General features: G+C 60.7%; 455 protein-coding genes, 4 tRNA genes, 2 other RNA genes, 12 pseudogenes and 1 riboswitch (2 of these 474 running past the window's edge). Of the genes and pseudogenes, 262 read left to right on the forward strand and 211 right to left on the reverse strand.

Features of this window, described 5'->3' with window-relative positions; translation table 11 throughout:
• Nucleotides 1-521 carry the 3' end of an adenylosuccinate synthase gene (locus HXX25_RS00555; RefSeq protein ID WP_187166503.1) on the forward strand. 769 nt of this gene lie to the left of the window's left edge, so 521 of the gene's 1290 nt are visible here — the last part of the coding sequence; the start codon falls outside the window, past its left edge; it ends in the stop codon at nucleotides 519-521.
• A gap of 1 nt (nucleotide 522) precedes the next feature.
• Here HXX25_RS00555 and HXX25_RS00560 read toward each other — a convergent pair whose 3' ends face one another.
• Entirely contained in the window at nucleotides 523-1644 is a 1122-nt protein-coding gene (locus HXX25_RS00560) for an acyltransferase (protein WP_187166505.1), read from the reverse strand.
• Nucleotides 1645-1725: 81 nt separating this feature from the next.
• Nucleotides 1726-1829: riboswitch (TPP riboswitch) on the forward strand.
• Here HXX25_RS00560 and HXX25_RS00565 point away from each other — a divergent pair.
• The 7 genes and pseudogenes from HXX25_RS00565 (at nucleotide 1828) to HXX25_RS00580 (ending at nucleotide 5462) form a co-directional block, all read left to right on the forward strand.
• Nucleotides 1828-2208: an MmcQ/YjbR family DNA-binding protein gene (locus HXX25_RS00565; RefSeq protein ID WP_187166506.1), complete on the forward strand. Its 381-nt coding sequence runs from the start codon at nucleotides 1828-1830 to the stop codon at nucleotides 2206-2208. It overlaps the preceding riboswitch by 2 nt.
• A complete protein-coding gene (locus tag HXX25_RS00570; protein ID WP_187166508.1) occupies nucleotides 2205-2654 on the forward strand; it encodes a hypothetical protein in 450 nt (149 codons plus the stop codon). The genes HXX25_RS00565 and HXX25_RS00570 overlap by 4 nt, the downstream gene beginning before the upstream one ends.
• Before the next feature lie 26 nt (nucleotides 2655-2680).
• On the forward strand, nucleotides 2681-3307 hold the full coding sequence (locus tag HXX25_RS14115) for a phosphomethylpyrimidine synthase ThiC (RefSeq protein ID WP_304607831.1): 627 nt from the start codon (nucleotides 2681-2683) through the stop codon (nucleotides 3305-3307).
• Nucleotides 3304-4037 (forward strand): annotated as a pseudogene (locus tag HXX25_RS14210) (phosphomethylpyrimidine synthase ThiC). The gene HXX25_RS14115 and the pseudogene HXX25_RS14210 overlap by 4 nt, the downstream one beginning before the upstream one ends.
• A gap of 125 nt (nucleotides 4038-4162) precedes the next feature.
• Complete coding sequence (locus HXX25_RS14125; protein WP_370543742.1) at nucleotides 4163-4438, forward strand: phosphomethylpyrimidine synthase ThiC; 276 nt, start codon at nucleotides 4163-4165, stop codon at nucleotides 4436-4438.
• The gene (locus tag HXX25_RS14130; RefSeq protein ID WP_233346747.1) at nucleotides 4410-4646 is read left to right on the forward strand and encodes a hypothetical protein; all 237 of its coding nucleotides are present in this window, start codon (nucleotides 4410-4412) and stop codon (nucleotides 4644-4646) included. The genes HXX25_RS14125 and HXX25_RS14130 overlap by 29 nt, the downstream gene beginning before the upstream one ends.
• Nucleotides 4647-4982: 336 nt before the next feature.
• Nucleotides 4983-5462: a GFA family protein gene (locus HXX25_RS00580; protein WP_187166510.1), complete on the forward strand. Its 480-nt coding sequence runs from the start codon at nucleotides 4983-4985 to the stop codon at nucleotides 5460-5462.
• Nucleotides 5463-5578: 116 nt separating this feature from the next.
• Here the strand turns inward: HXX25_RS00580 and HXX25_RS00585 are convergent, their stop codons facing one another.
• Both HXX25_RS00585 and HXX25_RS00590 read right to left on the reverse strand, forming a co-directional pair.
• Entirely contained in the window at nucleotides 5579-5902 is a 324-nt protein-coding gene (locus HXX25_RS00585; RefSeq protein WP_187166511.1) for a YkgJ family cysteine cluster protein, read from the reverse strand.
• A gap of 127 nt (nucleotides 5903-6029) precedes the next feature.
• Nucleotides 6030-6173, reverse strand: coding sequence for a hypothetical protein (locus HXX25_RS00590; RefSeq protein WP_170108313.1), 144 nt, complete (start codon nucleotides 6171-6173; stop codon nucleotides 6030-6032).
• A 307-nt stretch (nucleotides 6174-6480) separates the two neighbouring features.
• On the opposite strand from HXX25_RS00590, the gene HXX25_RS00595 reads away from it, so the two are divergent.
• Nucleotides 6481-7143, forward strand: coding sequence for a glutathione S-transferase family protein (locus HXX25_RS00595; RefSeq protein ID WP_187166513.1), 663 nt, complete (start codon nucleotides 6481-6483; stop codon nucleotides 7141-7143).
• Here the strand turns inward: HXX25_RS00595 and HXX25_RS00600 are convergent.
• Nucleotides 7134-7955, reverse strand: a complete 822-nt coding sequence (locus tag HXX25_RS00600) for a class I SAM-dependent methyltransferase (RefSeq protein WP_187166515.1) — start codon at nucleotides 7953-7955, stop codon at nucleotides 7134-7136. The two genes, HXX25_RS00595 and HXX25_RS00600, sit on opposite strands and share 10 nt — an antisense overlap.
• 151 nt (nucleotides 7956-8106) lie before the next feature.
• Here HXX25_RS00600 and HXX25_RS00605 point away from each other — a divergent pair, with 151 nt between their 5' ends.
• The 4 genes from HXX25_RS00605 to HXX25_RS00620 are packed head-to-tail and all read left to right on the forward strand — an operon-like array spanning nucleotide 8107 to nucleotide 10902.
• On the forward strand, nucleotides 8107-8994 hold the full coding sequence (locus HXX25_RS00605) for a thioredoxin family protein (RefSeq protein ID WP_187166516.1): 888 nt from the start codon (nucleotides 8107-8109) through the stop codon (nucleotides 8992-8994).
• Nucleotides 8982-9596: a DUF1214 domain-containing protein gene (locus HXX25_RS00610; RefSeq protein ID WP_187166518.1), complete on the forward strand. Its 615-nt coding sequence runs from the start codon at nucleotides 8982-8984 to the stop codon at nucleotides 9594-9596. Before HXX25_RS00605 ends, HXX25_RS00610 begins: the two co-directional genes overlap by 13 nt.
• Nucleotides 9593-10093 (forward strand): DUF1254 domain-containing protein, encoded by a 501-nt coding sequence (locus HXX25_RS00615; protein ID WP_187166520.1) that lies wholly within the window; start codon nucleotides 9593-9595, stop codon nucleotides 10091-10093. The genes HXX25_RS00610 and HXX25_RS00615 overlap by 4 nt, the downstream gene beginning before the upstream one ends.
• Nucleotides 10090-10902: a PhzF family phenazine biosynthesis protein gene (locus HXX25_RS00620; protein WP_187166522.1), complete on the forward strand. Its 813-nt coding sequence runs from the start codon at nucleotides 10090-10092 to the stop codon at nucleotides 10900-10902. The genes HXX25_RS00615 and HXX25_RS00620 overlap by 4 nt, the downstream gene beginning before the upstream one ends.
• Here HXX25_RS00620 and HXX25_RS00625 read toward each other — a convergent pair.
• On the reverse strand, nucleotides 10899-11345 hold the full coding sequence (locus tag HXX25_RS00625; protein WP_187166524.1) for a hypothetical protein: 447 nt from the start codon (nucleotides 11343-11345) through the stop codon (nucleotides 10899-10901). The genes HXX25_RS00620 and HXX25_RS00625 overlap by 4 nt on opposite strands.
• A gap of 204 nt (nucleotides 11346-11549) precedes the next feature.
• Between HXX25_RS00625 and HXX25_RS00630 the strand changes: the two genes are divergently transcribed.
• Nucleotides 11550-13247: a serine protease gene (locus HXX25_RS00630; protein ID WP_187166525.1), complete on the forward strand. Its 1698-nt coding sequence runs from the start codon at nucleotides 11550-11552 to the stop codon at nucleotides 13245-13247.
• Nucleotides 13248-13249: 2 nt separating this feature from the next.
• Complete coding sequence (locus HXX25_RS00635; RefSeq protein ID WP_187166527.1) at nucleotides 13250-13894, forward strand: lysoplasmalogenase; 645 nt, start codon at nucleotides 13250-13252, stop codon at nucleotides 13892-13894.
• Here HXX25_RS00635 and HXX25_RS00640 read toward each other — a convergent pair.
• Together HXX25_RS00640 and rpoH are read right to left on the reverse strand one after the other, a co-directional pair.
• Nucleotides 13891-14892 (reverse strand): YdiY family protein, encoded by a 1002-nt coding sequence (locus tag HXX25_RS00640; protein WP_187166529.1) that lies wholly within the window; start codon nucleotides 14890-14892, stop codon nucleotides 13891-13893. The genes HXX25_RS00635 and HXX25_RS00640 overlap by 4 nt on opposite strands.
• Before the next feature lie 65 nt (nucleotides 14893-14957).
• Nucleotides 14958-15854: an RNA polymerase sigma factor RpoH gene (rpoH, locus tag HXX25_RS00645; RefSeq protein ID WP_187166531.1), complete on the reverse strand. Its 897-nt coding sequence runs from the start codon at nucleotides 15852-15854 to the stop codon at nucleotides 14958-14960.
• Nucleotides 15855-16023: 169 nt separating this feature from the next.
• On the opposite strand from rpoH, the gene HXX25_RS00650 reads away from it, so the two are divergent.
• Nucleotides 16024-16674 (forward strand): TetR/AcrR family transcriptional regulator, encoded by a 651-nt coding sequence (locus HXX25_RS00650; RefSeq protein ID WP_187166532.1) that lies wholly within the window; start codon nucleotides 16024-16026, stop codon nucleotides 16672-16674.
• 138 nt (nucleotides 16675-16812) lie between these two features.
• Nucleotides 16813-17574 carry a cupin domain-containing protein gene (locus tag HXX25_RS00655; protein ID WP_187166534.1) on the forward strand — a complete coding sequence of 254 codons (762 nt, stop codon included), beginning with the start codon at nucleotides 16813-16815 and terminating at the stop codon, nucleotides 17572-17574.
• Here the strand turns inward: HXX25_RS00655 and HXX25_RS00660 are convergent.
• On the reverse strand, nucleotides 17571-18563 hold the full coding sequence (locus HXX25_RS00660; protein WP_187166536.1) for an RluA family pseudouridine synthase: 993 nt from the start codon (nucleotides 18561-18563) through the stop codon (nucleotides 17571-17573). The two genes, HXX25_RS00655 and HXX25_RS00660, sit on opposite strands and share 4 nt — an antisense overlap.
• 159 nt (nucleotides 18564-18722) lie before the next feature.
• On the opposite strand from HXX25_RS00660, the gene HXX25_RS00665 reads away from it, so the two are divergent.
• Nucleotides 18723-19853 carry a redoxin domain-containing protein gene (locus HXX25_RS00665; protein ID WP_187166538.1) on the forward strand — a complete coding sequence of 377 codons (1131 nt, stop codon included), beginning with the start codon at nucleotides 18723-18725 and terminating at the stop codon, nucleotides 19851-19853.
• A gap of 38 nt (nucleotides 19854-19891) precedes the next feature.
• On the opposite strand, the gene folE is transcribed toward HXX25_RS00665, so the two are convergent.
• Nucleotides 19892-20509 (reverse strand): GTP cyclohydrolase I FolE, encoded by a 618-nt coding sequence (gene folE, locus HXX25_RS00670; RefSeq protein WP_233346749.1) that lies wholly within the window; start codon nucleotides 20507-20509, stop codon nucleotides 19892-19894.
• 219 nt (nucleotides 20510-20728) lie between these two features.
• Between folE and cysS the strand changes: the two genes are divergently transcribed.
• From cysS to HXX25_RS00700, 6 genes are all read left to right on the forward strand, one after another.
• Nucleotides 20729-22105 carry a cysteine--tRNA ligase gene (gene cysS / locus HXX25_RS00675; RefSeq protein WP_187166542.1) on the forward strand — a complete coding sequence of 459 codons (1377 nt, stop codon included), beginning with the start codon at nucleotides 20729-20731 and terminating at the stop codon, nucleotides 22103-22105.
• Between the two features lie 168 nt (nucleotides 22106-22273).
• Entirely contained in the window at nucleotides 22274-22723 is a 450-nt protein-coding gene (locus tag HXX25_RS00680) for an iron-sulfur cluster assembly scaffold protein (RefSeq protein ID WP_187166544.1), read from the forward strand.
• Nucleotides 22724-22846: 123 nt separating this feature from the next.
• On the forward strand, nucleotides 22847-23197 hold the full coding sequence (yidD, locus tag HXX25_RS00685; protein WP_187166546.1) for a membrane protein insertion efficiency factor YidD: 351 nt from the start codon (nucleotides 22847-22849) through the stop codon (nucleotides 23195-23197).
• A complete protein-coding gene (gene thrS / locus HXX25_RS00690) occupies nucleotides 23194-25125 on the forward strand; it encodes a threonine--tRNA ligase (RefSeq protein WP_187166548.1) in 1932 nt (643 codons plus the stop codon). Before yidD ends, thrS begins: the two co-directional genes overlap by 4 nt.
• A 12-nt stretch (nucleotides 25126-25137) precedes the next feature.
• A complete protein-coding gene (locus HXX25_RS00695; RefSeq protein WP_187166549.1) occupies nucleotides 25138-26358 on the forward strand; it encodes an O-antigen ligase in 1221 nt (406 codons plus the stop codon).
• A complete protein-coding gene (locus HXX25_RS00700) occupies nucleotides 26355-27215 on the forward strand; it encodes a glycosyltransferase family 2 protein (RefSeq protein WP_187166551.1) in 861 nt (286 codons plus the stop codon). The genes HXX25_RS00695 and HXX25_RS00700 overlap by 4 nt, the downstream gene beginning before the upstream one ends.
• Here the strand turns inward: HXX25_RS00700 and HXX25_RS00705 are convergent.
• Together HXX25_RS00705 and HXX25_RS00710 are read right to left on the reverse strand one after the other, a co-directional pair.
• Complete coding sequence (locus tag HXX25_RS00705) at nucleotides 27202-28110, reverse strand: hydroxymethylglutaryl-CoA lyase (protein WP_187166553.1); 909 nt, start codon at nucleotides 28108-28110, stop codon at nucleotides 27202-27204. The genes HXX25_RS00700 and HXX25_RS00705 overlap by 14 nt on opposite strands.
• A 3-nt stretch (nucleotides 28111-28113) precedes the next feature.
• Complete coding sequence (locus HXX25_RS00710) at nucleotides 28114-29763, reverse strand: glycosyltransferase family 39 protein (RefSeq protein ID WP_187166555.1); 1650 nt, start codon at nucleotides 29761-29763, stop codon at nucleotides 28114-28116.
• Between the two features lie 107 nt (nucleotides 29764-29870).
• Here HXX25_RS00710 and HXX25_RS00715 point away from each other — a divergent pair, with 107 nt between their 5' ends.
• The gene (locus HXX25_RS00715; RefSeq protein WP_187166557.1) at nucleotides 29871-30602 is read left to right on the forward strand and encodes a glycosyltransferase family 2 protein; all 732 of its coding nucleotides are present in this window, start codon (nucleotides 29871-29873) and stop codon (nucleotides 30600-30602) included.
• Nucleotides 30603-30613: 11 nt separating this feature from the next.
• Nucleotides 30614-31117: a hypothetical protein gene (locus tag HXX25_RS00720; RefSeq protein ID WP_187166559.1), complete on the forward strand. Its 504-nt coding sequence runs from the start codon at nucleotides 30614-30616 to the stop codon at nucleotides 31115-31117.
• 79 nt (nucleotides 31118-31196) lie between these two features.
• Here the strand turns inward: HXX25_RS00720 and HXX25_RS00725 are convergent, their stop codons facing one another.
• Nucleotides 31197-31508 (reverse strand): hypothetical protein, encoded by a 312-nt coding sequence (locus HXX25_RS00725; RefSeq protein WP_187166560.1) that lies wholly within the window; start codon nucleotides 31506-31508, stop codon nucleotides 31197-31199.
• Between the two features lie 149 nt (nucleotides 31509-31657).
• On the reverse strand, nucleotides 31658-32248 hold the full coding sequence (gene phaR, locus HXX25_RS00730) for a polyhydroxyalkanoate synthesis repressor PhaR (protein ID WP_187166562.1): 591 nt from the start codon (nucleotides 32246-32248) through the stop codon (nucleotides 31658-31660).
• Between the two features lie 164 nt (nucleotides 32249-32412).
• Here phaR and phbB point away from each other — a divergent pair, with 164 nt between their 5' ends.
• Together phbB and HXX25_RS00740 are read left to right on the forward strand one after the other, a co-directional pair.
• Nucleotides 32413-33141, forward strand: a complete 729-nt coding sequence (gene phbB, locus HXX25_RS00735; RefSeq protein ID WP_187166564.1) for an acetoacetyl-CoA reductase — start codon at nucleotides 32413-32415, stop codon at nucleotides 33139-33141.
• 46 nt (nucleotides 33142-33187) lie between these two features.
• Nucleotides 33188-33928: a DUF4908 domain-containing protein gene (locus HXX25_RS00740; RefSeq protein ID WP_187166566.1), complete on the forward strand. Its 741-nt coding sequence runs from the start codon at nucleotides 33188-33190 to the stop codon at nucleotides 33926-33928.
• Here HXX25_RS00740 and HXX25_RS00745 read toward each other — a convergent pair.
• Complete coding sequence (locus tag HXX25_RS00745) at nucleotides 33914-34342, reverse strand: cupin domain-containing protein (RefSeq protein ID WP_187166567.1); 429 nt, start codon at nucleotides 34340-34342, stop codon at nucleotides 33914-33916. The two genes, HXX25_RS00740 and HXX25_RS00745, sit on opposite strands and share 15 nt — an antisense overlap.
• Entirely contained in the window at nucleotides 34339-35109 is a 771-nt protein-coding gene (gloB, locus tag HXX25_RS00750; protein WP_187166569.1) for a hydroxyacylglutathione hydrolase, read from the reverse strand. The genes HXX25_RS00745 and gloB overlap by 4 nt, the downstream gene beginning before the upstream one ends.
• An 82-nt stretch (nucleotides 35110-35191) precedes the next feature.
• Between gloB and HXX25_RS00755 the strand changes: the two genes are divergently transcribed.
• Both HXX25_RS00755 and hisC read left to right on the forward strand, forming a co-directional pair.
• Nucleotides 35192-35950, forward strand: a complete 759-nt coding sequence (locus HXX25_RS00755) for a class I SAM-dependent methyltransferase (protein ID WP_187166571.1) — start codon at nucleotides 35192-35194, stop codon at nucleotides 35948-35950.
• Nucleotide 35951: 1 nt separating this feature from the next.
• Nucleotides 35952-37040 carry a histidinol-phosphate transaminase gene (gene hisC, locus HXX25_RS00760; protein ID WP_187166572.1) on the forward strand — a complete coding sequence of 363 codons (1089 nt, stop codon included), beginning with the start codon at nucleotides 35952-35954 and terminating at the stop codon, nucleotides 37038-37040.
• Here the strand turns inward: hisC and HXX25_RS00765 are convergent.
• The 5 genes from HXX25_RS00765 to ftsE are packed head-to-tail and all read right to left on the reverse strand — an operon-like array spanning nucleotide 37037 to nucleotide 41007.
• A complete protein-coding gene (locus tag HXX25_RS00765; RefSeq protein WP_187166574.1) occupies nucleotides 37037-38038 on the reverse strand; it encodes a DUF2125 domain-containing protein in 1002 nt (333 codons plus the stop codon). The genes hisC and HXX25_RS00765 overlap by 4 nt on opposite strands.
• A 27-nt stretch (nucleotides 38039-38065) precedes the next feature.
• Complete coding sequence (locus tag HXX25_RS00770) at nucleotides 38066-38797, reverse strand: 1-acyl-sn-glycerol-3-phosphate acyltransferase (protein WP_233346752.1); 732 nt, start codon at nucleotides 38795-38797, stop codon at nucleotides 38066-38068.
• On the reverse strand, nucleotides 38794-39405 hold the full coding sequence (locus tag HXX25_RS00775) for a YdcF family protein (RefSeq protein WP_187166576.1): 612 nt from the start codon (nucleotides 39403-39405) through the stop codon (nucleotides 38794-38796). The genes HXX25_RS00770 and HXX25_RS00775 overlap by 4 nt, the downstream gene beginning before the upstream one ends.
• 22 nt (nucleotides 39406-39427) lie before the next feature.
• Entirely contained in the window at nucleotides 39428-40342 is a 915-nt protein-coding gene (locus HXX25_RS00780; protein ID WP_187166578.1) for an ABC transporter permease, read from the reverse strand.
• Nucleotides 40339-41007, reverse strand: coding sequence for a cell division ATP-binding protein FtsE (gene ftsE, locus HXX25_RS00785; protein WP_187167704.1), 669 nt, complete (start codon nucleotides 41005-41007; stop codon nucleotides 40339-40341). The genes HXX25_RS00780 and ftsE overlap by 4 nt, the downstream gene beginning before the upstream one ends.
• 94 nt (nucleotides 41008-41101) lie before the next feature.
• Between ftsE and HXX25_RS00790 the strand changes: the two genes are divergently transcribed.
• The gene (locus HXX25_RS00790; RefSeq protein ID WP_187166579.1) at nucleotides 41102-41872 is read left to right on the forward strand and encodes a DUF3426 domain-containing protein; all 771 of its coding nucleotides are present in this window, start codon (nucleotides 41102-41104) and stop codon (nucleotides 41870-41872) included.
• Between the two features lie 2 nt (nucleotides 41873-41874).
• On the opposite strand, the gene HXX25_RS00795 is transcribed toward HXX25_RS00790, so the two are convergent.
• The 3 genes from HXX25_RS00795 to argH form a co-directional block, all read right to left on the reverse strand.
• Nucleotides 41875-44415 (reverse strand): DUF4175 domain-containing protein, encoded by a 2541-nt coding sequence (locus HXX25_RS00795; protein ID WP_187166581.1) that lies wholly within the window; start codon nucleotides 44413-44415, stop codon nucleotides 41875-41877.
• Between the two features lie 62 nt (nucleotides 44416-44477).
• Complete coding sequence (locus HXX25_RS00800; protein ID WP_187166582.1) at nucleotides 44478-44606, reverse strand: lipoprotein; 129 nt, start codon at nucleotides 44604-44606, stop codon at nucleotides 44478-44480.
• On the reverse strand, nucleotides 44603-46018 hold the full coding sequence (gene argH, locus HXX25_RS00805) for an argininosuccinate lyase (RefSeq protein WP_187166584.1): 1416 nt from the start codon (nucleotides 46016-46018) through the stop codon (nucleotides 44603-44605). Before argH ends, HXX25_RS00800 begins: the two co-directional genes overlap by 4 nt.
• Nucleotides 46019-46046: 28 nt before the next feature.
• Here argH and HXX25_RS00810 point away from each other — a divergent pair, with 28 nt between their 5' ends.
• Nucleotides 46047-46631 (forward strand): TlpA disulfide reductase family protein, encoded by a 585-nt coding sequence (locus HXX25_RS00810; protein ID WP_187166586.1) that lies wholly within the window; start codon nucleotides 46047-46049, stop codon nucleotides 46629-46631.
• A gap of 56 nt (nucleotides 46632-46687) precedes the next feature.
• Here the strand turns inward: HXX25_RS00810 and HXX25_RS00815 are convergent, their stop codons facing one another.
• From HXX25_RS00815 to HXX25_RS00830, 4 genes are all read right to left on the reverse strand, one after another.
• Nucleotides 46688-47629, reverse strand: a complete 942-nt coding sequence (locus tag HXX25_RS00815; protein WP_187166587.1) for an electron transfer flavoprotein subunit alpha/FixB family protein — start codon at nucleotides 47627-47629, stop codon at nucleotides 46688-46690.
• Complete coding sequence (locus tag HXX25_RS00820) at nucleotides 47630-48379, reverse strand: electron transfer flavoprotein subunit beta/FixA family protein (RefSeq protein ID WP_187166589.1); 750 nt, start codon at nucleotides 48377-48379, stop codon at nucleotides 47630-47632.
• Nucleotides 48380-48560: 181 nt separating this feature from the next.
• The gene (locus HXX25_RS00825) at nucleotides 48561-49157 is read right to left on the reverse strand and encodes a YceI family protein (RefSeq protein WP_187166591.1); all 597 of its coding nucleotides are present in this window, start codon (nucleotides 49155-49157) and stop codon (nucleotides 48561-48563) included.
• 120 nt (nucleotides 49158-49277) lie between these two features.
• A complete protein-coding gene (locus HXX25_RS00830) occupies nucleotides 49278-49853 on the reverse strand; it encodes a cob(I)yrinic acid a,c-diamide adenosyltransferase (protein ID WP_187166593.1) in 576 nt (191 codons plus the stop codon).
• Between the two features lie 90 nt (nucleotides 49854-49943).
• Between HXX25_RS00830 and HXX25_RS00835 the strand changes: the two genes are divergently transcribed.
• Nucleotides 49944-51011 (forward strand): serine hydrolase, encoded by a 1068-nt coding sequence (locus HXX25_RS00835; protein ID WP_187166595.1) that lies wholly within the window; start codon nucleotides 49944-49946, stop codon nucleotides 51009-51011.
• Nucleotides 51012-51014: 3 nt separating this feature from the next.
• Here HXX25_RS00835 and HXX25_RS00840 read toward each other — a convergent pair whose 3' ends face one another.
• The 4 genes from HXX25_RS00840 to gluQRS form a co-directional block, all read right to left on the reverse strand.
• On the reverse strand, nucleotides 51015-51221 hold the full coding sequence (locus HXX25_RS00840; RefSeq protein ID WP_187166597.1) for a twin transmembrane helix small protein: 207 nt from the start codon (nucleotides 51219-51221) through the stop codon (nucleotides 51015-51017).
• Between the two features lie 62 nt (nucleotides 51222-51283).
• Complete coding sequence (locus HXX25_RS00845) at nucleotides 51284-52360, reverse strand: Rieske 2Fe-2S domain-containing protein (protein WP_187166598.1); 1077 nt, start codon at nucleotides 52358-52360, stop codon at nucleotides 51284-51286.
• Between the two features lie 10 nt (nucleotides 52361-52370).
• A complete protein-coding gene (locus tag HXX25_RS00850) occupies nucleotides 52371-53303 on the reverse strand; it encodes a DMT family transporter (RefSeq protein ID WP_187166600.1) in 933 nt (310 codons plus the stop codon).
• Nucleotides 53304-53351: 48 nt separating this feature from the next.
• Nucleotides 53352-54227, reverse strand: a complete 876-nt coding sequence (gene gluQRS, locus HXX25_RS00855; RefSeq protein ID WP_187166601.1) for a tRNA glutamyl-Q(34) synthetase GluQRS — start codon at nucleotides 54225-54227, stop codon at nucleotides 53352-53354.
• A 65-nt stretch (nucleotides 54228-54292) separates the two neighbouring features.
• Here gluQRS and HXX25_RS00860 point away from each other — a divergent pair, with 65 nt between their 5' ends.
• Complete coding sequence (locus HXX25_RS00860) at nucleotides 54293-54952, forward strand: alpha/beta hydrolase (RefSeq protein ID WP_187166603.1); 660 nt, start codon at nucleotides 54293-54295, stop codon at nucleotides 54950-54952.
• Between the two features lie 187 nt (nucleotides 54953-55139).
• Nucleotides 55140-55703, forward strand: a complete 564-nt coding sequence (locus HXX25_RS00865) for an HNH endonuclease (protein WP_187166605.1) — start codon at nucleotides 55140-55142, stop codon at nucleotides 55701-55703.
• A 54-nt stretch (nucleotides 55704-55757) separates the two neighbouring features.
• Here HXX25_RS00865 and HXX25_RS00870 read toward each other — a convergent pair whose 3' ends face one another.
• Nucleotides 55758-56324, reverse strand: coding sequence for a demethoxyubiquinone hydroxylase family protein (locus HXX25_RS00870; RefSeq protein ID WP_187166607.1), 567 nt, complete (start codon nucleotides 56322-56324; stop codon nucleotides 55758-55760).
• A complete protein-coding gene (locus HXX25_RS00875) occupies nucleotides 56321-56923 on the reverse strand; it encodes a disulfide bond formation protein B (RefSeq protein WP_187166609.1) in 603 nt (200 codons plus the stop codon). Before HXX25_RS00875 ends, HXX25_RS00870 begins: the two co-directional genes overlap by 4 nt.
• Between HXX25_RS00875 and HXX25_RS00880 the strand changes: the two genes are divergently transcribed.
• Entirely contained in the window at nucleotides 56922-57281 is a 360-nt protein-coding gene (locus HXX25_RS00880; protein ID WP_187166611.1) for a hypothetical protein, read from the forward strand. The two genes, HXX25_RS00875 and HXX25_RS00880, sit on opposite strands and share 2 nt — an antisense overlap.
• Here HXX25_RS00880 and HXX25_RS00885 read toward each other — a convergent pair.
• Nucleotides 57271-57909 (reverse strand): exopolysaccharide biosynthesis protein, encoded by a 639-nt coding sequence (locus HXX25_RS00885; protein WP_187166613.1) that lies wholly within the window; start codon nucleotides 57907-57909, stop codon nucleotides 57271-57273. The genes HXX25_RS00880 and HXX25_RS00885 overlap by 11 nt on opposite strands.
• Nucleotides 57910-58011: 102 nt before the next feature.
• Between HXX25_RS00885 and HXX25_RS00890 the strand changes: the two genes are divergently transcribed.
• The 6 genes from HXX25_RS00890 to pgeF all read left to right on the forward strand — a co-directional run bounded on the left by HXX25_RS00890 (nucleotide 58012) and on the right by pgeF (nucleotide 62702).
• Nucleotides 58012-58096 (forward strand) — tRNA-Leu (locus HXX25_RS00890).
• 471 nt (nucleotides 58097-58567) lie between these two features.
• Complete coding sequence (locus HXX25_RS00895; protein ID WP_187166614.1) at nucleotides 58568-59152, forward strand: DUF924 family protein; 585 nt, start codon at nucleotides 58568-58570, stop codon at nucleotides 59150-59152.
• Nucleotides 59153-59286: 134 nt separating this feature from the next.
• Complete coding sequence (locus HXX25_RS00900; protein WP_187166616.1) at nucleotides 59287-59511, forward strand: hypothetical protein; 225 nt, start codon at nucleotides 59287-59289, stop codon at nucleotides 59509-59511.
• An 85-nt stretch (nucleotides 59512-59596) separates the two neighbouring features.
• Nucleotides 59597-60520, forward strand: coding sequence for an alpha/beta hydrolase (locus tag HXX25_RS00905; protein ID WP_187166618.1), 924 nt, complete (start codon nucleotides 59597-59599; stop codon nucleotides 60518-60520).
• The gene (locus HXX25_RS00910) at nucleotides 60517-61947 is read left to right on the forward strand and encodes a protein adenylyltransferase SelO family protein (RefSeq protein WP_187166620.1); all 1431 of its coding nucleotides are present in this window, start codon (nucleotides 60517-60519) and stop codon (nucleotides 61945-61947) included. The genes HXX25_RS00905 and HXX25_RS00910 overlap by 4 nt, the downstream gene beginning before the upstream one ends.
• Complete coding sequence (gene pgeF / locus HXX25_RS00915) at nucleotides 61941-62702, forward strand: peptidoglycan editing factor PgeF (protein WP_187166622.1); 762 nt, start codon at nucleotides 61941-61943, stop codon at nucleotides 62700-62702. The genes HXX25_RS00910 and pgeF overlap by 7 nt, the downstream gene beginning before the upstream one ends.
• Here pgeF and HXX25_RS00920 read toward each other — a convergent pair.
• Nucleotides 62699-63496 carry an SDR family oxidoreductase gene (locus HXX25_RS00920; protein WP_187166623.1) on the reverse strand — a complete coding sequence of 266 codons (798 nt, stop codon included), beginning with the start codon at nucleotides 63494-63496 and terminating at the stop codon, nucleotides 62699-62701. The two genes, pgeF and HXX25_RS00920, sit on opposite strands and share 4 nt — an antisense overlap.
• 30 nt (nucleotides 63497-63526) lie before the next feature.
• On the opposite strand from HXX25_RS00920, the gene HXX25_RS13375 reads away from it, so the two are divergent.
• Nucleotides 63527-63688, forward strand: a complete 162-nt coding sequence (locus tag HXX25_RS13375; RefSeq protein ID WP_233346755.1) for a hypothetical protein — start codon at nucleotides 63527-63529, stop codon at nucleotides 63686-63688.
• Nucleotides 63689-63691: 3 nt separating this feature from the next.
• Here HXX25_RS13375 and HXX25_RS00925 read toward each other — a convergent pair whose 3' ends face one another.
• Both HXX25_RS00925 and HXX25_RS00930 read right to left on the reverse strand, forming a co-directional pair.
• Nucleotides 63692-64468, reverse strand: coding sequence for a S1/P1 nuclease (locus HXX25_RS00925; protein WP_187166624.1), 777 nt, complete (start codon nucleotides 64466-64468; stop codon nucleotides 63692-63694).
• Between the two features lie 40 nt (nucleotides 64469-64508).
• Nucleotides 64509-65165, reverse strand: a complete 657-nt coding sequence (locus tag HXX25_RS00930) for a Fe2+-dependent dioxygenase (RefSeq protein WP_187166626.1) — start codon at nucleotides 65163-65165, stop codon at nucleotides 64509-64511.
• 77 nt (nucleotides 65166-65242) lie between these two features.
• Between HXX25_RS00930 and HXX25_RS00935 the strand changes: the two genes are divergently transcribed.
• The 4 genes from HXX25_RS00935 to HXX25_RS00950 all read left to right on the forward strand — a co-directional run bounded on the left by HXX25_RS00935 (nucleotide 65243) and on the right by HXX25_RS00950 (nucleotide 68912).
• Nucleotides 65243-66109 (forward strand): hypothetical protein, encoded by an 867-nt coding sequence (locus HXX25_RS00935; protein ID WP_187166628.1) that lies wholly within the window; start codon nucleotides 65243-65245, stop codon nucleotides 66107-66109.
• Between the two features lie 78 nt (nucleotides 66110-66187).
• Complete coding sequence (locus HXX25_RS00940) at nucleotides 66188-67126, forward strand: nucleoside hydrolase (protein ID WP_187166630.1); 939 nt, start codon at nucleotides 66188-66190, stop codon at nucleotides 67124-67126.
• Nucleotides 67123-67992, forward strand: coding sequence for a ribokinase (locus HXX25_RS00945; protein WP_187166632.1), 870 nt, complete (start codon nucleotides 67123-67125; stop codon nucleotides 67990-67992). Before HXX25_RS00940 ends, HXX25_RS00945 begins: the two co-directional genes overlap by 4 nt.
• Nucleotides 67989-68912, forward strand: coding sequence for an isopenicillin N synthase family oxygenase (locus tag HXX25_RS00950; protein ID WP_187166633.1), 924 nt, complete (start codon nucleotides 67989-67991; stop codon nucleotides 68910-68912). Before HXX25_RS00945 ends, HXX25_RS00950 begins: the two co-directional genes overlap by 4 nt.
• Before the next feature lie 554 nt (nucleotides 68913-69466).
• On the opposite strand, the pseudogene HXX25_RS14215 reads toward HXX25_RS00950, so the two are convergent.
• From HXX25_RS14215 to HXX25_RS00980, 7 genes and pseudogenes are all read right to left on the reverse strand, one after another.
• Nucleotides 69467-69664: pseudogene (locus HXX25_RS14215) on the reverse strand (IS6 family transposase); the annotation flags it as partial.
• 52 nt (nucleotides 69665-69716) lie between these two features.
• Nucleotides 69717-70160: a hypothetical protein gene (locus tag HXX25_RS00955; protein ID WP_187166635.1), complete on the reverse strand. Its 444-nt coding sequence runs from the start codon at nucleotides 70158-70160 to the stop codon at nucleotides 69717-69719.
• Between the two features lie 1865 nt (nucleotides 70161-72025).
• Nucleotides 72026-72949 (reverse strand): endonuclease/exonuclease/phosphatase family protein, encoded by a 924-nt coding sequence (locus tag HXX25_RS00960; RefSeq protein ID WP_187166637.1) that lies wholly within the window; start codon nucleotides 72947-72949, stop codon nucleotides 72026-72028.
• A gap of 196 nt (nucleotides 72950-73145) precedes the next feature.
• A complete protein-coding gene (locus tag HXX25_RS00965) occupies nucleotides 73146-73670 on the reverse strand; it encodes a hypothetical protein (protein ID WP_187166639.1) in 525 nt (174 codons plus the stop codon).
• Between the two features lie 719 nt (nucleotides 73671-74389).
• Nucleotides 74390-75741, reverse strand: a protein-coding gene (locus HXX25_RS00970; protein ID WP_187166640.1) for an IS3 family transposase whose coding sequence is annotated in 2 segments (ribosomal slippage) — nucleotides 74390-75405 and nucleotides 75405-75741 — 1353 coding nt in all. Because the reading frame shifts where the segments join, the coding sequence is not laid out codon by codon here.
• 190 nt (nucleotides 75742-75931) lie between these two features.
• On the reverse strand, nucleotides 75932-76825 hold the full coding sequence (locus HXX25_RS00975; RefSeq protein ID WP_187166642.1) for an RNA polymerase factor sigma-32: 894 nt from the start codon (nucleotides 76823-76825) through the stop codon (nucleotides 75932-75934).
• Nucleotides 76826-76937: 112 nt separating this feature from the next.
• On the reverse strand, nucleotides 76938-77456 hold the full coding sequence (locus HXX25_RS00980; RefSeq protein ID WP_187166644.1) for a CarD family transcriptional regulator: 519 nt from the start codon (nucleotides 77454-77456) through the stop codon (nucleotides 76938-76940).
• Nucleotides 77457-77801: 345 nt separating this feature from the next.
• Here HXX25_RS00980 and HXX25_RS00985 point away from each other — a divergent pair, with 345 nt between their 5' ends.
• The 4 genes from HXX25_RS00985 (at nucleotide 77802) to HXX25_RS01000 (ending at nucleotide 81914) form a co-directional block, all read left to right on the forward strand.
• A complete protein-coding gene (locus HXX25_RS00985; protein ID WP_187166645.1) occupies nucleotides 77802-78821 on the forward strand; it encodes an efflux RND transporter periplasmic adaptor subunit in 1020 nt (339 codons plus the stop codon).
• Between the two features lie 45 nt (nucleotides 78822-78866).
• Nucleotides 78867-79568, forward strand: coding sequence for an ABC transporter ATP-binding protein (locus HXX25_RS00990; RefSeq protein WP_187166647.1), 702 nt, complete (start codon nucleotides 78867-78869; stop codon nucleotides 79566-79568).
• Complete coding sequence (locus tag HXX25_RS00995; RefSeq protein WP_187166649.1) at nucleotides 79561-80718, forward strand: ABC transporter permease; 1158 nt, start codon at nucleotides 79561-79563, stop codon at nucleotides 80716-80718. The genes HXX25_RS00990 and HXX25_RS00995 overlap by 8 nt, the downstream gene beginning before the upstream one ends.
• Before the next feature lie 86 nt (nucleotides 80719-80804).
• Nucleotides 80805-81914, forward strand: a complete 1110-nt coding sequence (locus HXX25_RS01000; protein ID WP_233346759.1) for an ABC transporter permease — start codon at nucleotides 80805-80807, stop codon at nucleotides 81912-81914.
• Nucleotides 81915-81921: 7 nt separating this feature from the next.
• Here HXX25_RS01000 and fdxA read toward each other — a convergent pair whose 3' ends face one another.
• From fdxA to HXX25_RS01025, 5 genes are all read right to left on the reverse strand, one after another.
• Nucleotides 81922-82263, reverse strand: a complete 342-nt coding sequence (gene fdxA, locus HXX25_RS01005) for a ferredoxin FdxA (protein WP_187166653.1) — start codon at nucleotides 82261-82263, stop codon at nucleotides 81922-81924.
• 64 nt (nucleotides 82264-82327) lie between these two features.
• Nucleotides 82328-82780: a TerB family tellurite resistance protein gene (locus tag HXX25_RS01010; protein WP_187166654.1), complete on the reverse strand. Its 453-nt coding sequence runs from the start codon at nucleotides 82778-82780 to the stop codon at nucleotides 82328-82330.
• A complete protein-coding gene (locus tag HXX25_RS01015) occupies nucleotides 82773-83072 on the reverse strand; it encodes an RNA-binding S4 domain-containing protein (RefSeq protein ID WP_187166656.1) in 300 nt (99 codons plus the stop codon). Before HXX25_RS01015 ends, HXX25_RS01010 begins: the two co-directional genes overlap by 8 nt.
• Nucleotides 83069-85639, reverse strand: coding sequence for a helicase-related protein (locus HXX25_RS01020; protein WP_187166658.1), 2571 nt, complete (start codon nucleotides 85637-85639; stop codon nucleotides 83069-83071). The genes HXX25_RS01015 and HXX25_RS01020 overlap by 4 nt, the downstream gene beginning before the upstream one ends.
• Nucleotides 85640-85654: 15 nt before the next feature.
• Entirely contained in the window at nucleotides 85655-86473 is an 819-nt protein-coding gene (locus HXX25_RS01025; RefSeq protein ID WP_233346761.1) for a DUF3108 domain-containing protein, read from the reverse strand.
• A gap of 192 nt (nucleotides 86474-86665) precedes the next feature.
• On the opposite strand from HXX25_RS01025, the gene rpmB reads away from it, so the two are divergent.
• The 3 genes from rpmB (at nucleotide 86666) to HXX25_RS01040 (ending at nucleotide 89302) form a co-directional block, all read left to right on the forward strand.
• Complete coding sequence (gene rpmB / locus HXX25_RS01030) at nucleotides 86666-86953, forward strand: 50S ribosomal protein L28 (RefSeq protein ID WP_187166659.1); 288 nt, start codon at nucleotides 86666-86668, stop codon at nucleotides 86951-86953.
• Nucleotides 86954-87024: 71 nt separating this feature from the next.
• Nucleotides 87025-87585, forward strand: a complete 561-nt coding sequence (locus HXX25_RS01035) for a cysteine hydrolase family protein (RefSeq protein ID WP_187166661.1) — start codon at nucleotides 87025-87027, stop codon at nucleotides 87583-87585.
• Nucleotides 87586-87613: 28 nt separating this feature from the next.
• Nucleotides 87614-89302, forward strand: coding sequence for an amidohydrolase (locus HXX25_RS01040; RefSeq protein WP_187166663.1), 1689 nt, complete (start codon nucleotides 87614-87616; stop codon nucleotides 89300-89302).
• Between the two features lie 137 nt (nucleotides 89303-89439).
• Here the strand turns inward: HXX25_RS01040 and HXX25_RS01045 are convergent, their stop codons facing one another.
• The 4 genes and pseudogenes from HXX25_RS01045 to HXX25_RS01060 all read right to left on the reverse strand — a co-directional run bounded on the left by HXX25_RS01045 (nucleotide 89440) and on the right by HXX25_RS01060 (nucleotide 94076).
• Nucleotides 89440-90426: an esterase-like activity of phytase family protein gene (locus tag HXX25_RS01045; RefSeq protein WP_187166665.1), complete on the reverse strand. Its 987-nt coding sequence runs from the start codon at nucleotides 90424-90426 to the stop codon at nucleotides 89440-89442.
• A pseudogene (cobT, locus tag HXX25_RS01050) lies at nucleotides 90423-92335 on the reverse strand (cobaltochelatase subunit CobT). Before cobT ends, HXX25_RS01045 begins: the two are co-directional and overlap by 4 nt.
• Nucleotides 92336-92343: 8 nt before the next feature.
• Nucleotides 92344-93347, reverse strand: a pseudogene (gene cobS / locus HXX25_RS01055) (cobaltochelatase subunit CobS).
• Between the two features lie 111 nt (nucleotides 93348-93458).
• A complete protein-coding gene (locus HXX25_RS01060; protein WP_187166666.1) occupies nucleotides 93459-94076 on the reverse strand; it encodes a J domain-containing protein in 618 nt (205 codons plus the stop codon).
• Between the two features lie 55 nt (nucleotides 94077-94131).
• Here HXX25_RS01060 and HXX25_RS01065 point away from each other — a divergent pair, with 55 nt between their 5' ends.
• Nucleotides 94132-94389, forward strand: a complete 258-nt coding sequence (locus HXX25_RS01065; protein ID WP_187166668.1) for a BolA family transcriptional regulator — start codon at nucleotides 94132-94134, stop codon at nucleotides 94387-94389.
• Between the two features lie 214 nt (nucleotides 94390-94603).
• A complete protein-coding gene (locus HXX25_RS01070) occupies nucleotides 94604-95050 on the forward strand; it encodes a YaiI/YqxD family protein (protein ID WP_187166670.1) in 447 nt (148 codons plus the stop codon).
• Here HXX25_RS01070 and HXX25_RS01075 read toward each other — a convergent pair.
• The 3 genes from HXX25_RS01075 to HXX25_RS01085 are packed head-to-tail and all read right to left on the reverse strand — an operon-like array spanning nucleotide 95047 to nucleotide 97953.
• Complete coding sequence (locus HXX25_RS01075; protein ID WP_187166671.1) at nucleotides 95047-96318, reverse strand: HlyC/CorC family transporter; 1272 nt, start codon at nucleotides 96316-96318, stop codon at nucleotides 95047-95049. The genes HXX25_RS01070 and HXX25_RS01075 overlap by 4 nt on opposite strands.
• Nucleotides 96315-97394, reverse strand: a complete 1080-nt coding sequence (gene aroB / locus HXX25_RS01080; RefSeq protein ID WP_187166673.1) for a 3-dehydroquinate synthase — start codon at nucleotides 97392-97394, stop codon at nucleotides 96315-96317. Before aroB ends, HXX25_RS01075 begins: the two co-directional genes overlap by 4 nt.
• The gene (locus tag HXX25_RS01085) at nucleotides 97387-97953 is read right to left on the reverse strand and encodes a shikimate kinase (protein ID WP_187166675.1); all 567 of its coding nucleotides are present in this window, start codon (nucleotides 97951-97953) and stop codon (nucleotides 97387-97389) included. Before HXX25_RS01085 ends, aroB begins: the two co-directional genes overlap by 8 nt.
• Nucleotides 97954-98034: 81 nt before the next feature.
• Between HXX25_RS01085 and HXX25_RS01090 the strand changes: the two genes are divergently transcribed.
• The 5 genes from HXX25_RS01090 to HXX25_RS01110 all read left to right on the forward strand — a co-directional run bounded on the left by HXX25_RS01090 (nucleotide 98035) and on the right by HXX25_RS01110 (nucleotide 102782).
• Nucleotides 98035-98175: a hypothetical protein gene (locus HXX25_RS01090; RefSeq protein ID WP_187166677.1), complete on the forward strand. Its 141-nt coding sequence runs from the start codon at nucleotides 98035-98037 to the stop codon at nucleotides 98173-98175.
• Nucleotides 98150-99757, forward strand: a complete 1608-nt coding sequence (locus HXX25_RS01095) for a hypothetical protein (protein WP_187166679.1) — start codon at nucleotides 98150-98152, stop codon at nucleotides 99755-99757. The genes HXX25_RS01090 and HXX25_RS01095 overlap by 26 nt, the downstream gene beginning before the upstream one ends.
• On the forward strand, nucleotides 99754-100680 hold the full coding sequence (gene xerD, locus HXX25_RS01100) for a site-specific tyrosine recombinase XerD (RefSeq protein ID WP_233346767.1): 927 nt from the start codon (nucleotides 99754-99756) through the stop codon (nucleotides 100678-100680). Before HXX25_RS01095 ends, xerD begins: the two co-directional genes overlap by 4 nt.
• A gap of 90 nt (nucleotides 100681-100770) precedes the next feature.
• A complete protein-coding gene (locus tag HXX25_RS01105) occupies nucleotides 100771-101754 on the forward strand; it encodes an acetyl-CoA carboxylase carboxyltransferase subunit alpha (RefSeq protein WP_187167707.1) in 984 nt (327 codons plus the stop codon).
• Between the two features lie 85 nt (nucleotides 101755-101839).
• Nucleotides 101840-102782 (forward strand): IS630 family transposase gene (locus HXX25_RS01110; protein WP_187166681.1). Its coding sequence is split into 2 segments (ribosomal slippage): nucleotides 101840-102175 and nucleotides 102177-102782, totalling 942 coding nucleotides; the frame shifts between segments, so codons are not numbered across the junction.
• A 950-nt stretch (nucleotides 102783-103732) separates the two neighbouring features.
• On the opposite strand, the gene HXX25_RS01115 is transcribed toward HXX25_RS01110, so the two are convergent.
• Nucleotides 103733-104755, reverse strand: a complete 1023-nt coding sequence (locus HXX25_RS01115) for an IS110 family transposase (protein WP_187166318.1) — start codon at nucleotides 104753-104755, stop codon at nucleotides 103733-103735.
• A 127-nt stretch (nucleotides 104756-104882) separates the two neighbouring features.
• On the opposite strand from HXX25_RS01115, the pseudogene HXX25_RS01120 reads away from it, so the two are divergent.
• Together HXX25_RS01120 and HXX25_RS01125 are read left to right on the forward strand one after the other, a co-directional pair.
• A pseudogene (locus HXX25_RS01120) lies at nucleotides 104883-105014 on the forward strand (IS6 family transposase); the annotation flags it as partial.
• Nucleotides 105015-105111: 97 nt separating this feature from the next.
• Nucleotides 105112-105387: pseudogene (locus HXX25_RS01125) on the forward strand (transposase); the annotation flags it as partial.
• A gap of 12 nt (nucleotides 105388-105399) precedes the next feature.
• On the opposite strand, the gene HXX25_RS01130 reads toward HXX25_RS01125, so the two are convergent.
• Nucleotides 105400-105831, reverse strand: a complete 432-nt coding sequence (locus HXX25_RS01130; protein ID WP_187166683.1) for a GNAT family N-acetyltransferase — start codon at nucleotides 105829-105831, stop codon at nucleotides 105400-105402.
• Nucleotides 105832-105856: 25 nt separating this feature from the next.
• A complete protein-coding gene (gene secA, locus HXX25_RS01135) occupies nucleotides 105857-108610 on the reverse strand; it encodes a preprotein translocase subunit SecA (protein WP_187166685.1) in 2754 nt (917 codons plus the stop codon).
• Between the two features lie 160 nt (nucleotides 108611-108770).
• Here secA and HXX25_RS01140 point away from each other — a divergent pair, with 160 nt between their 5' ends.
• Genes HXX25_RS01140 through HXX25_RS01150 form a run of 3 tightly spaced genes read left to right on the forward strand, consistent with a single transcriptional unit; the run spans nucleotide 108771 to nucleotide 110287 of the window.
• Nucleotides 108771-109691, forward strand: coding sequence for a peptidylprolyl isomerase (locus HXX25_RS01140; RefSeq protein ID WP_187166687.1), 921 nt, complete (start codon nucleotides 108771-108773; stop codon nucleotides 109689-109691).
• A gap of 39 nt (nucleotides 109692-109730) precedes the next feature.
• Complete coding sequence (locus HXX25_RS01145) at nucleotides 109731-110141, forward strand: (deoxy)nucleoside triphosphate pyrophosphohydrolase (protein WP_187166688.1); 411 nt, start codon at nucleotides 109731-109733, stop codon at nucleotides 110139-110141.
• Between the two features lie 11 nt (nucleotides 110142-110152).
• Nucleotides 110153-110287, forward strand: coding sequence for a Flp family type IVb pilin (locus HXX25_RS01150; RefSeq protein ID WP_187166690.1), 135 nt, complete (start codon nucleotides 110153-110155; stop codon nucleotides 110285-110287).
• Here HXX25_RS01150 and HXX25_RS01155 read toward each other — a convergent pair.
• Nucleotides 110284-111186: a methyltransferase domain-containing protein gene (locus tag HXX25_RS01155; protein ID WP_187166692.1), complete on the reverse strand. Its 903-nt coding sequence runs from the start codon at nucleotides 111184-111186 to the stop codon at nucleotides 110284-110286. The genes HXX25_RS01150 and HXX25_RS01155 overlap by 4 nt on opposite strands.
• On the opposite strand from HXX25_RS01155, the gene HXX25_RS01160 reads away from it, so the two are divergent.
• From HXX25_RS01160 to HXX25_RS01175, 4 genes are read left to right on the forward strand one after another with little or no spacing between them, the layout of a single operon-like run.
• Nucleotides 111177-111950 (forward strand): ComF family protein, encoded by a 774-nt coding sequence (locus HXX25_RS01160; protein ID WP_187166694.1) that lies wholly within the window; start codon nucleotides 111177-111179, stop codon nucleotides 111948-111950. The genes HXX25_RS01155 and HXX25_RS01160 overlap by 10 nt on opposite strands.
• Nucleotides 111951-111981: 31 nt before the next feature.
• Nucleotides 111982-112239: a glutaredoxin 3 gene (gene grxC, locus HXX25_RS01165; RefSeq protein WP_187166695.1), complete on the forward strand. Its 258-nt coding sequence runs from the start codon at nucleotides 111982-111984 to the stop codon at nucleotides 112237-112239.
• Between the two features lie 4 nt (nucleotides 112240-112243).
• The gene (locus HXX25_RS01170; protein WP_187166697.1) at nucleotides 112244-113059 is read left to right on the forward strand and encodes a carbon-nitrogen hydrolase family protein; all 816 of its coding nucleotides are present in this window, start codon (nucleotides 112244-112246) and stop codon (nucleotides 113057-113059) included.
• A 47-nt stretch (nucleotides 113060-113106) separates the two neighbouring features.
• Nucleotides 113107-113532, forward strand: a complete 426-nt coding sequence (locus HXX25_RS01175; protein WP_187166699.1) for a DUF1178 family protein — start codon at nucleotides 113107-113109, stop codon at nucleotides 113530-113532.
• Here the strand turns inward: HXX25_RS01175 and ubiG are convergent.
• Nucleotides 113529-114290, reverse strand: coding sequence for a bifunctional 2-polyprenyl-6-hydroxyphenol methylase/3-demethylubiquinol 3-O-methyltransferase UbiG (ubiG, locus tag HXX25_RS01180; protein WP_187166701.1), 762 nt, complete (start codon nucleotides 114288-114290; stop codon nucleotides 113529-113531). The two genes, HXX25_RS01175 and ubiG, sit on opposite strands and share 4 nt — an antisense overlap.
• A gap of 120 nt (nucleotides 114291-114410) precedes the next feature.
• On the opposite strand from ubiG, the gene HXX25_RS01185 reads away from it, so the two are divergent.
• From HXX25_RS01185 to HXX25_RS01210, 6 genes are all read left to right on the forward strand, one after another.
• A complete protein-coding gene (locus HXX25_RS01185) occupies nucleotides 114411-115631 on the forward strand; it encodes an aspartate kinase (protein ID WP_187166703.1) in 1221 nt (406 codons plus the stop codon).
• A complete protein-coding gene (gene ptsP / locus HXX25_RS01190; RefSeq protein WP_233346768.1) occupies nucleotides 115628-117946 on the forward strand; it encodes a phosphoenolpyruvate--protein phosphotransferase in 2319 nt (772 codons plus the stop codon). The genes HXX25_RS01185 and ptsP overlap by 4 nt, the downstream gene beginning before the upstream one ends.
• 84 nt (nucleotides 117947-118030) lie before the next feature.
• A complete protein-coding gene (locus tag HXX25_RS01195; protein WP_187166705.1) occupies nucleotides 118031-118885 on the forward strand; it encodes a helix-turn-helix domain-containing protein in 855 nt (284 codons plus the stop codon).
• Nucleotides 118886-118955: 70 nt separating this feature from the next.
• Complete coding sequence (gene ispG, locus HXX25_RS01200; protein WP_187166707.1) at nucleotides 118956-120083, forward strand: flavodoxin-dependent (E)-4-hydroxy-3-methylbut-2-enyl-diphosphate synthase; 1128 nt, start codon at nucleotides 118956-118958, stop codon at nucleotides 120081-120083.
• A 4-nt stretch (nucleotides 120084-120087) separates the two neighbouring features.
• A complete protein-coding gene (locus HXX25_RS01205) occupies nucleotides 120088-120426 on the forward strand; it encodes an ArsC/Spx/MgsR family protein (protein ID WP_187166708.1) in 339 nt (112 codons plus the stop codon).
• A 2-nt stretch (nucleotides 120427-120428) separates the two neighbouring features.
• Complete coding sequence (locus tag HXX25_RS01210) at nucleotides 120429-121514, forward strand: low specificity L-threonine aldolase (RefSeq protein WP_187166710.1); 1086 nt, start codon at nucleotides 120429-120431, stop codon at nucleotides 121512-121514.
• On the opposite strand, the gene HXX25_RS01215 is transcribed toward HXX25_RS01210, so the two are convergent.
• Nucleotides 121511-122620, reverse strand: coding sequence for a PDZ domain-containing protein (locus HXX25_RS01215; protein ID WP_187166712.1), 1110 nt, complete (start codon nucleotides 122618-122620; stop codon nucleotides 121511-121513). The genes HXX25_RS01210 and HXX25_RS01215 overlap by 4 nt on opposite strands.
• A gap of 210 nt (nucleotides 122621-122830) precedes the next feature.
• Between HXX25_RS01215 and HXX25_RS01220 the strand changes: the two genes are divergently transcribed.
• The 3 genes from HXX25_RS01220 to HXX25_RS01230 are packed head-to-tail and all read left to right on the forward strand — an operon-like array spanning nucleotide 122831 to nucleotide 124255.
• Nucleotides 122831-123421 carry a TIGR00730 family Rossman fold protein gene (locus HXX25_RS01220; protein ID WP_187166714.1) on the forward strand — a complete coding sequence of 197 codons (591 nt, stop codon included), beginning with the start codon at nucleotides 122831-122833 and terminating at the stop codon, nucleotides 123419-123421.
• On the forward strand, nucleotides 123421-123810 hold the full coding sequence (locus HXX25_RS01225) for a hypothetical protein (protein ID WP_187166715.1): 390 nt from the start codon (nucleotides 123421-123423) through the stop codon (nucleotides 123808-123810). Before HXX25_RS01220 ends, HXX25_RS01225 begins: the two co-directional genes overlap by 1 nt.
• Nucleotides 123811-123835: 25 nt before the next feature.
• Nucleotides 123836-124255 (forward strand): MAPEG family protein, encoded by a 420-nt coding sequence (locus HXX25_RS01230; protein ID WP_187166717.1) that lies wholly within the window; start codon nucleotides 123836-123838, stop codon nucleotides 124253-124255.
• Here HXX25_RS01230 and HXX25_RS01235 read toward each other — a convergent pair.
• A complete protein-coding gene (locus HXX25_RS01235) occupies nucleotides 124199-125101 on the reverse strand; it encodes a tetratricopeptide repeat protein (RefSeq protein WP_187166719.1) in 903 nt (300 codons plus the stop codon). The genes HXX25_RS01230 and HXX25_RS01235 overlap by 57 nt on opposite strands.
• Before the next feature lie 38 nt (nucleotides 125102-125139).
• Between HXX25_RS01235 and prfA the strand changes: the two genes are divergently transcribed.
• From prfA to clpB, 5 genes and pseudogenes are all read left to right on the forward strand, one after another.
• Nucleotides 125140-126210 (forward strand): peptide chain release factor 1, encoded by a 1071-nt coding sequence (gene prfA, locus HXX25_RS01240; RefSeq protein WP_187166721.1) that lies wholly within the window; start codon nucleotides 125140-125142, stop codon nucleotides 126208-126210.
• Complete coding sequence (locus HXX25_RS01245; RefSeq protein WP_187166723.1) at nucleotides 126207-126971, forward strand: MOSC domain-containing protein; 765 nt, start codon at nucleotides 126207-126209, stop codon at nucleotides 126969-126971. The genes prfA and HXX25_RS01245 overlap by 4 nt, the downstream gene beginning before the upstream one ends.
• On the forward strand, nucleotides 126968-127762 hold the full coding sequence (gene prmC, locus HXX25_RS01250) for a peptide chain release factor N(5)-glutamine methyltransferase (protein ID WP_187166725.1): 795 nt from the start codon (nucleotides 126968-126970) through the stop codon (nucleotides 127760-127762). Before HXX25_RS01245 ends, prmC begins: the two co-directional genes overlap by 4 nt.
• 191 nt (nucleotides 127763-127953) lie before the next feature.
• Complete coding sequence (locus HXX25_RS01255) at nucleotides 127954-128649, forward strand: DUF4167 domain-containing protein (RefSeq protein ID WP_233346773.1); 696 nt, start codon at nucleotides 127954-127956, stop codon at nucleotides 128647-128649.
• A 175-nt stretch (nucleotides 128650-128824) separates the two neighbouring features.
• Nucleotides 128825-131456: pseudogene (gene clpB / locus HXX25_RS14220) on the forward strand (ATP-dependent chaperone ClpB).
• A gap of 44 nt (nucleotides 131457-131500) precedes the next feature.
• On the opposite strand, the gene HXX25_RS01265 reads toward clpB, so the two are convergent.
• Nucleotides 131501-131950 (reverse strand): glyoxalase superfamily protein, encoded by a 450-nt coding sequence (locus tag HXX25_RS01265; RefSeq protein WP_187167710.1) that lies wholly within the window; start codon nucleotides 131948-131950, stop codon nucleotides 131501-131503.
• A 195-nt stretch (nucleotides 131951-132145) separates the two neighbouring features.
• A complete protein-coding gene (locus HXX25_RS01270; RefSeq protein WP_187166726.1) occupies nucleotides 132146-133618 on the reverse strand; it encodes a M23 family metallopeptidase in 1473 nt (490 codons plus the stop codon).
• A gap of 192 nt (nucleotides 133619-133810) precedes the next feature.
• Between HXX25_RS01270 and chpT the strand changes: the two genes are divergently transcribed.
• The 3 genes from chpT (at nucleotide 133811) to HXX25_RS01285 (ending at nucleotide 135778) form a co-directional block, all read left to right on the forward strand.
• The gene (gene chpT / locus HXX25_RS01275) at nucleotides 133811-134485 is read left to right on the forward strand and encodes a histidine phosphotransferase ChpT (protein ID WP_187166728.1); all 675 of its coding nucleotides are present in this window, start codon (nucleotides 133811-133813) and stop codon (nucleotides 134483-134485) included.
• Between the two features lie 80 nt (nucleotides 134486-134565).
• A complete protein-coding gene (locus HXX25_RS01280) occupies nucleotides 134566-134937 on the forward strand; it encodes a PleD family two-component system response regulator (protein ID WP_187166730.1) in 372 nt (123 codons plus the stop codon).
• Between the two features lie 4 nt (nucleotides 134938-134941).
• Nucleotides 134942-135778: a protein-glutamate O-methyltransferase CheR gene (locus HXX25_RS01285; RefSeq protein WP_187166732.1), complete on the forward strand. Its 837-nt coding sequence runs from the start codon at nucleotides 134942-134944 to the stop codon at nucleotides 135776-135778.
• A gap of 30 nt (nucleotides 135779-135808) precedes the next feature.
• On the opposite strand, the gene HXX25_RS01290 is transcribed toward HXX25_RS01285, so the two are convergent.
• Both HXX25_RS01290 and ctrA read right to left on the reverse strand, forming a co-directional pair.
• Nucleotides 135809-136534, reverse strand: a complete 726-nt coding sequence (locus HXX25_RS01290) for a hypothetical protein (protein WP_187166734.1) — start codon at nucleotides 136532-136534, stop codon at nucleotides 135809-135811.
• Nucleotides 136535-136648: 114 nt separating this feature from the next.
• Nucleotides 136649-137344, reverse strand: coding sequence for a response regulator transcription factor CtrA (gene ctrA / locus HXX25_RS01295; RefSeq protein ID WP_187166736.1), 696 nt, complete (start codon nucleotides 137342-137344; stop codon nucleotides 136649-136651).
• A 219-nt stretch (nucleotides 137345-137563) separates the two neighbouring features.
• Between ctrA and HXX25_RS01300 the strand changes: the two genes are divergently transcribed.
• From HXX25_RS01300 to HXX25_RS01315, 4 genes are all read left to right on the forward strand, one after another.
• Entirely contained in the window at nucleotides 137564-139378 is a 1815-nt protein-coding gene (locus HXX25_RS01300) for a hypothetical protein (RefSeq protein WP_187166738.1), read from the forward strand.
• Between the two features lie 88 nt (nucleotides 139379-139466).
• The gene (locus tag HXX25_RS01305; RefSeq protein ID WP_187166740.1) at nucleotides 139467-139730 is read left to right on the forward strand and encodes a zf-TFIIB domain-containing protein; all 264 of its coding nucleotides are present in this window, start codon (nucleotides 139467-139469) and stop codon (nucleotides 139728-139730) included.
• Nucleotides 139731-139812: 82 nt separating this feature from the next.
• Complete coding sequence (gene fliI / locus HXX25_RS01310) at nucleotides 139813-141138, forward strand: flagellar protein export ATPase FliI (protein ID WP_187166741.1); 1326 nt, start codon at nucleotides 139813-139815, stop codon at nucleotides 141136-141138.
• Nucleotides 141135-141551, forward strand: coding sequence for a flagellar FliJ family protein (locus HXX25_RS01315; protein ID WP_187166742.1), 417 nt, complete (start codon nucleotides 141135-141137; stop codon nucleotides 141549-141551). The genes fliI and HXX25_RS01315 overlap by 4 nt, the downstream gene beginning before the upstream one ends.
• Before the next feature lie 168 nt (nucleotides 141552-141719).
• Here the strand turns inward: HXX25_RS01315 and HXX25_RS01320 are convergent, their stop codons facing one another.
• Nucleotides 141720-143825, reverse strand: coding sequence for a TonB-dependent receptor domain-containing protein (locus HXX25_RS01320; protein WP_187166743.1), 2106 nt, complete (start codon nucleotides 143823-143825; stop codon nucleotides 141720-141722).
• A 132-nt stretch (nucleotides 143826-143957) separates the two neighbouring features.
• Between HXX25_RS01320 and HXX25_RS01325 the strand changes: the two genes are divergently transcribed.
• Nucleotides 143958-144977 (forward strand): DUF6607 family protein, encoded by a 1020-nt coding sequence (locus tag HXX25_RS01325; protein ID WP_187166744.1) that lies wholly within the window; start codon nucleotides 143958-143960, stop codon nucleotides 144975-144977.
• A 54-nt stretch (nucleotides 144978-145031) separates the two neighbouring features.
• Here the strand turns inward: HXX25_RS01325 and HXX25_RS01330 are convergent, their stop codons facing one another.
• From HXX25_RS01330 to HXX25_RS01400, 15 genes are all read right to left on the reverse strand, one after another.
• Nucleotides 145032-145487, reverse strand: coding sequence for a hypothetical protein (locus HXX25_RS01330; protein WP_187166745.1), 456 nt, complete (start codon nucleotides 145485-145487; stop codon nucleotides 145032-145034).
• Between the two features lie 60 nt (nucleotides 145488-145547).
• On the reverse strand, nucleotides 145548-146486 hold the full coding sequence (locus HXX25_RS01335; protein ID WP_187166746.1) for a hypothetical protein: 939 nt from the start codon (nucleotides 146484-146486) through the stop codon (nucleotides 145548-145550).
• The gene (locus tag HXX25_RS01340) at nucleotides 146486-146806 is read right to left on the reverse strand and encodes a hypothetical protein (protein WP_187166747.1); all 321 of its coding nucleotides are present in this window, start codon (nucleotides 146804-146806) and stop codon (nucleotides 146486-146488) included. Before HXX25_RS01340 ends, HXX25_RS01335 begins: the two co-directional genes overlap by 1 nt.
• A gap of 9 nt (nucleotides 146807-146815) precedes the next feature.
• Complete coding sequence (locus tag HXX25_RS01345; protein WP_187166748.1) at nucleotides 146816-147613, reverse strand: AAA family ATPase; 798 nt, start codon at nucleotides 147611-147613, stop codon at nucleotides 146816-146818.
• A complete protein-coding gene (locus HXX25_RS01350; protein ID WP_187166749.1) occupies nucleotides 147610-148617 on the reverse strand; it encodes a flagellar biosynthesis-like protein (FlhF) in 1008 nt (335 codons plus the stop codon). The genes HXX25_RS01345 and HXX25_RS01350 overlap by 4 nt, the downstream gene beginning before the upstream one ends.
• Nucleotides 148618-148620: 3 nt before the next feature.
• Nucleotides 148621-150627, reverse strand: coding sequence for a flagellar biosynthesis protein FlhA (flhA, locus tag HXX25_RS01355; RefSeq protein ID WP_370543749.1), 2007 nt, complete (start codon nucleotides 150625-150627; stop codon nucleotides 148621-148623).
• A 110-nt stretch (nucleotides 150628-150737) separates the two neighbouring features.
• Entirely contained in the window at nucleotides 150738-152102 is a 1365-nt protein-coding gene (locus HXX25_RS01360; RefSeq protein WP_187166751.1) for a sigma-54-dependent Fis family transcriptional regulator, read from the reverse strand.
• A gap of 38 nt (nucleotides 152103-152140) precedes the next feature.
• Nucleotides 152141-152524 carry a flagellar motor switch protein FliN gene (gene fliN, locus HXX25_RS01365; RefSeq protein ID WP_187166752.1) on the reverse strand — a complete coding sequence of 128 codons (384 nt, stop codon included), beginning with the start codon at nucleotides 152522-152524 and terminating at the stop codon, nucleotides 152141-152143.
• An 11-nt stretch (nucleotides 152525-152535) separates the two neighbouring features.
• Entirely contained in the window at nucleotides 152536-153204 is a 669-nt protein-coding gene (locus HXX25_RS01370) for a FliH/SctL family protein (protein WP_187166753.1), read from the reverse strand.
• Between the two features lie 12 nt (nucleotides 153205-153216).
• Nucleotides 153217-154254 (reverse strand): flagellar motor switch protein FliG, encoded by a 1038-nt coding sequence (gene fliG, locus HXX25_RS01375; RefSeq protein WP_187166754.1) that lies wholly within the window; start codon nucleotides 154252-154254, stop codon nucleotides 153217-153219.
• The gene (gene fliF, locus HXX25_RS01380) at nucleotides 154254-155921 is read right to left on the reverse strand and encodes a flagellar basal-body MS-ring/collar protein FliF (protein WP_187166755.1); all 1668 of its coding nucleotides are present in this window, start codon (nucleotides 155919-155921) and stop codon (nucleotides 154254-154256) included. The genes fliG and fliF overlap by 1 nt, the downstream gene beginning before the upstream one ends.
• Nucleotides 155922-156067: 146 nt before the next feature.
• On the reverse strand, nucleotides 156068-156358 hold the full coding sequence (locus HXX25_RS01385) for a DUF1153 domain-containing protein (protein ID WP_187166756.1): 291 nt from the start codon (nucleotides 156356-156358) through the stop codon (nucleotides 156068-156070).
• 189 nt (nucleotides 156359-156547) lie between these two features.
• Nucleotides 156548-157936 (reverse strand): flagellar hook protein FlgE, encoded by a 1389-nt coding sequence (locus HXX25_RS01390; protein WP_187166757.1) that lies wholly within the window; start codon nucleotides 157934-157936, stop codon nucleotides 156548-156550.
• A gap of 96 nt (nucleotides 157937-158032) precedes the next feature.
• Complete coding sequence (locus HXX25_RS01395; RefSeq protein WP_187166758.1) at nucleotides 158033-158698, reverse strand: flagellar hook assembly protein FlgD; 666 nt, start codon at nucleotides 158696-158698, stop codon at nucleotides 158033-158035.
• 9 nt (nucleotides 158699-158707) lie between these two features.
• Complete coding sequence (locus HXX25_RS01400) at nucleotides 158708-160294, reverse strand: flagellar hook-length control protein FliK (protein WP_187166759.1); 1587 nt, start codon at nucleotides 160292-160294, stop codon at nucleotides 158708-158710.
• A 430-nt stretch (nucleotides 160295-160724) separates the two neighbouring features.
• Here HXX25_RS01400 and flgK point away from each other — a divergent pair, with 430 nt between their 5' ends.
• The 4 genes and pseudogenes from flgK (at nucleotide 160725) to mnmA (ending at nucleotide 165389) form a co-directional block, all read left to right on the forward strand.
• Complete coding sequence (gene flgK / locus HXX25_RS01405; protein ID WP_187166760.1) at nucleotides 160725-162863, forward strand: flagellar hook-associated protein FlgK; 2139 nt, start codon at nucleotides 160725-160727, stop codon at nucleotides 162861-162863.
• 10 nt (nucleotides 162864-162873) lie between these two features.
• Nucleotides 162874-163788, forward strand: a complete 915-nt coding sequence (locus tag HXX25_RS01410) for a flagellin (protein WP_187166761.1) — start codon at nucleotides 162874-162876, stop codon at nucleotides 163786-163788.
• 9 nt (nucleotides 163789-163797) lie between these two features.
• Nucleotides 163798-164115: a hypothetical protein gene (locus tag HXX25_RS01415; RefSeq protein ID WP_187166762.1), complete on the forward strand. Its 318-nt coding sequence runs from the start codon at nucleotides 163798-163800 to the stop codon at nucleotides 164113-164115.
• Between the two features lie 205 nt (nucleotides 164116-164320).
• Nucleotides 164321-165389: pseudogene (gene mnmA / locus HXX25_RS01420) on the forward strand (tRNA 2-thiouridine(34) synthase MnmA).
• Between the two features lie 167 nt (nucleotides 165390-165556).
• Here mnmA and HXX25_RS01425 read toward each other — a convergent pair.
• Together HXX25_RS01425 and HXX25_RS01430 are read right to left on the reverse strand one after the other, a co-directional pair.
• A complete protein-coding gene (locus tag HXX25_RS01425) occupies nucleotides 165557-166699 on the reverse strand; it encodes a DUF418 domain-containing protein (protein ID WP_187166763.1) in 1143 nt (380 codons plus the stop codon).
• A complete protein-coding gene (locus HXX25_RS01430; RefSeq protein ID WP_187166764.1) occupies nucleotides 166699-167220 on the reverse strand; it encodes a hypothetical protein in 522 nt (173 codons plus the stop codon). The genes HXX25_RS01425 and HXX25_RS01430 overlap by 1 nt, the downstream gene beginning before the upstream one ends.
• 207 nt (nucleotides 167221-167427) lie before the next feature.
• Between HXX25_RS01430 and HXX25_RS01435 the strand changes: the two genes are divergently transcribed.
• Nucleotides 167428-168618: a thiolase family protein gene (locus tag HXX25_RS01435; RefSeq protein ID WP_187166765.1), complete on the forward strand. Its 1191-nt coding sequence runs from the start codon at nucleotides 167428-167430 to the stop codon at nucleotides 168616-168618.
• 54 nt (nucleotides 168619-168672) lie between these two features.
• Here the strand turns inward: HXX25_RS01435 and HXX25_RS01440 are convergent, their stop codons facing one another.
• Nucleotides 168673-169368 carry a hypothetical protein gene (locus HXX25_RS01440; RefSeq protein WP_187166766.1) on the reverse strand — a complete coding sequence of 232 codons (696 nt, stop codon included), beginning with the start codon at nucleotides 169366-169368 and terminating at the stop codon, nucleotides 168673-168675.
• A gap of 225 nt (nucleotides 169369-169593) precedes the next feature.
• Here HXX25_RS01440 and HXX25_RS01445 point away from each other — a divergent pair, with 225 nt between their 5' ends.
• The 6 genes from HXX25_RS01445 (at nucleotide 169594) to HXX25_RS01470 (ending at nucleotide 174789) form a co-directional block, all read left to right on the forward strand.
• A complete protein-coding gene (locus HXX25_RS01445; protein ID WP_187166767.1) occupies nucleotides 169594-170823 on the forward strand; it encodes a thiamine pyrophosphate-dependent enzyme in 1230 nt (409 codons plus the stop codon).
• A gap of 3 nt (nucleotides 170824-170826) precedes the next feature.
• Nucleotides 170827-171843, forward strand: coding sequence for an alpha-ketoacid dehydrogenase subunit beta (locus tag HXX25_RS01450; protein ID WP_187166768.1), 1017 nt, complete (start codon nucleotides 170827-170829; stop codon nucleotides 171841-171843).
• Nucleotides 171843-173150, forward strand: a complete 1308-nt coding sequence (locus HXX25_RS01455; protein WP_187166769.1) for a dihydrolipoamide acetyltransferase family protein — start codon at nucleotides 171843-171845, stop codon at nucleotides 173148-173150. The genes HXX25_RS01450 and HXX25_RS01455 overlap by 1 nt, the downstream gene beginning before the upstream one ends.
• A 70-nt stretch (nucleotides 173151-173220) precedes the next feature.
• Complete coding sequence (locus HXX25_RS01460; RefSeq protein ID WP_187166770.1) at nucleotides 173221-173601, forward strand: endonuclease domain-containing protein; 381 nt, start codon at nucleotides 173221-173223, stop codon at nucleotides 173599-173601.
• Nucleotides 173602-173724: 123 nt separating this feature from the next.
• The gene (locus HXX25_RS01465; protein ID WP_187166771.1) at nucleotides 173725-174105 is read left to right on the forward strand and encodes a hypothetical protein; all 381 of its coding nucleotides are present in this window, start codon (nucleotides 173725-173727) and stop codon (nucleotides 174103-174105) included.
• A gap of 81 nt (nucleotides 174106-174186) precedes the next feature.
• Nucleotides 174187-174789, forward strand: a complete 603-nt coding sequence (locus HXX25_RS01470) for a hypothetical protein (RefSeq protein ID WP_187166772.1) — start codon at nucleotides 174187-174189, stop codon at nucleotides 174787-174789.
• Nucleotide 174790: 1 nt separating this feature from the next.
• Here HXX25_RS01470 and HXX25_RS01475 read toward each other — a convergent pair whose 3' ends face one another.
• A complete protein-coding gene (locus tag HXX25_RS01475; RefSeq protein WP_187166773.1) occupies nucleotides 174791-175213 on the reverse strand; it encodes a hypothetical protein in 423 nt (140 codons plus the stop codon).
• A 294-nt stretch (nucleotides 175214-175507) separates the two neighbouring features.
• Here HXX25_RS01475 and lpdA point away from each other — a divergent pair, with 294 nt between their 5' ends.
• Together lpdA and HXX25_RS01485 are read left to right on the forward strand one after the other, a co-directional pair.
• A complete protein-coding gene (lpdA, locus tag HXX25_RS01480; RefSeq protein WP_187166774.1) occupies nucleotides 175508-176935 on the forward strand; it encodes a dihydrolipoyl dehydrogenase in 1428 nt (475 codons plus the stop codon).
• Nucleotides 176935-177351 carry a thioesterase family protein gene (locus HXX25_RS01485; RefSeq protein WP_187166775.1) on the forward strand — a complete coding sequence of 139 codons (417 nt, stop codon included), beginning with the start codon at nucleotides 176935-176937 and terminating at the stop codon, nucleotides 177349-177351. The genes lpdA and HXX25_RS01485 overlap by 1 nt, the downstream gene beginning before the upstream one ends.
• Before the next feature lie 180 nt (nucleotides 177352-177531).
• Here the strand turns inward: HXX25_RS01485 and HXX25_RS01490 are convergent, their stop codons facing one another.
• The 4 genes from HXX25_RS01490 to HXX25_RS01505 form a co-directional block, all read right to left on the reverse strand.
• Nucleotides 177532-178428 carry an alpha/beta hydrolase gene (locus HXX25_RS01490; protein ID WP_187166776.1) on the reverse strand — a complete coding sequence of 299 codons (897 nt, stop codon included), beginning with the start codon at nucleotides 178426-178428 and terminating at the stop codon, nucleotides 177532-177534.
• A 406-nt stretch (nucleotides 178429-178834) separates the two neighbouring features.
• On the reverse strand, nucleotides 178835-179908 hold the full coding sequence (locus tag HXX25_RS01495; RefSeq protein WP_187166777.1) for a malate/lactate/ureidoglycolate dehydrogenase: 1074 nt from the start codon (nucleotides 179906-179908) through the stop codon (nucleotides 178835-178837).
• Nucleotides 179908-181875, reverse strand: coding sequence for a cation:proton antiporter (locus tag HXX25_RS01500; protein WP_187166778.1), 1968 nt, complete (start codon nucleotides 181873-181875; stop codon nucleotides 179908-179910). The genes HXX25_RS01495 and HXX25_RS01500 overlap by 1 nt, the downstream gene beginning before the upstream one ends.
• 2 nt (nucleotides 181876-181877) lie before the next feature.
• Nucleotides 181878-182573: an NAD(P)H-dependent oxidoreductase gene (locus tag HXX25_RS01505; RefSeq protein WP_233346779.1), complete on the reverse strand. Its 696-nt coding sequence runs from the start codon at nucleotides 182571-182573 to the stop codon at nucleotides 181878-181880.
• Between the two features lie 105 nt (nucleotides 182574-182678).
• On the opposite strand from HXX25_RS01505, the gene HXX25_RS01510 reads away from it, so the two are divergent.
• The 3 genes from HXX25_RS01510 (at nucleotide 182679) to HXX25_RS01520 (ending at nucleotide 185338) form a co-directional block, all read left to right on the forward strand.
• A tRNA-Met gene (locus HXX25_RS01510) sits at nucleotides 182679-182755 on the forward strand.
• A gap of 78 nt (nucleotides 182756-182833) precedes the next feature.
• Nucleotides 182834-183253, forward strand: coding sequence for a large conductance mechanosensitive channel protein MscL (gene mscL, locus HXX25_RS01515; RefSeq protein ID WP_187166779.1), 420 nt, complete (start codon nucleotides 182834-182836; stop codon nucleotides 183251-183253).
• 132 nt (nucleotides 183254-183385) lie between these two features.
• Entirely contained in the window at nucleotides 183386-185338 is a 1953-nt protein-coding gene (locus tag HXX25_RS01520) for a response regulator (RefSeq protein ID WP_187166780.1), read from the forward strand.
• A 92-nt stretch (nucleotides 185339-185430) separates the two neighbouring features.
• Here the strand turns inward: HXX25_RS01520 and HXX25_RS01525 are convergent, their stop codons facing one another.
• On the reverse strand, nucleotides 185431-187059 hold the full coding sequence (locus tag HXX25_RS01525) for an ATP-binding protein (RefSeq protein ID WP_187166781.1): 1629 nt from the start codon (nucleotides 187057-187059) through the stop codon (nucleotides 185431-185433).
• 105 nt (nucleotides 187060-187164) lie between these two features.
• Complete coding sequence (gene cutA / locus HXX25_RS01530) at nucleotides 187165-187485, reverse strand: divalent-cation tolerance protein CutA (RefSeq protein WP_187166782.1); 321 nt, start codon at nucleotides 187483-187485, stop codon at nucleotides 187165-187167.
• Between the two features lie 31 nt (nucleotides 187486-187516).
• On the opposite strand from cutA, the gene queC reads away from it, so the two are divergent.
• Both queC and queE read left to right on the forward strand, forming a co-directional pair.
• Nucleotides 187517-188227, forward strand: coding sequence for a 7-cyano-7-deazaguanine synthase QueC (gene queC, locus HXX25_RS01535; RefSeq protein WP_187166783.1), 711 nt, complete (start codon nucleotides 187517-187519; stop codon nucleotides 188225-188227).
• Nucleotides 188224-188853, forward strand: a complete 630-nt coding sequence (queE, locus tag HXX25_RS01540) for a 7-carboxy-7-deazaguanine synthase (protein WP_187166784.1) — start codon at nucleotides 188224-188226, stop codon at nucleotides 188851-188853. The genes queC and queE overlap by 4 nt, the downstream gene beginning before the upstream one ends.
• A 7-nt stretch (nucleotides 188854-188860) precedes the next feature.
• On the opposite strand, the gene HXX25_RS01545 is transcribed toward queE, so the two are convergent.
• From HXX25_RS01545 to HXX25_RS01580, 8 genes are all read right to left on the reverse strand, one after another.
• Complete coding sequence (locus HXX25_RS01545; RefSeq protein WP_187166785.1) at nucleotides 188861-189406, reverse strand: hypothetical protein; 546 nt, start codon at nucleotides 189404-189406, stop codon at nucleotides 188861-188863.
• A gap of 71 nt (nucleotides 189407-189477) precedes the next feature.
• A complete protein-coding gene (locus HXX25_RS01550; protein ID WP_187166786.1) occupies nucleotides 189478-189708 on the reverse strand; it encodes a hypothetical protein in 231 nt (76 codons plus the stop codon).
• 65 nt (nucleotides 189709-189773) lie between these two features.
• Nucleotides 189774-190472, reverse strand: coding sequence for a pirin family protein (locus tag HXX25_RS01555; RefSeq protein WP_187166787.1), 699 nt, complete (start codon nucleotides 190470-190472; stop codon nucleotides 189774-189776).
• A gap of 108 nt (nucleotides 190473-190580) precedes the next feature.
• On the reverse strand, nucleotides 190581-191933 hold the full coding sequence (locus HXX25_RS01560; protein WP_187166788.1) for a mechanosensitive ion channel family protein: 1353 nt from the start codon (nucleotides 191931-191933) through the stop codon (nucleotides 190581-190583).
• Nucleotides 191934-191975: 42 nt separating this feature from the next.
• Nucleotides 191976-194042 (reverse strand): hypothetical protein, encoded by a 2067-nt coding sequence (locus HXX25_RS01565; RefSeq protein WP_187166789.1) that lies wholly within the window; start codon nucleotides 194040-194042, stop codon nucleotides 191976-191978.
• Nucleotides 194039-196771 carry a DUF4159 domain-containing protein gene (locus HXX25_RS01570; RefSeq protein ID WP_187166790.1) on the reverse strand — a complete coding sequence of 911 codons (2733 nt, stop codon included), beginning with the start codon at nucleotides 196769-196771 and terminating at the stop codon, nucleotides 194039-194041. Before HXX25_RS01570 ends, HXX25_RS01565 begins: the two co-directional genes overlap by 4 nt.
• Entirely contained in the window at nucleotides 196772-197668 is an 897-nt protein-coding gene (locus HXX25_RS01575; RefSeq protein WP_187166791.1) for a DUF58 domain-containing protein, read from the reverse strand.
• Between the two features lie 15 nt (nucleotides 197669-197683).
• Entirely contained in the window at nucleotides 197684-198658 is a 975-nt protein-coding gene (locus tag HXX25_RS01580; RefSeq protein ID WP_187167712.1) for a MoxR family ATPase, read from the reverse strand.
• A 185-nt stretch (nucleotides 198659-198843) separates the two neighbouring features.
• Between HXX25_RS01580 and HXX25_RS01585 the strand changes: the two genes are divergently transcribed.
• Genes HXX25_RS01585 through HXX25_RS01600 form a run of 4 tightly spaced genes read left to right on the forward strand, consistent with a single transcriptional unit; the run spans nucleotide 198844 to nucleotide 201611 of the window.
• Complete coding sequence (locus HXX25_RS01585) at nucleotides 198844-199422, forward strand: DUF1285 domain-containing protein (RefSeq protein ID WP_233346783.1); 579 nt, start codon at nucleotides 198844-198846, stop codon at nucleotides 199420-199422.
• Nucleotides 199419-200039, forward strand: coding sequence for a CoA pyrophosphatase (locus tag HXX25_RS01590; RefSeq protein ID WP_187166792.1), 621 nt, complete (start codon nucleotides 199419-199421; stop codon nucleotides 200037-200039). The genes HXX25_RS01585 and HXX25_RS01590 overlap by 4 nt, the downstream gene beginning before the upstream one ends.
• On the forward strand, nucleotides 200036-200434 hold the full coding sequence (locus tag HXX25_RS01595; RefSeq protein ID WP_187166793.1) for a DUF6111 family protein: 399 nt from the start codon (nucleotides 200036-200038) through the stop codon (nucleotides 200432-200434). The genes HXX25_RS01590 and HXX25_RS01595 overlap by 4 nt, the downstream gene beginning before the upstream one ends.
• On the forward strand, nucleotides 200406-201611 hold the full coding sequence (locus HXX25_RS01600; RefSeq protein ID WP_233346785.1) for a CCA tRNA nucleotidyltransferase: 1206 nt from the start codon (nucleotides 200406-200408) through the stop codon (nucleotides 201609-201611). The genes HXX25_RS01595 and HXX25_RS01600 overlap by 29 nt, the downstream gene beginning before the upstream one ends.
• On the opposite strand, the gene HXX25_RS01605 is transcribed toward HXX25_RS01600, so the two are convergent.
• The 5 genes from HXX25_RS01605 to HXX25_RS01625 all read right to left on the reverse strand — a co-directional run bounded on the left by HXX25_RS01605 (nucleotide 201608) and on the right by HXX25_RS01625 (nucleotide 205148).
• Nucleotides 201608-202318, reverse strand: coding sequence for a CPBP family intramembrane glutamic endopeptidase (locus HXX25_RS01605; RefSeq protein ID WP_187166794.1), 711 nt, complete (start codon nucleotides 202316-202318; stop codon nucleotides 201608-201610). The two genes, HXX25_RS01600 and HXX25_RS01605, sit on opposite strands and share 4 nt — an antisense overlap.
• A gap of 85 nt (nucleotides 202319-202403) precedes the next feature.
• Nucleotides 202404-203213 carry an AraC family transcriptional regulator gene (locus HXX25_RS01610; RefSeq protein WP_187166795.1) on the reverse strand — a complete coding sequence of 270 codons (810 nt, stop codon included), beginning with the start codon at nucleotides 203211-203213 and terminating at the stop codon, nucleotides 202404-202406.
• A gap of 54 nt (nucleotides 203214-203267) precedes the next feature.
• Nucleotides 203268-203723, reverse strand: a complete 456-nt coding sequence (locus HXX25_RS01615) for a hypothetical protein (protein WP_187166796.1) — start codon at nucleotides 203721-203723, stop codon at nucleotides 203268-203270.
• Nucleotides 203714-204613, reverse strand: a complete 900-nt coding sequence (gene hemF / locus HXX25_RS01620) for an oxygen-dependent coproporphyrinogen oxidase (RefSeq protein ID WP_233346788.1) — start codon at nucleotides 204611-204613, stop codon at nucleotides 203714-203716. Before hemF ends, HXX25_RS01615 begins: the two co-directional genes overlap by 10 nt.
• An 82-nt stretch (nucleotides 204614-204695) precedes the next feature.
• Nucleotides 204696-205148 (reverse strand): tRNA (cytidine(34)-2'-O)-methyltransferase, encoded by a 453-nt coding sequence (locus tag HXX25_RS01625; protein ID WP_187166797.1) that lies wholly within the window; start codon nucleotides 205146-205148, stop codon nucleotides 204696-204698.
• Between the two features lie 174 nt (nucleotides 205149-205322).
• On the opposite strand from HXX25_RS01625, the gene petA reads away from it, so the two are divergent.
• The 9 genes from petA to HXX25_RS01670 all read left to right on the forward strand — a co-directional run bounded on the left by petA (nucleotide 205323) and on the right by HXX25_RS01670 (nucleotide 212207).
• Complete coding sequence (gene petA, locus HXX25_RS01630; protein WP_233346789.1) at nucleotides 205323-205925, forward strand: ubiquinol-cytochrome c reductase iron-sulfur subunit; 603 nt, start codon at nucleotides 205323-205325, stop codon at nucleotides 205923-205925.
• Nucleotides 205922-207217 (forward strand): cytochrome b/b6, encoded by a 1296-nt coding sequence (locus tag HXX25_RS01635; protein WP_187166798.1) that lies wholly within the window; start codon nucleotides 205922-205924, stop codon nucleotides 207215-207217. Before petA ends, HXX25_RS01635 begins: the two co-directional genes overlap by 4 nt.
• 15 nt (nucleotides 207218-207232) lie before the next feature.
• Nucleotides 207233-208060, forward strand: coding sequence for a cytochrome c1 (locus tag HXX25_RS01640; protein WP_187166799.1), 828 nt, complete (start codon nucleotides 207233-207235; stop codon nucleotides 208058-208060).
• 81 nt (nucleotides 208061-208141) lie between these two features.
• Nucleotides 208142-209014 carry an S-methyl-5'-thioadenosine phosphorylase gene (locus HXX25_RS01645; RefSeq protein WP_187166800.1) on the forward strand — a complete coding sequence of 291 codons (873 nt, stop codon included), beginning with the start codon at nucleotides 208142-208144 and terminating at the stop codon, nucleotides 209012-209014.
• An 11-nt stretch (nucleotides 209015-209025) separates the two neighbouring features.
• On the forward strand, nucleotides 209026-209748 hold the full coding sequence (locus HXX25_RS01650) for a hypothetical protein (RefSeq protein ID WP_187166801.1): 723 nt from the start codon (nucleotides 209026-209028) through the stop codon (nucleotides 209746-209748).
• 52 nt (nucleotides 209749-209800) lie between these two features.
• Nucleotides 209801-210202 (forward strand): lysozyme inhibitor LprI family protein, encoded by a 402-nt coding sequence (locus tag HXX25_RS01655; protein WP_187166802.1) that lies wholly within the window; start codon nucleotides 209801-209803, stop codon nucleotides 210200-210202.
• On the forward strand, nucleotides 210199-210831 hold the full coding sequence (locus HXX25_RS01660; RefSeq protein ID WP_187166803.1) for a glutathione S-transferase family protein: 633 nt from the start codon (nucleotides 210199-210201) through the stop codon (nucleotides 210829-210831). The genes HXX25_RS01655 and HXX25_RS01660 overlap by 4 nt, the downstream gene beginning before the upstream one ends.
• Nucleotides 210832-210840: 9 nt before the next feature.
• Complete coding sequence (locus HXX25_RS01665; protein ID WP_187166804.1) at nucleotides 210841-211371, forward strand: adenine phosphoribosyltransferase; 531 nt, start codon at nucleotides 210841-210843, stop codon at nucleotides 211369-211371.
• A 176-nt stretch (nucleotides 211372-211547) separates the two neighbouring features.
• Nucleotides 211548-212207, forward strand: a complete 660-nt coding sequence (locus HXX25_RS01670) for a hypothetical protein (RefSeq protein WP_187166805.1) — start codon at nucleotides 211548-211550, stop codon at nucleotides 212205-212207.
• Nucleotides 212208-212547: 340 nt separating this feature from the next.
• Here HXX25_RS01670 and HXX25_RS01675 read toward each other — a convergent pair whose 3' ends face one another.
• Nucleotides 212548-214038: a S10 family peptidase gene (locus HXX25_RS01675; RefSeq protein WP_187166806.1), complete on the reverse strand. Its 1491-nt coding sequence runs from the start codon at nucleotides 214036-214038 to the stop codon at nucleotides 212548-212550.
• Nucleotides 214039-214118: 80 nt separating this feature from the next.
• Nucleotides 214119-214775 (reverse strand): hypothetical protein, encoded by a 657-nt coding sequence (locus HXX25_RS01680; protein WP_187166807.1) that lies wholly within the window; start codon nucleotides 214773-214775, stop codon nucleotides 214119-214121.
• A 100-nt stretch (nucleotides 214776-214875) separates the two neighbouring features.
• Between HXX25_RS01680 and HXX25_RS01685 the strand changes: the two genes are divergently transcribed.
• Nucleotides 214876-215769: a 23S rRNA (adenine(2030)-N(6))-methyltransferase RlmJ gene (locus tag HXX25_RS01685; protein ID WP_187166808.1), complete on the forward strand. Its 894-nt coding sequence runs from the start codon at nucleotides 214876-214878 to the stop codon at nucleotides 215767-215769.
• A gap of 128 nt (nucleotides 215770-215897) precedes the next feature.
• Here the strand turns inward: HXX25_RS01685 and HXX25_RS01690 are convergent, their stop codons facing one another.
• The 8 genes from HXX25_RS01690 to lgt all read right to left on the reverse strand — a co-directional run bounded on the left by HXX25_RS01690 (nucleotide 215898) and on the right by lgt (nucleotide 223699).
• Nucleotides 215898-216770 carry an enoyl-CoA hydratase-related protein gene (locus HXX25_RS01690; protein WP_187166809.1) on the reverse strand — a complete coding sequence of 291 codons (873 nt, stop codon included), beginning with the start codon at nucleotides 216768-216770 and terminating at the stop codon, nucleotides 215898-215900.
• A gap of 11 nt (nucleotides 216771-216781) precedes the next feature.
• On the reverse strand, nucleotides 216782-218014 hold the full coding sequence (locus HXX25_RS01695; RefSeq protein ID WP_187166810.1) for a multidrug effflux MFS transporter: 1233 nt from the start codon (nucleotides 218012-218014) through the stop codon (nucleotides 216782-216784).
• 120 nt (nucleotides 218015-218134) lie between these two features.
• A complete protein-coding gene (ychF, locus tag HXX25_RS01700; protein ID WP_187166811.1) occupies nucleotides 218135-219232 on the reverse strand; it encodes a redox-regulated ATPase YchF in 1098 nt (365 codons plus the stop codon).
• Nucleotides 219232-219840 carry an aminoacyl-tRNA hydrolase gene (pth, locus tag HXX25_RS01705; RefSeq protein ID WP_187166812.1) on the reverse strand — a complete coding sequence of 203 codons (609 nt, stop codon included), beginning with the start codon at nucleotides 219838-219840 and terminating at the stop codon, nucleotides 219232-219234. Before pth ends, ychF begins: the two co-directional genes overlap by 1 nt.
• A 33-nt stretch (nucleotides 219841-219873) precedes the next feature.
• A complete protein-coding gene (locus HXX25_RS01710; protein WP_187166813.1) occupies nucleotides 219874-220539 on the reverse strand; it encodes a 50S ribosomal protein L25/general stress protein Ctc in 666 nt (221 codons plus the stop codon).
• A 148-nt stretch (nucleotides 220540-220687) separates the two neighbouring features.
• Nucleotides 220688-221620, reverse strand: coding sequence for a ribose-phosphate pyrophosphokinase (locus HXX25_RS01715; protein WP_370543750.1), 933 nt, complete (start codon nucleotides 221618-221620; stop codon nucleotides 220688-220690).
• An 85-nt stretch (nucleotides 221621-221705) separates the two neighbouring features.
• Nucleotides 221706-222803, reverse strand: coding sequence for a class I SAM-dependent methyltransferase (locus tag HXX25_RS01720; protein ID WP_187166815.1), 1098 nt, complete (start codon nucleotides 222801-222803; stop codon nucleotides 221706-221708).
• Nucleotides 222800-223699 carry a prolipoprotein diacylglyceryl transferase gene (lgt, locus tag HXX25_RS01725; RefSeq protein WP_187166816.1) on the reverse strand — a complete coding sequence of 300 codons (900 nt, stop codon included), beginning with the start codon at nucleotides 223697-223699 and terminating at the stop codon, nucleotides 222800-222802. The genes HXX25_RS01720 and lgt overlap by 4 nt, the downstream gene beginning before the upstream one ends.
• 82 nt (nucleotides 223700-223781) lie before the next feature.
• On the opposite strand from lgt, the gene HXX25_RS01730 reads away from it, so the two are divergent.
• The 3 genes from HXX25_RS01730 to proC all read left to right on the forward strand — a co-directional run bounded on the left by HXX25_RS01730 (nucleotide 223782) and on the right by proC (nucleotide 225585).
• Nucleotides 223782-224108: an accessory factor UbiK family protein gene (locus HXX25_RS01730; protein WP_187166817.1), complete on the forward strand. Its 327-nt coding sequence runs from the start codon at nucleotides 223782-223784 to the stop codon at nucleotides 224106-224108.
• A gap of 143 nt (nucleotides 224109-224251) precedes the next feature.
• Nucleotides 224252-224752: a YbjN domain-containing protein gene (locus HXX25_RS01735; protein ID WP_187166818.1), complete on the forward strand. Its 501-nt coding sequence runs from the start codon at nucleotides 224252-224254 to the stop codon at nucleotides 224750-224752.
• A 2-nt stretch (nucleotides 224753-224754) separates the two neighbouring features.
• The gene (proC, locus tag HXX25_RS01740; protein WP_187166819.1) at nucleotides 224755-225585 is read left to right on the forward strand and encodes a pyrroline-5-carboxylate reductase; all 831 of its coding nucleotides are present in this window, start codon (nucleotides 224755-224757) and stop codon (nucleotides 225583-225585) included.
• Here the strand turns inward: proC and HXX25_RS01745 are convergent, their stop codons facing one another.
• On the reverse strand, nucleotides 225586-226329 hold the full coding sequence (locus HXX25_RS01745) for an SDR family NAD(P)-dependent oxidoreductase (protein WP_187166820.1): 744 nt from the start codon (nucleotides 226327-226329) through the stop codon (nucleotides 225586-225588).
• Here HXX25_RS01745 and uvrC point away from each other — a divergent pair.
• From uvrC to HXX25_RS01780, 7 genes are all read left to right on the forward strand, one after another.
• Complete coding sequence (uvrC, locus tag HXX25_RS01750) at nucleotides 226328-228235, forward strand: excinuclease ABC subunit UvrC (protein ID WP_187166821.1); 1908 nt, start codon at nucleotides 226328-226330, stop codon at nucleotides 228233-228235. The genes HXX25_RS01745 and uvrC overlap by 2 nt on opposite strands.
• The gene (gene pgsA / locus HXX25_RS01755; protein ID WP_187166822.1) at nucleotides 228232-228816 is read left to right on the forward strand and encodes a CDP-diacylglycerol--glycerol-3-phosphate 3-phosphatidyltransferase; all 585 of its coding nucleotides are present in this window, start codon (nucleotides 228232-228234) and stop codon (nucleotides 228814-228816) included. Before uvrC ends, pgsA begins: the two co-directional genes overlap by 4 nt.
• A 62-nt stretch (nucleotides 228817-228878) precedes the next feature.
• Entirely contained in the window at nucleotides 228879-229574 is a 696-nt protein-coding gene (locus HXX25_RS01760; RefSeq protein ID WP_187166823.1) for a response regulator, read from the forward strand.
• 12 nt (nucleotides 229575-229586) lie between these two features.
• Nucleotides 229587-230906, forward strand: a complete 1320-nt coding sequence (locus tag HXX25_RS01765) for an ATP-binding protein (protein ID WP_370543743.1) — start codon at nucleotides 229587-229589, stop codon at nucleotides 230904-230906.
• Between the two features lie 727 nt (nucleotides 230907-231633).
• Entirely contained in the window at nucleotides 231634-232026 is a 393-nt protein-coding gene (locus HXX25_RS01770) for a hypothetical protein (RefSeq protein ID WP_187166824.1), read from the forward strand.
• Nucleotides 232027-232105: 79 nt separating this feature from the next.
• Nucleotides 232106-232711, forward strand: a complete 606-nt coding sequence (locus tag HXX25_RS01775) for a hypothetical protein (RefSeq protein WP_187166825.1) — start codon at nucleotides 232106-232108, stop codon at nucleotides 232709-232711.
• 63 nt (nucleotides 232712-232774) lie between these two features.
• A complete protein-coding gene (locus HXX25_RS01780) occupies nucleotides 232775-233098 on the forward strand; it encodes a hypothetical protein (protein WP_187166826.1) in 324 nt (107 codons plus the stop codon).
• A gap of 59 nt (nucleotides 233099-233157) precedes the next feature.
• Here HXX25_RS01780 and HXX25_RS14225 read toward each other — a convergent pair whose 3' ends face one another.
• Together HXX25_RS14225 and HXX25_RS01790 are read right to left on the reverse strand one after the other, a co-directional pair.
• Nucleotides 233158-233394, reverse strand: a complete 237-nt coding sequence (locus HXX25_RS14225; protein ID WP_370543751.1) for a DUF2282 domain-containing protein — start codon at nucleotides 233392-233394, stop codon at nucleotides 233158-233160.
• Nucleotides 233395-233738: 344 nt separating this feature from the next.
• A complete protein-coding gene (locus HXX25_RS01790; protein WP_187166827.1) occupies nucleotides 233739-234083 on the reverse strand; it encodes a dihydroneopterin aldolase in 345 nt (114 codons plus the stop codon).
• Between the two features lie 134 nt (nucleotides 234084-234217).
• Between HXX25_RS01790 and phhA the strand changes: the two genes are divergently transcribed.
• The 6 genes from phhA (at nucleotide 234218) to HXX25_RS01820 (ending at nucleotide 237679) form a co-directional block, all read left to right on the forward strand.
• Nucleotides 234218-235129 carry a phenylalanine 4-monooxygenase gene (phhA, locus tag HXX25_RS01795; RefSeq protein WP_187166828.1) on the forward strand — a complete coding sequence of 304 codons (912 nt, stop codon included), beginning with the start codon at nucleotides 234218-234220 and terminating at the stop codon, nucleotides 235127-235129.
• A 365-nt stretch (nucleotides 235130-235494) separates the two neighbouring features.
• Nucleotides 235495-235704 (forward strand): cold-shock protein, encoded by a 210-nt coding sequence (locus HXX25_RS01800; RefSeq protein WP_187166829.1) that lies wholly within the window; start codon nucleotides 235495-235497, stop codon nucleotides 235702-235704.
• A 111-nt stretch (nucleotides 235705-235815) separates the two neighbouring features.
• A complete protein-coding gene (locus HXX25_RS01805) occupies nucleotides 235816-236037 on the forward strand; it encodes a hypothetical protein (RefSeq protein ID WP_187166830.1) in 222 nt (73 codons plus the stop codon).
• Between the two features lie 113 nt (nucleotides 236038-236150).
• Nucleotides 236151-236576: a hypothetical protein gene (locus HXX25_RS01810; protein WP_187166831.1), complete on the forward strand. Its 426-nt coding sequence runs from the start codon at nucleotides 236151-236153 to the stop codon at nucleotides 236574-236576.
• A 519-nt stretch (nucleotides 236577-237095) separates the two neighbouring features.
• Nucleotides 237096-237377, forward strand: a complete 282-nt coding sequence (locus tag HXX25_RS13925) for a type II toxin-antitoxin system RelE/ParE family toxin (protein WP_187166832.1) — start codon at nucleotides 237096-237098, stop codon at nucleotides 237375-237377.
• An 11-nt stretch (nucleotides 237378-237388) separates the two neighbouring features.
• Nucleotides 237389-237679, forward strand: coding sequence for a HigA family addiction module antitoxin (locus HXX25_RS01820; RefSeq protein WP_187167719.1), 291 nt, complete (start codon nucleotides 237389-237391; stop codon nucleotides 237677-237679).
• On the opposite strand, the gene HXX25_RS01825 is transcribed toward HXX25_RS01820, so the two are convergent.
• Both HXX25_RS01825 and HXX25_RS01830 read right to left on the reverse strand, forming a co-directional pair.
• Nucleotides 237676-238047, reverse strand: coding sequence for a 6-carboxytetrahydropterin synthase (locus HXX25_RS01825; protein WP_187166833.1), 372 nt, complete (start codon nucleotides 238045-238047; stop codon nucleotides 237676-237678). The two genes, HXX25_RS01820 and HXX25_RS01825, sit on opposite strands and share 4 nt — an antisense overlap.
• Nucleotides 238048-238060: 13 nt before the next feature.
• Nucleotides 238061-239068, reverse strand: a complete 1008-nt coding sequence (locus HXX25_RS01830) for a calcium/sodium antiporter (protein WP_233346806.1) — start codon at nucleotides 239066-239068, stop codon at nucleotides 238061-238063.
• 204 nt (nucleotides 239069-239272) lie between these two features.
• On the opposite strand from HXX25_RS01830, the gene HXX25_RS01835 reads away from it, so the two are divergent.
• The gene (locus HXX25_RS01835; protein ID WP_187166834.1) at nucleotides 239273-239743 is read left to right on the forward strand and encodes an NUDIX domain-containing protein; all 471 of its coding nucleotides are present in this window, start codon (nucleotides 239273-239275) and stop codon (nucleotides 239741-239743) included.
• Between the two features lie 67 nt (nucleotides 239744-239810).
• On the opposite strand, the gene HXX25_RS01840 is transcribed toward HXX25_RS01835, so the two are convergent.
• The 5 genes from HXX25_RS01840 to HXX25_RS01860 all read right to left on the reverse strand — a co-directional run bounded on the left by HXX25_RS01840 (nucleotide 239811) and on the right by HXX25_RS01860 (nucleotide 244528).
• Entirely contained in the window at nucleotides 239811-241205 is a 1395-nt protein-coding gene (locus HXX25_RS01840; protein ID WP_187166835.1) for a YfcC family protein, read from the reverse strand.
• Nucleotides 241202-242071: an N-formylglutamate amidohydrolase gene (locus HXX25_RS01845; protein ID WP_187166836.1), complete on the reverse strand. Its 870-nt coding sequence runs from the start codon at nucleotides 242069-242071 to the stop codon at nucleotides 241202-241204. The genes HXX25_RS01840 and HXX25_RS01845 overlap by 4 nt, the downstream gene beginning before the upstream one ends.
• Nucleotides 242072-242407: 336 nt before the next feature.
• On the reverse strand, nucleotides 242408-243061 hold the full coding sequence (locus HXX25_RS01850) for a helix-turn-helix domain-containing protein (RefSeq protein WP_187166837.1): 654 nt from the start codon (nucleotides 243059-243061) through the stop codon (nucleotides 242408-242410).
• Between the two features lie 96 nt (nucleotides 243062-243157).
• Nucleotides 243158-243622 carry a hypothetical protein gene (locus HXX25_RS01855; protein ID WP_187166838.1) on the reverse strand — a complete coding sequence of 155 codons (465 nt, stop codon included), beginning with the start codon at nucleotides 243620-243622 and terminating at the stop codon, nucleotides 243158-243160.
• 477 nt (nucleotides 243623-244099) lie between these two features.
• A complete protein-coding gene (locus HXX25_RS01860; protein ID WP_187166839.1) occupies nucleotides 244100-244528 on the reverse strand; it encodes a hypothetical protein in 429 nt (142 codons plus the stop codon).
• Between the two features lie 601 nt (nucleotides 244529-245129).
• On the opposite strand from HXX25_RS01860, the gene HXX25_RS01865 reads away from it, so the two are divergent.
• Nucleotides 245130-247754: an N-6 DNA methylase gene (locus HXX25_RS01865; RefSeq protein WP_187166840.1), complete on the forward strand. Its 2625-nt coding sequence runs from the start codon at nucleotides 245130-245132 to the stop codon at nucleotides 247752-247754.
• Nucleotides 247741-248271, forward strand: a complete 531-nt coding sequence (locus HXX25_RS01870; protein ID WP_187166841.1) for a hypothetical protein — start codon at nucleotides 247741-247743, stop codon at nucleotides 248269-248271. The genes HXX25_RS01865 and HXX25_RS01870 overlap by 14 nt, the downstream gene beginning before the upstream one ends.
• An 88-nt stretch (nucleotides 248272-248359) precedes the next feature.
• Here HXX25_RS01870 and uvrB read toward each other — a convergent pair whose 3' ends face one another.
• Both uvrB and HXX25_RS01880 read right to left on the reverse strand, forming a co-directional pair.
• Nucleotides 248360-250516 (reverse strand): excinuclease ABC subunit UvrB, encoded by a 2157-nt coding sequence (gene uvrB, locus HXX25_RS01875; RefSeq protein WP_187166842.1) that lies wholly within the window; start codon nucleotides 250514-250516, stop codon nucleotides 248360-248362.
• 46 nt (nucleotides 250517-250562) lie between these two features.
• A complete protein-coding gene (locus HXX25_RS01880; RefSeq protein WP_187166843.1) occupies nucleotides 250563-251144 on the reverse strand; it encodes a lipocalin family protein in 582 nt (193 codons plus the stop codon).
• Nucleotides 251145-251269: 125 nt separating this feature from the next.
• Between HXX25_RS01880 and HXX25_RS01885 the strand changes: the two genes are divergently transcribed.
• Nucleotides 251270-251803 (forward strand): response regulator, encoded by a 534-nt coding sequence (locus tag HXX25_RS01885; protein ID WP_187166844.1) that lies wholly within the window; start codon nucleotides 251270-251272, stop codon nucleotides 251801-251803.
• On the opposite strand, the gene HXX25_RS01890 is transcribed toward HXX25_RS01885, so the two are convergent.
• From HXX25_RS01890 to HXX25_RS01900, 3 genes are all read right to left on the reverse strand, one after another.
• A complete protein-coding gene (locus tag HXX25_RS01890; protein ID WP_187166845.1) occupies nucleotides 251800-252819 on the reverse strand; it encodes a low specificity L-threonine aldolase in 1020 nt (339 codons plus the stop codon). The genes HXX25_RS01885 and HXX25_RS01890 overlap by 4 nt on opposite strands.
• Nucleotides 252820-252851: 32 nt before the next feature.
• The gene (locus HXX25_RS01895) at nucleotides 252852-253505 is read right to left on the reverse strand and encodes a hypothetical protein (RefSeq protein WP_233346808.1); all 654 of its coding nucleotides are present in this window, start codon (nucleotides 253503-253505) and stop codon (nucleotides 252852-252854) included.
• Nucleotides 253506-253796: 291 nt separating this feature from the next.
• Entirely contained in the window at nucleotides 253797-253979 is a 183-nt protein-coding gene (locus HXX25_RS01900) for a hypothetical protein (RefSeq protein WP_187166847.1), read from the reverse strand.
• A 194-nt stretch (nucleotides 253980-254173) separates the two neighbouring features.
• Here HXX25_RS01900 and HXX25_RS01905 point away from each other — a divergent pair, with 194 nt between their 5' ends.
• Together HXX25_RS01905 and HXX25_RS01910 are read left to right on the forward strand one after the other, a co-directional pair.
• Nucleotides 254174-255379 (forward strand): pyridoxal phosphate-dependent aminotransferase, encoded by a 1206-nt coding sequence (locus HXX25_RS01905; protein WP_187166848.1) that lies wholly within the window; start codon nucleotides 254174-254176, stop codon nucleotides 255377-255379.
• A 113-nt stretch (nucleotides 255380-255492) separates the two neighbouring features.
• On the forward strand, nucleotides 255493-255960 hold the full coding sequence (locus tag HXX25_RS01910; RefSeq protein WP_187166849.1) for a Dps family protein: 468 nt from the start codon (nucleotides 255493-255495) through the stop codon (nucleotides 255958-255960).
• A 287-nt stretch (nucleotides 255961-256247) separates the two neighbouring features.
• Here the strand turns inward: HXX25_RS01910 and HXX25_RS01915 are convergent, their stop codons facing one another.
• From HXX25_RS01915 to HXX25_RS01940, 6 genes are all read right to left on the reverse strand, one after another.
• The gene (locus HXX25_RS01915) at nucleotides 256248-257141 is read right to left on the reverse strand and encodes a LysR family transcriptional regulator (protein ID WP_187166850.1); all 894 of its coding nucleotides are present in this window, start codon (nucleotides 257139-257141) and stop codon (nucleotides 256248-256250) included.
• 11 nt (nucleotides 257142-257152) lie between these two features.
• Nucleotides 257153-258151 (reverse strand): aldo/keto reductase, encoded by a 999-nt coding sequence (locus HXX25_RS01920; protein ID WP_187166851.1) that lies wholly within the window; start codon nucleotides 258149-258151, stop codon nucleotides 257153-257155.
• Between the two features lie 109 nt (nucleotides 258152-258260).
• The gene (locus tag HXX25_RS01925; RefSeq protein ID WP_187166852.1) at nucleotides 258261-259457 is read right to left on the reverse strand and encodes a DUF547 domain-containing protein; all 1197 of its coding nucleotides are present in this window, start codon (nucleotides 259455-259457) and stop codon (nucleotides 258261-258263) included.
• Between the two features lie 97 nt (nucleotides 259458-259554).
• Nucleotides 259555-260499, reverse strand: a complete 945-nt coding sequence (gene trxB, locus HXX25_RS01930) for a thioredoxin-disulfide reductase (protein ID WP_187166853.1) — start codon at nucleotides 260497-260499, stop codon at nucleotides 259555-259557.
• Nucleotides 260500-260564: 65 nt separating this feature from the next.
• On the reverse strand, nucleotides 260565-261218 hold the full coding sequence (locus tag HXX25_RS01935; RefSeq protein ID WP_370543744.1) for a beta-lactamase hydrolase domain-containing protein: 654 nt from the start codon (nucleotides 261216-261218) through the stop codon (nucleotides 260565-260567).
• Nucleotides 261118-262020 carry a mitochondrial fission ELM1 family protein gene (locus tag HXX25_RS01940; RefSeq protein WP_187166855.1) on the reverse strand — a complete coding sequence of 301 codons (903 nt, stop codon included), beginning with the start codon at nucleotides 262018-262020 and terminating at the stop codon, nucleotides 261118-261120. The genes HXX25_RS01935 and HXX25_RS01940 overlap by 101 nt, the downstream gene beginning before the upstream one ends.
• 157 nt (nucleotides 262021-262177) lie before the next feature.
• On the opposite strand from HXX25_RS01940, the gene HXX25_RS01945 reads away from it, so the two are divergent.
• Entirely contained in the window at nucleotides 262178-262558 is a 381-nt protein-coding gene (locus tag HXX25_RS01945; protein WP_187166856.1) for a BlaI/MecI/CopY family transcriptional regulator, read from the forward strand.
• Complete coding sequence (locus HXX25_RS01950) at nucleotides 262558-264054, forward strand: M23/M56 family metallopeptidase (RefSeq protein ID WP_187166857.1); 1497 nt, start codon at nucleotides 262558-262560, stop codon at nucleotides 264052-264054. Before HXX25_RS01945 ends, HXX25_RS01950 begins: the two co-directional genes overlap by 1 nt.
• A 114-nt stretch (nucleotides 264055-264168) precedes the next feature.
• Here HXX25_RS01950 and greA read toward each other — a convergent pair whose 3' ends face one another.
• The 5 genes and pseudogenes from greA to carA all read right to left on the reverse strand — a co-directional run bounded on the left by greA (nucleotide 264169) and on the right by carA (nucleotide 272484).
• On the reverse strand, nucleotides 264169-264642 hold the full coding sequence (gene greA, locus HXX25_RS01955) for a transcription elongation factor GreA (RefSeq protein WP_187166858.1): 474 nt from the start codon (nucleotides 264640-264642) through the stop codon (nucleotides 264169-264171).
• 39 nt (nucleotides 264643-264681) lie between these two features.
• A pseudogene (gene carB, locus HXX25_RS14230) lies at nucleotides 264682-267979 on the reverse strand (carbamoyl-phosphate synthase large subunit).
• 132 nt (nucleotides 267980-268111) lie between these two features.
• Entirely contained in the window at nucleotides 268112-269659 is a 1548-nt protein-coding gene (locus HXX25_RS01965; protein WP_187166859.1) for a peptide ABC transporter substrate-binding protein, read from the reverse strand.
• A 15-nt stretch (nucleotides 269660-269674) separates the two neighbouring features.
• A complete protein-coding gene (locus HXX25_RS01970; protein ID WP_187166860.1) occupies nucleotides 269675-271300 on the reverse strand; it encodes a phytanoyl-CoA dioxygenase family protein in 1626 nt (541 codons plus the stop codon).
• Entirely contained in the window at nucleotides 271300-272484 is a 1185-nt protein-coding gene (carA, locus tag HXX25_RS01975; RefSeq protein ID WP_187166861.1) for a glutamine-hydrolyzing carbamoyl-phosphate synthase small subunit, read from the reverse strand. The genes HXX25_RS01970 and carA overlap by 1 nt, the downstream gene beginning before the upstream one ends.
• 170 nt (nucleotides 272485-272654) lie before the next feature.
• On the opposite strand from carA, the gene HXX25_RS01980 reads away from it, so the two are divergent.
• The 7 genes from HXX25_RS01980 to HXX25_RS02010 all read left to right on the forward strand — a co-directional run bounded on the left by HXX25_RS01980 (nucleotide 272655) and on the right by HXX25_RS02010 (nucleotide 279447).
• Nucleotides 272655-273122 (forward strand): GatB/YqeY domain-containing protein, encoded by a 468-nt coding sequence (locus tag HXX25_RS01980; RefSeq protein ID WP_187166862.1) that lies wholly within the window; start codon nucleotides 272655-272657, stop codon nucleotides 273120-273122.
• A 61-nt stretch (nucleotides 273123-273183) separates the two neighbouring features.
• Nucleotides 273184-275007 carry a DNA primase gene (gene dnaG, locus HXX25_RS01985; RefSeq protein WP_187166863.1) on the forward strand — a complete coding sequence of 608 codons (1824 nt, stop codon included), beginning with the start codon at nucleotides 273184-273186 and terminating at the stop codon, nucleotides 275005-275007.
• 58 nt (nucleotides 275008-275065) lie between these two features.
• Complete coding sequence (gene rpoD, locus HXX25_RS01990) at nucleotides 275066-277132, forward strand: RNA polymerase sigma factor RpoD (RefSeq protein ID WP_187166864.1); 2067 nt, start codon at nucleotides 275066-275068, stop codon at nucleotides 277130-277132.
• Nucleotides 277133-277180: 48 nt separating this feature from the next.
• Complete coding sequence (locus HXX25_RS01995) at nucleotides 277181-278008, forward strand: TylF/MycF/NovP-related O-methyltransferase (RefSeq protein WP_187166865.1); 828 nt, start codon at nucleotides 277181-277183, stop codon at nucleotides 278006-278008.
• A gap of 67 nt (nucleotides 278009-278075) precedes the next feature.
• Nucleotides 278076-278525 (forward strand): GNAT family N-acetyltransferase, encoded by a 450-nt coding sequence (locus tag HXX25_RS02000; protein WP_187166866.1) that lies wholly within the window; start codon nucleotides 278076-278078, stop codon nucleotides 278523-278525.
• Between the two features lie 3 nt (nucleotides 278526-278528).
• A complete protein-coding gene (locus HXX25_RS02005; protein ID WP_187166867.1) occupies nucleotides 278529-278951 on the forward strand; it encodes a secondary thiamine-phosphate synthase enzyme YjbQ in 423 nt (140 codons plus the stop codon).
• A 205-nt stretch (nucleotides 278952-279156) separates the two neighbouring features.
• Complete coding sequence (locus HXX25_RS02010) at nucleotides 279157-279447, forward strand: aspartate decarboxylase (protein ID WP_187166868.1); 291 nt, start codon at nucleotides 279157-279159, stop codon at nucleotides 279445-279447.
• Between the two features lies 1 nt (nucleotide 279448).
• Here HXX25_RS02010 and HXX25_RS02015 read toward each other — a convergent pair whose 3' ends face one another.
• Nucleotides 279449-280261: a carbon-nitrogen hydrolase family protein gene (locus tag HXX25_RS02015; protein ID WP_187166869.1), complete on the reverse strand. Its 813-nt coding sequence runs from the start codon at nucleotides 280259-280261 to the stop codon at nucleotides 279449-279451.
• 95 nt (nucleotides 280262-280356) lie between these two features.
• Between HXX25_RS02015 and panD the strand changes: the two genes are divergently transcribed.
• Entirely contained in the window at nucleotides 280357-280722 is a 366-nt protein-coding gene (gene panD / locus HXX25_RS02020; protein ID WP_187166870.1) for an aspartate 1-decarboxylase, read from the forward strand.
• 42 nt (nucleotides 280723-280764) lie between these two features.
• The gene (locus HXX25_RS02025) at nucleotides 280765-281190 is read left to right on the forward strand and encodes a hypothetical protein (RefSeq protein ID WP_187166871.1); all 426 of its coding nucleotides are present in this window, start codon (nucleotides 280765-280767) and stop codon (nucleotides 281188-281190) included.
• Here the strand turns inward: HXX25_RS02025 and HXX25_RS02030 are convergent.
• A complete protein-coding gene (locus tag HXX25_RS02030; protein ID WP_187166872.1) occupies nucleotides 281187-281882 on the reverse strand; it encodes an SIMPL domain-containing protein in 696 nt (231 codons plus the stop codon). The genes HXX25_RS02025 and HXX25_RS02030 overlap by 4 nt on opposite strands.
• Nucleotides 281883-282029: 147 nt before the next feature.
• On the opposite strand from HXX25_RS02030, the gene HXX25_RS02035 reads away from it, so the two are divergent.
• A tRNA-Ile gene (locus tag HXX25_RS02035) sits at nucleotides 282030-282106 on the forward strand.
• Nucleotides 282107-282228: 122 nt separating this feature from the next.
• Entirely contained in the window at nucleotides 282229-283545 is a 1317-nt protein-coding gene (locus HXX25_RS02040) for a M28 family metallopeptidase (protein ID WP_370543752.1), read from the forward strand.
• Here HXX25_RS02040 and HXX25_RS02045 read toward each other — a convergent pair whose 3' ends face one another.
• The 9 genes from HXX25_RS02045 to HXX25_RS02085 all read right to left on the reverse strand — a co-directional run bounded on the left by HXX25_RS02045 (nucleotide 283546) and on the right by HXX25_RS02085 (nucleotide 294816).
• Nucleotides 283546-285705, reverse strand: coding sequence for an acylase (locus HXX25_RS02045; RefSeq protein WP_187166874.1), 2160 nt, complete (start codon nucleotides 285703-285705; stop codon nucleotides 283546-283548).
• Between the two features lie 20 nt (nucleotides 285706-285725).
• A complete protein-coding gene (locus HXX25_RS02050; protein WP_233346823.1) occupies nucleotides 285726-286679 on the reverse strand; it encodes a calcium/sodium antiporter in 954 nt (317 codons plus the stop codon).
• Nucleotides 286676-287737, reverse strand: coding sequence for an AI-2E family transporter (locus tag HXX25_RS02055; RefSeq protein ID WP_187166875.1), 1062 nt, complete (start codon nucleotides 287735-287737; stop codon nucleotides 286676-286678). Before HXX25_RS02055 ends, HXX25_RS02050 begins: the two co-directional genes overlap by 4 nt.
• A gap of 3 nt (nucleotides 287738-287740) precedes the next feature.
• On the reverse strand, nucleotides 287741-289450 hold the full coding sequence (locus tag HXX25_RS02060; protein WP_187166876.1) for a class I adenylate-forming enzyme family protein: 1710 nt from the start codon (nucleotides 289448-289450) through the stop codon (nucleotides 287741-287743).
• A 13-nt stretch (nucleotides 289451-289463) separates the two neighbouring features.
• Nucleotides 289464-290666, reverse strand: a complete 1203-nt coding sequence (locus HXX25_RS02065) for an acetyl-CoA C-acyltransferase (RefSeq protein ID WP_187166877.1) — start codon at nucleotides 290664-290666, stop codon at nucleotides 289464-289466.
• 143 nt (nucleotides 290667-290809) lie between these two features.
• The gene (rsgA, locus tag HXX25_RS02070; RefSeq protein WP_187166878.1) at nucleotides 290810-291862 is read right to left on the reverse strand and encodes a ribosome small subunit-dependent GTPase A; all 1053 of its coding nucleotides are present in this window, start codon (nucleotides 291860-291862) and stop codon (nucleotides 290810-290812) included.
• Between the two features lie 244 nt (nucleotides 291863-292106).
• Nucleotides 292107-292919, reverse strand: a complete 813-nt coding sequence (locus HXX25_RS02075; RefSeq protein ID WP_187166879.1) for an acyl-CoA thioesterase II — start codon at nucleotides 292917-292919, stop codon at nucleotides 292107-292109.
• Nucleotides 292916-293839 (reverse strand): SDR family NAD(P)-dependent oxidoreductase, encoded by a 924-nt coding sequence (locus HXX25_RS02080; protein ID WP_187166880.1) that lies wholly within the window; start codon nucleotides 293837-293839, stop codon nucleotides 292916-292918. Before HXX25_RS02080 ends, HXX25_RS02075 begins: the two co-directional genes overlap by 4 nt.
• 95 nt (nucleotides 293840-293934) lie before the next feature.
• On the reverse strand, nucleotides 293935-294816 hold the full coding sequence (locus HXX25_RS02085) for an SIMPL domain-containing protein (protein ID WP_187166881.1): 882 nt from the start codon (nucleotides 294814-294816) through the stop codon (nucleotides 293935-293937).
• A gap of 71 nt (nucleotides 294817-294887) precedes the next feature.
• Between HXX25_RS02085 and HXX25_RS02090 the strand changes: the two genes are divergently transcribed.
• Nucleotides 294888-295364 carry a GAF domain-containing protein gene (locus HXX25_RS02090; protein WP_187166882.1) on the forward strand — a complete coding sequence of 159 codons (477 nt, stop codon included), beginning with the start codon at nucleotides 294888-294890 and terminating at the stop codon, nucleotides 295362-295364.
• Nucleotides 295340-296083, forward strand: a complete 744-nt coding sequence (locus tag HXX25_RS02095) for a M48 family metallopeptidase (RefSeq protein ID WP_187166883.1) — start codon at nucleotides 295340-295342, stop codon at nucleotides 296081-296083. Before HXX25_RS02090 ends, HXX25_RS02095 begins: the two co-directional genes overlap by 25 nt.
• Here the strand turns inward: HXX25_RS02095 and HXX25_RS02100 are convergent, their stop codons facing one another.
• Both HXX25_RS02100 and HXX25_RS13930 read right to left on the reverse strand, forming a co-directional pair.
• On the reverse strand, nucleotides 296084-298300 hold the full coding sequence (locus HXX25_RS02100; RefSeq protein WP_187166884.1) for a S9 family peptidase: 2217 nt from the start codon (nucleotides 298298-298300) through the stop codon (nucleotides 296084-296086).
• 99 nt (nucleotides 298301-298399) lie between these two features.
• Nucleotides 298400-298534, reverse strand: coding sequence for a hypothetical protein (locus tag HXX25_RS13930; RefSeq protein WP_255466952.1), 135 nt, complete (start codon nucleotides 298532-298534; stop codon nucleotides 298400-298402).
• A 187-nt stretch (nucleotides 298535-298721) separates the two neighbouring features.
• On the opposite strand from HXX25_RS13930, the gene ettA reads away from it, so the two are divergent.
• The 4 genes and pseudogenes from ettA to metH all read left to right on the forward strand — a co-directional run bounded on the left by ettA (nucleotide 298722) and on the right by metH (nucleotide 306239).
• The gene (ettA, locus tag HXX25_RS02105; protein ID WP_187166885.1) at nucleotides 298722-300389 is read left to right on the forward strand and encodes an energy-dependent translational throttle protein EttA; all 1668 of its coding nucleotides are present in this window, start codon (nucleotides 298722-298724) and stop codon (nucleotides 300387-300389) included.
• Between the two features lie 254 nt (nucleotides 300390-300643).
• A complete protein-coding gene (locus HXX25_RS02110; RefSeq protein WP_187166886.1) occupies nucleotides 300644-301630 on the forward strand; it encodes a metalloregulator ArsR/SmtB family transcription factor in 987 nt (328 codons plus the stop codon).
• Nucleotides 301627-302526 carry a methylenetetrahydrofolate reductase [NAD(P)H] gene (gene metF, locus HXX25_RS02115; RefSeq protein WP_187166887.1) on the forward strand — a complete coding sequence of 300 codons (900 nt, stop codon included), beginning with the start codon at nucleotides 301627-301629 and terminating at the stop codon, nucleotides 302524-302526. The genes HXX25_RS02110 and metF overlap by 4 nt, the downstream gene beginning before the upstream one ends.
• 3 nt (nucleotides 302527-302529) lie before the next feature.
• Nucleotides 302530-306239: pseudogene (gene metH / locus HXX25_RS02125) on the forward strand (methionine synthase).
• Here metH and HXX25_RS02130 read toward each other — a convergent pair.
• A complete protein-coding gene (locus HXX25_RS02130; RefSeq protein ID WP_187166890.1) occupies nucleotides 306236-307087 on the reverse strand; it encodes a pirin family protein in 852 nt (283 codons plus the stop codon). The pseudogene metH and the gene HXX25_RS02130 sit on opposite strands and share 4 nt — an antisense overlap.
• A gap of 144 nt (nucleotides 307088-307231) precedes the next feature.
• On the opposite strand from HXX25_RS02130, the gene HXX25_RS02135 reads away from it, so the two are divergent.
• The 4 genes from HXX25_RS02135 to HXX25_RS02150 are packed head-to-tail and all read left to right on the forward strand — an operon-like array spanning nucleotide 307232 to nucleotide 310256.
• Nucleotides 307232-307825 carry a hypothetical protein gene (locus HXX25_RS02135; protein WP_187166891.1) on the forward strand — a complete coding sequence of 198 codons (594 nt, stop codon included), beginning with the start codon at nucleotides 307232-307234 and terminating at the stop codon, nucleotides 307823-307825.
• 3 nt (nucleotides 307826-307828) lie between these two features.
• The gene (locus HXX25_RS02140) at nucleotides 307829-308269 is read left to right on the forward strand and encodes an ATP-dependent zinc protease (protein ID WP_370543753.1); all 441 of its coding nucleotides are present in this window, start codon (nucleotides 307829-307831) and stop codon (nucleotides 308267-308269) included.
• Between the two features lie 47 nt (nucleotides 308270-308316).
• Entirely contained in the window at nucleotides 308317-309222 is a 906-nt protein-coding gene (gene rimK / locus HXX25_RS02145) for a 30S ribosomal protein S6--L-glutamate ligase (RefSeq protein ID WP_187166892.1), read from the forward strand.
• Nucleotides 309219-310256, forward strand: a complete 1038-nt coding sequence (locus HXX25_RS02150) for a succinylglutamate desuccinylase/aspartoacylase family protein (protein ID WP_233346825.1) — start codon at nucleotides 309219-309221, stop codon at nucleotides 310254-310256. Before rimK ends, HXX25_RS02150 begins: the two co-directional genes overlap by 4 nt.
• Nucleotides 310257-310372: 116 nt before the next feature.
• On the opposite strand, the gene HXX25_RS02155 is transcribed toward HXX25_RS02150, so the two are convergent.
• Together HXX25_RS02155 and HXX25_RS02160 are read right to left on the reverse strand one after the other, a co-directional pair.
• Nucleotides 310373-310891: a fasciclin domain-containing protein gene (locus tag HXX25_RS02155; RefSeq protein WP_370543754.1), complete on the reverse strand. Its 519-nt coding sequence runs from the start codon at nucleotides 310889-310891 to the stop codon at nucleotides 310373-310375.
• Between the two features lie 161 nt (nucleotides 310892-311052).
• Nucleotides 311053-314643, reverse strand: coding sequence for a hydantoinase B/oxoprolinase family protein (locus HXX25_RS02160; RefSeq protein WP_233346826.1), 3591 nt, complete (start codon nucleotides 314641-314643; stop codon nucleotides 311053-311055).
• 52 nt (nucleotides 314644-314695) lie between these two features.
• On the opposite strand from HXX25_RS02160, the gene HXX25_RS02165 reads away from it, so the two are divergent.
• The 25 genes and pseudogenes from HXX25_RS02165 (at nucleotide 314696) to ligA (ending at nucleotide 342129) form a co-directional block, all read left to right on the forward strand.
• Nucleotides 314696-315385, forward strand: coding sequence for a molecular chaperone DjiA (locus tag HXX25_RS02165; RefSeq protein WP_187166895.1), 690 nt, complete (start codon nucleotides 314696-314698; stop codon nucleotides 315383-315385).
• A gap of 103 nt (nucleotides 315386-315488) precedes the next feature.
• Nucleotides 315489-315785, forward strand: coding sequence for a hypothetical protein (locus HXX25_RS02170; RefSeq protein WP_187166896.1), 297 nt, complete (start codon nucleotides 315489-315491; stop codon nucleotides 315783-315785).
• Nucleotides 315786-315819: 34 nt separating this feature from the next.
• On the forward strand, nucleotides 315820-316755 hold the full coding sequence (locus HXX25_RS02175; protein ID WP_233346827.1) for a DMT family transporter: 936 nt from the start codon (nucleotides 315820-315822) through the stop codon (nucleotides 316753-316755).
• On the forward strand, nucleotides 316752-317420 hold the full coding sequence (locus tag HXX25_RS02180; protein WP_187166897.1) for an N-acetylmuramoyl-L-alanine amidase: 669 nt from the start codon (nucleotides 316752-316754) through the stop codon (nucleotides 317418-317420). The genes HXX25_RS02175 and HXX25_RS02180 overlap by 4 nt, the downstream gene beginning before the upstream one ends.
• Before the next feature lie 33 nt (nucleotides 317421-317453).
• Nucleotides 317454-317856, forward strand: an RNA gene (gene rnpB / locus HXX25_RS02185) — RNase P RNA component class A.
• Nucleotides 317857-318053: 197 nt separating this feature from the next.
• Entirely contained in the window at nucleotides 318054-318518 is a 465-nt protein-coding gene (locus HXX25_RS02190; RefSeq protein WP_187166898.1) for a division/cell wall cluster transcriptional repressor MraZ, read from the forward strand.
• A complete protein-coding gene (rsmH, locus tag HXX25_RS02195) occupies nucleotides 318515-319507 on the forward strand; it encodes a 16S rRNA (cytosine(1402)-N(4))-methyltransferase RsmH (protein ID WP_187166899.1) in 993 nt (330 codons plus the stop codon). Before HXX25_RS02190 ends, rsmH begins: the two co-directional genes overlap by 4 nt.
• Complete coding sequence (locus HXX25_RS02200) at nucleotides 319504-319860, forward strand: hypothetical protein (RefSeq protein ID WP_187166900.1); 357 nt, start codon at nucleotides 319504-319506, stop codon at nucleotides 319858-319860. The genes rsmH and HXX25_RS02200 overlap by 4 nt, the downstream gene beginning before the upstream one ends.
• The gene (locus tag HXX25_RS02205) at nucleotides 319857-321629 is read left to right on the forward strand and encodes a penicillin-binding protein 2 (RefSeq protein WP_187166901.1); all 1773 of its coding nucleotides are present in this window, start codon (nucleotides 319857-319859) and stop codon (nucleotides 321627-321629) included. The genes HXX25_RS02200 and HXX25_RS02205 overlap by 4 nt, the downstream gene beginning before the upstream one ends.
• The gene (locus HXX25_RS02210; protein WP_187166902.1) at nucleotides 321626-323074 is read left to right on the forward strand and encodes a UDP-N-acetylmuramoyl-L-alanyl-D-glutamate--2,6-diaminopimelate ligase; all 1449 of its coding nucleotides are present in this window, start codon (nucleotides 321626-321628) and stop codon (nucleotides 323072-323074) included. The genes HXX25_RS02205 and HXX25_RS02210 overlap by 4 nt, the downstream gene beginning before the upstream one ends.
• Nucleotides 323067-324473 carry a UDP-N-acetylmuramoyl-tripeptide--D-alanyl-D-alanine ligase gene (gene murF / locus HXX25_RS02215; protein ID WP_187166903.1) on the forward strand — a complete coding sequence of 469 codons (1407 nt, stop codon included), beginning with the start codon at nucleotides 323067-323069 and terminating at the stop codon, nucleotides 324471-324473. The genes HXX25_RS02210 and murF overlap by 8 nt, the downstream gene beginning before the upstream one ends.
• A gap of 9 nt (nucleotides 324474-324482) precedes the next feature.
• On the forward strand, nucleotides 324483-325589 hold the full coding sequence (gene mraY / locus HXX25_RS02220; protein WP_187166904.1) for a phospho-N-acetylmuramoyl-pentapeptide-transferase: 1107 nt from the start codon (nucleotides 324483-324485) through the stop codon (nucleotides 325587-325589).
• Between the two features lie 6 nt (nucleotides 325590-325595).
• Nucleotides 325596-326996, forward strand: coding sequence for a UDP-N-acetylmuramoyl-L-alanine--D-glutamate ligase (murD, locus tag HXX25_RS02225; protein WP_187166905.1), 1401 nt, complete (start codon nucleotides 325596-325598; stop codon nucleotides 326994-326996).
• Between the two features lie 9 nt (nucleotides 326997-327005).
• The gene (gene ftsW, locus HXX25_RS02230; protein ID WP_187166906.1) at nucleotides 327006-328124 is read left to right on the forward strand and encodes a putative lipid II flippase FtsW; all 1119 of its coding nucleotides are present in this window, start codon (nucleotides 327006-327008) and stop codon (nucleotides 328122-328124) included.
• Nucleotides 328121-329212, forward strand: a complete 1092-nt coding sequence (murG, locus tag HXX25_RS02235) for an undecaprenyldiphospho-muramoylpentapeptide beta-N-acetylglucosaminyltransferase (RefSeq protein WP_187166907.1) — start codon at nucleotides 328121-328123, stop codon at nucleotides 329210-329212. Before ftsW ends, murG begins: the two co-directional genes overlap by 4 nt.
• Nucleotides 329213-329216: 4 nt before the next feature.
• Complete coding sequence (murC, locus tag HXX25_RS02240) at nucleotides 329217-330620, forward strand: UDP-N-acetylmuramate--L-alanine ligase (protein WP_187166908.1); 1404 nt, start codon at nucleotides 329217-329219, stop codon at nucleotides 330618-330620.
• A complete protein-coding gene (murB, locus tag HXX25_RS02245; RefSeq protein ID WP_187166909.1) occupies nucleotides 330617-331543 on the forward strand; it encodes a UDP-N-acetylmuramate dehydrogenase in 927 nt (308 codons plus the stop codon). Before murC ends, murB begins: the two co-directional genes overlap by 4 nt.
• Nucleotides 331540-332454, forward strand: coding sequence for a D-alanine--D-alanine ligase (locus tag HXX25_RS02250; protein ID WP_187166910.1), 915 nt, complete (start codon nucleotides 331540-331542; stop codon nucleotides 332452-332454). The genes murB and HXX25_RS02250 overlap by 4 nt, the downstream gene beginning before the upstream one ends.
• Nucleotides 332442-333356, forward strand: a complete 915-nt coding sequence (locus tag HXX25_RS02255) for a cell division protein FtsQ/DivIB (protein ID WP_187166911.1) — start codon at nucleotides 332442-332444, stop codon at nucleotides 333354-333356. The genes HXX25_RS02250 and HXX25_RS02255 overlap by 13 nt, the downstream gene beginning before the upstream one ends.
• Nucleotides 333353-334666 (forward strand): cell division protein FtsA, encoded by a 1314-nt coding sequence (ftsA, locus tag HXX25_RS02260; protein WP_233346829.1) that lies wholly within the window; start codon nucleotides 333353-333355, stop codon nucleotides 334664-334666. The genes HXX25_RS02255 and ftsA overlap by 4 nt, the downstream gene beginning before the upstream one ends.
• Before the next feature lie 107 nt (nucleotides 334667-334773).
• A pseudogene (gene ftsZ, locus HXX25_RS14235) lies at nucleotides 334774-336349 on the forward strand (cell division protein FtsZ).
• 143 nt (nucleotides 336350-336492) lie between these two features.
• Nucleotides 336493-337392 carry a UDP-3-O-acyl-N-acetylglucosamine deacetylase gene (gene lpxC / locus HXX25_RS02270; protein ID WP_187166912.1) on the forward strand — a complete coding sequence of 300 codons (900 nt, stop codon included), beginning with the start codon at nucleotides 336493-336495 and terminating at the stop codon, nucleotides 337390-337392.
• A 90-nt stretch (nucleotides 337393-337482) separates the two neighbouring features.
• Nucleotides 337483-338319, forward strand: a complete 837-nt coding sequence (locus tag HXX25_RS02275; RefSeq protein WP_187166913.1) for an outer membrane protein assembly factor BamD — start codon at nucleotides 337483-337485, stop codon at nucleotides 338317-338319.
• A 12-nt stretch (nucleotides 338320-338331) separates the two neighbouring features.
• Nucleotides 338332-340035 (forward strand): DNA repair protein RecN, encoded by a 1704-nt coding sequence (recN, locus tag HXX25_RS02280; RefSeq protein ID WP_187166914.1) that lies wholly within the window; start codon nucleotides 338332-338334, stop codon nucleotides 340033-340035.
• A pseudogene (gene ligA / locus HXX25_RS14240) lies at nucleotides 340032-342129 on the forward strand (NAD-dependent DNA ligase LigA). Before recN ends, ligA begins: the two are co-directional and overlap by 4 nt.
• Here the strand turns inward: ligA and HXX25_RS02290 are convergent.
• Both HXX25_RS02290 and HXX25_RS02295 read right to left on the reverse strand, forming a co-directional pair.
• Nucleotides 342126-342695, reverse strand: coding sequence for a hypothetical protein (locus tag HXX25_RS02290; RefSeq protein WP_187166915.1), 570 nt, complete (start codon nucleotides 342693-342695; stop codon nucleotides 342126-342128). The pseudogene ligA and the gene HXX25_RS02290 overlap by 4 nt on opposite strands.
• A complete protein-coding gene (locus tag HXX25_RS02295; protein ID WP_187166916.1) occupies nucleotides 342665-344503 on the reverse strand; it encodes an aminopeptidase P family protein in 1839 nt (612 codons plus the stop codon). Before HXX25_RS02295 ends, HXX25_RS02290 begins: the two co-directional genes overlap by 31 nt.
• 139 nt (nucleotides 344504-344642) lie before the next feature.
• Here HXX25_RS02295 and HXX25_RS02300 point away from each other — a divergent pair, with 139 nt between their 5' ends.
• Nucleotides 344643-344801 carry a hypothetical protein gene (locus tag HXX25_RS02300; protein WP_187166917.1) on the forward strand — a complete coding sequence of 53 codons (159 nt, stop codon included), beginning with the start codon at nucleotides 344643-344645 and terminating at the stop codon, nucleotides 344799-344801.
• Here the strand turns inward: HXX25_RS02300 and HXX25_RS02305 are convergent.
• From HXX25_RS02305 to HXX25_RS02320, 4 genes are all read right to left on the reverse strand, one after another.
• Entirely contained in the window at nucleotides 344798-345238 is a 441-nt protein-coding gene (locus tag HXX25_RS02305; protein ID WP_187166918.1) for an ArsI/CadI family heavy metal resistance metalloenzyme, read from the reverse strand. The genes HXX25_RS02300 and HXX25_RS02305 overlap by 4 nt on opposite strands.
• 11 nt (nucleotides 345239-345249) lie before the next feature.
• Nucleotides 345250-345573 carry a helix-turn-helix transcriptional regulator gene (locus HXX25_RS02310; protein WP_187166919.1) on the reverse strand — a complete coding sequence of 108 codons (324 nt, stop codon included), beginning with the start codon at nucleotides 345571-345573 and terminating at the stop codon, nucleotides 345250-345252.
• 292 nt (nucleotides 345574-345865) lie between these two features.
• Nucleotides 345866-346723: a 50S ribosomal protein L11 methyltransferase gene (locus HXX25_RS02315; protein ID WP_233346835.1), complete on the reverse strand. Its 858-nt coding sequence runs from the start codon at nucleotides 346721-346723 to the stop codon at nucleotides 345866-345868.
• Nucleotides 346720-349017 carry an ATP-dependent helicase gene (locus HXX25_RS02320; RefSeq protein WP_187166920.1) on the reverse strand — a complete coding sequence of 766 codons (2298 nt, stop codon included), beginning with the start codon at nucleotides 349015-349017 and terminating at the stop codon, nucleotides 346720-346722. Before HXX25_RS02320 ends, HXX25_RS02315 begins: the two co-directional genes overlap by 4 nt.
• Nucleotides 349018-349122: 105 nt before the next feature.
• On the opposite strand from HXX25_RS02320, the gene HXX25_RS02325 reads away from it, so the two are divergent.
• Nucleotides 349123-349506 (forward strand): hypothetical protein, encoded by a 384-nt coding sequence (locus HXX25_RS02325; protein ID WP_187166921.1) that lies wholly within the window; start codon nucleotides 349123-349125, stop codon nucleotides 349504-349506.
• On the opposite strand, the gene HXX25_RS02330 is transcribed toward HXX25_RS02325, so the two are convergent.
• Both HXX25_RS02330 and HXX25_RS02335 read right to left on the reverse strand, forming a co-directional pair.
• Nucleotides 349503-351161 (reverse strand): chloride channel protein, encoded by a 1659-nt coding sequence (locus tag HXX25_RS02330; protein WP_187166922.1) that lies wholly within the window; start codon nucleotides 351159-351161, stop codon nucleotides 349503-349505. The genes HXX25_RS02325 and HXX25_RS02330 overlap by 4 nt on opposite strands.
• A 10-nt stretch (nucleotides 351162-351171) precedes the next feature.
• Nucleotides 351172-352407 (reverse strand): MFS transporter, encoded by a 1236-nt coding sequence (locus HXX25_RS02335; protein WP_187166923.1) that lies wholly within the window; start codon nucleotides 352405-352407, stop codon nucleotides 351172-351174.
• Between the two features lie 106 nt (nucleotides 352408-352513).
• On the opposite strand from HXX25_RS02335, the gene HXX25_RS02340 reads away from it, so the two are divergent.
• Nucleotides 352514-353110 (forward strand): hypothetical protein, encoded by a 597-nt coding sequence (locus tag HXX25_RS02340; protein WP_187166924.1) that lies wholly within the window; start codon nucleotides 352514-352516, stop codon nucleotides 353108-353110.
• On the opposite strand, the gene HXX25_RS02345 is transcribed toward HXX25_RS02340, so the two are convergent.
• Nucleotides 353092-353316: a ribbon-helix-helix domain-containing protein gene (locus tag HXX25_RS02345; protein ID WP_187166925.1), complete on the reverse strand. Its 225-nt coding sequence runs from the start codon at nucleotides 353314-353316 to the stop codon at nucleotides 353092-353094. The two genes, HXX25_RS02340 and HXX25_RS02345, sit on opposite strands and share 19 nt — an antisense overlap.
• A gap of 59 nt (nucleotides 353317-353375) precedes the next feature.
• On the opposite strand from HXX25_RS02345, the gene HXX25_RS02350 reads away from it, so the two are divergent.
• The gene (locus HXX25_RS02350) at nucleotides 353376-353780 is read left to right on the forward strand and encodes a hypothetical protein (RefSeq protein WP_187166926.1); all 405 of its coding nucleotides are present in this window, start codon (nucleotides 353376-353378) and stop codon (nucleotides 353778-353780) included.
• 55 nt (nucleotides 353781-353835) lie between these two features.
• On the opposite strand, the gene fumC is transcribed toward HXX25_RS02350, so the two are convergent.
• A complete protein-coding gene (gene fumC, locus HXX25_RS02355) occupies nucleotides 353836-355227 on the reverse strand; it encodes a class II fumarate hydratase (protein ID WP_187166927.1) in 1392 nt (463 codons plus the stop codon).
• A 134-nt stretch (nucleotides 355228-355361) separates the two neighbouring features.
• Between fumC and HXX25_RS02360 the strand changes: the two genes are divergently transcribed.
• Entirely contained in the window at nucleotides 355362-355688 is a 327-nt protein-coding gene (locus HXX25_RS02360) for a RusA family crossover junction endodeoxyribonuclease (RefSeq protein ID WP_187166928.1), read from the forward strand.
• On the opposite strand, the gene HXX25_RS02365 is transcribed toward HXX25_RS02360, so the two are convergent.
• The 3 genes from HXX25_RS02365 to HXX25_RS02375 are packed head-to-tail and all read right to left on the reverse strand — an operon-like array spanning nucleotide 355685 to nucleotide 357862.
• A complete protein-coding gene (locus tag HXX25_RS02365; protein ID WP_187166929.1) occupies nucleotides 355685-356875 on the reverse strand; it encodes a nitrate/nitrite transporter in 1191 nt (396 codons plus the stop codon). The genes HXX25_RS02360 and HXX25_RS02365 overlap by 4 nt on opposite strands.
• On the reverse strand, nucleotides 356865-357341 hold the full coding sequence (locus tag HXX25_RS02370; protein ID WP_187166930.1) for a PaaI family thioesterase: 477 nt from the start codon (nucleotides 357339-357341) through the stop codon (nucleotides 356865-356867). The genes HXX25_RS02365 and HXX25_RS02370 overlap by 11 nt, the downstream gene beginning before the upstream one ends.
• A complete protein-coding gene (locus HXX25_RS02375) occupies nucleotides 357341-357862 on the reverse strand; it encodes an SspB family protein (RefSeq protein WP_187167727.1) in 522 nt (173 codons plus the stop codon). Before HXX25_RS02375 ends, HXX25_RS02370 begins: the two co-directional genes overlap by 1 nt.
• Before the next feature lie 150 nt (nucleotides 357863-358012).
• Here HXX25_RS02375 and HXX25_RS02380 point away from each other — a divergent pair, with 150 nt between their 5' ends.
• Nucleotides 358013-359368 carry a cytochrome P450 gene (locus HXX25_RS02380; RefSeq protein WP_233346838.1) on the forward strand — a complete coding sequence of 452 codons (1356 nt, stop codon included), beginning with the start codon at nucleotides 358013-358015 and terminating at the stop codon, nucleotides 359366-359368.
• Between the two features lie 65 nt (nucleotides 359369-359433).
• Here the strand turns inward: HXX25_RS02380 and HXX25_RS02385 are convergent, their stop codons facing one another.
• The 5 genes from HXX25_RS02385 to HXX25_RS02405 form a co-directional block, all read right to left on the reverse strand.
• Nucleotides 359434-360501 carry a hemolysin family protein gene (locus HXX25_RS02385; RefSeq protein ID WP_187166932.1) on the reverse strand — a complete coding sequence of 356 codons (1068 nt, stop codon included), beginning with the start codon at nucleotides 360499-360501 and terminating at the stop codon, nucleotides 359434-359436.
• A 125-nt stretch (nucleotides 360502-360626) separates the two neighbouring features.
• Nucleotides 360627-360990, reverse strand: a transfer-messenger RNA (tmRNA) gene (gene ssrA, locus HXX25_RS02390).
• Between the two features lie 16 nt (nucleotides 360991-361006).
• Nucleotides 361007-361894 carry a DUF3667 domain-containing protein gene (locus tag HXX25_RS02395; protein ID WP_187166933.1) on the reverse strand — a complete coding sequence of 296 codons (888 nt, stop codon included), beginning with the start codon at nucleotides 361892-361894 and terminating at the stop codon, nucleotides 361007-361009.
• A 78-nt stretch (nucleotides 361895-361972) separates the two neighbouring features.
• Nucleotides 361973-362353, reverse strand: coding sequence for a VOC family protein (locus HXX25_RS02400; RefSeq protein ID WP_187166934.1), 381 nt, complete (start codon nucleotides 362351-362353; stop codon nucleotides 361973-361975).
• Nucleotides 362354-362436: 83 nt separating this feature from the next.
• A complete protein-coding gene (locus HXX25_RS02405; RefSeq protein WP_187166935.1) occupies nucleotides 362437-362889 on the reverse strand; it encodes a helix-turn-helix domain-containing protein in 453 nt (150 codons plus the stop codon).
• 234 nt (nucleotides 362890-363123) lie between these two features.
• Between HXX25_RS02405 and HXX25_RS02410 the strand changes: the two genes are divergently transcribed.
• The 17 genes from HXX25_RS02410 (at nucleotide 363124) to HXX25_RS02490 (ending at nucleotide 378624) form a co-directional block, all read left to right on the forward strand.
• Nucleotides 363124-363978: a thymidylate synthase gene (locus tag HXX25_RS02410; protein WP_187166936.1), complete on the forward strand. Its 855-nt coding sequence runs from the start codon at nucleotides 363124-363126 to the stop codon at nucleotides 363976-363978.
• Nucleotides 363975-364424, forward strand: a complete 450-nt coding sequence (locus HXX25_RS02415) for a hypothetical protein (protein WP_187166937.1) — start codon at nucleotides 363975-363977, stop codon at nucleotides 364422-364424. Before HXX25_RS02410 ends, HXX25_RS02415 begins: the two co-directional genes overlap by 4 nt.
• The gene (locus tag HXX25_RS02420; RefSeq protein WP_233346839.1) at nucleotides 364412-364921 is read left to right on the forward strand and encodes a dihydrofolate reductase; all 510 of its coding nucleotides are present in this window, start codon (nucleotides 364412-364414) and stop codon (nucleotides 364919-364921) included. The genes HXX25_RS02415 and HXX25_RS02420 overlap by 13 nt, the downstream gene beginning before the upstream one ends.
• Nucleotides 364922-365015: 94 nt before the next feature.
• On the forward strand, nucleotides 365016-366164 hold the full coding sequence (hflK, locus tag HXX25_RS02425; RefSeq protein WP_187166939.1) for an FtsH protease activity modulator HflK: 1149 nt from the start codon (nucleotides 365016-365018) through the stop codon (nucleotides 366162-366164).
• 1 nt (nucleotide 366165) lies between these two features.
• Nucleotides 366166-367056, forward strand: coding sequence for a protease modulator HflC (gene hflC, locus HXX25_RS02430; protein WP_187166940.1), 891 nt, complete (start codon nucleotides 366166-366168; stop codon nucleotides 367054-367056).
• A gap of 9 nt (nucleotides 367057-367065) precedes the next feature.
• Nucleotides 367066-367266 (forward strand): DUF2065 domain-containing protein, encoded by a 201-nt coding sequence (locus HXX25_RS02435; RefSeq protein WP_187166941.1) that lies wholly within the window; start codon nucleotides 367066-367068, stop codon nucleotides 367264-367266.
• A 97-nt stretch (nucleotides 367267-367363) separates the two neighbouring features.
• Nucleotides 367364-368749 (forward strand): Do family serine endopeptidase, encoded by a 1386-nt coding sequence (locus tag HXX25_RS02440; RefSeq protein WP_187166942.1) that lies wholly within the window; start codon nucleotides 367364-367366, stop codon nucleotides 368747-368749.
• Nucleotides 368746-369681, forward strand: coding sequence for a tRNA (adenosine(37)-N6)-dimethylallyltransferase MiaA (gene miaA, locus HXX25_RS02445; RefSeq protein ID WP_187166943.1), 936 nt, complete (start codon nucleotides 368746-368748; stop codon nucleotides 369679-369681). Before HXX25_RS02440 ends, miaA begins: the two co-directional genes overlap by 4 nt.
• A gap of 26 nt (nucleotides 369682-369707) precedes the next feature.
• Nucleotides 369708-370163 carry a DUF4440 domain-containing protein gene (locus HXX25_RS02450; protein WP_187166944.1) on the forward strand — a complete coding sequence of 152 codons (456 nt, stop codon included), beginning with the start codon at nucleotides 369708-369710 and terminating at the stop codon, nucleotides 370161-370163.
• A gap of 71 nt (nucleotides 370164-370234) precedes the next feature.
• Nucleotides 370235-370750, forward strand: coding sequence for a hypothetical protein (locus HXX25_RS02455; protein WP_187166945.1), 516 nt, complete (start codon nucleotides 370235-370237; stop codon nucleotides 370748-370750).
• A 54-nt stretch (nucleotides 370751-370804) separates the two neighbouring features.
• Nucleotides 370805-371521, forward strand: coding sequence for a TVP38/TMEM64 family protein (locus HXX25_RS02460; protein ID WP_187166946.1), 717 nt, complete (start codon nucleotides 370805-370807; stop codon nucleotides 371519-371521).
• 106 nt (nucleotides 371522-371627) lie between these two features.
• Nucleotides 371628-372668 carry a rod shape-determining protein gene (locus HXX25_RS02465; RefSeq protein ID WP_187166947.1) on the forward strand — a complete coding sequence of 347 codons (1041 nt, stop codon included), beginning with the start codon at nucleotides 371628-371630 and terminating at the stop codon, nucleotides 372666-372668.
• Nucleotides 372669-372698: 30 nt separating this feature from the next.
• Nucleotides 372699-373655, forward strand: a complete 957-nt coding sequence (gene mreC / locus HXX25_RS02470) for a rod shape-determining protein MreC (RefSeq protein ID WP_187166948.1) — start codon at nucleotides 372699-372701, stop codon at nucleotides 373653-373655.
• Nucleotides 373652-374167 carry a rod shape-determining protein MreD gene (gene mreD / locus HXX25_RS02475; protein WP_187166949.1) on the forward strand — a complete coding sequence of 172 codons (516 nt, stop codon included), beginning with the start codon at nucleotides 373652-373654 and terminating at the stop codon, nucleotides 374165-374167. Before mreC ends, mreD begins: the two co-directional genes overlap by 4 nt.
• A 4-nt stretch (nucleotides 374168-374171) precedes the next feature.
• The gene (gene mrdA / locus HXX25_RS02480) at nucleotides 374172-376031 is read left to right on the forward strand and encodes a penicillin-binding protein 2 (RefSeq protein WP_187166950.1); all 1860 of its coding nucleotides are present in this window, start codon (nucleotides 374172-374174) and stop codon (nucleotides 376029-376031) included.
• A complete protein-coding gene (gene rodA / locus HXX25_RS02485) occupies nucleotides 376031-377176 on the forward strand; it encodes a rod shape-determining protein RodA (protein WP_187166951.1) in 1146 nt (381 codons plus the stop codon). The genes mrdA and rodA overlap by 1 nt, the downstream gene beginning before the upstream one ends.
• Nucleotides 377177-377268: 92 nt before the next feature.
• Nucleotides 377269-378624, forward strand: a complete 1356-nt coding sequence (locus HXX25_RS02490; RefSeq protein ID WP_233346840.1) for a sodium-dependent transporter — start codon at nucleotides 377269-377271, stop codon at nucleotides 378622-378624.
• Here HXX25_RS02490 and pip read toward each other — a convergent pair.
• On the reverse strand, nucleotides 378621-379589 hold the full coding sequence (gene pip / locus HXX25_RS02495; RefSeq protein ID WP_187166952.1) for a prolyl aminopeptidase: 969 nt from the start codon (nucleotides 379587-379589) through the stop codon (nucleotides 378621-378623). The two genes, HXX25_RS02490 and pip, sit on opposite strands and share 4 nt — an antisense overlap.
• A gap of 218 nt (nucleotides 379590-379807) precedes the next feature.
• On the opposite strand from pip, the gene HXX25_RS02500 reads away from it, so the two are divergent.
• Both HXX25_RS02500 and HXX25_RS02505 read left to right on the forward strand, forming a co-directional pair.
• Nucleotides 379808-380353, forward strand: a complete 546-nt coding sequence (locus HXX25_RS02500; RefSeq protein WP_187166953.1) for a hypothetical protein — start codon at nucleotides 379808-379810, stop codon at nucleotides 380351-380353.
• Between the two features lie 7 nt (nucleotides 380354-380360).
• Nucleotides 380361-380969, forward strand: a complete 609-nt coding sequence (locus tag HXX25_RS02505) for a class I SAM-dependent methyltransferase (protein ID WP_187166954.1) — start codon at nucleotides 380361-380363, stop codon at nucleotides 380967-380969.
• On the opposite strand, the gene HXX25_RS02510 is transcribed toward HXX25_RS02505, so the two are convergent.
• The 3 genes from HXX25_RS02510 to HXX25_RS02520 are packed head-to-tail and all read right to left on the reverse strand — an operon-like array spanning nucleotide 380929 to nucleotide 384022.
• Nucleotides 380929-382014: a hypothetical protein gene (locus HXX25_RS02510; RefSeq protein WP_187166955.1), complete on the reverse strand. Its 1086-nt coding sequence runs from the start codon at nucleotides 382012-382014 to the stop codon at nucleotides 380929-380931. The genes HXX25_RS02505 and HXX25_RS02510 overlap by 41 nt on opposite strands.
• Nucleotides 382011-382727 (reverse strand): class I SAM-dependent methyltransferase, encoded by a 717-nt coding sequence (locus HXX25_RS02515; protein ID WP_187166956.1) that lies wholly within the window; start codon nucleotides 382725-382727, stop codon nucleotides 382011-382013. Before HXX25_RS02515 ends, HXX25_RS02510 begins: the two co-directional genes overlap by 4 nt.
• The gene (locus tag HXX25_RS02520) at nucleotides 382721-384022 is read right to left on the reverse strand and encodes a glycosyltransferase family 4 protein (RefSeq protein WP_187166957.1); all 1302 of its coding nucleotides are present in this window, start codon (nucleotides 384020-384022) and stop codon (nucleotides 382721-382723) included. The genes HXX25_RS02515 and HXX25_RS02520 overlap by 7 nt, the downstream gene beginning before the upstream one ends.
• A 111-nt stretch (nucleotides 384023-384133) precedes the next feature.
• On the opposite strand from HXX25_RS02520, the gene HXX25_RS02525 reads away from it, so the two are divergent.
• From HXX25_RS02525 to HXX25_RS02545, 5 genes are read left to right on the forward strand one after another with little or no spacing between them, the layout of a single operon-like run.
• Nucleotides 384134-385288, forward strand: coding sequence for an MFS transporter (locus HXX25_RS02525; protein ID WP_187166958.1), 1155 nt, complete (start codon nucleotides 384134-384136; stop codon nucleotides 385286-385288).
• Between the two features lie 45 nt (nucleotides 385289-385333).
• Nucleotides 385334-386476 carry an ABC transporter permease gene (locus tag HXX25_RS02530; RefSeq protein WP_187166959.1) on the forward strand — a complete coding sequence of 381 codons (1143 nt, stop codon included), beginning with the start codon at nucleotides 385334-385336 and terminating at the stop codon, nucleotides 386474-386476.
• The gene (locus HXX25_RS02535; RefSeq protein ID WP_187166960.1) at nucleotides 386473-387246 is read left to right on the forward strand and encodes an ABC transporter ATP-binding protein; all 774 of its coding nucleotides are present in this window, start codon (nucleotides 386473-386475) and stop codon (nucleotides 387244-387246) included. The genes HXX25_RS02530 and HXX25_RS02535 overlap by 4 nt, the downstream gene beginning before the upstream one ends.
• A gap of 3 nt (nucleotides 387247-387249) precedes the next feature.
• Nucleotides 387250-388206: an MlaD family protein gene (locus HXX25_RS02540; protein ID WP_187166961.1), complete on the forward strand. Its 957-nt coding sequence runs from the start codon at nucleotides 387250-387252 to the stop codon at nucleotides 388204-388206.
• Nucleotides 388203-388841, forward strand: coding sequence for an ABC-type transport auxiliary lipoprotein family protein (locus tag HXX25_RS02545; protein ID WP_187166962.1), 639 nt, complete (start codon nucleotides 388203-388205; stop codon nucleotides 388839-388841). The genes HXX25_RS02540 and HXX25_RS02545 overlap by 4 nt, the downstream gene beginning before the upstream one ends.
• A gap of 9 nt (nucleotides 388842-388850) precedes the next feature.
• Here the strand turns inward: HXX25_RS02545 and HXX25_RS02550 are convergent, their stop codons facing one another.
• Both HXX25_RS02550 and HXX25_RS02555 read right to left on the reverse strand, forming a co-directional pair.
• On the reverse strand, nucleotides 388851-390770 hold the full coding sequence (locus HXX25_RS02550; protein WP_187166963.1) for a hypothetical protein: 1920 nt from the start codon (nucleotides 390768-390770) through the stop codon (nucleotides 388851-388853).
• Between the two features lie 111 nt (nucleotides 390771-390881).
• Nucleotides 390882-391097, reverse strand: coding sequence for a hypothetical protein (locus HXX25_RS02555; protein ID WP_187166964.1), 216 nt, complete (start codon nucleotides 391095-391097; stop codon nucleotides 390882-390884).
• Between the two features lie 140 nt (nucleotides 391098-391237).
• Here HXX25_RS02555 and HXX25_RS02560 point away from each other — a divergent pair, with 140 nt between their 5' ends.
• Entirely contained in the window at nucleotides 391238-392497 is a 1260-nt protein-coding gene (locus HXX25_RS02560; RefSeq protein WP_187166965.1) for a DUF418 domain-containing protein, read from the forward strand.
• A gap of 6 nt (nucleotides 392498-392503) precedes the next feature.
• Here HXX25_RS02560 and maiA read toward each other — a convergent pair whose 3' ends face one another.
• Together maiA and HXX25_RS02570 are read right to left on the reverse strand one after the other, a co-directional pair.
• Entirely contained in the window at nucleotides 392504-393157 is a 654-nt protein-coding gene (gene maiA / locus HXX25_RS02565) for a maleylacetoacetate isomerase (RefSeq protein ID WP_187166966.1), read from the reverse strand.
• Between the two features lie 5 nt (nucleotides 393158-393162).
• Entirely contained in the window at nucleotides 393163-393813 is a 651-nt protein-coding gene (locus tag HXX25_RS02570; RefSeq protein ID WP_187166967.1) for a fumarylacetoacetate hydrolase family protein, read from the reverse strand.
• Between the two features lie 146 nt (nucleotides 393814-393959).
• Between HXX25_RS02570 and hppD the strand changes: the two genes are divergently transcribed.
• Complete coding sequence (hppD, locus tag HXX25_RS02575; protein ID WP_187166968.1) at nucleotides 393960-395012, forward strand: 4-hydroxyphenylpyruvate dioxygenase; 1053 nt, start codon at nucleotides 393960-393962, stop codon at nucleotides 395010-395012.
• A 7-nt stretch (nucleotides 395013-395019) separates the two neighbouring features.
• Nucleotides 395020-395475, forward strand: a complete 456-nt coding sequence (locus tag HXX25_RS02580; protein WP_187166969.1) for a MarR family winged helix-turn-helix transcriptional regulator — start codon at nucleotides 395020-395022, stop codon at nucleotides 395473-395475.
• 304 nt (nucleotides 395476-395779) lie between these two features.
• Here HXX25_RS02580 and HXX25_RS02585 read toward each other — a convergent pair whose 3' ends face one another.
• From HXX25_RS02585 to HXX25_RS02610, 6 genes are all read right to left on the reverse strand, one after another.
• Entirely contained in the window at nucleotides 395780-396232 is a 453-nt protein-coding gene (locus HXX25_RS02585) for a MaoC family dehydratase (RefSeq protein ID WP_187166970.1), read from the reverse strand.
• A 9-nt stretch (nucleotides 396233-396241) separates the two neighbouring features.
• Entirely contained in the window at nucleotides 396242-397153 is a 912-nt protein-coding gene (locus HXX25_RS02590) for a branched-chain amino acid transaminase (RefSeq protein ID WP_233346841.1), read from the reverse strand.
• An 84-nt stretch (nucleotides 397154-397237) separates the two neighbouring features.
• Entirely contained in the window at nucleotides 397238-397765 is a 528-nt protein-coding gene (gene ppa, locus HXX25_RS02595; protein ID WP_187166971.1) for an inorganic diphosphatase, read from the reverse strand.
• A 50-nt stretch (nucleotides 397766-397815) separates the two neighbouring features.
• Nucleotides 397816-398268: a choice-of-anchor V domain-containing protein gene (locus tag HXX25_RS02600; RefSeq protein WP_187166972.1), complete on the reverse strand. Its 453-nt coding sequence runs from the start codon at nucleotides 398266-398268 to the stop codon at nucleotides 397816-397818.
• On the reverse strand, nucleotides 398265-399302 hold the full coding sequence (locus HXX25_RS02605; protein WP_187166973.1) for a lyase: 1038 nt from the start codon (nucleotides 399300-399302) through the stop codon (nucleotides 398265-398267). Before HXX25_RS02605 ends, HXX25_RS02600 begins: the two co-directional genes overlap by 4 nt.
• Nucleotides 399303-399755: 453 nt before the next feature.
• Nucleotides 399756-399831: transfer RNA gene (locus tag HXX25_RS02610), tRNA-Lys, on the reverse strand.
• Nucleotides 399832-399987: 156 nt separating this feature from the next.
• On the opposite strand from HXX25_RS02610, the gene HXX25_RS02615 reads away from it, so the two are divergent.
• A complete protein-coding gene (locus HXX25_RS02615; RefSeq protein WP_187166974.1) occupies nucleotides 399988-400302 on the forward strand; it encodes an Hpt domain-containing protein in 315 nt (104 codons plus the stop codon).
• Here HXX25_RS02615 and HXX25_RS02620 read toward each other — a convergent pair.
• Entirely contained in the window at nucleotides 400299-400571 is a 273-nt protein-coding gene (locus HXX25_RS02620) for a chorismate mutase (RefSeq protein ID WP_187167730.1), read from the reverse strand. The two genes, HXX25_RS02615 and HXX25_RS02620, sit on opposite strands and share 4 nt — an antisense overlap.
• A gap of 162 nt (nucleotides 400572-400733) precedes the next feature.
• Here HXX25_RS02620 and HXX25_RS02625 point away from each other — a divergent pair, with 162 nt between their 5' ends.
• The 3 genes from HXX25_RS02625 to HXX25_RS02635 all read left to right on the forward strand — a co-directional run bounded on the left by HXX25_RS02625 (nucleotide 400734) and on the right by HXX25_RS02635 (nucleotide 404090).
• Nucleotides 400734-401354: a glutathione S-transferase family protein gene (locus HXX25_RS02625; RefSeq protein WP_187166975.1), complete on the forward strand. Its 621-nt coding sequence runs from the start codon at nucleotides 400734-400736 to the stop codon at nucleotides 401352-401354.
• Between the two features lie 88 nt (nucleotides 401355-401442).
• Complete coding sequence (locus tag HXX25_RS02630; RefSeq protein ID WP_187166976.1) at nucleotides 401443-402102, forward strand: hypothetical protein; 660 nt, start codon at nucleotides 401443-401445, stop codon at nucleotides 402100-402102.
• Nucleotides 402099-404090: a M64 family metallopeptidase gene (locus HXX25_RS02635; RefSeq protein ID WP_187166977.1), complete on the forward strand. Its 1992-nt coding sequence runs from the start codon at nucleotides 402099-402101 to the stop codon at nucleotides 404088-404090. Before HXX25_RS02630 ends, HXX25_RS02635 begins: the two co-directional genes overlap by 4 nt.
• 36 nt (nucleotides 404091-404126) lie before the next feature.
• Here HXX25_RS02635 and HXX25_RS02640 read toward each other — a convergent pair whose 3' ends face one another.
• The 4 genes from HXX25_RS02640 to HXX25_RS02655 all read right to left on the reverse strand — a co-directional run bounded on the left by HXX25_RS02640 (nucleotide 404127) and on the right by HXX25_RS02655 (nucleotide 407952).
• Nucleotides 404127-405302 (reverse strand): VWA domain-containing protein, encoded by a 1176-nt coding sequence (locus HXX25_RS02640; RefSeq protein WP_187166978.1) that lies wholly within the window; start codon nucleotides 405300-405302, stop codon nucleotides 404127-404129.
• A gap of 39 nt (nucleotides 405303-405341) precedes the next feature.
• The gene (locus tag HXX25_RS02645) at nucleotides 405342-406736 is read right to left on the reverse strand and encodes a hypothetical protein (protein WP_187166979.1); all 1395 of its coding nucleotides are present in this window, start codon (nucleotides 406734-406736) and stop codon (nucleotides 405342-405344) included.
• Between the two features lie 111 nt (nucleotides 406737-406847).
• The gene (locus tag HXX25_RS02650; protein WP_187166980.1) at nucleotides 406848-407477 is read right to left on the reverse strand and encodes a CatB-related O-acetyltransferase; all 630 of its coding nucleotides are present in this window, start codon (nucleotides 407475-407477) and stop codon (nucleotides 406848-406850) included.
• 244 nt (nucleotides 407478-407721) lie between these two features.
• The gene (locus tag HXX25_RS02655; RefSeq protein ID WP_187166981.1) at nucleotides 407722-407952 is read right to left on the reverse strand and encodes a YdcH family protein; all 231 of its coding nucleotides are present in this window, start codon (nucleotides 407950-407952) and stop codon (nucleotides 407722-407724) included.
• Between the two features lie 123 nt (nucleotides 407953-408075).
• Here HXX25_RS02655 and HXX25_RS02660 point away from each other — a divergent pair, with 123 nt between their 5' ends.
• From HXX25_RS02660 to HXX25_RS02670, 3 genes are all read left to right on the forward strand, one after another.
• On the forward strand, nucleotides 408076-408990 hold the full coding sequence (locus HXX25_RS02660) for a hydrogen peroxide-inducible genes activator (protein ID WP_187166982.1): 915 nt from the start codon (nucleotides 408076-408078) through the stop codon (nucleotides 408988-408990).
• A gap of 93 nt (nucleotides 408991-409083) precedes the next feature.
• Nucleotides 409084-409335, forward strand: a complete 252-nt coding sequence (locus tag HXX25_RS02665; RefSeq protein ID WP_187167731.1) for a type II toxin-antitoxin system RelE/ParE family toxin — start codon at nucleotides 409084-409086, stop codon at nucleotides 409333-409335.
• 9 nt (nucleotides 409336-409344) lie between these two features.
• Nucleotides 409345-409701 carry a helix-turn-helix domain-containing protein gene (locus HXX25_RS02670; RefSeq protein ID WP_187166983.1) on the forward strand — a complete coding sequence of 119 codons (357 nt, stop codon included), beginning with the start codon at nucleotides 409345-409347 and terminating at the stop codon, nucleotides 409699-409701.
• On the opposite strand, the gene HXX25_RS02675 is transcribed toward HXX25_RS02670, so the two are convergent.
• Nucleotides 409698-410591 (reverse strand): MoxR family ATPase, encoded by an 894-nt coding sequence (locus tag HXX25_RS02675; RefSeq protein WP_187166984.1) that lies wholly within the window; start codon nucleotides 410589-410591, stop codon nucleotides 409698-409700. The two genes, HXX25_RS02670 and HXX25_RS02675, sit on opposite strands and share 4 nt — an antisense overlap.
• Before the next feature lie 200 nt (nucleotides 410592-410791).
• On the opposite strand from HXX25_RS02675, the gene HXX25_RS02680 reads away from it, so the two are divergent.
• Nucleotides 410792-411052 carry a type II toxin-antitoxin system prevent-host-death family antitoxin gene (locus HXX25_RS02680; protein WP_187166985.1) on the forward strand — a complete coding sequence of 87 codons (261 nt, stop codon included), beginning with the start codon at nucleotides 410792-410794 and terminating at the stop codon, nucleotides 411050-411052.
• 139 nt (nucleotides 411053-411191) lie between these two features.
• Here HXX25_RS02680 and HXX25_RS02685 read toward each other — a convergent pair whose 3' ends face one another.
• Nucleotides 411192-411548, reverse strand: coding sequence for a hypothetical protein (locus tag HXX25_RS02685; RefSeq protein ID WP_187166986.1), 357 nt, complete (start codon nucleotides 411546-411548; stop codon nucleotides 411192-411194).
• Nucleotides 411549-411699: 151 nt separating this feature from the next.
• Complete coding sequence (locus tag HXX25_RS02690) at nucleotides 411700-413499, reverse strand: tetratricopeptide repeat protein (protein WP_187166987.1); 1800 nt, start codon at nucleotides 413497-413499, stop codon at nucleotides 411700-411702.
• Between the two features lie 105 nt (nucleotides 413500-413604).
• Between HXX25_RS02690 and HXX25_RS02695 the strand changes: the two genes are divergently transcribed.
• Nucleotides 413605-414339, forward strand: a complete 735-nt coding sequence (locus HXX25_RS02695) for an SDR family NAD(P)-dependent oxidoreductase (RefSeq protein ID WP_187166988.1) — start codon at nucleotides 413605-413607, stop codon at nucleotides 414337-414339.
• A 7-nt stretch (nucleotides 414340-414346) separates the two neighbouring features.
• Here the strand turns inward: HXX25_RS02695 and HXX25_RS02700 are convergent, their stop codons facing one another.
• The gene (locus HXX25_RS02700) at nucleotides 414347-415276 is read right to left on the reverse strand and encodes a LysR family transcriptional regulator (RefSeq protein WP_187166989.1); all 930 of its coding nucleotides are present in this window, start codon (nucleotides 415274-415276) and stop codon (nucleotides 414347-414349) included.
• Nucleotides 415277-415404: 128 nt separating this feature from the next.
• Between HXX25_RS02700 and HXX25_RS02705 the strand changes: the two genes are divergently transcribed.
• The 9 genes from HXX25_RS02705 (at nucleotide 415405) to HXX25_RS02745 (ending at nucleotide 422431) form a co-directional block, all read left to right on the forward strand.
• On the forward strand, nucleotides 415405-415932 hold the full coding sequence (locus HXX25_RS02705; RefSeq protein WP_187166990.1) for a phosphoribosyl-AMP cyclohydrolase: 528 nt from the start codon (nucleotides 415405-415407) through the stop codon (nucleotides 415930-415932).
• A gap of 160 nt (nucleotides 415933-416092) precedes the next feature.
• Nucleotides 416093-416479: a flagellar biosynthesis repressor FlbT gene (gene flbT / locus HXX25_RS02710; protein WP_187166991.1), complete on the forward strand. Its 387-nt coding sequence runs from the start codon at nucleotides 416093-416095 to the stop codon at nucleotides 416477-416479.
• A complete protein-coding gene (gene flaF / locus HXX25_RS02715; RefSeq protein WP_187166992.1) occupies nucleotides 416479-416859 on the forward strand; it encodes a flagellar biosynthesis regulator FlaF in 381 nt (126 codons plus the stop codon). Before flbT ends, flaF begins: the two co-directional genes overlap by 1 nt.
• Nucleotides 416860-417080: 221 nt before the next feature.
• Nucleotides 417081-417914: a flagellin gene (locus HXX25_RS02720; RefSeq protein ID WP_187166993.1), complete on the forward strand. Its 834-nt coding sequence runs from the start codon at nucleotides 417081-417083 to the stop codon at nucleotides 417912-417914.
• Nucleotides 417915-418226: 312 nt separating this feature from the next.
• Nucleotides 418227-419051, forward strand: coding sequence for a flagellin (locus HXX25_RS02725; RefSeq protein WP_187166994.1), 825 nt, complete (start codon nucleotides 418227-418229; stop codon nucleotides 419049-419051).
• 101 nt (nucleotides 419052-419152) lie between these two features.
• Nucleotides 419153-419977, forward strand: coding sequence for a flagellin (locus tag HXX25_RS02730; RefSeq protein ID WP_187166995.1), 825 nt, complete (start codon nucleotides 419153-419155; stop codon nucleotides 419975-419977).
• A 101-nt stretch (nucleotides 419978-420078) separates the two neighbouring features.
• Complete coding sequence (locus HXX25_RS02735; protein ID WP_187166996.1) at nucleotides 420079-420903, forward strand: flagellin; 825 nt, start codon at nucleotides 420079-420081, stop codon at nucleotides 420901-420903.
• Nucleotides 420904-421021: 118 nt separating this feature from the next.
• Entirely contained in the window at nucleotides 421022-421384 is a 363-nt protein-coding gene (locus HXX25_RS02740) for a flagellar protein FlaG (RefSeq protein ID WP_187166997.1), read from the forward strand.
• Between the two features lie 213 nt (nucleotides 421385-421597).
• Nucleotides 421598-422431, forward strand: coding sequence for a flagellin (locus HXX25_RS02745; RefSeq protein WP_187166998.1), 834 nt, complete (start codon nucleotides 421598-421600; stop codon nucleotides 422429-422431).
• Nucleotides 422432-422485: 54 nt separating this feature from the next.
• On the opposite strand, the gene HXX25_RS02750 is transcribed toward HXX25_RS02745, so the two are convergent.
• A complete protein-coding gene (locus HXX25_RS02750) occupies nucleotides 422486-422701 on the reverse strand; it encodes a hypothetical protein (RefSeq protein ID WP_187166999.1) in 216 nt (71 codons plus the stop codon).
• Nucleotides 422702-422861: 160 nt separating this feature from the next.
• Here HXX25_RS02750 and pseC point away from each other — a divergent pair, with 160 nt between their 5' ends.
• The 8 genes from pseC to HXX25_RS02790 are packed head-to-tail and all read left to right on the forward strand — an operon-like array spanning nucleotide 422862 to nucleotide 429744.
• The gene (pseC, locus tag HXX25_RS02755) at nucleotides 422862-424028 is read left to right on the forward strand and encodes a UDP-4-amino-4,6-dideoxy-N-acetyl-beta-L-altrosamine transaminase (RefSeq protein ID WP_187167000.1); all 1167 of its coding nucleotides are present in this window, start codon (nucleotides 422862-422864) and stop codon (nucleotides 424026-424028) included.
• A complete protein-coding gene (locus tag HXX25_RS02760; protein WP_187167001.1) occupies nucleotides 424025-425014 on the forward strand; it encodes a hypothetical protein in 990 nt (329 codons plus the stop codon). Before pseC ends, HXX25_RS02760 begins: the two co-directional genes overlap by 4 nt.
• Nucleotides 425015-425065: 51 nt before the next feature.
• A complete protein-coding gene (gene pseI / locus HXX25_RS02765) occupies nucleotides 425066-426142 on the forward strand; it encodes a pseudaminic acid synthase (protein WP_187167002.1) in 1077 nt (358 codons plus the stop codon).
• Entirely contained in the window at nucleotides 426132-426827 is a 696-nt protein-coding gene (locus tag HXX25_RS02770) for an acetyltransferase (protein ID WP_187167003.1), read from the forward strand. Before pseI ends, HXX25_RS02770 begins: the two co-directional genes overlap by 11 nt.
• Nucleotides 426820-427710 (forward strand): hypothetical protein, encoded by an 891-nt coding sequence (locus tag HXX25_RS02775; RefSeq protein ID WP_187167004.1) that lies wholly within the window; start codon nucleotides 426820-426822, stop codon nucleotides 427708-427710. Before HXX25_RS02770 ends, HXX25_RS02775 begins: the two co-directional genes overlap by 8 nt.
• Nucleotides 427707-428432 carry a WbqC family protein gene (locus HXX25_RS02780; RefSeq protein WP_187167005.1) on the forward strand — a complete coding sequence of 242 codons (726 nt, stop codon included), beginning with the start codon at nucleotides 427707-427709 and terminating at the stop codon, nucleotides 428430-428432. The genes HXX25_RS02775 and HXX25_RS02780 overlap by 4 nt, the downstream gene beginning before the upstream one ends.
• Nucleotides 428432-429124: a cytidylyltransferase domain-containing protein gene (locus HXX25_RS02785; protein ID WP_233346977.1), complete on the forward strand. Its 693-nt coding sequence runs from the start codon at nucleotides 428432-428434 to the stop codon at nucleotides 429122-429124. Before HXX25_RS02780 ends, HXX25_RS02785 begins: the two co-directional genes overlap by 1 nt.
• Nucleotides 429121-429744, forward strand: a complete 624-nt coding sequence (locus HXX25_RS02790; RefSeq protein ID WP_187167007.1) for a pseudaminic acid biosynthesis-associated methylase — start codon at nucleotides 429121-429123, stop codon at nucleotides 429742-429744. Before HXX25_RS02785 ends, HXX25_RS02790 begins: the two co-directional genes overlap by 4 nt.
• Nucleotides 429745-429859: 115 nt before the next feature.
• On the opposite strand, the gene HXX25_RS02795 is transcribed toward HXX25_RS02790, so the two are convergent.
• From HXX25_RS02795 to pseB, 3 genes are read right to left on the reverse strand one after another with little or no spacing between them, the layout of a single operon-like run.
• Nucleotides 429860-431071, reverse strand: a complete 1212-nt coding sequence (locus tag HXX25_RS02795) for a class I SAM-dependent methyltransferase (RefSeq protein ID WP_187167008.1) — start codon at nucleotides 431069-431071, stop codon at nucleotides 429860-429862.
• Nucleotides 431058-431864 (reverse strand): phytanoyl-CoA dioxygenase family protein, encoded by an 807-nt coding sequence (locus tag HXX25_RS02800; protein ID WP_187167009.1) that lies wholly within the window; start codon nucleotides 431862-431864, stop codon nucleotides 431058-431060. The genes HXX25_RS02795 and HXX25_RS02800 overlap by 14 nt, the downstream gene beginning before the upstream one ends.
• Nucleotides 431865-431866: 2 nt before the next feature.
• On the reverse strand, nucleotides 431867-432952 hold the full coding sequence (gene pseB / locus HXX25_RS02805) for a UDP-N-acetylglucosamine 4,6-dehydratase (inverting) (protein ID WP_187167010.1): 1086 nt from the start codon (nucleotides 432950-432952) through the stop codon (nucleotides 431867-431869).
• A gap of 104 nt (nucleotides 432953-433056) precedes the next feature.
• On the opposite strand from pseB, the gene HXX25_RS02810 reads away from it, so the two are divergent.
• The 3 genes from HXX25_RS02810 (at nucleotide 433057) to HXX25_RS02820 (ending at nucleotide 437706) form a co-directional block, all read left to right on the forward strand.
• Nucleotides 433057-433836 carry a cytidylyltransferase domain-containing protein gene (locus tag HXX25_RS02810; RefSeq protein ID WP_187167011.1) on the forward strand — a complete coding sequence of 260 codons (780 nt, stop codon included), beginning with the start codon at nucleotides 433057-433059 and terminating at the stop codon, nucleotides 433834-433836.
• A gap of 122 nt (nucleotides 433837-433958) precedes the next feature.
• Nucleotides 433959-434795: a hypothetical protein gene (locus tag HXX25_RS02815; protein ID WP_187167012.1), complete on the forward strand. Its 837-nt coding sequence runs from the start codon at nucleotides 433959-433961 to the stop codon at nucleotides 434793-434795.
• 160 nt (nucleotides 434796-434955) lie between these two features.
• The gene (locus tag HXX25_RS02820) at nucleotides 434956-437706 is read left to right on the forward strand and encodes a hypothetical protein (RefSeq protein ID WP_187167013.1); all 2751 of its coding nucleotides are present in this window, start codon (nucleotides 434956-434958) and stop codon (nucleotides 437704-437706) included.
• A gap of 119 nt (nucleotides 437707-437825) precedes the next feature.
• On the opposite strand, the gene HXX25_RS02825 is transcribed toward HXX25_RS02820, so the two are convergent.
• Genes HXX25_RS02825 through HXX25_RS02835 form a run of 3 tightly spaced genes read right to left on the reverse strand, consistent with a single transcriptional unit; the run spans nucleotide 437826 to nucleotide 439707 of the window.
• On the reverse strand, nucleotides 437826-438263 hold the full coding sequence (locus HXX25_RS02825) for a flagellar basal-body protein FlbY (RefSeq protein ID WP_187167014.1): 438 nt from the start codon (nucleotides 438261-438263) through the stop codon (nucleotides 437826-437828).
• Nucleotides 438260-438589 carry a rod-binding protein gene (locus tag HXX25_RS02830; protein ID WP_187167015.1) on the reverse strand — a complete coding sequence of 110 codons (330 nt, stop codon included), beginning with the start codon at nucleotides 438587-438589 and terminating at the stop codon, nucleotides 438260-438262. Before HXX25_RS02830 ends, HXX25_RS02825 begins: the two co-directional genes overlap by 4 nt.
• Before the next feature lie 2 nt (nucleotides 438590-438591).
• Nucleotides 438592-439707, reverse strand: a complete 1116-nt coding sequence (locus tag HXX25_RS02835) for a flagellar basal body P-ring protein FlgI (RefSeq protein ID WP_187167016.1) — start codon at nucleotides 439705-439707, stop codon at nucleotides 438592-438594.
• A 238-nt stretch (nucleotides 439708-439945) separates the two neighbouring features.
• Here HXX25_RS02835 and HXX25_RS02840 point away from each other — a divergent pair, with 238 nt between their 5' ends.
• The 3 genes from HXX25_RS02840 to HXX25_RS02850 all read left to right on the forward strand — a co-directional run bounded on the left by HXX25_RS02840 (nucleotide 439946) and on the right by HXX25_RS02850 (nucleotide 441440).
• On the forward strand, nucleotides 439946-440356 hold the full coding sequence (locus HXX25_RS02840; protein ID WP_187167017.1) for a flagellar assembly protein FliX: 411 nt from the start codon (nucleotides 439946-439948) through the stop codon (nucleotides 440354-440356).
• A 146-nt stretch (nucleotides 440357-440502) separates the two neighbouring features.
• Entirely contained in the window at nucleotides 440503-440946 is a 444-nt protein-coding gene (gene dksA, locus HXX25_RS02845; RefSeq protein WP_187167018.1) for an RNA polymerase-binding protein DksA, read from the forward strand.
• The gene (locus HXX25_RS02850; protein WP_187167019.1) at nucleotides 440943-441440 is read left to right on the forward strand and encodes a hypothetical protein; all 498 of its coding nucleotides are present in this window, start codon (nucleotides 440943-440945) and stop codon (nucleotides 441438-441440) included. The genes dksA and HXX25_RS02850 overlap by 4 nt, the downstream gene beginning before the upstream one ends.
• Before the next feature lie 511 nt (nucleotides 441441-441951).
• Here HXX25_RS02850 and HXX25_RS02855 read toward each other — a convergent pair.
• The 5 genes from HXX25_RS02855 to flgF all read right to left on the reverse strand — a co-directional run bounded on the left by HXX25_RS02855 (nucleotide 441952) and on the right by flgF (nucleotide 445988).
• Nucleotides 441952-442272, reverse strand: coding sequence for a GIY-YIG nuclease family protein (locus HXX25_RS02855; RefSeq protein WP_233346846.1), 321 nt, complete (start codon nucleotides 442270-442272; stop codon nucleotides 441952-441954).
• 239 nt (nucleotides 442273-442511) lie between these two features.
• Nucleotides 442512-443381 carry a flagellar basal body L-ring protein FlgH gene (gene flgH, locus HXX25_RS02860; RefSeq protein WP_187167020.1) on the reverse strand — a complete coding sequence of 290 codons (870 nt, stop codon included), beginning with the start codon at nucleotides 443379-443381 and terminating at the stop codon, nucleotides 442512-442514.
• Between the two features lie 124 nt (nucleotides 443382-443505).
• Nucleotides 443506-444441: a flagellar basal body P-ring formation chaperone FlgA gene (gene flgA / locus HXX25_RS02865; protein WP_187167021.1), complete on the reverse strand. Its 936-nt coding sequence runs from the start codon at nucleotides 444439-444441 to the stop codon at nucleotides 443506-443508.
• 10 nt (nucleotides 444442-444451) lie between these two features.
• Nucleotides 444452-445237 (reverse strand): flagellar basal-body rod protein FlgG, encoded by a 786-nt coding sequence (gene flgG, locus HXX25_RS02870; protein ID WP_187167022.1) that lies wholly within the window; start codon nucleotides 445235-445237, stop codon nucleotides 444452-444454.
• Between the two features lie 13 nt (nucleotides 445238-445250).
• Nucleotides 445251-445988, reverse strand: coding sequence for a flagellar basal-body rod protein FlgF (gene flgF, locus HXX25_RS02875; RefSeq protein WP_187167023.1), 738 nt, complete (start codon nucleotides 445986-445988; stop codon nucleotides 445251-445253).
• A gap of 262 nt (nucleotides 445989-446250) precedes the next feature.
• Between flgF and HXX25_RS02880 the strand changes: the two genes are divergently transcribed.
• The 3 genes in view from HXX25_RS02880 to HXX25_RS02890 are tightly spaced (at most 8 nt apart) and all read left to right on the forward strand, a layout consistent with a single transcriptional unit that may run on beyond the window.
• Nucleotides 446251-446838 (forward strand): flagellar basal body-associated FliL family protein, encoded by a 588-nt coding sequence (locus tag HXX25_RS02880; RefSeq protein WP_187167024.1) that lies wholly within the window; start codon nucleotides 446251-446253, stop codon nucleotides 446836-446838.
• Between the two features lie 8 nt (nucleotides 446839-446846).
• Nucleotides 446847-447959: a flagellar motor switch protein FliM gene (gene fliM / locus HXX25_RS02885; RefSeq protein WP_187167025.1), complete on the forward strand. Its 1113-nt coding sequence runs from the start codon at nucleotides 446847-446849 to the stop codon at nucleotides 447957-447959.
• Nucleotides 447956-448208: the 5' portion of a DUF6468 domain-containing protein gene (locus HXX25_RS02890; RefSeq protein WP_187167026.1), read on the forward strand. The gene runs 137 nt beyond the window's last position; only the first 253 of its 390 coding nucleotides appear in the window; the start codon lies at nucleotides 447956-447958; the stop codon falls past the right edge of the window. The genes fliM and HXX25_RS02890 overlap by 4 nt, the downstream gene beginning before the upstream one ends.

Genomic DNA, 448208 nt, shown 5'->3' on the forward strand with positions numbered 1-448208 from the left:
CAGCCGGCTATGGCCTCGGCATTGTGAAGGCCTACACGACCCGCGTGGGCGAGGGGCCTTTCCCGACCGAACTGAAAGACGAAATCGGCCAGAAGCTGGGTGAAAAGGGCCGTGAATTCGGCGTCGTGACCGGACGCCAGCGCCGCTGCGGCTGGTTTGATGCCGTGCTGGTCCGTCAGGCCGTTACCGTGGGCGGGCTGGATGGCGTCGTGCTCACCAAGCTGGATGTGCTAGATGGCTTTGATGAATTGAAAATCTGCATCGCCTACGAGATTGATGGCGAGCGCTATGATCGCCTGCCGCCGGAACGAGGCCTGCAGGCGCGCGCCAGGCCGGTGTACGAGACCATTGAAGGCTGGTCGGACTCCACATTCGGCGCCCGCGAATGGGGCCAGCTTCCGGCCGCTGCGGTCAAGTATGTGCGCCGGGTGGAGGAGCTGATCGGCGTGCCGGTGGCCATGCTGTCCACCAGCCCCGAGCGCGAGGATGTCATCCTCGTCACCGACCCCTTCCGGGGTTAGGTCAGCCTGTCGCGGCGGACGTCAGCAGCGTCCGCCGGGCCTGGGCCTTGCGCTGCATCCGCGACTTCCACGCCAGCGCCGGTTTTTCGACCGCCACCCGCATCAGCCAGCCACTGATCGTTGCACCGGGCACCATGACGGCAAACAGGAAAGCGGCACCCGCGCCCGGAAACAGCGCCAGCGTCATCTGGCCGATGGGCCAGTGCAGGATATAGACGCCGTAGGAAATGTCCTCGACGTCGCGGATGGCTTTGCCGGTCTTGCCTGGGATCATCAGATAGCCGGCCCAGAGCGTGACATAGGCCATGGCGATCTGGCCGGAGATCATCGCGGCCGGTGTGTCGCGCAGAATGAAGGCGAAACCGATCAGCATCACCGCCCAGCCCGGTGCCAGCGGAATGCGGTCGCGCCAGGCATACATCACCGCCCCGGTCATGAAGGCCCCGCCAAAGCGCGCCGCGGCAAACAGCGTGCCTTCGCCCATGCCTTCATAGGGCATCAGCAATTCAAAATCCGACAGCATCGCCGCTGCGGCGAAGATCGCCAGAATGCCCCACTTGTTCCGGAACAGGCCGATGGCAGCCAGTATTCCGGCGGCCAGATAGGCCAGCAATTCATAGCGGATCGTCCACAGCGGGCCATTCATGTCGGTCAGCGGATGGGTGGCAAACACACCCGGCAGGCTGGCTTGCGGATCGGCCTGGCCGACGATCAGGAAGGGAAAGAGCAGGGTGTCCGGCCGGCTCCAGTATTCGGCCAGCGGCAGGGTGGAAAAGAGCGGCCCGACGGCCAGCCAGAGGATCAGCATCGCCGCGATTAGGCCCGGGAAAATCCGGAATATCCGCGCCAGCGCAAATCGGGTCATATCGCGCGAACGCATCAGGCTGGCGGCGATCATGTAGCCGGAGAGGATGAAGAAGCCGTCGAGCGCAAACTGCACCGCGCCGTCGACGAATTCCGGGAAGGCGCCTGTGATCGGCAGGCCGATGGGCAACATGATGGCATGGCCCGCCAGCACCAGAAAGGCAAAGGCAGTGCGAAGGGCGGTGAAGTTATTGGCACGGTCTTCCAGCCGCCCGTGCGTGCCGGCAAACAACATTCCGGTCCAGTTTGATACGCGCATCTCGCGCCTCCGATCCAACCGGATTTCCACCGCAAGAAACGGACCGCGCCCTTGCTCCCGTCGAACGTCTCTGCGAGGGTGACGGCGTCCAGGGGGTGCCCCATGCGATTCTGCGCGGGCTGAGACTTTACCCTTAACAACCGGATCCGGGTCATGCCGGCGGCGGGATGGAGTAGAGACGCGATGACGCGCGAGGAATTCGATGAGTATTGCCGCGGCCTGCCGCACACCACCCATGTGGTGCAATGGGGCAATGCCTCGGTCTGGAAGATCGGCGGCAAGGTCTTCACCGTCGGCGGCTGGAATGAGGATGAGGCCGCGTTCTGCGTCTCCTTCAAGACCTCTGACACCTCCTTTGAAATCCTCAGCGAACAGCCCGGCTGCCGCCCCGCGCCCTATCTCGCCTCGCGCGGCATGAAATGGATCCAGCGCACCGGCAAGAAGACCCTCTCGGATGCGGATCTGAAAGATTATCTCGCCGAGAGCTATCGCATCGTTGGCACGGGGCTGACGAAGAAGCTGCAAGGCGAACTGGGATTCCTCGATCAGGAGATGAAGGCATGAAACACGTTCCCACAATAATGCTGACCGCACTGCTCCTCGCCGCGTGCAGCCCCAGTGAAGTGGATGCACCGGACGGCGCGTCCGTCCCCGGCGTTACGGCGGAACAGATGGCGCTTGATCCCGAATCGCTCAACGCCCTGCTGCTGGCGGAAGCCGACAACCTCGTCCCGTCCGACTGGTCGACGGGAGAGCCGGCGCCGGACACCGCGCTGGTCTACTGGTATGTGCCCGAATTGCGCGAGGGCATCACCGCCGATTCCGACTGCACGCCGCAGGACGAGCCCGCCAGCTATGACTGCACGCTCACCCTGACCGCGCCGAATCCCGAAGCCGACGAGGAAGAGCGCCGCGATGTCACAGCCATGTACCGGCTCCAGGTGCGCGTGAATGACGATAACAGCCTCACCCTGCTCAGCCCCAATGTTCGCTGGGCCGTGCAGGGCTGACGCTAATCCCGAAAAGAAAGACACCCATGAACAAGCCCACAAACCAGAACGCCTTCGAGACGCCGAAAGTCACCACCGGGCCGCTGCCGGGTTCATCGCGGGTCTATTCACACCCGAAAGCCGCGCCGCACCTGTCCGTGCCGCACCGCGAGATCGAGCTGCACCCGACGGCAATGGAGCCACCGGTCCGCGTCTATGACACGTCCGGCCCCTATGCCGATCCGGATGCGGCCATCGACGTCGAGGCGGGCCTGCCGCGCTGGCGCACCGAGCGCATCTTGGCGCGCGGCGGGGTTGAGGCGCATGAGGGCCGCGAGCCCACCCCGCTGGATAATGGCGGGGCCACCGGCAAATATCTCGCCCGGGCGTTTCCGGTTCGGCACAAGCCGCTCAAGGCCACGGGCTCGGCCCCCGTCACTCAGTTCGAATTCGCCCGCGCCGGCATCATCACCGACGAAATGATCTACGCCGCCGAGCGCGAAAATCTCGGCCGCACACACGCTCTGCCCGATGCCGCGAAAAACCTCGCCGATGGTGAAAGCTTCGGCGCGTCCGTGCCGGAATTCGTCACCCCGGAATTTGTCCGCGACGAGATCGCCCGCGGCCGCGCCATCATCCCGGCCAATATCAACCACCCGAGGTCGAGCCGATGATCATCGGCCGCAACTTCCTGGTGAAGATCAACGCCAACATCGGCAACTCGGCCGTTCTCAGCTCGGTCGATGACGAGGTCGACAAGCTGGTCTGGGCCACCCGCTGGGGCGCCGACAACGTCATGGACCTGTCGACCGGCCGGAACATCCACAACATCCGCGACTGGATCATCCGCAACTCATCCGTGCCCATCGGCACCGTGCCCATCTATCAGGCGCTGGAAAGGTCGAATGGCATGGCCGAGGACCTGACGTGGGAGGTGTTCCGCGACACGCTGATCGAACAGGCCGAACAGGGCGTGGACTATTTCACCATCCACGCCGGCGTGCGCCTGCCCTTCGTGCCGATGACGGCCAAACGCGTGACCGGCATCGTCTCCCGGGCGGCTCGATCATGGCCAAGTGGTGCCTGGCTCACCACAAGGAAAGCTTCCTGTACGAGCACTTCGCCGAGATCTGCGAAATTATGAAGGCCTATGATGTCAGCTTCAGCCTTGGCGACGGCCTGCGGCCCGGCTCGATTGCCGACGCTAACGACGCGGCTCAGTTCGGCGAGCTGCGAAACCCTGGGTGAACTGACCAAAATCGCCTGGAAACACGACGGCTGTCGGGTGCATGATTGAGGGCCCGGCCATGTGCCCGATGCATCAAGGTCAAGGCCAATATGGACAAGCAGCTCGAATGCTGCCACGAAGCGCCTTTCTACACCCTGGGGCCTCTGATCACCTGACATCGCCCCGGCTATGACCACATCACCTCCGGCCATCGGGGCCGCCATGATCGGTTGGTACGGCTGTGCCATGCTCTGCTACGTCACGCCCAAGGAGCACCTGGGCCTGCCCGAACCGTCAGGACGTGAAGGACGGCATCATTACCTACAAGATCGCCGCCCACGCAGCCGACCTGGCCAAAGGGCATCCGCCGGCGCCCAGATTCGCGACAACGCCCTGTCACAAGGCCCGGTTCGAGTTCCGCTGGGAAGACCAGTTCAACCTCGGGCTGGACCCCGACACCGCCCGCAAATACCACGACGAGACCTTGCCGAAAGGAATCCGCCAAGACCGCCCACTTTTGCTCCATGTGCGGACCCAAATTCTGCTCTATGAAGATCACGCAGGAAATCAGGGATGAGTTCGGGAGTGCGCGGGCGCCGAACTCGGTCGATGAAGCCGAGACCCACCCACCTCATCCTGAGGTGCGAGCGAATGCGAGCCTCGAAGGATCGGACATCACGCCAACCGACATCGAACAGCGCATGGCGGAAAAGGCCCGCGAATTCAACGAAAAGGGCGGCGAGATTTATCTGGCTGAGGAGCGGCCGGCGAAGTCGGCGGATTGATCCGGGGGATCAATCCGAGATTCGAAGGCCCCGGCAGGGGCGGGCAACGAACCCAAACACGTCATCCCTGCGAAAGCAGGGACCCAGTTGCGCCTTCTCAACTGGCACGCCCTGCGCCAACCAGCCGTCAGCTTCGCCGCCGTGCAGAACACCCCCTCACCCTCGGACACTCATCGCTGCACGATTTCGCATCCTTTCCCTCTCCCTTGAGGGAGAGGGAAGAGCGTCCGGCTTCCGCGAGGAAGGCGGATGTGAAGGGTGAGGGGACACCGTAAGACTGCTTGCCCCACCCTCGCGCACCCGTCAGTCTGGGCCTCCAACCCGGAGGCCAACACCATGACCCATAAAGGTGCCTGCCATTGCGGCAGTATCAAATACGAACTCACCAGTGATCCGCTCTTCGTGCATGGCTGTCATTGCCGGGATTGCCAGAAGCAGACCGGCGGGCCGTTTGCCGTCAATGCCCTGATCGAGCGGGACCGGATCAGGCTGGTCTCCGGCGAGCCGGTGCGCACGCAGCAGAAAACCGATAGCGGCCGCCCGCATGATGTCTGGCGGTGTTCAGACTGCCTGACCGCGCTGTGGAGCGATTATGGCCGCCGCGAGGTGTTGGTCTTTGTCCGCGCCATGACACTGGACGATCCGGCGGCCTGTCCGCCCGACGTGCACATTTTCACACGCTCGAAAGCGCCCTTCATCGACCTGCCGGAAGATGTTCGCGCATTTGACGTATTCTACAGCATGAAGGCGGAATGGCCGGCGGACTCTCTTGGCCGGTTTGACGCGCTGGACACGCGCCGCCTCGGCAAGGGCTGAGAGGCATGATCCGGCGGATCGCCAGCTGGATCTGTTTTGCCACTGGCCGGGGCCTCGCCGCGCTCGGGCGATGACTCGGCCGCAAAATTCAGACATCGGGAGCGTAGGCGCGGCCGCTATGCAGCGACCGTCTCCCGCACCTTCTCCCCCATCACGCCATTCGCCCGGATCGCGCGCTGGCATTCGAAACTGCCGGCGCGGAAGGCGCGGCAGGCTTCGGGGCGGTGCTCATAGACGCCGCACAGTGCCTGTCCGGCCGCCAGCTTCAGATGCGCGCAATGCCCGCAGGAAAAATCCATGAAGGTGCGTCCGCCCTCTTCAAACAGCTGGTCCGGCGGCAGGGGCCGGCTGGCATCTTCCGGCAATAGAACGAGATAGCGCGGATTGCGGCTGAAACAGCACGCCCCGCAAGTGACGCAATCATACGCCGCACTGGACATGGGAATAGACATCCACCGCGCGGATGCGGCCGCCCGCATCGGCCCGCGGCAACGGGCAGATAGGGCGTCTTCAGGTGTCCGGCAAGAGGGATTTCCGGGCCGATGAACAGCCCGGAAGGGCGCACGTCTATTTGCGGTTCTTCATATGCTCCAGCCCGCCGACCTGACCCGTCTTCTGGGAGGGTTCGGAGGCATTGTGCTTCTTCTTGATATTCTTTTCCGCTTTTGGCTTTTTCGCCTCGCGGCCCTGTTTCTGCTGGCCCTTGGCCATGGGAATAACCCTTCAGGAAGGCCGAGCGCCTTCCGCTTTGCGCCGGCCCGATGCCGGCACGAGGATCAGTCTATCACGTGTCGATTGCGCCGTATCCGGAATTTATCCGCAAGGCGGGGCCGGGCGTTAGACTGCGCGCCCGGCGCGGTGTCGTGCTGCCGCCGGAATCGGCGTCGCCGTCATTTTAGTAGTCGTCGTAGTAGGAGACGGAATTGCAAAAACTGGAGTCCGGAAAATTTTCCGCCGCTCGATTTTTTCTCCCGCCCCTCTAGTTTCCACATCCCAACCCGCACCCGGAGCCAGCGCCATGATCATCGTCCACCATCTTGAAAATTCGCGTTCCCAGCGTGTCCTCTGGCTGCTCGAGGAGTTGGGCCTGCCCTATGAGGTCAAACGCTATGAGCGCGATCCGAAGACCATGGCCGGATCGCCGGACCTCTACAAAATCCATCCTCTGGGAAAATCCCCGGTCATCGAGGAGGACGGCATTATCGTCGCCGAAACCGGCGCTATCCTGGAATATATCCGCGAGGCCCACGGGCTCGGCGACATGGCGGTCGAGCCCGGCAGTGCGCAGGCGCGGGCGGTAACCTACTGGCTGCATTATGCCGAAGGCTCGGCGATGAATCCGCTGCTCCTGAAACTGATCTTCACCCGGCTGCCGCTCGGCGCGAGCGCGCTCCTCCGGCCTCTGGTCAAGGGCGTCGCCGACAAGGCGCTGAAAACCTTCGTCGATCCGCGCGTTGCCCAGCACGTCGCCTATTGGGAGGGTGAATTGTCAAGGACCGGCTGGTTTGCCGGAGATAAAATGACGCTCGCCGACATCATGATGAGCTTTCCGCTGGAAGGCGTGGCCGCACGCGCCGGCGTCGAAAACACACCGGCCATCGGCGATTTCCTGAAACGTATTCACGCCCGCCCGGCCTATCAGGCGGCCCTGGAAAAAGGCGGGCCCTATGATTACGCCTGAGCCGGTGCCGGACGCAGGAAGGCCCAGAAATTGTCATTGGTCGGCAGATTGGTCAGCTTCGGAAACGCGACCGTAAAACCCGCCGCTTCCGCCATCTCCTGCAGCGAATCCGGGGTGAAGTAATTGACGTGATCCGGCAGGCGGATACCGCACCAGTTCTGCTTCATCACCGCCGCATTCCAGGAGGCGAAATTCGGCACTTTCACCACCGCCACACCGGTCGGATTCAACACGCGGTGCAGGGCTTTCAGCACGGGCAGGGGCTCGGCCTCATGCTCCAGGTAGGAATTCAGCATCGCCCCGTCGAACATGTCGGCGTCAAACCTGCCGAGCCCTTCTGAAGACGGTGCATGCTGGCAGGCTCCGCCGCGCGCTGCGAAAGCGGCATCTGCCTCCTCCGCCAGTGTGCGGGAAATTTCTACGCCAAACGGCGTGTATTGGTCCGGCAGAGCCAGCCCCTGCTTGCCACTGCCACAGCCAATGTCGACGACATGGCCGCCCGGCACGAGATCCTGAAGGAAGGTGCGGGTCTCCGGCCGGGGAAAAAGATGCAGCCGCCAGCGCGTTTTCTGGTCCAGCCATTGCACCACGGGCTGCGCCTTCTTGCGCCGCCCGGCCTCGATGATGATGGCCTTGTCCCAGGAATAATAATCCGACAAATCGGCATACGACGCCGCCGCGGTCAGATAGGCAAACCCGCAAGCGCCACATTCGCCAATGGTCCACGGGCTTCGGCCCAGTCCCAGATCACGTGGCTCATCGGTGCCGCAACTCGGACAAGCGCGCAGGATTGGCCTCAACTCGACTGTCATGAAATCCCGCTTCCCATTGCCAAAATATCCATTTTTCCCAAGCCGGAACCTAGCGCGGGCGCAGGCTTGTGACCAGCGTGCAGACCCACGCTCGACATCGCGGTCCGCAAATCGTTCTATGCGGTCAGATACCAGATCATCAGGAGTCACCATGTTACGTTTTTGGGTTGCTGCGCTTTGCCTGTTCGTTTTGACGGCCCCCGTTCGCGCTATTGACGGCGATGCAAATCCCTTTATCGAAACGGCCGATGCTCGGGCGAATGTCGATGCCGCCATGGCGCAGGCCGTTGCCAATTCGACCCGCGTGATTCTGGTGTTCGGCGCAGACTGGTGTCATGACAGCCATGGCCTGGTCGATCATTTTTCCCAAGCGGACATGCAGCAGATCCTCTCCGAGAATTACGAGGTCGTTCACATCGACGTCGGTTGGCGCCATCGCAATCTCGATATTGCGCGGGAATACGGTGTGCCAACGATTTACGGCACCCCGACCGTTCTGATCATTGATCCCGATCTTGGGCTCGTGAACCGGGGCACAATGCATAGCTGGCATACTGCATTTTCGCGCGATCATCAGGACGTCGTGAATTATTTCCGCCGCTTTGCCTTCTCGGTTCCGGGCGGCGGCGTTGTTGAGAATTCGCAAACCTATGCCGCACTGATCGCGCAAATCGAGGAATGGGAAAACCGAGAGGGCGCCCGCCTGTCGAATGCCTACGTCATGCTTCAGGAGTGGCGCGCGACGCTTGATGAGGAGTTCGCAGCCGCTGGAAATGACGAGGACGCCACCCGCATAGTCGAGCTCTTTCATTCGGTAGAATACGATATTGACCGCCATCGCGGCCGCATGCGCGAAGATCTCAACGCTCTCTATTCCGAAGCCCGCGAGGCCGTACGGGATGCGCTTTTCGAGTTGGGCTCCATTCTGACGCCGGAGCTCGCTGAAGTACTGGACGCAAACCGGCCCCAAATCCGGCTCGCATTCCCCGACTACGGCGAGGTCCTTTTTCCATGGGAGGAAGACGGATGGGAATTGTGATCCGCTGGCTGCTCACCGTGAGTCTTGCAATAGCAACAGGCGTGGGCTCGGCGCTCTATTTGGCGGGCTGGCTGCCGTTGAACCCGCCCGGCCTGTTTCGCGCCATCGAGCTGAACCACTGGACCAGCGACCCGGCTATCGGCTCAACAACCGCAGACCCCTACACGCGGGCCTTCGTGGCCCGCCGTGGTCTGTTGGGCCTGCGCCGCGAGGAAGCGACCTATTATCTGCGCGCCGTTGACGATGAGGGGCAAACGCTACGGGATCACTGTGCCTATGTCATCGAGGGCGAGGTTCCGGATGCGCGCTGGTGGTCGGTCACCTTGTATGCCGACGACTACTATCTTGCCCGGAACGAAGACGGGGCTCATTCGATCGATATGACACGAGCTGTGATCGACGCGGATGGCATCTGGCGCGCCACAATCCAGGCCACCGATCCGGACGACGGCTCTTTCTGGATTTCCAGCCGGAATGCCGGCCGCTTTGACCTGATTTATCGCCTTTATAATGCCAGCGAGGCCATACTCGATTCGCCCGAAAGTGCGCTCGTCACGCCCCGCATCGTCCGGCTGGGTTGCGAGGGGGAAAGGGCATCGTGATCCGTTACCTTATTGTCTTTATCGCGCTGGTCGCCGGTGCGCATGCCGCAACGCTCTGGTATTTGCCCCGCCTCGCCATGAACACCGCCATGTCGCGGCTGGCGTCCGTCGGAGCAACGCCAAACACGATAGCGCATGTACCGCCAACTGATGAAACAAGCCGCCGCGTCGTCCGGCCGTCGCCGGATTTGCTCTATTCGGTCTGCCTGTTGAATCTGGCCGATGGGCCCGTGCAGATCCGGGCGGCGGATTGGGGCGGTTACATGTCGCTCTCGGTTTTCGCGGGCAATACCGACAATGTGGCAGCCGTCAACGAGATGCAGGCGTCCGGTGATATCATCCTTTCCGTTGCTGATGGCGGCGGTGCTGATGTTGACCTTGGAGGCCCGCGCGGTATCGCCATTATTCGCCGCTTGGTCACAAATACCGACGCCCTGACGCACGCCGATGCCGTCCGGCGTCAGGATGATAGCTGCGAAGCTTTGGAGCCCTCATGACACAAATTCCCTACGCAGAAATTCACGCATTTCCCGACGGCACCGCGCCGTTCACCGGCAATCCGGCGGGCGTCTGCTTGCTCGATGAATTCCCGGGAGATGATGTGCTGCTTGGCATCGCCGCGTCCAATAATCTGTCCGAAACCGCTTTTCTGGTCGATCAGGGCGGCGATAACTGGCAACTGCGCTGGTTCACGCCAACGGTTGAGGTGGCGCTATGTGGCCATGCGACTTTTGCATCGGGCGCGTATCTTTTTGAAAAATCCATGGTGCTTGGAGATACGGCAGTTTTCGCAACCCGGTCGGGCGATCTGACGGTTTCGAGAACATCGGCAGACCGCTTTGCGATGGATCTGCCGATCGTTCCGTATTCGCCGGCTATACCGGACGCGGTTGTCATCGAGGCATTGGGAGCCGGTGAGCCGGTCGAGACGGTCAACGTCAATCGGGTACATGGCGCAAACTATCAGATGATGATGTTCGCCGACGAATCGACCATCGCCAATATGAGACCGGATCAGGGCCTTCTCAAAAGCGCCTTCACCAACGTCATTGTGACGGCACCCGGGCAGAATGTGGATTTTGTGTCCCGCTTTTTTGCACCCGCATCGGGTGTCGATGAAGACCCGGTCACAGGATCCGCGCATTGTACATTGGCACCCTACTGGAGCGAAAAACTGGGCCGCCCCCGGCTGTCAGCCCGTCAAATCGGGCCGCGGCCAGGGGCGTTGGAAGTGGAACCGGTGGGCGGCCGGGTGATTCTGACGGGGCGGGCCACCTGTTATCTCGAGGGTGAGATACGGCTCTAGTAATTGTAACGGCGCGGACGCGGGCCATGGCCATGACCCCGGCCCGGATGCGGCCGGCTATAGCGACCACGGCGCCGATCGTTCACCACGACCTGGATTGGAACATATTGGCCATTGCGGGCAATCCGGTAAAACTGGTTATTCCCGTTGATGTAGACAATACCTGGCGTGCCGCGGCGCCCGCCCGATCCGCGCTGGATACCATAGCGGCGTTCATACCGGTCAGCGACATAGGTCCAGGACCGTGGGGGACATTCGATCACACGCATGTCGCGTCGATCTTCGCGTCGATCAAACCGGCCTTCATTGTAGCGGGCATCACGCCGGTCTTCGCGCAGATCCGGGCACGAAGCCGCATCGAGATGCCAGACGCCGGCATTGGCGACCGGCGCAGCGAGCGCTGCCAATGAGAGAAATCCCGCAGCGGATAGAATTTTTGCCAAGCCTTTCATCATCAAGCCTCCGATTGCGACGTCCCTGATGCCGGAAAAGGGCTAGCAAAACGAATCTGTATGGAATTTGAACGACAGGTTCAGGAAAGATACGGGACGAAGCGCTCCATCGTTTTGGCGGCACGTCGTCATGGACCGGTCCTCATTCTGCAGCTAGTTTGTCGGCCACAGGGGCTGGGTTTTTCGGGGCAAAAGATGCGGGTTCTTTCTATTGCAATTCTGGCATTATCGATTCTGACGTCGGGCGCGCTGGCCGCCGACGAGGCCGGTCAGATGTCTGCCAGCGATATTGGTCAGTGGTTGCGCATCGTGCAGGACAAGCCGGGCATGACACCGGCGACCGATATTCCCGCCGATTTCCAGGGCGATGATAGTTGCCGTTGGGCCAACGACAATGAATGCGATGACCCGCGGTATGGCACCGGAGCCTGTGAAATAAACACTGACCATTCTGATTGTTGGCGCATTCTCACCGATGCCGAAGACGATAGCTGCCAGTGGGCCAATGACGGCGAGTGTGATGAGCCAAGCCTCGGAACCGGCGCATGCGTCCAGGGAACCGACCGGACCGACTGCGCCGACGTGGCCTTCCTTCGGTTCCAGACAGACAGTTGTGCAACGGCTTTTGACGATATTTGCCAGGAGGAAGCGCTAGGCGGCGATGGCAGCTGTGCGCCGCGAACCGACCGCGCGGACTGCCTCGGACGCGAACGCCCGATGACCCTGCAAGGCCATCATTTCGGCAATGACGACCGGGTCTCCCTGAATACCTCGATTTTCCCTTGGGCCGTTGTCGGCCAGATCACAATGGATCAGGGTGGTGCCTGTACGGCGACGCTCATCGGCCCTGATATTCTGGTCACCGCCGCACATTGCATTCTCCATGAGGGCCGTATTGATGCCCGCGGCGAGTTCGAAACGGGGACCATGCTCGACGGTGATACGCCCACAAGCCAGATCATCGATTATTACTTGCCGCCCGAGCAAACGCGGAGTGGAACGTCGACCGCGGGCGATAGCGGCCCGCATGACTGGGCGCTCTTGCGGATCAATGATCGCCTCGGCGATCAGCTCGGCTGGGTGGGGATTGCCTCCTATGAGGCTGATATCTGGCGCGACGGGCAAGCCCCGTCGCTGGAGACTGTCGGCCTGTTCCAGCTGGCCGCACAGGCCGTCGCCATAGATGACGCCGCGCCGGAACAGGATGCTGATGAAGCCCCGGCATTTGCGGCAACGGGATGGGTGCAGGCGAATTTGCCGCTCGTCCTGATGGGGGCGGGCCTTTTGATTTTTGTGATTGGCATTGCCGTCGGCAACAAGGCGGTGCGGATCATCCTCGGCCTGTCGGGATTGGCCATGCTGATCAGCGGCGGATATCTTTTCCTGATGCGGCCGGCTGCAGCCAGTTCAACCGATATCGGCACCTTGCACGAGGCGACCGGCAATGGCGGCAAAACGCCGCCCGCCGCAGCAATACCGGCGGTATTACCTGCCCCATTGCAGGCCTATGGCGAGGCCATCCTCTACCAGGCCGGTTATAGCTATGACACGGGCGACAATCTGTCCGGCAATATCGGCTGCGTGGTGGAGACGGTTTATGAAAACAACACGATGGCCCACCAGTGTGACACCGTTCAGGGAGATTCCGGCTCCCCCCTGTTTGTGGAACGGGACAGGCAATTCTATGTCATTGCCACGGACTCGCGTTATGGAGAAAGCGAAGCAGGGCCGACCCGAAACATCGCGACCCGCTCGGACGCCTGGGTTCCGTTCTATGAGGCTTTCGCCGCGGGCGAGATCGGTGAAGGCAGCCCCCGTCCACGTGGCCCCGGAAAGCCGGGCGAAGGGCAAGACCCGGATGCGCCGGTGATAGGCAAGGCAGAGGACCAGTAATCATGTCAGAGAACCGCTCCGGATTTATTCTGCTCGGGTTGTCGGCCCTTCTGGCCTTCTTCTATCTGATGACCGGCTATGGCCTGCCGGTCGAGTATCCGGGCACGGTGGCGCTGAAAGCCTCCGGCATTCTCCTGCTCTCAGTCTATGCGGCGCGCAGGAGTGCCTATCTGCTCGCCATGGCGTTGGCGCTGTCCGCAATCGGCGATGCCATGCTGGCACTGGAACCGGAGAGAATGACGCTCGGGATCGCGGCCTTCGGCCTGGCACATCTCCTCTATGGCTGGATTTTCCTGCGCATATTGCGGAGCACCGGCGTGCGGTCGCCCTGGGGAGTACCACTCGCCTTAGTCATTCTTGTTTATGGAGTCTTGGTTCTTTACTGGTTCCAGCCCGGCATGGGCGATTTGCGGGTACCCGCAACCATTTACAACGGCATCATTCTGGTCATGGCGGCGCTGGCCGTACTGTCACGGGCCCGCTGGCTGGCCGTGATCGGGGCCGTGCTGTTTGTCGCATCCGACAGCCTGATCGCGCTGGACCTGTTCAAGGACTACGACCCGGCCTGGCGCGGACCCGCAGTCTGGATCAGCTATGTCGCGGCGCAATTCTGCCTGACGCTGGGGCTTGTTAGGGCGCGGCCCTAAAACTCTCGCACGACCGAAATATCGAAGCGGGAATCGCCCTCCTCGAATCCGGGCAGCGGCTCGAATTCGTGCCGGTACCGCCACGACGCTTCGATGGCCCAAGCCTCGCTGAGCGCTGTGATGAAGGCAAATGTCTGTTCGGCGCGGGAGGATTCCGCAACCAACACGGTGGTTTCGGAGGTGAAGCGGCTCGTTTCGGTGATCTGCCATTCATAGTCCGAGCCCAGATCCAGCGCGAACTGGCTTTCTTCGGGACCGGCAATTGGTGAGACATAGCGGATACCGGGACCGGCGCGCAGCACCCAGTTCATAGTCTCCGGCATGGCCGGGCGATAGGCGATACCGGCGCTGATAAAGGCCGTATAATCGAAGCTGGACAGCTGATCCTGATCATATTCGCCACCGAGAAAAACCGAGAACCGGTTGCCGATATCGCGTTCGCCACGAGCGTCGACAGAAAGCTGATCGCGCGAGGCGGTACCGCCGGATTCCGAATAGGCATAATCGATACCGGCCTCGAAGCCCCATTCAGCGAGATCGCGCGCAATGCCAAGGCCGAGTGAATAATCCTGCTGATCGGAATTTCCGCTATCCACACGCAAGCCTGCGGACAGGCGTCCGGACCAACCCGATATCGGCTGGAGAAAAAGGAACCCGTCAGCCGCTGGCTCGGCGACATCGAGCGGTTCGGTTGCCGGCGGTTCTGCGGTTTCCGGCAGATCAACGAGCTGATTTGTGACGCCGACATCTGCCGCGAGGAAGCGATTCTCGGCGAGGCTCAGCCGGTTCGGTGCAATCCCGGCGAGCGCATTCAGCACCGCCGGTGCCCCGCCCGGCGTGACGCGCGCGATCAGGTCGACCGTTTCCGCAAATCCTGCGTCATCCTGAGTCCGGGCCGCTTCGGCGAGCAGCCGCCGGTAATCCTCTGACAGCGCCTGACCAAAGGCCGGTGCCGTCACAGCAAGAGACAGAATGACGAGAAAGATACGCAAATACATAGGTCCTGCTCCATGAATTATGGAACAGGACCTAGTCCGCCCGGGGGGAGATGTCGAGCGAAGGCTCAGGCGTCTTCAGACACCAGACCTTTTTCGGCCGCGGCGCGTTTCATCGCCTGCTGGAGCTTTTCAAAGGCGCGGACCTCGATCTGCCGGATGCGCTCGCGCGAGACCTTGTAGACCTCGGCGAGCTCTTCCAGCGTTTTGGGCTCATCGGTCAGCTTGCGTTGCTGGATGATGTCGCGTTCGCGCTCATTCAGGTCTGCCATCGCGTCCTGCAAAAGCAGCATGCGTTGATCAAACTCGTCATGTTCGACCAGTTCGGCTTCCTGATTGACGCCCTTGTCGTCTTCCAGCCAGTCTTGCCATTCGCTATCGCCCTCAGAGCCCTTGAGGGGGGCATTCAGGGACGCGTCCGGTCCGGACAGGCGGCGATTCATGCTGATGACGTCGTCATCGGTTACGCCCAGCTTGGTGGCGATGGCCTCGACTTGTTCAGGCTTCAGATCACCATCCTCCAGGGCCGCCATTTTCGACTTCATGCGGCGAAGATTGAAGAACAGTTTTTTCTGGGCGGCCGTGGTGCCCATTTTCACCAGTGACCAGGAGCGCAGGACATATTCTTGGATCGAGGCGCGGATCCACCACATGGCATAGGTCGCCAGACGGAAGCCCTTGTCCGGGTCGAATTTCTTGACCGCTTGCATCAGGCCGACATTGCCTTCGGAAATCACTTCGGCAATCGGCAGGCCATAGCCGCGATAGCCCATGGCAATCTTGGCCACGAGGCGCAGGTGCGAGGTGACCAGCTTCTCGGCTGCGCCCGTGTCTTCGTGTTCCCGCCAGCGCTTGGCCAGCATGAATTCCTCGTCTTTTTCCAGCATCGGAAATTTCCGGATATTGGAAAGATAGCGGTTGAGGCCTTCTTCGGGAGAAAGCGACAGGGAGATTGTATTAGCCATTCTATTGTCCCCTTACACTCCGTGTTCCAGACCTAGTTAGGAAGCATCCCTGAGCATTGCTAGGGTATCACGGCGAAGTTATGACATGTGAGCGAAACGCATCGCCCGCAGCTTTGTTTCAACGTAATTGGCGCTTCCGGCAAGACCGGTTCTCCGGCAGATTGGTCCCATGGCACGTACAAACAGGAAATCGAGGGATGCGGCAGCGTCGAGGGCCGCGCTTGTGGACGCCGCCGGCCGGCTCTTTGCCAGATGCGGGTTTTCGGCCACATCTCTGGATATGATCGCCTCCGAGACCGGGCTCAACAAGGCCATGGTCGCCTATTATTTCGGTTCGAAGACCGGTCTGTACCAGTCTGTTCTTGACGCCGGTGTGTCAAAGGTGTTGGCCCGCGTCGACCTTGATGCGCTTGAGGCCAGCCCGCCGGCCCGCCGGCTCCCGGCCTTCGCCAGAGCCCTGGCGCGGAGCTTTGAAGCTGCGCCTTATTTGCCGGGCATGCTGGTGCAGGATTATCTGTCCGGCACTCAGCAGATGCGCCCGGAAGCCGCTGCCAGCCTTGCCCGCAATTTCGAGGTCACGCGGGCGATTGTCGAGCGCGGGCAATTGGCGGGTGTATTTCGCGAGGCCGATCCGCATCAGGTTCACCTGACACTTGTGGGGGCATTGGTATTTTTCAGCATCACCCGGCCTTTCCGCAATAAAATGCAGTCGGAAGGGCGGCTGCCATTCACCAATCCGGATCCGGAGGAATTCGCTGAATTCGTTGGTGAAATGCTCGCCCGCGGGCTTGTGGCGGAAAACCCGTCCGAACCCGGTTAGATGCATCATAGCCCGCCTTTGGATGCAGACTGAAAATTTATTTTTCTTTTTAAATATAAGCACTTGCCAACGACCTGAGAGTTTAACTAAACAATTGGTGAGTTAGCGCTTGGGGGCGCGATAAACCTAGAGGTCAATATGTCTGTCTTCAAAACTCTGATCCCGGCAACTGCCGCGATTCTACTTTCCGCCGGATGGGCGAATGCACAATCCACCGGCACCGCATCCATTCTCGAGCGCTATGCCGCTGACTATGTCGCGAACGACGTCACGTTTGATGCCGATGAGGAATTCGGTGTCGAGGTCAATGGCGAAATGTGGACGGTTTCGCTGAACCACGAAGCCCGCAGCTATGAGGTCCGCCCGGGCGATCCGTCGGCACCGACATTCTATTATACGGCGACCGGCGACATTCTCGAACGCATCGACCGCGGCGAGATCAGTGCCTATACGGCCATGGCGAAGGCTTTCTCAACGGACGTCACGCCAATGGATATCGGCCTCATGGACGGGGCGGAATTCAATCCGGCCATCCTCACCCATGTATTCCATTTCTGGACACGGGGCTTCCCGGAAGTCGTCAATTACGCCGAACAGGAAACGCGCGAAGTCCATGGCGGTAATGCGGGCATTATCTATTATCAACCCGGTTTCCGCTCGGGCTTTGGCTCGGTTTCACCGGGACAGCATGTCAATGAAGATCCGCTCAGCCGCACCAATCCCTTTCCCACGCTTCTGATCGTCACGGAAGGCCGGATGACGGCGCGGATCAATGGCGTGGATTCCGAGTTCTCAGAAGGCCATTTCATGATCATCCCGGCCGAAGTCAGTCATGAATTCCTGAACCCGTATGACGAGGACGCGCACTTCTTCCTCTTCATGTTCGGCGAAGGCGCCTAGAACGACTCGAGAAAGTATTCGAGCCGTAACATGTCTTTCGGGGGAGGCGCTTCAAATTCAAGCGCCTCTTTCGTGATCGGGTGGATGAAGCCGAGCAGGCGGGCATGCAGGGCCTGACGGCGGAAATCCTTGAAGGCACGGCCGTCATCCAGCTCTTTCAGCTTGTGTGAGCGCCCGCGTCCATAGACGGGATCGCCCAGCAGCGGACAGCCGATATGCGCCATGTGCACGCGGATCTGGTGCGTGCGCCCGGTTTCGAGGCGGCATTCCACCTTGGCGGCCAGTCCGCGGCCCAGCATGGCGCCGCCTTCACGGCCATAGGATTTCAGCGTTTCGTAATTGGTAATCGCCTGCTTGCCGGCAATGCTGTTGCTCTTGTTCACCACCGCCATCTTCTTGCGGTCCGTGTCCGAGCGCGCAATCCGGGTTACAATGCGTCCGGCTCGCGGCTCCGGCGAGGAGCGCGTAAAGGCTACATAGGCGCGCGTGACGGTGTGTTCGGCGAACTGATCCGCGAGACCGTGGTGGGCAGCATCGGATTTCGCCGCCACCAGAAGGCCCGATGTATCCTTGTCCAGACGGTGCACAATGCCCGGACGTTCCACCCCGCCAATGCCGGACAGACTGCCCGCGCAATGGTGCAGCAGGGCATGGACCAGCGTACCGGTCGAATGGCCGGCCGCCGGATGCACGGCCATGCCCGCCGGCTTGTTGACGACGATCAGATGATCGTCCTCATAGGCGACATCCAGCGGAATGGCCTCGGGCCTGGGTTCAGCCGCAATCAGCGCCGGTATGGTCACGACATAGACGGCCCGCGCGATCGTCTTGGTGGCCGGGTTCAGGACCGGCTCGCCGTTACAGGTGACACGCCCGTCCTCGATCAGGCTTTTCAGCCGCGAGCGGGAATAGTCTTCGATCTCGTCCGCCAGCCAGCGGTCGAGCCGCAGGCCTTTGGTGGTCGCTGTGAGGGTGATGGGGGCGGTCATGTGCGCGCATTAGCGCAACTTTCCCGCCCCGTCACGTTTGATTGACTTTCCCGGGTCCCGCCGGGTGCCCGGGCGCGGCCGGCCAATCTGTGAAACGGCCGGAGAAAGGCTGGTCTTCGGGACTGTTCCTGGCTGGCGGAGCGTTCTAGGGTGGACACCATGATGCCTGATCTCCGTCCCGCCCATGAGCGAGCCGCACCGCTGCTGAAAGCCTATGTTCAGGCCATCACACCGGGCGATACGGCAGCCGATGCCAGTCTGATGGATCAGGACGGGCGGGCCTTGCGCCTGTTCGAGGACGCCTTTGCCGGCCGGCCGCTCGTGCTCGTCTTCTGTGGTTCACTCGCAGACCCCGCGGTTCAGACGCTTCTGGGCCGTTTCGCCGCACAGCAGGCCGACCTTGCCAGGGCGAATGCCAGCCTGATCGTCATTACCGCGGATACCGATGCCGGCCGGGCACACCGGCTGCGCGCTGAAACCGGCCTCACCGCCCCGGTCTGCGGCGATGCCAACGGGGCCGCTTTCGCGCAATACGGCCTGGCCAAAGGCACCGATATTCCCGGACGGCTGGTGGCGCGCACCGTCCTTGTAACGCCCAACCGTCAAGTGAGGTCTATCATGGATGATACCGGATCGGCCGAGGCCGCCGCAGCGCAGGTCAAGGCGCTCGCGGAAGAGGCCGCCACGGCGCGCCACTGGATACCGGGCCATGCGCCGGTATTGATCATACCCAACGCGCTTGATCTGGACGATTGCCGTGTGCTGATAGAGCATTGCGATACGGGCGGCGATTTCGCGATTGCAAAGACCGCCGCGCCTGGCCCTCAGGGCCTGAAACTGCCGGTCAGCGACTACAATCGGCAAGACCGCATCGACCATGTCATCCACAATCAGGCGATTTTGCAGCGCATCGACCAGCGCCTGCATCAGCGTGTTGTTCCGATGATCCGCAAGGCCTTCGCTTTCGAGGTGACCCAGCGCGAATCCCTTCACATTGCCCGCTATGCCGGCCCGCGCGATGGAATTGAAATCGGCCACCGCGACAATATCGCCGCCTCCAGCGCCTACCGGCGCTTTGCCCTCTCGATCAGCCTGAACGATGATTATGATGGCGGCGCGCTGGTCTTCCGCGAATATGCCGAGCAGGGCTATCGCGGCGCGCCCGGCACGGCCCTGGTCTTTTCGTCCTCGCTTTTGCACGAGATCGAGGAGACGACGCGTGGCGTGCGCTACAATCTCATCAGCCACTTCTACAATGAGCAATCCGTGCAGGAGGCCCGCGGCGGATAGACGGCCGCCGCGTCACATTCACCTGCAAGCGACAGGCCCTAGGCCCGCTCCACCAGACGCATGAAACGTCCGCGCAGCTCGTCATCGGACTTGAACTCACCGGCGAAAGTCGTGGTGATGGTCGAGACATTGGGGTGATGCACACCGCGCGTCGTCATGCACTGATGCTTGGCGTCGATCAGAACCGCCACGCCGCGCGCATCCATCGCTTCCATGATGGAATCCGCGATCTGCGCGGTCATGGTTTCCTGCGTTTGCAGGCGCTTGGAGAAAATCTCCACAACGCGGGCAATCTTGGAAATGCCGACCACATTCTTGCGTGGCAGATAGGCGACATGCGCCACGCCGAGGATGGGGGCGAGGTGGTGTTCGCAATGGCTCTCGACGTCGATATTGGTGAGCATCACCATATCGTCATAGCCCTGCACGTCTTCAAACACACGCGAGAGCTCTTTCGCCGGATCGGCATCATAGCCGGAGAACCATTCTTCAAACGCCTTGGTCACGCGCTTGGGCGTATCCAGCAGGCCTTCACGATTGGGATTGTCGCCGGTCCAGGCGATCAGCGTGCGCACAGCGGCCTCGGCTTCTTCGCGGCTCGGGCGAGCCGGGGTTGCCGCTTCGGGGCGCAGGCTTTCGGGTATTTTGGCGTCCATGGAGTCCATGATCCTTCCGTTTTCGGGTTGGGAATACATACGTATTCCGTGTAGTTCCGGTTTCCGGACCGAAGTACAGGACGTCAAAACTCAGCCGTCCGAAGTTCTTCCGGTTTCGCTTACCGTGCGAGACCGCTATGTAGGGCGTGAATTCGCGCCGTCCATAGGGGAAGGCTGGAGTTTATACGTTTAATCCGGAAAACGATAGGACTGGCTCACATGCCGACGCTTCAACTGCACGACACGCTGACGGGAAACAAGCGGGCCTTTGTGCCCGGCGATCCGAAACGGGTGACGATGTATGTCTGTGGCCCGACCGTCTGGTCCTATGCGCATATCGGCAATGCCCGTCCGCCGGTGGTGTTCGACGTGTTGTTCCGTCTCTTGCGCCGCACCTATGGCGAAGAGCAGGTCATCTATGCGCGCAACATCACCGATGTGGACGACAAGATCATCGAGGCCGCGCGCGAGCTGGGTGAACCGATTGACGTCATCACCGACAAGTTTGCTGCAATCTACCGGCAGGATACCGGCGCGCTGGGCGTCCTGCCGCCGACGCTGGAGCCGCATGCGACGCAGCATATCGGCGAGATGATCGACATGATCGCCCGTCTGATCGGGAGCGGCCACGCCTATGAAGCCGAAGGCCATGTGCTGTTTTCCGTGCAGAGTTATGACCGCTATGGCGCGCTGTCGCGCCGCGACCGCGACGACATGATTGCTGGTGCACGCGTGGAAGTCGCGCCCTACAAGAAGGATCCCGCCGATTTCGTCATGTGGAAGCCGGCGAAAAAGGGCGAGCCGGGCTGGGACAGCCCGTGGGGCCGCGGCCGTCCAGGCTGGCATATCGAGTGCTCGGCCATGGCGGAAACGCATCTCGGCGAGATTTTCGACATTCATGGCGGCGGCACGGATCTGAAATTCCCGCACCATGAAAACGAGATTGCGCAATCTGTTTGCGCCCATGGCGGCAAGGCGATGGCGCGCTTCTGGCTCCATAATGGCTTTCTGTCGATGGAATCGACAAAGATGTCCAAATCACTCGGCAATGTGAAACTGGTCCATGACCTGATCAAGGACTGGCCCGGAGAGGTGCTGCGCTATGCCTTGCTGACGGCGCACTATCGCGCCCCGCTCGACTGGACGCAGAAGCTCCTGCACACCTCGCAGAAATCTCTGGACCGTCTCTATGGTGTCTTGCGCCGGATCGAGGCGGAGCCGGCTTCAGACGTGCCGGAAACGGTGGAAGCGGCTCTGGCCGACGATCTCAACACGCCCAAGGCGCTGGCGGCGCTGTTTGCGCTGGCGGGCGCGGCCAACCGGGCGGAAACCGACGCGGACCGTCAGGCGGCCGCCGCTGACCTGCTGGCGGGCGGTCATGCGCTCGGCCTGCTGGAAGGTTCGCCCGATGCATGGTTCGGCATTGATGCCCTGTCTGAGGCCGAACGCGCGGAGATCGATCAGCTCATTCTCGATCGCACGGCGGCACGTCAGGCCAAGGACTTTGCCCGTGCCGATGCCCTTCGCAACGAACTCGACAAACGCAAGGTCCTCGTCGATGACGGCCCGGAAGGTTCGACCTGGCGGATGGGGTGATTGCGTGCTTCAAGGCTTTTCTAGCGAAAAGCACCTCAGCATGAGGTGGGTGGGCGCGCACGATTACTCTACCTCATCCTGAGGTGCGAGCGACAGCGAGCCTCGAAGGAGGCCTCAAAAACACGCCGGCTGGCGTTTCGCGGAGAAACACCATATATCCCCGACGCAATGAATGACGCACTCTATTCCAGCGGGATTTTACGTCTCGCCGCGGAGATTCCGCACATCGGACGGCTGGCCCGCGCCGATGGCTCGGCGCGCCGTGTCTCGCGCCTGTGCGGATCATCCATCGAGGTCGATGTGTGTCTGGATCGCGGCCTCATTTCCGATATCGGTCTGGAAGTGCAGGCTTGCGCGCTCGGCCAGGCCTCGGCGTCGGTGCTGGGTGCCAATGCCATCGGCGCCTCGATCGGGGAAATCCGCGAGGCCCGCGATGCGCTTTCCTCTATGCTGAAGGGCGCACCTGCGCCCCAAGGCCGCTTTGCCGCGCTCGCCGAGCTGGAAAATGCCCGCGATTATCCTCAGCGCCATGCCTCCATCCGGCTGGCCTTCGAGGCCGCAGCCGAAGCCTGTGATGCGGCGCTGACAGCCACCACCACCGCAACCGCAACCGGCTAGGGCCGGTGGTGTCTGCCCTGCCAGCAGACATTCCCCGCCGGTCCGGAATTCCCAAAGCAAGCCAATTCAAATACATAACTGGCTAACGGGTGTGTCCCGTTGGTGTTCAGGATCAACAAGCCTATGAGCGAAACCTCGTTCAAACCCTTCAGCGCGATACTGATCGCGGCCGTGCGCGTCTATCAATGGACGCTCTCGCCCGTTTTCTATGCGCTGGGCGTGCGCTGCCGTCATGAGCCGACCTGCTCGGCCTATGGCGTCGATTGCGTGCGCCATCAGGGGGCGTGGCGGGCCATCTGGCTGACGCTGGGGCGCATCGCCAGATGCCGCCCCGGAGGCAGTCACGGCTATGATCCGGCACCGGAAAAGCAGACGAATGTGCCCTGGTGGGCGCTTCACCGCTTTCGCCTGCCGCGCGAAGCGGCTAGGAACACGCCAAACGGCCAGTCCGGACAACAGGACAAAGAGACATGATAAACGTAACACTGCCTGATGGGGCTGTACGGGAGCTTCCCGACGGCGCCAGCCCGATGGACCTCGCGGAGGGCATATCGAAGTCACTGGCCAAGAAGGCCATCATCGCCAAAGTCGACGGTGAGGAGTGGGATCTGACACGCCCGCTCGACGGGGATTCCCGTGTCGAACTGATCACGCGCGACATGCCCGAGGCGCTGGAAGTGATCCGTCACGATTCCGCGCATATTCTGGCACAGGCCGTTCAGGAGCTGTTCCCGGGCACGCAGGTCACGATCGGACCGTCCATCGAGGACGGTTTCTATTACGATTTTGCCCGCGACGAGCCCTTCTCGACGGAGGATTTCGAGGCGATCGAAAAGCGCATGGCCGAGATCGTCGATCGCGACTTGCCTTTCGTGCGCGAAGTCTGGGATCGCAATGAGGCCATCGCGCATTTCCAGAATATGGGCGAAAAATACAAGGCCGAGCTGATCAGCGATCTGCCCGAGGATGAGGTCATCACGATCTATCGTCAGGGCGACTGGATTGATCTTTGCCGCGGGCCGCACCTGCCATCGACGGGCAAGATCGGCAAGGCCTTCAAGCTGATGAAGGTCGCCGGTGCCTATTGGCGCGGCGATCACCGCAACGCCATGCTGCAACGGATCTATGGCACGGCATGGGCGGATGACAAGCAACTCAACGCCCATCTGATGCGTCTGGAGGAAGCGGAAAAACGCGACCACCGCCGCGTCGGCAAGGCGATGGACCTCTTCCACATGCAGGAAGAAGCGCGCGGTCAGGTCTTCTGGCATGACAAGGGCTGGACGCTCTATCGCACGCTGGAAAACTATATGCGCCGCCGGCTGGAAGATGCGAATTACGAGGAGGTCAAGACGCCCTCTCTCATTGATCGCTCGCTCTGGGAGAAATCCGGTCACTGGGAAAAATTCCGGGAAAACATGTTCACAGCCCAGACCGAAGACGGCGAAGTCCTCGCGCTGAAGCCGATGAACTGCCCGGCCCACGTCCAGATATTCCGCTCGGGTCAGAAATCCTATCGCGATCTGCCGCTGCGCATGGCCGAATTCGGCTCTTGCTCGCGTTATGAGCCATCCGGTGCTTTGCATGGCCTCATGCGGGTGCGCGGCTTTGTGCAGGATGATGCGCATATCTTCTGTCTGGAAAACCAGATCGAGAGCGAAACGGCGGAATTCATCGCGCTTCTGAATTCTGTCTACAAGGATCTCGGCTTCGAAGATTTTGTCGTGAAGTTTTCCGACCGTCCGGAAACGCGCGCCGGATCGGACGAGACGTGGGACAAGGCGGAAAAAGCGTTGAAAGACGCCACGGAAGCGGCCGGTGTCGAGATGATCCTCAATCCGGGTGAGGGGGCTTTCTATGGTCCCAAGCTGGAATTCGTGTTGCGCGATGCTATTGGACGTGACTGGCAGTGCGGCACGCTGCAGGTCGATTTCGTCCTGCCGGAACGCCTTGATGCTGAATTTGTCGGCGAGGACAATGACAAGCATCGCCCGGTCATGTTGCACCGCGCCATCCTGGGGTCATTCGAACGCTTTATCGGCATCCTGATCGAGAACTATTCGGGCAAATTCCCGCTCTGGCTGGCCCCGCTCCAAGTCGTGGTCGCGACGATCACGTCGGAAGCGGACAGCTATGGCGAGGAGGTCGCAGCCACGCTTCGCAAGGCCGGGCTGCGGGTTAAAACCGACTTCCGTAACGAGAAGATCAATTACAAGGTCCGCGAACATTCTGTCGGCAAGGTGCCGGTGATTGCCGTCGTCGGCATGAAAGAAGCCGAAAACCGTCAGGTGGCGCTCCGCTTCCTCGGTGAAGGCAACAAGCAGCAGGAAATCCTGGGGCTTGATGAGGCCACGCAGCGGCTGGCCGAAAGCGCGACGCCCCCGGACCTGAAGCGGGTCTAGGATATCATCACGATGACCGCCCTTCCGGATAAAGGCCATACAAGGCCCGGAATAACGGCGGTCGTCGTGATGTTTTTCGCCGGGGTGGCGGCCATTGCCGGCGGCCTTCCCCTTCCGCCCTTCATCGCGCTGGGCGGTCTCATTGCTTTGCCGTGGAAGCAGATTCTGCGCCTCAGAAAGGACCCGCCCTGGGAGGCCCTGCTCGCCGCGCTTTTCGTGGGCTGGGCAGCGCTCAGCTGGACATGGTCGCCCTATGACCGGCCGGATCAGGCCCTCAAGCTGATCGCCGGTATCCCGCTTTATGCGGCGCTGGCCTTCGCCATCGCCCATCTGGAAGGCAGGTGGCGGGCACGCGCCGAAGCCATGTTCCTCTTCATGGCCTTCATGGCATCCATCTATCTCTTTGCCGAATTCGTGAATGAGGGTGAAGCGACGCTCGCCTACAAAATCCTGATCGAAGGCGCTCCGGCGGGTGACTTGCACACCACCAATGAAGTCAACCGCAGCCTCGGTCACGGCGCTTTGCTGGCGATCCTGTTTGCCGGGCCGGCTGCGGCTCTGGCCTGGCGGGAAGGCGGGCCGCTGATTGGCCTGCTTCTGCTCGCCATTACCGGGATGATGTCGCTGGGCTTCGGGCTGGAGGTCAATACCGTCGCCTTCATCGCGGCGGTGGCCGCAGCGGCATTGGCCTATGCCTGGCCACGCGGTGCCTTGTCCGCGATTTTCGGGGGAATGGCGGGTGCGTTCATCGTTGTGCCCCTGACCCTCCCGTCAGTTGCCGGGGCCTTGCCGGAAAGCATCCGGTCGCGATTGCCGGAATCCTGGGAAATCCGGCTGGAAATCTGGCGGTTTACCGGCACCCTCCTGTCCGAAAGGCCATGGACAGGATGGGGGCTGGATGCCGGCCGCGTCATCGAAGGCGAGGCGGAAATCCGCGGGACTGTGCAGCAGCTTCTCCCGCTTCATCCTCACAATGCGCCGCTACAGGTCTGGATGGAGACCGGGGCGTTCGGGGCCATTCTGATCGCTTTTGCCCTGGTCATGATGGGCGGGCGCATCGCTGGCGCGCCCCTGCTGTCGCGACTACAAGCTGCCTCGATTGCCTGGGTGGCCGTGGCCTATTTTTGCTTCATCTTCTTCAGCTATGGCATCTGGCAGGAATGGCATGCTGCGGCGCTCGCTCTGGCCATTGCCGGAACGACGTTTCTGTCGGCGCGCCCCAAAGCGGCATGACGGCCCCGGTGATCAGCGCCGTCATGGTCAGCTGGCAAACAGGCCCCGCTCTGTTTGATTCCATTCATGCCGTGCGGGCAGATCCGGATATCTCCGAACTGATCCTCGTGGACCACCAAAACCCGGACGATGTGCGCCAGAGGCTGGACGCCCTGACGGCAGACCATGCTCGCCTGCGTGTGATCCGGACCGACCAAAATCTCGGCTTCGGCAAGGGCTGCAATATCGGCGCGAAGGAAGCGTCCGGCGATTATCTCTTTTTCATCAATCCGGATGCCAGGCCCGAGGCCGGCGCGGCGCGGCAATTGATTGAGGCCCTGCCGGAGGGCGAAACGACGGCCCTGGCCGGTGCCCGCATTCTTGGCCTCGATGGCAAGGAGCAAAGCGGTTCACGCCGACGCGGGCTCACGCTCGGGCGGGCACTGGCGACGTTCAGCGGAATCTCGAAAACGGGATGGGTCAGGCCTTTCGGCATGGAAGGCGAGCCTCTGCCAGAGGCTCCGGTCAATGTCGGAGCCATTTCGGGCGCGGCCTTCCTGATGTCAAAATCCGGATTTGACGCACTCGGCGGTTTCGATGAAGGCTATTTCCTCCACGTGGAAGACGTCGATTTGTGCCGGCGCGCTTCCAGCGTCTGGTTCGTCCCGGATGCCATAGTCCATCATGTTGGCGGCTCCAGCCGCACCAGCCGGTTTGCCGTTGAACTCGAGAAGGCCAAAAGCTTCCTGCGCTATTTCTGGAAGTTCAATACCGGCACGGCAGGGCGTCTGGCGACGCTGATCGCCGCCCCGTTTATCTTCACTGCGATCATGTTGCGGGCGCTGATAATGGAAGTGATCGGGCTTATCCGGCGCTAGGCGGGAACCCGCCCGCCTTTGCCAGAGCAGAATCGACCGGGTGTTTCAGACCTTCGGCCTCCAGCCATTTGGCGGTTTCGATCAGTCTGGAGAGATCGAGACCGGTGTCATATCCGCCCCGCTCCAGCATGTAGACGACATCTTCTGTCGCCACATTGCCCGTTGCTTTCGGCGCAAAGGGACAACCGCCAATGCCGCCGACGGAGGCGTCGATCACATCCACTCCGGCTTCGACAGCGGCATAGATATTGGCCATCGCAGTGTTGCGCGTATTGTGAAAGTGCAATCGCAGCCGGGCATCGGGCGCCGCGTTCCGGACGGCATCAATCCGTTCCCGGACATCCCACGGATTGGCCACGCCGATCGTGTCTCCCAGGGCAATCTCGATGGCACCTGCGGCGGCTGCTCGCCCCGCTAGCATGGCTACACGATCAACGGGCACCTCGCCGTCAAAGGGATCGCCAAAAGCCACCGAGATTGTGACCGAGACAGGCACGTCATCGTCATGGGCAAGGACCGCGATCTTGTCGAACAGGTCGGCGGTCTCTTCCGGAGTAGCATTCTGATTGCGCTTTCCAAAGCCCTCGGACGCCACCATCACGAAATTCACCTCGTCGCATTTCGCATCCAGTGCCCGGCGCATACCGCGTTCATTCAATGCCAAGCCGATATATCTGACGCCTTTATCGCGCGGGACTTTCGTCATGATGGTGTCGGAATCCGCCATCGCCGGGACCAGTTTCGGGTGCACAAAGCTGGCAGCTTCCATGCGTTTCACGCCCGCCGCAATCAGGCGATCAATAAACTCCAGTTTGACCTCCGTCGGCATGAGGACGGGGTCATTCTGCAGCCCGTCGCGCGGACCGACTTCGACGATTTCAATGGGACGGGGCATGTTTCAGCCTCCCTCTTCACAATTGTGCAGCCGGACGATCAGAACCGTCTCGCGGCCGCGTGAATAATTATAGCCCGCCACTTCCTGAACTGCGCAGACATTGGTCTCCAGCTGGCTCAGCGCGGCGATGTCGGCGTCGGACCGTGACGAGTCCTCTATCGATATCACGGGACCCTCGGACGCCGAAACCGCATCGGCCAGCTCGGAAAACTCCAGCAGGCGCGTCTCGGTTCCCAGCGCAAAGACCAGGCTGGGCTCGGTATAGCTCGACAGATACGCCACCGGCGTTTCTCCCGCTGCCGAGACCATCTGGCGTGTGGCGGCCGCCGCCCGTTCGGACAGGTTGAGATCGGTTGCGCCGGGAATGACAACACCCCTTAAAAGAAAGTGTCCGCCAAGGTTGGCGCAGATCGCCAGGGCAAGGGCGGTCATGGCCCGTTTCCGGTAGACCTCGATGGTCTGCCCCAGCACCAGCAGGCCAAATATGGCCGCCGCGACATAGCCGGTCATGGCAGAACCACCATAATTGAGGCTGCCGACGATCATCAGCGCGGCAAACAGAAGGCCACCGGTCAGTCCGACAGCGATCGAGCCATAACGGCTCCAGACCGGGGCTTCACGCAGCGCTTGCCAGCCGAGCCCCGCGATCAGCGCGAGGGCCGGATAGAGCGGGAGTACATAATGCGGCAGCTTGGTCGGCATCAGCTCGAACACGATCCATGACGGAATGACCCAGGCCAGAAGGAATCGTGCCGCAGAAGCTGTTTCGGGTGTCTTGAGATTGGTCCAGACGCGGTGAAGGCCCGGCAAAAGATAGAACCCGAACGGGATGGTCAGCAGCGGTACAAGCAGCAGGTGATAGCCCGGCCAGGCGCCGTGGCTTTCATCACCGGAAGTGAGCTTGGGGGCCAGATCGTCCAGAAAGGCAGTCTGGATAAAGCCGGCCTCACTGCTGAGCTCGATGGCAATGAACCAGGGCAGGACGATGGCCGCAGCCAGAAGCGGGCCGGGCCAGAAAAGCAGCGGCTTGAGCCAGTCGACACGTCGTTCCCACAAGACCAGAGCGCCGACCGTCAATCCTGCCACCATTGGCGTTATGGGCCCCTTGACCAGCACGCCGAGCCCGAGCATCGCCCAGAAGATCAGCGCCGCCGATCTGCCGCCGCCATATCGCAGCTGCACCAGTGCGGCCATGGCCATCGTGGTGAGACCGGCGAGTATGGCATCGGTTTTCGCAATGCCGCCTTCGGCGGCCAGCAGCGCTGAAACGGCCAGCAAGGCGGCCGCCACAAACGCCGCTTCGCGGCTCATCAGGCGGGTGCCCACCCAGAAGCACCCGAGAGCGGCCAGCATGGCCCCGAATACCGAGGGCAGGCGATAGGCCCAGATCTGTCGCGCATCTGCATCAGACAGCAGGCCCACCGTAAGGGCCTGCATCCAGTATATACCGACCGGTTTTTTATGCCGCGGCGCGTCCTGAAAATTGATTTCGACGAAATCGCCGGTTTCCAGCATCTGCACTGTGGCTTGCGCATAACGTGATTCATCGCGGTCTAGGGGCTGGACCGTGAACACACCGGCAAGGGCCGCAATCGCAGCCAGCGCTGCGATAATCCACCACGCCCTTTGTCCGGCAATCAGCTGATCCATCATTGTCTTCCGGCTATCGGGTGGAGAAACGCCTCGCACCGTCGATGTTTTCAGGTATGTAACGGGTCAGGGCTTTACCGCAAGGCACTCATCGGCAAGCAGGACCGGAAATGAACGCTACACCTGACATCTCCGTCGTCATTCCCGCGCACAACGAGGCGGGCAATGTGACGACGTTGGCAAGGGAAATTGCTGAGGCGCTGGATGGCCGCAGCTATGAAATGATTTTTGTGGATGACAAATCCACGGACGGAACGCTTGCGGAGTTGGTGGCGGCGAAGGCAGAATTCCCAGCCTTGCGCGTGCTCTCGCACCGGATCAATGCCGGTCAATCACGGTCCTTGCGCACCGGAATTCAGGCTGCAAGAGGCAAGATAATCGGCATTATGGACGGTGATGGCCAGAATCCGCCGGCCGATCTGCCGGCCTTGATAGATGCATTGATCCGCCCGGATGCACCGGAAAGCCTGAAAGTGGTCGGCGGCCGCAGGGCGAAGCGGCAGGATTCGGCCTGGAAAAAACTGGCGTCAAGGCTTGGAAACGGCGTCCGCAAGGCGCTTCTGAAGGATGATGCCGACGATACCGGATGTGGCCTCAAGGCCTTGTATCGCGACGCTTATTTGCAGCTTCCCTATTTCGATCACCAGCACCGCTTCATGTATGCCCTGATGAAGCGGGAAGGCTATACCGCCGAGTTCCGGGATGTGGGACATCGGCCACGGGGCGCAGGAAAATCGAAATATACGAACTTCGGTCGGCTTTTCGCCTCATTGTCTGACATGCTAGGGATAATGTGGCTGAATTCGCGGGCACGAAATTCCGGCGGTTCGGACGAACATTAAAGGAGTGTCTTATGGCCAATGGTGGCGATCAGGGGTTTTTCCTCGGCATGATGGCCAGCCGTCGGGCGCAGGAGCGCCGGGCGGCCGGTGGCAACGGACAACAAAAAGGGGGTGGAGCCTTGTTTAATATTTTCCCGAAAATGATCATTCCGGTGATCATCTACAGCATCGTCGCCTTCATCTGGGGCGGCGAAGTCATGAATTCAGTGGTCTTCAGCCCGACCATGGTATCCGGCGCTGTCTGGACACTGACCGTCGGTGACCTTCTGATCATTCTGGGCCTGATTTTCCTGTTTATCGAAACCGTGAAGGCAGCGGGATCCGGTACGGCAACCATCATGAATCATGGCCTGTCCATGATCGTCTTCGTGATTTCGATGGCGCTATTCCTACTGGTTGGCAAATTCGCAACATCGACCTTCTTCATCCTGATGACGATGACGTTGATCGATACCTTGGCAGGATTTGTCGTCACCATCGTCGCGGCACGCCGCGACCTTGCCGTGGCCGACTAGGCCAGCAGCAACAGCAGACCGCCGGCAATGATCGCATCCAGCGTGAAGGCCAGGCGGCGTTGAAGGATTTCGATCCGGATCATGCGCGCCGCTCCCAGACCGGGGGCGGCGTTTGCATGTGCGCCGGGCGCGCATAGGCCTGATTGAAGCGCGCCCGCTCATTCATATCGGCCCGCAGTCCGCGCCGGCGGGGCTGGCAGGCCAGTTCGACAACGACCGCCGCGGAAACCAGCGTCTCATCTGTGTGGCTGTTCTCCGTCGGGACGACAGAGAGAGACGGGAGGTCGCGCCGCGGCGGCCGGTCGTTGGAATCCGTCGCCTGACTGACAGGCGCAACGCGGTTGGCGTTGCGGGTCGGGACATAAGTCAGAAGGCCACGGATCGTTGTCATGACCAGAGCATCGCAAGCGCGATGCCAGAGATTAAGACGGAATTAACCCTGATTCAGGCGCAAAACAGGCCATTCCGGGCCGCATCGGGCCGCGGCGTTAAGATTTGCGTAACGGTTTGGGACAGCCAGGCCCTTTATGAGTACAGGCCCTAGTTGCCGGACAATTTGTCGATCTTGGCCCGCATGGCATCCAGCTCAGCGCGCATGGCTTCAAGGTCTTTGCTTTCGTCCGCTTTGGTTTCCGGTGCAGCCGGTCTTTCCGCTGCGCCGGTGCCGGGCACGAAAGGCGCAAACATCTGCATGGCCTGGCCGAACATCTCCATATTGCGGCGGCTCTGGGCCTGGAAGGCCTCCATGATCGCCTGCGGCGATTGCAGTGTGCCGGTGAAGCGCTCCCGCATCTCTTCCTGCTGACTGGAGAAGGCGTCCATCGTCGCTTCCAGATAGCTCGGCACGACGGACTGCAGGCTGTCGCCGTAATACTGGATCAACTGGCGCAGGAAGGGCAGGGGCAGAAGGTTCTCGCCGCGCGCCTCTTCCTCGAAGATGATCTGGCTCAGCACACCATGCGTCAGGTCCTCGCCCGACTTGGCATCAACCACCGTGAAGTCGCGTCCGCTTTTCACCAGTTCGCGGACATAATCCAGCGTCACATACTGGCTGGAGGAGGTGTCATAGAGACGCCGGTTCGCATATTTCTTGATGACGACGGGGTCCGCAGCATTTTTATTCGCGCTCATTTCTGGCGAACTCCTTTTCGACGGGCTGCCACGCTGCTATACGCCAGAGAGGCGAATGGAGCGCGGGGCTGGTTCGCGGCGATAATTACTTTCCTTGACGATTGCTGCAAGTGCGAAACGCAAGTGCAGGAAATACAAGGCTAAAGGCGAAGAAAAGGTGGAATATGGGACGCAGGGCATTGGTGACAGGCGGTACACGGGGCATTGGCGCAGCAATCGCGATCAAGCTCAGGGATGCGGGCTACAACGTTGCAGCAAATTATGCCGGCAATGACGATGCCGCGAAGGCGTTCTCCAATGAAACCGGCATACCTGCCTACAAGTGGGATGTCGGCGATTTTGATGCCTGTGCTGCGGGTCTTGCTGCAGTGGCTGATGCGCAAGGCGGGGCGCTGGAAGTCCTCGTCAACAATGCCGGCATCACGCGCGACGGCATGTTCCACAAGATGACGCCGGAACAGTGGAATGACGTCATCCGGGTTGATCTCACTTCATTGTTCAACATGACGCGTCCGGTGATCGATGGCATGCGCGAGAATGGCTGGGGCCGGATCGTCAATATCTCCTCGATAAATGGCCAGAAAGGCCAGATGGGACAGGTCAATTATTCCGCCGCAAAGGCTGGCGTGATCGGTTTCACCAAGGCTCTGGCACAGGAAAACGCGCGCAAGGGAATCACCGTCAATTGTGTGGCACCTGGCTATATCGACACCGATATGGTCGCGGCGGTTCCGGAAAACGTCCTGCAGGGCATTATTGCCGGTATTCCCGTAAACCGTCTGGGCAAGGCCGGAGAGATTGGCGCGGCGGTCACCTATCTTTGCAGCGATGATGCAGGATTTGTAACGGGGGCCACCCTTTCTGCAAATGGCGGTCAATACGTCTGCGGTTAACATTCGCGCCCTATTTTCGCCCATCTGACGAGGCAGAAACAGGCTGATGATATCGCGTAGACTTATCCTGCTGGGCATGCTTTCGGGTTTGGCCATACGACCTTCTGCCGCCTTGGCAGGGGCGGACAATCCGTTGCGGAATCGCCGCGAACGGCGTGTGGAAGTTCCGGATGTCGCCGAGTTTCATCGTCAGGACGGCCAGCGCGGCTTCATTCTGGATCGCACCGGCGAGGTCTGGCTGCTGAAACCTCTCGATGACAGTGAAGTGCTGGCGCTGGCCTCGCAGCGTGCGCCCGGTGGCGGCACAAGCTTTGTTTCCGATTGGGGCGATGAGGTAATTCGCGTCTCGTCGATCGGAGCGGTCACCTACTATCCCGAAGATCAACCCAATGGCGTCATCGCCGAAGCCTGGGAACCGGCCCGCGAGCTGAGCGTTGCCAATGCTAGCGTGGATGAACTGCGTGAGCGTTCGAGGCGAGCCGCAATCGAGCTGGCCGAGGCTTTCGGACGTCCGGTTCAGGTCGAATATGGTGCGGCCCCGCGCGAAGGTCTGGGCGTGATGGTCGAAGCGATGGATCTGACGGTCTCCGGCATGCGCCGGGCGTTGGCCGAAGGTGCCGTGTTGAACGGGCTGCAACGGACGAAAATCCTGCCGTCCGACGGGCCGGATATCGAGATCGAGGGGGATCTTTTCATGGTCAAGGTCGATCCGCTGGCCGGTCATGCGGGGCGACCCTCGTCAACGCGGATTGCCCGCGCCCTGATGGCGGCATCATTCCCCGCCTGACGGTGTCCAGCCTTCGGGTGCCAGTTCAAATCCTGAAAATTCAAAGCCAGGGGCGACCGTGCATCCGGCCAGCGTCCAGTCGCCAAGGCTCTGCGCACTCTGCCAGGCGTGCCGGGGCACCACAACCACCGGCCGATCGCCCGCGGCCAGCCTTTCCGAGAGCGTGTGAGAGCGGACCGATTGCCCGTCTTCGGAAATATCGAGGCGCAGCGGCGCGCCCGCATACCAGTGCCAGACTTCCACCGCATCAACACGATGCCAGTGTGACACCTGGCCGGCCTCCAGCAGATAATAGATGGCGGTCGAGTGAGCGCGTCCACCCTTGCCCGCGTCATCCCGGAAGATTTCCCGGAACCAGCCTCCTTCGGGGTGAGGGGACAGCTTCAATTCGCGGATGATGTCGGCGGCTGTCAAAAGGCATCCTTTCGCGCCCGCACTTCGGCAAACACGGCAACCGCATCCTGACCGGCCATACCGATCGCGGCGGCCAGCGCCGGATCATCGGCACGCAGGAACGGATTGGCGGCCTTTTCCCTTGAAAGACGGGTCGGCACGGTCGGCAGCCCCCTGGCGCGGAGCGCCGCAACTTCGTCGGCATAGGCTTTCAGCGCACCATTGGCCGGGTCGACGCTCAGCGCAAAGGCCGCATTGGACTGGGTGTATTCATGGGCACAATAGATGACCGTGTCGTCCGGCCACTGCCGCAGGCGGGAGAGGCTCGCCCACATGTCTGAAGGACTGCCTTCAAACAGACGCCCGCAGCCCAGCGCAAACAGCGTATCGCCGACAAACGCCACGTGCCCGGAGGCAAAATGGTAGACAATATGGCCAGTCGTATGGCCGGGCGTGAACACGACATCCGCTGACATATCGCCGAGTTGCACAGTGTCGCCATCTTCAACAAAGACATCCGCCGGGCTGATCCGGTGCTTGTCATAGGCGGGCGCGGTGATCCGGGCACCTGTCGCCGCTTTCAGCGCAGCATTGCCGCCGGCATGATCGAAATGGTGATGCGTGTTCCAGATCTGCGTGATCGTCCAGCCCGCCTCGGCCGCCGCGGCGAGATAGGCGTCCGCATCGGGCGTATCGATGGCCACAGTCTCCCCACTTGCGGGATCATGAACCAGATACCCATAATTATCCGAGAGGCAGGGAAACTGGCGGATTTCAAGTTTCGACATCGAATGCGTCCTTTTATCCCAAAGACCTGTTAGCGTATGACCACCAGACTGGCATGCCCGACCCGTGAATGGAAACCGCTCAATGCGAACAGATGCTTTGCAAATCGACCGATTTTACCAGACCGATCAGGGCATGGCCGCCCGTGCCATGATTGTCCGGCGGCTGGTGGCGCTCTGGCCGGGTCTGAAAACGCTGGATGTGCTCGCCATGGGCTATGGCCCGCCCTTGCTGGAATCACTGGAGCCGGAAACCCGCCGCGCACTCGCTTTCATGCCGGCAGAGCAGGGCGCAATTCGCTGGCCCGGCGCAGTCGCCTCGCGGACCGTGCTCGGAGAGGAAGCGCATTTGCCGTTCCCGGATGCGATGTTCGACCGGATTGTTCTCATCCATGCGCTGGAAGAATCGCAGTCCCCGCCGCACATGTTGCGGGAAATCTGGCGCATCCTGGCACCACAAGGCCGCCTGGCGCTGATCGTTCCGAACCGGGCGGGATTGTGGGCCCGAATGGAATCAACGCCCTTTGGTCATGGTCGGCCGTTTTCAAAAGGTCAGCTCTCGCGCCTCCTGACCGATGCAGCCCTCACGCCAACCGCGTGGGCACGCGCGCTCTATGCCCCGCCATGGAGATGGTCCTGCAAGGATGGCCGGGCACTCGGCTGGGAACAGGCAGGTGAAAAAATAGCGCCGCATCTTGGCGGTCTGATATTGGCCGAAGCGGTTAAAAACACGGGCGCATTGACGCCGCGTCCGGCCCGGCCTGTACGCGTGCGGCTACCCGGCCTTGAAGGCAGGCCCGCCACCGCGCTATCTCCCCGCAGACATCACGCCAAGGAAAACTGATATGAGCCTGGAACCGCGCCCCGGAATTCTCGACATCAAACCCTACAAGCCCGGCGCCGCCGATGCGCCCGGCATTTCGAATCCGGTGAAATTGTCGTCGAACGAGAATCCGATGGGATGTTCGCCGCTGGCCCGGTCCGCCTTTGAATCATCATCCAGAAACCTGAACCTTTATCCGGATGGCGGCGCTGTGCGTTTGCGCGCCGCGATTGGCGAGGCCAATGGTCTCGACCCGGATCGCATTGTTTGTGGCACCGGCTCTGACGAGCTGCTCCAATTACTGGGCCGCGCCTATCTGGAGCCCGGCGACAAGGTCGTTCAATCTCAATACGGCTTTCTGGTTTACCGGCTGGTGGCGATGCAGTCCGGGGCCGAATTCGTCAGCGCGGACGAAACCGATTATACCGCCAATGTCGATGCCATCCTGAAAGCGGCCGGCGAGAATGCCCGTATCGTTTTTCTGGCCAATCCGAACAATCCGACCGGCACCTATATTTCCCATTCTGAAGTCCGCCGCCTGCGTGAGGGCTTGCCAGCCAGCACCATGCTGGTCGTCGACGAGGCTTATGCGGAATATGTAGATGAGCCGGATTACGAGACAGCATTTGATCTCGCCAATGAATACGACAATGTGGTCGTGACCCGGACGTTTTCGAAAATCCACGGGCTGGCCGCCTTGCGCCTGGGCTGGGCCTATGCCGACAAATCCATCATCGACGTTCTGAACCGCGTGCGCGGACCGTTCAATGTCAATCTTCCGGCGATTGAGGCCGGCATTGCGGCGATCAGGGATACGGATTTCCAGAAGCGCTCAGCCGAACACAACCGGCAGGGTCTGGCCTTCATGCGCCAACAACTCGGCGGAATGGGACTCGATGTCACGCCAGGTGTCGGCAATTTCGTTCTGGTGCATTTCCCTGAAACGAAAGGCAAGACGGCGATGGATGCCGATGCCTTCCTGACCGCGCGGGGTCTCATCGTCCGTCCGGTCGCCGCCTATGGCATGCCGAATGCCTTGCGGATTACGATCGGTCTGGACAGGGACAATCGCAAAGTCGTGGATGCGCTGTCCGAATTTGTCGCCGCCTAATCGGCGATCGAGCCGACCTGGCCGAGCCGGACCGGACCGAAATAAACACCGCCATTCCGGAACGATAGCGGAATGGCGGTGCCATTATCTCCGCGCGGCGCGGTCTGCGCGACAAGGCGCAATGCCCCCGAATTCTCTTCCGAAATGGCGCCGGATTCGATCATGGCGTCGACGACAGCCTCGGGGTCCACGAGATTGAGGCTGATCCGCCCGGTCGGGCGCAGGGCCTCGTCCAGCCCCATATCGCCTTCCGCAGCCATGTTCAGGCGGCCCCATGCAATATGGAATTCACGTAGCGAGTAGACGCCTTCGGCACGCGACCATGCGGCCAGATCCGCGCTGCTGGCGAGGGCCGCCCATTGTGAAATCACGAAATGGGCCCGCAGGAGAGAAATCTGCTCGCCAAAACTGTCGATCAGGACCGGGTCAATCTCCTCGCCGACCAGCGCGACCTCGTCCAGCTGCACACGGATGGCCATATTGCCGTCCTCACCGGTCGCCGCGCCCAGACGCACGGTGCCGATCGACGATATGACGGCTTGCGAATGGCCCAGACCTTCAATTGTCAGATTGGAGATGTTCGCGACGATACGCTGGGTGACACCATCCGTTCCCGAGACGCTGAAGCGGGCCCCCTCACTCATCAGAGCGAGGCCCTGACCGTCTTGCTGGAAGCGCAAGGTGTCGCCCATAGTGATAATCCAGTGCGAGAAGTCATACGGCATGGCGTCGGCTTCAAACGAGTTCAGCTCCAGCACCCATCCGCCATCTATATCGGGCGCGCGCATGACGACATCTTCAGCCGAGACGGCAAAGCGGTAAGGGAAGCCACCGACCCGGACGGCGCTATGCTCGATCGTGAAACCGGCCTCGATCTGGGCGGCTCTCCAGTCCTCGACATATTGAACGATCTGTCCACGAGCATAGACCCAATAGGCGGAATACAGGCCCAACACGGTCAGGATGGCGAGAATCGGTATCGCAAAACGCTTGGGCATGACACATCCGTTGCAGGGAGCTGAAGATCAGGTCCGGTTGGCGCGCAGGGCGCGCGTTCCTGTTTCAATACGCGATTGAAGCAGCTTCATGAAGTCATCTCGTGACAAGCCCGGTGCAATGGGTTCGAGAAACTGGATAACGGCCTTTCCCGGCCGGCGAATGATACCCTTGCCCGCCCAGTAATCCCCGCTGTCCAGCGCCACCGGAACGCACGGCACATTCATCGCCCCATAAAGCCCGGCGACTCCCGGTTTCATGGGCTCGAACTGCCCCGGCTTCATTCGGGTGCCTTCCGGAAAGATCAGGATCTGGCGGCCTGCCTCGGCGCGTTGGCGGGCATCGCGCAACATTTTCCGCAGCGCCTTGGCCGCTGCGCCGCGATCCACGACGATATTTTCCAGCTTCACGGCGAACCAGCCAAAAACCGGCAGCCAGGCCAGTTCCTTTTTCAGGATGATGGCCGGATCATCGAGGATCTGCCAGAAGGCCTGAGTCTCCATCATGCTTTCGTGGCGCGAAGCGATCAGGGCACCGCCATCAGGCAGGTGTTCACGGCCCCGCACTTCATAGCTCTGGCCGCAAATGATCTTCAGCCCGCCGAAAATCAGCCACAGCCAGAAACGATAGACCGCGCGGGTCCAGCTGCGCGGCATCAGAAGCAGCCAGATCACGGCAAAGCCGACAATCATCATCGAGCCATACATCCAGAGCACAAACAGCAGGGAACGCAGTATTGTCAGAGGGCCGGCCGGCTTCATGTATCGTCTCCGCTGAAGGCACCGCGTGCCATTTCGCGGAAGAATACCGCGCTGAACTTCAGATATTCCAGTGCCCAGCGCCGCGCGGCCGTGCCGTCTTCCCAGGGCCGGGCAGAATGAACCGGCCACGCGATCAGATCATGATCGGGCATCAACGCTCTCAGCTCGAGTATGGCGCGCGGCATGTGGTAATCAGAGGTGACCACGATAATGCGCCGGAATCCGTTGGCCTCAGCCCAGCTGGCCGCTTCGCGGGCATTGCCAACCGTATCGGCGGCTTCACGCCCGAGATCAATGCAACAGGCAAACAGATCCGGATCGATATTGGCTGTCGCGCGAACCGCTTCTTCGCTGACGATGGGATTGACGCCGGAAACCAGCATGCGGTGACCGGCCTCCGCTTCGAGCAATTCGACAGCTGTTTGCAAACGGCCTTCGCCGCCGGTCAGAACAATGATGGCATCGGCCTCGATCTCTTCCGGCGGGCTCAACGCCGAGACATGCCCTGCATATCCAGCGAACCCGGCCAGAAGCACGAAGACAATCAGGAAGGCCAATGCGCGAAGGAACTGGCCATTTCCCGGGTAGGTTTGCCGCGACCGGCTCATATCAGACTGTTCCTGTTCATGCCTACCAACGCTTCCGCAATTCTTCTGACACCGCAAGGCGCGCCGACAAAGCCGAAATCGCTCCGGCAAGAAGTGGCGCGGCCAGCAGGGACGCAATCTCGACCGGCGCGAAGATCATTTCAGGCAGAAAATACAACGCATCGGCGTTACTGCCACCCACAGCGACCAGAATCGCGATTAGCGCGGCAAATCCCGCGCCCGCAGCGCCGGCTTTCAGGCCCAGGCTGAAGAAGCGCCGCTCGAACAGCCCGGCGATATAGGCATCGGTCGCACCGACAATATGCAAGGCATCTGCCACATCGCGCCGCGCCGCCAGAGAGGCGCGGGCGGCAAAGGCGATCACGGCAGCGGCTGCGCCCAATATCAGCGTCAGCAATCCCAGAGCCAGAAGGCGGGCAAGCTGCCCGGCGCGCGCCACCGCGTCGCTCCAGCGGCCATGATCATCAATATCAGCGGCAATACCCGCGTCAGACAGGGTCGCGGCAATGTCCTCGACGGGCAATATGTCGGGGTCGGACAACTGGACATCGATCAACAGGGGCACCGGCAAATCGGCCGGCAGTCCGGCTGAACCGAACCAGGGTTCCAGCAAGGCCTCGGAATCACCCCGGGTCCGCGCCGTAGCGCTGGAAATACCGGGCAGGTCCGTGATCAGTCTGGCCGCCTCTTGCGCATCGGCATTGGTGTCGCGCCCGTCTTCGGGACGGATCTGCACCGTCAGACTGCCAGAGAGGTCCTCCATCCAGCGTTCGCTGGATGTCCACGCACCGCGGGCGCCGAGTGCAGCCAGACAGGCCAGAAAGACAAGGATCGCCGCAACGGCAAACAACGGGCGGTCCCGTCCCCCATCCGGTGGCAATAATCGCGCATTTCCGCCCGGCGGCGGTGCGGGTGGTTTCCGCGTCGCCTCGCTCACCCGTTGACCTCGCGATAGGTCAGGCGGCCATCTGCCAGAGACATGACCGGCGCATCGAGCGCGCGGACCAGGGTGAGATCGTGCGTGGCAATCAATATGGTCGTGCCCAGCCGGTTCAGCTCGACAAACAATCGCAGAAGCCGCCGCGCCATATCGGGATCCACATTCCCGGTCGGTTCGTCGGCAATCAGCAATTCGGGTTGATTGACCACCGCACGGGCGATGGCCACGCGCTGCTGCTCTCCGCCCGACAGCGTGGCGGGCCGCGATTCCATATGGTGTTCCAGCCCGACCCAGCTGACCAGTTCGGCGACATCTTCGGCGTAGTCCGAGCGTTTCAGCCCCGCCACGCGCAGTGGCAGAGCGACATTCTCGAAAACGCTGAGATGATCCAGCATGCGGAATTCCTGAAACACCACGCCGATCCGGCGGCGCAAATCAGGCAAATCCTTTCGCTGCAATGCGGCGGTGTCATGGCCAAAATGCTGAACCACGCCGCGCGAGGCTTTGTGCGCCATGTAAATCAGCCGCAAAAGCGAGGTTTTACCGGCACCGGACGGCCCGGTCAGGAAGGTGAAACTGCCGCGGGGAAGTTCGAAAGACACATCTTTCAGGATTTCCGGGCCGCGCCCATAGCGCATACCGACGGCATCGAAGCGAACAATCACTTCGGATTCACTTTGTAGAAAGGGGTTCGCGCCAGTTTCAGTCACCAGAAATCCTGTAGCCTATGCTGCCAATAAGCCGAATCGGGTCTCGATGATACTGAGCTGCCCCAGTTGTGACACGCGTTATCGCGCAAATCCCGGTGCCATCGGCGTAAACGGGCGACGGGTGAAGTGCGCCGCCTGCGGCCATATCTGGACTGCGCGCAACGAGGAAGAACCGGTTCTCGAGCCGATCGATCCGATCCCGCCAAAGCCCGCGGAAAATGCCGAGCCTGAAGCTCCCAAAGCGCCCCACAGAGCCTTTCGTGAACGGGCCGAGCAGAAGCGTCAGGACCAGTTGAAGACAGCTGCGGCGAGCGCCTGGGGCGGTCTTGCCGTCGCGATTGCCGGTGTCTTCGCCGTGTCTTTCCTGTTCCGTGCAGATATCGTCAGTGTCTGGCCGCAGAGCTCCAGCGCTTATGCGGCCATCGGCATTGATGCCAACGCCTATGGCGTGACGATTGATTCGCTGGATGTTTCGCGCGGTGAAGAGCATGGCATTCCTACCGTGGTGGTGTCGGGCGAGGTGCGCAACATTGATCGTCAGGCCCGCGCGCTGCCGCAATTGCAGGCTCGGCTGCTGGGCGAAGACGGAGCGCCGGTTCTGGAGTGGACGGTCATTCTCGATGGCGAGGCGATTGCCCCCGGGCAGAGTTATGCTTTTTCGTCTGTTGTGACCGATCCGCCGGCCGGCGCGGTCGAGGCTGAAATCACGCTCGCCGGGTTGATGGAGTCCCCGCCCGAAGCGCCAGCGGAGACGCCGCCCGCGCCTGCAGAAGAGCATCATGCCGCAGCGGATACCTCTCACGGAAGCGGCAACTGAGATCAGGAGCCGAAGCGGTCCAGCAAGCGCTCGATATAGTCCAGCTCGTCCTGATCAAGGCCCTGTTCAGCTGCACGTTCCCGCAATTCATCCAGAATTTCCCGCGCCCTGAGGCGTTCTGCCTCGTCGGGGATATCCACACCTGACCCGTTGGAGAATCCACCGGAATCCTGCGGACGTCCGAGCGGATCGGTATCTTCACCTTCCGCCCCGGCTTGCGTGGCATCCTGAGCTCGCTCCAGAAGGCCCTGTGCCAGACGTTCCGCGCCATCACGCAGTGCTTGCAGGGCTTGCGCCTGCTCGCCAACAGCGCCCTGAGCATCACCATCGGCCAGCGCTTCCTCGGCCCGGCGCATGGCTTCGGCCGCTTCGCCAAACGTCTCGCCACTTTCACCCGGCAGGGCCTGAGCGAGCGATTCCAGACGATCCGCCAGCGATCCTTGCGATTCAGCCAGCGCTTGCGCGCCTTCCGAACCGGCACCCGTCTGTCCGTTCTGGCTGCCACTTTGACCCGATTGCTGGCCCTGACTCTCGCTGCCCTGCTGACCCTGACTTTGACCCTGGCTCTGGCCTTGCGGACCGCCTTCGGCCTGCTCGAAGGTCTCGTCCTGCAATTGGCGCTGCTCGCCGATCACATCGCCCAGCTCCTCCAGCGCATCGCGCATGGCCTGGCTGATCTCGTCGGTTGGCTCGCCATCGCCTTCACCCTGTTGCAGCGTCAACTCCATATTGCGCAGCATTTCGCCGAGCGCGGCCAGAGCTTCGCGGGCGCTGGCTGTATCGCCAAGTTCTGCAGCATCGCGCAAGGCATCCAGCAAGCCCTGAAGATCGTCCGTATTGATTTGCGGTCCGCCACCCTCGGCGACCCGCCCGTCTTCGGCCGCTTCGCGGGCCAGCGCAGCCATGTAATTATCCATGGCCTGCTGATAGGCCTCGAACAAAGGTGCCAGTTCGGTTTCGTCGGCACCTCGCGCCAGTGCTTCCATCAGCGCGCGTTCAGCCGCGCGCAGCGCCCGCTCGGCATCTGCCAGAGAGCCCAGCTCGGCCCGCAAGGCGATCTGCCAGAGATTGGCTTCAATGGGGCCGATTTCATTGTATTCTCGGGCGCGGCGCAGGCTGTGCAATTCACGGCGCAGGCCGAGATAGACAATCGGGTCTTCAAAGAAAAATTCCGGCGCATCGGTAATGGCGTCCAGCGCCAGTGCCACGTCTTGCAGGCTTTCCGGTGCGCGTTCGATGCGGCGCTCCGGCTCATCCCCCTGGAAAGGCGGCAAAGCCTGAAGGTCGTCCAGATACATCGGGTCGCGTTCGGGGAGCGGCGCATAGTCTTGCGAGGAACCAATGACGATCCGGCGTTGTTCTGAGACGGCCCGCGCGAGCGGGTCGAGGAAAACGCGCGCGGGCAGCGTCAGGGCGATTTCCGGCGACAGGCCGGTATTACCGCCGCCATCCAGCGCGGCGATCCGCAGATCAACGCGCGATCCGGCCAGCACATGCTGGGCCGTCGATACGGTGGCACGATAGCCATCTTCGCCGCGGGTCAGATCGGCAGGATCGACGTCAATCACCGACCATTCGGCGCTGCTATCGTCTTCCGGCCGGAATTCGATGCGGAAGTCCGTTGCGCCATAATCATCTTCCACCGTGAATTCGAGACTGAGCTCGCCTTCAACATTGGCTTCCGGCGCGGTGACGATCTCGACATCCGGTGCAGTATCGGCGAGGGCATTGATGCGATAGGCCGCTCGCTCCCGGCCGGCCCGCAGGGTCACAACCGCATCTGATTCAATGACCAGATGGCTTTGCCAGACGCCGTCACCAATGGACCGGTTTTCGGCGCGATCATTGCCATTGCGGACATTCGGGGCGCGTCGCACACCGGCGGTCCGGATAACAAGCTCGGATCCCTCCGGTGCCTCCGCCTCGGTCTGTTCATCCTGAAAGAAGATCGGTGCAAGGCCGGTATAGGCGGGCGGATTAAGCCAGGCATCGACCTGCGCCGTTTCCACGCCGCGATAGACGGGCGCAAATCCGAAGCTTTCAAAGAGGCGGCCCCTGGCCAGATCTCCGGAGACCATCCAGGCCGCCGCGATCAGAACAATGACGCCGCCCCGCAGGCCCCAGCTGTCCACGCGCGCCCATGCGGCTTGCGGACGCCGTGCTTTCGCGCCCTTGAGGCGTTCGGCCATGCGGCGCTGGTGCGCCTGCCAGACGGATTGTGCTTCCGGGGAAGTGCCTGCAGGACGATCCGATAACGCTTCATGTGGACGGGCGGAAATACCGGAATCGGTTTCAACCCGACGCGCGGCGTCTTCGCTATCCGGCCAGTCGATTTCGCGCCAGCGACGCCAGCCCAGCCACAGCGAGACGCCGACGACCGCCGCATAGGTCAGGGCCCGCCAGGGATCACCGAGACGGTCCCAGATACCGAAAATGGAAATGCCTGCATAGAGCCCGATCAGCAGCGCCGCCGGCCAGAGGGCCGGGGCCAGTCGTTCCCAAAGCAGCGCAAGACGTGCCTGTATCAAGGGCCAGAGTTTCATGACGGCGAAACTATCACGTCAGACAGGCGCGCCTAGCGGCACCTGCATTACTTATTTGTGAGCTACCCGGCGGGTTCGGATTGTTGCGGATTGCCCCAAGCCGGCGGCGGGCGTTCCAGATCGCCCCGCAGGCCACAACCGGACACAACCAGCCCGCCGATGATCACGATGAGCGTTACCAGTTTTTTCATGATGCCTGCCTTTCGCGGAGACGGTTCTGCCAGAGTGTCACCTGCTCTTTTACGCGTACGGGCGCCGTTCCGCCATAGCTGGTCCGGCTTTCCATGGAGGCACGGGCCGACAGAACCGAAAATACGGCATCAGTCAGACCGGGCTCGACGGTTTGCATGTCGTCCAGCGACAGACCCGCGAGTGGCACATTCCGGCTTTCCGCCAGCTTGACCATCGACCCGGCGATATGATGTGCCTCACGGAAGGGCTTGCCCAGTTCGCGCACAACATAGTCCGCGAGATCAGTAGCGTCCGAATAGGCTTCGCCAGCGGCCTCGGCCATGTTGGTGGTGTTGAAGGTCAGGTCAGACGCCATACCGGCCATGGCACCGAGCGCGAGCTCCAGATCGTCCATCGCCTGAAACACCGGCGCCTTGTCCTCCTGCAAGTCCTTGGAATAGGCGAGGGGCAGCCCCTTCACCACGATGATCAGTGTCTGCAACGCCCCGGCAATCCGGCCCGGCTTGGCCCGCACCAGCTCGGCGGCGTCGGGGTTACGCTTTTGCGGCATGATCGACGATCCGGTCGACCAGGCGTCGGACAATTGCGCAAATCCGAACCGGCGTGAGGTCCATAGGACAATCTCTTCGGCAAACCGGGAGAGATTCACAGCGCAGATCGTCGACGCCGACAGGAATTCCATCGCGAAGTCGCGGGTTGCAACGCCATCCAGCGAGTTGGCCATCGGACGGTCAAATCCGAGCGCCTCGGCGGTCTGATGACGATCGATGGGAAACGCCGTGCCGGCCAGCGCCGCGCATCCCAGCGGGCTTTCATTGAGGCGTTTACGAGCGTCCTGGAAGCGTGCGCGGTCGCGTTCGGCCGCTTCAACCCAGCACAGAAGATGATGTCCAAGGCTGACCGGTTGCGCCGTCTGCAAATGCGTAAAGCCCGGCATGACCGTATCGGTGTGCGCTGCGGCCTGCGCCACGAGGGCGGTCTGATAGGCCGTGATGAGAGCATCAGCCCGGTCACAGGCCGCTCGCAGCCAGAGCCGGAAATCGGTGGCGACCTGGTCATTCCGCGAGCGTGCCGTATGCAAACGGCCCGCCGGTTCGCCGATGATATCCTTCAGCCGCGCCTCGATATTCATGTGAACATCCTCAAGTGCTGCCGACCATTTCATCTCGCCGCGCTCGATCTCGCCACGGATCTGATTCAGCCCATTCTCGATTTTCGTCGCATCATCGCTTGAAATGATGCCCGTTGCGGCCAACATTCGAGCGTGAGCAATGGAACCGGCAATGTCCTCGAACGCCATGCGCTGATCGATATCGATCGAGGCATTGATGGCTTCCATGATCTCCGACGGGGAACCGGAAAACCGGCCGCCCCAGAGCGCGTTTGATTTATTCGTCTTTCCGTCCGTCATGGCCGGTCCCAGTCAAAAGGTTTCTGCGATGAATGTCTCGCCTGTCAAAATCGGGATTATCACATGCACGGTCATATTGCTGGCGGCAATTGCCTATGTGCTGTTTTCCGGAATGCAGGGCCCGGCGCCAACCGGCTTGGCGAGCCATGCCGAAGGCGAGATGTCGGCATTCGTCTCGCTGGATGATGCGCCACCGCGGCCCAGCCATACCTTCATTGATCCGGACGGCGTTGAACGGACTTTGGCCGATTTTGAAGGTCAGGTGATTCTGGTCAATTACTGGGCGACCTGGTGCGCCCCCTGCGTGGTGGAAATGCCGGCACTCGACGCATTGCAGGCCCGCTATGGCGGCGAGGACTTCCAGGTGGTGACGATCAGCGCCGACCGGCGGATCGAGGAGGCCGAAGTCTTCTTCGAGGAGACCGGCCTCGAACACCTGCCAATCTATCATGACAATTCCTTCGCCGGTCCGACCGCCGTCGGTGCTCGTGGCTTGCCGATGTCGATTATCTACAATCGCAATGGCGTCGAGATGGGCCGCATGCCCCGTGATGCCGAATGGAATAGCGAAGACGCACATGCCCTGATCGAGGCGGCGATAAGACTGGGATAATAAAAAGCCCCGGAGCGTCGCTCCGGGGCTCTTCATTTTCACAGACGCTGGAGCGGCTAGAGGCCAGCTTTCGTCAGCTCGGCTTCCAGTTCCGGCAAGGCATTGAAGAGGTCTGCGACCAGACCGTAATCCGCTACCGAAAAAATCGGCGCTTCTTCGTCCTTGTTGATAGCCACGATGATCTTGGAATCCTTCATGCCGGCGAGGTGCTGAATGGCACCGGATATACCGACGGCGATGTAGAGCTCCGGGGCAACGACCTTGCCGGTTTGTCCCACCTGGTAATCATTCGGCACATAGCCCGCATCGACGGCCGCGCGTGAGGCTCCGACAGCGGCATTCAGCTGGTCGGCGATCTTGTCCAGAAGCACGAAATTATCGCCGGACTGCATGCCGCGTCCGCCCGAAATGACGATCTTCGCTGCAGTCAGTTCCGGACGATCCGACTTGGACAATTCCTCGGACACGAATTCCGACTTGAACGGGCCGGATGGCGCACCAATGGTCTCGACGCTGGCCGAGCCGCCATCGCCTGCCTTCTCGAACGTGGTCGGACGAACGGTGATGACTTTTTTCGCATCGGTCGATTGGACTGTCATCATCGCATTACCCGCATAGATCGGGCGCACGAATGTGTCTGCGCTTTCAACCGCCGAAATTTCGGAAATCTGCATCACGTCCAGCTTGGCCGCGATCCGGGGCGAAAAGTTTTTGCCCATGGTCGAGGCCACCGCCATCATCACATCATATTTGTCCATCAGCGGCAGGACGAGGGCTTCCATCGCTTCTGCAGTCGGCTTGGCAAAGACCTCGCCATCGGCATGGAGCACTTTGGAGACGCCCTCGATACCGGCAACAATCTTGGCGATGTCGCCCGCACCGGAACCGGCCACAAGAACGTCGATATCGCCGCCAATTGCCTTGGCCGCGGTGACGGCGGCGCGCGTGGCGTCGTTCAGGGAGGTGTTGTCGTGTTCGGCAATAAGAAGAATAGCCATCTAGATCACCCCTTCCTTGTTTTTCAGCTTGTCGACCAGTTCGGCCACGCTCTCGACCTTGATGCCCGCTTCGCGTTTCGGCGGTTCGGACACTTTCAGGACTTTCAGTCGTGGTGCGATATCAACGCCGAAATCGCCCGGCGTCTTCGCATCGATCGGCTTGCGTTTGGCCTTCATGATATTCGGCAGGGACGCATAGCGCGGCTCGTTCAGGCGCAGATCGGTGGTGATGATGGCCGGCATTTCAACCGAGATGGTCTGCAGTCCGCCATCAATCTCGCGGGTCACATTGGCCTTGCCATTGGCGATAGCCACTTCCGAAGCGAAGGTCGCCTGCGGCCAGTCGAGAAGCGCGCCCAGCATCTGTCCGGTCTGGTTCGAATCGTCATCAATGGCCTGCTTGCCGAGGATCACCAGTTCCGGGCCTTCTTCCTCGACCACCTTGGCGAGAAGCTTGGCTACGGCCAGCGGTTCGACGGCGTCATCGGTCTGGATCAGGATGCCGCGGTCGGCACCCATGGCCAGCGCGGTGCGGATGGTTTCCTGCGCCTGTTGAGGCCCGATCGAGACAACGATGATTTCGTCAATGCCGCCTTTTTCCTTCATGCGAACGGCTTCTTCCACCGCGATCTCGCAGAAAGGGTTCATCGACATTTTGACATTGGCGAGGTCGACGCCGCTCTGGTCCGGCTTGACGCGGACTTTCACATTGTAATCGACCACCCGTTTGACGGGCACGAGTATTTTCATGGAGCTTCCCCGGTCTGCGCGGAACAAGCCGTCCCGCATCAATCCACTGGTTATCGAAATAGGGCGCGAAACTGCATTTGCCTACCGCGGAAGTCAACGGCTGTGCGGCACCGCACAATGCCGCATGTAAAAAGGCCGGACGCGAGGTCCGGCCTTTCATTCAGAGTGACGTCAACGTCACTTATTCGGCGTCAGGGTTCGGTGCGCGCAATTCGGTCGAAATCGAGATGGTGACCTCTTCCGACACATTCGGCGAGGCATAGCCCAGGCCCCATTGCGAGCGCTCGATCACGCCCGTGGCATCAAAACCGGCAACCATGACCGTCGCATCGAACGGGTGCGGGGCCCGTTGATTGAGTGTCACGTCCAGCACGACCTCATGGGTCTGACCCAGAAGGGTGAGTTCGCCCGTCATCGTTCCGGTCACGCCGTCTTCGGTTTCAAAACCGGTGGCAACAAATTGCGCGGTCGGAAACTCGACCGTGTTGAACAGGTCTGCCGAGTTCAGGTGTCCGACAAAGCGCTCATGATTGCCACCGACCCAGAAGCCGTCAATCAGGTTGAAGGTCACATCGACCGTTGAATTTTCCGGATTGTCGAAATCCAGCAACAGCGTGCCTTCATAATCGGTGAACTGGATGGATTGCGTGGAATAGCCGAGGTGGTTCCAGCTGGCGGAAATCTCGGTATGGCCGCGGTCAAACTCATAGGCGACCGGGTCGGCGAAGGCTGTCGCGGCGGCAAGGGCGGCGACGGCGGTGGCGGTCAGGAATTTCATGGGGAGGCTCCCTGTCTGGTGAATCAAGCTGCGGCATCACGCCGCAATGGAGAGGGATATAGACCGGGCAGAGATTGCGACAAACCGGCCTGTATACATATGACTGTTTCCGCTGCGGAATTAATCGCGGGAGGCACCCGGCACCCACTTTACATCGGCGCGGCCCTCATCATTGGCAATGCGGGCGAGCACGAACAGCAGATCCGACAGCCGGTTGAGATAACGCACGGTCTCCGGATTCAGACGGGCATCCACCTGTTGCAGGGCGACCGTCCGTCGTTCAGCCCTGCGGCAGACAGTCCGGGCGAGATGCAGACGCGCTGAGGCTTCGCTACCGGCTGGCAGGATGAAGCTGTCGAGGGGGTCAAGCTTCCCGTTCCACGCATCGATCGCGGCTTCCAGCGCCTCGACCTGCTTGGCCGTCATGCGAAGCGGTTCGAAACCGGGATCTTCGCCCGTATCGGGCACGCACAGATCCGCCCCGAGATCGAACATCTCGTTCTGGATCCGCGCCAGCAGGGCATCGATGGCTTCATCCTCGACGGCCCGGCGGGCCACGCCAATGACGGCATTGGCTTCGTCGACGCTGCCATAGGCCTCGACCCGGATGTCGGTCTTGTCGACTTCGGACATATCGCCCAGACGCGTCCGGCCCTGATCGCCGGTCTTCGTGTAGATCTTGGTCAGCCGCACCATGGGATTCGCGTCCTTGTTGTTCCGCTTGCCCCTCAAACTGGAGCAGGCAGACTGGGCTTTCAAGACAGGATAGACGCCGGGGAAGATTTCATGGTTCGCGCAGCACTCGCTCTCCTATTCGCATTTTCATCTGCCGCACTGGCGCGTCAGGACGTTCAGGCGCTGGCCGATGGTCTGGTGGACGCCGGATCTCCAGGGGCCGTGGTGATGATGATTGATGGCGATATACAGCTGACATCGGTGGCCGGTCTGCGCCAGTCGACGGACGAGGCGCGTATCGACCTTTCGGATGCCTGGCATCTGGGCTCCAACACCAAGGCAATGACAGCCGTTCTGGCCGCCCGGCTGGTCGAGCGCGGGCTGATCGGCTGGGACACGACGCTGGGCGAGACGCTGGGGGACAGATTTGACCGGATTGATCCTGTCCTGGCCAACGCCACACTCGCGGACCTTCTGCATCACCGCTCAGGCATGCAGGCCAATGCGGGCCGGCTGACGTCTCTGGCACTGGCCGGTATTCTGGGGGATCGCGACCCGCAGGCCGACCGCCATCCCTATCTGCGGGAATTGCTCCGCAACCCGGCAAATGAAGGCGGTGAATTTCTCTATTCAAATGCCGGTTATGTCGCCGCCGCGATGATGCTGGAAGACGTCACCGGCGAAAGCTGGGAAAGCCTCATCCAGACCGAATTGTTTGATGAGCTGGACCTCGACAGTGCGGGTTTCGGTCCGCCGCAAGGCGATCAGCCTCAGGGCCACCGGACCGGTTGGGGCCGTCTGACGCCGGTCGGCACGGATGCCGGCGCGGATAATCCGCCGGCGATGAACCCGGCGGGGCGCGTCCACATGTCGATGCCTGACTATGCCGTTTTCCTGCGTCTGGTCATGGCTGGCGCGCGCGGCGAAGAAAGTGATTATCTGTCCCCGGAAAGCTGGCAGACCCTGCTCACGCCGCCGGACGGTGCCGACTATGCGATGGGGTGGGGCATGGGTGCAGATGGATCGCTGCGCCATGCCGGTTCGAATACGATGTGGTTCGTACAAGCGGTGATCTGGCCGGATGAAGGCCGTATCGCGGTTGCAGGCGTCAATGAAGGACGCATTGACGAGGTCGCGCCGCGCATCCGCAGTGTGCTGACCGGGCTCGCGCCGGACTAAGGGTTAGCCGGCCATCGACTGTTTGATCATGAAGCCGACAACCATCAGCATAATGGCGACAAACTGGATGCCGACCCGGTAGCGCATCAATATGTTCGACCGTGCCGAGGCACCTTCGCCGCCGCGGGCCATGTTGAAGAAGCCCAGAAACAGCGTCACCAGCACGGCCAGCATCGCCACGACAATCAGGATGTTGAGAAATATAATCATGACGCCTCACATAGGCCCGGCGGGGCCGATGGTCCAATCACGGATTGTCGCACCTTTGGTGCCTAGCTCCGCCACCGCAATGTGGTCGGTTTTTTCACCGGATTGACGAAGTCCGTGCCCTCTTTCCGGTGTTTCTCCCAGTTCCGCCGTAGCGCCAGATACCATTTCGCCGGTATGTCGCTGTCATGGATGAACATTTGTGGCGGATCATAGGACATGCCGATGGCTTGCGAATCCACGGCCGCTGAATCCTGTTCCATGAAGATATGCATGCCCCGGCGGATCAGCCATTTCGGGACGAAGCTGACCGCAGGATGATTCCAGTAGAGAATGACCGAGATGATGGTCTTGGCCGCATTCACCGGCGTCACAATCGTCACCGTGGTGACATGCTTGTCGCCGGCCTTCATGTATTCCGGCCGCAGGCCCGGTAATTCCAGCGTGATCTCGGTCGTGATGTCGGTGCCGAAGAGCTTGTAGATGAAGGAGTTGGAGGACGGCTTGTGCGGCAGCATGGAAAAGCCGCGCTCGATCGGGCCGAACGTCTTGGCCTTTTCATGCATGGTTTTCGGCGTGCGCCACCAGGACTGGTTATGGATATAGGGGATATGGGCCGGGTCCATCAGGCTTATGACGGCCGCATCCATATCGCAGTTGAAATCGCACTCATCATGCATGCGGATTTTTGAATCGCCGGGAATATCGAGCGTCGGCGGATCGAGGCAGGGCGCGGCCTCCGCATCATAGCCGAACCAGATCCAGATCACGCCATAGCTTTCGTGCACGGGATAGGTGCGCGCCTTTATCTTCGAAATATCCATGCCCTCGGTCTGATCCGCCGTCAGCGAGGGAATGTTGGCGCACTGGCCATCCGGGCGGAAGCGCCAGCCATGATAGGGGCATTGCACCTGCGTGCCGGTCTCGGTTTTGACCATTTCGCCGCCGGACAAAAGGATCGCCCGGTGCGGACAGATATCCGTCATCGCGAAGGCCTGTCCGTCATGGGTGCGGCCAAACAGGACCAGCTCACCCAGGCGTTCCTTCTGGATCATCTGTCCGGGTTTAATCTCGCTGCCGACGATTCCAAAATACCAGAGGTCGCGCAGGAAGACGTCGTCTTTGGCGGTTGCGTTTGTCATGGTTCTGTCTCTAGCCGCCCGGAGGCGGTTTCGCCAAGCCGCGAGATGCCGCAGTCCGCGATTTGCGCTGCACCCACCAGACGCCGGCCATCACCAGCGCCGCTCCGGCATACTGGATCGGGGCGAAGGCTTCGCCGAACATCAGCCAGCCGGCAATCGACGCGACAACCGGCTGGATCAGGATGATGATGGAGGCCACAGGTGCCGGAACCCGGCCCAGCCCGAAGGCCACGCCGCCCTGACCAATGATCTGCACGCCGACCGCCAGCCCGATCAGCACAAGCCAGTCGGTGAGCGATCCCGGAAGGATGGTCTCGCCAAACCCCAGAGCCGTCAGCCCGAGGATCGGTGCAGAAACGGCGACGGTGAAAAAGATCACCGTCCCGGTCGAGGCAAAGCGCCGGGCCTGCCGCACGGCGAGGATATAGGCGGCATACCAGACGGCGGTGGCCATGGAGAGCACATCGCCCGGCCAGCGCTCCGGCGCGACCGTGATGTTGCCCGCTGACAAAAGCGCAGCACCCGCGACCGCGAGACCGGCGGCAAACATGAATTGTTTTGTGATCTTTTCCTTGAAAATCAGCCAGGCCGCCAGCACCACAAAGACCGGTTGCAGATTGGCAAGGAAGGTCGCATTGGCCACACTCGTGATCTTGATCCCGGCGTGCCAGAAGGCGAGATCGCCAGAAAACAGGAGACCGGGCAGCGCCAGATAAAGCCAGCGCTTCCAGCCCGCGGGCGTCTCCGGCTTGCGCGGCGGATCGCGGTCAAACTGCATCCACAAAAAGGCGAAGGGGATGGCCAGCGCCATGCGCCAGAAGCCGACCGTCTGCGGGCCCAGCTCGGACAGCTTCACCAGAGGCGCAGCCATACCGATGGCGACAGCCCCCATGATTAACACCAGAAGGCCGATCAGCGCGGATTTGTCGTTTGGTTCGCTCATGCCCCCTCCATGGAAATTCCGCATATACCCCTTGCGGGCAAAGGGAAATCACCAATCGAAGCCAAGCTGCCGTCGAATGTCAGCGGCGTTTGCGCCCGCCGCGCGCATCGCGGCCAGCGTTTCCGACCTGTCGCGCTTGGTGAAGCGTTCGCCTTCGTCCCCCGTCAGCAGCCGGTGATGCTGATAGACCGGCACGGGCAGGTCCAGCAAAGCCTGTAATATCCGGTGCATGGTCGTGGCAAAGAACAGATCCTGCCCGCGAATGACATGACTGATGTCCTGTTTCGCATCATCGAGCGTGACGGCGAGATGATAGCTGGTGCCGATATCCTTGCGCGCCAGAATGGCATCGCCGATCAGCTCCGGCTGGATACGACAAACACCCGTTTCGCCATTTGGTCCCTCGCCAATCTCCTGAAAGGTCAGGCGAGACAGATCTCCCAGCCGCGCCTGCGCGGCCGTCATGGACAACCGCCACGCATAAGGCTCACCGGTGGCAATCTTCTCTGCTTCCTCGTCCGCGCTCAGCGGCTCGGCAGGTCCGGGATAGATGATGCCTTCGGGGCCCTCGCCGGGATGATGCGGTGCGCGGCCGATATCCTCGAGGATTTCCTTGCGCGTCTTGAAACAGCGATAGACGACGCCCATCGCCATCAGCCGCTCCAGTCCGGCGCGGTATTCATCGAAATGCTCCGACTGCCGCCGGACGGGTGTTTCCCACGCCAGCCCCAGCCATTCCAGATCGTCGTAGATGCCCTGTTCGAATTCCGGTTGGCAGCGGATCGTGTCGATATCCTCGATTCGCAGAAGAAAGCGCCCGTCGGCTTTTTGCGCGGTCTCGAACGCGGTCAGCGTCGAGAAGGCATGGCCCAGATGCAGTTGCCCGGTGGGCGAGGGCGCAAAGCGGGTGATGAAATCCGTCATGGCACCTGTTTCGCGCCTGCGCTTGCCCGCTTCAAGTCCTCAATTCGCGCCCTATAGTCCGCGCCATGATGATTGATGGACCACGACAACCGCCCGCCAACGGGCAGCGCCCGCGCAAGCTCGCCATTCTGGTGCATGGCTATGGGGCCAATGGTGAGGACCTGATCGGTCTTGCCGGACAATGGGCGCGCGACTTGCCGGATGTGCAGTTTGTGGCGCCCAACGCGCCCCAGCCTGTGCCGGGCGCGCCCAATGGTTATCAGTGGTTTCCGATCACGCGGCTCGATCCGCAAGAGACCAACCGCGGGGTGGAATCCGCTGCGCCGGTTCTCGATGCCTTCATTGACCAGGAAATCGCCCGCTATGGCCTGACCCCGGGGGATGTGGCGCTGATCGGCTTTTCTCAAGGCACGATGATGTCCCTGCACTGCGGCCTGCGGCGCGCGCCGTCGCTGGCCGGAATTCTGGGTTATTCCGGGGCCATGCCCAGCCGCATGACACTTAACGAACAGATCCGGTCGCGCCCGCCGATTCAACTCATTCACGGCGACCGGGACGACGTTCTGCCGCTGGGCATGATGTTCGATGCCGCGCAGGGCCTGTGCGAGGCCGGTGCGTCCTGTCAGTGGCATATATCGCCGGGCATTCCGCATGGCATCGGACCGGACGGGCTGGAAATCGGCGGCCGCTTTCTCGGCAAGGTCTTTTCCGGTGCCTATGCCTGAATCCGGCGAAAGGGTTAACGCCTGTGTCATAGGCGTGTTACGCTAATCGCGGTATAAATGACCAGAGACGGACATCGGCGTGATTCGCTGGGAATCCCGCCGGTTGACCGGACCGGGAGGTGTGTGTTCAGGACTTTTGATCGGCATATGCATGGCCATGGCCCCACTCTGGATTCGGGAGGGCGTCATGCAAGTGCTTGATAAAGCCCCGTCGGGCTGGCCCTGTCTCGTTCTGAACGCCGATTATCAGCCTTTATCCTATTGGCCGCTCTCCATCTGGAGCTGGCAGGAGGCCGTGAAAAATGTCTTCCTCGAACGCGTCACCGTCGTTTCCAATTATGACGATCTGATCCATTCACCGTCCATGGAAATGCACGCCCCATCCGTGGTGGCGCTGCATGAATACGTCACCCACAACCGCGCCCCGGCCTTTACCCGCTATAATGTCTGGCTGCGCGACGGTTTCAGCTGCGTCTATTGCGGCCGCGACAAGGTTGATGACCTGACCTTCGATCACGTCGTGCCGCGTTCGCAGGGCGGCGATACCTCATGGGAGAATATCGTCGCGGCCTGTTCGCCCTGCAATCTCAAAAAGGGTGGACGCACACCCCGGCAGGCCGGCATGAACCAGCCAAAGCCGATCCGCCCGAATATGCATCAATTGCAGGCGCAGGGCCGCCGCTTCCCGCCGAAATACCTCCACGCCAGCTGGCTGGATTATCTCTACTGGGACAGCGAGCTGGAACGGTAGCGTTTTCAGCAAAAGTGAATGCCGGTTTTGCGGTTCGAAAACGCGGCAAAAAAATCAGATCTTGGTCGTGAGGCCAATCGCCGTGCGGCAGCCGGCCTCGATCAGGCGTGACAGCAGCGGATAGCCGAACGCCTCTTTCGCGCCCTCATCAACGGCGAGGTTTTTGTGCGCAACTTCCTCGTCGCGGAAGGTTGTGAAGGTCTTGGCCAGATCGGTTTCGCCGGAGACTTCCAGCTCGGCAATCTGGTCGGTGTAATGGCCTTCAATCACGGTCTCGACCGCCTCGGTGCAGGCGTGGGCGGCTTTCTCGCCCATCAGCGCCGTGGCGACGCCCAGCGTGCGTCCGGCAATCTTCCAGACCGGCATCAGTGCCGTCGGGCGGACACCGCGCGTGCGGATAAAGCCGTCAAACGCGTCAAGATGCGCCTGCTCGTCTTCCGCCATATGGCGCAGCTGGTTGGCAATGCGCACCTTGGACGGAATTTTGCCGAACACCGCCAGCTGGCCTTCATAGATTGCGACTGCGCCGTACTCCCCGGCATGATCGACGCGGATCATCTCGGCGATTCGGGTTTCATCGGCCTTGCGGCCGGGCAGGGGCGGGCGAGGGGCGCGGCTCATCGGCGCTTGATCCCGATAAAGACAGAGGCAATCGCCAGCCCGGCGGACATCAGCGCATTATACCCGGCCATGGAGATGCCCAGCAGCGTCCAGGCCGCCTCATCGCAGAGTACCACTGGTCCGCCACCATCGAGCACGGAAAGGAGGTCGGCCGTCGACAGATTGACATTCGCCCCGGCGGTGCAGGTCGACGGACCCTCCCACCAGTCATATTCGATCCCGGCATGCCAGAAGGCAAAGCCGGCCGAATAGACAAAGATCGCGCCGATAATCAGGCAGATCCACATGGCATAGGGTTGAACCGGCTTTTGCGTCAGCGCCAGACCGCCAATCAGACCGACGCCGATCACGGCCTGATGGATGTGGCGCTGATCATAGCAGAGTGCGCACGGGTCATAGCCCAGCACATACTGGAAGAAATACGCGCCGCCGAGGATGAGTGCGGAGGCAATCGCGGCAAGAAACGGCCAACGCTGGGCGGTCAGGCAGGTCATAAGCGTTTTCATGAGATGAAGTTTAGTCTCACGCCGCGCCTTGGCAAAGCGCGCATTCAGCCGCAGGGTGCAATCCCAGATCACAATACCGAGATCGCCCCACATGGGTTATTTGAGCCAGAAAGACCGAGTCTATACTTTACGGTCGGACGATTACGATATCGGCGGAACGTATACCGCCCGTATATTGTCGGAAGCAAACGCCAGAAATGGCGCGGAAGCATACTTTATCGAAATCGAGCCAAACGGCGATTTCTCACGATACGGGATGAGTGACAGCGTTTCCGAGCTTATCGTTTCCAGTCGCCATAAAGGTGTTGGTTTTAACGACATCCAAAAGGACGGCAGGATCTTCGTGAACGTATTTTCGATCAGAACCGGGCTATTTGGGCGCAGGCTTTCGACTGCGGGTCGGGCCAATCACATTGCCATCGCTATTTGTCCACAGTGGACTAATTGCTGACTGCGCTGCGACCCCACTCGATCAGCGCATAGATCAGGGCCGGACCGCCGACGACCAGTATCGTGATCCAGACCAGGCCGAGTACCAGACCGGCAAGGATCAGGAGCCCGTCCCGCGTGATCAGGCCCAGCGAGGCGATGGCCACCGCAATGCCCGGCGTTGAATTGGTCAGGGGCAGGGGCACGAGGATCGACGCGCAGAACAGGCAGAATATGCTGCCGACAATCCGCTCGCCGATGGGGCCGGAAAGAAAGAGCAGGCGCGGGCGCGCAATCGCCTCGATCCAGCCGAACCAGCGTTTCGCCTGGCGGCCCATTTTCTCAAGGCCGCGCTTCTCCATCCGCCGTGCGCGGAATTTCACCGGCACCCAGGGTTCCCCGCGTCCCGCTGCCATCTGGAAGGCCAGCGCCATCATCGGCAGGGAGAGCACTTGCGGAATGCCGTAGAGAAAGGGAATGCAGACCGGAATGGCAAAGGCAAACAGCAAGATGCCGAAGGCGCGCTCGCCCAGAGCTTCCATGAAATCGCCAAGCGACAGCCCCTCATCCGGCGCGGCCTCGCCAATATGGACGAGACGGGCCACAAGACCTTCGGGAACGTCAGAATTCGGAATGTGCGCGTCGCTCATGCGCTTCCTCATAAGTCGATCTGCATTCCAATGCGAGCCCTCAGCGCGCCGCTATTGAATTTCGCCGCAAGTGAAGGCAGTTTCCGCCACCTGCTCGGGATTGCCCCTGTGGCGGAACTGGTAGACGCGCCGGATTCAAAATCCGGTTTCTTCGGAAGTGCCCGTTCGATTCGGGCCAGGGGCACCAGCCTTCGCTCGCTGCGCGAGCTTCGGCTGGGCAAGCCATTCATGTTGATCCTCCCTCGCCTCCGCTCGGTCGATCCTCGCTAAAGCTGCGGGCGCGCGGTCGCGCTTGCGAACCCTACGGGTTCGTATGGGTTGGGGCTCAGCACCTCCAAAAATACACCATCCGTCTTCCTCCGACTTGATCGGAGGATCTCGATAATCGTCGCCTTTCGTTCGAGATGCTCCGGTTAAACCGGAGCAAGACGGGGACAGGGTTTGACGACGACGGTGCTTGGCCTCGTCCTTCGTAGCTTTTTATTGTTTCCGCTGCGCGCGGCCCGGGCGCTTGTCTGCTCCGCTTACGCTGCGGGCCGTGCTCACATGAAACGGGCTCAAGGCTGGGGCGTTGGCGCTTGTAAATCAGTGTGCTTGGACGCGAGCTTCGGCATTTCGCGCTATTGCCTCGTCCGCAGGGCACCTTAGACTTCATTCCATGACGCAACCCGCCGACATTCTCCGCTTCTGGTTCGAGGACACAGATCCGAAGCTCCACTTCGTCTCCACACCGGAATTCGACGCGAAGATCCGCCGTCAGTTCGCCAGCGCCATCGAGTCCGAGGCCAGGCGGGTAAAGGACGGCGATCATCCCTGGATGGAGACCGCCGAGGGTGGGCTGGCGCTTATCCTCCTTTTCGATCAGTTCACCCGTAATGTCTGGCGCGGCTCGGGCAAGGCGTTCGCCTTCGACGCCAAGGCCCGCGAGATCGCACAGGCGATGATTGATAAGGGCTTTGACATGGAATTGCCGGAAGCGCGGCGGTCCTTCGTCTACGTGCCTTTCATGCATTCCGAGGACCTGGCCGATCAGGAAAAAACCATCGAGCTTTTTGCCACCCGCATGCCGGAGGGTAATACCAACCTCCACCATGCCCGGATGCACCGCGATGTGATCGCCAAGTTCGGTCGCTTCCCCTATCGCAATGAAGCGCTGGGCCGCACGTCCACGCCCGACGAACGCGCCTATCTGGATGGCGGTGGCTATGCACCCGGCACGAAACGTCCGGCAGAAAAGACCTGACGGCAAAGCTGGCCCGTTTCCGGTCATCCGCCATTCAGCCAAGTTATTGAAAATACGTCTCTGAAATCGATTCAGGATTGGCGCACGCCTTGCGTGGTGAAAAGCCAATTCCAATTCCGGAGCCGGATAAAACCATGAATATCGCTAGCCGCATCACCCCCGCCGACATGCTCTCCCTCGCCTTCCTGCTGGTTGACCGCCACGGCGCCAAGGCGCTGGGCTATGCCGACCTCGCCGTCGGCGAGATGGAAGAGGCCGGGGATGATCAGCGCGCCGAGGCCTGGCGGGCGTTGAAATCGGTCGTGGAGGATGCGCTGGCAGGCCGGATCGAACGCGATAGCGAAGTCACCCTGCATTAAGCCGGATTTTCCCTCCTCCTGATGGGAAGGAAAGAATCGGCGGTGCCGCATTGCACATCCGGCCCGCCGCGCTTAATTCCTGCGCATGGCAAAGTCATTCAACTGGTCTGATCTGATCTCCCGCGCCGGGCTGAGCGATCCCTTCGCCCCCGGAACCAGCGCCCGTAATGGACGGGCGGCCTTGCGCAAACTTGTTCCGGTCATGGAGACATCACCGCCGGACGTCGCCGAAGTCCGCGACCTCAGAATATCCGGGCCGGCCGGAGACATTGCGGCCCGCCTCTATGTGCCGGAAACCTCCAAAGCCCCGGCCCCGCTGACCGTCTTTTTCCATGGCGGAGGCTATGTCTTCGGCGATCTGGAGAGCCATCACCGCATGGCCCAGAGGCTTGCCGCGCAATCGGAGTGCCGTCTGCTGGCCATTGATTACCGTCTGGCACCTGAATGCCCTTTCCCGGCTGCCTATGAGGATTGTCTGGCGGCTTTTGACTGGGCCGCCGGAGACGGCGCGGATGAGCTGGGAGCCGATCCCGAACGCCTCGCCGTCGCCGGAGATTCTGCCGGCGGAGGCCTCGCCGCCGCCATTGCGCAGGCCCGCCGCGGCCGCATCCGCTTCCAGCTCCTGATCTATCCGCTGCTGCAACTGGCCGAGACCCGCAAGATCAAGCCGAAAATGCTGGAAGGCCATATGCTGTCGGCCAATGCGCTGGACTGGATCCGCGACACTTATTGCGGCGAAACCGATCCTATGGATCCGCGCACGTCACCACTGTTCGAAGCTGATCTGACCGGCTTGCCACCGGCCCATATTGCTGCCGCCGAGCTCGACCCGCTATTTGATGAGGGGCAAGCCTATCGCGACCGGATGCAGGCCGCCGGTGTGAAGGTCAGCTATCATCTTTCAAAAGGCCTCCCGCACGGCTTTTTCAACATGACGCGTGTGGCCATTGGCGCGGACAAGCAGGTGCGGCTGGCGGCCGAGGCGCTGAAAGCCGGGCTCTCGACATGAGTTTTACGCCGCAATCGGCCTTTGCCCTGCTGGGGCCGGATTTCGCCGACGCGGTCGAGCCGGCAGATTTCTCCGACCTCCGGCTGCGCTGGTGGAACAAGCGCTGGGCAGAAGAGATCGGTCTGGGCGAACTGAGCCCGGAGCAGATCGCGGATCATTTCGGCCGCTTTGACCGGCCGGACGGCTATCCTCATGCACCGCTCGCCATGCGCTATCACGGCCATCAATTCCGGCACTATAATCCGCAGATCGGCGATGGGCGCGGCTTTCTCTATGCCCAGATGCGCGATCCGGCGGGGCGCTTGCTGGACTTCGGCACCAAGGGATCCGGCCAGACGCCGTGGTCGCGCACCGGCGATGGCCGCCTGACGCTGAAAGGCGCGGTGCGGGAAATTCTCGCCGCGGAAATGCTTGAAGCACTGGGCGTCTATTCCTCGAAAGCGTTTTGTGTGTTTGAAACCGGCGACCAGCTGGCTCGGCATGACGAGCCGTCACCGGCGCGTGGCGCGGTTCTGACGCGGCTTCAACATTCCCATGTCCGGTTCGGCACCTTCCAGCGCCATGCCCATGAAGGCGCGCCCGACCGGATCGAGGCCCTGATCGATCATGCCATTGCCAGCTATTATCCTGACCTGTCCGGCCTTGAAGGTCCGGAAAAGACCACGCAATTCCTCGCAGCGGTGTGCGCGGCGTCGGCCCGTCTGGCCGCCCAATGGATGGCGGCGGGATTTGTCCATGGCGTCCTCAATACCGATAATCTCAATGTCACCGGCGAGAGTTTCGACTACGGGCCATGGCGGTTTTTGCCGACCTACAAGCCCGGCTTTACCGCGGCCTATTTCGACGAGAACGGGCTCTACGCCTATGCGCGCCAGCCCGAAGCCGTCTTCTGGGCGCTGCAACAGCTCGCCGTCGCGGTGCTGTCGGTCGGCGACAAGGACCAGATTATAGATGTGCTCAACACCTTCCCGGACACCTATACCCGCGAAATGACGGCCGCCTTTTGCGCGCGGCTGGGCGTGGCGGCGCAGGAGAATTCCGAGGAAATGGTCAAGGCATTTCTCGCCTTCCTGTTGGCCAGCCAGTTACCGTTCGAGGTGGTCTTCTTTGATCATTTCACCAATGATCCCGGGCGCATCAAGGCGGCTGCCCGCGACTATTCCGGGCCGGAATATGAGGCCTTTGGCGATCTGTTCGCGGATCACACGCCCGTCCGCCCGGAGCGTCTGGGGCATGTCTATTTCACGCGCGAAAACCCGGTCCACATGACGATCGAGACCATGGAGTCCGCCTTTGCGCCCATCCATGAGCGCGATGACTGGTCAACGCTGCACGGCCTGCTGGACGAAATTGCACAGGCACGGGCCGGCTATGATCTGGGCCGCGGCCGGATCGGTTTTCTGCCGGAGGAGGGCGGTCAATGGTAGGTCTCATCACCGCACCGAATCTGAAACAGGACGGTCTGGTCCACGCCTTCACCACGCGGCTGGGCGGCGTCTCCACCGGCGCATTTGAAAGCCTCAACCTGTCCCGACGAGACGGTGAAGCCGATGGCGCGGTGGAAGAAAACCGCGCCCGCGTCAAAGCCGCTCTGGGGCTCAAATCCCTGGTCTTCGCCCGGCAGGTCCATGGCAATGCGGTTATGCGTATCGATTCGCCGCCCGCCGATGGCGCCGCCGGGGAAGGCGACGCCATGATGACGAATGTGCCGGGCATCGGCCTCGCCGTTCAGACGGCGGATTGCGTGCCGTTGCTCCTGTTTGACTCGGACAATCGCGCCATCGCCGCGGTTCATTCCGGCTGGCGCGGTACGGTGCAGGATATTGCAAAGGCAACGCTGATGGCCATGCACGATGCCTATGGCACCCACACCAACAGAGTGAAGGCCGCCATCGGCCCGTCCATCAGCCCGGCGCATTACCGCGTTGGACCGGAAGTGATTGAACAATTCGGCTCCCTGTTGGGCGATACCGAAGGCCTCATCGGCCCACGCGATGCCGAAGGCGGCGGCAGACTGGACAATGCAGGCGCGGTCCGGCGGCAACTGATCGAGGCGGGTGTGTTACGGGACGCGATCTGGATGTCCGACGCCTGCACCTTTGCTGATGACAGCCTCTTCTCCTGCCGCCGCGCAAAAGGCGGCCCCTTCGGCGGTCAGGCGGGTGTGATCGGGTTGGCCTAAACCACCCGCCCGCCATTCATCTCCATCAGCATACGGCGCAGCTTGCGCATGCCACCGAGCCAGCGATTGCGGTCACCCGCCTTCTTGGCGAAGTGATCGGCGACCACCGGATGGGTAAGGATGAGGAAGTCATTCTTCTCGACACCATCGGCAATCGTCCGCGCGGCGTCTTCTGCGGTGATCATGCCATCCACCGATGTCATCACTTCGGGCAGATCCTTGGTCATGTTGGTTTTCACATATTGCGGACAGACAGCATGGGCCTGAATGCCGTCATCACCGTGACTGATGGCGATGCTTTCCGCGACCGAGATGGCTGCGGCCTTGGTGGCGGAATAGGCGGCATCGCCGATCTGCGCGAGCAGGCCGGCGGCCGACGCGGTAATCAGGAAGGCCCCGGAGCCGCTCTTCGTCATACCAGGCAGAACATGGCGCGCCGCATAGACGCCGTGCATGACATTGATCTGCCAGGCTTTCTCCCAATTTGAATTGGGCGCACCGGCGGCGCCGCCGACCGGGCCGTCCGTATAGCCGACCCCCGCATTGGCGTAGAAAATATCGACCGGGCCCAAATCGCGCTCGACCTCGGCGATAAAGACCGCCATTTCGCCCTCATCGGCGACATTCACGCGCTTTCCAAACCCGCCGCACTCCCTGGCGACCGCATCCGCTGCCACGCCGTCCAGATCGCAGCAGGCCACCCGCGCACCGCGCTTATGAAACTCGCGCGCGGCGGCGGGCACCATGCCGCCGGCTCCGCCCGTGACGATGGCGACCTTGTTTGCAAAATCCATGTGTCTCTCCCCGGATATGTCGGTCCCAGCATGGCCGCGAATGCGCGCGCCTGTCGAGCCTTGATCGCGGTGGGGCGCGGCGAATTTCGAGGGAATGTGAATCCGGCGTCGCTGGTGGCCGTGCTGGCCTTTCTTCGCCCGCCGGGCGGTCAGTCCGTTGGCGCGACCAGCGTTGCCGTGCGAGGCCGGTAGGGACTATTCCTCGAACAATTCGTTGAGATAGGCTGCGAGCCGGATCCCGCCCTGTGACAGGCGGGTACGCATCGTGCCGCGATGCTCATAGACATACTCCCAGCGCAAATCGGCGTCGTCGGGATAGAGGCTCGGCCGGATTTCCGCGCTTTCGGAAATCCAGACGCGCGGATCGGTCACGGACCATTCTTCCTTCAGCTCGGGCGTGATGCGTCGATCCAGCCACTCGGTCATTTCCGTATAGGAGAGCTGTTCGTAATCGACCATATCCTCGTCCCAGACGAGGTGCAGCGTGGTGACATGATCAAAGAAGATGGCGGTGACATCATTGCCGCCGCGATCCGTCCCGTCGCCGACATGCATGGGTTGGTGCAGGTCGCCGACGAGGTGAACGACAAAGCGCAGGGCACGCTGACGGTCTTCCAGCGGTGCCGCTTCGTCCGTCAGGATATCGGAAAAAATCTGTAGTGCGGTGAAGGCATCGCCAGCCTCCGGCGCCATCGATAGGTCGTATTCCGTGCCTTCCGGGATGGTCACATAATGATAGGGGCCGGCTTCGCGCCAGAATTCCTCGGAGCTTGACCGCATGAAGTCCGGCCAGTTTGACGCTTCCGCCAGATCTTCCACGCCCAGAATGTCGCGAATGGCGGTGCGCGCCTCTTCGGAAAGATGGCGCTCGGCGATCGCGCCGGTGACGCGGTGGCCGGTCTTGCCCCAGGCAAGAACAGGCGCAGCTGAGAGAAGGAGGGCGGCGGTGGTGGCAGTGAGAATCTTTTTCATGGCGTCCGTTTAGCTGGCATTTGTGACAAAATATATGCGATCAATCGTCCGCCCACATGCGCATCAGATTGGCACGGTTTTTGGCAAGCGTATCGTAAAGTGGTGACTTGCCCTGGGCTTCAAAAACACTGCGCGAGGCAATGTCCATTTCAAACAGGATTTCGCGCTGTTGCGGCGAGCGGATGAAGCTCCGTACCCAGCCCACCACAGCCAGTCTCTCCCCGGATGTGACGGGTTTGACCTCGTGCAGTGCATGGGTCGAATAGAGCACGGCATGGCCGGCGGGCAGTTTGATCTCGACCGCCCCGCCCGGCTCGATGAGCGTCAACTCGCCGCCTTCATAGCCGTCCGGTGGGCTCAGAAACAGGGTAAAGGACAAATCTACCCGCTTTCCGCTCATCACCGGCTCGTCGACATGGGCACCATAGGCCCCACCCGCTTCATAACGCGAGACCAGCATCCGGATGGTGGATTTGGGCTGGGCCCAGGCTTTGTAGAGCGGGTGACGATCCAGCGCGCGCTGAACGGTCTGGCGAACGGTGTCGAGCACGCCGCCGGTCTTCAATTGCTCATTCAGCTTGACCTGACGCGCCGCCCGCCCGGCCGTCTTTCCGCCATCTGCATAATCACCACGGGAAATGAGCTGGGCCAGCGCGGCGACTTCGTCAGGGCTGCAGAGGTTTTCCAGCTCGATCATGGACTCATCAGTTGCGAATGAATTTCAACGGCAATAAACAGTGATCTTGACCGCCTGCGGATAGGAGCAAAAACGTCATGGCCATTGAACGCAAGAAGAATTTGCTGGGACAGGCAGGCGTAACCGCCCTGCTGATCGGACTGGCCGCCTGTTCCCCGATGAATGAGGGGGAAGGCGAAGGCGAGCGTGCCACTCCGGCCGGTGGCGAGGGCGGCGGCTATTCGGCATCAGCCGGTGAAGGCGAGGGCGAAGGCGAAAGCGGAGAGGGTTCAGCCGGCGGAGAGTTCGGCATCAAGGCGGATCAGGCCGCACAAAATCCGGTCACCTACCTCACTGCGCTGGAAGTCATGCGCGCACACTATCTGGCAGGTCTCGCGGCTTATGATGCGGATCGCCGCGCGGTTGCGGCTGAAATGTTCACGCATCCGATTTCGGAGATCTATGTCGATCTCGAAGCCGCACTGATCGAACTTGAAGCGCCACTTTTCGGGGATGAACTCGAACGCGCTGCTGCTGCGCCATTTGATGGCAGCACAGACGCGGAAATTCGCGCTGCCGCGGCAGCGGTTATCGCGGCGATTGATGCGGCCGAAATCCATGCCCCGCAGACAGAATATGCCGAAGCGGCCGTCGAGGCGCAGGTCTTGACCAACATGATTGTCCGCGCCGCGCTGCAGTATGAATTCGCCATGCGGTCGGATGCTCCGAATGGCCCCTATCTGGATGGATACGGGTTTTTCAAATCCGCCGAAGTCATCGCCACCCGGCATATGGATGAAATCCGTGAGCTGGACAGCGTCGTGGCCGATGCACTGTCCGAAGCCATGACCTCCCTGGCGGCAGCCTATCCAACGGTTCTCGCGCCCGAACAGGCGAGTGTGGACGCCGATGAATTGGTGGGTCTGGCGGATGCCGCATCTGCGGCCGCTGAACGTCTGGAATAGGCGTCGCTAACATTCGGTTTTGCGGTTGCGGGCCGGGTCTTCTAGGATTCCCAATCGGTTTGTTCTGGAGCCTGCCGCATGCCGCGTCCCGTCATCATCGATTGCGATCCCGGCATCGACGACTGCGTCGCATTGATGGTGGCGCTGGCGTCACGCGACGAGCTGGACGTTGAGGCCATTTGTACGGTGGCGGGCAATGTAAATGTCGCAACCTGCACCCGCAATGTGCTCGGCTTGCTGGCCTTGCTGGGCCGAAACGAAGTGTCCGTCTATTCCGGATGCGACCGGCCTTTGCAGGTGCAGCCCGTATTCGCAGATCACATCCACGGCGAAAGCGGTCTGGGTTCCGTCACCTTTCCGGACAACCGCCCGCCAGCCCGTGACGAGCCTGCCGTGGATTATCTCATCCGGCGGCTGACAGATCGAAGCCAGCCGCCTGCAACACTTGTGATTGTCGGGCCGTCCACCAATCTCGCGACGGCCTTGCAGAGGGCGCCGGAGATCACCGCCGGAATTGAGCAGATTGTGCTGATGGGCGGGGCCCGCCGCGAGGGCGGCAACATCACACCATCCGCCGAGTTCAACATCTACGCCGACCCTCACGCCGCGCAGATCGTCTTCCACTGCGGCCGCCCGCTGACCGTGATCGGTCTGGATACAACACTGCAGCTGCGGTGTTCACCGGCCCGGATGGCGGCGCTGCGCGCGATCGGAACTGCAGCGTCAAAAGCCGCCGCTGACATGATCGACCATGTGAACGCCATCTATGGCGAGATTTACAGAACCGCCGGTGCCGCGATGCATGATCCGTGTACCATTGCCTGGCTTCTGGCTCCGGACCTGTTTCATTCGCGGCCGGTGCAGATCGAGGTTGAAACCACATCAGCACTCACGCGCGGGCATACAGCGGTCGATTATCATGTCACCGCTGATCGGCCTGCCAATGCCAACTGGGTCGAGCGGCTGGAACCGGATCCGGTCTTTGATCTCCTGCTCGAAAGGATCGCAAGATTATGAGCGCCCCCCGCATCAGTGTGATCGGATCGGTCAATCTGGATCTGGTGGCCCATTGCCCGGCACTGCCCGCGCCCGGAGAGACCATACTGGGCAGCAATTTTGCGACCTCCCCGGGCGGAAAAGGCGGTAATCAGGCACTGGCGGCCCGGCTTTTGGGCGCAGAGGTTGACTTCATTGGCTGTATCGGCGCGGATGATCATGGGGCAGCGGCCACGGCGTTATTGCGCCAGGCAGGCGTGAATATGGATCACTGCCGCGTCACCCCAAGCCACCCTACCGGCGTGGCGCTGATTGCCGTCAGCGCGGACGGTGAAAACCAGATTGTCGTGGCCCCCGGTGCGAATTTTGCGCTGACAGAAGACGACGTGCCGCCGCAAATCGCTACGGCCCTGATCGGCCAGCTTGAAATTCCGGTGCCAGCCCTGTCCGCAGCAGTTGATCGCTGCCGGGGATTCAAAGTGCTCAACCTCGCGCCTGCGCGAGGCTTACCGGATGCCCTGCTCTCACAGGCCGACCTCCTCATCGTGAATGAGACCGAGGCGGCCTTCTACGGTCAGGAAAAGCTTTTGAGCTTCAACAAGCGCGTCGCCCTGACGCTGGGCGGTGAAGGTGCCGTCATGTTTCATGAAGGCCGAGAAGTCGCACGCGCCCGTCCGCCGAAAGTTGATGTTCTTGATACGGTCGGTGCGGGGGATGCGTTTGTGGCGGCGATCACACTGGCGCTGCTGGAGGGCAGGGACGATCAGGCAGCTCTGGAATTTGCCTGTGCAGCCGGGGCATTGGCGACGACGAAAGAAGGTGCCCAGACCCGCCTGCCGGACCGGGCATCGGTAGACCGGCTGATCCATGAAGGAGCCCGCGGATGAGCGATACCGTCAAGACCATCGATTACGGCCAATATTGTCATGGCGATCAGCTGGATCATCAGTCCTTCAGATTGCAGCTCGTCTCCGGTTTACGCGAACAGGGCTTCGTCCGGCTGGTAAATCACGGTCTCGATCCGACATTCCTGCGGCGCTGCTATCACCTCTCCGAGGCCTTCTTCGCACAGCCTGAATCCGCAAAGCGGACATATGCCGGCGCATTGCGCGGCTACACGCCCTTTGGCACCGAACACGCGAAAGACCATGCTGCGCCGGACCTCAAGGAGTTCTGGCAGATCGGCCATGAGGCGGAAGCGGGCCGGCCGGTCGCGCAGCCCAATGTCTGGCCGGAATTTCCGGCCGGTTTCCGGGACGCATTCCAGACGCTGTTCCGGGAATTGTTCGCCATGGGCCAGGGCCTGCTTCGCGTGATCGCCAGCGACCTGAAACTGGACCCCGGCTATTTCGATCAGCGCATAGCCGGCGGAACGTCACTCCTGAGGCTGTTGCATTACCCGCCCATCCCCGATGGCGTGGATCCCGATTGCATCCGCGCAGCGGCGCATGAGGACATCAATCTGATCACGCTTCTGGTCGCGGCCGAAGGCGCGGGGCTGGAAATTCTTGACATGGATGGAAACTGGCTGCCGGTCGAGAACGGGCCGGATGAAATCATCATCGACACCGGCGACATGATGAAGCGGCTGACGAATGGTTATTTTCCGGCCACGACGCACCGGGTCGTGAACCCGTCAGGCCCGAATGTCAGCCGCTATTCCATGCCGTTCTTCGTACAGCCACGGCCGGATGTGTCACTGGCTTGCCTGCCGGATTGCCGCCATCTGAAAACGCCGGAGCCGGACATTGCGGTCGGCGAATTCCTCAATCAGCGCCTGAAGGATATCGGCCTGCCGGGCGGTTGACGGCTTGCCGAGCCGAAGCTCGCGCAGCAAGCGAAGGCCCCTGCCGGGGCATTCTCCGCCTAAAATCGATCCACCGGATCAATTTTTCTGCCTTCGGCAGACCGACTACGAATGGTGACCCCGGCGCGATTCGAACGCGCGACCTCCAGATTAGGAATTATGCGTTCTTAATGCAAATTCAAAGGGTTATTTGTAAACCGCGCCGCTTATGGCGCTAATCTTTTCAATGGGTTGCTTATGACGTGTAAACCGGAATACACGTTTTTCTCCTTTCCATCGCGGTTTGAGTCAGTACTTTTATGAAGATTGAATCTTCATAAATCGGGCTGTCGCTTTCGCGACCGGTTTCGACTGGGTGGATCAGACTCTCGCACTCAAATACGGAGTAAAATGTGCAAATTCCCGCAGTTTGCAATGGATGCAATGGGGTTTAGTTTATTGCCAAACATACCAATAAGAATCGACGAAACTCAAATCCTCCTTAAATCACAAACCCAATTCCGTGCCATTGGTGCTGACCGGGAACATCATTTCCATTGAGGCTAGACGCACCACTTTCTGATCTCGGCCGCGAACATCGGACCGAACCGGTTCCACCAAAACCGCACGCTCTCATGGCTCAGATCAATCCCCCCTTCGTGGAGCAAATCCTCCACATTCCGAAGCGCCAGCGGAAACCGAACATACATCATCACGGCCAAGCGGATCACTTCGGGCGATGTCTTGAAATAGCGAATTGGGTTCGTGCTCATCCGCTCAGGATGGCGGCGAACCCGCTAATGGCAGGTTTCCTCTGACAGTGCCTTACTGCGTTGTTTCGAGTTCACGCATGAGTTCGGGCACCTTGGGCGAACGTCCAAGGAAAAAGAAGCGAACGAAGAGGACAAGACTCACGAGTGCCAGAATGCCGCCAAGAATGGCCCAGGGAAGCTGGTTGCTCTCACGTTCGGAATAGAAGGATACGCGCCCCGCTTCATATTGATCAGCGGCCCAGCCGAGAGCGACAATCGCGAGAACGAATAATACGCAGTTAATCAAAAAGCGTCGAAGAGTGCGCATATTATACTTATTTGCGAGGGCAGCTAACTCGGCGAACGCATAAGGATACGGCGATCCATGCTGCCGCTCCCATCTTGCCGCTTCAATATCGAATGCGGATCTGAGCCTTTGATTGCCGCCTGATGCGACGCCGGAAAAGAACACGGCCGCAACAATCAGGATGAGACCAATTGGACCAATTACGAGCATCAATGCCTCCCCCCATTCAACACACCGATATGATATCATTGGCCCTTCGACCGGTCAACGAAACTGGACCCACGCCCGAATGCGACACAAGCTGCTCTGCCTTGCTCTGCCCCCTAAAAACTGGATCGTTTGAAGTTGGAGTTTTCCGCTAGGTTTCCCTGGGCTGGGAGAGGAGCGGGAGCTCATGAAGGCATCGAAGTTCACTGAGGCGCAGGAGGGTGCTGTCATGTGTGGACGGCCCCCGGTTAGCAAGGGTTGATTTGAGCGATTTTTGATCATTGCGGGTTGCGGTCATGTGTACGGCCTGTTGAAGCGAGTAAATTCATAAATTTTTTAAGATTGCTGCGCTCTTAGGGGAGGTGGTGAATTTGGTGGGACTCCCGCTGGCGGGAAGAGGCTGCCGCCCCCCTCCATCGCATGTGAGTCCGCGCTAGCCGGTCGATGCGCGGCCAAAGAGCTGCACATGAGAATCGTAACTAACTGATGATCCAGCGAAATAATACACACACCCAATGCGATAAGCGGGGCATTCGGGCTTAAGAAATCACAATGTGGGTGAATTTGCGGGTAGGAACAGAGTGGTTCCGCAGAGCATATTATATAAATCCGATAGTTATGGCAGTATAATGGAGCGGGTGAAGGGAATCGAACCCTCGTCGTAAGCTTGGGAAGCTTCTGCTCTACCATTGAGCTACACCCTGAATATAGGCCGTATTGCATGCTATTACAGGCAATTCGACCAGTTCGTGAACCGGAATGAACCGGAATAATTCGACCTGAATCGGATGAAATGTGATCAAGAGTCCCGGAATAGTCCCGGAGCCCTGTGGTCACTTTTCATCCCCAGCTTCACCAGCACACCATCATGATCGCTTCTGGCCCGACCATCGTCATCGGCCGCCGGTAGAAGTCGGACTGACACAGGCTTGAACCTAGATGCTACTGCTACGTGATCCACCGTTCTCGCATCTGCTGGCGGCAGGTTTTCGCGGGTCACGATGTTGCAGTCTGCAAACGCTTCTTCCAATCCGAGGATCAAACTCTTTGGGGCCCATGTTGATGGAAGCTTCCGATTGAAATTACCGACGATGGATATCCGGTTTTTCAGACACACCGCTTGTAAGGAAGCTATTCAGGCCATCATTGACAACCGGGGGGTAAACAACGAGGGTGAAGCCAATAACAACCAATAATAGAATATCTGCTTATTTACTCGCGGTAGGACATGTCGTGTCGCGAGAAGATTTCAATATCAGTTTCAATATCAATCGTGAGGTTTACGACCATGTTTTCCAATATTCATAGTTCTCCGAAGACCAAAAAACACGCGCCAAAAGCTGGGCTTCCCGCGTTTATGGGCGCGGTCATCATCGCCGTGGTCGCGGGTTCTGCGCCAGCTTTTGCCCATTGCGAACGGCATGTTTATAATTATTCTAATTCTACGTGGCATTTCGAGATACCGGGCCAACCGAGCAATAACATTGTCGATTATTATATTCAGCCGGGAGAGAGTCGATCGTTTTGGATTGTGACTGATGGCACAAGTAGAGAGATTAGGCTTAGCCTTGGGGGATTTGTTCATAGCGCACGGTTGAATGGGTCAAGCTGTCACATCGACCACAGCGGCGACACCGAAGACCCAGACTTTTACAATTGTTTCACTTGGAACGACCCAGCGGATGGAGATGTGTCGATTGGCAGAGCCAGAAATCCTGAGAGATGTACAAATAACGACGATCTGTTCTAATTGGCATTAGGGCGATCATGGGGGCCCGAGGCCTTGGCGTGTTTGACCCGCGCCCCTTGGTTCCCCCGCTTATTTTGAAAATCTGGCGCCTTCGACGGGTCGTCACCGCAATCCGACGTTATTCACGCAAAACATCCACCGCGATTGGACAATGGTCTGACGGTTGGCGCTCCGGTTCTTCAACGAATGTGGTCTCGTTGAAGCTCCCCATAACATAGGCATCGTATGCCGCATCGTTGAACACGATGAAGTCGATGAACTCGCGATATCGTGGATTACAGCGTGGGCCAGTTCCTGCACCTGCAATGTGAAGCGATGATGGATTGCCATCATTCAGATCATTCCAAAATTCATCTCCGGGCGTTTCCATGCGGCGGTTGAAATCACCCGCCATGATCACTGGGACACCATTCGCGGATTGTTCATCGATCCACGCTTCCAATACGCCCAGCTGTTCAAATAGAATGGGGCACGCATCACGATCTTGCCCGGTGAAACAACCTGATTTCAGGTGGAGGCTGATCAGTTCAAGCGGATGTTCACCTTCAAGGGCAACACGAACCCCCGGACGAAGCCCTCCATACCCTTCAACATCCAAGGTGTTCAGATCAGGCAGCCGCCGATGCTCGATGCCGTCGCGAACAACAATGGCGGTCCTTTGCATTCCCAGACGTTGATCAGGATTGTCATAGCAAGCGGGCCAGTTTGTATTGGGAATGGCACGGTCATCCACATGAATTGCCCATCCATCGTCAAATACACGTGCAATTGCCGCCTCGCTCTCGACTTCCTGTAGGAACCAGATATCGGCATCCACTTGGTCGATGTAGGCCTGCATTAGCGCATAGTCGTCGTCAGTCCGTGCGCGGCACCCCTCGCCATTGTCATCCGCCAAGTGTTCCACATTCCATGCCGCCAGACGGATTGTGTCGTCGAAAGATGATTGGGCTTGGATTGGTTGATCAGTTGATGGAGCGATGCAGCCTGATACCAGAACACACAACAGGGCGACAAAGGCTGGCGTTATTTTATGGGGCATCATCAATTGTTCTCAATTCAAATGCAGGACCAAATGGGGCTCAGGTCAATGACCGCAACCCGCAATGATCAAATATCACCCAAATCAACCCTTGCTAAACGGGGGCCGTCCACACATGACAGTGCCGCGGCATGGGTTCTTCATCCGCCGAAAATATCGCCTAACCCGCTAACGCCGAGTTTCTTCTGACAAAGCCATATTATGGATAGCAGCCTACATAATCGTCTGCCGCATTTCGGAGGGTATTTGCAATTGAGTGAAAGGCTAGAAATTCCGAAAACTCTTCACTTTCATAACGTGCATCTAGAAACCCTCGCGGTTCCGACAAATTTTTTAAGCAACTAAGCGTCTGATCGTCGAAATTCATCATAATATGGTAATCTGCATTCTCATCTCTTGATTCAATGGTTTCAAAGTACAATATCCCATTAACTTCAATTATGAATCCATCTACAGTAATAAACTCCCCGTCATAAAACCCTGCCTCTATTCCAGTTTGGTTTCCTATTTGCAGCCTATCTTCTTCTGCGCCATAACAAGATGTGATCAATGCTGAAATAATCGCAACGAGTAGGTATTTAGCAAGTCCCATTTGTATATACTCTTTCTGCTTCTGCATCATCAGACCCTGAAAGGGGAGTGAGCGGGATTCGATGCCACAAGACGGATCGCCGTCAATGGCACCAAACAAACGTTTTTGTAAGCTGGCGTTATTGGTGTTCAAAGTCGAGGCGCCTTTAAACCAAGCCCTTATGACGCTTCACCGGCACACCATATGCGGGCTTCACTGAAATTGGATCACTACATTTCAAGCCCTTGAAGCACAGGATCAAAAGTTCGGTGATCGCAAACGTTCTTTGTGGACGGCATGAACCTGCGTCAACACTGGCGTCTCTATGGTGAGGGTCGTCATGAGGCGCTCATAGGCGCGCTCGGCACGTCGCTCATATGCAATGACATCGCCGGATCAAAACACTCGCCAGCGAGCGCCTGAGGCGACGGCAGATGTTGAGCCTTTTGTAACTCCGTAGGCTCCAGCAGCCATATGGGGAGGAAAATAAAAATATTCCGGAATGAACACAAACGAGTGGGCGCTTTATGCAAGGCTCATTCTAAGACTTCGATCCTTATATGAGATTCAAGAGCGACTAGTTCTCAACGGTAGCACTCGCAAAGTCGCGGTCTAATTCCAGCTTTTGTATGGCCTCCTTGAGTGTGCGGATTCCGAGCACTACGCGGATCAGCAACCATCCTATTCCGACTGCAACAAGACCGCATAGGAAGCGGAAGGAAAAAACCAAACCGGAGAAGATGAGGTTGTCGGGGTTATTTGAAACGCGAGAAACTGCGAGTCCGAAAACTTCGAACTGTCCGTCGTCAGGACATTTGGCACAGATTGCGGCGTGATCGTTTGGAGCATCGGCCTCGTCTGGTGGGTTGATATTAGGCGGCGAGTTTGCGGTGTTGCAAGCGCCGATGTTCGAGCGTCTGTCGCTTGATCCTTTCACGTTGTTTGATGATGGTTTGTGCTCTGCCGAAGTAGGCGTCTGCAGGCGTCACATTGTTCAGGCTCTCGTGGTAACGTTGATGATTGTAGTGTTCGACGAACGCTTCGATCTGCGTTTCGAGGTCGCCGGGCAGGAAGTAGTTTTCCAACAGAATGCGGTTCTTGAGGGTCTGGTGCCAGCGCTCGATCTTGCCTTGCGTCTGCGGATGGAAGGGTGCGCCGCGAACATGGCTCATGCGCCGGGCCTCGATGTAGTCTGCTAGCTCGCCCGCGATGTAGCTCGGCCCATTGTCGCTAAGCAGTCTGGGTTTGTGCATCACGGTAGCCTGGTCGCAGCCTGAAGCGGCGAGCGCCATGTCCAGCGTGTCGGTGACGTCCTCGGCGCGCATGGTCGAACACAGCTTCCAGGCGATGATGTAGCGCGAGTAATCGTCGAGCACGGTCGACAGATACATCCTGCCCCAACCAATGATCTTGAAGTAGGTAAAATCGGTCTGCCACATCTCGTTCACCCGGGTCGTCTGGGTATGGAAGCGATCAGCAGCCTTGATCACCACATAGGCTGGGCTGGTAATCAGATCATGGGCCTTCAACAGCCGGTAAACCGTAGCCTCAGACACGAAGTAGCGCGTCTCGTCAGTGAACCGCACAGCCAGTTCCCGTGGGCTGAGCTCGGACTGCTCCAGCGCCAGTTCGATAATCTGACCGTGGATGTCGGGCGGGATGCGGTTCCAGACCCGGCTCGGCGTCGATGGCAGGTCCGCCAACGCTTCGGGCCCTCCTTCCAGATACCGGTCATACCAGCGATAGAAGGTTCGCCGCGCTATACCCAGCCTCTCAAGCGTGACCTTGGCAGGCAAGGGGGACTGCTCGACGAGCCTGATGATCTCGAGCTTCTCAGCTGCAGGATATCTCATGCGCCGTCTCCCCCATCCGCGAGAATGCTTTTTTTGAGCAGACGGTTCTCCAGCGTCAGATCAGCCACGCATTCTTTGAGATCACGCGCCTGATGGCGCAGATCCTTGACCTCATCGCTGGTGGCTGCACGCGCAGTGTCACCGGCAAGCCGGCGTTTGCCAGCCTCCATGAACTCCTTCGACCATGTGTAATACAGGCTCTGCGCAATGCCTTCCTTGCGGCATAGCTCGGCGATGCTGTCGTCACCGCGCAGGCCTTCCAGCACGATCCTGATCTTGTCTTCAGCCGAGAAGTGTCGCCGCGTTGCCCGGCGGATGTCCTTTACCTCACGATCTGCAGGCTTTTTGGACTTTGTAGATTTGGCTCTCATCTTCATTCCTTCGTCATTACGACGAGAACCAAATCCTCCTTAAATCACAACCCCAATTCTGTGCCATAGGTGCTGACGGGGAGCAGCGCGCACTGGAAGGGCGGATGATTCGCGTGCGCGGCTGGATACAGGCCATCAACGGCCCATCCATGTCCGTTGACCACCCGGAGCGGATCGAGGTGCTGACGCCCTAGATCAGACCGGCTGCTTCAGGATCACCAAACCGGTTGGTGAGGGACTTCTTCAGCTTGGTCAGCGCCTGATGCTCGATCTGGCGAACCCGCTCCTTCGAAATGCCCAGCTGATCACCCAGAGCTTCCAGCGTCACCACATCTTCACCCAGCTTGCGCTCACGAATAATCAGTTGTTCGCGTTCGGTCAGGCTGGCCATTGCGTCGTGCAACCATTGACCCCGCTTCTCGGCATCATGGGACTGCATGACGGCTTCTTCGGGGGCCGGGCGATCATCTTCCAGCAAGTCCTGCCATTCGCCGTCACCATCTTCGGTGAAAGGCGCATTAAGCGAACGATCCGAGGCCGCCAGACGGGACGCCATCGCATCCACATCCTTTTCCGGAACGCGCAGCGCCTTGGCGGTTTTCTTCCGATTCTCCGGAGACATGTCGCCGCCATTGATGTCATTGATCATGGCCCGCACGCGGCGAAGATTGAAGAACAGCGTCTTCTGGGCCGACGTTGTGCCGGTGCGCACGATGGACCAGTTGCGCAAGACATAGTCCTGGATGGACGACCGGATCCACCATGCGGCATAGGTGGAAAAACGGACTTCCCGTTCGGGCTCGAAGCGCGCCGCCGCCTGCATCAGGCCGACATTGCCTTCCTGGACAAGGTCGGCAAAGGGCAGGCCGTATTTGCGGAATTTGGATGCTATCGCGATGACAAGGCGCATATAGGCCTGAGTCAGGGCGTGAAGCGCCTTCTCATCCCCGTCATCACGCCATCGGATGGCGAGAATCTGTTCCTCCTCACGTTCGAGCAGGGGCTCGGCCATGGCATTGCGGAGAAAGGCACGGTCCGGGTCAGCGGAGCGAGGACGGGCGGGGGTTTGTGGGTTCTGAGCCATGCAACAAGTTACGAATGCGGCCAGAATGTGGATCACCCGGTGGATGAAAATAAAACACCCGGCCCAAGGGCCGGGTGTTTTGAAATACAAACGCCTTCCGGAAACGCGCGGATCAGGCCGCTTTTTTCAGAAGTGTTTTCGACAGCATGTCGCGGGCCGCATCATGCTCGATGCTCTCGACAGCTGCCACTTCGCGAACCATGCGATCAATGGCTGATTCATAAAGCTGGCGCTCGGAATAGGATTGTTCCGGCTGGTCTTCAGCACGGTGAAGGTCACGAACAACCTCGGCGATGGAAATCAGATCGCCAGAATTGATCTTCGCTTCGTATTCCTGGGCGCGGCGGCTCCACATCGTCCGCTTCACCTTGGCTTTGCCCTTGAGGGTTTTCATGGCGTCCTTGACGATTTTGTCAGAGGACAACTGGCGCATGCCGGAGGTGTCGGCTTTCGCTGTTGGAACCCTCAGGACCATTTTGTCCTGTTCGAAAGACACGACATAGACTTCAATCTCGAAGCCTGCGACCGCATCTTTTTCCACGCCTACGACGCGGCCGACGCCATGCGCCGGATACACAATAAAGTCGCCCTTTTTAAAGGACCGGTTGTCATTAGCCGTCTTTTTGCTCATGGATGCTCTCATCTGGACAAGGGAAAAGGCGCACAAATTTACCGCTTCTGAAGACCGCTTTTGAAAAATAAAGTGGACCTCAAAAGGGTGTGAAGCCGTCTCCCCCGGAAAAAAGGCGTACGTGACACGCCGCCCAACGCCCGCAGAGTATATCATAATTTTTGGTTAAAAACAATTCGTTGCCGGACAATGAGTGTGCGGAAGCTCAAGGGTCCAGTCCGGGTTTGAGAAAACCGGCCTATCAGTTCGGCACCACAAGGGAAATTCGTTGGTGGAATTCCCCTTTCGGCATAGCTATTGGGGGTGAAAAGATACATACAGGAAAAAAGGACGACCGGAGAGAGCATGACTTCGCAAAGAGGCGACCAGCTGAGGTCGCTGAGTATTGACCGTTCCGAAGAGACCGCGACGTCGGGTGCATCCATCCTGCAGGTCGCCGGCATAGCCGTTCTCGCATTGATCATTGGTGCCGGTGGAAGCTGGTGGTTCACCGGCAGGTCGGGCCCTGCCATCGAGTCGACCCCGGCCACCCCCGCACAAACCGCCACCACCACATCATCGCCCGCCACCACACCTCCCGCAATGCCGCGAGCCTCCGGCCTCGTTGCGTCCGGCTATGTCGTGGCGCGTCGTCAGGCGACCGTTTCGGCGGAAATTACCGGCCGCATTCGTGACGTCTTTGTCGAAGAAGGGACGCGGGTCGAGGCAGGTGATATTCTCGCCCAGCTCGATGATGAGCGCGCGCGTCTCGATCTGGAGCTTCTGGAGGCCCGACTCAGCGCGTCCCGCTCCCGCATTGGTGCGCTGACTGCCCAGCTCGAAGAAGCCCGGATCGTGCTTGAGCGCGCACAAAACCTCGCGACGAGGAGTATCGGATCGGAAGCCGCTGTGACCGCGGCCCAGGCTCAGCAGGCCAGCCTCATAGCGCAGATTGCAGCCGCTCGATCCGACACAGTGGCGGCCCAGGTTCAGGTCGCCAGTCAGGAAGATCTGATCGAGCGCCACATCGTGCGTGCGCCGTTTGCCGGCGTTGTGATCGCCAAAAACGCCCAGGTTGGTGAAATTCTTTCACCCGCCTCTGCAGGCGGCGGGTTCACACGGACAGGGGTTGCGACGCTGGTGGATATGGATTCGCTGGAAATTGAGGTCGATGTGAACGAAGGCCAGATTGGCCGCGTTGTGCCGGGGCAAACTGTTGAGGCCATTCTGGATGCCTATCCCGACTGGCGCATTCCGGCCCGCGTCGAGGCCATCATCCCGACAGCCGACCGGGCGCGCGCAACCATTCAGGTCCGCGTTGCGCTCGATGAACGCGACAGCCGTATCCTTCCGGACATGGCGGCTCGGGTGACATTTCTGGATTAAGCGCGATGTTTGAATCGCCGGAATATAGAAGGCAGGGACAGACAGATGACTGAAACAGGTCCACTCTACACGCTGACGGATTTGTCGAAGACCTATACCCGCGGCAAGGAATCCATCACGATTTTCGAAGCGCTGGACATGACTATCTCCCATGGAGAGTTCATTGCGATCATGGGGCCATCCGGCTCGGGGAAAACCACCCTGCTGAACCTTCTCGGCGGTATTGATTCGCCAACTTCGGGCGAGGTCGAGTTCGAGGGGGGGCGCATTGACAATCTCAGCCAGGGCAAGCTTGCCGCCTGGCGCGCCCGCCATGTCGGGTTCATTTTCCAGTTCTACAATCTGATGCCAACACTGACTGCGGCGCAGAATGTGGAGCTTCCGCTGATGCTCACCAATATCAGCGGAAAAGAGCGAAAGCGCCGGGTCATGACGGCTCTGGATATTGTGGGGATAGCAGATCGGTCAGGACATCGGCCTCGCCAGCTGTCAGGGGGTCAACAACAGCGCGTCGCCATTGCGCGCGCCATCGTTGCCGATCCGGAGGTTCTGCTGTGCGACGAGCCGACAGGCGATCTCGACCGCACGTCTGCCGATGAGATTCTCTCCACCTTGCAGCTTCTGAACAAGGAGCTGAACAAAACCGTCATCATGGTCACCCACGACCCGGCTGCGGCAAAATATGCGCGGCGCGAGCTCTTCCTCGACAAGGGCCGCTTTGTGGAAAGAGCATCCGGCCATGAATGAGGCAACGCTGATCCGCAAAGGCCTGTTTCGCAAGAAAATGCGGGCAGCTCTTCTTCTGATTTCCATTCTGATCGCTTTTCTTATTTTTGGCGCGCTCGGGGCATTTTACAGCGTGTTCACAGCGGGCGTAGATGTGGCGGCGGCAAATCGCCTGATCACCGTGAACCGCATCAACTTCACGGTCTCGATGCCCTATGCCTATTGGGGACGGATTCAGCAGGTTGAAGGGGTCGTCAATGTCAGCCAGGCGAACTGGTTTGGCGGATATTATCAGGAACCGAGAAATTTCATCCAGACCTTTGCGGTTGACCCGGAAACCTATCTTGCGGCGTATCCGGAGCTGGTTCTGCCTGATGACCAACGGGCCGCTTTCATATCGGACCGGACCTGTCTGCTGGTTGGGGCCGACATTGCGACCCAGTACGGATGGTCGGTCGGCGAGCGCATACCATTGCTTTCGAATATCTGGCAGAAATCCGACGGATCGAGTTCCTGGGACTTCAATATCTGCGGGATATTCGACGGCGACGAAGCTGCGGTTCCGGCAAATTATGCGATATTCCACTACGATTATTACAATGAAGAACTGGCGTTCAATCGTGACCAGATCGGATGGTTCATCATCAATACGACGGGCTCGGAGGTGAATGACCGCGTCAGTCGCGACATTGATGCCCTGTTCGCGAATTCCGCTGCGGAAACCGAGACCTCGACAGAGGCCGCTTTCAATCGCGCTTTCCTCGAGCAGCTTGGCAATATCGCTCTGGTTCTGGTGTTGGTGATCGGTGCGGCTTTCGCGACGATTCTGATGATTGTCGGAACCACGATGGTCATGGCCATCAATGAGCGCACCAGAGAAATCGCCGTGATGAAGACGCTCGGATTCAGCGAAGCCCGGATTTTCCGCATGATCCTCAGCGAGTCTATTTTGTTGAGCTTGATCGGGGGGCTGCTCGGTCTTGGCCTGGCGACCCTGCTGATATCCGGCGCGGCGGACGCGCTGTCGGGCTTTTTGCCGGGACTGGCCATGCCGATGAATATCGTCTGGATCGCGATTGGCCTGATGATTGCCTTGGGGGTTATCACAGGAATCATACCGGCATTGAACGCCACCCGGATTCGCATCGTCGATGCCCTTGGAAAAATTTAGGCTGAAAGACAGGCACAATGTTCAGGCAAACAATTTCTGTCACCAAATTGAACCTTCAATCCATCCCCCAACGGCTGGGGTTGTCTTTGGCGACCGTCTTTTCCATTGCTCTGGTCGTGGCGGTCCTTATGGGCTTTCTGGCGATGGCAAATGGCTTCCGGGCCACTGTCTCAGGGTCAGGGTCGGACGAAATTGCCGTCATTCTCCGAGCCGGTTCGCAGGCGGAGCTCAATAGCGGGTTGAGCCGGGACGATGTGCGCCTGATCGAAGTCGCCCCGGGTGTGGCTGCCGATGCTGATGGCAATGCGCTCGTTTCCGGCGAGCTCTATGTGATCGTTGACGGCATGAAGCGGTCTTCGCAGACAGAGGCCAACCTGCCATTGCGGGGGGTAGGGCAACAGGCACCCGCATTGCGGGAAGGCTTTACGATAACCGAAGGGCGGATGTTTGAGCCCGGCGCCGCTGAATTGATTGTCGGTGCAAGCGTTCAGCGTGAATTTTCCGGCTTTGATATGGGCGATACGATCCGCCTCGGGACAAATACGTGGACGGTCGTCGGGGTTTTCTCAACCGGGGGGTCACTGTTTGATTCAGAGATCTGGACGGATATCGGTGTTTTGCAAAACCTCTATCAGCGCGGCAACAGTGTTCAGTCTGTGAGGGCCCGGCTCACCTCGGTCGACGCCATCTCCGATTTCAGAACCTATGCGGAAAATGAGCCTCGCCTGAATGTTGATATAACGTCGGAGCGGGAGTATTTCGCCAGCTCATCGGGAGGCACCTCCAACTTGATCATGTTCCTGGGGTGGCCACTGGCCATTGCGATGGCAATTGGTGCGTTGGCGGGGGCCTGGAATACAATGTATTCGTCCGTTGATACTCGGACTCGAGAAATCGCCACATTGCGCGCGATAGGGTTCAGTGGCGGTGCGGCCTTTGTTGGCACGATGGTGGAGTCGATGGCGCTGGCGGCGATTGGTGGCGTCATTGGCGCCGTAACCAGCTACTTCCTATTCAACGGGGTCAGTGCCTCAACGCTCGGCGGCGGCTTCACCCAGATCGTCTTTTCGTTCTCGGTGACCCCTGCCGCCATGTTAAACGGCATCATTCTGGCACTGATTGTGGGCTTTATCGGCGGGTTTATTCCGGCGTTGCGCGCGGCTCGCGTTCCGCTACTGGCGGTTCACGCCGAATAATTGGCCGTCAGGTGCCCTTGCCGGGCTTCTCCGAAAAGTATTTTTCAAACTTGCCGGTTTCGGTCTCGAACTTTTCAGCATCCGCCGGTGGATCTATCTTGAGCGAGATGACAGGCCAGATCTCGGCATATTTCGAATTGATCGCCAGCCACTTGCCATCGGGATCATCTTCGGTGTCCGGTTTGATGGCTTCGACAGGGCATTCAGGCTCGCAGACGCCGCAATCAATGCACTCGTCTGGATGAATGACGAGGAAATTCTCGCCCTCATAGAAGCAATCGACGGGACACACCTCGACACAGTCTGTAAATTTACAGCGCACGCAGGCGTCGGTGACAATGTAAGTCATCGAATTGGGGTCCCGATCTCTTCGTAACTGGCCAGACGCGACTTGTGCCGAAGCGGCGAAAAAGTCAACTTTTCCGGGCTGCGGCTTCTGCGCGCGACCGGGCGAGCACCCGCTCACGATCGCTCACGGCCAGCAGGGGCGCAACCCGTCGGATAAAGGAATCCTCGAACGGGGATTTTTCGCCATCTGCCAAAGCCACGCACCACAAGTGTTCGACTATCGCAATGCGTTCGGGCGTGGGCAGGCACGCCTTCACCACTTTGGTAAATTGATGGTGGTCAGTGGCATTCTCGGCCAATTCCTCGGCTTTTGTCTGCATGGCCGTTGCGGCATCGCCATCCAGATTGAAAGCCGCCATCAGAATGTGCCGGATCTGTTGGGCTTCCACATCGGCGTAAATCCCGTCGGCAAGTGCGGCTTCGACCAGCAGCGCCGCCGCCGCGACATGCGGATCCAGCTCCAGGCGCGCCTCGGCTTTTTCACCGCCGCTCATCATCTTCTTGATGGCGTCAAACATCTGGCGCGTCCTCCTGCTCGTCGACGAGTTGATATAAAGCGCGGGCTTCGTCTGCCGGCCCGCGCCGCTCTCCCAAGGCGATTACCTTCAGACTTACAATCCGGTTTCGCAAGGGGAAGGTCAATGTTTCACCGGGCCGGACGGCTGCAGAAGGCTTTTCGATCCGCCTTGTGTGAGGACCATCACCCAACCGGATGCGGCCTTTGCCGACATAGGCCGCCGCGAGGGCGCGTGTTTTCATGAAGCGGGCGCGCCAGAGCCAGATATCGATGCGAACCGACGCCTCGCTCATTTGCGGACCCGTCGTCTGGGCCGCTTTTTCGGCCGTTGCGAGACAAGATCGGCTTTCAGCGTCGCCAGCGCCGCAAAAGGCGTATCGGCGACAGGCGGTGCCACCACCTTGACGGGCGCGCTGCGCACGTGGCGCCGGGACCAGCGCTCGCCTTCCGCCTTTTCGGGGTCAGGGCCTTTCTTCACACGCCGGAAGCCAAGGCTGGCCAGCACACCGCGCAAATCCTGCACCGAACATCCCAGAATGGACGTCATGGAGGGTGTCAGCTCGAAGTCCCGCTTTCTGGCGGTTTCGCGCGCGTCCCGAACCACATCCGCGAGGCGTTCCAGCATGTCGATCCGGACGACGCGCGGGCCGCAGCGCTGAAATCCGGCTGCAGCATAGTCCGCTGCGGGGCGGGAGTCATCGGCGGCGATGCTCATCAGCCCGGGGGCGGGCAGGAAAATACGCTGCACATTTCCCGCCTGCACGGCCCGTAAAAGCGCCGACAGCGCGGCTGTCTTCGGTTTGATCAGGGCTGGAATGAAAACCGAAAACTCGCCAATGCGGATTCCGAGCTTTCGAATTGCACGGCGCTCAACCGGGGACAGCAGGCGGACTTCTTCTTCCACGTCGCGCCGGGCAATGGCGCCTCCGTTTTCGGCCAGCCGGAAAGCCAGACCCCGCGCCAGACCACTCAGGGCGTCGCTGGTCGTATCCGATGTCACACTCAGAAGCGGTGCCATCCGGGTGGCGATGTGTTGCCGGATCCGGCGTTCGACATTTTCCTGAGCGCGAAGCCGCGCCTCTGATGCGCCCAGCTCTCCGCCAATCAGGGCGATGCCGGGGCGGACTGTGGCTGAACCGGCGACCAGTTGCGCGACAGTTCGGTCCTGCCAGATGACGCGGCCCTGATTATCCAGCACCAGATCGTTTTGTGCGGCCCGGGCAAGCGCGCCCAACCGGCGATTGACCTCAGGCCGCAAGGCCTTTTCAGCCGCCTGACGCAAGGCCCGCGCTTCCAGTGCTGCGCCCTCGACATCAGCCTTGAAGACCAGACCTTCCAGATGGCCGACAGCGTGACCTTCCACCCTCACCGCGCCATCCGGCGCAAGGTCGGTTTCCAGCGCCTTGTCGGTGCGCAAGCCCTTGACCAGTGCCGCCGTACGCCGGTCCACAAACCGATGGGTCAGATTGTCATGAAGTGCATCGGAGAGCCGGTCCTCGACCTCCCGCGCCCGCTCGCGCCAGAAATCGGCATCCTGTGCCCAATCGCCGCGATGGGCGACATAGGCCCAGGTCCGGACCTGCGCGAGGCGTTGCGATAGCACATGAACATCGCCGCCAATCTTGTCGAGCCGGTCAAACTGGGCCGCCATGAAATCAGTTGGCAGCCGGCCATGCGGGCCGCGCAAATGCGTTAGAATCTGACGGATCAGCCGCACATGGGCATCCAGCGAAACTTTGCGGAAATCGGGAACCCGGCAGATATCCCAGATCAGCTCCGTGCCTTGCGGCGTACGTCCGAGATCGCGCACCGCTTCATCTTTCGCCAGCAGGTCGAGCGACAATTCATCTATCGTTTCGCGCGTGCGCCGCAGAAGCGGATTGCCGGATGGACGTGACAGGCTGCGCTGAAGCTGGCCAATGGACCGCAAATCCAGATCGCTATTGCGCCACTGGATCTGATCGAGATGCGGAAAGGTGTGATTTTCAATCGCCCCGATGAGCTCATGTTCAAACGGTTTGGCCTGGCCGGTCTCGCCGAAGGTGCCGTCCTGCCGGAAGCGACCGGCCCGGCCCGCAATCTGTCCCATTTCATTGGCAAACAGGCGGCGCCGGCGGCGGCCATCAAATTTTTCGCGTTCGGCAAAGGCGACGTGATCGACATTCATATTGAGGCCCATGCCGACCGCATCCGTCGCAATCAGATAGTCGACCTCGCCGGACTGATAGAGCTCGACCTGGGAATTGCGGGTGCGCGGGCTGAGCGCGCCCATGACGACAGCCGCCCCGCCGCGCTGGCGGCGGATCAGCTCGGCGATCGCATAAACACTGTCGGAGGAAAAAGCGACGATGGCCGAGCGCCGGGGCAGACGGGCCAGCTTGGTCGGCCCGGCATAGCTCAGTGTCGAGAACCGTTCCCGGGTGATGATATCGGCGTCGGGCACCAGATGCTGGATGATGGGGCGCATGGATTCCGCGCCGAGCAGCATCGTCTCCTCCGTGCCGCGGGAATGCAGAATGCGGTCCGTAAAGACATGCCCGCGCTCCGGATCGGCCGCCAGCTGGATTTCGTCAATCGCCACAAAGGCGGCCTTGAAACTCAGCGGCATCGCCTCGACGGTGCAGATGAAATAACGCGCCGTAGGCGGCACGATCTTTTCTTCGCCCGTGACCAGTGCCGTGGCGCGATAGCCTTTTTCCTTCACCACCCGGTCGTAGATTTCCCGGGCCAGAAGGCGTAGCGGCAAGCCGATCATCCCGGACCGGCGCGCCAGCATGCGTTCTACGGCAAGGTGGGTCTTGCCGGTATTGGTCGGGCCGAGAATGGCGGTGAGGGGCGCATAGGCAGTCATGCCCGCCATATAGCGGCGTTTGGCCTATTCGGCGACCGGCTCTACGGAAATTGACCGTGCTTCTATCGTGATCGCGCCGAAACCGGAATTGGTGCGGATCCGCACAGGCAGGTAAATCTGATCGTCGTTGAAGGGGGCGAGCCACAGAACGACCGGCTCTGCGATATCCGATTCGGATGGCATATCCTCGGGATCATAACCGGCGATCGGCTCATAATAGGCATGGCATCGCACGGCATTGCCCCGCCATGCGCGGGTTCGAATGTCGTTTGACCCCGCCACTTCCAGCCGCAAGTCGTATCGCGCCTTGCCGTCAAACACCGGGATCCGGCCCGAACACAGTTCACCCGGTTCCGATGACTGCCGCAGCCCAAGGCGCAAAAGGGCGCTGACCGGATCAACGGCGCCGTCTCGCTGGCTTTCATTGGCCGGGGGCTCACCCATGGATCCGAAGGGCGGCACAACGTCCGGCACCGCCAGTCCTTCGGGGAAATCAATACCGACGACTCGGCCCGACCCGCTGGAATGGTTCAGGTGTTCATAGCGCCAGGGTCGCAAGCCACCGGCGGAATAACCCGAAATCCCGGCTTCGATATCGGCATCGGAAAACAGGGCGGCGAGGCCGGCAGTCGTGAACCGCGCCGTCGCGCCATAAGTCTCATCGCCGATTTCACCACTCAGCTGGATATTCGCAACACGGAAGACGATGACCGATCCTGAATAGACAATATTGAGATTCATCGGCGTGGGAGCCGCGGCATCCACGGAATCACGGGCATCGGATACAGAAGTCAGGGCAAGGGCGATGGATGTTGCCGCAAGGATAGAAAGACGCATAGACATTACTCCAATAAACACATCCCGCCCGCTGAAACCGGATGAAACCCGTATCGCGCATTCCACATGGCTGCAAGATGAATGCTTAAGCCGCCCCGCAGTGCTTGACGAACGCATCCGCCTTGGGTAAGTCCCGCGGCTCCTCGCCGCACGGTTACGTTTGGCGTGAAACGAATTTTTTGAATGAGGGTATTGGCCATGTCACGCCGTTGCGAACTTTCTGGTGTTGGTCCCGCTGTTGGAAACAATGTCTCCCACGCGAAGAACAGAACCCGCCGCCGGTTTCTGCCGAATCTCTGTGATGTGACCCTGGCCTCTGAAGCGCTGGGTCAGTCCTACAAGGTTCGCATTGCGGCCAAAACGCTTCGCAGCGTCGACCATGTTGGCGGTTTCGATGCCTATCTGATAAAGGCCAAGGACGAAAACCTGTCGGACAAGGTCATGAAGATTAAACGCGCCCTGAAAAAGAAAATGGCTGCGGCCTAGGTCTCCGGATCAGGCAAGAGTTCAACGCCCGCAGCTTCGGCTGCGGGCGTTTTTCGTTTGGGGAGCATTTCATGCTGGTCATCATGCCCGTTGATATTCAACAGGGACTGGACGAGTGGCCCTATTGGGGCGGAGACCGCTCGACGCCGGATTTTGAATCCAATGTCGCAACCCTGCTCGCCGCGGCGCGCGACGCCGGTCAGAAACTGATCCACGTCAAACACAATTCCACAAACCCGGACAGCCCGCTCCGCCCCGGTCAGCCGGGAAATGACTTCAAACCCGAAGCTCGTCCCCGGGATGGCGAACCCGTTATCGGCAAATCCGTGAATTCGGCCTTCATCGGTACGGGCCTTGAATCGCGCCTGAAAGAGATGGGCGCGGATCGCCTGATCATTTTCGGTCTCACGACCCAGCACTGCGTCTCCACCACGGTCCGCATGGCCGGCAATCTGGGTTTCGAGACGTTTCTGGTGAGCGATGCCACCGCTGCCTTCCCGATTCGCGATGCCAATGGCCATGTCATGGATGCCGAAACCGTGCACCGCGTTCACCTCGCCAGCATTGACGGAGAATTTGCGACCGTCATTTCCACGCAGGAAGCAGTTTCGCTTATCCGGTCGGCAGGCTAGGGTCTCTCCACACATCGAGGGGAAGACAATGCGTTTAGCGATTCTGGCATCAACACTCATTCTGGCGGCCTGTTCCGGGGAAAGAACGTCGCCGCCTGAAACCATCGCGGCGGAGGCAGCCGACAGCATCTATTCCGGCGGGCCGATCTATACGGCCGATGATGCGCAGGCTATGGTCGAGACCGTGGCCGTCCGCGATGGGCTGATTGTCTATGCGGGAGATGCCGCCAGCCTGCCCGACGGTCTGATGGGCGAGGCGACCCGTTCCATAGATCTGGACGGCGCCGCCATGTATCCCGGTTTCACCGATGCTCATGTTCATGTCATGGGGCTGGGCGCGCGCGAGCGTTTGCTCAATCTGGAAGGCACATCATCCATCGCCGATCTTCAGGCGCGGGTCGCGGTCGCCGCCGACGGCGTGCCCGAAGGTGCTGTGCTGGAAGGACGCGGCTGGATCGAGACGCATTGGCCCGAAGAGCGGTTCCCGAACCGGCAGGATCTCGACGCGGTTGCGCCGGACATCGCCGTTTTCCTGCGCCGCGCCGATGGTCATGCCCTTGTCGCCAACTCGCTGGCGCTGGAGATGGCCGGCATCACCGCTGACAGCGTCGCGCCCGAGGGCGGGGATATCCTGCGCGATGAAGAGGGCGAGCCCACCGGCATGCTGATTGATGCAGCCATGGGCCCGGTTGGCGCGCTGGGTAGCAATTTTGAAGGCGAAGACCGCGCCAATGTCTATATGGAAGGGGCCTGGTCGGCCGCGCGCTATGGCTGGACCGGCGCGCATGACATGTCGGTGCCCTGGGCCGATGTGGCCATGATCGAGGCGATGTCGGAAGACTTGCCGGTTCGTGTTTACATCTCCGCCAATCCGGACGCTTTCGGCCCGCTGGTGCGCGATGGCCATGTCACCAGCGACAACCGCCGGGTGATCGCCCGCGCGATCAAGCTCTATATGGATGGCGCACTGGGATCGCGCGGTGCGGCGCTTCTCGCGCCCTACAGCGATGATCCGGCCAATTCCGGCCTCATGCTCAGCCGCGAGGATGAAACGCTCTCCGGCATGGTCACAGCGCTTCAGGAGGGCATTCAGCTCAACATCCACGCCATCGGCGACCGCGGCAATCAGCTCCTGCTCGACTGGATCGAGGAAGCACAGTCCGCCGTGCCGGAAGATCAGCGCGCGATTGCCGATGCCCGCTGGCGCGACGAACACACCCAGATCGTTGATCCCGCTGATATTCCGCGCTTCGCCGAGCTCGGCGTCATCCCCTCCATGCAGCCCAGTCACGCGATTGGCGACCTCTTCTTCGCCCCGGATCGTCTGGGCCAGGACCGCCTGGACGGGGCCTATGCCTGGCGCGCGCTGATCGATTCCGGCGTCGTGATTGCCGGCGGATCTGATGCACCGGTCGAGCGGGGGGATCCGCGCATCGAATTCTACGCCGCCGTGGCCCGCCGCGCGCTGGATGGAACGCAGACTGAAGACTGGCGCCCGGATCAGGCGGTGACGCGGGATGAAGCCCTGCGCATGTTCACCGCATGGCCGGCCTATGCCTCTTTCCGTGAGGATGAAGTGGGCCGCATCGTGGAAGGCCTGCGCGCGGATTTCACGGTGTTTTCGGACGACATCATGACCATTCCCGAGGAAGACATTCTGACGGTGGAACCGGTGATGACGGTGCTGGATGGCGAGATCGTCTGGCAGGCGGAGTAAGCTGGTGTCATTTTTCCTCCCCTGTTTATGGGGGAGGTGGCAGCGAAGCTGACGGAGGGGGCCAGCCCCCCTCGGCCTTTCAGGCCACTCCCCCCGGGCAAGCAGGGAGAAAACGATGGGGAACCGGTCCCGGCCTGCTACTCTGCGATCGCAAAGCTGAGCAACAGCGTCCGCTGGGTCCCATTGTAATTGTCGTCCGAGAGGATGAAGAGGCGCATCTCGCCATTCACCTCGCCGACCGCAATGCCTTCGAAGTTGTCGACGGTCATGTCCGGCGTCAGCACGGCAAGCGTATCGATATTGTTGCGCTGTTCCTCGGTTTCCAGACTGAACTCGCCAAAGCGCATGATGCGGACCGTATTGCCGACGCCGCTGATATAGATGCGCTCCAGCAGATAGATGTCGCCATCCGGTCCGCGATCCAGACCGGTCACGCCAAATCCGGATTCCGCCGGATAGGGCAGGCCGGTGGCTTCTCCGTCATCGGGCATTACCCACAGCGTATGGGGCCGGCCGTCAATGATGGGATATTCCACGCCGGCCCAGAGGCCATAATCGGCGGAGGCCAGGCCTTCAATCCCGCCATTATCGCGCAGCCGGTCCGTGCCACGCGGCGGTGTGATGGGTGTGGGCGTGGCGATGGCGACCCCGGACCAGTCCGGTGAGATGTCATAGCGCGCCATACGGTGCTCGCGTTCGAAGCTGATGGCATAGGCGCCATTGCCCAGCGCAGCAAGGCCCTCGGCATCGGCGGCACGGTCCACCAGCGGCTGGCCATTCGCGTCCAGCATCGGGGCATAAAACGCGTTCGACAGACCGGTTAGCAGGCCCGCATCATCGAACTCCAGATTTGTGGTCAGCCAGTAGGCGGAATCGGATATCGCCAGCAGACGATCGCCTTCAATCTCCATACCCGACAGTCCGCCAAAACGGTCATCCGGCGAGGTCAGCACCAGTCCGCCGCGATATTCCAGCACGCCGACATCCAGCCTTTCCGGCATATCGGGATAGAGCGCGACCTTGTCGGTCTCGATCCGGATCGGACTGGCACCTGGATCATTGGAACAGGCCGCGAGGCCGGCAGCGAGTATCAGGGTGGCGGCAAATCCGGTCAGAAATCTCACACTTTTGCTCCCAGCTCGGCCCAGTCGGCCTTGGTCAGTCCGCGTGTACCTTTTGATGATGACGCATTGATGTCAGGCCCGCGAAGGCCCGGCCCGTCCTTGTCGAAGAGGGCGGCCAGCTGTTCGGTCATCGCCCCGCCCAATTGCTCGACATCGGTGATGGTCACCGCGCGCCGGTAATAGCGCGTCACATCATGGCCAATACCAATGGCCAGCAATTCCACATCTGTTTGCGGCGCTCGACCATGGCGATCATCTCGCGCAGATGCCGTTCCAGGTAGGCGCCGGGATTGGCGGATTGCGTGCCATCATCTACCGGCGCACCATCGGAAATCACCATCAGGATGCGCCGCTGTTCCGGGCGCATGGAAAGGCGCTTCCAGGACCACAACAGGGCCTCGCCGTCGATATTCTCTTTCAAGAGGCCTTCGCGCATCATCAGGCCGAGATTGACGCGGGAGCGCCGCCACGGCTCGTCGGCATTTTTATAGACAATGTGCCGGATATCATTGAGGCGGCCCGGATTGACCGGCTTGCCGGCCTCGACCCAGGCTTCCTTGGCGCGTCCGCCCTTCCAGGAGCGCGTGGTGAAGCCGAGAATCTCGGTCTTCACGCCGCAGCGTTCAAGGGTTCGGGCCAGAATGTCGGCACAAGACGCCGCCGTCATGATCGGTCGTCCCCGCATCGAGCCGGAATTGTCGATCAGCAGGGTGACAATCGTGTCGCGGAAATCGGTTTCCAGCTCCTGCTTGAAGGAGAGCGGTGAAGTCGGGTCGGTGACCACCCGCGTCAGGCGCGCCGGGTCCAGCACACCTTCCTCCAGATCAAAGCTCCACGAGCGCGTCTGCTGCGCCATCAGGCGACGTTGCAGGCGGTTGGCAAGACGCCCGACGACATTCTCCACGCCCTTCATATGCTGGTCGAGATAGCGCCGCAGGCGGGCCAGCTCCTCTTCATCGCACAAATCCTCGGCGCGGATGATTTCATCGAACTTGGTGGTGAAGATGCGATAGCTCTCGGCCGGCCGGTCCTCGAAGCGGGCATAGTTCGGCCGTTCGGCACGCGCCGCCTCACCGGCCTCCTCGTCGCTGTCCAGCTCGCCCAGCGTCTCGTCGGACTGATAGTCGATCTCGTCCTCATCGGCGCTGTCGCCGTCGGCGTCGACATCCTCGCCCTGATCGCTGTCAGGCTGCGAATCGCCGTCCTCCTCGCCGGTCTGCTGCTCGCGCTCGGTGCCGGCATCCTCGTCATTATCGCTGTCGGAGTCTTCCGGATCGCCGCCAAGCTCATCGGCGAGGTCGAGATCGCGGATCACTTCTTCCAGGGCTTTGGCAAAGGCTTTCTGATCATCCGCGCTTTGCGCCAGCGCATCCAGCGCCTCGCCGGCGCGGGTTTCCAGATCCTCGCGCCAGACCGTCATCAGCCCTTCGGCCAGCTTGGTCGTCGGGCGGCCGGTAATGCGCTCGCGGATCATCAGGCCGACGGCCTCGTTCAGCGGCGCTTGCTGGCGGTCCTCGACGCGGTTCCAGCCTTTCTGGACGGCTTTCGCCTCCAGCGCGGCTTCCAGATTGGCCGCCACGCCACGCATGGCCTTCGCGCCCAGACTTTCCACGCGCGCCTGCTCGGCGGCATCGAAGATGGCCCGGGCCTGTGATCCTGGCGGCAATGTCTCGGCCCAGGTCTGCTTGTTGTGATGCAGCAATTTCAGCGCCATGGCGTCGGAGCGCCCGCGCGCGGCCTTGGCTGATCCGGCATCGACCTCGCCCGGATTGGGCAGGGTCATCTTGCCCTTGGCATAGCTCGCAATCTCGCCGCCAAAGCGCACTTCCAGATCCTTGTCCTGGGCAATCGCCCGGGCGGAAATGGCAAGGGCGCGTTTGAACGCATCGGCGAGGGGATTATCGGTCATTTCACGGCCTACGCCGCGCTGGCGGGTTTCGCGGGCGAGGGTTTCAGCGGCGCTTCGGGCAGATCCTCGCCGAAGACGCGCTGGTAGAATTCCGCAATCGTCGGGCGCTCCAGCTCGTCACACTTGTTGAGGAATGTCAGGCGGAAGGCATGGCCGATATCGCCGAAAATGTCGGCATTCTCCGCCCATGTCAGCACGGTGCGCGGGCTCATCACGGTGGAGATGTCGCCATTCATGAAGGCATCGCGGCTCATATCCGCCACCTTCACCATGTCGGCGATGGTTTTCCTGCCCTCATCGGTCGCGGCCTTATCCGAGCAGGTTCTTGGCGAGCACGATCTCTTCTCGGCGTCGCCGGCAGATAATTCAGCGTCGCGACAATCGACCAGCGGTCCATCTGACCCTGATTGATCTGCTGGGTGCCGTGATAGAGGCCCGTCGTATCGCCGAGCCCGACCGTATTGGTCGTCGCAAACAGACGGAAATAGGGGTGCGGGCGGATCACCTTGGTCTGGTCCAGAAGGGTCAGCGAGCCTGCGGATTCCAGCACGCGCTGGATCACGAACATCACATCCGGGCGGCCGGCATCATATTCGTCAAACAGGAGAGCGACAGGACGTTGCAGCGCCCAGGGCAGAATACCTTCCTGGAATTCGGTGACCTGCTTGCCATCGCGCAACACGATGGCGTCCTTGCCGACCATGTCGATACGCGAGACGTGACTGTCCAGATTGATCCGGATCATCGGCCATTTCAGGCGCGCGGCGACCTGTTCCACATGGGTGGATTTGCCGGTGCCGTGATAGCCCTGGATCATCACCCGGCGATTGCGCGCAAAGCCCGCCAGAATGGCGCGCGTGGTCGCCGGATCAAACACATAGGCCGGGTCGACGGGCGGTGAATGTTCGTCAGCTTGCGAAAAGGCCATGACCTCGAAGCCGGGGTCGAAGCCGAACAGGGCTTCGCAATCGGCGACGATATCGGGTTCATTCAGGGGAAAATTATCACTCATGGCACTCATATATCGGGTGAATCGCGCCGGTATCCAGCACGGTTTTCATGTGGAGTGTCTGACTAGCACGGGCCTTGCGGGCGCGGGAAGACCGCACCTGCTCACAAGCTGTTACGCCATTCCCGCATTTTTGAGGATCTGATAGGCGTGAATCACCCGGCCCAGCTGTTCCTCTGACGAGCGGTCCCCGCCATTGGCGTCGGGGTGAAAGCGTTTCACCATCTCAGCATAGCGCTTCTTGATGATGCCCTTGCTCTCGCTGCCATCCAGATTCAGCGTTTCAAGCGCCATGGATTGCAGCTTGCCATAGCGTTTGCGGCGCTCTTCGGGCGGCACATCGTTTTCCGGACGCTTGCCGAACAGGTTGTAGGGATCGGTAAATCCGTCCCGGAAATCCTTGGACGCCTTGCCCGCTTTCGCGCGCTTGCCGGTATTGGAACGGAAATTCCAGGTCGGGCGGTGACCATAATGCGCCGAGGCGTTGAAGGCGGCGACGGCGTCCTCGTCCATATCCTCGAAGAAATTCCACGATTTGTTGTACTGACCCGCATGGCTCTTGCAGAACCAGTGCACATCGTTCAGATCGGCAGTGCCCTTGGGTGCACGGCTATCGCCATGCGCGCGGCAGCCCGGCCATTCACACACCCGCTCCTCAGGTGCCGCCTGATCGCTCGGCGGCTTGATGCGGATGTCTTTAAAGCGCGGCTTGTAGTTAAAATCGCCTTCCATATGCGTAAGTATGGGGCGACACGGATTAAGCGGCAACTAAGCGGAGGTGTAATTGATGGGTGAAGTTCAGCAACAGATCGAAAACAAGCTGCGGGCGGCCTTCTCTCCGGAGGCGCTGACCGTCACCGATGAGAGCGCTCTGCATGCCGGACATGCCGGCGCGCCCGATGGCGGGCAGAGCCATTTTCACGTTGACATCTCCGCTACCGCTCTGGCCGGATTATCCCGCGTGGAACGCCAGCGCGCCATCAACAAGGCCCTGGCCGAGGAGCTGGCCGGCCCGGTTCACGCCCTGCGCATGACGGTGCGTTAGTTTTCCCTCGCCCCGCTTGCGGGGAGAGGGAAGAGAAACCGGATGGTCAATCCGGTTTCGAGGGTGAGGGGCCTTTTCCAGCTCGCGCTTCATTCTGCAAACGATTTCGCGATTTGGATGCCTTACCCCCTCACCCTACCCTCTCCCCTTGAAGGGGGCGAGGGAAATTGGGTGCGGCGCTTGAATCCTCGGCGAGAGGCAATAAGGAAACACCATGACCCTCTATATCGATGCCGATGCCTGTCCGGTGAAGGACGAAGCGATTCGCGTGGCCGAGCGTCACGAGACCGAGGTGAAACTCGTCTGCGACGGCGGTCTGCGCCGTCCGCAAAGCCCGTGGGCGCAACTGGTCATCGTGCCGGAAGGCGCGGATGCGGCGGATAACTGGATCGCGGAGCATATCGGACCGGGCGATATCTGCGTGACCAGCGATATTCCGCTCGCCGACCGCTGCCTGAAGGCGGGCGGTCTGGTCATTGATCACAAGGGCAAGGCCTTTGATGCCGACAATATCGGGTCCGTTCTGGCGACCCGCAATCTGATGACGGATTTGCGTTCGGCGGGCGCCATGGAGGGCGGGGGCGGCCGGCCCTATACCCCGCGTGACCGCTCCGCTTTCCTAAACGGGCTCGAAATCCTGTTCCAGAAGCTGAAGCGCTAGGCCTCTTCCGGCAATTCCTGAACCCGCATCAGGATGATCTGATTGCGAACGCGTTCGATGATTTCAAATCGGGCGCCGTGAAAGCTGAAGACCTGTCCCGGTTCCGGAATGGTCTGGCTTTCATGAATGACGAGCCCGGCCATGGTGACCGCTTCCTCATCCGGCAAATCCCAGTCCAGAGCCCGATTAACGTCGCGAATGGGCGTATGCCCGTCGACCATCCAGACGCCCTCGGACTCCATGCGCACGCCGTCGACGACGATATCGTGCTCGTCCTCGATCTCGCCGACAATCTCTTCGAGAATATCCTCCAGCGTCACCAGACCCATCAGTGCGCCATATTCATCGACGATCAGCGCAAAGTGTTCGCGCTTTTCGCGAAAAGCATTGAGTTGATCCAGAAGCTCTGTCGTTTCCGGCACGAACCAGGGCTCGCGCATGACCGTATTGAGGTCGATCGCAGTGGCATCGCCGCCCGCATTGAGCAGCGCTCTTGCGAGATCGCGCGCATGCAGGACGCCGACAATGTTTTCGGCATCGTCCTTGTAAAGCGGCAGGCGAGTATGCGGACTGTTAAGCGCCGCGGCAACAATTTCGCCCATCGGCAGCCCGGCATCAATCATCGTGATATTCTTACGGTGTACCATCACATCATCGACCGTCAACTCGCGCAGATCGAGCACACCGCCCAGCATGTCGCGGTCATTTTTCACAACGCCGCCTTCCTGGTGGTGCAGGTCGATATGACCCCGCAATTCATCGTGCGAAGACAGGACAGGGCCTTCCACTCGCGCGCCCATCAACCTCAGGGCAAAGCGGACAATGGCCTGAACCGTGCCGACGATCGGTGCAAAAATGCGGACAAACAGCAGGATGGGCAGCGAGACCGCTTGCGCAAACCGGTCAGGGTTCGACAAGGCATAGGTCTTGGGCAGAACTTCCGCGAAAATCAGCACAAGTGCCGTCATCACCAGCGTCGCATAGACGACACCGTGCTCGCCGAAGACCTCCAGGAAGACCGCCGTCGCCATGGCGGAGGCGAGAATGTTGACGAGGTTATTGCCCAGCAGAATGCCGCCGATCAGCCGCTCCCGGTCCTCGGTCAGCAGCGTCACCCGCCGCGCAGCATGCTGGCCCTCCTTTTCCAGCTGCAACATCCGCGCCCGCGAAACAGCGGTGAGGGAGGTCTCCGAGCCCGAGAAAAAGGCGGACATAAACAGGAGGAGCACAATTCCGCCAAGCGAAATCAGGATCCATGTCTCGGTCATTGTATCTGGTCTTTCAGAAAGTTGAGGAGATCAGCCGGATCGGTCTGATCGTGGATAAAGGCATTGCCAATGCCGCGTGCAAGGACGAGGCGGATCGCGCCGCCTGAATTCTTCTTATCATGGCGCATACGCTCCAGCATAGACTCCGCTGAAAAGGGCGCACCCGGCAGGGCAGACAGCCGTGTTTCCAGACCTGTGCGCTGCAGGTGGCCGCCCACCCGCTTCGCATCCGCCTCCGGGCAGAGGCCCAGCCGGGCCGAATAGTCAAAGGCCAGCGCCATACCGGCAGCGACCGCTTCACCGTGCAGCAGCTGGCCCGCCGCCTCGCTTTCCAGCGCATGACCGAATGTGTGTCCGAGATTGAGCAAGGCGCGTGAGCCGGCCTCTCTTTCGTCGGCCGCGACAATCTTCGCCTTGAAAGCGATGGCCGTCTTGAGGTGGGCTTGAAGATGATCGGGGCCTTTTGAGGCTTCCAGATCCGTAAACATGTCGGCGTCGCCAATCAGCGCCGCCTTGATGATCTCGGCATAGCCCGCTTTCATCTGCCGGCCGGGCAGGGTCGACAGAAAAGCGAGATCGGCGATCACGAGGCTCGGCTGGTGAAACACACCGACCAGGTTTTTGCCCTGCGGCATGTTGATCGCGGTTTTGCCGCCGACCGAAGAATCCGCCATCGACAGCAGGGTCGTCGGAATCTGGATGACATCAATGCCGCGCTTGTAGAGGGCCGCAGCCAGCCCGGCGAGGTCGCCGGTAACACCCCCGCCGATGGCCAAAACAGCATCGCCGCGCTCCAGCCCGCAGTCCAGCATACGGCCCAGCACGGTTTCCAGCTGACCGAAGGATTTCGCGCGCTCGCCGTCTGGAATTTCAATCGCCTCTCCGGCCAGAGAAATGCCCGCCAGGGCCGCCGTGATTTTCTTGGCATGGAGCTGCGCCACATGCGCATCCACGAGAATGGCAAAGCGGCGTTCGGAGCGAAATACGCTATGTGGCCGCGCCGCTTCCAGCGCGCCCTCGCCGACGATCACATCATAGCTGCGCCCGCCCAGATCAATGGCAATGGTTTCAGTCATCTACGGCCTTCGCCTCGAAGCCGTAATCAACCAGCGCCTCCAGAATACGATTGACGGCGGTCGCATGCGGTCCGGTATCGCCCTGTATCTGGAGATTGGCTTCGGCATAGGCGGCTTCGCGCTTTGCCATAAGGTCGGCCATCACGGCGCGCGGGTCTTCGGTGTGCAAAAGCGGCCGCGTATCCCGCCGGGACACCCGCTCCATCAGCGTATCCAGATCAGCCTTCAACCAGACCGAAATCGCTTTCTCGCGAACCAGCCGGCGCGTCTCGTCATTCACGAAAGCCCCGCCGCCCAGTGCAATCACCGCCTGCGGTTCATCCAGAAGCCGGGCAATGACGCGGCGTTCGCCATCGCGAAAAGCGGCTTCACCGAAATCGGTGAATATTTCCGCCACCGGTCGGTCCGCGGCTTTCTCGATCTCCTCATCGGCGTCCACAAAAGGCAGATTCAGCGCAGCCGCGAGGCGGCGGCCGACCGTGGTCTTGCCCGCGCCCATCAGCCCGACCAGCACGATGGGACGCGCGGCGGGCGGCAAATCAGCAGAATCTTCACTCATTGGAACATCATATAGCCGTCAGCCTTGGTCTGGAAATTGCCGCATTCACCCGTAATGTGACGATAAGCCGTGGAGCATGCAATGCGTAACACACTGATAGCCCTGCTTGTCGGCGTCGTCGTTCTGGTGGGAGGATTTTTTGTCCTTGCCATGATTGGCGGCGGTCTGGAACCGCAAACCGAAGAGGTCCGCGTTGATGTCACCGACCAATTATCTCGCTAGTTTCGCCCTTCTCCTGATGGCGGGCAGTTCCGCCGTTCACGCCCGCCAGGACATCGAGGTCCGTCAGCTGGGCGCGCTCGATCCGCTGGAAGTCGGCGTCGCGCAGAACGGCCTCGGCGACAATCTCTGGGCGGGCTCAACCGTCCAGACAGCACTCAATGCGCTGGAAGTCCTGCCGTCCGCCAGCAGCGAAGGGTATTCATCGCCCTCTCGCGCCAATCTCGTCGCGCTCGCACTCTTGTCCGGAGGCTCACCGCCACAGGGCGGCCGCGGCAATGAAGCGCTGGCGACACTTCGCGCCGACCGTCTGCTCGCCGCGTCCGGTGCCGAAGCGGTTTATAGCCTGCTCGAACGCACGCCCGGCCTAGACCGCGCGCCCAATCTGGCCCGCTTGCATGCGGAAACCGCTTTCGCGCTGGCCGCAGGGGATGCCGGCTGCCGGACGACGAACGGTCTGATTGTCGGCCGCGACCAGCCCTACTGGCTGCGCGCGCGCGCCTTTTGCCATGCCCTCAATGGCGAGGATGCGGCGGCGGAATTGTCCGCCGATCTGGCACGCGCCAGCGAGCCGGACGACAACTATGACGGCCTGCTCTATGCCATCACCATCGGCAGCTGGACGGTCAATAACGTTACCGCGGATACCGGTCTGGATTGGGCGCTGGCCGCTGTCTCACCGGCAGAAGGGCGGCCCGTGGTGGATCTGACCGGAGCACCGCAATGGCTGGTCGATGTCGCCGAGGCCAATTCGAGCCGGCCGGAGCTGGAAGTCGAGCCCGCTCTCGCGCTTGAAGGTCTGTCCATGCAGGAAGGCGTGGCGCGCGATGAACGCCTCGATCAGCTGATCCGTCAGGATTATGACCGGCTTGTCGCCGCTCAGGCGCTGGGCATTGCGCTTCAGGAAGCCGACCGGGACAATGAATTCATGCGGGTGGCGCGCCGCTATGGCCGCGAAGTTGCGACCCTGCCCGTGGCGTATGAGACCATCGAATTCGGTGGACGCTTTGCGCTGGCCGCGCTCGCTGTGGGCGATCTGGCGACTGCACGCGATTGGCGGCAGGCGCTTGAAGAGGGCCCGCCGCTGCGACAGCTCCCGACGCATTATGACCCCACCAAGCCGGACATGATCATGGACACGCCGTCGGAGGATCGTCCTCAATGGAATCCACCATCGCCGTCCTATCTGGTCGGTCTGGATCTGGCCTTCAGTATCGCCCAGGACCACATTCGCCGCTCGATGTCGGCCGCCCTCATTCAGGCGCGTCTGGAAGCCGGTCCGCAAGGTCTGGGTGACGTTGCAGGCCTCGCCGGCCTGGGTGCCGGCGCTCCGGCGGATTTGCGTCTGGCGCTATTCAATTCCCCCGCCGTGAATGTGTCTCCGGCGCTGGCGGCGATGGATGCCGCTGCGCTTTCAGGTGCCCGTGCGGAAACGGCCTTGCTGGCCGCGCAGGTGCTTGATGAAGGTCCGGCGGGGGCCACGCCTCTGGAGCTGATGCGGATTACCGCCGCGCTCGACCGGGTCGGCCTGCGTGATATCGCCCTCTCCATCATGCTGGAACGCCTGATCGTGGAGCTGGCGTGAACGACGGCCAGCTGATCGATCTGTTCCTGGACATGATGGCGGCAGAGCGCGGGGCCGCAAAAAACACACTGGATGCCTATCGCCGGGATCTGGAAGATATGTCGCTGCGGCTATCCTCGCATGGCACGGAGATGATCGAGGCCGATACGCGTCATCTGGAAGCTTGTCTCGCTGAAATGGCGCGCGAAGGCCTCGCGGCTTCCACGGCGGCCCGGCGTTTGTCAGCCACAAGGCGGTTTTATCGCTTTTTGCTGTCGGAAGGCACGCGCAGCGATGATCCGGCACGATCCATGTCGGGCCCGAAACAGGGCCGGCCTCTGCCCAAAGTCCTGTCGGAGAAAAATGTCGATGCGCTGTTCGAGGCCGCCGACAGGCTGGACGGTGCCCGCGGCCTGCGCGCCCGGGCTCTGCTGGAAATTCTCTATGCCGGTGGATTGCGGGTCAGCGAGCTGGTCTCCCTGCCGCTGAATGCCATTGCCCGCTCGGAGAGCGCCATCTACGTGACCGGAAAGGGTGGCAAGGAGCGGCTGGTTCCGCTCACCCCTCCGGCTCTGGAGGCCATTACCGCGTATCTGGCCGTTCGCGAGACGCATCTGCCCAAGGCAAAGCCGTCGCAGAAAGCCCGCGCGCAGCGATTCCTTTTTCCATCTTCCAGTGCGGCCGACGGTCATCTGACCCGCGAGCAGTTCGCCCGCATCCTGAAAGAGATCGCGCTGGCCGCCGGGCTCGATCCGAAAAAGATATCGCCGCACGTCTTGCGGCATGCCTTCGCGACGCATCTGCTGGCGAACGGGGCGGACCTGCGCAGTGTACAGGCCTTGCTGGGCCATGCCGATATTTCCACGACCCAGATCTACACCCATGTTCTAGAGGAGCGTTTGCGGACCCTGGTGGAGACGGCCCATCCGCTGGCAAAGCGCTGACAACAACCGCAGACACGGCTTGTTCCTTGCATTGGGGATAGCTAGGTTGCCGGGCGCTACCGCAACCGGATGAATAACAAGACAGGCTATATGTCAGACCCGACCCGGACCTATCTCGATTTTGAACGCCCCGTTGCCGAACTCGATGCCAAGATCGAGGAGCTGGAAACGTTGGCCGCGTCCAATACGGCTGACGTGCCCGATGTGGCCGACGAGATCGCCAAGCTGCGCCAGAAATCGGCCGATCAGCTGGCCAGCCTGTATGAAAAGCTCGACCCCTGGCGCAAGACCCAGGTCGCCCGGCATCCGGAGCGTCCGCATTTCCGCGATTACCGCCGCCTCCTGATCGAGGATTTCGAGGAATTGTGCGGGGATCGCCGCTTCTCCGAGGATCCGGCGATTGTCGGCGGCATGGGCCGTTTTCATGGCCGCTCGGTTGTGGTCATGGGCCATGAAAAGGGCCGCGATACCCAGTCACGCCTGAAGCACAATTTCGGCATGGCCCGTCCGGAAGGCTATCGCAAGGCGATCCGCCTGATGGACATGGCCGAAAAGTTCAAGATGCCCGTCCTGACCTTTGTCGATACGGCAGGGGCCTATCCCGGTGTGGGTGCGGAAGAGCGCGGCCAGGCCGAGGCCATTGCCCGCTCCACCGAGCGCTGCCTGACGCTGGGCGTGCCGCTGATCTCCGTGATTGCCGGTGAGGGCGGTTCCGGCGGCGCCGTGGCACTGGCGAGCGCCAATTCCATCATCATGCTCCAGCATTCCATCTATTCGGTGATTTCACCGGAAGGCTGCGCCTCCATCCTGTGGAAGGATTCTGCGCGCGCCCGGGATGCCGCGATTGCCATGAAGATCACGGCGCAGGATCTCAAGGAGCTCAAGATTATCGACCATATCGTCAAGGAACCGATTGGCGGTGCCCATCGCGCGCCCGATGACACGGTCCGCAAGATTGGTGAGAAGATCGATTCGGTTTTGTCCGGTCTTGAAGGCTTGCGCGCCAGTGATCTGCGCGCCCGCCGCCGCGAACGTTTCCTCGCCATTGGCCGCCTTGAGGCGAATGAAAACTAGAGCATGACCCGATTTCATGGAATCGGGATTCCCAAGGGCCTTGGGATGTGATTCAAGCTTCATGCTGGATGGGAGGCCAGCATGAATGACGGCTCCTTATTCGATGGATCTTCGTGAGCGCGCGATGGCGCGCAAGGCGCGGGGCGAGACGCATCGCGAGATTGCCGCGGCGCTTGAGATCAGCCCGTCATGCGTGTCGAAGTGGGTCAAGCGCGAGCGCGAGACGGGGTCTTTGGCGTGGGGCCGGATCGGCGGCCACAAGCGGCGAACCCTGTCCGGGGAGGTCGCCGAGTGGCTTCGCGATCGGGTCGCGTCGGGGCCGGTGACCTTGAGGGGCCTGACTGCGGAGCTGGCGGAGCGCGGGATCAAGACCCAGCCGCGTGCGGTCTGGGTGTTCCTGCATGACGAGGGCCTGAGCTTCAAAAAAAACTCTGCTGGCCGAGGAGCAGACGCGTCCTGACGTGGCGCGCAAGCGGGCGCGCTGGATGAGCCGGCAGGGGCGGATCGATCCGCGGCGGCTGATCTTCCTCGATGAAACCTGGGTGAAGACCAATATGGCGCCGCTGCGCGGCTGGGGGCCGAGGGGGCGGCGCTTGAAGGGGTATGCGCCCCACGGCCGCTGGAAGACCCTGACCTTCATCGCCGCCCTGCGCCATGACCGGATCGAGGCGCCCTTCGTGATCGACGGCCCGATCAACGGCGCGTTCTTCCAGGCCTATGTCGAGCAGATCCTGGCTCCCACCCTGTCACCCGGCGATGTGGTGATCCTGGACAATCTCGGCAGCCACAAGGGCAAGGCCGCCAGGGCCGCCGTCAGGGCCAGAGGCGCCCATCTGATCTTCCTGCCGCCCTACAGCCCGGACCTGAACCCCATCGAGCAGGTCTTCTCCAAGCTCAAGCATCTGATGCGCAAAGCCCAGCCCAGAACCCCCGAGGACACATGGCGAAAAGCCGGCCAGCTCCTCGACCTCATCAGCCCGGACGAATGCGCCAACTACCTGACTAACTCAGGATATGGTTCCGTCTAATGGAGCCCCGCTCTAAGTCAAAGGCCGTCTAGCGGAAGCCCCGACCGATAGAAATGGCGCGCCAACACTCACCATAGGTGCCTGTCTCAAAGCTCGGCCCCATAACAATGGCACACTGGTCGCGGGTGGCGCGCGTAGCCGGGCGGACGACAATGCCGAACTGGACCGACTCAGGGAAACCGCTGGTGGTCATCCCCGGCGAAAGGATCTGGCCGAGCACCGCACCAATTCCTGACCCTTCACCGGGAGTGAAAACGGCGCTGTAATGGCTTGGATTGCCATTCCTGAAGCATGACAGGACAACGGCCGTTTCGGTGACGTGGGCACCCTGAATTATGCAGCTGAGCTGTCCGCCGGCATCCACTGGTTGGGCGGTAAGCCCCGGGCGTTGCGGCTGAGCAGGCTGGGACCGGCTTTGCGCCTCAGTCACTGACCCAAGCATATTCACCACTAGAACTGCTACAATCAATCCTGTTCTTGACATGTGCATCTCCAAAGCCTGACAGGCAAGAAGGTTAACACAACTGTCAGAAGCCGTGAATATGATTCAGCGCTCAGGGCCGACGGACAAGAAAAGTTTATGCAATCTCCAACCAGCTCTACCGTGACCTGAGCCCCATATTGGAGCCAAACCTAATGACGGGGCGATTAATCTGACAGAACTCCGGAGCGGGCGCTGTCATGTGTGGACGGCCCCCGTTTAGCAAGGGTTGATTTGGGTGACTTTTGATCATTGCGGGTTGCGGTCATGTGTCCGGCCTATTGACGCGGTAGCGATGACCGCTGGCCCTGATGAAGTCCGCGTGCTGAGATCCCTCTCAGAGGATCGAGCTCTTACGCCCTGACAACGCCTCGGGTTTTCCTCAGCTGCGGCCCCGTTTGATCATCATCACTTACATCTGCCCTCGCATCTCTTCAGCGGTGCCGTGTGGGCTACCGCATGCTCTGTTTCACACCATTGCAGGTGCCCGATAGGTCTCGCCGCGTGCCAGCACCGCCCAGGCGATGCGCGCGGTCTTGTTGGCCATCGCCACAGTGGCTACGCGTGCCGGCTTGCGCTCCAGCAGACGCCTGACCCAGTTGCCCGTTGCCGACGTGTTGGTGCCAACGCGCCGGATGACCGAGGTCGCCCCCACCACAAGAAGCCTGCGCAGATATCCATCGCCCATCTTTGATATGCACCCCAGACGGTCCTTACCACCCGACGAGTTCTGGCGTGGCACCAGCCCAAGGAAGGCGGCGAACTGGCGTCCGGACTTGAACACCGATGGGTCGGGTATGCTCGCGGACAGTGCGGTCGCCGTGATCAGGCCTACGCCAGGTATGGTCTCCAGTCGCTGACTGGTTTCATCTTCGCGGTGCCAGGCCATGAGCCGACGCTCCAGTGCACGGATCTCAGCCGCCAGATTATCGAGCTGGGCCATCAGGCTGCTCAGGGCCGAGCGAGCGATGTCTGGCAAGCCGGGCATCTCCTCATCGCGCATCGCTTCGAGCAGAGCGGCCAGCTTGTGTGGACCCTGCGCTGTGATGATGCCGAACTCGGCCAGATGGCCGCGGATCGCATTGAGCACCATGGTGCGTTGGCGCATCAGGAGATCGCGCGTCCGGTGCAGCATCATCACACCCTGGCGCTGCGCACTCTTGACCGGAACAAATCGCATGGTGGGCCGCGTCACCGCCTCGCAGATCGCCTCAGCATCAGCCACATCATTCTTCTGACGCTTGACGTAGGGCTTCACATAGGCCGGCGGGATCATCTTCACCTTATGGCCCAATGCGCCGATCTCGCGGGCCCAGAAATGGGCTGTGGCGCAAGCTTCCAGCCCGACCAGGCAGGGTGGCAGGTCGCGCAGGAAATCCAGAACGCCATTCCGGCGCAGTTTCTTGCGGAACAGGACTTCACCATGCGCGTCAACGCCGTGAAGCTGAAAAACAGATTTGGCCAGATCAATGCCGATTGTTGTAAGAGTCATCGTGGACGGTTCCTTCCGTTGCTGCTGTCTAACAGCTCCAGCATGGCACATTGCGATGCCGTAGGTCGGGGCCGTCCACCCCATCAGAGGAAACAGCCCGTTAGACGTGGCCGGGCATCCTGCCCGTATGACCAACCCATTTCGCTACTTCAAGACTTGGCCCGAGATCATCCGCCTGGCAGTAGTGATGTATATCCGCTTTCCGCTCTCGCTGCGGAATGTGGAGGATCTGCTTCATGAGCGCGGGATCTACTGCTCTGCTCCGCAAAAAGGTAGGGCGACGCGGTCTCGGTGGAAGCGATATGGGCTGATCCGCTCGGACGTATCCCGCGAAGCGCCCCGGCTGAGCTTCCGCTGGAGCGGTGGTGATCCTGGACAATCTCGGCAGCCACAAGGGCAAGGCCGCCAGGGCCGCCGTCAGGGCCAGAGGCGCCCATCTGATCTTCCTGCCGCCCTACAGCCCGGACCTGAACCCCATCGAGCAGGTCTTCTCCAAGCTCAAGCATCTGATGCGCAAAGCCCAGCCTAGAACCCCCGAGGACACATGGCGAAAAGCCGGCCAGCTCCTCGACCTCATCAGCCCGGACGAATGCGCCAACTACCTGACTAACTCAGGATATGGTTCCGTCTAATGGAGTCCCGCTCTAGAGGCGCATTTCCAGCCAGGGCAGATTTCGGCCTTCAAACACATCCGAGGGCCGGTCGGCGATGAAAACTGCCCCCATCGCCTCGTAAAAGCCGCGCGCATCCGGGTCCGACAATATCGTCATGGTTTCCACGCCCGCTTCGCGCAGCCGCTGGGCCGCTTCCTGGAACAGGACACGCCCGGCCCCGGTGCCTATGGCATCCGGCTCGATGAACAGAAGATCGAGATTGCCAGAGGCATTTCCGGGATCAATCTGGCAAACGCCGACAATCCGGTCCTCATGATCCAGTGCCACGAAGGCATGATGCGCCCGGACACAATGCGGCTCTATCCTCAGATAGGGACGGCACGCCTCCACAAACTCGGCATCATATCCCCAATGCGCCTTGGACCGCAGGCAGAGCGCGGACAGGGCCGCGCACTCCTCCATCTGCACATCACGCAGGCGGAGCGGCTCAGGTCGAGACGGTGGGGCCGCTGATGGCGCCATGGCATTGCTTGAATTTCTTACCAGAGCCACACGGGCAGGGCGCATTACGCGGCACCTTGCCCCAGCTCGCCGGGTCATTCGGATTGCCGGCCGAGGACGTACGCCGAAGCGTCGGGGCAATACGAGGCGCAACCGGACCGGCATCCGGGCTGTCCATTTCATTGCGGCCCGTGCGCGGATCGATGTGAGTGGTTTTCATGTCCGGTGGTGGTGCCGGTTTCGGCGGAGCCGCCGTAACACGGACTTTCATCATCACCTTGGTGACATCCTCGCGCAGACTGCTCAACAAATGGTCGAACAGCGAGAACGCTTCGGTCTTGTATTCATCCAGCGGATTGCGCTGGCCATAGCCGCGCAGCCCGATGATGGAGCGAAGGGATTCCAGCCGCTGAAGGTGTTCGCGCCAGCCCTTGTCGATGGTTTCCAACAGAATCTGCTTTTCGACGCGGCGCATCAATTCAGGGCCGGTCTCTGAGGCCTTGACGGCATAGGCATTGTTTGCTGCCTCGGTCAGGCGCTCGACGATTTCCTCATCAGCAATGCCTTCTTCCTCGGCCCAGTCCTTGACCGGCAGATCGAGATTGAATGTCTCGATGATGGCGGCATGCAGCCCTTCGACATCCCATTGATCGGGCAGAGCTTTCGGCGGAATGAAGCGCGAGACGATGTCTTCGGCGGTTTCCTGGCGCATATCGCTGATCACATCCGACACATCTTCATCGGTCATGAATTCGATGCGCTGTTCGAAGATCGCCTTGCGCTGATCATTCATCACATCATCGTATTTCAAGACGTCCTTGCGGATCTCGAAATTGCGCTGCTCAACCTTCTTCTGCGAGGTCTCGATGGCTTTTGACATCCACGGGTGCTGAATGGATTCGCCCTCTTTCAGGCCCAACGTCCGCATGATGGTATCGAGGCGCTCCGGCGCGAAAATCCGCAACAGGTCGTCTTCGACCGAGATGTAGAATTTGGTCCGGCCCGGATCACCCTGGCGGCCCGAGCGGCCCCTCAACTGGTTGTCGATCCGGCGGCTCTCATGGCGCTCGGTGGCCAGAACGTATAGCCCGCCAGCGGCAAGCGCCTGATCCTTCAGCTTTTTGACTTCCGCGGAAATTTCAGCGCGTTTGGCTTCAATCGCCTTTTCGTCCGGCGCCGTGCCTTTTTCTGTCTGTTCGTCGATCCAGTCGGTCAGGCGATAATCGACATTGCCGCCCAGCTGAATATCGGTCCCGCGGCCTGCCATATTGGTGGCGATAGTGACGGCACCGGGCACGCCGGCCTGCGCGATAATCCGCGCTTCCTGTTCGTGATAGCGGGCATTCAGGACCTGATGTTTGATCTTCTTCTTCTTCAGGAATTCGGCCAGCGCCTCGGACTTTTCAATCGAGACCGTGCCGACCAGAACCGGCTGACCCTTCTCGATGGCCTGCTTGATGTCGGTGACGATGGCTTCATTCTTCTCGCGCGCCGTGCGGTAGACTTCGTCATCATCGTCAATCCGGGCAATCGGGCGATTGGTCGGAATTTCCGCCAGCCCCAGACCATAGATCGAATGAAACTCGTCCGCTTCGGTCGAGGCCGTGCCGGTCATGCCGGCCAGCTTGTCGTAGAGGCGGAAATAATTCTGGAAGGTGATGGATGCCAGCGTCTGGTTTTCCGGCTGGATATCGGCGCCTTCCTTGGCTTCGATCGCCTGATGCAGCCCGTTGGACAGGCGGCGTCCCGGCATCATACGGCCGGTAAATTCGTCGATCAGCACGACTTTGCGGTCCTTGACGATATAGTCCTTGTCGATCTGGTGAACCTTGTGGGCGCGCAGGGCCTGATTGAGGTGGTGCACCACCATCACATTCTCGGCGTCGTAAAGATCACCTTCCTCCAGAAGGCCACGCTCGCGCAGCAAGTCCTCGATCTTGTCATTGCCGTCTTCTGTAATGAGGATGGACCGCGATTTTTCGTCGATTTCGTAGTCTTCCTCGCTCAGGAGCGGGATGATGCTGTCCATCGTCTTGTAGAAGTCGGTCTTGTCTTCGGTCCGGCCCGAAATGATCAGCGGCGTGCGCGCTTCATCGATCAGGATGGAGTCAACCTCATCGACGATGGCGTAATGGTGCCCCCGCTGAACCATTTCTTTCAGCGAGTATTTCATGTTGTCGCGCAGATAATCGAAGCCGAGCTCGTTATTCGTGGCGTAGGTGATGTCGCAGGCATAGGCCTGCCGGCGCTGCTCGTCCTGCAAGCCATTGAGAATGACGCCGGTCGTCATGCCCAGCTTGGCATAGACCTGCCCCATCCATTCGGCATCGCGGCTGGCGAGGTAATCATTCACCGTGACGACATGCACGCCCTTGCCGAGCAGCGCGTTGAGATAGACCGGTGCGGTGGCGACAAGGGTCTTGCCCTCGCCGGTTTTCATTTCGGAGATATCGCCTTCATGCAGGATGATGCCGCCGACCAGCTGCACATCATAATGGCGCTGGCCCAGGGTGCGTTTCGCGGCCTCGCGAACGGCGGCAAAGGCTTCCGGCAAGAGCTTGTCCAGCGTCTCGCCATTTTCTACCCGCTGTTTGAATTCGGCCGTTTTGCCGATCAGCTGATCATCTGTCAGCGCTTCAAATTCCGGTTCCAGCGCATTGATGGCTTCAACACGCGGTTGAAGCTTCTTGATACGGCGATCATTGGGAGAGCCGAACAGTCTACGGGCAATGGAGAGCATGAAAAAACCTGTGCAAACGGGCGGGGCGAGGCCGGAAATACGGGGTCAACAGCTTGACGCGCCCCCGAAACCGGCTTCATTGAAACCGGATTTGACTTAAGGACGCGCGGTATAGGTGTCAATGAAACGCGGCTGCAATATCCCTACTTCGGCAAAGACTTTGGCAAGCCTTGTGGTTTTGCTGCTGGTATCAGCTTGCGGCAGTCCCGAGACTGTTGAAACCGGCACTGCCGGTTTGCCGCCCCCCGATAGTGCGGTGGCGCAGGTCGAGCAGACCATCATCTACAATGCCGGTGTTCAACGCGAAGCCTTTGCCCAGGGGCTGATCGAGGAGGGCGGGCAGCTTTCTGCCGATGACCCCGAATATGGGCGCATCGTCGAGGAATTGATCGATCAGCGCCTTCTGGCGATCGAGGCCCGGCGGCGGGGGTTACAGAATACGCCAGAAGCCCGCAGACGATTGGCCGCAGCCGAAGAGCGCATACTCGGCAACATTCTGCTGGAAACGGAAATCGCCGAACAGGTCACCGAAGAGGCGGCGCTGCGCCTGTATAGCGAGCAAACCGGTCTTGCGCGTCCCGGCGAGCAGATTCGCGCCCGGCATATTCTGGTCGATACGCGCGAAGCGGCGGACGCCATTATCGGTTTGGCTAATGATGGCCGGGACTTCGCCGAACTGGCGGTACAGTATTCCACGGACATCGCCACGCGCGTTCAGGGCGGAGATCTGGGATACTTCTCTCGTGATGGCGTTTTGCCGGAGATCGCAGCCCTCGCCTTTTCCTCTGAGCAAGGCGAAATCGCCGGACCGGTCGAGACGGCTTCCGGATGGCATCTGCTCTATATCGTTGATCGCCGGTCACCCGAGGGTCCCGCCTTTGAAGAAATGCGCGGGTCGATTGTCCGGTTTCTGACATTCGAGACCATTTCAAATCTCGTTGATCATCTGCGGGACAGCGCCAGCATAGACCTGATCGAACCCGAGGCATCGGAGACCACCGTGCCCGGGACGGCGGATATTGTGCTCGACACTCCGGGCGATGATGATGAGCCGGACGCGCCCGCGGATAACGATAATTAACCCTGTTTGCTCACGCGTTTTTAAGGACAATTTGTCAATATGACTGATGTGAAGCCGGTTTTGCTGGTAGCAGCCTGCGCCCTGCGTGATGCAGACGGACGGGTGCTCATTGCGCAAAGGCCGACTGGCAAGGCCCTGGCCGGGAAGTGGGAATTTCCGGGTGGCAAGGTCGAGATTGGAGAAACGCCCGAACAGACCATCGTTCGGGAATTGCGCGAGGAGCTAGGGATCGAACCATGCGAAAGCTGTCTTCAGCCCTTCGCCTTTGCCTCTCATCCCTACGAGGCCTTTCACCTCGTGATGCCGTTATTCATATGTCGCCGATGGGATGGATTCATCTCTCCTCAGGAAGGTCAGGCGATTGCCTGGGCGAGACCCGAAAAATTGCTGGACTTCGATCTGGCGCCCGCCGATCAGCCGCTCGCCGCCGAAATTCGCGATCGCTTGTAAAGCGTTTTGCTATGGATACGGCCGGCACAACGGCCATCGAATACTCGATTATTATCGCCCTGATCGCGTTTCTGACCGTCGCGGCCCTGACCCTGATCGGGCCCCAGGTCATGCAAATGCTGACCAATGCCGGGTCCGCCTTCTAGCGACCGGCTTTCTCGCCCGCCGATTTCTCTGTCACCCCCAGCGCATCGGCCAGCCGCACGGTCGCCGACCCCGGTCGTTTGGGCCGCGGTTGGTCGGGGTGGGGCGCCCAGCCACCGGCATGGATGATTTCAAAGCTCGCCCGGATTTTCCGGTCCGGATCGGCAAAGCGTTCTGAATAGATTTCCGCCATGCGCACAAAGAATGTCTTGCCCCGCGGCGTGCGCGGCCGGTCGGCCAGCACACTTGTCTCGCCCATCTTCCGGAGATCGCGCATCAGCACAAAGGCGTTGCCATAGCGCACCGTCACCCGGTCGACATCTGTCACCGGCATCGCAAAACCCGCGCGTTGCAACAGCCCGGCCATGTCCATAGTATCGGCGAAAGGCGAAACCCGCGCCGCAACGCCGTCATACAGCTCGCTTTCCGCTGCCATCAGCGACTGGCGCAACTCCTTCAGGCTGGCACCGCCAATCACGGCGCTGGCAAAGAAGCCGTCGCTTTTCAGCGCCCGGTTGATCTGGATCAGCGCGCCCGGCAAATCATTGGCCCAGTGCAGCGATAGCGGCGCGAGGACCAGATCAAAGCTCTCATCGGCGAAGGGCAGGGCTTCTTCATCGACGCAGGCATCGATCGCGAGCCGCTCTGCAAAATCGGTTTCGATCAACGCACCGATCTTAGCCGCTGCGACCGGTCTGTCTTTCAGTGCACGGCCCACAGCGCCGCCTCCACCCAGCACCAGTGCGCGCGGAAAATCGCGGCTGATACTCTCGACGCGATCGAGCAAATCGTCGATCGCCCGTTGCAACAGGAAGTCATATTCGTGCAGGCTGTGCGCGGCACGGTTGCGGCGCTGCCTCAAAAGGCGGCGATCAAACAGGGCGGGGGGCGATGAAGTCATGGGTCCGATATGGCGCGTTAGGCGCGGTTAGAAAAGCCGGGACTGCGGTCGGCAATCTGATCTGGCCCCCGATATCGCCGCTCACCGGTAATCCTGTCAGCGCCACCGGACAGCTGGAAGCGGCCAGCTGGGCCGATATTCATTTCCTCGATGCGCCCTGGTGCGACACTTGCGGTCTGCCCTTTGCCTACTGGGTCGGCGCGGGCGCAGAATGCGGGGCTTGCGCCGCCCGCCTTCCGGCAGTTCACAAGGCCCGAGCCGCCTTTGCCTATGAAGACAGATCCCGCCAGCTGGTGCTGGACTTCAAACATGGCGGGCGGCTGGACGCACTGGACCAGCTGGCGCGCTGGATGGTGCGCGCCGGACCCGATGTTCTGGGTGGCGCACAGGCCTTGATTCCCGTGCCCTTGCATCCGACACGGCTTTTCACGCGGCGATATAATCAGTCCGCCTTGCTGGCAAAGGCCGTGTCGAAGCGCACCGGCATTCCCGTTGCGAGCGAATGGCTGGTGCGCAAGCGCCGGACCCCGACCCAAGCCGGGCAATCGGGCAAGGCGCGCCGCCGCAATGTCTCGGGTGCGTTTGCGGTCACCGCCAGAGGCCGCACAGAATTACCGGGCACGACCGTCGTGCTGATCGACGATGTGATGACGACCGGGGCGACATTCGAGGCCTGTGCCAAGCCGTTATTGCGGTCCGGAGCGGTATTTGTGAATGCTCTGGCATTGTCACGCGTTGTGAAACCAACGGATCCCACTACATAAGGGAAAAGGATTCTCACCGGAGAGAGACGTTATGGCCAAAGTCACGATCTATACCCGACCCATGTGCGGTTATTGCGGCCGCGCCGTCAGCTTGCTGAAGAAGAAGGGCGTTGCATTTGAAGAAATCAATGCCGGTTTCGATGCCGACAAGCGCGCCGAAATGGTGCAGCGATCCAATGGCGGCCGGACCTTTCCGCAGATCTTCATCGGTGACGAACATATAGGCGGGTGTGACGACATGATGCGGCTGGAGCGCTCGGGCCAGCTTGACGCGCTTCTGAGCGCCTGACGCCATGCGCGTTGCGCTCATCCAGATGCGGTCCGGCACGGACATCGCGGCCAATCTTGCCGACGCTGAACGCCTGATCCGCGAGGCTGCCGCGCAGGGGGCAGGCTTTATCGCGACGCCGGAAACGACTCACCTGGTGCAGAAAGACGCCGAAAAACTCTTCGCGGTGCTGAAGCATCCGGATGATGATCCGGCGCTGCCGTTTTTTGCGAAGCTCGCCAAGGAATTGGGCATCACCCTGCTGATTGGGTCGATGGCCTTGCGCGCGCCCGGAAACCGCGCGGTCAATCGCTCGCATCTCTTTGGAACGGATGGCCAGCTTGTCGCGACCTATGACAAGGCCCACATGTTCGATGTCGGTCTCGGACAGGGCGAAACCTATTCGGAATCAACAAATTACGATTCCGGTGACCGGGCTGTTCTGGCCGATATTCCCGGCGCGAAACTCGGGCTGACCATCTGCTACGATGTGCGATTTGCTTATCTTTATCGGCAATTGGCGCAAGCCGGGGCGCAGATCATCACCGTGCCGTCGGCCTTCACCCGGCCGACCGGAAAAGCGCATTGGGAGATCCTGCTGCGCGCGCGCGCCATAGAGACCGGTTGCTATATTTTGGCACCGGCCCAGGGCGGGCTGCATGAGGACGGGCGCAAGACGTGGGGACATTCCATGGTCATCGATCCATGGGGCGACATCATCGCCGAGCTCGACCACGACCACCCGGATGTTTTGATCGCCGATCTCGACATGGCGAAGGTTGAAACCGCCCGCACGCGTATTCCGTCGCTACAACATGATCGCGAAATATCCGGGCCGTAAGCGCGAGCCATCTTGGCGTTTCGTGCCAAATTGCCCATATACCAACCATGATCCGATACGCTCTCATCTGTGATGGCTCGCATGAATTCGAGGCATGGTTCCGCAATTCGGACGATTTCGACGTCCAGGCCGATGCCGGGCTCGTGGAATGTCCGCATTGCGCCTCGACGGCTGTGAAGAAGGCCATCATGGCCCCGTCGATTGCCAGGAGCGGTGGCAACACCTCGGCTGATCCGCAGAAAATGATGATGGAGATGGCGGGCAAGATCCGCAGCCATATTGCCGAGAATTTCGACTATGTCGGCGACAAATTCGCCAGTGAGGCGCGCGCCATGCATGATGGTGAAAAGCCGGAGCGCGCCATTTACGGCGAAACCACGCCGCAGGAGGCGACCGCCTTGCAGGATGAGGGTGTGCCGTGCGCGCCCTTGCCCGACCCGCTCGTTCCGCTTCAGGCGAAGAAGCTGAATTAGGCTTTCACCGCCGTCATCATGTAATTGACCGACGCATCGCCGGTGATCTCGAACTCGTCCTTCAGGGGATTATAGCTCACGCCCACCGGCGTTTTCACATCCAGCCCTTCGGCTGACAGCGCGGAGCGGACTTCCTCCGGCTTGATCAGCTTGTCGAAGCGGTGCGTGCCGCGCGGCAGCCAGCGCATCACCCACTCAGCGCCGAAAATCGCAAAGACGAAGGCCTTGGAGGTGCGGTTGATCGAGGCGACAATCATCAGCCCGCCGGGCTTGAGCAGCTTGGCGCAATCGCGCAGGAATTGATCCGGATCGGCCACATGCTCAACCACTTCCAGATTGAGCACGACATCAAACTGTGCCTTGCCCTGTTCCAGCAATTGCTCGGCGGTGCCGTGACGATAGTCGATGGTCAGGCCCTGTTCTTCTGCATGCACCTTGGCTGTCTTGATGTTGGGCTCGGCGGCATCCACGGCTGTCACGCCGGCCCCCAGCCGCGCCATCGGCTCGGCAATCAGCCCGCCGCCACAGCCGATATCCAGCAGCTTCAGCCCTTTCAGTGGCTCTGATCCGCTTTTCAGATTGAAATGGCTTATCAGGGCATCGCGGATATAGCCGATCCGCGCCGGATTGAATTTGTGCAGCGGTTTGAACTTGGATTCAGGGTCCCACCATTCTGCCGCCATACGCGAGAATTTCTCCACCTCTTCCGGGTCGATGGAGGGGCTGGTCAGCTTTTCCGGGGCTTCGGCATGGGCCATGGCGAATTCTCTTTTTCCGCTTTGAATTTCTGTTCTGCCATAATATGGCCTCGCAGAGGCGCACTTTCGAGCCCGGTGTGAAGCGGTTATACGCCGCAGCACAGTATGCGAGGGTCAGATTTGACCACAAGGGTAATGAAATTCGGTGGCACTTCGGTTGGCTCGCTCGACCGGATCCGTGCCTGTGCAGCCATTGTCGCGGCGGAATGTGCGCGCGGCGAGCGCGTAGCCGTCGTCGTTTCGGCCATGGCGGGCGAGACGGATCGCCTTCTGTCGCTGGCAGGCAATCTCGGATTCGGCCTGGGTGATGAGGAAACCGACGTCGTCCTCAGCGCGGGCGAGCAGATCAGCGCGGCCCTGATGTCGATGGCGCTCAGCCAGAACGGGCTGACGGCGCGGTCCTTCCTGGGCTGGCAGGCCCGCATCCGGACGGACGGTCCGCCGGGCTCGGCCCGGATCAGTGGCCTGGATGCCTCGCCCATGCGCAGCGCGATGGATGAGGGTTGCATTCCGGTGATGGCCGGTTTTCAGGGTGCCTCCATCAATGAGCGCGTCCGAACCCTGGGCCGGGGCGGCACGGATTTGTCGGCTGTCGCCCTCGCCGCAGCGCTGGGAGCCCATTGTGATATCTATACCGATGTTGATGGTGTGTTCACCACTGACCCGCGAATCGAGCCAAAAGCCCGGCGGATTGATAAGATCAGCTACGATGAGATGCTCGAACTCGCCGCACAGGGCGCAAAAGTGCTACAGACCCGATCGGCGGAGTTTGCCAAGGCGCGCAGCGTGCCCTTGCGGGTTTTGTCCAGCTTTGCCGAACCGGGCCAGTCAGAAGGCACAATGATCATGCAGGCCGAAGACATTGCCGAACGCCGTATCGTTTCCGGAATCGCTTATGCGCGGGATCAGGCCCGCATCGCCTTGCGCGGCCTGTCGTCCGCGCCGGGGGCGGCTGCGGCTATTTTCGGCGGGCTGGCTGATGCCGATATCGGCATTGATATGATTGTTCAGTCGCCCTCGAGCGAAAGCGGACGGGCCAATCTCGAATTCACCGTGGATCGCCGGGATCTGGACAAGGCGCTGGTCTGTATCGGCGAAAGCGACGCGCATGACGTGCTCAGCGAGACCGGGCTGGCGAAAGTGTCGGTGGTCGGCCTCGGCCTCAATCGCCGCGCGGATGTCGCCCGTATCCTCTATGGTGCGCTGGCCAGACAGAAAATCGCCATCCGCACGGTATCGACCTCCGAAATCAAGATCAGCGTCCTGATCGAGAATGACGCGGTAGAGAATGCCGTGCGCGCTCTCCACGCGGCCTATGGCCTGGATGACGCGGCAGTATGATGGATGAAGTGATCGATACGACCGACCTGAAAAATCTCGCGCCGGGTCCGCGCCGCCTGCTGAAACGGCTGCGGGCGTTGATGGCGGATCAGGACAATGCGCAAAAACGGCTGGACAATCTCACCGGCATGATCGCCGAGGAGACCGGCTCGGACGTGGCGTCCATCTATCTGGCGCGGCGTAGCGGATCGCTGGAATTGTGCGCCACACACGGCCTGCGCCAGGACGCGGTTCACAATACGCGCCTCCAGCACGGCGAGGGTCTGGTGGGACAGGTCGCCCTGACCGCCAAGCCGCTGGCGGTTGCTGACGCGCCAAAACACCCATCCTTCTCCTACCGGCCCGAAACCGGCGAGGAGCCATTTACCTCCTTCATCGGGGTGCCGATTCTGCGCGGTGGCCGCCTTGTCGGCGTGCTGACCAGCCAGACGACGCATGAGCGCAAGCTCGCCGATGGCGAAATTGAAACCCTCCAGACGGTGGCGATGATCCTCGCGGAAATCATCGCTTCCGGTGCAATCATTGCGCCCGAGGAACTGGCCGGTCTGGATGTCCGGCCGACTCGGCCAGAACGCTTCCAGGGCGGAGCTTTTTCGCCGGGGCTGGCGATTGGCGTGGCGGTGGTTCACGAGCCGCATGTATCGCCTGTCCGCCTGATTGCGGACGACCCGGAAGACGAGGAAGGCCGCCTCGACATTGCCATCAACGAGCTTCGCAAGGCGATTGACGGTATGCTGGACGGTAATCGGCTCCCCTTCGGTGGGCCGACCCGAGACGTGCTGGAAGCCTATCGCATGTTTGCCCATGACCGCGGCTGGCTGGCCCAGTTGCGCGATGCCGTGCGTCAGGGTCTGACGGCTGAAGCCGCGGTCGAGCGCGTCCGCAACGAACATCGTGCCCGCCTGATGCAGGCCAAGGACCAGAATTTCCGCGAGCGATTGCATGATCTGGAAGACCTCGCCAATCGCCTGTTGCGGCATCTGGATGAAAACAACACCGATGCTGGCGCGCCTTTGCCGGATAACGCCATTCTGGTTGCCCGCTCCATCGGGCCGGCAGAATTGCTGGATTATGACCGCTCCAAACTGAAAGGCCTCGCACTGGAAGAAGGCTCGGCCTCCAGTCATGCCGTGATTGTCGCCAAGGCGCTCGGCATTCCGCTGGTGGGGCAGGTGGAAGGTGCGCTCGATCGGGTTGAAACTGGCGACACCGTCATCCTCGATGGCGAGTACGGCTTGCTCCACATTCGCCCGACGGCAGAGGTGAGCGAAGCCTATGCGGACCGCGCCAAGGCGATTTCCCGGCAGGCCGCGGCCTTTGCGCGGCTCAAGGACGCGCCGTTGATCACGGCAGATGGTCAGCCGTTTGAGCTGCATCTCAATGCCGGTCTGCTGGTCGAATTGAAGCGGCTGGAAGAGACCGGTGCGGCGGGCATCGGGCTGTTTCGGACCGAATTCCAGTTCATGGTCTCCGATACGCTGCCGTCCGTCGTTGAACAGGCAAAGCTCTACAAGACGGTGGTGGATGCCTGCGGAGATCGCCCGGCGGTCTTCCGAACGCTCGATCTTGGTGGCGACAAGGTGACGGCCAGCGCACCGGCCATGCGCGAACCCAATCCGGCGCTGGGATGGCGGGCCATTCGCATGGGGCTCGACCGTCCCGGCCTGTTGCGGCTGCAATTGCGTGCACTGATCGAAGCCGCAGACGGCAAGGAGCTGGACGTACTGTTTCCGATGATTGCCGCACCGTGGGAATTCTTTGCCGCCCGCGACATGCTGGAAGCGGAAATCACACGGGCGAAAAAATACGGGCACAAAATGCCCCGGAAATGGCGGGCCGGCCTGATGTTGGAAACGCCGGGCATGGCGTTCGCTATTGATGAAGCCCTGCCGCGCGTCGACTTTGTGGCCGTCGGTGCCAACGATCTGATGCAGTATTTCTTCGCGGCCGACCGGCTAAATGCGCGGGTGTCCAACCGCTATGATATCCTGTCTCCGGCGGCTTTGCGGCTGTTCAGGTTCATCCAGACCTCCTGCGCCGCACACAACGTGCCGGTCTCGGTTTGCGGTGAGACCGCCAGCCGCCCTCTGGAAGCCGCCGTTCTTCTGGCGCTGGGCTATAAAAAACTGTCCATGGCCGCCTCCAGCATCGCCCCGGTGCGCACATTGCTGAACGGGCTGGATGTTGAAAAACTTGGCGCATGGCTTGCATGCCGGCTGGATAATCCGGGGCGCACTTTGCGCGACGAATTGATTAAAGCAGGCATTGATGCAGGATTACCGTCTGAAGCTGTTGATAACTCGCCCCGCATCTGAAACTATCAAGACTTGCGCGCCTGACGGGCGAAGTCAGCGCGTTTCAGAAAAATCTGGCCTCAAGTGCCACAGAAAGCAGGGTGGATGATGTCCCAAGGGACGTCCAATACAGGGTTTGTGCCCGTTGACGCCGTTTATTCCGGCTCCGGCAATGCCTATACGCGCCTGACCGCCGGCGAGCGCCTGCGGGAAGCCCGTACCAAGCTCGGCCTGACGCTCGATAGCGCGGCCGCCCGCACACGTATTCGCCGCGATTATCTTGAGGCGCTGGAAACCATGGATCCGCGCGGCCTTCCGGCCCAGGCCTATGCCATTGGTTATCTGCGGACCTATGCCCGGTTTCTGGCGCTGGATGATGTGGCGCTGGTCGATCAGTTCAAGGGCGAGGCCGATACCCAGACGGGTCGCGCAACGCCGACCGCCCCGCAACAGCAGCGCGAAATCAAACTGCCGCGCGGTCTGATCGGCGTGGTCCTGATCCTCCTTCTCGTGGCGCTGGTAGCCTGGTGGTATTCCAACGCGATTTCCGGCGAGACCGTCTTCGACGATATTCCGCCACCTCCCGATGATGTGATGAGCCAGAATGGCGGCAATGATATCTTTGCCGCTGATCTGCCGCAGGTAGCGTCCGCCGATATCTGGTCGGGTCTGCCCTCGCTCAATCCCACAGATGACGAGATTCCCGACATTACCCTTCGCGCCAGCGCGCCGGTCTTTTTGGAAGTCCGAGATAGCGCAGGCCGTATCCTGTTTTCCCGCGAACTGGGTGTGAACGAGACCTATCGTCCGATTTCCGAGCCCGGCCTGACCATCACCGCGGAAGACGGCGGCCGGATCATGGTCGAGGTGGACGGCGAAGAGACACGTCCGCTGGGCGATCCCGGCCAGTCTGTCACCGACGCCCCGCTCTTTGCCGCTGAAAGCGTTGACCCGGCATAGGGACGCACCCCCTCGCAAGGCAGATCAAACGCGTCTATATCCGGTTGAACCAACCTGATTGAGCCAGCTCATGCACGAACAGCATCGCGAAGTCCGTCCCTGGCGCATGATCGAGCGCCGGACCAGCCGCAAAATCCATGTCGGCAAGGTCGCCGTGGGCGGAGATGCCCCGATCAGCGTGCAATCCATGACCAACACGCCGACGCCGGATGCCGCCGCAACCATCGGCCAGATCCGCCAGCTGGAAGAAGCGGGCGCGGATATTGTCCGCGTGTCCTGCCCGGATGAAGACTCGACGGCCGCATTGTCGACGATTGTGAAATCGGTCTCCGTGCCAATCGTTGCGGACATCCATTTCCACTACAAGCGCGGCATTGAAGCGGCCAGGGCGGGCGCGGCCTGTTTGCGCATCAATCCCGGCAATATCGGGAAAATGGACCGCGTGAAGGAAGTCGTGCAGGCCGCCAAGGACTATGGCTGCTCCATCCGCATCGGTGTCAATGGCGGCTCTCTGGAACGGCATCTGCTGGAAAAATACGGCGAGCCCTGCCCCGAAGCCATGGTCGAAAGCGCGCTCGATCACGCAAAGATTCTCGATGATCTCGACTTCCACGAATACAAGATTTCGGTGAAGGCGTCCGACCTTTTCCTGACCGTGGCCGCCTATCAGATGCTGGCCGAAGCCACCGATGCGCCCTTGCACCTCGGCGTGACCGAAGCGGGCGGTGCGCGCATCGGCTCGGTCAAATCCGCCATCGGTATGGGCAATCTTCTTTGGTCGGGCATAGGCGACACCATTCGCGTTTCGCTGTCGGCGGATCCGGTCGAGGAGATCAAGGTCGGTTTTGACATGCTCAAATCCCTGGGCCTGCGCACACGCGGCGTGAACATCATTTCCTGCCCGTCCTGCTCGCGGCAGGGCTTTGACGTCATCAAGACGGTGGAAGCGCTCGAGGCGCGCCTGTCGCACATTTCAGAGCCGATCTCGCTCTCCATCATCGGCTGTGTCGTCAACGGGCCGGGCGAAGCCATGTTCACCGATCTCGGCTTTACCGGCGGCGGCAAGGGCTCGGGCAAGATGTATGTCTCCGGCAAGCCGGATCACAATGTCACCAATGAAGAAATGGTCGAGCACATCGCCAGCCTCGTCGAAGCCCGCGCCGAGCAGATGCGCGCGGCCAAGGATGCGGCGGAATAGATCCATGAAACTCTACGGCCTGAAGAATTGCGATACCTGCAAGAAGGCGATGAAAGCGCTGGACGCTGCCGGGCAGAGCTACACCTTTGTCGATATTCGCGCCGAGGCCGATGTTGCCAAGCTTGCACCTAAATGGCTGCAACGGGTTGATCCGGCGAAGCTGATCAATTCCCGCTCCACCACCTGGCGGCAGCTGGATGAGAGCGAGCGGGCCAAAGCGGAGACCGATCCGGCCGGCCTGCTGGCCGCCAACCCGACCCTCGTCAAACGCCCGGTGATCGAGCGCGGCGATGACGTCTTCGTCGGCTGGACGAAGGATGTTCAGGCCGCGCTGGACGTCTGACCGTGTCAGAGCTGCGGGATCAATGCGATATCCGGATCGGCTTTCCGCGCGGCGACGAAGGATCCCCTGCCCGATGGCTGCGCACCATTGCCGATTATCTCGAAAATGAAGACGTCACCGACGAAATCTATCTGTCCGGCAAGCTCGCCGAAAAGCTGGAGACGTATTGCGCAGATGTGCTCGGCAAGCCCGCCGCGCTCTGGTTTCCGACCGGCACCATGGCGCAGGCCGCTGCCGCTCTGATTCATGCGCAGGCGACCGGGCGCAAGAGCATCGCCCTGCATCCGACCTCTCACCTCGTCCTGCACGAGGATGATGGCGTCCGGGAGCTCCTGAAGCTGGATGTCGCGATCATGGGTGAGTGGCCGCGCGTGATCGACGCGCGCGACGTGCAGACCCTCGACGACGACCCGGCCTGTGCCATTATAGAATTGCCGCAACGCCATAATGGCGGACTCTGCCCGGACTGGGAGACGCTGACCGGCGCGGTCGCCGAAATCCACGCCCGGGGCGCCAGAGCCCATATGGACGGCGCGCGCCTCTGGAGCACGCGCGACGCGCTCGGCGGGCGTAGCTATGCGGAGATATGCGCGCCCTTCGACAGTATCTATGCGTCTTTCTACAAGGAGATCGGCGCGCTCGGCGGCGCGATCCTTGCGGGCGACGAAGCCATTGTCGAACAGGCCCGGCTCTGGCGTCACCGGCAAGGCGGCTTGCTGATCCGCGGCTGGCCGATGATCGCTGATGCGCTGCGCCGCTTGCCAGCCGTGATCGAGGCCATGCCAGCCTGTATCGGCGCGGCAAGAGAGATTGCCGGACGAATCCGCGAGACGGGATTCCAGATCGAGCCCTGGCCGGTCCAGACCAGCATGTTCCATGTGCGCTTGCCGCTGACCAAAGCCGAATTCGCGGCGCATCGCGACGCCATAGCGCGTGACACCAAAGTCTGGATCGGTGGTTCGGGCTGGGAGCTGGACGCTCGTCCCGGCATGTCGCTGGAAATCGCGGTCGATGCACAGCTCGCCGCGGCAGACCGGGGCCGGCTTGTTGCGGCCTTTGCCTTGTTGAAGCGCCGGATCGACGCCTAATCCACCAGCGTCACCAGGGGTAGAATGATTTCCGCCTCGTCGCTTTCGCGGCGGACTGTGACCGATTCCGGCATGGCTTCGCCGCGGGCGGAACCGCACCCGCGCTCGGCAACCGGCAAGCCGTCGAAATGGGTTAGCACATCGCCGACCTCCAGACCTGCTTCTGTGGCGCGACTGCCGGGCACAATGGCGTCAATGACGACATTCCGGCCCTGTGGCCGAAGCGCCAGACCATGCGTGATCTCAGCCTCCATGGGGATGGGGCCGTCGCCTTCGATCCGGTCCAGCCGCACGCGTTCGTTTTCGATATCGAAGGTCCAGTTGAAATGCCGCATCATCATGCCGCCAATGACTTGAGTCTCGGGCACCTCTTCCAGCAAGGGCTGTTCGAAGACGAAATCCCCCAACCGCACATCACCATCAACCCGGCTACCATCGCGATACTCGATCCGCGAAAACCGGATGGAGGCACCGATCGGGCGCGGTTCGCTGACCAGCGGATAGCGATCGATCCGGTTGAGGGCGAGCGGCGTTCCGGCCGCACCGGAATCAATCAGCACACGTGGATCCCGTCTCCCCGGGAAATCGAGCTCGATAAAGGGGCGCACACCGGGGCCACGTGTTGAAAAAATGGTCGCATTGTCCGGCCGGGACAATTCACCCTCATTCAGGCGGATCACGCCATTTTCATAATCCAGCGTCATCAGGAAATCGCGAAACACCGTATAGCCGAGAATACCGTCAATCTCGCGGCCAAGCCCGACGGTGAGATGATCCAGCGGATCGAGCCGCACGGGCAGGCGATCAATATTCAACGGGCCCATCGTGGCATTGGTGATGTTCACACCATCCAGATGGCTGACATCCATATTCGCAACACGGGCGATGGCATCGGGGTCGATATGGGTGCGCGCGGCGCCGGTATCATAGATCAGCCAGAGCGTCCGGTCCGCATCACTTTCCGGCCGGCCCGGCTGGGCGCTGACCACGATCGGCACGAAGAAATAATCGCGGCACATCTCGGTTGGAATGATGAGTTCGTCCTGGGCCAGAGCGGCAACAGGCGTGAACAGAAGGGCGAGGGCGGTCGGGATGATTTTCAGCATGCGGGAATTATTGCCAGACAAATCGCACCGGGGAAGAGGGAATGCCGCGCTTCCCATCCTCCCCCTCACCCTCGAATACTCGCCTTAGCAAGGCTCGCATTCCTTCCCTCTCCCTGGAGGGAGAGGGAAGAGCGCGAATTCGCGCAGCGATGAGCGGTCAGGGTGAGGGGGTATCTTTCCAACAGCGCTAGAATCCCGCCTAATGCGCTCATGACAAACATCACCTCCATCTGCGTCTATTGCGGCTCCAACCCCGGCACCAAACCGGAATATGTCGCGGCCGCCAAAGCCATGGGCGAGGCCATCGCCGGGCGCGGGATCACACTCGTTTATGGCGGCGGCAAGGTCGGCCTGATGGGCGCGGTCGCTGATGCGGCCCTGGCCGCCGGGGGCAAGGTCGTCGGGATCATTCCGGAATTTCTGGCCCTCAAGGAGGTCGCCCATGCCGGCCTCAGCGAGCTCATTGTGGTGGATTCAATGCATACCCGCAAAGCGGAAATGGAACGGCACTCGGACGGTTTCATCGCCATGCCCGGCGGGATCGGGACGATGGAAGAACTGTTCGAGATCTGGACGTGGAGCCAGCTGGGTCAACACAGAAAGCCCTGCGGACTGCTGGACGCAGCGGGCTATTACGCCGACCTCAACGCCTTCCTGGATCGCATGGCCACGGACGGTTTCGTCAATCCCGAGCACCGCGCCATGCTGACCTGTAGCGATGATCCGGCGGCCCTGCTGGACGCGTTTGGCGCCTATGAAGCGCCAGCGGCCGATATCCGCATCAAGGTCGCGCAAACCTGATGCGTGCGCTTCTTCATTGGTGGCTAGGACTTGTTGACCCGTTTGGCCGTGCACGTTGGGCGAACAAGGTTGTCCTGATTGGTTTGACCGAAGTTGATTCCGACAATCAACCGCTGCGGCAAGTGCAGGCTTGGGGCCGCATCGTGAATGCCATGCGTGGACATAACTTTCTTATCGAACTCGATGGTCACTGGAAGGGATATTTCTGTTCGCTGCCGCCCGACCCAAATCGGTTCCGGATAGCGCCCCCGGGCGATTATGCATTGAAATCAACGGGAGAGATGCTGCGCGATCCGGACTTTACAACGACATGGATCAGCGATCTGGATTCTGGTGCGGATCTTGAGAAAGTTCCCGGCCTCTTTTTAACCGCCGAGGACCTGGCTTAGCTTTTTCGTATAAGGAGACACTTTAATGGACACCATTCTAACCCCCGCCCTTGCCCTGATCTGCTGGACGCTGGTCATGTGGTTGTGGATGTATGCCACGCGTATCCCCGCCATGCAGAAGGCGAAAATCAATCCGGCGAAACTGCAGGAAAAATCCGAGATGGATGTCCTGCCGAAGGAAGTCCGCCGCATCGCGGATAATTACAACCATCTGCACGAACAGCCGATCATTTTCTATGCGCTGGTCTTCTATGCCTCATTGGCCGGGTCGGACACAACGGTGATGGTCTATGCGGCTTGGGGCTATGTTGCGTTGCGCATTGCCCACAGCCTCATTCAGGCCTTGTGGAATTTCATTCCTGTCCGCTTCGCGGTGTTCATGCTGTCCTCACTCGTTCTCGTCCTGATGGCCGGGATCAACGTCGGGGCGCTGCTGGGGGGCTAGCCTTTCTTCTTCGGGGCGACCGCCCCAGGGAACACAGCCAAAGTTATCGCAGAATTCATCCGGCAGGTTGGGCTCTCGAGGCGCAGTTGCTAATCGAATTTGGGCCACAGCCTCAATGTCGGTCGGTATGGTCATTTCGTCTTGCAAATAGGCCAGTAACGGTTGGAACGCGCCTTCATAGCATTCAGATGCAGAAAACAGATACGCATCGGCAGCCGCCTGTTGTCGCGATCTGCTGTCTCCTTGAGATGGTTGGACTTCTCCGCGTTGATACATTTCACCGAGATTCCATGCAGCCATAGGTTCACCCTGCCGAACCGCACGCCTAAGCCAAATCACAGCAAGATTGCGATCGATAGGATTTCCAAGTTCGCCTGAGCGATAAAGGCCGCCGATTTCGGCTTGTGCGTAACGCGATCCGGATTCGGCAGCGGCTAGCAAAGCGGCGAAAAATTCGTCATTTTTGAGTCCGTCTTGGGTTCCAAAGGAATAATAAGCAGCAATGGTCTGGGCATCCGGATCGCCGGCTTCGGCTCGTTCCGCGATCCACCACGGCAGCAGCGTTTCCGGATTGCTTGGGGAAGCGTAGCGAGAAACAGGATGAAAGAATTCTTCAAATACGAAGACTTCATAATCGCAGTCGAATTGGGCTCGATTGAGCCAATCTGTCCGCAACGCATCCAATTGGTTCAACGGAAACTCCGGACCCTCATGATGGGCCACAGGAGCCGGACGACGAGCCCCCAGATACGCTCCAGTTGGCAAGCCTATCGTTAGAGCCAGGCAAAATAGAAAAATAGATTTCCACATTTGGCTGATGATGCCTGCGTCTATGTATGGTTTCAAGCATTTCGCAATTCATCAAATCCCGCTAATGAAGCGCCATGCACGCACCAGAAGCCCGTCTGGAACAGGTCATTGACCGGTTCGAACATGTCGAAGCCCGCCTCGGCGCCGCCAGCAAAGGCGACGAGATCGTGCGCCTGTCCAAGGAACATTCCGAGCTGAAGCCGGTCGCCGAGAAGGCGCGCGAGCTGAAAGCCGCCCGCGCCGAGCTTGCCGATCTCGAAGAGATGATGGAGGGCGGCGACAGGGAAATGGCCGACATGGCGCGCGAGGAATTCTACGCGCTGAAGGAAAAACTGCCGGAGATGGAGCGGGAGGTGAGCCTGCTCCTCCTGCCGAAGGACAAGGACGACGCGGCCAACGCCATGCTGGAAATCCGGGCTGGCACTGGCGGCGATGAAGCGGCGCTTTTTGCCGGCGATCTCTACGAGATGTATCGCCGCTATTGCGAGCTGCAAGGCTGGAAATTCGAGCTCGAATCCGCCAGCGAGGGCGAGGTCGGCGGCTACAAGGAAGTCATCGCGTCGATCTCCGGCAATGGCGTGTTCGGGCGTTTGAAGTTCGAATCCGGCGTGCACCGCGTCCAGCGCGTTCCCGCCACCGAGAGCCAGGGCCGCGTTCACACCTCCGCGGCCACCGTTGCCATCCTGCCGGAACCGGAAGAGATCGATATCGAGCTGAAAGATGAGGACATCCGCGTTGATACGATGCGTGCCTCGGGGGCGGGCGGTCAGCACGTCAACAAGACCGATTCCGCCGTTCGCATGACTCACCTTCCGACCGGCATTGTGGTCCTGTGTCAGGAAAAATCCCAGCACCAGAACCGCGCCCGCGCCATTCAGCTTCTGAAGACCCGCCTCTACGACATGGAACGCGCCGCCGCGGATGCCGAACGCGCCGATGCGCGCAAATCACAGGTGGGCTCCGGCGACCGGTCGGAGAAAATCCGCACCTATAACTTCCCGGAAAACCGGGTCTCCGATCACCGCATCAAGCTGACGCTCTACAAGCTGCAGGACATTCTGTCCGGCAATGCTCTGGATGAGGTGATTTCTGCCCTTGTCGCCGAGGACGAGGCGGCGCGTCTGGCCGCCATGGAAGACGCATGACGGGGCGCGTTGCCGCGCTCGCCCGTCATCCGGTCAAGGGCTTCACGCCGGAACCGCTGGAATTCGTCCGTCTGACCGCTGGCGCACATTTTCCCGGTGACCGGCTGTATGCCGTCGAGGATGGCCCCTCCGGCTTTGATCCGGACACTCCGCAGCATATCGGCAAAATGGCCTTCACCGTGCTGGCAAAACTGCCGGACGTGGCCGCCATCCGCACCAGATGGAATGAGGACGAGGGCAGTTTGACCGCCTGGCATCCTGATTTCGGCGAGGTCACGATTGATCTGGACGACGCAGGCGGGCGCACGGTTTTCGTGACCTGGCTGTCCGGTATTCTGGCCGGGCAGACGCGCGGCCCGCTGAAAGTGCTGACTGCGCCGGATGCCCACCGCTTCATGGACAGCCGCACGGGTTTTGTCTCGATCATCAACCTGGAGAGCGTGCGCGATTTTGAAACGAAAATCGGCCGCAAGATCGACCCGGCCCGGTTTCGCGGCAATATCATGGTCGACGGTTGGCCCGCCTGGTCAGAGCTGGACATGACGGATCAGGACATCGTCATCGGCGAGGTCCGCCTGAAAGGCCTCAAACCCATTCAGCGCTGCACGGCCACCCATGTCGACCCGCACACCGCCAAACGCGATATCGATGTCGTTGCCCTGCTCCGTGAGCACTATGGCCATTTCGAGTGTGGTCTGTATGTCGAGGTGATCGAGGGCGGCAATATTCGCCCCGGCGATGAGGCGCGAGCGGGGCAATGACAGACGCGGCCCGCAAGGCGCGCTGGATCGGGCAACTGAAATCTGCCGGGATCGGCGAGGCGGCTGTCGACCTGCGTCATATCCTTCTCGCAGCGGCGGATGACGCGCACGTCGACGACATGGTCGCCCGCCGCGCCCGCCGTGAACCACTCTCCCACATTCTTGGTGACAAGCCCTTCTGGACGCTGGACCTGAAGGTCACGCCCGACGTGCTGACCCCGCGCAGCGATACCGAAACGCTGGTCGAGACTGTGTTGAAGCATGCCGGCGACAAGAGCGCTGCGCTGGAAATCGCCGATTTCGGCACCGGTTCCGGCGCCATCCTGCTCGCACTCCTGTCTGAATTGCCCAACGCATCCGGTCTGGGTGTCGATATCAGCGAATCGGCGCTCGCCATTGCCCGCGAAAATGCCTTCCGGAATGGCCTTGAGGCGCGGGCGGTTTTCCGCACCGGCAACTGGGCTGACAGTGTCGAAGACAACAGTCTCGATATCGCGGTGTCCAACCCGCCCTATATCACCAGCGCGGTCATCGACACGCTGGAGCCGGAGGTACGCGATCATGAACCGCGTATCGCGCTGGATGGCGGTGATGACGGTATGTATGTCTATCGCTTTCTTTTGCCAGAGCTTTTCCGCATTCTGAAGCCTTATGGGCGGATGGCAGTCGAGATCGGGTATGATCAGGCAGAGGCCGTCAGCGCGCTGGCCGGGGCCGCCGGATTTGCCGATATCGCGACGACCCGTGATCTCGGCGGACAGCCGCGTGTGGTCTCGGGTCACAAACCATAATCCCCAACCGACAAAGGCACTTGGAAAATGAACCAAGCCGCGCTAGCGTGCAGGCAAGTTGAGGGAAGGCGCACCGGGCAGGGCTGTCGGGCGCATATATTTCCCCTCCAGCTTATCGTCTGTTTTCGTTATCGGTATTGATCTTCAACGGATGATGCGCGCCGCGAGTACACGGGGGAAAGCGGTATGACTTGCAGCCTGACAATGACGAGGAATTGACGACGATGAAGCGTCAGCGCGGACGAGGCCGGGGGAAACCCAGCGGCAATCAGGGTAATCGTTCTTTTGAAAGCAATGGACCGGACGTCAAAATCCGGGGCAATGCGGCCACAATTCACGAAAAATACATGCAGCTTGCCCGGGACGCCTCATCGTCTGGTGATCGCGTCATGGCGGAAAATTACTACCAGCACGCGGACCATTATTTCCGCGTTGTTTCCGAGCAGCAGGCCGTTCTCATCGAACAGCAGCAGCGCCGGAACCGCCAGCAGGAACAGCAAAGCAGCAATAATAATCAGAGCGATGGCGCCAATGATCGCCGGCGGAATTACCGCAATCGCAATGATTCCGACAATCATTCCGACGGCCAGCAGACCGCCAATGGCGGTGACCAGCCGCAATCGCGCCAGTCAAATGACAGCGACAACCCGCCGCCCGAAAGCGAGACACCGCGCCGCGGCCGCCGGCCTCGCCGTCAGCCAACCGAGGACAAGCGCGATCCGATGGAAGTCGTGGATCCGGAAGCCGGACAGAAAACCGATATTTCCACGTCCGGTGATGAGGACGAGCAGCCCAAGCCGCGCCGCGGCCGTCGCCCGCGCAAGGCTCCGGACTCTGACGGCTCCGATGGCAAATCCGGCGGCGGCTCCGAAACCGAAGCCGCGTGATCGCAGCATGAAAACTGAAACTGACAAGCCCCGGCCATCGCGCCGGGGTTTTTGTTATCGCACCCATCTTGTGTGGTGAATAGGCAACACCTATCTCCACAGCAGACACGAGGCCGGGCCTTATCCAGGGCGGCCTTGAAATTGCAATCTCGCCAGAACGGGGGATGGAACAGAAATGAATTTTGAAACCTATACGGATCGTGCGCGATCCATCATCCAGAACGCCCAGCAAAACGCGCTGGCCGCGCGGCATCAGCAATTCACGCCCGAGCATGTGCTCAAGGCTTTGCTCGATGACGAGGGCGGTCTGTCGGTCAATCTGATCAAGGCCGCCGGCGGTGATGCCGCTGCAGTTCAGGACCAGACCGATCTGGCGCTGGGCCGCTTGCCCAAGGTCGAAGGCGCAGGCGCGGGCCAGATCTATATGGCACCGCAAACCGCCGATGTATTCAAGACCGCCGAAGAGGCCTCGAAGAAGGCCGGCGACCAATACGTCTCCGCCGAGCGGATATTGCAGGCGCTTTCCATCGTCAAAGGCGCACACTCGGTAGACATTCTCAGGAATGCCGGTCTCACACCGCAATCGCTGAACACCGCCATCAATGACATGCGCGCCGGCCGGACAGCCGACAGTCAGTCTGCAGAAGACACTTATGACGCCCTGAAGAAATACGCGCGCGATCTCACCGAAGCGGCCCGCGAAGGCAAGCTTGATCCGGTCATCGGCCGGGATGAGGAAATCCGCCGCGCCATTCAGGTGCTGTCCCGCCGGACCAAGAATAATCCCGTCCTGATTGGTGAGCCGGGCGTCGGCAAGACCGCCATCGCCGAAGGTCTGGCCTTGCGCATCGTCAACGGTGACGTGCCGGAAAGCATCAGGGAAAAGAAACTTCTGGCGCTCGATATGGGCTCGCTGATTGCGGGTGCAAAATATCGCGGTGAATTCGAGGAACGTCTGAAATCCGTGCTCAACGAGGTCAGATCTGCGGCCGCCGGGCAATATCATTCTCTTCATTGACGAGATGCACACCCTGGTCGGGGCCGGCAAGACCGATGGCGCGATGGATGCGTCCAATCTTCTCAAGCCTGCCCTTGCGCGCGGCGAGTTGCACTGCATCGGTGCCACGACGCTGGATGAATATCGCAAGCACGTCGAAAAGGACGCCGCGCTGGCGCGCCGGTTTCAACCCGTCTTCATTGGCGAGCCCAGCGTGGAGGATACGATCTCCATCCTGCGGGGCCTCAAGGAAAAGTACGAGGTCCACCACGGTGTGCGGATATCCGATGGCGCCATCGTCGCAGCAGCTACCCTGTCCAATCGCTACATCACGGACCGTTTCCTTCCGGACAAGGCCATCGATCTGATGGACGAGGCCTCGGCCCGTTTGCGGATGCAGATCGACTCCAAGCCGGAAGAGCTGGACGAGATGGACCGCCGCATCATGCAGCTGAAAGATCGAGGCGAGGCGCTGAAAAAGGAAAACGACGCCGCCTCGAAAGCGACCGGCTCGAAAAGCTGGAAGCGAAATCGCCGAGCTTCAGGAGCAATCCGGTCCGACGATCACCGCCGCCTGGCAGGCCGAAAGGACAAGCTGGCCTCCTCGACGGACGTCAAGGAAAAGCTGGATCGCGCCCGGGCCGAATTGGCCGACGCCGAACGGCGAGGCGATCTCGGCAAGGCATCCGAGTTGAAATACGGCATCATTCCCGATCTCGAAAAGCAAAGGCCGAGGCGGACAATGCAGGCCGATGGCGATGTCATGGTCGAAGGAGGTCGTCGACCCCGAACAGATCGCCGGCGTGGTCTCACGCTGGACCGGCGTGCCGGTCGACAAGATGCTCGAAGGCGAGCGCGAGAAACTGCTCTCGATGGAAGTTGCCCTGCGGGGCCGGGTTGTCGGTCAGGACGAAGCCCTCAGAGCCGTCTCTGATGCCGTGCGCCGCGCCCGTGCCGGCCTCAACGACGAGAACCGCCCGCTCGGCAGCTTCCTCTTCCTCGGACCAACCGGCGTCGGCAAGACCGAACTGACCAAGGCCCTCGCCGAGTTCCTGTTTGATGACGACAGCGCGATCACCCGCATCGACATGTCGGAATATATGGAAAAACACTCCGTCGCCCGCCTGATCGGTGCGCCTCCAGGCTATGTCGGCTATGACGAGGGCGGCGCGCTGACCGAGGCCGTGCGCCGCCGGCCCTATCAGGTGGTGCTGTTCGACGAGGTCGAAAGGCCCACCCGGACGTGTTCAACGTGCTCTTGCAGGTCCTCGACGATGGCCGCCTGACCGATGGTCAGGGCCGCACGGTCGATTTCCGCAATACGCTGATCATCATGACCTCCAACCTCGGGTCACAATTCCAGCCGCAGCCCGAGGGTGCGGATGCTTCCGAGGCCAAGCGCGACGCGGTCATGGGCGCGGTGCGCGCGCATTTCCGCCCGGAATTCCTCAACCGTGTGGACGAGATCATTCTCTTCCGCCGGCTGGCCGAGGAGCAAATGGGCGCGATCGTCGATATCCAGATGAAGCGCCTGATGAAACTGCTGGCTGATCGCCGCATGACGATCGAGCTGGACGAGGCGGCCCGCTCCTGGCTCGCCCACAAGGGCTTTGATCCGGCCTATGGTGCGCGTCCATTGAAACGCGTGATCCAGAAAGAGTTGCAGGATCCGCTCGCCCGGCTTCTGCTCGAGGGTGAGCTCAAGGACGGCGACAATATCAAGGTCTCGTCCGAAGGCGGCCATCTGGTCATCAACGGGCAGATCATCTCCCGCGAAGCCGCCGCTCCGCCGGATGTGATGGTCAACTAGATCCGGAGAACGAACCCCTCTCCATTTTCGGAGAGGGGTTTTCTTTATGCTGCGCTGGCTAGGGACAACCGCAAATGCGGTTCGCCATCAGAGGTGCGGGTCACCGTCGAGCCATCCGCCTTGATCGTCGCCTGAATCCGCTTTCGATAGGCCGAGAAGCTGTCGAATTTGACGACATCGACCGCCTCGTCCAGATCAAGCGCAATTCGCATAAAGCCGTCTTCGGCCAGCGTCTGCAGGCTGAGGATACGGGCCTTGAAGGGCTGGCCCAGATAAAGGCCGGATACGTCCTGGCCAACCGCGAGCGGTAACGGCGCGCGATTGCCGGCGGCGGCATGAAGCGTGTTCCAGTCGCGATAGCCGAATTGCCGGGCGACCAGCTCCAGCGCTTCGCCATGCTTGATGAAATCGCCCTCTTCGGCGAGCGCATTTCGCAAGCGTTTCGCTTGCGCTTTCAGCGCCTCGAGTGAGGGCAGGGACAGGGTAGGGGGCATCATTTCGATCCTTGTGAGGATCCCGAACGTTTCGAAGGGGTTCGCATTGCCTTCATTCCGGGATCTTTCAAGACACCGAAAATCGAAATCGAGAGGCTTTCACCATGGACATGTGTCCTGCAAACGGCAGGCAGCCTTGGCCCGGCGCGGTGGATAGGCCCGTCCGGACAAAAGGTCAAGTCATGGCAGAAGGCGCTATTGTGCGCCCGGAGTGCCTTCGGCTGACACAATGCGGGAGGCGGCGGCATCACCGGTCTCGGCCGCATTGCGTGCGCTGTCGCGAATATCGATGATGCGATCCCGTTCGGCGACAAAGAGCGGAATTTCGTCCTCTTCCAGTGTCCGGCCTGTGGGCAGGTCCAGCGCCATCGGGTTCACCGACTGGCCATTGTGATGGACCTCATAGTGCAGGTGCGGCCCGGTCGAGCGGCCAGTCGTGCCGACATATCCGATAATCTGCCCCTGTTGCACGCGCGCACCGGCGGTGATGCCACGGGCAAATCCCTGCATGTGGGCATAGGCGGTCTGGAAGCCGTTCGAGTGGCGCAGACGCACATAATTACCGAATGAGCCAAAGCGGTCGGCGCGTTCTACCACGCCATAACCGGCGGCAAAGATCGGCGTGCCGCGCGGCGCGGCAAAATCCGTGCCCCGGTGCAGTCGGTTATATCCCAAGACCGGATGGCGCCGCATGCCATAGTGCGAAGAAAGCCGCGCGCCGTTTATGGGCGTCATCATCAGCAGGCGCTGGGCGCTTTCGCCGTCCTCGTTGAAATAGGCAATCTGCCCGTCTTCCGATTCATAGCGGTAATATTCCAGCGGATCACCGCGGCCCGCATACATGACATAGAGGATATCGCCCGTGCGCATCACATTACCGTCGGAATCGAGGAAGCGCTCGAACACCACGTCGAAGCGGTCGCCCTCGCGGATGGAGCGCTGGAAGTCGACGGCATAGGCGAGGATTCCGGCCAGCTCGACGACGATGCGGTCTGTGGCACCGGCGGCAAGTGAATCTACATAAAGGCTGGTCGTGATGGAGCCGGAGGAGCGGACCAGCTCACGTTCGAACTCGGCGGTCATTTCCCGTGCGCGGTAGGAACCGTCCGCCAAACGTGACACCGTAATCGAGCGATCGATAGCTGGGCGGAAAGAAAAACCGGAAAGGCGGCGCTCGCCTTCATTGTCTTCTGCGCTGCGGGGCGTTTCCAGATAGACGGTGATGTCCTGACCGGCGCGCAGGCGGCGGACTTCAAAGACCGGATCCAGCGAATTGACCGCGCGGGCGACATCGCCGCCCGATGCTCCGGCTTCGTTGAGGACGCCTGCCAGCGTGCCGCCACTGGGCACTGTGGCAACAATCGTTTGTGTATCCAGCGGGCAAGCGACGCAGTCGGTATAGAAGGCAGCATGTTCCAGATCGCGCAGGCTTTCGACCGGAGTGATTGTGTATTGCGGCTCGCTTCGCGACAGAGCAATCGCGGTATCGCCTGCGGATGCTTCAATGACAGGTGCTGTTTGCGGCTCGCTGACACTGGCCGGGGTGTCACCGCCAAACCGGCTGAAGATCAATGCAATCAACAGGATAACGGATAGCGCAATACTTGCGATGATCGCAGCCGAACGGCGGCGAACTTCATCAAGGGAACGTACATCAAATCCGGACATCACTGGCCTTTAATGGATAGCTAACTTGCTTCGTTCAACCATCAAGCAAGAACCGCGCCCGCTGCGGTCCTACAGTCAGTTTCCAACGCGGGCATGACAATGACGTGACGTAAGGAAGTTGCCAAGAGCTTACTGACAGTGCGAAATCGCAAGTTCAGGACATCTTGGCAGAATCATGTATCAGGATAAAACATGACCCAGATCAAACCCGCCGAACTCGCTCCCGAACAGATGGCCGCACTTTTGTGCGCCCGTCTCTGCCACGACCTTGTCAGCCCGGTTTCCGCCATGGGCATGGCCTTTTCCGTGCTGGATGATGATGACTCCGAAGACATGCGCGAGAATGCGATTGATCTGGTGCGCGAAAATGCCCGCCAGGCCGAAGCCAAGCTGGAATTTGCTCGGATTGCTTTCGGTGCCGCCGGTTCAGCTCCGGGAACGATGGAATCGTCCGAACTGAAACGCCTTGCAGAAAACTATTTCTCCACGCTTCGCCCCGACCTCGTCTGGAAGGTCAGCGCGCCGGGGCTGGAAAAGACCGCCGCTCGTTTGCTGCTCAATCTGTGCATGACAGCGGCCACGTCTGCGGCCCGCGGCGGCACGGTCACGGTGGAAGCCAATGATGACGGCGCCGGCGGTGTGCGTCTGCATCTGGTCGCCGAAGGCCCGAAAGCCGACCTCAAGCCCGACTTCGAGGGTGCCCTCGAAGGTCATGAGCCCGAGGACGGTTTCAATGGCCGCTCGATCCAGCCCTATTATACCGGCCTGATTGCCCGCTCGACGGGAGGGCGCGTGACTGCCAGCAAAGGCCAGGACCGCGTGGAGTTTGTGGCGCTTGTCGCTCCGAAAGCCTCACTCGCCGCCTGATTTCTCAAACCCCTGTTAACCAAAGCGCGCGACGATTCTCCTTCAGACGCTGATCCATGCGTCACGGAGAGATGAGCGCCATGAAAACCTGCCTTGTCGTGGACGATAGCCGCGTGATCCGAAAGGTCGCCCGCCGCATCATCGAGGGGTTCAAGCTGAATTGCGAGGAAGCCGCAGACGGTGCGGAAGCGCTGGCCTACTGCCGCAAGACCATGCCCGACGCGATCCTGCTCGACCGAAACATGCCGGTCATGAACGGCATCGATTTCGTCAAGGCACTCCGTCAGGAGCCCAATGGCGACACGCCGGTCGTTGTTTTCTGCACCACGGAAAATGATGTGCCCTCGATCACCGAAGCGCTGCGCGCGGGGGTCGACGAATACATCATGAAGCCGTTCGACACGGACATCGTGCAGTCGAAATTCCAGCAAGTCGGCCTGATCGGGGAATAAAACCATGTTGGACGCCGCCGCCATCAAAACCATTTCCGAGGAAGCCCGCCGCCGGGCCGGCATCGCCATCCCGCAAGCCCAGACCTATCTGGTCGAGGCGCGGCTGGCACCTGTGGCCCGATCAGAGGGCTATGACAGTCAGGCAGATCTGGTGCGGGCGCTGGAAAGTTCAAAGGATGATCGTCTCTGGCGGCGCGTCGTCGAAAGTCTGGCGGACCATGAGACGTGGTTCTTCCGCGACCCGGCACCGCTGGATCATTTCATGGCCGACATTCTGCCGGTTCTGGCCCGGGTGAAGGCCCGCAAGGCGCCGATCCGCATTCTGTGCGCCGGGTGCGGCACGGGGCAGGAAGCCTGGTCGCTTGCCATCTTGCTCGAAGAGCAAAAGGCGCGCCTCGGTGCCATGGATATTGAAATTGTCGGCACCGATATTTCCCGTCGTGCCATAGAGCGGGCGCAGTCGGCGGCCTATTCGCAGTTCGAGGTCCAGCGTGGTCTTTCCATCCACCGCCTGATCGAACATTTCGAACCGCATGGCCAGCAATGGGTGCTGAAAGATTCCATCAAACGCTGGGTCCGGTTTGAGCGCGGCAATATTCTCCGGCCCTCCGAGGGACTGGGCACGTTCGACATCATCTTCTGCCGCAATGTGTTGTCAGGGCTCACACTGGATGCGCGCCGTCATTCCCTGCGCATGATCTCGGAACTTTCGGGTCCGGCCGGATATCTGGTGCTCGGGCAAGGCGAAACCATCGCGGGTGCCGGCGAATACTATCGCGCCATGTCAGGTGCGCGCAGCGTCTATGCCCGCACCATGGAGACCGCCCAGCAGGCCGCCTGAAAGGGTTTGCCTGCGGGCGAAGTCAGCTGATTATTCCACCGCCCCGATCAATTCCGGGCGCAGCGACATTTGTTCCGCCACCGATTCCGCCAGATCGCGGGTAGCCAGGCGCATGGTGTCCAGCCCGGCTTCATCGCTGAGCGAGGCCGCGGCATGGATATCGTAATACCCGTTCCCGTGACCATTCGGCAGTGTGTAGGCATAGCGGTGAATGACCTGTGCTTCGGCGAAGTAATGTCCGTCCTCTTCCGGATCCGGACCATAGGCGAGGCAAAGGTCCAGCCGTTGGCCATAGGGCGCGTCCGTTTCGGCCACGACCGTATGTTCGCCGCTCTCGCAGAAGTATTCCGGCAGCGGTGGCAGCCCGGCTTCCCCGGATGACGCTTCGCCGTCCGATGTGGTCTCATGACGCGAGATATCGAAATCGAGGCCGAGCGCCCATTCAAACTCACCTCCGGTGCCGGGCATGGCTTCTTCGGTATCGTCATAGATCCGGGTCAGCTCTGCGGTCAGCGCAAAGGGATCACGGACCCGGTAATGCGAGGTCAATTCGGCGCTCTGCGCGATGAAGCGGCTCCAGTTCGCACCGAAGGAATCGACGTCATCAATCTGCTGGAGCGTTGACTGGAGAAAATCCAGATAGGCGTCGACCTGTTCCTGCGTGGCGGTGTCGATATCGGGCATGTTGGGCAAGGTCAGCGTTTCGTTCTGAACGGCAGAAAGGCTGGCGGCCAGAAGCGCAGCGGAAATCAGCATGAAAACTCCCCTTTATCTGCGAACAAGACTGCCACATTCCGGAAATCAGGCAAAGAAAAAGCCCGGAGCGGGGGCGCCGGGCTTGTCCTTCAGTCAGGTCGGAGAAGAGGCGGGTTACGCCACATTCTTCTGTTCGACCGGGTCGCGGAGCACATAGCCGCGTCCCCAGACGGTTTCGATATGGTGTTGACCACCGGTCGCAGCCGCGAGCTTTTTGCGCAGCTTGCAGATGAAGACGTCGATAATCTTCAGTTCCGGCTCGTCCATGCCGCCATAAAGGTGGTTCAGGAACATTTCCTTGGTCAGCGTATTGCCCTTGCGCAGCGAGAGCAGCTCCAGCATCTGGTATTCCTTGCCGGTCAGGTGAACGCGGTGTCCGTCCACTTCCACGGTTTTGGCATCCAGATTGACGCCGATATCGCCGGTCTTGATGATCGATTGGGCATGGCCCTTCGAGCGGCGGACAATGGCGTGGATACGTGCGACCATTTCGTCCTTGTGGAACGGCTTTGTCATGTAGTCGTCGGCGCCGCAGCCCAGACCGCGCACCTTGTTGTCAATGTCGGCATTGCCGGTGAGGATCAGGATCGGTGTTTCGATCTTGGCCAGACGCAGCGTCTTCAGAACGTCAAAGCCGGGCATGTCCGGCAGGTTCAGGTCCAGAAGGATGATGTCATAGTCGTAGAGCTTGCCGAGATCGACGCCCTCTTCGCCCAGATCGGTTGTATACACATTGAAGCCTTCCGACTTCAGCATGAGATCGATGGATTGCGCTGTCGCGCGATCATCTTCAATCAGCAAAACCCGCATGGATATTCTCCGCCCCGCTAGTCCGGCGAATCACTTCGCCGTTGGTTCCATGGTTAACGTGCTTCGGACGGTAGATGCAAAGCGTTAACGAAAGTTAACCGCGAATTGACTCAAATGGCAGAATCGAGTCCGTCCGCGATTCGTTCCGTTTTCAATTTTGACTCGGCTTTTTGCCTGTATATGCATAAGGTTGAGTCAGATCAGCGGAGGTAACTCGCCATGCAAATCAGGCTCGGCACGCTCATCGCATTAATATTTTCTGCAGCTGTTTTTGCGCAAGGCACCGTTAATTGGTCGATTTTGCCCAATGCGCGAACCGGTACGCCAGACGAGGAACTGACCTTTCTCGCGACCCTTTCCAACGCCCGGAATGTGACGATGACCTGTCAGCCACGTTTTGGCGGCTTCTTCACCCGTCCGGGTGGTGTGAGTGGCCGGGCGCAATTCTTCACCTATGACGGCACCACACTCGGCGATACCGCAAACGGCTTTGTCGATATCCCGGCCCATTCGAGCCAGAACTATGTAGTGGTGGTAACGGTCGACCGCGCCTATCGCGGCAATGTTCTGATCCCCATCCGCTGTACCGATCCGGACAACACCATTTTCGACCTTCGCCGAATCCCGCTGGTCAATGACTTCCAGGTCGTGATCGAGGCCGGCAATCCACCCGATATCGTGATGATTGGCGACACACTTTCGAATGATGGTGTCGCCCGCATCGGCACAACCGGACCCCGCGCGGCGCTGATGACGATGGCGGCCGTCAATATCGGAGGGCCCGCTACAAACTTTATTGTCGTGCCGGAAGTCACCGGCTTTTCAAGGCTGCAGGCCGGTTATCGTCCGACGATTTGCGAGACCGATGCGGCTGGCGTGTGCACCGGGCCCGAGGACACCATTGTGCGTGTGGCGGATTGGCCCACGAATGAGGTGCGCCTGTTCGCCGTTCGCCTGCGTGTGCCGCCGCAGAACGGCGTACCGAATTATCCGGACCAGCTGCGTTTGCGGGTGCGGGCAGCGCCCGAGCCGGACACAACCGGGCTTGATCGGCCTGCTGATTTCGCGGGCGACTGGAACCAGCTTCTGGATGCCATGTTCGGCGGGTACAGCTCTGGCGTGGAAGCCAGGGCACAGCCTCCGTTTGACGATATTATTGCGCCCGTTCAGCAATGCGTAACCCAGGTCGACGGCGATACCGGCGGCGAATTTGCGCGATCCGGCGGTTTCCTTCTGGTGTCGCAGGAACAGGGCAGTGGCGGACCGGTCGAACTGGACGGATTTCTGGAATTCGCCGACGGTCAGTTCCAGATGGGGGTCATTGATTTTTTCCGTCCCGTTCAGCTGGAATTTCCGTCTGAATCCGGTGCCGGCACGGCCCGAATTGCGGGGGGTGGTTCCGGTACGGTTCAGGAAACCGACCGGAATTTTCCCGTCGCGCTGGTTGCTCAAAACGGAGATCGCGGTGTCAGAATTCACTGGGACGCACAAGGCGGCGGGCTGGTCGATATCGCGCAGGCGGGCTCGGCCCGCTGTGCCGGCGCGCCACCAAGTCAGGATGTTTCGCCGGAGACGCCGGCCGGATGGTTCTTCCGGGCCGCATTCGGCCGCAATCCATTCAATGAAGTTCAGGCGAGTCCTGCGATCAACACGGAAACAACAGTCAGTCTGGGAGAAGCTGGCGGGACCGGCTTTGTCGCTACCGGCGCCGGAGACGCGCCCCGCCTGCTGGACGGATTCGTACCGCACCAGCCTGCCGTCAACGGACTGACCCAGGCACAGATTGACCTTATGTATGACGCATCGCTCGGCGCGTTGCGAATTGCCAACCAGGCCGGTTATGGTGGGGTATTTGTCCCGGCTGACGTCGATACCAGCGGCAATGCGCCCGCGTTTCGCTGCGGCGTCATGAGTTTCACGGGAACGATCCCGACCCGCGACACGCCCGGCTCGAACCAGGATGGCGGCGTAACGATCATTCTTCCCATCGACGAGGACCCGGAAGAGCTTGGCGATGGGGAGTGTATCCAGTAGCGGGAGGGACAGCTTTCCTGCAATTCCCCCTTATCGGGCAGTCCGGTTTCACTAGATAGCAGAGAAATCTGCTTGAAGGAGCGTCCCGATGAAATGCCCGATTGATGGTGAAACCCTGGTGATTGCTGACCGGTCCGGCGTCGAGATCGATTATTGCCTGAAATGCCGCGGTGTGTGGCTGGATCGCGGCGAGCTCGACAAGATCATCGAGCGCGCCGAAGCGCCGCGTGCCGCCGCACCCCAATCGGGCGCATGGGAAGGTGATCGCCAACGCGACGTCCGGCGTCACGACGAACGCCGGCCCAAGCGCCGCGAGAGCTTTCTGTCGGAACTGTTCGACTTTGAACTTTAGGCTGCGCCGTTTACGTGGTCCTAACCGCAATTTGCTAGCTTGAACCTTCAAAGCGCCCAGAACGGGCGTTCGAGGATCAAGAATGCAGGCGCTACTCGACCGAATCGAATCACTGGACCCGCGCGTCATGACCGGACGCGTGACGGGCATCAATGGTTTGCTGGTCGAGGTTGAAGGCCCGGCGGCAGGCCTTGCGCTCGGCTCGCGTGCCAATATCGATACCGCTCAGGGCGAAGCGATTTGCGAAGTCGTCGGCTTCAAGGGGCAATCCGCCATCATGATGCCGTTCGAGCCGGTGGACGGGGTTCGTCCCGGTGCCCCGGCGCGGCTGGATCCGAATATTGCCACCGTCCGCCCGTCCACGGGATGGCTGGGCCGCGTCATCGACAGTTTTGCCAATCCGCTCGATGGCGGTGCGGCTCTGCCCAAAGGGCCCGTCTCCTATCCTTTGCGCGGGCGTCCGCCCTGTGCGCATGGCCGTGGACGTCTGGGCCCGCGCATGGATCTGGGCGTGCGCGTTCTGAATGTCTTTACGCCCATGCGGCGCGGACAGCGCCTTGGCGTCTTCGCCGGGTCCGGTGTCGGCAAATCGGTGATGATGTCCATGCTCGCCCGCAATGCCGACGCCGATGTCATCGTCATCGGTCTGGTCGGCGAACGAGGCCGTGAGGCGCGCGAATTTGTCGAAGACGTGCTGGGGCCGGAAGGCCGCCGTAAATCCGTTGTCATTACAGAAACCTCTGATGCGCCGGCACTGGCCCGCCGGCAGGCCGCCCAACTGACCCTCACCGTGGCGGAGTATTTCCGCGACAAGGGCAAGAATGTCCTCTGTCTGATGGACAGCGTCACCCGGGTCGCCCTGGCACAGCGCGAAATCGGTCTGGCCGCAGGCGAGCCACCAACGACGCGCGGCTATACGCCGTCTGTCTTTGCCGAATTGCCGCGCCTGCTGGAGCGCGCCGGGCCGGGCCCGGATGGCACCGGCTCGATCACCGGCATTTTCACCGTGCTGGTCGATGGCGACGATCACAATGAACCGGTCGCTGACGCCGTCCGCGGTATTCTGGACGGCCATATCGTTATGAGCCGCGAGATCGCCGAACGCGGCCGCTATCCGGCGATTGATGTTTTGCGCTCGGTCAGCCGGGTTGCACCGGAAGTTTACGAGAATAATGAAGCCGATCTGGTTCGCGAAGCTCGCCGCAGCCTCTCGGTCTATGCAGACATGGAAGAATTGATCCGGCTGGGCGCTTATGCCGCCGGATCGAATAAAGAGACGGACCACGCCATTGCGCTCAACGGTCCGCTCGAAGCATTCCTCGGTCAGGGGAAAGATGAAGCCACATCCATTGATGAGAGCTTTGCAACTCTGGCCGGGATTTTGGGTGGTGATGGAGGTACCTCATGACACGATCTCATGAGCCATTGATCCGGCTGGCCCGGTTCAAGGTCGAAGAATTACAAAAACAGCTGGCCGATATTGATCGCGTGCGCACTTCGCTCAATGATCAGATCGAACGTCTGGAAGCGTCCGTGCCCGAAGAACAGGCCGCCGCAACCGATAACAAGGACGGCTATATCGCCTATGGCAGCTATGCTCAGGCGGTGATCAAGCGAAAGCAGAATATCCGCTCCTCGCTCGACGAGGTCGACCAGCAGGCGGATGGCATCCGCGAACGGCTGGAAGCCGCCTTCCGTGAGCTCAAGAAGTATGAGCTTCTCGAAGAACGCCGGGTCGCCCGCATCGAGGATGCCTTGCGCGCCGAGGAACAGGCCGAGCTCGACGAGATCGCCCAGACCCGTCGTCGTCAGGCGCATTAGCCAGATTTCAAATGCGACAGAGTATTTCCTCGCCCTTGATGGGGGAGGTGGTTGAGCGAAGCGAAACCGGTAGGGGTGAGGATGCCAGTCACCCCACCCGGCCGGACCTGGCGGTCCGTCCACCCTCCCCATCGAGGGGAGGGGAAATTCGGGTCGGCAAAGTTGAGTTTACCGCCCGCCACTCCAGCTAACACCGATGCGGACGCTGCGGCCCGCTTCGCTTGTGCCGGCAAACACCCGCGCATAATCCACATCGAAGGCGTTATCGATGCCAGCGGATAGCGTAACCGGCGAAGTCTCGCCGGGCTGCCATCGCGCATAGAGATCCAGCGTGGCATAGCCATCACGTTCTTCCGCCGCCATTGCTGTCTTGTCGAAGGCGCCCGCAATCTCTGCCCGCGCGCCGAGCACGAGGCGATAATCCTCCAGCCGCCAGCGGCCATCGACAAATAGCCGCGCAGGCGTCAGCGAGCCGACCGGCGCACCCGTCGCATCATTCTCGCCGTCGGTCGCTGACAGCGCGGCCGTCAGCCCGAACGCCCCGCTCTCGTAATCCAGCTGGATTTCATATCCGGTCAGCGTGGCTGACGAGACGTTCGCACTGTTTGTCGTTCCCGCCGAACAGGGCAGGAAGGGCGGCGCAAAACAGGTTGGGTCAAAGTTGAAATCGACCGACAGATTGATCAGGTCCGCAGCTTGCGTTTCGAACCATGAGCCCTTGATTTCCAGCCGGTCGCCCGGTCGGAACGTCCCGTCGAAGGCGAGGCCGGCACCGATCTCGAGGGTTTCGGTACTTTCCGGACGCAAGGCCGGATTGGCGATGAACCGGTTGGAGATAAAGGTCGGCGCGCCCAGAACCGGGTGTGGCAGCGAGAAGTGCGTGCCGTCGAGATAGATCTCGTTGACGGAGGGCGCGCGGAAGGCTTCGGCCCAGTTGGCAAATAAAAGGAGAGTGTCATTCGGCGCATAGCTGACGCCGAACCGGCCGGATGTCGCATTATCGCTATTGCCGCCGGCAAGCGCGGATTCGCTCTCATAGTCGTCCAGCCTTATGCCGGGGAGCAGCACGACCTCGCCCGGCAGACCGAAGGGTTGATGGGCGGTGACTTCCAATTGCGCGAAAAGCCCGGAAAACCGGGTCGATGCATCTGGCACACCGCCCCGCACATTGCCCGGCGCAGTCGAGTCAAATCCCGATTGTTCGTCTTCATAGATTTCACCGCCAACGGTCAGCGCCGCCTCGGCCGGGCCGAGGCCGAATTCGAAGCGCTGATCCGCGCGGATACCCCGGCTTTCCAGTTCGCGATCCACAACGCGTCCGCCCACGGTCTCGGTTTCCTCGACAATAGAGGTCGACTGGAACAGGGTGACATTGAGATCGAGGACGGTGCCGGCGGGAGCAATTGCGCCCGACAGTCGGAAAGTGTCCGTGGTGATGTCCTTGTCGACCAGCGGGTTGAGCTGCCCGGTCGGATTATTGCCCTGACCATTATTGGGCTCGGTGGCTTCGGCCCGCAGCGCTTGCCACGATCCTTCGAGGCGCACGCCCGGAGCCGCATCCAGTCCCAGCTTGAACAGGCCGGAAACGGATTGATCATCGGCGGGCAATTCATTTCCGGACCCGAGCGAAATATCCCCGCTGTCGCGCCGGGACAGATAGGCGAGCGCGTCCAGCGGGCCATTGACGCCATAGACCGCGCCGGACACGGAGAATTCCTCATCGACAGAACGATAGCCCGCCGTCGCGCGCGCACCAAATGACTGACCCTCAACCAGCAGGTCGCCTGCATCTGCGGTTTCAAAGGCGATGACGCCACCCGACGCGCCGGAACCATAGAGCGCGGAGGCCGGGCCGCGCACGGATTCCACAGAAGAGAGCAGAGCCGGGTCGACAAAGAAAATGCCGTCATGGGCGGAGTTGAAATTTTGCCGGGCCCCATCCAGCAGCAGGGTGACATTTTCACGGGACTGACCACGAATGGTCAGGGTCTGGCCGGTCCGGCGGGGGCCGCCGCCCGCCTCCACGCCCGGGATCTGCCGCAGCAGGGTTTCCAGCGAATACGGATCCACCAGTTCCAGCGTCTCCTGATCAATGACCGAAACCTGCCCCGGATAGGAGAAGGCGGGAATTTCGGTCCGCGTTGCCCGCACGATGATGATGTCCTCGCTGGCGGCCTCATCATCTGTACCGGTTTGCTGGGCCCGGGCATCCCCGGAAAATCCCAGAAAGGCGAGCCCGCAGGCAGACGAAAGAAGGGCAGCGCGCAAATACATGGGAGATCCTTTTTGCAAATCGTTCGCAGAAACCGTCCTGCGCTCATTGCCACCTCATAATTGCGATTGCAAGTGCGAATCATTCGCGATACCAGTGGGGCGGGTTTCACATCAGACACACGGGAAATGGCCATGATCATCAGACTTGTTCTTGTCGGCGCGTTCACCATCGGGTTGACGGCCTGCGCCACCACAGGCGTGGCAGATATGACTGCGACAACCAGCGCACCGGCCTTTGAGCGCAGCGAGGCGGAGTTCCAGCGCGATCGCGAAGCCATTCTGGCGATGGCGGGCGAGTATGACGTGGTCTTCGATTTCCGCGAAGTGGTCGCACTGCAAGCCGGTTACGAGTTTGCCGATGACAAGCGCACCGGTGCCTGGGAAGTTGTCAGGGTTATCGAGGACCGGGGGGATTTCATTTCCCTGCAGCACTTCCTGCTAACCAGCGAAGACGACGATGCCATGGTCATCAAGCACTGGCGTCAGGACTGGGAATACCAGCCCGCCCGCATGATGGCCTTTCAGGGCCATGATGACTGGGACATGGTCGAGATCGGTGCCGCTGAGGCCTCGGGCGCGTGGTCGCAGAGCGTCTATCAGGTCGATGACAGCCCGCGTTATGCCGGCCTCGCGCGCTGGGAGCATGAGGGCGGCGTTTCGACCTGGGAACCGGACACGTCATGGCGTCCGCTGCCCCGCCGCGATGACACCACCCGCACCGATTATCAGGCGATTGAGGCCGTCAACCGCCACGTCGTGACGCCGTGGGGCTGGGTGCACGAGCAGGACAACACCAAGCTGATGGTCGACGAGGCCGGCCAGGCCACGCCGCTGGTGCGTGAAGTGGGCATCAACACCTACACCCGTACCGACTTGCCAAACGACGAGAATGCTGACCGGTATTGGGCCGCGACTGAAGACTACTGGACCCTCGTCCGCGAATACTGGGATAATCTCGAAGCAGAAACCGCCGGGTTCCAGGTCGAAGACGATGCCGAAGGCACGCTGCTTTACGGACCGATGCTGGATGCCTCCATGCGAATCTTCTTCGGTGCAGAAACGACCGAAGGTGCATGGCAGGAAACCCGGGAATTGCTGAATGCCCAGGTCGAAATCGACGGTTCCGCCGATCAGACAGCACCCGCTGAATAACCACCAACACACTGTCATCCCCCGGAGAGACCGGAGGATGACAGTGCTGCCGGGTTACTGAGAGAAGAAGCCTTCAAACAGCGGTTCGGCGGATTCGCTATAATAGAGGGCTTCGGGCACATCCCGGCGCACGGCTGCGCGTTGTTCGAAGAAGGCGGCGAAGACGGGTGCCTGCGCGTCCGGCGTTCCGAATGCTTCGACGAAGGCGGCTTGCAGCGGGTCCAGATCGCTGTCCTCGACGAGCACCCAGACATGGGTGAGGGCGCCATCAGCAAATACAAATTCGGCCAGCCGCCCGGCACCGAAATAGTCATAGCCGTCACAATCGACCTGAACATGGCGCGTCATGGCCAGCGGCATTTCCGCCGGATCCAGCTCGCGGACCGTATGGCTTTCGCACAGGACGGAAAAGTCATGTGCGTTGACGGGCTCACCAAATTGGAATTCGGCGGGGACGGCGGGGTTGAAAGGCGCTGTGCTGAGCGCAGCCGTAACAAGTAACTCTAACATAATGCGATCCTTTGGAGTTTATCGCCCGAAGGATGCAGGTCATACGCAATCTGGATGCAATCAATTGCCGTCTGTCAGCATAACCGGGCCCGAACGGCGTCGCGGTGGTGTCTCCGCGTCGGCTTCGCTCGGCGGAAGGGCCGCGTCCGGTTCGTTCACCGGCCCAGCGTCCGCCTGATCTGTCTCTGTTTCGGCTTCATGACCGGTTTCCGGCTGAGCTGCTTCCGCATCGGAAGGCAGGGGGGCCCGGTAAATCTCCACAATCGTCTCCATGCCGGACCGCTGAATCTCGGCTTCGGTGACTTGCGCAACGGGCTCGACCGGCGGTGCCGCATCCGCTGGGGCAGCAGCATCGCTTTCCACAATCGTTTCAGCTCGCGGCGGGGCGCTGATTTCCGGTTCGGCCAACTCGCTCTCAATATTCACGTCCGCTTGGGGCGGGGCACTCATTTCAGGCGCGGCGGGTGCGGTCTCGGCAAGGTGTCCGTTTTGGGCCGCTTCCGTGTTGGCCTCAGCGCTCTCTGTTTCCGCCGCATCTATGGGCGTGACAGGCGATGCAACCGGCCCCAGGGGCGGACACATGCGCGGATCGCAGGACCGAAGCGTCAGGATCAAATCCTCGGCGCCTGAAATTTCGCCGGCTTCCGACGCTTCGACCCAGGCATGAAGAAAGCGCGGAATGCCGGCCGACTCGGCCCAGACGCGCTCAATGTAATAATCGATCCGGCCATCACCATTGGCCTGCCAGCGCACGGTCTCCAGCCCCTGACGCCGCTCCGACCACTGGCCGCCATAAACCACTGCATTGGACTGGCCGACTGCCACGAATGCGTTCGAGCCGTCCACCATTTCGAACCGGTAAATGACCGGGTCCGTCTGGTCCTGCGCCACTTCCATGCGGGCATCGGCGGGCATCCGCACGCAGAAGCTCCAGCCCGGCATGGAACACCCCGTCGGCAGAAACAGGCTGGCCAGCAAGGAGGAGGTGAGCGCGATCATCAGCGCCGCCCGAACCGTCCCCGGGCCGCAAAGAGGAGACCGATCAGAACAAAATAGATGAAAAGCCGCGCCAGAAGGACGAGACCGCCGCGTTCATCCAGCCGCGCCAGCATCAGATCAAACGCGAAATCCGGCGTGACACCCGTCGCAATCCGCAGGAAATAGGGGGTGATCGTATCGGCCACAAAAGCCAGGCCGACAACGACCGGCAATTGCGAGGCCCGGCGCATGATCAAGGCCCCGAACAGGGACCAGACCAGAATCAGCCACCAGTCCGTGGCTGTGAAACCGCCCGAAAGTCTGTCGAGTATTGCGTCCATGGGACCACCTTACGCGGCTTCGCGCCCTGCGGCGAGGGCCGAGGCGAGTTTTGCGATATCGCACATGGCGGCGCAATTCGGCGAACGCTGGTTGAGTGGCATCTGCGCCCGGATCGTCAGCGGCACATGCTCATCGCGGGAGACAATACCGGCAAGCGCGGGCGCAAATCCGAGAAAACTCTGACAGGTCTTGCGAAAAGCGGCGTAGGCTTCGCGGGCCTTCTCGGCTGTCGGCGCATTGTTGACAACGACCAGTGGCGCCGCCGTCTCATCGCGAATTCGCAGGCGTTTGACGAAGGCGTAGGCATCTGTCAGCGAGGTCGGCTCGTCATTGATCACGATCAGCACGTCATCGGCCGCCATCGCCATCCGCATGGTGGAATCATCGGCGCCAGCGGCAAGATCCAGAATGGCGCGTTCATAAGACAGGGCGATGGTGGCGCACGCGGCCGCCAGACGGTTTACCGCATCCGGCCGCATGCCGGCGAGACCGCCAGAACCCGATCGTCCGGCAATTACATCAAATCCGCCCCGTTGGCGCGCCCCGCCCATGACCGGCTGACAGGCATCTTCCAGCAGGATTTGCCCGGACATGACCGCGGCCAGATCGGCATCCGGCGAGAGGCCGAGCTGGACGTCGATATTCGCCATCCCCAGATCACCATCAATGAGCAGCATACGCTCGCCCTGGGCGGAAAACGCCTGTGCCAATCCGGCGGCAATCAAGGTTTTTCCCACACCGCCTTTTCCGGACGCAATGGCAAGAATCCGTCCTGCGGGGGCATTGCTTTCGGGAAGGAAACTCATGCCTCATCTCCCTGAAGGCTGACATCGTCGGGCAGATCGTGAAGGTCGAGCAGCGTCCGCGCGAGGCGCAAGGGCGTCGCGGGTGCCAGCCCGGCCCCGATATAGGGACTGGCGGAAACATGGGCGAAGGCCAGACCCGCTTCGCCGGCGGCCAGGATCGCGCCCTTGCGCCGGGCGCAATCGGCCTTGCCGATAATGGTGCGCCGCGCGCCGATGGAGGCATAAAGGGAAGCTGATTCCGTCACGTCTTCGGGCGCTTGCCCGGCATCGATCACGGCTATGATCTCGGCTTCTGTCGCGGCGGCAAAAGCAGCAGTCATATCCAGATCATCCAGATCAAAGGGATTGCCCGCCGGGGCATCGACCAGCAGCAATTGATCGCCGGCATTCAGCGCATAGTTTTCTGCTTCCCGCGGATCATCGGCAATTGCGTAGGCAAAGCCCAGCTTGTCGGCAAGTTCGGAAATCCGGGCTTCTGCCCCGGCGCGTTCGCAATCAGTGGCCAGGATCAGAACCGGCACATTCGATGCGGCCGCCCGCGCCGCGATGCGCGCCAGCGTCGCGGTCTTGCCCGCGCCGGGCGCGCCTGCAAACAACAAGGTCTGTCCCGCTTCCACGTCCAGCGGCGCAAAGCGATACCGGCTCTCCAGCGCTTGCGCGAGCGAATGAGCCGCAGTCGCGTCTTCCTGCATGTCACAAAATCGGGCGAGCGCTTCAATCGCGGCATCCGGCACCCGGTGAAAGCCGAGGGCGCGGATGATCCGGTCGACGCCGTCGCTGTCATCGCCGCGCTGACGCCGGACATCCCGATGGATGCGTTCGGCGCGTTCGCGCGGTGCTTCGATCACATCCCCGCCGCGCGGCTTGTCAGAGGCGGCCCGCACTTCGACGCCGCCGCCCGGCGCATCACCGGTGGCCACAATGATGGCATCCTCACCCAGATCGCGGCGGATATTCGCCATCGCCTCGGCAAGGGAAGGGGCGGAGAAGGTCTTCAGCCGCATGGCCTAGATATGCCCCATGGTTTTCAGACGAGCAGTCGGGTGAATTTCATTCTGGCCCATGACGATCGTATTGGCGCGGAAGCGTTCCACCAGCGACCGGACATAGGGCCGCGTTCCGGGGCTGGTCAGAAGGACAGGTGTTTCGCCCTGTGCGGCAGCGCGCTCGAAAGCGTCGCGGACGGCGGCGACAAACTCATGCAGTTTCGACGGTGCCAACGCCAGTTGCTTGCGATCACCTTCGCCCATCATGGCTTCGGCAAAAGCCTGTTCCCATTGCGGTGACATGGCCAGAACCGGCAATTGTCCGTCCGCGCCGGAATTCGCATGGCAGATCTGGCGGGCGAGGCGGCCCCGCACATGTTCGGTGATCGCATCGATATGCTGGGAGAAGGCGCTGGCTTCGGCGATGCCTTCCAGAATGGTCGGCAGATCGCGAATGGAAATCCGCTCCTTCAAGAGGTTCTGCAGGACGCGCTGGATGCCCGCCCGTGTGATTTGCGACGGCGCAATATCGTCGACCAGCTTCTTGTGCTCCTTGGACAGGCCGGCAATCAGTTTCTCGACCTCGGCATAGGACAGGAGTTCGGCCATATGCTCGCGCAGGATCTCGGTAAGATGCGTCACCAATACTGCCGACGGATCGACAATCGTATAGCCGCGGAAGGTGGCTTCCTCGCGCAGATTTTCGTCGATCCAGGTGGCAGGCAGACCAAAGGCCGGCTCCTTCACATGGTCGCCGGGCAGGTCGATCTGCTGGCCGTGCGGGTCCATGACGAGCAGATGTTTCAGCTTCACCTGACCGGAGCCGGCCTGCATCTCCTTGACCCGGATCGTATAGTCATTGGAGCCGAGACGCATATTGTCGATAATGCGGACGGACGGCGTTACAAAGCCCGTTTCCTCCGCCATCGTCCGGCGCAAGGCGCGGATCTGGTCGGTCAGCTTGCGGCCTTCCACGTCATTGATCAGCGGCAGAAGGCCATAGCCCAGCTCGATCTTCAATTCGTCCAGCGCAAGCGTCTCGCCAATGGGCGGTTCTGCGGCTTCGGTTTCCGCACTCGCCTGAACGGTCTTGGCCGTGATCGCCGCTTCGGCCTCGTTCGATTTTCGATTGGCCGTCAGGCCCAGACCGATCGCGCCCGCCGACATCAGCGCGAAGGGGATTAACGGCATGCCGGGCAGAAGCCCGATCACGCCCGCCGTTGCGGCGACCATATAGAGGCCCTGCGGATTGCCCGCGAGCTGCTTGTAGAGCGCTTCGTCGGCCTGACCTTCAACACCGGCCTTGGAGACCAGAAGGCCCGCCGCGACGGAGATGATCAGTGCCGGAATCTGCGACACCAGGCCATCGCCGATGGTCAGCGTGGAATATGTGGAGGCGGCCGTGCCGAAATCCATACCGGACTGGGCAATCCCGATGACCATGCCGGCGATCAGATTGATAGCGGTGATCATGAGGCCGGCCATGGCATCGCCGCGTACGAATTTCGAGGCACCATCCATGGCACCGAAGAAATTGCTTTCGCCTTCCAGATCGCTGCGCCGTTTGCGGGCCTCGTCCTCATTGATCAGACCGGCGGACAGATCGGCATCAATCGCCATCTGCTTGCCGGGCATGGCGTCGAGGGTAAAGCGCGCGGCAACTTCCGCGATCCGGCCCGAGCCTTTGGTAATCACGACGAAGTTCACGATCACCAGAATGATGAAGACAATAACGCCGATCACGACATTGCCCTGCATGACGAAGGCACCGAAGGCCTCGATCACCTGACCAGCCGCATCCGTGCCTTCTGCGCCGTTCGACAGGATCAGCCGCGTCGAGGCAATATTCAGGCCCAGACGCAGAAGCGTTGCGATCAGGAGAACCGCCGGGAAGGCGGAAAATTCCAGCGGCCGCTTGATGAAAAGCGCCGTCATCAACACCAGAACCGACAGCGAGATGGAAATCGCCAGTGCGATATCCATCAGGACACGCGGCATGGGCAGGATCAGCATGACCAGGATAGCCATGATGCCGACGCCCAGTGCCACATCACCGCGTAGACCCTTCTTCAGGAATCCGAGAATATCAAACCCGCCGGAGCCGGTTTGTGAGGAGGCCGTCGTGTCCGCCATTCAGATCAGGCCGCTCCTGCGCGCGTGTCACCGGGCGCGGCAACGCTGATGCCTTGCTCGGTGTAGAGTTTGAGCTTGTTACGCAGCGTCCGGATCGAAATGCCGAGAATATTGGCCGCATGGGTCCGGTTGCCGAGGCAATGGTCCAGCGTTTCCAGGATCAGATCCTGTTCCACCTCGGCGACCGTGCGGCCGACCTGATGGCGCTGGGCGACATCGGCGGCTTCCGCGGCCCGCGAGGCCGGATTGGTGGCGCCGCCGGTAAACAGCGAGCCGTCCGGCATGCGAATGGCTTCCGGTCCGATTTCCTGCCCCGAGGCAAGCAGCACGGCGCGGTGCATGGTGTTTTCCAGTTCGCGCACATTGCCCGGCCATTGCCGTGCCAGCAGCGCAGTCTTGGCGCTCTCGGAGATGGGGCGGTCGCCGATACCATTGGCCGCTGCATATTTACGGGCAAAGTGTTCCGACAGGGCGACAACGTCGGCCGGGCGGTCGCGCAGTGGCGGCAGTGCGAGATTCACCACGTTCAGCCGGAAGAGCAGGTCTTCGCGGAAACTGCCGTCCGCGACAGCCTTGAGCAGGTCGCGGTTGGAGGTGGCCAGTACGCGGATATTGATCTTGACCGGACCGGACCCGCCGACACGGTCAATCTCGCGCTCCTGCAGGGCGCGCAAGAGTTTGGCCTGAAGGCGGGCATCCATTTCCGAGATTTCGTCGAGCAGCAATGTGCCGCCATTGGCTTCTTCAAACTTGCCGACGCGCCGGGCGACCGCCCCGGTAAAGGCGCCTTTCTCGTGACCGAACAATTCGGACTCGAGCAGGTTTTCCGGGATCGCAGCGCAGTTGACCGAGATAAAGGGTGCGGCCGCGCGTTTGGACTTGTTGTGCACGTAGCGGGCCATGACTTCCTTGCCGGAACCGCTTTCGCCGGTGATCAGAACGCTGGCGTCGGATCCGGCGATCTGGTTGGCAAATTCGATGACGGTCTGCATTGACGGATCGCGGGCAATCATCGGCTGTTCGTCATCCGCGACGGCGGCGAGGACGGCAGCAATGAGGTCGGCTTCCGGCGGCAGCGGGATGAATTCCTTCGCCCCGGCGCGAATCGCCATGGCGGCGATGTCCGGCTTCACGTTGACACCGCAGGCCACGACCGGAACGGTGATCCGCTCGGCTTCGTTGGCCGCAATCAGGGCCGCGATATCCAGCGAGGCGTCGACCATGAGCAGATCGGCGCCGCGTCCGGCGCGCAGATGGCTGGTGGCCTGATTGATGGTATCGACCTGGGCGACTTTCGCCCCGCGATCAATCGCGATTTTGGCGGCGGTGTGGAGTTGGCCACCGAGGCTTCCGACGATGAGCAAACGCATGGGCTAGCCCTCCTTGCCATTACGGGATGAAGTTGCGGTCATGCCGAATCTCCATCCTTGATGATTTCTGTCATGGTCACGCCCAGCCGGTCATCGACGACGACGATTTCGCCGCGCGCGACCAGCCGGTCATTGACGAAAATGTCGATCGCTTCGCCCACTTTTCGTTCCAGCTCGACCACCGAGCCGGCCTTCAGTTTCAGAAGTGAATTCAATTCGATATGGGTTTTGCCAAGCACGGCAGAGACATTGACGGGAACATCAAAGACCGGAGACAGATCAGTCGCCGTCTTTTCGTCTTCATCTGCGAGCGTCTGAACGATCTGGGCGGCATCACCGTCCGTCGTTGTCGCCGGCACGTCACTGCCGGAACGGGTGTCGGAGTCAAACTCCGGCAGGTCGAGATCACTGTCTTGGGACATTTCGGTCTCCTTTATCCTGCCGCCGCCTGCGCGCCGTCCTCGTCGCAGGCGCGATCAGGTGCGGCATCTTCTTCTGGCGCGGCCAGCCAATCGGCGATCAGCGACTCGACACGCGCTTCAATATCGGCCTGAGTGCGCTCCACGCTGCCCGTTCCCCATTCAAGGCGGCAGTCCGCGCCGGTGATGTCGGGGTTGGCGCGCACGATAACCGCGCCTTCAAAGCCGGACTCTTTCGCGGTCTTCTCGAGGACTTCCGCCACAGGTCCGGCGATGGCTTCGGCGCAATGCACGTTGAAACGCGGTTCTCCGCGCAAATCTTTCATGACCGTGGCACAAAACCCGGTGATCGCTTCGCTGGCATTGTCGGCAATGGCGGCCCCGGCCAGCTTCTTTGCCGTGATCAGTGCCAGTTGTGTCGAGCGCTGGCGCAGGGTTTCGGATTCGGCTTCCAGCCGCGCCAGAATGAGCTGCATCTGTGAGGCAACAGCCCTTACGGCATCGGCCTGAACCGCGGCCGCTTTTGCGGCTTCGGAATTCTCGCCATCGGCAAAGGCTTGCTGGCGCACTTCCTCGACTTCCGCAGCCGTCAGGATCTGTTTGATCCGTTGACCATCGCGCAGCACTTCGCCATCGGCCGAGAAGACCCTGTCGAAGTCGAATTTTGGCAATGGCTGGGTCATTCAGTCCTTGTCCTAGTAAATCAGCTCGTCTTCGCCGCCGCCTTCGGCGAGCAGGATTTCGCCCTTCGCAGCGAGGTCCTTGGCGGTGGCAACCATGGCTGTCTGGGCCTGGTCGACGTCTTTCAGCCGGACCGGACCCATGGCGGCCATGTCGTCCTTGAGAATTTTCGCGGCGCGTTCCGACATGTTCGAGAAGAACAGATCGCGCAAACTGTCCGAAGCGCCTTTGAGCGCCAGGCCGAGCTGACTCTTGTCGACGGCGCGCAGCAAGGTCTGGATGCCGCCCGGATCAAGCTTGGAGAGGTCCTCGAACACAAACATCAGAGCGCGGATCTTTTCGGCGCTGTCGCGATTGCGCTCTTCCAGTGCCGCGAGGAAGCGGTTCTCGGTCTGGCGGTCGAAATTGTTGAAGATGTCGGCCATCATTTCGTGACTGTCGCGCTTTGACGTACGCGCCAGATTGGACATGAATTCGGTCCGCAGCGTTTCCTCAATCTTGTCGAGAATTTCGCGCTGCACCGGCTCCATGCGCAGCATCCGCATCACCACTTCCAGCGCGAAATCTTCGGGCAGGGCGCCCAGCACGCGGGAGGCGTGCTCGCCCTTGATCTTGGACAGAACGACGGCGACGGTCTGCGGATATTCATTCTTCAGATAGTTGGCGAGGACAACTTCGTTCACATTGCCCAGCTTGTCCCACATGGTGCGGCCGGCGGGGCCGCGCAGCTCTTCCATGATGCCGTCGACTTTTTCACCGGGCAGAAAAGAGGTGAGCAATCGCTGGGTCGCCTCGAACGAGCCCATCAGGGAGCCGCCTTGAGAAATCTGGCTGGCAAAATCGACGATCAGCTTTTCAACGGCTTTGGCGGACACATTTCCGAGATTGGACATGGCCTGGGAGATTTCGCGAATCTCTTCCTCGTCCATCATTTCCCAGAGCGAGTGCTGTTCCTCACCCAGGGCCAGCAGGATGACCGCGGCGCGTTCCGGACCGGCCAGCTTTTGGGGGTCCTCAATGACCCGTTTATTGCTTTCGCGCGCGATCGCCATCAGCCTTCACTCATCCATGTGCGGATGATCGACAGGGATTCATCCGGGTGGGAATTGACGACGCCTGAAACTTTCTTGATCGAGGAGGCCTTCACCTGGCCGTCAATCTTGGCGATGTCGATTCCGTCATCGACGTATTCGGGCATAGCCGCAGCACCTCCGCCGCTTGCGCTCTGCTGCTGCAACTGCTGCCCGCTGGAATCGGCTATGGCCGCATGCGCACCTTCGGACTCGATCCGGGGTCCGCCGCCGCCCGCACCGGCGATCGCCATGGCCGGCGCAGCTGAGGCCGCGCCCTTGGCCAGAGGCCGGGCCACAAGGAAGATCACGAGCAGGGCGGTCAGGAACATCACGCCGATTTCCGCGGCCCGCATGATGTCGTCCTTGTTCAGGGAGAGGCCGGAAGCGGCCGGCGTGCCGACATTCGGATCCGCGCGGGAGAAGCGTATATTGGTGACTTCAAGACTGTCCTGACGGCCATCCTCGATCTGTGTAAAGCCCATTGCCGAGCGAACGAGCGCTGTAATCTGGGCCATCTCCGCTTCGGTCCGCGGCACATAGGTCGGCGTTCCGTCCTCGGCGATCTCCACAGTGCCATCGACTGCCACCGCGACCGACAGGCGTTCGATGTCGCCGGCTTCGGTAACCCGCGTTGTGGTCGTGCGGGACAGGGCAAATTCCTGGGCATCGTTCGACGTCGATGACTCATTGACCGATTGCGGCCCGTCGGAAGCCGCGGCCTCGTCGCCCGGAAGGTTTTCGGAAGCGGACACGGCATTCGCTGCGCCATCCACTTCACGGTCGGTTTCCTCGGACCGTGTCCGGCTGCGTAATACGGAACCTTCCGGATCGTAACGCTCTTCGCTCTGGGTCACGGAATTCCGGTTCAGGTCGGCACTGACCTGAACCCGTGCTGCGCCGACACCGACCACGCCCTCGACCAGATTGAGGATGCGGCGGCGATACTGTTCCTCGATCGAGGCGCGCTGGCTCTCCAGTGCGATCGAACCGAGACCATCACCTTCTTCCGGGCTGGCCAGAAGGCGGCCGGTCGTGTCTGCGATAGTGATGTCTCTGGCAGAAAGGCCATCAACGGCACTCGCCACAATATTGCGGATGATGCCGGAATGCTCGCGGGTCAGTTCGCCGCGCGAGGAGATCACGATGGAGGCGGAGGGTTGAGCCGCATCACGCTCGAACAGGCGGCGCTCGGGCAAAACAAGGTGCACGCGGGCAGAGGTAATAATGTCCAGCGATTGAATGGTGCGCGCCAGTTCGCCTTCCAGCGCGCGCTTGGCATTCATGTTCTGGACAAAGCTGGTCGCCCCCAGGGCATCAGTTTCGTCGAAGATTTCATAGCCGACCGAGCCGGAATTGAGTGCGCCGCCGCTGGCGACACGCACGCGCGCCTCATCGACCTGATTGCGGGCGACATAGATAGAAGCGCCGCCATTGCGGAATTCATAGGGGATGCCGGCCGTGTCCAGCGCTTCACTGACGCTTGCCGAATCGGAAGGGTCCAGTCCGGCATAGAGCAGGGCCTGACTGCCACCACCCATATTGAAGCTGAAATAGAGGAGGGCCGCGGCCAGCCCGGCGCTCAAGCCAAAAATGGCTATGAGACGCATGGCGCCGATCGACCGCAATTGTTCCATCAGACTGTTCACTTAGGCGTCCTGCCGATTCGTTGCGCTGCTTTCGAAGCAGCAACCCGGCAAGTTTTTCCCACTGCCCGCGTAAACGAGGGTTTAATATGCGGACGCCCGGCTCAAAGAACCGGGCGTTTTTCGCAGTTTTTACTGATAAATCCGGTTCAGGCGCCCATTGGATTGGGTTTGGCCCGGTAATGTTGAATGCGCGTTGTCCGCAATCCGGCAAGGCCGTGCTTGTCGATGGCACGCTGCCAACCGAGGAATTCCTCGACCGTCAGGCGATAGCGTTCGCACGCTTCCTCAAGGGTAAGGAGCCCCCCGCGGACGGCGGCCACGACCTCTGCCTTGCGGCGGATTACCCAGCGTTGGGTCGATGGATTTGGCAAATCCGCCAGTGTCAGCGGGCTGCCGTCCGGACCAATGACATAATTTTCCTTACGCCGTGCATTCATAACCACCACCCTGTAATTTCACCCGTTGGACGCTCTTTGTCGTCCTTGTTGAGGAGGGTTATACGCGCAGCCTCTTAAATTCCGCCTAAACGCTGTGGTAAATCTTCATTTAACTCAATGACTAAAAAGCAAAAGACCTTCCGTCGAAACGGAAGGCCTTTCACTCAGGAAGTATATGTCAGATCAGCGTTAGCGCTTCATCCGGATGGCTTCATCCAGCATCTCGTCAGCTGTGGTGATGATTTTGGATGAGGCGGAATAGGCGCGCTGGGTTGTAATCAGGCTGGTGAATTCGGTCGCGATATCGACATTGGAGTTTTCCAGCGTCGATGAAGCGATTGTGCCTGCGGCGGCTTCACCCGGCACGTTGAAAGTATAGCTGCCCGAATCCGGCGTCACCGAATAGGCGCCGCCCGCTTCGACATTCAGCCCGTTCGGGTTGACGAAAGTCGCAATAGGCACCTGATAGGTCTTGCGGATAATGCCGTTGGAAAACTTCGCGTAGACGAAGCCGTCATTATCAACCTGCACACCGGTGAAGGTACCAAACGCCGAACCATTCACCTGGGTCGAGGTCAGTGTTGAGGGGCTGTCATACTGGGTCATGCCGCCCGGCTGGGTCGGAGAGCCGAGGTCCAGCGTCACCTGCTGACCGGCAACGCCGGTGCTTGCGGCCCACTGATACTGCGTGGCACCCAGCGCCCCGGTGTTTGTCGAGGACAGGAAGTCGAGCGTCAGCGGAAGCGTTGTATTGGTCAGGTCGATTTCACCCTGCGCATCAAAAGCGATGGTTCCGGTCGCGATCTGGCCATCCACGAGCCCGGCACCGGTCGTGATGTCGGTTGTCGGCGTCACGTGAAGCTCCGCATGCCACTGATTGGCCGTTGCAGATTTCAACATCGACAGGGTAATGGTCCGCGCCCCGCCCTGGCTGTCATAGATCTGGATCGACCGCTGGAAATCGGGAGTCACCGTGCCCGACGCCATATTGGTCGCGCTGGCGCCGGCGGCATACGTCGCTTCGTCTGCAGAGACGACCTGACTGGCTTGCAGATTGCCGTTGACGCCGACCTGCGTGGTGGCCTCAGCGGCACCACCGATAGACGACAGGTTGATGGCTTCGAGGCCCGAAAGGTCGGACGGGTTGGCGGTAACAGAACCGTCGGCAGCGACCGGCCATCCATACAGGAAGAGCCCGGCATCGTTTCTGAGATTGCCTTGCGAATCCGCCGAGAAGGAGCCGGATCGCGTAAACAGCACTGCATCCGTTGCTTCGACATTGGAGGCGACAGGCCGCACCACGAAGAAGCCGTCGCCGGCAATGGCGAGGTCGGTCGGGGACGTCCCGGGCGTCAGAAGTCCGCCAGTGGATATCTGGAAGCGGTTATTGGTGGTCACACCGCCCGCCGCATAGCGAGAATTGACGCCATAGGATTCAAACATCGGCGAAAACACGGCCTGGGCGCGCTTGTAGCCGACCGTGTTCACGTTGGCGATATTGTCGGAGACGGCGGCCAGTGCGCTGGAGTTGGCCAGCAGACCGGAGGCACCGGCCCAAAGGGCTGAATTGATACTCATTTTATGCTCCCTGAGGTTTCAATAGGAGCGTTCTGCTGTTTTCATCCACCCGGCAGAGTTCTTTTGCCAAGCGTCGGGCTCTTGAGTGGCCCGATGTTAAACGGCGCCTGCTTCGCGCAGGCTGCGGACAGAGGAGAGACGGACAAACAGCCCGTTCAGCTCGACCACGACTTCCGAACCGGAGAAATCAACGCCCGTAACACGGGCCGTTGTCAGAATATCCGGTTGCATCGGGTCGCCATCGGCATTCACGGCCGACACTTCCATCGTATAGATTCCGTCTTCAACGGTATTCCCTGACAGGTCCTGGCCATTCCATTCGAAGACATGAGTGCCCGCGGTCGATTCCCCTTCAAAGGTGGCGACCGTACGACCATTGGAATCCTTGATCGAAACCAGTGTGCCCTGACTGTCTTCGGGCATGATGTAGGTCCATTCCGCCGAGCTATCCTCAAGCGAGGCATTCGGCGAGGCAACGGTCGCTTCACGGCCGATAAAACCGACCGCTGCGCCCTGCGCCGAAGCCGCCTGAATAGATATCAGTGATTCCAGATTCTGGTTGGAGCGGATTTCCTGCTCCACGCTGGAGAAATTCACCAGCTGGTTCACGAACTCGGTTGAATCGAGCGGGTTGAGCGGGTCCTGGGCTTTCATCTGCTCGGTGAGCAGGGTCAGGAACATCTCGAAATTATTGGCCAGCGATGCTTGGGAGTTCGCCGTCTGCGATCCGAACGCGGCCCCGAGGGCATCTATTTGTGACATATCCGGCTCCTATAATCTGACATCTACACGACTGACCGTGCTCAGCTGGAAGCCATAGAGCTCCCGCGGCAGCGCGGCGGCCGTGATCGGACCGGCTAGGTCCTCGGCAAATTCGATATTTGTGAATCCCGGCAAGTTGCGGGGCATGGGCTCGTCCTGATCGCTGCCTTGCGAGAGCTCGAAGGATAGACCGTCATTGTCGAGCTGCAGCCCGGCCTCTTCGAGCGCGCGTTCCAGCTCGCGGGCGTGCTGGCGCAAATCATTCAGTGTTTCCGGGCGTTCGGCGCTCAGGATTGCCTGAACGCGATTGTCATTGCCGACATGCATCTTGACCTGAATGCGTCCGAGTTCGGGCGGGTCCATGCGGATCTCGAACTTGCGATCGCCATTCTGGAATTTCGCGGCAATTTGCGCGGCCAGTGTGCCGGCATGGGCGGGTGTAAAGCGCGCTGTGCCTGCGGCGACGCCCGGGCGCTCGGCCGCACGGCTCATGTCTGCCGCCCGCGAATTGGACATATCCACCCGTTCTGCATCCGCGGCCGCGTCGGTCTGACCGGGATCGGCCGGCGGCGGGGCAGAACGTGCGATGTCGCTGACGGCCAGCCGGGCCGGGTCAAGCGGAGCTTCCGCAGGCGGCTGCGTCGTTTGCGGCGTTCCTGTCTGGGCCGGCATGGTTATGTCTGGCCTGGCCGCTTGTGCAGGCGTGGAAGTGGAGGCGGAGTTAGAGCTGGAGGCGTTCGCCGCGCTGGCGGATCCGCTGGCCGTTGATTTTGAATTGCTGGCAATCGGCCCCTTTTCGGGTCCGGCGGCCTCGCGGCGCGCCTGAACACCAGCCTGGACGACCGGTTGCGAAGCCGCAGAGGCCGCGGTGCTGGCCGCCAGTCCGTCGCTGATCTGTGCCGTTGCGCCCGCCACGGAATTGGCGGCGGGTGTACCGGCATTTGTCTTGACGGTATCGGCACTGTTTGACCCGGCGTTTTCGCTCGTATTGCTGGTGCCTGTCGCGGCGGGTGTCACATTATTCTTTATGGGCGGCTCTGCAGCCGCCTTCGCATTGACCGTTGAAGCCGATGTCGTTTTAGCAGTGGAAATGGACGCCACGGTGGCATTTCCGGACTCCGGGCCGGTCTGTGACGTCCCGGACCCGGCGGCGTTCTGACCGCCTTCGGAATTCACCGTCGCCGGCGATGTTGAGGGCGTCCCTGTGACGCCGTCACCCTGCGCCGCCGTATTCGGCTGCAGCACTGCACCGTTTTGTGGATGGGCTCCCGTGGTGGGGGAGGCTGGCAAGGCGGTTGTCTGTGTGTTCGCCGTCGCGGTGGCCTGGGTTTGCGTTGCCATCACCGGGCCAGACGCTGTGCCGGCACCTGACGATGACGCGGACATGGCCAGTCGAGCGCCTTGTGTCGGATTGGAGGGTGACGGCGCAAAGCCGCCATTGGGCCGCGACGGAATGGCAGGAACGGGCGTAACCGGAGTCGTCTGAACGGCGAGCAGCGCATCAAAAGCGCCGGCATCCGCCGCATCGGGCGCAGACGATTGTCCGGCGCTGTTGGCACCGGCCGTCTGTGACAGGATCGGAGTGATCGCGTCCATGCCCTGTTTCGCCCCCCAAGCGGCGTGAACCCCGATGGCCCACACACCCGTCACGGGGAGTCGCAAGGAGTGTGCCAGTTCGGTAACCATATAGGGCATTGAAAAGTATAGATTAATTTCGATCGCAAGTGGGCAGGATACGCTTGCCCGGCAGGAATCTCCCCATCCTCAATGGCGGAATCTGCCGACTTCATGACCGTTTGGCCATCAATCACAAAATGGCCCCGGCATTGCGACGCTGACGGTCAGATACGTCACCGGTTCGAAGAAGCGGAATCGCAAGAATGCTGGAAAACAGTTTGAATCCAAAGGTTAATCGGGAAAGTGGTTCTCCGGGCCGTCTGGCTTGTCTGCGAATTCTCCCGGCAAATTCTGCCCGATACCCGGCATCTTTCTACCGGTTCCACGGACTTTTGACGGAGGAGACGACATGTCGCTGAGCTCCATTCTCGGTAGCGCCCTGTCCGGGCTGCAAGCCAGTCAGATCGGCCTGCGCTCGGCGTCCAACAATGTCGCCAACGTCAACACACCCGGCTATGCGCGCACCGAAGCCAATTTCACGACCCGCGTTATTGACGGTCGCGGCTTCGGCGTCAGCGTTACCGGCGTCGTGCGCGTCGCCGATGCATTTTTGCAGGCCGCCTCCGTGCGCGCCTCGGCGGAGGCCTCGGCGTCAGAAATCATCGGCCAGTCGCTGGATCGCTTTCAGCGGCAGGTCGGGACGTTCGATGATCAGGGGTCGATTTTCTCGCGCCTCAATCAGGCCTTTTCGTCCATCGCCTCTGCGGCAGTTGATCCCTCGCTCAGCGTATCACGCCTGTCCGTCGCGTCGGATTTGCAGTCATTCTTCGATGAAGGCCGCCGCCTGAGCGGTGAATTGCGGGCGTTGCGCGAAGAAGCCGACAGCCGGATTTCATCGACGGTCAATCGCGTCAACGAGCTGGCCAGCGAGATCGCGGCATTGAACCAGCAGGTTCAGTCCCTGACCTCCGCATCGGCGGATTCCACCGGCGCGCAGAACCGCCAGGCGGAACTGATAGATGAGCTCTCCCAGTATCTGGATATCCGGACCACTTCGAACGCAGACGGGCGCATTTTCGTCTCGACGACAGATGGGGTGGCGCTCGTTGAAAACGGCGCGGCCATTCTTCGCTATTCTGCATCCGGATCCGGCGCCGCCGGCGTGGATTATGCGCGTATCACCATTCAACCGCCCGGCGGCACCACGCAGATGGATTTCAACCCGCATATCCGGTCGGGTGATCTGGCGGCCTTTCTGAATCTGCGCGATGAAGAACTGCCGGAGCTGATGGAAGAGATTGGCGAATTCGTTGCCGCGGCTGCCGATGCGCTGAACCGTGAACATAACGACGCGACGGCTTACCCTCCGCCATCCGTTCTCGAAGGCCGCAACACCGGATTGCTGGCAACGGACAGTCTGGGGTTCACCGGCGCGACCACAATTGCGGTTGTCGATTCCGGGGGCACGCTGGTCAAGCGCATCGATGTCGATTTCGATGCCGGCACGATGAGTGTGGATGGCGCGGCGGCGACGCCCATCGGCGGCACCACGATTACCGACTTCGTCACCTCTTTGAATACGGCGCTTGGCGCGGATGGGTCGGCAGGCTTTGCAAACGGTCAGATGACAATCTCGGCGACCGGCACGGACGGCATTTCCATGCTGCAGGACGAGACCACGCCATCCGATCGCGGCGGACGCGGTTTCTCACACTTCTTCGGACTCAACGATCTGGTGGAAGCGGGCCGCCCGCTCTTTTTCCAGAGCGGCGTATCGGGCACGGACGCCCATGGCTTCACAGCCGGCCAGACGCTGGACTTCCGCATCAATGCTGCCAATGGAAGCGTCGCCCAGAACATCTCGATCAGCGTCGGGGGCACCAGCTTCAATGATCTGCTGACCCAGTTGAATGATCCGGTCTCCGGCCTTGGCCGTTATGCCACATTCTCGATCAACGGTGCCGGTGAGCTGGTGGAAACGCCCGTCGCGGGCTTCGATAGCTTCGATGTCGAGCTGGTGAGTGACAACACACAGCGCGGCGGTACCACCATCGCCTTCAGCCAGCTCTTCGGCGTCGGGCTCGCCGCGCAGGCGGGTCGGGCCGATTTGCCGGATGTGGCACCGCGTATCCGCTCCGATTCCTCGCAGCTGGCCTTGGCCAGGCTGGATCTCGCCGGATCCACCGCTATTGGTGATGTCGTTGTCGCGGCGGGTGATGGCCGCGGCGGACACGCCTTGCAGTCGGCCATGACCAATCAGCGCTCCTTTGCAGCAGCCGGCGGTTTCTCCGCCAGCACATCCTCGCTGGAAAATTTCACAGCGCGGATCGCGGGTGACATTGGTACCCGTGCCGCGCGCGCCGAACGCGCCGCCCAGTCGGCCGAGTCGCTGAAAAGCGCGGCGGATCAGAAACGGGCCGATGTCGAAGGCGTCAGCCTGGACGAGGAGCTCGCGAACATGACGATATTCCAGCAATCCTATAACGCCTCGGCCCGCCTGCTTCAGACGGCCAAGGAATTGACCGACACCCTGCTGAGCATCGTCTAGGAGAGGTGAAATGACCCGCATCGCTACAGCTGCAGCCGCCCAGACCGCCCTGATGGATCTGATGAAGGCCCAGCGCTCGGTCTTTGAAAGCCAGCAACAGCTGACCACCGGCAAGCTCTATCCGGACCTTAAAGGGGCCGGGCATCGGGCTGAATCCATCTCTGCCGCCTATGGGGCTCGCGATCGGGCAGAATCCTACAAGTTTTCAGCCGAGCGCGTTCAGGGGCGAATGGACATGACGGCCGTGGCGCTCGAAAAGCTGACAGAATCGGCGACCGATTTGCGCGTCGCCATGACTACGATCGATGGCACTTATATCATGGATCAGGTGCGCGAAGCCTTCGACAAGGCCCGCAATGCCCTCTCCACCCAGTATGCGGGCGGATATGTGTTTGGTGGAACGCGCACCGATACCGATCCGGTGACCGCAAATACGCTCGCCGATCTGGTGGCCGCCCCGACCGCAGGCGATATTTTCGCCAATTCCAGCCGCCGGCCGGTGGCCAAGCTGGATGATCAGCTCACGCTGGAAGTCGGTGTGCTGGCTGACGAGGTTGGCACAGACATCATGGCCGCCTTCAAACGGCTGGCCGAATTTGATGCGGGTCCGAATGGCCCTCTGAACGGTCCGCTGACAGACGCGCAACAGACCTATCTGCAAGGCGAAATCGCCAATGTCATGACGGCCTTCGACCGGATCAGTGATTTCGTGGGCCAGAATGGTGCCCAGCAATCGCGCGTCGAGAGCATGGTCAAAAGCCAGGATCAGAAGGCTGATTATCTCACCAGCCTGATCGGTGATCTGGAAGATGCGGACATGGCGGCCGCGGCCACCCGTTTCCAGCAGGCGCAGACGGCGGTCGATGTCTCGGCGCGCACCTTCTCCGTCCTCAGCCAGGTGTCGTTATTGCCGTTCCTGAGGTAATCATGACGAATGACGGAACAGAATAGCGACCCATCGCCTGAAGACATCGACGCGTTCATCGACGAAATTCCCGAACAATTCCGCGATGGGGTGCTTCCGGAGAATGAACCTGCAAATCCGCCGGTATCCATGATCGAGCGCCTGCAATGGGGCATTCTGGGGGCTGTAACGATCGGCGCACTCGTGGGAATCATCATGTTGTTCTCGCCCGGATCGGTCGAGGCGAAACTGACGGCAACCGGCGTTGCGGCGGCCTTCGGTTTCGTTCTGGGGATGCTCCCTCTCGCCCTGTTCTCCCTTGGCCTTCTTGGTGGTGGCGATAGCTAGCCCTTTCGTTCGTCCCGGTTATCCCCTATATCCGCCCTCCCTTTAACGACTGCTTCGGGCCTTGACCCCGTGGGAGACGAATATGACGACGACTTTGACGCGCGCTGGCGATAGCCGCGCCGATACCCTCATTCGTGAATTCGGCCTTGATGGCGACATACTCGGCCTGGGCGGCAATCCGTCCGACCATCGCGTCGTCGTAGCCATGTCCGGCGGCGTGGATTCCACCGTGACGGCCACCCTGCTTCACAAGGCGGGCTATGACGTGGTGGGGGTGACCCTGCAGCTTTATGATCATGGCGCCGCCATCAAGAAGAAGGGCGCGTGCTGCGCGGGCGTGGACATTCACGACGCCCGCCGCGTGGCCGAGGATCTGGGTTTTCCGCATTATGTGCTCGATTACGAGAACATCTTTCGCGACGCAGTGATCGACGAGTTCGCCGACAGCTACCTTGCCGGGGCCACGCCGGTGCCCTGCATCCGCTGCAACGAGCGCGTTAAGTTCAAGGACCTGCTGGAAACCGCCCGCGACCTCGACGCCGATTGCATGGCGACGGGGCATTACATCCAGCGCAAGATGGGCGCGCATGGGCCCGAGTTGCACAGCGCCACCGACGCCGCGCGCGACCAGTCCTATTTCCTCTTCTCCACCACGCCGGAGCAACTGGACTACCTGCGCTTTCCGCTCGGCCACCTGCCCTCGAAACAGGCCACGCGGGAACTGGCGGCGCAATACGGCCTGCAGGTGGCCGACAAGCCCGACAGCCAGGACATCTGCTTCGTGCCGAACGGCAACTATGCCAGCGTGATCGAGAAACTGCGCCCCGGCGCGGCCGAACCGGGCGAGATCGTGCATGCCGACGGGCGCGTCCGGGCACGCATCACGGCGTCATCCATTACACGATCGGCCAGCGCCGCGGTCTCGGAATCGGCGGGTTGGAAGAGCCGCTCTACGTCGTCCGCCTCGATGTGGACAATCACCGCGTCATCGTCGGCCCAAAGGAGATGCTGGCCACCCGCCGCGTCCCCTGCGCGAGATCAACTGGCTGGGTGAGGGCGATCTGGCCGCCCATGATGGCGCGCCCATCCTCGTCAAGGTGCGCTCGACCCGCCCGCCCGTACCCGCAGTGATCCAGTTGGCGGACGGCAAGGCCAGCCTTCTGCTCGACGAAGGCGAAGAAGGCGTCGCCCCCGGGCAGGCGGCGGTCTTCTACTCACCCGCCGATGCCGGCGATCGCGTCCTTGGCGGCGGCTGGATTACGGGAACGGTTTAAACGCCGTCATCTCTTTCCTCCCCTGTTTACGGGGGGGTGGCAGCGAAGCTGACGGAGGGGGCAGATGACAAACGCCCTTCGCATTTCGACGTTCGCCCCCCTCGTCCCTTCGGGACACTCCCCGCAAGGCAGGGGGAGAAGAAGGCGCAGCAGCAAAGAGGCTCGTGTCAATCCACCAGTCGCCGCATCGCCCACTCCACCGGTCCCCGCGAGTGATAGCGCCGCCAGATCGAAGCGAAGACCACCGACGCGATGAAGAAGGCGATGACGATACCATAGAGCCAGAAGATCGACTCCATTTCGCGCGGCAGGAACCATTCAATCCCGGTGACGCCGATAAAGACGTGGCCGAGATAGAGAGTCAGCGCCATTTGTCCGGCATAGATGACGGGCTGCACGAATTTGCGCCGGGCGTCCGACGCGCAGAGCATCAGCGATAGGGACAGCACGATGAAGCCGACGCCGAGGCCGAACATCACATAGAGCGGCGTCGGCGGATATGCGGACGAGCCGAACAGATCGGCGATATAGGGCAGGGCATAGCCCCATTCTTCCACCGGTACGAGCTTGATATAATTGAGATCCAGCGCCGCAAACTTGATCGCCTTGGCCAGAGCGATCAGCAGGATACCGCCGATCAGCAGCTTCCAGTGATTGGACGATTTGTGCAGGTCGATTTGCCCGACCGCCAGTCCGGTCAGGAAATAGGCAAACCACGGAAAGGCGGGATGGTGGCCCGTAAAGAACACATCGCGCAGCGCCGCCCCCGGTTCGTGAAAGCTGGGGCTTTCCCAGTAATCTATGCCGAAAGCGGGCGGCAGAAACAGGTAGAGCGCCACAAAGCCCAGCGTCGTGGCAATCGCCAGCGCCACCAGCCAGCGGGCGTGCAGTGTAAAGACCAGCGCCGCCAGCCCCAGAAACACGCCGTAGAAATGCAGGATGTCATAGGGCCATTGGGCGCGGAAAGAGACGCCGACGATAAAGAGAAAGAGGCCGCGCTTGAGCAGCGACAGACGCGCCGCTCGCCGGTCGGCCACATCCCGCGTCCGCCGCCAGCGCGCCGTGAGCAATGCCGTGCCGACCCCGGCGATGAAGACAAAGGTCGCTGCCGCCCGGCCGGAAAACAGGCTGGCCAGTTGCGTCATCCAGGCGGGGTCTGTGTCGGCATTGTGGATATAGATATGGAAATTCACCATCATCATGCCGAGGAAGGCCATGGCGCGGGCAAAGTCGATGCCTTCCAGCCTTGCGGCGGAAGGCGCCGTGATTTCCGAGAGAGACGGGTCAGAGACGATTGTGGTCGTGGCCATTACCGGTCTCCGTCCGTTTGGGGTTCGGTTTCCGGGCAGGGACGGCTGGACGCCGCTCTGATCCGGTCACCACCCTGTCCGCGCCCGATCGGGTCGGAGCCAAATCCGGTATCGGTATCGGTCACACGCACCGGTCCGCGTCCTTCTCCGGCCGGGTCGGCATGCGCACCACGATCGCGGTCGGTATAGGTGCGCGCTCCGCGGCCATAGCCTGCGCGGTCGGCGCTTTCGCCGGAATCCTCGTCGGTGACGCCGGTGCCTTGACCATATCCGCCGCGATCGGCTTCCGTCCCGCTATCGCTGTCGGTAATGCCGGTGCCGCGGCCATTGCCGACCGGATCGGCTTCTTCACCACCATCGGAGTCGGTGACGCCGGTGCGGCAGGCGGCATATTCCGCGCTCCAGCTGCCATGCTGGGCATGTGCGCCACTGATGATGGATGTGGCCCCGGACAGGGCGGCTCCGCCCACAACCGTGCGCAGGAATGATCGCCGGCTTGGCCGACCTTTATGTCTGGACATGTATTTCCCCTGATCCCTGTGCGGGTTTATCCCGTTCGGGACAGCAGGAAAAGCCGCTAAATTCGGGCGCTTGCGCAGAAAGGCAGCGCGGGCCTTGTGTGCGCTGCAGCATTTTCCTCTGCGCCAAGGCTTGACGAAACGCGCCGCGCGCCTTTCACATGCGCGCCCCAATTCCCATATCATGCTTCCACCCAGGAGTGATCGAACATGAGTGCCAAGGAAGATCCTATTGTCATCGTCGGCATGGCCCGCACCCCGATGGGCGGCCTGCTCGGCGATCTCGCCGCATTGTCCGCCAACGAGCTGGGCGCGATCGCGGTGAAAGCCGCCCTCGATGAAGCCGGTGTCGCCGGTGATGACGTCGAGATGATTTACATGGGCAATGTCCTGCCCGCCGGTCAGGGGCAGGCCCCTGCGCGTCAGGCTGCCATCAAGGCCGGTCTGCCGAAATCGGTCGAAGCCACCACGCTGAACAAGATGTGTGGATCCGGCATGCAGGCCGCCATCATGGGCCGGGCCTCGATCAGCGCCGGCGATGCCTCCGTCATCGTCGCGGGCGGCATGGAATCCATGACCAACGCCCCGCACATGCTGCCGAACCATCGCGGCGGCTTCAAATACGGCGACGATGTGATCAAGGATCACATGGCGCAGGACGGTCTCGTGGATGCCTACGAGCACAAGGCGATGGGCGTCTATGCCGACATGATCGCCAACGAATACCAGTTCACCCGTGAACAGCAGGACGCCTATGCGCTGGAAACCCTCGCCCGCGCCCAGCGCGCGACGACGGACGGTGACTTCAAACGCGAAATCACACCGGTAACGATCTCCACCCGCAAGGGTGACGTCACCGTCGACACCGACGAGTTGCCGCGCAAGGCCATGCCGGACAAGATTCCCGGTCTGCGCCCGGCCTTCTCGAAGGACGGCACCGTGACCGCGGCCAATGCATCGGCCATTTCCGATGGCGCGGCCGCTCTGGTCCTGATGAAGCAGTCCGAAGCCGAGCGCCGCGGTCTGAAGCCGCTCGCCAAAATTGTGGCCACAGCCGCCCATGCCCATGAGCCGGCCTATTTCACCACCGCGCCGGTTCCGGCCATGCGCAAGGTGCTCGACAAGGCCGGCTGGTCGGTCGGCGATGTTGATCTCTGGGAAATCAACGAGGCTTTCGCCGTCGTGCCGATGATCGCCATGAAAGAGCTCGGCCTCAGCCATGACATCGTCAACGTCAATGGCGGTGCTTGCGCCATGGGTCACCCGATCGGCGCGTCCGGTGCCCGCATCATGGTGACGCTGCTCGCCGCGCTGGAAAAGCACGGCAAGACCAAGGGCGTCGCCTCGCTCTGCATCGGTGGCGGCGAAGCTACGGCGGTTGCGCTGGAGCGGATGAACTAGCGTTTTCGTCGTATCAGATTGACAAAACCCCGGGCCAATCGGTCCGGGGTTTTTCTATCCCAGCACGGAGCGAACGAGATCGGCCCAGGCCGCGCTCGGCCCGATGCCGAACAGCAGACCGACCCGCAACAGGCTCAGACCGAATACGATCAGGGTTGCGGGATGCAGGGCCCGTCGGGATACAAGATCATAGGCCATGACGGCCAGAAACAATACGATCTGTAAAATCAGACCGATGAATTCATTGGCAAAGTAGACCGCTCCGATTCGCGCGGTTGCTGGCAGGATCGCATAGACGGTGGCCAGCAACATCAGCCGCTTGTGCGTGGCCGGACGCCCCCGGAAGAGCAGGCCGGCGGCATAGATGCCGGCAAATCCCGCAATATCCATGAATGGTACGATGACGAATTGTTCCGGACTGCCGAAGGCATCCACGCCTCGCGCATAGGCATCGCCGATGGCGATGAAGCCGTATACGATCATGGTTGCGGCCAGCGGCAGGCTGAGCAGGCCCATGACTTTGTGAAGACCATAGCGCCCGGTGGGTATCAGGCTGGCCTGGGTGATCAGCAGCAGCATCCACAGGCTGAAAATCACACCATGAATCTGCAGGGCAGGCGATAACACACTCCTGTCCGCATCCGGAAAATAGAAGCTCGGCCCGAACCCGGCCACCACAAGCCCGGCCAGCACCAGCATCATCGCCAGAAAGAAGGGCTCCCCATGCGCCCGCGTCGGCACAGAATCCATCACGTCCTCCCCTAGTCTTCAGCCTGCAAGGCTCGCGGTAATCTGTCCAGAAATATCCGGGCCGATGCAGATTGTTCAGGAATTGCCGGTTCCGGTATCGTCCGGTACCGGGCCTTCCGATGGCGCGCCTGTGAGTGGACAAACACGGCCTTTCCGCGCTAAGGCCCGCCCGCAAAAGGTGATATGTCCATCGCCGGATTATCTATTCGATCAGAGGCAGTGCCCATGGCGACCAATGAACCGCGCTATCGCGTTCCTGTTCCGAACTTCCGTCCGGGTGATGATCCCGACTTCTCGCATCTGAATATTCCCGATGCCGGCAAGGCCAGACGCCCCGGCGTGGACGTTGCGGGGCGGGACACAACCGATCTGGCGCTGGGCATGGTGCGTGTGCTCGACCACAACCATCAGGCAGTCGGTGAATGGAATCCGGAGATCAAGCCGGACGTGCTGCGGGAAGGTCTGCGCCACATGATGCTGACGCGCGTCTATGACGAGCGGATGCAGAAGCTGCAGCGTCAGGGCAAGATGAGCTTCTACATGAAGTCAACTGGCGAAGAGGCGGTCGCCGTCGCCGGTGCCATGGCGCTGAAAGACAGCGACATGGTCTTCCCGTCCTATCGCCAGCAGGGCATTCTTTTTGCGCGTGGCCGCGACATTGTCGATATGATGTGCCACTGCATTTCCAACAGCAAGGACAACCTCAAGGGCCGTCAGCTGCCGGTGCACTACACTTGGGCCGAGGGCAATTTCTTCTCCATTTCCGGCAATCTCGGCACCCAATTCCCGCAAGCCGTCGGCTGGGCGATGGCTGCCCGTTACAAGGGCAATGATCAGGTCACGGCGAGCTGGATCGGCGATGGCACCACGGCAGAGGGTGATTTCCACGGCGCGATGACCCTGGCCTCGACCTACCGGGCGCCGGTCATTCTGAACGTCGTCAACAACCAGTTTGCCATTTCCACCCATCAGAATATGGCCATTGGCGACGCCCCGACTTTCGCGCTGAAAGGTCTGGGCTATGGCATCGCCTCCATGCGCGTCGACGGCAATGACTTCCTTGCCGTCTATGCCGCCATGCAATGGGCTGCAGAGCGCGCACGCCAAGGCCACGGACCGACCTTTGTCGAATACTTTTCCTACCGGGCCGACGCGCATTCGACCTCGGATGATCCGTCCGGCTATCGCCCGAAGACGGAAGCAAAAGCCTGGCCGCTGGGCGATCCGATCGAGCGTCTGAAGAACCACCTCATCGGCCTTGGCGAATGGGATGAGGAACGTCACGACGCGCTGGAAAAAGAACTGAATGATCTGGTCGTGAAATCCTACAAGGAAGCCGAAAGCCACGGCACGCTGCACGACGGACCCTTGTCGCCCATACCCTCCATTTTTGAAGACGTGTTCGAGGAACAGGACTGGCGCCTGATCCGTCAACGTCAGGATCTGGGAGTCTAGACCATGGCCAAGATGAACATGATCCAGGCGCTCAATTCGGCGCTCGACATTGCGATGGAAAAAGACCCGAATGTGGTCTCCTTTGGCGAGGATGCCGGCTATTTCGGCGGCGTTTTCCGCGTCACGGCGGGCCTTCAGGAGAAATACGGCCTCGACCGCTCTTTCGACACGCCGATCAACGAAGCCGCGATTGCCGCCATGGCCATCGGCATGGCCGCCAACGGTTTGCGCCCCGTCGCGGAAGTCCAGTTTTCCGACTATATCTTCCCCGCCATCGACCAGATCGTGAACGAGATGACGCGCCTGCGCTATCGCACCGCCGGCCAGTACACACAGCCGATTGTCATTCGTTCGCCCTGGGGCGGCGGCATCCGGGGTGGTCAGACCCACTCCATGAGCCCGGAAGCCTTTTTCACGCATGTTCCGGGTCTGCGCGTGGTTATCCCGTCCAACCCGTATGATGCCAAGGGCCTGCTGCTCGCCTCGATCGAGAATAACGACCCGGTCGTCTTCTTCGAGCCCAAGCGCATGTATAACGGCCCCTTCGACGGCAAGGCTGATGGCGCACTCGCCAGCTGGGCCAATCATCCGAAGGGCGAAGTGCCGGAAGGTCATTATACCGTCCCGCTGGATCAGGCCGAAGTCGTGCGCGAGGGCAATGATGTCACCGTCATCGCCTATGGCACGCTGGTTCACGTCGCCCTGTCGGCGGCGGAAAAGTCCGGCATCGATGCCGAGGTGATCGATCTCAAGACGCTCACCCCCTATGACATCGACACGATTACGGCGTCGGTGAAAAAGACCGGCCGCTGCATCGTCAGCCAGGAAGCACCGCGCACCTCCGGTTTCGCTGCCGAGTTGTCCGCCCAGATCCAGGAAGACTGTTTCTATGCGCTGGAAGCGCCGATCCATCGCGTGACCGGGTGGGATACACCCTATCCGCACGCCCATGAATGGTCCTATTTCCCGGGGCAGGAACGCTTTATCAATGCGCTGAAATCCGTGATGGAGGCCAAGTAATGTCTGAATACCGTTACAAACTCCCCGATGTCGGTGAAGGCGTGGTCGAGGCCGAGATCGTCGAATGGCGCATCAAGGTCGGCGACACGGTCGAGGAAGACCAGCCCATCCTTGACGTGATGACCGACAAGGCAACGGTGGAAGTACCGTGCGCGGTGAACGGCACGGTGACGAAGATCGTCGGCGAGCCCGGCGATGTCATCCCGGTCGGCACCGAAATCCTCTTCATCGACACCGGTGGCGCGCCGGTTCCGTCTGAACAGGATGTTCCTCCCCCGCCTGCGGGGGAGGTGTCGAGCAAAAGCGAGACGGAGGGGGGAGATGCCAAGGCTGAACCTTCCCCCCCTCGACCGGCAGAGCCGGCCACTCCCCCCGCAAGCGGTGGGAGAAAAGAGGTTGCCGCACCCGTCGCCCGCGCCGAAGGTGACCGCCCGTTGGCCAGCCCGGCCGTGCGTCAGCGCGCCATGGATGCTGATATCGATCTGGCCACCGTCCCGGGCACCGGCCCGGCCGGGCGCATTACGCATACCGATCTCGATGACTTCATCGCCTCGGGCGGCCGTCTCGCCGCTCGCGCAGGTGGGGGTGGCGCGGGCCGCACCCGGCGCACCGGCGTGGAAGAGCAGAAAATCATCGGCCTGCGCCGCAAGATCGCGGAGAATATGGTCAAGGCGAAGACCACCATCCCGCACATCGCCTATGTCGAGGAAATCGACCTCACGGCACTGGAAGATCTGCGGGCGCATCTGAATGCCACCAAGCGCGAGGACCAGCCCAAACTGACGCTCATTCCTTTCCTCGCCGCCGCGCTGTGCAAGGCTTTGCCACAAACACCGCAGGCGAACGCGCATTACGACACCGAAGCGGGCGTTCTGACGAAATATGAGGGCGTCCATCTCGGTGTGGCCACGGCGACGCCGAACGGCCTGATGGTGCCGACCATCAAACACGCCGAAGCGCTGGACGTCTGGGAGCTCGCGTCCGAATTAGGTCGACTGGCCAAAGCTGCCCGCGATGGCAAGGCCACCAAGGACGAGCTCTCCGGTTCCACCATCACCATCACCTCGCTGGGCGCGATTGGGGGTCTGGTAACGACACCGGTCATCAACCTGCCGGAAACCGCCATTATCGGCGTCAACAAGATGCAGGAATTGCCGCGCTTTGATGCCGGCGGCCGCGTCGTCCCGCGCAAGCTGATGAACCTCTCCTCCAGCTTCGATCACCGCATCGTCGACGGCTATGAAGCGGCGGTTCTGATCCAGAACGTCAAGGGATATCTGGAGAATCCGGCGACGTTGTTTATATAGTTGGCGCTATTTCCCTCTCCCTTGAGGGAGAGGGTCAGGGTGAGGGGTCTTTTTGTGCTAGGCTTGCCGAATGCCCGAGCCCCTGACCCCGTTGGCCCGCCGATTGCGCCGCGATGCAACCCACGCCGAACGCAAGGTATGGAACATGCTGCGCGAGCGGCCGCTCGGCTTCAAATTCCGGCGCCAGCAACCGGTCGAAGGCTTCATCGCCGACTTCGCGTGTTTCGAGGCAAAGCTGGTCATTGAGATCGATGGCGGCCAACATTTCGACAATGCTGAAGACGCTGCGCGCTCCGCGAAACTGGAAGCGGCGGGTTGGACGGTGATCCGATTCTGGAACGTGGAAGTTCATGAATCCATGGATGGAATCTATGACCGGGTAGCGGAAGCTCTTCGAGCGTTGAAGCACGTCCAGCAACCCCCTCACCCAGCGGATGACTTTCAGGACTGAAAGCCATCCTCCCCCTCTCCCTCAAGGGAGGGGGAATGCTGCTTGCGTGAATCCGATTCATCAATAGCGTTGGTCGGGGAGGTCTGACGCGTGATTAGGTCTGTACTCACAGCACTTGGATTGATGGTTGTGATATTCGCGGGCGCTATCCTGTTGGGGATGCACGCAACCTGGCTGCTGATGTCCGGAAACTGGAATGAGTTACCCAGCGATGCAGTTGTAACAAATCAAGTGATTGGTGTTATTCAGGCGTTTTGGGCGGCGATATCGATAGCCGTGGTTATTTTATTTCGGACGCTATCTTTTCATCGAAACCAAATTCTACAGGGAGCAGCTCTTGGGCTATCATTTCTCGTTACGGCACCGTTGCTTCTTTACCCGACGTTTCACTATTTCGAGGTCCAGTGGCCCAAGGTTCCAATCTCGTTAATTGCGGTGGTTTGCGCGCACTATGTGGCGTTCAAATTTATTCGCAAAAGGCCGGGCAGGGATCATCCGTCGTGATGGCGTGCATTCCCCTCACACCATCGTGACGCCACAACGCGCATAATTTTGGCATGATCTCCACAACTCGGGGAGATCATCATGAAAACCGCAATTTCCATTCTCGCATTCGGACTGTTGGCCAGCACCACCGTCCACGCGCAAGTCGTGGGCGAGGGCGTGCGTTGGTGTGGCGATTACGGATCGCCCGCCGAAGACATGCCGGAGGAGTTTGGCCAGTTCGCCTTTCTGGTCGGTGATTACGATATCGAGTTTCTGGATTGGGATGCTGAAGCCGAAAGTTGGGGCGAACCGCGTCCCTATTACGCTCACTGGAATGGGCGCTATGGTCTGGGAGGCCGGTCCATCATTGATGAATGGTATGCGCCCGGTTTTGGATATCGTGAGACATCCGGTGCCGGCATCAATATCCGTATCTGGGATGCCGAGGAGGGCATCTGGAAAACGGCGTGGCACAATACAGCGACCAATCAGGTTCTCGATCTGCGTCAGCAGGTATTGGAGGATGGCCGCCTGCATCTCTGGCAGGTTTACCCGGACGTACCAGAACGTAATATCTGGTTTGAAACCTATGAGAATGGCGAATGGGCACGCATCGAGCAGGCCCGGGATGAAGACAGCGGTGAATGGGTGAACTCAGTCTCGCTCTACGCCCGGCCCGCAGAATGCGCTCCGTTGGAATAGGTTAGGCGGGGCGACGGAGTTCTGGCCAGTCGGCTTCAAATCCTTCCAGCCAGTTGCGGCCTGAATCACGATCGGCGAAAATCTCGATGTCAAAGACGCCGAGGACAAAGGGCATGGACTGCCACAGGCGCAAAATAGGCAGATTATGCGCATCTTCGGCCACCCAGGCGACCTTGAATTCGGGACCACGGACTTCGGTCATCCGCTCCAGCTCGGCCTTGAACTCCGTCCGCAAGACCTTGCTGTCAATGGCGGAAACATCCGTACCGCGCTCAAGGATCGCCAGCATATTCATACCGGTTTGCCATTCGGGCCCATAATAAAGCTCGACATTCATGTCGCGGAACGTTTCGAAGCTCAGTGCACCATTGAGGCGGACTTCGACGATATTTCCGGTGGTCGGAAACTTGATTTCATAGGTCATTGCGTGACCCTCTTCTTTAAGACCTTGTAGAAAGTAGGGCGATTTGCCCGCCGAGCAAGGCGGACAAATCTGCGCGCAAAAGCGGCAAGCGCGTCCTGCCCTCATCGGGAGCGGCGAGCTATACGTCAAATATGTCGCAAAAAGGGCAAATACCCCGCGTGAAGATCAAGGCAGGTATGCGAATTATGGATGCTCGGAGGCAAGAAATCGAATACCCGCCATGCATCCTCGCCCCTTCCCCTGAAACGCTGGCCCGGCTAAACCCTCGCCAGAGATCAGGACAAGGGTTTTGGCATGAGCGATCTGAGCTGTGATGTATTGGTAGTGGGCGGTGGTCCCGGTGGGTATCCGGCGGCAATCCGCGCGGGCCAGCTGGGGCTGGACACCATTATCGTCGACAGGGATGGCTGGGGCGGTACCTGCCTCAATCGCGGCTGTATCCCGTCCAAGGCCTTCATCCACGCCGCCGACAAATTCCACGAGATGAGCCACCATGCGAACAATGCCGCGTTGGGGATTTCGCTTTCCGCCAAGCCAACACTCGACATGAAAGGCCTTGTCGCCTGGAAAGACGAAATCGTCGGAAAGCTGACCGGCGGTGTTGAAGGCTTGCTGAAAGCCGCAAATGTCCGGTCCATTTCCGGCTGGGCCGAGTTTGAGGACGCCAAGACCTGCACCGTCACGCTGGAAGGCGGCTCGAAACAGAAAATCACCGCGAAGAATGTGATCCTCGCCACCGGCTCGGTCGAGGTCGAACTGCCCTTCCTGAAATTTGGCGGCAAGGTCATCGGCTCCACCGGCGCGCTGGATCTGGAAAAACTGCCCAAGAAGCTCGTCGTCGTGGGCGGCGGCTATATCGGTCTGGAGCTTGGCATTGCCTATCGCAAGCTGGGATCAGAGGTCACCTTCGTCGAGGCGCTGGATCGCATCCTGCCCGTCTATGACAAGGAGCTGACCCGCCCGATCACCCGCTGGCTGAAAGAGAATGGTATTGCCGTTCATACCTCCTGCAAGGCCAGGGGCATGGTGGAAGAAGGCGGCAAGACTTTCCTCGAATTCGAAACCGCCAAGGGCGAGACCGAGCGTCTGGAAGCCGACAACATCCTCGTCTCTGTGGGCCGCAAGCCGAACATGACCGGTTGGGGTCTGGACAAGATGGGCATCCCCAGTGACGGCAAATTCCTGAAAGTGAATGAGCGCTGCGAAACCGGCATGCGCGGCGTTTATGCGCTGGGCGATCTGACCGGCGAACCCCTGCTGGCCCACCGCGCCACCGCGCAGGGCGAGCGCGTCGCAGAGATCATCGCCGGTCACAAGACCGCCTTTGACCCCGTCGCCATTGCCGCGGTCTGCTTCACCGATCCGGAAGTGGTCGGCGTGGGTGTCACGCCGGACGAGGCAAAGGACAAGGGTGAGACCGTCATCACCGGCAAATTCCCGCTCGCCGCGAATGGCCGTTACCTCTCCATGGAAGGCGGCGCCGATGGCGGCTTTATCCGCATCACGGCGCGCGAAAGCGACCACGTCATTCTCGGCATTCATGCCGTCGGCAAGCATGTCTCCGAACTCTCCGGTGAATTTGCGCTGGCCATGGAGATGGGCGCGCGTCTGGAAGACATCGCCGGCACCGTCCATGTCCACCCGACACTAACGGAAGGCTTTGCCGAGGCCGCGCTCGCTGCGCTGGGCCATCCCATCCACATCTCGGCACCGAAGAAGTAATGACGGCGCTGGCCACCAGTTTCGAGACCGCCTTCCTCCACACACAGGCCGTGGAAGAAGACGACATCGATTTCATGGGGCATGTGAACAATCTGGTCTATCTGCGCTGGGCCGGGGAAATGGCCGAGCGTCACTGGCAGGCCGTGGCATCAGATGACCTGCAAGCCGCCGGGCTCTGGGTCGTTCTGCGCCACGAGATCGACTATCTGCGTGAATTGAAGCGGGGCGAAGAGGTCGAGCTGCGCACCTGGGTCGATCCGGTGAAAGGCGTGCGCTGTCCGCGCCATGTCGACATCCGCAAGGCAGGGGCGGACAAGCCGTCAGCCAGAGTCTTGACCACCTGGACCTTCATCGACGCCGAAACCCATCGTCCCAAACGCCTGCCCCCCGAAATGAAAGCCCTGTTCGGGATGTGAATGAATTCTCCGCGTCCCTCGGGCTCGCCTGTCCTCGACCCTGATCGGGGAAGCCGTGGGTCCATCTTTTTAGATATTGATGGATCCCCGGATCAAGTCCGGGGACCCCGGTAATGGTAAAACCACCTCATCCTGAGGTGCGAACGAAGTAAGCCTCGAAGGAGGGGTTCGATAAACGACTTACTCCCCCAGCACCCCGTCCAGCCAGTCAATCATCGCCGCAACGTCAAATTCCGGATTATGCTCACCGCCATCCGTGCGGACATGTTCATAGCGCGCACCTGCCGCGTTCAGAACGGTCAGCATGTAATCGCCCTGCGAAATGGGCACGACCGGATCATCGGCGGAATCGATCATGTAGAGCGGCGGGTCACTGGCATCAACATAAGTGGCCGGGGAGGCTTGCACGTGGATGGGCGGGGCCGCCTGATAATGATTGTCCGGCCCGAAATAGGGCACGCCCGTATACATGGTGATGGTCTGCGCCGCATAGGAATCCGCCTCGGCCGGATCACCGGCCAGCATGAAGGGCGTGGCGATGCCAACCACCGCCTGAACGGCGGCAGAGGTCTGGTCAATCGGGTCCACGCCTTCGCCCGGCGCATCATCCATCAGCGCAGCCATGGTGGCGAGGTTCGCCCCTGAGGAATGGCCCAGAGTGGCGATCCGCATCGGGTCCAGCCCGAGGCTTTCGGAGATCGTCCGCACATAGCGCACGGCGCGGCGCGTATCATTCACCGCCGCCGGAAAGCGATTGCCGGGCGAGGAGCGGTGATTGATGACAAACACCGTATAGCCATTCATCTGCAACTCGCCGACGATATTGCGGACATAATCATAGCCCGACAGGTCCTTGAGTTGCGGGGCGGAATAGATTTCGGGCCGATACCAGCCGGAGCCCGGCACCACGATGACCGACGCGCCATTCGCCTCGTCCGGCACGTAGAGGTCCATCAGCATGGCCGCGCCCGACACCATGCCGTAGACGATATTGTCCTCGGTCGGCTCGATGTTTTGCGCATGGGCGGTCGTGGTCAGAAAGGCCAGCCCGAAGGCGGCAGCGATAAAGCGTTTCATGTGTGCTCTCTCCCCGGAGTCGTTTGGGCACATAGTGAACGCCGTTTACCGGGAAGGGAAGGGGCTAACCGCGCCCATCCTTTTTCCTCCCCCGTTTCACGAGAGGTGGTCGCGAAGCGAGCGGAGGGGGCAACGCCCCCCTCGCCCCTTCGGGGCACTCCCCCCGCAAGCAGGGGGAGAAAACGTGCCGACTAACCCAATCGCTTCGCTGAATCGCCAGTTTTCGCCATCAAATACACCGCGTCCCTCGGGCTCGACCCGAGGGTCCATCTAATCAGAATGATGGATCCCCGGATTCCCCGATCTGGGTCGAGGACGGGCAAGTCCGGGGACCCCGGTGGCGATTTGGCATTTGTCCTGAGACGTGCCCGGGGATGCTGCGGAATCAGCACGCTGGGTGATGGGCTCAAAAACCCAGCCGCCCCTCAATTCCCACCGCCTCAGCGGCCGCATTCAGCTGTTTCAGCGTCTCGGGATCCATCGGCACGCCTTCCGACGAACGGCGCGCGCGCAAGGACCGCTCCGGATCACCGGGGGCCACGACCGGGCTGTCCCAGTCCGCGGGCGGGGAGGCGAGGGCATACTCCCACATCGCATCGGTCTCGCGCTCCATCGTTTCGGCGTCGCCAAAGGCATCGGGCTGCATGATGACGGCGATCATCTGGTTACGAATGCCGCCGCGGCGTTCATTTCCGGGCTGGATCGTGCCGCCGCCGGAATAGACCCCGGCGAGGAGTTCCGCCGCAAAGGCGAGGCCATACCCCTTGTGATCGCCAAACGGGGCGAGCGCGCCCTTTTGTTCAAACCCCTTGAAACCCGAGGGATCATCCGTCGGCAGGCCGTTTTCATCGAGGATCGCCCCGAACGGCACGCGCAGACCTTTATTGGCGGCGACGCGCGCCTTGCCCATGGCAATGCGGCTGGTCGCCATGTCCAGCAGGAAGGCGGGCTTGGTGCCGGTGGGGGGGAGGGCGATACAGACCGGATTGGTGCCAAAGCGCGCATCCGTGCCCTGATAGGGGGCCACCATCGGATCGTGATCGGTGACATTGACGAAGAAGATCGCCGAAAACCCGGCATTGGCCGCCATCTCTCCATAGGCGCCGATGCGTCCGAGATGGTGCGCATTGGACAAGGTCACCGCACACACGCCCAGTTCTTCGGCCTTTGGAAACGCTGCCGTCATGGCAAATTCGCCGGCCATCCGGCCCCAGGCGTCATGACCGGCGACTTTCAGGATCGCGCCATTGTCGTGCAGGATTTCCGGCGTCGCCTTGACGTCCACCAACCCGTCGACCGCATGCTTCACATAGGCCGGCAACAGGCCGATGCCGTGACTGTCATGCCCCGTCAGATTGGCCATCACGAGGTGATCGGCAACCAGACGCGCATCGCTGGCGCGCGCCCCGGCTTTTGTCAGGGCCGCGGTGCCGAAATTGATCAGCTCGGCGGCAGGGATGCGGATATCGCCAGGTTGCATCAGCTCTCGTCCACTTCTTCTTCCGGGCGGATATCGGGCGGCATCCAGGCCCGCTCCATGGCATTGTCCCGGCCGACTTCGCGGTCATTGCGCATGGTCTGTTCCATCAGCTCATTCTGGCGGCGGGCAATGTCCAGATATTCCTGGTTCTCGAAGACCGACTGCCCCTCGCGCCAGGCGGCGGCCAGCTTGACCAGCGTTTCCCGGTCATGGCGCACAAAATACCGCACGGCCTTTTCCGCTTCAAACGGATGTTCACCCAGCCCTTCCAGCGCGCTCCGCGCCGCCCGCACAGCGCTGTCGAACGTTTCACGAATGATGTCATTCGCGCCTGCTGCATAGAGTTGATACACGTGATGACGATCAATCGCCCGCGCCACGATATGAATATCCGGCCGTTCACGGCGGACATGTTTGACCAGCTCGGTGATCTGATCCTTGTCATCGATGGCGGCCACAAACTGCCTTGCGTCTTTCAGGCCTGCGGCATGCAAGAGGTCCGGCCGGGTCGCATCGCCATAGAAGGTCTTCACGCCGAACTTGGCCATATTGTCCACGAAATCGCTCTTGTGCTCCAGCACCACGATTTCATAGCCCGAAGCCCGCAGGACACGGTGCACGATCTGCCCGAAGCGGCCATGCCCGGCGATGATGGTGGTGCCGCGTTGATCGATTTCGTCCGGATCATGCGCGGTTTCGCTTTCCGCGTATTTGTTGTGAAAGACCCGCTCATAAAGGATGAAAAGAAGCGGCGTGACCAGCATGGAAAGCGCCACGACCAGCGACAGGACCGGCACCAGATCCGCCGGGATGACATTGTTCTGGACGTTGAAGCTGATCAGGACGAAGCCGAACTCACCGGCCTGCGCCAGTGACAGCGCCATCAGCCAGCGATTGCGTCCGCGCAGTTTGAACACGAAGGCCAGCACCATCAGCACCGCTGCCTTGGCCCCGATCAGCGCCGCGACCAGCCCGCCAATCAGCATCCAGTCAGCCGTCAGCACGTCAAAATCAATGCCGGCCCCGACCGTGATGAAGAACAGGCCCAGCAACAGCCCCTTGAAGGGTTCGATATCGGCTTCCAGCTCGTGCCGGTATTCCGAGTTCGCCAGCACCACACCCGCAAGGAAGGTGCCGAGTGCCGGTGACAGGCCCACCAGCGTCATCAGCAGGGCAATGCCGATCACGAGGAAGAGCGCCGTTGCGGTGAACATTTCGCGCAGGCCGGAGCGCGCGATAAAGCGGAAGAGGGGGCGGGTCAGATACATGCCGCCGCCGACCACCACGCCCACCGCCGCCAGAACGGTCAGGCCATAGGCCCAGCCCGGCAGGCCTTCGGTCAGGTTCAGGCTCGGACCGTGGGAGCTATCGCCGTCATGCGCCGCATCCACCGCGCCATGAGCGGCGTCAGCTCCGTGAGCGATATCGGCTTCCAGTCCGCTTCCCATGACCATCGGCAGGGCCAGAAGCGGCAGGAAGGCCAGCATGGGAATGACGGCAATGTCCTGAAAGAGCAGGATGGAGAAGCTGGCGCGCCCGCCCTCGGTCTTGTCCAGTTTCTTCTCGGCCAGCGATTGCATCACAATGGCGGTGGAAGAGAGCGCAAAGGTCAGGCCGATGGCGATCGCGACGGACCATTGCAGGCCCATCGCCATGCACGCCGCCGCGATGAGGGCCGCCGTCAGCCCGACCTGCAAACCACCCAGACCCAGAAGCCGTGTGCGCATGTCCCACAGGGCACGAGGCTCGAGCTCCAGCCCGATCAGGAAGAGCATCATCACCACGCCGAACTCGGCGATATGCTGCAAATCCTGCGTTTCCTGCCCGACCAGTCCGAGGACCGGTCCGATCAGCACGCCGGCGATCAGATAGCCGAGCACGGAGCCGAGGCCGAAGCGGGTGCAGATCGGCACCAGAATGACGGCGGCGACCAGATAGATGGTGGCATCCAGCAGTAATCCGGCCATGCCTAACCCTCCCCTGTCAGTGACGTCAGCTGCCCGTTCAGGAGCGGCAGGGGCCGGGCGCCCTCGATGTCCAGCGTGTGATCGCGCAAGGCGGCCAGAAGGCCTTTCCACTCGGCGACATGTTCATTCAGGCGATTGTCTTCCCCGGCATGGCCGGCGCGGAAAAACGCAAAGGGCGGCAGATAGACCATGCCGCAATAATCCGCCGTCTGTTCCAGCGGCGTCAGCATCTGCCGCACGGTGAAACGGTTATAGCCGTCATCCGCATAGCTCTCTTCCGGGTTCCCGGCGGTCAGGGCGGAGAAAAAGATTTTCCCGGTCAGCGCCTTTCCGGTGCTGCCGAACGCCCAGCCGTGCTCCAGCACAATGTCCTGCCAGTCTTTCAGAATGGCGGGTGTGGAATACCAGTAGAAGGGGTGCAGGAAGATGATGACGTCATGGGCCGCTGCGCGCGCCTGTTCGGTATCCGCATGAATATCGCCGCGCGGATATTCGGCATAGAGATCGGCAAAGGTCACGCCCTCAACCTCCCGCGCCGCAGCACGGAGCGCCTTGCCGGCAACAGAGCGCCGCGGGGCAGGGTGGGCCGCCAGTATCAGGATGCGTCGCGGCGCGATTTCATCATCGATCAGGCCCATATTCCCTCCGAATCCCTCATACAGCGTCCCAACATAGGCAGGCGATTGCGCGCCCGCCATGCAAAACCCGGCGATCGGGTGAATCCGGGTGCTTGCACCGGCGGGATGAGCACAGTATATCGCCTCCCTCGCACGGCACGCCTCAACGGGCAGAATGCGATGTGTGGCGGAGTAGCTCAGCTGGTTAGAGCAGCGGAATCATAATCCGCGTGTCGGGAGTTCAAGTCTCTCCTCCGCTACCACTTTCCTTTCATCCAACATTCCGAATGACAGCCTCCCGCCCCGGTGTTACAGATTCGTAACAAACAGGGGAGTCGCATATGTTCAAGGAATTCAGGGATTTTGCCATGCGTGGCAATGTGGTCGATCTCGCGGTCGGCTTCATTCTCGGTGGCGCGTTTTCGACCATCGTCCGGTCATTGGTGAATGACATTCTGATGCCGCCGCTCGGTCTGGTGTTGGGCGGGGTGGATTTCACCAACCTCTTCATCACGCTGGGCGATGCCGAATACGAAACCCTGGCCGCCGCGCAGGAGGCCGGTGCCGCGACCATCAATTACGGCATGTTTATCAATAATGTCATCGCCTTCGTCATTCTCGCCTTCGCGCTCTTCCTGATCATCAAGGGCATGAATTCGATGAAAAAGAAGGAAGAGGAAGCGCCAGCCGCACCGCCGGCCCCTTCGAAGGAGGAAGTGCTCCTGACCGAGATTCGCGATCTTCTGGCCAAAAAGGCCTGACCTGCTTTCGGGGCTGACTGCAAATCCCTGTCAGCCCCGTTTACGGAAACCCAGCCGCATTAACCTTCTGGCCACCATGTCCATGCCCTTCTGAAAGCGAGTGATTCGCTTTTGCGAAGGGCGGGGCCAGACGTGTTTGGATTGAAGTTTAAAGGCAAGGCAGAACAGAAAGCCGAAGAGTTGGCTTCCAAGCGCCGCGTCATCACCGAAGGCGCGCTGGAAGAGATCGACCGTGCACGCATGGAGATCTACTTCCGCAGCGGGATGTCCTCCGTTCCGCTGAACATTGTCAGCGGGCTTTTTCTGGGCGCCATGCTGCTGACCGCAGTGCCCGTTCTTCATGTCGCGATCTGGTTTGCAGCGGGGGCAAGTTTCGCCACCGGCCGTATGGCGCTCGCCCGGCTGGCGCTTAAGCGCGGCGGCAATTTGCCGCCAGTGCTGGACAAAATATTCATTGCGCTGACGACTTTATCGGGTGCGATCTGGGGCGTGTCGATGTTCCTGTTGCCGATAGATCAGATCGTCATTGCGCACTTTGCTGCGGCCTTCATCGTATCCGGCATGACGGCAGGAGCCGCCTTGTCGTCGGCTACGCGCCCGGTCGGCGTTCTCGCCTATAATGTACCCGCGATCGGTTTGATGATGGCGTATCTGGTCATCCTGGGCCGCCCTGAATCCTATGGCATGGCCGCCATGCTGGGCCTCTATCTTTTTGTTACAATACAGCTTTCGTCCCGTTACCGGGCAACCCTTAAAGAAGTTTTCGAAGCTAACGCCTCTCTTGAAGGCGCCAAGATGCGTGTCGAAACCCAGGCCAAGGCATTGCGTGAACTCGCGCGCCGGCATGAACAGACGGCCCGCCGGGGCGAGGACGCAACCCGTGCCAAATCCGCTTTCCTGGCAAGCGTCAGCCATGACATCAAGAATCCGCTGGCGGGTATAATCGGCGTTTCGCGCCGACTCGCCGAGGACGAAACGCTGGACGCGGATACGCGAAAGAAGAACCGCCAGATATTTGATGCCAGCGAAATGTTGATGCGCTTTGTCGGTGATCTGCGGGATGTTTCGATCATCGAATCCGGGCAGCTGAATCTGATGCCCGGCGAAATCACAGCCGAACGTCTGGCCCGCGATACCCGCATGCTGTGGGAACCCAAGGCCAGGGCCAAGGGTCTGCAGCTTGATGTTTCGGTGTCAGGCGATGCCCAGCTGGTTCTGGCCGGCGATTCCGCGCGCCTGAAGCAGATGCTTTTTACCTATATCCGCAATGCCATGCGCTATACGGCCAATGGCCGGATCGAGGTCCGCCTCGGCGTCGACGCCCAATCCGGCAAGGCGTGTCTCAGAGCCGATGTCGAGGATACCGGCCGCGGTGTCCCGCGCGAGGCCGAAGGCCGCCTGTTCAAGAATTTCTTCGAGTCCGATGCGGATGGCATTCGCGTCATGGATGGCACATCGACCGGTCTGACAATCGCCCGACATCTCGCCGAGATGATGGACGGCGAAGTCGGCTATCAGCGCCGCAAGGAAGGCGGATCGCATTTCTGGTTCTCCGCTCAATTGCCCAGCCTCGCGCGGCGTGAAGACAAGATTGGTGCGGATGCCGGGACAAGGACCGCGATCGAGGATTCTCCCTCAGCCCCGGCCTTCGCGCCGCCGGCCGCGGGCAATGGCCTGCCCAGCCGACCCTTGCGTGTTCTGGCCGCCGAAGACAATGCGATCAACCGCACCGTCATCGAGGGATTCCTGGTCGCGAAAGGCTGGTCCGTGGAATTCGCCGAGAACGGCGAACAGGCCGTCGAAGCGGCGACCAACAAGGCGTTCGATCTGATCCTGATGGATATGCGCATGCCGGTAATGGACGGGCTTCAGGCCACACGGGCCATCCGCGATCTGCCATCCACGGCGGCCATGACGCCGATCATAGCCCTCACGGCCAATGCCCGGCGCGAAGACGAGGCCCAGTGTCTGGCCGCCGGCATGGACGGGTTTATCTCCAAACCCATCGACACGCAGCGGCTGTTCGACACCATCGCATCGGTGATCAGCGATGGATCCGACGCGCCGATGGCCAGAACCGGCTAGTCGACGCCGTGCTTCGGGGCCGCTTATCTGACACCGCCTATCAATCGCACGCCATACAGACAGCCTGATACAGGCGGTTTATTCCCCGGACATCAGGCAGTTCGAGCCAGAGGTTCCGACGATTGCTGACCGCTCGCCAACCTGTCGATGGCAGCAAAAAGAGTTTCCTTTTTCACCGGCTTGGCGAGGTGAAGATTCATACCGGCCGCCAGGCATTGCGCTTCGTCTTCCCGGCGGGCATTGGCGGTCAGGGCTATGATGGGTGTCATGGCCGCCGTGGATGGCAGATCGCGGATGGCCCGTGTGGCCTGAAGCCCGTCCATTACCGGCATTTGCATATCCATGAATACCAGATTGTAGGTGCGGTTTTGAACGGCCTCCAGCGCTTCCTGGCCATCGCCGACAACATCTGCGTTGATCCCGCGCAAGCGAAGCAGGCCGACAATTGCCTGCTGGTTGACGATATTGTCTTCCGCCACGAGGACTCGCAGCGGTGCCGGGGTCGGTGATGCATCCGTCGCGGCGCTCGCGGCAGGCAATTCGGGAGAGCGGCTTACCGCGCCCAGCGCCACTTCGAACCAGAAATGCGCGCCCTTGTTTTCCTCACTCTCGAAACCGATCGTGCCGCCAAGCATCTCTATGATGCGCCGGGAGATGGCGAGACCCAATCCTGTCCCGCCGTGTTTACGCGTTGTGCTGACATCGGCCTGGCTGAATTGCTCGAACATGCGCGATTGTGCGGTCTGCGGAATGCCGCAACCGGTATCGCGGACATCGGCGCGCAGGAGAAGGCGTCCACCGGTGGCCGTGGATATCGAAAGCGTAACATTCACCGCGCCCTGATCGGTAAATTTGATCGCGTTTCCGATCAGGTTGAACAGGACCTGTTCGATGCGGACGCGGTCGCCAAAGATCATCTGATCATCGCCGCCCTCGCAGGTCACATTGTAATCTAGGGACTTCTCTCCGGCCCGGACGCTCCACAGGTTTCGCGCTTCGTCTGCGAGCCTGGACAGGGCGAACGTCTCCGGTTCGATGTCCAGCTTGCCGGCTTCGAGCTTGGAGAAATCCAGCACATCATTCAGGATACGCAGCAGAATCTCGCCGGAATCGACGATGGTTCTGGCCAGCTTCTCCTGATCGGCCATGAGGTCGGTCTCCAGAAGCAACTGGCTGATCCCCAGGACACCGTTCAGCGGCGTGCGAATTTCATGGCTCATGGTTGCCAGAAAATCCGATTTGACCTGGGCGGCCGACAAGGCTTGCAGGCGGGAATGGCTCAATTGTGTTGCCAGCGCGGAGAGCTTCCGGTTGCGTTCCTCGCTCTCTTCCGTCACCGCGGTAAAAAGGGCGAGACCGGTGCCGATCCCGCGATATGCACCGTTGCGCGTGATGACGAAGCCGTCCATCAAGGCGCCCGGCCGCTTGGTGACGATCAGGCGATTGAGATCGCTGACCGGGGTCATTTCCTCGACAATCAGCGGATCCTTGTCCATCAGAAAGCTGACGGGGCGTTTGGCAAAGAGCGCCCGGCCGTGCCGGTCTGCCATTTTCAGAAAAAAGGCATCTCTCGGGATCAGTCCGATCGGGCGGTCGCCATCGACGATAGGCAAAGCCAGCAGATCATCGTCATCGCCGAACATCTCGTAGACGACTTCGCCCCTGGTCGCGGCGGTGATGGGCGCAATGGGTTCACTGAGATGTCGGACAAGGCGGCTCATTTACAGGCTCCGGTGATCAGGTGCCGTCAAAATGGGTCGCGATTATTTCCTATCCGCTTAATAGGACAGTGGTTTCACATAAAATTCGCCAAAGTGTAACGCGCCTTAACGCAAGGTTTCCGCGCGCACCCAGTCCAGAAATCCCGCCGAACTGCCGTCCGGTTCCACCAGCCATTCCAGGATGGCGGGTTCCTCATAGGGATGCAGCGCCTTGACCGCCTCCGCGCAGGCCGCGCCGCGCGCCGTTTTCAGGATCATCACCCATTCGGTCTCTGCCTGCACCCTCCCCTGCCACTGGAAGAAGGAGGTGCCGCCGGGCAGAAGGTTGGCGCAGGCAATCATCCGCGCTTCCAGCAGCTTTGCGGCGGCCTGCCGGGCGCTCTTTTCGTCCGGCCATGTGGTATAGATGAGGCTGACATCTGACATGTCGGGGATTTTAGCCTTATAAGGCCCGGCTATGAAGTCTGACCGCACACCTTCCGCACTGGTTCTCTTTTCCGGGGGACAGGATTCGGCCACTGCGCTCGCCTGGGCGCTGGAGCAGTATCCGCGTGTGGAAACGGTCGGCTTTGATTATGGCCAGCGCCATGACGTCGAATTGCAGGCCCGCCTGCACGTCCGAAAGGCACTGTCCGGCCTCAATGCGGAATGGGCGGCGCGTCTCGGGCCGGACCAGATGGTGGATTTGACCGGCTATGGCGCCCTCGCCGAAAGCGCGCTGACGGCGGAAATGGAAATCGAATGGAAAGAGGGCGGCCTGCCATCCACTTTCGTGCCGGGTCGCAATCTGGTCTTTCTGACGGTTGCCTCGGCTCTGGCGTTCAGGCGCGGGCTACGCGATCTCGTCGGCGGCATGTGCGAAACCGATTATTCTGGTTATCCGGATTGTCGCCGCGATACGCTGGACGCCGCCCAGACCATGATCTCGCTCGGGCTGGATTGGGCCATGCCCATCGAGACACCGCTGATGTTCCTGACCAAGGGGCAGACCTGGAAGCTGGCCCATGATCTGGGCGGGGATGATCTTGTCGGAATGATCGTGGAGGACACGCATACCTGCTATCTGGGTGATCGCTCGCAGCGCCATGACTGGGGTTATGGCTGCGGTGTGTGCCCGGCGTGCGAATTGCGCGCGCGCGGTTGGCAGGACTGGCAGGCCGACGCATGACCTACTCCGTCAAGGAAATCTTCCTGACTGTCCAGGGCGAAGGCGGACAGGCCGGCCGGCCGGCTGTCTTCTGCCGCTTTGCCGGTTGTAATCTCTGGTCCGGGCTGGAGCGCGACCGTGTCAGCGCGATCTGCAATTTCTGTGATACCGATTTTATCGGAACGGACGGCCCCGGCGGCGGCAAGTTCAGGACCGCCGAAGCGCTCGCACAGGCCGTCGCCGGTCAGTGGCCGGGCGGCGGCACGCCGCTGGTCGTGTGCACGGGCGGGGAGCCGCTGCTGCAGCTCGACGCGGAGCTCATTGCGGCCTTCAAGTCTGCCGGCTTCGAGATCGCCGTGGAAAGCAATGGCACGCTGAAAGCGCCGGACGGTATTGACTGGCTGACCGTCAGTCCCAAGGCGCAGACAGAGATTGTCCAGACGACAGGCGAGGAACTGAAACTGGTCTTTCCTCAGCCGGGTGTCGACCCGACCCGGTTTGAAGATCTCGATTTCAAGCGCTTTTCACTGCAGCCCATGGATGGGCCGAACCAGATGGAAAACGCCCAGGCGGCATTTGAATACTGCCTGGCGCATCCCAAATGGTCCTTGAGCCTCCAGACCCACAAATGGATCGGCGCGCCCTGAGCGGAGCCTATGAGCCGGAATTTACCGCATCCCGGAGGCTGGCTGCCAGCCGCGAGGAGAAGCGGTCGAATGTCCGGTTGGTGTCGGTCCAGACGCTGGCATATTGCGCATCGCGAATGCTGGGCGTCGTCCAGCTGTAGTCATAGGTCGCCACCAGCGAGCCGTCCGCAGCGCGCAGTTCGGCCATGACATGTGCCCCGCCGCGGCCATAGCTCTCGAAGCTGAGACCGGGTGTTCCGCCCTGCTGGGCGAAGGTCGGCCGGTTCGGCGTTGCATCCTCGATCACGACGTGAAGCGTGGCGCCGGCCTCGCCGTCAGCCAACAGCGAGACTTCGCGCAATTCGCGTTCGAGGTCTGCGGTCAGCGTGCGGATCAGACGATCAAATTCGCGCTCGCCGTATTCGTCGCCCTTGGCTGCGAGCGTCTCGCCAATGGTGATCTCCGCAAGACCGACCGGCCCGGTCGGCGTGGCGGCATAGCTGCTGGTAATACCCTGAGCGAAGACGGGTGCTGCAAACAGCACCGCGGTCAGAGCCGAAATGAGATAACGCATGGTAAGTCTCCTGATGGTCGGCCTGTCCCCTTACTGCCATACATAGCAGAGAAAACAGGCTCTGTCAGGAACTACTCGTGATCGTGATCATGGTCGTGATCATCATCGTCATCCTCGCCGTCGCCGGGGATGGCGGTGCGGACAACGGCGCCACCGACATTGCCGGCGGTTTCCAGAACCGTGCCGGTGGTCCGGACCGCGGTCTCGGCCACCATGGATGTCGCGCCGATGACAAGACATCCCGACAGGGCCGGAGCCGCCATTACGACAGAAAGAAGAACAAGAAGACGCCGAGCGGTCATGAGACACTCCATTTCATGAGGCCATCATGATCGCCCGGCAGGGATTCATAAAGGGTGAAGATGCATCAGCGCGTGTCAGTCAGCACCAGTTCGGCATCTTCAAGGGCCGTCAACGTGATCTTGTCCACATCGGTGATCGCCGCGCCATCGCGCGCACTGACCCGTTCTCCGTTAACCGCGACCACGCCCTTGGTCGTTGCAAGGTATTGATGGCGCCCGGCTTTCGGTGAATAGGTCACTGACTGGCCCGCCTCCAGCGTGGCCCCCATCACCCGGGCATCGGCCCGGATCATCAGCCCGCCGTCCGTTTCAGGATCGCCGGACGCCAGCATCACCAACTCGCCTGCGCGATCGGCTTTCGGAAAGCTCATCGCATCCCAGCGCGGCGTACCGCCGCTTGTCTCCGGAACAATCCAGATCTGGAAGATCCGCGTCAGCTCGTCTTCCCGGTTATACTCCGCGTGGCGGATACCCGAGCCCGCTGACATGACCTGCACGTCGCCGGCCACGGTACGCCCCTTATTGCCGAGGCTGTCCTCATGCGTGATCGCGCCATCCCGGACATAGGTGATAATTTCCATGTCGGCATGGGGGTGAGGCGGAAAGCCGGTTTTCGGCTGAATTTCATCATCATTCCAGACCCGAAGTGCGCCCCAGCCCATGCGGGACGGTTCGTGATAATGGCCGAAACTGAAATGGTGCCGGGCATTCAGCCAGTCGATCTGGAACCGGCCGAGGCTGGCAAATGTGCGGACATCAATCATGAAGACCTCCATGGCGTATTGTTGTTGGAGGCGGAGATAAGGCGGCACCGCTGCGCGATAAACACCGCGATTGGCGGCTTATAGTTTCCAAACCGGACGCAATCAACGTCAGTCGCGCTGAATACGCACAGAGACCGGATCGCCGCCCTTGAAGTGGATATCGCGCTGCGGGAAGGGGAAGTTCACGCCATTTTCGGTGAAGGCTTTCCAGATCGCCAGCAACACCTCGCTCGACACATTATTCACCCCCTGACCGGGATCGGCGATCCAGAAGCGGATTTCCAGATCGATGGAATTATCGCCGAAACCGCGTAACAGGCATTTGGGCGCTGGTGAATTGAGCACGCGGGGCACCGTCTTCGAGGCCTCGACCGCCAGCTCCATCGCCGTGGGCAGGTCGGTCGTATAGTCAACGCCGATCATCCGTTTGATCCGCACAGCATGGTCGGAGAAAGACCAGTTGATCACCTTGGTGGTGATAAATTCCTCGTTCGGAATCAGGTGTTCCATGCCGTCGCGCGTGATCACCGAGGCAAAGCGCATGCCCAGTGAATTCACGCGGCCATAGGTCTCTTCCAGCGTGATGACATCGCCGGGTTTGATCGACCGGTCCAGCAGAAGAATGACGCCGGACACCAGATTGGAGAAAATCTTCTGCAGGCCGAAGCCGATACCCAGGCCGACCGCACCGGAGAAGATGGCCAGCGCGCCCAGCGGAATGCCGAGGCTCGACAGGGCCAGCAGAATGGCGGTCGCCAGCAGCGTGACCTGAACCGACTTGCCGATCAGCAGGCGCGCTGACGGATTCAGGCTCGGCAGTTTGTTGATCCGCGCCGACAGGATGGCGGCCATGCGCGAGGCCAGCCAGTACAGAATGACCAGCAGGACGAGCGCCTGAATCGCCGACATGATCGAGACGCGGCCGCCGCCGACACCGACGCCCAGGGAATCCAGGAATCCGGTCGTTGGCCCCAGCCAGCCGAGGATATTCATGGCGGCAATGGTCCAGCTCATGATCGCTGCGGTGCGCGACCAGAAGGGCTCGGCGATAAAGCCGGTCAGCAGGCGGATCACCGCCCATGCGCCGACCAGATTGGCCGCCAGCCGGACCCAGAATATTTCCATTTCCAGCTGTTGCAGGGTGAACAGGACCGCCGACAGGAAGACCCAGCTCAGCGCAGGCCCGAGGACCGGCGCCAACAGCCGGACGGCATCAGCCCGCACACGGCGGAGAAAGCCGAGGCTGAACAGGCGTTGCAGCAGATTTCCGACCGGCTTGCGCAGGGCAAAGGCCAGGAGGATGCCGATAACGATCGCGCCCGCCTGCACGCCAAAGGCGATGCTGACCATTTCCGAACGCAGCCATTCCCACACCGATTCCAGCCGGCTCAGCCAGATCTCCGGATCGGCGAGTTCTTCAAGATCGGGTGTTTCGATCGTCGGGGGCGGATTGGTGGCCATGAATCAGAAAGATAGGCCGGAAGCAGGGGCAACGTCGAGTGGCTATTGACCTTCGCGCCGCCAACCCCAGCCCAGAGCCGCTATTATCAGCAGCAGAATGGGCAAAGCAGGCAGAAGCGGGGTGCGTTCCGCTCCGCGTACAATGTAGCGCTCATTGCGTTGCAACCCGTACCAGTTGCGTCCGGCGGCATCCGTGCCGGCCCGTACCCGCCGCATCCCCGGCAAGTCCGGCTGTTCGCCGGTGCCCAGCGTATAGCTGCCACCGCCTGTTGCCCGGACCAGCGGTTGAAGCACTTCACGCGTCGGCCGCAGATTGGCGTATTCCAGCGGGTTCAGTGGGCCAAGGGCCGCCACAGCGGTCAGTTCGCCCGAGCGCAACCGCACCAGACCGGATTGCTCATTGGCTTCGGTGGTCGCGGTAAACCGTCCCGGCTCTCCGGCAGAGGCCATGTCCAGCGTCTCGGTGCGGCCAGAGGGCCATTCCAGTTCCAGCGGCGGCGGTGCATCGGCCAAAGTGGTGCGATCCGCGACAAGCTGGCCATTGAAGGCACTTGCGGACAGACGCTCTTCGTCCAGCTCCGGCTCGCCCATCAGCCAGTGGGCGACGCGGCGGAACATTTCGCCATGCGGACCACCGCCCTGATAGCCGCGCGCCCAGAGCCAGCTCTGGTCCGACAAAAGGATGGCGGTGCGGCCCTGACCGGCGCGGGCCAGCACCAGCAATGGCCCGCCATCAGGCGCTTGCAACAGGGTTTCACCGCCCAGCACCGAGGCATCAATCCGGCGGAACCATTCGCCCCACGGATCTTCGCCTTCGGCAGGTGCCAGATTCGCGGTTACCGGGTGACGGGCACCCTGTTCGGTGATTTCCGGACGATAGGCACCGGTGGCAATCACGCCGGTCGGGCGCGCCGGCAGGACGGCCGCCAGCGGCGAGCGATAGATGGAGGTCGCCTGTCCGAACGGCGGGCCGGCGGTGACCAGCAAGGCCCCGCCATTATCCACATATCGCGCGATATAGTCGAAATAGAGCGGCGGCATGAGCTGGCGGCGGCGATAGCGGTCGAAAATCACCAGATCAAACTCTTCCAGACGCTCCTCGAACAATTCGCGGGTCGGGAAGGGGATCAGGGATAATTCATCGACGGGTGTTGAATCCACCGCTTCGGGCGGGCGCAGAATGGTGAAATGCACCAGATCGACCGACGGATCGGATTTCAGGAGATCGCGCCAGGTGCGGGCGCCATTATGCGGCTCGCCGGTCACTAGCAGAACACGCAACCGGTCGCGCACGCCGGTGACAGAAACCGCCGCGCGGTTATTGATCAGCGAGAGCTCTTCGCGCCCTGGCTCGACCTCGATCTCGATGACATTCGCACCCCGATGCTCGATCGGAGCTGTAACGGTCGTATCCGTGCCGATGGTGATGCGCGCTGTCTGCGGCTCGCCGCCATCGACGCGGAAGGTCAGCGTCGCCGTGCCGGTCATGGCGTCATCCTCGACCCGAATGACGAATTCGGCCGGTGCGTTGACGAGGCCATAGCGGGGCGCTTCGACAATCACCAGACGCCGGTCGCCGCTATCCGGATCGCCGGTCAGCAGGTGATGGACCGGTGCCCCGATATCCAGCGCGCCGGCGTCCTCGGGCATATCGTGAACCCGCCCGTCCGAGGCCATGACAATGCCGGCCAGACGATCGCGCGGAATACCGGCGAGGGCGGCTTGCATGGCGTCCAGCGCCAGTGTGCCGTTCTCGTCATTGCCGATTTCCGCCTCGACCAGATCCAGTTCCGGATCGGCTTCCGCGCGCGCTCTCAGATCGGCAAGAGCGGCATCGGCCGCTTCACGGCGGCCGGGAATATCCATGGAATCCGAGCGGTCAATGATGGCCAGCGCGATATCGGGCAAGGCTTCACGTTCTTCCTCGACGAGCGACGGATTCATCAGAACCGCCGAGATCAGCAGAACAGAGAGGCTACGCCACAACCAGCCATTCAGGCGGCGGATCGCTCCCACACCGGTAATGACCAGCGCAAATGCCGCCAGCGAGCCAATCGCCCAGACCGGAATCAGGGGCGCAAAGTCGAGCGTGGTGGCCGCGACACTCATTGGCCCAGCCTTTCCAGCAGCGCCGGGATATGGACCTGATCTGCCTTGTAATTGCCGGTCAGCGCATACATGGCGAGATTCATGCCGAAGCGCCGCGCCATTTCGCGTTCGCGCTCCCCGCCTTCAACGGGATAGAGCGTCTGGCCTGTGGCGTCGGTGGCCCAGGCGGAGGCCCAGTCATTCGATCCGATCACCACGCCCGAAGCACCATCCCGCGAAGCGCCGTCGGGGTCTGCTTCGACCCAGACCGGGCCGCCACTGATACGGCCGGGAAAGTCCTGCAACAGATAAAAGGACCGCGTCAGAACATGATCCGGATCAATGCGGGCCAGAGCCGGAACGTCGACGGCCTCCAGCAGACGCGCAAGGCCGGCATGCGGCGCACCGGCGCGGGTGGCGGCAATGTCGGCATCCTGCGTATCGAAAATGATCAGACCGCCGGACTGGATATAGCGCGAGACCCGTGCGGCCGCCTCGTCGGACAAGGGTGGAGAATTCTGCAAGACCGGCCAGTAGATCACCGGGAAGAAAACCAGCTCGTTTTCCTCCACATTCACCGCCATCGGTTCCTGCGGCTCCATCGCACTACGGCGGGTGATCTCACGGCTGATGCCGAACAGACCCGCGCGGCTGCGGGCATCAACGTCGCGATTGCCGGTGATGACGTAGGCAAAGCGCAGATCGAGCGCGGCATCCATTTCAAAACTGTCGAGATATACCGCCTCTTGCGCATTGGCCTGTGGCATGAACCAGGCAAGGCCCAGTACGGCGATCAGCGCGGCGACAGCGCCGCCGCGGCGCGGCAGACGCAAACGGGGCAAACGTCCGGCCAGGGCGAGGCCGATAACCGCATCAATCGCTAGCAGGAAAAGCGCCAGCGCCAGCAAGGGGCCGGCAAAGCGGCGTTCGGCAGGGGCCTCCAGATTGGCGAAGGTCACGCCGGGCAAAGATCGCGGCAAGGCCGTAATGTCATCTCCGGCGCGCAGCACATTCAGCGCGGCACTGGCCGCGCCCAGACGGTAAATGCCGGGCGGTGTGACGGCACTGGCGCGCGTATCCGTCCAGCTTTGCGCGGGGACCGGGCGCGCGGAGACGGGCGGGTTGGACAGGCGGCCTTCGCCATCCAGAGCGCGGTCGATGACATAGGCACCACTGCCCGACGGCGTCGCTGATCCGCCCTGCGCCAGCGCGGATATCCGCCGCAGCATACGGGGGAAGAGCCCTGTCAGTGGCAGATCCGACCATTCCGGCCCCGCCGTGACATGGAACAGAACGACCCAGCCTTCACCCTGACGCATGGCGGTGACCAGCGGTGTGCCGTCTTCCAGCCTCGCCCAGACACGATCTGCCGACGCGGTGCCCGGCTCGGCCAGGACCTGGCTGGAGACGGTGGCTTCGGGCGGGACGGTCAGACCGGCAAAGGGCGAATCCGCCGCAAAGGGCGCGAGCGATTGCGGTTCTTCCCATGACAGGGCGCTGCCGAAATTGCGGCCGCCCTGACGCAGCTGGACCGGCAGCAAATCATCGGGCCGGGCGGCCAGGCGCGGCCCGGCGAAGCGGATCAGCAATCCGCCCGAATTTACAAAGTCGAGCACACGCGCATCATCCGTGCGGGCCGCATCGACCATGATCAGGGCTGAAACATTGTTGGCGAGCAGACCGTCAAGGTCATCGCGGCGCGCTTCGGTAAAGGGTTCTATCGCGCGCATGATATAGTGCAGGTCGGACAGGAGCGGTTGGCCATCTTCGCTGGCCGCATCAATGACGCCGACGCGCGGACGGCGCCAGGCATCATCGGTCAACTGGGTTCCACCGGCAGAGACCTGCCCCTCGATGCGGATCGCGGCCACACGATTGCGCAAATCCAGTGGCAATTCGATATCGGCGCGGGCCCGGGTGACGCTGGCCTCCATTTCAACGCTGGTGCGGGCAACGGCCCGGCCATCGCCGGCGGTGGCGACGAGAGATACGGTGCGTGGCAGGTCGGCATCAATGCGCATCACGTCCACGGCAAAACCGTTGGGCGTGGCAATCGGCGCGCCCAGCGCGACCGGGGAGCGGCCGGGGCCCGGCAGAATAGCGGTGACCTGTCCCAGTGGATCCAGAATACGGGCAAGGCTGGCTGAGCCCGCAGTGTCGATGCCATCAGTAATCCAGACAATCTGCAGATTGTCCGACAGCCCGCCGGCATCAACCGCTGCATCAATGCGTCCGGCCGTCAGTTCACGATTGGGCGGCCATGCCTCTACGTCCACACCTTCAAGATGGCGGCGCGCAGCATCGGGATCGCTCAAGACCAGCTCGGCATCCGGCGAGGCATCGGCGGTAAAGACAATCGCCGCTGTGCGGCCGTTTTCTTCCGCCAGATCCAGCCGGTAATTGGCCTCGCGCACCATGTCGCGCCAGGCCGGCGCCGACGCCCAGCCATTGTCCACGACCAGAAGCAGCGGACGGTCGGTTTCCACGTCAGCTGCCGGCTGCCAGACCGGACGGGCCAGCGCGATGATCACGAGCGCGGCCAGTAGCAGGCGGAAAACGATCAGCCACCAGGGCGCATGATGCGGGGTTTCGGCATCGTCCGGCGCGTCTTTCAACAGGCGCAAAGGTGGAAAAATCGCCCGGCGCGGCGGGGGCGGTGTGGCGCGCAGCAGCCGCCAGAGAATCGGCAGCGTCAGAAGGCCGATCAGGGCCAGCGGCGCGGCAAAGGCGAGGGGACCGAGTGCAAACATCTAGATTTCCCTTGCCAGCGCGCGATAGAGCGCCAGTACGGCTTGTGTCGCCGGACGGTCGGTGCGGTGGGTGACCAGCGTCCAGCCATAGGAGCGCGCCAGATCAGCCAGCCGGTCGCCATGCTCCTGCCAGCGCGCGCGATAGGCTTTGCGGGCCTCCTCGGCGCGGCCAAAGAGCAAGCTCTCGCTATCATCCGTGGATTCAAAACGGGTGCGGCCCTTGAACGGAAAATCTTCCTCCATCGGATCGATGATGCGTAGCATCGCCCCGCCCGCTTGCAGGGCCGCATAGCGTGACAGGCGTGCGCGCCAGGTTTCGACGGGATCGAGAAAATCACTGGCCAGCACGACGCGCCCATATCGGCCAATGGGGGCAGATTCAACCGACGACAAACTGCCCGGCCCGGTGCCGAGGCGGATTGATGTTCGCTCCAGCCCCATTTCACCGCCCCGGGCGCGCGCGCTTTCGCCCAGCGCGGCAATACGTTCGCCGCCGCGAGACAGCAGCGCCGCCATGGCGATCATGCACACGGCGGCCCGGTCTTTCTTCCGCGGCAGATCGCGCGATGATCCGAAATCCATCGTGGAGGACCCATCGCGCCACAGCCAGACCGTATTGGCCGCTTCCTGCTCGTTCTCGCGGACATAAAGCTCCGAGGACTTGGCCGACATGCGCCAGTCCACCGCCTGCGCCCCATCTTCGGCGCGGTGGTGGCGATATTCCCAGAAGGTTTCGCCGGTCCCGCGCTTGCGCTGTCCATGGACGCCCATGACGACGCTGGATGCGATCCGCTCGGCTTCGGCGACCAGCTCGCCAAACGGCGCAGCCGCAGCTTCACCGGCCTGACGCAGGTCAGCCGCACGTTTTGCGGTGTCACGGGCAAAGGGCGAGCGCATCGGCGCGGATGTCCTCTAGGCGGCTTTGATGGCGAGACGGGAAATCAGTGATTCCAGTGTCAGACCGTCGGCGCGCGCCGCGAATGAGAGGGCCATACGGTGTTTCAGGACCGGCTCGGCCAGAGCGGCGACATCTTCCGTCGACGGGGCCAGACGCCCCTGCAACAGGGCGCGCGCCCGCACCGCGAGCATCAGGGCCTGACCGGCGCGTGGTCCCGGACCCCAGGACACGCCGTTGATGACATCCTTGTCATCGCTTTCATCCGGGCGGGCCAGATGGACCAGATCGAGGATGGCATCGACGACTTTTTCGCCGACCGGCATCCGGCGCACCAGAGCCTGAAGGTCGAGAATTTCGGCCGGCGACAGCACGGCCTCGGCCCGGCTTTCAGACGAGCCGGTCGTGGCCAGGAGGATTTCGCGCTCATCGCCGCGATCCGGATAGGGAATGTCGACGCGCAGAAGGAAACGGTCGAGCTGGGCTTCCGGCAGCGGATAGGTGCCTTCCTGCTCGATCGGGTTTTGCGTGGCCAGAACATGGAAAGGTTCCGGCAGGTCATAACGCTGTCCGGCGACCGTCACGTGATGTTCCTGCATGGCCTGCAGAAGCGCGGCCTGGGTGCGCGGGCTGGCGCGGTTGATTTCATCCGCCATCAGCAGACGGCAGAAGACCGGCCCCTGGATGAAGCGGAAGGAGCGTTTGCCGCCCGTGCCTTCTTCCAGAACTTCGGAGCCGAGAATATCGGCGGGCATCAGATCCGGCGTGAACTGGATCCGCTTGGTATCCAGCCCGGTCGCAATGGCGAGGGTTTCCACCAGCTTTGTCTTGGCCAGACCCGGCGCGCCCACAAGAAGCGCGTGACCGCCGGAGAGAATGGCGGCGAGACACAATTCGATCTGGTCTTCCAGACCGTAGATGACCTTGCCGATGGACGCGCGCGTTGCTGCAAGGCGTTCCGTAGCAATATCAGCCGCTTCGACCACATCCATTGTCGCCAGAGACGGCGCTTTCGGAGCCGCCGCCTTGCGCGGTTTGCTGGCCGTTGTCGGCTTTTTTGCAGGACTTGCCGGTTTTTTCGCCAAGGTAATCTCCCTAAATCCCTGTATGAACTAGCGCACGGCTTCGACCGGTCACGTTTGTTGGTGAAGAATGACAATGCATAAACGGAGTGTCCATGCCCGGCGACCATACAACACCTGATCTGATGCAGTCGCTGCTGAAAGCAGCCGAATCATCCGGTGACGGATATCCGCCCGTCGAGAAATGGAATCCCAACCATTGCGATACAATGGATATGGTGATCCGCCGCGATGGCAGCTGGTGGCATGAAGGACGTCGCATCACCCGGGAGCGTCTCGTAAAGCTGTTTGCGCGTATCTTGCGAAAAGATGACGATGGCGTTCATTATCTCGTAACGCCGGTCGAAAAGCAGGCGGTACAGGTCGAGGCCGCGCCCTTTGTGGCAGTGCGTGTCGACCGCGGCGAAGAGGCCGGACAGCCGGTGCTGCTATTCACGACAAATCTGGGGGATGTGGTGGCTGCAGGCCCCGATCATCCCATTCGCGTCGAAACCGATCCGGAAACAGGTGAGCCGGAACCCTTCATCCTGATCCGCGGACGCCTGGAAGCGCTGATCAACCGCCCGGCCTTCTACGAACTGGTCGCGACGGCGGAGATTCGCGAGGCCGGAGGCAAAAAGACCTTGTATGCCCGGTCCAGAGGCGAGGATTTCGAACTGGGCCGGGCCGAATGACGCCGCAGTCCATTCTTGATCTTCTGGACGCGAAACTCGACCACCCTGACCGCCCGGCCAACACCGCGGCGCGCGGCGATGGCGATCTGGATGGGCGGATCATTCCCTCCGGGGCACAACTGAATCAGGCGGCCGTTCTGGCGCCGCTTATCCTGCATGACGGGCCGCCGCGCTTCCTGTTTACGGTGCGCGCCGCGCATCTGACCAAGCATGCCGGCCAGATATCCTTTCCGGGCGGACGCCGCGAACCGGGCGAAACCTTGGCGCAAACCGCCTTGCGGGAAACACAGGAAGAAATCGGCATCGGCCCGGAATACATTGATATTCTGGGCTGTTTCGACCCGTATGAAACAGTCACGGCCTATCAGGTCACGCCTTTTGTCGGCGTGGTAAAGCCCGGATATACGGTCACGCCGGATCATCAAGAGGTATCCGCGGTGTTCGAAACCCCCTTTGATTTTCTCATGAATGCGGCGAATCATGAGCGTCATGAAATGGAATTTCGCGGGAAGATGCGTCGCTTCTGGGCGATGCCATACCGGGACCACTATATCTGGGGGGCAACAGCGGGAATGTTGAAGGCGCTTCACGACCGGCTGTTTGGAGACACGCAATGATCAGACTGGCTTTCCTGGAGCTTCTGCTCTTCACCTCGCCCTTCATCCTGTTCGCCCTGTGGCGATTGTCGATGAAGGCAACTGAAGAGGTCGTGGATCACAAGCCGGCCCCGACCCTCATTCTGTCGGCCATCGGCGGATTCCTTGCCGCTGCGGGCTTTGTTTTTCTGGTGCTGACATCGCATGCCGGCGATTCCGGGCACACCACCTATGTGCCGCCGCGCCTGAGCGATGGGACCATCAATCGCGCCGAATTCAACAATAATCCGGGCGAGCCTCCGCAACAGGACACCCGCAATTTTGGTGAGCCGTCTAACCATACGGTGACGCGCGATCTCGACGAGGGCGCAGAGGATGAGGACGAGGATGATGGCGGTTCGCCTCAACCCCGCTGATCATGACTGGATGACGGCACCTGCCACGCGGCGGGTAATGTCCGCCCTGGATGCCGCGGCAGCGGGCGGATCGCGCTTTGTGGGTGGCAGCGTCCGCAATGCCCTGTTGGGCGAGCCGGTCGCCGATATAGATATCGCCACCATTCTCACACCCGAGGCCGCACAAGCCGCGCTGGAAGCCGCCGGCATTGCCGTGCATCCGACCGGTATCGAGCATGGCACGCTGACGGCGGTGGCCGATCATCATCCCTTTGAAGTCACAACCCTTCGCCGCGATGTCTCGACCGATGGCCGCCGTGCCACCGTCTCCTTTACAACAGACTGGGCGGAAGATGCGGCGCGCCGCGATTTCCGGATCAATGCGCTTTATGCCGGCATGACCGGCGAGATTTTCGACTATGTTGGCGGGATTGCAGACATTCCGGATCGCAGGATTGTCTTTATCGGCAAGGCCGAAGACCGGATCGCGGAAGATTATCTGCGGATTTTGCGCTTCTTCCGGTTTTACGCCCGCTACGGGCAGGGCGAGCCGGACGCTGATGCCGTGCGGGCCTGCACAGCGATGACAGACGGTTTGGCGCAGCTTTCGGCAGAGCGGGTCTCGGCGGAGACGAAAAAACTCCTCGCTGCGCCGGATCCGGTGTCCGCCCTCCGCCTGATGGCCGAAACCGGCGTATCGGCGGCCCTGTTTGGTGGCATGGGTGACGCGGAACGCGTCGAGCGGCTTGTGAGGCTCGGTGCAGACGATCCGCTGATCCGGTTTTCCGGCTGGATGGGCGAGCGGGCGGCCGGCCTGATCACACAGCTGAAACTGTCTAATGCCGAAGCCCTGCGTCTGAGGAAAAAGTCGGACCCGGATCTGTCCCGGAACATTATGGACAAATGGCCCGTCCGCGCTGAGCTGGAAAAGCTGGTTTATCGCCATGGTAATCAGGCCGTGGCTGACCAGCTTTTTCTGATCTTCTCCGCGCCGGAAGAACCGCCCGAGGGTTGGGGCGGGGCGATTGCGCATGCGCTGTCATTTGACGCGCCGGTCTTTCCGCTCACCGGTGCCGATCTGAAGCGGGCGGGTATCGCCGCCGGGCCGGAGATGGGCGACACGCTACGGCGTCTGGAGGAAGCCTGGATCGACAGCCGTTTCCGGCTGTCGAAGGCGGATTTGCTCAACCTGATCTAGACGTCCAGATCCAGATACATCGCCGTGAAGCCGAGCGTATCGACGGCACCATGGGCAATGATCAGCGGCCAGATATTCCGCTTGTAGAGAATATAAAGCGTGCCAATGGTGAGACCGATCATGCCGGTCACCACAAGGCCGCGAAAGCCCTGATAATACATGTGCGCGACACCAAACCCGACGGCTGGAATGATCACGGCCAGCGGCAGCGCCCATTTCGCATGCGGCAGCAAGGCCTCGACACGGTTGATCATATAACCGCGAAAGAAGACTTCCTCGCCAAAGCCAGCGCTCACCCAGGCAATCGCCAGCCAGAGCAGATAGACGGGCAGATTGCCGACGATATTGCCCCAGCGATCCTCGACGCCGGTCATGGTTTCGTCGGTCGTCCAGAGCCCCAGCGCATCTCCGGCGAAAGCCGTGCCGGCACCCAGCCCGATGATGGCGACAATACCCAGAAGGGCTTGCGGTGCGAGCAGGGCCCAAGATTTCCAGCCCGGCAGTTTGCGCAGGCCGAATCCGGCCCAGCTTTCGCGATGGCGCCAGGTAAAAAACCCGATGGCGATAAAGGTGCAGAGGAGAGAAAGCGGCCCGGCAAATTTCCAGATGACCTGATCGAAGACGAGTTTCGACCCGACCAGAACGGCCAGAACGATGAGCACTTCAATCACGAGGGACAAGCGGGTACGGGAGGCGGCAGTCGACATGGCAATTCACCTGTTCAGGAGGTTGTTATGTCCTGTCAGTGTGGCCGATGGGGAAAGCCGTTTCTTGAACGATCGTGCGGCCGCCTCAGTGAACCAGCGCCTGCCAGGCTTTCGGCGTGATGCCGAAGGCCTTCTTGAAGTCGCGGGTCAGATGGCTCTGGTCGGCAAACCCCGTCGCATAGGCAGTGTCAGCCAGCGAACCCGGTTCGCGAAGCATGGCGCGCGCGCGATCCAGCCGGCGTAGCTGGCCAAAGCGATAGGGGCTGGTGCCGAACAGGGCGCGGAAATCCCGGCTGAGTTGCCAGCGATTCTGGCCGGTCAGCGCTTCCAGCTCATCCAGGCTGATCGTCCGATCGGGAGTCTCGATAATGAAATGTCGCGCCATGTGCGCGGCGGCCGCATCCGCGATGGAGGCTGAACCGGCCGCGCCGCTGGCGGCCAGCATGGCCTCGGCCAGATCGGCCAGTGCCGCCTCGAACTCGGCGGCGGTGAGCGGGGCCGCCATGTCGGACAGGAGCGGCGCGATCACGTCAATCAGCCGCTCATCCCGCGTCACACCGCCTTCGATGAAGGGCAGGACGCGCCCGTTTAGAGCCAGCTGCAATGCGGCGGGGTCGATGGAGATACCGCGATAGTGAAACCCCGCCTCCGTTCCGGCGCGGCCATCATGCTTTTCATCCGGATGCAGGACCACCAGCTCGCCGGGATGCGAGACCCGCATTTCACCGCGATAATCGAAACACTGGATACCCGCGCAGGTGAGGGCAAAGACATAGGTGTCGTGCCGATGCGGCGCATAGGCGCGATTCCGGACGCGGATATCCACTCGTGCCGGAGGGATATAGCGGTCGGACGCCGATGTCGGGATCAGGCCCTCATCCATGATTTTGCGCATGTCTCATGGTCAGAAGATGCGTGGACGCGGATATCGGATGCGTTACGGCTGCAATCAGGCCGGCTGCCGGTGCGGCTGTGCCAGCACCCAGAAGACCAGAGCCGCTGCGCCACCGCCCAGTGTCGAGGCGATTTCCCGGATCGGCGATGGCAATTGCGACAGCAGGATGATGTCCGGCAAGAGCGGGACGAGAAAGCTCAGTCCGTATCCGACAATCAGGCCGAGAAGCACAATGGACCAGAGCTGAAGCAGGCCGACCTGGCCCAGACCCCACAATATCGCAGTGCCCAGCGGGAAAACCAGCGCTGCCATGATCGGCGTGGCGAAAAAGACGTACATCAGCACGAACATGATGATGCCGTACGTGTCCGGCACGCCGCCGGTTTCGGCAAATTGCAAACCGGCAGCAATGGTGGCGCCGAGCATGACGCCCGCCGCCACAAAGCTGGCGCCAAACAGACCCGTAATGATTTTTCCAGCAGCGGGTCGTGTCGTTTCGGTCAGGGCCATTTAGCCTCCGGTGGCATGGACGACAGGATGGATTTCACATTGCCACCTGTTTCGAGTCCGAATTTTGTACCACGGTCATATAGCAAGTTAAACTCGGCATAGCGGCCCCGGCGGATCAATTGCTCCTCGCGGTCTGCCGCCGTCCAGGGTGTCGCCATGCGGGTCCGGACAATCTTCGGATAGACGGCCAGAAAAGCCCGTCCGACATCCTGCGTGAAGGCGAAATCCGCCGCCCAGTCGCCGGTATCATGCCGGTCGTAGAAAATGCCGCCAACGCCGCGCGGCTCATTGCGGTGCTTCAGCCAGAAATATTCCTCGCACCATTTGTCAAAGCGGTCGTGGAAATCATCGCCATGCTGGTCACAGACCGTCTTGCAGGCCGCATGAAAGGTCACGGCATCTTCAAAGGATTTATCGCGCTGATAATCCTGCGTCGGATTGAGATCCATGCCACCGCCAAACCAGCCCTTCGTCGTCGCGATGAAGCGCGTATTCATGTGAACGGCAGGGACATGGGGATTGTGCATATGCGCAATCAGCGAAATCCCGGACGCCCAGAAGCGGGGGTCTTCTTCAGCGCCCGGTATCTGCTTGGCAAATTCCGGCGAGAATTCGCCATAGACGGTCGAGCAATGCACGCCGACTTTTTCAAACAGCCGGCCCTTCATGATCGAGGCGACACCGCCGCCCTGATCGGATGAACCATCGCCGCGCGACCAGGCCTCGCGTTCGAACCGGCCCGGCGTGCCGGGGTAGAGATCGGCGGGTGCTTCATCCTCCAGGCGTTCGAACTCGGCGCAGATTTCATCGCGCAGTGCTTCGAACCAGCCCTTGGCGGTCGCTTTTTCCGTTTTCAGTGCCATGGCGGGGGTCTCCGAACCGTCCAGCATTGTCGTTATCCTTTCGTGGCTGAATATGGCCGCGAATAAAACCCTACTTGCGCTGTGGGAAAATGAGGCGCGCCGCCGCGCGTCAGCCTGACGCAGCCGAAATCTGGCGCATCGCCTCGGCGAGGGCGATCCCGGCACTCATCGCCACATTCAGCGAGCGGGTTTCGGGGCGGATCGGGATGAAGACGCGCGCATCGGCATCATCATGCACAGAATCGGGCACGCCGGCGCTTTCCCGGCCGAAAACCAGCTGATCGTTGGGCTGGAAAGAAAAATCCCACAACGACGACGCCGCTTTTGTTGTGAACAAAACCATGCGTCCATTGCCGCGATGCGTCCGCCAGGCCGCATACGAATCATGCCGCTGAAAGTCAGCCAGTGGGGCATAATCCAGCGCTGCACGGCGCATGGCCTTGTCATTCAGCGGGAAGGCGCAGGGCTCGATCACGTCAAGCCCGGCACCAAAACAGGCGGCCAGCCTGATCGAGGCACCGAGGTTTTGCGGAATATCTGGTTGAAAAAATACGATCCGCATTTTAAGCCGCGCTGGATGCGGGTTTGGGGACATGCGGCGGGATGCCGCTTCGCCTCCATTCCCGATACGAGTTAAGTGACGCGGTGATGCCTTTGTTGGGCAATCCGCGTCAAGCGGGGTAATCCGGTTGCGTCCGCAGCCGGACTGTAAGGCAAGATAATCAAGAGGTCGGCCGTGACAGACCAAACCACCGAAGAACCGACACGCCGGGACTTCATCTATATCGTCGCCGGGGGCGCAGCTGCTATTGGCGGTGCGATGACCATCTGGCCATTCATTCACCAGATGAACCCGGCTGCGGATACGCTGGCCCTGGGCTCTATCCGCAAGGATATCTCCAGCCTCGGCGTTGGCCAGGAAATCACCGTCATGTTCCGCGGTGGCCCGGTCTTCATCCGGCGCCGGACGGAAGCCGAGATCGCCGAAGCGCGCGCTGTCGAACTCGACCGCCTGCCGGATGATCTCGCCCGCAATGAAAATTTGCCGGAAAGCGCCTCTGCCGCTGACGCGAACCGGGTGCTCAACCCGGAATTCCTGATCGTCAAAGGCAATTGTACGCACCTTGGCTGTGTGCCGGTCGGCAATGGCGCGGGCGATTATGATGGCTGGTTCTGCCCCTGCCACGGCTCGCACTATGACGCGTCGGCCCGTATCCGCCGCGGCCCGGCCCCGGAAAATCTGCCGGTTCCCGCCTACATTTTCGAGAATGAGGGCGCTGTTGTGAAACTCGGGGCTTCTTCGGATGAAGTTGCCACGGCCGGATGGAGCGTCGCATGAGCCATCAGTCTACCTATGTCCCGCAGACCGGCATCGAGAAATGGCTTGATGCCCGCCTGCCAATCGTCCGTCTGGGCTACGACTCTTTCGTCGATTTCCCCACGCCGCGCAATCTGAACTACTGGTACACATTCGGCGGCATTCTGGCCGTCTTCCTCGTCATCCAGATCCTGTCAGGCGTCGTGCTGGCCATGCACTATGTGCCGCATGTCGATCACGCCTTTGACTCGGTCGAGCGTATTCGCCGCGACGTGAATTATGGCTGGTTGATCCAGTCCATGCACGCCAATGGTGCGTCCTTCTTCTTCGTCGCGGTCTATCTGCACATGTTCCGGGGCCTCTATTACGGTTCGTACAAGGCGCCGCGCGAAGTGCTCTGGATCCTCGGTGTGGTCATCTACCTGCTGATGATGGCTGCCGCTTTCATGGGCTATGTGCTGCCCTGGGGTCAGATGTCCTATTGGGGCGCGACCGTGATCACCAACCTCGTCGGCGCGCTGCCGGTTGTGGGTGAGGGTATCCGCGAATGGCTGTGGGGCGATTTTGCCGTGGGCAATGCCACGCTGAACCGCTTCTTCTCGCTGCACTATCTCATTCCCTTCCTGATCGCGGGTCTTGTGATCCTGCACATCTGGGCGCTGCACGTGCCGGGCAATAACAATCCGACCGGCGTCGAGGTGAAGGGCAAGGGCGATACCCTGCCTTTCCACCCGTATTACACGGTGAAGGATGGCTTCGCGATTGTCGTCTTCCTGATGATATTCGCCGGCTTTGTCTTCTACCTGCCGAATGTGCTGGGTCATGCCGACAACTCCATCGAGGCCAACCCGCTGGTCACGCCTGCGCATATCGTGCCGGAATGGTATTTCCTGCCCTTCTACGCCATCCTGAGGGCCGTCACCTTTGATATCGGTCCGATCAGCGCCAAGCTCGGCGGTGTGCTGGCCATGTTCGGTGCTATCGGTGTGCTTTTCGTCCTGCCCTGGCTGGACGGATCACCGGTCAAGTCCATGCGCTATCGTCCGATTGCCAAATGGTGCTTCCTGATCTTCGTGATCGCCTGCTTCGGCCTTGGCTGGTGCGGGGCGGAGAATCCGGACAATATGGTGTTCGAATTCGGCGGTGTCGGCATGCCTTTCGTGGTGCTGTCGCAAATCCTCACCGCGTATTACTTTGCCTACTTCCTCGTCATTCTTCCGGTGCTCGGCTTTATCGAGAAACCGAAGGAAAGACCGGAAAGTATCGAAGCCTCCGTATTGGGTAATAAACCCACTGCGGCGCCGGCGGAATAGGACAGGAGAGACACGATGAAACGCTTTATCGCGACCCTTGCTGCCCTCGCCGCACTCGCCTCTCCGGCTCTCGCCGCCGAAGGCGAAACCCACGCGCCAGAGCCCTACGACTTCTCATGGGAAGGCCCGTTCGGGAGGTTTGATGACCGTCAGCTGCAACGCGGCTTTCAGGTCTATCAGGAGGTCTGTGCCTCCTGTCACTCCATGGACCTGCTCAGCTTCCGCAATCTGGGTCAGCCGGGTGGACCGTTCGAATTCCTGCCGGATCCGGAACACGAGGGCGAGCTGATCAGCTTTGCCAACCCGAACGACAATCCGGTCGTCATGTCTATCGCCAGTGGCTACACCTACACCGAGATTGATCTGGAAACCGGTGAGGAAATGGACCGCGCCGGCATTCCGGCCGACCGCTTCCCGAACCCCTATGCCAACCCGGCACAGGCGGCTGCGTCCAATGGCGGCGCTTTGCCGCCGGACTTTTCGGTGATCGTGAAGGCTCGCTCGGGCGGCGCGGAATATATCCGCTCCCTGCTTCTGGGCTATGATTACGAAGTGCCGGAAGATGTCACGCTCCTGCCCGGACAGCACTACAACCCATACTTCGCGGGCGGTGTGCTGGCCATGGGCCCGCAATTGTTTGACGGGGCGGTCTCCTATGCGGACGATACGCCGCAAACGGCCGAACAGTATGCGACCGACGTCGCCGCCTTTCTGGCCTGGGCCTCGGACCCGCACATGGAACAGCGCAAGAGCATGGGCCTCGGTGTCATGATTTTCCTGCTGATCTTCTCGATCCTGATGTGGCTTGCCTATCGTCAGGTCTGGGCGAACGTAAAACACTAGGCGTTTTTGACGCCGAATGGATCAAGGCCGCAGCCCGCGCTGCGGCCTTTTTCTTTTGGCAGAAGCCGGTAAATACAATCCATGACCCATTGGAAATTCGGCATCATTGGCGGCTCCGGCCTGTATGATCTTCCGGGACTCACAGACGTCTCGCACCGGGTGGTAGAGACCCCTTGGGGCGCGCCGTCGGACGCGCTGACAACCGGCACGCTGAACGGCGTGGATATCGTCTTCCTGCCGCGGCACGGGCGAGGGCATCGCATCCCGCCGCACGACATCAATTACCGCGCCAATATTGCCGCCCTGAAGATGGCAGGCTGTAGCGATATCATCTCGATCTCGGCCTGCGGCTCGTTAAAGGCCGAGCTGCCACCCGGACGCTTTGTCGTCGTGGATCAGTATATCGACCGCACAAGATCGCGCGCCAATTCCTTCTTCGACACGGGATGCGCCGCGCACGTCTCCATCGCCGAGCCGGTCTGTCACCGTCTGGCCGCGCTCGCGGCAGAGGCCGCAGAGGCCGCAGGTGCGCCCGTCACGCGCGGCGGCACCTATCTGGCCATGGAAGGTCCGCAATTTTCCAGCCGCGCGGAGAGCGCGCTCTATCGCAGCTGGGGATGTGATGTCATCGGCATGACCAACATGCCCGAAGCCCGCCTCGCCCGCGAAGCCGAACTGCCCTACGCCTCCATCGCCATGGTCACCGATTATGACAGCTGGAAGGTGGACGAGGCCGCCGTGGACGTGCCCGCCGTCCTCGCCGTGATGAGGCAAAATGCCGACCTGGCTCAGCTGACTATTGCCCGGCTGACGGATATGGTGTCCGATAGGGATCGAACGCCCTCGCCGCAGGGGATCGAGACGGGTCTGGATACAGCGATCATAACGCCGCCGGACGCCCGCGACCCCGAACTGGTCCGGAAACTGAAGGCCATAGCGGGGCGCGTTCTCTAGGGGGTGGTAGCGTGTTTCGAATTGCTTTGTGTGTTCTGTTTCTGGTGACGTCGGCGGCCCGGGCCACCGATTCCCTGCCTGTGCCGCGCCAACTGGCGGAAAATGCCTCGGCCTCTGTGGTCGATGTCATCTGCCGCGTTGGCGTGACCAATCGCGGGTCGCGCAGCCGCGGCGTGCTGGTCGCCGGTGGCAGCCATGAGCGGCGCGCGGAAGTCATCATCACCACAGGTCATGGCGTGCGCTATTACAACAGTGCCGATCCGCGCCAGTGCTGGATCCTCGATTCAAGCGGCCAGCGGCACGACATCATCTCCGTCATCCGGCCGCAGGGCATGAATTCCTCCTTCGACGACTGGGCGATTATCCTGACCGAAGATGATTTCGCCCATCCGGAATGGCGCTTGCCCATTGCCTGGATGGCCGCCGACCAGACCACGCCGCGCCATGTCGCCCTGCTGGGGCGCGATCATTTGTCGACGGACTGCACGCTGATGCAGAGCGACCGGCTCTCGGATGGCGGCGAGCTCGTGCGCCTGCATGATTGCGGCTCTCGTCACGGCCTGTCCGGCGCGCCCATCCTGACGCTGGAAGACGGCCGCCTGTCGGTGATCGGCGTCAATGCCGGCCGCGTCACCGGCTTTGACGGCCAGTCCATTGCCGTGGTCTTCGACGGCGGGCTGATCGCCGCGACATTGGAAGGCACGCTGCTGCGCGCCAGTGAAGGCGCACGCTAGACGCCGCCGGGCTGGCCCTCTAATCCTTTGAGCCTGTTTTCGGGAGTACGAGATGCCAGTTTTTTCTGTTTTGGCCAGCCTGCTAGTTCAGGACGCGGCCCTGCCGGAATACTCCGCGCCCGCGCGCCCGATGATTGAATGCTCCGAGCACCTAAATGATGGCCGCGCGCTGAATAGTTGTCTGGGCGGTCTGCTCGATACAGCCGGGGATCAGCTGGACGATGCGCTGGAGGCCGCCCGTACCGAAGCCGCCGAGATTGATCTCGACCTGCCGGGCCTTGCCAATGCGACGGCCCATCTCGACCGCGCCCACACGGCCTGGATCGCTTATCGCGATGCCGAATGTCAGCGCCGCGCCTCGCTCCTGATGATTGGCGATGATGGCGAGGCGATTGCCCTCGATTGCCGCATTTCCATGACACGCGACCGCACGACGGAGTTGCGCGAACAATGAGCCGGCCGGTGCTGCACATCGGCAATAAGCGCCTGTCCACCTGGTCCTTGCGGCCCTGGCTGGCGCTGAAAAAGGCCGGCATCGATTTTGGCGAACACCTCATCCCGCTGGATCAGGAAGAGACTCGCGATCAATTGCTGGCGCTGTCGCCGGCGGCGACCGTGCCGGTTCTGGAAACGGCGGACGGGAATGTCTGGGACTCCCTGGCCATTTGCGAGTGGGCGGCCGAGCAAGCGCCCTCGCTCTGGCCGGAGGATGCAGCGCTTCGCGCGCGGGCCCGCGCTATCGCGGCCTCCATGCATTCCGGCTTCTCCGCCTTGCGCAGCGAATTGCCGATGGATTTGCAGCGCGAACACACGGCGAAGGATATGAGCGTGGCCTGCTGGGCAGACATCGAGCGCATGCAGGCGCTCTGGGCGCATGTCAAAACCGGAGACGGGCCCTTCCTGTTCGGTGAGTGGTCGATTGCCGATGCCTTCTTCACGCCCGTGGCGACGCGTTTCGAGACCTATTGCGTGCCGTTGTCCACAGATGCGGCCGCCTATGTGAAGACGTTGCTGGCCGATCCTGTTTATAACGACTGGCACGCCGCCGCCCGGCTTGAAACCTGGGATGCCCCCCGTCACTAGAGGCTTGTTATGGACCTGATCAGGAACGCCATCCGCACCATTCCGGACTATCCCAAGCCCGGTATCCAGTTTCGCGATGTCACGACCTTGCTCAAGGATGCGCGGGCTTTCCGCGCCGCCATCGACCAGATGGTCCAGCCCTGGGCCGGGGCCAAGATCGACAAGGTCGCCGGTATCGAGGCGCGCGGTTTCATCCTCGGCGGCGCTGTGGCGCACCAGCTCTCGGTCGGCTTCACGCCGGTCCGCAAGAAGGGCAAATTGCCCGGACGCACACTGGCCGAAGACTATGAGCTGGAATACGGCACCGATACGGTTGAAATCCACGCCGATGCGGTGGCCGAAACAGAACGCGTGCTGCTCGTCGATGATCTCATCGCCACCGGGGGCACCGCCGAAGCCGCGATCAAGCTTTTACGCCGCGCCGGAGCCGATGTTGTCGGAGCGACTTTCGTCATCGATCTGCCCGATCTGGGCGGTGCAAAGCGCATCGAAGCCCTCGGCGTGCCCTGTGCCAGCCTTGTGAGTTTCGAGGGCGGGTAGGGTGCATTGCCGATTTGGCAAAATCAACATCGCCTCCCTCCGACTTGATCGGAGGGTCTCCTTGAAATCGAGATCGTCCGGTCAAGCCGGACGAAGACGGCGGTGTTGAATCAAGCACCCTCGAACCACATGCGCCATTCTGCTATTCTCTCAAATAGTTTGGGGAGGGACTCACCATGTTTGTCGGTCATTATGGCCCGGCGCTAGCCGGGCCGCGCTTTGTCAAAACCGTGCCGGTCTGGGCGATGTGTGTGGCGGTCCAGTTCCTCGATTATCTCTGGGGTGCCTTCGTCTATTTCGGCATTGAGCATGTCCGCATCGAGCCGGGTTTTACCGAAGTCAGCCCACTTGATCTCCATGACATGCCGTGGACGCACTCCCTCCTTATGGCCGTCGTCTGGTCGATTGTGCTGGGCTTTGTGTGGTCGCTGATTGCGCGGACGCAAAGACGCGCCGGCGCCATTATCATCGGTCTGGGCGTCTTCTCGCACTGGCTGCTGGACCTGCTGGTCCATGTGCCCGACCTCGCCCTGTGGCCGGGTGGCCCGAAGGTCGGCTTTGGCCTCTGGAATAACGAGCCGGTTGCCCTGACGCTGGAATTCGGCGTGCTGGCGGTGGGGCTCTTGCTCTACATCTCCGCGACGAAAGCAAAGGGCGCATTCGGGAAATTCAGCCCGTGGATTTTCGGCGTGCTTCTGGTCGGGCTCTATTCGATCAGCTTTTTCGCGCCGCCGCCGGAAACCGCCCAGCAATTCGGCCCGATGGCGATTGTCCTCTACACGCTGGTCGCCGTGCTGGCCTGGCTGTTGTGCGACCGGATGCGGGAGGCGAATTAACCTGAGCGCCAACAATAATCATAGGCGCAATTATTCTGGAGTTTACCTAGGAAATGTCGCTCTCATTCATAGGCTGCCAAGCGACGCAGTCACTGTACGGCTTCTGAGCCATCAGCCGTTCGCCGTCCGCGGACCGTTTCTTCGGGTTCGTCGAGCAACAGCTGCCAGGTTGCTGTACGATAATCCTACGCTTGCCCTCAGAATAATCTTTTTGCGACCATTTCCATCTTGCGCAGCCGCAATCCCTACAGGTTTGTGGTGGATATTTTGCCATAATTGAACCCATGGATTCAGCTTAGAAAGAAGGCACCAAAATATAGGCACGATTATGAGCCGCCTACTACTCCCCCAACAACTCCCGCACATCGGCCACAAATGCCTCCAGCGAGGGATGGTGGATATACATCATGTGCCCGGCTTCATAATAGCGGAAGTGGACCCGGTCCGGGTCAAAGCCGGGCTGGTTGAACATCAGTTCCGCCGAGAAGAACGGCGTCGCCAGATCGTAATAGCCCTGTGCCACCAGAACTTCGAGATCGGCGTTCTGGCGCATGGCCGTCGCTACCCATGGCGTCACATTGACATAGGCCGAGCCCTGACCGGTGGAGCGGTTCCAGCCCGACGCAGTGGGAATATCGATCACCGAGTATTCCTCCGTAATGTCAACGCCCAGCGTGTCGGTGAAATAGTGCAGCATGGCGGCCGTATAACCGCCATCAATGCCATAGGCGGATGGATCATATTCGGGCCCCTCGCTGACGGCATCGGCTTCCTCGCCGGTATAGCGGCTGTCCAGACGTCCTACGGACAGGCCCTGATCGCGCAGGAGTTCACGCATGAAGCGGCGCAGGCTGACGCGCAGATTGGCGCGCATCAGATAATCTTCCGACAGGCCGATATAGCTGGCGAGCTCGGCGGCCACCGCGCGGCGGTCGGCTTCCGGCAGGCTCGCCCCGCGCAAAAGCGCCGGCATGTAGGTGTCATAGGCAAAATTGCGGGCATCGGCGATGAAGGCTTCGATATCACCATTCCAGGCCGCCCGGTCGACGCGCTCGTGATACCAGGCCGTTGCGGCAAAGCCCGGCATCAGCCCGACAAAGCCGACATCATTGCCCTCGGACGTATCGTCGAAGCGGAAATCCAGAACAGTGGAGATGAGGGCGACGCCGTTGAACGAAACATCCGTCCAGCCGCCCTGCATCTCGTTGAGCAACGCCGCAATCCGCGTCGTGCCATAGCTTTCGCCGAGGAGGTATTTCGGCGAATTCCAGCGCCGGTTCTCCGTCAGCCAGCGGCGGATGAAGGCGCCGAGCACTTCGGCATCCTCGCGAATGCCCCAGAAGCGGTCGGTATCGGCATCGCCCAGAGGCCGGCTCCAGCCGGTGCCGACCGGATCAACAAAGACGAGGTCCGCCTGGTCCAGGATGGAAAGATTATTCTCGACGATGGAATAGGGAGCCGCGCCGTCATCGCGGGCATCCGGCGGCAGATCCAGCCGGTACGGGCCGAACACGCCCATATGTAGCCACAGGCTGGCCGATCCCGGTCCGCCATTGAAGATGAAGGCCACGGGCCGTGTGGCGCGATCCTCGACGCCTTCGCGTATATAGGCAGTCGAGAAGATGGAGGCGTAAGGTTCGCCATCATCACCGGCCATGAAGGTCTCGCCCGCGATCACGGAATAGCGCACGCGCTGGCCATTGGCCGTGATCTGGCCCTCGCTTTCATAGACGCGGGAGCCATCCTCTCGGGCTGTTGTCGCGGCGTCCTGCGCCGCCGCCGTGCAGGCGCTCAGCGCGATGGCGGTCAGTATGGAAATCAAGCGTGTCATGAAGGCCTCCCCGGATTTACAGGGGAAGATAAAGGCTTCACGCCGCAACGCAAATGCCGATGCGGCAGGGCCGTGCGGCGTCAGTCGGCCTCGACGGGACGAAGCACGGTGTTGAAGACAAAGGGTTCGGCAATCCGCTCGGCGATGGCCAGACGGGGAGGCAGGCCGGACTCCTGACTGCCGATAATGCTGACCAGATACTGAACCACATAATTCCCGGACTGCAGCTGATAGAGATATGTCCCCGTCAGAATGCCGGTATCGGGATTGCGGACACCCGTCCAGCAAACCCGCAGATTCAGCTCATGGCCTTCAGGGTCGGTCAGCGGCTGGTCGATGATCTTGCCGGGATCGTCATCGGCACAATAACTGCCGTCGGTATCGGCGCCGCCATCTGGCAGATGGGCCACACCGGCATTGATCTCGAAGTCGTAAACATCCCCCTCCTCGTGCTCCACCGCCCACAGATTATCAAGTTCGGTGGCAACCATCGGGATGATGGTCTCCTGATCCAGCAGGATGAATCGCTCCGGGTCGGATGTTTCGAAGGCGGCCTCGACAAAGTTGACGATGGCGCGAGCCGTGGCGAGCGAGGAGTCATCGCCTTCTATCTCATCCGCCATATAGGTGGTTGCGTCGATCAACCGGCCAAAGCGGTCCAGCGTGTCCTGCGCCGACTCCGATGCGAAATCGGAATCCTGCGTCAGCAGGCTTATTGCCAGAATCAGATCGATCATCCCGGTCTCCCCTTTGCGCCCGACATTGCTGTGTTCTTTTGCGTTCGTCGAGCCGAAAAGCATCTGGCCAGATCGATAGTGTCCGCGCTAGACGAGGGCCATGAATTATCGTCACGCCTTCCATGCCGGAAATTTTGCCGATGTGCTGAAACACGCGGTTCTGGCGCAATGCCTGGCCCATCTGAAAAAGAAGGCCAAGCCGTTCCGCTATATCGATACCCATGCCGGTGTCGGCGCCTATGACCTCACCTCCAGCGAGGCCCAGCGTAATCCCGAATGGCAGGGCGGCATTGCCAGGGTGCTCGCCGCCCCACGCCCGCCGGAGGTGGAGGAGGCGCTGGCACCCTTGCTGGACGTTGTCCGCGCCATGAATCCCGGCGAGACGCTGACCACCTATCCCGGCTCGCCCGAACTCGCCGCCCGGATGCTGCGCGACCATGACCGCGCGCATCTGTGCGAATTGCACGAAGCCGACGCGAAAACGCTCGACCAGCGCTATGTGCGCAATGCGGCGGTGAAGGTGGAAAAGCGCGATGGCTACAAAGCCCTGCACAGCCTGGTGCCGCCGCGCGAAAAACGCGGCGTCGTGCTGGTCGATCCGCCCTTTGAACATCGCGACGAGATGGCCCACATGGCCGAAGCCGTCCGCAAGGCGATTCCGAAATGGACTGGCGGGACCTATATTTTCTGGCGGCCTCTGAAGGATTTATGGGCGTCCGAGCGGTTCGATGTCGGGCTCGCCGAATGGCTGTTTGAAGAAAATTACGCCACGCCTGAAAACGTGCTGCGCGCGGATCTCTGGGTTCGCGATCTGGAAGCCGAAGGCAAGCTGGCGGGCGCCGGCGTCGTCATCATCAACCCGCCCTACACGCTGGAAGCCCAGCTGCTCGCGCTCCTGCCATGGCTGGCCGAGACACTGGCGGTAGGAGAGGGCGCCGGCTGGCGTCTGGATGGTGCGGCAACGGATGAAAGCCTGTCGGTCGAGGAGTTTTAGGCGGCAGTCTTATTCGTCATCCCGGACAGGCATCGCCTGATCCGGGATCCATGCCGGGACATGTTGGTTTCAGAATGGGTCCCGGGTTCGCGCCTTCGGCACGTCCCGGAATGACGGACGTTGAAACCCTAATACGTTTCCTCGTCCCAGAACGGATACCAGGGCGGCATATCGGCAGAGGGTTTCAGCGGGAAATCCGGCGGGCGTTTTTCCAGAAAGCTCATCACGCCCTCGGCCGCATCCGGGCCAATCCCGGCATGCAGAATGGCTTTCGATTCAATCCGGTGCGCGTCCATCGGCGTGTGCGGCCCCAGCATGCGCCAGGCCATCTGCCGCATCATCGCCACCGAGACCGGCGCCGTTGTCTCCGCCAGCGTACGCGCATAGTCGATCGCGGCGGGCAGCAAATCCTCCGGCGCGTGCAGGCTTTTCAGCAAGCCGGCCTGATGCGCTTCTTCCGTCAGGAAGGTCCGGCCCGACATCGCCCAGTCCATCGCCGTTGAAATGCCGACCACGCGCGGCAAGAACCAGCTCGCCGCCCCGTCCCAGGCAATGCCGCGCTTTGAAAAGGGATAGGCCATTTTCGCGCCCGGCACGGCAAATCGGACATCCATGGGCAGGATCATGGTGGCCCCGATCCCGACCGCCGGACCGTTAATAGCGGCAATGACGGGTTTGATGGAGTTGAAGATTCGCAGATTCATCAAGCCGCCCGTATCGCGCCAGCGCGGGTCGTTATCGTCGAGACCGCCTTCAGCCTTGGCTTGCGACACCGCATTGAAGGTTTCAGCCCCCAGAGACAGATCGGCCCCGGCGCAAAAAGCCCGCCCTGACCCGGTGAAGATCACGGCGCGCACATCATCATTGGCATCGGTATGATCAAGCGCTGCGACAACCTCGCGCATCATGTCGTGCGTATAGGCATTCATGGCCTGCGGCCGGTTCAGCGTGATCGTCGCGACCGGCCCGTCAATATCCAGAAGAATGGTGTCGAAATTCATGCGGGAATCTCCTAATCGTCTGTGCCTTCGCCGAACCATGCGCCGCGTTCGGTGAAGTGGACCACGGCCAGCGCCGCAAGCCCGGTCAGGGCCTGTCCGGCGATCAGCGGCAGGGTGGAGTCATTATAGAGCTGGCCGATCACCGCGCCGATAATGGCGCCGATCACGCCCGTCCCGAACCCGTAGGCGGCAGACGCCGTTCCGGCGACATGGCCGACCGGCTCCATCGCCAGCGCGTTGAAATTGGCGGCGATCAGCCCCATCAGCATCATCGCCAGCGTCAGCAGCGCCATGAAGATCAGCAGGTTTTCCGAGGCGAACACAATCAGTGCCACATGCGCGAGGCTGATCACGGTAAAGCCGATCAGCGCGCCTTGCGACAGCCGCCTCTGGCCCAGCCGCATCACCAGACGGGAATTGATGAAATTGGTGATCGCCATGCAGGCCGCCATACCGGCAAAGGCCAGCGTCCACACCGTTCCAAGGCCGAAATGTTCGGCCATGATCTGTTCGGAGGAATTGAGCAGGCCATACAGCCCGCCGAAGAAGAAGGCACCGGCAAACATATAGCCGACCATCGCCCGGTGCCGCAGGCTTTCGCGATAGGCGCGGATCGAATCCATGAAATCGAGCTTGCGCCGGTATTCCTCGTGCAGCGTCTCCGGGAGTCGGATGCTCAGCCAGATGGCGAGGCCCGAGGCCGTCACAAGCAGGAAAACAAAGATCCAGCGCCAGGGCGCGATCAGCAGAATGACTTGCCCCAGGCTGGGCGCGATCACCGGCACAGCCATGAACACCATCATCGCCATGGAGACGACCTGTGCCATGCGCCGCCCGGAGGTGAGGTCGCGCGCAATAGCGGTGCCGATCACCCGTGCGGCCGCAATGCTCATGCCCTGTAACAGGCGGCCCAGCAGCAGCACCTCGAAATTCCAGGCGATCAGGCAGAAGACGGTCGCGCCGATATAGAGGACCAGCGCGCCGAGCAGGACCGGCTTGCGCCCCCAGCTGTCCGACAGCGGACCATAGATCAGCTGCGCCAGACCGAAACCGACCAGAAACGCTGTGATTACCAGCTGGCGTCTATTGGGGTTTTCGAGGCCGAGATCATCGCCGATGCCCGGAAGCGCCGGCAGCATCATATCGATCGACAGGGCGACGATCCCCGTCGACAGGACCAGCAGCGTTACCAGCTGCCAGAACGTCATCAGCTGACGTTCACCCGCAAATTCTGAATCCTGCATCTGTCCCTCGTCCGGACTAGGTGCGGGATTCAGTCCGGGATGGCAAGAAGAGGGCGCATACAACTAAAAATAGATTAATGTGCTCGTGGGCGTCAGGCCCGATGCGGTGCACTCGCACCGTTACACATTGAACTTGAAGTGCAGGACATCGCCGTCCTTGACGAGATACTCCTTGCCTTCCTGACGCAGCTTTCCGGCCTCGCGGGCGCCGGCTTCGCCATTATAGGCGACATAGTCCTCATAGGCGATGGTTTCCGCCTTGATGAAGCCCTTCTCGAAATCGCCATGAATGACACCGGCGCAGCGCGGTGCGGTCCAGCCGTGCTTGAAGGTCCAGGCACGGGCCTCTTTCGGACCGACGGTGAAATAGGTCTGCAGCTCCAGAAGATTGTATCCGGCGTGGATCAGGCGATCGAGACCGGCCTCTTCCAGACCGATGGCGTCGAGATATTCCTGCCGCTCATCAGCCTCCAGCAAGGCCAGCTCGCTCTCGATCTTGGCGGAAATCACCACCGCGTCAGAGCCCTGCTCGGCGGCATACTCCACAACGCGCTGTGAATGCGCATTGCCGGTTCCGGCACTGTCTTCATCGACATTGGCGATATAGAGGACGGGTTTGGAGGTGAGGAGTTGCAGCATCCGCCAGGCCTTGCGCTGATCGGCGGGCACATCGGCCTTGCGGGCCGGGCGGCCCTCGGTCAGCTCGGCGAGCGCCAGATCAATCAGGACGAGGGCTTCCTTGGCCTCCTTGTCGCCAGTCCTGGCGCGCTTTTCCAGATTGCCCCGGCGCTTTTCAAGGCTCTCCATATCCGCCAGCATCAGCTCGGTCTCGACCGTTTCCAGATCCGCGATCGGATCCACCCGGTCCTCGACATGGGTGACATCGTCATCCTCGAAGGCGCGCAGCACATAGGCGATGGCGTCGGTCTCGCGGATATTGGCCAGGAACTGATTGCCCAGCCCTTCACCCTTGGAGGCACCGCGGACCAGCCCGGCGATATCGACAAAATTCATCCGCGTCGGAATGATCTCTTTCGACCCGGCGATTTTCGCCAGCACATCGAGGCGTGGTTCCGGCATGGCGACATCACCGACATTGGGCTCGATCGTGCAGAAGGGATAATTCGCCGCCTGCGCCGCTGCCGTCTGTGTCAGCGCATTGAACAGGGTCGATTTACCGACGTTCGGCAGGCCGACAATTCCGCATTTGAAACCCATTATTCTTGTCCCTTGTCATCACTCCCCGGCGCGGGCGCCAGGTGGGTCACCCTCGTCTGGAAGGCGTCATAATCTTCGGAGGCCAATAGTGGCATGGAGCGCGCAATCGCATCGATCAGATCGCTGACCCAAGCCTGTTCGGCCTTGGGTATATCGGACAGCACATAGCCGGTGACGCGATTCTTGTCACCCGGATGGCCGATGCCGATGCGGCCGCGGCGGAAATCGCCCTCGATATGCGCCTTGATGGAACGCAGACCGTTATTGCCGGCATGACCGCCGCCGGTTTTCAGGCGGAATTTTCCGGGCGCCAGATCCAGCTCGTCATGGAAGACGACAATCCTGTCGGCAGGAATGTCGTAATAACGCGCGGCTTCGCCCACGGCGCGGCCACTTTCATTGTAATAGGTGCCGGGTTTCAGCAGCAGGACTTTTTCGGGACCGGACGGCGTCTCGATCGTGCCCTCGCTCACCGCACCCTTGAAGCGCGCCTTCCAGGGGCTCAGACGCCAATAATCGGCCATCTCATCAAGTGTGAGAAAGCCGATATTGTGGCGGTTATAGCGATATTTCGAGTCCGGATTGCCCAGACCGACGATCAGCAACATGGTCAGCCCCCGAATGGCGGGGAGGCAAGGCCCCTAGTCTTCGGAGCCTTCGCCCTCTGCGTCATCGGCTTCGGCCTCGGTGCCTTCTTCGCCGTCTGCATCTTCGTCGGCAACAGCCGTTTCGTCTTCCAGAGCAACGCGGGCACCGGCCAGCGTGGCGATGGTGAAGTCACGGTCTGAAATGGTCGGCGTGATGCCTTCCGGCAGGGTCACATCGGAAATGTGAACCGAATCGCCGATTTCCATGGCGGAGATGTCGATCTCGATCGATTCCGGAATGGAACCGGCCGGGCAGGACAGCTCGACCGAGTGACGCACGACATTCAGTGCACCACCGCGTTTCAGGCCCGGTGATTTTTCCTCGCCGAGGAAGACCACGGAGACTTCAACATCGATGATCGAATCCGCGTCGACGCGGAACAGGTCAATGTGCAGCGGCACGTCGGAGACCGGATCGAACTGGACGTCTTTCGGGATCACGGACTGCTTTTTGCCGTCATGCTCCAGCGTCACCATGTGCGACAGGAATTTGCCGGTATTGATCGCCTTGCGCAGAACGTTGTCACGCACGGCAATCGCGACCGGGCCCAGTTTTCCGCCATACAGCGTTCCGGGTACGAAGCCTTCGCGGCGAACAGCGCGAGCGGCACCGGTACCGGTGTTTTCGCGAACGTCGACGGGGAGAACGATGTCACTCATCGGTCTGATCCTTGAAACAAGAAAGGCCGCACCAGAAGCAGCCTATCGGGGCCGAGCCCCAAGCCAGTTGAATTCGAGCCGCGGCGTATAGCCGATCACTTCACGGCGCGCAACCGCTCTCAAGCGGGATTCACAGCCCGTAATGCGGCTAGTCAAACAGTTTGGAGACCGACTCCTCATTCGCGATCCGCCTAATGGCTTCACCCAGCAGCGGCGCGATGGAGATCATGCGGATATTCGGGGCCTTGGTCACCGACTCATCCACGGCAATGGAATCGGTCATCACCAGTTCGGAAAGCTCGGATTTCGCAATGCGTTCGACGGCTTTGCCGGACAGCACACCATGCGTGACGTAGGCGGAAACGCTGATCGCGCCCTGCTCTTTCAGCTTGGCCGCGGCATTGCACAGCGTGCCGCCTGAATCGACGATATCGTCGAAGATGATGCAGCGGCGGCCTTCGACATCACCGATGATATTCATGACTTCCGACTGGCCCGGTTTCGGGCGGCGCTTGTCGACGATGGCAATATCGGCACCCAGCCGGCTGGCCAGCGACCGCGCCCGGACCACACCGCCGACATCGGGAGAGACAATCATCAGTTCCGAGGTGTCGTAATGGCGCAGAAGATCATCTTCAAAGACCGGTGTGACAAACAGATTGTCGGTCGGAATGTCGAAGAAGCCCTGTATCTGGCCGGCATGCAGGTCCAGCGTCAGAACCCGGTCGGCACCGGCTTCCGAGATCAGATTGGCGACCAGCTTGGCGGTGATCGGTGTGCGGCCACCGGTTTTGCGGTCCTGCCTTGCATAGCCGAAATAGGGGATGACGGCGGTGATCCGCTTCGCGCTCGCCCGCTTCAGCGCGTCGATGCAGATCAGGAGTTCCATCAGATAGTCATTCGCCGGCTTCGACGTCGACTGGATCAGGAAGATATCCTCGCCGCGGATATTCTCGCCAATGCGGACGAAAATCTCGCCATCCGCGAAGCGTTCAATCTCGCATTCGGTGAGGGGGGCGTCGATATGATCGCCAATGGCTTTCGCCAGAACCTTGTTTGAAGTGCCTGAAACGAGTTTCAGAGGGGTCCGTCCAGCCATCGGTCCGCCTTTATGTTGCCGCGCAGAGGTCCGATAGCAGAGCCGGCGCCGGTATTGAACTGTTAATTCATCCGTGGTCGGCAAATCCCGGTGGTTTCGGCAATCCCGGTGTGGATAAGCTCATCACCTTGAAGAGCGCGCCCATCTCGTCGGGGTCCGAAAGACGCATCACCTGCCGGGCGATTCGCGATTTTTGTTCCGGCGCCTGACGGATCAGGGCCGCGGCTCGCACCTCCAGCCCGAGCGCATTCAGCCAGTCGCCCTGCGTGGCGGGGCCGGCGACGTCCAGACCGGCGGCTTTCGCGAAACGGCCCAATTGTTCGAAATCGACCCGCGCCGTCAGATCAGCCGTGCCGGGCGCCTCCAGCGGATCGCACTTCTGGTGCTGGCGGATGGCCTGAAACGTATCGCCCGCCTCGCTGAGGGCGGGGCCGTAATCAACAAACAGGGCATGGCCGGGGTGATCTGAAAAGCGTTGCGCCAGGACATCTACCACCTGCTGATCGCCGGGCCGCAGCTCGGCCAGCGTGCCATCGGGCGCGCCGCGCAGGCGCTCCGGAACCAGATCGGCTTCGGTGCCGAGTTGCGGCCCGACAGCAAACCGGAAGCCATCGCCCGCCTCGTTCAGCGCGATCATGCGTTCATGCCACTGGCCATTCTGTTTTACCGCCTGCCGCATGGGCAGACAGTCGAGAAATTCATTGCCGACAATGATCGCCGGGCCGGGCGGAATATCCTCGATCCGGTTGAGCCAGCCAATCTCCACACCCATGGGGGTCAGCGTCCGGCCCTGCACCATTTTCAATGCGGCACTGGCTTCGATCAGATGGATTTGCGCGGCCTGCATGAAGCCGGACACGGCCCGCCCGGCGCGCACAATGTCGCTCATCATCTGGCCGGTGCCGGGGCCCAGCTCGACCAGCTGGAAGCTGCCGGGCTGGCCCATATCCATCCACACCTGCGCGCACCACAGCCCCATCAGCTCGCCGAACATCTGGCTGACCGAGGGGGCGGTGATGAAGTCCTCGCCCGCGCCAATCGGGTTTTTCGTCGCGTAATAGCCTTCACGCGGATCGAACATGGCTTCGGTCATAAAGGCCGCCACCGAGACCGGTCCGCCATGGCGGATACGTTCGGCGATACGCCCGGCAATCCCGTCCATCATTTGGAGGCGACGACTTTGGTCGGGGCCGGCGCTGGATCGGCTTTCAGGGCACGATAGAGCAACCACAGGCCCGCAAAGAACATCGGGATCGAAAGCAACATGCCCATCGTGACATAGCCTTGCAGGGCTTCCGGCATGTGGGCATCCGGTTCGCGCACCGTTTCCAGCAGCGCCCGCGACAGGCCGTAAATCACCAGGAAGGCACCGGTATTGAGGCCGGGCCGCGACAGCGACTTGTATTTCCAGGTCAGCACATTGACGACGGCGAAGATCAGAAGGCCTTCCAGCGCCGCTTCATAAAGCTGGCTCGGATGGCGCAGGGCACACAAGCGGTCATTGGCAAAGCGCATCGCCCACGGCACATCGGTGACGCGGCCCCAGAGCTCGCCATTGATGAAATTCGCCATGCGTCCGAAAAACAGCCCGATGGGCGCGACCACGGCGGCGGCATCGGCAATCCGCCACAGATCCAGCTTGCGCGCTCGCGCCGTCAGCCACAGTGCCAGACCGACCCCGATCAGCCCGCCATGGAAAGACATGCCGCCTTCGGTAATGCCGGTAATGACCCATAAGGGCCGTTCCCAGAAGGCATCGATCTGGTAGAAGAGGACATAGCCCAGACGCCCGCCACCGATGACGCCAATGGTCGCCCACAGGAGGAGATCGTCGACATCCTCCTCATCAAATGGCGACCCTTTGGGCTTACCGTTCGAGGGCACCCAGAGTTTGGGACGCCGCGCCATCGCCACCATATAGCGCCAGCCGACCAGCAGGCCTGCGATATAGGCGAGCGCATACCAGCGGATATCAAACGCCCAGCCTTCATTGATGAAATCCAGCGGAATGGAGAACAGGACCGGGTCAAAGTTGAAGGTCGGCTCGCAAATCTGTTGCATCTGGGCTCCTGCGCTGGCCTGTCACATTGCATCTGCGACCTGAAATCGCATATACGCACAGACAAGGAAAGAAGGCCACGACATGCAAACCCGTAATCCGCTGCTCAATGATTTCGCTGAACTGATGACGGACGCCTTCTCGGCGGCGCAGGCAGCCGGTGAAGAGGCGCAGACCGTTTTCCGGGCGCAAGCCGACAAAATGGCGGCGCGTATGGATTTCGTCAGCCGCGAGGAATTCGACGCGGTCAAAGCCGTGGCACAGGCTGCGCGCGACGAGGCCGACGCTCTGAAGGTCCGCATCGAAGCTCTGGAAAAGGCGGCCACAAAGCCGGTTGCGAAGACGGCCTCGGCCAGAAAGCCGGCGGCGAAGAAATCCACAGCCAAAAAGCCTGCCAGCGGCAAGAAGTAAGCTAATCCACGACTCCTCACCGTCGGGGCTATTGCCCCGGCAGAAAAACCGGCCCTAGGCTTGTTCCCAAGGCCCGCGCGATTCGTTCCGGATCGCATGCGGAGGCCGGGACAGGGCAACCGGCGCGAAAGGACACACAGCGCATGGAACTCGCGACTGAGACCACATCGTATGAGAGCGATCCGCTCGACGCCGTCGAGCAGGCCGTGATTGCCGAGCAATTGCCCTATGAGCGCGATGAGGCGGGCGAGCTGCACATGTCGGCGCCCGGCGCCTGGCGCGATCACCAGATCTGGTTCGCCTGGCGGCCCGATCATGACGCCATTCACGTCTGCGCCAGCCTCGAGCTGAAGGCTCCGAAGGCCCGCTTTCGCGAGATTTGCGAGTTGGCCGCGCGCCTGAATGAAAAGCTCTGGTATGGCCATTTCGATGTCTGGGAAGAGGATGGCGGCGTGGTCTGGCGTCACGGCATCCCGATTCCGCAAGGCGAGACCCTGTCTCCGGCGCAGGCCGCCGCATTGATCAGCGCGGCCCGCGAAGCCGGCGAACGCTTCTATCCGGCCTTCCAGTTTCTGGTCTGGGGCGGAAAGACAGTGGAGGAAGCCGCGCAATCGGCCATGTTTGAAACCATTGGCGAGGCCTGATTGTGACCACGGACGGACGTATCGCGCTGATCGGAGCCGGCCGTATGGGCGGAGCACTCGCCGCTGGTTGGCTGCGCGGCAAGGGCAAGATTGATCCCGCCCGGCTGCTGATCTGTGCGCCGAATCCCACTGACGAGATGGCGGTGCTGATCAAGACGCATGGTCTCAAATGCGTCGATGCGCTCGGCCCGCGCATGGCGAAGGACGTCTCGCTGGTCGTGCTGGCGGTGAAGCCGCAAATCTTCCACCAGATTGCCGGCGATCTGGCCAAGGTCCTGCCGGACAATTGCGCCATCATTTCCGTTATGGCGGGCGTCACTATCCGCACCATGACCGAAGCACTGGGCGACCGGCCGATTATCCGCGCCATGCCCAACACGCCCGCCGCCATCGGCGCGGGCATCATTGTGGCTGTAGCCAATGACGCGGGCGAAGCGCGTCAGGCCGAGGCCACCAAGCTTCTGAAAGTGGGCGGTTCGGTCGAGTGGATTTCCGACGAGCGCATGATGGATGCGGTGACCGCGGTTTCGGGATCCGGCCCGGCCTATTTCTTCCTGCTTGCCGAGGCGCTGGCCGGAGCGGGCGAAAATGAAGGCCTGCCGCGTGATCTGGCGGAGAAGCTGGCGACCAATACGCTGATCGGGGCCGGCGAACTTCTGAAACGCTCAGACCTCTCGCCGCAGGAATTGCGCCGTCAGGTCACCTCGCCCAATGGCACGACGCAGGCCGCGCTCGATGTGATGATGGGCAATAGCGCCCTGCCGGAATTGATGCGCCGCGCGGTCAATGCCGCCGAACGCCGTTCCCGCCAGCTCAGCGACCCGAACCGCTAGCTACCCGCCCTTCGACACATCGCGGTGACGGCGCATCAGGTGTTCGCCGCCATCGACGAGGATGGTTTCCGCCGTCATCACCGGGCTGGCGAGGATGAAGCGGACCGTGCGGACGATATCCTCCGGCGTTGAGCCGCCCTGCATCGGATTATTCCGGTGCGCGGCCTCGAATTCGGCCTTGCTCATATCCGGTGCGGGCAGGGTCAGGCCCGGCGCAACGCCATTGACGCGCACATTCGGCGCAAACTGCATCGCCATCGTCTCGGTCGCGGTGTGCAGCCCGGCCTTGGCGAGGGTATAGCTGAAATGGTCCGGGTTCAGATTGTACAGTTTCTGGTCCAGCAGGTTGATCACACAGCCGGAATTGCGGGTCGCATGGCTTTCCGCCATCACTGACGCCAGAAGGCAGGGCGCAATCAGATTGATGTTCAGGATGCGCTGCATGTCCGCCGGATCAAGCGCATTGGCGGCGTCATAATCAAAGACCGATGCTGAATTGACCAGCACGTCGATCCGGCCCAGCCCGCGCACCAGTTGGACGAGGGCGGATGTCTCTGCGAGGTCGAATTGCACGGCCTCGGCTTCGCCGCCGGCGGCCCTTATGTCCGCCACGATCTGGCCGGCCTCATCCGCTGAATGGTTGAAATGCACCCAGGCCTTATAGCCGTCTTCGGCCAGCGCTTTGGCGATGGCTGCGCCCAGACGCTTGCCAGCGCCGGTCACGAGGGCAATTTTAGGCATCATGAAAGCCTCCCGGCCTGTTCGACCCCCAACCGTCGCGGAAGATGCGGCGGCCCCTCCTGAAGAGGGCACTGCCGGTCTGACCGGACCCGAGGTCATTGCATCTTACGTCAAGCGGCTGCCCGCGAAACCCGGCGTCTACCGCATGTACAGCAAGGATGGCGACATTCTTTATGTCGGCAAGGCGAAAAACCTGAAAAACCGCGTCGGCAATTATGCCAAGGGCGGCGGTCACAATAACCGCATCGCCCTGATGATTGCGCTGACCCGGTCGATGGAATTCGTGGTGACGGAGACCGAGACCGAAGCACTGTTGCTGGAAGCCAACCTCATCAAGCGGCTGAAGCCGCGCTTCAACGTCATCCTGCGCGATGACAAATCCTTCCCCTACATACTCATCCGCACCGACCATGAAGCCCCGCAAATCCGCAAGCATCGCGGCGCGCGCAAGGCGAAAGGCATGTATTTCGGCCCCTTCGCCAGCGCCGGTGCGGTCAATGCCACGCTGAACACGCTTCAAAAGGCCTTCCTGCTGCGCACCTGCACCGACAGCGTTTACGAGGGACGAACCCGGCCCTGCATGCTCTATCAGATCAAAAGGTGCGCCGGGCCTTGCGTCGGTCTCGTCAAGCCGGACGCCTATGCCGAACTCGTCGGCGAGGCCGAAGCCTTTCTGCGCGGCCGCTCCAATGCCTTGCGGGAGGGATTGAGCGCACAGATGGCCGAAGCCTCCGAAGCGCTCGACTTTGAAGCCGCTGCGAAATTGCGCGACCGCATCCGCGCCATTGCCTCGGTGACGACAGAGCAGGGCATCAATCCGGAGGGCGTGGAAGAGGCCGATATCGTCGCGCTGGCGCAGGAGGGTGGAAAATCCTGTGTGCAGGTCTTCTTCTATCGGGCGGGCCAGAATTGGGGGAACCAGTCCTTTTTCCCGAAGCACGAGGCCGAATCCGAGCCCTCGGAGATTCTCGCTGCCTTCCTTGCGCAATTCTATGATGATCGCCCGGCTCCGGCCCTGATCATGACCTCGCACATCGTCGACGATGCCGAACTGATCGGCGAAGCGCTGACCCTGCGCGCCGATCGCAAGGTGACGGTGATGACGCCGCAGCGCGGTGAGAAGAAGAAACTGGTCGAGCGTACCCGCACCAATGCTCGCGAGGCGCTGGGCCGGCGTCTGTCCGAAAGCGCCACCCAGGCCAAATTGCTCAAGGGCGTCGCCAAGGTGTTCAAGCTGGACGAGCCGCCAAGGCGCATCGAGGTCTATGACAATTCCCACATCCAGGGCACGAATGCGCTGGGCGCGATGATCGTGGCCGGGCCGGAAGGGTTTTCAAAGACCCACTACCGCCGCTTCAACATGAAGGGCGATGATGCCGCCACCAATGATGATTTCGCCATGATGGCCGCCATGTTGCGCCGCCGCTTCTCCCGCATGATCAAGGAGCGGGAAGAGGGCGCTCCGGTGCCGGATCTGGTGTTGATCGATGGCGGCAAGGGCCAGCTTTCCTCCGTCTTGGAAGTGATGGAGGAGCTGGGCGTCACCGACGTGCCGGTCGCCGCCATTGCCAAGGGCCCAGAGCGCGATGCCGGCCGCGAAGCCTTCTACATGCCGGGCGAAGCGCCGTTCAAACTGCCGATGAATGATCCCGTGCTGTATTATCTCCAGCGCCTGCGGGACGAAGCCCACCGCTTTGCCATTGGCGGACACCGCGCCAAACGCCAGAAGGCGATGCGGGATAATCCGCTCGATTCAATCCCCGGCATTGGCCCGTCGCGGAAAAAAGCGCTATTGGCTCATTTCGGCTCCGCCAAGGCGGTGGAACGCGCCGCGCTTGGCGACCTTGAAGCCGTGGAGGGCGTCTCCGCTGCCATGGCCAAGCGCATTCATGACTGGTTTCAGCAATGATTTTTACCTTTCCGAATATCCTCACCGCCTTTCGCCTCGTGGCCGGTCCGCTGGGCGCGCTGTTTTTATGGTGGGCGCTGAATGCCGAGACCAATGAGGCCCTGATCCGCTGGTGGAGCTTTGCGCTGGCCCTGTTTATCGGCGGCGCACTGTCTGACTGGTTTGACGGCTGGCTGGCGCGTCGGCTGGGGCAAGTCAGCGCCTTCGGGGCCTTGCTCGATCCCATTGCGGACAAGGTGTTCGTCGGGGCCTTCCTGATCGTGTTCGGACTCTGGTCAGGCCTGTGGTCGGTGTCCTGGCCGATTGCCGTCATCCTTTCGCGCGACATCATCATGACCATGATCCGCCTGTCGCGCCTCGGCAAGGAGCGCATTCCGGTTCCGGTTTCGCTGGCCGCCAAGGTCAAGACCGCCGTGGAAATGCTGATGATCGCCTGGTTTTTCGCCCTTATCTTCCTGGTAAGCGGCGACAGCGTCTGGGCGTATGAGGCGTGGATCGTCTTCCTCTGGATCGCCGCCGCGCTCAGCCTTTATACCGGCCTGACCTATCTGTGGATGATGCGAAAGACTTCGTCGGGATAAGTGATCCCGCATTTGCGTGCTAGAGAGCTATAAGCCGCCGCATCCAGCGGTAAGGACGATGTATGACCGAGATTTCTGACACCCATATTCTCGTCGTGGATGATGATGACCGCATCCGCGATCTGTTGAAGCGCTTCCTGACCAAGCGCGGCTATCGGGTCTCGACGTCTGCTGACGCCGCAAAGGCCCAGGGCAAGATGCGGTCGATGGATTATGACCTGATCGTTCTGGATGTGATGATGCCGGGCATGGACGGGTTCGAGTTGACCAAACTCGTGCGCGAAACCCGCGAGACGCCCATTCTGCTTCTGACCGCCCGCGGTGAAGCGGAGGACCGCATCAGGGGCCTTTCGCTGGGGGCCGATGACTATCTGGCCAAACCGTTTGAGCCGGAAGAGCTGGTCTTGCGCATCAATGCCATCCTGCGCCGTTCCAGACCGTCGGCCATCGAGCACAGGAAAGTGCGTTTTGGCGCCTTCCAGTTCGATATCGGAAATGGCGCGCTGGCGAAAAACGGTGACGCTGTGCGCCTCACCGGCGGCGAGGAGACCCTGTTGAAAGCCCTCGCCCGGGCGGTTGGCCAGACAGTCTCCCGCTATGATCTGTGCGATCTGACCGGAGGCGGTGAACGCGCCGTCGACGTGCAGATGACGCGGCTTCGACGCAAGCTGGAAGCCGACCCGCGCCAACCGGTTCATTTACAGACCATTCGCGGTGAGGGATACAAGCTGATCGCTGATGCGATTTTCGAGGATTAGGACCGCGCTGATTTGGGACCGTTGAAACGATATCTGCCGAAAAGCCTGTTTGGCCGGTCCCTTTTGATTTTCGTCGTGCCCGTCGCGGTCATGCAGGGGCTGATCGCCTGGGCCTTTTTCGAGGAGCATTGGGAGACCGTGACCCAGCGCCTGTCGGAAGGCGTTGCCGGCGATGTCGCCCTGATGACCGAATTCTTCGAGAATAGCGGCGAGGATCGGGCGGCGTTCGAAGCGATGGCGGATTCCGCCTATCGCAATATGCAGCTCTCCGTGGATTTTCGTGAGGGCGAGCTTCTGCCAACTTCTCGCCGGTCGTCCTTTTTCCGGACGCTGGACCGCACCTTGCGGCGATCGCTGACGGCGTCGATGGAAAACCCGGTCTGGTTTGATACCACGCGTTATCCCGCCTATGTCGATATCCGCGTCCAGACCGAAACGGGCGTTTTGCGATTTATCGCCGTGCGCGAGCGCGTTTTTGCCACGACCGGGCATATCTTCCTGCTCTGGCTGTTTGGCGCGACGGCGCTGCTCAGCCTGGTCTCGGTGATCTTCATCCGCAATCAGGTCAAACCCATCCGCCGGCTGGCCGATACGGCCAAGCGGTTCGGCCGCGGCGAGGATGATACCGAATTCAAACCCGCCGGCGCGCGCGAAGTGCGCGAAGCCGCCCATGCCTTCATCGACATGCGACAGCGCATCACCCGTCATCTCGATCAGCGCACCTCCATGCTGGCCGGGGTGAGCCATGATCTGCGAACACCGCTGACCCGTCTGAAATTGCAGCTCGCTCTGATGCCGGACGGGCCGGAGCGAGATGATGCCATCGCAGACGTCTCCGAAATGGAGCACATGCTGGAGGAATATCTGGCCTTTGCGCGCGGGCAGGTCAGCGAGGAGACCGTTGAGGCCGATGTCTCGGCGCTGGTCACCGAAACCGTCGAGGCGGCGCGCCGTGCCGATCCCGGCATCACGCTGAAAGCCGAGCCGGATATCCGCGCCAATGTCCGTCCCGGCGTGTTCAAGCGCGGCATCGCCAATCTGATTGCCAATGCCTGCGCCTATGGCACGAAATGCGAGGTTTCGGTCAGGCGTCAGAAGCGGCGTCTGGAAATTATCGTCGATGATGATGGTCCCGGCATACCCGAGGACAAGCGGGAGGAGGCGTTCAAGCCCTTCTCGCGCCTTGATGAAGCCCGCAACATGAATCGCGAAGGCGTCGGCCTGGGCCTTGCCATTGCGCGCGATGTTGCGCGGGGGCATGGCGGCGAAGTGGAATTGTCACAAAGCCCGCTCGGCGGCCTGCGCGCGGTCATGCGCCTGCCTCTGGCCTGAGCCACATCAACTCTGACAATCTTCGTCATCCTCCGGTTTTTTCAATTTCGTCATCCTCCGGTTTATCCGGAGGATCTCGAACGAAGCGCGCGGCTATTGAGGTCCCCCGATCAAGTCGGAGGAAGACGGAAAGTGAATTCGGTGAGATGTCGAGACACACCTACGCCCAAGCCCTGAGCGTGTTTCATATGAGCACGGCCCGCAAAACATGCGTTGAAACTGGACGCCCGGGCCGCGCGCAGCGGAAACAAGTTCGAGAAACACCCCGAACCCCGTCAGGGTTCGCAAGCGCGACCGCGCGCCCGCAGCTTTAGCGAGGAGCGAAGGCCCGGAGGGGCCTGAGCATCGGGAAAAAGTGTGCGCTCCCATGGTCAGATCGCACCAATTCTTCCGCTTCAAGGAGGAGGGTGAAAATGGCTGCGGTGCCCGTCTGCCGAAAGCTGACCCCTGCGAGGGAGGGTGGGGCCAGAGACCGGTTTCAGGACACCGCAACCGGGAGCGCACATCCGGGAAACTGACAGGTCGGTCCTGAATGCCGGCTGAGGAGAACGGGCTTTGTTTCGCCGTGCTTGCGGCATGAATAAGGCGACCGTCATGGCCATCCCCGCCTCTCTTGGTACGCGAGTGCAGCATAATTTGTTCCCGATTCAGGCTTTTTTTTCGAATTAAGTCGTGGTTAACTCTGGTCACTGCGTCGGGGGGCGTTGAACGTGAGCAGGAAAATCTCATGAAAAGATTTGTAATGACCGCCGCCATTCTGGGCCTGATGACCTCTGGCGCCGCTCTGGCCGATGGCATGGATAACGCCGTCGGTAATACCGTCCGCATTATCGTCAATGACGCAGGTGAAGGCTTTGACGTCTACTTCGACGCCGGCGGTGCCTATTCCGACAGCCTGGGGCGGACGGGTGCCCTGTGGTCGTTTGACGAACAGCTCTGCATCATCCCGCCGCCGGAGTCCGGCGGTGAAACCAATTGCGGTCCCTGGAACGAGGAACTGGCCGTCGGCGGCAGCTGGCAGACCGATGGCTGGTCCGAGGACGGCACCATGATCACCATTTCCATCCTTGAAGGACGCGGCCATGACGCGCCGACCCCTCCGACGCCACCGGCTGAATAATCCGCACCACACACGCCTTCGGGGATAATGAAGCGGTCAGCCTCCGGGCTGGCCGTTTTGTTTTTTGAAGGAGACCGCCATGAACCGGCCTGACCGCGCCGCAATCCACAAAGCCATGAAGGACAAGGGTTATGTCATTTTCGGAAACTCGAAGGGATTTGACCTCAATATAGTCGGTATCCGGTCGGCCGAGACAAAGGCCAATGCCTTCGATGACTGGCTGACCGTCTCTTATAAGGATGCCGCCCATGGCGACTGGGCGTTTTATGCCTTTGCCTGCACAACGGATCCCGGCCTGTCCCATTTACAGAATCTGTCGCATCCTGATGGCACCGCTGTCCTGAAGGAAGGCCAGTACCGCTCCTCGCACATGATCCGCAAACATCAGGGACAGTATGACGCCATCTGTCAGAAGCCCGGCTATACGCTTCAAACCTATCGCGACCGCAACATGGACGGCACGATAGATCGCGACTCCGACCGGATTTTCAACAATGCGACTGGAATCAACATCCACCGCGCCAGCCGCACCCGGCGGTCAACGCAAGTGGATCGCTGGTCGGCCGGTTGCACCGTGATCGCTGATCCCACCGATTTCGATGTCGTGATGACGCTCGCGCGCCGGGCGAAAGAGATTTACGGCAATGGCTTCACCTATACCCTTTTGAACGAAGCCGATCTCTGACAGGCACGGTTCATGCAAGTGTGCTAGGATAGACTCCGGTTTGCGTAGTGTAAGGGGAAAACCATGTTCATTCTCGGCCGCGTCGGCTCTGTCAGTGCCACACTGTTTCTGGCCTTCATCCTCGCCCTTGCCATGCTGGTCACGCTCGGCCTCTATGCGCCGGATCAGCTCAACTGGATGCTGAACTGGGCTGACAGGGTCGAGGATTGGCTGACCCATACCGCCCTGCCGAACCGGTATAACAATCTGGTGCGGCTCTTCCTGTCCAACCAGCAGATCACCTTCCTCTTCTTCACCATCATCGCGCGCATCATCATCGCGATCGTGGCCAGCCTGTTCATGTCGGCGGTGAAGCCGAAATCGAAGATCGACAAGGCCTTCGGATAGCAAAACGCCGCCGTGGGAACCACGGCGGCGCATCGCCAGAAATCAGAAGTCAGAACCGCTTACGGGCGTTCGACCGGCTCGAGCGAGCCATTGCCGTAAGGCGTTTCGACCGATTCGCAGGTGCCTTCCGGAACATAGGTCCACGCATCGCCCTGATAATCGACCGTCGACGTCCCCTCACACGAGGTTCCCGGCCCGGCGGCGCAATCGTTTTCACCGGCCAGCGCAATGCCATAGCATTGCTCCATGCCGTCAGTGTCCATGTCGTCCATGGCCATCTCGACTTCATCGGCCATATCCGACGCCATGTCACCGGCATCATCCATCATGTCGCCTGCCGCATCAGCGGCATCATCCATGGCATCGCCAGCGGCGTCGCCCATATCGCCCATGGAATCGCCGACAGCGTCGCCAGCGGCTTCAGTCGTGCTTTCCATTGTGGCGGAATCGTCTGCCATCGTATCGTCAGATGTTGCTTCTTCGCTCGCAGAGCAGGCCATCAGGGCCAGCGCGGGCAGGGCAACGGTAAACATGAAACGTGTACGCATAAGTCTTCCCTTCCTTAACTCGCCAAATACAACGCATTCTGGCGGTTCGGGTTCCTTACCATAAATTCATGTTCTGTGCAGGGGGTATAATTCTAGAGCGATATCCGCGCTGACAATCGTTCCGCAGCCACGGTGCGCGGCGTCTTGTGGACGGCCGCCGTGACGCGGGCGACATCGGGGAAGGCTTTCACGCGCTCGGCAATGGCGAGCGCCAGGGTCTCGATCAGATCATAATGCTTCAGATCAGCGGTCTGCTGCACAGCGGCGGCGACCTCGTCATAATGCGCGGTTTCGCCAATGGAATCATGGGACGGCACAGACTTCAGCGTGATTACCAGATCGACCGTGACATCCTGACGCGCTGCGCGCTCAAAGTCATGAACACCCAACGCCACGGGAACCCGCAAGGCCGCAATTTCAATATCCATTTGTGGCATGGTGATCATGTCCCGGTAGCAATCATCTGGCGTTTGCATAAGCAGGTTAGGGTGGGGTTTCAAGCAAGACCCACCTTGGCGCGTCGCCCGCGACCGGTTAAGATAGTTGCAAATGAAACTAACTGGAGGCCGTCATGGTCGAACTCCGCGTCCCGACAACCGATCCCATCGTCCAGCGCCAGGTCGAAGCCGGTCAGGTGCGCGATGATTACACGATCGACCAGTGCTGGGACGAATACACCGATGACGAGCATGCCATGTGGCACAAGCTCTATAACCGCCAGACGGAAATGCTGGGCAATCGCGCGGTGAAGGAATTCTATGACGGGCTCGACGCGCTCGGCCTCGATGACAGCCAGATCCCGGATTTCCGTGAGCTCAATCCCAAGCTGGAGGCCCTGACCGGCTGGAAGCTGGTCACCGTGCCCGGCCTCATCCCTGACGAGCCCTTCTTTACCCATCTGGCCAACCGCCAGTTTCCGGTCGGGCGCTTTATCCGCAAGCCGGACGAGATCGACTATCTGCAGGAGCCCGACATTTTCCACGATGTCTTCGGCCATTCCCCGCTGCTGGGCCTGTCCACATTTGCCGACTATATGGCCGCCTATGGCCGCGGCGGCCTGCGCGCGCTGGAATTCGGCACGCTGGAAAACATCACCCGGCTCTACTGGTACACAGTGGAATTCGGCCTCATCAAACAGGATGACGCGCTGAAGATTTACGGCGCCGGCATCGTCTCCTCCTATTCGGAAAGCGTCTTCTCGCTGGAGGCGCGCTCGCCCAACCGCATCGGCTTTGATATCGAGCGCATCATGCGCACCCAGTATCGCTATGACGATTTCCAGCAGACCTATTTCGTCATCGACAGTTTCGAGCAATTGCTGAACGACACGGTGAAGCAGGACTTCGCGCCCCTCTATGAGCGCATCAGGGGGCAGGACGATATCCCGGCCCGCGCCATAATTGACGGCGATGATGTGATCCAGAAGGGCACGCAGGAATATGCCGACGCCGGCGGGCGATGGGAAAACGCGCCGCAGGTGTAGGGGGCGCGAAAACACTCGGCATCCGGGGCGAGCGCCAGCGCCATCACACGACCCCCACCACCCGTCATCCTCCGGCCGCGCAAAGCGCGAGACCGGAGGATATCGCCTTCAGGGAGACCCTCCGGTCAAGCCGGAGGGAGACGCCGAAAACGCCAAAGCCACACCGTCCGCGCCGCAACTCTGCCCCCCGCCACAATCCGGACACAATCGGCGCGCTATACTCCGCCCATCGTAATGGTTTGATGATTATTCCTGAAGAACGGCTTGCCGCCTTCACGGCTTTTTCCCTTCCAAATTCGACTCGTGGTTTTCGGTCTTCTGGCCGGGAGCTTGCCAATTCTGTTATCTCTTGAGAGGAAATCGCTATGACAACAGGCACCGTGAAATTTTTTAATTCCAGCAAAGGTTTTGGATTCATCCAGCCGGAAGATGGTTCGACCGACGTTTTCGTGCACGCAACAGCGCTCGAGCGCGCGGGCATTCACTCGCTGGACGAAGGTCAGAAAGTGACCTTCGACGTCGTCCAGGACAGCCGTTCCGGCAAGAATGCGGCCGACAACCTCGTTCTGGCCTGATCCGTCTTCGCCGGGCGGTCCGTCCGTCTGACGCAAATGGAATATGGTACGAAAGGCCGGGGCATGCCCCGGCCTTTCGCTTATCCCCCTTCCGGAACAAGGCCCCCACAAATGACCGATAAAAATTATGATTCAATCTTTTCGCTGGAAGCGAAGAAACCGCATACCAAGGCCGATATAACAGACGCGGCAGTGCGCGAGATCCTGCGCGAGGAATCCGGCGAGCGCGCGGCGCTGTCCGCCAAACTCCACCTGCTACGGCTGGCCAGGGACAAGGATGCCGCCGCGTCCGGCCCGAACACACCGTCAAAACCGGCACGCCCTCGCAAGTAAGAGCGGCACAAAAGTCCGCCTCCTGCCGCAATCTCCTGATGAAATATTCCGGCTTGCCCGACCGGCCCGAGTTATGACGGGCGTTTCTCCTCTTTAACCTTGAAGGTTTTTCCATGCGCTCTCTTGTCTTCCCGGCCCTGGCGGCCGGCCTGCTCGCCGCTTTCCCGGCTTTCGCCGATGAGGCCTGGGACTCCGACGCCGGCGAGATCATCTATGCCGAAGACATTGACATCCATGCCGTGCTCTTGCTGACCCAGGCCGACGGGATCGAGCGCCGCTTCTTTATCCGCGACCTTGCGGGCAATTATGATGACCGCATTGGAATGTTTGACGGCTATTGGGTAGCGTCGAACATGCCCGGAAAAACCACGGGCGACCCTTGCCCCTTCAGCATCATCGCCGCCAATGGCGAGGTCTATGACACCTGGGGTCAGGTCGTCGTCGAATTCGACTCGCCGGCCTTCCCATCCGGCTTTACCGCCCTTTCGGGCATGTGCCTGGAACCACCGGTCGAAGAATGGACGGCGTTTCTGCGCTGAGGCCGGGCGGCCACGTTTGCGTCGGGCGGTTTCGCCCCCGTTTCCACGAGGGCAAGCGGCTCACCCCGGAATGACGGTTTTTGAAAACAAAAACCAACCTCATGGTGAGGTGCTTTCCGTAAGGAAAGCCTCGAAGCACGCAGCGCGCTGAACCCCTCCTTCGAGGCTCGCTGACGCTCGCACCTCAGGATGAGGTATATTGTGAATTCAAACGCCCACTCACCTCATGGTGAGGTGCTGGCCGCAGGCCAGCCTCGAACCACGCACGCCCAAACACCGTCATCCCGGGGTGAGCCGGAGGCGAGAGCCCGGGACCCATTCCGTGGCGTCACTCCGCCGGCAGGGGTTCCGGATCGTCGCTACGCTCCGTCCGGAATGACGGAATTTGCGCTTGTCTCAAGCCGGATATCGAAGCCCGCACGAAAATGCCCCTGACCCCGCTGCAGCACGGCCCGCCCGCCACAGGACGGTCGCGTATCACACCTTGACGCACGTATCGCAGCGTGATACGCACCCTGAATGATCCAGAGCACGCGAGGTAAACGCGCCGCAAATGCCCTGAAAGGCATCTATGGAAAAGGGTTTCCCGGTGATCTGGTGAAGCGGACGCGGGCGATGCTTTCGGCGCTGGATGCAGCTGTTGTGCTGGACGATCTGCGGTTTCCGCCAGGCAACCATCTTGAGGAGCTCAAGGGTGACCGGGCCGGGCAGCACTCCGTCCGCATCAGTCGCAAATGGCGCATCTGCTTTGTCTGGACCGCCAACGGTCCCGCCAATGTCGAGATCGTGGATTACCACTGAAAGGAAACATGATGAGCCTGCTTGAAGATCCGATGCATCCCGGCGAAGTGCTGAAAGAGCTCTATCTTGATCCGCTGGACATGGGGGCGATTGCCTTTGCGCGGCGGCTGGGTGTTCCGCGCACGCGGATCGAGCGGCTGATCAAGGGAACAACGGGTATAACGCCGGACACCGCTTTGCGCCTTGCGCGGGCGTTCAGCACCATACCGGCTTACTGGATGAATCTGCAGACCAATTACGACATGGCGATCGCGCGTAAAAAGGTGGACGTCTCCTGGATCGAACCGCTCGGCGCAGCCTAACTCCGCCGCAGCACGGCCCGCTCCCCACAGGACGGGCGGCCGATTTCGACGGCGACCAGGCCCGGCAGTTTCGGGGCGAGGCGGTCGAACAGCCAGGCGCAGATATTCTCCAGTGACGGCTGGGCCAGTCCCTCCACCTCGTTCAGCAGGTGATGGTCCAGCTTGGCGACCTCCACCTTGACGATCTGTTCGATCTTCCAGGTGTCCTTGATCCAGCCCTTGTCATTGGGCTCGCCGGCCAGCGTCACCGATCCGGCAAAGGAATGGCCGTGCATCCGCGCAAACGGATGGTCTTTCGCCTCGTGCTCGAAAAAGTGAGCCGCCTCGAAGGTGAAGTCCTTCGTGATTTCCAGCCGGGATTGGGTCATGAGCCTGCGCAGGTTACGGGAACTGGATGGGGTTCATCCAGACAAGCGCCGCGATATACGCAACATAGCCGCCAAAGAAAAGCACGCCGGCCAGCCGCCCGATATTGCGGCCCGCGAAAATCAGGAGGGCGAGGAGGGCGCTGGCCCCCAGCATCACCCAGAAATCAAACCGCATGAAGGCGTCCGGCACCGGCATCGGCGCATTCGCCAGACCGGCGGCAATCCCCGTCGCGCCGCCCACGGCGAAGACGTTGAACACGTTCGAGCCCAGCACATTGCCGATGGCGAGATCGCCCTGCTTGCGCATCACGGCGGCGACAACGGTGGCAAATTCCGGCAGCGACGTGCCGATCGCCAGCGCGGTCAGGCCGATCACCGCGTCCGAGACGCCCAGAAGGCCCGCCGCGGCGGTGCCGCCGGTGACGATCATGTGCGCGCCAAAGGGCAGCGCGATGAGGCCGATGATCAGGGCCGCCATGATGCCGGGGACCGAACTCTTACCGGCGGCTGCCTCCAGCTCGGCGACTTCGGCGAGCAGCGGGTCGTCCTTGGCGCGCATCGCGGAAACGGCCAGAAGTCCGATAAAGACGAAGATCAGCGCGAACAAAACCATGCCTTCCATCAGCGAGATGGATCCGTCGCGGCTGACGATGATCAGGGCCACCCCGGAGAGCAGTGCGAACAAGGCATTGCGCCGCACGCCCCGTGTCTGTGTGCCGATAACGCCGAACAGGGCCGGCAGGCCGAGCACGAAGAGCACATTGGCAATATTGGAGCCGACGATATTGCCGAGCGCCAGACCCGGCGCGCCGGACAGGGCGGCATCGACCGACACCACCAGCTCCGGTGCCGACGTGCCGAAGGCGACAATCGTCAGGCCGACCAGGAGAGCCGGGATTTTCGCCCGCCTGGCCAGGGCCGCTGCGCCGCGGATCAGCATGTCCCCGCCAAACAGCAGGATGACGATGCCAACGAGCACGAAGCCGCCAGCCAGAAGGAGGGAGTCGTCAACTGCCATCATGTCAGCCGCACCTTCAACAGAATCGGTCTAGTCGAGACGGCCGTAATCGATGAAGTTGAGGATGCCGAAGGCGATGAACGGTATGGCAATGGCAACAAGAGCGAACATGGCAAACTCCATAAAAACGGGACGCATTGACCCGCTTTCTAACCGGCTTTGCATCGCCCCGCTAGGGAGGGACTGCGCACCCGTCCGTCCCCCCTCATGAGCTGGAAGCTGCGCCTCGAACCGGTCTTGAGACCGCTGATGCAAAGCCATTGGCGGCGCAGCCGTGGCATGACGCTCGGCGTGCAGGGGCTGGCGCTGAATGCGGTCGGCGAGATCGCGCTCGTGCGCCACACCTACCGGCCCGGCTGGCACTTCCCCGGCGGCGGGGTGGAGCGCGGCGAGACCTTGCGCGCCGCACTGGAGAAGGAAATGCGCGAGGAGGCCGGCATTGCGCTCGCCGCCGCGCCGGAGCTCTTCGGCGTCTATGCCAATGAGGCGACGTTTCGCGGCGATCATGTCGCCCTCTTCATCGTCCGCGACTGGACGCCCTGCGCGCCCGATCCTCGCGACGAGATTGCCGAAGTGATCTGGACGGCCCCCGGCGCCCTCCCGGCGCAGACGTCGGCCGCCACACGCCGCCGCCTCGCGGAAGTATTCGACGGCACCCCGGTCAGCGAGGCCTGGTAGCGCATCTTGCCGCCATGTCATCTTTGATATTTGACCATGGAATGGCGGTGTTATCGAAATCGCCGGTTCATGCGCCGAGCAGAACCGCAACGGCCAAAAGGACGCAGGCGATGAAAATAAAGGCGGCCCATAGCGGCAGGATGAATTTCGCCCAGTCGATCCAGTTGATTCTTCCAGCTGCGAGATAGGCCAGCAGGGTGCCGGAGGTTGGCGTCAGCATGTTGGTAATGCCATTGCCGAACAGGAAGGCGGAGATGGTGGTCTGCGGACCGACACCTGCCAGCTGCGCCACCGGTCCCATGATCGGCATGGTAACAGCGGCCTGGCCGGAGGTGGACGGGATCAGGAAGTCGAGCGCCAACTGTGATCCGAACATCGAGACCGCAGTGGCATAGGGGCCGTGCTCACCCACCGCACCATTGAGTGCGTGAACGATGGTGTCGAGGATGCGGCCTTCTTCCAGCACGATGGTGACGGCCATGGCGACACCAATCAGCGCGCTGGCAAGCAGGACTTTCTTCATCCCCGAGACAAAGGCATCGGCGTTGGCACTGGCGCTGGTCCCGCTCGCGGCCGCGAGGGCCAGGCTCATCGCGATGTAGCAGGTCGACAATTCATGGTGCGACCAGCCCCATCGCGTGGATCCGGCCAGAATGACACCAATGCCGGTCACCAGGATCGCCAGCATCGCGCCTTCGTGCAGTGACAGGGGCGGGGCGGAATGAGCCTCCAGGTCCACGCGCGTTTCCGGTTTGAGCTTGCGCAGGCGGTAGAGCATGAAGGCGATTCCGGCCGTCAGAAAGACGGCGTAGAAGCCGAGGCGGAGCGGGGCGCCGGAAAAGATAGGCACGCCCAGCAGCGGCTGTGCGATGGTGAGCGGAATCGGATTGGTCACCGAGGCGAGATAGCCGATCTTCACCGCAATGGTGACAATGGCAAAGCCGACAATGCTCGGCAGTCCGATCCGTGTGGCCATCGCGGTCATGACCGGAATGACGATCAGATATTCCGAGGCGAGGCCGAGAAAGGCGCTGCCCGCGGAAAAGATCGTCATCAGCACGATCACGAGAATGCCGACATTGCCCCTGGCCGCGCCCAGAAGCCGGTTGATGCCATTCTCGACAACACCGGCGCGATCAAGGATTCCGAACATTCCGCCGATCAACAGCACCATGAAGATCAGATTGGCGGCCCGCTCCAGTCCGGCAGGAATGGCGAGCAGGGACTGGGTCAGGCTGACCGCCGCGACCCGGCCCTCCCCGGCGGCCTCCGACGGCAGCACTATCCCGACCAGCGAGCGATCCTTTTCCAGCGGCTCGTAGCTGCCGGGGATGACCAGACGGCCCTCGCGTTCATAGAAGCCCGATCCGATCACCCAGGTCAGCGCCGTCGCCAGCACCAGAATGCCGAGCAGGATGACGATGGGGTTGGTGGCCCGCCGCTGTGTTGGAGCTGGGGTCATTTGGCCCTCCCGGTCTGTGCGCGGACATAGTCCGCCAGCTGTTGTGAGATATCGGTCAGATCCTGCCGGAAGGCTGCATAGGCGGGTGACTTTTCCGCCCGCGCCTCGTCGAGATAGAGCGCCCGGTTGATCTCGATCTGCAGGCTGTGGCGCTGCGCCCCGGGTCGCCCGTGACGCTGGACGATATAGCCGCCCTTGTAGGGGGCATTGCGCGCCACCGAATAGCCGCGATCGGTAAAGGCGCGCGCGACCAGATCGGAGAAACCGGCGCTGGCGCTCTGCCCGTCCAGATCGCCCAGCACGATATCGGGCCGGGCCGCGCCATGGTCGATATTCATGGCGTTGGCGCGCGATTTCATGGAGTGGCAATCGATATGCCAGACCGCACCGAATTGCGCGTGCAGCGTATCGATCCGTGCCGACAGGGCAGCGTGATAGGGCGCATGATAGCGCGTGATCCAGTCGCGCACCGTCGCCGGAGAGAGCCGGCCCGCATGCATCGGGCGGCCGGGCAGGATATCGCGCCGGATCAGCCCCATGCCGCGCTGCGAATACCGCGTCGGCGACAGCGCCCCCCAGGCGTCGGGCCAGGGCGCATCCAGCAGCGCCGGATCCAGATCGTCCGGCGCGCGGTTCGCATCGATCAGGGCGCGCGGAAAGCCGGCCGCGATCAGGCTCGCGCCGAAAGTCGTTGCGCCGGCCCACAGATCGTCGACATGCGCATCCCAGGCCGTCCGCAATTCCGCTGCCGTGGCAAGGCTCGTGAAGTCATCGGGAAAGTGTGTGCCGCTATGGGGTGAGTCAAACACCAGCGGCAAAGTCAGGTCCGGGACCGGCAGCCGGATCAGAACCGGCCCGCCCGTCATCACGCCGCCCGGCAGGAGGGAGGCAGGCCGCCCGTCCGGTCCGCATTCGCAAGGCCGCCAGTCTCACGCGCTCGCATTCTGCCTTGCCCCCCGTGGAGTGTCGGCCGGTCAAATCGCTCCGGCGCGTCTCCTGTTGTGGCCGACCAGCGGCCCTGATCTGACACTAGGGCGGGAAACGGCCCGCGGGCAAGATGGATTCCGCTTGCCCGGATCTGGCCGGCGGTCGCCAGCTGCGCCGCGTGTTGCTGCAGGGCTTTCGCGGCGTCGAGGGCGGAGAGGTCTGGCGCAAAGCCTTTCCCCTCCCCATCAAGGGGAGGGGAAAGGTACCCGCCCCCCTCAGATATCCGACCCGTCCAGAAAGGCCTCCAGGAATTCCTCCACGCTGCAATTATTCCGCTCCGCCATGAAATAGACCGCCTTGGGCAGGCATCTTTCCGGGTCGGGGTCGCCGTCCGCCTTCATCTGATGATAGTGCTTGCTGATCCGGTGAAAGCGCTCCGCCAGTTTGGCCCGGATCTCGTCCGGGTCTGGCTTCGGCGGCTCCGGGGCGGGCGCACCGCCGACCCGGCCCAGCAGATATTCCGTGCGCAGGATGCGGTCGGCCAGCCGCGCCGCCGCCTCTGCGGGGCGGATCTGCCCGGCGGCCGCCAGATCGGCACTCCTCTGGTGCAATTGCCGGACGGTTTCCAGCGGGGAACGTGCGGTCTGAAGATCTGTCTCCCCTCCCGCATTCAATCTCGCGTCTTCGTCCGAATGCGCCCGGCGCGGGACCGGACGATCTCGAGGTCCTCCGGTCAAGCCGGAGGAAGACGGGCTCGCGTGGGAAATCCCCTCCGCCTCCAGATCCTCGACGCGCCAGCCGCCCTGCGCCGCCCAGCCATAGATGGTCGAGGGCGAGCGCCCCACGGCGCGGGCCACCTCGTGGACGGGCACGCCCTCGCGGCGCATCTGCTCGGCCCGGGCTCTCAGGGTGAAAATCGGTGGTGTCACCGGGGCAGTATCGCCGCGCCGGCGCTTGCGTGGATTATTTGCGTTTTGCCGCGCGTTTTCCCTCCCCATCAAGGGGAGGGGAAGAAAAGCCGGGCCTCAGTCCTGCGGACGCAGGCAGCGGAACTCGCCCTGCACGCGGCCATCGGCCGGCACCAGGGAGAGATAGATCGCATTCACGCCATCCCCGTCGATGGGCGCGCCGTCATTGTCGAAGGCCTCGCCCGCATCCAGAGCGGCCACGGCGGCGGCGATCGACTCGTCATAGCGGCTCCAGTCCGAGACCGGGCAGGAGACATGGCGGTCGAACTGGCCCATCACCTGGCGCAGGCGCATGCCGTTCTGCGCATCCAGCGGCGCATCCATGTCGAGCTGATAGGCCGGCTCGGTGCAATACTCCGCACGAATGGTGATCTGCGTGCCATCGGGAAAGGTGCGGCTTTCCGCGCGGCCACCGGCCTCCGATTGCACGATGTCGGGCAGGCCGAATGAATAGGCGGAATGGTCAATACAGTCCTCGCGCGACGCGCCCAGTGCGGCGGCCAGCAGAAAAATCTCGATCATGTGGATGGGTCCCTGTCAGTCTCCGGGCGGGAATCGCCGGTCAAAAACCGATCGCTAATCCGGCGGCCGGCCCCTGTCATCTGAAAAATGAGGCGGGGTGTATTTTTGTGGCCCTCCACCGTCATCCCTGCGAAGGCAGGGACCCAGTTGCGATCGTGAAATCACGCAGGCCTGAGCCAACCAGCCGCCCGCTTCAACGCCGCGCAGATTGCGCGCATGGATTTATGGGGTCACCGCTGCTCTGGGTCCCTGCCTCCGCAGGGATGACGTTTAGAAGTAGCGCTTACCTACCTCATGCTGAGGTGCTGCCGACAGGCAGCCTCGAAGCACGCACCCCGCTGGACCCCTCCTTCGAGGCTCGCTGACGCTCGCACCTCAGGATGAGGTATCTGTTTGTCATCTACCAACCTACCTCATGGTGAGGTGCTTTTCGCAGAAAAGCCTCGAACCACGCACCACGTTAATCCACGCACACCCTTACTTCGGGGGATCAGTGGGATAGCTGGCTGGCAAAAGAACCGTGATCAATTCTTCCAGAGAGATGTCAAACGCTCCGCCGCCTGCGTCGCGCCAATACGCCATTCCGTTTTCAAATTCAGGTGACACCTCGCCGGTGCCGGTCTGCGTGTCTAGAAAAGCGGGCAGAGCACTGGCCAGATAGGGCAGGTGACCGATCACCCCGCCGGGCGCATATTCCGGCGGAATACCGGAGACGGAGATGTGCACCACATCACCCAGCCCGTCGGCTGTCTCCAGATGCCCGATCACGACGCGCACACTGTCCAGCCCCTCGCCCTGAATGGACCATTCCTGGCCCACGGCCAGAGGGGCGGGCGCTTGCGCGGCGGCAATGGAGAACAGGCTGGCAATCGCGGCGAGGGTGAAAGTCAGAATTCGGGTCAGCATGTCGGGGCTCCGGTTTGTGTATTGGTCCAGACGCTAAATCATCCGGTCCATGTGTGCCAGAGAGCAGGCGGTGTCATACATCCCGCAGTCTATGCGGGGCAGAGGGAGCGTGGATTGTTTTTGGCCTCACGCCCTCTCCCGTCATCCCTGCGAAGGCAGGGACCCAGTTACGCCATCACAACCCGCACGCCCTGAGCCAACCAGAGGCCGTCATCCACGCTGCGCAGATCGTGGGCAGGGCATCGAAGCCTCATCGTTGCTCTGGGTCCCTGCCTTCGCAGGGATGACGTTTGAAAGTAGCGCCAACTCACCTCATGCCTGTCCTCAACTTGATTAGGGAGTGAGGTGCCCGGCACAGCCGGGCCTCGAACCACGCATTTCGCTGGACCCCTCCTTCGAGGCTCAATTCACTGTCCAAACGGGTAAGTCAGTATCGAAACGCCGGCCAATTACTCTGTATAGCCCGGGGGTAAATTCCTTCGTAGATTCCATCGCAATTCTCGATTTTGCTGCCAACCTGTGTTAGCGGACTTACAGCAGGTGAATTTGAGAGCGGCTCAAAAACCAAATTAGAAAACATCCGTGAGAAAGCGTAAATAAAGTGAAAGCCTTCGACTATCTACAACAAGTGATCGCGGACCGAACGACAGATGAGACGCGGCGGGTGGCTCTAAAAAGCTTTGCGACTGCCCTAGATTGGACACCGCATTCTGAATTGCGAGAACGCTACCAAACAGCAACGGCGATTAGCCATTTAGTCGTTGAGCATGGAATTGAAAATGCCGCCGCTTTAACATTTTTGGCACCAGGTGAAAGAGCGTCCGAATTAAGCGCAAGTCAAATCGAAAAATTGTTAGAAATATCATATAATAACCTTATTGATTGGCATATATTTATTTCCAATAACGACGTTCGAATTGTAAACAATCTGTCGTTTCCTGATGTTGATAATTTGTATTCAATAAGGGAAGAAAATATTTCAGATGTGCTTTCAGTTACTGGCTTCAACGAAATAAGTCGAAATGAAAAGATAAAGAAATATGACCGAAGATGCGATGAGGTTGTAATAAATGTTATTGCTAGATGGAAAAAAATAATCTCGTCCGAAATTCCTAATATAGATAACAAATCATTGTCATCGATCTTTAATGCGATGATATTTGTTAGAGCATGCGAAGATCAAAAACGACAAGATTTTTTGGACGAAGAAAGAGTATTGTTAGCTGAATTATCAAATTCCGATGAATCCAAAATATCAGAAATATTAAGGGCCGTACTTCGTAAATTTGAAATAATGCCAGATGATTTGAATTTTATTGATTGGGAAGATGTCAATAAGTTTGATATTTTGGATAAGTATACAGTTGAAAATCTATTTATCGACTTCTATAGGCCTAGATCTGTTAGCTATAATTTCAATTTCGCTTTGATGTCAAAGCATGCATTGAGCAGAATATATGAAAAATACATTTCTCTTTTATATTACACCGAGAATGAAAAGGATTCTCAGATAAGTTTTTTACCGACTTTACCTAGCGTTGCTCAACCAGAAAAATCGGGGTCTGTATTCACACCTCAATATATAGCTTCATTTTTTTCGCGATATCTTCGTGATAATACACCGCCTAGGCGATTCCGACAGTTAAAGGTAATCGATCCAGCGTGTGGGTCAGGGATTTTTCTTAGAACGGTTCTTGAGCATCAAGCTAGTCCACTTGATTTTCGGGTGGATCGAACGTCAATTGATGCAGCGTTCGCTAACATTTATGGCATAGATAGAGACCCAAATGCGTGTTCAGCAACGCGGTTATCGCTTGCGCTATTACACTTGGTAATTACTGACGAGATACCGTCAAGGCCACTCCAGATAAGCAACACTGACGCTCTTGATGCCTTTCTAAATCGAGAAGTGGGCGTCAATTCCTTTGATGCTGTAATTGCAAACCCGCCATATATTAAATTGGATCATCTCAATGAAGCTGATCGGGATAAGATCTCAAATGTGCTAGGCGACTTGAAAGAGCAACGGGTTGATTCCTATCTAGCATTTGTGGCTATGGCGATGCACATCGCGCGACCTGGTGGGTTTGTATGTCTAGTTTTACCGCAAGCTTTTTTATCATCGCGTAACGCTAGCAAAGTGCGGAGTTGGATTTCGAAAGAATTTACCGTCCGGCTTTGTGCAGACTTGAGTTCACTGGATGTGTTTAGTGGCGTGGGCGCCTACACTCTACTTCTGATTTTGGAGAAGGTTGGCCCTAGGCAATCCCAAGTTAGAGCAACGATCGCTAAAATTGCTGACTATGTTGGGCCCGCTCTCCAAGCATGCTTGGATGGCAGAGCGGTAGACACCCCTTATTATAGTGTTTTTGACGTTGAGCAGGATTATTTTGATAAAGTAAATTGGGTGTTGCTCTCCCCAGAGGAAAACCGGCTAGATCGACTTCTAAACAGTCACAAAACGCTTTCTGTTTATATGTCGGTTAAACAGGGGTTTGTTACCGGCGCTGATAAGGTGTTCATTCGTTCCAAAAAGGACATCCCCCTGAAGGAGCGGGCAGTTTGGCTTGATTATCTCAAAGATAGAGAAATTTCGCGTTACGAATTGCCAAAAAATGTAAATAGCGTTGTGTTTTTCCCTTTTCAAAATGGTAAGCCATTGGAGGAAAAAGAGCTTAAAGAACTTTATCCGAAGTCATATGAGTATCTATTGAGTCACAAAGGGATTCTTGAAAAACGTGGCGCTGTTTCTAGGCACGCCAATCCTTGGTGGCGACCAGTTCGGCCTCGAGGTCCTGACGTAATGTGCAGGCCGAAAATTGTTTGCCCACACCTGATGCTGGTTCCGAGATTTGGTATAGATAGGCGTGGCTCGTTCGCGGTAAGTCATACTCCAATGGTATTGGGGAGGGATGCGGATGATGATAATCATGTTCTTCTAAATTATTTTGCCGCCGTTCTAAATTCATCGGTAGCTAGGTGGTATCTCAACACACATGCACCCCGATATAGTAAGGGGTATGTCAGAATTGAGGTCGCATCACTTAAAGCGATGCCTGTGCCAAACCCAAAAAACGTTCCCATTTCGACACTGAAAACAATTTCGGACAAAATTGACGATCAAAACTGTAACGAAAAAGAACGGCAAATCGAGTTAGATGAGATTATATCAGATTTATTTGGCTTGGACATTGAGCTTAAACGGTATCTAAATGTTGGAGATTAATGAATCTGAAATTGTAAAGAGGCGTAGCCGTCTAGAAGCCGTTCTCAATCAGATATGTCGTAACAGTAAAGCTAATGTTCAAATAATAAACGGAAATGATTGTGTTGAATTGGTTTTAACACAAGGACAAACAAGAGCAGCTTCTCTTCTAAGGTACCCATCTCGAAAAGAAAGTATATACCTTAATTTTGTTGAGCGTTGGAGTTTGGTGAGTGCCGAAAAATACAACCTAATTCAATCTTATTTACACATTTATGAATATAATAAAATAAAAGATTGTGAAGAAGAGGTGATTGCCTACCATTGCGATCCATATATTAGTGGAGCTGAAAATAACATATATATGAAATTACCGCATATGCATTTCAAAGATTTACGACGTGATTTGTCTAAAGCGCACATTTCTGTTTGTTTGATTGGCCAGGCGACTGTCTATAAATCGCCAAGTGATTACAGCAATGAGCTTGCTCGTGTGGTGAGATTAATAAATGTCGAGTTGATGTCTCGGTTGGGCTAGGAGTTTACGAACCTTCAGTCCGCGATTTCCCTGCTAACATTGAGGGGCCGCCACCGCACATATCGCCTCGCCGTATCGCTGAAACCAACTACTCCCCCTCCAACTGCTTGATCTGATCGCGCAGCTCCGCAGCGGTTTCAAACTCCAGATTCGCCGCGGCCTCCCGCATCTGTTTTTCCAGATCAGCGACCACGGCGCGCAGATTATTCGGTTCGAACGCCACCTGATTTTCGGCGGCCTTGGTTTCCCGTCTTTGCGACCTGCCACGTGTCCGCCCTGACCGACCGGCGGCGGTTTTTTCCATGACGCCTTCGAGCACATCTGAAATGCCGCGCACAATCGAGGTCGGCGTAATGTTGTGTTCGATATTGTGGGCGTGTTGTTTTTCGCGGCGACGTTCGGTCTCATCCATCGCGCGCTGCATGGAACTGGTGATCTTGTCGGCATAGAGGATGACTTTCGCATCCGCATTGCGCGCCGCGCGGCCAATCGTCTGCACCATGCTGGTTTCAGAGCGCAGAAAGCCTTCCTTATCCGCATCAAGAATGCCCACAAGGCCACATTCGGGGATATCGAGGCCTTCGCGCAAAAGGTTGATGCCGACCAGCACATCATAGACGCCGAGACGTAAGTCGCGGATCAGCTCGATACGCTCCACCGTGTCGACATCGGAGTGCATGTAGCGGACTTTCAGCCCCTGCTCGTGCATGTATTCGGTGAGATCCTCGGCCATGCGCTTGGTGAGGGTGGTGACCAGGGTGCGGAAGCCATTGGCCGCCGTGGCGCGGGCTTCATCGATAATGTCATCGACCTGGCTGGCCCCGTCCTTCGACACCGGGCGGACCTCGACCGGCGGATCGACCAGCCCGGTGGGGCGGATGACCTGTTCGGTGAAGACGCCGCCCGTGCGCTGCAATTCCCAGCCGCCGGGCGTCGCCGAGACACAGACGGTCTGCGGCCGCATGAGGTCCCATTCCTCGAATTTCAGCGGGCGGTTATCGAGGCAGGAGGGCAGGCGAAAGCCGTGATCGGCCAGCGTTTTCTTGCGGCTGAAGTCGCCCTTGAACATGGCGCCCAGCTGCGGAATCGTCTGGTGGCTCTCATCGACAAAGACGAGGGCATCCTCCGGGATATATTCAAACAATGTGGGCGGCGGCTCGCCCGGCTTGCGGCCGGTGAGGTAGCGCGAATAATTCTCGATGCCGGCGCACGAGCCCGTCGCGCCGATCATTTCCAGATCAAATTCCGTGCGCTGGGCGAGGCGTTGCGCTTCGAGCAGCTTGCCGTTTTGCTCCATCCAGGCGAGGCGGACTTTCAGCTCCTCCTTGATGGAGGCCATGGCCTGATGCAGCGTCGGGCGCGGCGTCACATAGTGCGAATTGGCGTAGATCTTGACCGAATTGAGCTCGGTCTGGGCGCGCCCGGTCAGCGGGTCGAATTCGGTGATGCGCTCGACCTCGTCACCAAAGAAATCCACGCGCCAGGCCCGGTCGTCATAATGCGCCGGGAAGATTTCCAGCACATCGCCCCTCAGGCGGAAGGTGCCGCGCTGGAAAGCCGCGTCATTGCGCGTGTATTGCAGGGCGACGAGTTTCTTCGCGACCTCGCGCGGATCGGCGGTGGCGCCGGTCTTCAGCTCGAACGTCATCGCCGTATAGGTCTCGACCGAGCCGATGCCGTAAATGCAGGAGACGGAGGCGATAATGATCACATCATCCCGCTCCAGGATGGAACGGGTGGCGGCGTGGCGCATCCTATCAATCGCCTCATTGATCGAAGACTCTTTCTCAATGTACGTGTCGGTGCGCGGCACATAGGCTTCGGGCATGTAGTAGTCGTAGTAGGAGACAAAATACTCGACGGCATTACGGGGAAAAAAGCTCTTGAATTCGCCGTATAACTGCGCCGCCAGCGTCTTGTTCGGCGCCAGGATCAGCGCCGGGCGCTGCACCGCTTCAATGATTTTCGCCATGGTGAAGGTCTTGCCCGTCCCCGTCGCCCCGAGGAGTACCTGGTCTCTCTCCTGCGCATTGAGACCGTGGACAAGTTCGGAAATCGCCGAGGGCTGGTCTCCGGTCGGCGAATATTCCGAGACACATTCGAACCGGACTCCGCCCTCCGATTTCTCCGGACGGGCAGGGCGGTGCGGCACCCAGGCAGCGGGCGTCGGCACCGGACTTTCGATTTCGAATTTCGCCTGCCCCATATCGCGGACGGCACTGTCATCAGTGGTGAGTCGGGCCATGCCTCAGATATACGGACTCCGGCGCAGGGTTTCCAGTTTGTTCCGCTTATTCCGGCAGGCCTTCACGCGGTGCGGCCGCGGCGCTGGGCCATTGATCGGGATAGATCAGGCCTTCGGTATCAAAACCGAGCGCCTGCAGATAGGCTAGGCGGGCATCCAGAATTTCCGGATTCATTTGCGGTTCGCGGGCGAGGATCCACAGATAGCGGCCCTGCGGTTCGGAAATCACCGCCCAGGAATAATCCTCGGCCAGCTCGACAATCCAGTAATCGCCGAAAAACGGTCCGAAAAAACTCACTTCCAGCTTGGCATTGGTCTCCGGATCGGCAATCCGCGCACGGCCTTCCGCCACGTCCAGCTCGCCGTCCAGCCCGCCCTGCCAGCAGCGGTTGATCACCCGGATCATCCCATCGTCGCGGCGCTCGTAATAGGCTGAAACGCCATGGCAATTTTCCTCAAAACTGTGTTCCGCCCGGGCGATTTCAAACCAGGTTCCGAGATAGCGCTCGATATCCACCGAGGCGACAACGGGCGGCGGCTCATCCCCGGCCAGCCGGTCCGGCGGCGCGCTCATGCAGGCAGTCAGGATCAGGGGCAGAAAACCCAGTATTGCGGTACGAAAAATCATCTTGATGCCTTTCCTGATGAGAAAACCCCGAGGGGAGTGAGGAAATATACTCTTGGTTAATCCCGATCAGCGCAATTTGTTCCCTTGGGGCTAGAAGTAATTTAGAGGCGGGTCCGCAAAAAACCATGGCGGGCAGTTTTGATCGCGTTCGTGTTCTCATCGTTGAGGACAATCCGCATATGTCGGCAATTCTGCGGACAATATTGCAGGGTTTTGGCGTGCGTACGATTCACGAATGCCGCGATGCCGAAACCGCGCTCAACAATATGGCCGCCTTCAATCCCGATATTCTCCTGGCCGATCTGTTGATGGGGGAGATGGACGGTCTCGAACTCGCCACCCACATCCGCAATGACGAGAATAGCCCGAATAAATATCTGCCCATTATCATGGTTACCGCCCATTCCGAACGGACGCGCGTGCTTCAGGCCATCAATGTCGGCGTGAACGAATACCTGGCCAAGCCGGTGCGTCCGATTGACCTGTTCGAGCGCATGATTTCATTGATCGAGCGGCCGCGGCGCTTTGTTCGCGCACCGAACTATTTCGGACCCGACCGCCGCCGCCGGCAGGAAGCCCGATATGAGGGGCCATGGCGTCGCTCCACAGACGAAAAATACGATGACGGCGATGAGGCTGACGAGGAAGCCGTAGCCTAGCCCCCCAACGCGTCTTCCAGGGCCTTGAGGTCATTGTCCGTCGTCGACCAGCTGGCGACAAAACGCGCCGAACCGTCCGGCCATTGATAGAATCCGGCGCCTGCCGACCGCAGCTGCCTTGCCACTTCCACGTCGAGGCGCACAAAAACTTCATTGCCATCAACGGGATGAACGATTTCGGCTCCGGCTTTTCGCAGAGTATTGGCAATTTCGGCCGCCGAAGTATTGGCTGCCCTTGCCAGATCCAGCCATAAATCATCGTGCAACCAGGCCAGCATTTGAGCCGCAATATAGCGTGCCTTGGGGCCCATATGGCCCGAGCGCTTCTGCCGGGCTTGAAGTTCGGGCAAATGGCGCCGCGCATTGCCAAACAACAATATGGCTTCCGCGCCGAGCGCGCCGTTTTTGGTCGCCCCAAGGCAGAGGATGTCCGCGCCCGATTGCCAACTCATACTGGCGGCACTTTCACCGGATGACACCAGGGCGTTCGCAAATCGCGCCCCGTCGAAATGAATATTCAAAGCCTTCGATTTCGCCCGCCCTGTCAGAGCGGTCAGTTCCGTCGGCGAATAGGCACAGCCGGATTCATTCAGATTTGAAATCGACAGGGCGCAGGGAGGTGGCGCATGCACAAAATCCTGCGGCCATTGATTCAGCGCGCGCTCAAGCTCGCCGGGATCAATTTTCGCATGCTCACCGGCCAGCGGCAAAAGCTTTGCTCCGCCGGAGAAAAACTCGGGTGCGCCCCGCTCGTCGCGATGGATATGCGCCTCATCGTGACAAAGAATCATACCGTGCGGGGGGCAAAGAACCGACAAGGCCAAAGCGTTGGAGGCTGTGCCGCTGGTCGTCAGCACCAATTCGAGATCAGTCGCGAAAACCTCGCTCAATCGGGCCTTCAATTCGGTGGTTATCGCATCATTGCCATAACTTGCCGCATAGCCGGAGTTGGCAGCGGTCAGAGACGCCAGAAGCGCGGGATGCGCAGGCGCGGTGGTATCGGAAAGAAAATTCATGACCGCAGAAGTTCGGCAATTCTATTGCCGGGTCAATCCCCGAATGCGGGATCTGGCCGGGACGCGGGCAATGCGTCGCGCATCGAATCCGCGTTTGAAAGCGAATGGCGTTGCGTGCCGTTATCCAGCGTCGCCTGACCTGATAATGGATGCGGTCCCTGACCAAATTGCGCCCGGATTAAATCCACATCAATCAGATAGAAACTCGAAGCGGTTTCATCCGCTGCCACCATCTGCGTATGCCTTCCTGCGCCCTGGGGACAGATCCCGGTTCGGGCAAAGGCATCCGGGTCGCCGGGACATTGAAGGCCGCGGAGCACGGATTGCGTGCCGGGCGAGAGTGCGTACGCATTCGCTGCCGGGTCTATATTCCCGACAGGCGCTTCGTCAGCTGACCGGGCCGAAGCAGGGGGCGAGGAGGCGACCGCAGGAGGGTTTTCGACTGTGGGGCCGTCCGCATCTTCTGCCTCGGAAACAACCTCCAGAGGTTCGGGCCGGGGAATGTCTTCCATGTCCGGAGCGGTCGGCCGCTCGTCTTCAATTGCGGTCTGGTCAAAAACCAGAGCCACATCGATGGTGTCAACCTCCTGCCACGGCAGAGGCGGAGAAGCATTTAGCACCAATGAGGCGAGGATGCCGTGCACGCCTGCGGTTACGGCAAGGGCAGCAACCGTTTTGCGCTCCACCCGGATAGGCGTGTTTGTAGATCCTGAAAATAGCGCACGAAGCTGCAAATGCCTGCCCTGGCCCAATCAACAATCCCGCCGCGAGTAATCTAAACCACTCGCGAAGGCCTGGCGACCCGGAAAGGGCAGAATATCAGGGCTTTTGCGCTTTTTCGGCGCGGCGTCTTGCGTCGTATAGCGCCGCCACTGATTGTCCGCCTGTTCGCGCCAGTACGCCGAAACCCCTAACGCTGGGTGCTTTGACCGGAGCGGCTGTTTTGCGAATGATGGTCATATCTTCTATTCCTCTTGCTATCGCGCTGGCGTGGGTGTCAGCCCATCGGCATTCGAATTGACGTCCCCCTGTTCGGCCATGGGCATGACCAGGCGGGCGGAAGTCTGGTTTTGATTGAGAAACAGGGTGACGGCCAAAACAGCAGCGGCAAGAATGAGCCCTGTGACAGCGCTGGCATTACTGGTTCCCGGTCTGGCCATCTTTTATCTCCCCGATTGCCGTTCGACTTGAAGACAGTCCTGCAGCTTCCCGGCCTCCAGAGGGCCAATTCGGGCCAAGTTCAAGAACTTTGCGGCTTTCCATAGGCAAATGAGGCCGAAAAGGGGCTGGACGCTTGGCCGCCGCCGCCGGGACCGCTAGTTTCGAATCAAACTTTCGGACAAAGGATTCCCGGATGACCTTCCATCAATCGGACGCGCTGGCACGAGTTCAGCCTTCGGCAACACTGGCCGTCACTCAGAAAGCGCGCGATTTGCGGGCGCAAGGTGTCGACGTCATTTCACTGGGCGCCGGAGAACCGGATTTTGATACGCCCGATCATATCAAGGATGCGGCGATCGCAGCCATTCGCGCGGGCAAGACGAAATATACTGCCGTTGACGGGATACCGGAATTGAAAGCGGCTATTGTCGCCAAGTTCGGGAGAGAGAACGGCCTCGTATACACCCCCGATCAGGTATCGGTGGCTCCGGGCGGCAAGCCCATCATTTATAACGCCCTGGTGGCGACCCTGAATCCGGGCGATGAAGTCCTGTTTCCGGCCCCCTACTGGGTGTCATATCCGGAAATGGTCCGGCTATGCGGCGGTGAACCAAAAGTCATCCCGGCGGGCATTGAGAACGGATTCAAGATCACGCCTGCGCAGCTCGAAGCCGCCATCACGCCAAAAACCAAATGGTTCATTTTCAACTCGCCCTCCAATCCGACGGGCGCGGGATATACGGCCGACGAAATTCGCGGGCTGACGGATGTCTTGCTGCGCCATCCGCAGGTCATGATCATGACCGACGATATGTACGAACACATCGTCTATGATGGCTATGAATTTGCGACGATCGCCCAGGTCGAACCCCGACTGTACGACCGGACGCTGACGACGAATGGCGTTTCGAAAGCTTTCTCGATGACGGGGTGGCGCATCGGTTATGCCGCCGGGCCAAAAGCGTTGATCGCCGCCATGCGCAAAGTGATCTCGCAAACGACCTCCAATGCCTGCTCGATCAGTCAGTGGGCGGCGCTCGCAGCCCTTGAGGGCCCCATGGATTTCATCAGGGATCGCAATGACGCGTTCAAGAGGCGCCGCGACATCGTATTGGCGGATATCAACGCGGCGAAGGGCCTGTCGGCGCCGGTTCCGGAAGGTGCCTTCTATATATTTGCTGAATGCTCGGGCTGGATTGGAAAGACCACCGCGAAGGGAGTGACGCTCCACAATGATGTGGACGTCTGCAGTGCGCTCCTCGACGAGGAAGCGGTCGCCGCCGTTCCCGGCACAGCCTTTGGCGGATCGCCCTGCTTTCGCATTTCCTATGCAACGGATGATGACTCATTGCGCGAGGCGGGCAAACGGATCCGGCGCTTCGCGGAGAATCTTTCATAGAAAAAAATAATATTAGTGACGAATAATAGTTATTTGATCTATGTCTGGATGCGGTTCATACAGAGTGATGAGAAATAACGGCGCAAAAGCGCTGCCGGAAAGGAGTGTCAATTATGACGATGTCGATGGGTATGGACCAGGCGAAACGCGATACAATGGCGAAGGCCGTCACCGAGGTGCTGGCCGACACCTATGCGCTCTACTTCAAGACGCACGCTTATCACTGGAACGTCACGGGTCCGCGTTTCCACGATCTGCACATGCTTTTTGAAACCCAGTACAACGAGATGTGGACGGCCACAGACGATATTGCCGAGCGCGTTCGGGCTCTGGGCGTGAAGGCACCGTCTTCCTACATGGAGATGGACAGGTTCGCGAAGGTGAAATCGGAAGCGACCAAGGCAGACGCAAACGACATGTTGTCGGATTTGCTCGCCGGCCATGAGCAGGTCGCCACGACTATTCGCTCTGCTCTCGAGCAGGCCGCCGAACTTGGCGATGAGGCGACGGCGGATATTCTGACCCCGCGCCTGACGGCTCACGAAAAAATGGGCTGGATGTTGCGGTCGACGCTCGGCTAGCAGCGGAAAATATCGCGGGAAAAAGAAACCCCGGCCATATCGGCCGGGGTTTTTTCACATCTGTGAAATTGTAGCGCCGGGCCCTAGGGGAGGAGAAGGGTCCCGGCGCAATGTGCATACGGTGTCGGGGAGGAGACAGTATGCAAACTCAGAAGGGAACGTGTCAGCTGCTGCTGTGTTCGGGCGAGGATATGAGGGATGGCCGCCAGATTGACCAGAGCCAATGTGGAATATCGGTTATGCAGATTTGCAATGGTATAGTGGCGAGGTCAGGGCATTGAAAAAATTCAGGTTTCCCAGCGCTTGGCCTCTGCAATCAAAAAGTCGCGAAACACCGTGATCCGGTTTGATCCGCGTAATTCCTCCGCATAAACGAAATAGACCTCGAACACCGGCCCTTCAACGTCGGGTAAAACGCGAACAAGCTTGTCGTTTTCACGCGCGACATAATCCGGCAGGCTGGCAATACCCAGCCCCGCTTCGGTGGCCTTCATGACGGCGTTGATTGTATTGGCTTCGACGATGGCCGCTCGTGGCGCAGCGCCGGGTGGGCGGCCAAGGCGCGCCGCCCAGTCCAGATTCGGGATCGGCGCCAGAGAGGGCGGGCCATATTGCACGATCGCATGATCGTCGAGGTCTTCCGGCGCGGCCGGTGTGCCGCAACGATGCAGATAGCTACGGCTGGCATAGAGGTGTTGTGACACCTGCATGAGTTTGCGCTGTATCAGGTCATTCTGGGTCGAGGGCCAGGGACGAATGGCACACTCCGCTTCCAGACTGGCGACGTCCAGCTCGTGATCATCCAGCATCAGCCGGATACGGATATCGGGATAGGCTGTATTGAACGATGCCAGCCGGGGCGCGAGCCAGATCGCGCCCAGTGCGGTCGGTGCCGTGACGCGAAGATCACCGGAAGGCTTGTCCCTGGAATCGGCAACCATGGCTTCGGCCAGCGCGACTTTGGCCGAGATGTCGTGCGCGGCCTTGTACAGCAGCTTGCCCGGTTCGGTCAGCAAGAGTCCGCGGGCGTGCCGGTGAAACAGCTTGATACCCAGTTGATCTTCCAGGGCCGTAATCTGTCGACTGAGCGCAGATTGTGACAAGCCAAGCGTTTCGGCCGCAGCGGTGAGCGAACCGGCCTCTGCTGCCGCGTGAAATGACTTGAGTTTGTCCCAATCCATGGTTAGCCGGCCTAGCGGTTCACGGCCGACATGCCGCTTTCATTGTAACGTGCGCCGTGGACTTTATCGGCCAGTCCTTCGAGTTTGGCGAGTTCGTCTTTAGACAATGACACGTTTGCCGCACCAAGGTTGGATTTGAGGTTGGCCAGTTTGGTCGTTCCGGGAATGGCGACGATATTGTCGGCGCGCCCCAGCACCCAGGCCAATGCGGTCTGTCCCGGCGTTGCCCCGTGAGCTTCGGCAATGGCCTTTACCTCGTCGACAAGCGCGAGATTGGCCTCATATGCGCCGTCCGCGAAGCGTGGTTGCATCGCGCCCTGACGATACTCACCTTCACCAGACGGCTTGTTGTCGCGGGTCATGGCGCCGGTCAGCAAGCCGCGGCCGAGCGGAGAATATGCGACCAGAGTGGCACCGATCTCTTTCAATGCGGGCAGAATATCGGACTCTATGTCCCTGGAAAAAATCGAATACTCGCTTTGCACGGCTGAAATCGGATGAGTGGCATGTGCGCGGCGAATGGTGTCAGCGGACGCCTCGGACAAGCCGATCGCCCGGACTTTGCCTTCGGCGACCAGTTCGCCCATGGCGCCAACGGTCTCCTCGATCGCGACTTTCGGGTCAACACGGTGCAGATAATACAGGTCGATCACATCCGTCTTCAGAAAGGCGAGAGAATTTTCCACCGCACGCCGCATATTGGCAGGCGTTCCGTCCACGGTCGTACCGGTCATTTTCCCGTCATCATCAAACAGGAATTTCGGCCCGAATTTAGTGGCGATACGTACCTTGTCGCGGCGGTCCGCGAACGCAGCCCCGAGCAGCTTCTCATTCGCGCCCATGCCGTACATTTCGGCAGTATCAAAGTGGTTTACACCGGACTCAATCGCAGCATGCAGCAGCTTGATCGCCTCGGCCTGATCCGTCGGCTGTCCGTAGAAAGCGGACAGACCCATGCAGCCAAGGCCAATCGGATTGACTGAAAACCCGTCAATTTTGCGCTGATCCATAAATTCCTCCCAAGGCAGACCACAGCTTAGCGGTCATCGGGGGGCTTGGCACTCCCCCAAAAGAAAAGCGGCCCCGAAGGGCCGCCAATTTACTGCATTGATGCCGGGATCAGTTGGATGGATCCTCAGCCTCTTCCGCTTCTTCATCCTCATCCTCATCCTCGTCCAGATTGATGACAATCTGTTCGCTGCGGTCAGGCAGATCGCGAATGAAGACGTCTCCGGACAGGCCGTTTCTCATCTGACGCATCCGCCGTTCGATGACGAAATTCAGGAGAATCCGGGCATTGTCAGGAAGGTTGCTGCAGAAAGAGGCTTCCCTTTCAACACCGCTGGCATTTGTCGTTGTCGGACTGATCGAACCACCACAGCGATTGGACCCGTTGGTCATATCCGCGAGCCCCCACTCATTGACATTCGCCCGTAGCGGCATGTCACGCTCCACCAGTTCGGCGACGTCGTCATTGGCGAGGCTCAGCAAATGGGCCCGAACCTGATTTTCCCAGTCGGGAAAGAAATGCGGGCGTGCAAAACGGTAATGTTCGGAGATGTCCAGACGATTGGGCGTGCTGTCGACGCCGCGCAACGCGTTCACAAACTCGCGGCCATTCGACTCCAGCTGGCGCCACACCGTGTCACCCGCATAGGCGTCACGCCGGATACGGGGGCTGCCGACACTGCCATTGAAAAAGCCATAGATGACAAGCGGATCTTCCCAATAGCGGTAGACTATATTGTGCTGGATATCGTTGAGGCTGAGCGGCTCGCCCATGACGGTCAGGATGTTGGCTTCATACACACCCTCATTCGTGCCATGGGCTCTCATCCGGTCAAGATCGTGGCGTGGATAGTTCAACGCAACCTGTTCGACAATCGCGACCGTGTAGAGGTTCAGCCAGTAGGCCAGTTGTTCATTGGGGTGCAGGGCGCTGAAATTGATCTGGCCGGGCAATTGCTCCAGCTCCGCGCGATAGGCGGAAATGGCATCGGTGTGAAAATCCTCGAAAAGGTGAAGGATGATCCGGTTGGCTTCATAGCGATAGCGGCTGTCATTGCCGGTATAGATGCGCGTGCCGGTAAAGATGGGGTCACCGCGCGCCGACCGCCGGTCAGACAGGCCGACATTCAGGACAATATCGCTGAGCATGTCGGACCAGACCGAATAATCAATTTGTTGACCACCATGATTGCCAACAGACGGATCGAATAATTCAAATCTCGTCTCGTCACTGGACTGGACTGCTGCGGCCATCGGCGCGGCGAGGCAGAAGACCGCGACCATGATCGCTCGTGCAAATTGAAGCATGCCTGTTCCCCGGGATTGCGGATCGTATGATTGCCGCCATCTATTGCCATAGCGGCGGCTTGCAACCGAATTAATTCAACTTAATGATAAATCCAGCCTATTCTTGAGCCGCCAGAAAGCGCTCGGCTTCCAGCGCCGCCATACAGCCCATTCCCGCTGCCGTCACGGCCTGCCGGAAGACATCGTCCGTGACGTCACCGGCAGCGAAAACGCCGGGAATGGAGGTTGCAGTAGAATCCGGCGTGGTGACGAGATAGCCGCCAGCTTTGGATTCCAGTTGATCGGTGAACAATTCCGTGGCCGGTGCGTGGCCGATCGCGATGAAAACACCATCGGCGGGATGTTCTGAAACCGCACCGGTTTTCAGATTTCTAAGACGCACGCCGGTCACGCCCGGAGGATTATCATCGCCGGTAATTTCTTCAAGTGTGCTGTCCCAGATCACCTCGATCTTCGGGTGCTTGAACAGGCGTTCCTGCATGACTTTCTCGGCCCGCAATTCATCGCGCCGGTGGACCAGTGTGACCTTGCTGGCGAAATTGGTCAGGAACAGCGCCTCCTCGACAGCGGTATTGCCGCCGCCGATGACGAAGACTTCCTTCTCGCGGTAGAAGAAGCCGTCACACGTGGCACAGGCCGAAACGCCAAAACCCTGGAATTTTTGTTCGGATTCAAGCCCCAGCCATTTCGCGCTGGCTCCGGTTGCGATGATAACGCTATCAGCTGTGTAAATGGCTCCGCCATCGCCTTTCAGCCTGAAGGGGCGCTGCGACAAATCGGCTTCGACGATAATGTCCTCGACGATCTCGGTGCCGACATGCTCGGCCTGTGCCCGCATTTGCTCCATCAGCCACGGCCCCTGGATAACATCCGCAAAGCCGGGATAATTCTCGACATCCGTGGTAATCGTCAGCTGTCCACCCGGTTGCAGTCCCGCAATCAGCGTCGGTTTCAGCATGGCGCGTGCTGCATAGATAGCTGCGGTATAGCCGGCGGCGCCGGATCCAATGATGACGACTTTGCTGTGGCGGGGTTCAGACATGATTTTGCTCTTTCGGAATTCCGTTGATCCCGACTTAAGTAATCAAAGCCCGCTTGCCTACAAGTCTATTCAGGAAAGGCTTCAGCATATTGTGGAGAAAGCTGCCGCATGACTGCCGGGTCCAGATTGCCGTCCGGCGCAAGACCGAGGGAGTCGACCTCTTCGGGCGTCACCTGTCCGGTTTCGATCAGGTGCGCGGCATAGAGATACGCCGCCCGGCGTCCGGTTGCACTATGCAATACGATGCCTGCGCCTTCATTCATGCTCATCTGAAACGTAAAGGTCGATGTCATGGACCGGCTGAACCCGTCTGATCCGCCGACGCCAAACTGTACATAGGTCATACCGGCACCGAGCGCCGCGACGTCTTCCTGGAAGGGCAATTCGGCCACTTCATCATCCGGCCGGATATTGATGATCACGGTTCGCCCGGCGTCTGCCCATGCCTGAATGTCGGCCGCGCTTGGTTGTCCTGCAAGCCAGATTCCATTGTGTTCCGCTGTGACCTGTGGGGGGCCGGAATCTGCAGTCTGCGAATCCCCGCCTTGGGAGCATGCCGTCGCAGTCACCAACAGTAAAAGTCCCGAAATAAGCCTGATCATCGCTTGTCTCCCCCGATCAATTGAATGAATTGGCCAGCAACTTCGCGATCCTTCGGGTTTCGTCAAGCTTTTCGTAGGTCCAGCTGTCGATCCGCCCGAGAAAGGGCCGCATCGCATCGCGGGCTTCGAGCGCCGCATGCAGAAGACGGAATTTCCCCGGATTGCCATGCAGAGGCAACGAATAGACCGGCTTACCGGTAAAAGCGGCTTCTGTGAGCATGTTGGTGGAGTCTTCGGTGACGAAGATCAGGTCCGCCGCCCCGAGGAAGGCAAAATAGGGGTTCTCGCCTTCGCCGCGATAGACCCAGCAGCGATGGTTTTCCGCGAGGCTCGAGAGGGCACGAACGAGCGGGGCCGGTGTGCGCCGCGACGTCGTGATCATCAGGGAATAGCCCTCTTCAAGGAGCCATTGGCCCCGCTCCAGAATTGAATTCTGGACGGCCGCGGTCATCTTCAATCGATTGTTGGGGCCGCCGATCAACATCGCCGCTCGCGGCGTTGGTAATTCCGCAAGCCGGTCTGCGAACTCTTCGCGTTCCGTGTGCAGGCGCGCATCCGTCAGTCGATTGGGAGAGCCGATCATGGCAAGGGCATTCTTTCTGGCCAGCCGGTCATGGATCGGCGCAACGATCGCATCGAAGAGCTGATACTGGCCGCGCGGGTCCTGCACATAGATGAAACGCGCATGCGGGTAGTTCTTGCGATGCTGCTTCGCGACGCCAATGGCGGGGCGGCCACAGCCAATCCAGATCGCGGGATTCTCCGCATCCGGCAGCGTGATATAGCCGTCATCACGGATCACGGCCCGATGCACTTGTCCGCCTGTCTCACGCGCCAGCGCTTCAGCGAGGCCGATGGCCTGATTCTCCACGCCTCGGCGTGTGTCGGCCACGGCCCAGATTTCAGGACCCTCTGTCATGCTTTCATCTGACCGATCCCGCCGGGCGGGGCAAGGGGCGGCTGTGTTTCGGCCACGGTGTGTGCTGTTCGAGGGTGGCTTGAAACCCGGTCGTTGACAGAGATGTGTTACAGGCGTAACGTAAGCTACAAACGTAACATGTATGCGACGGATGAAGATGTCCAACACACCCTCGAATGCCGAACTATCTGTTCTCAAACACCTCTGGTCAGCCGGTGCGCAAAGCGCCCGGGAGGTCCAGAACGCCATGGGACCTGAAACCGGCTGGTCCTATTCGACCACCCGGACTCTGCTTTTGCGCATGACGGAAAAGGAATTGATCCGGCGCGAGGACAGTCATGGCCTCGCGGTCTTTTCGGCGAATGTGGCAAAGGTCGCGCTTATGGGGCAGCTCATCCGGGGATTCGCGGCCAATATCCTCGATATGGACGGACCCATTTCGGCCACCGCCTTTGCCTCCAGCAAGCTGTTTACCGAGGAAGAGGCCGAGGAGCTCACCCGCTTGCTTGAAGACGCCTCCGGCGATGGAGAATCCTGATGGCCGACTTTGCCCAGGCTTTGGCAGTCGGCGCGTTGGTTTCGCTTGCCGCGGGCGCAGTCATCTGGCTCGTTTTCAGCCATTCCATGTCGTCTGGCACGGGCGTCGGCACCTGGCGGCTGGCGCGGCTGACTTGCTTCATTCCGCTGATCGCAGCCCCGTTGATCTACCTTGTTCCGGAGCCAGCCGCGCCGCTGGCTGTGATGGATCCGATGATGGATCATACAGCTCTGAGCGGCGCATTTCTGGCCAGCGAAACCGGCAATGCGGGACCCATACCACCTCCCGCATTAAGTTTCGTCACATTGATGAAGATATATCTCGCCGGTCTGCTGGTCTCACTTGCCCTGGCATGGCTAAGGCATTTCCAGAGGGCGCGGCTCCTGAAATCCAGCCGCTCGCCGGATGAGCACGAATGCCGGATGCTTGAAGCTTCGGTGCCGGATGGTGAACTGCCGCATATCCGCATACTGGTGAGTGATAGTCTTCCGGCTCCCGTGCTGACCGGCTGGGCCTCGGTGATCATTTTCCCTCAATCCCTTTTCGATGATGCGGCCGCGCTCCGCATTGCGGCCACTCATGAATATGTTCACGCCCGGCGCGGGGATGAGCGCGAACGCCTCATTGGCTCTGCACTTGTCACTCTGCTCTGGTTTCATTTGCCGCTGAAATGGATCGAGCAGGAACTCACAACGGCGCGTGAACTCGCTTGTGACGCTGAAACCCTCGATGTGCTGGGGAGCACAGCGCGGACGGCCTATGCCGCCACGCTGATCGACGCGATGCGGTTGGCTGCGCCTGCAGCCTCCGCTTTTGGACCACAAGACAGGAGACATAGAAAAATGCGTATCAAGGCAATACTTGCGGGCCATCGTCCCGCCCGGTTTCGCAGCACTATCCTTGCGGCCTCGGCGTTGACCGTGGTTATTCCGTTGACCGTTGCCCAGGCGGTCTGGATTGACCGGCGGGACGCGCCCGTATTGGTTCAACAGATCGAGCCCGTTATGGGAATAACGGCCCCGGCACAGAGCCCTGCGGATATTGACCGCGTGAATCTGGCTCAGAACATGGCCCCGGCTGCCGACGTCGCTTTCACGGCGCGTCCGGTAGAAGGCGGCCGGATATCCAGTAATTTCGGCCCACGCCCGGCCCGGCCCGCCGCGGCACCGCCTTTCCACAACGGAACCGACATTGCGGCCCCGGAAGGGACCGCCATTCTGGCACCGGCGGCGGGGCGTGTCGTGCATGCTGAATACGGTTTTGGCGGCAGCGAGGCATGGGGCAATACGCTGGCCCTTGATCACGGCAATGGCTGGCAGACCGTCTATGCGCATATGCAGGGTTTTGACGTAGCGGTTGGTGACACCGTGACCTCAGGCCAGCAAATTGGACGCGTCGGGAATACCGGCAATTCAACAGGGCCGCATGTCCATGTGGAAGTGCGTTTGAACGGCGAGCGCATTGATCCGGCCGATCACGTTCCCGGCCTGAGATAAGGCGTTCTCAGCGAAAGCGGGACCCGGGTTCGCGGTTCGAAATTGCGAAAGATCTGTTCTGCAACGAAAACGGCCGGGGAAAGCCCCGGCCGTTCCTGTTTCGGATCGTGCGGGCTAGATCCAGTCGACCTTCAAAATCTCGTAGGATTTCAGACCGCCCGGTGCATTCACCTCGATCACATCGCCAACTTCCTTGTTGATCAGGGAGCGCGCAATCGGAGAGGTGATGGAAATCTTGCCGTCTTTGACGCTGGCTTCGTCTTCGCCGACGATTTTGTAGACAGCTTCGGCATCCGTGTCCTCGTCGACGACGGTCACGGTCGCGCCGAACATGATGGTGTCACCGCTCAGCTTGGCGACATCAATCACCTGGGAGCGGGCCAGCTTGTCCTCGATCTCGGCCAGACGGCCTTCAATCCAGCCCTGACGTTCCTTCGCCGCATGGTATTCGGCGTTCTCGGAAAGGTCGCCGTGCTCGCGCGCCTCCGCAATCGCCTGAATCACCGCAGGGCGTTCAGTCGTTTTCAGGTGCTTCATTTCTTCGTCGAGGGCTTTGAAACCGTCGGCGGTCATAGGAATTTTTGACATTTTTGATTCTTGGCAGTTCTTATCTGCATTGAGGAGAGATCAATTAGAGTAGGATTGCAAGGCGTGCGGTTCAAGCGCTCCTTCATCAATCTTTTCAAGTGAGCGCACAGCCGCGATCGCTGCCGAGGCAGTTGTATAGCACGGCACCTTCAATTCCAGTGCGGTTCGACGGATGGAATAGCTGTCTTTATGGGACAGCCGGCCTTCCGTTGTATTGACGATTAATTGCACCCGGCCATTCTTGATGTCGTCTACAATGTGCGGCCGGCCTTCATAGACCTTGTTGACGACCCGCACCGGAATTCCGGCATCTGTGAAGGTTTTGGCGGTGCCTTTGGTCGCCAGAATCTCGAAGCCCAGATCCGCCAGTGCGCGTGTTGCGTCAATCATCAGCGGCTTGTCGCCTTCCTTGAGCGAAATAAAGACGGCGCCCTTGCGCGGCAGATTAACGCCGGCAGCGATCTGGGATTTGGCAAAGGCGCTCTCGAATGAGGAATCAATGCCCATCACTTCACCGGTGGACCGCATTTCAGGGCCGAGGACGGGATCCACGCCCGGGAAGCGGGCGAACGGCATAACGGCTTCCTTTACGGCGACGTGTTTGGGATTGGGGCGTTTCAGGCCAAAGCTGGCCAGCTTGGCTCCCGCCATGACCTTCGCGGCGATCTTGGCCACCGGGATGCCAATCGCCTTGGCCACGAATGGCACGGTGCGCGAGGCACGCGGATTGACTTCCAGTACATATATGGTGCCGTCTTTCACGGCGAACTGGACATTCATCAGCCCGCAGACCCCGATGGCCTTGGCCATGGCGGTCGCTTCGGCTTCCAGCTCAGCAATCATGTCCTTCGACAGTGAGAAGGGCGGCAGCGAGCAGGCCGAGTCGCCGGAGTGCACACCGGCTTCTTCAATGTGTTCCATGACGCCTGCCACGAAGACATCCTCGCCGTCGCAGATCACATCGACGTCCACTTCGTCGGCATTCTCCAGATAGCGATCGACGAGCAGGGGCGTTTTACCGGAAACGACGACGGCTTCGCGCAGATAGCGCTCCAGGCCTTCGCGATCGCGCACGATCTCCATCGCTCGTCCGCCCAGCACATAGGACGGACGCAGAACCAGCGGAAAGCCGATGAATTTCGCAATGGCGAGCGCCTGCGCGTTCTTCGATGCGATGCCGTTCGTTGGGCTGCTTCAGATCCAGCTTGTTGACCAGCGCCTGAAACCGTTCGCGGTCTTCGGCAAGGTCGATGGCGTCGGGTGTGGTGCCGAGGATCGGGAATGCCCTCGGCCTCCAGCCCGCGCGCCAGTTTCAGCGGCGTCTGCCCGCCGAATTGCACGATCACGCCGTGCAGCGTTCCGTTCTCCTGCTCGACGCGCAGGATCTCCATGACATGCTCGAGCGGTCAGCGGCTCGAAATAGCCGGTCCGAGGTGTCGTAATCGGTGCTGACCGTCTCGGGGTTGCAGTTGATCATGATCGTCTCGTAACCCGCATCCGAGAGCGCGAAACAGGCGTGACAGCAGCAGTAATCGAACTCGATCCCCTGACCGATCCGGTTCGGGCCGCCGCCCCGAGATGACGACCTTTTCGCGCCCGAGGGCCGCGCCTCATTCCACCTCGCCCATCATCGGGGCCTCGTAGGTGGAATACATGTAGGGGTTGCGCCTCGAATTCGGCGGCGCAGGTGTCGATCCGCTTGAAGACCGCATGCACGCCCAGATTGACGCGGGCGCGGCGCACCTGTTCTTCGTCGCGTCCGGTCAGCATGGCAAGGCGGGCATCGGTAAAGCCCATCATCTTTCAGTGGCGCAAGCCCTCTTCGGTCATCGGCAGGCCGTCGCGGCGGATACCCGCCTCTGCCTCTACGATTTCGCGGATGCGGGCGCAGGAACCACGGGTCAAACGCACGTGGCGGCGTTGATCTTCATCGACCGTCAGCCCATGGCGCATGGCCTGGGCGATGGTGCGCATCCGGTCGGACGGGCAGGGACCGAGACCGCGCGCGGGTGATCGCGTGCCTCGTCCAGTGCGCCCTCGATTCGACCTCGTCGAAGCCCGAAAGACCAGTTTCCATCGAAGCGAGCGCCTTTCTGAACCGGCTCTCGTGGAACGTCCGGCCTATGGCCATGGCCTCGCCGACGGACTTCATCGAGGTCGTCAGGATGTTTTCGGCGCCGGGATATTTCTCGAACGCAAAGCGCGGAATCTTGGTGACGACATAATCGATTGTCGGTTCAAAGCTGGCGGGTGTTGCGCCGCCGGTAATGTCATTCTCGATTTCATCGAGCGTATAACCGACCGCCAGCTTGGCCGCGACGCGGGCAATCGGAAATCCGGTAGCCTTGGATGCCAGTGCCGAAGAGCGCGACACGCGCGGATTCATTTCGATGACGACCATTCGGCCATCGGCCGGGTTCACAGCCCATTGCACATTCGACCCGCCGGTTTCGACGCCAATCTCGCGCAGGACGGCGATGGAGGCCGTCCGCATGCGCTGGTATTCCTTGTCGGTCAGGGTGAGGGCAGGGGCCACCGTAACGCTGTCACCGGTATGCACGCCCATCGGATCGATATTCTCGATTGAACAGACAATGATGCAATTATCCGCATTGTCGCGAACAACTTCCATCTCGTATTCTTTCCAGCCGAGAAGGCTTTCATCGATCAGAACCTGGCCGGTCGGCGAGGCCTCGATGCCGGCGCGGACGATGGTTTCGTATTCATCGAGATTATAGGCGACGCCGCCGCCGGTTCCGCCCATCGTAAAGGCCGGTCGAATAATGGCGGGCAGGCCAATCTCGTCGATGGCCTGCATGGCCTTGATCGCGCCCGCGGCCCGGTCATAACCAATGATGCGGCCATCTTCGTCCCTGATCTTGGGGGAGGAGACGACGACGGCGCGCGGGTTTTCAAGGCCGATCTTGTCCATCGCCTCGCGGAAGCGCTCGCGGTCTTCGGCCTTGTCGATGACATCGGCCTTGGCGCCAATCATCTCGACGCCGAATTTCTCCAGAATGCCGCGCTCGTCCAGCTGCAGCGCGCAATTGAGGGCGGTCTGTCCGCCCATGGTCGGCAACAGCGCATCCGGGCGTTCTTTCTCGATGATCTTGGCGACCATTTCCGGCGTGATAGGTTCGATATAGGTCGCATCCGCCAGCTCGGGATCCGTCATGATCGTGGCCGGGTTGGAGTTCACCAGAATGACCCGGTAGCCCTCTTCCTTCAGCGCCTTGACCGCCTGCACACCGGAATAATCAAACTCGCAGGCCTGACCGATAATGATCGGTCCCGCGCCAATGATCAGAATGCTGTTGATGTCAGTCCGTTTTGGCATCCCGGCCCCGTATAAATTTGCGCGCTTTTCGCCGCCGCAATGCGCGCATTTCGCGCGCGGCGGTGCCAGAAGCGTTCGGTTGTCGTGCTAGGAGGCGGTCATAGACCGGATTCGCAGGATTGGCGAGAGGCTTTACGCGCCGCTGACTGACAAGTTCCGCCAGATTTGTGGCTGAACATCAGGCGTCAGGCCTGACACACGATCCGAAATCAGCCAGTGTGCCTGTTCATGAAGAAGCGGGATGATGACTTGCTGATCCAGCAGGATGGCTTCCGCCTGTTGATAGAATCGCGTTCGTTCGCCGTCCTCCACAGCTTGGCGCGCTGCTGCGATTGCGGCGTTGAAAGCATCGGCTTCCGGCGCACCGGTTTCAAACCAGCCGGAATCGTCGGCGAACCCGCCTTCTGTGAATGGCTCCATCATGAAGTTGGGATTGGCTTTCAGACCGCGGTCAAAATGTGAGAGGGCGATATCAAAATCGCCGCCATCAACGGCCGAATAGAGATCAACCGGTGCCGTCGCCAATAATTCCGTCTGGACGCCCGCGCGGTTCCAGTCATCGGCAATTGCAATGGCCAGACGCTCGCGATCGCCTGACGTCGTGCGCAAAGTGAGCCGCGACAATTCCGAAAAATCGCCGGACGGGGGTGCCACACCGGCCTGCGGCGGCTGCAGACTATCGGGGATAACGGTTTGAGTTTCAGTCGCGGCCTCTGCCATGATCTGATTGGCGAGAAAGGCCCGATCAGTCACGACGGAAAGAAATCGGCGGAGCCGTACATTCTGAAGAGCGGGTCGGCGCAGATTGATTTTCAGATAGGTGAATTTCGGGGCCGGGAAGCTGTGAACCCGATTTCCCAATTGCCGGCGCAATAAGGGAATCTGCGTCGGCGGCGGGGCGTCTGCCAGATCAAAATCACCCGCTCTGAACATGCGTGTACGCGTGGACGCATCATCCACAATCTCGACATGGGCTGCGGCGACGGCTGCCGGCGCATAACTGAAATCATTTCGCACCAGATCAAAAGACAGAGCGCCGACATCTGCCAGCTTGAACGGCCCCGATCCCACAAAGTTTTCTGGACGCACCCAGTCATTGCCATGGGCCTCGATGGCATGCCGCGGGAAGGGATAGAATTCCCGCATCAGTGTTGGAAACAGGCCCAGAGGCTGTTGCAGGCGGAATTCAACTTGCCGCGCACCAACTTGCCGGACGCCGACTTCCGATGGCGGCATTTCCCCCGTCAGGACGGCGCGCGCATTCTCGACCGCATAGAAATCGCCGAGCTCGCCGCCCGCCGTAGCCGGGTTGAGGATGCGTTGCACCGACCACACAACGTCATCGGCGGTCAGCTCATGCCCGTCGGACCATCGCAGGTCCTCGCGCAGGGTAAAGATCCAGCGGCGTCCGGCGTCTTCTGCAGACCAGTTGTCCGCGAGCCCCGGCCCGACGCCAAGGTCATCAGAATAGTCCGTCAAAGGTGCAAAGAGTTGCTTGTAGAGGAGGGCAGAGGCGGCGAACTGGCCGATGGCCGGGTCCAGCGAGTCGGGCATGTTGCTGATGGCGACGCGCAAAAGACCCGGGGGCGCTTCACGACGTCCGCTGCAGGCGGCAACACCCAGCCCCGCCAGGCTGGCCAGCAGGGCACCGCGCCGTGTCAGGCCGGATGAAGCTGTCATACGGCCCGTCCCCGGTTATAGCGTTTCGACAACGCGCGCCGGATCGGCTTCGCGTTTCTTGCTCTCGACGAAATACAGCCCGCCCGTATCCCAGCGCTCAACCGCGCCGTAATGCTTCATGGCGTCGAGCGCGGTGTAGTGAGAAATGATGGCCTTGCGCAAGCGGTCCGGGTTCTTCGCCACTGTGCCGCGATGCAAAAGGCGGGCATGCCAGATCAGGACATCGCCCTTTTCGGCCGTGAATTCGACCTTTTCCAGATTTTCAGCCGCAATCTTTTCTTCGAAGAAGGGCGTCAGGACGCGCTCGGAATGGATCGGCCAGGCCCGCGTTTGCCGGACTTCCTCAGGCACGAAATTCAGGATTTTGCTTTTCTTGATATGCGGCCACTGGTGGGATCCGGGTACAAACTGGAACGGCCCCGAATCCGGTGTGATCGTGTCCAGCGCAAACCAGCAAGCGACATAGCGCCCGCGCACTTCATCCGGATTGAGATAATCGTCCTGATGCCAGTCGCGCTGGGTCGTCTTCCAGCCGGTGAGATTCAGATTCATCACCATTTCCTCGCCGATCAGCGAGTGAAGCGTATCGACCAGTGGCTTGTGGAGACAGAGATCGCGGATCTCCCTGATCTCCATATAGGGCGTCTCGTCATCCCAGCCGCCGTCTGCGGATATCCGCTCGCGAACGCGGCAATAGGCATCCACGACGTCTTCCGGAATGAAATTCCGCAAGATCAGATAGCCGTTTTCGCGCCAGTGTTTTTGCTGATCCGTCAACAGGCTGGCATCGACCTGCCGCCGGTCCAGCGGTGGCAGCATGTTGTCTGATGGTGTCTCTTCGGAAATATCCGACCAGCTGATCGACGCCTTGTGTGGGTTTTGGGCGTAGAAGAGCAGTTCCTCATCGCCGCCTTCACCACCGGCGAGCTGGGCCCGGCAAGCGCCAAAACCGGCGGCTCTGGCAGTTCGCTCCAGACTTTCGGGCGTGAAGAACCAACGTCGTACATTGGCGGCAAGGCTGGGCCATTCGGGGCCCTTTTCCTTGCGGATATCGGAGCCATAATTGGGCGTCGATACCATCAGCAGGCCGCCCGGCTTCAGCTTGGCGCGGCAGGCTTTCAGGAATGCGACCGGATCGTCGGTGAAACTGATGACGTCCAGCGTCGTGACGACCTCATACTTATGGCCGGGCAACTGGCTGTCTTCGATACGGACCGGTTCAACGGGAATGTTCAGGTGCTTCGTGCCCCAGGCGGCAATGGCCTGCCACGGGTCGACGCCCTGGACTTTCCAGCCGTGGGCGCGGGCATGAAACAGAAAATATCCCGGTCCCGATCCGACATCCAGAACGTGCTTGTCCCATGGGCCGGTCTTCACCACCCACGGCGTCAGGTCGCGGGCCGCGTCCATCATGCGATCGAACTTGAACGACAGGCCGGAAAGCTCCAGCGCCTTCCAGTCGTCCAGATAATGTTCGGCGCCCAGATGCGTGAAGTCGAAGGCAATGCCCGGATCGCGTTGGGCGAGGCCGCACGTATTGCAGGCATTGATGCCGGCTTTCTGGCCCAGCGGAATATCGAACGCCGCGTAGGCGGTCTCGAATGCGCCTCCGCACGCGGGACATTGCTGCGCGGGATTCATCAAGCAGTCTCTTTCTTCAACGATGCGACGAAACCGTCGAAGACAGCATAACTGTCTTGCGGGCCCGGGCTGGCTTCCGGGTGGTGCTGCACCGACATGACGGGCCGCGAGGTCAGACGGAAGCCGCAATTGGTGCCGTCAAACAGGGAGATATGGGTCTCCACCGCATCATCTGGCAGGCTGGACGCATCCACGGCAAAACCGTGATTCATGGAGACGATCTCGACCTGTCCGGTCTCATGATTTTTCACCGGGTGGTTCGCGCCATGATGGCCTTGCGCCATCTTGACCGTCTTGCCACCGAGCGCCAGCGCCAGCATCTGATGCCCGAGGCAAATGCCCAGCACCGGTATGCCGGCATCAATGACGCCGCGGATGGCGTCCAGGGCATATCGGCCGGTCGCTGCCGGGTCTCCGGGACCGTTCGAGACCACCACACCATCCGGCTTCAGCGCCAGCACGTCTTTGGCAGACGATTTGCCGGGCACGACGGTCACCCGCGCTCCAGCCGATACCAGCCGGCGGAGGATGTTGGCTTTCACGCCATAATCGAGTGCGACCACAAGCGGGCCGTCGGCTGGCCCGACGCCATGGCCGGTATCCCAGTCCCAGTCGCCGTCTTTCCAGTCTGCATTTTCGCTCGACATGACATCTGCGGCCAGTTCACGGCCTTCCATCGTCTGCGCGCTGCGCGCTTTTTCACGAAGGGCATCCAGATCAAATGCGTCCGTATCGGAGTGCGCAATCACGGCCATCGGCATGCCGCTTTCGCGGATACGCCGTGTGATGGCCCGCGTATCGACGCCGGAAACGCCGATTATGCCGCGCTGATCCATCCAGTCCGCGAAATGGGACATGGAGCGATAATTGGCCGGCGAGGTCATGTCCGCCCGCATGACCATGCCCGTTGCGGCGTGTTTTGCCGCATCACAGCTGGCTTCTTCATCCGCGTCATTCGTCCCGACATTTCCCACATGCGGGAAGGTGAAACAGACGATCTGGCCGGCATAGGAGGGGTCGGCGAGAATTTCCTGTTGGCCGGTCATGGCCGTGTTGAAGCACAATTCGCCGACTGATTCGCCTGTCGCCCCAAGGCCTTCGCCCGTGAATACGGTGCCGTCAGCGAGGACCAGACGGGCATAACCTGTTGGCTTTTGGGCTTGATTTTTTTGCGTCGTCGTCATACGAGCGCGCTCCTTGCAAAAAGAGGGCGGGGATCGCTATCTTTTATATCTTGGTGGCGCGCGAAGCTAGGAGACTGGCCGCAAAGCGTCAAGAAACGACCTGAGCAGGAAAACGGTTTAAAAACAAACGGCTTACGGATTTTCCGTCAGGCATTGAGGTTATCGGTGGCATGTCCATACGTGAAAGAATTACTTCTGATCTGAAAACGGCGATGAAAAACAAGGATGCCGTGCGTCTCTCCACGCTCCGCCTTGTATTCACCGCGATCAAGGATCGCGACATTGCAGCCCGCGCGGAAGATCGCTGCCAGGGCTGCGAGTCCGGCGAGATCATGGCCATCCTGCAGAAGCTGGCCAAGCAGCGGGACGAAAGCGCGGATACATACGAGAGCGCTGGCCGCCTTGATCTGGCAGAGAAGGAGCGGGCGGAAGCTGACATCGTGCGCGAATACCTTCCCAAGCCGATGGATGACGATGAAATCGAGGATGCTGCCCGCGGCGTCGTCGACGAACTCGGCGCAACAGGCCTGAAAGACATGGGCAAGTGCATGGGCGCTCTGAAAGAGCGTTACACCGGCCGTATGGATTTCTCGCAAGCTGGCGCGAAGATCAAGAACCTGCTGACCAACGCAGCGTGAGCCGTCGCCATTTGGCGCGCCATGACGTAGTCTGCCGGTCTTTCGAGCAGCCGGATTCGCCATGCGTCTGACAGACGATTTCAAGGATGAAATTCGTGCCCGGGTCCGGATGTCGGATCTGGTCGGGCGAAAGATTCAGCTGAAACGTCAGGGCCGCGAATTCGCCGGCCTGTCGCCTTTCAAGAAGGAAAAGACGCCGTCCTTCTTCGTCAATGACGAGAAGAAATTCTACCATTGCTTTGCCTCCGGTGAGCATGGCGATGCGTTTGACTGGCTGATGAAAATGGAAGGTCTGTCCTTCATGGAGGCGGCAGAGCAGCTGGCCTCGATCGCCGGTATTCCCCTGCCCAAAGCCGATCCGGAAGCGGCGAAAAAAGCCGAAGCTTCCAAATCCCTGATCGAGTGGATGGAGTTGGCGCAGCGCTTCTTTTCCCGGCAATTGCGGTCGGGCGCGGGCGCCGATGCGCGCCATTATCTGGAGCGGCGCGGCTATGGACCGGCAGAATGGGAAACATATGAAATCGGTTTTGCGCCCGATTCCCGTACAGCTCTGAAAGACGAGCTGATCGCGGCTGGCGCGAAACCGGACGAGTTGATCGATTGCGGCTTGCTGATTGCGCCGGACGATGGTGGTGCGCCCTATGACCGCTTTCGCGGCCGCATCATGTTTGCCATCCGCGACCCGCGCGAGCGGCTGGTGGCCTTTGGCGGGCGGGCGATGTCGGCGAATGCCCGGGCAAAATATCTCAATTCGCCGGAGACCCCCATCTTTCACAAGGGGCATAATCTCTATCGCTACCCGCAAGCCCGCAAAGCTGCAGCCAATCCTAAATCGGGGGCCCGCGGACTGATTGTCGCGGAAGGCTATTTCGACGCCATCGCGCTGGCGCGGGCCGGGATCGAACATGCCGTGGCGCCGCTGGGAACCGCGCTGGGCGAGGACCAGATGCAATTGCTCTGGCGCGCGGGCGGTGAGCCGACCCTGTGCTTTGACGGCGATAATGCCGGACGTATGGCCGCCAATCGGGCCGCAGAACGCGCACTCCCTCTGCTGGAGCCGGAGCGGACCTTGCGCTTTGTCTTTTTGCCGGAGGGCAAGGATCCGGATGACATGCTGCGGGATGAGGGGGCATCTGCCCTCACGGAAGCCTTGGGGCATTCGCGGCCTCTGGCGTCGATTCTGTGGGATATCGAGGCCGAAAAAGAGCCGTTGGACGATCCGGATCGCCGCGCCGGTTTTCGCAAGCGGCTGCGCGCCCTGCTCTATCGAATCGAAAACCCCGATGTACGGGCCGAGTATCAGCGCGAGTTTGACCAGAAGCTGGAGCAGATTTTCGGCTCGACGCGGCGATCGGGTGGGCGATACGTCAAAAAGGGCGCGGCCCTGGGCGCCACTGCCGAAACCAAGCGCCTTGTCGAGACGGGGCCGGTTCCGACGCGCTTGCGTCACTTGCTTCTGGCCGCGGTTGAATACCCGGAAATTGCAGAAAACCAGACCGAAATGTTATCTCTGCTGAACTGTGTGCAGCTGAATCCGCTTCGGGATGCTATTCTGGATGCACTGGCCGAAGGGCATGTCGAGCAGACGGGTGGCTTGCGGAATCACCTTGCAGGGCAGGGGTTTGCGAGTGCATTGAAGCGTCTTGATCTTGAAAAACAGCCCATGCGGGCGGCGCTGGGTGGTGAGACCGCAACTGTTATCCAGCGAGAAGAGGCTTGGACACGCATCGCAAGCGATTATATGGAACAGACGGGGTATAATAAGCAGCGGCAGGAAATGCGGTCTCGGCTCGCCGAGGAGATCGAGAATGATGATGCCGATACGTTGCGCGGCTTGATGGAAGTTCATCGCCGCGGCAAGGCGCGTCGGCAGACCGGCCAATAGGCCGGGCGAAGTCAGGAATTACGAGCGGCGTCATGCCGCCGGACAGGAAAAACGGATAATGGCAACAAAAACGAAATCGACAGCTCCAGCCAATTCCGGCGAAACGCCACAGGATGGACCGCTGCTCGATCTCACGGATCAGTCCGTAAAGGCGATGATCAAGGCCGCGAAAAAACGCGGCTTTGTCACGCATGATGAAATCATCAAGGTTTTGCCAGAGGAGGAATTTACCTCCGAGCAGATCGAGGACGTGCTGGCCCAGCTGTCCGAAGTCGGCGTCAATGTCATCGACAATGAGGATTCGCCCGAAGACGAGGATGAAGCCAAGTCCAAGTCTGAAGACGGCGACGACGACGAAAAGGATGACGAAGACGACGACGAGGGCGGCAAGGCCGTCAGCGCCAAGGGATCGACCGCTGTCACCGGTCAGAACACGCCATCGTCGGCTGATCGCACCGACGACCCTGTTCGTATGTATCTGCGCGAAATGGGCACGGTCGAATTGCTGTCCCGCGAAGGCGAAATCGCCATTGCCAAGCGCATCGAGGCCGGCCGCAATGCCATGATCCGCGGTCTGTGCGAAAGCCCGCTGACCTTCGAGGCCATCATGGTCTGGCGCGAGGAAGTGGCGGAAGGCCGCGTTCTGCTGCGCGATGTGATTGATCTCGACGCCACTTATGGCGGCAAGAATCCGCAGCCGGATTATTCCGAAACCGGACGGCCGGACCAGCAGCCGGGCGGCAAGCCGGAAGACAAGCCCAAGCCGAAAATGCCGGAAGGGCATGAAGAGAAGAACAAGGAAGACAAGGTCGAAGGCGAAGGCGGCGACGACGACGATGATGACGAGGAGGAGGGCGTAAACCTTTCCCTCTCCGCCATGGAAGCCGAGCTGCGCGAAGAAGTGATGGTGACGCTGGATGCGATCGCCGCCGACTTTGCGGCCTTCCGTAAACTTCAGGACAAACTCGTCACCGCGCGCGCCGAGGGCAAGGACCTCACAAAGCAGAGCCGCGAGAAGTATGAGGAGCTGGAAAACCGGATTGTCACCGAGCTCAACAGCCTTCACCTCAACAATGCCCGGATCGAGGCGCTGGTCGAACAGCTCTATGCGATCAACAAGGAATTGATGGCGCTCGAGGGCAAGCTGCTGCGCATGGCCGACGCACATGGCGTCTCGCGCATCCAGTTCATGGAAGCTTATTTCGGAAACGAAACAAATCCGAACTGGCTGGATGAATATCAGGACAAGACCAAGGCGTGGAAGCGGTTTGTTGAACGTGAGGCCGTCGAGGTCGAGAAGGTTCGCGAAGAAATTGCCGAGATTGCAACGCGGTCCGGTGTTCCCGTGGATGACTTCCGCCGTATCGTGAAAGCCGTCCAGAAAGGCGAACGCGAAGCGCGCATCGCCAAGAAGGAAATGGTCGAAGCCAATTTGCGTCTCGTTATTTCGATTGCGAAGAAATACACCAATCGCGGGCTGCAATTCCTCGATCTGATTCAGGAAGGCAATATCGGCCTGATGAAGGCGGTCGATAAATTCGAATATCGCCGCGGCTATAAATTCTCGACCTATGCGACCTGGTGGATCCGGCAGGCGATCACGCGCTCCATCGCGGATCAGGCCCGTACCATCCGGATTCCGGTGCACATGATCGAGACCATCAACAAGATCGTTCGCACCTCGCGGCAATTCCTGCACGAATGGGGCCGTGAGCCGACACCGGAAGAGCTGGCCGAGAAACTCGCCATGCCGCTGGAAAAAGTGCGTAAGGTGATGAAGATCGCCAAGGAGCCGATCTCTCTCGAAACGCCGATCGGTGATGAAGAAGACTCCCATCTCGGCGATTTCATCGAGGACAAGAATGCCGTCCTGCCGATCGATGCGGCCATCCATGCCAATTTGCGGGAAACCACGACTCGCGTGCTCGCCTCACTCACCCCGCGTGAGGAACGCGTGCTGCGGATGCGCTTTGGCATCGGTATGAATACCGACCACACGCTGGAAGAAGTCGGCCAACAATTCTCGGTGACCCGCGAACGTATCCGGCAGATCGAAGCCAAGGCCCTGCGCAAGCTCAAACACCCGAGCCGCAGCCGCAAGCTGCGGAGCTTCCTGGATAACTAGGCGACATCGCCCGGTTGAGGGCAGCGTATTGACGATGGGAGTGACTCGATGAGACGAAGCGAGGACCTCTATATCGACTTGCTCAAGAAGGCGCTGTCCTTTCAACTCTGGCCGGAACCACCTATGCCGGTGGATTATTTTGCGGGCCGCAATCGCACAGTATGGCGGCGGATCTTGCGGCGCCTGTCCGGCTTGATATCGCGATGGGACCTGATGATCGCCGAAACCCGGCCGGTGACGGCTGCAGAAAGGATCGGCGGCGAATACTGGCCTGGCTATGCCGATACCATGATCGGCCTCAAACGCCTCGATAATATCGAGACCTGCGTCCGCTCGGTGATATCGGACGACATAGAAGGCGATCTGATAGAAACCGGCGTCTGGCGCGGTGGGAGCTGCATCTTCATGCGCGGGCTGCTCGAAGCATTGGGTGATCGCGAACGCTGCGTGTTCGTCGCAGACAGTTTTGAAGGGCTGCCGCCTCCGGATGTGGATCGCTATCCGCAGGATGCCGGCGACACGCTCCATCAATACGATGTTCTTGCTGTGTCGGAAGCCGAGGTACGCCGGAATTTTGAACGGTATGGTTTGATGGACCACCGTGTGGTGTTCCTGAAGGGCTTTTTCGCCGACACATTGCCAACGGCCGATATCGGGCCATTGGCGATTCTCCGGCTGGATGGAGATATGTACGCCTCGACCATGGATGTACTTGAAGCGCTCTATGACAAGCTGGTGCCGGGTGGGTATTGCATTATCGACGACTATGGTCTGTCGACATGTGAGACTGCTGTAACGGATTTCCGGGCCAGACGTAGAATTTCAGATCCGCTGGTGACCATCGATCGCTTCGGCGTGTTCTGGCGAAAATCCTGACCCGACAACGCCGGCGCCCGGTCAAATGGACTGAAGCCGTTACGGTAACGAGAGCAAGGAGAGCATCATGACCGAACTCACCATCCGCGCTGCCCGGCCCAAAGACGCAGCCGCGATCGCGCGTCTCTCCCGCGAGCTGAATGAAGTCGTCAACGACTCGACAGAGCACTGCACGCCGGAAAACATCAAGGCGACTCTCTTCTCCCATGATGCGAGCTTCCACGTCCTCGTGGCGGAGAAGGATGGCGCAGCCATCGGTTATGCCGTCTGGCACGCCTATTATGACAGTGGTCATGGCGGGGCCGGAGCCTGGCTCGCCGAGGTCTGCGTGGGTCAGGATGGCCGGGGAGAGGGCGCGGGCCGCGCCCTGTTCGAAGCGGTGGTCGAGGATGTGCGCGACAGCCCGGCGACATTCATGATGTGGACGTCATCGGAAACCGACGCCGCCGAAGGCCTCTATGAAAGCTCCGGCGGAACGGCCAAGCTGGTCCGGCGCTGGGAGCTGAACGGGCTCTAGCTTATGCCTCAGACGACGCTTCGCCTTTCGACCACCGGCCCGGGCCTTTATGAATTCACCCGCGACGCTGACCATTTCGTTCGGGGCAATGCCGATGGCGAGGGCCTCTTGATCTGCTTTGTCCGGCACACCTCCTGTTCGCTGGTGATTCAAGAAAATGCCGACCCGGATGTGCGCCGGGATCTGGACGAATTCTTTCGCCGCCTTGTGCCGAATGGCGATGCCTCGTCCATGGCCTGGCTGCGACACACCACAGAAGGCCCGGACGACATGCCTGCTCATATCAAATCAGCACTCACGGCCACCTCGCTCTCCATTCCCGTCACGGATGGGCGGCTCGCATTGGGCACCTGGCAAGGACTCTACCTGTTCGAGCACCGCGACCATCCGCACGAACGGCAGCTCGTTTTGCATCTGTCGCGATAGCAGCTGGCGCCAGCGGACCATATCTATCTTCGAAGAAAGCGTCTGTTCGCTTGGTGTCGATGCAATGGCGAATGTGCTGATCCGGATGTTTTTCCAGAATTCCATGGCGCGCGGCGCGCTGCTGGATGCGGCAGGTGCGGGCTGATCAATCACGCCTGCCGCGCTACACTGACAACACTGATTCGTATTCAAGAGGGCTGCCGCCATGTCGACTGACCGCACGCTGGGTTCCAAATCCAACAAATCCAAATATGACTGCTATGACGACCTCGCCGATGACGAGCCCTACTTCGTCATTCGCGCCGACGATCCGCTGTCCAATGCTCTGGTCGAACTTCACGCCTATATCGGAGCCGGGCAACCGGGCGCGGCGCATAACAAGCTGGCGGAAATCATGGAGCTGACGCGCGACCGTGCGCCGCGCCCATCTGACAGTCCGAAATACCGCGAGACCTTTGCCATTTCTTCCGCGATGGAGAAGTGGCGGGAAGGTTAGACTATTCCCGCAATCCCGGCTTGAGCCAGGGCTTGAGTTCTCCCAGCCAGCCATAGGCTCTGGCGATCTCTGCGCGCCGCGTGAGGTCATAGTCCGCCGTTAAAACACTCTCCGTGTTGCCAGCCTGTGCGTGGAGAGCGCCGTCCGGTCCCGCGATCACAGAGTGCCCGCCATAGCTGGTCTCGCCTTCAACGCCGCAGCGATTGGCCAGAATGGAATAAACCGAATTCTGGAAGGCAAGCGTTCGCATTTCCCAGGCAAAAAGGTCCAGAGGTTCTCCCGCCAGATTGCAGGTCGGCGTCGCGATAATCTCTGCCCCCTGAAGGGCGCAAGCGCGATAACTTTCCGGAAAGTGCCTGTCATAGCAGATAACAATGCCGAGCCGGCCCGCTGCGGTGTCATAGACATCAAAGCCGGATCCCGAAGCGTAATAATCTTTCTCCCAGAAATTCTCGAACTGGGCGATATGCACCATCTTGGAGATACCCAGCAGCGTCCCGTCGGCATCAAAAACGGGCGAGGCATCAAAACGCGAGCCTTCATCATCCTGAAAATAGATATTCGCGACGGTCACAATGCCATGGGCTTTTGCCATTTCGCTTAACGCCGCTATGGCGGGATGATCCGCGGTCATGACGTAGCGGCCGGCATCATTTCCGCGGCGCACCGGGAAAAAAGGCGATAATTGCACTTCAGGAAAAACCGCAAGCTTCACGCCTGCTTTCGCCGCCGCCTCCAGCATTCGTCGTGCGGTTTCAAGATTGCTTTCGATGTCGGGCGACATTGCATGTTGAAGTGCGGCAAGTCGGGCCATCGGCATGCTCCGTTGCGGAAATGAACACAAACACTATATCCCCGCGCGCCGATGCGTTATATGCGCCGCAACATTCTGAACAGGTAGAGTCTGCCATGCGCCTCAAAATGATGAAATCAAAGCTGCACCGCGCCGCCGTCACCGAAGCGGATCTCCACTATGAGGGCTCGATTTCGGTGGATATGGACTTTCTCGATGCGTCAGGAATCCTGCCCTATGAGCAGGTCGATGTGCTGAACATCAATAATGGTGCCCGCTTCACCACCTACACCATTCCGGCACCGCGCGGTTCACGCAAATTCGGTATCAATGGCGCAGCGGCCCGTCTCGCCCAGGTCGGCGACCGGATTATCGTCGTCGCCTATGCCGAGATGGAGGCCGCCGAGGCCGAGCGCCACCAGCCGGGTGTCATCGTTTTCGATGAGCAGAACCGGCCGGTGGAAACGCGAGAGGCCGCTTAAGAATATCTAGACTCATTTCAGATAGAGTGTCCGGAACGATCAATGGCTTCCGGAGCAAATGTGACTTTCCGAGTCGATAAATCCATTATTGATCTGCCGGGTATTTTCCAAGCCTGTCTTCTCGGATCCAATGATTACCGGGTCAGCATCGAGAACGCACAGACACTCGTGAGGCGCTTTTCAACGGCTCCCCTCAATGGCGTGATTCTCGATTACTCCGGCTGCACACTGGGTCACACCATGCAGCAATATAATGATATCGCCGCGACTTTTGGCGATGGTCTGCCGGACGGCCTGCCCTTCGCCTATGTCTTCAACGAAAAGCAGGTCGCCCACGTCCTTTTCATGACACGTCTGTTAACCGGAAAATCCCTCCAGGCGCGTGCCTTCCCGTCAATGGAAGAGGCGCACGCCTGGATTATTCCGGCGGCTGGTCTGTATCGCGAAAACCGCGAACAGGCCGCCTAGTCAGCGATCTCGTAGACGCCATTGATTGTCACCGAAATCGTCAGCTGACCGGCAGCGACCGGTGTCGAGGCGTCCATGCTCTCCATACGCGCAAAGCTGGACACGGGCTGCGGGCGGAACCCGCCGCTTTCGGAAAACTCCAGCAAGCCACCGAGTTCAATCCCGAGCGCACCGGCATAGAGTTCGGCAATGTCCTGCAATTCAGCCACTGCATTCAGGCGGGCCTGACGGCGCGCATCGCTGTCATCATCCACGCCAAAGGTGACACCCTGGATATGGTTGGCGCCGGAGCTGACCAGCGCATCGATTGTGGCACCCAGGCTGTCGAGTTCATCGACCCGGGCCGTCACTGTATTGGTAGCCTGATAGCCGGTGATACGGCGTTCACCACCTTCCGAATAGTTTGACCAGACCGGATTGATCTGAAGATTCGAGGTCTGCACATCCTGGCGCGCGATACCGGCGCGATCCAGTGCGGCAAAAACACCGTTCATCGCCTGCGAATTGGCGTTCAGCGCTTCCGACGCGCTCGGGGCTTCGGTGACGACGCCGGACTGCACGGTGGCCATGTCAGGCGTAATGTTCACTTCACCGGTAGCAGACAACGACAGCCGGCCGGGCTCGTCGTCCTGCGCGTAGGCGGTCGCGGCAGGCAGGACAAGTGCGGAGGCAAGAATGAGGGCACGAAGCATGGAAATCTCCTTTTTGGCGATTGATCTGACTATAACGCATGAAGGAGGGGTTTGGCTCCATTATGGCGGAACTGTTCATGTCACCGTCATCGCCGCTTGGCGGATTGCTTGAGGACCGGTATTGCTCTGATCACTCCGTTGAAACGGGGGCCTGTAGCTCAACTGGTTAGAGCTGGCGGCTCATAACCGCTAGGTTGGGGGTTCGAGTCCCTCCGGGCCCACCATCTCACTTTTGGATTTGACTGCAGCCATCAGCGCTCTAGCCTTCAGTCCGGCTTGAACGGGGAGAAAATTTATGCGTTCCATGATGATTGCCGCTTGTGCTGTTGTCTTGCCGGCTGCCGCAATGGCCCAGACCGCTCCGCCGTCGGAAGTGCTGGCCATTCACGACATCGTCGCGGACGTGTCGGCCGAGCGTATCGGATCGGATATCCAGACGCTGGTGGACTTTGGCACCCGCCATACATTGTCGGAAACGGAGAGCGAAACCCGCGGCATTGGTGCGGCCCGGCGCTGGATCTTCGATGAATTCGAGCGCATTTCGGCCGATTGCGGCGGCTGTCTCGAAGTCATCTACGTATCCGACACGATTTCCGGCGAAACCCGCATCCCCGAGCCGACCGAAGTGGTCTCTGTCCTCGCCATCCAGCGCGGCACGCTGGACCCGGACCGCTATGTCATGATGGCGGGCGATATCGACAGCCGCGTCACCGATCCGCTGAACGGCACCTCCGATAGTCCGGGGGCCAATGACAATGCGTCCGGTGTCGCGGGCGTTATGGAAGCGGCACGGGTGCTGTCGCAGCATGAATTTGCCGGCTCCATTATCTATGCGGCCCTCTCCGGAGAAGAGCAGGGCCTGTTCGGCGGACAGATCGTGGCCGCGCACGCTTTGGAACAGGGCTGGCGCATCAAGGCTGTTCTCAACAATGACATGATCGGCAATATCACCGGTATTGACGGTGTTATCGACAATTCCACTGCGCGAATCTTTTCCGAGGGCACACGTGCAACAGAGACTCCGGAAGAAGCCATCACGCGCCGTTTCCAGGGCGGCGAGGTGGATAGCCCCTCGCGCAATCTGGCCCGCCTGATCGACCGCGTGGCAGATCAGTACATTCCCAATCTCGATACCATGCTTGTCTACCGCCTCGACCGCTTCCGCCGCGGCGGTCACCATCGGCCGTTCAACGATGTGGGCATTCCCGGCGTGCGCATCATGGAAGTGCACGAGCACTATGACCGCCAGCATCAGGATCTGCGCAATGAAGACGGCCGCCATTACGGCGACACGATCGAGTTTGTGGACTTCGACTATGCCGCCAAGCTGACCTCTCTGAACGCCGCCGCCCTGGCGATGATGGCCGGAGCACCGCCATTCCCGGCCAATGTCGAGATTGAAGGTGCGGTGTCGCCGGATACGACGCTGCGCTGGTCGGCACCGGACGCGGCCGCTGCTGCCAATCTGGCCGGATACCGCATCTACTGGCGCTATACCGACCAGCCGCAATGGCAGTATTCCCGCTTCGTCGGCAATGTCACCGAGTACACGCTGGAAAATGTCGTCATCGACAATTACTATTTCGGTGTGGCCTCCGTCGCTGCGGACGGCTCTGAAAGCCCGGTCGTCTTCCCTGGTGTGATGGGCAGCTTCGGGGAGTAGCTAGCGCCTTCCCACGACATAATCCCGCGTCGCACCGTCGAGCACCTCGCTTTGCATCCACGGAAAGTCACGAAGCTCCATGGCCACGAAATCATCGGCCTGATCGGCATAATGCGGTGAGGTCTCGTCCAGTGTCGCCGAGCCGAACTGGTGGATGGACCGGCTCTCCAGATGGCCGTTTGCATCCCATTCCACGGCCATGATGTAGGTGTCGCCGGCGACGCCAACGAACTGCCCGTCTTCGTTCAATTCCTGGCAGCCGCAATAGATGGCGCGCAAGATGTCCGGTCCGCCATCGACGGGCAGATCGACCTCGCCGCGCACATGCCGATTGACCTCGCCCCATTCCGGATCGAGCAGGCCGTGATGGGCCATCAGGTCTTCGGCGGAAGCGCGCAGGGCTTCTTCCGGCTCGCAGGTGAAGGGCCGTGTATCGTGACGATTCTCGATACATTTGATCGCCGTGAGTACGCCGAGTGCGGCAGACCGGTTTTCGATATTCGTCGAGAAATCCCAAGCCCGCAGCACGTCCTGCGCCTCGATCAGGAGGCGGTCTTCGTCCAGATCCATGGCCAGCAGCTGGCTGACCAGTCTGACAACCGGTGAATCCGGCGCATAGGACAGGTCGAACTTGTATTCGAGCGCTTCGGCCCCGCTGATCGATGGATCATTGATCAGCAGATTCAGCAGGCGCTGACCGCGATTGGTCATTTCATGTTCGATCCCGAATGTCGCGGAAAAGTCCTCACGGCGGAGATCATCAGCCGGGTCGGTCGCGCGGAAGGGTGTATTATTGGCATTCGTGACAAATCCCGATGCCGGATTGAGCAGGAGCGGCAGGGCGTCGAAGGGTTGGTATTCTGTCCAGATGAGATCGGACCGGTCGCCGGGCAGGTATTCCCGCCAGTCATAGCCTTCGGCCCGAACGGGCATACGCGCATTGTAGAGATAGGCGATATTGCCGTCGCGGTCAGCATAGACGGTGTTGAGGCTGGTGATGGCGCGCATCTCCATGGCCGCACGCCATTCCTCCCAACTGGACGCCCGGTTCATGCGATACCATTGCTCGACGCCGCGCACCTCGTCATGGCCGGAGAACCGGATCGCATAGGTGCCATGCGGTTGCCGGATGACCGGACCATGCGCGGACCATAAGAGCTCGCGATTGAACACCCATGAGAACGGTCCGAACAGGCGCACCCGAAGCGCGGCTGTTCCGGTCTCGAAATCCACCCATTCGCCATCCAGACGGTATTGATTTTCATTGTCCGGATTGATCTCCAGCACATAGATGTCGGCCAGATCAGGGGCGTTGACGGTGTGTGCCCAGCCAAGATTCTCATTATGGCCGTGCAGCACCAGCGGCGCGCCGGGGAAGGTCGCCCCTCCGGCATTCCAGCCTTCCGCGCTGTGCAGTCCGATTTCATACCACGCCACCGGGCCGGTAAAGGGTTGATGCGAATTGACGATCAGCCGCGTCGCGCCATCATCCGAGCGCGAAGGCGCGATGGCATACGCATTTGATCCGAGTTCTGGGTTGGGCCCGTCGATCAGGTGAAAGGCGGTTTCCGTCTCGCCGATGGAAATCGTGCGCTGGCGCTCGTCCTCGAACAATTCGCCAATGTCCGCGTCCAGCCCGTACATGAAGGGCGTCCGCAATACGAAGCCGGCGACAACATCCTGTCCCGTCATCGGAAGCACGCCGGATCTGACGCGGCCTCTGTTTTCTAGCGCCCAGGCGTTCATGCCGTCGGCATAGGCCTCGACAATAGCGCGGGCTTCGGCGGTCAATTCGGTCTCATAGCGGGCGGCGACCGTTTCCCGGATACGCAGAAGCTGGACGATATAATCGGTGGGTGCCGCGGCTTGACCATCATACCGGGCCAGTTCGCCACGTGCGGCGATCAGTGTGGGCTCGATTGTCTCCCAGTCATCCTCGGCATGCGCCCAGGCGAGCCCGAAGGCAACATCGGCATCGCGCTCACCGTAGATGTGCGGCACACCAAGAGAGTCGCGGATGATGCGGGCGGAATATTCTGCGGCGGCAGCACGGATGGCGGCTTCATCCACGCGCGGCGGGGCCGGTGTCCAGGCCAGAAATGCCAACACCAGTATGACGAGCGCCAGCACGCCGCCACCGATAGACAAGATCAAACGCATGAAATTACTCCCGAGGAAATTCAGACCGAGCCGGCCAACCAGGCAATATAACCGGCATAAAGCGCCAGCAACAGAGCGCCTTCGCGCCGGTCGACGCGCTGACCCGTAAAGGCGAAGACCAGCAATATGGCTGTCGCCGCCAGCATCACCCAGACATCCTCGCCCAGAATCCGTGCCGGAGTTTCGAGCGGTGCAACCAGCGCGGCAGCGCCGAGAATCCCGGCAGCATTGAAGATGTTCGAACCGATGACATTGCCGAGCGCAACATCGCCTTGCCGCCGGATAGCAGCGGCGACAGTCGCCGCCAGTTCCGGCAACGAGGTTCCGACCGCCACAATGGTCAGTCCGATAATAGCCTCTGGGATGGCAAGCTGTGTCGCAATATCAATCGCGCCGGTGACCAGAAAGCGGGCCCCGATGAGAACGCCCGCCAACCCGCCGGCAAAGAACAGCGCCGAAATCCATAGGCGTTCCGGTGCACCTGCACTGACGGCTTCCGCTTCATGCAGGGCAGCGGCCTTGTCACCGCGTCTACGGTCGAGCATATAGCTGAGGCCGATATAGGCCAGCAACAGCGCGATCATGACCGCACCCCACACCCGGCCAACGGGAGACTGAAACAGCAGGAAAACCGCCGCAGCCGAAATAATGGCGAGCGCCAGACCGTCCCGGAGCAACGCCTCGCGGACCGCAAGAATGGGCCGGATCACGGCACCGATCCCCATGATCAGGAGAATGTTTGCCGTGTTCGAACCGACCACATTGCCGATGGCCACATCCGGTGATCCGGCAAATTGCGCCTGGAGGCTGGTGGCGAGCTCGGGCATGGAGGTGCCAAACCCGACGAGGACCAGGCCCACGAACATGGGCGAGAGTCTGAACTTGGTGGCAATACCGACGGCACCGCGGACAAGCCCGTCTCCGCCAAAGGAGAGCAGCACCAGCCCGGCCAGAACCAGAAGCACGGAGATCATGTCGATTTGACCTTGGGTGGGTCCGCCTGCTTGTAGAACTTGCTTTCGCGCCACGTTTTCAGGGCATGCTTGGCCACAACGCTGCCGACCGCCACCATCGGCAAGGCGAGAAGCGCACCGAGGAAGCCGAACAGGGCACCACCGATCAACAGACCCGCCATGATCCACAGCGGGTGCAGCTTCATCTGCCCGCCCACCAGCCGCGGCGCCAGCCAGACGGTTTCAAGCACCTGTGCCACGCCATAGACGACAATGACGGCGAGGATCGGCCAGATGGAATCGAACTGGCTGATCGCCACCAGCATCGCGAGCGTAAACATGACCAGATTGCCGACTACCGGCACAATCGCCGAAAGACCGGTCAGAATTCCGATTGCCACCGAGTAATTCAGACCGATCACGGCCAGCGCCGCCGCGTGATAAATGGCCTGCACGAGGATGACCAGGCTTTGTCCGCGGACATAGCGTGAGAGTTGAACATTGATCTCTCTGACGATGCGGCGCAGCTCGTCCGAATAACGGCGGGGGGGCAGGCTGGCGATGGTTTTTTCGATGCCCGGCCAGTCTTTCAGGAAAAAGAAGAGGGCCACCGGAGTCAGGAATGTCAGCAACAGGCCGGAAAGGGCGCCGGTGACGGACCCGGCGATCCGGCTGCCAATGGCGCGCGCCGGATTGCCCTCACCGGACAGGCCTTCCAGCGTTATATCGGGGAGATTGAGCCCCATCGCCAAGGCCAGTTGGTCGGTCGCCTCGAGCGCATTTTCGATCAGCGTCGGCAGGCGTGAGATCAGATCCCGGCCTTCAATGATGACAATCGGCGTCACCGCCACGATCGGGCCGGCAATCACCAGCACGGCTAGCAGGGTGGAGGCCAGTGCAGCAACGGTGCGCGGTGCCCCCCATTTGCAAATCCGGAGCGTCAGGGGTTCAAGGATGACGGCCAGAAAGCCCGCGACCAGAAAGGGCAACAGGACATCGCCCGCCGCCCGCAATGCCCAGGCCAGTGCCAGCACAAGAAGTGCCAGCATCAGAAATCGGGCATCAACGGTGAGTTTCATGCGTTATGGGCTACCGCTCAACAGCTTCTTCCGCAAGCCGGGCTTGTCGATCTTTTCGGTTCCGCCCCTCGGAAGCGGCTCGTTGAAATGCCAGAGATGCTCGGGGCGCTTGAACGCAGCGAGATCGCCTTCCAGGAAATCATTGACCTCATCCAGCGTGATATCGATCCCGGGCTTGGTATAGATTGCCGCGCCGACAGCCTCGCCCAGCCTCTCATCCGGTACCGCAAAAACCGCTGCCTCCAGGATGCGCGGGTGTTTGACGAGCGCCGCCTCGACTTCAAGGCAGGCGACATTCTCGCCGCCACGGACGATCATGTCCTTCAAGCGGTCGACAATCGTGACCATGCCGTCTTCCGTCATGGTGCCGACATCGCCGGTCTTGAACCAGCCGTCCGGCGTTAAGGCCTTGGCGGTTTCTTCCGGCAGGTTGAGATAACCCGCGAAGATGCCCGGCGTCTTGATCCAGACTTCGCCGGCTTCGTTGGCCGGCATGTCCTGTCCGTCCGGCCCGACGATGCGGACATCTGTAACGGGCGGCACGGCCCGGCCGCAGGAGCCCGGATGATCCTGATAGTCGGCCAAACCGTTATAGGTACCTAGCGCGCTGGTTTCCGACAGGCCATAGCCGGTGGATGAATAGGCGCGCTTGAAACTGTCCGCGAGACGCTTCACGTGGGCGGCGGGGCGTTTGGCACCGCCCGCCGACAGATCGGTCAGCGTATCCAGGCTCTCGCCCATGCTTTCTGCTGCCAGCATCAGCTCGTGCGACATGGTCGGAACGCCGACAAAATTGGTGATTTTTTCCTGCTTGATCAGCCGTACCGCATCTTCCGGTTTCCAGGACCGCATCAGCACCATTTTCCGGCCCAGAATGAGCGACAGCATGAAGACCGGGTGTGATCCCGTCACGTGGAAAAGCGGCACCGAGACCAGAATGGCCAGATCGCCTGCGGCTTCGGCCATGGCCGCGCCCTTAGCGGTTTCCTTGGCGGCGGACATGACAAATCCGAACGACAACAAGACCGACCATGCGCCGCGATGGGTCAGCATCACGCCCTTGGGATCACCGGTCGATCCGGACGTATACATGATCGACATCAGATCATCGTCGTCGACTACTTCGGTCGGCGGTGTCTCTCCGGCACCTGCATCCCGGATCGAGGCCCATGTGTGATCCTGGCCGTCAAATTCGCCATGGCCGGAAATCAGCGTCAGGCCGAATTTATCCTTGAGGGGCAGGAATTTCGGAGACTGCTCGCTATCCACAAGGAGGATTTTCGCGCCGCAATCCTTCAGCGCGAATTCCATTTCGTGCGCGGTCCACCAGCCATTGAGCGGGACAATGACGGCACCGATCTGGGTGACGCCGAGATAGGTCGCCATCCATTCCGGCGTATTGCGCGTCGCCGTGGCGACAAAGTCGCCCTTCCTGACGCCCATTTTCGTCAGACCGGCGGCAATCGCGCGGCTTTCGCGGGCCAGATCGGCAAACGACCAGCGGACATCACCCGACACCACAGCCGTCTTGTCGCCATGCATGTCGCACATAAAGAGAAGGCCATCGGTATTGTTCGGCGCATTCGCAAAAACGCGATAGGTCGCGCCGCGAATCTCCGCTTCACCGACCGCAAAGAACGGGTTTTCGGCCATGATTTTCAGGCCGGCCTGCGTGATCTCGTCACGCGTGGGAGCGGGGAGGCGTGTCGCCATTTCGCAGATCTCCCTATGCGACTTCAAACAGGCCAGCAGCACCCATGCCGCCGCCGACGCACATGGTGCAGACCACGTATTTCGCGCCGCGGCGTTTGCCCTCGATCAGGGCATGGCCGACCATGCGGGCGCCTGACATGCCATAGGGGTGGCCGATCGAGATCGCGCCGCCATTGACGTTAAGGATGTCATTCGGGATGCCCAGCTTGTCGCGGCTGTAGAGCACCTGAACGGCAAAGGCCTCGTTCAGTTCCCACAGGCCGATGTCATCCATGGTCAGGCCATTGGCCTTCAGGAGTTTCGGCACGGCATAGACGGGGCCAATGCCCATCTCATCGGGATCGAGACCAGCCACGGCAATACCGCGATAGATGCCGAGCGGTTCCAGGCCGCGTTTCTCGGCTTCCTTGGCTTCCATCAGCACTGAGGCGGATGCGCCATCGGACAGCTGCGAGGCATTACCGGCGGTAATGTACTTGCCTTCCGCAATCTGCTGGCCATTGGCATGAACCGGTTTCAGGGATTGCAGGCCTTCCAGCGTGGTGGACGGGCGATTGCCTTCGTCTTTCTCCAGCATCACATCCTCGATGGTGATTTCCTTGGTCTCCTTGTTGAAGACTCCCATCTTGGAGGCCATTGGCACGATTTCATCGTCAAACTTGCCCGCTTCCTGTGCGGCCGCTGTCCGCTGCTGGCTTTGCAGCGAATATTCGTCCTGAACATCCCGCGAAACGCCATAGCGCTCGGCGACGATCTCGGCGGTTTCCAGCATCGACATGTAAAGCGACGGCACATGCTCATTGATCCACGGATCAAAGGCGCGGTGCAAATTCATGTGCTCGTTCTGGACCAGAGAAATGGATTCCAGCCCGCCCCCCACGGTGATCTGCATGCCGTCTGAAATGATCTGCTTGGCGGCTGTTGCAATCGCCATCATGCCGGACGCGCACTGGCGGTCCATCGTCTGGCCCGCGACCGAATTGGGCAGGCCCGCGCGGATCAGGCACTGGCGCGCCGTATTCTGGAAGGTCGAGCCTTGCTGCATGGCTGCGCCCATGACGACATCATCAATCTCGGCCGGATCAATGCCGGAACGCTCAACGGCATGCTTTATGGCGTGGCCACCCAATTCCTGAGCCTGAGTGTTGTTGAACGCGCCGCGATAGGCTTTGCCGATCGGCGTGCGGGCGGTGGATACGATGACAGCTTCGCGCATGATGAACTCCCCGGATTATTGTTGTACGACATGCTGATTGAATTACCGGGTTTGTCCAGTCTGACGCTTACGTCAACTTGCTGTGCGGCGGCAGGGGGCTGTGTCGCCTGCCGCGCGCATTGGCGTCGAAAACCCCGCAAGCGTCAGGTTCGTTTGCGATGCGCCCAGCGTTGCGACTGAACCTGCTTTACCGTCTTGGTAAAGCCTCGCTGCTTGTTGCGCTGCTCATGGATGGAGGTCTCATTACGTTCGATTTCACGCTCCAGCTTGCGGTAGCGCACCAGGCGGGCTTCATCGAGATCGCCGCTCTCAATCGCAGCCCGGACCGCGCAGCCCGGTTCCTGTTCATGGCGGCAATCGGAAAACCGGCATTGGCGGGTCAGCTCGAGCAAATCGCCGAACGTGGATTCCAGACCTTCCTGTGTCCCCGCCAGCGCCAGCTCCCGCATGCCCGGAAGGTCAATCGCCCAGCCGCCATTCGTCAGTTTGTGCATGGATCGGCCGCGCGTCGTGTGCCGGCCCTTGGCATCGTCTTCCCGAATGCCGGATACGGCTTCGTCCTTGCCGGTAAGGGCGTTCAGAATGGTTGTCTTGCCGACTCCTGACGATCCCAGAAGAGCCAGCGTCTGGTTCTTTCCCACCCAGATCATCAGCTTCTCGAGCTCGGCCGGATCGCGCGCATTGACGGTTTCGACCGGGCAGTCCCCGGCAATCTTCCGGGCCCGCGCGGCAAAGTCTGCCGCATCCTCTGAAAGATCGGCCTTCGTTAGCACGATGACCGGAAAAGCGCCGGCATCCCTCACCAGGGAGAGATAACGTTCCAGCCGCGGCAGGTTGAAATCATCATTGCAGGACGACACGATAAATCCGGCATCGACATTGGCGGCGATCAGTTGAACGCTGTGATCATGTCCGGCGGCTTTGCGCGCGAACAGGGTTTGCCGGTCCAGCACCCGGGCCGGCCGCTCCAGCGCACGGTCCATCAGCACCCAGTCGCCGACAGTGGGGCGCGCCTCGACCGGAGTTTCGATCGGCATCATATGCAGGCGTATTTCACCGTCCGGTCCGATCGCCTCATAGGCATCGCGGTGAACAGCAGAGATGCGGACCACATCGCTGATTGCTTCATGGTCCAGATCGAGAGATTGAAGAAAGGCCGGGCGCCAGCCCAGCTCGTCGAGTGTGTAATGCGTCATTTCAGAGTTTCCGTTCTGGCCGGATGGCCAAGCGCGCATGCGCTCCCGCGTGAGCGGCAGCGTGGACAAAAATGAATGTGCGGAACGAAATTCGGGCGCAGCCCAGACGGTCTGCCCTGACGACACACGTCAGTTCGCGCCGCCATTCAGGCGGAACATTGCAATGGCCATGAAGATGCCCTCCGGAACCGGAACCTGATTGTTTATCCGCTGACGCGGCCCGAAATACAAGGGGGATAGGGGATCACACCTTCTCCGCCTTGTACCAGACCATTTGCTGTGTCGTGGCCAGCAGCTTTCCGGAGCGCGACCAGATGCGGGCGTGCTGATCGTAAAACCCGCCACCGCCGCGCCCGGCATTGGCCTCGATCATGACCCAGTCACTGCCGGCCTCAGCAAGATCGGCATCGGACGCATGCAGATAAACCGTCATCGATATCGTCGAGAGCACGGTAAAGCCATGGACAATGAAAAACACGCGCGGCGTCGGCGTGTCAGCGAGGCAGACCAGCGCCACATCGTCCAGCGGCCGGGCGTCGGTAAACTTCACCCACAGCGCATTGCGGGTGGAGGTAGCGTTGAAAATATCGGCATTGATGCACGGCCGGATGGCGATGTGTTCGGCCCACGGACGGGGCGGCACAAAAGCCTCGCACGCCTCCGGCGGCGGGGCATCCGGCATCTCGCCTTCGGTCCATTCCACGGTTTCCCGGCGCTCTCCGAACACTGCAGTCGCCCGCAGCGCAGGGCTGGACGCGTCGGCCTGCTGGATGTTGGCGGCCCAGAACTCCGTCGACCGGCCCGCGCGGTGACAGATCGTCGACAGGCTGTAGGGACCGTCCTTCATCCCGGTCATGAAATCGGTAGTGATCGAGACCAGCTTCAACCCGTCACGGGCGGAACGCATCATGCCTTGCGCCAGCAAGGCGGCGCTTACGCCGCCGAAAGGGCCGATCATGTTCTGATAGGCTTGCGGTGTCACGCCCGCATAACGGACGCGGCCTTCCGCCGCTTCCGCAACCGTCAAGGTCAGCGCATCATCAAAACTATGGGTCATTCCGGCCCCAGCGATACGCCGAAATGTTTCGCGGCGGCAGCGACGAACTTCAGGGTCTGTCCCGATCCGTCGGTCAGCATGTCCTGCCCGGCCGGATCAAGGATGCGGTCGAAATTCGCTGCGATGGCCTCCGGCGTTTGCGCCTCCGGTGGCAGGTAGATTCCCGGCGTTTCATAGATGCGCGTTGCAGCGTAACCGCCGGCACCGGCGCACAGAATGGTGCGTTCAGGTCCCTCTTCGCTGACCAGATAGGCGAGCCCCGCCGACACGCTTTCAACGGTCATCAGATCCAGCGCGGCCGGTGGCAGAATATCTTCTGTCATCCGCGTTGCTGCGGTCGGCGACAGCGTATTGACCCGGATATTGTTCTTCTTGCCCTCGATGCTGAGGACATTCATCAGGCCGACGAGGCCCATTTTGGCGGCGCCGTAATTGGATTGACCGAAATTGCCATAGATGCCGGACGATGAGCTGGTCATGGCGATGCGGCCATAATTGCGTTCCTTCATGTGATCCCAGACCGCTTTGGTGCAGGTCACGGACCCCATGAGATGGACCTTCAGAACCAGCTCGAAATCGGCCAGTTCCATCTTGGCGAAAGACTTGTCGCGCAGAATGCCGGCATTGTTGACGAGAATATCGACGGCCCCGAAAGTCCTGATCGCCTGATCAACCATATCGGCCACCTGATCGGCACGGGTAACATCGGCACCATGGGCGATGGCCCTGCCGCCCTTGTCGGTGATTTCCTTCACGACGGTTTCGGCTGCTGACAGCGAGGCCCCGGAGCCATCGACTGTGCCGCCCAGATCGTTGACGACAACATTTGCGCCGCGTTCTGCCAGCAACAGGGCATGACTGCGGCCAAGACCGTTACCGGCACCTGTGATGATAGCGGTCCGTCCATCAAAGCGGATCATATCCAACTCCCATTCGTGAATCGTGGATGCGGAAGTTAGCGGGCAAGCGCCAGCGCGCCAGCCCCGGATTCCAGCTTTCGCAGGAAAACCCGACCCTAACGGTTGCTCCGGCGCGCCTCTTCCACGGAAAACACCGCGCAGACATTGGCTGTGACGCGCTGCGGCTCCCGATCTGCGGCCAGGGCATACCGGTCCAGATCGAGCAGCAATTGCTCGGCCGTCATCTCGCTGCCCGGCGGCGGAGGGGGCGGCGGCGGAGGGGGTGGAGGCGGCGGAGGCGGCGGCGCGCTGCTGTAGCGCGCATAATCATCATACCCGGCCTCGGTCGAGGGCGCGCCCATGCAGGGGCCACTCCCTTCCTGCAGCGTGGCAATTTCGCCAAGAATCGATCCCGCCGCGTCTGCGACAATCCGGGCGCGCTCGGCCGCGTCATTCACGGCCGCCGCGAAAGCCAGGCGCTGATCTTCAGCCGTGGGTTCGAGGAAGAATTGCACATTGCCGGAATTGACCGGACCGGCGGCTAGCGCGGCACCGCGCGCTGCGCTGGTCAGATCCGGTTCCAGCACCGTCACATTCATCGAGACCGTTGCAACATATCCCAAAAGCGCATCGGGGTGGCGGTTTTCGACCAGACGTTCATTATTCTCGCCATAGCGCTGTGTCACTTGTTCGTAATAGGGCTGTACGGACAGATTGGAGGTGATCCGGACCTCTCCATCAGTCGCCAGGCGCACGGCCTGAGCTGCCAGGTTGGCGCGTGTCACGGCCTGCTGGGAAGCATCCGGACTGTTGTCCGCCCGGCCTTCAAACGAAACCTGAAAACGCGCACGGTTCGCGGGCACTTCGATGAAGGCGCGGCCCTGCGCTTCGATCACCGGTCCGCGCGCCCAGACCGGAACAGGGTCTCCCGTAAATTGATCACATCCGGTCAGCGCTACCGCACTGGCCCCGATCAGCAATAATCCCAACTTATTCATGATATCCCCCTTGTATTCAGGTGCCGGGATTACGATACACGATCTGGGTGATCTGGATAGAAGGCCAAGCGATGACCGGAAAAGAAAAACGCGCGCGCTATGCGGAATTGCGCAAGGAAATTGCTGCCGTTGTGGCGGGCGAGACCAGCCGCACGGCCCGGTTTGCCACCGCGTCCTGCCTGTTGTCAGAGGCCTTCAAACCGCGTTTTTTCTGGACCGGGTTTTACGAGGTCGATCCGAACAAGCCGAGCGAACTCGTGGTCGGCCCCTATCAGGGCACGATGGGGTGTCTGCGGATTCCGTTCGGGCGCGGAGTTTGCGGCGCTGCGGCTGCATCGCTGGAGACCCAGCTGGTCGCGGATGTGCACGCCTTTGCCGGCCATATCGCTTGCGATGCGCGGACGAATTCGGAAATCGTTGTGCCTGTGCTGGATGCCAGCGGTGCGTTGGCCGCCGTACTCGACGTGGACAGCGAACAACATGATGCTTTTGACGAGATCGACCGCGAAGGGCTGGAAGCGATTTGCCAGGACATTCTGACCGTCTGACAATTGAAATCGATGGCCGACGTGTCGACTGTGCCATTGTGCGCAGTCCGCGGCGTCGCACGATTGCGCTTCAGATTGATCATGAGGGTTTGAGCATTCGCGCACCACAACGTGCCAGCGAACGACGATTGCGCGCAGCGGTGAATAGCCGCGCTGACTGGATATCGCTCAAGCTCGCCGAGTGGTCGACGCGGCCCAGGCCGCCTCAACGCCGGTTTGAACCGGGAGAGACGCTTCCGTTCCTGGGGAATGAGTTACGCCTCGAAATAATCGCGCACCCGACGCGGGCCCGCACAAGGGTCGAGCATCGGGACGATCAACTCGTTATTGAAATCGACCGGCAACTGTCTGGCGACATGCGTGCCAGCACCATCCGCAAGGGCATCGAGCGCTGGTATCGCCGGGAAGCTGATGCCCGCTTTCCCGAGCGGGTCCGGCACTATGCGGAACAATTGGGGCGGCCGGTCAGTGCGGTCCAGATCCGGGATCAGAAACGCCGCTGGGGCAGTTGCGATTCAAAAGGCATCATTCGCCTGAACTGGCGGCTTGTCGGGGCGGACCCGGCCTTGATTGACTATGTCTGCGCACACGAAGTGGCTCATTTGGCCGAGCCCAATCATTCAGCCGCCTTCTGGGCGGTCGTGGCAGAGCTGATGCCCGACTGGAAAGCCCGGCGGCAGCGCCTGAACGCCACCGCCGGCACTTTTGTCCCGTTCTGATCAATCCGCCGGCTGCAAGTGACGGTCGAAAAAGTCGAGAATGGTGCGGGTCCGGTGCCGGCCGCGCATTTCGCCGCGAATGCCGTGGCGCTGGCCCGGATAGGTCATCATTTCAAAAGGCAGGTCGTTTTCCTGCAGCGCGCTGAACAGCCGGGTCGAATTCTCGAACACGACATTGTCATCGGCCATGCCATGCATGATGAGAACCGGTGTTTCCCAGCCATCAAGATGCGCGAAGACCGAGGATTGTTCATACCCGTCCGGATTGTTCTGCGGCGTGCCCATATAGCGCTCGGTATAATGGGTATCGTAAAGCGCCCAGTCTGTGACCGGCGCGCCCGAGACCGCCGCCGCAAACGCGTCCGGCGCCTGCAGGGGGGTCATCAACGACATATACCCGCCATAGGACCAGCCCCAGATTCCGATCCGGTCCCCGGCGACATAATCAAGCGACTGCAGGAATGCGAGGCCGGCGAGTTGATCCTCGACTTCCACACCGCCCATGGCGCGATGCAAGGCGGTTTCGAAGGCGTGTCCCCGGTCCGGTGTGCCGCGATTGTCCAGCTTGAAATAGATATAGCCGTTCTGCGCAAAGAGTTGATCTTCAAGTGAGCCCCAGCTCATCCGCGTCCGACGGCCCACGCCCGGCCCGCCATAGACGTTGATAATGGCGGGATATTGCTGATCCGGATCGAAGCCGGCCGGCAGATACATGATGTAATGAAGCTCCGTTCCATCGGCAGCGGTGATCGAACCCCGCTCTGGCGTGATGTGGTTTTCAAGATATGGAAAGTAGGGATGTTCGGCATCCAGGGCGTTTTCCTCGATCCAGCGCAGGCGCTGTCCCGAAGCATCATAAAGCGCGGTGTGCGTCGGCGTTGCGGGATCGGAATAACTGCCCAGAAATGTCTGCGCGCCTGCACCCATTGAAATGCCGGACCACCATCCCGCACCCGATGTAATCCGGATCGGAGATTCGCCGGACTGGACATAGGAAACGGAATAAAGCTGGCGCTGGCGCGGATCGGTCATCCAGCCTGAAAAATACACCCGGCCGGCATCCTGATCGACGCCTTCGATGGCATTGATCTGCCACTCACCGGAGGTGATCTCGTCAACAAGCTCGCCATCGGCGGTGTAATGATAGATATGCCGGAATCCGGTCCGTTCGGACGTCCACAGGAAGCTACCGTCTTCGAGGAAAGTCAGATCGTTCGTCAGATTGACCCAAGCGGGATCCCGCTCGGTCAGAATGACGACGCCACCACCGGTTTCGGGATCAATAGCGATCAGATCGAGCACAGTCTGCGCCCGGTTTTGCCGCTGGATGTACAGGCGTCCGTCTACGCCCCAATTGGCCCGTGCGAGATATATATCGCTGTCTTCGCCGAGGTCAGCCTCCACGCGTTGGCCCATCTCGATATTCTCGATGAAAAGCCGGATGCCGACATTGGCCTCGCCCGCATACGGATAGCGTTGCTCGGTGACGGTAGCTCCATCGCCGGCAATGTCGACGCGGTAGGACACGGGAATCGGGCTCTCATCCACTGCGGTAAAGGCGACATGGCGATCATCGGGAGAGAACCAGTATCCGGTTGACCGTCCCATCTCTTCCTGGGCGACGAATTCTGCTGTCGCATAGGTGAGCGTGCCGCCGCCATCAGACGTAATCGCGCGGGTTTCGCCGCTTTCGATATCCTGGACGAACAGATTCTGCTCGCGGACAAAGCCGACATAACGGCCCGACGGAGAGATACGGCTGTCGGTTTCTGCCGCCTCGGTCTCCATCAACCGGCGCGCGACGCCTGTTTCCAGATCGTAATGGAAAACATCACCATCCAGCGGGAAGAGCAGTGCGTCTCCGCTTGCGTCCCAATCATAGGAGACAATGCCGGAGCCGCTGATCCGTGCGCGTTCGCGCAGCTGGATTTCGGCCTCCGACAACTCGCGCTCTTCCGGTACAAGCTCCCGGCTATCGACCAGAACAAATGGCTCTCCGCCATCGACATCGATCGCCCAGAGATCCCGGACGCTGGCATCCTCCGCCTTGCCCTGCAGGAAGGTGATCAATCCGCCATCCGGCGAAAACCGCGTTGCCGAGGCGACCGGACCATTCAGGCTCGGGCTGGCGTACAAGCGTTCGATCGTCAGTTCAGCGGGTTCGGCATCCTGTATCAGTGTCAGGCTCACCAGCAGCATCAGGGAAGGGCTCATCATCAATCCTCGCGGTCGTGGAACCTATCCTTAAAACGGACGCAGCCCGCTGGGAAGCGGGCTGCGTCTTGGGACGGGCAGATGCCCACCATGGTGAGCAGACTAGAGCGGCGGCAACATCCGCGTGGGCGTCCATGGAGCCCCCGCCCCATCCAGCGCGGCTTCGAAGGCCGCGCCGCGTTCATGCATCGGCGTATCCAGACGTTGGCGTATGTCGTCATATTCGGTTTCCGCCATATCCAGCTGATGTTCATGCGCCGGGTTCGGGCCGCAGGTCGCATACGCCGTACCGGTCTGGGCAAAGCCGATCGTGACGTCACGGTCGAGGGTTCCGAGCCGTAAAGCCGGATTGCTCCTTGCGCGCGGCTCCGCTATACGCCGCGCAACAGTTCAAATCCCCTACGCTTCAAGGATGACCCGCCCCATGGCCGCCTATCAATACGTCTATCATATGGACAAGCTGTCGAAGACCTATCCGGGGGCTGCCAAGCCGGTTTTTCAGGGTATTTCCCTGCACTTCCTGCCCGACGCCAAAATCGGCGTTGTCGGCTCAAACGGTGCGGGTAAATCCACGCTTCTTAAGATCATGGCGGGCATGGACACCGATTTCACCGGCGAATCATGGGCCGAAAAAGGCGTGCGCGTCGGCTATCTGCCGCAGGAGCCCCAGCTCGACCCGGCCAAGACCGTCTGGGAAAACGTCATCGAGGGTTCAGCCCACAAGAAGCTGGTCGATGATTTCAATGCCGTCTCCATGAAGCTAGCGGAGGATTATTCCGACGAGCTGATGGAGGAAATGACCGAGCTTCAGGAAAAGATCGACGCCGCAGATGCGTGGGATATCGACAGCAAGATCGAAATGGCGATGGACGCCTTGCGTTGCCCGCCCGCCGATTGGGATGTGACCAAGCTTTCTGGCGGTGAAATCCGCCGTGTTGCGTTGTGCCGCCTCCTGCTCTCCGAGCCGCACATGCTGCTGCTCGATGAGCCGACCAACCACCTGGATGCCGAATCCGTCGACTGGCTGCAACATCATCTGGAAAACTTCCCCGGCGCCATTCTGGTCGTCACCCACGACCGCTACTTCCTCGATTCCATCACCACCTGGACGCTGGAGCTCGATCGCGGCCGGGGCGTGCCATACGAAGGCAATTACTCCTCCTGGCTGGAGCAGAAGCAAAAGCGCCTCGCGCAGGAAAGCCGCGAACAGGGCGCAAAAGAACGCGCACTCGCTCGCGAACTGGACTGGATCCGGTCCTCGCCGAAAGCGCGTCAGGCCAAGTCCAAGGCGCGGATCAAATCCTATGAGGAATTGCGCGACCAGGCTGACCGTCAGGAAATCAACCATGCCCAGATCAACATTCCGCCGGGCCCGCGTCTCGGCGGAGTCGTGGTCGAGGTCGAGAATCTGAAGAAGGGCTTCGAGGACAAGCTTCTGATCGATGGCCTGTCCTTCAAGCTGCCACCGGGCGGCGTGGTCGGGGTCATCGGCCCGAACGGCGCCGGTAAATCGACGCTGTTCCGGATGATCACCGGACAGGAAACGCCGGACGAAGGCACGCTGCGCCTCGGCGAGACCGTGAAATTGTCCTATGTCGACCAGTCCCGCGATACGCTGGATCCCAACAAGAATGTCTGGGAGGAAATCTCCGGCGGCAACGACATGATCAATCTCGGCGGCAAGGAAGTGCCGTCCCGGGCCTATGTTGGCGCGTTCAACTTCAAGGGCGGTGACCAGCAGAAAAAGGTCGGACTTCTGTCGGGTGGGGAACGCAACCGCGTACACCTTGCCAAGACGCTTCAGACCGGCGGCAATCTGCTCCTCCTCGATGAGCCGACCAACGATCTCGACGTGGAAACGCTGGCCGCGCTCGAACAGGCGCTGGAAAACTACCCCGGTTGCGCCGTGGTCATTTCCCACGACCGCTTCTTCCTCGACCGTCTGGCCACTCACATCCTCGCCTTCGAGGGCGACAGCCATGTGGAATGGTTTGAAGGCAACTTCCAGGAATATATCGAGGACAAGAAGCGCCGTCTGGGCGAGGACGCCGTTACGCCCAAGCGGGTCAAGTTCAAGCGCTTCAGCCGTTAGCAGGCGGGGGTGGCCTGACGGTCACCCTTTTCCGCCAGCCGGGCACTTCGTATCCGGCGATTGTCTTGTGCCTGTGCCTGGGACATGAGCGCCAGAGCGCGATTCCGCGCTCAATCGGCAATCCATGTCGCAGCGCGTGTTGGCAAATGCGCTGTCGGCAAAAAGATAATCATGGGATTTCTCATCCTTTCCATTGAAACCACCGCAGAATGATATAAAGATATCTTTATACCTTTTTCAGGTAGGATATCGACATGGAACATCTGATTGGACAATTGAAAGCCCTTGCGGAGCCAACCCGGCTTCGCGTGGCGACGCTTCTGGCGCTGGGCGAGCTGACGGTTTCGGAGCTGGTGCAGGTCCTGGGGCAAAGTCAGCCGCGTGTCAGCCGCCATCTGAAATTGCTCACCGATGCCGGGCTGGTGGAACGACAGCCTGAGGGCGCTTTTGTCTTTTATCGTCTGGTATCCGCCGGTCCCGGCCAACGCATTGCCAATGTCATTGGTGATCTGACGCCGCCGGATGATCCTGTTTTGAAGCGTGATCTGGACCGTCTCGCCACCGTCAAGGCCGCCCGGGCAGCCGCGGCGGAATCATATTTCCAGCGCGCCAATGAAGACTGGAATCGCATTCGAGCCCTGCACTTGTCCGAGGACGAGGTGGAGGCCGCCATGCGCGACGCGGCGGGCAGCGGGCCTTTTCAGTTGATGATCGACGTGGGCGTCGGAACCGGACGTATACTCGAAGTTTTTGCGGACCGTGTCACGGAAAGTGTCGGCATCGACGTCAATCATGCCATGTTGAACGTCGCGCGGCTTAATCTGGAGCGGGCTGGCCTGACCGGTGCCTCGGTTCGCAAGGCCGACGTGTCCGCCCTTCCGTTTGATGACGGTGTGGCGGATCTGGTGACAGTTCATCAGGTGCTCCATTATCTTGATGATCCTGCGGTTGCGATCGCCGAATGCGCGCGCGTTCTCAAGCCGGGTGGTGTTTTGCTGATCGCAGATTTCGCGCCGCACCAGCTGGAATTCCTGAAAACCGATCATGCTCACAGAAAGCTCGGCTTCTCGGATGAAGAGATGACCGAGTGGGTGGAGAATTCAGGACTGGAAATGCGCCGCCGGTCCGCGCTTCATCCCGAAGAGCCGGAAAACCGTTTGACCGTGAAAATATGGTCGGCCCGCCGAACCCCCGTCCGGGCGAGCCAGCCTCCCGTATCCGCCAGGGATTTGACCGCATGAGCCATCAGCCGACACCTTTCACCTTTGGCCGCACATCCGCGCCGACAGTTTCGTTTGAATTCTTCCCGCCGAAGACTGATGCGATGGAAGCCCGCCTATGGGAAACCGTCGAGAAGTTGGAGCCATATCAACCCGACTTCGTTTCGGTCACCTATGGCGCTGGTGGTTCGACGCGCGAGCGAACCCGCAACACCGTCAAGCGGATTCTGACGGACACCCGCCTGAAGGCCGCGGCACACCTGACATGCGTCGGCGCAACCCGCAGCGAAACCACGGATATCATTCGTGATTACAAAGCCGCAGGCGTTGATCACATCGTCGCCTTGCGCGGCGATGCACCCGAGGGGGTGGGTGAGGCCTATACGACGCATCCGGGCGGTTTCGAGTGCACATCTGAACTGGTTCGGGCGGCGCGCGATGCAGGCGTGAGCCAGGTATCTGTCGGCTGTTATCCGGAACGCCATCCGGACAGTCCATCGTTTGAGCACGATCTGGATGTCCTGAAGCGCAAGATCGACGCCGGTGCCACCCGCGCGGTCACACAGTTTTTCTTCGATCCTGACGTGTTCTTCCGCTTTCGCGACCAGGCCGTTGCGGCCGGTGTGAATGTGCCCGTCATTCCCGGCCTGATGCTGCAATCCAATTTCAACGGTTTGCAGCGTATGGCCAATCTGTGTGGCGCGAGTGTCCCGGAGAGTTTGCCGCCGCTATATGACGGCCTCGATGATGATCCAGAGACGCGCGATCTGGTGACGGCCAATGTCGTCGCCAAGCTGGCGCGCAAGCTGGAAAAGGGCGGGGCAGAGCATTTTCACTTCTACACCCTCAACCGCGCCAGCCTCGCCATTTGTCTGGTTCGCCTGCTGGGTGTCCGCGCTTTGGCGGAGGCTGCCTGAGCCATGTCAAATCGATGTACGCGTATCGAGGCGCTCAAAACGGCAGCCAAACGCCGCATTATTATTCTGGATGGCCCGAAAGGGACCGAGATCCAGAACAAGGGACTGACCGAGGCTGATTTCAGGGGCACGAAATTTGCCGGTCACAATCGTGACCTCAAGGGCAATAACGACATCCTCAACCTGACCCGGCCGGACCTCATCGAGGCGATCCACCGCGATTATGCCGAAGCGGGCGCGGAAATCATTTCCACAAATTCGTTCAATGCCAACGCAATCAGCCAGGGCGAGTATGGTCTTGAGCGTGAAGCCTATGCGATCAATGTCGCGGCCGCCCGGGCCGCCCGCAAGGTCGCGGATGAATTCACGACGCCGGATGGCTTGCGCTGGGTGGCCGGGGCGATGGGTCCGACCAATGCCACGCTGTCGCTCTCGCCGGACGTCAACAAGCCGGAATTTCGTGCCACGGATTTCGACTCCATGGTCGCGGTTTATTCCGAAGCCGCTGCCGGTCTGATAGATGGCGGTGCGGATTATCTGCTGATCGAGACCGTCTTCGATACACTGAATGCGAAGGCGGCGATTGCCGCCGTTCTGGATCTGGAGCAGGCGCGGGGTGAATCCATACCGATGGCGCTGTCGATGACGGTGGTCGACCGCTCGGGCCGCAATCTGTCCGGCCAGACGGTCGAGGCCTTCTGGGAGTCGATCCGTCATGCAAAACCGGTTAGCGTCGGTCTCAATTGCTCTCTGGGTGCTGACCAGATGCGGGCCTATGCCGCCGCCCTTTCTCGTGTCGCTGATACGCTGATCCATGCCTATCCGAATGCCGGCCTGCCCAATGATCTGGGCGGCTATGACGAGCCCCCGGAAACAACCTCGGCGCATCTGGGCGAATGGGCGCAAAGCGGTCTGCTCAACATTGTCGGCGGATGTTGCGGAACCACGCCCGCACACACGCGAGCCATCGTCGCTGCCGTGGCTGGAGCAGCACCGCGCAGGCCTTCACAGCGCCCGCCCGCCATGCGTTTGTCCGGCCTGGAACCGTTCGAGCTGGCGTCATGAGCGCGGCCGCCTCCTTCATCAATATCGGCGAGCGTACCAACGTCACGGGTTCGGCACGCTTTCGCAAACTGATCACCAATGGTGACTATACAGAGGCCCTTTCGGTTGCGCGCCAGCAGGTCGAAAACGGGGCCCAGATAATCGACGTCAACATGGATGAAGGCTTGCTGGATTCCAAAGCGGCGATGCGCACTTTCCTGCGCCTGATTGCCGGCGAGCCGGATATTGCCCGCGTACCCGTCATGATCGACTCGTCCAGATGGGAGGTGATCGAGGAAGGGCTGAAAAACCGTCAGGGCAAGTCCATCGTCAATTCGATCAGCCTGAAGGAAGGCGAGGCGCTCTTTCTGGAGCAGGCGCGTCTGGTCCAGCGCTACGGTGCCGCCGTTGTGGTCATGGCATTCGACGAGGACGGCCAGGCCGAAACCGCCGACCGCAAATTCGCCATCTGTCAGCGCGCTTACCGCCTGTTGGTCGATTCTGTCGGTTTCGACCCGAGCGACATCATTTTCGACCCGAATATCTTTGCCGTTGCGACCGGCATTGCCGAGCACGATGATTACGGGGTGGCCTTCATCGAGGCGACGCGCCGTATTCGCGCCGAACTGCCCCGCGCGCATGTGTCCGGTGGTGTCTCCAACCTGTCTTTCTCCTTTCGCGGCAATGAAGCAGTGCGCCGCGCCATGCACTCCGTCTTCCTCTATCACGCCATTCAGGCGGGGCTGGACATGGCCATCGTCAATGCCGGTCAGCTGGATATCTATGATGATATCGAGCCGGAACTACGGGACGTCGTCGAGGATGTCATTCTCAACCGCAAGGCCGGGGCCGCCGATCGCCTTCTGGAAATGGCCGAACGCTTCCGGGAAACCGGTGAGGCCGAGGAAAAGGCGGCTGCCGAGTGGCGCGGCTGGCCGGTCGCGCGCCGTCTGGAGCACGCACTGGTCCACGGCATAACCGACCACATCGACGATGATACGGAAGAAGCCCGGCAAGCCTTCGACAAGCCGCTGGAGGTTATCGAAGGCCCGCTGATGGACGGCATGAATGTCGTCGGCGATCTTTTTGGCGCGGGCAAGATGTTCCTGCCGCAAGTGGTCAAATCCGCCCGCGTCATGAAGAAGGCCGTCGCCCACCTTCTGCCCTATCTGGAAGAGGAAAAGCGCCGCTCCGGAAATGCCGGGAAATCCAACGGCAAGATCGTGCTGGCGACAGTGAAGGGCGATGTCCATGATATCGGCAAGAACATCGTCGGCGTGGTGCTGCAGTGCAATGGCTATGAGATCGTCGATCTCGGCGTGATGGTGCCCGGCTCTGATATTCTCGAAGCGGCGAAACGCGAGGGCGCCGATATTGTCGGCCTCTCAGGACTGATCACGCCGTCTCTGGATGAAATGGTCGATGTGGCCAGCGAGATGCAACGCCTTGGCTTTGACCTGCCCCTGTTGATCGGCGGTGCCACGACCAGCCCGGCACACACGGCGCTGCGCATAGAGCCGGCCTATTCCGGCGGTCCGGTCGTCCACGTCAACGATGCCAGCCGCGCGGTCGGTGTGGTGTCCAAACTCTTGTCGAACGATCGCGAAGCCTACGCCAAGGGCGTCAAGGACGAGCTTGCCCGAATCCGTGAAGTGCGCGCCCGGACGCAGTCGGCCCGGGATCGGCTGAGCCTCGATGCGGCGCGCGCCAATGCCCATTCTGTGACACTGGCAGTACCCAGGCCGCGCCAGCCCGGCCTGACGGTAATCGATGACATCACCGTCGCCGATCTTGTGCCCTATATCGACTGGACACCGTTCTTCATGAGCTGGGACATGAAGGGTGTCTATCCGCAAATCCTCGATGACCCGAAACGCGGCGAGGCGGCGCGGGCCTTGTTGGCAGATGGTCAGAAGATGCTGGCGCAAATGGCCAGTGAAAACTGGATCAAACCCCGTGGCGTCGTCGGGCTCTGGCCGGCCAATCGCGTGGGCGACGACATCACGATCTGGCAGGATCACAGCCGGACGGACAAGCGCGCGACTTTCTTCGGTTTGCGCCAGCAATCGGCCAAGTCCAACGATCGTCCGCATTTCTCGCAATCGGATTTCGTTGCGGAGACAGGTGATGACTGGATTGGTGGATTCTGCGTGACCGCCGGGGACAATCCGGCAATCGCGCAAGCGTTCAGGGATGCCAATGATGATTATTCCGCCATCATGTTTGCCGCCCTCTCAGACCGGATTGCAGAGGCGTTTGCCGAATATCTGCATCGTCGCGTGCGCACGGAAATCTGGGGCTATGCGCCCGATGAATCCCTATCCAATGCCGATCTGATCAGGGAAGCCTATCAGGGTATCCGCCCGGCACCCGGCTATCCCTCACAGCCGGATCATACTGAAAAGCTGACCCTGTTTGAATTGCTGGACGCGCCTGCCACCTGCGGTGTCGAGCTCACCGAGAATTTCGCCATGACGCCGCCATCATCGGTCTCCGGCCTCTATCTGGCGCATCCGGACAGCGAATATTTCGTGGTCGGCCGCATTGGTGAGGACCAGGTCGCCGATTATGCGCGGCGCAAGGGCTGGACGCTGAAGCAGACCGAGAAGGCACTGGCCCCCATCCTCGGATATGATCCGAAGACAGAGGCCAAGAAGGACGCAGCCTAGAACCGCCCTGTCTGGTAATCCAGCATCGCCTGGCGGACTTCACCTTCCGTATTCATCACGAAAGGTCCGCCGCGGGCGACGGGTTCCCGCAAGGGTTTTGCTGCAATCAGCAACAGGCGCGCGCCATCCGGGCCCGCTTCCAGCCGCGTCAGGCTGCCTTCGCCCAGCACGCCCAGCTCGCCGCGATTGACGGCCATCGGCGCTTCGCTGCCGGTCCGCGGCAACAGGATGGCCCCGTCATGGACCGCAACGATGGCCGAATGATCCGCGGCCAGCGGCTCTTTATAGACCGCGCCCGGTTCGAGATGGATTTCGGCGAAGAAGGGTTGAACGGTGATCTTCTTCACTGGCCCCTCGACACCCGTCGACGTCGTCCCGGCAACGATTTTTGCCACCACGCCTTCACGAATATCCGTGGGGATCTGGTCAGCGCGGTATTCCTGATAGCCTGCGGGCTTCATTTTCTCCGCGCGCGGCAGGTTGATCCACAGCTGGAAGCCGGACATCAGCCCATCCTCCTGTTCCGGCATTTCCGAATGGACGATACCCCCGGCGGCCGTCATCCATTGTACGCCGCCTTGCTCGATCACGCCTTCATGACCTTTATTGTCCTTGTGGCGCATACGGCCGGCAAACATGTAGGTCACGGTTTCAAAGCCGCGATGCGGATGTGGCGGGAAGCCGGCCAGATAATCATCCGGATTGTCGGAATGGAAATTGTCGAGCATCAGGAATGGATCGATTTGAGGCAGACGCGGCGTGCCGAGCAAGCGATTCAGCTTCACACCGGCCCCATCGCTTGCGGCCATGCCGGGTTCGAGGTGAACGAGAGGTCGAAGAGTGGTCATGATAAGTCTCCTTTTGCCCGATATATGGGATAATATGAGACTGGCAGTAGGTTCGTCGTCGAAAACGCCGTTTTTCCAGAATGTCAGTAATGGACGCCGCCGCCTTCGCTGGCCTAGAGTGGCCTTCAGCCAAGGGGGAATCACATGCACAGATCGTTCGGCCTTCTCGCAATAGCGGCCTTGCCGCTTTCCGCATGCGATGCGGCGACCACCGAAACACAACCCGCGCCCGGATCTATGCAGACGGATATTTCCGCTGATCATGAGCCGCCGGCGGTCTCGGGGCAGAGTTTCACAGCCACGCAAGATGTGGCCGGCTATTATCTGCCTCAGGACGAGGTCGCGATTGGCAGTATCAGCCTCAATCACATTTCCGTTGGTCTCGACTGGGAATTCGAGCAATACCAGTCCGGGGCACCGGACGCCTTCACCCCGCTGGCCATCATATTCGATGACACATCCAGTCCGACCGGCGTCGGCGAGCTCGGCAATACCTATTACGAAGTCAACCATGTCCTCGTGCCGGACGCTTATGCCGTAAGTGATGACGGGCTGGTCCTGTCCGGCCAGCATGACGTGATGGGCGGTTTCCATTTCGAGGGCCGCTGGAATATGGCTGACGTCGAGCAGATGCAGGCGGGCTATCCGGAACAGGCACAGTCGGCGCTAACCGGCACCCTGACGCTTGGCGCTGTGGTTTTCGAAGATGTTGTTTTCCAGGGCTGGTTGGGAGACTAGAAAATTTCCACGCCTCGAAAATCCCAATTCACCATTGGCTGGCGCGAGTGGATCATTCTTCCGGATTTTGCAGAAACGCGGATCAAGGCGAAGATCGACACGGGCGCCCGGACGTCCGCTATTCACGCATGGGATATCAAGCCCTTCGAAAAGGAGGGCAAAAAATGGGTCCGGTTCGAGCTGCACCCGCTTCAGAAAAACAATTCGCAGCGTATTTCGTGCGAAGCCCCGGTCATGGATGAGCGTCTGATCCGCTCGTCAAATGGCCAGATCACCAAACGATTCCTCATTCGCACACGGTTGAAGCTCGGCAACCGGATCTGGCCGATTGATCTGACATTGTCGCGGCGTGACGAGATGGGCTTTCGTATGCTACTGGGACGCACGGCGCTCAGCGGCCGGACATTGATCGACCCGCTCGCGTCCTATCTCTGCGGGCGTTAGCCGGACGGATTAGCCTGAAATATCCAGAAGCCATTATTGGAAATCAAATGCGTCTTGCTCTCCTTTGCCGAAATCCCGACCTCTATTCGCACAGACGGCTTGTCGAGGCGGCAGAGGCGCGCGGTCACCAGATCGATGTTCTGGACACACTGCGTATCTACATGAACATCACCTCCCACCGGCCGGAATTGCATTATCGTGGCGAGAAACTGCCCAAATACGATGCGGTGATCCCCCGTATCGGGACCTCTATTACAGCTTACGGAACGGCAGTTGTCCGCCAGTTCGAGATGACGGGAGCCTGGACGCTGGCCGAGTCAGTCGCCATCACCCGCTCGCGCGACAAATTGCGGTCGCTGCAATTGCTGTCGCGTGAAGGCATTGGCCTGCCGGTCACGGCCTTCGCGCATGATACGCGCCAGCTGGACCATCTTCTGGAAATGGTCGGCGGTGCCCCCGTTGTGATCAAGCTTCTGGAAGGGACGCAAGGCGTTGGTGTTGTTCTGGCGGAGACACCGCGCTCGGCGAAATCGGTCATCGAAGCCTTCCGCGGCGCCAAGGTGAATATCCTGGTGCAGGAATTCATCAAGGAAGCCGGTGGCGCAGACATCCGTACCATCGTGGTCGGCGGCAAGGTCGTGGCGGCGATGAAGCGTCAGGGCGGGGAGGGCGAGTTCCGCTCCAATCTTCACCGCGGCGGTGGCGCATCCAAGATCAAGATCACACCGGAAGAGCGCGCGACCGCCGTTCGTGCAGCCAAAGTCATGGGTCTGCATGTCTCCGGAGTTGACCTGCTCCGGTCCAATCATGGCCCCGTCGTTATGGAGGTAAATTCCTCGCCCGGCCTTGAAGGCATTGAAGGCGCGACCGGATTTGACGTCGCAGCTCAGATCATCGAACTGATCGAGAAAACCGCCAAACCGGGCAAGACCAGAACGAAGGGGACGGGGTGAACCAGCCGCCACTCGAGTTCGCGGGCCATATAATCGCGCCGGGGACCCGCGCGAAAATAGAATTGCCCGTCGCATTATTGTCAGACCATACACCGGTCACGATGACGGTGATGATTATCCACGGCAAGAAACCGGGACCAGCCGTCTTTGTATCCGGCGCGATCCACGGTGATGAAATCATCGGTGTCGAAATCATCCGGCGGCTGGTGCGCGCCAAACAGTTGAACACGCTGACCGGCACATTGATTTGCGTGCCCATCGTCAATGCGTTCGGCTTCATCAATCATACGCGTTATCTGCCCGACCGCCGCGACCTCAATCGCTCCTTTCCAGGCGCGGCCAAAGGGTCGCTGGCGGCGCGGCTGGCAAAGCTTTTCATGACTGAAATTGTGGCCCGGTGCGAGGTTGGCATAGATTTGCACTCGGCCGCCGAACACCGCGTGAACCTGCCCCAGATCCGGATTGATGGCGGTTCGAAAAAAGCCATGGAGCTGGCAAAAGCCTTTGCGCCTCCCGTCATCATGGTCTCGAAGCTGCGCGAAGGGTCTCTTCGCCACGCGGCACGCGAGCAGGGCAAGGATGTTCTGGTGTATGAATGCGGCGAGGCGCTGCGGTTTGATGAAACCGCCCTTCGTATCGGCGTAACCGGCATTCTGCGTGTTTTGCGGGAGATCGGAATGATCCGTCAGGCCAAGGGGATCGGTTCGCCTCTGACATCGGATGTCAGCCAGTTATCTGAATGGATGCGCGCGCCAATGGGCGGCGTGTTGCGGGCCTTCAAGACCATCGGCGCCTGGGTCGAGGAAGGCGAGGTGATCGCCGCCCTGTCTGATCCGCTGGGCGACGGCGAAGTCGAGGTGCAATCATCCACCACGGGCATCATTATCGGCCGGACCATGCTGCCGATCGTGAATGAAGGCGATGCATTGTTCCATATTGCCGAAATCGTCAGACCGAAGACCGAGGACGGCCATACCGGGCTGGAACAGGCCTTTGAAGGCCACCCCCTGTTTGACGAAGACGAAATTCTCTAGTCCGGACAAAGGACCGCCCGCAGACGGGGCGCGTCTGCGGGCGGTATCAAGAGCGGGCCTCATGAGACAGGGAAGGGACAGCCACGCTCTGACGTTACGCGATCAGCCTCTCATCTCTAGTCGGGCATGATCACCTGATTGATGACGTGAATGACGCCATTGGATGCATCCACATCGGCTGAAATCACAGTCGCGCCATCAATCATGACCGAGCTGCCGGTCGCATCGATGTCAATCGTATCGCCCTGGACGGATGCGACGGACAGTGATTGACCCGCCAGGTCGCCAGCGAAATATTCGCCCGGAACGACGTGATAGGTCAGTATGGACACCAGCTGATCACGGTTTTCGGGCAGCAGAAGCGAATTGATCGTGTCTTCGCCAAGAGCGGCAAAAGCTTCGTCCGTCGGGGCAAAAACCGTGAACGGACCTTCGCCTTGAAGGGTTTCAACGAGGCCAGCGGCCTGAACAGCCGCAACCAGTGTGGTGAAGGATCCGGCATTGATCGCGGTTTCGACAATGTCGCCCTGCATTTCAGCATGATGGTCGAACTTGGCGGCGGCTTGATCACCGGCGAAGGCCGGTGCGGCCAGAACGGCGGTTGCGGCAACAGAGAGAAGGAAATTACGCATTATGTGTCACTCCTGAGTCGTGGGGGACAGGGCGGAGAATGCCGCCCCTGACTTGACCCTTATTGGACAAGACATGGGAGTTTACGGCGGCCGGACCGGGCCGGTTCACCACATTAAACATCTTTTATTTTATGGATTTAGGCTGGAAATTGCCGGTGAGCGCCCTAACACGCGCGCCCGAAGCCACCGCCGCCCGGCGTTTCGATCTCGATGCGATCACCCGGCTGCACCGTCACCGAAAACAGCCCCTTGAGCGTTTCGATATCGCCATTGGCCCGGATGATGCGCTGTGCGCCGCAAAGCCCGTCGCCACCTCCGGCCAGCCCCATGGGGGCTTCGGTTCGGTGGGACGATAAGAGCGCGACGTTCATCGACTCCAGGAATTCGATACAGCGAACCGAGCCATCCCCGCCACAGAAAGCACCGGATCCGCCAGAGCCATCGCGAATACGGTGATGGATCACGCGTACCGGGAAACGGCGTTCCAGCACCTCCGGGTCGGTCATGCGCGAATTGGTCATATGGGTATGGATCGCATCGGTCCCGGCAAAGCCCTCGCCGTCCGGCCCGATGCCCGCGCCCGACCCGCCGCAAATCGTCTCATAGTACTGGTGTCGGTCATTCCCGAAGGTGAGGTTATTCATCGTGCCCTGCGCGGCTGCCATACGGCCTGTCGCCGCAAACAGGGCATCGACCACCATCTGGCTGGTCTCTACATTTCCGGCCACAACAGCCGCCGGATAGGCCGGATTCAAAAGACTGCCCTCGGGGATGATCAATTCGAGCGGCTTCAGGCAGCCTTCATTCAAAGGGATCTGATCGCCGACGAGACAGCGGAAAACATACAGCACTGCGGCGCGCGCCACACTGGACGGAGCGTTGAAATTATTGGTCAGTTGGGCGCTTGTACCCGTGAAGTCGACGATGGCGGACCGCTGGGTCTTGTCCACGCGGATGGCCACGCAGATCTCCGCACCATCATCCATCCTGATCCTTGCTGCTCCGTCTTCCAGCGCATCAATCACGCGGCGCACGGCGCGCTCTGCATTGTCCTGTACATGTCCCATATAGGCCGCCACCACGCGTTCACCGTGGTCTTCGACCATGCGCTTCAATTCAGCTGCGCCCTTGGCACAGGCGGCGAGTTGGGCCTTCAGGTCAGCAATATTCTGATCCGGGTTACGGGCGGGCCATCGACCCGCGGACAGGATGGACCGCACCTTATCCATCTGGAACTGGGCTTTTCGCATAATAATTTCGTTAGCGAAAGAAATGCCTTCTTCCGCGATGGAGGTTGAGAAGGGAGGCATGGAGCCCGGGGCGATGCCGCCGACATCGGCATGATGCCCGCGCGCCGCGACATAGAAAATCCGCTGGCCTGACAGCTCGTCATGCACCGGCACGACTACGGTGATGTCGGGCAAGTGCGTGCCGCCCTCATACGGCGCATTCACGGCCACCGCATCGCCCGGGCCGAGGTCCGGGTTTGCGGCGGCGGCGGCCTTCACGCTCGCCGACATGGAGCCGAGATGAACCGGCATGTGCGGCGCATTGGCAACAAGGCCGCCATCGGCATCAAAAACGGCGCAGGAGAAATCCAGACGCTCTTTCATGTTCACAGAGTGCGCCGTGCGTTCGAGCGCAACGCCCATCTGCTCGGCAACCGACATGAAGCGCTTGTTGAAGAGCTCGAGCCGTATCGGATCGAGTTCCGTGACTTCAGCTTCGGCATGATTGCCGCCGGTGTGATCGAGGACAAGCATGCCATCCGCGAGCCGTTTGATATTCCAGCCCGGGTCCACAACGATGGTCGAGTTCGGCTCGACGATCAGGGCCGGACCGCCAAGCGCCATGTCTGCTCCCATCTCCGATAGCCTGTAGACAGGCCAATCGGTCCAGGCCCCGTTCTGAAAAACCGGCCGCGTTTCAATTGCCTCGATCGGCCTGTCGCCATCGGGCAGGTCAATGCTCCAACCGCGCGCGCCTGGAGGTTCCGCCTCGGCTTCCGCGGCTACCGATTCAATGACCAGATCGCCTTCAGGGACAAAGCCGAACAGCCGTGCATGGGCAGCCTGAAAATCGTTTCGAACGTTTGTCATGTCATTCAACGGAACAGGAATGGCCGTATCAGATCCCGAAACCCGCAGGCGGATGGAATACTTGACCGCAATGGCGGCCGCGTCGGCTCCCTGCGGTACAAGTGCGGCCGCCGCATCCCCTCCGAGTTGCCGGGACTTGTCAGAGGCTCGCGCAAATGCCATCGGGAAATCATCTTCAATCGCGGCCTCGCGGGTTTCTCGCAATTCCGCCAGACCGATCCCGAGCGCTGACAGCAATCCGGCATAGGGATGGATCAGAACCGTTTTCATACCGATGGCTTCAGCCACCTTGCAGGCATGCTGACCGCCTGCGCCGCCAAAGGCCGAGAGGGCATAACGCGCCGGATCCACGCCTTCGCCGATCGAAATCTGCTTGATCGCCTGAGCCATGTTCTCGACCGCAACGGCGAGAAAACCCTCTGCAGCCTCTTCCGCAGACGGAAGGCCCATTGCCCTGGCCAGATGGCTGAGTGCCTCACGGCTGGCAATGGCATTCAGTGGAGCTGAGCTGTCTGCACCAAAGGTTTTCGGAAAATGATCGGGCTGGATACGGCCTAGCACGATGTTCGCATCGGTCACCGCAGCTGGCCCGCGCCGGCCATAACCGGCTGGGCCAGGCATGGCGCCGGCGCTGTCGGGACCGACTCGCGCGCGCTCGCCATCAAAGCTCAGCACCGAGCCGCCGCCGGCCGCAACGGTGTGCACGGCCATCATTGGCGCGCGCAGGCGCTGACCGGCAATCACCGCCTCGCCAACGCGGGCATATTGATCGCCGTCATAACGGGAGACATCTGTGGATGTGCCGCCCATATCAAAGCCGATGACAAGCGGGTATCCGGCGGCCTTTGCGGTTTTCGCCATACCGGCAACGCCGCCCGCCGGGCCGGACAGGACCGCATCCCTCGCGGCGAACCGCGCGGCGGAGGTGAGGCCGCCCGATGACTGCATGAAGTAGAGCGGCGCGCCATCGAGCCGTTCGGCGACCCGATCCGCATAATCACGCAAGACTGGTGTCAGATAGGCATCCAGAACCGCGGTGGAGGCCCGCGGGACGATCTTTACCAGAGGGCTGGCATCAATCGAGCAGATAACGGTTTCAAAGCCGCATTCCCTCGCCAGCTTTTCAATATACTTCTCATGTGAACTATTGGCGTAGGCGTGCATGAGGGCGATCGCGCAGGTCTTGGCACCTGATGCTCTGGCATCTGACAATGCGGCTTGTAGTGCCGACTTGTCGACGGCCGCGATCTCCTCGCCGTCCGGGTCCATGCGGGCGCTGACGGACACGACAAGTTTGTGCAGCGGTTCTGGCCGATCAATCTTCATCGCGAAGATATCCGGCCGCGTCTGGTCGCCAATCACGAGCAGGTCTTCAAAGCCTTCTGTGACGACAAGGCAAGTGTCCGCGCCCTTGCGTTCCAGCAAGGCGTTGGTGGCAACCGTCGTGCCCATTTTAACAGCGCTGACACGGCCGGCGGCGATGGACTCGTCCGCCTCAAGGCCCAGCATCCGGCGCACGCCCTCGGAGGCGGCGTCGGAATAATCCGGGCTTTCCGAGAGGAGTTTCATGGCCCGCAATGTGCCGTCCGGCTGGCGCGCAATCACATCTGTGAAGGTGCCGCCGCGATCAATCCAGAATTCCCAGGTGCCCGACACGCCTTCTAATCCCCCGCCAGCGGCGTTACATGAACGGGTGGAGACTAGACTCATGGGTTTTTGGCGCAAGCTGACTGACTTCATTTCCGGCCAGCCCGACCCCTACGATTGTGAGGGCGAGGATTGCGGTCCCGGCCATCGCGTTGATGACGCGGATTTTGCCATCGCCCTCATTGGTCTGGGAGCGAAGATGGCGAAGGCCGATGGCGTGGTCACCCGGAATGAAATCGCCGCATTCCGGCAGGTCTTCAAGGCTCCGCCGGATGGTGAAGACATTTTGATTCGTGTTTTCAACCTCGCCAAGGAAACCACTTTGGGCTTTGACGGATATGCCAGTCGTCTGGCCCGCCGTTTTCGTCATCATCCGGCTGTGTTGGAGGATGTCATTGATGGACTTTTCCACATCGCCAAGGCTGACGGTGCTGTGACCGGCGATGAGCTGGATTATCTCCAGGCCGTTTCCGATATATTCGGCTTCTCAGCGCGGGAATTCAGGCGCATGCGTATGTCGCACGGATTGGTGGATGCCAGCGATCCCTATGTCATTCTCGATGTCGACCCGGATGCAGATGACGCCGAATTGAAGCAGGCCTACCGGAAAATGGCAGCGCGAAATCATCCGGATGCCCTGATGGCCCGCGGTGTTCCGGCGGAATTGCAACGCCTTGCTGTCGAGAAAATGGCCGCGATCAATGCAGCCTACGCCGAGGTGAGGGACGAACGTGCCGCAGAATCCCCCTGACTATTTTGTCGCGGGTTATTGACGCGAGGGGCGATGGCACCGAAATTGTAAGCAAGACGTTAACGCGTCGACGCATGAGACAAGTGTGCCGAAAGGGGCATTGATGACCCAGACCCAGACTTTCCGTTTCCCGCATACTGCCGGTAACTGGCTGCGGACGCTGATCGCTGCCGTTCTAGCCGTGGCATTCGCCGGTCTCATTCTGATGTTCGCTGCCATCTTTGCAGCCGCGGCTCTGGTAGTGATTGGTGCTGCCATGCTGGCGGGAGGTGCCTGGTGGCTCTGGCGCAAGGTCCGGGGCCGTAATCAACAGGCAGCTGATGATGATATCACCGTTCTTGTCGCCCGGCGCGGACCGTCTGGATGGACGGTCGATGGCGAAGCGGACAATCGCCGCTGATTTCGAAACATTCCGTCACTTGGTGAATTCATGAATGCGGTCTAATCCGCCGATCATGAATCTACGCGATCTCACCGCCTTCATCGCCGTTTGCCTGTTCTGGGGCCTGAATTTCGTTGTTGCGAAATTCGCCATCACCGGTTTGCCCGGCTGGTCGCCCGGCTTTGGCGGTGTGCCGCCCATCGCCTTTGCGTTTCTGCGCTTTCTGGTGCTCGCGCTGATCCTCTTCCCCTTCTTGCGGCCGCTTCCCAAACAATGGGGCACGCTGGTTCTGGTCGCGATGGGGATGGGCTGCCTGCAATACGTCCTCATTTTCATCGGGCTTGAAACGGCGACGCCGTCCGGCATGGCGCTGGTCCTGCAAAGCGGCGTGCCGTTTGTGACCTTGCTGTCAGTTGTCTGGCTGAAGGAAAAGATCGGTTGGGCACGGGGGACCGGCACGGCGCTGGCCATTGCCGGCGTTCTACTGGTCGTCGCCAACCCGGCCGAGCTGACGCTGGCCATCGGTCTGCTTTACGGTCTGGGCGCGGCTCTGGTTTCGTCGGTCGCCATGATCCTCATTCGCCGGATCGATATGAAGCCGATGCGCCTTCAGGCTTGGATCGGGCTGATTTCCGCGCCGATCCTTTTTATCGGAACTGCTGCCTTTGAAACCGGTCAGGCCGAAGCGGTCATGTCGGGCGGCTGGATGTTTGCTGCGGCACTGGCTTTCACCGTCATACTGGTCAATGTCTATGGTCACGGCGTCTTTTACTATGTGCTGCAAAAATACGAGACCACACTTGTGGCACCGCTCACGCTGCTCGCGCCATTGATTGGCGTCGCCTCCGGCATTTTGTTGACCGGTGACCCGTTCGGCTGGAGGCTGGCAGTCGGCGGTCTGCTGACGCTGGCCGGTGCCGGGATTGTCGCTTCCCGGCCGAACAAGGCCCTGCCGGATGCGGCACTGGTTCGTGAGGAATCGCTTTGAATTTCACTGATGCCCCTTCGCCGAACTTCAATGACCGGAAAAAGCCGGTGAGCCTGATCGTTCTGCACTATACCGGCATGGAATCGGGGCAGGCGGCGCTGAACCGTATGCGCGATCCCGAGGCGAAGGTCAGCGCCCATTACATGGTCGAGGAAGATGGCCGCATCTTCCAGCTGGTCGACGAGGAAAAGCGCGCCTGGCATGCGGGTGTGTCCGAGTGGGCGGGTGAAACAGACATCAACTCCATTTCCATCGGGATCGAGATCGTCAATGGTGGACATGATTTCGGCCTGCCGGATTATCCCCAGGCGCAAATGGACGCAGTCACTTCGCTTACGAAACAAATTATGGTGAGGCGTAACATTCCGGCGCACAGAATTGTTGGTCATTCGGATATTGCGCCGGGCCGCAAGCAGGATCCGGGCGAGAAATTTCCCTGGGTCCAGATGTCAGAAGCGGGCTGTGCGATTCATCCCAAAGTGATGATCGAGGCGGGCGACACGCGGTCGGGGCTGGCGGCTATCGGTTATGGATTTTCAGCCGGTGAGACAGCTGTTATCCAAGCGTTCCAGCGCCGCTTCCGTCCTGCCAAAGTGGACGGTAATCTGGACGACGAAACGGCCAGCCTGATTTCGGCAGTGGCGGTACTTACGCCGAAATCTTGACCTTCCGCTCGAAAACATCGACATAGACCGCGATCAGGCGGCCGGGCGACCGCGCTTGCAAGTCCCGAAAGGGCGCAAGGGAGGAAAGTCCGGGCTCCGGAAAGGCAAGGTGCCAGGTAACGCCTGGCGGGGGTGACCCCAGGGATAGCGCCACAGAGAACAGACCGCCCGCCAGAGCTTCGGCCATGACGGGTAAGGGTGAAACGGTGCGGTAAGAGCGCACCGCCCCGACCGTAAGGAAGGGGGCACGGCAAGCCCCACCTGGAGCAAGACCGAATAGGGATGGACGCGGGTCAGACCGCACGCACGCCTTGCTGCGCCATCCGGGTAGGTCGCGTCAGGCCCGTCGCGAGGCGGGTCGCAGAGGAATGGTCGTCGCGTTCTTTCCGTCATGGAAAGAATGGCACAGAACCCGGCTTACAGGCCGCCTGATCACACTTATCCACATTCTATCCACACCCTATCCACAGATATGTTCTCAATCTGTTCTTTTGCTGCGCCGCAGCAATTGATGCGAATACTTGCTGTGCAACAGAAAAAATGGCGAAAAAGAGTCTTTCTCCATTGTTTCCCATGAAATCCCATGTTATCCCATTGTTAACCGCTAGGGGTCTGCGGACAGGGGAGCTCGTCGTGTTTGTATCCACCGCCACCAATGGAATTGATGCCAAGGGCCGTGTTTCGGTTCCGGCCGGATTCCGTTCGAATGTGGCAGGCGGACCTTTCGACGGGATTTACGTCTGGCCGAGTTTTGATGGTCCGTGGCTGGAAGGCGGCGGGCAGGCCTTGATGGATGACTATCTCGACATGATCGAGGCGATGGATCCCTATGACGAGGCGCGTCAGGCGCTGGAGCAATCCATATTCGGTGAGGCCCGCACGCTGTCATTTGATGCCAATGGCCGGATCACACTGCCAAAAGACCTGGCGGAGCATGCCGGTCTGGACGGGAAGGTCACTTTTGTGGGCCTTGGCCGCCGGTTTGAAATCTGGAATCCGGACAGCCATGCCCGGCGCGCGACAACGGCGCGGGCCTTTGCAAAGGAAAACAAGCTCAAACTCCGCCGCCCCGCCCGGCTGAAGGCGGTGGATCAATGAACCATGTCCCCGTTCTGCTCGACGAAGTTCTGACCGCACTCGCCGCCCGCGACGGTGCCATATACATCGACGGCACGTTTGGCGCAGGGGGCTATACCCGTGCCATCCTGTCGGCTGCTGATTGCCGCGTCATCGGTATCGACCGCGATCCGTCGGTGCGTCCGGTGGGTGAGGATTTGAAGCGGGCCTCCGGCGGGCGCTTTGTGCTCGTCGAGGCGCCTTTTTCGGCGATGCGCGATGTTGTCGCCGATGCAGGCGGCAATCAGGTCGACGGCATTGTCCTTGATCTGGGCGTCTCCTCCATGCAGCTGGATCAGGCCGAGCGCGGCTTTTCCTTCTCGAAGCCGGGGCCGCTGGATATGCGGATGAGCGATAAAGGGCCGAGCGCAGCGGATGCGATCGCACAGCTGTCCGAAAAAGAACTTGCCGACATTTTCTACATATATGGCGAAGAGAAAAAATCGCGCCGAGTAGCGGCGGCGATTGTCCGCGAACGCGCTGAAACGCCTTTCACCACGACAGACCATCTGGCCGCGGTTGTGGCCAAAGCTGTCGGCGGCAAGCATACGAAGACCCATCCCGCCACACGCTCTTTCCAGGGCCTGCGGATTTTCGTGAATGACGAGCTGGGTGAGCTCGTTCGTGCGCTCAGTGCAGCGGAACAACTCCTGTCTCCGCTCGGGCGGCTGGTGGTCGTCACCTTCCATTCCCTCGAGGACCGGATCGTCAAGACCTTCCTGCGTGCCCGTGCCGGTATGAATGCCGGCGGATCCCGCCACATGCCGGAGCTGGAGCAGGGGCCGGAACCCTCTTTCCGTCTTCTTACCCGCAAGGCCATCGAGCCTTCGGTCGAGGAGGTTAACGTTAACCCCCGCGCCCGGTCTGCAAAACTGCGCGCTGCCATCCGCACCGAAGCGCCGTCCTGGCCCATTGATATTTCGCTTTTCCCCAACGCGCCGTCGCTGTCACGGCTGGAGGCTTCCTCATGATACGTGCTCTTAATGTGCTCGCATTCATCGTCGCATCCGTTCTCGCCATCGCCCTTTATATTGCGAAGACCGAAGCCCAGGAAGCGCGGCAGCGACTGGTGGAAATCCGGGCCGATCTCGCCGAAGAGCGCCGCCAGATCAATGTCTTGAATGTCGATGTGGCGCATCTGGAAGACCCGGATCGCCTGCGGGCGCTGGCGCGCCAGTATCTCGGCTTTGAGCCGCTGGATCCGCGCCGCGAAGTGGCCATGTCGGATCTGCCCCTGTTGATCGAGCGGCCTGCACAGCCCTATGCGGTCGTCAGTGAAGGCCCGTCCGAATCCGCCGTTCGTGAGGTCGGGGGTCAGCAATGATCGGCCGCTTCTGGCAGCGAAAGAAGAATACACCGCGGTTTGAATCCTATTCGGACAGCGCGCCTTTGCCTGAGGCCGCACCGGACAATCTGACCCGCGTTTTGCGTGTTGAAAACGAAGACGCCTCCATCGTCGAAGATGCCCGCCATCGCATGATGGTCATCGGCTTCACGCTGGTGATTGCTTTTGGAGCGCTGGGCATTCGCGCCGTCTCACTGGCCCTCTCCGGGGATGAAGCCGTTGCTGTGGCGCCTGTTCTGGCCGACACGCGGCGCGGCGATCTGGTGGATCGCAATGGTCAGGTGCTGGCGACAACGCTGGAAACCTGGTCGCTCTTTGCGGACCCCCACCTTGTCTGGGATGCCCGAGAGACCGCCGAAGCGCTGGTCACCGTCTTGCCGGATCTGAATGTCGACGAGCTAACGGCAGATCTGTCATCGCGGCGCCGTTTTGTCTGGATCCAGCGCAATCTGACACCTCGTCAAAGGCAGGCCGTTTTCTCGCTTGGACAGCCCGGACTGGAATTTCGGACCGAGCCCCGCCGCGTGTATCCGCGTGGACGTCTTGCGGCCCACGCGATTGGACATGCAGGTCGGGACATGACCGGACTGGCCGGAGCAGAGCAGGCCTTCAATTCGGCGCTTTCCAATGATGGTGGCCGCCCGGTGGCGCTGTCCATTGATATGGGCGTGCAATTCCACGTCGATGAAATCCTGCGCCGCTATATGGCCGAGTTTCAGGCCATTGCGGCCACGGGCATTGTCATGGACGTCAATACCGGCGAGGTGCTCAGTCTCGTTTCCTTGCCGGACTTTGATCCCAATCAGGCCAGCACGGCCAGCGCCAATGATCTGCTCGATCGCGCCCTGCAGGCGCGCTATGAAATGGGTTCGACGTTCAAGGCGTTCACGGTCGCGCTGGCGCTGGAAACCGGCATCGCGTCACCCGGCGAAACCTTTGATGCCACGGCACCCTTGCAGATTGGCGGATATACCATTGAAGACTTCCACGCTGAAAATCGCGCCCTGACGCTGGAAGAGATTTTTACGCATTCCTCCAACATCGGGTCGTCTCGGATCGCGCTGGAAGCCGGCGCGGATCGCCAGCGTGATCTTCTGCGTCGGCTCCGGCTTCTGGAGCGTGCGCCGATTGAACTGGCGGAAAGCGCCACGCCGCTTTTGCCACAACGCTGGGGCCCGACCGAAACCGCGACGATTTCCTACGGCCACGGCATTGCGGTCAGCCCGCTGGCCGTGGCGTCTGCCTTCGCCGCCATCGCCAATGGCGGCACCTATGTGCGGCCGACATTGCGCCCGGTCCGGTCTGATGAAACCGTCGCCGGAGAACGCGTTCTGGCGCCAGAGGTCGCGCAAAGCGTGCTTGATATGATGCGCGACGTTGTCGAAAACGGCACAGGTAGCCGCGCTGATGCGCCGGGCTTCCGCGTCGCCGGGAAAACCGGCACGGCTGAAAAACCGGGACGCGGTGGATATGACGAGGATCGGTTGATCTCGTCTTTCTCGGCCGTCTTCCCCTATGACGATCCGCAATATGTTGTGCTGGTGATCCTCGACGAGCCGCAAGGCAACGCCTCCACATACGGGTATGCAACGGGCGGGTGGACGGCAGCCCCCGCTGCAGGCGAAATCATCTCGCGCATCGCATCGATTCTGGGCGTTGAACAGGAAGACGATTCCCTGACCCGCTCCGCCATGGTGCGCGCCGCTTTGATGCCTGACCCTGAACCCGTGGTGAGATCCGACCCGTGAAACTTTCCGAGCTGATATCCCCGGACAGGCTTTCCGGACCGGATGCCGATATCACCGGACTGACGCTCGACAGCCGGGCGGTCCAGCCCGGTTTTCTGTTTGCGGCTCTGCCTGGGCTCCATGTCAACGGTCGCGATTTCATTCCGCAAGCCATCAAGGCCGGCGCGTCGGCGATCCTGACAGAGCCGGGGGTCGACACCGGCGGCGTGCCGGCGGTTTTTGACGAAGATCCGGCCGCTCGATTTGCCAGGATCGCCGCGCGCTTCTATCCGCGGCAGCCGGAAATCATCGCAGCGGTCACGGGGACGAATGGCAAAAGCTCGACCGTCGATTTTCTGCGCCAGATCTGGCGCGATGCGGGCATTGATGGGGCCAGCCTCGGCACGCTGGGTGTGGCGCGCGGGCAGGGCTGGGTCGAGACCGGCTACACGACACCCGATGCCGCCGCCGTCCATAAGGCGCTGGATGCGCTGGCCGTCGATAATTGTACCCATCTGGCGATGGAGGCCTCCAGCCACGGCCTGAAGCAGAAGCGCATGGATGGCGTACGGGTGACGCTGACGGGATTCACCAATCTCACGCAGGATCACCTCGACTATCATCCGGATTTTGCCGACTATTTTTCCAGCAAACTGAAACTTTTCCTCGAACTGGCACCCGATGGCTCGCCGACCATTATCAATGTTGATTCTGAATGGGGCGAGCAGGTTGCAGAGAAATGCAGCGCGCGCGGACTGGATGTAATTCAGGTTGGCTGGCGCGGCCGTGATTGGCGCATCCGAGAGATTACGCCGCGCGCTGCGAGCCAGCTTGTGACGCTGGAAGTCGATGGAAAGACAAAGCGGATTGAACTGCCGCTCGTCGGCGAATTCCAGGTCGCCAATGCGGTCGGTGCCGCAGCGATGGCGGTGCATTCCGGCGTGACGCAAGACGCCGCGCTGGCGTCAGTCGGCAAGCTGAAAGGCGTGCCCGGACGGCTGGAGCTCGCCGCGCGGACATCAAACGGATGTCCTGTGCTCGTTGATTTCGCCCACACCCCCGACGGGCTCGACAAGCTGATCCGCGCCGTTCGTCCGCATACACGCGGGCGTGTCGTGATTGTATTCGGCTGCGGTGGTGATCGCGATCCGACCAAGCGCAAGCCAATGGGTGAAATTGCGGTGAAACTCGCCGACCACGCTATTGTCACAGATGACAATCCCCGTTCCGAAGATGCCGCCACCATTCGTGCCAAAATCATGGAGGGCGCCATCGGGGCCGAGGAGATCGGCGACCGCGCCCGGGCCATCCGCACAGCGCTTCACCAGTTGAAGCCGGGCGATACGTTGCTCCTGGCTGGAAAGGGCCATGAAACCGGCCAGAAAATTGGCGATGTCACCTATCCCTTCGATGATCGCGAAGAAGCCCGGAAGGCGGTCGCCGGCATGGAGGGCGATCATGGCTGACACGCTCTGGACAGCCCGGGAAGCCGCAGTCGCGACATCCGGCCAGCTCACGGGCGGCGAAAACTGGTCCGCCAGCGGGATTTCGATCGATACAAGGTCGATCAAACCCGGCGATCTGTTTGTCGCCTTGCAGGACCAGCGCGACGGTCATGATTTCGTGCCGGATGCCATGGCGCGCGGCGCGGCGGCGGCACTCGTCGCCCGGTCGGATTGTGGCCCTGGTGCCAAATTGGTCGTGGAGGACACGCTTGATGGATTGCGCAGTCTGGCACGCGCGGCCAGAGAGCGTTCGGCCGCCATCCGCGTCGCGGTGACAGGAAGCGTTGGAAAAACCAGCGTCAAGGAAGCCCTCGCTGCCGTTTTCAGAAGCGTGGGCACAGCGCATGCGTCTCAGAAATCCTATAATAATCATTGGGGTGTGCCCCTGACGCTGGCGATGACTCCTCAGACTTCCGAGCGCGCCGTCTACGAGATGGGCATGAACCATGCCGGCGAAATCCGCGAACTCTCGACACTCGTGCGTCCGCATGTTGCGCTCATCACCAAGATCGCCCCGGCGCATCTCGAAAACCTCGGTTCGATGGAGGCCATTGCCGATGCAAAGGCCGAGATATTCGAAGGCTTGAACCCGGACGGTGTGGCGGTCTTCCCCGCCGATGACGAGTTTTCGCCGCGCCTCGCTGAACATGCCGCCCGGAGCGCCGCAGCATTCATGCTCGAATTCGGGCGTGAAAAGTCTGCCGCTATCCGTATCCTAGATTTCGAAACCGGACCAACGGGCGGCAAAGGGCGGATCAGCGTGCTCGGCAAAGAGGTCAGCTTTTCAGTCGCGGCACCCGGGGATCACTGGGCATGGAATGCGGCAGCGATTTTTGCCACAGCCATTGCATCCGGCGTGGATGCGGAAGCGACGGCCGATGCGCTGGCCGGGCTGACGGCCGGGGCCGGACGCGGTGCGATGCGTCAGATCCCGATCCGGGGCGGGCACTTCACGCTGATTGATGACAGCTATAATGCCAATCCGGCCTCGATGCGCTCGGGGCTTTCCATTCTGGGAGCCACAGAGCCGGCAAGCGGACGCAGGATCGCCATCCTGGGTGAAATGCTCGAGCTGGGCCCGGATTCACCCGCGCTTCATGCTTCGCTGGCAGACCCGATTCATAAAGCACATGCCAATGCGGTTTTTCTGGCGGGCAAGGGAAATGTTCCGCTGCGGGATGCGTTGCAGATCGGACGGCTGGCAGCTTACGCCGAAACGGCAGACGAGCTTTGCAAGCTTGTTGCGGGTTATATCGGACCGGGGGATGTGGTGTTCGTGAAGGGATCAAACGCATCGGGGGTTCACAAAATCGCCCGAATGCTCGCCGAAGACGATCTTGGCGCTCGGGGACAGGGATAGAAATTCACCATGCTGGAATGGTTGCTACTGCCGTACGCTGAAGATTTCGCCATCTTCAACCTTCTGAACTACATTACTTTCCGCACCGGCGGCGCGCTGATGACGGCGCTGGTGATAGCCATTTTTGGCGGGGCTCCCTTTATTCGCTGGTTGAAAAAGAAGCAGCGCGAAGGCCAGCCGATCCGCGATGACGGTCCGGAACGGCATGTCATTGAGAAAGCGGGCACGCCGACCATGGGCGGTTTTCTGATCCTTGTCGGGATCATCGTGGGAACCTTGCTCTGGGGCGATTTGACCAACCAGTATCTGTGGGTCGTGCTGTTCGTCACCATCGGGTTTGGTGCCATCGGCTTTATTGATGACTACCGCAAGGTGACACAGCGATCGACAGCGGGCCTGTCCGGCTGGATCAAGCTGGTGCTTCAGTTTGCGATTGGCGGTGTGGCCGTCTGGTGGATGACCAGCCTGCTCGGCGAGGCACCGGATGTCCCGGACGGATTTGCAACCTCGGTAGCGCTGCCCTTCTTCAAGGATGTGCTGATCCCGCTCGGACCATTTTTCCTGCTATTCGGCATGTTCGTCATTGCGGGCTCGTCCAATGCGGTCAATCTGACGGATGGTCTGGATGGCCTCGCTATCGTACCCGTGATGATCGCCGCGGCGAGTTTCGGCTTCATCGCCTACATCGTTGGCAACGCCATTTTTGCAGATTACCTGCAGCTCAATTTCACGCCCGGGACCGGTGAACTGGCCGTCTTCTGCGGCGCGCTGCTGGGCGCGTCTCTGGGCTTTCTCTGGTATAATGCGCCCCCGGCAATGGTGTTCATGGGCGATACCGGTTCGCTATCACTGGGCGGTGCGCTGGGAACGATCGCCATCGCGGTGAAGCACGAAATCGTGCTCGCCATAATCGGCGGTCTGTTTGTGCTCGAAATGGTGTCGGTGATGGTGCAGGTCACCAGTTTCAAACTCTTTGGCAAGCGCGTCTTCAAGATGGCGCCAATCCACCACCATTTCGAAAAAATGGGCTGGCAGGAGCCGACCATCGTTGTCCGTTTCTGGATTATCGCGGTCATTCTGGCCCTGATCGGCCTGTCTACCCTGAAATTGCGCTAGGCTCATATGATCCCGGTTCCCGGATATGAAGACCAGCTTGTCACCGTCTTGGGGCTGGGTCGAACCGGGATAACCGCGGCCCGCGCCCTGACAGCAGGCGGCGCCAGGGTTCTGGCGTGGGACGATAATGCGGAGACGCGCACACGCGCCAAGGCCGCCGGGCTGGAACTGACCGATCTGGATCGCGCCGACTGGATGGACGTGAAAGCGCTGGTTTTGTCGCCCGGCGTTCCGCTCACCCATCCTGAGCCGCATCGCTTCGTGAAAAAAGCCGCAGAACATGATGTGCCCGTCATTGGCGATATGGAATTATTCGCTCGGGCCATGCAGACCCTGCCTGTGGATCGCCGTCCGAAAATCATCGGTATTACCGGAACCAATGGCAAGTCGACGACGACCGCATTGATCGGCCATATCCTGAAGAAGGCGGGCCGTGATGTCCGCGTCGGCGGCAATATTGGCGATGCCGTTCTCGGACTTGAACCACCGCGCGCCCACACCGTCTATGTGCTGGAATTATCGTCCTACCAGCTCGACCTGGTGCAATCGCTTCACTGCGATGTCGCCATCTGGCTGAATCTGACCGAAGACCATATCGAGCGCCACGGCGATATGGCGGGCTACAAAGCCGCCAAGTTCCGGATATTCGCGAACCAGTCCGCAGACGATCTCGCAGTCATCGGTATCGACGACGATCATTCCGCCGGGGTTATGAGCCGCTTGAAATCCGGCGGCGCTCAGCAGATCACGGCCATTTCGTCCGGTCATTCTCTGGGCCGGGGCGTATATGCCATCGGCGGCAAACTCTTCGATGCAACGGGCAATACCTGCCATGAAGTCCTCGATCTGGCGTCGGCTCCCGCGCTTCCCGGACGTCATAATGCGCAGAATATCGCAGCCGCCTATGCAGCTCTGCTCCATATCGGACTGAGCGCCGATCAGATGGCCCCGGCGATCCGGAGCTTCCCCGGTCTGGCGCATCGTCTCGAATTTGTCGGCGCGCTGAAACACATTCGTTTCTTCAACGATTCCAAGGCCACCAATGCAGATGCGGCGGCCAAGGCTCTGGCCAGTTTTGACAATATCTACTGGATTGCCGGAGGCCGCAAAAAGGAAGGCGGTATCGGCTCTCTGGCTGAATACTTCCCCCGTATCACCAAGGCCTATCTGATTGGAGAAGCAGCCGGCGAATTTGCGGCAACGCTGGCCTCGGCTGTGCCGTGTGAAATGGCCGGGACGCTGGAAAACGCCATCGACCTCGCCGCGCGAGATGCCGGTTCCAGCGGACGGGCAGCGCCGGTCATTCTTCTTTCACCTGCTTGCGCGAGTTTTGATCAATTCAGGGATTTTGAGCATCGCGGAGACGTTTTCCGGATGCTGGTGCAATCCCGGATCGGAAAACCGTAAGGGGCAGACATGGTTGCGATCGAGGCACGGCATTTCGGGGATTGGTGGAAGTCGATTGACCGGACGCTTCTATTCGTGGTGCTCGCCCTGATCAGTGTGGGGCTGATCCTGTCGCTGGCGGCCAGTCCCGCGGCGGCCGTCCGCGAAAATTTCTCCGACCCGTTTCACTTTCTCTATCGTCACAGCTTTTTTGCGGCGCTCAGCCTGATCGTGCTGTTGGCGGTTTCGTCGCTGTCCCGACGTAATATTCGCCGCCTGTGCGCGCTGACGCTGGTCGGATCACTCGCCCTGATCGTGGCGACCGTTCTGATGGGACACGAAGTGGGCGGCGCATCCCGCTGGTTAAGGGTCGCCGGCTTCTCGCTACAGCCGTCAGAATTCCTCAAGCCGTCCCTGATCGTGATGTCGGCCTGGCTGTTTGCCGAAACCCGAAATGGCGCGCCTATTCCGGGCCGGGTGATTGCTTTCGGTCTCTATCTGTCCAGCGTGATCCTGTTGATGATGCAGCCCGACTTCGGTCAGTCCATCCTCATCACGCTTTGTTTTGGCGGCGTTTTCTTTGTGTCGGGCCTCAACTGGCGCTGGATGGCCGGACTGGCCACGACGGCGACGGCCGGCGTGATTTCAGCCTGGATGTTCCTGCCCTATGTCGCGACCCGCGTGGAGAGTTTCCTCAATCCGGATTCCGGGGACCGCTATCAGACCGAAACCGCCATCGCCGCAATTTCGCGCGGGGGCCTGATGGGCGTCGGACCGGGCGAGGGGATCATCAAGCGTTCGCTGCCGGATTCGCATTCCGATTTCATCTTTGCGGTGGCCGCCGAGGAATTCGGCCTGATGGCCTCGCTGGCCATTATCGGGCTGTTTTCCATTCTGGTTGCACGCGCCTGGATGAATGCGCTCAAGCTGACCGATCATTTTGCCCAACTGGCCGTCACCGGACTGGCGCTTCAGTTCGGCTTGCAAGCGGTCATCAATATCGGGGTCAATCTGGATATTATTCCGCCCAAGGGCATGACCCTGCCCTTTATCTCCTATGGCGGCTCCTCCATGCTGGCGCTGGCAATGGGCGCCGGACTGATGCTGGCATTGACCCGGCGCCGTCCCGGCGCGTATCTGCGCGCATGACAACACCAAAACGGGCATTGATCGCGGCAGGCGGCACGGGCGGGCATATGTTTCCGGCGCGCGCCGCCGCGCAGGAACTGGTTGCGCGCGGCTGGGAAGTGCGGCTGGTCACCGATGCGCGCGGAATGAAACACACGGACGGATTTCCCGCCGTCTCGGTGGATCAGATTCGCGCGGCCAGCCCGGTCACGAAAAACCCGGTCAAGCTGGTCAGGGCATGGATTGAATTGCTGGCCGGACTGATGTCCTGCCGCAATATCATCAAGACCTGGAAGCCGGACGTGGTCGCCGGGTTTGGCGGCTATCCGGCCTTTCCGGCGCTGATGGCGGCGCGGCAGAAAAACCTGCCCTTTGCCATTCACGAACAGAATGCCGTCCTCGGCCGCGTCAATCGCGTCTTTGCCAAGGGCGCGGGCTTTATCGCCTCCGGCTTCGAGCGTCTGGACCGAGCGCCCGAAACGGCCAAGCGGCTGATCACCGGCAATCCGGTGCGAACCGAATTCATTGCGGCACGGGAAAAGCCGTTTCCCGGCGAAACCGGACCGATCCGGATTTTCGTGCTCGGCGGCAGTTTGGGTGCCCGGATTTTATCCGAGACGGTGCCGGAGGCGATCGCAGAACTCCCGGAAAGGCTCAAATCCCGCCTTGAAGTCGCCCAACAAACCCGCGAGGAATCGCTCGCAATGGCTCAGGACATCTACCAACACGCCGGCATCAAGGCGGACTGCGCGCCCTTCTTCGGCGATGTTGCGGTTCGTCTGGCCGCCGCGCATCTGGTGATCGCGCGGGCCGGTGCCTCCAGCGTGTCCGAGATCGCCTGTGTGGGCCGTCCCGCCATTTTCGTACCGCTCGCCATAGCCGCCGACGACCACCAGACGGCGAATGCCGAAGGTCTCGTCGAGGCAGGTGCCGCCGATTCCATCCCCGAAACCGAATTCAACACCGAAGCCCTGACCGCCCTGCTCGACGTCCGGCTTTCCAACCATGCGGAGCTGACCGACCGGGCCGCGAAATCGGCGTCTCTGGGGCGACCGTCTGCCGCGGCGCTGTTTGCAGACGCGCTGATCTCGCTTGAACAAGGACACTGACCGCATGCCTCACAGAAGCCTGCCCGTTCGCGTTGGCCCTATCCATTTTGTCGGCATTGGCGGCATCGGCATGAGTGGCATTGCCGAGGTTATGCTCAATCTCGGTTATTCGGTGCAGGGCTCGGACATCAGGGAAAACCCGAATGTCGCCCGTCTGCGCGACAAGGGTGCGGACATCCGGATCGGACATGCCGCAGAGAATGTGAAAGGCGCCGGCGCGCTTGTCGTGTCGACCGCCATCAAGCCGGACAATCCGGAATTGGTGGCGGCCCGCGAAAAGAAGATTCCGGTTGTGCGGCGCGCGGAAATGCTCGCCGAGCTGATGCGCCTGAAATATTCTGTGGCTGTGGCGGGGACCCACGGCAAGACAACAACCACATCGCTGGTCGCGGCGCTTATGGATGCGGCTGAACTGGACCCGACTGTGATTAATGGCGGCATTATTTCCGCCTATGGCTCGAACGCCAAAATGGGTGCTGGCGACTGGATGGCGGTCGAGGCGGATGAGAGCGATGGTTCTTTCCTGAAACTGCGCGCGACTATCGGTATTGTCACCAATATCGACCCCGAACACATGGAGCATTATGGCAGCGTCGAGAAACTCCACGATGCCTTCTACCGCTTTGTCGAGGGTCTGCCATTCTATGGCTTTGCAGTACTTTGCACCGACCATCCGGACGTGCAGAGCCTCGCCTCGAAAGTCACCGACCGCCGCTTGATCACTTACGGGTTCAATCCGCAGGCCGATGTGCGCGCGGAAAATCTGGAGATGACGCCGGCGGGTTCGACCTTCGATGTTGTCTTCCGTGACAACGGCCATTCCGAGCGCTGGGACGGCGTTTTCCTGCCGATGATGGGCGAGCACAACGTGCTCAACACCCTCTCCGCGATTGCGGTCGCGCGCGAACTCGGTGCGACGGAAGCCACCGCAAAATCCGCCCTGAAGGCCTTTGGCGGTGTGAAGCGCCGCTTCACCAAAACCGGTGAGTGGAAAGGCGCGGATATCATCGATGATTACGGCCATCACCCGGTCGAGATTGCCGCCGTTCTGAAAGCTGCACGTCAGGCCAGCAAGGGCAAGGTGATCGCGATTGCCCAGCCGCACCGATATACGCGCCTGCACGATCTGTTTGATGATTTCTGCACCTGTTTCAACGATGCCGATTCGGTCCTGATCGCGCCGGTCTATGAGGCCGGTGAAACCCCGATTGACGGGGCCAGCGCCGAACATCTGGTGGAGGGGTTGAAGGCGCATGGCCATCGCGATGCCCATACCATCACGCGTGAAACCGTTGCGGCTGCGGTCGCAGAACGTGCTGAAGCGGGCGATGTCATTATCTGCCTCGGGGCCGGCGACATTACGGCCTGGGCTTATGCCCTGCCGGATGAATTGAAGGCGCTGGGGTGAGCGATCTCGTCAGAAAACTCCCGGCCGTTCGCGGCAAGTATCTGGAGAATGCACCGCTGGCCGACATGACATGGCTGCGCGTTGGCGGCCCGGCGGAAGTGCTGTTCCTGCCCGCCGACGAGGCCGACCTCGCGCGCTTCCTCGCAGAAACACCGGACGAGATTCCGGTACATATTCTGGGCGCGGGCTCCAATACGTTGGTCCGCGATGGCGGCGTGCCCGGCGTGGTCGTCCGCCTGACCGCGCCTTTTGGAAAAGTCGAGGCAATCAGCGGGACGCGCCTGAAAGCAGGGGCGGCCGCGCTGGACAAGAAGGTTGCCCAGGTCGCGGCAAAATCCGGCATTGCCGGCATGGAATTTTTCACCGGTGTTCCCGGCGCGATTGGCGGCGCGATCCGGATGAATGCCGGTTGTTACGGCACTGAAACGCGCGACGTGCTGATCGAGGCCGTGGCTCTGGACCGGGCCGGGCGGCGCTTTATCGTGCCGGTTCAGGACCTCGGATATGATTATCGCCATTCCGAGGCGCCGGAGGACTGGATATTTGTCGAGGCGCTTTTCGAAGGCGTCCCGGAAGATCCGGCCACCATCACCGCGCGGATGGACGACATCACGGCGCGCCGCGAGCAGACCCAGCCGATCCGCGAAAAAACCTCCGGCTCGACCTTCAAGAATCCGGACCCGCCCGGCACGCTGAACCAGCGCAAGGCCTGGCAGCTGATTGATCAGACCGGCTGGCGCGGCAGGAAAATCGGCGGGGCCTGTTTTTCAACCCAGCATGCCAATTTCCTGATCAATGACGGCACGGCCAGCGCAGCCGATCTGGAAGCTGTAGGCGAGGGCGCACGCACCGACATAAAAGCCGCGACCGGCATTGATTTGCACTGGGAAGTGCGCCGCATTGGCGTGGAGACAGCCAAATGACCAAACGCATCGCAGTACTTCTGGGCGGAATGTCCGCCGAACGCCCGGTTTCGCTGGTCTCCGGCAAAGCTTGCGCCGATGCGTTGCGCCGCAAGGGTTGGGATGTGGTCGAGATCGATCCGACGCGTGAACTGGCCAAACAACTGGCCGATGCCGCGCCGGATGTGGTTTTCAATGCTTTGCATGGTGAGTGGGGCGAGGACGGCAAGGTCCAGGGCATTCTCGAGCATTACGGCAAGCCTTACACGCATTCCGGCGTGCTCGCCTCGGCTCTGGCCATGGACAAGCAGAGGGCCAAGGCCGTGCTGGAAGTGTTTGGTGCGAAATGCCCGGAGGGCAAGCTGGTCGATCGCTATGAAGCGGCCAAAGACCATGCCATGGCCCCGCCCTATGTCGCCAAGCCGAATGCGCAAGGCTCGTCTGTGGGTGTGTTTATCGTGCTCGAAGGCACCAATCGTCCGCCGGCAGAGCTGGCGGACCCAAAATGGGAGCTCGGTAGCGAAATCCTGATCGAGAAATTCATTCCGGGACGCGAACTGACCGTTGCCGTGCTGGGCGACAAGGCGCTTGCCGTCACAGAAATTATTCCGAAGACTCGTTTCTATGATTATGAGGCGAAATATGCAGCCGGCGGCTCCGTCCACGAGATTCCGGCAAGGATTCCAAAGGCTATCGAGGACGAGGCCAAACGCCTCGCTTTGATCGCGCACCAGGCCATGGGCTGCCGCGGCCTGACGCGCTCTGATTTTCGCTACGATGAATCAGCGTCAGAGCCGCTATGGTTACTCGAAATTAACACCCAACCGGGCATGACTCCGACTTCCCTCGCCCCTGAACAGGCGGCGTGGAGCGGGATCGAATTTGACGATCTCGTTCAGTGGATGGCGGAGGATGCGACATGTCCAAGGTGAAACGCGCTCCGGCTCGGCGAAAGCCGACCCGGCGCAAATCACCCCGGAAGCAAACCGCCGCAGCGTCCGCGCCGCGGCGTTTTCGTAACTGGGTGGAAGCCCGGCTTCGCGGTGCGCGTTACAGCGCCGCCAATGCCGCACGCCTCTTTGCAGGCCTCGCCGCTGCATTGATCCTTCTCATTCTCGGCGGCTTTTTCATTTTTGGCGGGCTGGATGATCTGGGCGCCTCGGCAGAGCGCATGGCCGCCAATCGCATGGCAGCGATGGGGCTCGCGATCGACATCATCGAAGTCTCAGGCGTCGAACCCGAACAGGCCGCAGAAGTCGCGACAACGATATCGGTCTTTCGCGGGCAACCCATGCTGAATTTCAACCCGAACGCCGCCCGTGCCGAAGTCGAGGCTCTGCCCTGGGTCAGAGAAGCCAGCATTGTGCGCCTCTGGCCCGACCGGATTGCCGTGATTATCGAGCCGCGCGCTGAATTCGCGCTGTGGCAGATCGACGGCGACATTCACGTCATTGACCGCGACGGCGCGGTGTTGGGCGAGGCCGATGCCAATGAATGGCCCGACCTGCCGCTTGTCGTTGGTTTTGGTGCCAATGAAGAGGCTGAATTCCTGATCGAGATCCTCGAACACCATGAAGAGATCGAGAGCCGGGTATCCGCGATGGTGCGCGTCGGTGACCGCCGCTGGAATTTGCGCCTCGTCAACGGGCTGGATATCAAACTGCCGGAAAGCGAAGTCGGTGCAGCGTTGGCGTTGCTGGCGGCCATGCATGCAGAGCGCGGTGTTCTGCGACTGGACGCCGAGAGTATCGATCTGCGCCAGCCCGGCGAAATGATTTTACGGGCGCGGCCTGAGCGCGCGCGCGCGGCCGGCATGGAGGAGCGCGAGGCGTGAGCTTGTTGTCCTTCCTCTCCGGCGAAAAGACTAAGTCAACGGGTCAAGCCAAGCCGGGCATTTGCGCGGCGCTGGATCTGGGTTCATCCAAGACGGTCTGTTTCATCTCACGCACAGAACAGACCGCAGAAGGCGCGCGGCCGCGCATTATCGGCGTCGGGCACCAATCCTCACGCGGCATGAAGGGCGGTGTCATTTCCGATCTGGAACTGGCGCGCGCCAATATTCGCGAGACGGTCCAGCGCGCCGAGCGCATGGCCGGCGTGGCGATCAGTCAGGTCAGTGTCGCGCTGACAGCCGCGCGGGCGCGGGGCGAAGGCATCACGCTGGAATCCGCCATTGCCCGTGGCGAGATCACGGAACGGGATATGCGCCGGCTACAGGATGCCGCCATCGCCGAATTTCAGCGCCCGGACGAAGTCATCCTTCACGCCATCGCGGTGTCCTGGGTTGTGGATGGTCAGGACGAAGTCAGCGATCCGCGCGGCATGTATGGTCGCAATCTCGCGGTCAACATGCACATTGTAACAGCGCCGGTAGGCCCCTTGCGCAATCTGCTCAATTGTATCGAGGGCTGTCATCTCGATCTCAAGGCCGTCATCGCCTCGCCCTATGCGGCGGGTCTGGCAGCGCTCACCGATGACGAGATCGAACTGGGCGCGACGCTGATCGATATGGGCGCCGAGACCACATCTGCGGCGGTGTTCGCATCCGGCAGTCTTGCCCGCCTGACGGCCGTGCCGGTCGGCGGTCGCCATGTCACCAGCGATCTCGCGCGCGGGCTCCAAACGCCACTGTCGTCGGCGGAGCGCATCAAGATCCTGTACGGCTCCGCGCTGGAAAGCCCGAGCGACGACCGGCAGATGATCGAGGTGCCACCCGTGGCCGGCGATGGCGACCGGATGAATGCGGCTCCGCGCTCCATGCTCAACTCCATCATTCGTCCGCGGCTGGACGAGACGTTCGAAATGCTGCGCGACAAGCTCGATCTGAGCGGCCGCCTGGATCAGAACCATCGCGTTGTGCTGACCGGTGCCGCCGCCCAGCTTCCGGGGGCCAGGGAAATTGCTTCCCGCGTCTTCGGCCGCCCGGCGCATCTGGCGCAGCCGCACAGCGTATCGGGTCTCGGGGATGCGGTCAGTGGCCCCGGCTTCTCGGTGGTCGCAGGCATTATTCTGCGCGAAACCCGCGGCGCGGCGGAAGCGATTTCCGGCCCGCCGAAGCTGAATGCCGCACGCAGCAGCAGGGGTGCAAAGCGCGCTCAACCGCAGCGGGAAACGGTCTGGCGGTGGCTGGCTGAAAGCTTTTAGAGAAAACCCACAAAGAATCTTGTGGATTTAACCCGCAATTAATCGCTGCAGGACGAAATTGTCGTCGAATCCTGCGTTAACCTTTAGGCTTCGTATACGGAGCGGCCATGGCCCTGAATATATCTGTTCCAGAAACTACCGAACTTCGCCCCCGCATCCTCGTATTCGGAGTGGGCGGCGCCGGTGGCAACGCCGTCAACAACATGATTGAATCCCAGCTTGAAGGGGTCGACTTCGCCGTTGCGAACACCGACGCACAAGCGCTGGCCCGATCGAAAACCGAGCGGCGTGTCCAGATGGGCGCGGCGATTACCGAAGGCCTGGGCGCAGGGGCTCGGCCGGAAATCGGCGAGCAATCGGCCGAAGATTCACTGGCTGAGATCATGGAGCACCTGGCCGGTGCCCATATGGTCTTCATCACGGCCGGTATGGGCGGCGGCACCGGGACCGGAGCAGCGCCGGTCATAGCCCGCGCCGCGCGCGAACAGGGCATTCTGACCGTTGGCGTTGTCACGAAGCCGTTCCAGTTTGAAGGCTCTCGCCGTATGCGCATTGCAGATGCGGGCATTGAACAGCTTCAGGAGCATGTCGACACGCTGATCGTCATCCCGAACCAGAACCTGTTCCGCATTGCGACTGAAAAAACCACCTTTGCCGAAGCCTTCCAGATGGCGGATGATGTTCTCCATTCCGGTGTCCGCGGCATCACCGATCTCATGGTCGCCCCGGCCTGATCAACCTCGACTTCGCCGACGTCGCGCGGTCATGGACGAGATGGGCAAGCGCGATGATGGGCACCGGCGAAGCCTCGGCGAGGATCGCGCGAATTGCAAGCAAGAAGGCCATTGCCAATCCGCTGCTCGACGAGATCAGCCTGAAGGGTGCCAGGGCGTTCTGATCAACATCACCGGCGGCTATGACATGACCCTTTACGAGGTCGATGAAGCGGCAAACGAAATCCGCAATCAGGTCGATCCCGATGCCAATATCATTGTCGGTTCGACCTTCGATGAAGCACTGGACGGCACTATCCGCGTGTCCGTCGTTGCGACGGGCATTGATGCCGAGCAGCAGGTGGCGGTCGATCCGCGCCGCGCCCAGCCCCGGTCAAATGCCGCGCCAGCCGTGGATCCACACGCCGGCATTCTGCCATGGAAGCGTGATGGCGTAGGCGAGCGGCCCGGCAAGGCGGCCACCGCCAGCAACGAACGCCAGGGCCCGCTTGTGCGCCGTCTGCACGAGGAAAAGGCAGAATACCGCCCCGCGCCGCAAGCAGAAAAGCGCGAGCCGGAAATACAGCAATATGCAGATCCGGTGGCCGCGGAGATCGAGTCCGATCCGTATATGGATCAGGATACGCGCCCGCAGGTTATTCGCGATCAGGAGCGTGTGGCTGCCGAGGCTGAACGTTTCCGCCCGGAAGCCAAGCCGCGCCAGGAACAGCGCGTTGAAGCGCGCGAAGACCTGATCGAGGAACCGGCAGAAGAGCGCAAGTCAGCCTTCTCCCTTTTCGGCCGCCGCAAGCGCCCCATGGCGCCATTGCCAAAGACGCCGCCTCGCCAATCCGATGACGACGTGGCCCGGCCACGCAACCCTCGTCCGGCGACGGGAGATCTCTTCGGCGAAGACGGAGAAGACACAGATCTGGAAATCCCGGCATTTCTGCGCCGTCAGGCCAACTGACCGGGCGTTCCAGGCGCGTAACAAACTGCAACAATGCTTTAATTGCAGCCGTCAACTCCGGCCTCTAGGACAACCCTTGAAGAAATCTGCGCTATTTGCGCCTGACCTCGTTGGTCTGATTTGTGTTTCGAAGGGTGTTGAGTGTGAGTAACCGGAAGACATTGGCAGCCGTATCGGTGTGTGCAGGGATTGGCCTCCACTCCGGTAAGCGCGTGCGCATGGTGTTGAAGCCGGCCGCTCCGGGCACTGGCATCCATTTCATCCGCTCCGATCTGACGGGCGATAACCGTATTGCCGCGCACGTAGACAATGTTTCGACCGTTCGCCTCGGCACGACCATCGCGAACGAGGCCGGCGCCAGTGTAGCAACGGTTGAACATCTGATGTCGGCTTTCGCGGGTCTGGGCGTTGATGATGCGATTGTCGAGATCGATGGTCCGGAAACGCCCGCCATGGACGGATCGGCCGCACCCTTTGTCGAGCTCATCCGTCAGGCGGGCCTGAAGGAAACAGCTGCGCCCTTGCGCGTCATCCGTATCCTGAAGCCGATTTCGATCGAGATGCAGGGACGCACCGCAACCTTCCTGCCCTCCATCAAGCCTGCGATCGATGTCGAGATTTCATTCCCGCACCCGACCGTGGGCCGCCAGCGTTATGCGTTTGATGTCTCCGACCGGATTTTTGCAGACGATGTCGCCTCTGCGCGCACCTTCGGCTTCCGCAAGGATGTCGAGGCGATGCATGCTGCCGGTCTCGCGCTCGGCGGCTCGATGGATAATGCGGTCGTGATTGATGATTCCGGGATCGCAAACCCGGAAGGCCTGCGGTTTGCTGACGAGTTTGCCCGTCACAAGGCGCTGGACGCGCTGGGTGACCTGTCGCTGGCCGGGGCGCCGATCTTCGGGCGTTACTTCGCACATCAGCCGGGTCATGCTCTGAATGTTGCGGCTGTACGGGCGCTTCTGGCAGACAGGTCGGCTTGGAAAATGGTCTCCTACGCGGATGTGGATGCCCGGCTTGAGGTCGCCTCACTGGAAGGCTGAACCAGCGCTTTCAACGCCGCTTCGCTTGCGCTACAACACACATCGAATTGAGTGACCCTGCCGGGTCTGTCGGCCTTGCGCGGAGTAATTATGACCTTTCTGACGCGTTCCCTGATTTTAGTAATGGCAGCCGCGACCCTGACGGCCTGTCAGTCTCGCCGGATTTCAGAATCGAGTGTCTATGTCGAACGCGAAGTAGAGGCGATTTACGCCGCGGCCGTCGAGCGGCTGGACGACCGGCGCTGGTCCGATGCAGCAGATCAGTTCGACGAAGTCGAGCGGCAGCACCCCTATTCGGAGTGGGCGCGTCGCGCCATGCTGATGGCAGCTTATGCCAACTATCAGGCCGGCAATTACGAAGAGGCGATCTCCGATGCGGAGCGCTTTATTGCGCTTCACCCCGGCAATCGCAGTGCGCCTTATGCCTATTATCTCGTCGCCATCAGTCATTACGAGCAGATCATTGATGTCGGCCGCGACCAGCAATCGACAGTGAGCGCTTTGAATGCGCTTCAGCAGGTGGTCCGTCGTTATCCGGAATCCCGCTATGCACAGGATGCCCGCCTGAAAATCGACATGACCCGCGACCATCTGGCGGGCAAGGAGATGGCGATTGGCCGCTGGTATCTGCGCCGCGGTTTCCACCTGGCGGCCATCAACCGCTTCCGGAATGTTCTCGAGAATTTCGAGACCACGACACACACCCCCGAAGCCCTGCACCGGATTGTCGAGTCTTACGTGGCACTCGGCATTGATGAAGAAGCCACTCAGGTGGCGGCCGTCCTCGGGCACAACTTCCCGGGCACCGACTGGTATGAAGATACTTATCGCCTGCTGACCGAGGAAGGCATTGCCATTCCGAATCCCGATTTGCAGCCGGAAAACCCGTCCTATTGGCAACGGGCCATGGACCGGCTGTTCGGCTAGGGCGTTTGCCGGATGCTGACAGCTCTTTCGGTCAGAAATATTGTTCTTATCGATGCGCTGGACGCAGAGTTTGACGCCGGTCTGTGTGCGCTGACCGGCGAAACCGGCGCCGGCAAGTCCATTCTCCTCGGCGCGCTAGGGCTGGCAGCGGGCGAGCGGGCCGACCGCGCGCAAGTCAGTGCGGGCCATGATGACGGCAGCGCGTCTGCCACCTTCGAGATTCAGGACGGCCACGCCGTTGCCGGTCTCCTCGCCGAGGCGGGGCTCGATATAGAGCCGGGCGAGGGGCTGGTTTTGCGCCGCCGCGTCACCGCCGATGGCCGCAGTCAGGCCTGGATCAATGATCAGCCCGCCAGCGTCAGCCTGCTGCGGCGTATCGGCGAGACACTGGTCGAAGTGCATGGCCAGCATGACGGGCGCGGCCTGCTCGATCCAAAAACCCACCGGGGACTGCTGGATGATTTTGCAAACAATGCAAAAGAGCGCGCCGCTGTTTCCGAGACCTGGAAAAAGCTGAGCGAAGCCCGCGAACGGCTTCAAGCCCTGGAAGAAAGCCGCCAGACGGCAGCCGATCAGGAAACCTTCCTGCGCCATGCGCTCGAGGAGCTCGATGCGCTGGAACCGCAGCGCGGTGAAGAAGCGACACTCGCCGAAGAGCGAAAATTTCTGCAGAACGCTGAGCAGGCGCTCACTGAACTCGATGAAGCGCGCAGTGCGCTGGAATCCGATGGTGGATTGTCATCCCGGCTGAACTCTGCCCTGCGCGGTATGGAAAAGGTCCGCTCATCTCTGGGCGAAGGCGATGCCGGCAGTGCCGGGGCGGCGCGGACCGCGCTGGATCGCGCAACGGGCGCGCTCGACCGGGCGCTGATCGAATTCACCGAGGCTGAAGATGCGCTCTCGGATGCCGCCAATACGTTTGAAATTGAACCCGGACGTCTGAACGAGGTCGAAGAACGACTCTTCGGTCTCCGCGCCGCCGCGCGCAAGCACGATGTTGCGGTCGACGATCTGAGCGATATCCGCACCGAACTTGGCGAAAAGCTCGACGCGATTGAAAATGCCGATGACCGGGTCAAGGAAGCGGAGAAGGCGCTTAAGGCCGCAGACGCCGCCTTCGATACAGCCGCCGGCAAGCTGACGCTTTCGCGCGAAAAGGCCGGGAAGGCCCTGGCAAAGGCCGTAATCGCCGAGTTGCCACCACTGAAACTGGACAAGGCACAATTCCGGGTCGCGATCGAGACAGACCCCGACCGGTCCGGACCAAACGGCCGGGACCGGATCGCCTTCGAGGTCATGACCAATCCGGGCACGCCCTTTGGCCCGCTCGACAAGATCGCCTCCGGCGGCGAACTCGCGCGCTTCGCGCTGGCGATCAAGGTCAGCCTGTCCGGTGGCGAACAGGGGCTCACCCTGATCTTTGATGAAGTGGATCAGGGCGTCGGCGGCGCCGTCGCCGCGGCGGTTGGCAAGCGGCTGAAACGGTTGGCCGAAACCGGTCAGACCCTCGTCGTGACCCATTCGCCACAAGTTGCCGCCATGGCCGATCATCACTGGAAGATCGAGAAGGCCGAGGATGGCAAGGGCCGCGTGCGCACGACTTTGCGGCCGCTGTCCGGGGACGAACGCCGTGAGGAAATTGCCCGCATGCTGTCGGGTGAAAATGTCACCGATGCCGCGCGGGCCCAGGCCGATGAGTTGATGGGGACGGCATGAGCGCGCTCAAGGATGCCGGTGATCTCACCACGGATGAGGCAGAGGCCGAGATTGCGCGTCTGTCGGCCGAGATCCGCAAGCATGACCGTGCGTATTATCAAAACGATGCGCCGAAGATATCCGACGCCGCCTATGACGCCCTTCGCCTGCGGTTGATTGCGATTGAAGATCGCTTCCCGCTGCTGGTGAGGCCGGATAGCCCGACGCAGAAAATAGGCGCGGCCCCGTCCGGCAAGTTCGGCGAAGTGCGTCACGCCCGGCCCATGCTGTCGCTCGGCAATGCCTTCAATGATGAGGATGTCGCGGACTTCATCGCCCGTGTCCGGCGCTTTCTGGGGCTGAGCGACGCCGATGAGGTCCGGTTTACGGCTGAACCCAAGATCGACGGGCTGAGCCTGAGCCTGCCGCTACGAGAGCGGCCACCTAGTGCAGGCCGCGACCCGCGGCGATGGCGAGACGGGCGAGAACGTCACCGCCAATGCCCGCACCATCGACGATATTCCGGTCCGGCTGCAGGGCGCGCCCGAGGTATTAGAGGTGCGCGGCGAGGTCTATATGAGCCATGCCGATTTCGAGGAACTGAACGCGCGGCAGGCCGCGTGCGGCAAGACCTATGCCAATCCGCGCAATGCCGCCGCCGGGTCGCTTCGGCAGCTCGATCCAACGTCACCGCTGCGCGTCCGCTGCGGTTCTTCGCTTATGCCTGGGGCGAAGTCGGCGCCGCTCGCCGACACGCAGATGACGCGATCAAGCGGCTCGGCACAGCTCGGCTTTCCGTCAATCCCTGACCAACCTGCGAGGCCCCGCTGAACTGCTGGCCGCATTATCGCGAGATCGAGCGGGCGCCGCGCGATGCTTGATTATGATATCGACGGGGTGGTCTACAAGGTGGACCGGCTGGCGCTGCAGGCGCGGCTCGGCTTTCGCTCGACCACGCCGCGCTGGGCGATTGCGCATAAGTTCCCCGCCGAACGCGCCACCACCAGTCTCAATGACATAGAGATACAGGTGGGGCGCACCGGTGCCCTGACGCCCGTCGCCAAGCTGGAGCCCGTCACGGTGGGCGGGGTCGTTGTGTCCAATGCCACGCTGCACAATGAAGACGAGATCGCCCGCAAGGACATTCGCATCGGCGACACAGTCGTCTTGCAGCGGGCCGGGGATGTCATCCCGCAGATCGTGGAGGTGATGCTGGATTTGCGGCCGGAGGGGGCACCGGTTTTCGAGCCGCTGGCAACCTGCCCCTGTCCTCTGCAAACGCCGACGGCGCGCGAATTCAACGAACGTACCGGCAAGATGGACGCCGTGCGCCGTTGCACGGGCGAACTCGCCTGTCCCTTCCAGAAGAAGGAGCATTTGAAGCATTTTTCTTCCCGCAAGGCGTTCGACATTGAAGGTCTGGGCGAAAAGCAGATCGAGTCCTTCTTCGAGGAAGGTCTGGTTCGCGAGCCAGCCGATATCTTCACCTTGGCAACGCGCAACCGGGAGGGTGCGGTGCAACCACCCTTGCAGGAGCGCGAGGGGTGGGGCGAAACCTCGGTCGGCAATCTTTTTGCGGCCATTGAAGACCGCCGGACCATTGGTCTGGCCCGCCAGCTCAACGCCCTCGGCATTCGCCATGTCGGCGAGGGGACGGCGCGCCTGCTTGCCCGCGCTTATACCAGCTGGGACGCCTTCAAGGCCGCTGCGACGGCGGCTGCTGAAGATGGCGAGGCGCGCGAGGGCCTGCTGGGCATTGACGGTGTGGGAGAGACGGCCACCGACGCGATTGGCCGCTATTTCGCCGAGCCGCATAACCTCGAGCTCGTCCAGCGGCTCGAAGACCAGATCACCATCGAGGATGCCGAAGCCGTGGCGGCCGACAGCCCCGTCGCCGGCAAGACGATCGTCTTTACCGGCACGCTGGAACGCGTCACGCGCGATGAAGCCAAGGCCAAGGCCCAGTCACTCGGCGCAAAAGTCTCTGGCTCGGTGTCGGCGAAAACCGATATCCTCGTCGCCGGTCCGGGGGCGGGGTCGAAGCTGAAGAAAGCCACGGAGCTGGGTGTTCAGACCCTCACCGAGGACGAGTGGTTTGAGCTGATCGGGGCTTAATCCCCGACCCGCCGGTAGATCCCGTCAATGCGCATGTCCTCGCCCTCGAACTGGATGAGATAGGCGCTCATCGTCTGTTCGAGCACGCCGAGGTCATCGACCTTGCACAGGCCTTCCTCGTCGGGCGCGAGGCCGATCTCCTCGCGCGTGGCTTCGGCAAGCTCTGAACAATCGGGGATGTGATAAGCAATCACGCCATCTTCATAGACCCACATCAGACCGTAGGAAAACGCGCGCGGTCCATCACGGGCGGGAATTTGCGCGAGCCAGACATTGCCGCCCATGGAGCGGAAGCGCGAATTATTGTGCGGGAAATTGTCGGCGCGGGAATAATAGCGCATGCCGCGCCCGCGCCGGATTTCACCTTCCCAGGTCGCGCCCGCCCATTCCACGCCATTTTCCGGATCGACCGGCGCATGGACGAAATAGCCGTCCTCCAGCGGTTCGCCCGCCAGACGTTGGGAGATCAGTTCCTCATCGGAATAGAAGCATCCGGCCGCCAGCAGGGCGAGGCCGATGACGGCCAGAATACGCATCAGGGTGTCGCGCCGGACAAGGGTTCGCACGCCCGGATCAGCCAGCTGGCGGCATCGCCATCCAGCAGGGGCAGGACACGCTCGCGCACACCGGCATGATAGGTGTCCACCCACGCCACTTCCTGCGGTGTCAGCAAATGCGTGTCGATCAGCGCCTTGTGCAGCGGCGCCCATGTCAGGTTTTCAAAGCCCATCATGTCGATCTCGCCGCCCTCAATGGGTTCCGGATCGGTGACATAGATCAGGTTTTCAATCCGGATGCCGTATTCGCCTTCCTTGTAGAAGCCCGGCTCGTTCGAACAGATCATGCCCGGTTGCAGGGGTTCGTCAGAGCCTGCCTTGGCAATGCGTTGCGGGCCTTCATGCACGCCAAGGAAACTGCCGACGCCGTGGCCGGTACCGTGACCATAATCCAGACCTGCCATGTAGAGCGGTAGACGCGCGAGAATGTCCAGCTGTCCACCCGTCGTTCCCTTCGGGAAGCGCACCATCGCCAGACCGATATGGCCCTTGAGGACCTGTGTGAAGCGGGTCCGCATTTCCGCGGTCGGCTCGCCAATCGGCACGGTGCGGGTCACATCCGTGGTGCCGTCCGGATACTGGCCGCCGCTGTCCACCAGATAGAGCGAACCGGGTGCCAGCATCAGATTGGAGGCTTCCGATACGCGGTAGTGCGGCAGAGCCCCGTTCGCGCCATAGCCGGAAATCGTATCAAAGGAGAGGTCGCGCAATTCGGTCAGCTCGCCGCGCAGGCTGGCCAGCTTCTGGGCCGCAGTGATCTCGTCCACTTCGCCCGATTGCGCCTCGGTATCCAGCCAGTGCAGGAAGCGTGACAGCGCCGCACCGTCGCGCACATGGGCGGCGGCCGCGCCCTTGAGCTCGGTTTCATTCTTCATTGCCTTGGGCAGGGCTACGGGGTCGCGGCGGCGCACCGGCGTCGCACCGGCCGCGCTCAGCGTGTCAAACACCCAGGCCGAGCAGGACGCGGGATCTACGCTGACTTTTGATCCGGCCAGCTCTTTCAGACCGGCCTCGAATTCGCTTTCCGGACGCAAGGCGACTTCATTGCCGAGATGCGAGCGCACCTCGTCCGTCACTTTTTCAGGCGCGACATAAAACGTCGCCGTACCATCCTTGCGGATGATCGCGGCGCCGAGTGGCAAGGGCGAGCGCATGACGTCACCGCCGCGCAGATTGAACAGCCAGGCGATCGACGCCGGCGCCGTGATGGCGGCAGCTTCCGCGCCATCTTCGGCAATCGCCTCGCCAATGCGGGTGCGCTTGTCGGCATGGTCCTCGCCGGTAAATTCGGTGGGATGCGCAATCAGCTGGGCCATCGGCGCGGCCGGGCGGTTCTCCCAGGCGGCATCAATCGGATTGCTCTCGACCGCCACCAGTTCGGCCCCGGCCTTGCGCGCCGCTGCCAACAGGCGATCCAGCGCGTCCGGGCTGTGCAGCCTGGCGTCATAGCCGATCTTCGATCCGGAAACGGCATTCTTGGCGAGCCATGCGGCAACACCGCCACCGGTCAGATCTTCCAGGCTGAACAGGTCCTGATCGACCTGCTCGCGCGATTGCACCGTATAGCGGCCATCGACGAAGATGGCGGCCTTGTCGGTCAGCACGACGGCTGCACCGGCAGAGCCGGTAAAACCCGTCGCCCAGGCCAGGCGCTCGGCGCAATCGGGCAGGTATTCGTTATTGTACTCGTCCTCGTGCGGGATGATGAACCCGTCGAGCCCGGCTTCGGCCAGTTGCGAGCGGAGTAGCGGCAGGTGGTCCCGGCCCAGTTGCGGGCCGCCCTTCACCTCAAAAGATTGTGCGCGATAATGTGTCATGGCGCGGAAACTACGCCGCCGAGGGGCGGCTTTCAATGGAAGTCCTCGGCTATGCAAAACTAAATGGCAGGTTTGAATTTTTCGCACTTCTCAGCCGGGCCGGGCGGGCGCATGTGCAGCGCAACAAAGGAGCCCGAAAATGTCTTCCACGAACTGGCTTGCCGCGCTGAATGGCGGCGACGCAATGACCCACCACCTCGATCGCACCCGCAGCCGGTCCGGCATCCGCCGCCGCGCGGCCACAACCGACGTCAATGCTTTCCTCGACGCCGCCGGCATCAAGGGCCGCAAGCGCTAGCCGCAGCAGGCGGCCGAAGGCTTGGGATTTTCCTCAAGCCGGGCGCGCTCGGGTGCCGTATCGTCACCATAATTCGTGGTCTGGCCGGTCGTATGGAAAGTTTCCCAGGCAACACCGTCCGGATCACGGATCCATGCCTTTTTTGAGTCGGCATAGCAGCAATTGACCGCGTCCTGATCGAAGATGGGGCTGTCGGCCTTGACCAGCCGCTCGCGGATGACGGCCAACTCGGCCTCGTCATTGGCCTGAATGCCGACATGGTCGATTCCCGCAATCTCGCCCTTGGTCGAGACAGAGAAATTGATAAAGGGATCGTCCAGCATCCATTTCGCATAATCATCCTTGCGGACGGTCGGCTGGGTTGCGAACAACTCATTGTAGAATCGGATGGATTTATCCAGATCCTTGACGGTCATATTGACGTGAAAGCGTTTCATATCGGCCTCCTTCAGGCACAACTCGCTGCAACAGGCTGCACCACTTCCGGTGCACCACGGCAGCAATCCATCATCAGAAAATTGATCAAATCCCGCATGCCATCATAATTGGCGGCATAGCGGACAGAGCGCCCATCGCGCTGGCGGGAAATCAGCCCGGCGCGGTTCAGAATGGCGAGATTGGTCGACATCGTGTTCTGGCGCGCATCCAGCCGCTCGGCGATGTCGCCGGCGGGCAGGCCTTGCGGGCCCGCTGTCACCAGGAGGCGGAACACATCCAGCCGGGTTTCCTGTGACAAGGCGGCGAGGGCGTCGAGAGCATTTAACTTATCCATATATCGAGAAATATCGATATAAAGAGTAGGAGTCAAGCGGGGTGTTTGAGAATGACCCCCTCTGTTTCTCGCTTTCTTCGAAACACCTCCCGCGTAAACAGGGGAGGAAACCAAATGTTCAAACCGTCATCCTCCGATTTAATCGGAGGAACTCGCCCTTTGATAGGATCATCCCGTAAAGCCCCCTTCGAGGATCGCTGTCGCTCGCACCTCAGGATGAGGTGGGTAGATGGCGATTATAAACTTGCCTCATGCTGAGGTGCTTTCTGCAAGGAAAGCCTCGAAGCACGCACTAGGCCTTCCGCACCACCAGCGTTGACCAACCCTCCAGCGGATCCTTGCGCTCGATGTGCAGGCCAAGCGCCAGATAGGCGGCGCTGACCTCATCGGCCTGGCTTTCCAGGAGGCCGGAGAGAATGGCGATACTGCCCGCATGCAGGGCGCGGTCGATGGCGGGCGCGAGGTCGACCAGCGGGCCCGCGAGGATGTTGGCGAAGATCAGATCAAAATCGCGCTCGACCAGCTTGATATGTTCAAACCCGTCCGCGGCGAAGAAATCGATATCCGCCGCGCCATTCTTCTCGGCATTGCTGACGCTTTCTTCAACCGCATCCGGGTCGATATCGGTGGCGAGAATCTCCGCATCCGGCAGCGCCAGCCGGGCGGCAATGGCCAAAGCGCCGGTTCCGGTGCCAACGTCCAGCACACTGGCGGGTGCAAACCCGTCCTCCAGCAGCGCATCAAACGCCAGCAGGCAGCCGCGCGTCGTACCGTGATGGCCGGTGCCAAAGGCGGGGCCGGCCTCGATCAGAATGGCCAGCTTGCCGTCGGGCGCTTCATCATGACTGCCATGGAGGGCAAAGCGCCCGGCAATGACGGGCGGCAGACCCGATTGCGACAGCTTCACCCAGTCTTCATCGGGCAGCGGCGCGCACGTGGCCGGATAAGCCTTTGAAAGCCCGGTGATCTGTCGCACAGCCTCCGCGTCCGGCTCGGCCTCGTAAAGCAGCTCGATCCAGCCCTCGGTCTCATCCTCCTCGCGCTCGAACAGGGAGACGGACAAAGGCCCGTCCTCCAGCGCCATCATGGTTTCGGATGCGGCATAGAGCGGGCCCATAGGCCCGGCGAAGACAAGTTTCCAGAAGGTCACGGCTCGCCCCTCACAAAACTGTCCACCACTTTCTTTTCGCCCGCCTTGTCGAAGGAGACGGTGAGTTTGGCGCCATCGGCGCGGGCGACGGTGCCATAGCCGAACTTGTCATGAAAAACCCGGTCACCGGCTTTCCATTTGCCCGAACCGGCAGAACTGGTTTCAACAAAATTGGCGCGGCCTTCGATCACCGCCGGTCCGCCCTTGCGGCCGGCACCGGTCGCAGCCTGATAGCGCTTCCAGCCGGGTGAGGAATAGGTCGAGATGAACGGGTCGGCCTGTTCCTTCACACCCTCAAAGCCCGGCCCTGAGTCATAATAGCCGGTGTCGGACACCGCCTCGACATTATCGGCCGGCATTTCATCGACAAAGCGTGACGGGATGACGGCCTGCCATCGGCCAAAGATCATCCGGTTGGCGGTAAAGGAAATGACGGCGCGTTCGCGCGCCCGCGTAATGCCGACATAGGCGAGACGCCGTTCTTCTTCCAGCGCGCTGGTGCCGCCTTCATCCAGAGAGCGTTGCGAGGGGAAGACCGTCTCTTCCCAGCCCGGAAGAAAAACGAGCGGGAATTCCAGCCCTTTGGCCGCGTGCAGCGTCATCAGGGAGACCTCGTCTCCGCCCGATGTCGTATCCAGTTCAGCCACCAGTGAGACATGCTCCAGATAGGCTTCCAGCGTGTCAAACTCGCCCATGGAGCGGACGAGTTCTTTCAGATTGTCGAGCTTCCCGGCGGCTTGCGGGGATTTGTCCTCGCGCCACATGGCGGTGTAGCCGCTTTCATCGAGAATGATCTCGGCCAGCTCGTCATGGCGCATCGTGTCGGCCGCTTGCGCCCAGCGATCAATATCGCGCAGGAAGGTTTTCAACCCCGTCTTCGCCCCGCCCCGGATTTCATCGGTCTCGGTCATCAGGCGCGCCGCGGCCGCCAACGACAGGCCCGCCGACCGGGCCGCATGGGCGACTTTCTGCACCGAGGTCGCGCCGATGCCGCGCTTGGGCGTATTCACGATCCGCTCGAACGCCAGATCATCATCAATCGAGCGCACCAGCCGGAAATAGGCATGGGCATCGCGGATTTCGGCGCGCTCGAAGAAGCGTGGTCCACCAATCACCTTGTAGGGTATGCCCAGCATCAAAAAGCGGTCTTCAAACGCCCGCATCTGCCATGAGGCCCGGACCAGTACGGCGGATTCCCCATGCTGCCGGCCGGAATTGACCCAGCTTTCTATTTCGTCTCCGACAAAGCGGGCTTCCGCCTCGCCATCCCAGATGCCGCGCACCTGAACCTTTTCGCCGGGTTCATCCTCGGTCCACAACGTCTTGCCGAGGCGCGACTTGTTCGCCGTGATCAGGCCGGAGGCCGCGCCCAGAATATTGGCGGTCGAGCGGTAATTGCGTTCCAGCCGCACCACTTTCGCGCCCGGAAAATCGGTCTCGAAACGCAGGATGTTATCCACCTCCGCCCCGCGCCAGCCATAGATGGACTGATCATCATCGCCCACACAGCACAGATTATGCGAGCCCTGCGCCAGCAAGCGAAGCCACAGATACTGGCAGACATTGGTATCCTGATACTCGTCCACCAGCAGATAGCGAAACTTCCGATGATACTCTTTCAGAACGTCCGGATGGTTCATAAAGATGGTCAGATTGTGCAGCAGCAGATCGCCAAAATCACAGGCATTCAGAATGCGAAGCCGCGTCTGATAGGCCTCATATAGTTTCTGACCGGCCCCATCGGCAAATTTGTACTTTGCATCTTCGGGCAGCTTGTCCGGCGTCAGTCCGCGATTTTTCCAGCCATCGATCAGCGAGCCCAGATAGCGCGGCGTCCAGCGTTTCTCGTCAATGCCTTCGGCCTGAATGAGTTGTTTCATCAGGCGCAATTGGTCGTCTGTATCCAGAATCGTGAAGGAGGATTTCAGTTCCACCAGCTCGGCATGACGCCGCAGGATTTGCGCAGCGATGGAGTGGAACGTGCCCAGCCACGGCAAGCCTTCCACCGCTTCGCCAATCAGCTTGCCGACGCGCTCCTTCATCTCCCGTGCGGCCTTGTTGGTGAAGGTCACTGACAGGATTTGCCACGGCTGCGCATGTCCGGTCGCCAATATATGCGCCAGCCGGGTGGTCAGAACGCGCGTCTTGCCCGTGCCCGCACCGGCCAGCACCAGAACCGGTCCGTTGATTGCCTCAACGGCTTCGCGCTGCTCCGGATTCAGCCCTTCCATATAGTCGGCATCTCGCCGGGGCGGCTGCGGGCGGGCTTGCTGGGAAATGGGAAGTGAGCTCATGAAAACCATCTATCACGACGATTCGGGAAATGAGAACAAATATAGCACGAAAAAGATGATCCCGATCAGTTTGACAGCCCGCGGCCCAGGGGGTCGAATAGCGCCATGACCAATCTGTTCGATGAACTGACGCGGCTGATCAGCAAACAGGGCCTGAGTGTCTATGCAGAGGGCGAAGCGACGATCATTCAGCGCGCCGCCACAAGAGCGGTCATCCCGACCGGCAGCACGCCGCCGGATGAGGCCACGCCAGAGCAATTGCTGGTGCGCGCGCTGATCGTCATCACCACCTATGAAGACAGCGAGGACTTTCTCGACTGGTGCAGTGAGTTTGGCTATTCGGCCAGCGATCCGGGCCATCTCGCCGACTTCAAATCCATCGGCGCGGGCATTGCCAGTCTCCAGGCCCTGATCGGCGAGGCGCGACTATCGGAACTGGGCATGTTGCTGCGCATCGGGCAGGCGATCAGTCTGGCGCGGCCGCGCTAGCGGTGTTCTTCCTCATGCGCATCGGCCAGCGCCCTGGCATAGGCGGCATGGGCATCGACGCGGGACAGATAGCCGACAACGCGCTGTTCGTCCGATCGTGACCGGACAATCGTGCCATCCATCGCTTCAGCCGACAGAAACCCGATGGCGCGGCCGAGATAGTCATCTTCGTAAAGGCACGGGGCCTCGCTATCCGTATCCGCCCCGGCTTCGCTTTCCAGCAACGGCGTCATGATATCGCGGACGCGGATGGTTTGCAGAAGAACGCGCGCCTGACCGCGTGAGAGATCATAGCCACGGCGTAGAACCTGTAGATGGAAGATACTGCCACCGGCCAGCGACTGGCTGAGCACGGTCGCCAGCGATACGGCGATCAGCACCGCCACCGACGCTTCATAGCTGGCGGTCAACTCAAACACGATCAGCGTGGTCGACAAAGGTGCGCCCAGAGCCGCGCCTGCGACCGCGCCCATACCGACCACCGCATAGAAGGGGACGCCTGCGGTCTCTGCCCCCGTCATCGCCAGAAGACCGCCAAATGCGGCACCCAGCATCGCACCCAGATAGAGGGAGGGCGAGAAGACCCCGCCGCCAAAGCGGAAAGCGAGTGTGATTCCGGTGGCCAGCATTTTTGCGGCCAGCAAGGCGAGCAGCATGATTATGCCATAGCTCCCGGACAGGGCATTGGCGGTAGCTTCATAGCCGACGCCGAGAATTTCAGGAGCCAGCAGGGCCAGCGCACCGACCCCCAGCCCGCCAATAGGCGGAAGCGCCCAGAGCGGAAAGCCGATTGTTTCGGCCTGCACCGCGACTATGCGGGGGGCATAGACCGCTGTGCGGATATACAGGGTGGCGACAAGAGCTGCGGCCAGGCCAAGGCCGATCACACCGGGAAAATCCCACAGGCTGGCGGGCGACAGGAGCGGCATGGCAAAGGCGGGCGAGGCACCCAGATGCAGGCGCGAGATCAGGGCGCCGGTCACACTGGCGATGGCAACCGGCGCAATCGATCTGAGGGCGTAGTGACCGAGCACAATCTCGAAAGCAAACAAGGCGCCCGCCACCGGCGCGTTGAAACTTGCGGCCACCGCAGCGGCCGCGCCGCAGGCCAGCATGATTCTCACCGCCCGGCCCGGCAATCCGAGGCGCCGCGCGATAAAGGAGGCGATGGCCGCACCAAGATGCACAACGGGGCCTTCGCGACCCGCTGATCCCCCGAAACCGAGCGTGACCGCTGATATGGTGGCGGACAGCAATCCGTTTGCGAGGGAAATATTCCCCTTGGCCGTTGCCCGGGCCTCCATCACATCCGAGACCGCGCTGGATTGCTGCCGTGGCAGCCATTTTTGTCTATGGCCCAGCCACAGCAAGGCCGAAACGATCAGCCCGCCGGCGACCGGCGCAAGCAGAATGATCCAGAAAGGCAGATCCGCGGCCCCGCTCGCCAGGGAATCGTGCCCGGTATTGAAGACCAGATATGAAATGCCATGCAGCACCAGAATGAAGGCGATCGAGGCATAGGCAGATATCAGTCCGACAATAATGCCCAGCAACCAGAGCGCGGGCGAACGGCCTTCGCGCCATTGGCGGGCCAGCCACGTCAGGGGTTGGAAGGAGGCGGCGCTTTCGGTCACGTTTTGGGTAAACGCCGCCAATCGCCCCCCGTCAAGGCCGCCCGTCGAGATGGCGCGCTTTTCGAAGCTCCGGGAAGAGCTTGGCCCAGATCGCCGCGACAGCCAGCGTACCGGCCCCGCCAATCACAACCGTCGCCTTTGCGCCGATGGCGGCGGCGACGACACCGGCCCGGAATTCACCCAGTTCGTTGGAGGCACCAATGAAGATCATATTCACCGCATTGACCCGGCCCCGCAGCCGGTCCGGCGTCCACAGCTGGATCAGGGTTTCACGGATATAGACGCTGATCATGTCGGCCCCGCCCGCAAACATCAGCACGACGATGGAGAGCCAGGCCAGTTCGGAAAAGCCGAAGACGATGATCATGGCGCCGAAGACGCCGACGAAAATAAACAGGTAAAGCCCGGCATGATCCTTGATCGAGCGGGTGGCGAGATAGATGGCCACGGCAATCGCGCCGATACCGGGGGCGGCGCGCAACAGGCCCAGGCCGACCGGCCCGACCTCCAGAATGTCACGCGCAAAAATCGGCAGGAGCGCCACCGCCCCGCCCAGCAAGACGGCAAACAGGTCCAGCGAGATTGCGCCGAGCACGATCTTTTCATTCCAGATATATTTGAAACCGGCGAGAATGGTCTCCCAGCTGCGCGGCTCGGTTTCCCTGTGCTGCTCCGGCTTGGGGATGAAGAAGGTCAGCGTTGCCGCCAGCCCCATCAGCAACGTCGCCGCGGAATATGCGGCAATGGGCGAGACGCCATAGAGCAGTCCGCCCGCCACGGGCCCGACAATGGTCGCCAATTGCCAGGCGGAAGAATTGAGCGCGATGGCGTTGGATAACATGTGAGGCGGGACGATATTGGGCAGAAGCGCCTGCACGGCCGGGCCCATGAAGGCGCGGGCAGTGCCGAAAACCACCAGAAGTCCGAACAGGATCCAGACGATCTGGCTGCCCGAAACCGTATAGATCAGGAAGCTGCCGGCCACGCCGGCCATCGCCATCATGCAGACCGTCATGATCAAACGGCGTGGCGCGCGATCGGCCACAGCGCCGGTCACCAGCACCAGCAACAAGGCGGGAAGAAACTGTGACAGCCCGATCAGGCCCAAGAGGAATGCGCTCTCGGTGGCATCATAGACCTGCCAGCCCAGTGCCGTGATCTGGATCTGCGCCGCAAACACCGCAACCGAGCGCGACAGCCAGTAGATCAGGTACGGCGTATGGCGAAAGGCCGATAATTTCGGGGACGACGATATGTCAGAAGTCATAGGCGCTTAGAGCGCGCAGACGCGCGGCGGTCAAGCGGCGATGTAGCACCTCCCCTTGGCGGATGGCGGCAGACAGGCCATCATCCACCAAAAGGGAAGATGCCTCATGCGTATTTTGTTCGGAATCCTCATTACAGCATGTCTGACGTCCGGTGCCTTGGCGCAGTTTGCGGAAGGCCATCGCAGCGAATTTACCCGGTTCGACAATTGCGAGGATCGCGATCCGGGCGATCTGGCCCCCTATCTTCAGGTCTGTCTCGGGCCACAGGGTCAGGAAATCTGGCTGCCTTACAGCGAGCGCTCCTCGGCCATGGCCATCGGCCCGAACGGCATCGAGGCGCAGTTGGACGAACGCCCATCGCTGGCCGGGCTGGACATGATGATAGGTCCGGTCATCGACTGGCGCTACCGGCCGGATGAGGAAGAGCCCTACGCCGCCATTGTGCGGTATCGTGGATTAACCCCGAACTATAATCAGGAAACCGCCGAGTATACGGGCGGTGCGACCACGCATTCCAATATTCTCGTCATTTTCGCGCTACGTGCGGAAGGGCCGGTGAGCGCGTGTCATATGGCGTATATCAACGCGATGGAGATGCCGAACGCCAACGAGATCGCGCATGAGCTCGCCGCCGATCTGGCGCCGCGATTTGTATGCGGAGAAACGCGCTATCTCAATGAAGATCATCCCGCCTGGGACTGAATTGTCTGCAATGCAAACACCCGGCAGGCCGACGAGAGCGGTTGATCCGGATCGGCGGTGGCGCGCGCCTCGTCTATCTCGCGGATCAGCGCCGCAAAGGCCATGCCGCGCTGTTCGGCCGCGGCATCCAGAACGGCCCAGAATTCAGGCTCCAGCGCGAGACTGGTCCTGTGGCTGGATATCGAGAGCGAGCGTTTGATCAGCATATTGGGTGTCTAGCGGAAAGCTGATAGATACAAAAGGCATAGTCGCGGGGGGATGCCGCATGAGTGATTACGAACTGGCCAGCCTGTTTTTTACCATTATGGAGGCCGCTCAGGCCACATTCGCCAATTTCCTCGCCATCATTTCCGGCATGATCGCGGTCAGTTATTTCTTCGCTCACAAGCTCGACCGGACCTTGTCTGCCCTGTTGCTGGTGATTTTCTCGCTGTTTTCGCTGGGCTTTATCAATGAGATTTTTGCCGCCTATAGCGATTTTGCCCGATTGGGCGCTCAGATCAGCGCACAGGGCCAGTTGCCCGAGACCGGTCTGGGCTGGATGGGCCCGGTCATTAGCGGCGCTGGCGGTCTGGCACCTGTGCCATGGATCATTCTCTCAATGACCATCGCCTCCTATCTCGCGACGATCTGGTTTTTCTTCCATGCGCGGGGCATGAAGCGGGACTAGATCAGCTCTTCGTGTCGCTCCGGCACACTTCCCGGCAAGCAGAAGAGGTCCGATCCTATTTCGGCTTGATCATGTCCGCCGGCACGACGGCCTTGTCGAACTCTTCCGTCGTCACAAAGCCCAGCTTCACCGCCTCTTCCTTCAGAGTCGTGCCATTCTTGTGCGCGGTCTTGGCGACCAGTGTGGCATTGTCATAGCCAATGGTCGGGGCCAGCGCGGTCACCAGCATGAGGGATTTTTCCATCAGATCGGTGATGCGGTCTTCATTGGCGACAATGCCGGTGACGCATTTGTCGGTGAAGGACACACAGGCATCCGCCATGATCCGGATCGATTGCAGCATGTTGTAGGCCATCATCGGCTTGAACACGTTGAGCTCGAAATGGCCTTGCGCGCCGCCTATCGAAATGGCGACGTTATTGCCCATCACCTGGGCACAGACCATGGTCAGGGCCTCGCACTGGGTCGGGTTGACCTTGCCCGGCATGATGGACGAACCGGGTTCGTTCTCCGGCAGCGAGATCTCTCCGAAACCGCAACGCGGACCCGAGCCCAGCATGCGGATATCATTCGCGATCTTGTTGAGCGAAGCGGCCAGCGTGTTCAGCGCGCCATGCGCGGACACATAGGCATCATGCGCGGCCAGCGCTTCGAACTTGTTCGGCGCGGTCTTGAACGGCAGTCCGGTATAATTGGCCACGTCTTCGGCGAAGGCCACGTCAAAACCCGGTTTGGCATTGATGCCGGTGCCGACCGCTGTGCCGCCCTGGGCGAGGTAATAGAGATAGGCGAGGCCTTCATTGACGCGCTGCATGCCCAGATCGATCTGCGCCACATAGCCGGAAAATTCCTGGCCGAGCGTCAGCGGTGTCGCGTCCTGAAGGTGGGTGCGGCCAATCTTGATGATATCCTTGAACGCTTCTGCCTTGTCATTCAGCGCATTGCGCAGCGTCTGCAATGCCGGCAGCAGGCGGTGATGCATTTCCTCGGCCGCCGCAATGTGCATGGCCGTCGGGAAAGTATCGTTGGAGGACTGCGAGCGGTTCACATGATCGTTGGGGTGGACCGGGTCTTTTGAACCGATCTCGCCGCCGAGGATCTGGATCGCCCGGTTGGAGACGACCTCATTCGTATTCATGTTGGACTGCGTGCCTGACCCCGTCTGCCAGACAGAGAGCGGGAAATGGTCATTCCACTTGCCTTCGGCAACCTCACCCGCGGCCTGTTCAATGGCGTCAGCGAGCTCCGGTTCCAGATTGCCGATGGACTTGTTCACCCGCGCGGCCGAGCGCTTGATGATGCCGAGCGCGCGAATCATCGGCGCCGGCATGGTCTCTTCGCCAATGGCGAAATTGATCAGGGAGCGAGCCGATTGCGCGCCGTAAAGCTTGTCATTGGGAACTTCCAGAGGACCAAAGCTGTCTGTTTCGGTGCGGGTTTCGCTCATGGCGCGAGGCTCCTTGCACATCTGCCGGTTAGAGCAGAAGGTTAATATCGATTCGGATTAGCGTTTATCACCGGGGCGGCATGGATCAAGACGGCGCACTGGTTTGGACTGGAAAAGGACGGGTACAGGCCGCTATGTCAGCCGATAGTCTACACTTGCGCGTCGACGCGCTTACCTCGCAATCGAAGCGGTTCAAAACCCTGATTGGCGAGTTTTTTCGTACAGAATTCAAACGCGTCCGTCCGAAATACGGCCCCTATGAAGTCGAGATCCGTATCGAGCGCACCGAAAACAGCCCGGTCCATGATGTCGACAATGTCGCCAAGGCCGTGCTCGACGCGCTGACGGGCTGTGTCTTCCATGATGACAGCCAGGTTGAAAAGCTGATGGTCGAAAAAGTCCTGTCCGACCGCGCCCGTGTGAAGGTGAGGGCGCGTCCGCTCAATCGCGACGCGGCCTAACGCCGTCCTCCAGCGAGTTTCACAGCCTCCGGCCTTTGCCGCAACCGCCACATAGCCCAGACGCCAAGCATTGGGCCAATCGCCAGCGGAATGAAGGCATAGGTCCAGCCTGCAAAGCCGATCCACCGCGGCAGAAGCTGCACGATGATGGCCGTCAGGGCAAAGCCGGTGGCGGTCTGGATTGTCAGAAGCGTCCCGATCTTTTCGGGCGGACCAAGCTCGGTGATGGCGGCTGAAAACTGGGCGCTGTCGGCGATGACGCTGATCCCCCAGATCAGCAATACCGGCACCAGCAACCAGACCGGCGCCCCGAACAGAAATCCGGATATCAGTGCGCAGAAGCCGCTGACGCTCATCGCCGCCATAGTTATGGTGGTTCGCCCAAAACGGTCCGCGGCCCACCCGGCAAACAGACATCCGCCAGCACCAATCGCCACGACGCTGAATGCCGTCAGATCGGCCGCCACTGCATTCGAGCCATAATAGGCGTGCAGAAATACGGGCACCCAAGCCCACATGGCATAGAGCTCCCACATATGTCCGAGATAGCCGAAATTGGCATAGCGCAGCGCCGGGTCGCGAAAGGCCAGAAAGGCCGCGCCGGGGTCAAAACGGAGACCGGGCCTGAATGCCGGACCGGCGCGGGCAAAGCCGATAAGTAGCGCCGCGAGGCCCGCAGCAATCGTGCTGAACAGGAAAGGCGTTTGCCAGCCCAAGCCCATATCAAACAGATTGAAGGCAAAGGGTGTCGCCGAGCCGAGCGTCAGCGCCCCGACCAGCAGGCCAACTAGCAGCCCGGCATCGCCTTTCGCCCAGCTGGCCGCCAGCTTCATGCCAACCGGATAGACCAGGGCAAGCGATGAGCCGGTCACAGCGCGCATCGCGATCATGGCCATACTGCCGGGCTCGGTCAGCATTGCTATGGCATTAGCTGCGCCCGCGAGCAGCGCTCCGGCCATGAAGACCCGCCGGGGGTCAAAACGATCAGCAAGGCCGAGAATAGCGCTGGTCAGCGCCCCGACTACAAAGCCGACCTGGACCGAAGAGGTTAGGGCGGCCTGAGCCGCGCTGCCGATATCTGCCGCAGTATTCAGTGCGGGCAGGGCGGCCGTCCCGGCAAACCAGACGGATAATGCCAGCACCTGCGACAGTGTAATCAGCGTAATTGAAACGGCTTTAGAGGCCACGTTCTTTCCGGATGCGCTTCACTTCCTCATGCGATTTGTGAAAGCAGGTCGCGCTGGACTTGGTCAAGAGTTTACCGTCGGCATCCCACAGCCAGCCTTCGGTGAAGAAGAATTGCTTGCCCTTCTTGATGACCTGACCACGGCAACGCAGCTTGCCCGGCCAGACCGGAGAGATGAAGCTGGTCTTCATTTCCAGCGTCGGCACCACGCCGTCAAATCCTGCCACGGTGACTGCGGCCAGCGACATCGTGTCATCCAGCATGGCGGTGACCATGCCGCCTTGCACGGCGCCCGTCGGGCTGCAGACGCGCAAGTCGGGCTCCCACTGGGCGTCGAACCACATGTCCTCGGAATTCAGATCAATGAATTTGAAGCCCAGCAGCTTGGAGTATTCAAGCTGGGTCGGAACTTCGGTGAAAAACCGGCGAATGGTCGCCTCATCCCAGGGCGGTGTGGGATATTTCATTACTTCTTGCGGAAGCTGTCGAGACTGACAACCTGCGCGCCATCACCATTGGTCGCCGCAATTTCCGCCGGCGTGGCAGCCCCGGATTTTTTCGCCTTTGGTTTTTTCTTGGCCGCAGTTTTGAGCTTGGCGGGCTCCTTGGCCGGCTGATCTTCCGCCGCATCGCCCGCTTCCCGCATCAGCGGTTCAAACTGCAGATGGAAGCCGACGGACGGATCGTGGAACCGATTGACCGCGGAATACGGGACTTTCATGTATTTCGGGACACCGCCGAATTTCAGCGTGACCTCGAAATAATCCTCTTCCGGGTGAAGGTCCCAGAACTGATGCTCCAGAACGATTGTCATCTCTTCCGGATAGCGTTCGCGAAGGCTTTCATCGATATCGACGCCAGCCCCTTCGGTCTTGAAACTGATATAAAAGTGGTGAGCCCCCGGCAGACCTTTGGGTCCGGCGGCGCGAATCAAAGCTTCGCGGATGACGCCTCTCAATGCTTCCTGCGCCATCAGATCGTAGCGCATTAGATCAGTCGCCACGATGAACTCCCCCTTGATCAACTGCGCCAAAAGTAGCCAAGCCGGGCGGGTCGTCAACGATGTCTGGATTGTCGCACTGCTATTTTTTCGCGATGCGCTAGATTGTGCCACACTGCAAAAAAGGCGCGATTTCCCGTGACAGCCGAAACCGATTTCATTCCTCCGATGCCCGCGCGCCAGCGCAAACCTCTCGGTTTGCTTGGCACAGCACGGGTCTTGCGCCATTCGCCCGTCGAAATTCTCCCCCAGGAGGCGTTTCAGTTCACGCGGATTTCCGCGCCCTTTCTCGGCCGGACCGTACACACCCTGTCCGGCCCCGAGGAGATGAAGGCGGTGTTGCAGGATGATCCGGAGGCCTGGCGCAAGTCTCCGCTGATCCAGCGCATGCTGCGGCCCATACTGGGCGAAGCGATTTTGACCGCGCATGGCGATTGGTGGAAGACACAGCGAAAGGCGATGCAGCCCGGATTTGTCCGCCAGCGCATCATGAATCTGGTGCCGGCCATGTCGGACGCAGCGGCCTTTGCGGCGAAATCCATTGCTGATCAGCCTGCCGGAACGGACATTACCCCGGCGCTCAATCGCGCTGCCCTGAGCGTCATCGAGCGCGCCCTGTTTACCGAAGCCAATGATTTTGATCGGGGACAGATCCGGTCCGCCATCGAACTGGTCTTTTCCGAAACCGGCCGCACGCGATTTACCGACCTCCTGCCTTTACCGGAAACCACGCCGCGTATTCTCGGGCCCAAGGCACTGAAAGCCCGGAAAACATTGCGCGCTGCGGTGAGTGCGGAAATCACCGCCCGGCGGCAATCCGGGACGACGCGGGAAGACCTGCTCCAGCTGATGCTCGAAGCGCAGACAGAAGCGGGAGAGGCGGCCCTGTCTGACATTGATGTCCGCGATAATGTTCTCAGCCTCGTCATTGCCGGGCACGAAACCACGGCCATCGCCATTGGATGGGCGCTCTACATTCTTGCCTGCCGGCCGGACTGGCAGGACAGGGTGCGGGCCGAAGCCGCCGCTGTGTCCAGCGGTGCCTTTGCGGCGGACGATGTGGCCCGTCTCGTCTTCACACGTCAGATTATTGACGAGACCCTGCGCCTTTATCCGCCCGCGCCATTGGTCGGGCGTCAGGCCATCCGCGATACGCAAATTTGCGAGCGCTCGGTGAAGAAGGGCGATGTTGCCATCATCGCGTTTTACGCACTGCACCGCCATCATCGCTATTGGGAAAGGGCGGACGTGTTTGATCCCGAACGGTTCAATCGCGAAAACCGGCCATCAGATCCATGGGTGTTCAAGCCCTTCGGTGGTGGGCCTCGCGCCTGTGTGGGTTCGGTCTTCGCGCTCACCGAAGCCGTTGTCATTCTGGCGACCCTGGTCCGCGATCTGGAATTCAGCGTGCCCGGCGGATTCGTACCGCGCCCGGTCATGACGGTGACGCTGCGCCCGGAAGAGGGTCTGCCACTGGTTGTGAAGCGGGTTTAACAGGCCGTCCTTCGGGGCTTACTTCGTGGGCATGTCAGCCTCGCGCCAAGCCGAACGCCGCCACTTCACGATTCCTGCTCGACACTGTCCGGGTCGATCCCGATGGCCTGCATGCGATCACGCCACCGTTCGCGGGCGAGCGCCTGCATATCGTCCACGCGATCGAGCTCATCGGTGATCTCGAGTCCGATCAGGGTCTCGACCACATCCTCCAGCGTGACGAGCCCCTGCAGGGTGCCGAACTCGTCAATGACCAGACCGATATGGCTTTTTTCGTGCATCAGCCGGTCGAATGTCGCCGATGCGGTGGTGGTGTCAGCCAGCACCAGGAAGTCGCGTCGGAAATCATTCAGTGTGGTTGCAAATTCGTCCCGCGCCTGCGCCACAAGCAGGTCGGTCTTCAGCACATAGCCGGTGATATCGTCGAGGCTCTTGTCAAAGACGGGAATACGCGAAAAGGGATTGTCCGAGTACTTCGCGAAAAAATCCTGCACCGTCATGCCCGCGCCGACGGTAAAAATCACCGGTCGCGGCGTCATGATGTCCCGCACCGACAGCTTGCGCAGGTGCAGGAGATTGGTGACAATATTGAATTCCTTGCTTTCCAGCGCGCCTTCCTCGGCCCCGATCGCGGCCATCGCCGACAACTCGTCCCGGCTGAAGGTATGCGCGCCTGCGCCGGACGGCGACAAGAGCCGGGTCAGCCGCTCTGACATCCACACAAAGGGGAAGAGCAATCGCGTCAGCGCACGGATGAGGATCGCCATCGTCGGCGCAAGCGCCTTCCAGTGGGTCGCGCCGAGTGTTTTGGGGATAATCTCGGACAACACCAGGATCAGCAGCGTCAGCACCGCCGATGTGACGCCGAGCGAATTGCTGCCGAAGACAATGGCAGCCTGCGCCCCGACACCGGCGGCACCGACCGTGTGGGCGATCGTGTTGGCCGTCAGGATGGCGGCCAGCGGACGGTCCAGATTTTCGCGGATTTCCGACAGGGCGCGCGAGCCCGTACCGCCCTTCTTGGCCAGCGCCGCCACGTAGGACGGGCGGACCGACAACAGCACGGCTTCGGCCATGGAACAGAAAAAGGAGACGACCAGCGCCAGCAGGAGATAGAAAATCAGGAGTGTCATGAGCCTCGCCAGATCCGCGGAATTGAACCGGCGCATCGCCGGAGCGTTGAATGGAAAACAGGTATAGCGGCGGTCCGGGCGCATGTCTGCCCGGCCCGGTGAAGTGGTATGAATAAAAGAAGGAAAGTGGAGGCTTCTGTTGCCAGGCGCCTCCGGACCCCGCCTGAGCTTGCTATGGGCTCAGGACTTTAAAGCGAGATACTCGCACCGCATTACGCGGCGAGAGCGACCTCTTCAGCATAGTTGTCGTTTGCAACTACTAAAACGGGCATTTAACGGTACCCACGCGAACGAAAGTTACGTCTTTAGCTGCCTGTCGATCCTGATCAGCCCCGTAAATCCGGCACGTTAGCGAAGTGCCGGGAGAAATTGGTGGAGCTGCCGGGAATCGCACCCGGGTCCAGTTCAGTTATTACACGCACCATTTATCGTCATAGTCGGCGAACCGACAAAGCCAATATAGGCATGATTGGCGTGAATTTGAAGTGAAAGACTCCGGATTTCCCTAAAGCGAGCCCAGCAGGATGAGGCCCATGGCAACGAAGACCGCCCCGGTAACATATCCAAGAAGGATGGGAATGGCACGCAGGCTGGCCCCGATCCAGCTGGAACCATAAAACCCGCGATCGAATAAAAGAAATCCCGTCAACATTGAAAGAAGCGCAGTGATCGCCAGCCCTATTGCGCCCCACAGCGGCAGGCCGGGAATATAAATCCCGAGGAAGATAAAGCCGGCAAAGGGCAGCAGAAGCGCTGCATGGAAATAGAGGGCGTGGACGGCATGTTCGATAATCGGCCGCCGGGGATGGAAGAGTCCTGACAGCAGCGCGAAGACAAAAACCATCAGGATCATGGCCTGACTAGAGGATGCCGCCGCTTGTTGTTCGACCGCTTCCGGAGCGGTCATGGCGCGCAGAGCGAGGCGTTGAATAGGCCCGGAAATATCCGCTTCGCGGGCTCCTTCCATGACAATTTCCTGTTCCTCCGGGGTCATGACGTGTGCTTCACCATCACGTCGGGGCTGGAACATTGTGATGGTCAGATTTGGATCGCCGACATCATCGATCGTGCTGTCCACGGCAACAATCCGGACACCGGACGTCTCCATCAGAGCGAAGAATACCAGACTGACAATCAGATAAAGCCGCAGTGGCGGGGTATGGCTCTGCCGCTTCCCGTCGATATAGGCGCGTGCAATTTTCCCCGGTCGGGCAAACAGCCGTCGGAAAGTCGTCAGCAATCGGCCATCCCAGTTCAGCACGCCGTCCATCGCTTCCGTCAGAAGCGTCAGGAAGGGGCGTTGAAGTTCGGAACGGGATTGCCCGCACTGCGCGCAATAATCGCCGCTGAGCGCTGCGCCGCAATTGGCGCAGGTTTCAGCCTCAGCCGGCATATCTGAATTTGAATCCGTCATCCCGGCAGGCAGGATAGCCTGCCCGCCGGTCAATGACGAGAGACTCGTGCGATGGGTCTAGGACGGCGCACCGGTCATGCAGAAGACGTTCAGCTTGTTGCCGTCCGGATCGCGGAAATAACCGGCATAGAACCAGTCGCCGCGCGCGCCGGCCGGGCCTTCATCCGTGGCACCCAGCTCGATGGCCAGCTTGTAGATTTCATCGACCTGCGCAGGGCTGTCGGCCTGCAAGGCCGCCATGACGCCATTGCCGACGGTAGCCGGTTTGCCATCGAAGGGCCTGGTCAGGCCAATGCCGGCGCCGCCATTCGGCTTGCCCCAGGCGATGAAGGTGTCGGATTCCATCATGCGTCCGACACCCAGCGCGCCACACAGCTTGTCGTAGAATGCCGCACCCTTTTCAAGGTCGTTGGTTCCCAGTGTTACATAACCCAGCATTTGAATGTTCCCTCTATGTTCTGATGATCCCAATCTATCGAAAACGGATCGGCTTGCAAGCGGAATTCGATGACGCGTTTGAGTCAGCCAGGCCGCGCCCGCATCTGGAAGCGGGACACGATTTCGACCAGTGCGACCGGCACAGCGTGACCGGCCAGCCCGACTGTCCACCAGATCGTCGCCCATTTCATCACAAAGGCACCCTCAGACAGGTTGATGGCCAGAAATACCACCATGCCCATCAGATAGCCGACGAGGTGAATCAGGAAAGACAGGCGCAAGCCGGCTGCCACTTCGGTATTGCGCTGCTGCACAATTTCGTCGGCCTCGGTTTCGGGATCAATGCACAGCGCAATCGCTTCGACATTGAACGCCGCGGCGATGGCCATGATCGTGTCACGCGAGGCCTGTTCGCCATTCTCGATACGCTGCACCGTGCGGATGCCGACACCGGCCAGCTCGGCCAGGTGTTCCTGCGACCAGTGACGCTCCTCGCGCCAGCGTTTGATTTTTGCGGAGTCAGTTTTGAAAGCCATTTCATTTCCCTCGTTGTGGGTTTGTAATCGGAGGACGGCAAAAAGCCAAAATCCGCCTTCGCCCGCCACGCCAGCCGGGCGTCAGCGTCACGCCAGTCCCACGCCACGAGCCCGCCATTGAGGCCAATTCGGTCGCAACTGCAGGCGTCTGCGATAATCTGTGGATAGCCCGGCGATTCCGGGTGCGATCAATTCACGCGAATCGCTAGAGTATGGCCTCGAAAGGATCGCGCCATGGCCAATGCAGAAAGACTGGATGATTTCCGCCCCGACCGGTCCGGGGGATCGGACGTGGAATCGGCCTATCTGGATTTGCTGGAAGACATTCTGGAAAATGGCGAGCGTCAGGACGACCGCACCGGCGTCGGCACGCTCTCTGTCTTTGGCCGTCAATTGCGCTGTGATCTGTCCAAGGGCTTTCCGCTTCTGACCACCAAGAAGGTGCATTTCAAATCTATCGCCATCGAGCTGTTCTGGTTTTTGCGCGGCGATACCAATATCCGCTGGCTGCAGGATCGGGGCGTGAAGATCTGGGATGAGTGGGCGGACGAGAATGGCGATCTCGGCCCGGTCTATGGCAAGCAATGGCGCCGCTGGGAGGGCCCGGACGGCACCGAGATCGACCAGCTGGCCAACATGATCGAGCAGATCAAAAACAATCCGGCCTCCCGCCGCCTGATCGTCTCGGGATGGAACCCGGCCGATGTGCCCAACATGGCGCTGCCGCCCTGTCACACGCTCTACCAGTTCAATGTTTCGAACGGGAAACTCTCCTGCCAGCTTTATCAGCGTTCCGCCGACATGTTCCTCGGCGTGCCGTTCAACATCGCCTCCTATGCGCTCTTGACCCATCTGGTGGCGCAGGTCTGTGACCTGGAAGTCGGCGACTATATCCACACCTTCGGCGATGCCCACATTTATACAAACCATATGGATCAGGTGAGGGAGCAACTCTCGCGCACGCCGCGCGCTTTGCCGAAACTGGCGCTGAACCCGGACAAGAAAGACCTCTTCGATTTCGAGTTCGAGGATGTCGCCATCGAGCATTATGATCCGCATCCCCGGATCGCGGCGCCGGTGGCGGTGTGAGTGAGGCGGCTGAAACGCCGCCGGCAGAGGCGGAACTCAGCGACCGCGAGCTTGACCGGTTGTGGGAACTGGCCCTGCATGAAGAGCGCGTACTGAACGAACGCTCGGGCTATTTCCTGATTGCACACGCCATGTTGCTCGTCTTCGCGGTCACCGCGATTGAATATCTCCACATCTTTGCCGTTATGGCGTGCATCCTGATCGGGGCAGTCATGTCGATTCTGTGGCTGATCGTGAACGCCCGGCAATTGCAGGAAATGCGCACGGCCGCCGGCATCGTGCGCGACAAGCTGCCCGGCTATGTCGCCTATCGCAAAGCCATACCATCCCGGGGCATTCGCAAATTCGGCCCGGGGGCCTTTGCCTTTGGTATTCCACTGGCGGTAGCGGGTATCTGGCTGATGTTTGCCACCGAGCGCTTGTGGGGGCTGATTTGGCCCGCATAAGCTTCGTCGTCGCGACCGGGAAAAACGGCGTCATCGGTGTGGATGGCGATCTGCCCTGGCGGCTGAAAACCGATCTTCAATTGTTCAAGAAAAACACGCTGGGCAAGCCGGTCATCATGGGCCGCAAAACGTGGGAAAGCCTGCCCTTCAGGCCTTTGCCCAAACGCCTCAATATTGTTGTGACGCGTGACGCCGGCTATACTGCCGAAGGTGCCATCGTGGCCGTCGATCCCGGTGCGGCCCTCGCCGAGGCCCGCAAACAGGCGCAGCTGGATGGTGTGGATGAGGTCTGTATCATAGGGGGCGCGCAGATCTACGCCGCGACCCGCCAACTGGCCGACCGCATCTATCTGACCGAGGTCGACGCCGAACCGGAGGGTGACGCCGTGCTTGAACCTTTCGACCCGGCCACGTGGAAAGAAATTCACCGCGAGGCCTTCCCGGCGAGCGATTCGGATGATCATGCTTTCGTCTTCCGGATTCTGGAACGGCGGTAAGAGGGACGCGCAGCGCACCGGTTCCGCTTGAATCTGCGGGCAAAGGCGTCCACATACACGCGCAAGACTGATCTTAACGGAGGAATGCTCCTACATGCCCTGGAATGATAATGCAGGTGGAGGCGGCGGTGGCCCTTGGGGCTCCGGCGGCAATGGCGACAGAAACAGGAATAACCCCTGGGGTCAGAATGGCGGCGGCGGTGGTGGCCGTAGCGGTCAGGAACCCCCGGATCTCGACGAGCTCGTCGGCAAGCTTCAGGCTGGCCTGAGCGGCCTGTTTGGCGGCGGTGGTTCCGGCGGATCCGGCGGCGGCAAGTCCGGCAAGGGTGGCGGCATTTTCGGTGCCATCATCATTGCGGCGGCCGTCGGCTTCGGCGTGATCATCTGGCCGGGGCAGGCCGTCTACCAGGTCCAGCCATCCGAAGTCGGCGTGGTCATGCGCTTTGGCGAATATGTGCGCACCGCACCGCCGGGCCTGAATCTGAAAATGCCGTGGCCGATTGAATCGGTCGAATTCCCGAACGTCACCGAAACCCGCACCATCTCCATCGGCAATAACAACATTGCCGAGAGCCAGATGCTGACGCGCGACGAGAATATCGTGGACATCGCCTTTGAAGTGCAATGGCGTGTGGATACGGCGAACATCGACAACTTCGTCTTCAATGTCCGTGACCCCGAAGCGGCTGTTCGCGCCGTTGCCGAAAGTGCCATGCGTGAAGTAGCCGGCACGTCGGACCTGGTGCCGATTATCACGACCGCGCGAGCCGAAGTGTCCCAGCGAACCCGTCAGGTGATGCAGGAAACACTCGACGAGTATGAAGCCGGCATCCAGATCCTCCAGGTCAACCTGGAACGGGCGCAGGCGCCTCAGTCGGTGATTGACGCCTTCCGGGACGTTGATTCTGCCGCTCAGGATGCAGAACGCGTTCGGCTGAACGCCACCGCTCACGCCAACCGGGTGATCCCGGAAGCGCGTGGTAATGCAGCTCAGTTGCGTCAGGAAGCCCAAGGTTATCGCGACTCGGTGATTGCCGAGGCCCAGGGTGATGCTGACCGCTTCGTGGCCATTTACAACGAATACGCACTGGCGCCGGATGTGACCCGTCGCCGGATGTATCTTGAAACCATGGAACGCGTGCTCGGCGGGTCCGAGCTCATCATTCTGGACGAGCAGGGCGGGGCGATACCATATCTCCCGCTGGATCAGCTTGGCCGTAACCGTACGCAGGGAGGTCAGTAAAATGGGACGCCTTATTTCCACTCTTCTGATCGTGATCGGCGTTGGCGCTGCGGTCGTCGTTTCTCAATCCATATTCGTCGTCAATGAGCGTCAGAGCGCCTTGATCCTGCAATTCGGCGATCCTGTTGGTGTGGTGAATGAAATGGGGGCGGATAATGCCGGTCTGCATTTCAAGATGCCGTTCGTGACCCAGGTCATTTATTTCGACAAGCGCAATATCGAGTTTGATATGCAGCCCGAAGAAATTCAGGCGGCAGACCAGGAACGCCTCGTGGTGGATGCCTTCCTGCGTTACCGGATCGCTGATCCATTGCGTTTTTATCAGACCGTGCGTGATGAACAGGGTGTCCGCACCCGCCTGCGTTCCATCATGAATGACAGCCTGCGTGGCGTGATCGCATCCATCCCGTCGCAGGACGTGATTTCCGGGCAGCGGTCCGAACTCATGGATCGCGTTCAGGAAGCGGTTGAAGCACAAGTCCGCACTCAGGACCTCGGCATTGATGTGATCGATGTCCGTATCCTGCGGGCCGATCTGCCGCCGACGATTGCCGAACGTGTCTTCGAACGCATGCGCTCGGAACGCCAGCAGCAAGCGGCCGGTATCCGGGCCCAGGGCGAACAGGTCGCTCAGGAAATCCGGGCCGAGGCAGACCGCGACGCCCGGATCATCGTCGCCGAAGCGCGGGCAGATGCCCAGCGTCTGCGTGGTGAAGGCGATGCCCAACGGAATGCCATCTATGCCGAAGCCTATAACCGGGACGCGGAGTTCTTCTCCTTTTACCGGTCAATGCTGGCGTATGAAGAAGCCATTCAGAGCGGAACACCGATCGTGATCCCGCCGAATTCGGAATTCTTCGAGTATTTCGGAGCTGAAAACGGCGACAATTAAGGCGCAGTCATGCTGATCTACATCCTTCTGGGTGTGGGACTGGCTCTGGCGGTCGAAGGCTTTGTCTACGCCGCCGCGCCAGGTGCGATGAAACGCATGATGGCTGAAATACAAAACAGCCCGGATGGAGCCCTGCGCTTCGCCGGGCTGTTCGCTTTGGCCCTCGGCGTGGCAATCGTCGCGCTCGCCCGGCAATTGGGCGCGGCGTGAAATCCTGCACATATTGTTGACGAATTCGTCAGTTATCTTGCCCCGTGTCGCGCTTCGCGGCATGTAGGGGTCGGATTTGACCGTTCTGGAGTTTTGTATGCGTATTCTTGCCGCCTTCCTGTCTTTCATCGTGCTCACCGGAGCGGCGGCAGCGCAAAGATTTCCGGCAGAAGGCTTTGCTGATCTCAACGACCGGCTGGCCCCGGCCGTGGTCAATATTTCCTCAGCCCAGCGCCTCGGGGATGATGAGGGCAACATGCCCGACTTCCCCGAAGGCTCGCCGCTGGAACGCTTCAACGAATTCTTCGGCGATGCGCCGCGTATCGCCAATTCCCTCGGCTCCGGTTTCATCATCGACCCCAGTGGCACGGTCGTGACCAATAATCATGTCATTGAAAACGGAGATGAAATCGAAGTGACGCTGACAGATGGCCGGACATTGTCGACCACGCTGATCGGCCGCGACCCGGTCACCGATCTTGCGGTGCTGCAAATACAGTCGGCGGATGAAGATTTCCCCTATGTCTCTTTTGGTGATTCCGATGCTGCCCGCGTTGGTGACTGGGTCATTGCCATCGGTAACCCGTTTGGCTTCGGCGGTTCCCTGACGGCGGGTGTCGTCTCTGCCCGCGGCCGCGATGTCGGCGGGCGCTATGACGATTATCTGCAGTCCGATGTGGCCATCAATACCGGTAATTCCGGCGGCCCGCTCTTCAATCTGGATGGTGACGTGATCGGCATCAACACGCTGATCTATTCGCCGACCGGGGCCAGCGTCGGCATCAGCTTTTCCGTCCCCTCGGCGATTGCCGAACGCGTGGTGGGACAGTTGATCGAATATGGTGAGACCCGCCGTGGCTGGCTGGGCGTGAGCGTCCAGAACGTCGATTCCGATCTTGCCGAAAGCCTCGGGCTGAGCGCGCCGCGGGGGGCACTGGTTCGCCGGATTACGGCGGGTGGGCCTGCGGCAGATGCCGGGCTCCAGGAGGGCGATCTCGTCCTCAGCTTTGATACGTTCGACATCGTCGATGACCGCATGTTCTCGCGCCTCGTCGCGGAAACCGAAATCGGCCGCCGCGTTCAGATCCGGGTTCAGCGTCGCGGCCAACCGGTGACGCTCGCGGCGACTGTGGAACGTTTGACCGAGGAGCGCCCTGAAAATCGCACCCTTCGTACCCGGCCCGAAGTCGAGGCCGGCGAAACCGAAATGTTTGGTCTGACCCTCGCCGAACTCGACGCCGCGTCACGCCGCCGCTTCCGTGTCCACCCCGATGCCGAAGGTGTGCTGATCGTGGCCGTTGATCCGCTCAGCGACGCCGCGGCAAAAGCCCGCCCCGGTGATGTCATCACGGAGATCGCCTACACGCCGGTCGAAACGTTGGCCGAAGCCGTCACGGTTCTGGAAGAATACGAAGACGGAGAAGTGGCGCTGTTCCAGCTCAATCGCGGCGGGCAATTCGTTTTCCAGTCCATTCGCCGGTGATCGCGAACACAGATCCCGTCATATTGCTGGCCGGACCGACCGCGTCGGGGAAAACAGCGCTGTCGGTAGAGCTCGCCGGGGCTTTGAATGGCGAGATCATCAACGCCGATTCCATGCAGGTCTATCGCGATCTGCGCATTCTTTCGGCCCGGCCGGCAGCAGACGAGCAGGGCGGGATTCCTCACCATCTCTTTGGAGTGCTGGACGCGTCCGAACGGGCATCGGTTGGCTGGTGGGCCGACGCGGCCATGGCCTGCATTGCCGGTATAAGGTCACGGGGCAAGCGGCCCATTCTCGTCGGCGGCACCGGGCTCTATTTCAGTGCGCTGGTCAAGGGGTTGGCCGCCATGCCGGAGATATCGGCGCGCACCCGCCAATCGGTCGAGGAGATCGCCGCCCAGGGGCTGGACGCCTTGCGTGAGCAGGCGATGGCCTGCGATCCGGTTGCCACGTCGCGCATCAAGCCGGCCGATCGGCAACGCATGATGCGGGTCGTCGAAATCGGGCTGGAGACCGGCAGGGCGATCTCTGAATATCAGGCCGATACGCATCCGCTGTTGGCACAAGGCGATTGGGCCGGACTCGTCATTGAGCCGGACCGCGCCGCGCTTTACGCCCGCATCGAGCAGCGGTTTGACCGGATGCTGGAGCAGGGCGCAATGGAGGAAATTGCAACGCTGGCCGAACGCGCGCTCGATCCGGTCCTGCCCGCGATGAAGGCCCTGGGTGTGCCGCCTCTTCTGGCCGTGCATGCGGGTCGCCTCGATCTCGCCGACGCGGTGCATCAGGCCAAGCAGGACTCGCGCCGATATGCCAAGCGGCAGCTCACATGGCTCCGCAACCAGATGCCGGATTGGCAGCGTGTGCCTTGCCCGGATGGAAAGATTTCTCTCGCAGACGTGATTTCACAGCTGGATCGTTCAGACGGATAGTTGAATCCTCAAGTCCGGGGGTGATTATGCCAATATCTTTTGTTTTTGCGGGCGCTTTGGCGCTGTCGATGATGCAGAATGCCGACGTGGCCGTCGCGCAGGCCATGCGCACTGATCGTGAATTTGCCGCCTATGCTGCCGAGAACGGCATTGCGGCAGGGTTTCGGCTCTATGCAGCCGATGATGCCCGCCTGATCCAGCCGAATATCGATGACATTGTCGGTCCCGATGCCATCTATTCGTCACGCGAAGGCGCAACGGGGTTGCTGCACTGGGAGCCGCGCGGCGGATATGCGGGAGATGCCGGAGATTTCGCCGTCACTTACGGTGACTGGAGCTACCATCCCGACGGAAATCGCGACACCGCGCCGGCCGTAACCGGCAATTACGTCTCCGCCTGGCGTCTCGGGCCGGAGGGATGGCAATATGTGCTGGATACCGGTGTGTCCAATTCCCGCGAAACACCCGCGGCGGAAGAATAGCCCAGATTGCTTGCCACTTTGAGTTATTTGGCTAGGTTTGCCGCGTTGCAGCATGAGCGGAGCGCGAGTCGATGGCATTCAAGCCGGTCAAGGAACGTCCCTACGGAGACCCCAAATCGGTGGTCGCCGCGCTATTTGAGGAAGCGGGCGGTGTTCCTGCAGTCATGCAATTGCTGGAATTGTCCCGGACGCGTGTTTACGCGCTGGCGGATCCGGATGCGACGAACGAAATCTCCTATTCCCGCGTTGCCAGGCTGACCGAAGCAACCGGGGCGACCTCCGCAGCGAAGGATCTGGCCTATCTGGCCGGAGGCATCTTCATGCCTCTGGATCAGTCGGACGATGACAACTGGCTGTCCCTGGCCGGTGAGGCCAGCCGCAAACATGCGCGGAATATTACCGCACTGATGGATTCCCTGAGTGAAACTGAGCGCTCTCCGGGTGAAATCGACGAGCAGGAAGCCCGCGAGATCCTGAAGGTTCTGGATCAACAGCTGGCCGTTCTGGCCCGTCAGCGCTCGAAGCTGGCCCGTATCGCCAATGGCGAACGCGACCCGTCGGTACGCCCGGTGAGCGATAAGGATTGATACAGCATTCATGCGTGATATTGGGAACCAGGAAATAGCCGGGCCCCGGACGCGATGAACCGTTTTCTGCATTTCATTCTGAATATGGACGCCCGGGCTCAGCGGGCGGTCATGGTGTCCTTTGCCTTGCTGACCTCCGTCGGCATGGTCTTTGTGTTTGGCCGGCTATTTCTGGATGCCAGCACCGACAATCTTGGTGAAGTCTTCGAGGCCGCCGCCAGTCAATGGTATGCCCTGCCGCTAACGATTCTGATCTACATCATCATGTCGCTGTTCGGCGCACCGCAATTTGTGCTGATGGCGGCGACGATGCTGGCTTTTGGCCCGATCTACGGCTTCGCCTATGCGTGGATCGCAACGGCGTGTTCGGCCTCGGTGAATTTCTGGATGGGGCGCAGTTTCGGGGCCGGGCTTCTGGAACGCTTCGGTGGCGAATGGATGAACCGTGCGGCAGAATTTGTCGGCCGGAACGGGCTGATCGCCAGCGCTCTGGTGCGCATTGTGCCATCGGGTCCCTTCATCGTGGTCAACATGGCATTCGGGGCATCGAAAACGCCGTATTGGGCCTTTATTCTCGGCGCAATGCTGGGCACCGCGCCCAAGATTCTGGTCGTCGGCCTGACCGGGCAGAGTCTGCTGACGGCCTTGTCGGGAGAAAACCTGCTTTACGCGGCGATTTTGATGGTCGTCGCGCTGGCCGTCTGGCTCGTCATCATGCTCGCAGCCCGCCGCCGCCTGCCGGTTCCGGAAGAAACCGACGAAGAGACTTGACGTGTGGCTGCATTGTCGCGCTTGCAATCCGCGCTGCACCATCGCACAAGGGTAATTCTTGAAAAATTGATCGCCTGACAGGTGATCGCAACATGAACGCGCGCCCATGTTCAATAGTCTCTTTGGTCTTCCTTTCGCCGATATCGCCATCGATCTCGGAACAGCCAACACGCTTGTCTACGTCAAGGGACGCGGCGTGGTGCTGAATGAGCCATCTGTGGTGGCCTACAAGATTGAGAAGGGCCGGAAACACGTTCAGGCCGTCGGGGCAGAAGCCAAGATGATGCTGGGCAAGACCCCCGGCAATGTCGAAGCGATTCGTCCGATGCGGGACGGCGTTATCGCTGATTTCGACGTCGCCGAGGAGATGATCCGCTATTTCGTGCGCAAAGTGCACAACCGGCAGAGCTTTGTCTCGCCGCAGGTCGTCATCTGCGTGCCCTCCGGCGCGACCGCTGTTGAGCGCCGCGCCATCCATGAATCGGCGCGTCTGGCCGGGGCCCGCAAGGTCTTCCTGATCGACGAGCCAATGGCGGCCGCTGTCGGCGCGGGCCTGCCCATCGACGAACCCACCGGTTCGATGATTGTGGATATCGGCGGCGGCACGACGGAAGTCGCTGTAATGTCGCTGTCGGGGATCGTTTATTCGCGGTCCGTGCGCGTCGGCGGCGACAAGATGGATGAAGCCATCATCAATTATATCCGCCGCTCGGCCAATTTGCTGATTGGCGAGACGTCCGCAGAGCGGATCAAAAAGGAAATCGGCTCGGCCATGCCGCCGCCGAAAGGCGAGGGGCTAACGCTTGAAATCAAGGGGCGCGACCTCATGAATGGTGTGCCGCGCGAGATTGCCGTGACCGAGGCGATGATTGCCGATGCGCTGTCCGAGCCGGTCGAACAGATTGTGGAAGCGGTCAAACAGGCGCTGGAAGCCACTCCGCCGGAACTGGCCGCTGACATTGTCGACAAGGGCATTGTTCTGACCGGTGGCGGCGCGCTGCTTCGTAATCTCGATACCGAACTGCGTGAACGGACCGGCCTGCCGGTGAGCCTCGCAGACGAACCTCTGTCCTGCGTTGTGATGGGCTGCGGCAAGGCGGTAGAAAACCTCAAGCTTTGGCGGCCTATACTGTCCGAGGCAGTTTAGCCCTGAGCCCAAACCAAAAGGAGTGTCGCCTTGGCGATCGGCGGATCTTCCAGGCGCAATGATGAAAGCGGAATCCGCTTTTCGCGTACCTTTACGGTCGCGCTCTTTCTCGTATCCATTGTTCTGATTGCGTTCGACCGGCCGCAGGCGCGGTCTCCCGCGCTGGCGAGTTTGCGTGCCGGGATCATGGATCTGTCAGCCCCCTTGCTCGATCTGGCGGCAGCGCCGGTGCGGGGCATCAGCAACATCGGGCCCTATTGGCGCAATCAGGCCCGTCTTGCCGAAGAAAATGCCGAGCTTCGACAGCGTTTGAACGAGACCCGTTACTGGCGTGACCTGGCCTTGCAGCTGAGGGATCAGCGCGAAGTTTACGAGCAAGCACTGAACGTCGAATCGCCGGCCACGCAAAACCGCATCGGCGCCTGGACGCTGGGTGACCCGGACGGTCCGTTCGTACAATCGCGTCTGATCGGGGCCGGAACGCGGCAGGGCGTCGATCCCGGCGACCCGGTTCTGAATGTCTACGGGTTGATCGGGCGAGTGGTAGAAACGGGGCGCGTCTCTTCGCGGGTTTTGCTACTGACCGATTTGAACAGCCGCATCCCGGTGATGGCCGACCGGTCCAATGCACGCGCCGTTATGGTGGGCGATAATTCCGAATATCCGAGGCTCGATTTTCTCACCCGTAATGCCGATCTGGAAGATGGCGACCGCATCGTGACATCCGGGGATGATGGCATCATGCCGCGGGGTCTGCCCGTCGGTCAGGCTCAGCGGGATCGTCAGGGCCGCTGGCGGATTCGTCTCTATTCGGATCAGGCGCCGGTGGATTTTGTCTGGGTCTTCCCCTTCGAGCCGATTTCGGCACCTGAAACCGGGGCGGACGGCAGCGACGAACAGCTTCTGACCGATGAAGCCGCTGGCGATACGGGCCCGGAACAGCCCGCTACAGACGGCGCGGAGACCTCTGCCGGAGGTGAGCCATGAGACCGCCAATCGATACGCGGCCGCCCTATGGCCTGATGGTCTGGGCGGTGCTCAGCCTGATCCTCGCACTGGCCTTTTATGCCGCACCGCTGCGCATCGCCAACGGGCCGGATCTGATGCCGATGCTGCCGCTCATGACGCTTTTTATCTGGTCGACGGTGCGGCCGCGATTCATTCCGCCGATTGTGATATTCGTGATCGGTATATTGAATGATGTGTTGACGGGCGGGGTTCTGGGTGTGTGGGCGCTGGCCTATCTGGTCTCGCTGACCATTGCCCGGTCGCGCGATGAGGATGGCCCGACGCGGGAATTCGGTCCGGTCTGGATCCGTTTCCTTGTCGTGCTGGCCATTGCCATACCTGTGGCCTGGAGTGCGGGCAGTCTGGCCATTGGTCAGCCAGCGCCGGTGCGGCCCTTGTTGATCGAGGGCGTCGCGTCCGCGCTCATGTTCCCGCTTCTGGCCTTCGTGTTTATTCGCCGCCGCAATCTGCGCGGCACCTTCGGGTCTTGATGCGATGAAGTCGGATCGTCAGGAACAACAGCTCAAATTCACCCGCCGCGCCCTGATGATGGGGGCGGGGGGAGCGGCTGTTTTCACGGCGCTTGGCGCACGATTGTATCAGTTGCAGGTTATCCAGACGGAGCGGTATCGCGTTCTGTCGGAAGACAATCAGTTCAATTTCCTGCTCACCGCCCCGTCGAGAGGGCGCATTCTGGACCGCTTCGGTGTGCCCATTGCCGACAATCGCGACAGCTATCGTGTGGTCATGATCCCCGAACAGGCCGGCGATGCCGAAGAAGCGCTCGCTCGCCTGGGCGGTATCATCGAGATCACGCCCGAGCAACGCGACCGCATTCTCCGCAATGTCAGCCGCGCCCCGCGCTTTCGTCCCGTGACCATCCGCGATGATCTCGATTGGGGCAGTTTCGCCGCGATCAATCTTCAGACGCCGGACTTGCCGGGCATAATTCCCGAGGTCGCAGAAATCCGCAATTATCCCTCCGGGCCGGCCTTCGCGCACATACTCGGTTATGTGCAACCGGCCTCAGAGGCTGATGCTGGCGATGATCCGCTTTTGCGCCATCCCGGCTTTCGTATCGGCCGGACGGGCGCGGAATCCGCGCGCGAGGAGACGCTGCGCGGCGCGGCCGGCTCCCTCAAGGTGGAAGTCAATGCATTCGGGCGCGTCATTCGCGAGCTGCCGGAACAGTCCAACCCCGCCACGCCGGGCGAGGATGTGCGTTTGACGATTGATGCGGATGTCCAGCGATTTGCTCACGAGCGGCTGGAAGGCGAAAGCGCGGCCTCCGTCGCCATGGATGTCGAGACGGGTGATCTCCTGGCTCTCGCCTCGACGCCCGGATTTGACCCCAACCTGTTCGTCACCGGTATTTCGCAAACCGATTTCAACGCGCTGAATCAGAACGAATATCGACCGCTTTATAACAAGGCACTACAGGGTACCTATCCGCCCGCATCAACTTTCAAGGCGGTCGTGGCTTTGGCTGCGCTCGAGGCCGGCGTCGTCAACACGACCGAGCGCGTATCCTGCACGGGCAGTATCCAGCTGGGAAATCGCGAATTCCACTGCTGGCGCCGGCAGGGGCATGGCCGGGTCAATCTCCGTGATGCTGTGAAGACGTCATGCGATGTCTTCTTCTATGAGATGGCACAGCGGCTGGGCATTGATCGTATCGCTGGTGCCGCACGTGACTTTGGCCTCGGCTCGGCACCGGATATCGGGTTGGCCGGCGTTTCCCGCGGCATTGTGCCGGACGAGCAATGGAAACTCTCGCGCTATGGCCAGCGCTGGTCACAAGGCGAAACGCTGATTACGGCGATCGGGCAGGGCTTCATGCTGGCTTCGCCGCTGCAAATGGCCGTGATGACGGCGCGTTTGGCTTCAGGCCGGTCGGTCAGTCCGCGCCTTTATCAGGACCGGCCCATGGATCAGGGACAGGCACTTGTTCAGAACGTGGAGCATCTGGAGGTGGTGCGCGATGCCTTGCGGGCTGTGGTCCATGAACCGGGTGGGACGTCCTATTACACCCTGGGCGGACTGGGCGTCGACGGCGTGGAGATGGCCGGCAAGACGGGTTCTGCGCAGGTGTATTCCATCAGCGCCGCCGAACGCGAGGCGGGCGTCCGGACGCAGGATGAATTGCCATGGCGGCTGCGCGATCACGGCATGTTCGTCTGCTATGCGCCTGCGGATCGACCGCGATATGTAGTGGCCACAGTTGTGGAACATGGCGGCGGCGGATCTCGCGCGGCCGCAAGACCTGCCCGTGATATCTTGCGATTCCTCATTGAGCGTGATCCGTCCGGTGCCGGACCCTTCGGTCCGGATTCAGGTGGGGGCCAACCGACCTGATGGCTGTCTTCAGAGAAACCGTACCCCGCACCTTTCAGGAAAAGCTGTTTGAGCTGAACTGGAGCATTGTCTTGCTCCTGTTGCTGCTCGGAGCCGTTGGCGTGGGCATGCTTTACTCCGCGGCCGAAGGCGCATGGGATCCATGGGCCAGCCGGCATCTGATCCGTTTTGCAATGGGCATCTCCATCATGCTCATTATCGCGCTCTTCCCGCCGCGATTCTGGATGGGCATGGCCTATCCCATTTATCTGGGGGCATTGACCTTGCTGGTCGGCGTCGAGTTTTTTGGCGATACGGTGAACGGGGCCCAGCGCTGGCTGGATATTGGCCCGGTGCGCATGCAGCCCTCCGAAATCATGAAGCTGGCCGTCGTACTGGCTTTGGCGCGCTTTTATCACGACCTGCCGCCGGAAAAGGTCAATTCCGCTTTCGGATTGTTGATGCCGGCTTTCCTGATCGGTGCTCCCGCCGCCCTGATCCTGCACCAGCCTGATCTCGGCACGGCGGTGCTGGTCGTGGTGTCAGGTGCCGCTCTGGTATTTCTGGCGGGGCTCAGCTGGCGCATCATTATCGGCGGCGCGATAGCGGCGGCTTTCGCGATTCCGGCCTTCCTGCGCTTCGGGCTGGAGGATTATCAGCGTCGGCGCATCTTCACCTTCCTCAATCCGGAAAATGATCCGCTGGGAGCAGGTTATCATATTCTCCAGTCCAAGATTGCTTTGGGCTCTGGAGGGCTGACGGGGCGCGGCTTTATCGAGGGCACACAGACCCAGCTCAACTTTCTGCCGGAGAAGCAGACCGACTTCATCTTCACGATTCTCGGCGAGGAGTTCGGCCTGATTGGCGGCCTGGCCGTGATCGGGATTTATGCGCTGGTTCTCGCCAATGCGCTGGCGATTGCGGCCTCCTGCAAGTCAACTTTCCTGCGCCTGATGGTGATGGGCATTGCTACCACCTTCGCTCTCTATGTCTTCATCAACATCGGCATGGTCACCGGCATGTTGCCCGTGGTCGGGGTGCCGTTGCCGCTCGTCTCCTATGGCGGGACGGTGATGCTCGCCGTGCTCTTCGGATTCGGCCTGATCCTCGGCGCGCACATTCACCGCAATGCCGAACCGCCGCGCGGCGCGGGCCTCTTCGGATAACGGTTAGATTTCCTTGACCCTTGCGTCAGGATGGGGAAGGTTTCCCGCCAGTTCAGGCGGGGATTTCCGCTGCATTTCTGGGGAGAATTGCCATGGCCGCAGCGGCTCATGCACACTGGTCGTCACGTTTTGGATTCCTGATGGCGGCCATTGGCTCGTCTGTCGGGCTGGGAAATTTCTGGCGGTTTCCGTATACGGCCGGGGAAAATGGTGGCGCGGCCTTCATCCTTATCTATCTCGCCTGCATCCTGTTGATCGGTTTTCCCATCCTGATGGCGGAATTGTCGGTGGGCCGCTACGGTCAGAAAAGCGCCATCGGCTCTGTCGAGAAAGTGGCCATGGACAATGGCTCCTCTCGGCTCTGGGCCGTGACGGGTCTGGTTGGCCTGATCGGCGGCATTCTGGTGCTTTGCTTCTATTCGGTCGTGGCCGGCTGGGTTGCGGCTTACATATTCAAGATGTTCGCGGGTGACTTTGCCGGGCAGGCCCCGGAAGTCGTCGAGGCGGCCTTCGGAACCTTTTCTGCCGACAGTTATAATGTGCTCGGTTGGCATACCGCCTTCATGGTGCTGACCGTTCTAGTCGTCGCACAGGGCGTGACCGGCGGGATTGAACGCGCCGCATCCATCCTCATGCCGATCTTCTTTGTCATGTTGCTGGGCATGGTGGTCTACGCCGGCATCGCGGGCGATATGGGCGCCGCGATTGGCTACCTCTTCGCCGTTGATTTCTCCGAAGTGAATGGCCAGACTTTCCTTGAAGCGGTCGGTCAGGCCTTTTTCTCCATCGGCCTGGGCTCGGCCATCATGATCACCTACGGCTCCTATCTCGACAAGAACGCCAATATTGGTCAGTCAGCCGGCATTATTTCCGCCGCGGATTCCGGCGTTGCGTTGATTGCCGGTCTGGCGATCTTCCCCTTCGTTTTTGCCTTTTCGATCGAGCCGACAGCCGGTCCGGGTCTCTTCTTCCAGGCGCTTCCGGCGGCCTTCGCCCAGATGCCGGGCGGAAATATTGTCGGCGGAGCCTTCTTCATCCTCGCCCTGATCGCAGCGCTGACATCGTCGATTTCGCTTTTGCAGGCCGTGGTCGCCTGGATCGAAGAAAATTCCAGCTTCCACAAAAGTACGATCGCCTGGACATTTGGCGGCTTTATCTGGCTGGTCGGCGCAGGCGTGGCCTTCTCCTTCCCATTCTTTGATCTGCTCGACTTCCTGTCGAGCTCCATCGCCCTGCCGCTCGCCGGCTTGTTGATGGCGATCTTTATGGGCTGGGTTGTGGACAGGAAAATCGCGCACGCTCAATTGTCGCATGCATCACCGCTGCTTTTCGGATTCTTCCGTTTCGTTCTGCGGTTCTTTGCCCCCATTGCCCTGACCCTTATTCTCGTTCTGGGTCTGGACTCCAAGTTCGGATGGGGTCTGTCAGTGATGCTGTTCGGCAGCTAACCCAAGCGTTGGGCAATTTCATCGGTGGCGCGCACCAGCGCGTCCACCGTGCCCGGCTCACCGGCTGAATGTCCGGCATCGGAGACAAACTCCAGCACGGCATTTCCATTCCAGGCCTTGGCGATGTCCCACGCGGCTGTCGGCGGCGTGACGACGTCATAGCGCCCTTGAGCGATATAGCCGGGGATGTGCCGGATGCGATTCATGTTTTCCAGCAACTGGTTGTCGCGGTCGAAGAAGCCCTTATTGACGAAATAGTGGGTTTCGATCCGCGAGATGGCGTCGGCGCGGGCCGGATTGCTGCGTGATGAGGGTTCCGGAGACGCAAAGGAAATCAGGGAATTTTCCCAGTCAGCCCAGGCTACGGCGTCATCCAGCCGCGCTGTGACATCGTCCTGCATCAGCCGGGCGTGATAGGCGGCCAGAACATCCTGTCTCTCTGTTTCATCAAGACGTGAGACAAGATCATTCCAGGCGTCAGGGAAAATCCGGTTCGCGCCATCGCGATAGAACCAGTCGAGCTCGGCCTGTGAACAGAGAAAGACGCCGCGCAGCACCAGAGCCAGAGCCCGCTCGGGATGGGTTTGTGCATAGGCCAGCGACAGGGTGGAGCCCCATGACCCGCCAAAAACCACCCATTTTTCGATTCCCAGCTCTTCACGAATGGCTTCAATGTCTTTCACAAGGTCCCATGTCGTATTGTTCTCCAGCGACGCGTGCGGTGTGGATCGCCCGCATCCGCGTTGGTCAAACAGGATGATCCGGTATTTGTTGGGGTCAAAAAACCGGCGCATCATCGGGCTTGCGCCGCCACCGGGCCCGCCGTGCAAGGCAATCACCGGCAGGCCATCTCCCCGCCCGCATTCCTCGACATAGAGACTGTGCCCTCCGGACACATCGAGGCGGAAATGGCGATAGGGTTCGACGGGCGGGAACAGGGCGCGGCGGGAAGCGTTTTTTTGCAAAGGACTAACCTGTATGTTTTACCTTGAAAGATACGGTGTTCTTGCCTCAAAGTGGAAACGGGGCAAGGGCTGACAACGAATTGTTGGCCACGGGGGCGGTCAGATCTGCCACTGAAGTGATTAGGGTTGGAAATATGATGTTTCGTACCGGAGTGATGTGTGCCTGCCTTGTGGGCCTGTCAGCGTGCGTAGCAACCCCTTCAGGGCCAGCAGAATTTGTGTCCCGGGCCCAATCCCTGTCCCAAGCGCAACTCGATCTCCGCCAGAATGCCGCCGCGCTGGATGCCCGCTTCCACGAAGCCGGATGGGTCGCAGAGGAGCACGGTGCCGTCGTCCAGCGCCTGACGGGCATGCTGATGTTTGGCCGCGGCGAGAACAATCGTCAGGGTCCGGTTGATATCTATCTTGAAGCGTCCGGGTTGACCGGTGCTGATCGTGCGCTTGTCGAGGCAACAGTCCGCCGCGACCTCGCAGAAGCGTCCACCCTGGTTTACAATCTGGCGCTGGATGGCGAACAGGTGGCCGAAGCGCGCGGTCTGACCGCCGCCAGCCTCAGCGACGATCTCGGAGCGCTGGAATATGCGATCAGCGATGTGCGCCAGGCAATTTCGCTATTCCGGGAGATCAATGAAGAAAATGGCGGTGGCGAAGATGATCTGTCGCTGCAAATCGGATCGCTGGAACTGGCGTCCGAGCGACTGAGTCAGGCAGCAAATGCCCTGATGTCTCGCCGGCGCGAATTGCGCAATACGCCGGGCAGCTGATTTCCCCATGAATCCGGATTCGGTCAAAGGGTTTCTCGACCCTGAAGAAGGTGCTGCGCTCGCGCGCTATGCGGTCGGCACCGCGCATCTTGGGCCGTTTCTGGAAATTGGCGGCTATTGCGGCAAGTCAGCGCTCTATCTGGGAACTGCCGCGCGCGAAGCCGGCACGATTCTGTTTTCCATCGACCACCATCGCGGATCTGAAGAACATCAGCCCGGTGAGGAATATTTCGATCCCGAACTCTATGACGACATCGCGGGAGCTGTGGATACGCTGCCGGTCTTCCGGCGGACGATCCATGCCGCCGGGCTGGAAGATCATGTCGTTCCTCTGGTCGGCAAGTCGGGCGCGATCGCGCGCTATTGGTCGACGCCTCTGGGGTTCGTCTTCATCGACGGTGGACATTCCATGCCTGCTGCCCAGACCGATTATGACGGCTGGGCACCGAAAGTCGCACCCGGCGGCAAGCTCGCCATTCACGATGTCTTCCCCGACCCGGCCGATGGCGGACGTCCGCCCTATGAAATCTGGAAGCAGGCCGTTGAATCGGGTGATTTCGAACCGGTGGAGCGGATCAGGACGCTTGAGGTTTTGCGTCGCGTCGCTTCGGACTGACCGCTTTCAGCGGCGTAACCAGAAGGTCCGAGCCCGGCGACAGATGCTCGATCGCATCGGCTGCCAGAATGACGGCGGCGGACGTCCATGCCGGACACTCATAGGGCCAGAGAATTTCTTCCTCGAATTGCCAGCCCATCCAGTAACCGCCCGAACGTGCGGCCAGAGGTGCCAGATCGGTAATCAGCTTGCGCGCTTTCGCGGTCCAGCCGACAGCCTGACAGGCGAGGGCGAGTTCGGCCGTTTCGGCGGCTGTAACCCAGGGTTCATCCGCCACGCAACGTGATCCCAGCCCCTCGATCACATAGCGCGACCAGCCGGCCTCCAGCCGCCGCTGGGATTCCTCGCGCGAATGCACGCCCGAGAGGACAGGGTAATACCAGTCCATCGCATAGCGGCGGCGGTCGGTGGACTTGCGGTCGAACCGCCAGTCCTTGTCGTGCAGCGCGTCGGCGAGGCGTGCCCGCGCCGCGATCAGAGGCGCAATATCGCCCGACAGCGCAGTTTCGAGGCGGATCGCGCATTCGAGGCTCTTGTAGAGACAGGCATTTCCGGCGCGCAGGGAGTCGACGTCGTTGAGTTTTTCGCCCACGTCCGGTTTTCGCCAGACGATATCGCCCTCGGGGGTCTGGCAGGAAAGCACAAAATCCATGGCGCGGCGGACCGGTTCGGCATAGCGGTCGAGCCAGCCGGGTTCATTCAGGGCGAGGGCGCTGCGCAACACCGTCACGGCAGCATAGCCGGTAAAATTCGTGTCCCGCGCTGTCGCCGGATTATCCACGACCAGCCGCCGATTGGTGTCATCCAGCGGCACGCCGGCTCCCAATTCCCCGGTCCAGCCGCCATCGGCTTCCTGACGATCAAACAGCGCATTCAGTGCCCGCTCGCAGGTCCGGGTCCGCCCGGCGACGGCCAGTGCCATGGCACTTTCGCCGTGATTCCAGGGGTCCCACAGGCCCGCCTCGATCCACGGAATGGAGCCATCCGGTTGCTGCAGCGCTTCAATCCGCGACGCGGTGGCGGGCAGGTTGATCAGATCGCTCATACCGGCTTCACAAAATACATGACGAGGCTCTTGCCCATGACCGGGTTGAGCAGGCGTTCCAGGGTGCGGGTGATCCAGGGCGCTTGCAGCAAATCCCACTCCAGAAACCGCCGGTAGGCCTTTACCAGACCGTGCTCCTCGCGAATGTCCCAGACGGCGCATTGCAGCCACCAATAGGGGCTGTGCAGGGCGTGCGCCCAGTGATGGCCGGTCTTGCGAAGGCCGGTCCGGCGGGCACCGGCATGCAACTGGTCCTGATGGAAAATACGCACATGCCCGCCCGGCGAGTTCTGATAGCCCCTGGAGAGTTTCCAGCAGATCCATTCCGGCCAATAGCGCGGGACCGACAGGGCGACACGCCCGCCCGGCCTGGTGACACGCGTGATTTCCGCCATGGCCGCATCCGGGTCGTCGACATGTTCGAGCACTTCCGAGCAGATCACCGCGTCGAACGTATTGTCGGGGAAAGGCAGGCGCTGGGCATTGCCCGCGGCCAGCGTCCCGACCCGCAAGGGCGATTCGTCCGGCGGCGGCAGATCGGCGAAACTTTCCAGCGTCGCCATGACATCGGCTTCCGACAGGTCCAGCCCGGTCACATGAACGGGGGCATCATGCCAGTACAGGGCGTGGGTGTGACGGCCCCGGCCACAACCAAGGTCCAGCACTCTGTCGCCATCGCGCAGATCGAGCCGTTTGAAATCAATGGTCAGCACGCGGCAATCGCCTTTTCGTAGAGCGCGCTGGCGGCAAGAGCATGGTTGCGCCAGCTGAACACGTCCCTGGCGCGCTGCGCACCGGCTGCACCCATTTCGCTTGCCATGTCCGGCTGGTTCAGCACGGCGCGGATCGCGGTTTCGAGCGCCACGGCATCGCCTGCGGGAACGATGCTGCCCGCATCGCCGACGACTTCCGGCAGAGCGCCGCCATCGCTTGCCACTACGGGAGCACCACAAGCCATCGCTTCCGCGGCGGGGAAGCCGAAGCCTTCAAACCGGGCCGGGCAGACGACAACGCTCGCGCGGCGATACAGGTCAGCGATGTCTTTGCGGGTGACGCCCGATTTCGCGTGGACCCGGTCCAGTAGACCCGCCTCGCTCAATATCTGTTTGGCGCGGCCTTCGCGTAACTGGCCTATCAATTCCAGCTTCAGCGAAGGGTTCTGGGCGGCCAGCGAAACAAAGGCCCGCATCAGCACGTCCAGCCCCTTGATCGGAACATCTGCGCTGGCGGTCGCCGCAATCAGATGAGGTTCGCGCGGCGTCTCGGCGTCAGGACAGAAGACGGCATGGTCGATGCCGTTAAAGCTGACGCTGGCTTGTGCGGCTTTCATGCCATAATGCGCGGCATGGCTGTCGCGGGCGGCTTCCGACACGGCCAGCATGCAAGGCAATGCCCGGACGGTCCTTGCCTGCATTTCGGTGAAACCGTACCAGCGCCGGGTCAGCGCTTTTTCCCACCATCTGGAAACGCCGTCCACGGCAAAGCCGCGGTCAATCGCGACGGGATGGTGGATTGTTGCGACAACCGGCACCTGCCGCGCAATGTCGATAAAAGGCGGCATCAGCGTCTGGTTGTCATGGATCACGTCAAAGCGGTGCGCCTGCGTTCTCAGCCACGCCTGAAGCCGATAGCTGAAGGCCAGCAATTCGCCAAACGCGCCGGTATTGTGCGCCAGCCATTCCGAGCGATCTGCCTTTGACAAAAGGTGTTTCGGGCGAAGCGCCAGAAATGCATTCTTCTCTTCAAACAGATTGAGCGCTGGAAATTCGATCAGCTCGACGCCATCCGGGACGTCGGGATAGGGCGGACCCGATGCGATCGTGACATGATGGCCCAGATCGCGCAGCCCGATGGCCAGTTCGCGCAGATAAACACCCTGTCCGCCGACATGCGGATGTGACCGGTATCCGGTCAGCAAAACGCGGCGCGGATGCAGCGCCAGTGTCTTGTTCCCGGGCGATCCGGACGCCGGAATATCCGGCGTAATATCAGCAAGGGCCTGGTCCATAAACAGTGTTCACCTTTTTGGATCGGCGAACCTAGCCGCGCTTTGCTGCACTGCAAAGGTGCGAATGCAACAGGCTTTCCATTTATGTGCAGACAGGCTATCGCCGCGCTCATGAACGGGCGGATTCTTCATCCGGCGGGGCTCCGCTTTGCCGCGCATTATGGCGCTTTCTATCTCGCCTTTGGCGCGTTTCTGCCTTACCTGCCGGTCTGGCTGGAGACGCGGGGCCTGTCGCCCGAACTGATCGGCATCGCCCTCGCAGGCGGCATGATTGGCCGCACCGTGCTGGCGCCCGCAGGCGCCGCCTGGATGGACGGCGCCAGCCGCCGCCGGGACGCCATTGTCGGCTTCGCCTGGGCCGGTCTGGCGGGGTTCCTGCTGGTCGCCCCATTCCGCGATGCTATTCTGTTGACCATCGTCGCGGCGCTGGCCGGGGCCACGTTCAGCGGACAGATCCCGCTGGTGGATGCCTTTGCGGCATGGTCTTCCCGAAAGGAGGGATTTGCCTTCGGCCCGGCCCGCGCGGTGGGATCGGCGACCTTCATCATCGCCAACCTGTCTGCGGGTGCCCTCATCGGCCAGTTTGGCGGCGAGGCGGCCCTGGTCTGGATGGCGGGCGGCGCAGCACTGACCGTGGCGACCGCTCACTGGTTGCCGGTGGGGGATCGGCAAAAACCTGCAAAGGGCACTGACCCGCTACCACTCCGCTTGTTGATCACACGGCCATTCGTTCTGGCGCTGTTGGCATCCGCGCTCATTCAGAGCAGCCATGCCTTCTACTACGTCTTTTCGGCGATCAGCTGGCAGGCCGATGGCATCCAGCCGCAAATGGTCGGGGCGCTCTGGTCAACGGGCGTCTTGGCCGAGATCGTCTTCCTGACCCTGTCCGGGCGATATCTGTCTCGCTTCCGGCCGGCGCATCTGATGATGATCGCTGCCGGGGCGGCTGTTCTGCGATGGACGCTGACCGCATTTTCGCCCCCGCTGGCTGTGCTGTTTGCCCTGCAAATGACCCACGCCTTGAGCTTTGCAGCGGCCTATCTCGGCTTTCTCCGCTTTACGAGTGAACATGCGCCAGATCGGCTGCAAGCCAGTACCCAGGCGGCCAACTCGGCGCTGTCCGGGGGGCTGGCTCTGGCGGCGATGAGCGCGGCCTCGGGCATCATTTATGACTATGTCGAAGGTGCGGGATTTGCGCTGATGGCCGTTCCAGCCGCAATCGGCGGCATATGCGCCTTTCTACTGTTGCGGGTTCGCACTCCCTAAGTCGGAATGAATCGACTAAGACTGGCGGCGAAGGGGTGAAAAAGCATGACGGCGGGTCGCATCGCAGACATCAATGTCCGGCAGGAAGGTCAGCACGTTATCGTGGAGGCCATCGGCGACTGGGTGATTGACGCCATTACACCTGTCTATTCCGAAATCGAACGTATTGAGTCCGAATATGATGCCGGGCGGGTTGTTATCGATCTTTCCCGCCTCGACCATATCGATACAACCGGCGCCTTTTTGCTTGGACGGACCGTCTATCAATGCGCCAGTCCCAATGCCGATTGGCATTTTCGGGGCGAGCACGCATCGGCGCGCCGCCTGATCGGTGAGATCCTGGAGCGCGTGATTGATTGCGAGCCGGATGCGCCGGAGAACCGCTATGGCTTTGTCCGGGCCTTCGAGCGCATTGGCGCAGGTCTCGACGCCTTCGTTCAGGAGACGGTCGAGACGTTCGGCTTCTTCGGGCGCACGCTGACAACCGGCTTTTCGCTGTTATTGCGTCCTCATCGTTTTCGCTGGACACCGACCGTCTATGTGATGGAGGAAGCCGGTGTGAACGCGCTCCCCATCGTGGTTGTGCTCACCTTCTTCATCGGGGCTGTTGTCGCCTTCATGGGGGCTAACCTGCTCGAGACCTTCGGCGCGTCCGTCTTCACCGTCGAACTTGTCGGCATTGCGGTCTTGCGGGAATTTGGCGTTCTCATCACCGCCATCATGCTGGCGGGCCGATCAGACTCCGCTTTCACGGCAGCCATTGGTTCGATGAAGATGCAACAGGAAATCGATGCCATGCGCGTGCTCGGGCTGGACCCGTATGAAGCGCTGGTCGTGCCGCGCGTTATCGCGTGCGTCTTCATGGCGCCGCTTTTGACCTTTGGCGCAATGATGGCCGGTATCTTCGGCGGGATGATGGTCAGCTGGGCAACGCTGGATATTTCCCCCGGCTTCTTCATAACGCGCATGCATGAAACCATCGACTGGAGCCACTTCTGGGTCGGGATGTCGAAAGCCCCGGTCTTTGGCCTCGTGATTGCCATTATTGGCTGCAAGCAAGGCATGCAGGTCGGCGGTGATGTAGAATCGCTGGGCCGCCGCGTCACGGCGTCGGTCGTGCAGTCGATTTTCATGGTTATCGTTATCGATGCCATCTTTGCCATGATGTATCTGGAGCTCGATATATGAGCGATGACACAATCATCGAGGTCCGGGGCATCAAGACCGCCTTTGGCACGCACGTCATTCATGATGGGCTGGATCTGTCGGTCCGGCGGGGAGAAGTTCTGGGGCTTGTGGGCGGCTCCGGCACTGGCAAGTCGGTGCTGATGAATACAATCATCGGCCTGAAACGCCCGGATGCCGGCGAGATTTTCTTCAACGGTCAACGGCTCAACTCAATGACATCGCATGAGCGCCGCAGACTGGAATCAAGCTGGGGTGTGCTCTTCCAGAACGGGGCCCTGTTTTCCTCTCTGACGGTACGCGAGAATGTCATGGCACCGCTGCGCGAGCATATGAAAATGCCCAAGCGCCTGATGGTCGAAATTGCGGACATGAAGATCGCCCTGTCAGGGCTGGGCGCGGAAGCCGGACCCAAATATCCCTCAGAATTGTCGGGCGGCATGAAAAAGCGCGCCGGGCTGGCGCGCGCCCTGGCGCTGGATCCGGCGATCCTCTTTCTGGACGAGCCCACAGCCGGGCTGGACCCGATCGGGGCCGCAGCCTTCGATATGCTGATCAAGGACCTCAGGGAAACGCTGGACCTGACGGTTTTCATGGTCACCCACGACCTCGACAGTCTTTACACGATTTGCGACCGCGTCGCCGTTCTGGCAGATAAACGTGTGGCCGCAATTGCACCCATCAGGGAGCTGGAACAGAATTCCCATCCCTGGATACAGCAATACTTTCACGGACCGCGGGGGCGTATGGCCGCCGGCGCACAGGGAGGCTAGGTCATGGAGACGAAAGCCCATCACGCACTTGTCGGCTTTTTTGCCGTCTTTCTCATTCTCGCGGGCGGATTTTTCGCGCTCTGGCTGGGGCAGACGACGTTCGACCGCGATTACGCCTTCTATGATGTTGTCTTCGACGGCCCGGTCCGCGGCCTCCGGGAAGCCGGCGAGGTCCGGTTTAACGGCATCCAGGTCGGCGAAGTGACCGAGATCGGTCTCGACCCGCAAAACCCCAACCGGGTGATTGCCCGTATCCGCTTGCTGGCGGAAACGCCGGTGCGTGTGGATTCCAGCGCCCAGCTTGAGCCACAAGGTCTGACCGGCCTGTCCTATATCCAGATTTCAGGCGGCACCGCCGAAGCCCAACGTCTGCAGGGCACTACGCGCGGGGATCCGCCGCGCATCTATGCCGAGCAGGCGCAGATCGAGTCGCTCGTGGCAGGTGGTGAGGATGCGCTGGAGGCGGCGCAGCGTGCCCTGTATCAGGTCTCGGTTCTGTTGAGCGAGGAAAACCTCGACCGCATTGCCTCGACCTTCGAGAATATCGACGAGATTACCGAACGGCTGGCGGGCGAAGATGCGCTGGTCGAAGAATTGCGCTCGGCCATCCGGAGCCTCGAGGCCACTTCGGTGGATGTTGGCGCTGCCGCGCGGTCGCTGGAAATCTTTGGCCGGGACGCCACCACGCTGGCCAATAACGAGCTCACACAGGCTTCGATTGATGTGTCGCTCGCCGCTCAGCAGATCGACATTGCCGGACGGCAGGCGCAGGAGCTGATGACGACGCTGCAGCCTGCGATCGAACGATTGTCAAACGAGGGCACGGACGAGCTGACGCGGACCATGGAAGATGTTCGCCGATTGGTCGCCACGCTTGATCGCATCGCGCTCGAAATTGAAGACAACCCGACCGGATTTATCTCCGGCGAACAACGCCGGACAGTTGAGGTGCCACAATGATCCGTAAATCCCTGACAGCCGCCCTGATCGGGGCCGCAACCTTTCTGACAGGCTGCATCAGCTTTCTGCCGGAAAACACGCCGGCGACCGTCTACCGTCTGTCGGCACCGGAACCGTCGAGCCAGCTTCGCACCGAGGCGGTGATTGTCGGTGTGCAGCGTCCACTGACGCCGCGTGCCTTGTCCGGTGATCAGATTGCCCTGTCACAGAACCGGGGCCAGCTGGTCTTTGCATCCGGCGCGGAATGGATCACGCCCGTGCCGCGTCTGGTACAGGACCTCATTGTCGAATCGATGGATGCCTTCGAGCCGTCTCTGATCGCATCGCGTCCCGAAGACGGTGTGCGCGCAGAATTCGAACTCGCGACCGAATTGCGGTCTTTCGAGGCCAATTACATCAATGGCGAGAATTCGGCGCCGACGGTGGTTGTACGCATGCGGGCCCGTCTGATCCGCATGAGCGATCGCCGCCTGGTGGCGGTGGACGCCATTGGCGCACAAGCCCTGGCACGGTCGACCAGTTTGAGTGATATCGTCGCCGCTTTCGACGCCGCGTCACAGGAAGCCATGGCCAATGTTGCGCAGTGGACGGCCGAACAGGTTGCGGAATTCCACGACGCGGATCATCAGCACTAATCACCAGCCCTAGTCGTCCCGGTCCTCGCGGTCACGCGGGTCATCTTCATTGCCGGGCATGTTGGAAAGCAGATCCTTCCAGCGCCAGCCCGGCTCACCGGCACGGCCTTTTTCCGGAAAGGCGATTGTGTCGCGTTTGGGCGTCGGACTGGCCGGGGCGTCCGGTGTGTCTGATTCATCCTTTGGCGGGCCGGATTTCCGGCCGGACAGCGGGTTCGGCAATTCATTGCCGGGCAAATCAATGGCGCGGCGTCCGCCGGCGACAGAGCCCATCCGAAGCATGAAGTCGCTCAATAATTCGTAATTCTGGCGAATACGGGACTGGAAGGCCGCATCAATTTCCTGAGCTTCTTCAGCGGCGGCCATTGCGGCGGCGTTCAGTCCTTCCAGACCATTGCGCAAGGCATCGGACGCTTCCTTCGCACGCAATTGCGCTGCGGCAGGAAGTTCGGCGAGCTTGTCCGTCAGCTTCTCGATCTCCCGTTCGATGGCGACGGATTCTTCTTGCGCGGTTTTCACAACGGATGACAGGCGGCGCTTGACGGATTCGGCGGCTTCGTCGGCTGCCAGAGCGGCACGCGAGGTCAGTTTTTCAGCCTCCTTCATGCGGGCGGCAAAGCCTTCATCGGCCTTGCGCGCGGCCTCGAACGCTTTTTCGTTGACCTCTTCGATGCGCGACGAAACGTGGCGGGTCTGTTCATCCAGCGCATGCGCGGCGGCTTCGGAGGCCTTGCCGGCATTTTCGGCGGCAGCTTGCAGCGCCTCCATCGCCGTCAGGTGCGATTCGGCGGCTTTGTCAGTCTCGGCCCGGACCTGCTCGGCCATATTGCGGGCCCGCTCCAGCGCGGCATCAATCGTCTCCTTGAACGATCCCGAGCCTTGCGTCGCCGCTGCGTTGAGGGCATCCGCCCCCTCGCGCGCCGTCCGCGCCATCACCTCCAGCTCGGCACGATGGAAATCGAGCGCTGCCGCGATTTTCTCCTGCTCCTTGCGCAGACCTTCTCCGGCCTCGCCCAGACGCCCCTTGTGGCGATGATAGGCGGCTTCCAGCTCGGTGGTCCGGGTATCCAGAAGGGATGCCATTTCGCGCAATTCAGCCGATCGTGTGTCGATCTTGCCGGCTGCAGACTGGGCCGAGTCGGAAATCAGGTTGCCGGCACCGGTGAGGGATTCGATGCTTTCGCGCAATTTCTTCTCGGCGTCGCTGGCCGTGTCGCCCGCCAGTTCGGCGGCGGCGGCGACCATGCGCGACTGGTCGGAAATGGCCGCTGCGATCAGCGCCGCCTTGTCGTCCAGTGAATCTGAAACCTCCTGCAGGCGTTCACGTTCGCCGCGCAAATCCTGCAACAGGCCTTCCGCGCGATCGCGCGCATCGCCAGCCGACTGCTCCAGCGTATCGGCGTGATGGCGGATCACCTCCTCCATCGCCGCCAGCCGGGCGAGGGCGCTTTCCAGCGACGCATTGATCCGGTCGATCTCGCCCGTAATCGCGCTGGACAGGCTGCGCACTTCGGATTCGGCAGCCTCGGCCGGCGCAGCAAGACGGGAAAGGGCCGCCTCCACGCCGCGTGTGCGGTCGACGGTCTGGCGCAATTCCCGGATGATCAGCGCGGCCATGATGAAAAGCAGGGCCGGACCCAGCGCGAAAATGGCCAGTCCCGCGAGTTGCGCCGGTGTATGGGCCGCCAGCGGATTGGTGATATCGACACCGGCATAGGCGGTCAGATACGCGACCGTGCCCGCCGCCCAGATGAAAGCCGCCGTGAACCCGAAAAACAGATACCAGCCATGCTTGCGCTTCGGCGGCAGGTTTCGGGCGGCTTCGACGCGGCGATCATGATCAAGTTCGCCCCGGCTATGAGGGTCGCTTAACGCTGCCATGAGCGCGTCGCTGGACGTTTCGCGGTCGCGTGTTTCGGTATCGGCCATGGTTTGCGCCACTATCCTTGAATCGCAAAATTGACCCGCAATCTTTGCAGGGTCTGCCTTCTTAACGCAGCTTTTGCATTATTCGAAGGGTGGGAGTCGGTTCGGCGCAAATCAGATGCGGAAAACCCGCGCATCATCGGCGTCTTCAGCCTCAAAGGACGCACAGTCCACATCCCGCGTTTCCGAAAGCTCCACGGACTCAACGTAGTGGACGGGAACAATGTGAATGGCCGCAGCACAGTCTACCGGCGCGGAATAACTCAGCCCGAGAAACATCATGGCGAATCCGGCGACCCATTCGATCAACATTATCAGGAAGTGGAGCATCGGTCCCTCGCGCTCAAAAAGTAATCTATAGTGTTGATAGACACCTTCTATGGCTTGAAACAGGGGGACAGTTCAATTCACAATCCCGTTTTCGGCCATTAAAGATGTGTAAGATGGTGACGGGGACAGGGGAGAATACCATGACAGATGCTGCAACGCCGCACGCAGGACAGGCCGCGCCGAAACTGGAACGTTTTACATCCATCGACACGCTGCGCGGCTTTGCCGTCCTCGGCATCCTGATGATGAATATCCAGGCCTTCGCCATGCACGCCAATGCCTATCAGTACCCACTCGCACACATGGATTTCACGGGCGCGAACCAGACGGTCTGGTGGATCGCCTTCACCTTCTTCGAGGTGAAGTTCATTACCATCTTTTCGGCCCTGTTCGGCGCCGGTATCGCGCTGATGCTGGGCGACGACCGCAGCCAGGGAACGCGCCAGCATTATCCGCGCATGCTCTGGCTTTTGGCCTTCGGCCTGATCCACGCCTACGTTTTCTGGTTCGGCGATATCCTCGTCACCTATGCCCTGGTCGGCATGATCGCCGTGCTCCTGCGCGGGCTTTCGGTCACCAAGCTCCTGTTCTGGGGACTGTTCGCCATCGCGATCAACGGCCTGCTGTTTCTGGGAATCTTCGCTTCGTTCAATCTCATCCCCGGCGAGATCGATCCCGTCGAATTGGGCATGATGCCGTCAGCCGAGGACTTGCAGGATACTGTCGCGCTCTACCAGTCAGGTTTCCTTGATCGTCTGCCCTACAATGCCGGCTTTGCCGCGCTGGGGCAGACCATGGGCATGATATTCTTCGGCGCGCGGACGTTCGGTCTGATGTTGATCGGCATGGCGCTGTTCAAATCGGGTTTCCTGACGGCGCGCTGGCCTATGCTGTCCTATCTGGTCTGTGGGCTGGTCGCGTTGGGCATTGGACTGCCAATTGCCGGTTGGGCCGGCAACGCGGCGATCGCGGACGGATTTGACCTGCGTCATATGTGGGAACATCAGGGCGCAAACTACTTCGCCAGCCTGCTGGTTTCCTTCGGCTACGCCTCTGTCGTGATGCTGCTCAGCAAGCTCAGCGTGTTCAAACTCATCCTCTATCCGTTCACCGCCGCCGGCCGCATGGCGTTCACCAACTATCTCAGCCAGACACTGATCATGACCTATCTGTTCGTCGGCCCGCCGGGGCTGGGCTGGTTCGGCACGCTGGAGCGCGTGGAGCAGGCCCAGCTGGTGATCACCGTCTGGATCGGTCAGCTCATCTTCTCGACGCTTTGGCTGATGGTATTCCGCTTCGGACCGTTCGAATGGCTGTGGCGCACGCTGACCTATGGCAAGCTGCAACCCATACTGAAAACCCGCGACAGCGCACCGGCTGCCGCGCCGCCGGGCGGCTAATCCGGTCTAGTGTCCGTCTTCGGGGGCGTCGGGCTGGTTTTCCGGCTTCGCCGCCTCGAAGGCGGGATGGGCGCGGGCGGCTTCATCGGCCGCTACCAGACGCGGGAAAGCCGCTAGATCCACGCCAAAGCGGCGCGCATTATACATTTGCGGCACCAGATAGATGTCGGCGAGCGTCGGCTTCGATCCCCAGAGATAGGGGCCGCCGCGGCCATCCGCCGTGACCATCGCCTCCAGCGCGGTGAACCCGTCACGGATCCAGCGCTGGGCCCAGGCTGTCACGCCATCCGCATCCTGCCCGTGTTCGGCCCGGATATATTGCAGGACGCGCAGATTCTGCAGCGGATGGATGTCGCAGCCAATGACCGCCGCATAGGCCCGGATGCGCGCGCGCTCCACAGGCGAGCCGGGCAATAGCGGAGGCTCCGGGTGGGTCTCGTCAAGATATTCCAGCAGGGCCGGCGACTGGATCAGCTGCACCCCGTCAATATCAAGGAGGGGCACCAGCCCTTGCGGATTGAGCTTTTTGTAGGCGGCTTGCCGCTGCTCCCCGTCCTTCAGATTGACGGGCACCTGATCATAGGCGATGCCCTTCAGATTGAGCGCAATGCGCAAGCGGTAGGACGTGCCGGAACGCCAGTATCCATGAAGCGTGGTCATCGTGTTCAGGCCTTTCGGTCGGTCATCTTGAAGGAAAGCGGGGGCAGGCCGTCGATCTCGGCCACGACCTTGTCGCCGGGCAGGAGCGGCCCCACGCCGGACGGTGTCCCGGTGAAAACCAGATCGCCGGGCATGAGGGTAAAATACTTGCCGATCAGGGCCAGAAGTTCGGGCAGTTTCCGGTTCATCTGGGCGAGATCGCCATCCTGCCTGACCGTGCCATTGACGCTGAGCCGGATCGCCCCGCTCTCCGGCGGTGGCCCTGGGCGCAGCGTCCCCATCACGGCACCCTGGTCAAACGCCTTGCCGGTTTCCCAGGGCCCGCCGCGTTTTTTGGCCATGCCTTGCAGATCGCGCCGGGTTAGATCAATCCCGACACCCGCCGCAATAACGCCGTCCGGACCGATGGCCGCGACCATCTCCACCTCATGATGCAGGTCAGTGGTCACAGGCGGATAGGCGACATCCGGCCCGAGGGTGAGGGCGCTGGCGGGCTTCATGAAGATGACGGGTTCAACGGCGGTATCCGTGCCGCCCATCTCCCGGATGTGCTCGGCATAATTCTGTCCGATGCAGAAAATCCGGTTCAACGGAAACGGGTTGGCCCCTTCGACAGGGACAGAAACGGGCGGGGCGGGCGTAAAAAGATAACTCATGAACATCCGCATACCGCCCCTTGAAGTTGGCGTCGAGCCGACAATTTAGTTGCAAATGTAACTAAATTCCGTCATGAGGGGGACAGGTTTTCGAGGTGCGGGCGATCCGCCCCCTCGCTGTCTGCCGACATCAAAGGAGCATGGCCATGGCTGATCTGTTTGAAAATCCGATGGGAACCGACGGGTTCGAATTTGTGGAATATACCGGCCCTGATACCGATGCGCTGGAAAAGCTGTTCCGGTCTCTGGGTTTTGCGGCGGTCTCCAAGCACAAGACCAAAGATATCACCCGTTTCAAGCAGGGCGATATCAATTTCCTTTTGAACCGGGAAAAAACCGGTCAGGCGGCCGAATTTGCCAAAATCCACGGACAGTCTGCCAATGCGATGGCCTTCCGCGTCAAGGATGCGAAATTTGCCTTTGAAGAGGCCCTGAAGCGCGGCGCTGAAGCCTTCGGTGACGGCATCTGGACCAATCCGGACGAAGTGCCTGCCATCAAGGGCATTGGCGGTTCGGTCCTCTATCTCGTCGACAAGTATGGCGACAATGGCGACATCTACGGCGATTTCGAAGCGACCGGCGAAGTCGATAATGGCGGCGTCGGGCTCGAAATTCTCGATCACCTGACCCACAATGTCGATCAGGGCCAGATGGCTGTCTGGGCCGATTTCTACGAGCGCGTCTTCAATTTCCGCGAGATCCGCTATTTCGACATCAAGGGCAAGAAGACCGGCCTGTTCTCGAAAGCGATGACCGGCCCGTGCGGCAAGCTGCGTATCCCGCTGAACGAGAGCCAGGACGACAAATCCCAGATCGCCGAATTCCTCAACGAATATAATGGCGAAGGCATCCAGCACATCGCGCTGACAACGCCGGACATCTACAAGACCGTCGATACACTGCGCGAGAATGGCGTCATCTTCCAGGACACGCCAGACACCTATTACGAGCTGATCGATGCCCGCGTACCGGGCCATGGCGAGCCGGTCGCGGAACTGGCCAAACGCCGCATCCTGCTCGATGGCGATGTCGAGAAGGAACAGGGTCTGCTCCTGCAGATTTTCACCCAGACCGTGATTGGCCCGGTCTTCTTCGAGATCATCCAGCGCAAGGGCAATGAAGGTTTCGGCGAGGGCAATTTCAAGGCCCTGTTCGAATCCATCGAGCTGGACCAGGAACGCCGCGGCGTTCTGGCCTAGGCGCACAATGCCAAGGGACGCCGCACTCCGGCTCGAGGCCTATCTGCCTTACCGCCTGTCTGTGGCGTCCAATCGCGCCAGCCGCTGGGTCGCGCGCTCCTATGAAGCCAAATTCGGCCTGTCCATCTGGCAATGGCGTGTGATGGCCGTTCTCGGCGGGGCCGACCGGCTAACCGCGCAGGAACTCACGGCCGCGACCGCCATGGACAAGGTCAATGTCTCGCGGGCGGTCCGGGCGCTGATCGAACGCGGGCTGGTGAACCGGCAAAAGCATCAGAGCGATGGCCGCTCGGCCCTGCTCGAACTCACGCCCGCCGGCCGCAGCGTCTATGACGAAGTCGCCCCGGTCGCCCTGCGCCACGAGGCGGCCTTGCTGGACGGGTTCAGCCCGGACGAGATCAGATTGCTGACGGATCTGTTGTTGCGGCTGGAAAGACGCGCTGAGGATTTGGCGCAGGATTAGGCCGTCAGGCTCATACTTATTAACTTACCTCATGGTGAGGTGCCGGCCGGAGGCCGGCCTCGAACCACGCATTACACCCCCACCACCGTCATCCCGGACGGCGTAAAACGACGATCCGGGAGCCATGCCGAGGCGTCTCCGTCCCGGCATGGGTTCTGGGTTCGCACTGATGTGCGCCTCGGAATGACGGAATTTGCGCTTTTCTGGAGCCGAACCTCGAACCACTCTGTGCGCTGGACGCCTCCTTCGAGGCTCGCTGACGCTCGCACCTCAGGATGAGGTGATTGGGATAGGATAGGTGGGGTTAACCCGGCAGAATGAACAGGGTCAGCCAGTGCGCGCGGATGGCGGGCTGTTCCTGGCCCTCAACCTCCACCGTCACATCCCAATGGCTGAGCCACTGACCCGGCTTGCGTTCTTCCACTTTCGACAGCTTGAAGTGCGCGCGGATGCGTTTGCCCACCGGCACGGGCGCGGAGAAGCGCACCTTTTCGAAGCCATAATTCATCGGAATGGCATTGGGCGGCATGGGCGGCAGGCAGGTTTCACCGAGATGCGACAGCATGGACAGGGTGAAATAGCCATGCGCAATCGTGCCGCCAAAGGGCGTTTCCGCCTTGGTGCGCTCGACATCCACATGGATGAAATTGTGGTCAACGGTAAGGTCGGCAAACTGGTTCACGCGGTCCTGATTCATTTCGAACCAGTCGGAGACGAAGGTCTGGCCAGCCAGAGAGCGATAGTCCTGAACGGTCATGATGTGATCCTATACGTGGCACAGCCAGTTGCGCGTATCTTTTGTCTTTCCGGAAAACAGGCCGACAAACGCTTCCTGCACCGACCTGGTGATCGGGTAATCGCCCGTTCCGACGTCGAGCCCATCCACCTTCTTAATCGGCGTGACTTCGGCAGCCGTCCCCGTGAAGAAGGCCTCATCCGCCGTATAGAGCGCTTCGCGCGGCAGGGCCTGCTCGACCACCTCATGGCCCATATCCGCCAATAGCTTGATGACGGTGTCGCGGGTAATGCCCTTGAGGATGGAGGCAGCGCCCGGCGGGGTGCGGATGACGCCATCCTCGATGATGAAGAGGTTTTCGCCCGATCCTTCTGACAGAAGGCCGTCCGTGCCCAGGCCAATGCCTTCGGCGACGCCGCGATCCTTGGCCTCATAGCCGATCAGCATGGAGGAGAGGTAATTGCCGCCCGCCTTAATGCCCGGCGGGATGGTGTTCGGCGCCAGCCGGTTCCAGCTGGACACGGCGACATCGACTCCATTCTCCAAAGCATCCGCGCCCAGATACGTGCCCCAGGGAAAGGCCGCGATCATCAGATGGATCGGCATGTCGCGGGCGGTCACGCCCACCGAACCCGCTCCGCGAAACGCCAGCGGCCGGATATAGCCCGCCGTCAGCTTGTTATCGCGCACGGCCGCGCAGCAGGCCTCGCAGACGGTCTGGACATCATAAGGGATTTCGATTCGATACATCCGCGCCGAGCGGTAAAGCCGCTTGATATGGTCTTCCAGGCGGAAAATCGTCGGGCCGTCCGGCGTATCATAGACGCGAATACCCTCGAAGACGGACGAGCCATAATGCAGGGCATGGCTCATCACATGCACCGTACAGTCTTCCCAGCGGCGCATCTCGCCATCCATCCAGATAAAGTCAGCTTTTTTCAACGCATTTCCTCCTGATGAATGGTGTTCGCCGGAAGAGATACGACAAAAAGCCGGAAAGGGGGAGGGGGCGGAATCGGTCCGCTCCTAATCCTTCCCCGCCTCGATCGCCTTGAGGATCAGCTGGCGCGCAACATCCGCCCCTTTCCAGCCCTGCACCTTCACCCATTTATTGGGCTCAAGATCCTTGTAGTGCTCGAAGAAGTGCGTGATCCGCGCCAGTTGCGCCGGCAGGATGTCGGAATAATCCTTCACGTCATCATAATAGGGCGTCAGCTTGTGATGCGGCGCGGCGAGGATTTTTTCATCCAGCCCGCTTTCATCTTCCATCAGCAGGACACCGATCGGGCGCGCGCGCACCACACATCCCGGGATCAGCGTGGTCGAGCCCAGGAGCAGGACGTCAATCGGGTCGCCATCATCCGACAGCGTGTGAGGGATGAATCCGTAATTGCACGGATAGCGCATCGGCGTATGCAGGAAGCGATCCACGAAGACCGCGCCAGAGGCCTTGTCCATCTCGTACTTGATCGGATCACCGCCGATCGGCACTTCCACGATCATGTTGAAATCTTCGGGCGGGTTCTCACCGATGGAGATGGCGTCGATTTTCATGGGCTGGGGTCCTGCATTCCGGGGAGGCGCGGCATAACCGCAGAGGCCCGTCAGGGCAAGCTTTCAAATTCACGCACATGGATAGTGTCGCCAAACTCGGACATGTCGTCATTGGCATCATTCACGGCCAGCCAGAAGCGCACCGGCGCTTCACTGTCTCCGGCAATCCAGACAATCGGCCAGTCCCCGGCGGCGCGGGTCGAGCGCACCGCATGTTCACGCGCTTCGGTTGACGCATCTGCGCTTTCGAAATGCCCGGCACTTGCCACCAGCTGGAAGCCGTTGGCGGCCCCCGCACCGGACAGGCGGACGGTGATGTCGTATCGCTCGCCCGGCGTGTAAGAGGCGGGCAGTCCGTCCAGCGACAGGCGCGGGGAGGCCGTCTGCAACACACCATCCCAGTGGCAGCTATAGCACGTGCCGGTGTCCGGTGCGCCGGCATGGCCCCAGGGCGCGCCTTCGGGATAGACGCCACCGGCGAGCAGAAGCGCCAGCCAGATCACTCCTGCGGCATCACCACGGCGCGGCCGATTGTATTGGTGTCGGCCCCGAACCATATCTCGCCCGTGGGCTCATAAAACTGCATGTGCCGGATCGTGCCGCCGCCCGAGGGCACTAAGGTTTGCGAAAAGAAGGTTTCGCTGGCCGGATCAAAGCCGACGAAATTGTTGGCCTCCGGTCCGGTCTCGACAAACCAGATGCGGTTTTGCGCATCGACGGCCATCGCATAGGGACGGCTTTCTGCGCCGTTTGGTGCGGGCCATTCTTCCACCCCGCCAGTGGCCGGATCAAACGCACCGACATAGCCTTCGGCGTAATCAACATACCAGATATAGCCATTATCCGTGATGCCGATACGGCGCGGACGTGCGGCTTCGCGCGGCAATGTGACCTCGGTGATTTGCAACGTATCCGGATTAATTGCGGCAATCTTGTTGGTGCCCAGCAGCACCACCCAGACCATGCCATTGGCCCCGATCTCGATGCCATAGGGCCGCGCCCCTTCGGTCGGGACATCAATGATATCCACCTCATAGGTCGAGACATTCAGGCGGCCGATCTTGTTGGCACCCTGCGCGGTAAACCACAGATACTGTCCGCCCTGGTCCATGATCAGCGTGTGCGGGTCGCGCGGAATGCCATCGGGCATCTCGATGCGCATGAACTGGTTGGTCGCCTGAGAATAGCGGCCGATATAGGCATCGCGATTGCCGGCAATCCAGATATTGCCCTCGGCATCGACGATCTGGTTGTGCGGCCCGGTACCGGCGGGCAGGTCCAGACGCCCGATCTCGCCGGTGGCCGGTTCCAGCCAGCCCAGATAATCGCCGCGCTGACCGACAAACCAGACGCGCTCGCCATCCGCCGTGAAGGGATCGCGCGGGCGGGTGTCTTCATAGGGCACCCACCATTCGTCGATCTGCACATCATCGCCGTCCATGGTCGCGGCATTGGTGTAATCCTGTGCCAGGGCCGGGCTGGCAGCGAGGGCGAAAATGGAGGTCAGAAATGGCACAGCTAGAAGCGCCAGAGACATATTCCGTGATCTTCGCCCGCAAATTGCTGCAGCCGAAAACACGCGATCCAAAACTGACATATATCCCCCAGCGTCGCTGCTATGGCGACTTATTATCATTTTGTTAATATTTGCATTTTTTATGCAATGACGCAAATGGCTTCCCCTACGGTGGTCTTCCCCTCGACAATGGCCGGGTCTTCGCAAGAGGCCTGCCAAGGCGGTAAAGATTTTCGACGGCGGATACAGGGCGCGCGCTCGGCCTCAAATACAATCCCGAAACGGGTGAGGGGAAAGACGGTCCGCGGTCTTCGACGTTGCGAAGTAGTCAGTTGAAACTGACTCCTCCCGACGCCACAGGCTTCGCAAGCGCGACTGCGCGCCCGCAGCTTTAGCGAGGAAAGTCCGAGCGGAGGCGAGAGAGGATAGAAAAGTTGGTTTGCCCGGCCGAAGCTCACGTCAGCGATCGAAAAATGGTGCGCCCACAAGGATTCGAACCTTGGACCCGCTGATTAAGAGTCAGCTGCTCTACCAACTGAGCTATAGGCGCACATAGCCATCTCAGGCGGGGGCTGGCCCCGCTGGAAGGCCGCGGAACATACGCCTGAATTTGACAAAATCAAGACGGTTTCCACGCCCGGCAAGGAAATCATAACCGCTCTGCGCTATCAGGGCAGGCTCGCAACCTGCCGGAAGGACTGGCGTCATGATTTTCGATCGCGCCCATCTCAATCAGTACACCGCCGGTGACGCCGCGCTGGAAGCCGAACTTGTCGGCCTGCTGCGCGATCAGGCGGAGCGCTGCCTGGGCGCGATGCAAGCGGCGACGGACATCAATGCCTGGCGGGCGGCCGCCCATACGCTGAAAGGCGCATCGCGCGGCGTCGGCGCGTTCGAACTGGGCGAGGCCTGTCAGCGGGCCGAAGACGCGCCGCAAGCCGCCTGGCCCATGGCGGTCATCGAAGTGCGCCGGGCCGCCGATGCGGCGTTCGCCGAAATCGACAGTGTTCTGGCGGCCTAGGCGCGCGTTTTGTCCCAGACGGTAAATTCGTACGCAATCGAGGCTTCCACCAGGGTTTCCCAGACGGGTTCGGCAATGGCGCGCGGCAGGCCGGCGGCATCAGCGGCCGCGCCCACCTTGGTCAGGACATCCTGTTTGCGTGCTTCATCGCGTACCGCGTCCCGGTCCGGCTTGATCCGGGCAGCGGCCTCCATATAGCCGGTGCGGATCGCGATCAGCCGCACCAGCTCGCGATCTATCGCATCCACGCCTTCGCGCACTTCCGGCATGGTCTGGCAGTCTTCGGGCGCGTTTGCGTTCGTCAGGGTCACAATCTTGTTGCTCGCATTTGGTGTCGTCTCCTTCTATGGCCAAGTCGCGCCAGCGCCAAGTCATTGGCCTGCGGCACGCAGCCGCGCTAGTCTGGCCGCCAGAGGTGAGGAGATTCGGGCATGTCGAACATTACGCTTTATGGTTCCTCCACCAGCGGCAATTGCCTGAAGACGCGCTGGATCGCGGACCTGATGGGCGTCGCCTATGACTGGCGCGAGATGGACGTTTTTGCGGGTGACACGCGCACTGAGGACTTCCTGGCGCTCAATCCGGCCGGACAGGTGCCCTGCATGGTGCGCGAGGACGGGCGCATACTGGCCCAGTCGAACGCCATCATGCTCTATCTGGCCGAAGGCTCGGCCCTCGTTCCCGACGATGCGTTTGACCGCGCCAAGATGATGGAATGGATGTTCTGGGAGCAATATTCCCACGAGCCCGCCATCGCCGTGCGCCGCGCGCAACTGAAATTTATGAATGTGCCGGAAGCCGAAATCGACCCCATGCTGATGCAGAAGGGCCGCCGCGCACTCGGCGTGATGGAATTGCGCCTGATGGCCCGCGATTTCATTGTCGGTGAACATTTCACGCTCGCCGATGTCGCCCTCGTCGCCTATACGCGCGTCGCCCATGAAGGCGGGTTCGATCTGGCGGATTTCCCGGCCGTGCGCTCATGGGTGCACCGGGTCGAGCGCGAACTGGGCCTGGAACCGGCGGAATACGAAAACATCGAGCTAGCCTGACACAATAAATTCATGAGAATTTTCAGCCGTTCTACTTGCGATTGCGCTGCCCATCTGGTTGTCTGTGTCGGGGGTCGGGGAGAGAAAAATGTATCGTATCGGCCTTTTGGCTGCCCTTTTGACCGCCTGCACGCCAGCGGCTTTTGGCCAGCAATTGCACATCCAGTTTGAGGTGGAGCAGTTCGCATCACCCGAAGCGGCCGAAGCCTATCTGCGGCAAACGGCTTCCGGCGCGGCGATCACGATCTCTGATCTGAATCTGACGGCAGGAACCGCCGGCATTGAAGGGGCACCGGGACGGCTTTTCCGTGCCGACCCGGTCTATCGCAGTGTCGTGGAAGACGCAGCCTCTCCCGTTGGTCACCGTTACGAGCTCGACCTGTCAAACGAGACGGCCATTGCCATGCGCGGCGAAGTCACGCCCTTGCGTCCGCACCGCCGGACCGGATGGGCCGGTGAACAATTGCGGGTCGTGGCCTACAGCGGTACGGGCGAACAGATTGCGGAGGCCTTCGTCGCCGATCCGCGATTTGTGCGCTATGAGGGATGGGACGGGGACGGGGCCCATATTGCAGGCTCGAACCACAGCTTTGTGCAGGACGTCCCGTTGCCGCCTCTGGCGGTGAGCTTGCCAGCGAATGCCGCGCGCATTGAGGTCTATGATCAGGCCGGGTCGATACAGGCACCAGCTGATGGACGCCGCATTGGCATTATTTCTGCCACCCGGATTGTGGCGGTGCCGCAATGATACGCCTCTGCGCCCTTGCCGTTCTGGCACTCGCCAGCCGGCCGATGTCTGCCGCTGCACAGGTCGCGCCGCACACGCTGGTTCCGATCTATTCAACCGGAGATCCAGACAGCCGGATCAATTATGTGATCATGGCAGATGGCTTCGCCGCTGCCGAACAGGACGCCTTTCGCACGGCGGCCGACGGTTTTCGCGATTTTCTGATCGGTGGCTCGCCCTATGCGCGCTACGGTGAACACTTCAACGTTTATCGGCTGGAAACCATCAGCAATGAATCCGGCGTGTCCACGCCGGGAAACCCTGTGGACACGGCACTGAGGTCCGAACTCGGTTGTTTCGATATTGACCGTTTACTCTGCGCCAACTCTCAGCGGGCAGGCGATATGCTTGCCGCAGCGGCACCCGATATCAATTTTCATATCCGGCTGATTGTCGTGAATTCCCAGCAATATGGCGGCGGTGGCGGGTTTTATGCCACGACGACGCTGAATGCTGCGGCTCCGTCGGTTTTCCAGCATGAGATCGGTCACAGCTTTGTTTCGCTGGATGATGAATATGTCGACAACAATATCTGCGCCCGGCAGCCCGGCCTTTATGGCCCGCCCAATGAGTTGAACACCACGGAACAGACCACGCGGGAAAACAGTCCCTGGCAGCCCTGGATCGATGCGCAGACCCCCATCCCGACCACAGCTCAGGCGGATGCGGTTCCGGGCATGTATGCGGGCGGCCATTACTGCCCCACGGGGGTCTATCGCCCGACCTATAACTCCCTGATGCGTTCCCTCAATCGTCCGATGGAGCAGATCAATACTGAGGAGTTCGTCCGTGGATTCAATCGCACAGCCCCGGGGATTGACGATGTCAGCCCAACAGCCGGCGATCTGACCGTCACCCGCAATTCCCGCACGCGCCTGTCGGTCATTCCCAAAACGATTGACGGCCGGGCCTTTGACATCACCTGGCGGGTTAATGGCGGCGTTGTCCAGACAGCTTCGCAACAGGCCGGCCTTGAAGCGCCTGCCGCGGACGGTATCGGATTCAGTGCGTCGGCGACCCGTTTGGTCTTCGATGCGGCGCAATATGGCGCTGGCCAGCATTCCGTGACGGCCACCGTTCAGGATGTGACGGAACTGGTCCGTCATGATCCTGATGGTGATACCGTCCATGAACGGACATGGACGATTACTGTGGAGGATCGTGACACGCCTGATGCACGTTTGGTGGCGGCGGTACTGCCCAATGCACGATCCATGTCAGGGTTCGCGCCAGCGACTGCCTTTGCGACGGTTATCAATAGTGGCTCGGTGGAGGCAACCAATTGTGCGTTGGCCCTGCAAGATACGGCTGGCGGTGCTTCGGTGCCCGCCTTTGCCTATCGCCAGACGGATCCGGTGACAAACACGCCAGTCGGGCCGGACAGTCCGGTATTGAATATTCCTGCCGGCGGTTCGGCGAGTTTTGTTTTCTCGGCGACCTATTCATCGGCTGCATCGAATGACGAGGTCTTCGTGGTTGCGGACTGCGAAAATTCTGACCCGTCTCTTCGGGGGTCAGGCGTCAATTCGGCGATTCTTTCGGCGTCGGCTGGCAATTCACCGGACATTGTTTCGGTGTCGGCCACAATCAGCACACCGGGTATCGCGGACTTGCCGAGCGATGGCCGCAGGGCCGCCGTCGCCCTTTCGGCTGTGAATATTGGATCGGCGGGCACGGTAACACTGCGCGGGGATCTGGGCCCGGCTGCCCTGCCACTCGAGATCGAGTTTTGTGAGACCGATCCGGTGGCTGGAACATGCACTGGCGAACGGGCGAACTGGCTGGACGTCACTTTTGCGCAAAACGAGGTCAAGACCTTCGCAATGTTCATTCGGGCCCACGGTCCGATCCGCTTTGTGCCGGAACGCTTCCGCGCTTTCGCGATCTTCCAGGAAAGCCGCGACGTCTCCCGTGGCGGTACCAGCGTGGCGGTCAGAACGGTGGAATAGGGCGGGGCGGTCAGCTGGCCTGACGCCCCAACGCCTTCAGCGCCCCAGCTCCTTCATTGCATTGTCGACCCCTTCCAGGGTGAGCGGGAACATGCGGTGTGGGCCAATAATGTCCTGGATGAGCCGGATGGAATAGGCGTGCTGCCACCATTTCTCCGGCTCGGGATTGAGCCAGACGAGGTCGGGATACTGTTCCACCAGCCGGTTGATCCAGACCGCGCCGGCTTCCTCGTTCCAGCCCTCGACCGAGCCGCCGGCATGGGTGATTTCATAGGGCGCCATGGAGGCATCGCCGACGACCACAATCTTCCAGTCTCGGCCGTATTTGTGCAGCAAGTCCATCGTCGGAATGGTCTCCGACCGGCGGCGGTAATTTGACTTCCACACGCCCTCATAGATGCAATTGTGGAAGTAGTAATATTCGAGATTCTTGAAGGTCGAGCGCGCCGCCGAGAACAATTCCTCGCAGGATTTGACGTAAGGATCCATCGAGCCGCCGACATCGAACAGCACCAGCACCTTGATCGCATTGCGCCGTTCCGGGCGCATCTTCACATCCAGCCAGCCCTGCCGCGCGGTCGCATCAATCGTATGGTCGAGGTCAAACTCCTCGCGCGCGCTATCGCGCGAGAATTTCCGCAGCCGCCGCAGCGCGACCTTCAGATTGCGCGTGCCCAGCTCGCGCTCGCCATCCAGATCCTTGTAGCGCCGCTGCTCCCAGACTTTCGCGCCCTTCTTGTGGGTGGATTTGCCGCCAATGCGCACCCCGGACGGATTATATCCGCCATGGCCATAGGGAGAGGTGCCGCCCGTACCGATCCATTTCGAGCCGCCCTCATGGCGCTCATCCTGTTCTTCCAGACGCTTTTTGAGCGTCTCCATCAACTCCTCGAAGGAGAGCGCTTGCAGTGCCTCCATCTCCTCCGGCGTCAGCAGCTTTTCCATCGCCTGGCGCAGCCATTCGGCCGGAATGTCCTCGGTTTCAAACAGGATGGAAAGCGCCTCCACGCCCTTGAAGACATGGCCGAATACGGCATCGAACTTGTCGTAATTGCGCTCGTCCTTCACCAGTGCGGCGCGGCTGACCGAATAGAAATGATCGATTTCCGAACGCACCGCGCCTTTGTCCAGCGCTTCCAGAAGCGTCAGATATTCCCGCGTCGTGACGGGAATTTTCGCAGCGCGCAGATGGGTGAAGAATTGGTGCAGCATAGCACCTAAGCTAGCGCAGAAGCACGTTGGTGCAACGGTCTAGTCATCGGTTGCATTTGAAATGTTGATGATCGATTGGCCGTCCGCGTCGATATAGACGCCAATCGACGGCTCGATATCGCCAGCGGCGATTTGTGCGATATGATCAAGGAAGCCCAGCGCGGACGGCGGGCCGTTATAGACGCCGTAAGTGTCCACCTGCCGGTCCAGGTGCTGGCTCATAATGAACGGGGTTCCCGACCGCGTGCGGCCCATGCTTCGCTCGACATTCCGCAAAGACCTGCTTTCTGCTGCGAGAATGTAGGGCACCTCGCCGTCCGATGGGCGGGCCACAAAACGCTGCGGCCGTCCGCGCCGGTCGACTTCGGCATAGGCAATCGCAAGACTGCCGATATCGAGGCGTTGAATGAAGCAATCGAGCGTATTGTCATCTGGCTGAAAAACGCCGACGGGATGGGGAAGCATGGAGGCCGTCAGCATTGTCAAGGAAACCCCCGCGATTTCTTCTTCGCGGCCGAACTCACGTCGCCCGCGTGACAGATCACAGCGGGAGAGGTGTTCATTCATACGTTCGAGACTGGCAAAGGCTTCTGTGAGCAGGTCATCGTGCAACACCTCGGGAATTGCGGTATCGGAATAGGAATCCAGCGTGACTGCCCAATCGCCAGACAAGGCGCGCCAGACCTGCATGGCACGGTCATCCAAATTGGCGACGTGATAGGTTAACGCTTGCCCGTTATGGATGAGCGGCACACCTTCAATGAATTCGGTTTGGGCCATCTCCGCTGAAAAGACGGCGGCAATATTTGCAATATGGTCCTGATCTGCGGGCCGATAAATATTAAAGCTTAAGCCTGAGCCGGGAGCTGCCGGATCAAGATAAATGCAGTTAGCGCCTAGACCGCTGGGCGAGTCAGCTTGCCATTGTGATAACGGCCAGTCATTCAGGGCTTGCGGGCACAAAAAGCCTGTAAATCTATGTCGCTGGCCATCGCGTTCAGCATTCCAGACCAGCGCCAGTCGTCCAGCATTCAATGACAGCAATTCTGCTTGCAGGCGTTGATGGCGGTCCAAGGCATCTTGCTGACGCGCGGCTTCGGCCTGACGTTCGAGGAAAGGGCGGAGCAGATCAGGCTGACCGCCGAGATTCTCACGTACCAGCTGGGCTCCGGCAAAGGCCTGGTTTTCAGCGTCCAGCCAGCGGCCCGCCGCCATGGCGATATTCATCGCGAGGTCATAGGCGCGCAGACGCTCTTCATCCGTGTCGGCGATGTCCAGCAAGCCCGTCGCGGCATCATAGCCTGCGGCGAGGTCGCCATCCTCGGCGATAAAAATGGCGTGGTTGATCGCATCAATATAGTCGTCGCTGACTTGGGCTTGGGAAGCCGAGAGTGAACTGACCAACCATACAACAGTGCAAAACAATCTGAACATGACGCCTCCTGATAACGCAATTCAGCACAACCGTGGGCATAGTGCGAGTGAAAACAGGCGATGCCGTTGTCGAGGCCGGGTAGCATCCCGGCCCCTTTGACTGCAGCATGGTCAGGGTGCCATAGCCTCCAACACGCCCACATCCTGCTGCATCAACGCATCCGACGCCGCGGCGATCCGCTCCACCGGCCAATCCCACCAGGCCAGATCCAGCATCCGGGCAATGTCGGCCTCGCGCAGGCGGTATTTCACGATCCTTGCCGGATTGCCCGCGACGATGGCATAGGGTGGCACATCGGAGGCAACCACGGCCTTAGCGGCTATGATCGCGCCATGGCCCACGGTCACGCCGGGCAGGATCGTCGCATCCCAGCCAACCCAGACATCATGGCCGATCGTGATCCCGCCCTTGTTCGGCCAGGGGCCGGGATCGGGCGCGCCAAACGCCGCGCCGAAAATCGGGAAAGGGAAGGTGGACAGCCGGTCGGCGAAATGATTGCCGCCATTGAGCACGAAGCTCGCCCCCTGCGCGATGGAGCAGAACTTGCCGATGACCAATTGGTCCGCGATGAAGTCGAAGGCGTATTTGATGTTGTCTGAAAACGCTTCCGGATCATCAAAGGAGTGGAAATAGGAATACTCCCCGGCGGACGCCTTGGGATGGTCCTTCAGGAGCGGTTTCAGGAAAAAGATAGACGGGGCGGCCGCAACCGGACGCAGAGTGTCGGGAGACAGGGGCATGGAGATGACCTCGCAAGCAGGCAATTCACTGGAATGTCTGGTGCTTGCGGGTAGCCCCGGAAGCACGGATCTAGCCGTGCTGAATCATGTCACTCTCCCGATAACCGCATCGGAATTTACCAGAACCTCCGGCAATGAAAAAGGGCCGCAAAGCACGAGGGACAGGGGAGTGCTTTGCGGCCCGGCAGGCCCCGCCATCTTGGGGAAGGCGCGGGGGCTACGGACTGGGCGTTGTCGTCAGGGATCAGACGCCCAGTGCAGGGTAATCAAGGCCGCTATTGCGGCGGCGGCGACGGCGGCGAAGGCGCGCCGCTGATCCGTCCCTGGCAAGCCGGAGCTCGTCTTTGACCTCCAGCTTCATCTTCTTCAGCGTCGCGATATCCAGGCTATCGGGGAGCGGGCGAGCCTGTTCTTCAGACAGCTTCTTCTCCAGCTCCGAGTGACGGGATTTCAGCGCGTTAAGACGGCCAATCATTGTTTTGTTTCCTTTGCGGTTATCAAGTCTGTTTCAATCGACACGGCGAATATCGGTGCAAGTCAGGCATCAATCAAATCGAATTAATCTTGACAAAGCATCGGAAAAACAGAATTAAAAATCATGGCTCAACCGACGTTCAAACAGCTGGCGGCACTGATCGCGATTGCCGACACCGGCATGTTCCGGACGGCGGCGGAAAAGCTGCATGTCAGCCAGCCAGCGCTGAGCGAACAGATCAGCCAGCTGGAATACCGGCTGGGCGCGCGCCTCCTCGACCGGGATCGCCGGGGGGCGCGTCTGACGCCTGTTGGCGAGCTGATTGCCAGCCGGGCGCGCCGCATTCTCGCCGATGTCTCCGAACTGGATGCGGTGGTGCGGTCAAGCGCGGAAAATCTCGGGGGTCTGATCCGCATGGGCGGGCTGCCGACGCTGGGCCCATATCTTATGCCCTATGTCGTGCCGGTCCTGCACGCGCGCTTCCCGGGATTGCGCCTTTATGTCCGCGAGGCCACCGGACAGGCGCTGGAGGACGGCATCCAGTCCGGCCAGTTCGATGTCGCACTGACGGTACAGCCCAAAGCCGGCGAACGCATGCGTGTCATGCCGCTCTTTGACGAGGCGTTGATGCTCGGGCTGGCGCATGAGGATGATCTTCTCCGCGAGGAGTGCATTAATGCGGCGGCACTGAATGGAAAGGACCTGCTCACCCTTGAGGATGGTCACCGCCTCACCGAGCAGGTCAAGGACATTGCCCGCCAGTCCGGCGCCAATATCCTCGAGGATTATCAGGGCACCAGCCTGGACGGTCTGCGCCAGATGGTCGGCATGGGGATGGGCGTGGCCATCTTCCCGCACCTCTATGAACGCAGCGAAATCCGCAATGACCGCGCTGTGATTGCGCGGCCCTTGCAAAGCGCAGACGCCTACCGGCAGGCTTGCCTGATCTGGCGCGAGAACAATCCCCGCGAAAAGGATTTCGAGACGCTCGGCGGCATCATCGCGGCCCGGGCGGCAGAATTATTGGCGGAAGGTTAGTCAGAGTTACGATCCGGACCTTGCTGCCGGCAGAATGGCTGTCATATTTAGCAAATAGCTTGCATAAAAATAGCGTGTAGCTAATATGTCGTGATGCGGTCGGTGAGTTACACGAAATCCGCGTTGAAAGTGTTGCGGAAGATGTCGCGGCCGGATGCTTTGCGAATTATGGCGGAAGTCGACCAGTTCGCTATTGATCCGGAGAGTCTGGCCAACAATGTGAAGCGGCTGCAGGGAAGCGACTTCATCCGCCTTCGCGTCGGAGACTGGCGCGTGATCATGGATGATCAGGGCGCTGTTCTGGCGGTCATCAGGATCGGACCGCGTGGCAGCGTTTACGAATAGGAGAGGGCGATGCAGACGATCAACACCCCGGATGGCGGCATCATGGTGATGCTGGCTCTGGAAGAATACCAAGCCCTGGTCGATGCCGCCGATATCGCTGAAGGTCACCGCATCAGACAGCGCCTGGCCTCCGGCGAGGAGGAATTGCTGCCATCAGATATGGTCCGGCGGCTCGTCGCCGGGGAGACGCCGCTCCGGGTCTGGCGGAAATATCGCGGCATTTCTGCGGCGGACCTGGCCCGTCAGGCTCATCTCAGCCGGGCCTATATCAGCCAGATCGAGACCGGAAAGCGCCAGCCCGGCGTCGCGGCCTTGCGCCGGATCGCCACAGTTCTGAACGCCGATCTTGATGATCTGGTGGCTTAGGCCACAGGCCCCGTAGGTCCGCTCGGCCCTGAAGGCCCGGAGGGGCCGCGCTGCTGGCGGCGGTGCATGAAGGCCAGCTTCTCAAACAGCATCACATCCTGCTCATTCTTCAAAAGCGCGCCATGCAGCGGCGGGATGAGCTTGTTCGGATCTTTCTCGGCCAGTAGCTCCGGGTCGATATCCTCGACCAGCAGCAGTTTCAGCCAGTCCAGCAATTCAGACGTCGAGGGCTTCTTCTTCAGGCCCGGCACGTCGCGGATCTCGAAAAAGGTCTTCAGCGCTTCCGACAGCAGCCGGCTTTTCAGGTCCGGGAAATGGACCTGCACGATCTCGCGCATCGTCGCCTCGTCCGGAAAGGCGATATAGTGGAAGAAACAGCGGCGCAGGAAGGCGTCTGGCAATTCCTTCTCATTGTTCGAGGTGATGATGACGATGGGGCGCTTTTCGGCACGGACAGTCTCGCCGGTCTCATAGACATGGAATTCCATCCGGTCGAGCTCGAGCAGGAGGTCGTTGGGAAATTCGATATCGGCCTTGTCGATCTCGTCAATCAGAAGGACGGGGCGTTCGTCGGCCGTGAACGCCTCCCACAGCTTGCCCTTCCGGATATAGTTGGAAATGTCGTTGAAGCGCTCATCGCCCAGCTGGCTGTCGCGCAGGCGCGAGACGGCGTCGTATTCATACAGGCCCTGCTGCGCCTTGGTGGTCGATTTCACATGCCATTCGATCAGCTTCGCGCCGGTCGCCTGCGCCACCTGCCGCGCCAGCTCGGTCTTGCCGGTGCCGGGCTCGCCCTTGACGAGCAAGGGCCGCTCCAGCGCGATGGCGGCATTCACCGCGGCCTGTAATTCGCCATCCGCGACATAGCTTTTTGTGCCTTCAAAACGCATGAAACCGAGCTCCCATTGTCTGGTCCGGAAGCATAGGGCGGTGAAAAAGCGCGTAAAGCGGTGGCTGCCGTTGACGTGGGCGGCAGGTTGCTGCGCGCCTTGGGCATGATCGACAGTGTGACTGGCTTGTCAGTGGCAAAAATGGCCAATTCGCACGATTTGTGCGATATTTTACCCGCAAGTTCGTACGGGATATCACGATGTCGGCAAAATCAATCAGTGCGACCGAATTCAAATCCAAATTCGGTGCCTACAGTGCTCAGGTGCACAAGGGTCCGCTGACCGTGACAAGCCATAACCGCCCGCTATTCGTTGCGCTTGATCCTAATCATTATGAGCGTTTGAAGCAACGCGACCGTATTTTCGGTGAATTTGCCAGCCTGTCCGAAGAGGAGATTCTGGCGGCCATTCAGCCCATGGCTCCCGGGCATGAAACGTTGAATGCCGAACTGGATGATTAAAGTCAGGTATGGCGTTGCCCGAACCGGAAGCCGGTCTTGTCATTCGCTATGCATATTTGTGGAAGCGGGAGGCCGACGGCGGGCAGGTTGAGGGGGGCAAGGATCGTCCTTGTGCCTTGCTCGGCTGCGTCCGCCCATTTTATGACCTACATTCTTCAATGGATGATCCGTTTTGCGAATAAAAATGATCCCGCGAGGAACAATTTACAGCTGTACGATAATCACCCTCATCAATTTCAAAAAAATCATACTCAATTAAATGCTCTATAAGAATATAGTTTGCGCATGATACACCAATATTAATAGAGTTATTAAAAACAACTGGCATTCCATCGTATATTTCACTTTCAATGTGGTCTAAATTATAGATATTTGATCTAATAATTTGAATGTTTTCTACCCTATCGCCATAAAAAGGCTGAGAACGATAGTAACATAGCTCCATATTGTCACCGCCAGTCATATGGAGGCTTGTTAAAAGTAGCTCAATCAACATCCACTATTCCTCTGACCTGCGCCCCTTGGCTCCCTCGTTTATTGTGAGAGTCTGAGCCTTTCATAGCTCATGGATTGAAGGTTTGCGAGCGTGCCGGGAGCAGAGCCCCCGACGAGCTCGAGCGACCGGCACGCTGCGGGCGTAAGTTTACCTACGCCGCCTTCGCCTGTTTCGCCCGGTCGGCCAGCTCCGCCGCAATCGCCTTCATCGGGGTCGCCCAGTCGCCGAAGGTGGCGCCGTGGAAGAGGCGGGCCGTGGGATACCAGGGCAGGCCGTCACTGCCCAGCTTCGACCAGCCCTGTGCAGTGGGCGTCACGATCAGCGCCTCACCGCCCACGGCGCAGGTGAGGTTGGCGGTCGCATTCATCGGCCCCACGGTCACATCCAGCGCCTTGCCGAGCGCGGCGACACCGTCGAGATCCATTTTGAGATCAATATCGGCCGGTTGGTGGATTTTGACGCCGAATTCCTTTTCGGCGCGCGCCAGATCGTCCTCGACCTCGCCATATTGCAGATTGACGAGGGTGATGCCGGGTAGGTTCAAAACCGGCTTCCAGGTGTCGAACGCCGAGAAATATTTCTGGCGCTTGGCCGTCATTTTTAGCGATTTCCACAGCAGGCCGACCTTCAGCCCGCCGCCCAGCCTGGCCAGCTCTGCCTGCCAGTGCGCGACCTGTTCGGGATCGGCGGTCAGAAAGCCCGGCTCGGCTGGGAAAGCCTCAAGCGATTGCCGGAAAGCGCGCGCCGCATTGCCCACCGGAAACCACAGATCGGCCGGCGGCTTGTCCCTGATCACGCTTTCCGCCACACGCCAGTCACGGCCTTCCACACGCGCCGAGGCATGGGCCTCGATCATCAGATCGGGAAAGCTGCGGCGGAACAGTGGCAGCAGGCGTTTTTCGCAGGCGATGCGCAATTCACCGTCCGGGCCGATGGCGTCGATCACATCGCGCGCCGTATTCATGAACATGACCTCGTCGCCCAGCCCCTGCTCGCCCACCATGACCACGGTCTTGCCGCGCAGCTGCGCCGGGTCCGTGCCATCCCATCGCGGCAGGCTGATTTCAAACAATGTGGCGTCCTTGTAATCGGGATTCAGGCGCACGGCATATTCCGCCCAGCCGCGCTCCAGATCGCCAGCACCGAGATAGGACAGCGAGCGGCCATGGCGCATGATGGTCTGATCCTTCAGGCTGGTCGTGACCGCCAGCGCCCGGTCGAAAGCATCGATGGAGGCGATGGAATCGCCGACCAGATCGTGCGCATAGGCGAGATTGTTCCAGGCCCGCGCAAACTCCGGATTGATGCGCAGGCTTTCCTGGTAGAAGGTCGCCGCCTGCACCGGATCGCCGGATTCAATCAGCACCGTGCCCAGCGCATTCCAGAGATCGAAATGCTCCGGATTGGCATAGATGGTGGTGCGCAAAAGCTCGACCGCGTCATCAAATTTGCCCTGATCGCGCAAAATGCCGGCGAGATTGATCGTCCCGTCGACATTGCCCGGCTGCACGCGCAGGAAGATCCGCAGGAATTTTTCCGCCACCGGCAACATGTCCAGCTTCCACGCCGTCATCGCCAGTGACTGGTAGATATCCGGCGAATTGGGGTCCTTGTTCAGCGCCCGTTCGTAGAATGTGAGGGCCACGGACAGCCGGCCCAGTTCTTCCAGAGCGACCCCCATCACATGATTGGCAAGCGCGCTTTCCGGGTCCATGTCGAGGGCGCGCATGGCCAGCTTGGCGGCCGGCGCGCCATGCCCGGAATGGGCAAGCTTGACCGCGCGTTTCAGAATTTCCGCCATCTTGCGCAATTTCTTGCGCTCGGCCGGGCTGGCACGTTCGATGGCGCCCTTGAAGTCCGGCCCTGTCTCGACTTTGGCCGCATCGGTCAGATCGCGCTTGGCGGCTTCCTCGGGTTTGGCCAGCAAGTCATCAAGTTTCAGGTCGGACATCAAGCGCTCCGCAAATTTCAGAATGTGCGCCCAGCAAGGCCTGCTTCGCTTGATGTGGGGTTAACGCGCGCTAGCTGCTGTCAGGATAAACCGAGGGACAAGCCCATGCTGGAAAATCTGCCGGAAAATTATCGCGCTGTTGTCTTCGGCGCCAGCGGCGGCATCGGTTCGGCCATGGTTGCCGCGCTGGAGGATGATCCGCGCTGTGCGGGCGTCTGGGCGGGCAGTCGCAAGGCCCCGGCTGACACAGGCAAAGTGACCGGCTTTGCCTTTGACCTGACTGACGAAGCCTCCATCGCAAACGCCGCGGAAGCCATCGGGCAGGGCGGCCCGGTCCAGCTTGTTCTAGTCACGACCGGCATTCTGCACACCGAAACCCTTGGCCCGGAACGCAGCTGGCGCGAGCTGGACGCGGCGGCCATGGCGCAGGTTTTTGCGCTCAACACCATCGGCCCGGCCCTTATCGCCAGTCACATGCTGGACCTCATGCCGCGTGATGAAACGGCGATCTTCGCGGCGCTGTCGGCCCGCGTCGGTTCGATTGGCGATAATCGCCTTGGCGGCTGGCACAGCTATCGCGCCTCCAAGGCGGCGCTCAACATGCTGATCCGCAATTTCGCCATTGAGCTCGGCCGAAAACGCAAGCAGGCCATTTGCGTCGGCCTTCATCCCGGCACGGTCGATACCGGCCTGTCACAGCCATTCCAGCGCGGCGTGCCCGATGGCAAGCTGTTTTCGCCTGCATACTCTGCGGGAAAATTGCTGGACGTGCTGACCGGACTAACGCCGTCGGAAAGCGGTCAGGTCTTTGCCTGGGACGGGCAGGTCATCGCCTGGTGACGGTGGGCTAGAACCGAAACCTCGGTATGCGGGCCATCCGGATGTCTGTTTTCTCGGCAATCATCTCGTCGGCCAGGCGCTTGTAGAAGGATGTGTTCGGCTCGGATGCCCGCCAGTAGAGATAGACCGGGTGTATCGCGGCGGGATGGTCGATGCGGCGCACGCGCAACGAGGGATCGCGAATGGCCTCTCCCAGCGCATAAAGGCTGGGCAGTATGGCTATCCCGTCACCGCTGATCGCCATCTGGCGGATCGCATCCAGGCTGGCACCGGTGTATTCGGGGCTGATCGACGCGCCCGCCTTCGCGGCCAGCTTGCGCACGACCTGGGCGAGATGAAAGTCGAATGACAGGGTCAGAAACTGGCGCCCGGCCAGCTCGGACAGCGCGCATGCTGCGTCGCTGGCCATCAGCGGATCGCCGGGATGGCTGCAAAACCACAGCGTTTCGTCAAATAGCGGCAGACACTCGAGGCCGGGGGCGTCGCTGGCCGAGGCCACCACGAAATCCAGCTCGCCGGTATTGAGCCGGGCGGTCAGTTCCGTTGACGGGCCTTCGGTGAGGGAGATCCGGACATCGGGCAGGCGCGTTTGCAGGCGCTCGCGAAGGCTGGGCATGAAATAAGCCCCGATCGAGGGCAGCACCCCCGCCTGCAATCGCAGCCGCGCCCCGGTGACCAGCAATTTCGCCTCGGCGCGAAATGACCGCGCGGCGTCCAGCGTCTTGCGGGCGGCCTCCAGCAGGCTATCGCCTTCGCGGGTGAGCTCCACATGGCGCGAGGTTCGTTGGAACAGAGCCAGCCCCAGCTCGGCCTCCAGAACCGCAATCTGCTTCGACAGGCTGGGCTGGGTGACATGCAGGGCCCAGGCCGCCGGACCGAAGGCACCGGCTTCCGCGACAGCGATAAAATACTGCAATTGCCTCAGCGTGGGGCGCATGGGCCGGTCGCCTCCCGATCAATGCCCTCAGGTTATCAATCGCGGCCACAATTTCCATTGGTATTGTCACAGACACCTTCCTATCTCGGCTCGCGGTAGTTCACAGCCAGCTAAGAAGGACTTGGCGCATGAAAAAAATGATCCTCTCCGCAATCGTTGCCAGCGCAGCTCTGGTGCCCGCCGCTTTTGCAACCGATGCCATCACGGCAGAAGACGTCGCCGCTGCCCAGCAAGCCTGGGGCGAGGGCATTGTCGCCATCGGTGCCGCCTATACGGCGGGAGAAGACTACACCGCAGCGGCAACCGCCCATATCGAGCGTTTCTACGCCTACGGGTCACATGACGTGCTGTTCAAGCCGACCCTGGCCGCTGAAGACCAGTTCCGCGGTGATTTTGACGAGGCCCTGTCCTACTTCGTCGGCGGTGAGATCGCCGAAGACAATGGCTTCGCGATTGCGCCCTACACCAATGTCCGCTGGGAAAATGAAGGCACCTTCATCGATGAGGACAGCGCCATGGCCATGGGCAATTATTTCTTCACCACCACCGAAGGCAATGAAGTGAAAGTGGAATACAGCTTCGGCTATGTTCGCGGTGAAAACGGCGAGCTGCAGATCGTCCTGCACCACTCATCGCTTCCCTTCAGCGCCAACTAGAGCGCGGCGTCTTTCCTGACGCATGAGGTGTGCCGGGTATCGATCGATGCCCGGCGCATATCTTTTCACGGCCCGGATGGGTTCGCGAAACCCTTTCTAAACCTTGCCCGGATTAGCTTGCCTCAACGTACCGGTTTCAGGTGCGGGGAGGGGAAGGCAAATGCCGCTCAAATTGTCACTCAAGCCCGGCGAGAAATTCGTGCTCAACGGCGCTGTCATGCAGAACGGCGACCGCCGCGCGACGCTGGTCTTGCAGAACAAGGCGTCGGTCCTGCGCGAGAAAGACATCATGCACGAGCGCGATGTCACCACGCCGGCCCGCCGCGTCTATTTCCCCATCATGGTAATGTATCTGTCCGACAAGCCGGACGACAAGGCGTATGATGAGTTCGTCCTGCGTATGACCGAATTCATGAATGCGATCTCGTCTTCGGACGTGCTCCAGCAATGCGTCTCCGTCTCCCGCGATGTCATGGCGGGCGAGCATTACAAGGCGCTGATCCGCTGCCGCAAACTGATCGAATACGAAGACGAGAGGCTGAAGTAGTGTCTCTGAATGCTTACCAGAGTGCCGCGACGCGGGCCGAAGATCCGCGCTCGACCGAGTATCGCCTGTTTGCGCAGGTGACGCGCTCGCTGATCAATGCCCGCGAAGCGGATGTGCTCGACATGAAAACCCGGTCCGAAGCCCTCGACTGGAATCGCCGTGTCTGGAGCGCCTTTGCGATCGATTGCGCGGAATCCGACAACAAGCTGCCGGAAGGGCTGCGTGCCGCGATTATCTCGCTGTCGATTTTTGTCTCCAAACACTCCTCCGCCGTCATGCGCGAGGGCGCGGACATCGATATATTGATCGAGATCAACAAGACCATCATGCAGGGGCTTCAACCCCAGACGCAAGCCGCACCGGAACCTGTTGCAGGGTAGGCGATTTTGACCGGGTCGGCAGTCTTTGCCCGCAATATTGCTCCTGATTGATCGGCCGTTTTCCTGACCGCCATAATAATGCAATCTAATCAATAACTAACGGGCGCCTTCGTTTATTCGGCCATGGCGCGATTTTTGCGCGTGTCAGGGCAGGACAAAACGTCCTGGAGGCTCCGCAAAAAGCGGGGCCAATTCACTTCCAGAACGGAGGAACCCCAAAAATGACTCTTTCAGTCAACACCAACGCAGGTGCCATGATTGCCCTGCAGAATCTGAACAAGACCAATATGCAGCTTGAGGAAACCCAGTCGCGCATCAATACCGGCCTCGAAGTGGCCGGTGCCAAGGACAATGGCGGCATTTATGCCATTGCCCAGCGGATGCGTTCGCAGGTGAGCGGCTATGGGGCCGTCACCGACTCGCTGAACCGGGCGATATCCTCTGTGGATGTTGCGCTCGCGGCAGGCGAGGCGATCTCTGATCTCATCATCGAGATGAAAGAGAAGGCACTGGCAGCGGCTGACACATCTCTGGATACGGCCTCGCGGACCGCCCTGAACGAAGACTTCACGGCTCTACGCGACCAGATCAAGACGATTGTCGCCAACGCCGAATTCAACGGGACCAATCTTCTCAACAATTCGACGGCGCAGATCACCGCGCTGGCGAATGCAGACGGGTCCAACACGATCACGGTGCAAGACGAGAACTTTGTTCTGGGAGCCGGAAGCGCGCTGATCACGATCGCGTCCAATGCGTCATATGCTACGGCGACGCAGGCCGACAATATCGCCAGTCAGCTCGAAACCTCGCTCGACAACGTCAATGCAGCCCTGGCACGGCTCGGTACGCAATCAAAGGCGATTGGTATTCACAATACCTTCGTCAGCAAACTGACCGATGCTCTGGAAACCGGGATCGGAAATCTTGTGGATGCAGATCTGGCCAAGGAAAGCGCTCGTCTACAGTCGTTGCAGGTCAAGCAACAGCTGGGGATCCAGGCGCTGGGTATTGCCAATCAGCGGCCACAGGCGATTCTCTCCTTCTTCCAGTAAGAAGACCGGGGCCGCTTTCCACCACGGAGCGGCCCCATTTTTCCTGAATCATTTGAATCGGTTATTGCGCGGAATCTTTGACCGCCCGGCAAAAATTTCCCCGTGAATCCGTCATTGCCCGGCAGGTATTGCCGACCTCGAATTTGATTCGTTTTGAAAGCAAGAATATTATTCTGAATAATATCAATAACTAAAGCCATTCCCTAATTCGCTGGAAACTTTTCTGGCCCCACCCTTGCTGGTGATGGGGCGGGACAGAAGTCCCTGCGGGCAAAACGCCGGCATCATGACCAGAATGGGAAGGGCCAAGAAATGGCTACTATCAACACCAATGCGGGTGCGATGATCGCCCTGCAAAACCTGAACAAGACCAATATGGAGCTTGAGCAGGTCCAGACCCGGATCAATACGGGTCTCGCAGTCTCCTCCGCCAAGGATAATGGCGGCATCTATGCCATCGCTCAATCCATGCGCGCCGATGTGGCGGGCTATCGGGCTGTCGGCAATTCCATCGATCTCGCGCAGTCCACTGTTGATGTCGCGCTCGCGGCCGGTGAAGCGATTTCCGACATCCTCATCGAGATGAAGGAAAAGGCGCTGGCTGGCGCGGATTCGTCCCTGGATGCGGCCTCCCGCACAGCGCTGAACGAAGACTTCAAGGCCTTGCGCGATCAGATCGGAACGATTGTCGCCAACGCCGAATTCAACGGGACCAATCTGATTTCCAATGGCGCCGGCAATATTTCTGCCCTCGCCAATGCGGATGGTTCCAACAGTATAACGGTTCAGGCCGAAGACCTGTCCTTGACGGGCGCTCGTCTGACCATCTCCGCCACATCGTCCTTCGCCACAGGCACCCAGGCCGACGTTATTGCCGGTCAGATCGCCACCTCGCTGGACAACCTCAACGCATCTCTGGCGCGGCTTGGAACCGGTTCCAAGTCACTGGAGATCCACAACACATTTATCGGCAAGCTTTCTGATGCGCTTGAAAAGGGCATCGGGAATCTCGTGGACGCAGACCTCGCCAAGGAAAGTGCCCGCCTCCAGTCGCTGCAGGTCAAGCAGCAGCTGGGCATCCAGGCCCTCTCCATCGCGAACTCGGCGCCTCAGGCCATCCTCGGATACTTCCGCTAAGTCAGCGGGATAGCAGAATTCGGTGAGGGGTAGAAACCGTTCGCCGAATATTTCGGCCGGCAAAAAGCCGGCTTAAAAACCAGAATGGAAAGGGCCAAGAAATGGCTACCATTAACACGAATGCGGGCGCGATGGTCGCTCTGCAGAACCTCAACAAGACCAATTCGGAGCTTGAACAGGTTCAAACGCGTATCAATACCGGTCTGGCTGTCTCTTCTGCCAAGGACAATGGTGGCATCTATGCCATCGCTCAATCCATGCGCGCCGATGTGGCGGGTTATCGGGCTGTCGGCAATTCCATCGACCTGGCCGTTTCGACGGTTGATGTCGCTCTGGCCGCTGGCGAAGCGATCTCGGATATCCTGATCGAAATGAAGGAAAAGGCCCTCGCGGGTGCGGATTCTTCGCTCGATACGGCATCTCGTACGGCGCTGAACGAAGATTTCAAAGCCCTGCGTGACCAGATCAGCACCATTGTTTCCAATGCGGAATTCAACGGCACAAACCTGATCGACAACTCGATCGCCAGCATTTCGGCTCTGGCCAATGCGGATGGATCCAACTCCATCACTGTGCTGGACGAAAACCTGTCGCTCGGCGGCGGTGTGGTGACGGTCGCAGCAACGGCGTCCTTCGGGACGGCAGCCGCGGCGAGCACCCAAGCTACCGCTATTGCCACGTCTCTGGACAATCTCAGCGCGTCACTGGCGCGTCTGGGTACGGGCTCGAAATCGCTCGAAATCCACAAGACATTCGTTGGCAAGCTTTCGGACGCTCTCGAACGAGGCATCGGGAATCTCGTTGACGCGGACCTGGCCAAGGAAAGTGCCCGTCTCCAGTCGCTGCAGGTCAAGCAGCAGCTGGGCATTCAGGCGCTCTCGATCGCCAATTCGGCTCCGTCAGCGATCCTTGGATACTTCCGCTAGATCAGCGGAAGGGTGGGAATTCGGTGAACGGGAATACCCCGTGACCGGATAAATGGCCGGCAAAATGCCGGTGTCGTAACCAGAATGGGAAAGGCCAAGAAATGGCTACTATCAATACCAACGCAGGCGCAATGATCGCTCTGCAAAACCTGAACAAGACCAATTCGGAATTGGAACAGGTCCAGACCCGGATCAACACTGGCCTCGCGGTCGGATCGGCCAAGGACAATGGCGGCATTTACGCTATTGCCCAGTCGATGCGCGCCGACGTGGCAGGTTACCGGGCCGTCGGCAACTCCATCGATCTGGCCGTGTCTACAGTGGACGTGGCTCTGGCCGGTGGTGAAGCTCTGTCTGACATGCTCGTCGAGATGAAGGAAAAGGCGCTCGCTGCGGCTGACTCTTCGCTGGATGCCGCATCGCGGACCGCGCTGAACGCTGACTTCACGGCTATGCGGGATCAGCTGAAAACGATCATCGCCAACGCCGAGTTCAACGGTACCAACCTGATCGATGGTTCAACCACCGGCATTTCGGCACTCGCCAATGCAGATGGTTCGAACAACATTACGGTTGCGGATGAAGATTTGTCGCTTGCCGGTTCGGTCGTCACGATCGCAACCAATGCGTCCTTCACAACCGCCACCCAGGCTAGCAACATTGCCAGCCAGATCGGGACGTCTCTGGACAATCTCAGCGCGTCACTGGCGCGTCTGGGTACGGGCTCCAAGTCGCTCGAAATCCACCAGACGTTTGTTGGCAAGCTGTCGGATGCCCTGGAACGGGGTATCGGCAATCTCGTCGACGCGGATCTTGCCAAGGAAAGTGCCCGTCTTCAGTCGCTGCAGGTCAAGCAGCAGCTGGGGATTCAGGCGCTGTCCATCGCAAACTCTGCGCCGTCAGCGATCCTCGGATACTTCCGTTAATCGCGGGATTCGGGTGGCCGGAATTGAAGGGGTTCCGTTCCGGCCACCCACCCCTCGATGAAGGAGGATATCCGTTCACAAAAGGAGGTGTCGGCGGAGCACCCGCTGGCAACCCGAAATGAACGAGCTGATCAAAAATGTAACGTCGGCCACGCCGGTAGCCTTTTCAGGGCTTCCGATGGCGCAGGCTCCCGTTCGCGAAGCGTCGAAAGGCGGCGAGCGTGAAGCCGGTGACCAACAACCGGCCCCCGGTATGCCGTCCCTGAAAGAGCTGGAAGCGTCCATCGATCGAATGGCTGAAAAGGCCTTTGGCAACTCTCGTCTGGCAATCGAAAAACATGATGCCGCAGGTGTCTTCGTTTATCGGTTGATCGACAGCCGCAATGGCAGCGTCATGCGCCAATGGCCGAGTGAGGACTTTCTGGCCTTGCGAGAGTATCTGCGCTCCAAACAGGGCGGTCTGGTCGACCAGCGTATCTGACCGTCTCCGCCCGGCAAAAGGCGGACCACCCGGCGCAAAACAGCCCGGCAATTTTGACCGTGTGGCTGTACAGGCGAAGTGCGCCCGAAATTACCCCTTGAAAAATAACAGATAATTTTCGGCATGTTTCGGCATGCCAATTGCGACCCTTATTCCCGAACACCGGGTGAATTGTCTCCCGGCCCGTCCGAAGGACAGTTTAAGGGGAACCGCATGACCCTCTCTATTCATACCAACGCCGCGGCTATGGTCGCGCTGCAAAACCTCAACAAGACCAATGACCAGCTCGCCGATGTTCAGACCAAGCTGAATACCGGGCTTCGTGTTGGCGGCGCGAAAGATAACGCCGCCGTCTATGCCGTGGCGCAGGGGATGCGCTCCGACATTCGCGGCCTCTCGGCAGTCCAGACCAGTCTGGATCGCTCCGTCTCCATCGCCGATGTCGCGCTCGCAGCCGGTGAGGCGATCTCCGATCTCCTTGTTCAGATGCGTGAAAAGGCCACCGCCGCGATGGACCCCTCCATCGATACTTTCTCGCGGCAGGCCTATGACGCGGATTTCAAGGCGCTGATCGACCAGGTCTCGGTCATTCTCGAGAATGCCGAATTTGATGGCGCCAACATTCTCAACGGCGCGATCACGGGCGGCATTGCCTTCCTGGCTGACGCTGATGCCTCGCGCTCCATCACCCTGCGCTCTCAGGATCTCAGCCTGTCGGGCTCGGTTATCACCCTGTCCAATTCGGCCAGCCTCGGCACGGTCACCCTTTCGACGGGTATCGTCTCCCAGATCCAGACCAGCCTCGACAATGTCAATCAGGCACTCGCCAATCTCGGCTCCGATGCCAAGAAGATGGAAGCTCACCGCGGCTTTGTCGGCAAGCTGATGGACTCGCTCACCGAAGGCGTTGGCAATCTCGTGGATGCCGACCTCGCCAAGGAAAGCGCGCGATTGCAGGCCTTGCAGGTCAAACAGCAGCTGGGCGTGCAGGCCCTCTCCATCGCCAACTCCCAGCCTCAGATCATCCTCAACCTGCTTAACGGCTAGGACTGATCCACGTCATGCGGAAAATCAGCGGCGGGCCTCGGCTCGCCGTTTTTTTTATTCGTTGTCGACGTTCGCTGTTGTCTCAATTTGATCGATAATCGCGTTTTGTTCGGTTTTTTCTTGGTCCGTCAAAAGCCCGTTGAACACCAGCTGTTTTGCCGATCCGAGGTCTAAATCAAAACGGGATCGAATCTCAATAACGATGTCGAGAATGGCAATGCCTTCGTCCTTGAGCCGATCAATTGCGTTGTTTACTTCGTGGTTGTGCATGGCCCATTTTCACCGCTGATATGGTGTTGTCTATCATCCCACCATCTCTTCACTCAAGCGAGCGGGATTTTCCCCCTCCCCACAATGGGGGAGGGAAATAGGCACATCCCAGACGATGAAGCTCTTCCCCTCCGCCCCCGACTCCCGCCACATATAGGATATGACCTCGCGCTTTTTGCCCTATGGCCGACAATCCATTGATCAGGCCGATATTGATGCGGTGACCCGTGTCCTGAAATCCGACTTTCTGACCTCCGGCCCGGAAATCGAAAAATTCGAAGCTGCCATGTGCGCCGCAACCGGCGCGGCGGAGGCCGTGACCTGTTCCAACGGCACGACCGCCCTGCATCTGGCGCTGGCGGCGCTGGGCGTAGGCGAAGGCGACGTCTGTATCGTCCCGACCATCACCTTCATGGCGACCGCCAATGCCGTGCGCTATTGCGGCGGCAAGGTGGTGTTCGCGGATGTCGACCCCGACACCGGCCTGATGACGCGCGCAACGCTCGCCGATGCGATGGCCCGCGTCGACGGGCCGGTAAAAGCCATCCTGCCGGTCCATCTGGCGGGTCAGAGCTGTGATATGGCGGCGATTGCCGATCTCGCGCGGGAGGCGGGTGCATTCATCGTCGAGGATAGTTGTCACGCCCTCGGCACGGCGCGCGGCGAGGGAATGGTCGGCGACGGGCGCTATAGCGATGCCGCGACCTTCTCTTTCCACCCGGTCAAGACAATTGCGGCGGGTGAGGGCGGTGCCGTTACCACCAATGATCCCGCGCTCGCCGAGATAATGCGCCGCCTGCGAACCCATGGCGTCACGCGCAATCCGGAGGAATTTGTCGGCGATCCGTCCGAGCCCTGGCGGCAGGAATTTCACGATCTCGGCTGGAATTACCGCCTGCCGGATCTGTGCGCTGCGCTCGCCACCTCCCAGCTCTCGAAACTGGAACAGTTTGCCGCTCGCCGCCGCGCCATTGCCGATATCTATGATCGCGCCTTGCCGCGGCTGGGCGAGCATGTCCGCCCCTTCGCCCGGATGCCGGATCAGGACCCGTGCTGGCATCTGTATGTCGCCCTGATTGATTTTGCGGCGCTGGGCACAACGCGGACGGCCGTGATGAATGCGCTGCGCGAGCGCGGCATTGGTACGCAAGTGCATTACATTCCGGTCCATACCCAGAAAATCTACGGCGACCACCGGCATTTCCCGGGCGCGGAGGGCTGGTATCAACGCTGCCTCACCCTGCCGATGTTTTACGGCATGTCGGACGAGGACGTGCACCGCGTCGTCCGGGCGCTGGGGGATGTCCTCGGCATGAAGGCGTTATGATCTGGCTGCGCTGCAAGGCCGGGCTGAATATCGGCACCGGCCATGCCGTGCGTTGCCTGTCGCTGGCGCGCGCCATTGAGGCTGAAGGCGGTGAAGCGGGTATTATCTTCGATACCGATAACACCGCCTTCCTTGCGCAGGCTGACGCTGCCGCTATTCCGGTCCTGACGGTCACACCCCGCAATCATCTGGCCGACGAGGCCGCGGAATTTCCCGCCGGTCCGGTCCTCGTTGATCTGTCCAACCCGCTCCTGCTGGCCCAGCTCTCCGATTTGATCGCCGCTCTACAGGCGCAGGGGCGCAAGACCGCGCTGATCGAGGGGCTCGACAAGGAAGCCTATATCGGCCCGGCCGAACCCGATCTTGTTATCACGCCGTATATCGGTGCCGAGGCGGAAACGCCGCGTCCGGCCAGGCGCTGGATCGGCGGCGGCCGTTACGCCGTGCTCGGCCCGGAATACGAGGCGGCACCCACACCGGTCAGCCAGCGCGCCGGTGTGCTGGTCATGCTCTCCGGCTCCGACCCCTGGCATCTGACCGAAAAGGTGATGGGCGCGTTGGCAGACCGTGGCCCGGAGCTGCGCATCGCCATCGGCAATGCGATTCCGCATGACCGCGCGCTCAAACTCGCTGCCGCGGCTGAAGCCATCGGCGCCATGCCGCTGATGTCGCCCGACGGTCTGTTTGAACACTTCAATGCGGCCAGGGCCTGTATTCTCGGACCGGGTCTGGCCAAATATGAAGCCGCCGCTACGGCGACACCGGCGGTCATTGTCTGCCCGGATGAACGCTATGCGGCGATGCAATCGGCCTTTATCAGTGAAGGCTTGGGTCAGCTGATCAATGCGGCCGAGCCCGGTCTTGCCGGCAATCTGAACGCCGCGCTGAACAGAGCCCTCGTGCAGACACCTGAATATCCGGGGCCCATAGACGGGCAGGGTGCACGCCGCGTCGCCCGCGAACTCATCCGCACATTTGGCGAGTAATCGTTAAGACGAATCGCGTGAGGTTCGATTCAAGCTATCGGACCTGAATTCATGCCGCTCAATCCGTCCTCACCCCGATCCGCCTTCGCCATTGCTGGCCGCGAGATCGGTGAGGGCTGCGCGCCCTATGTGATTGCCGAGGTGTCCGGCAATCATAACAGGGAGTTGTCCAAAGCGCTGAAGATGATCGAGGTCGCCGCCGAATGTGGCGCTGATGCCGTCAAATTCCAGACCTATACCGCCGACAGCCTGACCCTGCCGAGCGACAAGCCGGAATTCCAGATCACGACCGGAACATGGGCGGGATGGAATTTGCACAAACTCTATCAGGAAGCCGCGACGCCCTATGAGTGGTTCCCGGCACTGTTCGATCACGGCAAGGCGCTCGGCATCACCGTCTTTTCCTCACCTTTCGACAACGAGGCGGTCGATCTCCTGGAAGGCCTGAACGCTCCGGCCTACAAGATCGCCTCCAACGAATTTACCGACTGGCCCCTGATCCGCCGCACGGCACAAACCGGCAAGCCGGTCATTCTTTCCACCGGCACGGCCAGCCTTGAAGAGATCGACGCGACCGTTCGCTTTCTGGAAGGCGAGGGCATCACCGACTACGCCCTGCTGCATTGCGTCAGCGCTTATCCCGCGCCCATCGACAGCGCCCATATGCGCAACATCATCGCCCTGCGCGAGCGCTTTCCGGTTCCCATCGGTTTTTCCGATCATACGCTGGATATCACCGCGCCGATTGTGGCCACCTCGCTCGGGGCCGCCATTATCGAAAAGCATTTCGTTCTGGACCGGTCCGAGGGCGGGCCGGATTCTTCCTTCGCCATAGAGCCCCATGAATTGAAGCGGCTCTGCGAGACGGTACGCGATGCCCATGCCGCCATGGGCGGTCCGCAATTCGGCATGAAGGACGCGGAAACCAAATCCCCGATATTCCGCCGCCATTTCTACGCCACGCGCGACATTGCAGAGGGCGAAGTGCTCGGTCCGGATAATGTGAAAGCGATCCGTGCGCGCCAGGGCATTGCCGCGCGGGAGTTCGAGCGCCTGTTCGGCGCGCGGGCCATGGCAAATATCCCGGCCCACGAGCCGGTTACATGGGAGGCGGTCGATGAGCGGTAAGCCACTCCTGATCTTCGGGTCAGCAGAAATCGCCGAGCTGGCACATTTCTATTTCAGTCATGACAGCGGGTACGACATCGTCGGCTTCACTGTAGATGATGCCTATGTCGAGGCCGACACTTTCTGCGGCCTTCCCATGGTGCCGTGGAGCGAAGCCCGGACGCGCTTTGGCCCGGAAACCCATGCCTGCCATGTCGCGCTCTCCTACATGAAGCTGAACCGTCTGCGGCAGGCCAAGTTCGAACAGGTGAAGGCAGCAGGCTATCGCCTGCCCAGCTATATCTGTTCAAAATCCGTGAGCTGGCCGGACCTGCAGATGGGTGAAAATTGCTTCATTCTTGAAAATCAGACCATCCAGCCCACTGTGAAACTCGGCGACAATGTCATGCTCTGGTCGGGCAATCATATCGGCCATGGCACTCATATCGGCAGTCATACCTATTTCGCCTCCCACGTGGTGGTCTCTGGTCATTGCCGGATTGGCGAGCGCTGCTTCTTCGGCGTCAACGCCACGCTGCGTGACTTTCTGAAAGTCGGCGATGAAGCCTTCATCGCCATGGATGCCAGCCTGACGAAAGACGTCGAGGCCGGCTCTGTGGTACTCGGTTCGCCCGGCACGGTCTTTGGTCCCGACGACCCCAAGGGGCGCAAGATCCGCAACAATTATTTTGGCCTCGATGACTGACTGGACAAAACTCGGCCCCGTTATCAAGCCTGATCCGGATCTGTCCTGGTGCCGGACCCATGCCATGTTGCCGACCCCGGAGCGCGTGGGCGGATCGCTGGTGCGGATATGGTGGGGCGGGCGCAATGATGCCAACCAATCCCATATCGGCTGGTCGCTGATCGATCTGGAACGGCCGGACAGGGTTCTGGAAACCGTGCTGGAGCCCGAACTCACGCCCGGCCGGCTCGGCACATTCGACGACAACGGTGTCCTGCCGTCCTGCGTCATCCGGACCGGCAGCGAAACGCGGCTCTATTACATCGGCTTCAAGCCGGGTGGCACAACGCGCATGGATCTGTTCGGCGGTCTCGCCATCAAGCCTGACGGCGCGGCGGGCTTCGAGCGCTGGTCCGAAGCGCCGATCATCGAGCGCTGCAAGGTCAATCCCTTCATCAATACCGCCCCGTGGGTGGTGAAAACACCCTTTGGCTGGCGCATGTATTACGTCGCCGGCGTGGAATGGGTGCACAAGGATTTGCCGCGCTACAATATCCAGATTGCGAGCTCCAAGGACGGGCTCGACTGGCAGCGCAAGGGCCGCGTGGCGATTGATTTTGAACCCGGCGAGAATGCTTTGGCGCGGCCCTATGTCTGGCATGATGGCGAGAATTGGCGCATGTGGTTTGCCGCCAAGGGCGAGGCCTATCGCCAGAAGCAGGCGGTCTCGGCCAACGGGCTCAACTGGACCCGCATTGACCCGCCGGGGCTGGAACCGGGGACAGGCGAGGACAGCGAGATGATCGAATATGGCGTTGTGCTGATCCATAACGGCCAGCGCATCGTCTTTTATAATGGCAATGATTACGGAAAGGGCGGCGTTCTGGCCGCGATCGAGGAATGACGCAGCCTGCCGTAAATCCCGCTCGCAAGTCCGCCGCCATCATGCAGCCAACCTTCCTGCCCTGGATTGGCTATTTCGGCCTGATGGCCTCGGTTGATCTCTTCATTTTTCTCGATGATGTCCAGTTCGACAAACGCTCCTGGCAACAGCGCAACCGGATCAAGACACCCAATGGCGTCTTGTGGCTGACGGTTCCGGTCCTCACCAAGGGCCGCCGCGATCAGACCATCTGCGACGCCGAAATCCAGCCCGACGCGAAATTCCCGGACGCCATGTGGCGGACCATCGAGATGAATTTTGCAAAAGCGCCCTATGCCTCGCGATACCTGCCGGCGCTGCACGGCATCATGGCAGATAACACCGCCACTATCGGCGAATTGAATATCGCCATCATCGAATGGATGGCGCGCGAATTCGGTATCGCCACCCCCACGGTGCGTTCGTCGCAAACACCGGTCGCCTCCGCCAAGGCGGATCGTCTGGTCGATCTCTGCCGGGCGCATGGCGTGACGGATTATCTCTCGCCGCCGGGATCGAAAGCCTATCTGGACGACAGTAATGCCTTTTCCGATGCCGGCATCGCGCTTGATTATTTCGGCTACACCCACCCGGAATATGCCCAGCTGCACGGAGCCTTCGAACCCTATATGAGTGCGCTCGACCTGCTCGTGAATGAAGGCCCGAAGGCGGGCGAGATTCTCCGCTCGGGGCTGGTCTTGTGATGCGCCGCATCGCCATCATCCCGGCGCGCGGCGGCTCCAAGCGCATCCCGCGCAAGAATATCCGCCCCTTCGCCGGCCAGCCGGCCCTGACCCATATCCTCAAGGCCGCCGAGGCCACCGGCCTGTTTGATATCATTCATGTTTCGACCGATGACCCGGAGATTGCGGAAGTTGCGGCCGAAGCGGGGCATCGCCCCGATTTTCGCCGGGAAGCGGTTATCGCCGATGATTTCACGCCCATCCGCACGGTGATGAGCTGGACGCTGCGCGAATATGAAAAGCGCGGCCAGCATTTTGAAACGGCGGCTCTGCTCTATGCGACCGCCTTCTTTGTCGAGCCGCAGGATTTGGCCCGCGCCATTGCCGATTACGAGGCCCACCGCACGCATCCCGTGCTCGCCGTGGCCGGGATCGGCACACCGTTCGAAAAACTCTTTATCGAGACTGGCGGCATTCTGCGAACCGCTGACGAAGCGAGGTTCGGATCGCGGACGCAGGATTTGACCCCCGCCTATCGGGACGCCGGCGCCTTCGGCATTTTCTCGGCGCCGACCCTGCTCGCGGAAGACGATGGCAGCGCGCCACTGCATTTCCGGCCTTTCATCCTCGATCGGCTGAAGGCGATTGATATTGATACCGAAGAGGACTGGGCCTTCGCCGAGCGCCTCCATGCTGCAAGGACACATTCATGACCTACAAGACCGAGCAGGAAGCCTTCTGGGCCGGACAATTCGGCGATGAATACCGCGAGCGGTGTTCGCTGGAGCCCGAGCTGGTCGCGGCCCGCACCGCCTGCATGGCGCGCATGTTGCGCAAGGCCGCGCCGGTGAAATCCGCCTTCGAGATCGGCTGCAATATCGGCCTCAACCTGGTGGCCATGAACCGGGTGTCGCCGGGCACCGAGCTGGAGGCCATCGAGATCAACGCCGAGTCCGCAGCCCAGGCCAACAGGCTGGGCGTGGCAAAGGTCGAGACCGGCTCCATCCTCGAATACACCCCGCCGCGCAGCTATGATCTGACCATGATTTGCGGCGTGCTGATCCATCTTGATCCGGAAGTGCTGCCGCAGGTCTATGACGTGCTCTTCAACGCCTCGAACCGCCATATCCTGCTGTTTGAATACTATAATCCGACGCCGGTCGAAGTCACCTATCGCGGCCATGAAGGACGCCTCTTCAAGCGCGATTTCGCCGGAGAAATGCTCGACCGTTTCGAGGGAAAGCTGACGCTGAAGGATTACGGCTTCTTCTATCATCGCGACCCGATTTCCTGGTCCGATGACGGGACGTGGTTCTTGCTGGAGAAGGGATGATCGTGCGTGGTTCGAGGCTGTCCTGCGGCCAGCACCTCACCATGAGGTAGGTCGGCGTAAATCATTCACCTCATCCTGAGGTGCGAACGAAGTTAGCCTCGAAGGGCGAGGTGAACTAAAGCCGCTCCCCCGCCACCGCATCAATCACGGCGAGCGCATTCCACCCGGCAGCCGAAATTTCCGCCGCGATCTGGGCATTCCAGTTGGGCGAGCAGAGCAGGAAGATGCGCGCCGATACGTCTGCTGCGACATCCGGGTGCGCAATCGGGACGGCCAGGCCCGGAAAGGGCGCACCGATTTTGCTGGCGGATTTGTCCACCACCTGCACCGATGAAAAGGCCTGCGCCAGCAGCGGCGCAGCGCGCTCGGCATATTCATTCGCGCCCCAGATAAAGACCGAAGCCGTGCCAGACGGATCAGCGTCGCGCGCCAGCTTTGCCGCGCTTTCCGCCGCCGCCTGCCGCCGGGCGCGGTCGGCCATGGCTTCGGCATAGGCCGCTTTCGCCGCCGCCAGCCGCTTGGGGCCACCGGTCAGACAGGCATCGGACGCCGGACGCGGGCACTCCGCCAGCGCCCGGTCCGTCAGACGCGCCGCAATCGCCTGCCCGTAGGCCACGGTCGGCGTCGGCTGATCAGGCAGGATGTCCAGCCCGTGCTGTTCCAGCAATTCGCGCAGCGTCTCCGGCGTGAAATGCAGCAAATGCTCCACATTCAGCGAGTCCTGCGGATGCGTGGTGTAATTGGGCACTTCCAGGATCAGAACGCCGCCATCCTTCAGGAGCGCCAGCGCCGAGCGCAGCCACGCCCCGGCATCGATCACATGCTCCAGCACATAATAGGCGATCACGGCATCGGCGGACCGGGGTGTAACGGACGCGACGCCCGCTTCCAGAAAGCCTTTCTCGACCCCGGCGGCCTCGTCGGCCTCGACCGGGTCAAAGCCGAACGCGTCATAGCCGGCCTTTGACAGCTCGGCGCAGAAGGCTCCGTCATTGGCACCGATTTCGATGATCCGCCCGCCGCCGGGCACGCGCGCCGCGACAGCGGAGAGGCGCGACGCCGCATCGAAATGCAATTCCCCGCCGCGATGGCCGATATGCGCATCGCGGTAATAGTCCATCAGGAAAGCCTCATCGGGCCGTTCCAGCGCTTGCACGAAACCGCACGAGCCACACGCGACATCGACGAACACCATCTGATGATCACAAGTCCGCCCGCGCACAATGATTTCGCGCTGGCCCAGCACGTCGGGCCGGGACGCGCCGCACAGGTCGCAGGCCACAGCCTGCCAGTTGGCGCGGCGCAGGGGGCGGTCAGGCGCGGCCATCAAGGCGCGCCTTTTGTTGCTCCAGCACGTAGCGGGAGAGAGAGGGCGTATAGGTCGAGGTCAGGGCGTGTGCCGTCGCCAGATCGTTGAAGCGCAGCTGCACCGAGATCCGCACCCGGTCCGACGCATTCGGCCCGCTCTTGTGGATCAGCGACTGGTTGAAGATCAGGAGTTCGTCATATCCCACTGCAACCGGCACCAGCGACGCCTCGGGCACCGGCTCGGCGGTTTCAAACCATTCATGCCCGGCCTCATAGGGCTTGAAGGCGCGCAAGCCTCCCGCCTGACTGCCCGGCAGGATGCGCAATTCGCCCATGTCCGGCGTCATCTGGCAGAGCGGCGTCCACAGCGTCACGGCATTGGGCGAGAGCAGGGAATACCAGCTGTCCTGATGCGCGGGCGTGGCAAAGCGCTGATCCCCCGGACGGTCCAGCCGGATCAGCGGCAGCGTTCCGGCCACAGCCTCTTCCACCCCGGCGGCGGCAATTGTCTTGCGCACGAAGGGGTGATGGATCAGCGCGATCACCGGCGGCAGGGCGGGGAAGACTTCATAGAGGGCGCGGGTAACAGCATTGCCGGTCTCGGCAGCGTGAATACCATCCAGCAGCGCATCAAACCCGGCATCCTTCGGCAGCGCCGCAAACACGTCTTCAGGCAGAAGGCGGCGCGCAATGTGCAGCGCGGTGGCGTGCAGCGTGGCGCGCACCTCGTCCTTCATCGCTGCAATCGCGGGGTCGCGGATCAGCGCATAGCCGTCTGTTGCGAATGTGCCGAAGGGATCGCCGCCCGCCATGTCTAGCCTGCCAGCGACTTCAGCCGCTGTTCGATCAGCCCCTGCAGGACGCGGGCATCCATGATTTCCGGGTTATTGTCGGACGCATAGTAGAAGTCTTCATCCACCGCGCGCGCGCCATCGCCGAGATAACGCAGGCGGATTTCCGCATCCATCGCCGGCAGGATGGCATAGCGATCCTCAATCTCCACCGTCTGGCGGGCATCATCAATCGGCACCATGACTTCATGCAGCTTCTCGCCGGGGCGGATACCGACGACTTTGTGAGGCAGGTCCGGCGCGATGGATTTGGCCAGTTCGGTGATCGACATGGAGGCGATCTTCGGCACGAAGACTTCGCCGCCGCGCGCCATCTCCAGGCTGGAGAGGACGAAGTTCACGCCCTGATCCAGCGTGATCCAGAAGCGCGTCATGCGCGCATCGGTGATCGGCAATTCACTGGCACCTTCAGCGATCAGCTTCTTGAAGAAGGGCACGACCGAGCCGCGCGATCCGATGACATTGCCATAGCGGACCACGCTGAAGACCGGACCATTGCGCCCGCCCATATGCTGGGCGGCGGTGAAAATCTTGTCCGAGGCCAGCTTGGACGCGCCATAGAGATTGATCGGGCTGGCCGCCTTGTCGGTGGAGAGGGCGACAACGCGCTTCACGCCGCGCTTGATGCAGGCACGCACGACATTCTCCGCGCCCATCACATTGGTCTTGATGCATTCGAACGGATTGTATTCGGCAATCGGCACATGTTTCAGCGCGGCGGCATGCACGACAATATCGACATCGCGCATTGCCATATCCAGCCGCGATTCATCGCGCACGTCGCCGATGAAATAGCGCAGACAGGGATAGTCCTGCGGCGAAAATTCCTGCGCCATCTCGTATTGCTTCAGCTCGTCGCGCGAGAAGATAATCAGCTTTCGCGGCTTGTATTCGGCCAGAACGGTTTTCACGAAGCGCTTGCCGAACGAGCCCGTCCCGCCCGTAATCAGGATGGTCTGGCCATCCAGATTGATACGCGGGGTCTTGAAATCCCGCTTGGAAAAGAGGCTCTCAATATCGGCGGGCGGAAGGGAAGCGAGCGTGGCCATGGCAATCCTGACGAATCGATTTTCACAAGCCTTGCGGTGCGCCGGTTAACGCGCCGTTAGGCTGTCGCGCGCATCCTCAATGGTAAGGAAAAAGGGGGATCGCCATGAGTTTGGCCGTCATCGTGCAGGCACGCGCTGCCTCTTCCCGTATTCCCCTGAAATTACTGGAATCCCTGGGCGAACGCAGCGCGCTCCTTCGCTGTATGGATCGTTGCCGCGAAATTGACGGCGCCGAACTGGTCATCGCCGCGGTTGCCGACGGCCCCGGAGATGATGAAATCGCCGAAGAAGCCAGTGATGCCGGCTATATGGTCACGCGTGGCCCGGAGGAGGATGTCCTCGCCCGCATGGCCGCCGCCGCCAGGGATTCCGGCGCGGAGACGATTTTGCGCGTCGAAGGCCATCATCCCTTCATTGATCCGCAAATCTGCCATCGCGTCGTCCAGTTGCTTGATGACACTCATGCCGATTTTGCCTGTAATGACATGCCCTTGCGCTTCCCCAACGGGCTCCAGTGCGAGGCCTTTCCGGTCCACCTCCTGCATGAGGCGGAACGCAATGCGACAAAGCCCTTTGATCGCCAGTCGGTAACGGGCTGGATCCGCACCCATCCGCGCATCCGCCGCGTCGCACTGACCGGGCCGGGCCAGGGCCTGGAAAATCTGCGCTGGACGCTGGAAGAACCGGAAGACTTGGATTTCTGCGCCGCCGTTTATGCCGAGCTGGGGGATCGCGCCGCCAGCATCGGTGCCGCCGAACTCGCCGCCCTCTGCCTGCGCCGCCCGGATATTGCGGGCCTGAATGCGGGTCTCAACGCCGCCGTTCCGGTCATTGGGACGCCGGAATTTGCAACGCCCCCGATGGCGTTTCGTGTGGCTGCTTAGTTTCAAGCCACTTTCGCTATCCCTCTGCAAATTATGATTGTTCTGCGCGTGGCGCTTGTTGGGTGGCCGCGTTGCGCTAACGTTTTGGCGTCAAATATGGATTGACGTAAATGGGGGTGTTCATGAAATACGCAATTATGGCGGCAGCACTGTCTGTCGGATTTCTCGGCGCGGCAGTGGCCGACGAGGTCTGGACAGATGAATTCGGCAATCAGGTCATCTATCAGAGCCAAATCGGATCGACGGCTGTTTTTACCGGCCCGGAAGGCGAAACCTATTTCATCGAGAATCTGGCCGGCAACTTTTCCGATCGCCGTGGAGATTTCGCAGGATTCTGGTTGGTGATGCCGCAGGATGCCGGTGAAGAGCAGTATGATTGCGCCTCAACGCGCATCGCACCAGATGGCCGTTCCTCTACCTATTGGGGTCCGGTCTCGATCCGGTTTGACCGTCCTGCTTTTCCGACGGGATTCACGATGACGCGCGGATATTGTGCAGACCTGACGAGCGATTATGCAAGCGAGCTCGTCGGCACCACCTATGACGTCAGCTATTCACCTGTGACGGCGGGCGGCGCGGAAACAGCCGACGCCTGCAATGGCAACAGCGTTTTTCCGATAGTCGGTGAGTTCGTCTTCGAGCCCGGCCGGCGTTACCCGTCACCGTGCGGCGACCATTACCTGACCTTCCAGACAGATGGAAATCTGGTTGTATATACAAGCGCCGGTCAGCCCATCTGGGCACTGAATTCCCGGACCAATCGCTGGGGGCAAAACCGATACGCGGTGTTCCAGAGTGACGGCAATCTCGCGACCTATACGGGCCGTGGACGCGGCTTTATCTGGTCGGCTCGGAACGTCGCATCGCCAGCGGGCTCACAGCTGCATCTGACAGAAGACGGCGAGCTGCAAATCATCGCCCCGAACGGCACGGTTCTTCTGAACGGTGGCCGCGGATAATTTCCGCCGTACCCGGGAGCCGACCATAAACGGAGCCCCTTTCTGATAGCAGGAAGGGGCTATTCTATTGTCCGAAAACCTTTCCATTCACCAATAAAATAAACGAAATCCCAATGTCTGGGGCGCACTCTGGAAGGTCAGTAGTCCGGAGCACCGTTCGGTGGACATTTCGCCCTTTGATTTCTCTGCCCTGACCGGGTGGTATCAGGCCAAGAACGCGACGCGTCTTGCCAACCTGACACCGCGCGCATCGGGAGCAAGTGCGGGCGAAGCCAACCCGGCGGCGCGTCAGGGCGCGGGCGTTCTGCCGCCCTGGGATGTGCGCGGCGAGATCACCGGTCTCGACGAGGTCAGCCGCAAGGTTCTGGCCAGCGGTAATTTCTTCGACTCGAAGCTGTCCGAGTTTTCCGGCACCGATGCCTCGACCGACATCAAATCCCTCTTTGCCATGCATCAGGGGCTGCGCCGCCTTTATGCGCTGGCCAATGAGGCGGCCGACAAGACCACGATTGACAGCCGCCGCAGCTTCCTGGACCGGCGCTTCAATGAGGGCCTGGGCCAGCTCGACAGCTTCTTTCAGGATATCGACCTGCAGGGCGTCAGCGTCCTGAAAGGCGAGGAATTGTCCAAGGCGGAATCCAGCGTCGCCGTCAAGCGCGGCCTGTCGGAATACACAACCGGCATTCTCCATTCCGGTGATTTTGATGCCGAGGTTGCAACCCTGACCGGCGATGTACAGTTCACCGTGTCTGTGAAGAAGTCCGGCGTCACCACCGCGATCAATATCGATCTCGCCGATATGGGCGCAACCGTGCGCAATCTCGACAATATCGCTGCCCACATCAATTCAGAGCTGGAAGCGGCGGAGATGATCTCCCGCTTCGAGCGCGTGAAGATCGGCGAGAAGGACGAGAACGGCATCGTCCCCGGCAATAATTTCGGCTTCAAGATCTCCGGCGCCTCGACCGAAGTGCTCACCTTCTCAGCCGCCAGCGCCAGCCCGGCCATCTATATTGCGGGCAATTCCGGCCTCGGCGATAGCGCCGCCGGTCAGGTGGTGAAGCTGACCGACATTGCCTCGGGCACGCCGACATCGGAATTTTCCCGCCGCCTGGAAGCGGGCGCGGACGAGCTCACCACCGTCGATGATGACGGCAAGGAAAAGACCACGACCGAAGCCAATCCGCTGGAAATTTCCGCCACCGCGCTGGGCCAGGATGGCGCGCTCTATGTGCTGGGCAAGACCAGCGCCGGCATTGAGGGCCGCATCGTCAAGGGCGAGAGCGATCTTGTCCTGCAGAAGATCGATTCCACCGGCAAGACGGTCTGGACCCGCACACTCGGGGCCGCCGACGAGGCCGCCGGGGCCAGCCTGACCGTGGATGCCAATGGCGATATCGTGGTTGCGGGCTCGGTGCAGGGCGCGCTGGGCGAGACAACCGATATCGGCGGCACGGACAGCTTCGTCGCCAAATTCGACGCCGCCGGTGTGGAGCAATGGCTGCAACGCTTTGGCGGCACGGGCAATGACCGGCCCGCCGCCGTCACCGTCGCCGACGATGGCCGCATCTTTGTCGCCGGACAGGCCGCAACTGCCTTTGGCGGCGAAGGCCATCAGGGCGGGGCCAATGACGGCTATGTCCGCGCCTTCAACGCTGATGGCACGCTCGATTTCACCCGCCGCATCGGCGCCTCCGGTGATGAGCGCGCCGAGGCCGTGGCCATCGCCTCCGATGGCGGCCTGCTGGTCGCGTCAAACGAGGATGGCCGCGCCATTCTGCGCAAGTATGACAGTGCGGACAGCAATTCCGCCGCGCTCTGGGAAGTCGATCTCGGCGATATGGAAGATGGCGCGATTGGCGGCCTGACCGTCGATGGCGATGACATCTATTTTGCCGGTTCCGCCGGTGCGGGCTTTGCGCCCAGCGCGCCCCTGACCGCCCATTCCGGCGGCCGCGATGCCGTCGTCGTCAAGCTGACCGATGGCGCTACGCCGACCACGCAATGGACGCAATTTGTCGGCTCCGATGCCGATGACAGCGCCTCGTCCATCCAGATCTCCGGCGGCAAGGTCTATATCGCCGGCAAGACAACCGGCGAGCTCTCCGGGGCGACACAGAACGGCACGCGCAATTCCTTTGCCGCTTCCATTGACGCGGCGACCGGCACCACCGATTTCGCCACCCAGATCTCCGGGCGCGGCGGGGTGTCGGCGGCGACCGGCATCGCGATTGATCCCGATGGCGACAGCATTCTCGATGATCTCGGCCTGCCTTCGGGCACGCTCGCCTATGCCGATACGCGCGTTGTCACCGACCGCACCTCGGTGCGCGATGGCGACTTCTTCTACCTCTCCGTCGATGGCGGACGGCGCAAGAAAATCACCATCGATGCTGACGATTCCATGCGCTCCCTGACCTTCAAGATCAACGCCGCGCTGGTGCTCGATGGCTCCGGCGATGTCGGCCGCACCAAGGCCGGCGATATCCTGCGCATCACGCCCAAGCCGAATGTGACGATCGAGCTCTTTGCCGGCTCCGAAGGCCGCGACGCGCTCGCCGGGCTCGGCCTGAAACCGGGCGCGGTGACGGGCAAGGAAAGCTTCCTCGATCGCGACAAGACCTCTGCCGCGCCGAAAGTCTTCGCGCTGGAGCTTTCCGCTGACTTCTCCCTCGCCAACAGGGAGCGCGCGAAAGTGGCCTCCAAGGCGCTGGAAGATGCCATGAATATCGTCCAGCGCGCCTATCGCGACCTGACCACGCCGCAAGCGCTGAAAGACCTGCTGAACGGTGAAGGCAAGGGCAATAAGGGCGGCAGTGTACCCGCCTACCTCTCCGCCCAGATCGCCAACTATTCCGCCGGTCTCGCCCGCCTGCAAAGCGGCGGCCCGGCGGGCGGCGGGTTTTTCTGATCGAATTTTCACTCCACCTCATCCTGAGGTGCGAACGGAGTGAGCCTCGAAGGAGGCTTCCAGATCGTGCGTGGTTCGAGGCTGCCTGCGGCAGCACCTCACCATGAGGTGAGTTGAGTTTAAGCCCGCTGGTTCACCGCGATCGATGGCGATGACGGGCGGCGCGCGCCGGGACCGTATCCCGCATCCTGATCCTTCAGGCGTCCGGCTTCATCGGCGACGGCGCGGACAATGCCTTCGGTTAAAACCCGCAGCGCCTCGACCGCGCGGCCATTGGCTTCCAGCGCGGAGGTAAAGCGCACCGTTACCTCTTTCAGCTGACGTCTGGCAGCTTCGGGCGCGCCCTCCAGCCGGTCGGGCTGTTGCTTCACGGCGGCAATCTCGCGCCGGTAGATGGTCGCAAGCTTGGACTTCTCATCCTGGAAGGATTGCGTTTCCAGCGGACGCCGGGCTTCGAACAGCGCGGTCTCCTGCTCGATCAGCCCGGTCAGGCGCGTGGTCAGGAGGATCAGCGCCTCGGCGCGTTCGGCAGGGGAGTTGGCGGCCAGAAGGCTCATGACATCGTCTCCTGATAGCGCAGGATTTCAGCGGTCAGATTATCCGACAGGCCGAGCCCGCCCGTACCCGCCATGACGCGGGCATATTCTTCATGCAGGAGGCCGGCAAAGGCGTTCTCGCCCGCACCGCCGGTGAATTCATTGTTCTCGCCCACGCCCTTGAACATGGCTTCCACCATTTGCGACAGGAAGAAGGCTTCAAAGTCTTCGGCAACCTGCCGGGCTTCGGCCTCGTTCTCGACACGGCGCAGCGTCGGCTCGCGGCCGGACGACGCTCCGGAGAGCGCTTGCGACAATTGCATGTCGGGAGAGAGGAGGTTGTCCATGCCTAGAGCACCTCGATCTCGGCCTGCAGCGCGCCGGAGGCGGCAATCGCCTGCAATATCGCGATCATGTCGCGCGGAGAGACGCCGAGCGCATTGAGGCCATCGACGAGATCCGACAGCGAGACGCCATCATCGAGCACGCCCAGCTGGCTCATATCCTCCTCGACGGAGACATTGGTGCGCGGCAGGACGACCGTCTCGCCATCGGAGAAGGGCGCCGGCTGGCTGGCGACCGGGCTTTCGGTAACAGAGATGGTCAGATTGCCCTGTGCAATCGCCACGGTGGAGACGCGCACATTCTCGCCCATGACAATGGTGCCGGTGGCTTCATCGATGATGACACGGGCGGGCAGATCCGGCTCGACGCGCAGGAGCTCGATCTCGGCCAGCAGGGCGACCATATCGCCTTCAAAGAAGTCCGGGCGGGTCAGAACGACCGTCGCCGGGTCCGATGCGCGGGCCGCTTCCGTGCCGAGATAATTGTTGATGGCGACGGCCGTGCGGCGCGCCGTGGTGAAATCCGGATTGCGCAGGGCAAGGCGGATGGCTGAGCGCCCGGCCAGATCAAATTGCATCTCCCGCTCGATCAGCGCGCCATTGGCAATGCGCCCGGCGGTGGGTACGCCGCGGGTGACGGCGGCACCATCGCCCTGGGCGGAGAAGCCACCGACGGCGAGCTGTCCCTGACCGACGGCATAGACCTGTCCGTCCGCCCCGATCAACGGCGTCGCGATCAGCGTCCCGCCCTGCAAACTGCCGGCATCGCCGATGGCGGAGACGGTGATATCCACCCGCGTGCCCTGCGTGCCGAACGGCGGCAGATGGGCGGTGACGATGACGGCGGCGGTATTGCGGGTATTCAGCGTCGCATCGCGCGTATTGACGTCGAAGCGCTCCAGCATGGCGGAGAGGGATTGCCGGGTGAAGGCGGCATTGCGCAGGCTGTCGCCCGTACCGTCCAGCCCGACCACCAGGCCATAGCCGACCAGCTGGTTGTCGCGGACGCCTTCCACGTCGGCAATATCCTTGATGCGGGAATTGGCGTGCGCCGGTGCATTCAGCACCAGACAGCCGATCACGAAGGTGAAGACAGCGAAGAAAAATGTGGCGCGGCGCATTATCGGGGTTCTCCCCTTGTTGTTCCTGCACACGACGGTGCGAATTCCGTGCCAATAAGCGGCGTGCATAACCATCTGATAAATATGGAAAAACAAAGCTGAACCCGAACGGCATCATAGGCAGAAAGCGCGAACCCGGCAGGATTTGCCGCGCACAATCACAGCCTTAAAAGCTTGTTAAGGCGAAGCAGCGGACTCTGCGTCCGTCATCAGTGACAGGTTTGAGGCACGTCGATCCATGAAGGTAACCGGACCCAATTCCGCATCCGCCGTATCATCGTCGAAGCGCCGCTCCGGCGCGGGCGGGGAGGGCTTCTCCGTCGAGACACCGTCCGGCGGATCTGCGGGCGTGGCCGCCACCAGCGGGGCCTCGGCATTGACCTCGGTCGATGCCATCCTGGCGCTGCAATCGGTCGGCGATTTCACCGAAGCGAAAAGACAAGCCACCGAGCGCGCCTTCACCCTGCTGGACGTGCTCGATGATCTCAAACTCTCGCTGCTGGAAGGCGGCATTCCGCGCGCCCGGCTGGTCGCCCTGATGGACGCCCTGCAATCGCGCCGCGAATCAACCAATGACAACCGTCTGGAGGCGATGCTGGACGAGGTCGAGACGCGCGCCGCAGTCGAGCTCGCCAAGCTCGAACGCTAACACGCGGATTACGCTTCGTTTTTAACACGAATTTGTGACGGCAATTTCCCCCGCCGGAACAGCATTGCCGCGTTGACTCACAAGGCCTCCTGAGTAGATTGCGCCGCGCCTGTCGAGGGGCGAAAAAACCTATCGGAGTAAGCGTTATGGCGAAGACTAAAAACGCCTCGGTCTCTGAAATCGAACTTCCGGCCGATTATGTGCCATCCCCGAAAGAGCCCTTCATGAATGCGCGTCAGGTGGAATATTTCCGCCGCAAGCTGAATGCGTGGAAGGACGAAATCATCCGCGAGAGCAAGACCACGCTCGATGCGCTGCAGGAAGATGTCGGCGCCATGCCGGATGTCGCCGATCGCGCCTCGACGGAAACCGACCGCTCTCTGGAACTGCGCGCCCGCGACCGCCAGCGCAAGCTGATCTCGAAAATCGACTCGGCCCTGCGCCGCATCGAAGACGGCACCTACGGCTATTGCGAAGAAACCGGCGAACCCATCAGCCTGAAACGCCTCGATGCCCGCCCCGTCGCCACCCTCTCGCTGGAAGCCCAGGAACGCCATGAGCGGTCTGAACGGGTGCATCGGGAGGATTGAGCAATTTTCCGTCCCTTGATTACGCACGGCCCTTTATGGCCGATGCCTTGAATTATTTGGAAGCGGCTGAACGCCTCTGGCAAGCCACCGGCGAATTTTCTCAACTATTTCAACCCATTGGCATGCTTCTCAATCACTCGGTCGAGCTGAGTGTGAAATCCTATTGTTTGTTTTGTGGGTATTCGGTCGACCGCCTTCGAGAAGAATTTGGGCACGATTTATTTCGCCTATATGAGTCAGCCATGGAAAATGACTTGGGCCGATGGCTAGAGGTGAGTCCGAACGATTCGGCACAGCTAAAACATTGGAATGAAGCGAACATTAGAAAGCACGGACGTTTTCCACGGCGATACGCGGAATTTGGCGAGCACCCCGGAAATGATAAGTATATCAGGGGACTTGCAAGACGCATGTTGGAAGCCTGTTTCCGAAAAAGTGTTGGCGACCCAAACGAAGTGGTCAATCTGGGCCTGACCGATTTTCCAGTTCGCTAATTTCTCTCGTCCTTCCACCTTACCATGAGTTGGTTGGGGCGGAATTATCTGCGTGCTTCGAGGCTTCCCTTCGGGAAGACACCTCAGCATGAGGTGGGTTATGGACGCCATCTTACGTTCCCGCCGTTTATCCCACCCTCTCACCTCATCCTGAGGTGCGAACTCAGTGAGCCTCGAAGGAGGCTTCCAGCGCTTTGCGTGGTTCGAGGCCCGGCTGCGCCGGGCACCTCACCATGAGGTAGGGGAGCGGATGCTCTGCGTGCTTCGAGGCTTCCCTTCGGGAAGACACCTCAGCATGAGGTGGGTTTATGGACGCCATCTTACGTTCCCGCTGTTTATCCCACCCTCTCACCTCATCCTGAGGTGCGAACGCAGTGAGCCTCGAAGGAGGCTTCCAGCGCTTTGCGTGGTTCGAGGCCCGGCTGACGCCGGGCACCTCACCATGAGGTAGGGGAGCGGAATGATCTGCGTGCTTCGAGGCTGCCTGCGGCAGCACCTCACCATGAGGTCGTTATTTGCTTGGGACATCGCCGCCGCGCCGCTTTGACAACTGTTTCAGGCCGTTCCAGTCGCCCGCAATGAACGCCTCTTTCTTGGCCCGGCTCCAGCCCTTGATTTGACGCTCAAAAGCCACCGCGTCAGCCAACTGAAAGGACCAGTCCGCCCAGACCAGTTCGACCGGCCGCCGGGAGGCTGTATAGCCGCCATAGGTGCCGGCCTGGTGTTCGGCCACGCGTTGCTCCACGCCATCGCCGCGATGCGTGCCCGTGTAATAGGAGCCATCGGCGCAGCGGAGAATATAGACCCAGATCATTTTGGGTGGCTGGCGCATGGGGGGATGATACCGCAATCCCTGCGTGCTTAGAGGGTTTTCTTCGAAAACCGCCTCAGCATGAGATAAGTTTATGAATGCTATTCGAAATCCCACCCTCTCACCTCATCCTGAGGTGCGAGCGCAGCGAGCCTCGAAGGAGGGCTCCAGAAGCCACCCTCAAAACAAAAAATAACCCCTGCCGTTAAAAACGGCAGGGGCCAAGGTGCGCCACTGGGTGGTGGAGGTTTGCTCTGGCCTTAGAAGGGCCAGAGAATGTCGTAGATTTCCTGGCCCAGGCGCGGGCGCTGGACGTCGGAGATATGGCCGCGGCCGCCATAGGAGATGCGCGCTTCGGCGATCTGGGTGTGGCGGATGGTATTGTCCGAGGCGATGTCCTGCGGGCGGACCACGCCGGAGACGAGGAGCTCGCGGATCTCGTTATTGATGCGCACTTCCTGCCGCCCGGCGATGGCGAGATTACCATTCGGCATGCGCCCGGTGACCACGGCCGCGATGGACAGGTTGATCGTTTCCTGCCGGGTGACCGCGCCATTGCCGCTGTGCGAGCCGGACGAGCCGAAACTGGTCAGCGAGGCCGGGTCGACCGCATCATTGAAGAATTGCGACAGCGCCGCTTCGCCGCCGAGGAAATTGGTCAGATTGCTGTCTTCCGAGGCCGTGCGCGCCCGGTTGGTCGAGTTCTGCACATTGGCATTGTCGGAGATATTGATGTTCACCGTCAGGATGTCACCCGGAGAGGCCGCGCGCGGATCACCGAAGAAGGTCTGGCGGCCGGGCGTCCACAAGGAGTTGGTGGGCGAGGCGTCATAACTGGCCGGAATGGCCCCGGCATTGGCGCCATAACCGCTGCCATATTGCGAGGCAGGGGGCGGCGGATAGCCACCCTGAGCGCCCTGTCCGTTCTGGCCGCCGCCGGAAGTTTGTCCGCCTTGCGTAGCGGGGGCGTTATACTGGTAGGCCGGATTGGCGTTGCCGCTGGTGGCATAGAGCGCCGGGTTTTCAATCGGCGTCAGTTGGGGCGTGGAGCCGACTTCGGCGAGCCGGTCGGCGGTCGCACAGGCCGTCAGGGCGAGCGCGGCGGAGAAGACGAGAATTTTACGGATCATGGCAATTTTCCCAGGGCTGTTGATTTTATTCGTTTTCTTGGTCTTGGGCGTCGCAGTTGTAGTAGTTGTAGTAGTTGTAGTAGGAGACAAAACGCCGAAAATTGTAGGAGACTCCAATTTACCGTCAGGACGGTCCGGCGGTGACAACACGGGCGCGGCCCGGGCCTTCCACCATCGCGTCAATCGTGCGGTTGGACTGCAAGTTCACGAAGCGGGCGATTTCATCCGAGCCGGCATCTTCCAGCGCCCGCGCCCGCGCAGTCAGCGTCAATCCCGGAACGGTGAACACCAGATTCACGATATCACCGCGCGCCACCACGACCGGCGCTTGCAGATCATAGGCCCGCAAGGGCTCACCGGGACGAAGCGCCCGGCGGGCTTCCTGTCCGACCATGTGGTCCGGATCCATCAGCGCATCGGCGCGCACCCGGTCGGCGCGAACCGGCATCCAGTCGATATCGCCGTCATCAATAATCTGCCCGGCGGGAATGGCCCGCGCCAGCACCGGCACATCCATCGTCGCATAGGCCCGGCCCGACAGGCGCATCGGCGCCGCGCCATCATAGGCAATCAACTCGGCCTGGAACACGCCGGTGCGGTTGGAAAAGTCCAGCCGGGCAAGGTCCGGCAGACCGCCGGCATCGGTCGGCATGTGGATATTGCCCACGCCGGTCAGCTGGATCTCGTATTCATACCCGTCTCGCATATTCAGCTCGGCGGAAATCATTTCGGCGACCAGACCGGCATCGATCATCCGGCTGGCGCGCTCGATGGTGACGCGGCGCAGCTGGTTGGGATTGGCCCAGGCGAGGCCGTTATTGCGCGCCTGCTGACGCACATAGTCGGGATCCAGCGACGTACTGCGGCCCGGCTCCGGCGCACGGGCGATGACCACGCTGGCGGCGTCTCCGGTGACATCGAAGAGATCGCCCAGCGTGACGATATCGGCTTCGACGCGGATATCGCTGCGCAGCAATACGGCGTCGTCGGCGAAGGCCGTGGCGATGATTTGCGGCGGCGGGGCGAAGATAAAGACGAGGGCGAGAAGAATACGTTTCATGGCTCAATCCTCAGCGAAGGTTGGAGCTGGCAGCCAGCATCTCGTCAGACGCCGAGATCACCCGCGCATTCATCTCGTAGGCCCGCTGGGCCTGGATGAGTGCCGTGATTTCGGAGACCGCATTGACGTTCGACGATTCAACAAAGCCCTGCCGGACCACGCCGAACCCGGTCGAACCCGGCGTTCCGCTGGTGGCAGCCCCCGACGCGGCCGTCTCGGTGAAGAGATTGTCGCCGCGCGCTTCCAGACCCGCCTCGTTGAAGAAGTTGGACAATTCCAGCTGGCCGACAATCTGCGGGGTCGGGTCGCCATCAATGATGGCCTGCACCTGTCCCTGCTGGTTGATCGCCACATCGCGTGTACCTTGCGGAATGGCAATGCCGGGCGCGACGGTATAGCCGTCCGTGGTCACGATCTGCCCGTCCGGGCTGATGGCGAAATTGCCGGCGCGGGTATAGGCATCCTCGCCCGATGGCAGCTGGATGCGGAAATAGCCGCGGCCATTGATGGCCAGGTCATAGCGATTGCCGGTCTGGTTCAGACTGCCCTGCTCGGTGATGCGGTAGACCGAGGCGGCCTGCACACCGAGCCCGACCTGAACCCCGGTCGGCACGATGGTGCCTGCGTCGGACGAGGAAGCCCCCATCCGCTCGACATTCTGGTAGATCAGGTCCTGAAATTCGGCCCGCTGCCGCTGGAAAGCGGTGGTGTTCATGTTGGCGATGTTGTTCGAGATGACCTCGACATTCATCTGCTGGGCCTGCATGCCCGTTGCGGCGGTGGTGAGTGAGCGCATGGTGATACTCCCCTTAGACGCGGCCGAGGCGTTCGATCGCCTTCCGGCTCAATTCCTCGCCTTGCGAGATGAAACGTGAAACGGATTCGTAAGCCCGCATGGTCTCGATCATGCGGGTCAGCTCCAGAATGGGCTGGACATTCGAGCTTTCGACATAGCCCTGACGGATCTGGAATTCGTTGGCGATATCGGCTGGTGCCTCTTCGGACGCGGCATAACGTCCGGACCCGGTCTTCTCCAGCGCGCCCAGATTTTCAAAGCGGTAGACACCCAGGCGGGCAATCTCGGTATTGTTCTGAACCAGCGCGCCGTCTTCTGAGATCATCACCGTGCCCAGCGCCGGATCGACCGCAATGGGCAGACCCAGATCATCCAGCACCAGCGCGCCATCGGACGCTGCCAGCTGGCCATTATTGTCGATACGAAAGCGGCCATCGCGGGTGTAGAGCGCATCGCCATTGGCGGTCTCGACCTGAAAGAAGCCGTCACCCTCCAGGGCGACATCGAACGGGCGGCCGGTAAATTCCAGCGTTCCCATGCGAAAGTCGCGGCCGACGCCCCAGGCGTCGACATATTGAAGATCGTCCGGCCCGTCCTGCGAGGTGGCCGTCGGTGCAGCTTCATTGCGAAGCAAAAGGCTTTCGACGTGAAATCCGGGCGTGTTGGCATTCGCGATATTGTTCGCGGTGATATCCATTTCGCGGCGCAGCGTAAGCTGTCGCGAAAGCCCTATCATCAGAGCATTGTCCATGGCGCGTTCCGTCCGTTCTGGATCGATATGTTTCAGCACCGTCTTCCGCAGTGCTTGCCAAACGCATTGCAGACGATGTGCCATAGTTAATATCGCTATATTTCAGTGATTTATGATCTGGGCGCGTCCGGCAACACGCGCGTTCCCGGCAGATTGCTGCCCAGCAACCGGCAGGAATTGCCGGGTGAGGGGCAATTGCAAACGCCTCGTTAACCGGACCGGGCCTTAATCGTCTGGTGATTCCAAGAATCGGAGCCGGACAATGGCGGACGAAAACGAAGAGATCGAAGAAGGCGCCGACGGCGAGGAGGCTGAAGGCGGCAAGAAGAAGCCCGGGATAATGAAACTGGCGCTGTTTATCGGCTTGCCGGTTCTCATTCTTGTGCTCGGCGGTGCGGCCGCTTTCCTGCTGCTCTCGGGCGGTGGTGATGACGCGGATCAGCTTGCCGAGGCGGGCGAGCATGGCGAAGCCACGGATGATCACGGCGGTGGAGGTAGTCACGGAAGCGGTTCCGGAGCTGATCTTGCCGTGGCGACATTACCGGATCTGATTGTATCGATCACGGATGCAAACGGGCGCAACTCCCTTCTGACGCTCCAGCTCAGCTTCGAGACGCCGGATGAGCACCTGCTGGAAAGCCTGGTCGAGGAAGACGGAGAAACATTGACCGCCGACGGGCGCCGCCTTGTTGATCTGTATATGGGTTTTTTGCGGGAGTTGCGGCCTGACGATCTGTCCGGGAGCGCGGGTTACCAACGCATACGCATGGAATTGTTGAGGCGTGCCCAACTCGTGCTGGGTGAGGAGCGCGTTTCCGCCGTGCTCATTACAAACGTATTGATCGTTTAGGATTGTCCATGGCTGATGCCGCAGAAAAAGAAGCGCCCGAAGCCGAAGACGCCGAGGCTGCCGCCGGAGATGATCTCTCCGAAGAATGGCAGTCCATGGTCGGTGAAGACGGCAATGAGGGCCATGCCGGCGGCGCGCCGGAGCGCATTCTCAATCAGGACGAAATCGATAGCCTGTTGGGCTTTTCGATGTCTGATGACGACGACGGCGACAAGTCCGGTATTCGAGCCATCATCAATTCTGCATTGGTTTCGTATGAACGCCTGCCAATGCTGGAAATTGTCTTCGACCGCCTGGTCCGGTTGATGACAACCAGCCTGCGCAATTTTACGTCGGACAATGTCGAGGTCAGCCTCGATAACATTTCATCCATGCGGTTCGGCGATTATCTCAACTCCATTCCGCTACCGGCCATCCTGTCAGTGTTCCGCGCCAAGCAGCTGGATAATTACGGCCTGCTCACGGTCGATTCCAACCTGATCTATTCGATCGTTGACGTGCTGCTCGGCGGTCGTCGCGGCAATTCGGCCATGCGGATTGAGGGTCGGCCCTATACCACGATTGAGCGCACGCTGGTGCAGCGCATGATCGAAGTGGTTCTACAGGACGCCAAATCGGCGTTCGAACCGCTGACCGAAGTGGATTTCGCACTCGAGCGGATCGAGACCAATCCGCGCTTCGCCGCGATTGCGCGCCCGGCCAATGCGGCCATTCTGGTGAAACTGCGCGTCGACATGGAAGACCGGGGCGGGCGGATCGAGCTGCTTTTGCCATACGCCACCCTGGAGCCCATCCGCAAAATGCTGCTTCAGCAATTCATGGGCGAGAAGTTTGGCCGCGACAATATCTGGGAAAGCCACCTCGCTACCGAGCTCTGGTCCACGCAGATGGAAGTTTCTGCCGTACTGGATGAAATACGCATGCCGTTGGGCAAGGTCATGGAGATGAAGGTGGGTGACACTTTCCTTCTGGACGCCTCGTCTGACAGCGCCATTGAACTGAAATGCGGAAACGTTGCGCTCACCCGCGGACGCATGGGACGGCTCGGCTACAACGTCGCTGTCCGGCTTGATGGTCCTCTGACATCCCGCGCCAAAAAAGCATTGTTGAGAAAAGCATGACCCTTGCCACGCTCGTCTTTGAGGGCGCTGTTGCGCTCCTCGTTCTGATCGCCGCTGTAATGTTATGGCGCGTAGATGCCCGCCTTCGGGCCTTGCGCTCCGGACAGGACGGAATCCGGGCCTCCATCATCGCACTGGATGAAGCTTCTGAACGCGCCCGTGCGAGCCTGGCCGGCCTTCAGCGTGCGGCCCGTGAAAGCGGGGAAACGCTCGAACAGAATGTGCGCAAGGCGCAGGGCCTGTCTGACG

The organism is Hyphobacterium sp. CCMP332 (genome assembly GCF_014323565.1).
Lineage (GTDB): Bacteria > Pseudomonadota > Alphaproteobacteria > Caulobacterales > Maricaulaceae > Hyphobacterium.

Excerpts from the sequence above, each read along its gene's own strand:
- HXX25_RS00560 (WP_187166505.1), bottom strand. The coding sequence starts at position 1,644 with ATGCGCGTATCAAACTGGACCGGAATGTTGTTTGCCGGCACGCACGGG.
- HXX25_RS00565 (WP_187166506.1), top strand. The coding sequence starts at position 1,828 with ATGACGCGCGAGGAATTCGATGAGTATTGCCGCGGCCTGCCGCACACC.
- HXX25_RS00570 (WP_187166508.1), top strand. The coding sequence starts at position 2,205 with ATGAAACACGTTCCCACAATAATGCTGACCGCACTGCTCCTCGCCGCG.
- HXX25_RS14115 (WP_304607831.1), top strand. The coding sequence starts at position 2,681 with ATGAACAAGCCCACAAACCAGAACGCCTTCGAGACGCCGAAAGTCACC.
- HXX25_RS14130 (WP_233346747.1), top strand. The coding sequence starts at position 4,410 with ATGAAGATCACGCAGGAAATCAGGGATGAGTTCGGGAGTGCGCGGGCG.
- HXX25_RS00580 (WP_187166510.1), top strand. The coding sequence starts at position 4,983 with ATGACCCATAAAGGTGCCTGCCATTGCGGCAGTATCAAATACGAACTC.
- HXX25_RS00585 (WP_187166511.1), bottom strand. The coding sequence starts at position 5,902 with ATGTCCAGTGCGGCGTATGATTGCGTCACTTGCGGGGCGTGCTGTTTC.
- HXX25_RS00590 (WP_170108313.1), bottom strand. The coding sequence starts at position 6,173 with ATGGCCAAGGGCCAGCAGAAACAGGGCCGCGAGGCGAAAAAGCCAAAA.
- HXX25_RS00595 (WP_187166513.1), top strand. The coding sequence starts at position 6,481 with ATGATCATCGTCCACCATCTTGAAAATTCGCGTTCCCAGCGTGTCCTC.
- HXX25_RS00600 (WP_187166515.1), bottom strand. The coding sequence starts at position 7,955 with ATGACAGTCGAGTTGAGGCCAATCCTGCGCGCTTGTCCGAGTTGCGGC.
- HXX25_RS00605 (WP_187166516.1), top strand. The coding sequence starts at position 8,107 with ATGTTACGTTTTTGGGTTGCTGCGCTTTGCCTGTTCGTTTTGACGGCC.
- HXX25_RS00610 (WP_187166518.1), top strand. The coding sequence starts at position 8,982 with ATGGGAATTGTGATCCGCTGGCTGCTCACCGTGAGTCTTGCAATAGCA.
- HXX25_RS00620 (WP_187166522.1), top strand. The coding sequence starts at position 10,090 with ATGACACAAATTCCCTACGCAGAAATTCACGCATTTCCCGACGGCACC.
- HXX25_RS00630 (WP_187166525.1), top strand. The coding sequence starts at position 11,550 with ATGCGGGTTCTTTCTATTGCAATTCTGGCATTATCGATTCTGACGTCG.
- HXX25_RS00635 (WP_187166527.1), top strand. The coding sequence starts at position 13,250 with ATGTCAGAGAACCGCTCCGGATTTATTCTGCTCGGGTTGTCGGCCCTT.
- HXX25_RS00640 (WP_187166529.1), bottom strand. The coding sequence starts at position 14,892 with ATGTATTTGCGTATCTTTCTCGTCATTCTGTCTCTTGCTGTGACGGCA.
- rpoH (WP_187166531.1), bottom strand. The coding sequence starts at position 15,854 with ATGGCTAATACAATCTCCCTGTCGCTTTCTCCCGAAGAAGGCCTCAAC.
- HXX25_RS00650 (WP_187166532.1), top strand. The coding sequence starts at position 16,024 with ATGGCACGTACAAACAGGAAATCGAGGGATGCGGCAGCGTCGAGGGCC.
- HXX25_RS00655 (WP_187166534.1), top strand. The coding sequence starts at position 16,813 with ATGTCTGTCTTCAAAACTCTGATCCCGGCAACTGCCGCGATTCTACTT.
- HXX25_RS00660 (WP_187166536.1), bottom strand. The coding sequence starts at position 18,563 with ATGACCGCCCCCATCACCCTCACAGCGACCACCAAAGGCCTGCGGCTC.
- HXX25_RS00665 (WP_187166538.1), top strand. The coding sequence starts at position 18,723 with ATGATGCCTGATCTCCGTCCCGCCCATGAGCGAGCCGCACCGCTGCTG.
- folE (WP_233346749.1), bottom strand. The coding sequence starts at position 20,509 with ATGGACGCCAAAATACCCGAAAGCCTGCGCCCCGAAGCGGCAACCCCG.
- cysS (WP_187166542.1), top strand. The coding sequence starts at position 20,729 with ATGCCGACGCTTCAACTGCACGACACGCTGACGGGAAACAAGCGGGCC.
- HXX25_RS00680 (WP_187166544.1), top strand. The coding sequence starts at position 22,274 with ATGAATGACGCACTCTATTCCAGCGGGATTTTACGTCTCGCCGCGGAG.
- yidD (WP_187166546.1), top strand. The coding sequence starts at position 22,847 with ATGAGCGAAACCTCGTTCAAACCCTTCAGCGCGATACTGATCGCGGCC.
- thrS (WP_187166548.1), top strand. The coding sequence starts at position 23,194 with ATGATAAACGTAACACTGCCTGATGGGGCTGTACGGGAGCTTCCCGAC.
- HXX25_RS00695 (WP_187166549.1), top strand. The coding sequence starts at position 25,138 with ATGACCGCCCTTCCGGATAAAGGCCATACAAGGCCCGGAATAACGGCG.
- HXX25_RS00700 (WP_187166551.1), top strand. The coding sequence starts at position 26,355 with ATGACGGCCCCGGTGATCAGCGCCGTCATGGTCAGCTGGCAAACAGGC.
- HXX25_RS00705 (WP_187166553.1), bottom strand. The coding sequence starts at position 28,110 with ATGCCCCGTCCCATTGAAATCGTCGAAGTCGGTCCGCGCGACGGGCTG.
- HXX25_RS00710 (WP_187166555.1), bottom strand. The coding sequence starts at position 29,763 with ATGATGGATCAGCTGATTGCCGGACAAAGGGCGTGGTGGATTATCGCA.
- HXX25_RS00715 (WP_187166557.1), top strand. The coding sequence starts at position 29,871 with ATGAACGCTACACCTGACATCTCCGTCGTCATTCCCGCGCACAACGAG.
- HXX25_RS00720 (WP_187166559.1), top strand. The coding sequence starts at position 30,614 with ATGGCCAATGGTGGCGATCAGGGGTTTTTCCTCGGCATGATGGCCAGC.
- HXX25_RS00725 (WP_187166560.1), bottom strand. The coding sequence starts at position 31,508 with ATGACAACGATCCGTGGCCTTCTGACTTATGTCCCGACCCGCAACGCC.
- phaR (WP_187166562.1), bottom strand. The coding sequence starts at position 32,248 with ATGAGCGCGAATAAAAATGCTGCGGACCCCGTCGTCATCAAGAAATAT.
- phbB (WP_187166564.1), top strand. The coding sequence starts at position 32,413 with ATGGGACGCAGGGCATTGGTGACAGGCGGTACACGGGGCATTGGCGCA.
- HXX25_RS00740 (WP_187166566.1), top strand. The coding sequence starts at position 33,188 with ATGATATCGCGTAGACTTATCCTGCTGGGCATGCTTTCGGGTTTGGCC.
- gloB (WP_187166569.1), bottom strand. The coding sequence starts at position 35,109 with ATGTCGAAACTTGAAATCCGCCAGTTTCCCTGCCTCTCGGATAATTAT.
- HXX25_RS00755 (WP_187166571.1), top strand. The coding sequence starts at position 35,192 with ATGCGAACAGATGCTTTGCAAATCGACCGATTTTACCAGACCGATCAG.
- hisC (WP_187166572.1), top strand. The coding sequence starts at position 35,952 with ATGAGCCTGGAACCGCGCCCCGGAATTCTCGACATCAAACCCTACAAG.
- HXX25_RS00765 (WP_187166574.1), bottom strand. The coding sequence starts at position 38,038 with ATGCCCAAGCGTTTTGCGATACCGATTCTCGCCATCCTGACCGTGTTG.
- HXX25_RS00770 (WP_233346752.1), bottom strand. The coding sequence starts at position 38,797 with ATGAAGCCGGCCGGCCCTCTGACAATACTGCGTTCCCTGCTGTTTGTG.
- HXX25_RS00775 (WP_187166576.1), bottom strand. The coding sequence starts at position 39,405 with ATGAGCCGGTCGCGGCAAACCTACCCGGGAAATGGCCAGTTCCTTCGC.
- HXX25_RS00790 (WP_187166579.1), top strand. The coding sequence starts at position 41,102 with ATGATACTGAGCTGCCCCAGTTGTGACACGCGTTATCGCGCAAATCCC.
- HXX25_RS00795 (WP_187166581.1), bottom strand. The coding sequence starts at position 44,415 with ATGAAACTCTGGCCCTTGATACAGGCACGTCTTGCGCTGCTTTGGGAA.
- HXX25_RS00800 (WP_187166582.1), bottom strand. The coding sequence starts at position 44,606 with ATGAAAAAACTGGTAACGCTCATCGTGATCATCGGCGGGCTGGTTGTG.
- argH (WP_187166584.1), bottom strand. The coding sequence starts at position 46,018 with ATGACGGACGGAAAGACGAATAAATCAAACGCGCTCTGGGGCGGCCGG.
- HXX25_RS00810 (WP_187166586.1), top strand. The coding sequence starts at position 46,047 with ATGAATGTCTCGCCTGTCAAAATCGGGATTATCACATGCACGGTCATA.
- HXX25_RS00815 (WP_187166587.1), bottom strand. The coding sequence starts at position 47,629 with ATGGCTATTCTTCTTATTGCCGAACACGACAACACCTCCCTGAACGAC.
- HXX25_RS00820 (WP_187166589.1), bottom strand. The coding sequence starts at position 48,379 with ATGAAAATACTCGTGCCCGTCAAACGGGTGGTCGATTACAATGTGAAA.
- HXX25_RS00825 (WP_187166591.1), bottom strand. The coding sequence starts at position 49,157 with ATGAAATTCCTGACCGCCACCGCCGTCGCCGCCCTTGCCGCCGCGACA.
- HXX25_RS00830 (WP_187166593.1), bottom strand. The coding sequence starts at position 49,853 with ATGGTGCGGCTGACCAAGATCTACACGAAGACCGGCGATCAGGGCCGG.
- HXX25_RS00835 (WP_187166595.1), top strand. The coding sequence starts at position 49,944 with ATGGTTCGCGCAGCACTCGCTCTCCTATTCGCATTTTCATCTGCCGCA.
- HXX25_RS00840 (WP_187166597.1), bottom strand. The coding sequence starts at position 51,221 with ATGATTATATTTCTCAACATCCTGATTGTCGTGGCGATGCTGGCCGTG.
- HXX25_RS00845 (WP_187166598.1), bottom strand. The coding sequence starts at position 52,360 with ATGACAAACGCAACCGCCAAAGACGACGTCTTCCTGCGCGACCTCTGG.
- HXX25_RS00850 (WP_187166600.1), bottom strand. The coding sequence starts at position 53,303 with ATGAGCGAACCAAACGACAAATCCGCGCTGATCGGCCTTCTGGTGTTA.
- gluQRS (WP_187166601.1), bottom strand. The coding sequence starts at position 54,227 with ATGACGGATTTCATCACCCGCTTTGCGCCCTCGCCCACCGGGCAACTG.
- HXX25_RS00860 (WP_187166603.1), top strand. The coding sequence starts at position 54,293 with ATGATGATTGATGGACCACGACAACCGCCCGCCAACGGGCAGCGCCCG.
- HXX25_RS00865 (WP_187166605.1), top strand. The coding sequence starts at position 55,140 with ATGCAAGTGCTTGATAAAGCCCCGTCGGGCTGGCCCTGTCTCGTTCTG.
- HXX25_RS00870 (WP_187166607.1), bottom strand. The coding sequence starts at position 56,324 with ATGAGCCGCGCCCCTCGCCCGCCCCTGCCCGGCCGCAAGGCCGATGAA.
- HXX25_RS00880 (WP_187166611.1), top strand. The coding sequence starts at position 56,922 with ATGGGTTATTTGAGCCAGAAAGACCGAGTCTATACTTTACGGTCGGAC.
- HXX25_RS00875 (WP_187166609.1), bottom strand. The coding sequence starts at position 56,923 with ATGTGGGGCGATCTCGGTATTGTGATCTGGGATTGCACCCTGCGGCTG.
- HXX25_RS00885 (WP_187166613.1), bottom strand. The coding sequence starts at position 57,909 with ATGAGCGACGCGCACATTCCGAATTCTGACGTTCCCGAAGGTCTTGTG.
- HXX25_RS00895 (WP_187166614.1), top strand. The coding sequence starts at position 58,568 with ATGACGCAACCCGCCGACATTCTCCGCTTCTGGTTCGAGGACACAGAT.
- HXX25_RS00900 (WP_187166616.1), top strand. The coding sequence starts at position 59,287 with ATGAATATCGCTAGCCGCATCACCCCCGCCGACATGCTCTCCCTCGCC.
- HXX25_RS00905 (WP_187166618.1), top strand. The coding sequence starts at position 59,597 with ATGGCAAAGTCATTCAACTGGTCTGATCTGATCTCCCGCGCCGGGCTG.
- HXX25_RS00910 (WP_187166620.1), top strand. The coding sequence starts at position 60,517 with ATGAGTTTTACGCCGCAATCGGCCTTTGCCCTGCTGGGGCCGGATTTC.
- pgeF (WP_187166622.1), top strand. The coding sequence starts at position 61,941 with ATGGTAGGTCTCATCACCGCACCGAATCTGAAACAGGACGGTCTGGTC.
- HXX25_RS00920 (WP_187166623.1), bottom strand. The coding sequence starts at position 63,496 with ATGGATTTTGCAAACAAGGTCGCCATCGTCACGGGCGGAGCCGGCGGC.
- HXX25_RS13375 (WP_233346755.1), top strand. The coding sequence starts at position 63,527 with ATGGCCGCGAATGCGCGCGCCTGTCGAGCCTTGATCGCGGTGGGGCGC.
- HXX25_RS00925 (WP_187166624.1), bottom strand. The coding sequence starts at position 64,468 with ATGAAAAAGATTCTCACTGCCACCACCGCCGCCCTCCTTCTCTCAGCT.
- HXX25_RS00930 (WP_187166626.1), bottom strand. The coding sequence starts at position 65,165 with ATGATCGAGCTGGAAAACCTCTGCAGCCCTGACGAAGTCGCCGCGCTG.
- HXX25_RS00935 (WP_187166628.1), top strand. The coding sequence starts at position 65,243 with ATGGCCATTGAACGCAAGAAGAATTTGCTGGGACAGGCAGGCGTAACC.
- HXX25_RS00940 (WP_187166630.1), top strand. The coding sequence starts at position 66,188 with ATGCCGCGTCCCGTCATCATCGATTGCGATCCCGGCATCGACGACTGC.
- HXX25_RS00945 (WP_187166632.1), top strand. The coding sequence starts at position 67,123 with ATGAGCGCCCCCCGCATCAGTGTGATCGGATCGGTCAATCTGGATCTG.
- HXX25_RS00950 (WP_187166633.1), top strand. The coding sequence starts at position 67,989 with ATGAGCGATACCGTCAAGACCATCGATTACGGCCAATATTGTCATGGC.
- HXX25_RS00955 (WP_187166635.1), bottom strand. The coding sequence starts at position 70,160 with ATGCTCGTAATTGGTCCAATTGGTCTCATCCTGATTGTTGCGGCCGTG.
- HXX25_RS00960 (WP_187166637.1), bottom strand. The coding sequence starts at position 72,949 with ATGATGCCCCATAAAATAACGCCAGCCTTTGTCGCCCTGTTGTGTGTT.
- HXX25_RS00975 (WP_187166642.1), bottom strand. The coding sequence starts at position 76,825 with ATGGCTCAGAACCCACAAACCCCCGCCCGTCCTCGCTCCGCTGACCCG.
- HXX25_RS00980 (WP_187166644.1), bottom strand. The coding sequence starts at position 77,456 with ATGAGCAAAAAGACGGCTAATGACAACCGGTCCTTTAAAAAGGGCGAC.
- HXX25_RS00985 (WP_187166645.1), top strand. The coding sequence starts at position 77,802 with ATGACTTCGCAAAGAGGCGACCAGCTGAGGTCGCTGAGTATTGACCGT.
- HXX25_RS00990 (WP_187166647.1), top strand. The coding sequence starts at position 78,867 with ATGACTGAAACAGGTCCACTCTACACGCTGACGGATTTGTCGAAGACC.
- HXX25_RS00995 (WP_187166649.1), top strand. The coding sequence starts at position 79,561 with ATGAATGAGGCAACGCTGATCCGCAAAGGCCTGTTTCGCAAGAAAATG.
- fdxA (WP_187166653.1), bottom strand. The coding sequence starts at position 82,263 with ATGACTTACATTGTCACCGACGCCTGCGTGCGCTGTAAATTTACAGAC.
- HXX25_RS01010 (WP_187166654.1), bottom strand. The coding sequence starts at position 82,780 with ATGTTTGACGCCATCAAGAAGATGATGAGCGGCGGTGAAAAAGCCGAG.
- HXX25_RS01015 (WP_187166656.1), bottom strand. The coding sequence starts at position 83,072 with ATGAGCGAGGCGTCGGTTCGCATCGATATCTGGCTCTGGCGCGCCCGC.
- HXX25_RS01020 (WP_187166658.1), bottom strand. The coding sequence starts at position 85,639 with ATGGCGGGCATGACTGCCTATGCGCCCCTCACCGCCATTCTCGGCCCG.
- HXX25_RS01025 (WP_233346761.1), bottom strand. The coding sequence starts at position 86,473 with ATGTCTATGCGTCTTTCTATCCTTGCGGCAACATCCATCGCCCTTGCC.
- rpmB (WP_187166659.1), top strand. The coding sequence starts at position 86,666 with ATGTCACGCCGTTGCGAACTTTCTGGTGTTGGTCCCGCTGTTGGAAAC.
- HXX25_RS01035 (WP_187166661.1), top strand. The coding sequence starts at position 87,025 with ATGCTGGTCATCATGCCCGTTGATATTCAACAGGGACTGGACGAGTGG.
- HXX25_RS01040 (WP_187166663.1), top strand. The coding sequence starts at position 87,614 with ATGCGTTTAGCGATTCTGGCATCAACACTCATTCTGGCGGCCTGTTCC.
- HXX25_RS01060 (WP_187166666.1), bottom strand. The coding sequence starts at position 94,076 with ATGGAAGGCGATTTTAACTACAAGCCGCGCTTTAAAGACATCCGCATC.
- HXX25_RS01065 (WP_187166668.1), top strand. The coding sequence starts at position 94,132 with ATGGGTGAAGTTCAGCAACAGATCGAAAACAAGCTGCGGGCGGCCTTC.
- HXX25_RS01070 (WP_187166670.1), top strand. The coding sequence starts at position 94,604 with ATGACCCTCTATATCGATGCCGATGCCTGTCCGGTGAAGGACGAAGCG.
- HXX25_RS01075 (WP_187166671.1), bottom strand. The coding sequence starts at position 96,318 with ATGACCGAGACATGGATCCTGATTTCGCTTGGCGGAATTGTGCTCCTC.
- aroB (WP_187166673.1), bottom strand. The coding sequence starts at position 97,394 with ATGACTGAAACCATTGCCATTGATCTGGGCGGGCGCAGCTATGATGTG.
- HXX25_RS01085 (WP_187166675.1), bottom strand. The coding sequence starts at position 97,953 with ATGAGTGAAGATTCTGCTGATTTGCCGCCCGCCGCGCGTCCCATCGTG.
- HXX25_RS01090 (WP_187166677.1), top strand. The coding sequence starts at position 98,035 with ATGCGTAACACACTGATAGCCCTGCTTGTCGGCGTCGTCGTTCTGGTG.
- HXX25_RS01095 (WP_187166679.1), top strand. The coding sequence starts at position 98,150 with ATGTCACCGACCAATTATCTCGCTAGTTTCGCCCTTCTCCTGATGGCG.
- HXX25_RS01105 (WP_187167707.1), top strand. The coding sequence starts at position 100,771 with ATGTCAGACCCGACCCGGACCTATCTCGATTTTGAACGCCCCGTTGCC.
- HXX25_RS01115 (WP_187166318.1), bottom strand. The coding sequence starts at position 104,755 with ATGACTCTTACAACAATCGGCATTGATCTGGCCAAATCTGTTTTTCAG.
- HXX25_RS01130 (WP_187166683.1), bottom strand. The coding sequence starts at position 105,831 with ATGGAGGAGTGCGCGGCCCTGTCCGCGCTCTGCCTGCGGTCCAAGGCG.
- secA (WP_187166685.1), bottom strand. The coding sequence starts at position 108,610 with ATGCTCTCCATTGCCCGTAGACTGTTCGGCTCTCCCAATGATCGCCGT.
- HXX25_RS01145 (WP_187166688.1), top strand. The coding sequence starts at position 109,731 with ATGACTGATGTGAAGCCGGTTTTGCTGGTAGCAGCCTGCGCCCTGCGT.
- HXX25_RS01150 (WP_187166690.1), top strand. The coding sequence starts at position 110,153 with ATGGATACGGCCGGCACAACGGCCATCGAATACTCGATTATTATCGCC.
- HXX25_RS01160 (WP_187166694.1), top strand. The coding sequence starts at position 111,177 with ATGAAGTCATGGGTCCGATATGGCGCGTTAGGCGCGGTTAGAAAAGCC.
- HXX25_RS01155 (WP_187166692.1), bottom strand. The coding sequence starts at position 111,186 with ATGACTTCATCGCCCCCCGCCCTGTTTGATCGCCGCCTTTTGAGGCAG.
- grxC (WP_187166695.1), top strand. The coding sequence starts at position 111,982 with ATGGCCAAAGTCACGATCTATACCCGACCCATGTGCGGTTATTGCGGC.
- HXX25_RS01170 (WP_187166697.1), top strand. The coding sequence starts at position 112,244 with ATGCGCGTTGCGCTCATCCAGATGCGGTCCGGCACGGACATCGCGGCC.
- HXX25_RS01175 (WP_187166699.1), top strand. The coding sequence starts at position 113,107 with ATGATCCGATACGCTCTCATCTGTGATGGCTCGCATGAATTCGAGGCA.
- ubiG (WP_187166701.1), bottom strand. The coding sequence starts at position 114,290 with ATGGCCCATGCCGAAGCCCCGGAAAAGCTGACCAGCCCCTCCATCGAC.
- ptsP (WP_233346768.1), top strand. The coding sequence starts at position 115,628 with ATGATGGATGAAGTGATCGATACGACCGACCTGAAAAATCTCGCGCCG.
- HXX25_RS01195 (WP_187166705.1), top strand. The coding sequence starts at position 118,031 with ATGATGTCCCAAGGGACGTCCAATACAGGGTTTGTGCCCGTTGACGCC.
- ispG (WP_187166707.1), top strand. The coding sequence starts at position 118,956 with ATGCACGAACAGCATCGCGAAGTCCGTCCCTGGCGCATGATCGAGCGC.
- HXX25_RS01205 (WP_187166708.1), top strand. The coding sequence starts at position 120,088 with ATGAAACTCTACGGCCTGAAGAATTGCGATACCTGCAAGAAGGCGATG.
- HXX25_RS01215 (WP_187166712.1), bottom strand. The coding sequence starts at position 122,620 with ATGCTGAAAATCATCCCGACCGCCCTCGCCCTTCTGTTCACGCCTGTT.
- HXX25_RS01220 (WP_187166714.1), top strand. The coding sequence starts at position 122,831 with ATGACAAACATCACCTCCATCTGCGTCTATTGCGGCTCCAACCCCGGC.
- HXX25_RS01225 (WP_187166715.1), top strand. The coding sequence starts at position 123,421 with ATGCGTGCGCTTCTTCATTGGTGGCTAGGACTTGTTGACCCGTTTGGC.
- HXX25_RS01230 (WP_187166717.1), top strand. The coding sequence starts at position 123,836 with ATGGACACCATTCTAACCCCCGCCCTTGCCCTGATCTGCTGGACGCTG.
- prfA (WP_187166721.1), top strand. The coding sequence starts at position 125,140 with ATGCACGCACCAGAAGCCCGTCTGGAACAGGTCATTGACCGGTTCGAA.
- HXX25_RS01245 (WP_187166723.1), top strand. The coding sequence starts at position 126,207 with ATGACGGGGCGCGTTGCCGCGCTCGCCCGTCATCCGGTCAAGGGCTTC.
- prmC (WP_187166725.1), top strand. The coding sequence starts at position 126,968 with ATGACAGACGCGGCCCGCAAGGCGCGCTGGATCGGGCAACTGAAATCT.
- HXX25_RS01265 (WP_187167710.1), bottom strand. The coding sequence starts at position 131,950 with ATGCCCCCTACCCTGTCCCTGCCCTCACTCGAGGCGCTGAAAGCGCAA.
- HXX25_RS01270 (WP_187166726.1), bottom strand. The coding sequence starts at position 133,618 with ATGTCCGGATTTGATGTACGTTCCCTTGATGAAGTTCGCCGCCGTTCG.
- chpT (WP_187166728.1), top strand. The coding sequence starts at position 133,811 with ATGACCCAGATCAAACCCGCCGAACTCGCTCCCGAACAGATGGCCGCA.
- HXX25_RS01280 (WP_187166730.1), top strand. The coding sequence starts at position 134,566 with ATGAAAACCTGCCTTGTCGTGGACGATAGCCGCGTGATCCGAAAGGTC.
- HXX25_RS01285 (WP_187166732.1), top strand. The coding sequence starts at position 134,942 with ATGTTGGACGCCGCCGCCATCAAAACCATTTCCGAGGAAGCCCGCCGC.
- HXX25_RS01290 (WP_187166734.1), bottom strand. The coding sequence starts at position 136,534 with ATGCTGATTTCCGCTGCGCTTCTGGCCGCCAGCCTTTCTGCCGTTCAG.
- ctrA (WP_187166736.1), bottom strand. The coding sequence starts at position 137,344 with ATGCGGGTTTTGCTGATTGAAGATGATCGCGCGACAGCGCAATCCATC.
- HXX25_RS01300 (WP_187166738.1), top strand. The coding sequence starts at position 137,564 with ATGCAAATCAGGCTCGGCACGCTCATCGCATTAATATTTTCTGCAGCT.
- HXX25_RS01305 (WP_187166740.1), top strand. The coding sequence starts at position 139,467 with ATGAAATGCCCGATTGATGGTGAAACCCTGGTGATTGCTGACCGGTCC.
- fliI (WP_187166741.1), top strand. The coding sequence starts at position 139,813 with ATGCAGGCGCTACTCGACCGAATCGAATCACTGGACCCGCGCGTCATG.
- HXX25_RS01315 (WP_187166742.1), top strand. The coding sequence starts at position 141,135 with ATGACACGATCTCATGAGCCATTGATCCGGCTGGCCCGGTTCAAGGTC.
- HXX25_RS01320 (WP_187166743.1), bottom strand. The coding sequence starts at position 143,825 with ATGTATTTGCGCGCTGCCCTTCTTTCGTCTGCCTGCGGGCTCGCCTTT.
- HXX25_RS01325 (WP_187166744.1), top strand. The coding sequence starts at position 143,958 with ATGATCATCAGACTTGTTCTTGTCGGCGCGTTCACCATCGGGTTGACG.
- HXX25_RS01330 (WP_187166745.1), bottom strand. The coding sequence starts at position 145,487 with ATGTTAGAGTTACTTGTTACGGCTGCGCTCAGCACAGCGCCTTTCAAC.
- HXX25_RS01335 (WP_187166746.1), bottom strand. The coding sequence starts at position 146,486 with ATGATCGCGCTCACCTCCTCCTTGCTGGCCAGCCTGTTTCTGCCGACG.
- HXX25_RS01340 (WP_187166747.1), bottom strand. The coding sequence starts at position 146,806 with ATGGACGCAATACTCGACAGACTTTCGGGCGGTTTCACAGCCACGGAC.
- HXX25_RS01345 (WP_187166748.1), bottom strand. The coding sequence starts at position 147,613 with ATGAGTTTCCTTCCCGAAAGCAATGCCCCCGCAGGACGGATTCTTGCC.
- HXX25_RS01350 (WP_187166749.1), bottom strand. The coding sequence starts at position 148,617 with ATGCGGCTGAAGACCTTCTCCGCCCCTTCCCTTGCCGAGGCGATGGCG.
- flhA (WP_370543749.1), bottom strand. The coding sequence starts at position 150,627 with ATGGCTATCCTGGTCATGCTGATCCTGCCCATGCCGCGTGTCCTGATG.
- HXX25_RS01360 (WP_187166751.1), bottom strand. The coding sequence starts at position 152,102 with ATGCGTTTGCTCATCGTCGGAAGCCTCGGTGGCCAACTCCACACCGCC.
- fliN (WP_187166752.1), bottom strand. The coding sequence starts at position 152,524 with ATGTCCCAAGACAGTGATCTCGACCTGCCGGAGTTTGACTCCGACACC.
- HXX25_RS01370 (WP_187166753.1), bottom strand. The coding sequence starts at position 153,204 with ATGACCCAGCCATTGCCAAAATTCGACTTCGACAGGGTCTTCTCGGCC.
- fliG (WP_187166754.1), bottom strand. The coding sequence starts at position 154,254 with ATGGCGATCGCGCGCGAAAGCAATAAACGGGTCATTGAGGACCCCCAA.
- HXX25_RS01385 (WP_187166756.1), bottom strand. The coding sequence starts at position 156,358 with ATGAATGCACGGCGTAAGGAAAATTATGTCATTGGTCCGGACGGCAGC.
- HXX25_RS01390 (WP_187166757.1), bottom strand. The coding sequence starts at position 157,936 with ATGAGTATCAATTCAGCCCTTTGGGCCGGTGCCTCCGGTCTGCTGGCC.
- HXX25_RS01395 (WP_187166758.1), bottom strand. The coding sequence starts at position 158,698 with ATGTCACAAATAGATGCCCTCGGGGCCGCGTTCGGATCGCAGACGGCG.
- HXX25_RS01400 (WP_187166759.1), bottom strand. The coding sequence starts at position 160,294 with ATGGACGCGATCACTCCGATCCTGTCACAGACGGCCGGTGCCAACAGC.
- flgK (WP_187166760.1), top strand. The coding sequence starts at position 160,725 with ATGTCGCTGAGCTCCATTCTCGGTAGCGCCCTGTCCGGGCTGCAAGCC.
- HXX25_RS01410 (WP_187166761.1), top strand. The coding sequence starts at position 162,874 with ATGACCCGCATCGCTACAGCTGCAGCCGCCCAGACCGCCCTGATGGAT.
- HXX25_RS01415 (WP_187166762.1), top strand. The coding sequence starts at position 163,798 with ATGACGGAACAGAATAGCGACCCATCGCCTGAAGACATCGACGCGTTC.
- HXX25_RS01425 (WP_187166763.1), bottom strand. The coding sequence starts at position 166,699 with ATGGCCACGACCACAATCGTCTCTGACCCGTCTCTCTCGGAAATCACG.
- HXX25_RS01430 (WP_187166764.1), bottom strand. The coding sequence starts at position 167,220 with ATGTCCAGACATAAAGGTCGGCCAAGCCGGCGATCATTCCTGCGCACG.
- HXX25_RS01435 (WP_187166765.1), top strand. The coding sequence starts at position 167,428 with ATGAGTGCCAAGGAAGATCCTATTGTCATCGTCGGCATGGCCCGCACC.
- HXX25_RS01440 (WP_187166766.1), bottom strand. The coding sequence starts at position 169,368 with ATGGATTCTGTGCCGACGCGGGCGCATGGGGAGCCCTTCTTTCTGGCG.
- HXX25_RS01445 (WP_187166767.1), top strand. The coding sequence starts at position 169,594 with ATGGCGACCAATGAACCGCGCTATCGCGTTCCTGTTCCGAACTTCCGT.
- HXX25_RS01450 (WP_187166768.1), top strand. The coding sequence starts at position 170,827 with ATGGCCAAGATGAACATGATCCAGGCGCTCAATTCGGCGCTCGACATT.
- HXX25_RS01455 (WP_187166769.1), top strand. The coding sequence starts at position 171,843 with ATGTCTGAATACCGTTACAAACTCCCCGATGTCGGTGAAGGCGTGGTC.
- HXX25_RS01460 (WP_187166770.1), top strand. The coding sequence starts at position 173,221 with ATGCCCGAGCCCCTGACCCCGTTGGCCCGCCGATTGCGCCGCGATGCA.
- HXX25_RS01465 (WP_187166771.1), top strand. The coding sequence starts at position 173,725 with ATGGTTGTGATATTCGCGGGCGCTATCCTGTTGGGGATGCACGCAACC.
- HXX25_RS01470 (WP_187166772.1), top strand. The coding sequence starts at position 174,187 with ATGAAAACCGCAATTTCCATTCTCGCATTCGGACTGTTGGCCAGCACC.
- HXX25_RS01475 (WP_187166773.1), bottom strand. The coding sequence starts at position 175,213 with ATGACCTATGAAATCAAGTTTCCGACCACCGGAAATATCGTCGAAGTC.
- lpdA (WP_187166774.1), top strand. The coding sequence starts at position 175,508 with ATGAGCGATCTGAGCTGTGATGTATTGGTAGTGGGCGGTGGTCCCGGT.
- HXX25_RS01485 (WP_187166775.1), top strand. The coding sequence starts at position 176,935 with ATGACGGCGCTGGCCACCAGTTTCGAGACCGCCTTCCTCCACACACAG.
- HXX25_RS01490 (WP_187166776.1), bottom strand. The coding sequence starts at position 178,428 with ATGAAACGCTTTATCGCTGCCGCCTTCGGGCTGGCCTTTCTGACCACG.
- HXX25_RS01495 (WP_187166777.1), bottom strand. The coding sequence starts at position 179,908 with ATGCAACCTGGCGATATCCGCATCCCTGCCGCCGAGCTGATCAATTTC.
- HXX25_RS01500 (WP_187166778.1), bottom strand. The coding sequence starts at position 181,875 with ATGGCCGGATTACTGCTGGATGCCACCATCTATCTGGTCGCCGCCGTC.
- HXX25_RS01505 (WP_233346779.1), bottom strand. The coding sequence starts at position 182,573 with ATGGCGGGCGCGCAATCGCCTGCCTATGTTGGGACGCTGTATGAGGGA.
- mscL (WP_187166779.1), top strand. The coding sequence starts at position 182,834 with ATGTTCAAGGAATTCAGGGATTTTGCCATGCGTGGCAATGTGGTCGAT.
- HXX25_RS01525 (WP_187166781.1), bottom strand. The coding sequence starts at position 187,059 with ATGAGCCGCCTTGTCCGACATCTCAGTGAACCCATTGCGCCCATCACC.
- cutA (WP_187166782.1), bottom strand. The coding sequence starts at position 187,485 with ATGTCAGATGTCAGCCTCATCTATACCACATGGCCGGACGAAAAGAGC.
- queC (WP_187166783.1), top strand. The coding sequence starts at position 187,517 with ATGAAGTCTGACCGCACACCTTCCGCACTGGTTCTCTTTTCCGGGGGA.
- queE (WP_187166784.1), top strand. The coding sequence starts at position 188,224 with ATGACCTACTCCGTCAAGGAAATCTTCCTGACTGTCCAGGGCGAAGGC.
- HXX25_RS01545 (WP_187166785.1), bottom strand. The coding sequence starts at position 189,406 with ATGCGTTATCTCATTTCGGCTCTGACCGCGGTGCTGTTTGCAGCACCC.
- HXX25_RS01550 (WP_187166786.1), bottom strand. The coding sequence starts at position 189,708 with ATGACCGCTCGGCGTCTTCTTGTTCTTCTTTCTGTCGTAATGGCGGCT.
- HXX25_RS01555 (WP_187166787.1), bottom strand. The coding sequence starts at position 190,472 with ATGATTGATGTCCGCACATTTGCCAGCCTCGGCCGGTTCCAGATCGAC.
- HXX25_RS01560 (WP_187166788.1), bottom strand. The coding sequence starts at position 191,933 with ATGGCCACCAATCCGCCCCCGACGATCGAAACACCCGATCTTGAAGAA.
- HXX25_RS01565 (WP_187166789.1), bottom strand. The coding sequence starts at position 194,042 with ATGAGTGTCGCGGCCACCACGCTCGACTTTGCGCCCCTGATTCCGGTC.
- HXX25_RS01570 (WP_187166790.1), bottom strand. The coding sequence starts at position 196,771 with ATGTTTGCACTCGGTCCCCTCGCCTTTGCCGCGCCGCTGGCCCTGATC.
- HXX25_RS01575 (WP_187166791.1), bottom strand. The coding sequence starts at position 197,668 with ATGCGCTCGCCCTTTGCCCGTGACACCGCAAAACGTGCGGCTGACCTG.
- HXX25_RS01580 (WP_187167712.1), bottom strand. The coding sequence starts at position 198,658 with ATGGATGTGGTCGAAGCGGCTGATATTGCTACGGAACGCCTTGCAGCA.
- HXX25_RS01585 (WP_233346783.1), top strand. The coding sequence starts at position 198,844 with ATGCCCGGCGACCATACAACACCTGATCTGATGCAGTCGCTGCTGAAA.
- HXX25_RS01590 (WP_187166792.1), top strand. The coding sequence starts at position 199,419 with ATGACGCCGCAGTCCATTCTTGATCTTCTGGACGCGAAACTCGACCAC.
- HXX25_RS01595 (WP_187166793.1), top strand. The coding sequence starts at position 200,036 with ATGATCAGACTGGCTTTCCTGGAGCTTCTGCTCTTCACCTCGCCCTTC.
- HXX25_RS01600 (WP_233346785.1), top strand. The coding sequence starts at position 200,406 with ATGATGGCGGTTCGCCTCAACCCCGCTGATCATGACTGGATGACGGCA.
- HXX25_RS01605 (WP_187166794.1), bottom strand. The coding sequence starts at position 202,318 with ATGTCGACTGCCGCCTCCCGTACCCGCTTGTCCCTCGTGATTGAAGTG.
- HXX25_RS01610 (WP_187166795.1), bottom strand. The coding sequence starts at position 203,213 with ATGCGCAAAATCATGGATGAGGGCCTGATCCCGACATCGGCGTCCGAC.
- HXX25_RS01615 (WP_187166796.1), bottom strand. The coding sequence starts at position 203,723 with ATGGCCCTGACCGAAACGACACGACCCGCTGCTGGAAAAATCATTACG.
- hemF (WP_233346788.1), bottom strand. The coding sequence starts at position 204,613 with ATGCTGGACGGTTCGGAGACCCCCGCCATGGCACTGAAAACGGAAAAA.
- HXX25_RS01625 (WP_187166797.1), bottom strand. The coding sequence starts at position 205,148 with ATGCGGATCGTATTTTTTCAACCAGATATTCCGCAAAACCTCGGTGCC.
- HXX25_RS01635 (WP_187166798.1), top strand. The coding sequence starts at position 205,922 with ATGAGCCATCAGTCTACCTATGTCCCGCAGACCGGCATCGAGAAATGG.
- HXX25_RS01640 (WP_187166799.1), top strand. The coding sequence starts at position 207,233 with ATGAAACGCTTTATCGCGACCCTTGCTGCCCTCGCCGCACTCGCCTCT.
- HXX25_RS01645 (WP_187166800.1), top strand. The coding sequence starts at position 208,142 with ATGACCCATTGGAAATTCGGCATCATTGGCGGCTCCGGCCTGTATGAT.
- HXX25_RS01655 (WP_187166802.1), top strand. The coding sequence starts at position 209,801 with ATGCCAGTTTTTTCTGTTTTGGCCAGCCTGCTAGTTCAGGACGCGGCC.
- HXX25_RS01660 (WP_187166803.1), top strand. The coding sequence starts at position 210,199 with ATGAGCCGGCCGGTGCTGCACATCGGCAATAAGCGCCTGTCCACCTGG.
- HXX25_RS01665 (WP_187166804.1), top strand. The coding sequence starts at position 210,841 with ATGGACCTGATCAGGAACGCCATCCGCACCATTCCGGACTATCCCAAG.
- HXX25_RS01670 (WP_187166805.1), top strand. The coding sequence starts at position 211,548 with ATGTTTGTCGGTCATTATGGCCCGGCGCTAGCCGGGCCGCGCTTTGTC.
- HXX25_RS01675 (WP_187166806.1), bottom strand. The coding sequence starts at position 214,038 with ATGACACGCTTGATTTCCATACTGACCGCCATCGCGCTGAGCGCCTGC.
- HXX25_RS01680 (WP_187166807.1), bottom strand. The coding sequence starts at position 214,775 with ATGATCGATCTGATTCTGGCAATAAGCCTGCTGACGCAGGATTCCGAT.
- HXX25_RS01685 (WP_187166808.1), top strand. The coding sequence starts at position 214,876 with ATGAATTATCGTCACGCCTTCCATGCCGGAAATTTTGCCGATGTGCTG.
- HXX25_RS01690 (WP_187166809.1), bottom strand. The coding sequence starts at position 216,770 with ATGAATTTCGACACCATTCTTCTGGATATTGACGGGCCGGTCGCGACG.
- HXX25_RS01695 (WP_187166810.1), bottom strand. The coding sequence starts at position 218,014 with ATGCAGGATTCAGAATTTGCGGGTGAACGTCAGCTGATGACGTTCTGG.
- ychF (WP_187166811.1), bottom strand. The coding sequence starts at position 219,232 with ATGGGTTTCAAATGCGGAATTGTCGGCCTGCCGAACGTCGGTAAATCG.
- pth (WP_187166812.1), bottom strand. The coding sequence starts at position 219,840 with ATGTTGCTGATCGTCGGTCTGGGCAATCCGGACTCGAAATATCGCTAT.
- HXX25_RS01710 (WP_187166813.1), bottom strand. The coding sequence starts at position 220,539 with ATGAGTGACATCGTTCTCCCCGTCGACGTTCGCGAAAACACCGGTACC.
- HXX25_RS01720 (WP_187166815.1), bottom strand. The coding sequence starts at position 222,803 with ATGATGGACGGGATTGCCGGGCGTATCGCCGAACGTATCCGCCATGGC.
- lgt (WP_187166816.1), bottom strand. The coding sequence starts at position 223,699 with ATGCAACAGATTTGCGAGCCGACCTTCAACTTTGACCCGGTCCTGTTC.
- HXX25_RS01730 (WP_187166817.1), top strand. The coding sequence starts at position 223,782 with ATGCAAACCCGTAATCCGCTGCTCAATGATTTCGCTGAACTGATGACG.
- HXX25_RS01735 (WP_187166818.1), top strand. The coding sequence starts at position 224,252 with ATGGAACTCGCGACTGAGACCACATCGTATGAGAGCGATCCGCTCGAC.
- uvrC (WP_187166821.1), top strand. The coding sequence starts at position 226,328 with ATGAAAGCCTCCCGGCCTGTTCGACCCCCAACCGTCGCGGAAGATGCG.
- HXX25_RS01745 (WP_187166820.1), bottom strand. The coding sequence starts at position 226,329 with ATGATGCCTAAAATTGCCCTCGTGACCGGCGCTGGCAAGCGTCTGGGC.
- pgsA (WP_187166822.1), top strand. The coding sequence starts at position 228,232 with ATGATTTTTACCTTTCCGAATATCCTCACCGCCTTTCGCCTCGTGGCC.
- HXX25_RS01760 (WP_187166823.1), top strand. The coding sequence starts at position 228,879 with ATGACCGAGATTTCTGACACCCATATTCTCGTCGTGGATGATGATGAC.
- HXX25_RS01770 (WP_187166824.1), top strand. The coding sequence starts at position 231,634 with ATGAAAAGATTTGTAATGACCGCCGCCATTCTGGGCCTGATGACCTCT.
- HXX25_RS01775 (WP_187166825.1), top strand. The coding sequence starts at position 232,106 with ATGAACCGGCCTGACCGCGCCGCAATCCACAAAGCCATGAAGGACAAG.
- HXX25_RS01780 (WP_187166826.1), top strand. The coding sequence starts at position 232,775 with ATGTTCATTCTCGGCCGCGTCGGCTCTGTCAGTGCCACACTGTTTCTG.
- HXX25_RS14225 (WP_370543751.1), bottom strand. The coding sequence starts at position 233,394 with ATGGCCGATGAAGTCGAGATGGCCATGGACGACATGGACACTGACGGC.
- HXX25_RS01790 (WP_187166827.1), bottom strand. The coding sequence starts at position 234,083 with ATGCCACAAATGGATATTGAAATTGCGGCCTTGCGGGTTCCCGTGGCG.
- phhA (WP_187166828.1), top strand. The coding sequence starts at position 234,218 with ATGGTCGAACTCCGCGTCCCGACAACCGATCCCATCGTCCAGCGCCAG.
- HXX25_RS01800 (WP_187166829.1), top strand. The coding sequence starts at position 235,495 with ATGACAACAGGCACCGTGAAATTTTTTAATTCCAGCAAAGGTTTTGGA.
- HXX25_RS01805 (WP_187166830.1), top strand. The coding sequence starts at position 235,816 with ATGACCGATAAAAATTATGATTCAATCTTTTCGCTGGAAGCGAAGAAA.
- HXX25_RS01810 (WP_187166831.1), top strand. The coding sequence starts at position 236,151 with ATGCGCTCTCTTGTCTTCCCGGCCCTGGCGGCCGGCCTGCTCGCCGCT.
- HXX25_RS13925 (WP_187166832.1), top strand. The coding sequence starts at position 237,096 with ATGATCCAGAGCACGCGAGGTAAACGCGCCGCAAATGCCCTGAAAGGC.
- HXX25_RS01820 (WP_187167719.1), top strand. The coding sequence starts at position 237,389 with ATGAGCCTGCTTGAAGATCCGATGCATCCCGGCGAAGTGCTGAAAGAG.
- HXX25_RS01825 (WP_187166833.1), bottom strand. The coding sequence starts at position 238,047 with ATGACCCAATCCCGGCTGGAAATCACGAAGGACTTCACCTTCGAGGCG.
- HXX25_RS01830 (WP_233346806.1), bottom strand. The coding sequence starts at position 239,068 with ATGATGGCAGTTGACGACTCCCTCCTTCTGGCTGGCGGCTTCGTGCTC.
- HXX25_RS01835 (WP_187166834.1), top strand. The coding sequence starts at position 239,273 with ATGAGCTGGAAGCTGCGCCTCGAACCGGTCTTGAGACCGCTGATGCAA.
- HXX25_RS01840 (WP_187166835.1), bottom strand. The coding sequence starts at position 241,205 with ATGACCCCAGCTCCAACACAGCGGCGGGCCACCAACCCCATCGTCATC.
- HXX25_RS01845 (WP_187166836.1), bottom strand. The coding sequence starts at position 242,071 with ATGACGGGCGGGCCGGTTCTGATCCGGCTGCCGGTCCCGGACCTGACT.
- HXX25_RS01855 (WP_187166838.1), bottom strand. The coding sequence starts at position 243,622 with ATGATCGAGATTTTTCTGCTGGCCGCCGCACTGGGCGCGTCGCGCGAG.
- HXX25_RS01860 (WP_187166839.1), bottom strand. The coding sequence starts at position 244,528 with ATGCTGACCCGAATTCTGACTTTCACCCTCGCCGCGATTGCCAGCCTG.
- HXX25_RS01870 (WP_187166841.1), top strand. The coding sequence starts at position 247,741 with ATGTTGGAGATTAATGAATCTGAAATTGTAAAGAGGCGTAGCCGTCTA.
- uvrB (WP_187166842.1), bottom strand. The coding sequence starts at position 250,516 with ATGGCCCGACTCACCACTGATGACAGTGCCGTCCGCGATATGGGGCAG.
- HXX25_RS01880 (WP_187166843.1), bottom strand. The coding sequence starts at position 251,144 with ATGATTTTTCGTACCGCAATACTGGGTTTTCTGCCCCTGATCCTGACT.
- HXX25_RS01885 (WP_187166844.1), top strand. The coding sequence starts at position 251,270 with ATGGCGGGCAGTTTTGATCGCGTTCGTGTTCTCATCGTTGAGGACAAT.
- HXX25_RS01890 (WP_187166845.1), bottom strand. The coding sequence starts at position 252,819 with ATGAATTTTCTTTCCGATACCACCGCGCCTGCGCATCCCGCGCTTCTG.
- HXX25_RS01900 (WP_187166847.1), bottom strand. The coding sequence starts at position 253,979 with ATGGCCAGACCGGGAACCAGTAATGCCAGCGCTGTCACAGGGCTCATT.
- HXX25_RS01905 (WP_187166848.1), top strand. The coding sequence starts at position 254,174 with ATGACCTTCCATCAATCGGACGCGCTGGCACGAGTTCAGCCTTCGGCA.
- HXX25_RS01910 (WP_187166849.1), top strand. The coding sequence starts at position 255,493 with ATGACGATGTCGATGGGTATGGACCAGGCGAAACGCGATACAATGGCG.
- HXX25_RS01915 (WP_187166850.1), bottom strand. The coding sequence starts at position 257,141 with ATGGATTGGGACAAACTCAAGTCATTTCACGCGGCAGCAGAGGCCGGT.
- HXX25_RS01920 (WP_187166851.1), bottom strand. The coding sequence starts at position 258,151 with ATGGATCAGCGCAAAATTGACGGGTTTTCAGTCAATCCGATTGGCCTT.
- HXX25_RS01925 (WP_187166852.1), bottom strand. The coding sequence starts at position 259,457 with ATGCTTCAATTTGCACGAGCGATCATGGTCGCGGTCTTCTGCCTCGCC.
- trxB (WP_187166853.1), bottom strand. The coding sequence starts at position 260,499 with ATGTCTGAACCCCGCCACAGCAAAGTCGTCATCATTGGATCCGGCGCC.
- HXX25_RS01935 (WP_370543744.1), bottom strand. The coding sequence starts at position 261,218 with ATGCGATGCGGCCCTTTCTCGGGCGGATCGACAGCTGGACCTACGAAA.
- HXX25_RS01940 (WP_187166855.1), bottom strand. The coding sequence starts at position 262,020 with ATGACAGAGGGTCCTGAAATCTGGGCCGTGGCCGACACACGCCGAGGC.
- HXX25_RS01945 (WP_187166856.1), top strand. The coding sequence starts at position 262,178 with ATGTCCAACACACCCTCGAATGCCGAACTATCTGTTCTCAAACACCTC.
- HXX25_RS01950 (WP_187166857.1), top strand. The coding sequence starts at position 262,558 with ATGGCCGACTTTGCCCAGGCTTTGGCAGTCGGCGCGTTGGTTTCGCTT.
- greA (WP_187166858.1), bottom strand. The coding sequence starts at position 264,642 with ATGTCAAAAATTCCTATGACCGCCGACGGTTTCAAAGCCCTCGACGAA.
- HXX25_RS01965 (WP_187166859.1), bottom strand. The coding sequence starts at position 269,659 with ATGACAGCTTCATCCGGCCTGACACGGCGCGGTGCCCTGCTGGCCAGC.
- HXX25_RS01970 (WP_187166860.1), bottom strand. The coding sequence starts at position 271,300 with ATGAATCCCGCGCAGCAATGTCCCGCGTGCGGAGGCGCATTCGAGACC.
- carA (WP_187166861.1), bottom strand. The coding sequence starts at position 272,484 with ATGACGACGACGCAAAAAAATCAAGCCCAAAAGCCAACAGGTTATGCC.
- HXX25_RS01980 (WP_187166862.1), top strand. The coding sequence starts at position 272,655 with ATGTCCATACGTGAAAGAATTACTTCTGATCTGAAAACGGCGATGAAA.
- dnaG (WP_187166863.1), top strand. The coding sequence starts at position 273,184 with ATGCGTCTGACAGACGATTTCAAGGATGAAATTCGTGCCCGGGTCCGG.
- rpoD (WP_187166864.1), top strand. The coding sequence starts at position 275,066 with ATGGCAACAAAAACGAAATCGACAGCTCCAGCCAATTCCGGCGAAACG.
- HXX25_RS01995 (WP_187166865.1), top strand. The coding sequence starts at position 277,181 with ATGAGACGAAGCGAGGACCTCTATATCGACTTGCTCAAGAAGGCGCTG.
- HXX25_RS02000 (WP_187166866.1), top strand. The coding sequence starts at position 278,076 with ATGACCGAACTCACCATCCGCGCTGCCCGGCCCAAAGACGCAGCCGCG.
- HXX25_RS02005 (WP_187166867.1), top strand. The coding sequence starts at position 278,529 with ATGCCTCAGACGACGCTTCGCCTTTCGACCACCGGCCCGGGCCTTTAT.
- HXX25_RS02010 (WP_187166868.1), top strand. The coding sequence starts at position 279,157 with ATGTCGACTGACCGCACGCTGGGTTCCAAATCCAACAAATCCAAATAT.
- HXX25_RS02015 (WP_187166869.1), bottom strand. The coding sequence starts at position 280,261 with ATGGCCCGACTTGCCGCACTTCAACATGCAATGTCGCCCGACATCGAA.
- panD (WP_187166870.1), top strand. The coding sequence starts at position 280,357 with ATGCGCCTCAAAATGATGAAATCAAAGCTGCACCGCGCCGCCGTCACC.
- HXX25_RS02025 (WP_187166871.1), top strand. The coding sequence starts at position 280,765 with ATGGCTTCCGGAGCAAATGTGACTTTCCGAGTCGATAAATCCATTATT.
- HXX25_RS02030 (WP_187166872.1), bottom strand. The coding sequence starts at position 281,882 with ATGCTTCGTGCCCTCATTCTTGCCTCCGCACTTGTCCTGCCTGCCGCG.
- HXX25_RS02040 (WP_370543752.1), top strand. The coding sequence starts at position 282,229 with ATGGCCCAGACCGCTCCGCCGTCGGAAGTGCTGGCCATTCACGACATC.
- HXX25_RS02045 (WP_187166874.1), bottom strand. The coding sequence starts at position 285,705 with ATGCGTTTGATCTTGTCTATCGGTGGCGGCGTGCTGGCGCTCGTCATA.
- HXX25_RS02050 (WP_233346823.1), bottom strand. The coding sequence starts at position 286,679 with ATGATCTCCGTGCTTCTGGTTCTGGCCGGGCTGGTGCTGCTCTCCTTT.
- HXX25_RS02055 (WP_187166875.1), bottom strand. The coding sequence starts at position 287,737 with ATGAAACTCACCGTTGATGCCCGATTTCTGATGCTGGCACTTCTTGTG.
- HXX25_RS02060 (WP_187166876.1), bottom strand. The coding sequence starts at position 289,450 with ATGGCGACACGCCTCCCCGCTCCCACGCGTGACGAGATCACGCAGGCC.
- HXX25_RS02065 (WP_187166877.1), bottom strand. The coding sequence starts at position 290,666 with ATGCGCGAAGCTGTCATCGTATCCACCGCCCGCACGCCGATCGGCAAA.
- rsgA (WP_187166878.1), bottom strand. The coding sequence starts at position 291,862 with ATGACGCATTACACACTCGACGAGCTGGGCTGGCGCCCGGCCTTTCTT.
- HXX25_RS02075 (WP_187166879.1), bottom strand. The coding sequence starts at position 292,919 with ATGACCCATAGTTTTGATGATGCGCTGACCTTGACGGTTGCGGAAGCG.
- HXX25_RS02080 (WP_187166880.1), bottom strand. The coding sequence starts at position 293,839 with ATGATCCGCTTTGATGGACGGACCGCTATCATCACAGGTGCCGGTAAC.
- HXX25_RS02085 (WP_187166881.1), bottom strand. The coding sequence starts at position 294,816 with ATGAATAAGTTGGGATTATTGCTGATCGGGGCCAGTGCGGTAGCGCTG.
- HXX25_RS02090 (WP_187166882.1), top strand. The coding sequence starts at position 294,888 with ATGACCGGAAAAGAAAAACGCGCGCGCTATGCGGAATTGCGCAAGGAA.
- HXX25_RS02100 (WP_187166884.1), bottom strand. The coding sequence starts at position 298,300 with ATGATGAGCCCTTCCCTGATGCTGCTGGTGAGCCTGACACTGATACAG.
- HXX25_RS13930 (WP_255466952.1), bottom strand. The coding sequence starts at position 298,534 with ATGGCGGAAACCGAATATGACGACATACGCCAACGTCTGGATACGCCG.
- ettA (WP_187166885.1), top strand. The coding sequence starts at position 298,722 with ATGGCCGCCTATCAATACGTCTATCATATGGACAAGCTGTCGAAGACC.
- HXX25_RS02110 (WP_187166886.1), top strand. The coding sequence starts at position 300,644 with ATGGAACATCTGATTGGACAATTGAAAGCCCTTGCGGAGCCAACCCGG.
- metF (WP_187166887.1), top strand. The coding sequence starts at position 301,627 with ATGAGCCATCAGCCGACACCTTTCACCTTTGGCCGCACATCCGCGCCG.
- HXX25_RS02130 (WP_187166890.1), bottom strand. The coding sequence starts at position 307,087 with ATGACCACTCTTCGACCTCTCGTTCACCTCGAACCCGGCATGGCCGCA.
- HXX25_RS02135 (WP_187166891.1), top strand. The coding sequence starts at position 307,232 with ATGCACAGATCGTTCGGCCTTCTCGCAATAGCGGCCTTGCCGCTTTCC.
- rimK (WP_187166892.1), top strand. The coding sequence starts at position 308,317 with ATGCGTCTTGCTCTCCTTTGCCGAAATCCCGACCTCTATTCGCACAGA.
- HXX25_RS02165 (WP_187166895.1), top strand. The coding sequence starts at position 314,696 with ATGGGTTTTTGGCGCAAGCTGACTGACTTCATTTCCGGCCAGCCCGAC.
- HXX25_RS02170 (WP_187166896.1), top strand. The coding sequence starts at position 315,489 with ATGACCCAGACCCAGACTTTCCGTTTCCCGCATACTGCCGGTAACTGG.
- HXX25_RS02175 (WP_233346827.1), top strand. The coding sequence starts at position 315,820 with ATGCGGTCTAATCCGCCGATCATGAATCTACGCGATCTCACCGCCTTC.
- rsmH (WP_187166899.1), top strand. The coding sequence starts at position 318,515 with ATGAACCATGTCCCCGTTCTGCTCGACGAAGTTCTGACCGCACTCGCC.
- HXX25_RS02200 (WP_187166900.1), top strand. The coding sequence starts at position 319,504 with ATGATACGTGCTCTTAATGTGCTCGCATTCATCGTCGCATCCGTTCTC.
- HXX25_RS02205 (WP_187166901.1), top strand. The coding sequence starts at position 319,857 with ATGATCGGCCGCTTCTGGCAGCGAAAGAAGAATACACCGCGGTTTGAA.
- murF (WP_187166903.1), top strand. The coding sequence starts at position 323,067 with ATGGCTGACACGCTCTGGACAGCCCGGGAAGCCGCAGTCGCGACATCC.
- mraY (WP_187166904.1), top strand. The coding sequence starts at position 324,483 with ATGCTGGAATGGTTGCTACTGCCGTACGCTGAAGATTTCGCCATCTTC.
- murD (WP_187166905.1), top strand. The coding sequence starts at position 325,596 with ATGATCCCGGTTCCCGGATATGAAGACCAGCTTGTCACCGTCTTGGGG.
- ftsW (WP_187166906.1), top strand. The coding sequence starts at position 327,006 with ATGGTTGCGATCGAGGCACGGCATTTCGGGGATTGGTGGAAGTCGATT.
- murG (WP_187166907.1), top strand. The coding sequence starts at position 328,121 with ATGACAACACCAAAACGGGCATTGATCGCGGCAGGCGGCACGGGCGGG.
- murC (WP_187166908.1), top strand. The coding sequence starts at position 329,217 with ATGCCTCACAGAAGCCTGCCCGTTCGCGTTGGCCCTATCCATTTTGTC.
- HXX25_RS02250 (WP_187166910.1), top strand. The coding sequence starts at position 331,540 with ATGACCAAACGCATCGCAGTACTTCTGGGCGGAATGTCCGCCGAACGC.
- HXX25_RS02255 (WP_187166911.1), top strand. The coding sequence starts at position 332,442 with ATGTCCAAGGTGAAACGCGCTCCGGCTCGGCGAAAGCCGACCCGGCGC.
- HXX25_RS02275 (WP_187166913.1), top strand. The coding sequence starts at position 337,483 with ATGACCTTTCTGACGCGTTCCCTGATTTTAGTAATGGCAGCCGCGACC.
- recN (WP_187166914.1), top strand. The coding sequence starts at position 338,332 with ATGCTGACAGCTCTTTCGGTCAGAAATATTGTTCTTATCGATGCGCTG.
- HXX25_RS02295 (WP_187166916.1), bottom strand. The coding sequence starts at position 344,503 with ATGACACATTATCGCGCACAATCTTTTGAGGTGAAGGGCGGCCCGCAA.
- HXX25_RS02300 (WP_187166917.1), top strand. The coding sequence starts at position 344,643 with ATGTCTTCCACGAACTGGCTTGCCGCGCTGAATGGCGGCGACGCAATG.
- HXX25_RS02305 (WP_187166918.1), bottom strand. The coding sequence starts at position 345,238 with ATGAAACGCTTTCACGTCAATATGACCGTCAAGGATCTGGATAAATCC.
- HXX25_RS02310 (WP_187166919.1), bottom strand. The coding sequence starts at position 345,573 with ATGGATAAGTTAAATGCTCTCGACGCCCTCGCCGCCTTGTCACAGGAA.
- HXX25_RS02320 (WP_187166920.1), bottom strand. The coding sequence starts at position 349,017 with ATGAGCTCACTTCCCATTTCCCAGCAAGCCCGCCCGCAGCCGCCCCGG.
- HXX25_RS02325 (WP_187166921.1), top strand. The coding sequence starts at position 349,123 with ATGACCAATCTGTTCGATGAACTGACGCGGCTGATCAGCAAACAGGGC.
- HXX25_RS02335 (WP_187166923.1), bottom strand. The coding sequence starts at position 352,407 with ATGACTTCTGACATATCGTCGTCCCCGAAATTATCGGCCTTTCGCCAT.
- HXX25_RS02340 (WP_187166924.1), top strand. The coding sequence starts at position 352,514 with ATGCGTATTTTGTTCGGAATCCTCATTACAGCATGTCTGACGTCCGGT.
- HXX25_RS02345 (WP_187166925.1), bottom strand. The coding sequence starts at position 353,316 with ATGCTGATCAAACGCTCGCTCTCGATATCCAGCCACAGGACCAGTCTC.
- HXX25_RS02350 (WP_187166926.1), top strand. The coding sequence starts at position 353,376 with ATGAGTGATTACGAACTGGCCAGCCTGTTTTTTACCATTATGGAGGCC.
- fumC (WP_187166927.1), bottom strand. The coding sequence starts at position 355,227 with ATGAGCGAAACCCGCACCGAAACAGACAGCTTTGGTCCTCTGGAAGTT.
- HXX25_RS02360 (WP_187166928.1), top strand. The coding sequence starts at position 355,362 with ATGTCAGCCGATAGTCTACACTTGCGCGTCGACGCGCTTACCTCGCAA.
- HXX25_RS02370 (WP_187166930.1), bottom strand. The coding sequence starts at position 357,341 with ATGAAATATCCCACACCGCCCTGGGATGAGGCGACCATTCGCCGGTTT.
- HXX25_RS02375 (WP_187167727.1), bottom strand. The coding sequence starts at position 357,862 with ATGCGCTACGATCTGATGGCGCAGGAAGCATTGAGAGGCGTCATCCGC.
- HXX25_RS02385 (WP_187166932.1), bottom strand. The coding sequence starts at position 360,501 with ATGACACTCCTGATTTTCTATCTCCTGCTGGCGCTGGTCGTCTCCTTT.
- HXX25_RS02395 (WP_187166933.1), bottom strand. The coding sequence starts at position 361,894 with ATGCCGGCTGAGGCTGAAACCTGCGCCAATTGCGGCGCAGCGCTCAGC.
- HXX25_RS02400 (WP_187166934.1), bottom strand. The coding sequence starts at position 362,353 with ATGCTGGGTTATGTAACACTGGGAACCAACGACCTTGAAAAGGGTGCG.
- HXX25_RS02405 (WP_187166935.1), bottom strand. The coding sequence starts at position 362,889 with ATGGCTTTCAAAACTGACTCCGCAAAAATCAAACGCTGGCGCGAGGAG.
- HXX25_RS02410 (WP_187166936.1), top strand. The coding sequence starts at position 363,124 with ATGGCCAATGCAGAAAGACTGGATGATTTCCGCCCCGACCGGTCCGGG.
- hflK (WP_187166939.1), top strand. The coding sequence starts at position 365,016 with ATGCCCTGGAATGATAATGCAGGTGGAGGCGGCGGTGGCCCTTGGGGC.
- hflC (WP_187166940.1), top strand. The coding sequence starts at position 366,166 with ATGGGACGCCTTATTTCCACTCTTCTGATCGTGATCGGCGTTGGCGCT.
- HXX25_RS02435 (WP_187166941.1), top strand. The coding sequence starts at position 367,066 with ATGCTGATCTACATCCTTCTGGGTGTGGGACTGGCTCTGGCGGTCGAA.
- HXX25_RS02440 (WP_187166942.1), top strand. The coding sequence starts at position 367,364 with ATGCGTATTCTTGCCGCCTTCCTGTCTTTCATCGTGCTCACCGGAGCG.
- HXX25_RS02450 (WP_187166944.1), top strand. The coding sequence starts at position 369,708 with ATGCCAATATCTTTTGTTTTTGCGGGCGCTTTGGCGCTGTCGATGATG.
- HXX25_RS02455 (WP_187166945.1), top strand. The coding sequence starts at position 370,235 with ATGGCATTCAAGCCGGTCAAGGAACGTCCCTACGGAGACCCCAAATCG.
- HXX25_RS02460 (WP_187166946.1), top strand. The coding sequence starts at position 370,805 with ATGAACCGTTTTCTGCATTTCATTCTGAATATGGACGCCCGGGCTCAG.
- HXX25_RS02465 (WP_187166947.1), top strand. The coding sequence starts at position 371,628 with ATGTTCAATAGTCTCTTTGGTCTTCCTTTCGCCGATATCGCCATCGAT.
- mreD (WP_187166949.1), top strand. The coding sequence starts at position 373,652 with ATGAGACCGCCAATCGATACGCGGCCGCCCTATGGCCTGATGGTCTGG.
- mrdA (WP_187166950.1), top strand. The coding sequence starts at position 374,172 with ATGAAGTCGGATCGTCAGGAACAACAGCTCAAATTCACCCGCCGCGCC.
- rodA (WP_187166951.1), top strand. The coding sequence starts at position 376,031 with ATGGCTGTCTTCAGAGAAACCGTACCCCGCACCTTTCAGGAAAAGCTG.
- HXX25_RS02490 (WP_233346840.1), top strand. The coding sequence starts at position 377,269 with ATGGCCGCAGCGGCTCATGCACACTGGTCGTCACGTTTTGGATTCCTG.
- HXX25_RS02505 (WP_187166954.1), top strand. The coding sequence starts at position 380,361 with ATGAATCCGGATTCGGTCAAAGGGTTTCTCGACCCTGAAGAAGGTGCT.
- HXX25_RS02510 (WP_187166955.1), bottom strand. The coding sequence starts at position 382,014 with ATGAGCGATCTGATCAACCTGCCCGCCACCGCGTCGCGGATTGAAGCG.
- HXX25_RS02520 (WP_187166957.1), bottom strand. The coding sequence starts at position 384,022 with ATGGACCAGGCCCTTGCTGATATTACGCCGGATATTCCGGCGTCCGGA.
- HXX25_RS02525 (WP_187166958.1), top strand. The coding sequence starts at position 384,134 with ATGAACGGGCGGATTCTTCATCCGGCGGGGCTCCGCTTTGCCGCGCAT.
- HXX25_RS02530 (WP_187166959.1), top strand. The coding sequence starts at position 385,334 with ATGACGGCGGGTCGCATCGCAGACATCAATGTCCGGCAGGAAGGTCAG.
- HXX25_RS02535 (WP_187166960.1), top strand. The coding sequence starts at position 386,473 with ATGAGCGATGACACAATCATCGAGGTCCGGGGCATCAAGACCGCCTTT.
- HXX25_RS02540 (WP_187166961.1), top strand. The coding sequence starts at position 387,250 with ATGGAGACGAAAGCCCATCACGCACTTGTCGGCTTTTTTGCCGTCTTT.
- HXX25_RS02545 (WP_187166962.1), top strand. The coding sequence starts at position 388,203 with ATGATCCGTAAATCCCTGACAGCCGCCCTGATCGGGGCCGCAACCTTT.
- HXX25_RS02550 (WP_187166963.1), bottom strand. The coding sequence starts at position 390,770 with ATGGCCGATACCGAAACACGCGACCGCGAAACGTCCAGCGACGCGCTC.
- HXX25_RS02555 (WP_187166964.1), bottom strand. The coding sequence starts at position 391,097 with ATGCTCCACTTCCTGATAATGTTGATCGAATGGGTCGCCGGATTCGCC.
- HXX25_RS02560 (WP_187166965.1), top strand. The coding sequence starts at position 391,238 with ATGACAGATGCTGCAACGCCGCACGCAGGACAGGCCGCGCCGAAACTG.
- maiA (WP_187166966.1), bottom strand. The coding sequence starts at position 393,157 with ATGACCACGCTTCATGGATACTGGCGTTCCGGCACGTCCTACCGCTTG.
- HXX25_RS02570 (WP_187166967.1), bottom strand. The coding sequence starts at position 393,813 with ATGAGTTATCTTTTTACGCCCGCCCCGCCCGTTTCTGTCCCTGTCGAA.
- hppD (WP_187166968.1), top strand. The coding sequence starts at position 393,960 with ATGGCTGATCTGTTTGAAAATCCGATGGGAACCGACGGGTTCGAATTT.
- HXX25_RS02580 (WP_187166969.1), top strand. The coding sequence starts at position 395,020 with ATGCCAAGGGACGCCGCACTCCGGCTCGAGGCCTATCTGCCTTACCGC.
- HXX25_RS02585 (WP_187166970.1), bottom strand. The coding sequence starts at position 396,232 with ATGACCGTTCAGGACTATCGCTCTCTGGCTGGCCAGACCTTCGTCTCC.
- ppa (WP_187166971.1), bottom strand. The coding sequence starts at position 397,765 with ATGAAAATCGACGCCATCTCCATCGGTGAGAACCCGCCCGAAGATTTC.
- HXX25_RS02605 (WP_187166973.1), bottom strand. The coding sequence starts at position 399,302 with ATGTCTCTGGCGCTTCTAGCTGTGCCATTTCTGACCTCCATTTTCGCC.
- HXX25_RS02615 (WP_187166974.1), top strand. The coding sequence starts at position 399,988 with ATGATTTTCGATCGCGCCCATCTCAATCAGTACACCGCCGGTGACGCC.
- HXX25_RS02620 (WP_187167730.1), bottom strand. The coding sequence starts at position 400,571 with ATGCCGGAAGTGCGCGAAGGCGTGGATGCGATAGATCGCGAGCTGGTG.
- HXX25_RS02625 (WP_187166975.1), top strand. The coding sequence starts at position 400,734 with ATGTCGAACATTACGCTTTATGGTTCCTCCACCAGCGGCAATTGCCTG.
- HXX25_RS02630 (WP_187166976.1), top strand. The coding sequence starts at position 401,443 with ATGTATCGTATCGGCCTTTTGGCTGCCCTTTTGACCGCCTGCACGCCA.
- HXX25_RS02635 (WP_187166977.1), top strand. The coding sequence starts at position 402,099 with ATGATACGCCTCTGCGCCCTTGCCGTTCTGGCACTCGCCAGCCGGCCG.
- HXX25_RS02640 (WP_187166978.1), bottom strand. The coding sequence starts at position 405,302 with ATGCTGCACCAATTCTTCACCCATCTGCGCGCTGCGAAAATTCCCGTC.
- HXX25_RS02645 (WP_187166979.1), bottom strand. The coding sequence starts at position 406,736 with ATGTTCAGATTGTTTTGCACTGTTGTATGGTTGGTCAGTTCACTCTCG.
- HXX25_RS02650 (WP_187166980.1), bottom strand. The coding sequence starts at position 407,477 with ATGCCCCTGTCTCCCGACACTCTGCGTCCGGTTGCGGCCGCCCCGTCT.
- HXX25_RS02655 (WP_187166981.1), bottom strand. The coding sequence starts at position 407,952 with ATGATTGGCCGTCTTAACGCGCTGAAATCCCGTCACTCGGAGCTGGAG.
- HXX25_RS02660 (WP_187166982.1), top strand. The coding sequence starts at position 408,076 with ATGGCTCAACCGACGTTCAAACAGCTGGCGGCACTGATCGCGATTGCC.
- HXX25_RS02665 (WP_187167731.1), top strand. The coding sequence starts at position 409,084 with ATGCGGTCGGTGAGTTACACGAAATCCGCGTTGAAAGTGTTGCGGAAG.
- HXX25_RS02670 (WP_187166983.1), top strand. The coding sequence starts at position 409,345 with ATGCAGACGATCAACACCCCGGATGGCGGCATCATGGTGATGCTGGCT.
- HXX25_RS02675 (WP_187166984.1), bottom strand. The coding sequence starts at position 410,591 with ATGCGTTTTGAAGGCACAAAAAGCTATGTCGCGGATGGCGAATTACAG.
- HXX25_RS02680 (WP_187166985.1), top strand. The coding sequence starts at position 410,792 with ATGTCGGCAAAATCAATCAGTGCGACCGAATTCAAATCCAAATTCGGT.
- HXX25_RS02685 (WP_187166986.1), bottom strand. The coding sequence starts at position 411,548 with ATGTTGATTGAGCTACTTTTAACAAGCCTCCATATGACTGGCGGTGAC.
- HXX25_RS02690 (WP_187166987.1), bottom strand. The coding sequence starts at position 413,499 with ATGTCCGACCTGAAACTTGATGACTTGCTGGCCAAACCCGAGGAAGCC.
- HXX25_RS02695 (WP_187166988.1), top strand. The coding sequence starts at position 413,605 with ATGCTGGAAAATCTGCCGGAAAATTATCGCGCTGTTGTCTTCGGCGCC.
- HXX25_RS02700 (WP_187166989.1), bottom strand. The coding sequence starts at position 415,276 with ATGCGCCCCACGCTGAGGCAATTGCAGTATTTTATCGCTGTCGCGGAA.
- HXX25_RS02705 (WP_187166990.1), top strand. The coding sequence starts at position 415,405 with ATGAAAAAAATGATCCTCTCCGCAATCGTTGCCAGCGCAGCTCTGGTG.
- flbT (WP_187166991.1), top strand. The coding sequence starts at position 416,093 with ATGCCGCTCAAATTGTCACTCAAGCCCGGCGAGAAATTCGTGCTCAAC.
- HXX25_RS02720 (WP_187166993.1), top strand. The coding sequence starts at position 417,081 with ATGACTCTTTCAGTCAACACCAACGCAGGTGCCATGATTGCCCTGCAG.
- HXX25_RS02725 (WP_187166994.1), top strand. The coding sequence starts at position 418,227 with ATGGCTACTATCAACACCAATGCGGGTGCGATGATCGCCCTGCAAAAC.
- HXX25_RS02730 (WP_187166995.1), top strand. The coding sequence starts at position 419,153 with ATGGCTACCATTAACACGAATGCGGGCGCGATGGTCGCTCTGCAGAAC.
- HXX25_RS02735 (WP_187166996.1), top strand. The coding sequence starts at position 420,079 with ATGGCTACTATCAATACCAACGCAGGCGCAATGATCGCTCTGCAAAAC.
- HXX25_RS02740 (WP_187166997.1), top strand. The coding sequence starts at position 421,022 with ATGAACGAGCTGATCAAAAATGTAACGTCGGCCACGCCGGTAGCCTTT.
- HXX25_RS02745 (WP_187166998.1), top strand. The coding sequence starts at position 421,598 with ATGACCCTCTCTATTCATACCAACGCCGCGGCTATGGTCGCGCTGCAA.
- HXX25_RS02750 (WP_187166999.1), bottom strand. The coding sequence starts at position 422,701 with ATGCACAACCACGAAGTAAACAACGCAATTGATCGGCTCAAGGACGAA.
- pseC (WP_187167000.1), top strand. The coding sequence starts at position 422,862 with ATGACCTCGCGCTTTTTGCCCTATGGCCGACAATCCATTGATCAGGCC.
- HXX25_RS02760 (WP_187167001.1), top strand. The coding sequence starts at position 424,025 with ATGATCTGGCTGCGCTGCAAGGCCGGGCTGAATATCGGCACCGGCCAT.
- pseI (WP_187167002.1), top strand. The coding sequence starts at position 425,066 with ATGCCGCTCAATCCGTCCTCACCCCGATCCGCCTTCGCCATTGCTGGC.
- HXX25_RS02770 (WP_187167003.1), top strand. The coding sequence starts at position 426,132 with ATGAGCGGTAAGCCACTCCTGATCTTCGGGTCAGCAGAAATCGCCGAG.
- HXX25_RS02775 (WP_187167004.1), top strand. The coding sequence starts at position 426,820 with ATGACTGACTGGACAAAACTCGGCCCCGTTATCAAGCCTGATCCGGAT.
- HXX25_RS02780 (WP_187167005.1), top strand. The coding sequence starts at position 427,707 with ATGACGCAGCCTGCCGTAAATCCCGCTCGCAAGTCCGCCGCCATCATG.
- HXX25_RS02785 (WP_233346977.1), top strand. The coding sequence starts at position 428,432 with ATGCGCCGCATCGCCATCATCCCGGCGCGCGGCGGCTCCAAGCGCATC.
- HXX25_RS02790 (WP_187167007.1), top strand. The coding sequence starts at position 429,121 with ATGACCTACAAGACCGAGCAGGAAGCCTTCTGGGCCGGACAATTCGGC.
- HXX25_RS02795 (WP_187167008.1), bottom strand. The coding sequence starts at position 431,071 with ATGGCCGCGCCTGACCGCCCCCTGCGCCGCGCCAACTGGCAGGCTGTG.
- HXX25_RS02800 (WP_187167009.1), bottom strand. The coding sequence starts at position 431,864 with ATGGCGGGCGGCGATCCCTTCGGCACATTCGCAACAGACGGCTATGCG.
- pseB (WP_187167010.1), bottom strand. The coding sequence starts at position 432,952 with ATGGCCACGCTCGCTTCCCTTCCGCCCGCCGATATTGAGAGCCTCTTT.
- HXX25_RS02810 (WP_187167011.1), top strand. The coding sequence starts at position 433,057 with ATGAGTTTGGCCGTCATCGTGCAGGCACGCGCTGCCTCTTCCCGTATT.
- HXX25_RS02815 (WP_187167012.1), top strand. The coding sequence starts at position 433,959 with ATGAAATACGCAATTATGGCGGCAGCACTGTCTGTCGGATTTCTCGGC.
- HXX25_RS02825 (WP_187167014.1), bottom strand. The coding sequence starts at position 438,263 with ATGAGCCTTCTGGCCGCCAACTCCCCTGCCGAACGCGCCGAGGCGCTG.
- HXX25_RS02830 (WP_187167015.1), bottom strand. The coding sequence starts at position 438,589 with ATGGACAACCTCCTCTCTCCCGACATGCAATTGTCGCAAGCGCTCTCC.
- HXX25_RS02835 (WP_187167016.1), bottom strand. The coding sequence starts at position 439,707 with ATGCGCCGCGCCACATTTTTCTTCGCTGTCTTCACCTTCGTGATCGGC.
- HXX25_RS02840 (WP_187167017.1), top strand. The coding sequence starts at position 439,946 with ATGAAGGTAACCGGACCCAATTCCGCATCCGCCGTATCATCGTCGAAG.
- dksA (WP_187167018.1), top strand. The coding sequence starts at position 440,503 with ATGGCGAAGACTAAAAACGCCTCGGTCTCTGAAATCGAACTTCCGGCC.
- HXX25_RS02855 (WP_233346846.1), bottom strand. The coding sequence starts at position 442,272 with ATGCGCCAGCCACCCAAAATGATCTGGGTCTATATTCTCCGCTGCGCC.
- flgH (WP_187167020.1), bottom strand. The coding sequence starts at position 443,381 with ATGATCCGTAAAATTCTCGTCTTCTCCGCCGCGCTCGCCCTGACGGCC.
- flgA (WP_187167021.1), bottom strand. The coding sequence starts at position 444,441 with ATGAAACGTATTCTTCTCGCCCTCGTCTTTATCTTCGCCCCGCCGCCG.
- flgG (WP_187167022.1), bottom strand. The coding sequence starts at position 445,237 with ATGCGCTCACTCACCACCGCCGCAACGGGCATGCAGGCCCAGCAGATG.
- flgF (WP_187167023.1), bottom strand. The coding sequence starts at position 445,988 with ATGGACAATGCTCTGATGATAGGGCTTTCGCGACAGCTTACGCTGCGC.
- HXX25_RS02880 (WP_187167024.1), top strand. The coding sequence starts at position 446,251 with ATGGCGGACGAAAACGAAGAGATCGAAGAAGGCGCCGACGGCGAGGAG.
- fliM (WP_187167025.1), top strand. The coding sequence starts at position 446,847 with ATGGCTGATGCCGCAGAAAAAGAAGCGCCCGAAGCCGAAGACGCCGAG.